This window comes from Microbulbifer variabilis (genome assembly GCF_023716485.1).
In the GTDB taxonomy this organism is placed as follows: Bacteria; Pseudomonadota; Gammaproteobacteria; order Pseudomonadales; family Cellvibrionaceae; genus Microbulbifer; species Microbulbifer variabilis_B.
Window position 1 is genome coordinate 1,123,474 of the sequence record NZ_CP092418.1, and the last position, 461,373, is coordinate 1,584,846.

Sequence of the window (461,373 nt, forward strand, 5' to 3'; positions counted from 1 at the left end):
TTCAATATGAATTTGATCTTATCTTATGTCCCCATCGGGGTTTGGTAGAGAATGGTAAGAAAAGGCTTCAAGAAAAGTATGATTACTTGCTTAACCTGTCGAGTTCTGCTCAGGAGCTGGGGCGCCAGGGAGTATCACTTAAAGAAATTACTCGTCGTCTTTTGGGGAGGGAGAATATGATGGCTCTTCTTTCAGGTTATAACTTCAGTAAAAGAAACTTGATTGCTTCTTGTATGTCCATGGATCCATCAAAGTACACCGAGTAGCTACTAGCTATATTTTACATTTCTATTTCTTTTATCTGATTGTTTTCCTATTGGTTGTTTTTACTGCTGGGTTACTTTAAATTTGTTACTTAATTTTATAAAAGTTAGGTGAGCAAGTAGTGAAGCGTGAAGTTAGAAAAGTTGGCCTAATTGGTGGTATGAGCTGGGAGAGTACACAGCTTTATTACAGGTTAATTAACCAAGGGGTCAATCGATGTCTTGGAGGATTACACTCAGCAGAAATTATTTTATACAGTGTCGACTTTTATAAAGTGGAGAAGCTACAGCGATCTGGTAACTGGGATGAGGCAGGCTACCTTTTAGCACAAGCCGCCAAAGCGTTGGAAGCTGCTGGGGCAGATTGCATTCTAATTTGTACCAACACCATGCATAAAGTAGCGGATCAGGTGACGGCTTCCGTAGATATTCCTCTCTTACATATTGCCGATGCTGTAGCTGAAGTTTTGCTTAGAGATAAAGTCAATAAGGTAGGGTTGCTGGGTACTGCTTTCACCATGGAGCAGGATTTTTATCGTAAATACATTCAGGAAAAGTACGGAATAAACCTGATAGTTCCCACAGCCCCAGATAGGGAAATTGTTCATCGGGTAATTTATGAGGAGCTTTGTAAGGGCAAAGTTGAAGTTGCATCAAAGCAGCAATATCTGCGTATTATCCACTCTTTGTCGGCTCAAGGGGCGGATGGTGTGATTCTTGGCTGTACCGAGATTGGTATGCTGGTTTCAAAAGAGGATGTGACTATCCCACTGCTGGATACTACTCAAATTCATGCGAATAAAGCTGTGGAATTTTCCTTGAACGCTTCCTAGTCAGTTTTTGGGGCCTATAGGAATATATTGGGGTCCAATACCTTTATGTGGATGTTGGTCCCTACTTATTTTACCTTTTTAGGATGAGCTATTTCACTCTGGGGTAAAAATCAGTTACCATTTCGCATATCCTTTGTTTGTATGACAGTTGCCTACCTAGTACTCTGAAAATTACTTTCTATTAATCTCCTTTAGTTCGTTTTGCTGTGAATTCTCACAGTGACATGAATGTCATTATCACCTCAATAGACATGATTTAAATTGTAAATACCTGTTATTTAGGTATTTTAATTTTCCATTTTTGCTGGCATTTTTTACCTGTGTCACGCTTCTTGCAGTGATGAAGAATGATGATGTCCATCATTGGAGGGGCGGGCTATATCAGTACGCTATTCGGCACGTACTGTTCCAATCAGGATAGATTGCTTCGTACCCGGTACCACACTGCCGAAAAATGATCGATTAGCATTGGAAGATAAAACCAATAATTGACAGGGTAATTACATGAAAGAAAATAAGAAGCGTTGGCTAGCGGCCTGTGGCGCGCCATCGCTATTGGCAATGGCGGTTGCCGCTGTGTCCAGCCCCGCAGTTGCCGAGGATGCACTTCTGGAGGAAGTCATCACTATCGGTACCCGTGTTGAGGGGCGTTCGGCTACGGATTCCTCCGCACCTATCGACATCGTTACTGGTGACGAATTTGTTAACCAAGGTGATGGTGACCTCAACAACCTACTGCGCAATGTTGTGCCTTCCTACAATGTCAATGCCAAGCCGATCTCCGATGCCGCATCAATTGTACGCCCGGCCAACCTGCGTGGACTGCCGCCCGATAGCACCCTGGTTCTAGTAAACGGTAAGCGCCGCCACCGTGCTTCTGTGATTGCTTTCCTTGGTAGTGGCGTATCGGATGGTGCCCAAGGACCTGATATCTCTGCTATTCCAGCGATTGCACTGAAGCAAGTAGAAGTACTCCGTGACGGTGCGGCCGCTCAGTACGGCTCTGATGCCATTGCCGGGGTGATTAACTTCCAGCTTAAAGATGCTGCTGAGGGTGGCACCGTTGAGGTGAAGCATGCTACCACTGCCGAGGGTGATGGCGACCAGAGTATGGTTGCTGCCAACTTTGGCCTGCCGTTGACCGATTCTGGTTTTGTAAACTTCAGTATGGAGTATCGCGAGCAGGACTCCACAAGCCGCAGTACCCAGCGGGACGATGCTGCGCAGCTGATCGCCGATGGCAATACTCATGTTGCTAATCCAGCGCAAATTTGGGGTCAGCCCGAAGTTGATGATGACACTAAGTTCTTTATTAACAGTGCCATTGAGCTGAACGATACTGTTGAGCTATATGCCTTTGGTAACTACGCCAGCCGTTCAACCGATGGGGGATTCTATTTCCGTAATCCAGAAAATCGAGATGGGGTTTTTACCTATAAGGATGAGGTTGACACAAATGGTGATGGGGTCCCTGACAAGGAGGTTGTTTTACCTCTGATAGGTGATTTAGATCCCAGCAATGGTATTGATAATTGTCAGAATGTCAGTGTCTCTGAAGCCCATGATCTCGATGAATGTTTCTCCTTTACCGAGATGTTCCCTGGCGGGTTTACTCCGCGCTTTGGTGGTGATCTAGAAGATTACTCCATGGTCTTCGGGTTGCGTGGTGAATTGGCCAATGGTATTGGTTACGATGTCAGTGCCAGTAGGGGCCAGAACAAAGTAGATTTCCATATCTACAATACCATTAATGCCACAATGGGCCCAAATACCCCAACCAGCTTTAGCCCTGGTGGTTATGCGCAAACTGAGACTAACTTTAATATTGACCTGACCAAGGCTACTGAAATTTCCGGTAAGGCATTGTATATGGCCGGGGGCTTTGAGTGGCGTGAGGAAGAGTTCGAAGTCAATATGGGGGATGAAGCCTCATGGACTCAAGGTCCATTGACAGAGCAAGAATTCCTTATTGGTTCTAATGGTTTTTCTGGGTTCGGACCTGAAGTTATTGGTACTTTCGACCGCGATAATATTGCGCTCTATACCGACTTTGAACTGGAAGCGACTGATAATCTTCGCTTGGGCACAGCCCTACGCTGGGAAGATTTCTCAGACTTCGGCAGTACTTTCAACTATAAGGTTTCCGGACATTGGGCAATTAATGATGTAATCGCCTTGCGCTCTACATACAGTACCGGCTTTCGTGCACCTACACCAGCTCAGTCAAATATAAGTAATGTGACTACGGCTTTTGCAGATAGTCAGCTAGAGAATAAAGGTACTATCCCACCGACAAACCCTGTTGCGGTATTAAAAGGTGGGAAACAACTACAACCTGAAGAGTCGAAAAACTTTACTATTGGCGCCATTATTGCTGCCGGTGACTGGGATATTACCCTCGATTATTTCCAAATTTCCGTAAGTGATCGTATCACCCAGTCTGCCGATCAGGAACTTAGTGAAGCGGAAAAAGCGCAACTGGTGGCCGATGGTATTAGCGGAGCTGATTCACTAACATCGATTCGCTTTTATACCAACGACTTCGACACCAAGACCCGTGGAATTGATGTGGTGGCAACCTATCCGCTCGGAGATGCCACTGACTTAAGTTTCGCAGCAAACTGGACTGATACAGAAGTCACCAAGTATCGGGAAGAAACCATCAGTGATATGCGTCTTGGGCAGTTGGAAGATGGTCTGCCCAACATTCGTGGTAATGCAACCATTTCTCATGCGGGTGAAGGATGGCGTGGTCTAGTTCGTTTGAATTACTATGGCAGCTACTGGGAAGCGCACCTGGATGATTACAGCCTACCCATTGATGCCGGTGATGAGTGGACTGTGGATATAGAGGGTGCCTATGACTTTAGCGATTCGCTGTCGCTGATCGCAGGGGCTGAAAATCTGTTTAATAACTACCCAGATAAGAACCCCTGGTCAGGTGTTGCAGGCGCTGAATACCCCGAGACAGCACCAATGGGCTTTAATGGTGCGCTCTACTATGTACGTGCACAGTATGAGTTTTAAGCCCTCAGTGAATAGCTTTACTTAAAAGCTATCGTTACTGTAAAAAAGCCCGCTTTATGCGGGCTTTTTTACATGTCCCAGAGAGAGTTAGTTGCCATAGATAAGGTGATACGTTCTTTGTCTTGTATCTGCTTCAAGTCCTCAAAGACTTCTTTTACTTCCATGGACTCAATAGCGCCGTACACCGCTTCATAAAGACTGGAAAAATATCGGTCTACTTCCCTTCCAATATTATTGACCTCTTTGATAGTGGGCGGGTCACTAAGTGGCAGTTGGCGAATAAAATCATGGGCGGATTCTTCATGGGTGTACTGTAACCAGGTCTGCATGACCTTTTGCTGGGCGATTTCTCCATAGTTTGAGAGGTTTCTCGCCATACGTTGTTCATGCTCTAACATATGCCTTAATAACAGTTGAGTTCGATAATCCTCAGATTTTTCAAGTAAATTCTCGTAAAGGTCTGCCATATCCAGGTGAAACTTTTCTGCATCCTGAATGATTTCAAATGCCTGCTTGAAAGTCTTCATAGGTCTGCCCTTTGATACCCAGGAAATTGTTATTGGGCGGAAAACAGGTCGTATCTTCTTGCGGCCATACCCTAATTAATCTTTATAGTGCATTTATCCAGTTGATCAAGATCTGAGGAAAAATACCGAATACTAACAGAGCCCCCGTCAGTGCCAGTAGTAACAACTGGCCAGATGCAGCAATTTGTACTGTGCCGTTAGAGGTTGTATCCAGGGAGCTATCACGTTGTACTAGGGTAAGAAGTAGTCTTAGATAATAGAAAAGTCCCAGAGCACTACCGATAACCACACCCGCTAGAAGCCCCCACATTTCACCCTCAACCCCTGCTGTAAACACGTAGAACTTGCCAATGAAGCCAATAGTTAGCGGTATGCCGGCAAGGGAGAGGAGCATGGCAGCGAAACAGCTGGCCAACCAGGGGGAGCGCCAGAGCAACCCCTGATAAAATGCACGCTGATAGGGATTCTGGCTATCTGAAGTGGGATTTTCAGGGTACTCTCCACTGAGCACTTTTTCTTCAACCGAATCGGCGACCAAGCCCACTATCGCAAAAGCACCTAGGGTAGTAATTATGTAAGCTATCAAGTAATAAATAACGGCCTCTGTGCCAAAGGTGCTTTTTCCTATGATAAAAGCCACAATCAAATAACCGATATGTGCAATTGAAGAGTAGGCTAAAAGGCGTTTGATATTCGACTGCATTAATGCGAGAAGATTTCCTACAATCATACTGGCTATGGCTGCAATAGAAAGCATATCGATTAAAGTTTTGCTGCTGTATAGGTCCAGAGTATTAAAGAAACGTAATAGGAAGCCAATAACCGCTCCTTTGGCTACGGTTGCAATCAAGGCTGTTGTTGGCGTGGGGGCCCCTTGGTAAACATCAGGTGTCCAAATATGAAAGGGCACAAGTGATAATTTAAAAGCCACAGAGATAAGAAATAAAGTAACTCCAGTCGCAAATAGTGTGGAGGTCTGGGATAACTCGGTAATTCGAGAAGCTATGCCGGTAAAGTCTAGCGCGCCAGAAGCGCTATAAATAAGCGCAATACCGAACAGGCCTAATGCAGTGGATAGTGCTGATAGAATTAAATATTTAATGGCTGATTCAAGGGACTGAAGCTGCTCTCTTTTTGGGGATAGATCGCCAGTTAAGGAAAAACCTAGCATGGGGTAAAGAGAGAGGCTAATTAACTCAAGTCCCAGGAAAAATGTTGCAAAATGGCTGGAGAAAATCAGAGTGCAGGCACCAAGCATTGCCAGAAGCAATAAAATATAATATTCCTCTGGATAACTACCAGCTACTCCTTTTGGGTCACAGCGTAGACGTAGGTAGTTGAACCCCATAATACTGACGGCAAAGGCGGTTACCAGTAATATAAGTGTGAAAAATAATGCAGTGTAGTCGATCAGGATAAGCTCAGTTACCTGAAGCGAGCTTGTCGCACCAGTCAGTTCATCGGCAACCCAAAAGCAAGAAGCCATGGCAAGTAGTAGAGTGATTAGGGTGGTTACCAATGCACCCAGGTGCCCACGCCAAAAAGATACCTGTAACAATAGAATAACTATGCCTGCACTAAGTATCAGTAGTGGCAGTATTCCAAAAAGTTCCTGTGCACTCATGGGGTGTTATCCTCAACTGAGGTCGGTTTAAGCTTGGGTGAGAGAGTCTGAGATGATAATTGTTCATTTGATATTTTTTGATCATTTAAAACAGCATCAATTCTTGTTGCGGACCGTTGAACAGTTGGATCGGCAATATCAAAAACTGGTTGTGGGCGTAAACCGATAAAGACTAATAGGACGGCGAGAGTGAGAAGGGCGCTAGATTCCCGTATACTCAGATCTGTAGCCTCGTGTTCCTGAATCGGCTTTTCCAGTCGCTTGTTCAGTTTTCCAAAGAATACCTTTTGCATCATAAGTAAGGCATAGAGCGCTGCACCAATAAGCCCAATTGCAGCCAGGGCTGTAAGCCAGTGATTACTTCGGAAACTACCTACAAGTACGGTGAACTCAGCAACAAAATTGCCTAAACCAGGTAGGCCCAGAGATGCTACTGCGAAGAAAAGTGCAACGGCAGATAACTTTGGCAATCTGGCCCAAAGACCGCCCAACTGGTGCATATCTCTAGTGTGAAAGCGATGCTGAATAGCACCCACCAGGGCAAATAAAGCTGCAGTGCTCAAGCCGTGAGCGATCATTTGCATAACAGCTCCTTGAATAGCAATAGTATCAAGGGCATACAAGCCAAGTAACACAAACCCCATATGGCTAACACTGGAATAGGCTACCAACCTCTTCATGTCTCTTTGAGCAAAGGCGAGCATTGCTCCGTAAATAATACTGAGTGCTCCAATAGTCATTGCTACCGGTGCAAATGCTACTGAGCTTTCAGGAAATAGCGGTAGGTTGAAGCGCAACAAGCCATAAGCACCCGTTTTAAGGAGAATGGCGGCCAGTAGGATACTCCCTGCTGTAGGTGCCTGAGTATGTGCGTCTGGTAACCAAGTATGGAAAGGTAAAGCTGGTAATTTGACAATGAAAGCAACAAAGAACCCTAGCATTATCCAGTAGGCAATTCCGGGTGATAGACGGGCATCTAGCAGGGCATTGTAATTAAAAGTGAGCTGTCCGGTGTTGGTGTAGTGGATATAAACAAGAGCAACTATCGCAATAAGCATTAGAAGACTGCTTGCTTGAGTAAAAATAAAGAACTTGATTGCGGCGTAAATACGTTGCTCATAACCCCATACTGCGATTAAGAACAGCATGGGTATCAGCATGACTTCCCAGAAAAAGAAGAAAAGGAAAAGATCAATAGCGGTAAAGACACCAACAACACCGGCTAAAGTCCATAGGTAATTGAAATAGAAAAAACCTCTGCGAAAATTAATATCATTCCAGGTCATTACTATCCCAAAAATTCCCATTGCCAGTGTCAGTACCAGCATGAGAAAACTTAAGCCATCAATGGCTAAATGGAAGTCAATTCCAAATCTGGGAATCCAGGGTATTTGTAAACTTTCCCACCAAGGCTCCGATGTGCCAACTTCTGTTGAATGAATAAATGTTGAGTAATTTGTGAGTAATAAGGCGGCAAGTAATAAGCTGATCATACTGATCCAGCGCCCACCAGTTTTAAAATAGCGCTCAGCTAGCCAGGCTAGCAAGCCGCCGGCGAACAATATAATAATGATCGTTAAAAGGGTCATAACGCCACCAGAAGTGCGAGGAATAAAATGGAACCAACGGCGAAGGTAGTTAGGTACCAGCGCACTTGTCCATTTTGCGAGGTACTTAGAAGAGCATGCATTTGTCGGCTAATTGTTGCGGTGCCTTTGTAAATGCTATCAATAATATCATTGTGGTTTATTTGAGTAAGAAACTTGAAAGGTCGCACCAGTAGATGATCGTATATCCAATCGAATCCCCAGCCGGAGAACCAGAACTGCAATAGACTTGAACGTTGTTCTCCTGTTCTTTGCTCATGACGGAATAACTTCCAGGCAATGGCAAGGCCTATTAATGGCATTGCAATAGCAGTGCCTTCGATCCAGGGGGAGTGGGCTTCGTCTGGGCGAACACCAAATACGGATTGCAGCGGCGGGGCCAATAAGCCACCAAATAATGCCAACACTGCGAGAATACAGAGAGGTATGCTCATTACAGGGATATTGGCATCTTTACAATGAGTGGAAGCCTGACCTTCTCTTCCCAAAAACACGAGAAATAATACACGGAAACTGTAAATTCCGGTTACGAGTGCTCCGAGTATGCCGGCGAGCCACAAGATGTTAATGCCATGGTGATATTCCCAGGCGCTCAATAATATATGGTCTTTACTATAGAATCCTGAGGTGAAGGGAAGTGCAGCAAGGCATGCACATCCAATGGTAAAACAAATAAAAGTAAGTGGTATTTTTCGATACAGTCCACCCATTGAAAAAACATTTTGTTCATGATGCAGGCTTAAAATTACTGATCCTGCAGATAGGAATAGCAGGGCCTTAAAAAATGCATGAGTCATTAAGTGAAAAATAGCGCCAGACCAAGCACCAACGCCTAAAGCAAGAAACATGTAACCGATCTGACTAATTGTGGAGTAGGCGAGTACTCTTTTTATGTCACTTTGAGCTATTGCACTGAAGCCAGCCAGAAGTAGTGTGAGAGCGCCAACGGCTGCCACAGCGGTCATTGCCACTTCCGATAACATATAAAGAGGATGCATACGGGCAATTAAATATACACCTGCGGTAACCATAGTGGCAGCATGTATCAGGGCACTCACTGGTGTTGGACCAGCCATGGCATCAGGTAGCCAGGTTTGCAGTGGTAATTGTGCCGACTTGCCCACGGCACCACCCAGTAAGAGAAGGCACGCTAAAGTGACTATGTCATTGTTTACATCTGGACCGTTTATGGTCGAGACAAGCTCAGGAATGTTTAGTGTTGAGAATTCATAGAAAAGCAGAAACAAGCCGATAGCCATTGCCGTATCACCAATACGGGTGACGATAAAAGCTTTTTGGGCAGCTGCTCCATTGGCTGGATCCTTATACCAAAAACCAATCAGAAGATAGCTGCAGAGTCCAACACCCTCCCAGCCAAGATAAAGTAAGACCAGATTATCAGCCAAAACCAGAATCAACATGGCACAGACAAACAGGTTTAGGTAAGCGAAGTAACGGCGGAAATCCAGGTCTTCCCGCATATAGCCCACTGAATAGAGGTGGATAAGAAACCCAACACCAGTGATAATCAGTAACATCACCATGGTTAGCCAGTCCACGTGGAAATTGAAACCTAGTTTCAGGTTGTCCACCAACATCCACGACCATAGAGAAATATTGATTGATTCAGAGGGATTCCCCCAAAATAAAACAATAGCCACAATTATTGTAAATAGAGCAGCCAAGCCAACACTGCCTACGCCGATATAGGCAATCACTTTTTGCGAAGGCTCATCCCGATGAAATAGTGGGATAGCTACCAATGTGAGGAAGCCAATCAGTGGTAAAAGTGGCACCCAAGCTAATAGGCCCTGCATGTTAGCCTCTCAGTTCATTTAATTGATCAATATCAACAGTATGCTTGCGATGATAAAATTGCAGAACTAAAGCAAGCGCAATTGCTACTTCAGCTGCCGCAAGAGTGACGACAAATAAGAACATTACCTGGCCATCAGCATTCCCCCAATGTGCACCAGCGACTACGAACATCAGTGCTGCAGCATTTGTGCAAATCTCCACACACATCAGCATGAAAATGACATTTCTTCGCATCATTAATCCTGCCAGTCCCAAGCAAAAGAGAATGGCTGCAAGTAGAACACCTGCCTCAAGACCTGGTGCGGTTTCAATTGGCATTATTAGATCCCTCTGAATCAATATTTCTACGACGAGCTAAGTGAAATGCACCAACTAATCCAGCCAGCAATAACATTGAAGCCAACTCTACAGCGAGAACATAGTGGCTAAATAGCGCGATACCTACTTGTTTGGGGCCTATGTAGTGATAGGTTTGACTTGAAGAGATTTGTCCATTACTCACCAATATAATAAGTTGGGCTAATAATAAGGCAGACAATAAAGCCGGGCCGATCCAGGTTCTGGGCTGAAGCCACGCTTGTTCCTGAGCTACAGTGGAATCTCCCTGGTTGAGCATCATAATGACAAAAATAATCAATACCATAATTGCCCCGGCATAAATAATCACTTCTAGAGCAGCAGCGAGAGGGGCTCCAAATTGATAAAAGATTACAGCCACTGCGAGTAGCGATGTCACTAGATAAAGAAGGGCATGTACAGCATTTTTATGAAAAATAACCATGGTTGTGGACGCTACGGCTATGGCAGCTGTCAAATAGAAGATAAGATTCATGCCTTTCGGCTCCCTGGTATTGTGTTAGTCGGTTGAGTGATTTTTTCTCAGCGACTTTTCTTGTTTAGTGAATTATTTTTGTTGTTTTTAATTATTGTTTTCTTTGCCGGCGACTGTTGGCTTGTTGATGATTGTTGGGGCCAATAATGATGTGTATTTTTAAAGCTATAGATTCAGGCCCTTAACATTAATTGGCTCTGCTTCATTATCTGCCTGGCCCTTATCTTTTCCTTTTATGGCTTTGCCTGCGACCTGATAAAAACTATAGTCGTGATATTTTCCTGGTCCATCGATCAATAGATCTTCCTTTTCATACACCATGTTTTGACGATCGTATTCACACATTTCAAAATCAGGTGTTAATTGGATCGCATAAGTTGGGCAGGCATCTTCACAGAGTCCACACATGATGCATCGGGAAAAATTAATACGGAAATATTCTGGACGCCAACGACCATCAGGATCTTCGGTTTTCTGTAAAGAAATACAATCTGGCGGGCAGGCAACTGCACAGAGATTACAGGCTACGCAGCGCTCCTCGCCATTGGGATCCCGGCTTAAAATAATTCTCCCACGGTAGCGTGGCGCTAGGTAAGGTTTCTCCTCTGGATACTGAACGGTGACATTACGCCGGAATAGATGTTTAAATATTAACCACATACTGCGAATTTGACTGGCGATCATTTCCGTCCTCCGGCAATACTGTGGGGATGTGATTGAAGGCCTAGGCGATCCATAACAGTACTCCAGCGGTTGCGAGCAGATTAAACAGAGACAAGGGCAACATGACCTTCCAGCCAAATTTCATCAACTGGTCGTATCGAGGACGGGGAAGGGCTGCACGCAATAGAATGAAAATGGCAACCAGAAAAGCAGTTTTTAGGCAGAACCAGATAATAGGAGGGAGTAGAGGGCCATGCCATCCTCCTAGAAATAAAGTGGTGATTAGTGCGGATATCAGAATTACAGCAAGGTATTCACCAACAAAAAACATTCCAAACTTCATACCTGAATACTCAGTATGAAACCCTGCTGTTAATTCATGTTCTGCCTCGGGGAGGTCAAAGGGTGTCCTGCGACTCTCGGCGATACCGGCAATAAAGAAAACAATAAAACCCAGAAACTGGGGCACAATAAACCAAGTGTCCGCCTGGGCATTGACAATATCCCTCAAATTGAAACTACCGGACATCATCACTACACCCATCAGGCTCAATCCCATAAAGACTTCATAGGAGACTGTCTGTGCGGCGGCTCGGAGACCACCTAGTAGCGCATACTTATTATTAGAGGCATAGCCACCAAGGATTATGCTGTAAACGGCAATGGAGCTCATTGCAAGCACAAACAGTAGACCAATATTAAGATCGGCAACCCCAATACTTGGTGACATGGGCACTACGGCAAAAGCAATCAGCATGGTTGCCATAACGACTGTAGGCGCTAGAACAAAGACAGGAATATCGGCAAACCGAGGAATGAAGTCTTCTTTAAAGAACAGCTTAATCATATCGGCAAGAACTTGTAATGTGCCGAAGGGACCCACCCGATTTGGACCTGGCCGATCCTGCCAAAATCCAAGAAGTCGTCTCTCTCCCCAAGTGAGGATAGCTGCGAGTAACACGGTAACGATAAGTACACCGAAAATATTGAGCAGAGTAATCCAGATTGGTGTACTCATGGCTTATTGATCCTCGCTAATCATAGGTGCCACTGCCGGACGTAGAGAGGCATAGCCAGGAATCTGAGGAGCCAGGGTCTCCATTCCCGGTAATCCAAAAGGCACACCAATACACCCATGGGGTATGGTGTTGCAGGGTCTTATTTCTGCTCTATGGGTGTCATTGCTAGTTTCTATATCTACCAGTTCTCCCATAGTCAGAGTGTAGTGAGCTAGGGTATCTGGATGTATTAATATAAATGGAGCGTCAATAATTTCAGAGAGAGACATTGATTGGTTACTGAGTTCCTCACTACCAAAGAGGCGATAAATGGGAAGCATCTGTACTTTATTGGAGGTTTCTGATGGATGCTCTAATTCACCACTAGAGGGGAGGTATTCAGAGATAGGTCGTGGAGCTCGTTCAATTCTTTTTCCTGACGGCCCCCCTTTACGCTCACCACCAACTTGTTGTTGAAACTTAAAGATAGATTGGTTGGAGTTCCATCCTGGTGACCAAATATTTGCCTGGAGTGGAGTTTTATTGGGATTGTGTATGCCTTCCATACTGAAGCTCATGGGAGCATCAGGATCTTTAATGGGGGGTGTTTCTGAAACATGTTGTTGGGCGTGGATAGCGGTACGCCCACTATAACGGGCACTTTGTCGAGCGATCTTAAGACCATCTATGCGATAGTCTTCATTGGGGCCGAGATCAGCGAGAACCCCCAGTGTCGTGAACTCCTTCGCTATGGCATTACTGAGATCTGTACTGTGCTTCCAGCTGTTGATCACTGAGAGGTTAGCGGACTTCTCAGTACAGAAATCTACAGCATCCACAAGCCAGCGCCAGCTCTCCTGAATGTATCCTTTGCCTTCATAGACTGCATAAAATCGCTGGGCTAAACCATTATTATTTATATAAGTACCCTGTGATTCGGCTGTTGTAGATGCTGGGAAGATCCAGTTGGCTCTCTTGGCGGTAGGCGTAAGTAGAGAATCCATCAGAATAACTTCATCCACTAGAGAAAAAATCTTCTCTGCAGATGGTGTATCCAGTCGCCGATATAGATCATTTTCCAGCACAACAAGACTGGTTGGAATAGTATTCTTTGTTGTTGTCAGTGACTCCAAGAGCTGATCCAGATTGTTATCACTTTCATTAACAAGCTGAATTAATCCCAAGCTGTTAACTTCGCCACAGTTTAAATACAGATTAGTGGGTGACTTTTTGCGATCGCTTATTACGCAAGCCAGATTGGCTACGGCGCTTAAAGTGTTGGGATGCCTGCTGGATACTCCGGATATAATCAGTGGATTATTTGCGTTTTCCAGTATTTGAGCCACGCGTCTAATCTGTTTCTGTAGTTCTGAGGTATTTTCAGTTCCCTGGTTGTTAGAATTTTTGATTTCCTCAGTGAGTGCATTAGTAAACTGTACAACTTTTTCTGGTGACTCAAACAGGGTAGTTTTGGCTATATCTGTGAGGTCGGTAAGCTCTGTTCCTATAAAAATAATCGGGCTGGGATCACCCTCTAGTTGTCTTACGGAAGCATCTTGCCACAAAGGAATTTTTAAATTTTGAGCCTGCTTTTTTTGACGATTACGTGCTGCTTGACGCACAGCCAAGGCAATACGGGGCGCCGTGTTATAGATATCTTCACCGATTATCAGAACCGCATCTGCGGATTCTATTTCTGGAGTATTGGGACTTTTTACTCGGTCGTCACTCTGTATAGCGTTGATCTGTTGCAATAACTGCTGATCGAGACGGTTTAGCCCAGAAAAGAAATTGTCGGCTCCAACTAGTTGCTGTAGAGCAAAATTATTTTCTATTGATGCTCGGGGAGAGCCAACGCCAATGATCCGGCGGAGTTGGCGTTGAGCTGCGGTGACTTGCACCGATAGGTGTAGAACACCATCGCGGGGGTTTACTTTACAGTGAAGTTTATCTTTTGAATCTGCGGTGGAGCTAATAAGCTCCTCATCATGTACACTCAATACCTGATCAATGCGTGTTGAGCCATTGACATATTCGTACCCGAAACGACCTCGATCGCAGAGAAAGTAACCGTTTATATCGTGGTGGAAGAGATTGGTAATACGCCTTAGTACAGGGTCGTTACCATTGCTGGATTCTCTTGCACCAGGTGCAGTGTTACACCCTACTGCACAGTGTTCACAAACCGAAGGCGCTGTTTGTAGATCCCATTTTCTAACAAAATGTGCACTGAATGTTTTATCAGTGAATACACCGGTAGGGCAGATTTCAACCAAGTTTCCGCTGAAGCCATTTTGTAGGCGACCTTCTTCTTGACGACCAAAATAAACCTGATGATTACGACCGAGTGCCTGTAAATCACTCCCTCCAGCATAATCGTTGTAAAACCGTACACAACGGTAGCACGTAATACACCGATTCATTTCATGATTGATAAATGGGCCAAGATATTGATTGCGATGTGTACGCTTGGTGCCCCTATAGCGGCGCATGGTGTGACCTGACATTTCAGTCATATCCTGCAAGTGACACTCACCACCTTCCTCACAAACTGGACAGTCGTGGGGATGATTGGTCATCAGGTCTTCAATGATACTGCCGCGAAATTCTTTTGCTGCCTCGGCATTGACACTGTAGATACCACCATCTCGAACTGGTGTCATACAGCTCATAATTAATCGACCCGATTGGTCTTCACTGTCTTTATATTCGATCATGGCACATTGCCGGCAGGCACCTACCGAGCCCATTTCAGGGTGCCAGCAAAAATAGGGGACATTTAGACCTACAGTCAGACAGCTGCTGAGAAGATTTTGATCGCCATCAACCTGATACTTCTCGCCATCGATCGTTATGGTTGGCATCGTTAATCCATTATTTATTTGATATTATTGGGAGTCCGGCCAATCTCTTTCGCTAGTTATTTATAGGGGCAACAGCCTTTCTTGATATGATCTATATAGTCCTGTTCAAATAGTTTGAGGGAACTCTGAATGGGTTCAGCTGCCCCAGGAGCCAATGCACAGAAAGTTTTACCTGGGGCAATACGCTTACATTGCTCATGTAGCAATTCAAGGTCTTCGGGCAGACCTTCCCCACTCTCGATTCTTTGTAGAACTTTCACAATCCAGGGCAAGCCATCTCGGCAAGGAGTACACCATCCACAGGATTCGCGCGCAAAAAACTGTGTAAGATTTAGTACCAGCCCAATAGGACAGGTTTTATCATCTAACACAATAATTGTACCGGTCCCCATACGGCTACCAGCCTTGCCGATCACGTCATAATCCATAGGGAGATCGAGGTGATCGGGCCCCAGGAAATCAGTAGATCCTCCGCCTGGTAGGAAGCCTTTTAGCCGAAGTCCATCTCTCATGCCACCGGCATACTGTTCAATAATTTCGCGAATAGGGGTACCCATTGGCAATTCCCAAGTGCCGGGATTTTTGACTTTGCCGCTGACGCCAAATATTTTACTGCCAGCATCCTGTCCGACGCCCAAGCCACGGTACCAGTCGACTCCATATGCTACCAAATGGGGTATATTGCAGAAGGTTTCTACATTATTTACAACCGTAGGTTTACCCCATAAGCCACTTACTTGAGGGAATGGTGGTTTAGCTCTGGGGATTGCACGTTGCCCCTCAAGAGCATTGAGAAGCGCTGTCTCTTCACCGCAGATATAATTACCTGCACTGCGATGCACAAAAATTTCCAATGAAAAATCACTATCAAAAATATTTTTTCCGATAAGACCTTGAGATTTTGCTTCCTCTATTGCTCGCTCCAGGCGTTCTGCTGCCAGGTGATATTCCCCGCGAATGAATATGTAACCAATGGATGCGCCTATGGCGTAGGCAGCAATTGCCATCCCTTCTAATAATAAATGTGGATCACGCTCCATAAGGAGGCGGTCTTTGAATGTGCCCGGCTCCATTTCATCTGCGTTGCAGACAACAAACTTTTGCTCAGGGGATCCTTCGCCTCGGGGAACAAAGCTCCACTTCAATCCAGTGTTAAATCCCGCCCCACCGCGTCCACGTAACCCGCCATCTTTGACAAGATTGATAATGTCATCCGGTACCATAGAGTGCGCTTTTCGCCATCCTTGGTAACCATCATTATCCAGGTACTGGGTGATATCTGCTGCGGTATTTTCTTTGGAGATATTTTTAGTGAGAGGATTTGTCAGCATGGATTTGTTTCTTTTTATCGATTAGTGCGTCGATAGCTGATTCATCGAGGTTTCTATACATTTCCTCTCCCAGCATGAGTACAGGCGCTTTATCACAGTCGCCTAAGCAGGGAGCCTCTAGTAGAGTAAATATTCCATCCTTAGTTGTCTGGCCTGGTTCAATTTGTAGACTCTGGCTTATGTGTTTTTGTAACTGATCACAGCCCATAACCCAGCAGCTGGCACTTTTACAAAGCAAGATCACTTCTTTCCCAACGGGCTGACGAAAAATCAGTTGAAAATAAGTGGCTACGCTCTCCAGTTGAGCTACAGGCATGTCCAAGTAGTTTGCAATGGCCTGTAGACTACCGTCTGAAATCCAGCCCCGATACTTTTGTACGATTCTAAGTGCTTCTAAACCCACAGAAGATTTTCCCTCATAGTGAGAGGCCTCTTCATCAATTTCTCGCTTTTCCTCATCGGTGAGGGTTTCGGAGAGTTCTTCTGGATCCTTGTTACTTTGCTCCATTACTTCGATCAGTTCCGGTTCTAGTACGCTGGACATTTTCGCCTCCTATGGTCGAATCACGGAGGCATCTAGAAGATGCTACTGCCGTCGGTGGTTACTGCGACATAAGAGCATCGAATCCTGTATTTCATAAATCTCCCCATAATCTCAGCTGAATTTATTGTTGTTATCGGTCAACATCTGCCATAACAAAGTCAATACTGGCAATGATTGCAATAAGATCCGCAATTAACAGCCCCCGTGACATAAGTGGAATCATTTGTAAATGTGGGAATGAGGGGGTGCGTATTCTGGTGCGGTATGATGTCGTCCCTCCATCGCTGACAATTTGATAACTGTTGAGGCCTTTAGTGGCTTCGATTGGGAAACACACCTCACCGGCGGGCATTACAGGTCCCCAACTGTTATTTACAAAGTGTTGGATGAGGGTTTCTATATCCTGCATAGTGCGCCCCTTTCGTGGAGGCGTCGTCAATGGGTGATCGGATTTATAGGGCCCAGCTGGCATATTTTCCAGGCACTGACGGATAATGCGCAGGCTCTGCCACATTTCATCCACTCGCACACGACACCGATCAAAACAATCACCACCATCATAGCTGGGAATATCGAATTCAAATTGGTCATAGCCACTGTAAGGGCGTTTTTTGCGTAAATCCCATTCAAGCCCGGTTGCGCGCAGACCGGGACCCGTCACTCCCCACTCCAGTGCTTCAGCGGTATTGTAGACGCCGATGCCCCGTGTACGTTTTTGTAGCAGTTTATTTTTGATTACCATCCCGTCGTAATCGCGCAAGCGTTGTGGCATATAGTCGAGAAATTCCCGGACCATCTTTTCCCAACCCTCTGGTAGATCCTGAGCTACACCGCCGATCCGAAACCAGGCCGGATGCATACGCCCACCAGTGATGGCCTCGACTATGCCAAAAAGTTTCTCTCGGTCGATAAACATGTAAAAGACAGGGGACATCTGTCCGACGTCCTGAGCAAAGGTGCCGAAAAAGACGAGATGGCTGGAAATGCGGAAAAACTCGCACATCATTACACGAATAACCTGGGCACGTTCGGGCACCTGAATTCCGGCGAGTTGCTCCAGAGCCAATACGTAGGGCAGGTTATTCATAACGCCACCCAGGTAATCAATGCGATCTGTATAGGGCACATAGGTGTGCCAGGCTTGGCGTTCTGCCATTTTTTCTGCGCCGCGATGGTGATAACCGATATCCGGTACCGCATCCACTATTTGTTCACCATCGAGTTGCAGGGCGATGCGAAAAACGCCATGCACACTGGGGTGGTTTGGCCCCAAATTTAGAAACATAAATTCTGAGTCTTCATTGGCACGAGCCATGCCCCAATCTTCAGGGCGAAATAATAGTGCCTCTTGCTCCTTACGCTCTTTTTCTTCAGAAAGACTGAAAGGGTCTACTTCTGTGGCGCGTGCATGATGATCCTTACGCAGGGGATGTCCTTTCCAGGTAGTGGGCATCATAATCCGGCGCAAATGTGGATGCCCTTCGAAATTAATCCCAAAGAGGTCCCAAACCTCCCGCTCATACCAGTTGGCGTTTTGCCAAATGTCATCAATTGATGGCACTGAAAGCTTGGATTCGGCCAGAGCGACCTTAATGCGGATAAATAAATTGCGAGTGAAAGATAGGAGTTGGTAGACCAGGGTAAAATCACTAGCTGGCTGCTTTTCTGGTCCTTCTCCGCGGTTTACTCGCAAGCGCTCATCTATTGCGCTGAGGTCGTAAAGCATGGCGAATGGACGAGAAATATCTACCTTGAGAAATTGCAATATGGGAATCAGGGACTGGGCATCTACCCATAGAGTGGGCATATCTCCACAATTTGGTTGTAACCAGTAATTGTGCAAATGATATTCCTGGTCGAGATCACGCAGGAATAGCTCAGCCTCCTTGCTATAGGCAGTCTCACTGTGAATACTTTTTGCTATAACGCCTGTCATGAGGGTCCCATTGTTATTGTTTTATTAGAGCGCTTTAAGCTTTAAACCGTATCTGGAGAGCGCAATAGTTCCGTACGCATCCGTTCTTCTCGATGCAAATCCCGCTGGCTTGGTTTGGCTACTTTTCTGGTTCCATGTTCGTCCACTACCCAACTGAAATTTCTGCGCTCGGCAGCAACGGATTTTTGTAGCAGAGTGAGACCCTGCAGTAATGCTTCTGGGCGTGGGGGGCACCCGGGGACATAGACATCAACAGGCAAAAATTTATCGACACCTTGCACCACGCTGTAAATGTCGTACATGCCGCCAGAGTTGGCACAAGAGCCCATGGATATCACCCAGCGAGGCTCGATCATTTGTTCGTAGAGCCGCTGTACCACAGGCGCCATTTTTAGGAATACGGTGCCAGAAATTACAATAAGATCAGCTTGCCGTGGCGTTGCACGAATGACTTCTGCGCCGAAACGGGAGATATCATGGCGGCTGGTAAATGCAGTGGCCATTTCCACATAGCAGCAGGAAAGCCCGAAGTTAAATGGCCAAAGTGAATTAGAGCGTCCCCAGGCGACTAACTCTTCCAACTTGGCGAGTAGAACATTTTTTTGCAGGTCTTCTTCGAATTCCTCGCCACTTGACTTACGGGAGTCAGAGGCGATGACATCATCTGCCTTACTCAGCTGCCAGCGCATGGTGTTTTCCTGGTTTCTTTATTGATTATTTTTGCGGCCAATCAAACTTTTTTGTTGTCCGCCCCACTCCAATGCACCCAGGCGCCATAGGTAGATCAGCCCTACCAGTAGGATGACAATAAAGATTGTGGCTTCGATAAAGCCGAGAAGTCCGGTCTCAAAGAAGGCAATTGACCAGCTAAACAGATAAACCGCTTCCAGGTCGAATACAATGAATAAAATGGCAACCAAATAGTAGGCAACTGAAATTCGCAGGCGAGCACTGCCCTGGGAGATAATCCCGGATTCAAAAGGTTCATCTGTTGCGGGATCTCTTCTCTTCTGCCCGAGAAAATAGGAAAGGCTCAGCATCAGGACAATTAGTGCGAGTACAGCGAGGCAATAAACGACAAGAGGCCACACTTCCGGGTTGAGCTGCTCTGGGTAGTTCAACTTCTTTCTCCCCGTTTTTCTTATGGGTCACGCCCGAATTGATTCTTAGTACCGCCGCGAAAATACTTGGTATTTTTTTGATAGGAACGATTTCTGGTACAGAAAACGAATGGAATACTTTTGAGTTGCCCTCTACTTCAACGAGGTGCCTGCTAGCTCCCAAAATCCTTGTTTGCTTGTTCACTGTTTATAAGGCTTAGTCCAAGATTACGCCAGTATCACTAAGGAACGTTTAATTCTTATACCTTTACTTTTTATTAGATGGAATTCTGTGATAATTAACGTCAGTGATCGGAAAACTTAATTTTGTGTCAATAAATGGAGATATTTAAGACATGTATGGCGCAATAAAATAGGTGAAAAGGCGATGCAAGATAGAGAGAGCTGGGATTGGGATTCATATGGGGAGTGGTGCGGAGGATAAATCAGGGGACTGTGCCCCCCGATTTAAGGCGTTAGCCAAAATTCGTGTCCATCATCTCTCTATCGTAGTCGAGAAGGTATGAGTCGAATTTCTTGTATAGCTGAAACAGTATGGCCTTGTTGCCAATAACGTCCATGCCTCGAACATCATAAGGCCAAGCTTCAACTCCTTTAGTTAGATCAAAGAGGTAGATGTTTACTAGCGGACATGGCTTGACGCCTAAGTCTTGTGCCATGCTGCACCAAAGTAGCTTCTTCAGACTTGATTTGGGTAGTTTTATCGCAATTGTATGCCAGTAATCTTCAGTTTCCCCCTCAATCCAGCCTTCATCTACCGCTACACGCTCAAGCCAGTGCTCTTTCTCTTTCACTTTCTTGGGAAATAATCCAATGTTTCTAAGCTCACGAAAAGTGGAGATAGAAGAAACTAGGGGTTCGTTACTAAAGATACGGTAACAGGCAACAATCTCCTTATCGAATATTTCTTCACATATTTCGTGAGATTTACGTAATGCTAAATCAAATTGATCGAGCCAATCTCCACCTAAGGAAAGCTCAAAACGAAGACCTCCTTTGTGGGCATAGAACAAAGGTCTTTCGAAAGCTTTTCCGGAAAATTGAGACTGGATAGATTCTCGAATATTCATTGTAGCCTTAACGCCGTCATAACCGGCTGGAGCACATAGTGCGGAGGTCCAGGCAGCTTTGCTGGCAATGGTTGATGGCTTTGGTACACCCAACATGGGCGTAGACTAATGGGGTGAAAGCCCACTGTAGGAAGATCACCGTTTAATGAATTCCATTAAATGCTAACTAATAGTGAATGGCAACTGTAATACCGCAAGGTCTTGTGGGGAAGAGGTCGATAGAAAAACTACGAGCTGGCCAAGGATACAGAAACCGGTAGATCTAACGGGTAGAGTAAGTGATGCACTTTAAAGCTGAATGCAGGCAATAATTACAATCACAAATACATGAATTTATACTTTCGGGTGGCCCAGCAAACTGAATCTCAACTTGCCAACGGTTACATTTATGCGATCCCTTATAGAATATAAAAGTTTGTACCAATTACAACTAATTACAGCGTTCGCATTTTCGACGAGGAAGGCTTCCCGGCTCTAACATTACGGAGTAGATGTGGTGAGTTTCATTGAGTCCGCTTTAAATATCGTTGTTATAGGGGTGTCCGTTTGTAGTTTACACCAAGAAAGAATAAGTATTTTATGTTTTGACTTACAGGTGCCTGTAAATATGAGATAATAATAGACTTACTTCCCAGCCAATTTGTAGTTTGGATTTATTTTAATGAAGAAATTATTGAGTGTATTGCTTCCAGCAGCAGTGCTTACTGGTGTTGTTGCACCGAAAATTGCCGGCATTCAACTTGAGTCATCCATTGATGAAATAGTCACTGCCGCAAATGAAAATTCGGCATATTCGGTTGAAATAAAAAGCATGGATTCATCCTGGTTTTCAACCCAGGCCACCTTTTTGGTCAGCATGGAACTCAATGCTTTCTCGGATGTGTCAGATCCTCCTGAACTTGAATCTTTTTCTGTAGAAGTAGATTTCAGTGCTTCCCACGGCCCCTTTCGCTTCGGTGAACATGCCGGTTTCGGATGGCTTGGCTGGACACTAGAAGCTGCCGGTGATCAATTACGTGAACATTTGGTGTGGGCTGAGCAAACTCCTTTTTACCAGCTTCATGGTAATATGAATGTTTTAGGTGGTTATTACTATAACGACAGCATTACACCATTTACTACTGATATTGAAGATCATAAAGCTCAGTTAACTTTCAGCGGTTTCCAGGGTAAAGGGCAATATCAGAATGGGCAACTAACTTACCAGGGGGGTGCCGATAGCCTTACTGTCACTTCTGAGTTAAGGGATGTCAAGGCTGAAAGGTTGACTATGGATATGACCATGCCTTCCTCCCTCAAGGCAATCTTTGAAAGTGCTTTTTATGATTCTGATATAACAATTAACCTTGGTGCCATCAGTTTAAATGATAGAGAACAAAACGAAAATATTGACATTGCTGACCTATATGTGAAGGGCAGTACTGAATTCAACCAAGAAAAACAACTGGGAAATATGCAGGTTGCCTACGGCTCTAAAAAGGTCGACATAGCTGAATTCCATGGTGAAGATCTGGCCCTTGAGATTGAGGTCGCCAATATCAGCCAAGAATTTTGGAAGTCTTATCAGGATTTTGCCTACTCACGCAATACGTTGCCTGCTGAAGACGCAGGATCTAAGGCTATGGAGTTTATGAACGCTAATCTGTTATCTTTAGTGGCTGGCGAACCTCAAGTGAATATTACCAGCTTACGGGGTACTTTCCCGCAAGGCAGCTTTAACAGTAACCTTCATACTAGCTTAGTTGGCATTAGCGTGTTACCGGAGCAACCACTAGATCCGGCTTTCTGGCTGTCACATGCCTTAGTTGACGGCAATCTAAGCGGCGATAAAGCCCTGTTTGAATTTATGGCCGTACAAGTGATGAAAGCTCAATTGAAAAATAACCCGCAAACCCAAGGCATGAGTGAAGAGCAGCTGGAGCAAGTAGCTGCTCAACAAGTGCCGACCATATTAGCGTCTCTTGAGCAACAAGGTTTGTTAGTATCAACCAATGACGGCTACAGCTCCAATATCAGTCTGAAAGACAGCGAGTTTAAGGTGAATGAAAAACCTATGCCGCTGCCCCTTTAGCGGATATTAGCTGTTTGTGACTGAAGTGGCTTATCTTAAGCCACTTCATACTCTTCTTCTAAGGCTGGCGATTTATCGGTTTTTTTGTGTTTACGGTGTTTACCTAAGCTATAAACAATGCCGGACATGGTTTAGTTTTTATTTGTGGTGAAAAGTAGGAATATCGGCGCTAATGGCTGCTAATCCATGACTATGACTTTTTAAGCCCTTTTAGTATGTCTACCAAATACTTCCTGGTCTTACGATAAAACTCCTCTCTTCACTGCTTTGAGGCCCATATTGCTAACCTATGCATGATAGCCTTCTGTGATATTTTGTCTTCTGGAAGGGGTTGAATTAATTTATCGTGAACTAAAAGACGGTAAATATATTCGAGTTTCTCGTGAGCTGAATCGGTAGCTTCGAATTCGACAACGCCTCGCTTGGTACCATATGCAGTACCGAGTGCTATAGCCTTTTTCACCATCTCTTTTTCGTTTTTGAGTTTCTTCATTATCATCTCTCAAAGAGGTCGTCGATATTACGCACCTAACGCCCGCCTCAACTGCCGGTGGCTACTGTCACCTTATTTATTAAGGTTTTGGCAAAAAAGATGACAATGGCCGGAGGTCAATTTACAGGCGCTTGGTGCACTCAGCATGGGCCTGGACTAATAGGGCGAAAGTCCCCTGTAGGAAGATCACCGCTAATGGATTCCATTAAATGCTAACTACTAGCGAATGGCAACTGCAATACCGCGAGGTCTTTTGGGGAGACATCCGCCAGCAAAACTTCGAGCTTAGGAACAGAAACATTCTATAAGGTTTAGCTGGGTGATCTAACAGGTAGAGTCAATGATGCAGCTGTGCAGTGAAAGTTCACGTTCTTATCTAGGGAGATCTGTTTAGCTGTCAGCGTGGGCGCTGACTCATAAGTAGGTCCACCACTATCGTGGAGTAGAAAAAATGGTGGAACATAGCCAGAGCCTCGGTCAGAAATGACCAGGGTGATTAAACAGAACTCAGCCGACGGCATAGTAGCTAAGTGCCAAGATTAATACCTTGAGCACGGTGAAGGCCTCAACCAAAATCCACGAGTTATAAGACAGGGCAGCCTATCGATCTGTTGTCAGCCGGCAATAAAGGTGCCACAGGCATTGATGGGATTACCATCAATGAGTTTGTTCGGCACTTCAAGGTAATTGGCGATGAGATTGTTGAAATTATTCGGCAAGGTCATTATCAACCGCTTCCCGTTAGGCGTGTCTACATCCGCTAGCCAGATGGTGGTCAGCGAGGTCTTGGGATACCTACGATCTTTGATCGTGTTATTCAGCAAGCTGTTGCCCAAGTTATCCACCCCATCTTCGATAAAATTTTTTCGGAGTTTAGCTATGGCTTCCGTCCAAAACGATCACAGTATCATGCAGTGAGCAAGCTTAGAAAATATATCGAGGAAGGGAAACGAATAGCGGAGGATGTCGATTTATCTAAATTTTTTGATCGAGTAAATCATGATTTCCTTATGAGTTTACTTGGCCAAAGAATCAGCGATAAGCGTTTACTCAAATTGATCGCAAGCTACTTGCGCGCAGGATGTGTAGAAGATGGATATTGGAAAGCCTGTCATGAGGGGGTGCCACAAGGTGGCCCTTTATCGCCGCTGCTTTCCAATATTGTACTCGACCTGCTAGACAAAGAACTGGAAAAACGTTGACACAATTTTATCTGCTATGCGGAGAATTTTGTGATCGTCGTTTCCTCTAAACGCGCGGGTGGACGGGTTATGGCGAGTATTAAACGCTTTGTTGAGCGCAAGCTTAAGCTCAAGGTTAACGATACTAAAAGCCAAGTAATCCCCGATTGTTTTGAAACCCGCAGGCAGTAAGTTGCGTCGATCAGTGCTCTCGAATTTGTGTCGAAACCTCTTCCCGATATCCCTACTATCCGGTAGTTTCTAATTCATCAGGCGTTGATAGGGATAAAGTCTAGAAGTCAGATTCAAGGTTGATTGACTCTCGTAACCAGTCCCTGATGTTGGATTCAAAGCTATCTGGGTATGGGAGGCATTTTTCATCGAGAAAGAGGTCGGTATGCTTAGTGGCACTAGCTACCATCCAGCTGAGCGAGATGTCCGAAAGTCTACTACCTGGATAGGATCCACCGTTATTTGAATGGACTGCAGGCATCCAAAGCTGCTCGACAATTTGATTATCGTCAACGGCGTAGCGGCGCCTGGCCTTCGGGGTGTTCGAGGTCCTTTTCGTCGAACGCGTCGTCGGTCAACGTCTTCAGGAACGCCACGACCGCAGCTTCCTCTTCGTCTGTCAGCCCGAGGTTGCCCAGCTCGGCCCGGTTGACGTTCTTAGGGACTTCGGGTTTGGGCCAGCCGGTGATTCCGAAGTTCGGGTCGGTTGCGTCGGGCACTTCACCGAGCGTATCACGGGTGTTGTAGAAATGGACGATTTGCTCGAGCGTGGCGAAGACGCCGTTGTGCCCGTAGGGTGGGGTGATCTCAATGTTGCGGAGAGTGGGCACCTTGAATTTACCATTCTGCGATCCGTCGGGATGCTTGGCGGCAATCTCCGGCCTACCGCCCAGGCCCAGGTCGAGTGGCAGGCTGACGACGCCGTGCAGGACGGCGATTCGTGGGTTCACAGGGAGCCCCAGGTTGTCGTAGGTGAAGTCGGTGAACAGGGCATGCGGGTAGTTCGCCGGCGGCTTGCTACTATGGCAGTTGCTGCATTTGGCTTTGCCATTAAACAGTTGGAGTCCCAACTGTTCCTGCGGGGTCAGGTCGATCTTGCTTGCAACGTAGTAGTCGTACTTGGAGTTGAACTCGGCGAACTCGTCAGTGGGCTCGAAGGACCCGATTGCGGCGCCGAACTTGGGGTAGACCATCTCGACCTGTGGCCACTTGAGGTCTACGCCGTAGAGCCGCCGGAAGGCCTCGAGATAGACCGGATTCTCCGCGAGGCGCGCGAGGACCGCCTCTTTGTTCGGCATGGCCATCTCCAGTGGGTTGAGTGGCGGTCCGATTGCTTGGTCTTTCAGCGAGTTGGCCCGGCCATCCCAGAACTGCCCGCCGACATAGGTCTGGTTCTGCTCATCCCAGTGGAATGGGGGGCTGAACGTCGCGTAAGCGGCGGTCTGGGCGTTACGCGTGCCAAATTTCCCTGGCTCGGACCCGGGGGAGACCGGCATGTTTACGGGATCGGCGGCACTGCGTGGATCGGCGAAACCGGCCGAGTGCGCGTGACAGGTGACGCAGCCGGTGTTACGCCTGGCCGAGATGTTCAGGTCGTTGTAAAGAAGGAATCCCAGCTTAACCCGATCGGGGAGTGGGGTGTTCTGCAGCGGCGGAAGCGTCGCAGGCATCGTGTCTGATGTGGTGGCCGTTTCCCCCGTCAAAGGGAGGACGAAGACCGAGAAGGCAATCATGGTTCTGGCCACGATCAACATACCCAGCCTCCGCGCCTATTAGCTTTAATTATCTTGCTGTAATCCTCGTACTCTGCATACTTCTTTACAGCAAATTCTTTCGCTGAAGCTACAATTTCGCCTCTTCCTTTTCTTTCAGAGACAGGGACCATTTTAATCTTATCCGCTGTATACATTTGCGTTACATTACATAGCGCCAGCTTCCACTGCTCCTTGGAAAGATCAGCGTATTTTGAAAAAACACTGTGAAAAAATCTTGTATCTTTACTCATGAGTTAAGAGACCTGATTTCATGTAATAGTTGACCAGGGAGCCAGTGGTTCACTATCTATCTTTTTATTAAAGACCCTTTAAGTCCCAAAGCGAATCTATTAGCTACTTTAGATTATAGATTTCCTATAAAGTGGAAATCAGATATATTTATTTGCAATTTAATAATCTACGGTAGCCTAGACTCTTTAAAAAAATAGCTCAGGGGTGTGGCGCACATAAGTCAGATTGCCTGACTCTAACCACCGTTAGTAAATTTAAACGCCTACTTCAGTTCTTTCACCCCATTCTGTTGTGCTCAACTCCAACCGAACACTCCTCTAAGCACATTTCTCAAATTCGATAGGGGCTAGGTCCACCAGTGTTGTATGTATTCTGCGTGAGTTTTAAAAAGCAATATAAGCTATTACATCTGCTATCGCATTCTTCCTTGTCGGATAGAGATTTCCCGTTAATCACTCTCGCTTCAAGCCGCTAAAAAAACGTTCAGTCGGTACCTTGTCCCAACAATTTCCCTCTTCCTGCTTCAGGTCCTTTATTCAGCGCCTCAGGTTATTGGCAGTTGTTCCTACAGTCTTTACTATCTTAGAAATCGAATATCCTTTCTTAGAGACAAGAGTTTCGGCGTCTTTCTTAAATGCCGGATTGAAATGCCGACGTGTCCCTTTTTTTTCATGCTTCACCTCGCTTGGTAGTTTTACCATCTTCGCGAAGTGTCTGGATGGATTAGATCAGTACACTGAACTTAAAATCCATAAGCTACAAGGCAGGGCTAGACCACCGCTATGTTTCCAGTTGGATAAGGTTGAGGTAGCGCACTGCCATGACATTCAACTCGATTGAAGAGCTGCTCGAAGAGATTTATTACGGATAGGGAACCGCCCATTGTGGACATGCATGATGGGTGGTGTGGGGACCGGTAGCAAGAAACTACCGGTTACCCAGTTTAGATTTTTTTCTTGCTACGATGGAGAATATATGCCAATGGTGCGGTGTACCATCTGTAGTTTCTCCTGAAAGGTCATGTTCAGTCCACTTTAATAGCTCAAAGTTACTGAGGTGTTTTTTAATCTTCGATTCATTCATAACTAGAGTATCATTCCAAAATGCTTCCTTATCATACTCAGGTCCAGCCATTGTGTCTTTCGGCCCCAGGAATGAACCGCAAAAGATTCCACCCTCCGTCAAAGAGTTAGTTATTTTCAACCAAACTGACTCAAAATATTTTTCAGGACAAAAGAAAAGACTGGCATCAGCAACTACCAGCGAGGACTCAGGATAATGGAAAGTATTAAAACTATCCCTTGATAGAATAACCTGCTCATCATCTTTGAATCGTTTACGACATCTAGATATAGATTCATTCTCGATATCAAAGGCATGAACCGTGAAATTATTACTGCGCAAATAAGCTATATCTGATCCTGCTCCACAGCCACAATCAACAGCAATATTTCTTCCTTTTACTTTACTAAGAGCAAAAATTAAATCTTCTCGAGTATCACTACGTTCTGTTGAGTCATAATAGTTGGAGATTTCTCTCGTTGACATTCCCTATCTCCGATGAGTAGAAAATCTAACTCCGCCAACAGTGGCCGAGCGTAGCGAGGTCCAGCCCCGAAGGGGCGATGCTGACTACTGGTACATCCAGCATGGGCATGAGCTAATGGGGTGAAAATCCCCTGTAGGAAGGTCACCATTTAATGGGTTCCATTAAATGCTAACTACTGGCGAATGACAACTGCAACAGCCAAGGACACCGAAGATGGGTGATCTAACGGGTAGAGTCAAAGATGCAGTTGTGTAGTGAAAGTTCATACTCTGAACTGGGAAGTTCTGTTTAATTTACTACAGTGAAGCTGTCAGGGCGGTAACAGACTCATATATGGGCTTAACCAGTTCGAGACTATCGTTAAGTACATGGATAGGCTGATTACGCACCCCCGCGATGACTGGTGTAGTAGCCGGTAACTAGAAACTGCCGGCTACTAGATTTTGAGCTACTCAACAACATTGCCAGAGGAACTTACCAATTAGAAAAACTAAAAACAACAGGGTGTCCACTTTAGTTTTTTAATAAACAAAATAGTTGCCCAAATAATTACTCCCTTAAATAAGAAGCTCTATCCACGATAAAATCGAGCTTGTCTTACAAGATGGATTGATTGCGGTGAAGCGTAGTTAATCCTTAATCGTTAGGACTCCGTTAAAGTTATGGTGGTGTGGCCCAGGCTATTATTCCCCGCGATCGAGGTGTTGTAGTTTCCCTTGCCCTGCGGCCAAGACACGCTCGTAGGTTGCCAGCCATCGTATCCACTATTGGATTCTGGTTGGATTGAGAAGGTGTGGTCTTCGTCGATACTGTACTGCAAATTAGCGTATGGGGACTCCCATTGGGTTCCAGAAAAGCCATCAAGTATCATCACTTTTTGCCCTGGTCCAATCGATGTAGTCCCATTCAAAAGCTCATATGGATGTGGATTAGCGTAGTCGCATAAATGAACCCACTTTTTGGTCTGATTGTCGAGATAATAGGTAGGACTTACCGGTTCAATTTCTTCCTTCATCTCGTACGGATCCCCTATCGGATATACGTGAAGGGTGGCCGTGTACTCGTCTTTACCGCCTTTTTTTTTCGAAATTAATATCGCGTCATCCATGACCCAGAAATAACCCGTCGTTTCAGCGCTATATCCAGGCTTATTAGGGGTCTGCGCGAATACGTAGACGCAAGCCGTATAAGCTTTTTCGCCATCGGTTTGCGAAGTTATCGCGGTTTCGCTTGCGTAGTTGATCTTCATCTTGCTGCCGCTTTGCCCCGGAAGATAATAAAGGACATATCCAGCGGCCATGTCACTTCCTTTAGCCCAGCCTGTGAAAGCTCTCGTGGTTGTTAACGCGGGAATAGTATCTACTGGGCCATGCTCAATATTACCCTCGGATTGATTCATGTTTTTGGTATATTTAATATCGGTCTTACAATGATTTGCGATATTAACGGTAATGTGATAACCCATTTTTTTCTCCTGTTTTTAAATATGCTCTTATTGCAGACATTAATGCCATAAACTATGCTCGATTAACAAAACGAAATAAAAGGATATAAAAAATATTTGGCATAGGACAACTGATTAAAGTTCGAGCTTTCCCTAAATACCAATTCAGTGGAAATAAATAGTTCATGAGAAAGCTCATAGTATTTCGCATATGAGAGCCCCGGCCACACCTTACTTGACATGCTTGGCAATAACTTCTCTGACCTTGTTCGGTCATTGATGGATAGGTAAAATTCTTCGCTCATCATGAAGATGGAAAGCTATAACTTAAACAACCTATGCTTATATTTTGGCGCGAGAATCTTTTAAAATCCTTCCGAAAAAACTAGCCTGCACACTAATGGCCACAACAATAATAAATGCTGGCAATATCTTCTTTATCGGTATCTCCAGTATCTATCCATGTTAAATAATATTATTTTCAAAACAAAGATTGCAAGCAATAATTTTATATGGGTAGGTCATTCACTAAAGACCTTTTACCCGCCAGCCCCCTCCAAAAAAGTTATTGATTTAACAATATTTCCTAAACAGAAATAGGCTCAAATTCCTTCGAGCAACCCAATTGTTTTGCCTGTCTATTCATGTTATAGATTTATATGCCCCCTCGATTTAAGTATTAACATAGATTTTCCTATCCGCTAGCAACCAAGAAATATAAAACAAATACACAAAGAAATTCAGAGCTTTGGTGATCAATCAAAGGTTGGAATGACCACGTTATGATACAAATAACTCGATCTGCTGACAGAGATTCTAGAAGAGAGTTGGAAAAAAGTGTATCTGTAAAAAATAAGGTGTTGCTTATCGATGCAAAGCTATCCATTAAATTAGAAGCCAGCTTTGATCGAGAACCCTACGCTGGAATATTTACAGTAGAAGGCGAATAGATCAGGCTCTTTAATTTTCAAGCTGCCCCAAAACAAAGAAGCCAGCTAATGAGAGGCTGTGCAAGAAGTTTATGCTCAACTCGATAAACACTGGGTACACGGAATAGGCGATTGTCGAAGCTTCCTCTCAGCCTCACCCTGCTAATCTAGTCCTAACCCAAATGCTCTATATCAAGATTACCGCTCTTTGATCTAAAAATAGCGTTTTCCAAGACCTGTATGCAAATTCCCAGAGCTTGAACTCCTTTACTTATAAATCAAAGAGAAAGAGTCGTCAGAAATAGAGCTTTCGCTACTGTTGACATAATCCCCAGTCTTTGACTGTCCTAGTGTGTGTTTCTACCCTTTCCCCCATGGATAATCTGGTGGCATGTAGCCCTCAACTCTTTTTATTTTCAATAAAGACTTTTTATCAAAAACCGTCGAATATATACCCGACGAAAGATTAGACCCGATTGGGTTTATAGTGATGCTCTCTACCTTGAACTCACCATCCAAAGATAATTTGAATAATGTTCCTTGCCGCGTGCCATGTCTCCAATAACCCCATAGACTATTACGGCCGGATTCATATTTTTCGAAAGCAATTGCCTTTGGGTGAAATGCCACAACTTTATTTATGTATGTTCCATCCGCCTTACTTAGATAGATTATAAAAGGGCCGCCACTATTGCCGAACATTGCTGATGGTCCAGACATGATTCTATCGGCTATACCATCACCATTTAAATCGCCACTATATGTATATCCGTAATCTGCTCTAACCTGACTTGCAAATAGAATCAGGATAAATACTATGCATCGATACACTGGGTAGCTCCTTTTTGGTTTAACGCCTCAATAGCGGACAAATAACTTGGCTCTTCAGCCGTAGGCAATCGTTGATTAATTTGGTACGCCAACTATGGGCGTGAACTAATGGGGTGAAAGTCCGCTGTAGGAAGATTACCATTTAATGGGTTCCATTAAATGGTAACTACTGGCGAATGACAATTGCAACAGTCAAGGACACCGAAGCCGGGTGATCTAACGGGTAGAGTCAAAGATGCAATTGTGTAGTGAAAGTTCATGCTCTTAACTGGGGAAGTCTGTTTAATTTACTACAGTGAAGTTGTCAGGGCGGTAACAGACTCATATATAAGCCTAACCGGTTCGAGACTATCGTTAAGTACATGGATAGGGAACGGCTGATTACGTACCCCGCGATGACTGGTGTAGTAGCCGGTAACTATAAATTGCCGGCTACACGATTTTGAGCTACTCAACAACATTGCCAGAGGAACTTACCAATCGTTCCCTCTTTATTTATGAATGCGTATGAAACACCGGAGTCTCCAAAATTGATACTAAATGGAACTTCACACGAATCTAGCTGCATAAGAAGTGACCAGTCGTCCGTATTTCCGGGAAATTCGTCACCTTGAAGAAAGCTGGGTGTCCCACCAATTTTATTTCCTCCCAGCTTATTACAGTATTTTTCATAGTCCTCGTCAGCTAGATCAAAGCGTTCTGCTTCTGGAATGAACTCTGGGTCTTTTGAGGCTGAAAGATCAACAGCTAATTCGATATCTATTGGGTAAAGACCAGTTTTCCCCTTTACTTCAACATAGTCCTGTAAAGTTGGTCCAGTGGTGATATTTCGTACCTTAATTTGAGGCTTACCACCCGGTTGAATAATTACTGCATTCTCGCCACCATCTGGCTCCCATGTTCCATCAACGTACTCATCATCATCTGTCATGAAGATATAGGCCACTTTTCCCTCACAGCCTGGAAATAGATCATTTGTAAGTTTGATCTGACAAATAAAGCGCATGGGAGAATCCATTTCAGAGCTTATTGGCCATTGAGCTTCCTCAAGCCAATTAGGCTGACCGCCAAATTTTGTAACAACATCAGAAATCGGTAATTCAGTTACTTTGAATTTTATTGTATTACGAGTAATCATACTTATCCTTGTGTACTCTAAACCCTTGCTAATAGGCAGCTGAAACTCAGTGTAGGCTGTCCCGTGGAAGCGGAACGGAGTGTACTTGAGTAACTTGGTACGCCTAGTATGGGCGTGAACTAATGGGGTGAAAGTCCCGTGTAGGAAAGTCACCATTTAATGGGCGCCATTAAATGCTAACTACTAAAGAATGGCAACTGCAACACTGAGAGATCTTGTGGGGAAGAAGCCGCTAGCAAGACTACGAGCTGGCGAATAGAAACATCCTATAAGGCTTAGCCTGGAGGGGCACCGAAACGGAGTGGTCAAAGGGTAGAGTCAATGATGCAGCTGAGTAGTGAAAGGTCACGTTCTTATCTGGGGAGATCAGTTTAACTGGCTGTTGTGAAGCTGCCAGCGTGGCGCTGACTCATAAGTAGCGTACTGCCATGATACTCTACTCAAATGAAGAGCTGCTGTTGGGTAGGGATTCAACGGATAGGGAGCCTGCCATTGCAGATTGGCACGATGGGTGGTGTGGGGGCCGGTAGCTAGAAACTACCTGCTACCCGATTTATGTGCCTGTTCCTGCCTAATCACAGCGACATCTATGTGGTTACCAAATAGTGCTTATTTACGATTAGCCCACGGAGATTTGTTTTCAAAAGTTGAGATATACAGATTCTCGACTTTATCTCGCGCCCACTGGGTTTTACGTAAAAACTTGAGCGAAGACTTAATTGATGGGTCGCTCTTAAAGCAATTGATATTAATCCTATCTGCCAAACCATCCCAGCCATAATGCTCCTGCAAACGTGTAACAACTTTCTCAAGAGTAATACCATGTAGCGGATTATTTGGTTGTTCTTTACTCATTCTTCAATCAATACCCTGTGTTTAATGACGCATAATGCCGCGAGCATGGGCGTGAACTAATGGGGTGAAAGTCCCCTACAGGGAAATCATCATTTAGTGGTCGCCATTAAATGTTAACTACTCGCGAATGGCAACTGCAACACCAGAAAGTCTTATGGGGGAGGGAGCTCCTGGCAAAACTACGAGCTGACGAACAGAAACATCCTATAAGGCTTAGTCTGGAGGTGAGGTGGTCAAGGACTCTGAAGCTAAGTGATCTAATAGGTAGAGTCAATGACGCGGTTGTATAGTGAAACTTCAGGTTCTTGTCTGGGAAGGCCTGTTTAGCTTACTGCTGTGAAGCTGTCTGCGTGGCCGCTGACTCGGAAGTAGCGCACTGCCATGATACTCTACTCAAGTGAAGAGCTACTCGACACTATTGTTGGGTAGAGATTCAGAACGGATAGGGAACCACCCATTGCGGACCCAAACGATGGATGGTGTGACGATCGGAAGCTAGAAACTACCGGCTACCCGGTTTATGCACTTTTACCCATTTACTTGAGCATTATATTTTTTAAGCGTTGACATTATATCCTTGTCGGGATTTTCCATCCCCTTGTATATCAGCAACGCCTTTTCACAATGCTTCCTTGCCTTAGCAAGGTTATAGGTTGATTGCTCTTTGTCAGCATAGGCATGACATAAATGATACTCAGATTCATAATGACCAAGAGACACAGCTTTTACCCAATACGAAACCGCTAGTTGTTGATTTTGCTTAATTCCGAAACCAAAGAACGTTAAGTACCCTAGATTATTTAGTACATCGACTTGTAAGCCCTGAAACTCTGGATCAACCTTTTTCAGATTAGATAGCTCTTCCCAAGACCTAGCTGATAGTTCATAATCTTCATTTCGATAATGGCATGTACCTGTGTAATACAGTTTCTCGGCAACATTTGAAGACTTCTCTAAGCCGATAGATTCTGGCCCGCAATCTTCCTTTGATAACACGGGTGCCGAGAATAGAGCCAAAATTAATAACATTGAATTTCGCATGATTTTTCCAAGAATTACACAAAGAAAACTATCTGGTGGAGGCCCGTAGGGTCGGAAAAAACTGCCTCGCCTTGCTGCGCTAGGCACGACTTTAATTTTTATTGAAATCAATGTTTACCCTTAATCTTGGTAACTATCTCATTAATTAATTCAGGAGGTAATAACGATTTAGACAAGTACTGCTGCCCCCCAGATTTAGCCACCAAAATAAGCCCTAAATCGGTTTCAATAATACGCTCGATATCTGCCCACAACAGAGCTGTTATCGTATAAGGATTCTGTGTCTGGATTCCATCCTTATCTATGGTTAATTTCACCTCACTACCGGCACTTTTCCCAAGCATCTGCCGTGCTAACCACCAAGCTCGTCGATATCGAATGTGAATCAGTTCCAGCACGCCTAATGCAATTAACGTGCAACTTGCGATCTTAGGTTGCTCAGTAAATAATAGTAATCCCGCACCAGAAGATAATAATAATGTAGGAAGAAGATAATTGGGCTTGACATTTCTCCCATGGGGTAGAGACTGATCATAGCATTCGGCTAGGTAATCTCTAGATAAGGTAAATTGAGTATTAAAAGGCTGCATAAAAACAACTTATTGTATCTGGTAAATTTGTCGTAGCACTACAGTGAGTGTCAGGATGATTCTTTAAGCTAATGTCAATTACGCCACATCTCTCAATGAGACCTCGGTTTAGCCCCACATAACGCCTTTAGCAACGGCAAATTACGAAATCGAAGGCGTAGTAATTTGTCCACTTGCCTAAATTTGGCACACCCAGCATGGACGTGAACTAATGGGGTGAAAGTCCCCTGTAGGAAGATCACCGTTTAATGGGCGCCATTAAATGCTAACTACCAGCGAATGGCAACTGCAATACCGTGGGGTCTTGTGGGGAGGAAGTCGCTAACAAAACTACGAGCTGGCGAACAGAAGCATCTTATATGGCTTGGCCTGGAGGCGAGGTGGCCAAGGACACCGAAGCGGGTAGAGTCAATAATACCGTTATGTAGTAAAAGTTCACGTTCTTATCTGGGGAAATCTGTTTAGCCTGCTGCTGTGGAGCTGTCAGAGTGATCGGTGACTCAGAAGTACCGCACTGCCATGACACTCAGCTCAAATGAAGCGCTGCTCGACACTATCGTTGGGTAGAGATTCATTACGGATAGGGAACCGCCCATTGCGAACCCGCACGATGGGTGGTGTGGGGGCCGATAGCTAGAAACTACCGGCTACCCGATTTATAGCTTTATCACAAATTTGTCAGACTCTAGCTTCTTCGAGACAAGGTCAAAAACTTTGTAGCGAAGTTCATCTGACACTTGAACAAGCAAGCCCAACGTCTGTTTATCTGAGAAATACTCGTACTGGATGATTTTGTTTAATCCAGTATCAAGGCACTCAAGGGTTGTTCCATCGGTGGCGCTGACACAAGCGCTTACCCCTTCAGATTTAGGGCTAATCTCCACATATATGTAGTCGGATGTCGATTCATTTGTTTGATCATCATATGTTCTAAGAATGCGATGATTAATAATTTGAGAGCTATTATCCGGAAGTAACCATGTAGGTTCCTCTCCGATTTGACTTAAGAAAAGCAGGTTTCGAAGGGTTCGGCTATATCCCCCAGACTTTAAAACACCGTCACGCTTTGAATAGACACGTATATACTGGATTCCTTTGTCTCGAATTGTTTCTACATCTGAAAGCTCGATTATTTCTTTAGTTTCTTTGTCAGGAGTTGCGATTTCTATCGCATTTCTCCTTGTGTTTTTCGTTATCTCTTGAAAGATAAAAAAAGCCCCAATTAATGAAGCAATCAATAAGAGTAGAAAGAGTATTGAGTTAACTCTGTTGATTGTTAGAAATATCTTATTATTTTCCATATCTATCCTTGGTTATAACGACCACAAAAGGGATGGCTGGAGCGTAGCGTAGGCCGTCTTGCGAAGGGCCAAAATCCCGCAGCAACCTGCTTGTACTTGGTACGCCCAGCATGGACGCGGACTAATGGGTGAAAGTCCCCTATAGGAAGATCACCATTTAATGAATTTCATTAAATGCTAACTACTGGCGAATGGCAACTGCAATACTGAGAGGTCTTGTGGGGGGAAGCGGCTAGCAAAACTACGCGCTGGAAAATAGAAACATCCTATAAGGCTTAGCCTGGAGGCGAGGTGGCCAGGGACAGCGAAGCCGGGTGGTCTAGCGGCTAGAGTCAATGATTCAGTTGTGTATTGAGAGTTCACGTTCTTATCTGGGGAGATCTGTTTAGCTTGCTGCTGTGAAGCTGTCAGCGTGGTCGCTGATTCAGAAGTAGCGCACTGCCATGACACTCAACTCAAGTGAAGCGCTGCTCGACACTATCGTTGGGTAGAGATTACGGATAGGAACCGCCCATTGCAGGTCCGCACAATGGCGGGTGTGGGGGCCGGTGGCTAGAAACCACCGGCTACCCGATTTATATGACTGTAAGCGTCATTTGGTAAAATTTATCATCTTCGTTTTCTATGACAAACCCTAGGCGACCATAAAGTCTATATGCTGGACTACGTTTAAATACTCGTAGATCAATGAACCCTAGATTTTTTTGCCTTGCAAGCTCGGTTACTTTAGAGATAACTAAAGCGCCTAACCCTTTGTTTTGTTGATTAGATACAACTTGAATATCTCGTAGTTGACAGCGATTGTTTTCAAATGAGAGTCTAACAATCCCAAAAACTCCATCATCATTCACTACATCATAATTCTCAAGATTTTCAATTGCACTGCGTACATCTGATAAAGTCCAGTCTACGCCATACATGTCATAGTACTCCTGCATGTTGGCAAGAGTAAGTTTTGCAGATTTATCCAAGTCTTTGGTTTTAATAAATTGTATCATTGGTCAAGTCATAACGTCTCAAACACCGGGCGTCGTGACAGTGGCGTCCGAATGATTTGACTTATTGGAAGTGAAGTGGTCAGCAATTTGAGCTTCCACTTCTTTTCTACAAATCTCAATTACTTTATCGCCCACCTCGTCATTGAATGAAGATTTAAATATGCATTGAATAAAAACGCCTTTTTCACCAGAACTAAAAGACACATTTTTGTAGCGAAGACCTAAAAGATTACTTAAATCTTGATCTTGGAGCTCTACAACTTCTTTTTGAATTTGATGATGTAAATTGCCATTCCAGACAAGGTTTGCTATGACAGGGGCGGCCTTGAGGTTCTCCTCATGATTCTGGCCTCCCTCAACTTGAATAGTATAATTCTTTGAAGTGGATACTTCGCAAGCACCAAGAAAAAGAACGGTTATTAATAAAATGGCCCTCATTTGAAACTCCTTACCTCTAACGCCTAAAGCACCCGATGTCAAAACCAGAGCGAAGCAGCGGTTTTGACATCGGGTGCCTTTACTTGATGAGCCCAACATGGGTGTGGACTAATTGGAGTGAAAGTCCCATGTAGGAGGATCATCATTTAACGGGTTCCATTAAATGCTAACTACTAGCGATTGGCAACTGCAATACTGTGAGGTCTTGTGGGGAGGAAGCCGCTGGTAAGACTACGAGCTGACGGACCGAAATATCCTAGAAGACTTAGCCTGGAGGCGAGGTGGCCAAGGACACCGAAGCCGGATGATCTAACGGGTAGAGTCAATGATGCAGTTGTGTAGTAAAAGGCCACGCTCTTATCTTGGGAGATCTGTTTAGCCTGCTGCTGTGAAGTTGTCGGCGTGGCCGCTGATTCAGAAGTGGCGCACAGCCATGACACTCAACTCAAGTGAAGCGCTGCTCGACACTATCGTTGGGCAGAGATTACGGATAGTAACCGCCCATTGCAGATCCGCACGATGGTGTGTGTGGGGGTCGGTGGCTAGAAACCACCGGCTACCCAATTTAGGCATTTTTCACGGCCTCTATATGTTTTTTTAGACGTATATCTTGACTGCGAGGACCATTGACATTATGCCATGGGCTAGGCTGAGCTGAGCAGTTGAACTCAATAAACCAATCGGGCATTCGCAACACAAGGTACTTATGGAGAAGTTCACGAAAGTACTCAAAACAGTCTTCACTATATTGGTTGTGCTGACTGATTTTCGCTGCCCACCCTTCTGTAGGAAATAACCCTTCATGCCGCAAGTATTCAATAAAATCTAGCCACTCATCTTCAGCTCTTTTCTCACCATAAGTATCTAGTAAGCATGACTCATAGCCTCTCACAAACATTTCTAGATCCAGAAGATTAGCTTTTTGACCGACTCGCCCCAAGGTCCCGTTAAATCCGGGCCCAGGATGTTCAAGTGACATTATATAAATTCTTTTTATGAGCATACCCATCAATACCTAACGTCAACAGCAAGCGGGCCGCTTTTTGGCGTCGCCTAGGCTGTTTTTGTTATGAATTTTAGTTTGCATCCCACACCCAGTATTTATTGCCTTCCAATGTAAATAGGTAAACCGAGACATCACCGGCATCTTTGTAACTGTTCAATTTCTTTTCTGGTAGTCTATCCCACAGCCATTCGATCTCTGACACTTCCTGACCTTCCCCTGAAAATGACTTCAAAAAATCGTCCTTACTTTCGAAATCTTGCTTAGATGCAATTCTCTCGAACACAGGAAACTCGCCGTTTACTAAAGGCCATGCAGTTTCCTGCCAAGTGGGTAACGCTGGAGTCTTATACATTAGAGTGACCGACTCTTCCGAATCATCGTCGTAGAATTGGTTTGCTTCTATTTCTAAGTCGATTAACTTTCCAGACTTGAGACAATCTTCGCAAATACAGTCAATTTCATTGATACCAGGGTAGCCGCCAGTATCAAACCAAACTCCTACTTTGCTACAGACAGAACAAGGTTGCGGGCTGTCTACTAGAAGTGCAAACCCTTCTGGATCTCTAAAGTATCTGAATTCCATGCTCTTACTCATAGCGACTACAACAGGGGTGGATGGGGCGCAGCGTAGGCCGTTCCGCGAAGGGCCAAAGGCCCGTAGCAACCTACTTGTACTTGGTACGCCCAGTATGGGCGAGGACTAATGGGGTGAAAGTCCCCTGTAGGAGGATCACCGTTTAATGGGTTTCATTAAATGCTAACTGCTAGCGAATGGCAACTTCAACACTGAGAGGTTTTGTGGGGAGGAAGTCGCTAGCAAAACTGCGATCTGACGAACAGAAACATCTCATAAGAGTTAGCCTGGAGGCGAGGTGGCCAAGGGCACCGAAGCCGGGTGATCTAGTGGGTAGAGTCAATGATGCAGCTGTGTAGTGAAAGTTCACGTTCTTATCTGGGGAGATCTGTTTAGCTTGCTGCTTTGAAGCTGTCAGCGTGACCGCTGACTTATTAGTAGGCTCAATCCGCTAGCCACCATTGCGGGGGTGAGAAACAGCGGTGAAACACAGCAGCGCTTCGTTCAGTAATGATCAAGGTGATTAAACAGAAGTCAGCTGACGGCATAGTAGCCTAATGCCAAGGTTAATACCTTGGATAGGGTGAAGGCCTGAACCCTAAATCCATGAGTTAAAAGACGGGGCTAGCCTACGGATATGATGCCAGTCGGATATAAAATTAATGTAGCGCACCGCCATGAACTCAACTCAAATGAAGAGCTGTTCGACACTATCGTTAGGTAGATATGTATAAAGGGTAGGGAGCCACCTATTGTGGACCTGCATGATGGGTGGTGTGGGGGCCGGTAGCTAGAAACTACCGGCTACCCGATTTATGGGGCATCTCCTACTCGATTTCATTTCCAGTTATATAAGTATCAACATCTAGCTCCAAGTTTAGCGAGCTGAGTCGATGTAATATTTCTAGATCCAGGTGAATACCCGCATTTGCGCTTATATATTGATGCCTACAGATAGAAATATAGGCTTTTGAATTTTCAACTAACTTGCGAATCGCCCCTGATGACCTTTCTAAATCTATAAGTAAATTAAGCAGCTTCTCCTCAAGACCATATGCTTCATTTACGACCGGCTCGTAAGAAACTCTCGAAAATTTGTATACTCTCTTTCCACTTTTATCAATATCACCTTTAGACCAGCCAGTTAGGGAATTATATGGAAGGTAGCTCGACAACTCATCGTATCCCAATGCTTCCGATGTAGCTGTTAAATATACCCGGTGACCAGACTCAATCCATACCCACTCCACTTGTGGAGTATCCCCTTTAGAAAGGTTTACTACGATAAAAAATTGCTCTTCCTTTATGAAAAAATAAACGGCAATAGAGTCATTGATATGGTCTAAATCAATCCTCGCTACACGAGGAACTTCGTTTTCAAGCTCAACCTCCATAACTTGAAGGTATTGCTTCGTAATCTCAAATGTAGGCTGCCTTAATTCCTGAATGGCTATAGATACATATTTTTTTGAATCTATCATTCTATAAATTTACTCTTGATAGTAAGGCCCCATAACGCCGGCAGCAGCCACCGGAGGTAAATGCCATTTTTTGTGTAGCTCCACCGCACAAAAGGTGGCAGTTGCCTGAGGTCGATTGCCTACGCTTGATACGCCCAGCATGAGCGTGAACTAATGGGGTGAAAGTCCCCTGTAGGAAGATCACCGTTTAATGGGCTCCATTAAATGCTAACTACTAGTGAATGATACCGTGGAGTCTTGTGGGGAGGAATTCGCTAGCAAAACTACGAGCTGGTGAACAGAAGTATCTTATATGGCTTGGTCTAGAGGCGAGGTGGCCAAGGGCACCGAAGCGGGTAGAGTCAATGATGCAGTTGTGTAGTGAAAGTTCACGTTCTTATCTGGGGAGATCTGTTTAGCTTGCTGCTGTGAAGTTGTTGGCGTGGTCGCTGACTCATAAGTAGGCCCAACCCGCTAACCATCATCGCGGGGATAGACAAAAGTGGTGGGACATAGCAGTGCCTCGGTCATTAATGACCGAGGTGATTAAACAAAAGTCAGCCGACGGCATAGTAGCCAAATGCCTAGATTAATACCTTGGATAGGGTGAAGGCCTGAACCCAAAATCGATGAGTTCAAAGACAGGACTAGCCTACCGATATGTTTCCCGTTAGATAAAGTTGAGGTAGCGCAATGCCATGACACTCAACTTAAGTGAAGAGCTGCTGGACACTATCACTGGGTAGAGACTCATTATGAACGCCCAAAGCAGCGGTTTATCCGCTGCCTTTGTTTGTTATAAGGCGTTTCTCTAATTTAGAAATGGCCTTTAAAACCATCTTCCTATTTTTCGAAGTCTTCAACCACTTTGGATGTCTCGTGAAATAAGACCATTTTGTACCATCCCCTTCTCTTAATTGAGCAGAGGTATATAGTTTGAGCTGTTCCAAATGAGTTGCCCCATAAGCCCAAACAGTGCCATGACGAGTATCTTCTTTTAAAGCTAGCTCTAAGCCAAAAAAAGGATCAATAGCATGATCAGTCGGTTCGGTACGAGTGAACTTTAAAGATACTTCATTTTCTGATTTGCATTGGGGGCATTTAGATTTCGTAGACTCGCCATTTATTTTGCTCGCATCATCAAATACTTTCTCTACTCGTACCCACTGATGACCGCATGTACTACAAGGACGACGCCCCATTCCTAGAACAGGTCCGTGCCAGCCATCACGATCTGTTTGTAATGAGTGAGAACAACCGTGACAAAAGAATGTAGCATGCCAATCTTTCCAGTATGGATTTCCGCTGAAAACTCCAACCTCATTACACTTAGGGCACACAGCTTCAACTTCTGTTGCCCAATGTAAAAGAGGAAACCCTTCATCTAAATATCTAGTGTTCATAATGTCTTAGGCTTATAACACCGGCCAAACAAGCGAGCAGAACGCAGTGTGCGAGTCCAGCCGAATGAGCTTTTCGCATCTGGCGATTGTGCTGGCCCTTGGTACGCCCAGCATGGGTGTGGACTAATGGGGTGAAAGTCCCTTGTAGGAGGATCACCATTTAATGGGCGCCATTAAATGGTAACTATCAGCGAATGGCAACTGCTACACAGTGAGGTTTTGTGGGGAGGAAGCTGCTAGCAAGACTATGAGCTGGCGAACAGTAATATCCTATAAGGCTTAGCCTGGTGGGACACCGAAACGAGGTGTTCTAAGGGTAGGGTCAATGATGCAGTTGTGTAGTGAAAGTTCACGTTCTTATCTGGGGAGATCTGTTCAGCTTGCTGCTGTGAAGCTGTCAGTGTGGCCGCTAACTCATAAGTAGACCCAACCGCTAGCGACCATCACGGGGGTAGATGAAAGTGATGGAGTACAGTAGCACCTCGGTCAGTAATGGCCAAGCTGATTAAACAGAAACCAGCCGACGGCATAGTAGCCAAATGCCAAGATTAATACCTTGGATAGGGTGAAGACCTGAACCCAAAATCCACGAGTTAAAAGACAGGGCTAGCCTGCCGATCTGTTTCCAGTCGGATAAAGTTGAGGTAGCTCACTGCCATGACATTCAACTCAAAAGAAGAGCTGCTCGATACTATCGTTAGGTAGAGGTCCATTACGGATAGGGAACCTCCCATTGCGGACACGTACGATGGGTGGTGTGGAGGCCGGTAGCTAGATGCTACCGGATACCCGATTTAACCCATTCCAACTATTTGCACGTTTATAATTTGATGGAATCTATTTTGGTACCTTCTGATACATCTTTTAAGTGATTGAAAACCTGGCCAGTAAAGGAAAGATGCACACTGAAATCGGTTTGTTCTAAATTATCTAAGCTGAATTACCCACCTAATATAGGAGGCGTCTTAAAGCTATAGACATTATTTGGCTCAAAAATATTCCCAGAAGCTCGAAGCTCTCCGATAACTTGAACCGAAATATTCTCAAGAATAAACTCTTTTTGAGCTAGCAATCTTTGGGATTCTTCTCCATTACTTACAATACTAGAGTGTATATCCTGCACGAATACATCTCCCATTGCAGTCGCAAGAACCGGAAGTTTAGTTTTTCCGATGAGCCATGACCAATCAGATAATAATGAATCGCGGTCGAAACTTTGAATACTAATGGTAATTTCGTTTAACGTTATATTCTCGAAATCTTTCCTTAGAGTTAACGTCTCAAGCACCGGCGTAGCAATGCTGCGCCAGCGTTCTTTGACTTGTTATAACCCGCTACACTAGTTTAGAAAACCAGCCATTGTAGCGAACCACTCTTTCACTTCTCCGTTAGGGTCTCTTTCATGAATCAGATTCGCAGTCATAAGTGGAAAAGCTTTTTCTGCAAGGCGTATTTTGGCATTACTGTCTTTCATAACACCATCATATTCTTGTGCAGCTGAATATGCTTCTGCGAAAACCTTAGGCGTTGCTTTTCCATCCTCATTAGGTTGATCTGTTACAACAACATCTACATCAAAAGCCTCTTTTATTACATCTGAGTGCAGGTAACTCTCGATTTCATGTTTTTGTGTAATGAAACCAATTGAACCGTCGCCACGCGCATTAACTTGCTCAATTACACCAACATAACTAGACACATCAGCATCGTAGATGTGTATTTCAGGTCGTCCGAAACCTTTTAGATAATTATCGTTCACCCAATGTTTTAAATTGCCACCGCCTAGAACAACGAAAGCGACTCTTTCATCAGTAGTTAAATCAGGAATCGAATTGTCTTCTAGATGTAATGCGCGGCTTAACGCTTTTAATGCTTTGACGTCTGTTGGGCCTTCAACACAGCAAATTAACTTAACTCGGCTATCTGGCGTCACTCCAAGAGTTTCTGCTACTTTTCCGAGTACATCTACTCCACTTTCTATGCAAGGTTTGGCATTTTCATCTCGTGTAACGAAACGAATACCTTCTATTGGAAGATCACTAGCAAATCCAGGGTTATGAGTCGTAAGTATTACCTGACAATTATGTTCACTCGCAAGATCTGAAAAAGCCTGTTGAAGTATCTTTTGATTGTTGGGATGTTGAGCGGTTTCAGGGTCCTCTACAGCGTAAATAATTCCTTTTTTGCTACCTTGAGTGAGGAGCCTTTCTGCTTCAGCCTTAAAGAAACTAACTAAGACCAATCGGCGCACACCGCTTCCACGTTTATTTAATGGTATACCATCCGTGCTAAGGCTTACGGAAAATAAGCCTGTCCATTTCGCTGGAGACGGAGGAGTAAAATCGGGAACTAGTTCTGATGCAAGAGTTTTATCTATGGTTTTAAGTGCTTCATGAGTATTGCTGGCAATCTCTTCCGTCCTTACTTTTACTCTTTTCTGAATTCGTTCAATATCATCCTTAACTTCGGCTATTGCAGTAGCAACAGCTGCCTTCATAGGGTCTTGAACTTCTCCATCTGAATCTTTACTACTCCTATCACTTTGAAACAGGGCAAACAAAGGCAAATACTTATCAAGTTGCTCCCAGATTCTTTTGCTGTCTTCTTTAGGTTTTGTTACCGGTATCTCTATCTCTTGAAGTTCCAAGTTTTCAGCATTTTCCCATATAGCTTTTCGCATTAGAGGGTTGCCTTTAAGAGCGCTATCAATGCCCTGATCTTTTATTATTTTCTGAAGATCTTTTTCTTTAAGTTCAAGTAAGCTGTTTATGCCAGCAGCTGTAGGGTGGTGAGCAATAATAAAAACATCACAGCTTGGCGTTTTCTTTCCACAATCAAAGACCTTTTTGATTTTTAAGGTTGACTCAGGTGTCAATAAATATTCGTTTCCTAGTGTAGTTTCATGCCCACTATTAAGGATTATTCTGTCTGGAAGCTTCGTGAATTCACAGGTGATACAAACCACTTTATCATCGTTAGAGATGTTTGCATCATCTTGGCTAATCTTTACTGTATCATTGTTGAAGAAGATCTCTAAAGCTTCTAATACCGTAGACTTTCCTATATCGTTTTTGCCAATAAAAGTAGTAAGGTCATCTATCTGAACCTTAACGCGGTCTTTGTAGCAGCGTATATTTTCGATTTCTACTGATATAAGCTTCATGAAAACTCCTTTTAAGGATTATAGCAGTGTATTCAAAAGCAGTCGCATTATATCACCAGTCAATATATTTCAAGAGGAGAAAAACCCTCTAGCCAGAAAAAACATACAATCAGTATGTTAGCCTGCACCGGTGGAAAAATACTCTAGTGAATATATTGCGTCTGTATTATATCCCGATATTTTGCTGCTTTTGATCTTCGAAATAGGGCGCACAGAAAAACAACAGGGTGTATATAAAAGCAGCAAGGTGAGGCTGTTATTGATGATCTATTGCTTCTGGGTTCCAAAGCGAAAGGCCGAGATGAGTACCAGTCTAAACGCAACCGAAATTTTCAAAGCGTAAGAAACCAAAAATATAGGCACAAAAACAATCTTATTGGATTTTATTCAGTTTGTTTTAGTGTCAAAGCTGCGTAAAATCGGTGGATATTTATCGGTATTTGGGGCGTCATTAAGCAGCCTTCTAAAGGCCGATGCCCAAAGAGCTTCAAGAAACCCAAGAATTTTCTAAAAGAACCATTCCCTCAAAGGAGAACGGTAGCGTGACGTAAGAGTAAGTAAAAGGCGCTGACCCAAGGTGCGCTAACACCTGGGGCCAGCTAACCAAATTGATAACTAGACTATCAAAATGGCTATATGGATCATACGCTAGAAACCCGCTCGTCTTCAATAAAGTGGAGTCCATTCAGTAGTTTGGGGCGTGTCCCTTGGCTCTGGAAGCGTTGCGTCTGCCTTTTCTACCTCTATGCCTACCGTTCTCGCGCCCCACCTGATACTTCCTTAAAAGTTACTTTCAAATCCTTCCATTAAGGGAGGTCTACGCATGGTTTGAGTACGAATAGGAAACAAATATGTTGATCTTAAAGCGCCGAACGGGTGAAAACTTGCGGATTGGAGCGTGCGTCTCAATTACGGTATTGGAAGTTAAGGGTAATCAGGTAAGGATAGGCATACGTGCCCCCAAATCTCTACCCGTTCACCGTGAGGAAATCTATAGACGTTTGCAAAAGGAGAGGGTGCTGGGGGATGGAGTTGGTTGAGATTACGGAGCGCCCTAAGCAAGGGCGCGCGTTGGCGTGTTCAGTCCGCCGGGCGATAGGGTTAACGCTTGCCGCACGGGCCGGAGGCGCGAGGGGCCGAAGATCCAGTAAATACATAGCATTTACGATCGTGCCGGCATTTGTTATGCATTTTTGCTCTTGATCGTTGGAATTGCATCGGAAAGTATAGAAATACAACCATTTGTAGTACCTACAAACCACTCTTTAATTTCTATAGCTTTACTTACATTTAGCATATCAGGCTCGCAAGCTTCTCCATTGCTCCAACCCCCAGTCAAAACTTGAAAGACGTGAACAGGTGGAGTAAAAGCGCCACTTTCCCAGTAGCACATTAGATCGCCCTCATCTAGATAGCGATAACCGCGAACGAATTCAAAATTTACAATAAGGTACATACGGCTTCCCTTTACATCAACCGTATCTACAGTAATTGTTAAACCATTTTCATCATCAATAACTTTGAAAATATCGCTTTCATATTTGTCTTTTGTGTGTTCTGGGCCAAATGCTACAACTTTCATGAAATTAATTTATCCGATGCATAACGCCTCAATAATCGGCAGCCAGTGGCGAAGCCACACTTTTGGCTGTCCGGCGCCGAAGGCGCGTAGTTAATTGACTTGTTAAGTGATTTACACTACTCAACCAATTAGATAGATAGCTAATGCGAGCACTAAAGAGCCTACAACAAACCCGGCAAGAAATGCAGCCCGAACAATGCTGGCTTGATTTTTTGCATTATTCCGGCCGAGCTCACTAAGTGAAGATGCCAACTTAGTTTCAGCTTGCCCTTGCATTTGAGAAAACTTTCCCCTTTCTAAATCGGAAAGCCCCTCATCATGAGTTTTTACTGCAAACTGAACCACGAAGGAATACATGCTCAAGATTGCAGAATACTTCCTCGCCTCATCAATATCCTCCATCCCTGATACAACGTTAGATTCGATATTTGAAGTATTTATGTGTTTAAAAGTATTTGTTACTTCCATGGCTTATATTAACTTAACATTTATATAGTAATTATTCTGACCACTATTATCATGATTGCGCTCCTGGAATCAATCTAATGAAGGAATGCAGAAATGTCACTTTGGCCACTACCCCCAATGAATAGACTTTCTCCAACTCACGGTTATGCCTATAGCTTTCAATCATTCATGATCTTTATAAAAAATAACAGCCAAACCAATCGGAAATCATGTTGATTCCTTATTAGTTACTTAGGAGGGTTGCAAAATTGAGCGGTACTTAAAGCGTTTTAACGTGCTTTAGGTCGTATATCACTTCGGTAAAGCTGATTTTGGAGCTGACAAACCCATGGACGATGCGGGTATATTACGTACATACTCAGGTTCTGAAGTTGATAGAAAATCGAAAGGCACTAGGGCAAGAGGGGGTTGCTTGATTTATATCACAAAAAGAAAAGGGGGCAGAGCCCCCTTTTTTAAATCAGATCCGCTCTTTAATGGAGCAGATTACCAGAACCATTAAAGGTTGCTGATTTCCTCAAGTTGCTGTTGCAAACGCTCGTGAGCACCTTTCATTTCTGCAAGCTTGTCCTTCTCCTTGGCAACAACGGCTTCGGGGGCTTTGTCTACAAACTTGGGATTGTTGAGTTTGCCTTCAACTCGTGCGAGTTCTTTGGAAAGTTTATCAATCTCTTTTTGTAGACGGGCGCTTTCGGCTTTAACGTCGATCAGGCCGGCCATGGGTACCAGCAATTCCATATCGCCTACCAGGGCAGTGGCGGAGGCGGGTGCAGCTTCTCCACTTTTCAGCCAGGTGATTTCTTCTAGGCTCGCCAGTTTGATCAGCAGGCTGCGGGCTTGTTCCAGCAGTTCTTGGTCACGGCTGGAACCGCCGCGCAGAATCAGTGGGATTTTCTTCGCCGGGGAAATATTCATTTCACCGCGAATATTACGCACGCCTTCAATAACCTGCTTCAACCAGGCAACAGCCGCTTCCGCTTCCTCGTCGATCTTGCTGCTATCGGCTTCCGGGTACTGCTGCAGCATAATGGTGTCACCGTTGGAGCCGGCGAGGGTTTTTACACGCTGCCAGATTTCTTCAGTGATAAACGGCATCAGCGGGTGGGCCAGACGCAAAATGGTTTCGAGTACGCGGATCAGGGTACGGCGGGTTCCTTTCTTCACCGCGTCGGAGGCGTTGTCGTCCCACAGTACCGGTTTGGACAGCTCCAGGTACCAGCTGCAGTACTCGCTCCAGATAAAGTCGTACAGGGCCTGTGAGGCGAGGTCGAAGCGGTAGGTGTCCATGGCTTCGCGTACGGTGATTTCGGTGCGCTGCAGCTGGGAAATAATCCAGCGGTCGGCGATGGTCAGTTCATAGTCGCTACTATTGTCCTGGCCACAGTCCTGTCCTTCACAGTTTTGCAGAACGTAGCGGGAGGCATTCCAGATCTTGTTACAGAAATTACGGAAGCCTTCGATACGGCCCACATCAAACTTGATGTCGCGGCCGGTGGATGCCAGGGAGTAGTAGGTGTAGCGCAGGGCATCGGTACCAAAAGCAGAGAAACCTTCGGGGAAGTCCTTGCGGGTTTGCTTTTCGATTTTCTCGCGCAGGTGCGGTTGCATCAGACCAGAGGTGCGCTTCTCTACCAGGGTCTCCAGGTCGATACCGTCGATCAGGTCGATGGGATCGATCACGTTGCCCTTGGATTTGGACATCTTCTGGCCGTGGTTGTCGCGCACCAGGCCGTGCACGTACACGGTGTTAAAAGGTACTTCCTTCTTGAAGTAGAGGGTCAGCATCATCATGCGGGCGACCCAGAAGAAAATAATATCGAAGCCGGTAACCAGTACGGAGCTGGGGTGGAAGGCTTTTAGCTCTTCGGTATCTTCTGGCCAGCCCAGGGTACCGAAGGTCCACAGGCCGGAGGAGAACCAGGTGTCGAGTACGTCGTCGTCCTGGCGCAGGCTGATATCGGTGCCCAGGTTGTGCTTCTCGCGCACTTCCTCTTCGCTGCGGCCAACATAGACATTGCCGTCGTTGTCGTACCAGGCGGGGATGCGGTGGCCCCACCACAGCTGGCGGGAAATACACCAGTCCTGGATGTCGCGCATCCAGGAGAAATACATGTTTTCGTAGTTTTTCGGTACGAACTCAACGCGGCCATCTTCAACGGCGGCGATGGCTTCATCGGCTAGGGGCTGGGTTTTTACGTACCATTGATCGGTGAGCCAGGGCTCGATCACGGCACCGGAGCGGTCTCCGTGAGGTACCTTGAGGGTGTGGGGCTCAACTTTTTCCAGCAGGCCGAGGGCGTCCAGGTCGTCGACAATCTGGGTGCGCGCGGCAAAGCGCTCCATGCCTCGGTATTTTTCCGGCACTGCGTCGTTCAGGTGGGCGTCGGCATCGAGGATGTTGATCATCTCGAGGTTGTGGCGCTGGCCCATCTCGTAGTCGTTGAAGTCGTGGGCCGGGGTGATTTTTACACAGCCGGTGCCGAATTCACGATCGACGTATTCGTCGGCAATAATCGGGATTTCGCGGTCGGTCAGTGGCAGCTTGATGGTTTTGCCAATCAGCTGCTGGTAGCGCTCGTCTTCCGGGTGTACGGCTACGGCGGTATCGCCGAGCATGGTTTCCGGGCGGGTAGTGGCAACTACCAAGTGGCCGGAGCCATCGGAGAGTGGGTAGCGGAAGTGCCACAGGTGGCCCTGCTTCTCTTCGTTTAATACTTCCAGGTCTGAGATTGCAGTGTGGAATTTCGGGTCCCAGTTCACCAGGCGCTTGCCGCGATAAATCAGGCCGTCTTCATAGAGTTTGATAAAGACTTCCTGCACCGCTTTGTAGAAGCCGTCGTCCATGGTGAAGCGTTCGCGGGACCAGTCGGGGCTGGCGCCCAGGCGGCGCAGCTGGCGGGTAATGGTGCCGCCGGACTCTTCCTTCCACTCCCAGACTTTCTCAATAAACTTGTCGCGGCCCAGGTCGTGGCGGGATACGCCTTCGGCGCCCAGCAGGCGCTCTACCACCATCTGGGTGGCGATACCGGCATGGTCGGTGCCCACTTGCCACAGGGTGTTGTCTCCCTGCATGCGGTGGTAGCGAATCAGGGCATCCATGATGGACTCCTGGAAACCGTGGCCCATATGCAGGCTGCCGGTGACGTTCGGCGGCGGGATCATAATGGAGTAGGGCTTGGCTTCTGTATCGCCGGAAGGCTTGAAGTAGCCGTTCTCCTCCCAGGTTTTGTACCACTGCTGTTCGATGGCGTTGGGCTGGTATGTTTTGTCCATGCGGGTGGGAAACCTTGTGTTAACTGACTGCGGGCGCAGCATTTTGGCTCAGGATAGTCTGGTGCTTGCTCGGGCTGCGCGGAAAAGGCGGCAATTATACCGCCGGGGGTAGGGTGGGCAAAAGGCAGCTTTGGGGCTAAATCGCACTCAGTCCCAGATCTCTAGTTCGTCGACCACTTTTTCTATCTGGGCACGCAGCTGTTTTTCCAGTTGAGGAAGCTGTTGGGCTACCAATTCTTCAATCAGGTCGCTGCGCTGGCGCTCTTTCTCTGAGGGCTCCAATTTTTCTGTGGGGCCCTCCCGCTCTGCGATCGCCTGGGCCATCACCAGTGCCTGGGTGCGGGTACCCGCACTGGCGGTTTCGATGGTCTCGGGTTTGGTTTGGGGCTGCCTTTCATGGGATGGAATACGCCCCCCGGTAAGCCGCGAGCGAATATGGGCTGGCAAGAAGGGGTTGTCGGGTGCTGGTACGGGAGCCTCCGCAGCTGTATCCGTTGCGGTTGTACGATCCGTGTCAGTCCCCTCACTATTCGATTGAGCGTTATTGCCAGGCTGGTCATCATGGTCATGGGCTGACGCTTCCTGGGAAGCCTGCACTTGGGGTTCTGCCGTTGTTTTGCCAGGCAGGTTTTGTAAGGGGCGCAATAGGGCTAGATCCGATTCGGCCAACTGCACTTTATGTTCTTCACCCAGTGTCTCCTCGATTGGGGAAAATAATATGGGCAGGTCCTCCTGCTGCAGCAGTTCCTCTTCTAAGGCGTCATCCATTGGGGAGGGGAGTGGAGCTTCTGGCTCGGTGGATAACAATGGAGGCTCTGTAGGAGGCGCAGCGGTTAGGGTTTTTGGCTCATCCTTCCCCGTTACTTGGCCTGCTACCTGGTTGAGCAGTGGGATTTCATCGAGATCGTCACTGTTGAGTAGGTCGTGCAGTGAGTTCAGCTCATCGAGCAGCTCGCTGGAAGGTTTGCGTGGTTGTCCGCGCTGCTTGTGCTTGTTCTTTCGACCGGACATGGCGGTAGTTAGTGATTACATGCTCTGGTTGATCTTATGGGATTGTAACGGATATCCGCGATCACGGAAGTGACCAAATCGCGATCGTGAGCGTTGCAGGGCATTGGCTTCTTGAACGACGATCTCGGCGAGACGTTCGAAGCGGCTGAACCAGTTGGGGACTTTGCTGCACAGGTTGATCAGTAGGCCGTGGTGTGCCTGCGGATCTTCACCGCAGTTGATTTCGATGGCTGCCTGCTCGCCATTCGCTTGGTTGGCATGGGGCAGGAAACTGTCTTCACGGAAGGTCCACAACAGCTGGTTGAGTTGCTCGGCACGTTCCTGATTATCCACGGCAAGCAGAACCCGAAGACCGTTGCGATAGGCCTTTTCCGCCAGGCGACAGGCGAAGATATCCGCTTGCTGGGGCTGATCGGAGGATAGGATGTAAAAGTCGATACGGGTCATGCTGGCTTTTATTTGTACAGAGACGACAACGGCCCGCGAGGGGCCGTTACGGCTGCCGCTCGGGGGCGGCTATTGTGCGCTTTTGCCAGTTATTTTCCCAGCAGGTATTCCACCAGTAGCGGTACCGGACGTCCGGTGGCCCCTTTGGCGGCACCGGATTTCCACGCGCTACCGGCGATATCCATATGTGCCCAAGTGTACTCTTCGGCAAAGCGGGACAAGAAACAGGCGGCGGTTACAGAGCCGGCATCGCGGCCGCCGATGTTTTGCATATCGGCAAAGTTGGAGTCCAGGGCGGGCTGGTACTCATCCCAAAGCGGCATTTGCCAGGCGCGGTCGCCACTGGTTTCGCCGGCCTTGAGCAAGTCTTGGGCGAGTTCTTCGTTATTGGCATAGAGGCCAGTGGCGTGGTGGCCGAGAGCGATTACACAGGCACCGGTGAGAGTGGCGATATCGATGACCGCGCGGGGCTTGTACTTGCTGGCATAGGTAAGTGCGTCGCAAAGTACCAGGCGGCCTTCGGCATCGGTGTTCAGAATCTCGATAGTCTTTCCGGACATGGAGGTGACGATATCACCGGGCTTGCTGGCGCGGCCGCTGGGCATATTTTCTGCGGCGGCGACCAGGCCCACCACATTGATAGATGGTTGCAGCTCCACCAGGGCGTTCATCACACCGAAAACACAGGCCGCACCGCCCATATCGTATTTCATTTCATCCATAGCCTGGCCGGGCTTGATACTGATACCACCGCTATCGAAGGTAATGCCTTTGCCCACCAACACAATGGGTTTTTCACTGGTTTTACCACCCTTGTAGTTCATGGCGATCAGGGCGGGGGGCTGGTCACTGCCTTTTGCTACGCTGAGAAGTGCGCCCATTCCAAGCGCTTTCATTTTTTTCTCGTCGAGCACAGTTGTGGAGAGCTTTGTGTGTTTTTTGGCCAGTGTACGGGCCTGAGCTGCCAGATAGTTGGGTGTACAGATATTGCCAGGCAGATCACCCAGTTCCCGTGCTACATTGCTTCCCAGTGCTTGGCCGGCACCAATCTCCATCCCTTTTTGGATGGTTTTTAGCTGCTTGCGATCAATGGCATGCAGGGTGAACTTGGTGAGAGGGTAGGGTTTGGCATCAGTGAGGCACTGGGTGAAGCGGTAGGTGGCCAGACCTGTGGCCAGCGCAATCTGCTGGGCCTGCCAGGTTTTATCAGCCCCTTTTACTTCGAGCTCGCACAGGTAGCTGGTAGCGTCTTTGAACTTTTTCACCACTGCGGCACTGGCGCTGGCCAGCTTGCGGAACTCTGCCTGGCTGATGTCTCCCTTGCCGGTGCGAACTACCAGCACACGCTCACTGGGTCCGTCCAGCAGGTCGATTAACTGGGTGCTGCCGGGTTTTACGCCCAGGTCGCCGCGCTTGAGAATTTTGCCAATGGTTCCTTTTGCGAGTTGATCGAGGTTTTTACCGCTGGGGCTTAAGCCATTTTTAGCATCAGCTGAAATAACGGAACAGGCTGCGCGCTGTTTGGAGATATCCGAGACCTTTGCGGAGAACTGCATTTTTCGCTTTCCTTAAAATCTGACAATAGATTGCATAGCTCTGAACCGAGACATAGCAAGAATTTTTAGTGATAATGCGTCGCACAAGTTTAACCTGCTCGTCTATGGATTGCTGTACCTAGTGGGCAACTTGTTCGACTGAAGTCCAATTCATCACACCGCTGTCACCAAGGAATTCGTTCGCCCTGTGATTATTTTCCGCTATCTCTGCCGCGAGCTGCTGTTTGCCACGCTGGCGGTCAGCGCAGTTTTGCTATTAATGGTGATGAGTGGCCGATTTGTGAAATACCTTGCGGAAGCCGCCGCAGGGGACCTTTCGGCTAATATCCTTTTCTCCTTAATGGCCTACCGCTTACCGGGATTCCTGGAATTGATATTGCCACTGGGATTATTCGTCGGGATTCTTTTGGCCTATGGGCGCCTCTATATAGAGAGCGAAATGACAGTGCTGCACGCCTGCGGTTTCAGCGAATGGCGTTTGCTGTTTTACACCCTGGCACCGGCTCTGGCAGTGGCTTTGTTTGTGGCATCAATGAGTTTGTACCTCACCCCCGCTGGTGCCGAGCGTTCCAATCTGATGCTCAACGCGGAAAAATCCCGCAATGAGTTTGATCACCTGATACCGAAGAAATTTATATCCACCAGTGGCGGCCAGGCAGTGTATTACGCAGAGGCCCTGAGTGAGGATAAGTCCACCATGCTGGGAGTGTTCCTTGCCGAGTTGAGGGCCACGGAAGCAGAAACAGAAGCGAACCATCAGGTGGTTATTCGTGCCAAAGAAGGGGTCCAGCAAATCGATCCCGAGACAGGGCTGCGCTACCTGGTACTGCGCGATGGCTATCGTTACGAGGGCGTGCCGGGACAGCGGGAATACAGGCAGATGTCGTTTTCCAGCTACGAGGTACTAATGGAACCACCACGGTTGCGCAGTCGTTGGCGCGACCAAATTGAGTCGGCCCCCACTACGCAGCTGATTGGCAGTGACAACCCCAGGGAGACGGCCTACCTCTACTGGAGGCTGAGTTTGCCGGTATTGGTGTTGGTGGTTGCGGTGCTGGCAGTACCACTATCGCGCACTAATCCGCGCCAGGGACGCTTTATCAAGATGTTCCCCGCGATACTTTTGTATCTTATTTATCTGCTAATCCTGCAGGGGGTTCGCGGGGCTGTAGAGGATGGCAAGTTTGCCAACCCCGCGGTGATCTGGTTGGTCCACCCCCCCTTCCTACTAATTGGGTTATTGCTTCTGGCGGCGAGGAATTGGCGTCCTAAACCCAGACTATTGCCGGAAGGTGTTAAGGAGTCGGCCGATGTATAAGCTGGATATGTATATTGGTCGTACCATTGCCCTAGCGGTTTTCGTGGTGCTGCTGATTATTCTCGGCCTGGATATTATCTCTGCAATTGTCGACCAGCTAGGGGACTTCAAGCGCGATTACGGCTTTAGCCAGGCATTACAATATGTCCTGTGGAGATTGCCAGGGCGTATCTACGAGCAGTTGGGCTTTTCCGCCCTCGTGGGATGTATGGTGGGGCTGGGAACACTGGCTGGCACCAGTGAACTGACCGTTATGCGTGCGGCTGGTGTCTCTATCGGCCGTATTGCCTGGGCGGTAATGAAACCAATCATTCTGTTGATTTTTATCGGTTTGGCCCTGGCGGAGTTTGTGATTCCCAAGACCAATGTAATCGCCGAGAACAACAAAGCACGCGCCCTGGGTGAGCTCGAAGCGAGTGGCCTCGAAAGTGGTATGTGGTTAAAAGACAGTGGCGAATTTGTGCACTTTAATGCTGCCCTGCCAGATGGTGAACTCTATGGCGTAACCCGTTACCACTTTGCGGATAACCGGGAGCTGCAATGGGTGGAGTTCTCTGAACGGGGGCAGTTTCAGAATGAGCAGTGGCTGCTTAAGAACAGCCGCAGCACCCAGTTCCTGCAGGAGGACACTCAGAGTAAAGACCTGCCAACCAGTGTATGGAAAGCGGAGGTCTCGCCGGAGTTGTTTGCCCTGATCGTGCCGCTGCCCTCAGACCTTTCTCCGCGCAACCTCTGGGATTACGGTACTTACCTGGATCGTAAGGGGGAAGATTCCGGGCGCTACTGGCTGGAGTTTTGGAAGAAAATACTGCAACCACTGACCATTGCCAGTTTGGTTATGGTGGCAATTTCTTTCATCTTTGGCCCACTGCGTGAAGTAACCACCGGGTTGAGAGTTTTTACCGGGATTATGGTGGGGATCATCTTCCAAACTGTGCAGGGGATACTCGGCCCCTCTTCACTGGTTTTTGGTTTTCCACCACTGCTGGCTGTACTGCTACCGGTTCTTCTTTGTTTTGGTGCGGGCTGGCTATTACTCAAGCGGGCCCGATAGGGCCCCTTGAGCTTAATTTGTTGGCAGTTACCCTTTTTTCTTCTTTTTGGGTAAAAGGCGCACTTGAGACTCTGAAATCAAGTCGTGCCAAGTAGCCTTGTCGGAGCGGGCCCAGGCGGAAAAGTAGCCGAGGCCCAGGCAGGCGATAGAGAGAGGGGCGACAATGGCTCGCAGGATACATTGGCGCCAAGTAAGCTGTACGCCATCTGAATTCGCCACGATCAAGCGCCACGCGCGCATTCCCACAGTTTGTCCGGCTACCCGCCAGGACCAGAAGAAGTAGCCGGCGATCACCGCTAGAGCGCCCAGTTGATAAATTGGTCCGCCGACACATGGGCTGTAATCCATAGCTTCTGGCTGGCAGCTTAACCCACCAAATACCGAGGCCACTGGCAGGGCTATAAAGCCGTATACCATCATCAGTCCCATCAGGATTAGCAGGTCGTACATCAGGGCCGCCAAGCGCCGGCCGACGCTGGCGATTGGAAGTTCGGTAAATGAAGAAGGGGTACTTGAGCTGCTCACGGCTATCTCCGCCAAAATCGATTGGCGGAGATTCTAACAAAACTAGGGGAGGGCAAGGGCAAGTCGTCTGCCAGGTCTAAAATTCGTACTCGAAAGAAATCTTGAATTTGTCGTCAGAAAGGTTGATGCCATAATCTACCGAGTTGCCTATCTTGCCCCGATTGGTGGTGTAACGCAGAAGACTTTTCTGCACCGTGCTCTTGTTGCGCTGCTTGTAGGTATCTAAACCAATCTTAACAATTTTGAATAGTGCCTTACCGCCAGTGGTTGGTCGAAACTCACTGGGGTAGGTATGCATTTGTAGCCACTGGTAGTTGAGGCGTCGTTGTGTACTATTCATGGAATTACTGCGAAGATAATCTGCGGCTTGGAATAGTGCAGCATTGTCCATGGCGAAGGCACTGTCGGAGAAAAACAGGTTCACGGATTGTATATTTAGGGCTTGTTGTGAATCGGGGATAAAAAGTTCGTCCGCAGAGCAGATACAACAGGTGGGAAAAAGCAGTAATCCAACTGTTTTGGGTAAGGATTTGCCCGGTCTGATTCTGAAACTGCAGAGTGCCATTCTATCTACCCCAGGTGTTGCATCTCATTTCGGAAGGCCGCAAGCGGTCGTTGAATTTATTATGGGATACCCACCTAGAAGCGTTTTCCCATAGAAAATAGGCGGCTTCTGCTACTTCACTTACTGGACAGTCGCAAATTGTCGGAAACATCCCTGAAAGCCGCATGGATTGGACCCTTTTCCATTTTTGTCCAAGCAGTCGTAGCTGTGATCAGGAGAGCGCCAATGTTTTTTTATTATTTTTTTGATATTGGTGCGCCATGGTTGATGAAAAAACGGTCTTGTTTTGAGCGCCGTATTTGAGGGGAGCTTGTGGGTTTTCAGTAGACTTGAGCGCGAAAGTGTCGCTGAAAGCGACTACGCTGATATCCGGGCATTCAAAAACTGGCGCCAGTAACTGCTTTAGGGGTTAAGGGCAAACTTGTCCTGCCAGGATTAATGAGGCAGGTTTTCCGGTGGTTGGGTTGAGGGGTTCTTGCAGGGTGGTGAGCATCAATCCATGTTCGATGAATAATTGGGTCCAGCTTGATAGTGTGCGGAAATACCAGGGCGCTGCCTCCTGAAAATCACCCTCTACACCTTGCCAGGAACCCGGTCGCCATCCATCCAGGTACTTTTCATCGCCACAGGAGAGTAGGGGATGTAAAGTTTGGAGGAGTAGATAACCTTGTGGGTTGAGCAGGGAGCAAGCCCTGTGAAAAATGGCATTGGTGGCTTCCTCCCCAATCAGAGAGAAGTTGCATACAATCAAATCAAATTTACGCTCAAATGCCTGCGGATCTAGCTCTTCATAACAAACGGTACGGAATTGTTGCCGTTCTTGCCCTCGGCGCTTGGCTTCATTAATTAACTCGTCCACGCCATCAATCCCCCAGACATCCATACCCTCTGCTGCCAGGCGGCGGGATAGCCATCCTTCACCACAGCCAATATCCAGCACGCTGGAGGGATTATGCGCAAGGACAGCCTCAAAAATTGCCTGGTCGGTGATCAGCCTGCGGCTGGGTATTGCCCCCCGATCCACCACCTTCACCCACTCGCCGGCATTATTGTGCCAGCTGTGTAGGACTTTATTGTCACTAAATTCGCAATCCCTCATCTTTGCGTTCCTTCATCTCTGTAATTTTGACGAGGTTGAGTGTACCGTCGAGGAAAATCCAGCTGCAAAGGTGCTGAGGTCCCATGTCCACTCAAATGGTGTTTGATTATGTGATCGTAGGTGCCGGCTCTGCCGGCTGTGTATTGGCCAACCGGCTGAGTGCTGATGAGCAGCATCGTGTTTGCCTGCTCGAGGCAGGACCCCCGGATCGCAGTCCATTGATATCCATGCCCCTGGGTATCGGGATGTTGATGTCAGGCACAGACTATAACCTCCACCATTACACGGAACCACAGCAAAGCCTGAACAAGCGTCGATTGTTCTGGCCGAGAGGCCGTACCCTCGGTGGCAGTAGCGCGATTAATGCGATGGTTTATATCCGTGGTCAAAGTGAAGACTATGATGCCTGGGAAGCCGCAGGTAATGCAGGCTGGGGATGGCGTAGTTTATTGCCTTACTTTCTTCTCTCGGAGGGCAATGAGCGTGGCAGTGATGCGCACCATAGTGGCTATGGACCGCTCACGGTAAGTGATCTGAAGTGGAAAACTGAGTCTGGGCAAGCTTTCCTGCGCGCAGCTCAGTCTGCTGGACACCGGGCAAACAGTGATTTTAATGGCAGCCAGCAGAATGGAGTGGGCTTTTACCAGGTAACACAGCGCAGAGGTCGGCGGTGCTCTGCTGCAGCAGCCTATTTACATCCGATAAAAAAGCGCCCCAATTTACGAGTGCTCACGCGTAGTCCAGTCGCTCGGCTGATATTGAGAGGTGATAGGGCTGTGGGGGTGGAATTGCTCAATGGTAAAAAAATATTGGCCAATAAGGAGGTATTACTCTGCGCAGGCGCAATACAGACCCCGCATTTGCTATTGCTCTCAGGCATTGGCCCACAAGAGGAACTACGTAAGTTTGATATTCTGCCGCAGAACCACCTGCCAGGGGTGGGTAAAAACCTCCAGGACCACCTCGATATCTCTCAGGTGGTGGAGACCTCAGACCCAATCACTTTTTCGAATGACTTGTGGGCGAGAGTGAAGCACGCGATGCGTGCGCCTGAATGGTTCTTCCTGAATCGGGGCCCATTGACCAGTAATGTTGCCGAAGCGGGGGGATTCGCGAGTTCAACCTTGGCCAACGGCCGCCCGGACATACAATTCCACTTCACGGCAGTGCCATCCTTTGAACACGGTTTCAATAAACAGTCGGGGTATGGTTACACCTTGCATGCATGTGCATTGCGTCCCAAAAGCCGTGGTGAAATAACTCTCAATACAGAGGACCCCAAGGCCCTGCCGAGTATCCAACCCAATTATCTTAGCGAGCCTGAAGATATGCAGGTGATGCTGGAGTCATTCGAAATGGCTCGGGACATCATCCACCAGGAAGATTTACAACGCTACCAGAAGCGCCTCTGGCTGCCGGAGCATAAGCTCAGCAGCAAGGCTTCCATCAAACACTATATTCGTCAGCATGCCGAGACAATTTATCACCCGGTGGGCACTTGTAAGATGGGCAATGATGATCTCGCAGTAGTCGACGCGGAGTTAAAAGTACATGGAGTAGATGGACTGAGGGTTGTGGACGCCTCCATAATGCCGGCCCTGATCAGCGGTAATACCAATGCACCGGTGATCGCAATTGCGGAGAAGGCAGCGGATCTTATTTTACAGCGCACCCCTCCCTCAATGATGAAGAATACACAAGTTCAGGAAGTTGAATGATTTGGCAATGTCCCCTCTGCGCAACGCCATTGACGCTGGGTAAAGATACCTGGCACTGCAGTAACCGGCACAGTTTTGATCGCGCGCGGGAGGGTTACGTTAATTTGTTACCCGTCTATCGCAAGCGGCGCAAGGACCCGGGAGATTCCACAGAAATGCTGCATGCCCGTCGCCGCTTTCTCAAGGCGGGCTATTATCTCCCACTAGTGGACACGATTACCGCGCTGCTGCCCTACCAGTCTGGGCGCCGGCTTTTGGATATCGGTTGTGGCGAAGGTTACTATTTACGCCAGTTGGAGTCTGCCGGATGGCACGGCCATGCGTTGGCCGGGGTAGATATTTCCAAGTCAGGCGTCCGTATGGCGGCTAAAGCCGACAGTGGTGCTCAGTTTGTTGTATCCAGCAATACCAACCTGCCAGTGGCTTCAAATAGCGTGGATCACCTCTTACGTATTTTTGCGCCTGCACCGGATACTGAGATGCTTAGGGTAATAAAGGAGGGGGGGCATTTGCTGGATGTTTCTCCCGGTCCGGATCACTTGTGGAGTTTGAAGGGACACCTCTACCGGGAACCTCGTAAACACCCAGCCCCAAAGTTGATTGAGGGGCTGTATCCCGAGGTCGATTTACGCTGCTGTTTTCCTTTTGAATTGCGCGGGCACGAAGCGATTGCGGATTTTCTCGCGATGACGCCTTTTGCCTGGAAGGGCAATCGAGAGGCTCGCGCGGAGCTGGAAGAGCAGGAAAGCCTGGTTCTCGAGGCGGATTTTATTGTTCGTCGTTTCATCAAGAGAAAATAATCTAGTAGAAATGACAGCGAAATACTTTGTGTATGCGTTGGTACTCCCTGTAGTAGAGGTCTAAGAAAGAGTTATGGCGACACCTAAAGACTATGCGTTTATGCGCAGAGCCCTGGAATTAGCCGAGCTTGCCGCAGAGCGGGGAGAAGTACCGGTTGGGGCCGTATTGGTGCGGGAAGGTAAAATCATTGGCGAGGGCAGTAATCGCCCTATTGGCAACTGTGACCCCAGTGCTCATGCGGAAATTGTCGCATTACGTCACGCGGCGGAGGCAGAGCAAAACTACCGCCTGCCAAATACCACGCTTTACGTCACTATCGAGCCCTGCACTATGTGTTTTGGAACCTTGATGCATGCGCGTGTTGGTCGTTTGGTTTTTGGTGCCAAAGAGCCACGTGCCGGCGTGGTGGAAAGCCAGCTGAAGCTTGGTGAAGCTGGTTTCTTCAATCATAAAATTTCTGTGGAGTCTGGTGTGATGGCTGAAGAGGCCGGGAGGCTGGTGCGCGAGTTTTTCCATGATCGACGCTGAATTGGCTTTTGCATTTGCGGTGAACAGCATCATTGTTGCTATTGTGGTGCTGATTCATCATGAAGTCCTCAATGCTTTGGTGCACCTGGGGCGCTGGCTACCGGTGCGGCACAACTTTGCCATAGTGCTGGGGGTGTTTGGTGCCCTTTTGGCTCACGTGGCGGAAATCTGGCTCTTTGCCTATGGCTATTACTTTATGGTGAATTCGCCTTACTTCGGCACACTAGAAGGTAATTTCAACGGCAGCCTGCTTGATTGTGCGTATTTCTCATTTACCACTTATACCTCCCTTGGCTTTGGCGATATTGAGCCTTTGGGGCATCTACGCTTCACTGCTGGCTTAGAGGCTTTAACGGGGTTGGTCATGATTACCTGGACGGCCTCTTTCATGTTTTTAAAAATGCAGCGCTATTGGGATATCTAGGGAGCCACTGAATAATTCCATAAGATCTATGCGGGCCTTGTGGAGTGTTCACACTATGCGATGTGCTCTCTTGAAAGGTCTTAGATATTTGTGCAAAGCCACTTTTTGATAGAGAACGGCTCTGAAACCCAGAGTCATCACAGAATTATTCAGAGGCGCCCTGGTTATCTCTTGAATTAGAGTTTCATTCGGGCAGTGCGCCCTGGGCGTTTCTTTGGTTTCTCTGCTGGGTAAAAATCGCCTTTAAAACGATATAGGTAGCTATGTCTTTCAATACTGCGCCACAGCTTGCCAAAAGGGTGTAGCCAATACAGCCAACGGGCCACCTTGGCCTTGTGGACGTTAGATTTTTCGATACTGGAAATGTGTTCGGCTTCCCATAGTAGATGGGGCTCGATACCATAAAGTTTCAGATCAAACTGCCAAAAGTGATCAAAGACCTTATCGATAGGCTCGAAAATCCGCCTGGCATACCTCAGAACCTTTTCCATTCCACAGCGATTGATCAAATAACCCTGGGCCCCGCACCAACCCCGCTCTGGGCGAACTAGCTTGTGCACACCATCATTGAGGGATCGGATGATCTTGCGTTTGCGTACTTTCAGCCCCATCAAACGGATCATTTCCACTTCTGGGGGCAATCGCTCCAGCTCCGCCAATACTCTGGCAAAGTCACCTTCCACCTGAACGTCATCCTCAAGGATACATACCCTGTGTAGACCGGCCTGGTAAGCCTGACGAATAGCGCGAAGGTGAGCCAGATAACAACCGATCTCAGAACTTTTCAGCTCACATAAGTGACGCCAACGTGTGATGGCGTTACAGAGAACCTCATCATCCTCAAGCTTGGGTATACCACTGCGCCCTTCAACGCCAGCGACTTGGCTGGCACGAAGGCGCTGAGATTTCAGGGTTCCCAGTAACCGATTTACAGTTTCGCCCTCTGGATACATTGTGATTACCCAGCAGGGCGTGTGGGCAATAAACAAAGGGGTTTTTTGCTGCCGCCGGTTGAGTGCCGGCCGAGTGCGCAAAGGAATTTTTGGGGCAAAGCGGTGGCGAGAGCGCAGGGGCAAACGTTCGGCTTTTGCAGCCGCTAATGACCAACTGGGTACAGAGTGATTCCTGCGGCGTTTTTCTAGTGCCACAATTTCTGATTTCTCTGTAAACGGATAAAACCACCGATAGGAAACTGCAGTCTGGCTAGTGAGATATAGGACTCAAACATATTTCTATCCCATCAGCAGGAGGGCTAAAAAGGCAGTTCAACAGGGTCAGTAGGGGAGTGAATGCATAATTTCATCTATTTTTACCTAACCCCCAGCGTCTTGAACGCTATCCTCCTACGTCATCGCCATCCAAAATTTTGCCTTGGCTAATCTTAATGTCCGACTATCCAGTCGGTATAAGCTTTTAGGAAATGGTCAGTACTTCTGGGCGATAGAGCTTTTAGTTGCCACTGAATAACTGTGGGAATTGGGGAGTAAAAAGATTGCGAGGTTGAGCCGACTTTTAGGCTGTATACGTTTGTGTTCGCATTTCTTATACCTAGGCAGGTATTCTGTACTGTAAGAGCGCTAGCTTGAATGAAATAAGAGAATTTACTCTGGAAGCATCAGGTTATTTCTTGATAGCGACATTTCGATTTTTTTGTATTTCCGAGCCTGATTTATTGGACATTCTATGAAGTTGAATTTTATTAAGATGGCACTCATTCTGGGCTTATTGAGCTGTGTTGGGCCTGTTGCTATCGATATGTATCTGCCGGCCCTACCGGATATCGCCCAGGATTTGGGAGCCCCTATAGAGGCTGCTCAGTACACCCTGATATCTTACTTTGTTGCTTTTGGGGTATGCCAACTATTTTATGGCCCCGCTTCGGACATGTTTGGTAGAAAGCCACCGTTGTATTTTGGATTGGTTCTTTTTACCTTGGCTTCTATCGGTTGTGCTCTGGCGCCCTCAATAGAGGCGCTGATCGCTCTAAGGTTTTTACAGGGCGTTGGTGCCGCTTCGGTGATGTCGATCCCCAGGGCTGTGATTCGAGATTATTACACTGGTACCCAGGCCACTCGCTTAATGACTACGGTGATGTTGGTGATTTCTATATCGCCGATGCTCGCCCCGCTGATAGGCAGTACCTTGATAGTCCCTTTTGGGTGGCGCAGTGTATTTTTACTGATTGCTTTGCTGACCCTGGCCAGCTTATTGCTGGCAGTAACCAGCTTGCCGGAGACCTTACATCATCATCACCGTGTACCATTTCGTTTAAATGCCATGCTTGGCGCTTTCTCGACATTGCTGCGCGACCCTGTATATGTGGGTCTGACTAGCATCGGTGGTTTGGGTATCGCCAGCTTTTTTTCTTTCCTTGCCACGGCCTCTTTCCTGTACACCGATTTTTATGGGCTGACACCAACGGAGTTCAGCCTTGCTTTTGCCTTAAATGCGCTGGGCTTCTTTATCTCTAGTCAGTTTGCTGCAAACCTGGGGGCCCGTTTTGGTTCAGTGGTGGTGGTGAAGTGGGCTACTGCTGGTTTTGCCATCAGCTCTCTGGTGATGTGTATGGTTGTGTTTTGGGGTAATGATCAATTTTTATTACTGGTGGCAATGTTGTTGACCTGTAATATATTCCTTGGGCTGGTTATTCCCACTTCCATGGTGTTATCTCTTGAAGAACATGGCCCCATTGCTGGTACTGCCGCAGCCCTGGGTGGCGCTTTACAAATGTTGCTCGGAGCATTGGCTATTGTTTTAACCAGTCTGGTTTTTGATGGCACGCCTTTGCCGTTAACGGCAGCTATTGCTGTTTGTGGTGTCAGTTCGTTGATTATTTCACGTCTAACTTTGCGGGGAATAGCGCATTTGGTGGTGCCATACTAGAGTTTAAATTTAGCTTGGGCTTACATTTCCTTAGGAGTTGGCCCCTTTGTCCATAAAGTTCGGGAATCTCTTTGTAAGTGAGTTCCCCAAATATAAGGAAGGAGGTCGGCAAGATGGATAATATTCTGGTTTATTCCGATAGTGTTTCCTGGGGCATCATTCCGGATACGCGACAGCGCATGACATTTGCCCAGCGTTGGCCTGGAGTTATGGAGTTCCACTTAAACGAAAATAAGCATAATGTACGAGTGATTGAAAATTGTCTGAATGGTCGCAAGACCGTTTGGGACGATCCATTTCGTGAGGGCCGGCGGGGTGTTGAGGGATTGGCACAGGTGATTGAAATGCACTCCCCATTGCATTGTGTAATCCTAATGTTGGGCACCAATGATTTCCAGGATACTCACGATAATAAAGCCAGTATGTCTGCCCAGGGGGTGGCTAAGCTAGTCTCCGTAATTCGCAGTGCACCTATCGAGCCGGGTATGCCAGTACCTAAGGTTCTAATTGTTGCTCCCTTAACGATCAACAATCCTTGCGGTATTATTGGCTATAAATTTGCTGGTGCGAAAAAACGCTGCGAAGGTTTCCCGCAGGAGCTGGAAAAAGTCTCTAACGATCTGGGTACCTTATTTCTGGATGCAAATAGGTGGGTCAAAGTCAGTGAACGGGATGGTATTCATTTAGACGAGGATCAACACTCGGTTCTAGGCAAGGTGATTGCCGATTTCCTCTCAGACAATAAAGTCTTGCACTAGCAATACAAACTGCTAGCGATCAACCAATTGTTGACTATGGCACCGGAAGTACCGGTGCCGGTTCACTGTAGAATCAGTTGTAGGCACCGCTACTATAAATCAGTTCGTAACTGTGGCTGTATATTTCCAGAATATTGCCAAACGGATCTTCCATATAAATCATGCGATATGGCTTTTCTCCTGGATAGTAATATCTGGGTTTTGGCATACGCTTTTTACCACCAGCTGCGACAATTTTCTCTGCCAGTTCTTCCAGGTTCGGGTCCTGAACACAGAAGTGGAATACGCCGGTTTTCCAGTATTCGAAATTATCCTTGGGGTTTTCCTGGTTGGGAAACTGGAATAGCTCCACACCGATACGATCGCCGGTGGAAAGGTGAGCGATGCGGAAACTACCCCACTTGGCTCCAAAGACATCGGTACACATCTCACCAATGGCGCTGTGATCTTCACTGATTTCCGTTGGTGGCATAATCAGGTACCAGCCCATGACCTCTGTGTAGAACTTAACGGCAGCTTCCAAATCTGGCACTGAAATACCGATATGAGAAAAGTTTCTCGGATAAACACTCTTCATTAGTCACTCTCCAACAATTACTTTCGCATAAGTTACTGTGCCCAGATCATTACGTATAATTATGATTTGTGATTTTTTTGAGTAACTTTTGTAATGATTAATCCTGTGTGGCTGCGTAGTTTCTGTACTTTGGTGGAGCAGGGTGGCTTTACCAAAACGGCGCAGCACCTGCATATGACCCAATCTGGCGTTAGTCAACACTTACGCCGCCTGGAAGACTTCCTTGGGTTGGCGCTGATCCATCGGCAGGGGAAACAATTCACCCTGACCGAGGCAGGCGAAAAGCTATACCTAGAGGCTCAAGATATCGTCGAATCCCTCTCTACACTGGGTCAACGACTTGGCGAAGATCCAGCTTATGAGGGACAAGTGAGTATTCAATCCCCAGGTAGTGTGGGTCTAAAGCTCTATCCAAAATTACTGGACCTGCAAAGAGAATACCCGAAACTGACCATAGACTATCGTTTTGCTCCAAATCAGGCTGTGGAAGAATCCATACTTGGTTATAAGGCAGACATTGGGTTTGTAACTAATCCGTCAACAATGGCGGAAGTAGCGAGTCAGCCTGTAGGCAGTGAAGAATTACTGCTTGTGACCCCTGCGTCAGTCAAGAAGTTGAGTTGGAGGGTGTTGCTAGAGTTGGGTTATATCGGTCACCCAGATGGTGCTCATCAAGCGGGCTTGTTACTGGGGGCAAATTTCTCAGAATTCCAGCATGTAGATATGTTTAAACTCAAGGGATTTTGTAACCAAATTGGCCTGATCTTGGAACCGGTCAGTATGGGCTTGGGTTTTACGGTATTACCCGCTCATGCAGTCAATGCCTTTCATAATTTTACGCAAATTAAGCCTCATCGCTTGGCGAACTCTATCACTGAGACTTTATTTCTAATTACACGTCGCCACAAGGCGTTACCGGCGCGGGTAAAAACTGTGGTTGCTTTAGCTAGGGAGTGGCTTTAAACCGTTAGAATACTTCGGACATTTTATGTTGCGTTTTATTTGCTGGTTATATTTTGGGATTATTGCCATGGGTGCTCAGGCTGAGTTGCCGCCCAGCTCAGCTGTTCAGCAGGAGAAAGACGAGATACTCATGCTACTTGCTTACTCGGTAGCTTACCTTGATTGGGTTGGGCCAAAAGAAAAACAGAAGCGCGGCTACAATATTGCAGCAGTCCTGTATGACAATGCGCAGGAAAAAATTATAGGAGTGCAGCGCAATGCAGTTGGTTTGTGTCGAGATAAAACCCAGCATGCTGAAGTGCGATTAATGCAACAATGTATCGGCAGTAAATGTAGGGGGAAAGAGACTAATTACCTGAATGATACTTCGATCTACAGCACTCTGGAGCCCTGTATGATGTGTGGAGGTATGATGATTTTTCTTGAGGTCTCTAGAGTTATTTATGGCCAATCAGATCCGGATTTTGGGAAGAATATAGAAAGGCTGAAGCAGAGTTTTAAGTCTGATTGTAGATATAAATTTGAGTCGAAACCGCATGTGGAAAATATTTGTAAAATAGATATTCCTGCAAATTATCGAGCTAGAAATATTTCTTCAGAGCCATCTAGTTTACTTCAGAGGGCTCAGCTTGAAGGGGCGTTTTACAATCATCGCTTGTTGTTTAGTAGCACGATTACAGATTTTCTGATGAGTGCTGAAGCGAAGAATATTTATCGTGCTGCTTACCAGCGGCTTATGGGTTTTAAGTCTAAATATCAGGCTAACAATAATCTTCTGCTGGAGAGCCAAAAGCAATTGAAGCAATTAGAAAGTGCTCCAGGAGATATAGATCGGTGTTTAGTGGGGGAGATACATCGCCACTAATTTTGTTAAATGTGAGCCTTTAGATTTTGGGGTGATTGATTTGCTTTATTGATGGCAATCATTAGTGGTTTAAAAATTCCTGATTTTCATTGCTTCTAGGTGGCTTAATTGTGTTTGATTCGACTTATGAAGATGCTGACGTTCTCCAGAGTTTTAAAAATAGAAGATTAGTCCCAGGCTCACTCTTAAAATTTCAGTTGAAAAAAACATGATCTGAAAAGTTCTATAGGAGTTGTCGGAGAGTAGATGATTGAATTTCTGGGGGCGAGCAATATAGATCGAATGACATCTATATGCTCGCTGGCAGTATTTTCGTGGGCTGTAGAATTAATAGTTAGAGTTTAAGTAAGATTATCTTGGTTGGTAGTGTGTTGATTTTCTCTTTTATTTATTTTTTATTTGATGGGATTAATCAAATATTTTTCCAGCGTTTGTAGGATTCTTCGTACGCTATAATTGTTGAGAACCCTAATTCTTTTGCGACTTGTAACTTGTCCATGGACTGGATGTCCAGTGAATTCAGTTTTTCTCTCCGGGCTAAATCCAATAAACGTCTAAAAGATGTATTTTGTGCATTTAGGCGAATCTGTAAGGAACGCTTATTAATTTGCAGTATGTCTGCCAAGAAATCCAGGTTGGCTGCACCCTCTGATAAATAATCTTTGATAATATCTTTACATCGATTGGGTAATGATTCATCTGACTTCATCTTCTGGAGCTGCTTCTTTGCAGTTAGCTTATTAAAGTCAAGGGAGGATTTTCCTGGGCTACATAGTTGTTTATCAAGAATGGAGTTATCAAAGCTAATGCAATTTTTTTGATGTCCAAACTCAATGGGAATATTAATTAAGGAGGATGCATTATTCATTAATTCGGAATTATGATGAGCAAAGTGAATAACCGGATGGCAGCTTTCATAATCGACAACAATATCTGAAATTAGCTTAAAGATGACTCCAATATTCAATTCAACTTGTTGTGTAGTGAGAGGCGAAAAGCTAGGAATTAAAATATCAAAGCTGGAGCGTTCATTCCCCTCACTGAATAACCCTTGATAGCCTTGCGTGCCCAGTTGTTGGAATTGCGTACCGAGGCTAATAAGATGTCTGACAGTAGGGCAAGCCATTAGGACATGAGCAAATGCTTGAATGCTGGAAATTGACACATCTAGACCAGTACGAAACGCTATGGTGTTATCACTGAAGTAGTCGGATACCTCTTGAAGTGCTTGTCCAGTCAGCCTTACTGGTACACGATGTTGTAGGTTTTGAAACTGAGAGTAATGATCACCATATATATTCTTTAACTTATCTTTTGGAAACCCCAGGTGTTGCCAGTATAGTACGTGACGATAAGTGGAAGTTGCCAAGCCTGTTGGCTCAGAAGCATAAAGTTCCTGGTTATTGGTAGTCATACTGATTTTTTTTTGTACTGCTAATAATCTATGAAATTGGTCGCCAAATGACAAATAAATTATTTTAGTGAATTTCTTAAGTTAATGTATAAAGCAACGCCATTATAGTATGAGTTTAACACTTAAAGTGTGATTTTGAACCAGTTTTTTTGACTGGCGATTTGGGTTTGGTGAGATTAAATTCCTCCAGTACTTACAAGGTATAATTTTTACTACGCTGGCGGTAACGCTTCCAGTTTTAGCTAATCCTTGCGGAGCAGTTGGTGTTCCAATTTGTCTAGTCCGCGGAGATATAAATTAAAAATGGTTTAATATATATCAGGATTTAAAATAAAAGCGCTATCGTAATATCGCACGAAAGCTTTTAATATGATCTGAAGCTATAAAATATCGGGTTAAGTAATCTCTTCTATCGTAACAGATAATTTTCTCGTAGGTGTATATTTTGAGTGAGGTATAGTATCGTCCAGGTTTCCCGCTCCGTCGAATAATTTCTTAGCATTGTTCATCTTTTTCTCACTATTTTATTTTGTTGGAGCCAATGGTTCTTTTGGTTCTATTCGGAATCTTTTTTGTCGGTTTGTTGGTTAGCTTAAGGATTTGATAAGGGTAATTCTAATGCTATTAAAGTGAAGGTGGATCAAAACCTTCTTGTTTGAGAAAAATGAAAAAAAATAGTTTTTTTCGCCAATCTATAAGCTGTGGAACTAGTCCTGATTGCATGTGACTGAATTCACGGTAGGTATGTATCTGAGCGATTTAGTATCTGGCCAGTGCTGCATGCTGTAGCCAATTTCTATATGCCCATTAAATCCTGTAATTAGTAAATAATTGTTTACTTCTAAAGTAGAGAAAACTGGAAATGAATAACAGTAGCTTGCCTTTGGCACTTCTGATTACCGCCACATTGGCTGGTTGTGGTGGCGACTCGTCATCTGGGGAATCTGATAATGAGAGCCCGCCTCCTTCGACAGGTTCTGATATAACGGACCCTGGGAATGGATTAGCAATATCGTCTTTCACTCTGGTCAATTCACAGGGCAACTCGGATATTTTTTCACTTACCGATGGTGCAGAGATATATCTAAGCCAGGTTGGAAGCCAGTTAAATATTAGGGCAAATAGTGATCAGGCAGAGAGTGTAATATTTGAGTTGGCAGGGGCTCAGACGCACAATATGACTGAAAATGTCTCGCCCTATGCTCTATTTGGTGATGATCAGGGTGATTTTAATCATTGGACCCCCGCAGTTGGAACTTACACCCTTACCGCAACACCTTATTCTCTGGATGATGGGGCAGGCACTGCCGGAACCAGTGCCTCAATTACATTTACTGTAAAGCAGAATGATGGAACCGATCCGACAGATCCAGACCCAGATCCAACAGATCCTCCGGGTCCAGTTGACCCGGATGATATCGGCCATAGTGAACATTGTACTGTTTCCGGTACGCTGGAAAAGTGGCACCGTATAACGATCACTTGTGATGATTTGTATGCATCAGAAAATGATGATGCTACGTTTACCGATTATCGATATAACGTGATATTTACACAAGGTGACTTGTCTTACACAGTGCCTGGACATTTCGCTGCTGATGGCAATTCAGCAAATACAGGTGCAACTGAAGGAACTAAGTGGCGTGCCTACTTTTCACCGCCAACTTCAGGTAAATGGTTCTTCGATATATCTATGAGACAAGGAAGCCAGGTTGCGGTTGATCTAGATACAAATGCAGGTAATGCTATTTCATTTGATGGTGAAAGTGGTTATTTCCCAGTATTACAATCCACAGCACCTGAGCTTGATATGAGGAGCAAGGGATTACTGGTACATAAAAAAGGAACCCGCTACTTGCAGCATCTGGGGGATAAGTCGGTATATATAGAAGGTGGAATGGATAGCCCTGAAAATATTTTTGGTTATTCAGGCTTTGATAATACAGAAAAACACTATAACGTAAATTCCTGCAAAGGCATATTACACAGTTTTGAGCCCCACCTTGGTGATTGGAATAATGGAGACCCTACCTGGAAAGATGGTAAAGGAAAAAGCCTTATTGGTTTAGTGAACTATATAGCTGAAAAAAATGTCAACGCAATTTATATCATGGCAAACACCGAGAGTGGTGATGGTTGCGATGCCCATCCTTGGACGGTATATGATGGTAACCATCGGGCTTTTGATGTCAGCAAATTAGACCAGTGGGAAGTCGCAATGGATCACATGACCAGTAAAGGCATGCTGATTCACTTTATGACCCAGGAAACAGAGAATAATAAAGTTCTGAATAACGGTAATTTAGGGCTTGAACGTAAACTATATTACCGGGAGATGATTTCCCGCTTTGGACATCACCCGGCGCTACAATGGAATATGGGTGAGGAGAGCACTCTTAGCCAAGAGCAACACAAGGCAATCGCTAAATATTTAAAGGATGTAGACCCCTACGATCATCCCACCCTGCTCCATACGTATGGTGGTCAATGGGATCAGCACTATCGGCCATTGTTGGGAAATAGTCATTTTGATGGACCGAGTATTCAAATTGATAATATTCCTAGCGATGCGAACCATCGCAATGCCCCTTATCAGATGAGTAGAAAGTGGCTGACTGAATCCCAGAATAATAACCATCTTTGGTATGTTACTTTCACTGAAGCTTCCGGCGGGCAAGCGCCTGTGCCCCATTCTGAGGTTACCCAAGTTCAGAGGGTCAACTGGATGTGGGGCAGTGTTATGGGAGGTGGTGCAGGATTTGAGTGGTATTTAAAAAATCCTAATTCCGGCCACGCGTATGACTTAGCGGTAGAGAACTTAAGGGAGTTTGACAACCATTGGGAGCAAACTGGTCACTTTGTTAAATTCTTTAACGATATTTTGCAAAATCAACTTGAAGTTAATCTACACAGTTTGAATGTGGATAATGAAGTAACTTCAACCAATAACGATTGGGTGCTTTCAGATAGCGGTAATGTTTATCTAGTTTACTTGCGTGAAGGTGGCACAACGAATATAGAGATTCCAAATGAGGATACCTATAAGGTTTACTGGTTCAATCCAAGAAGCGGCCAGTTGACAACGGGTAATCAACTTGACGGAATAGGTACTCATAGTATTGGCACTGCCCCAACAGAAGCTAATCAGGACTGGGCAGTAGTCATCAAAGCGGAAGGTATAAATAGCAATGTTCACCCAGATATTGTAAAAGTTCTACCAATTAACCCTAATGATGTTTTACTCGAACCTCAAACTAATTGGATGGATAGTTATTCTATTGGGGATCAATGTTTTTGTGAGTCAACTTTTGACCACAATATTGCCGATATTATGGTTTCGACCGACCATGGAACAATAACGGTTAAAGAAGCTTGTGACCTAATTGGCCCGGGCCCAGGATCGGCTGGCCGTCCCAAATACAATGATATTCAGTGCGGCAACGGCCCGGCAAATGATGCCGGTGATGAGGATTACTGTCCAGGTCGTGTGGATATAGGTAAAGAAGGGTGTGGCCATATTGGCCCGAGGTGGAATTTTGATAAGTTAAACCCAGATCAACCTGAAGGTGACTACACGGAACAAAACGGCCTGGTAATTATGGAGGCTGAAAATACCTACTCAAATCTAGGTGAATGGGTCAAGAAAAATGATATTGGCGGCCATACAGGGAGCAGTTATCTTGAGTTTAATGGTAATACGCCACTAAACGGCCCACCTAAATCTCCCTTGGAGTACACTTTCAATATAACAAGAAGTGGTTTGTACTATTTGCACCTGCACGCTGCGAAAGAAAACTTAGTGTATGAGGGTGAGTTTCGTACAGACCTAGCAAATGACGCTTACTTTCGACTTGAAGGAAATTATGAGGCGGGACCTAATGCTGGGAATAGTCATGGTAAAGATGCTCCTCTGGAACTATTAAAAAAAGATACAAAGTTCTTTGGTGGAGAACATAATAAATTCATCTGGGAATCTGGCAATAAATTTGATCCTGGTGGTCATAATAATAAACGTGTCGCCGTTTATAAGCTAAAAGCAGGAGAATCGTATAAACTGGTGATGTCAGGCCGTTCACAGAAATTTAAGGTAGATAGAATAGTTTTCCGGCATATTGATGTTTCTAAATCTGATGCCGAGAATATAAATAATCCAGAAACCGTTGAGTAGTAACTGCCTCAGTGAGAGCCATGGATGGCTCTTTCGCTTGGAGTAGAATGCGGTCTACTTCATTGCTAAAGGCAGTAATTAGGGCTATATGCGGTTTGGACACTCATGGTTCATTAGATCGTTAAAGTACACTATTGGTGAATAATGAAATTTCAAATAATAAAAAATTTATTTTGGCTGTCGATTGCTTTTAATTCTGCCCAGGCTCAAGCTTTCGAGCCAAAGTCAGATTTTTCGGTGAGTTTGGAGCGGGTTCGGTATTGCCAGGAGTTTTTGTGCCTTAAACAAGACACTCCATCTGAGTATCGAGCCTGGGCGATAGAGGGTGTTAGTAATAGCCGTCAACTTCATACTCAGATTGCTAGAGTGCAAAACCCAGCACGCGATAAAGTAAAAAACTTAGTATTTATTGCTGCAGGACAACAGCCACCAGGAAATGGTGCAGAAAGTTCTGTGACAGGCCAGAGGTCTGGCTATAAAAAAGACTGTGGAGTACTAAAGAGATCTTGCTCTCGCAGTATAGATGGACGTTCACTTGCTCGACAGTTGGTAGATTCAGAGCATTTTCCAACAGATGAGACCTTCTTGGCGATTGCTTTTGATACGCAATTTAACCAGATGATTAATGGTAATGAGAAGTCTCGTATAGAAAAGGCATACCTCAGTTGGCTTAAGTCAAAGGCTTATGCCTCCAATCTAGAGACTATTTACTTGGCGGGTTCTTCTCGTGGTGGTTGTCTCGTTATGAGATTGGCGAAAGCTATGCGAGCTGATCCCGATTTTCGTAATATACGAACTGTTGTACACAGTTTTGATGGTGTTTGTAAATGGACCCAAAATGAGTTGGGAGTAACTTCTTCATTCCATCGTAACCCCATGAATTCTAGTTACTTAAGCTATTACACTGATCTCAATACACAATTTCCTTACAAAGATAATTTATATCTTAGGCAGTTGACTGGTGGGGCTGAGGTCATTGAATTATCTGGGGTTCACTCTTTTGCTTATACCGCTCAAGATACTGACCTAGGGTGGTATTCACAGAGATGGGTAAATTTGGATCATACGAGTATCGGTCGAGATATGAGTCAGGATGTGAGGAATCAAACAATAGTACCCTTCTTACAGCACTTAGATGACGTGCTTTAGTTTATTTATCCTCTTATCTTAAAGTGTTAGTAGGCACTAAACCCCTGCCATGATAACTACATTGAGGTAGTTATCATGGAGGCTACCTACTTATCTAAGGGGCCTCAATAATTCGGATCAAATCTAATAGAATTCGGTTATCAGTCAAGGCTATGATAGATCATGCATCAAGTCACCTTTGCCGAAGCAGGATACCGTTTGAAGCGTCCTAAAACCCGCTGGGAAAATTCCTTTCTCAAATGGATGGCCTCCTCCCATGGCATAGGCTGGAAGCCCATATAGCTCCCTTTTACCCATCGGGTAAGGAAAATCTACCGTATTCTTCAGAGATCCTTTAGAGCCGCTATAAGGAGTTCTGACTATGGAAAAGCTAAAATTATGGTCCTCTATGACAGATAAAATAGTTATTAGCGGTTAGAGATCGGTGAGTTAATAAATCGGATCATCAAGGTACGCATTGAGCCAATTTATATTGGCTGCAATTTTTATTACGAAGAAAAACTCTTGAGACTCTTACTAGGGCCTGCCTACACTCATTATTCTATCTACGATAGTTGAAGTAGGTAGACCCTAATAACCTTCTTAGTCCCTTGAGGCATCAAATGCCATATTAGTAACTTGTAAACTTAATCAATAACTATATCCAGAAATGCTGGCTGACTTCTTTGATCAGCATGATCCACAGCAATTATTTTATATCTATAGTTTTTTTCCTGACCTAAATCAGAGTCACTGTAGGTCAAGTGACGGGTTTTACCTACAAACTCCTCATCGCGGAATATCTTATAGTGATGTGTGCCACCATTTTTAATGGCTTCATTCCATGTTAATATTACTTTTCCTTCAGAGTATTTATATTTGAACCCTGTTACCTGCGGTGGGACACCCTCATTATCGTAAAAGCTACAAGGTACTATATCTCTGCCCAAGCCATCGGTACACTGATCTACATTCTTGTTTCTTTTTTCTGAGGCATTCCAATCTTTGGCTATCCCTCCAGTACACATGTTATCAACACAGTAGGGAAGGTCGTAGTTTTGGCACGTTCTACAGGTTTCATATCCCCAGCCGTTGGTGAAAGGAATACGTCGGCTCTTATCTAATGAGGGGAAGTAATTACATACCACCACATGTGCGCCATCGTTATAGGCAGGGTTACTAGAACCAATAATGCTATCGCATTCCGCTACAGCACAGCCAACATAACGGGTTTCTCCATGGCATACCTGGGCCCAATGGCCACATGTTTCTGCATGGCAGAATTCATTATCCCAGTCATACCCATAGCTTTCATCATACCAAGATTTAACTGAGCCGGCCCAGGTCTCGGCAGCATACTGCGATGCCGGTGGATTAAAAATATTAATTGAAACATTTTCTCCGATTTCAATACTACCAGCGGGCAATACAAAAGATACTTCACCTTTAACTTTTTCAAATGCCTCTCTAATACCGGTTGCCTCATTTAAGTGACCAAAATAGCAGGCTGATGCTCTTTCTTTGGCCATTTTTGCCAAAGCATCGTCCCAAAAAAGGGTCTGCATATTACCGGCAGATTCTGGGCCGTTACCTTCTCCAGATTCACCCTTCGCGCATCTCTCCCGGTACTCATTGTGAGTGTCTAACATGATACGTTTTTGTTCCAAAGAGAGTTCAAAGGAACCATCTTCACCGGGATCGGGATCGGGATCGGGATCGGGATCGGGATCGGGATCGGGATCGGGATCGGGATCGGGGTCGGGATCGGGATCGGGGTCGGGATCGGGATCAGGGTTGGGATCAGGATTGGGATTTTGGTTCATCCCTCCATCATCACTAACCTCAGGAATGCCTTTATTGTCATTGTCGGAACCACCCCCGCCACCTGAACAGGCAGCCAGGAGGGCGGATAAACAGATAGCTGTTATTAGTTTGAAGGAATCATTCATATCAGACCCACTTTACACGTTGTACTTTTATAAAATCGAGCGAATTATAGAGAGGCATTTACGTTATTCTGTGAAGCGTGACATGTATTTTATTGCAATATGATTGATGCTTTATGGACTGTTGAGAAGGCAAATTAATTAGTGAAAAATTTATTTATTTTTCGTTTTTTAATCTTGATGCTTGATTTTTGTAATAGTGGAAAGTGAAACAGCATGATATTTATTGAATGGTGCCCTAGAGTAAACTTACTTTAAGTAGCCCGGATTTCTCTTGAGGCTATTGGTCCGGAATCTCAAGGTGAGTTGTAGCTGCGATTAAAACAAATATGGACTAATAGCGATCGCTCAGTAAAAGTTCCAGCAGGTTTTCAATGAAAGTTGCTCCAGATCTTCGGTAGGTTAATTTTAATCTTGCCATTTTTGGAGGTGCTAATTTATTGGTTAATATATTTTATTTGGTTGGTCGTTTATATGGGTGGCCTCTTTTTGTGTACATTAGATCAACAATTAAAGGTGTTCAGTAGTGGTAAGCGATTTGTATAGTGTTTATCTAAGTAGGGTGTGGGGGAATGTGTCATCCTATGGGTATGTTTAGGGTGTTTTATTAATCGCAATGCTATTAGGTGGCAATAAGTGAGAGTGCGATCTGAATACCTGTAGTAATCTCCAGGTAATGTTTATGTTGATTTAAATGACTTTTTCTAAAATCAAAATTACAAAGTGTTGTGTGTTGGGTCTGGTTCTGTAATATTACACAAAAGGTATCTCAAGACTAATGACGTAATATTCACTATGTATCAGTTTACCTATGAGCCTACCCCCAAAAATATTCTATTGGATTTGATGGGGGTTAATAAGCGACATGAACTGGCAACCAGCCAGCTGGGTTTCATATCTGATGCATTTGATGTTTCCACAAATAATTTACGGGTGACACTTAATAGATTGGTGGGCACCGGCCTGATTACTCAAAATCGGCGTGGTATCTACAGTTTGACAGAAAAAGCACTGTCCAAACGTGCTTTTATAAACCGTTGGAAAAACAATACCTTTCTATACGATAACTGGGATTTTAGGTGGATAGCCTGCCACCTACCTAAAAGAGCAGCACGTGCAGTTCGTAAGAAATCATTAATGGTACTTGAGTGGTATGGATTTGCCGAAGGTCTGGATCACCTGCTGGTGCGACCCAATAATCTCACACTGAGTCATGCAAAATTAACCGACATGCTGATTACACTAGGTCTCGAAACCAATGCGCACTGCTTTGTCTTGCAGGATGTATCGGACACACTGGTTAATCAATGGGGAGACGATTTGTGGGATATTGAACGTTTAGATCGAGAGTATGATGCCTTGATAGATGCTCTTGAGAGCAGTCTTACAAACCTGGCATCAAAGCCTGCCAAAGCTTCGTTATCTGAAACATGCCGCTTGGGTGGCGAGGCTATCCATCGTTTAGCGACTGACCCTTTACTACCAAAAGTAATCAGGCCACAAAATAAATACCAGGAACTTAAAAGTATTGTACGTAAGTATGACCGTACAGGTCGCAATATTTGGTTGGAACAATTGCAGAAGTTAGGCGTTGACACATAATCACAAAATGGTGACTTGCAATGAATATCCCCCTTAGTAAAGAAGAGGTTAAGCCGCTCCTACAGCGCAGTGATGCCAAGGCCTGGTGGATAGTGGTCAGTACTTGGCTCTGTATAGTGGGAATTTTTACCATAGCAGCGTTATTGCCACACTGGGCAACTTATATTGTTGCAGTATTTTTACTTGCTGGGCGGCAGCAGGCCCTGGCAGCCATTATGCACGAAACTGGTCATAAAACACTTTTCGCAACTCGAGCCTATAACAAGTTTGTTTGTAAGTGGTTGTCTTCACCGTTTTTGTTAATGGATGGAGAAACCTATATAAAAAGTCATATGATGCATCACCGTAAAGCCGGTACAGATCAAGATCCAGACCTGCAAAACTATAAGGATTATCCTGTCAGTAAAAAGAGTTTGGTTAGGAAGTTTTCCAGAGATTTTTTGGGGTTAACTGGTTTAAAAGCGAATTTATATTTATTTTTGAGTGGGCGAGACTTACTAAGCCGTAAAAAGCGAGTGAATTTTCAGTTAACCCGAGGTTTATTCGTTAATAGTGTAATGTTTGCCATACTGTGGGCTTTTGGTGTCCCGCAGTTATATCTATTGTGGATTGTGGCTTATCTTACCGTGTATATGGCTATTATTCGGATGCGTCAGATCGCCGAACACGCAGGGGTCAAAGATCTTTACCACTTGGAACCAAAATACAATACGCGTTCGGTGCCTAGGGGTATTTTAGGGCTTCTGTTTGTCAGTCCCACAGAAGGTTTGAGTTACCATTGTGAACATCATGCCTTCATGGCAGTGCCCACTTATAACCTCAGGGCGTTGCATAAGTTGCTAAAGGATCGTGGTTATTACGATGATGTTGAGCTGGCCAGTAACTACTTCGGTGTTTTGAAACAGGTAGTGAGATGAGGCCTAGCAAAGGACAAGTATTTATTTGCACCAGTGCTGCTTACTGGTGCAATACTTTATGGGCATACTCAGCCAAAGTATGCGTGATTTCTTTAATTAACTTGGATTTCAAATTCCAAACATGCCAGTACAAGGGGATTTTCAGATGCTGATCTGGAGTCAGCTTGATCAGTTTCTCTTGTCTTAACAAATCCTCCACTTGTATATCTGGTGCCATTCCCCAGCCCAAGCCCAATGTCAGAAAATTGAGGAATCCCTTAGAGGAGGGGATTTCGTGAGACGGGTATTGGCCGGCCTCTATTCCCCAAAACTGCTTTAAGTATCGGCTTTGCAGCTGGTCCTTATAGTTGAATTCAACTGCAGGGGCATAGCGAAATTCATCCACATCGACTGGGTCCGAGAAGTAGTGTTCCTTAAAAGCCGGAGTGCATACCGGGTAGTAAGCCATGTGTCCCAATAGAATGGACTGGCAGCCCTGCAGGTTACTGGTTACCGAACTAATACAGCCAATGACTTCTCCGTTCTTGAGCAGCTCCAAGGTGGCTTCCTGGTCATCGACTTTCAAGTCAACAAGTAGGTGGTGGGAACGAATGATGGGGGTCACGGCTTTAAGGAACCAAGTATCCAGACTGTCCGAGTTAAGGGCGATACGCACCTTATTTTGGTTGCTATAACGGGTTTTACTGCCTTCCGGGTCTATGTCTGCTAGCAGCTCGTGTTGCAAAAGGTGCATCTGTTGGAAATAACCCAGCACCTTAAGACCGGCTTCAGTAGGGCGTAGTGGTGTTGATCGGATGAGCAGGGCCTGCCCGACTTGTCCCTCAAGCGCTTTGATTCGCTGGGATACTGCAGATTGACTGACGTGAAGCAAAGCGGCGGCCTTATCAAAACTCTGCTCCTCTACCACGAAAGCAAAGGCCTGAAGCTGTTTGAGATCTAACATAAGATATTCTTATGAGGTATCAATATAATTAAATTTACTTATTCTAGCTCGCCTCTTAATCTCCCGCCACTTTCCGACCCGCACACCGCGGGCAGACCCCAATGACCACAGGAGGCAACGTGATTTCGGGTTTGCTGCTAGCCCCTCTGACAAAGGGCTTTATCACTACTATCAGCTTGATCATGGCAATTGGCGCGCAGAATGCTTATCTATTGACGCAGAGTATTCGCCGTCAGTACCACTACAGTATCGCTGCGCTGTGTGTTCTGATGGATATTGTCCTGATCACCAGTGGTGTCTACCTGGTGTCACACTTGGCCCAAGCAGAAGGAAACTGGATGGTCTGGTTGACCTGGTTGGGCGTGGCCTTCCTGATTGGCTATGGTGCTATGGCGTTTCGTTCAGCTTTTACCAATAAGGGGCTAGAGGATAAGAAAGAGTGGGTTAAATCCAGGCGCTCTGCCTTGATTACCGCTGTGGCGCTTACCCTGTTAAACCCCCATGCTTATGTGGATACGGTTGTCCTGATTGGCTCGGTCGGTGCCCAGTACGCAGGAGAAGGTACTTTATTCTTTGTGATTGGCGCTTGCAGTGCCTCGGTGCTTTGGTTTGCGCTGTTATCGGTTGGTGGCAGTATGATGCAGCCGCTGTTTAAGAACCCAAAAACCTGGCGAGTACTGGATGTATTGGTGGGTATTATGATGTGGTCGATTGCAGCAAGCTTGCTGTGGGCACAGTAACCAATCAGATTAACGGAGCGGTCATTGGAGATTTTTAAGCTATCCGCTCCGATTCATACATGCCTGGATAAATCAGGCATGTATGAATAATCATTAGCTTCCCATTGTAGATAAGTGGAAAACCCCTTTAGGCAATGGCCATTTCTTTATTTTCTGTGTTTCTGCTTAAGTGGCGACCCATATTGATAGCCGGCTTCTCAATCAGCTTGTACACCAAAGTTCCCAGGGCAATACTCACAAGAGTTGTGGCCAACATATAGACCTCTACAGAATAAGCAGAAAATGACTGTGCCCACGACTGCTGTATGGTCCAATTCAGCCCACGCATCACAATGGGGTGGAATAGATAAACGGAATAACTGATGGTTCCCAATGCTACCAGACTGCGCCATGGCCTAAAGGGGACTAGCAGAACTACAAAGAAAATAGCCAAAGCAATGAGATGCGGTAGGGCAAAGCGCAAAGGGTCTTCGGTGACCGGTTTACCTAGGAAATAAAGAAACAAAACCATCAGCGGAATAGAGAAGGTGCCTGCTACTGCGAGAATGGCATACCAGTAGTTTTTCTTACTCACATAACTATGTCGGATCAAGGTTCCGCAGAACATAACGGCGAGACAGAAAGGAATATAAGTAATGGTGGGAGCCATCTCTGGCAGCTTAATGGGTAATTGCTCTAATAATTGCCAACCTATAAATAGGGATAATCCCCCCAACAGAAGAGTAGTAGGACCAGGGGGTTAGCAAGTTGCCGTTTGGCAAAAATCAATGCACATAAGCAGTAAAAAATTAATTCAACTGTCAAGGTCCAGTAAAGCCCTTGCACATTATCAAACCCCATTAACCCCTGTAGCATGGTTGTGTTTGCGGCAATAGTAGCTGCAGGATACATCCAGTCGCTGATAAGCCAAGTTAGGCCAAGTGCCATAAATAGCGATGTCCAGTAGGCAGGATACAGACGGAAGAAACGGCGAATGGCAAAGTTCTTTAAAGAGCTTTGAGTACTAGAGAGGCTAAAAGGAATAACAAAGCCCGAAATTAAAAAGAAACAGATTACTCCTATTCGGCCAAAATCTAGTTGGTTCACAAACTCAGCCAGCTCGGTGCCATGTTGGGCGATACTGGAATTACGAATAAAAACTTCACTACTGTGTTGCCAAACAACAAGAATTGCTGCAAGCCCCCGCAGTGCATCAAGGTTAAGTAAACGGCTATTCATAGATTTGCTGTATTCCTTTAATCAGCAGAGGAAAACCCATAGGTTTTAGAATTTATTTCGCTGCTACGGGCAAGCTTGAAATGCTATAAATAGCATTTAAGGCGAGCCGTAATTAAGTACAATGATAAGCCTTTACAAGGCAATTTATACTTAAAATCAGGTCAAGGAAATGAGCCTTATTGCTTAAAGCGAACGGTTCTTAGCTTCCAGAGGACACTGATGAATGAACCGAATCCTACCATAAATCCTCGAATCAGAGGATAATTCAATCTTACTTGTTGATCTTTTCGAGACTGACTATTAAATAAACAGTCAAAACTTCAACGGCACAAACTGATTAGTCACTAGTATCGCAAATAAGAGAAACAGAAAAGTTCCCACTACCCAAAAACTGGATGCAGTAAAAGGCAATGTTTGCATTGTCATGGTATGCCCTTCATGTTCGGGTTGTGAATCATGGGTGGATGAGGGGATTGGCTGGCTATTCTTGATATCAGGATCAGTTTCCGGAGAACAAAACCCTAGACAGGGCGCAGGACCATCCAGTCCTGGTAGGGTCATGCATCCGTGTTTTAGGTGGTTTTTTACCAGCCAGTAGTTGATGGGATAAGCGATAAAGCCACCGACAATGCTTGCAAGGCTCATTCGAAACCAAAATGTGGCATTGGTGGGATCTTCCGATTCTGGCCACAGTGTAGCCAGTATCACCATGGTAGGAATCATTCCCCCCATTACCATATTCATAGATACCGTTTCAGCAAAAAATGTCTTGCGCACCGCTTTCAAATAGTTGCCCTGGTACATACCCAGCATCATCAACGCCTGAAAAATGAACAGCCCGCAAATGAAGCCTGCAATATACTCAATGGTGGCATCCCAGCCATTGGTGAGTCCAAAGAAGGGTACAATGGATGCGGCAATAACAATACCGGTGGCATCACCGGCCAGGCAGTGCATCTCACTATTAACACTCTGTTTCCAGGTGGCGCGCGTAAATGCATCGTGACCACCGGGAAAGGGGCGCCGGCAAGTCAGTAAATACAGAATCAGCCCAACAACACCTGTATATACAACAACCAGTATCCACGCCATGCGCTGTACCCAGCTGGTCGGCGCGTTGGTGATAGAATCCCAAACGACAAAGACCACACTTATAGCCGCGAAAATAAACCAGACAAGCATAGCGCCATTTAGCATGCCAGATTCTCTTTAAGGATTATGCCGGTATCTAGTAGTTTAATTGATAGGGGCTGGTTTTTGAGAATCCGGATGAGCCTTAGCTACTATCTACCCACAGCTACATAATTGTATCTGTACGTACTTTTGCTGCGCTATAGCGTATGCAGGAGTAATATCTTTAGTCTTTATTTTAATCGACATTTAAAACTTCCTGATGAACCCGCTAAACGTTATATATTGAAATTGCTTAGGGTAATCTATTTTGCACTCTAGGGCTGTCTATAAAAGTATTTGGTTGTTTTTGGTGTATTTAGATAAATTTAATGCTGAGCTTTATAAGCTAAGCAATAAAAGATAGTAAATTCTTTGTGGCGGCTAAACACTAAGGCAAAATCACCTCGAGAGGACTATTTTTAATCTCTGAATGAATGTCAATTTGTAAGTGTCATAAATAATATATTTTGGATTTTAATATACATTTTATGATGAATACTAAATGGAGATACAATGTCTAAAGATCCTCAACTAGTCGCCGAACAACTAAGGAAGCCATCTGGCGCCTTAGCTTCAGATACTGCACTGCAGATGAATAAGGCTAATAAAGCAACGAACCTGGCCGCACTAGAATTACTTCGTGTGGTGGATCATGACCATATTCTTGAGATTGGGCCTGGCAATGGTAAATTTGCAGTCGATGTACTTCGAAAGGGTTCCAGCATTCGCTATACCGGAATTGATTGGTCTAGTGAAATGGTTTCGAGCGCGAAAAATCTCAACTCTAAACACATTGAATCGGGACAGATGGACTTTAAAGTTGGAACCTCGGAGAGGTTACCGTTTGCTGACAGTCAATTCGAGAAGGCGATTACTGTCCACACTATCTACTTTTTGGAATCTATCAAAACGCATTTGTCTGAAATACGCAGAGTATTGGTGCCTGAAGGAAAGTTTTGCTTAGCTTTTGGTGATAAGTCCTTTATGCAGAATTTATCATTTACATCGTTTGGGTTTCAGCTTTTTGATGAAAGCGATATTCGGACTCAATTAATTGAAGCTGGCTTTAGGGTTCTATGCTGTGAAAGGCATATTGAGTATGGAGAGAGTAATACCGGAGATCGAGTAGAAAAGTTAATAAACATTGTTTTATGTGAGGCCTGAACAAAGGATCATATGAGCTTAACAAGCTCAGTGCTGCTACCGATTGTTTCTGGTATTATTTCAATTAAAAAATACCGTATGAAAGATCAAGAATAGATATGGTTTGATTTTTGGTAAACTCTATAGAAAGTGTTTAATGTGTGGTATCTGTTTGACGAGATGCTTGAATGATTAATTATTAATATAGCTAATTTGGTAATGATAGGTATCAGTATCTTTGCACATATTGATGGTTATCTTGTGTGTTTGTCAGTGTCCGAGCAATGTCATCTAATAACTTATCATAGTACTTTGCATTTCTTTCACCAGACTTCTTCAGTTTTTTCAAGTTTTTAGGAGATGCATCATCTAATGCAGAATTCGCATCATGGAGATCTGGCTGAATTCGGTAGTACTTTGTGTTTTCTACGGTTGATGAAATTTGTTTCAGGTAATAATGGGTCATTTGAGCTCCGCCACTTAATGCAATATCTATAGCTGGCCTTGCCCAGTTGAAAATACCCCAATTTTTCGTTTCTTTGTATTTGTAACTTGTTAGCTGCTTACCAGTACCAAGAGACACAATAATCATATCCTTGATCCCACTCACACCGCTAAACTTAATGGCTTCTGAGTAAGCACATAAAGCGGGGTCACTGGCAACCATACCACCGTCTACCAGTATATATTTTTTGTTAATTGGTGATAGTGAGTAAATACGTGCGGGTTCAAAGTAGGTTGGTGCGGCGGTGCTGCCTCGTAGTAAATCTCTAACTAGAAAGTCTTCATTTCTCACTAATGCGCAGTGTTGCCTAAAGATAACTTGCTCTCGCTTTTTAATATCATAGGAAATAAAACAGGTGGGTTTTAATAGTTCACTAAGCTTTGTTTTTCCAAAATATTTCTTCAAAATCTTTTCTAGTTCATGTGTAGAGTATTTTTCTTCCTTGAGTAGTCTCAGCTTATCCAGATAAGGCCAGATTCCACCATTAAATACCTTGTCTCCTTCTTTTAAATAAATATTAACGGTTTCCTGGGCTGAAAATTTTGGCCTTCCCTCTTCATTAGGGAAGATATAGGCCGCGCCTAATACGGCGCCAGTGCTTGTTCCTGCAATGAGGTCAAAAAAATCTCCTATTCTGGCGTCGGGGTTGCCTGATTGCACTTTTAGCTTATGTTCAAGAGAGACCAATATTTCACCGGGCAGTATGCCTCTTATCCCCCCTCCATCAATAGATAGGATTCGGATCGCCACTGTTAACTCTCCCTGGATTCATTCATTGAGTGCAATTGTAGAAAGATAGCACTAGGCTCAATGGTTAATGCCTTAAATGTGAGCGGTGATTAATGGATGTAAAAATAAGTTTCTGGTATTAAAAAATACATATTGAGCAGTACGGCCGTATTCATAAAATGAATAAGTTAATTTTAAAGAAAATTCGCATAAGCACTGGGCGTGAGTTTTTTTGGGTTTGATCACTGGTTTGTCAAAAGGAAAAAGAGAAGGCCATTTTTAATGGCATATTGAGGCTAGCGTGTTTTCGAATTGTCTAGGATCTTAGGTTGTCGGCCCGGCGCTTAATTAATCATGCCAATACAGAAGGGCACTTAGACACACATAGTAACTATCTTGACCCGGACTACAATGAATCAGGTTCAAGAGGCGCCGAAAGTGGAGCTTCTCAGATTAAGGAAATTTGCTCAAGGGTACCCACTATGGCTATGAACCTCGCACAGAAACTGATTAAGAGTCATCTCGTGAGTGGTTCATTGGAACCCGGTAGCCCAATAGAGATAAAGATTGACCAGACGCTGGCTCAGGATGGTACCGGCACTCTGGTGATGTTAGAGCTAGAGGCGCTTGGTTTATCACAAATCAAAACTGAGCTTTCCGCCCAGTATGTAGACCACAACCTTCTACAGACGGACTTCAAAAATGCGGATGATCACTTGTTCCTGCAAAGCGCCTGTCGCAAGTTTGGACTTTGGTTTTCACGTCCTGGAAACGGTGTAAGCCACCCGGTACATATGGCTTGCTTTGATGTTCCCGGAAAGACGTTACTTGGCGCCGATAGCCATACCTGTGCAGCCGGCTCTATGGGTATGCTGGCCATTGGTGCTGGTGGTCTTCAGGTGGCCATGGCTATAGCTGGCGTTCCCTTCGCGCTGAAAATGCCGAAGGTGCTCGGCGTAAGGCTTGAGGGTGAACTGCCTCCCTGGGTCAGTGCCAAGGACATCATCCTGGAAATGTTGCGTAGGCAAACGGTCAAGGGGTGTGTGAATAAGATTGTCGAGTACCACGGCCCAGGTCTCACCAATCTTACTGCTATGGACCGCCATGTAATCGCCAATATGGGGCAGGAGATGGGTACCACGGCCAGTGTCTTTCCTGCCGATCACGCTGTGAAGGCCTTCCTCAAACAACAGCATCGGGAAAGCGATTATGTAGAAATGAAAGCCGACGAGGGTGCGAGCTATGACGAAGAGGACACCATTAATTTATCTGATCTTGAGCCGCTGATCGCCTGCCCATCCAGTCCAGACAAAGTGGTAACCGTACGTGAAGTGGCTGGTCGCCCTATTTACCAGAGCTATATAGGCTCTTCTGCTAACCCTGGGCTGAGGGATTTCGCCATACCAGCGCGTATCGTCGCAGGTCGTCGATTAGCCGACGATGTCTCTTTTGATATCAACCCAACCTCGCGCCAATTGCTAGAGGAGCTTAGCCGGAGTGGCGATCTCACAAAGCTACTTGAAGTGGGCGCGCGCTTGCACCAAACAGGTTGTGGCGGTTGTATTGGTATGGGGCAGGCTCCGGCCACTGGCCGTATCAGCCTACGTACTGTGCCACGTAATTTCCCTGGTCGATCCGGCACAGCCGATGACCAAGTCTATTTATGCAGCCCTGAAACCGCCACTGCCAGTGCACTGAAGGGTGTGATCACCGATCCTCGTGATCTGGACATGGACTATCCCAGCTTTAGTGAGCCGGAATATCTGCCAGATATAAGACCTTTACTTCAGCCACCACAAGAAATCCCCGTAGCCGTTGAGCTGATTAAAGGTCCGAATATCAAACCGTTGCCAAACTTTGAAAAGCTTCCAAACACCTTAACGGGTCCGCTATTACTGAAAGCGGGTGACAACGTTTCGACAGATGAAATACTGCCTGCTGGAGCGGAGATTTTACCTTTACGCTCAAATATCCCCGCCATTAGTCGCTATACATTTTCCCGTATTGATGAAAACTTTTACCAGCGGGCGATAAAATTGAATGGTGACTGTTTTGTTGTTGGTGGTGAAAATTATGGGCAAGGCTCCAGCCGTGAACATGCAGCGGTATCATCACGATTTCTTGGGGTAAGGTGCATAATTGCAAAAAGCATGGCTCGTATCCACCGCCGTAATCTCATTAATTTTGGTGTTCTGCCACTACTTTTTGAGAACTTTGATGATTACGATCGAATTGAGCAGGATTCAATCCTTGAGATTGATAAGCCAATAGCACAACTGAAATCAAACAATTCTGTAAAGCTTTTGATTAAGCCATCCGGTGAGAGTATTAGTCTACGCAGTGACTTGTCAGTAGATGAAATCGAAGTGCTAGAGGCTGGTGGCATGATTAATCAAGTACGAGAAAAGTATCTGAGTAACGAGAAATAGTGGGTTTTAGTGCACCCGAAAATTACTCAAATGCTTTAATTAAATACTTTTTATATCGAATAGCCTTTTACGCTAAGTGGCATCCTGTTTTTCTAACCACTTTAGAATGATCTGATTTGTTTCTTCCGGTTTTTCCTGTTGAATCCAGTGGCCGCAGTTGAGACTGACTATATCAACATTGGGAACAAACTCTTTTAAGTTTGGAGCCTTAGGGATCAAGTCTCGATCGCCGTAAATCATAAGTGCTGGCTTTTGGATGGTTGGCTCTACATCTGCCAAGATCTGCCAATTTCGGTCAAGGTTTCTATACCAATTAATACTGCTCATGAACCCTGTTTTCTCAAATGCGGAAACAAAAACAGCCAGTTCGCTATCACTCATTAAGGGCTCGCCAAGTGGCGCTTCTGCTTTGGCGAGATCGATCATCATCATTCCAGGCTCTGGTGGTGCTGGAGGTACGTTCTTGCGGAATATATTGCGAAGGAATTGTGAAGTATTTGCATCTAACACAGTGTCCGCGATGCCTGGCTGTCGGTTAAAGTGAACAATGTAATAGTCGCTTCCTAGAAATTCTTCCATAAACTCGACCCACGGCTTTTCTGTTCGAGCCTGGTAGGGTAAAGCCATGTTTATAACTTTGTTGACCCGGTTTGGATGTAATAGCGCAAGCCCCCAAACCACCATTGCGCCCCAATCATGGCCGACAAACGTGGCATCTTTGTATCCGTAGTGATCAAGAAGCGCGACGAGGTCACCCGACAAGTTTTCAATGCCATAGTCAGTTATATCGGCAGGTCGGGATGAATTGCCATAACCACGCTGGTTTGGAACGATAACGTGGTAGCCGGCTGCGGCAAGTACAGGCAGCTGGTGGCGCCAAGAATAGGCATGTTCTGGCCAGCCGTGACAAAGCACAATTGGTTTTCCCATATTCTGTTGGCCTGCTTCAAAGACTTCTAACTCAACGCCGTTGACTGGAATAAGAGTGGGCTTGGGGAATTCGGTTTGATTAAACAATGTATTTCTCCTTTTTTGAGGCTCAACAATGCCTTATGTGCCGGACAGCCCCTTCTTCGACTTGGGGCTACGGATGTGCGTTGCAATTTCAGAACTCCTTTGCTGAAAAGAACAAACATAGGCTAAAATCAAATGGTGCCAAATAATGTCACCATTTAATAATATCCTTACAAAATGAGTGTTCGCCTTCGACAAGACGCCATCGTGCGCATCCTTCGCCGAAATGGTACTTCTACGATTGCTGACTTAGCAGAAGAGGTCGGTGTATCCAGGCGTACAGTGTTGCGTGATATTAGCGCACTGCGCGATGAGGGCTTTGTTATCCATTCTGCCCCTGGCCCCGGGGGCGGCCTACAATTAGACCCGCAATTGGTCCAAACCACAGCGCGCCTCTCGGTTGCCGAGGTCTTTGCACTCCTTATCAGCGTTGCATCAATGCGTGCGGCCGGGAATTTACCTTTTTCGGGGCTTGCAGATACTGGGCTTGCCAAAATAGAGAAGGCTTTGCCACCGGACAAAGTACGTGATTTACGCCGATTTTTAGACTGCTTATATATCGGTAAGCTTTCGCCAAAGGTAGACGTATCCAATATTCAGGAAATGGAGCCCGCGCTGCTCCCCACTTTCGAGACAGCTTTTCTCCAGCGGTTACAACTAAGCTTCCAATACCGTGATGCAAAGGGGTCTGTAACCAGCAGGGTTGTTGAGCCACAGGCGATGCTGATTTTACCACCTCTATGGTATTTGGTAGCTTGGGATCCCGCACGCAAAGACTTCCGTCATTTTCGAATGGACAGAATCAGTAACCCTGAATACCTTAAGGGAAAAACATTTCGACGGCGACATGTCTTGTTCGAAGATAGTGTTTCTCCAATTCGGGATTTATCTCGTTAATCTTCACTAGTTTATAAAGCTGATCTTTAGGTTTGCGTATATCTTCATTATAAGAGGAAAAAAGGTATCTTTCGTCAGAATATTCTCAATAGATCTGAAAGGGGTTTCAATATAAAGTATATTGGCTATTCATATTAAGGTTATATTTTACTCTTAATTGTATATTTTTTTAGTAGTTTTAAATGCTCTAGGTTGAAGTTTTGCTGATGAATCTTGTTCATACCTTATAATTATGATTACAACTTCAACGATAACTTTGACAGTGATTGTTTTCAAGCTCACGAAAGGTAAGGCTAATATTTAACGATCAAGGATTATTGGTTATCTTTGCTAGATAATTTTGTCAGTTTTATATTAAATAGGATGCCTTATTAATCTATGATTATCTGGCAAAAATCAAAAGATAAATATTCTGTATAAATATAACGTTCAAAGTAGCTTGTTTAGACCATCACTTGTGATATGGTATATATTCGTGAGGCTTATTAGGTGTAACTAGTATCTCAGCTATCTCTTCTAATACAGAGTCAAATTCATCAGCATTCTTTTTTCCAGCTTCTTTTAGGTTGTTTAAGTTTTCTGGGGTGGCACTGTCCATTTCTTTTTCTGCGTCGAACAGCAGAGGTTCAATTCTATAATATTGTCTACCTTTTACGGTAGAGGCGATTTTTTCCAGATGATAGTCAGTCATTTGTGAGTTACCATTAAGTGCAATGTCAACTACAGGTCTTGACCATCCATAAAGACCAAAATCTTTTACCTCTTGATAATAGTATTCTCTAAGTTTTTTACCTGTTCCGAGAGAAACAATTACCATATCTTCAATCCCTCCCACCCCACTAAACTTTATTGCTTCGGAGTAAGCACATAAGGCTGGATCGTTGGCGACCATACCGCCATCCACCAGGACATATTTTGTCTTAAATGGTAGTTGTGGGCGGATACGTGCTGCTTCAAAATATGTTGGTGCAGCGGAACTTCCACGCAGTAGATCTCTTACCAGGAAATCCTCACTCCCCGTTTTTGCGCAATGTTGCCTGAAAATTATTTGTTTGCGATTTTTAATGTCATAGGAAACAAAACAAGTTGGCTTTAATAGCTCGCTCAGTTTTATTTTTTTGAAGTAATATTTCAGAACTCTCTCTAGTTCATGTGCGGAGTATTTTTCATCTCGAATTCCTCCTACTGTTCTTAAAAATTGTAAGAATTGGACGTCAAATATATCATCTCCCTCTTCAAGATAGATATTGGCTACTTCTCGAGCTGAAAATTTAGGTTTTCCTTTCTTGTTAGGACAGATATATGCAGCACCGAGTATGGCACCTGTACTTGTGCCGGCAATGAGATCAAAATAGTCGCCGATCCTGGCATCTGGATTTTTTGATTCTTTTTTTAGTTTTTCCTCAAGAGATACCAGTATCTCGCCAGGCAGTATTCCCCTAATACCCCCTCCATCGATAGATAGGATTCTCATAGTCATTATCGACTCTCCTCTACCCTGACACTTGAGGTTATCTTTAAAAACATAGCACTTGATTGATCGGTTGTTGTTTTGAAGGGTCAAGCTTTATATGAGTTCTTATAATTAGTATAAATATCAATATGTTATGGATATTTGTGAGTTAAATAAGTAGTTGTCAAAATGGAAAAATATACAAGCACCCAGACCTTGGGTTGAGTATTGGATAGATAGAAAGGTTTAAGTAAGTATAAAATTGACTGATAGGTTCTTTTAAAACTCTTATTGTAAGTCAATTAGGTTTTATGGCTTACTAGCTCGAAAAGCCTGAGCTTTTTAAATTGGGGGAGAACATCTACATATCTGGTCGATTCCATCGATTTTATTCTATCAATGTCTCGGGTGTTGTCATGACGCTGGTAAATAGTAGTTATACTGACTTGTGCATTTGAGAAATCTTTAATAACCATAAATGCAGCGGTATATCCTGAGGTTAAACTGTAGAGAGGCTGCCACCCTAAGTCATTAAATAGGGTCTTATAGGTATTTGAATCACTACTGCTGGTAAAAGTGTATAGAGAAGTATCAGCGTCCGCATTAAATTTTCAAGTTAGTACTAAGCTCCTTGCTGATGTTTGGCTATGGAGCTTGTGCTGTCGTCCTATAGATGTATATTAGCCTATAAAAGAGCCGTATACTTAGATAGATAGTTGTTAAAGTAAAAGCTTGTTATCAATTGGAATAAATTTACTTGCCGCGTTGAATAATGTGGCAGCTGTCAACTCTGGTACGCCATATACTTCAACCTTTTTGTCTCTATCTAATCTGAGCTTATGCACAAGAATATCAAAGTCACCATCACCTGAAACTAAAACTATAGTGTCTACTAAGCTTGAATATTCCATTGCATCTATCGTTATCCCCACATCCCAATCACCTTTGGCGGAACCATCGGACCGTTGTGTGAAGGGTTTTAGTTTCACCTCAAAACCGATAGATCTTAAGATATTTTGAAATTGATACTGTTTTCTATCGCCGCGATCGATGGCGTAGGCCACGGCCTTTACGACCTTCCTTCCACTAGTTGCTTCAGACCAAAACTTATTGTAATCAAAGTTTTGTTTATGGATTTGCCTGCATGTGTAATAAACATTCTGCACGTCAACAAGAATGGCAACCTTTTCCATTTGATAGTCCAATAATGTTAAAAGCCTAATACTAAAAATAACGATATTGACTGTTATTACTTAAGTGGGTACTTTATGTTGCTAGCGTTTCAATTTCAAGTGACAATTGTTAGCCAATACTAAATTTTGAATGTTCTGGATTATAAAAACAGGCTATTAAAAATGACAGCATGTATTGGCAAAGCGATGGTATATAAAACCAATGCTGTGCAAACTGAACGCTTGGAATGCCTTCTACCATTAGTGAATAATGGTGCTGATCGACCAAGTTAGCGCTATCTACTCAACGATATAAACCAAGATAAGCTAGTGAGTGCTTAAATCGGTTATTCAGGCCGTATTTCAGAAAATTTGTTTTTCTTAATGAGTAGAGTGGCGTTGAATGGAGTTCAGTCTCCCTTGACTACTTGTAATTGGTGCAGGGCTACCATACTGAACGACCAATTTTTAGTGATGTTCTATAGCGGTTTTTCGTCGTTTAACAGTTCCCAGTTTATTCCGCGATTCATTCAGACCTCAAAAATCTTCAAGACACCACTTTGTGATAACAGGTTGATTTTTAGCCTATTCAGGGCTCATTAAGGGTGTTGAGTTCATTGTTGGTTGACAAAGCAGGATCACCATATCTTATACTGTATGCATGTACAGTGGTTTGGTAAGGGTAGTTATGGGAACCAGAAGCATCATTTTCGACGGAGAGCCTGTCCGGATTTGCCGGTATCGCTCGGATTATGACAACCGAGCAATGTATGCTATCTGTATGCTGAATTATACGAAGTACGTGCGCAGCTTTTCAGTTTCTGTTGGTGTAAATCTGCGCAAGGAGTTGGATCTGACATTGACGCAGATGCGGGAAGTCGAGCGCAGTATGGATTGGCTGGCAGCCCCTGCATAAGGATGTAAGGGCTTAAGCAGTTTTATCGAAAAGGAGATAGATCATGGGAAGAAAGATCAATCGATTCGCAATTTTTGCAGAACGAATTCATTTGATGAATGGCGGTGCAAAAAGTTTTAGGGATTCTGCACCCACAGAAGAAGCCGCCATGGATCTGGCAGAAGAAATTGCTAAGTCTGAAAAAGCGGTGTTTTATTCTTGGCTGCAAATTCTCGATGTTATGACTGGCAACTATACCGAGTATTCAATCAAGACCGGTGGGGTGTTGGAGGAAAGAGAGTGTCCGGATAGTAAAAACTGAATAGCTAATAAATGACACCCTCTGGTTTCAGTCAGGTTCCATGAAAGTGAAGAAGGCATCTTAGAAGGGGGCCTTAACCGTTGCGAGAGTTGCCAGGAAAACCCCTTTCCCGAGAGGTTGTTTTACTGCCAAAAGGCTATTAGTTATGTTGTTTTGTACTGTTCCAATTTTAATTTGAGCTGTCACTAAAGCCGATATTTTCACTTAAGTGTCAGCTCACTTGCTATTTAAATTGATTATTTTCAGTCAGATAGGGGTTGAGCCTATGACCGAAAGATTAATTTTATGTTTCTTTTCTTCGTTTAGGTCTGTGGTTTTCCCTCAGTCAAAAAAACAATGATTTATTTGTAGTCGTTGACAAGCTGTCCATTGGATGACTTTTTGAATTGAGGATGATCGTCATCAATTTCGTAAAAATCAGATTTTTCGCCAGTGAAAATATGCCCCATAGTTTTCAACCCGGTTGGGCCATCTAGTGAGCCCGCAATAATTCCAGTTGCATCGAGATTAAATGGTTCCCAGAATAGGCTTGAGCCACATTGCTGGCAGAAGCCTCTGCGGGCCACTTCTGATGTTTTATACCACGCCAGCCCGTCATCTTTTGTTATCTTGATATTTATTTTGCGAGCTTTTGTGTGAGGGCCGAAACTTCCATGCAACTTTTGACACATACTACAATGACAGTTAACTACGTTGCGTAGTGGCCCTTTAACCTCGTACCGCACAGCTCCACACAAGCAACCACCGGAAGTAATTGTATTCTCACTATTCATATATTGAGCCTGTAGATGTAAAAGTTGACTTAAAATAAGAATCTAAATTAAGCATGCTTTTTTATTATCGACAAGATGATTTGTTTGAATTGTAAATGCAGATCACACAACGTGATGTAAACATAAATGTTGGTAGCTTGGCTAGTTATTTATCCGTCCTATTTCGATATAAATTACGAGATGGTAGAGGTTTTTCATTTGATTGCTTGCCTGTTTTTTGTACCGCTATCGCTGCACTATGCAGGCAATGGCTGATGAGCCATTTGTTCGTACGGTGTCATCGCACGGGGTAGGGCACCTAGTACCCGACCGTGGAGTTTAATGTGGCAGCAATGCGACTCAGTGTGACTAAAAGTGGATGACAGCACAGACTGGAGCCGGGAAACCCACGGGGATATACGTGAGAAATCATTACGCAGGATTACAGAGGCCGCGGAAATAAAGACAAACTGTGACAGCGAACACCGCCAAGTCCATGAACATTCCGTGGAAGAGGTGGCCGGCGTAAAAATAATTGAAGCTCTTGGAGCTTTACGTTTCTTATCTGCTGGTGGCCTGAACTTGTCAGCCCTAGACAATCTAAATATTACAAGCGGCAGTGATATTAATATTTCAGCGGGGCGCGACTTAAAAGAACAGATCGGAAATATTCGCGAATCAGTGGCCAAGGTCCGCCAAACCATCAAAGTAAAAGACGGCGGAAAGCTTTGGTTAGGTAGTGAATCTTTAAATGTGCTGAAGGTATTAGAAGATTTAATCGGCTTAGTGTCGGCCCTGGCCGGGACACTCGCTACACATACGCACCCAAGTAATGGCAAAAAACCAGATCAGGATGCGGCAATTAATGGGCACAAGAGCAGTGCAGATAGTTTGAAATCTCAGCTTAGCGCGGTTCGGGCTTAAGCTGGTTATACACTTAAAAGGAGAGAAGTTATGAAAAATAAGGTAAACAGATTTGCCATATTCGCAGAACGAGTTCACTTGATGAATGGCGGAGCAAAGAGTTTCAGAGGTTCCGCACCTACTGAAGAGGCGGCAATGGAGCTAGCGGAAGAGATTGCGAAGTCTAAGAAAGCAGAGTTTTATTCTTGGTTGCAGATTTTGGATATTGTGAATGGGAGGTTCACTGAATACTCAATTATGAGAGGTGGTGTATTGGTGAAAAGACGCCTAGGTGCCCAACAAGAGGGATAATCCAAGAAAATCTTTTGTATTTTTTGATTGTATTTTTTGTTGGCCCCATATATTGGGGCTACTTCTTTTTATTTATTAAGTTCGGCTAGTAATGTTTACAAATATATCTGAGAGAGCATCACTGTGGTTGCGTATCAATTTGAGACCATCATTTAGCGCTTGAATAACGGACTGTTCTGTTTGATTCGGATAAAGCACTTCATTTTTTGATATTCTAGGTGGTATGAAGTAATTTGGAGTGGGAATCTCACGTCTTCTGATGGGATCTGCTGTGTGATCAATGGTTGCCCATTCGATATTGGAGGTCAATTGTTCACCTAGTAATATGGTATACCTAAAAGCACCAAATATTGCTACATAGCCTATTACAATTCCTTCAAGGCGGTTGTAGGTTATGCATATCTTATTTAAAGGTCTGTTATTGTCTGACATGAAACTTGTACTTTCATAATTTAGGCTTACAAACTTTGAATCTCTTTCTCCTTTTATATATTCCCTAATCCCATCAAAATGGCTTGATAGTATTCGTTCTTTGGGTATTTTGATGCAGGCAAATCCATATGCAATTTTGGCAATTGCACGGTACAGATCATTTCCTGTTAAAATCAAATCAACTTCGCCAATAGGTGGAGGTATCTCTGACTGTTCAAGTCTGAAGTTGCACTTGGGTATATTATATTTTTTGGAGAATCCCGTTTTGATTTTATTGAGCTCGGCAGTTGATCGCGCATATATTTGAGCGCTAATTAGAACTCCTTCTGAATTAGTTTCTTTTTCTACAATTGTAGTCTTTCTGTTAAATGAGTTATTGCGAAACTCTAGTTCAAGTCCGCTCTCTTTGTCATTTACTACGAAAGGTTGATTTTCGCCGCGCTCTCTCTTTACATTCATTAGACTTGCGTATCTCGCGAATGCAGAAGTTACAGTTGAGTCAATATCTTCTCCGGATTTATTGTTACACCCTGAGCAATAGATGGGTTCTTTGAGAAAGCCCCCAATTGCTTGTGGAATGATATGCTCTACAGTTAGCTCTTTATTTTCTTTACAGAGAAAACAAGTTCCTTCCATGCTTTCAATGTCCCCCATTTTTTGTGAACGTTGTGTGGCTTTGTTTTAGGTGAGAGTCGCTCGGGTAATGGTTGGGCTGTCGCCTAAAATTTTTTAAATGTGTCTGTATTTACTTGAAAAAATTGAAGGATTCATTGATCGCGTAGCCGTCATTTTTCCCCGATGGTCTGTAAGAAATTTTATGTAAAACCTTTTTTACTGGGAGATGGTTTCAAACCCTCGCGATCGGCTTGCGCTCCGTAGTGGGTTGCAGCTAGAGGCGTCGACCCAGAGGGTTAGTTTGGGTTCTTACTTGTTATTATTTAATCTGCGAGTTTTCCCGTCTTTTATAACTGGATTTTCGCTATCCATGGTTGCCTCTTGATCAACAGTGTCTTGGGGTTTCTGGTATACACGGCCCCAATCAGTTCTATCTTGGGGCAGTTTCGATGGATCTGTTGCTTTACTAATTTTTGTTATTCTTGGCATTTTCACCTCTCCTCCGTGCTGGCTTAAAGTTTTCTAGATCACTTTCTGATTGTAGCGGGGCATCTGGGTCAGATTCTGCGCTCTCTCTGATTTCTTCTTCGGTCATTTCCCTGACTCGCTCGTAATCTGTCAGATCTTCCATCTGCTCAATTTCTTTCTTAGTATATTTTTTAATAGTCATGGCTACACTCTTCTCATGGATCTATATTTGGCGATCTCACTTTTTCCCGCTCGCCGTGCTGAGATGATTCTAATCGTATTTCCTTCATCTCGCTCAGTAAAGGCTACAAATAATACGCCAGGTCTAGCCATTCCTATAATCTGGTATCGATTCTCTAAATCAGAATTGGCGCTGTCGTACTGCTCTATAGCATTGGGGTCATCAAAAACTGGAATTACTGAGACGAAGTCTATCCCGTGTTTTTGAATATTTAATTCCCTTTTGTTCTCGTCCCACTCAAAATCCATATTGCGTCCTTGGGCCTGGTTTTCTTTGTTTTAAGTTGTGGTTACCATGTGAAATGTATTTTGGTTGGTATGTTTGTTACATATATTCTTGCTGAGATACAAATTTATATGGATCCTTGCCGGAGCTGTTGCAGGCTTCTCTAAAATTCTTCAATAAGCTTTCGTAAGTTTCAGATAAAAATCTATAGTCGATTCTTGGAACGGTCGAGCCGTTGTGCAATATTTCCTCAATATTTATTATGTTTTCTTCACCGTGATGAACGGACCGAGATCGAACAAAATCATAAATAATATGAGCGAAGGTGCCCATGTATAAATATTTTTCTATCCATTTTTTTGCTTTATCGGTAGTTGGGCTTAAAATCGCACGCTTTACGTCCTCGATGTCTTGAGTTGCTCCAGCCAAACGCCTTAGTGCTTCTATTATATTTTTCTTGTCTTCACCTTTGATTCTTCCGTTATTTTCAATTTGTTTAATTAAATATCCTGGGTGAATCTTATTGAATATGTCGTTGTCACCATAATCTGCAAGTAATCTGCAGAAGGCTTTCGAGTAGCCTTTGCCTCTGGCTTGGTATACGAAGGTGGCAAGTGCTTCCATATGGCAGCATATGAGGGTTATGGCTTCAACTCTCAAATTATCTCCATGAAGCTGGTCACAGATCTTTTTTCTATGTTCGCAATTCGAAAAAAATAATTCAGTTAAATCAAACTGGTTGATTGTGGTATGAGTATCCATATTCTTGCTTGCCCCTTTTTTATAGATGCAATGTTTGAAATTGCTTAGGTGGATATAATTTACTTTTATATCTTTTGATGAGTGCATAATCAACTGTTTTATGCAGGGCTATTTTCAGCCCTAATGGTGTTGTCCCGTAAACCTTCTTTATTGATCTCTAATATTTTTCTCAACTCAATTGTCGGATCACCTTTGATCTCTTCCTCGGACACATGATGGATTTCTATATTTGGTTTATCAGGATCTATATTATACTGTTGGTCAGGTGTGATATTTCCGAATATACAAACAAGATTATCTTTGGGTTTGATCGTTCTAGCTGTTTCTGCATAAAAAAGCTTTTTGCCTGCTTTTGGATATATTTCAAGCATTATTGGTTGGGCTTTGGGAGTCTGTTCTTTGCTTGAGGTAATTGCGAAAACTGATTTTAAGATGGTGTATATGATTCTCACCGTGTTCTCGGTACTTTCGTTTACTCCTCCGGGGGTGTCAAAGATTCCGTTGCTGTTTTTAGCGATACCTATATCTTCTAAGGCGTTGTGAATCAATTTGTTTTGGGATTTTAAAGATTTAATAGTGAATATGCCGTTGGCGTAGTGGTGAAAAGTTGTTCTAGCTACAGATTCTAGTTTGTTGGCGGCAGCTAAGGGGCCTGCACCTCGTTCGTTTAGGCTTATATTAAAACTGTGAATTTTGCTTTCTGGGAACCATATTTCATATAGTTCTGATTTGTCTGAGAATTTAATTCCTAACCTTTTTTCAAGGTCATTTAAGACATTAATAAACATCTGGCGATGTTCAATATGTCGAGAAAAGGCTGATTGAGTCAACTCATGTCCCCACATTCTGTTTGCATGAGCTATCTGTTCCGCTGTTTGAGTGCTTCTGTAAACTAGGCCAATAAGGCCAGCTAAAGCTAATGTTCCAGTTGCGACTTTTATTGAAGGGCTGTAAATGTCAAAAAAGGTTTTCCAGCACAGTGATGATCCGCAACCTTCATACAAACCTAGATTAGACCACCAAATGAAGGCGGCAACTATAAGCGCAAAGCCAAAACCGACACATAGAGTCCACCTAAATAGGTAGTAGTCTTTTAGTGGTATTGGATGGTCGGCAATATTATCGGTAGTAGGGTTTTTGTCACCTTCTTTTTGTTCGTTGTTTTTTTTTAATATTGAGAGCATGGAGCGTACTCGGTTTTTCAAAATTTCACCAAATATTGTCTTAAGGTTTATTTGTGGTAACTGGTAGTTGCAAGTCTGTAGCGGTAATTGCGAGATACTGGTTGTATTTTGGGGAGTAAACTTGAATGTCTATTGTTGAGAATTCATTTATATTTGGTGTTATTGGAGTGAGATATTTTTTGGTTTGTATGTGTTCTTCCCCTTGCCATAAACACCTCGCCTTTATTTTGTCGCCTACTTCAATCGAGCTGATTGCGATTCCTTCTTTAAGAGTTGCATTAGCAATGTTAATTTCACACTGACGATTGGTATACCCTCCAATTATCAAAAATACACCACCCGCAATATCCTTGGCCTCAATAATTTTGATTCGGTCCGGCTCAATTTCTATAAGGTTATCTGTTGTCGGGTAGATTTCACTTCCCTTCATTGCATCTTGGCAGCCAGATAAAGCTACCAAGTAGGCACCAAGCCTTAAAAGCCCCTTAAAAATTCGCATAACCAGCTCCCTCTGATTTGATGTGATCAATAATTGTGCAGCAAAAATGGCCGCCGGTCACTCCTCCCCACGCCTGCCGATTTTGGGCACTCTTTTAGTTGATGAAATGAGACTAGCGGCCCTGGCCTGAGCTGGTGCGGGGTTTGGGGTCGGTGGGGATTTCACACTTTGAAGAGTTGTGAAGAGAAGTGAAAGGATGTTGCACAACTGAAAGGCTAGGTGGGAGCAAAGTGTCAACGTGATTTTGCGTTGACACTTTGGCGCTTTAACCAACAAAAGAGTCTTTTACAAAGTTGTCTGCGCAGAAATGAAAAACCCGCGAAAGCTAGGGCTGACGCGGGTTTGAGAGATGGTACAGAGGCCGGACTCGAAAAACGACTGGAAAGCTAGTGATTCCAAGCCCTCTGGGTGTTTTCCTGAAAAAAGTAGCACCAAATGTAGCACCACTTTGAATTCCTGCTCCTGAATCAAAGACACTCAACAATAGGGCATACCACTAAAAAGAGCCTCTCTACACATCCTGCCATATCAGCTTATCTGACCTTAGTTTTGGCCAGTTCCCATATACCTCAAACCGCGAATCTGGCGGTTTGGCCAGCAATCGACAGGGGATCGGCTTGAGCATGAAGGGCTGGTAGAGCATATGAGATGGAGTCGCGAAGCGTGACGTCACCTCAGCATTCAGGTCGCCTATGTTTCATCACCTCCAAAACCGCAGGACTGGTGGTTTTGAGAGTTAAACCAAAACCGGCAAATCACCGGTTTTCACTGCCAGACCAAAACCAACGCTTTGTCGGTTTGAAACGCCCAGAACAACTACCTAATTATCACTCCCCCCTACCTGAATTAAGCCATAGTGAAATCTAAGCTAGGACGGCAGTACCGGATACAAGGCTGCCAGATATCAACCTACCCCCCGTGGGTTCAGCTGGTCAGAACACCAAACCCCGAACTAGGGGTTTACCCCTGACTGACTCTAAGGAAGGTATAACCCCCCTAGGAAAAATCAGATATCTGTTAACAGAGCGGGGTCCGAATTACCCGTGTGTCAGCCTCCCAGGAGGACCCATTGAACCCTAAGCTTCGCTTAGAGTTCAGCCAGAGCTATCAAGCCTACTAGCGGGCAGTTAATCTATACGTTATTCCAGAAGTAGAAATATCGTACGCCGCGGCCCACCAAAGGCTCAGTTATAAATAGGAGCTACGCCGCTGTCAGGTAGATATTCACAATTTGATCCAGTACACATGGTAGTGAATTAAACTCACACACTTATCATTAAGGGTCGACACAATCTGCCGACCCTTAATAAGAAGCAACCACAGTCAGATAGATTCCCCAATCCATTACAAATGGAGCTCCTAAAGTAATTCAGTAATGCCCACTCAATATTCTGCTGAAGCATTCCCCCCTACATCTCACAAATTGATGATTACCCCTGCTCCGCAGTCTCAGCCCAACCAAAGGGGCGAGGGGAGGGTTAACTTCTACCCCTCTCAAATAAAGGTGTAACAGGTGTGCAGGTGTTACAGATTGGCTGCAGGCCGCATGGTTACTGACTTTACAGCGTTACACCATTCTGTAACACCGAAAGGGTTACAACTGGAAGGTGTAACAATCTCACCAGCCATACAGGCAGCTTCAATACTAGAAATACTCTACAGATCAAAAAGCAGACTAATAATTGGCCCTTTAACTTCAAGAGTAGGAATCATGACAAGTCTCAACCAATACCACCAAAGCAACATTAAGATTTGATACAAAGATTAGATAAGGAGATCCACTTAGAGGGGAAAGTCGGTACACAGAATAATTTATAGTGATATTGGCACTTTCTTTTGCCCCAGAAGCAGGTGGCTCTGGATCAATTGTAGCTATGGCGGAGTTCGGAAATAAGGTAGCTTTTGATACTGCTGTTTCTAAATGAAAGTAAGGCCTGACTATTAGTAAATATATTGGTTCTTAGAGGATTTTTTACGCCCCCCCCAGAATTTTCGCTTACTGACTACCCGTTAATTTTAACTGACGATCATTGGCTGTTATTAGAAAATCTTCTTTGCTCTCCTGATGAGTATATTTAGCGCCAGCTATACGATGGAAGCGTAACGACTCAGGAATACAAAAAAATGAATTTTTATTTTCTTGAAAAAAATCAAAGGATTGATCCGATAACATACATACAGCTTCTGTATTCACAGCACTGTAACCCGGGAATATTGCTATACATTTTCCATTAGAGCCTGTCTGGACTGAGTTATAAATTACTCCTCTGATAAGTTGACCCATACGTAAACTAAAGTACTCAAATATCACCTGAGTTGATAAGTATGGCATTTTTGCTCCATATCGAGCTGGTCGTGACATGTTAAATACTAATTGTTCGAAGAATGCTGCAGCATGCGCTCGGCACAAATATCCCTCACTAAAAATATCCAATTCACTGCTATATTGAGTCAGTTTATTTAAGTCCAGAAGCTTAAATTCACGAAGTGGTCGAAATTCACCAGTAATCACAGCATCACCTACTAGAGGCCTAATTTCGCTAATGCAAGTGTTTCGGTCTAATGCGCCATAGAAAGCTGATATGCCGATTGGAGTCATGCGCTGATCAGAAGTACAGTTATGTGGCGGGGGCCCCAATTGAGTATGCGGTTCTTTCTGGATTTCTTTGATTTCAGATTTGTTTACACAGCGGCGTGCACGAAAAATTGATGTTTCTATTGAAATGGAAGTAATAATGGCTTTTTGAGCATCATCACTTTCTAGAAAATCCTTAAAAAGGTCATCTAAAAAGGTCAAGGCTTCAGAGTTGAAAAAGCGTTCTTTGCGCTGTAGTTTTTCGACGAAACTATTCCAGCGAAACTCCATATCATTTAACTCATCAAGAGAGCCATCATCTACTGCATAAAGAATCGTGTTTCCATTCGAATCTGTTTCTTCAGGGAGCTTATTGGTAAAATCCTCTACAAATTCTTCTGTTGCAAAGTCATCATACGTTTGAAAAAAATCACAGAGATCAAAAACTCTTGGCTCCGCTGAACCGCACTCAAATATCATTGACTGCTCAAGGATAGATAAATCTGAAGTAGGTACAAGAATTTTCTTGATGAACTTAACTAGATAATCTGAAAATTCTTTGATTGAAACGCTTTTATTTTCTAATTTACAGTATCTGCACTGTTTTAAGCTGCCTTTTTTCTGTATGTAGGCTTTCAAAGAATCTTTATACACACAGTTAATACAAATCATATAGGCCAGCCTGTAGCTTTTGAGGAGTTTAGACGTCTGACTTTTTTCATGACTTTAACCCTTGATTTTTTAAGTTGGCCAACTCGCATAAAGCTGCAAGACAAAACCTAATCCTATCAAGAAAAAGCCAAGTTTTGTGTAGGACAGATGGATATCGTACTTTATCAGAGATTTCTGGATCCTGGAGGCACCAGGATTCACATTAAGTGTGGGCAAGCCATTTTTACTAGGAGTCTCTGGGTCTATTGGGAACTTTGCAAGTAGTGCTACCCCAATGATGTTCAGCGTAATGCCTGTGATATTGACCCAGGGCTCCATTATTTACTCCTCTCTGATAATTGACTTGTCTTCAAAGCCGCAGGATTGAGCGCAATGCAAAGCATCACGAAGAGAATTAAACTCCATCACTCTGCCCATATCATCGGTGACTGCGATTTTGGCACTACCCTGACCATCGTGAGCAAGGGGTTACAACAACCCAGCTTCCTCTCTCTTTTTGGATTTTGCAGTCAACTAAATGGCCTATACGACGTAAGTTATGGACCATTACCGCAGAATGAATTCCCTTATTCATATTTCCTCAAATTTTCGTGTTGCAGAAGGCTGTTGATCGGGCTCCTCAGCACATTCACCTCACTTCAATTTTGCTCCTTTGGCTTTCATTCGAGCCTTAATCTGAGCAGCATAGATAGTAGCCTTAGTACGGGCATCTTCCGGAGATACTTCTCCCTTTTGCGGAGCGAACTGCTTTTCCCTATCAGACAATGGCTTAGTCTTCTTTGTCGTCATCCTTGCATATCTCTTCGATAGATTTTTGGGTGCCAGAGGTGAGGTGATCAGGTTCCTCAATATCCTCGGAAATTTTCTTTAGTTCATGGCTGCGGCGCTTGGCAAATTCTTCAATTTCCTTTTGAGTCCAGCCTTTCTTTTGTCTGGCCTCAGCCAGGCGTTTCACTTTATCTTTATCAGTCATCACAATATATCTCTTGTCAGGTAGTTGCCCTTGGCGATGTACTGATATCCGTATCTCTCGTAGAAGGCTCTTACCGTTTCATTAACCGGATTCATGATCCTAATATGATTGGCATTGATCATCCGCGCATAGATTTCATACGCTAGGATAATTGTATCGAATACATTGGAGCGTTCGCCTAGGTCGCGCGGCATGGCTTCCACCACGTCTAGGCGCATCCCTGTGGCGTGGTAGGTGGGGCGGCCTATGGAGATAGCGATTAAGATGCTGTTTTCCCATAGTGCTATCTCGAAGCGCTTGGGATAGCTTTTCTTGTAGTAGCTGTAGTTTTGCGGCCAGTCCCAGTTGTACTGTCGAAGCCTTGAGGATTCCCAGTTTTGGGTGGCCTCTAGGGCCTGAGGGGTTATCTGAGTTAGTTTCAAATTACTCGTTAGTGAATTCTGTGTAACTTCCAAAGCGAGTGCGCGCAGCTTTTCGTAGCGCTGCTCTGCCTCGATCCTTGAGGGTAGTGACATTGTGTTACCTCACTCCTTGAAGCTGTTAATCCTTTTTTCCACCATATTACAAGATTGCCGTTCGACTCAGCGGACATTTACACGGGGTAGTGAATCATCCTGTGATTTCATGTATTCGGCAAGTCCGTGTTGGCAGGAAAAGTACAACTCCTCCCCATAGGCGTCAGCCTTCAAAAGGCTGAACAAACACACCAGTTTCCCCTTCAAAACGAACACGACTAGTAACTAGAAAAGCTTCTCTTAGTTTATCCACTGTCGTAGTGAGGGCAGCTCCCCCCTTCTCAAAAGCACTAATGGTTGCAGGGCGAACTCCTGCCCTTTCCGATAGCTCTTTACCCGACCAATCAAGCCCAGCTCGTGCCATGCGGCACTGCATTCCGTTCATACCTTAACCGTAATTTATTTACGCTTTAGCGTAATATTTAGTTGATTGAAGTGTTTCACCGTAATAATATTACGGCAGACAGTTACATAAATATATCTCAGGAAGCCATCTCGATGTACAAAGTGGCGTATAAATACTTGATGGACTGCAAGGAACTCGCACATGCATAACGGACCCCAGCTCACGACTCAGCTCCACACACATACCTACTTAAGCCAACTAAAGGAACTCGCCCATTTAAATCGGGCGCGAGAGCTGATCATGGAGTGGCCACATTCAAAGCCCCGAGAAGCAGCCCTTAAAGCTATCACCGAAGAGGAAAAGGCTATCCTCCCAGGGTTACTCTTTCCATTTAAACGCTCTCTTCAGGATCATGAAACTTGCTGACTCAACGTTAAGCAGAAGGCATGTACAGGAAGGCTAACGGGGGAAAGACAATGGGAAATAACCAACAAGAAAATAAGCCAATTATCAAAATTGAATCACCATCAGACACCGCCGAGCAGATCTTGCTCCAACTCTTGGATGCTATAGATGTAAAGGTTAGCAGCTCAGTTGTAAGTGCAATTAACAACAGCCTAAACATTGCAGGTGAATCCCTAAACAGCAGCAACCAATAAACTAGGAGGTCCCCCTAGTGAGCGCACTTGCACGGACCGCACACTATTGCACATGATCCGGTCCGCAAAGCTGCAAATAGAGTGCGCTAAGAAATTGGCCAACTTAAGCCACAAACAAACTTTGAATTCTCTCTCTACAAGCTAGCTGTTTAGCACACTGTCAGATGCTTACTTTGGGGCAAAATGTAAATTTACATCTTGGTCCTTTAACTCTGTGATTACAGCTTTAGCTTTACCTCACCTCAACCACTGAGCAGGACTCTTGTGTTTACTCTCTTCACTTGTCTTATACTAGGGCAGGCTAACCAGCACAGCGCCTTCTCCGCCATAGAAGGCATTGAGTGCTGTGTTTTTTACTGGGAAATTGGGCCAACTCAGAATCCGCTGGCCGGCCATATGGTGAGGTAAAGCTAAGCTAGAATTCTGGCTTGAGTCAAAGTAAACGGCTGCATATCGTTTACAGCACCTGTAAACGACAAGGATTTCGCAGCTTTTTTCTTGAGTAGGCCACTATCTCCATCTTCCCTAACAGGAATCAAGTGAGGTCGAATAATTAGCGCCTTCTCAAGATTACGCCCACTTTTCGGTAAACTCATCAGTATTGAGAATTTTCCGTTGTCATCAAGCTCCAAGGCACCACAATCATCAGGTAGTTACTTTGCTTTTTGCCCTTTTAATTCTTAAAGGACTTTTAAGCTTTCGTATCTGAATCACATCATTTCCATTGAAGCTTTAACGCCTCGTTAAGAGGATTTTACAAGCATAGTAATGAGTGAGGGAAGCAAATCACGCCTGAAAATGTTTGCTTCAAAGTTGATACTAAGAGGCCTCACTAACCAAACTTCCGTTTAAGAGACTCAATTATTGGAGGGTTACTTACTCCTTCTGGAATTAGAGGGTCATCATCTGAATGAATGGCCATAACCTCTATATCATTTGGCCCTATCTCCCATGCTTCTAAAACATTAATATTAAACTTCCGAATTGATTTTTTCTTAACTAGTGAGCTTTCTATAATCCTCTCATTCTTAGCTACGGCATAGCTCAGAATATAGCTTCCCCGCTCGCTAAATGCAGATAGAAACCTATCGAGGTTTTCGGATGTTGAAGGAGTCATTGTGTTTTTTCTGGCAATCATTTGTACAGTTTTGTTCGAGTCAAAAACGAAATTTTCACTAATACAAACTCTATAATGTGCAGGATTTTTTCGATCAATACTTCTAATAATTGAAATTCTTAATCTATCTTCACTGTCTTCATTTCCAATTTCATTTTCTAAGTCTGCGAAAATAACTGCTGCAGCTTGATCATCTTCAAAAAGTAAAGTTAATTCAACGTCTCCATTGGGATAAAGTGCAAATCCGGTTCCACACCATACAGTTCTATCCCACAACCTTATTTTGATAAGATCTTGTACCTTTATATCTTTATGAGTCAAATTTTCACTATCAGTCAGCCCTTCTGGTGGTGGTTCCTTACCAGGGGTTAAATCGGTCAATGACTTGGTCGTAGATTTAGACTTTGGAAAGCTAGAATCCCATGGCTGAGAGCGACGCATTTCGTATGTTTTATGCTCTACATCATGCAATAGAGACTTAATACGACTGACGGCATCATTACCCATTATATTTTTCAATCCAACAAAACATGCCCCAAATGACACAGAACGCTCCAGCGCTCTATCTTCGTTAAGCATAGAACCCAGAGTCCTCTCAGAGTTTTTGGGTTTAACCATGCGCGAGAATACGTCAATTACAAAATCATGAAGCCAGCGTTGAATAATTTCTTGCCCAGATATATTCAACATATCTAGGGTGAATGACGAGCATAGAACATTAATTTTCAGAGTTCTACTTGCATCATCTACTTCATGTGATATCTCAACTTCGTCATCGTCATCAGCTGTGATTTCAATTTCAAGCCGGGACTCATATACAAATACTTGATCAACCACGCCGGTTGAGAAAAAGCCCTCTATCACAGAAAGTAATGTTTCAGCAAGCTCAATCAACGGACTTCGAAATGGAAATGAAACAGTAATTGATGCTCCCATGACACTCGTTTGTATAGTGCCATATCGTACATCACAATTAATAAGTATAGGTACTGGTGCACCTAAATCGATGTCTCTAACAATTTTCAAATAATTGATATATTCTTGATCGATTTTTAACTCATACTCCCCTTTGACAATATTTTCATGACCTAATGCATACAGCAACATTGCTCTGCTTGAAAATAACTGATATTTATCTAGTAAATCAGGGAGTTTTGATAAATATTTAAGCGTTTCAATATCTGCATTGAGGATGCACTGTGATAGATATGCATCAATTCTTTGGTGTTCCTTTTCAGTAAGTATTGCAGCCTCAAGGTTAGCATCGACAATGCATGCAAGTTCCCACCATGATAAAGCATAGTTAATCCTGCCTAACTTAAGCTCAATTATTGAAAGGCGAATATATATGTAGACTTGAGCAGAAAGGAGATCTCCACTTTCCCAAAATTCATCTGTAATTGTAGACGCCGCTAGCAGTAGATTGGCTCGTGAAGCCCAAAGAAGATCAACCTTTTCGTAACATCCTGACAAAAGGTTAAGTGCAACATATAGATCTTTTTTAGTTTCCTTTTTGTAAAGCCCCATGAGTGATTTTCCTATGAGCTTTATTGCTTGATATGGCTCACAAGATTCTAAACGTCTTGCTCCTCGTTTTAATGAAAGTAATGCACCCTTAGTATCGCCTTCCCGTCGAGACGCCTGTTCAGTGAAGTAATCTAGAAGAAGCTCATAGCTGTCTAGATCGCCAAATATACTATCTAATTCTGTAATTAAATCGTATAGTTCATTGAAGGGGAATCCGACTAGCAATTCTCCAGCTTCTACTATTGATAGCAGTGAGGAAAATATATCTGTTGCTTGATCAGTGGATTCGATAGATTGCAAGTTTAGTAATTCTATATGTGCTTTAGACATTAAAGCATTGCTAGGCCTTTCATCTTTTTCTGCAAGGCAAATAAGTATATTTTTTACTTCAGATGAAAGTGATTCATAATTGGCAAGGCTTTCGCTTTTTGAATCTCGGCAATGACTGGAGTAAAGACCGAGTAACGATACTACATTGCCCCACTGCCCAGATTGCCCAATTTTTTTTGCCAATTCGACACAAAAGTGCAGTTGTTCCCGGAACAACTCAATCTCTTCAAACCACCAATAGGCCGCCCAAGCATATTGATAGTGAGCATTAAACTGCTGATATGAGCTTCCAAATTTTTCAGAAGCCACGATAGCTCTATCAAATAGGCCTTTGGTTTCAATAACCGGCTTTTCAAGCTCTTTCGAGAGAATTGCCACCTCTAGTAACCAGTTCAATTGATGTGGAAGTATCTCACTTGTATTGATCTCATTCTTGATATTGTTTTCGAGCTTTTGAAGCCTAAGTGTTTTAGTATAGTCATTCGCCCCGACCTCTATTTCTCTACGCCAATCAACATCAATAGATAGGGCATCAATTGCTAATTGTTCGTAGCTATTGCTGAAAATTTGATCCATGATCCAGGAAATGTCCAAGACTCTAACATCGATCCCTGTTTCTTTTTTTAAAGAGTCTTCCAAATCACTGCGCTGATTTGCTTTTGTGTACATATTCGTCACACAAAAAACCTTTTTATAGTCGCGATCTGTTGCACTAATTTTTCTTACATCTTTCCGACATTTTGCCTTCCAGTCTTCTTGGGTGCTTACCGCAAATGCCCATCTATCTTCGTGTGAATTTTCATTTACGCCGACAAACCAAAGAGCTTTTGTTTGCTCTGATACAGGGAAAGTTTGTGTATCTACTTTCCCATCTCCACCAGCAACCGGGCCTGTCTGTTCCAGCAGGTTAGGACATATTACTTTCTCACATAGTTTTTTAGCGAAATCTTCAAATGCAAGTTCCAAATTTCGCCTGTTCAATGTTGCCAGCTGGTATTCCAAGACAGATCGATCTAGCTTGCCTGTTTCTTTTCTAACCGAATCAGAAAAACGCTCTGGTCTTCTGGCTTTTAAAAAATCTCTTGGTGATAATTTCGGGCGGCTTTCTATATTGGCTGTCATCTAAGATCCATTTCTGATTGCTTCTTGAATTCGAGATTATCTAGTTTTGCTCGGCCTCGCTATGGCCCTATAAAACCCAGCTCAACTACGTAGCAGCCTGTCAGGCTTTTTGGAGTAGTTTTCGGGGTCAAATTGCAGCTGCTTGTTATGCATATGATACATCGATGATTCTGAAGAACTCTTCATCGACTTTTTCATCTGAAAGGCCTTTTACGCAATGATCTTTCAATCGCCTGCCATTTCTTTTGTAATCAATTTTCCAACCACTTCTTTTATGTGTCTTTTCAAGCTCAAACTTATCACCATTTAGCGCCGCTCCAAACCATGTAGTAGAGTTTAGTGGACTCCAGTCTATCGATAGTGCTGATTTTTCAAGGGCCTGTCGAAATTCGCTAGCACTTTGATAGCGCTTATCTGGACTGTTATTAATTGCCTTATTTATTATTGTCTTAATTTTTCTCGGGACGTGCGGGAGATATTTTCTGTCAGGATATTTATTTCCTTTAACCGCGGCTCTCCATTCGCCCATCGTCGAAAAGTTAAAAGCCATATCTGGGACGTTATTTATTAGACGGTAAAGGGTAACTCCCATTGCGTATATATCACTTAGTTTATCCATTGGATTTCCATCTATTACCTCTAAAGGTTGATGTGGCCTATAGCCCATTGTATCAGATGGATCTAGGTGATAATCCAATGCCAAGCCGAAGTCTGATAACTTTGCTTCACCATTATCCCCCAAAAGAATATTCCCAGGTTTTATATCCCTATGCAGGACATTACTATTGTGGGCATGCTCTAATCCCAAAAGAGCCTCAGATACAATTTTCAGTGACTCTTGGATAGATATGAATCGATTTTCGAGGTGTTTTTGAATAGAGCCTTTTGCTAAGTATTCCATTGCTATATAGACGCATGGAGTTCCTTCATATACAAAAACATCAACTTCCTTAACATCAACGATATGCTTGTGACGGCAAGACTCAAGTGTTTGAGCCTCTTTTACTGCCTCGATAAATTTATCTGGATTGGCGACTTTGATTAGTTTTATAGCCCTGTCTGCTTTTAGTAAAGGATCATAAGCCTGGAATACAAAGCCAAAATTTCCATTACCTAAAAAATCGATAACCTTAAATTTTCGGATTTTATCTGGATTTTTCATAGTAAGAACCATGCCACCAATGCAGCATCTTTTGTTGGTTTGTCCCAATAAGGAGGATGCATCCCAAGGTTGTCGTCTACATACTTGTAGACATTATCTTTTTTAGTTAGGCCAAACTTAGTTGCGTTAATTCCTTGGCTAGTAAAGTGACTTGCTGAGATATTTCTTTTATGGCAACAGAGATTCAAAACACCGAGAGAGAATAATGAATTTTGAATTGGCTTGGTTGATTTCAAAACAAGAGGTAATTTATAGCCCACCTGATTAGGATTGTGCTTATCAAGCAACAAGCATATTTGAGTTTCAAGCCAGCCAGACATACTTGTTACATCAAGGGCTTTCGGATAAACAATCTTGTTTTTATCTAAGAGAGTTACATCATCACCATCTTTTTCAATTACACAATATCTAAAGTCATTAGTATTAAAGTTAAAGCCTATATTTTTCACTATATATCCTTGTGCCAATACTGAGGTGCATAACAGTTTATTAATGAGCCAGTGGCTCACTATCCATTTGACCACTATTTCTGAAGAAGACCCTTCAAGCCATGAAAAAAAGCCTTTATTTACAGTAGGTCATAAGTTATTCGTTCAAATAAACACCAGAGATAGTGAGCCATCACCTAAAGTCCTCTGGTTTACCTTCCCGTTCTTGAGCACATTTTACCCAACTAAATAAATAAGTAGGGCAAATTTTTGCGGATATTAGCCATGGCTTTATAGTTCGTGGCATTGACAATGGTGTTTGTTGCGCTCATAAATGTATATAAATACAGCTAAGAAGTGCTATCTTGGAGTATACTCGCCTCAAGCCTCCCAAACATTCAACCAAGTTCATCCCCAACATTTGACGTTATGGTCTAGCCTATCGGACGGAACAGACATACGTTCACTGGATAAAGCGCGTTATCCACCATCATAAACTACGATACCGTCGAGAGGTCAGTATTGCCGAGGTCGAGACATTCCTAAGCCACCTGTCGGTCAATTGTCATTGTCCGGTTAACACCTAGCGGGTCATGCTGAATTTGCCGGTGTATCTTCATAAGCAGTTTTGGTGAGTCTATACGTCCAACATTGGCTTGACGCCGCCTACCAATTGTTTGCATCCAGGACGAAAGCTGAAAGGTGTCTTCAACTTGTACTGATGTACAGCACTGGGCTCAGGTGTGCCCAATGCTTGTCATTGAGGGTGAAGGTCATCGATTTTTGTAGTTACAAGGTATTCATTCGATGAGGTAACGGCAATAGAGACTGGACAACACGATTGCACATGTTCAGGTCCGCAGAGCTGCAATTAGAATACGCTAGGAGATTGGCCAACTTAAGCCACAAGCAAGCTTTGATTTCATCCACAGCAAACTAACTGTTTTTCACATGGCCAGCTACATATTTGGAGAATGCAAACGGCTGCACACCGCTTACAACAGTTGTAAACGGCATGGGCTACGCGGCCTTTTTCTTCAGTAGTTCCTTTTCTCCATCATCTTCAACAGGAATCAAGTGAGGTCGAATGATTAGCACCCGTTCAGGGTTACGCCCACTGTTTGGTAAACGCGTTGGTATTGAAAATTTTCCGTTTCCATCACGCTCCAAAGCACCACAGGCGGCCAGTAGTTGCTTTGCCTTTCGATCACTAAGCCCCTTGCAAACCTCTGCTTTAAACGTAGCTGGGTAAACGTAGTAAACAGTCTCAGAGCAAGCCTGTCCCTCAAGGGCATTACTGTCCTGTAGCGTTTTCCGGTAGCCGCAACGCTTCAAAGTACGAACAGTGTGATCATCAGCCGTGAAGTCTTCTCGATCCCAACGGGTAAAGTGGGACTCTCCGTAGAGGTCAAAGAATAACCTCAGCGCCGCCAAGGTCTGTCGGTCCTCCAGGTTTCCAACACCGCCACGGGCTGATACCCAAGCACTAAAACAGGATTTGGCCGCTTCCATCGCCATGCCTTTTGGCCAATCTGTAATTCCCGCAGTGGAAGCTAGCTCTCCGGCAAAACCAACGAGAGCAAACTTCTCTGCTGCCCTTCGTACCTGACCACTCACATCATCAGACAGCTCTGCGGCAAAGTTCACCAGCTCCCGGCGAATCTGGCTTGCCAGCTTTTCCAAGTTGCTAGCGCAAAGCTCTCTGATAAACGTATAAAGGGCCACGCCATGGAATAAGGCCCCTTTCTCAACCATAAAGTGGGATAACGCAGCACCCCCGGCAAACCCATGCAGTTCATCAAAGATACCGGCACCGCTCCCTGTATCTGCGGGAATAGCCAATAGCCGCACCTCTTGCCCGGCTTTTGCTTTCTTACCCACTTCAGCCATTTGTTGATCAAGAGTGCGCTCTCCTGTTGAAAGGAAAACAAGCCTCCATTCAAACGCATTTCCGCGTACGCCTCCGCGATCATTAGCCCTTGCTTTACCAGTGCCATTCCCCAGCATATAGGCAATATCCCCCACAATACGGGGATCGCATTGACTGATCTCATCAAGAATTAAAAGGCCGTCTGAGTGGGAGGCAGCAATACTTTCCAGAGCGTTATCAGTACTACGCCAAGTACGAACATAATCAGGCCCTCCATAAACAGACGCGGCCACTTTAAGTAACGTCGTTTTTCCTTGGGAGCTATCACCAAAGAAATGAAAGCCGGTCGTTTCCATACCAATGAGATTTAATAGAGGTCCTGCAAATGCCGCTGAAACCGCAAATAACAACCGGGTATTGTTCTTACAATAGCTCGCTACATGCTCACGCCATTGCTGAAGCTCTCCACTAAACTTTATCTTATTGAGATCTGGACTTGTGGAGTAAAAATAGAGTGGCTCTAAAGGAGTTCCCAGGGTTTCATTCGGAAGTAGGTAGGCATTGCCATGCCAACCGAGTTTATTCACCAAGACATAGCGATTGGTGCTTTTTGCCGTTTGTAAGTACTGAACGATTCTGCGTCTTGGTTGCTGCCCCGCCTCAGCGCGAAGGCCCATGCTGTACAGCTGCTTGAGTACTTCCGCACCGCCCTCAGTCGCTAGGTACTCACTAGGTATATTCCACTCTTTAACAATGCCATCAGGGTCAAGGAAGCGAACCAACGTACCCCAGTTTCTTCCTTGGGGGTCACGAGTTAAAGCAAGCACATCCAGGCGATCACAGATTCTCATTAGTGAAGGCTCATCATCTGCCCCCTGAAGCGGGAAGAAAACTCCACGATCATTTACTACAAATTGCCCAGACTCGGCCCCTTTATTACTTCCCCCCTTATTTTGGGCTGGATGTTCCGTTGCCACAGGCTGATAGGACGTTAAAAACTTTCCCTCTGTAATTAAGGCTTTAAGCTGCTCTCTTGTAATACCGGCAACTTCCACATCAGCCGCATCGCCTTTTGCTGGCCACTTAGGTCCCAAGGACTCTAAACACACCATAGAAACCTTACATTCCATAGCGTGTAGCATCGCAGCCAACTTAAGCATACAGTCTTTGCCTGCTGCATCATTATCGGGCCAGAGAAGTACTTCCCTTCCATGTAGGGGCTTAAAATCTGCTTTGCCCAGCGCTTTACTGCCACCGGGCCAGGTCATAGAAACATAACCCGGCAGTAGGCTAGCAGCTGCATCCGCAGCCTTTTCACCTTCGGTTAGCAATACCGGAGCTTTAGAGCGCTTTGCCAATAGATCCAGCTTATAGAGTGGCCGCTTATTTACCGGCTGCTTCCATCTCCAAGAATTGCGACCATTCGAATCCCGGCAATAGGTTAAGGGGCGATAGTCTTTTGATCTTGCATTGCCTTTCTGAATGTCAAAACGCATCACCTTCATTAACAGTGAGCCGCAATGCCCACGGTATTCCCAAACTTTAGAAGGCTTACCGTTATAGGGATGGGTTGTTGGGCAAGACTGCTCTGCTTCTAAAGGTACCGGCAATACGGCTTCCCAGGAGTTACCAGCTGGCTTTTTGGGTTTCGACTTATAGGTTGGGCTAGGCGGTATAGACTCCCCTTCAGAGAGCCCCAGAAATGCAGCAAGCCTTTGTGCTGCCTCTCCATTGTTTGCCCCCTCAAGATAGGCAACCAGCGATACAAGGTCCCCACCTTTTTCATCCGCTGCAAAATCTGCCCATGCACCGGTATTGCGATTAACTGAGAAGGACCCCTTGTTGCTATCAGATCGAGTTGGGTTAAGAGCAATATATTCAGCTCCCTGATATGAGCCATCTGGAGCCCAGTGCGCCAAGACTTCATCTGCCCGATCAAGGGCGAGGTCTGCCACTCGTTTAATATCAAAGCGTGCCATTAGCTTTCCTTATATTTTTAGCTTTAACCCCCGCCCCATAAGGCTTTCAACAGAACTGCGGGCCTCACTCCTGTTACACCTTTTTGCTGTAACACTCTTGGGGTAACAGAAAGGTGTGACAGCGGAAAGCCAATAAATACGGGGCTTTCAGCCATGCTGTAACACCTGCACACCTGTAACACCTTTTTTAAAGAGGGGGTAAGATCGCCCCGAATAGAGGCAATAGTCTTATTTACCGTGGTTATAAATTTGGCGGTAGGGAAACCGCTACGCCCTTAGGTTCCGTAAACCGTTTTGCATCGCGTAAGTTGGCCAGACGGATGCGTTTTGCTTTGTCCTGTTCGTGATATTCATCATCACTGTAATGATGTAGTCGTGCCAGGATCGCTAATTTAGCCTGATAAAAAAGCCAGGTTTCTGAGTTGTCGGTAGGAACACAACCATCGTTATAAAGAATAATTCGCCTCGGATCAGGATCTCCTTTCAAGGAGATTGCTGCCGCTCTTTTGGGTGTAATTCTGACATTGAAAAGTACAGGGTACTGTTCATAGTAGACAAATGATCTGCTGCTAAAACCAACTGGCTTATACTTGCGATTCAGTAATGCATAGCGACCACACGGTTGTAAATCTAGGCAATATGGCATGGCGAGGGCACGTATATTAGCTGACATTTTTAAGCCCTCCATTGCGAAGCTCTAGGGCATCAGCTTCCTCTGATGGGTGGTATTCGAGTTGGATACCATCCCAAACTAACCAACCTCCCAGAGAGAGACCTGCTCTAAGGCGGTAAAGGTTCACCACCTCAGTATCAGGAAGGCCGACTACTGTTGTATTAGGGGAGGAGAGATACCAATGGGCGCGGCCATGTTGCTGATCAACAATAGGGTTAAATGAGTCAGAACCTACCGCTAGAAACGCTGCTTCACCCGTTGGCCATAGAAACAAAAGCAACTCATAACCAGGGATAGGACAGCCCCTATCAAATGTCTCCATGATAGAGCTGAGGAAGAGTTTCCGATCTTCAGGGATCAGATTTGAATTTGAGAGAAGTATTTTCTGCTCAAACTCAGCGCTTTCTGTTTTCCGATAGCTCCGAGCAAATTCAGCTACTTGCTGGTGTGTGTAGGGAGAGTAGGCACGAAGAGTCATTACTTGGCTCCCTCACGAGAAATGGCAACTCGATCTTGCACCCACTGGCAGACCTCAGAAGAGAGCCAACCACTAGCGCGCTCACCAAGTTTGATAGGGGTGGGGAATTCGCCTTTTTTCACCAGGGCATAGATATAAGTCTTCTTGAGCCCAGTCTGACGCTCTACCTCTGGTAGGCGCAAAATAGGATCGTTCGGTGGGTTAGGTAAAACATCCGGCACTTGGGGATGGGTATTTGAGAGGGTCATATTCAGTCTCCTTTAATAAACCACAGTGAACGTCTGTGGCGGTGAGGAGATTGAATCAATTGCAAACGGGGCTTACCGGAAGTTTAAGCAACGCCACTTTTCAGAAGTTTAAGCAGCGCCACTTTTCGGAAGTTTAAGAAATGCTATTTTTCCAATTCTTTTTTTCTTCCCAGTCTAAGGATCTATGGAGAGTAGATAGCAGCTCAGTTTTCATACAGCGGAAAGTGTATGGCAAGCAAACCTTTTTAATCTTATCTTCGTTAACCAGCTCATCGGTTCTTGTGTCACCTGGAAATACTAGCCTCAAAAAATCTGCATTAGATAAGTGCTCCCCCTCAACAATAGACCAGATATACAGATCAATTAATGCAGGAACACGGTAGTCTCTTACCTTATCCATATCAATTCGGCGGGTATCGCGTTTCTGTAACGAAGGGCCTAAAAATAACTGTTCTTTACGATTAGCAGAGTAGGCACGGTCGGGCTCTAGCTGTATTAATTCCCTTAGTCTTGGTAGTAGCTCTTTAAGCTCTCCAATTATCTGATCATCTCTTGCTGCCAAATCAATAGTCAGAGCTGTAAGGCCATCATGGTAGCCAAAAGCTTCCCGGTAATATTGATCAATTGAAGTCTTTTCTAGCTCAGGATAGATTTCTTCATTCTGTCGATACCTGGCTCTCGATTCAGCTACATCCTCAGCAAACTCCTCTTCAGAGAAACCTTCTGGTGCTCCATCTTCAAGATCATCGAACATCCGAATTACGTCCCCAACCCCCATAGGTCTGACTGAAGAGCAAACATACTGCTGGGACCTTAACCAAGTGGGAGTCCATGTTGAAGAATCAATTGTCTCTTCAACACCTTGATCAGAAGAGAGATACTCACTTATATCAAAGGATTTAAGTTTCTTATACTCGGTATCATCCTCTCTAAAAGCAAGGAAAGGGGACTCCATCTCTTCTGGAATTTCTAAGTCACAAACGTTCAGCTTAAATAAGTTGCCTCTCGTCAAATGTGATAACCAAGAGCAAGTATTTGATCGAGATGCCAGAAACTCAAATAGGGCCCTGTCTGACTGCTTATTAAGCTCTTTATAGTCATCAATTCGAAACAGCTCCCTAGCTTTCAGGAAAGAAGATGTCATACCAATCTCACTGTTGTTAGCTCTGCTTTGCAAAGATTGGGACAACCTTCCCACTTCCCCGCATCTCATCAAGATAATTTGCCCACCATTGCATCATCTCTTTTCGCTCATCCATATAGCGAGCATGGTGGGTATATGCAGCCCGTACCCCATTCCTTTCCATATGTGAAAGCTGCCTTTCAATGGCATCAGGGTTAAAGCCGGTCTCATTCAGGATTGAGGAAGCTGTAGCTCGGAAACCATGGGGATTTGCTTTACTTTTTCCCTCTTGGGAGCCATCCCAGCCCATTTTAAAAATTGCCTTACGCATAGTGTTATCGGACATGGGCCGAGCCCTTTCGCGTTCAGAGGGGAAAAGCAGAGGATATTGGCCACTGATGGGCTTTAATTCCTCCAAAACAGCACAGGCTTGGGTAGATAGCGGTACTATATGATCCGTTCCCATCTTCATACGCTCGCCAGGGATACGCCATAGAGCAGACTCGAAGTCGAATTCTTCCCAGCGCGCACAACGCAATTCGCCAGGTCGAACAAAGGTAAGGATTAACAGTTGTATAGCTAGCTTGGTTAGTACTCGCCCGCGCCCCTGATAAAAGTCCAGTTCTTTTAAAAAACTGGGCAATTCTTCGCGGGGAAGGGAGGCCCTGTGATTACTTTTACGGCCACGTAGAATGCCAGTTAATTCGCTGGCGGGATTGTGAGTGAGTTTGCCAATTTGCACTGCATAACGACAAACCCGACGAATATCTTGCAAAACCCGCTGAGCAACATCCATTGCATCCCGCTCTTCAATATCGCGAACAATGGCAATTACATCTTGTGGATGAATGTCGGCAATAGGTCTTTGCCCAATTCGGGGGAAGGCGTTATCACGTAACCTAGACCATACGCGGTGGGCATGATTTTCAGTCCAGGTTCCTTTTTGATGTTTCCACCAGTCTTCAGCCACAGTAGCAAAGCTACGGTCTATGTTTTCTCGAACCTGATGTTTTTCAATTTTTCTTTGTATTGAAGGGTCTTGGCCGTTCTCTAGTAATTGCCTTGCCTCAATTACTTTATTTCGTGCCTGCTTGAGACTAACGGAAGGGTAAACTCCCAGGGCTAGCGTTTTCTGCCGTCCTTGGAACCTGTACTTAAGCCGCCAATACTTGGAACCGGTGGTTTTGATTAGCAGGCGTAATCCCTGCCCATCTGTAAGCCACTGATCCTTGTCGCTTGGTTTGGCCTGTTTGATTTGGGTATCTGTAAGGGCCATTGGTGCTACCAGTTTCTAAATTGAACCAGGTAGCACCAAATGTAGCACCAGATAGCACCGGATGACAATGAACTAGAGCGGAAGGCTGTGTACGTTCCAGATAGCAGAAAGCCCCGATTTACGGGGCTTTCTGAACGATTCCGAACTTTCTCGGATCTTGATTTGGTACCAGAGGCCGGACTCGAACCGGCACGCTTTTAAGGGCGGGGGATTTTGAATCCCCTGTGTCTACCAATTTCACCACTCTGGCACTTTCGCTGCTCGACCTTGGGGTCGGTGCGAAGAGGGCGTGATTATAGCAATGCTTTGGTCTGGGTCAACCAGTGATTTCAATAACTTAGCGCATTTTCTGTCGTCCCAGTTAACAGCTCCTAAAATTTCCTATAACCTTCGCGACCTCTCCATAGTTTCTAGATTTCCAGGATTCCATGCAGCGTCAGGACTTTGACTTTCATCTGCCCGATGAGCTGATCGCCCGCGCGCCTACTGAAGAGCGCCGTGGCAGCCGTCTTTTGTGTCTGGATGGGCCCAGCGGGGCCATTGCACATCGGCAGTTCCCAGATATTCTCGACCAGGCCCAAGCTGGTGACCTGATAGTCTTTAACGATACCCGGGTGATCCCGGCGCGTTTGTTCGCGCAAAAGGAGACCGGCGGTAAGTTGGAAATCTTGGTGGAGCGGGTGCTCAATGAGACGGATATCTGGGCCCATGTGCGCTCCAGTAAGTCGCCCAAGCCCGGTTCCACCATCGTCCTTGAAGACGGTACCCGTATAGAGGTGACCGGCCGCAAGGATGCGCTATTTGAATTGTCCTTCCCCAAAGAAGAGGGTGTGCTGGCGATTCTGGATCGCCTCGGCCATATGCCGCTGCCTCCTTATATTGATCGTGAAGACGATGCCAGCGATCGGGAGCGCTACCAAACCGTATACGGCCGCAATGCCGGTGCAGTGGCCGCGCCTACTGCGGGGCTGCACTTTGATGATGAAATGATCGGTGCGCTGCGGGATAAAGGTGTCGAGGTTGTCTTCGTTACCCTGCATGTGGGTGCGGGTACTTTCCAGCCGGTGCGCGTGGACAATATTTACGAGCACCAGATGCACAGCGAAGTGCTGGATGTCTCCCAGGAAGTGGTGGATGCGGTAACCGCTTGCCGCGCGCGCAATGGCAGCGTGATTGCGGTGGGTACCACCAGCGTGCGCGCGCTGGAAAGTGCGGCGCGCAGTGGCCAGTTACAGGCCACCGTGGGAGAGACAGATATCTTTATTTATCCCGGTTATGAATTCCAGGTTGTGGATAAGTTGGTCACCAACTTCCATTTGCCAGAATCCACCTTATTGATGCTGGTGAGCGCCTTCGCGGGGTACCAGCATACGATGGCCGCCTATAAGGCAGCAGTTGAGGAGCGCTACCGCTTCTTTAGTTACGGCGATGCCATGTTTATTACCCGCGACCCCAATGCCAAAAAAGAAGAAGTCGCACCAGCGAAAGGAGATACCCAGTGAGCCGCGAATGTTTTATGCAGTTTGAAGTGGATACCACTGATGGCAAGGCCCGTCGCGGTCGCTTGCGTTTCCCTCGCGGTGTGGTGGAAACCCCGGCGTTTATGCCGGTGGGCACTTATGGCACCGTGAAAGGCATGTTGCCGAGGGATATCGAAGGGATCGGTGCACAGATTATTCTGGGCAACACCTTCCACCTGATGCTGCGCCCGGGTACCGAAGTGGTTAAAGCCCACGGCGATCTGCACGATTTTACCCAGTGGTCCGGCCCGATCCTTACCGACTCCGGCGGTTTCCAGGTATTTAGCCTGGGCGAACTGCGCAAGATTACGGAGGAGGGGGTTTCCTTCCGTTCGCCGATCGATGGCAGCCCGGTATTCCTGGACCCGGAAGAATCCATGCGCGTTCAGCGGGACCTGGGTTCCGATATCGTTATGATCTTCGATGAGTGCACCCCTTATCCGGCCACTACCGATGAAGCGCGTAAATCTATGGAGTTGTCCCTGCGTTGGGCGGAGCGCTCCAAGAAGGCTCACGGCGATAGCCCGTCGGCGCTGTTCGGTATTGTGCAGGGCGGTATGTACCCGGAGTTGCGCGATGTGTCCCTGCGCGGCCTGACTGAGATTGGTTTCGATGGCTATGCCATTGGCGGCTTGTCTGTGGGTGAGCCGAAAGACGAGATGATCAAGGTATTGGATCACCTGGCGCACAAGATGCCGGAAGATAAGCCGCGCTACCTGATGGGCGTGGGCAAGCCGGAGGATATTGTCGAGGCGGTTCGCCGTGGTGTGGATATGTTCGACTGCGTCATGCCCACGCGCAATGCGCGCAACGGCCATCTGTTTACCTTTGAAGGTGTAGTGAAAATCCGCAATGCCAAGCACCGCCACGATACGGGCCCCTTGGAAGAAGAGTGCGATTGCTACACCTGTGAAAATTTCTCCCGCGCATACCTGCATCACCTGGATCGCTGCGGTGAGATTCTCGGTGCGCAGCTGAATACGATTCACAATTTGCGCCACTATCAGCGCCTGATGCAAAAGCTGCGCGATGCCATTGCCGCCAATGCGCTGGAGGCGTATGTCGCCGAGTTCTACCGCGGCCTGGGCCGCGAGGTGCCGCCGCTGCAGGCCTAACCCTGTCGCACTTTTATCCTATCTGGGGCACAGTCGATCGCACGATTGTGCCCCTGTCATTTGTCCGTTCATTCGATCCCCGTATAATCGCTCCCACTTTTGTCGGCGGCTGTGCACCTTGCAATTTGTGTACTGCGCCCACATATCCAGGCAGATTGCCAAGATTTACCGGCCCTCGGGGTCACACTAGAACAATGAGAACAGCATGAATCGCTACCCGATCTGGAAGTACTTTCTGATTCTCGCGGTTGTGGCCTTCGGCCTGATCTACGCCGCGCCCAACCTCTACAAGCCGGACCCTGCGGTGCAGATTTCCGGGCAGTCCAGTGCCATGGAGATGGACGAGAACGTCCTCACCAAGGCGCGCAAAGCCCTGGATGAGTCGGGTATTCCCCACTTCGGTGGTGAGGTGGGTGACAAGGCGATTTTGATTCGCCTCGAATCCATCGACCAGCAGCTACCTGCCAAGCGCGCGATTCAGGAGGCTCTGGGGCACAGCGATTACGTGGTTGCTCTAAACCTGGCATCGACTACCCCCCAGTGGCTCAGTGATATCGGCGCCAGCCCGATGAAGCTGGGTCTCGACCTGGCCGGTGGTGTGCACTTCCTGATGGAGGTGGATACCAACACCATCGTAAAAACCAATATGGAAGGCTATGTGCAGGATGTGAAAACCAAACTGCGCGCGGCCAAGGCCCGTTACCGTAGCGTAAACCTGATCGACGATCGCGAGATTGTGGCGCGTTTCCGCAACGAGGAGCTGCGCAGTCTGGCCCTTTCCACCATGCGTAAGGAATTCCCGCAGTTGCAACTGCGCGAGACCGGCAGTGGCGAGAACCTGGAAATCCGGGCCACCTTGTCTGAGCAAGAGATCAAGCAACTTGAGGATTATGCGGTTTCCCAGAACCTCACCACCCTGCGCAACCGGGTGAATGAGCTGGGTGTGGCCGAGCCGATCGTACAGCGCCAGGGGCGCAACCGTATTGTGGTGGAGCTGCCCGGTGTTCAAGACACCGCCGAAGCCAAGCGGATTATCGGTAAGACCGCCAACCTGGAATACCGTATGGAGGCCCGCCCCGATGAGCTGGTCACCAACAAGGAGTACTTCGAGTACCGCAGCGAGCGCCAACAGCAGATGTACGGCGGCGCCTGGCTGGAGCGCAAGATCATCATCAAGGGTGACAGCGTAACCAATGCGCGTGTCGGCTACGATGAGAGCGGTCTTCCCCAGGTGAATATCACCCTGGATTCCCGTGGTGGTGAGCTGATGCACCGTGCCACCTGGAAGAATGTCGGCCGCCGAATGGGCACCCTGTTTATCGAGACCCGTTTTACCCCGCAGACCAAAACGGATGCCGAGGGCAATGAGATTGTCGAGCAGGTTAGAACCGAAGATAAAAAGATTATTAGCCTGGCCACCGTGCAGAGCGCCCTGGGTAAACAGTTCCGTGTAACCGGACTGGACAGCCCGGCAGAAGCCCAGGAACTGGCCCTGCTGCTGCGCGCTGGTGCGCTGGCCGCTCCCATGTACTTTGTGGAAGAGCGTGTGATCGGCCCGTCCTTGGGTGCGGATAACATCAAGGTGGGTGTGCAATCGGTACAGATCGGTCTGCTCGCAGTCATTATTTGTATGCTGATCTCCTACCGGGTATTTGGCCTCGCCGCCAATATTGCCCTGGCGGTCAATATGATTCTGCTGGTGGCGGTGATGTCGATTCTCGGCGCCACCCTGACGCTACCCGGTATCGCCGGTATCGTATTGACCGTGGGTATGGCGGTGGATGCCAACGTGCTGATCTTCTCGCGAATACGGGAGGAGCTCAGGAATGGGATGCCTCCCCAAACGGCAATTAGTGCCGGTTTCGATAACGCCTACAGCACCATTGTGGATGCAAATATCACCACCCTGATTGTGGCGGTAATCCTCTACGCTATCGGCTCCGGCCCTGTACAGGGCTTCGCGGTGACCCTGTCTATCGGTATTCTCACCTCTATGTTTAGTGCCATCATGGGCACGCGCGCAATCATCAACTTGTTCTACGGCGGTCGCCGTGTACAGAAACTCTGGATTTAAGGAGGCTGGCCATGAGTGAGACCAAAGTGGAAAGCGGAAAGATTACCGAGTACATGGGCAAACGCGTGTATGACTTTATGCGCTGGCGCAAGTTTGCCACCGTACTATCCGTTGTACTGGTGCTGGCTTCGATCGGGATACTGGCGGCCAAGGGCCTGAAGTTCGGTCTGGATTTTACCGGCGGTACCCAGGTAGAAGTGGGCTACGAAGTTACTCCGTTTATTAACGACGTGCGCACTCAGTTGGAAGATGCTGGCTTCGAAGGCGCCACGGTTGTTAACTACGGCTCCGATAACGAGCTGATGATCAAGTTGCCCCCAGAGGTAGCCGAAGAAGAAACTCGTATTAGCGCCACCGATCAGGAGACCACCACGCCTATTGGTGACAAGGTGGTAGAAGTTCTTCGTGCCGGCAGTGAGGGCACCGTTACCCTGCGCCGAGTCGAACTGGTCGGCCCGCAAGTGGGTGCCGAGCTGCGCGACGACGGCGGCCTGGGTATGTTGGTGGCGCTGGCACTGGTGATGATGTACGTCGCTTTACGCTTCCAGTACAAGTTCTCGGTTGGCGCGGTAGCGGCACTGGGGCACGACGTCATTATTGTGCTGGGCTTCTTTGCTCTGATGGGGCTGGACTTCGATCTGACCGTGTTGGCGGCGGTGCTGGCGGTGATCGGTTACTCGTTGAACGATACTATCGTGGTATCCGACCGTATCCGCGAGAATTTCCGTAAAGTGCGCAAGGCAGAGTCGGAGGAGATTATTAACATCTCCATCAGTCAGACCCTGGGCCGTACCTTTATGACCTCTTTCACCACCTTGTTAGTTCTTTGGGCACTGCAGTTCTTTGGTGGTGAGCTGATTCACAACTTCTCCCTGGCGTTGATCGTCGGTGTGGTTGTGGGTACTTACTCGTCTGTTTACGTCGCTGCGAACGTGCTGATGGCATTGAAGATCAGCAAAGAGGATCTGATGCCGCCGGTGAAGGAAGGTGCAGAGCTGGAAGAAATGCCCTAATCGGGAAGAGCTTCCAAATAAAAAAGGCCGCTGTTTAGCGGCCTTTTTTTTGCCCCGATTGTTCAGTCACTGATAAGTAAGCACTGCAATCGGGGTTTTCACTGTGGGGTGATTTGCGTAGCGAGTGGTAAACAGTTAGCTGCGAGGTTTTTTGCCCAGAGTGATATGTTTGGGACCGGAAGTGTTGGTCTGGCCGCTGACACCCTTGGGGACCTGCTCGATCTCGCCACCCTTCTCCAAAAAGGCTTGCACTTGCGCCTCAATACTCTCGCTGGTCTCTAAGGGGGCGGTCTGCTTACGACTGGAAGAGGAGGATGCTTTTTTGGCCACGGTGACTGTCCGGTGTTTTGGGTTGGCCAGTCATCATACAGCAAATTGGATAAAAAAGCATCCAACTGCCTAAGTGGCACTCATAGTGCACAGTTTGCCGCCATATACGTAGGTTGCCTTGTCGCTAAAGGGCGGTTTGTGGGAGAGGGCCAGTTGCACTGGCCCGAACGAGGATTATTCGGTCTCCTGCTCCAGGAGTTCGGTATTGGCCACTGGCCAGCCACCCAGTTCCCGCCATTTATTGACGATACCGCAGAACAGGGTTGCGGTTTTTTCCGCGTCGTATTCGGCGGAGTGGGCGCAGCTATTGTCGAACTCAATACCGGCTACCTGGCAGGCTTTCGCCAACACGGTTTGGCCGTAGGCGAGCCCGGCGAGGGTGGCGGTATCAAAGCAGGAGAAGGGGTGGAAGGGATTGCGCTTGATCCCGGTCCGTTCAACCGCGGCATTCACAAAGCCCAGGTCGAAGTGGGCGTTGTGGGCAACCATAATGGCGCGGGTGCAGCTGTGTTTCTTCACGGCACTGCGGATCTTGCGGAACATTTCCGGCAGGGCGATTTCCTCGGGCCAGGCCTCGCGCTCGGGGGACTCCAGATCGATGCCGATAAAGTCGAGCGCCGATTGCTCTACATTGGCGCCATCGAATGGTTCCAGGTGAAAGCTGTGGGTTTCCAGTGGGAAAAGTTTCCCCTCTTCATCCATATCCAGGATTACCGCCGAAATTTCCAGCAGGGCATCGGTGCGCGCATTAAAGCCGCCGGTTTCCAGATCGATCACAACCGGCAGGAAGCCGCGAAATCGCTGGGCAAGGGAGCTCTTTGGTCCTGTGGGTTCTTCGGCCGGGGTCACTTTGGGTCCTTGTAAATCTCAGTTGTGCCGGGATAAATCCGGCGGGGTAGGGGATTCGCGGGCTTGGGCCCGCGAGGGTTTGAACTGGAATTATACGAGCTTCCAGTTCAGGGTTTCTCCGGCGGCCAGGGGGATCAGCTTTTCGCCGCCCATATCCAGCGCTTCGGGAAGTGCCCAGGGCTGCTTCACCAGAGTGATGGTGTCCTGATTGCGCGGCAGGCCGTAGAAATCCGGCCCGAAATTGCTGGCGAAGCCCTCGAGCTTATCCAGCTTGCCGGCACGTTCAAAGGCTTCGGCGTACAGCTCGATAGCGGAGTAAGCGGTGTAGCAACCGGCACAGCCGCACTCGTGCTCCTTCTTGTGGTGCGCGTGGGGGGCCGAGTCGGTGCCGAGGAAAAATTTCGGGCTGCCACTGGTGGCGGCTTCAATCAGTGCCGACTGATGATCGCCGCGTTTGAGAATTGGCAGGCAGTAGAAGTGCGGGCGAATACCGCCAACCAGCATATGGTTGCGGTTGTACAGCAGGTGGTGCGCGGTAATTGTCGCGGCGACGCCTTCGCGGGCATTTTGCACAAACTCAGCGGCATTGGCGGTAGTGATGTGCTCAAAAACCACTTTCAGAGTGGGGAAATCTTCTACCAGGCGCGCTAGGGTCTTCTCGATAAATACCTGCTCGCGGTCGAAAATATCGATATCGCTGGTGGTGACCTCACCGTGTACCAACAGCTTCATGCCGCAGGACTGCATTTCTTCCAAAGCCGGGTAAATATTGGCGATGTCAGTTACGCCGGAATCGGAGTTGGTGGTGGCACCAGCCGGGTAGAGTTTTGCTGCGATTACGCCGCTGGCGTGGGCCTGGCGAATCACTTCGGCATCGGTCTTGTCGGTGAGGTAAATCACCATCAGCGGTTCAAAAGTTCGGCCGGCTGGGATATGCGCGAGAATGCGCTCGCGATATGCGGCTGCGCCTTCACCGGTGGTGACGGGCGGTACCAGGTTTGGCATCACAATTGCGCGGTGAAATTGTCGGGCGGCATCGCCAACGGTGCGTTCCAGGGCAGTGCCGTCACGCAGGTGAATATGCCAGTCGTCGGGGGCGCGAAGAGTGATTTGCTCCGTCATGGTACTCCAGGATATCAATTGCTGTAGAAGTGTCTCTGTGCGGCGCGCATGCTACCCGATGCAGGGTCAAAATGCGATGCGCGAACCGGTTAAAAGTTAATCAATTGTATAGACTCTCACCTTGGCGCTAGTCGATTGCGAGCAGAGGCGCTACAATCGCGCCCCGATAAAGTGTGTGGGTATTAATTGTGCCCATAAATACCGAGCCTGGGCATACCTCCAAGAATAACCTCCCCCAGAACGAAACAAACTTCACAGATAGGTGATTCCAATCGCCGCACTTTGATCGTGGCGGCAAAAATCCAGCAGCAGAGGACAGCAATGAGCAAAATCGAGAAGGTAGTACTGGCATATTCCGGCGGACTGGATACTTCAGTGATTGTGCGATGGCTGCAGGATACTTACGGCTGTGAAGTAGTGACGTTCACGGCGGATATTGGCCAGGGTGAGGAAGTTGAACCGGCGCGGGCCAAGGCCGAGGCGCTCGGTGTGAAAGAGATTTATATCGACGATCTGCGCGAGGAATATGTGCGGGACTTTGTTTTCCCAATGTTCCGTGCCAATGCGATTTACGAGGGCGAGTACCTGCTGGGCACCTCTATCGCGCGCCCGCTGATCGCCAAGCGCTTGATTGAAATTGCCAACGAGACCGGTGCCGATGCTATTTCCCATGGTGCCACCGGCAAAGGCAACGACCAGGTGCGCTTTGAGTTGGGTGCCTACGCACTGAAGCCGGGTATTCAGGTAATCGCGCCCTGGCGCGAATGGGACTTAAATTCCCGCGAAAAGCTGATGCAATACTGCGAGCAGCACAAAATTCCAGTGGATTTCTCTTCTACGAAGAAAAAATCCCCTTACTCGATGGATGCCAACCTGCTGCATATTTCCTACGAGGGCGGCATCCTCGAAGATCCCTGGGCGGAAGCCGAGGAAGACATGTGGCGCTGGAGTGTGAGCCCGGAGGCCGCACCCGAAGAGCCGACGTACATCACCATCGGCTTTGAGAAAGGTGATCCAGTCTCAATCGATGGTGAGCGTTTGAGCCCGGCCACCCTGCTGGAAAAACTGAACAAGTTGGGTGGAGCTAACGGCATTGGCCGCCTGGATATTGTGGAAAACCGCTATGTGGGTATGAAATCCCGCGGTTGTTACGAAACTCCCGGTGGAACAATTTTGATGAAGGCGCACCGCGCTATCGAGTCCATTACGCTGGATCGCGAAGTGGCGCATATGAAAGATTCCTTGATGCCGCGCTACGCGGATCTTGTGTACAACGGTTACTGGTGGTCGCCTGAGCGCCGCATGTTGCAGGCCGCTATCGATGAATCCCAGGAAGTGGTGAATGGTGAAGTACGCCTGAAACTCTACAAGGGTAGTGTCAGTGCAGTAGGCCGCCGCTCAGTAGATAGCCTCTTCGATGAGCGTATCGCAACCTTCGAGGATGATGCCGGGGCCTACAACCAAAAAGATGCAGAGGGCTTTATCAAGCTCAATGCCCTGCGCCTGCGCATCGCCGCCGGTAAAGGAAGAAAATTGATTTAGTCGGCTTAGTTGATTTAGATCAGTCAAGGCTGGAAATGGATGCGCTTAAATCCTTTTCTGGCCAACAGTGACAGTTATGTGTATGCCTTCGACGTTATAAGCGGGTTCATACATGACTGCTGCAGACCCAGTGGTGGGCCAGGCCCGCTCAGTGGAACCGAATTTTAAAAGCAACGGAAGTAAAAACATGACGACAACGGTGGCAAAGACCGGCCCTGTGCCGGACTATGACTACAATATCGTGCGCCAGTTCACCATCATGTCCGTGGTCTGGGGCATCTTTGGTATGGGCATGGGCGTATTGATCGCGGCTCAGCTGGCCTGGCCCGAGCTGAACGATTTCTGGCAGCCCTTCTCGCACTTCGGGCGATTGAGGCCACTGCACACCAATGCGGTTATCTTCGCATTCGGTGGTAGTGTTCTGTTTGCCACCTCCTACTATGTGGTGCAGCGCACCTGTCAGGTTCGCCTTTGGGGCGGCTGGCTGATTCCCTTCACCTTCTGGGGATGGCAGGTCGTTATCGTGGCAGCGGCTATTACCTTGCCGATGGGCTTCACCTCCACCAAGGAATACGCTGAGCTGGAATGGCCGATCGATATCCTGATCGCCGTAGTTTGGGTGGCCTATGCGCTGGTGTTCTTCGGCACCATCATGAAGCGAAAGACTTCCCACATCTACGTTGCCAACTGGTTCTTCGGTGCTTATATCATCACCATTGCCGTACTCCATATTATTAATAATTTGGAAATTCCGGTTGCTCCGTTCAAGTCTTACTCCATCTACTCCGGTACCAAGGATGCGATGATCCAGTGGTGGTATGGCCACAACGCGGTAGGCTTCTTCCTGACTGCGGCCTTCCTCGGCATCATGTACTACTTCGTACCTAAGCAAGCTGGTCGTCCGGTTTACTCCTACCAGCTGTCTATCGTGCACTTCTGGGCACTGATCTCCCTGTATGTATGGGCTGGTGGCCACCACCTGCACTACTCAGCGCTGCCCGACTGGGCGCAGAGCCTGGCGATGGTAATGTCCCTGATCCTGTTGGCGCCTTCCTGGGGCGGTATGATCAACGGCATCATGACCCTGTCTGGCGCTTGGCATAAGCTGCGCACCGACCCTACCTTGCGCTTCCTGGTGGTATCCCTGTCCTTCTACGGTATGTCCACCTTCGAAGGCCCGATGATGTCTATCAAGACTGTGAACGCTCTGTCTCACAACACCGACTGGACTATCGGTCACGTACACTCCGGCGCATTGGGCTGGGTTGCGATGATCTCCATCGGTGCTCTGTACCACCTGGTTCCGGTTCTGTGGAAGCGTCGCGAAATGTACAGCACCAAGCTGATCAACGCGCACTTCTGGCTGGCCACTGTAGGTACGGTTCTGTACATCGCTGCGATGTGGGTAAACGGTATTACCCAAGGTCTGATGTGGCGCGCCTTCAACGCCGACGGCACCCTGACTTACAGCTTCGTGGAAAGTGTTGTTGCGAGCCACCCAGGCTATGTGGTGCGCTGGTTGGGCGGTGCCATGTTCCTGGTCGGTATGCTGCTGATGGCTTACAACGTCTACCGCACGATTACTGAGAAAGTAAACGATGCCGAAGCCGATAACACCGTTCGTGCAGTGCCTGCGGCATAGGAGTTTAGATCGTGAAGAATCATGACATCGTAGAAAAAAATATCGGCTGGATGATCTTTTTCACCATTATCGCCATCAGCTTTGGTGCTCTGGTAGAGATTGTCCCGCAGTTCTTTACCAAGGCGAACTACACTCCGCTGCCGGGTCAGAAGCCGCTGACCGCAATAGAGCTGGAAGGCCGCGATATCTATATTCGCGAAGGCTGTCACGTATGCCACACCCAGATGGTGCGCCCACTGCGCGCCGAGGTGGAGCGTTACGGCCACTATTCCATGGCTCAGGAATCCGTGTACGAGCATCCCTTCCTGTGGGGCTCCAAGCGTACTGGTCCTGACCTGGCCCGTGTGGGCGGCCGCTATTCCGATGAATGGCAGCGTGCTCACCTGTACAACCCGCGTAGTGTAGTGCCTGAATCCATCATGCCGGCCTACCCCTGGTTGTTCGACAATGTGGTTACTGGTAATTACACCGCGCGTAAGATGGAAGCGCTGCGCCTGGTCGGTGTGCCCTACACCGATGAGGATATCGCCAATGCCGCCGAGCCTTTCAAAGGTGGCAAGGTGAAAGAAATTGATGCGCTGGTCGCTTACTTGCAACAGCTGGGTACCCTGGTTACCCAAAAACGCTAATAGCGAGGAAGGAAACTCGTGACTATCGAAACTTTGCGGGAAATCGGACTGGTTCTGGGATCACTGGCCTTTCTGGCTATTTGCTGGTGGGCTTTCTCTCCGAAGCGCAAGAAGCGCTTCGAAGAAGATGCCAATTTGCCATTTGCCGATGATGAGCAGCAAGCCGATAAGGATGATTCGTCGGCTGCTCAGAAGGACGAATCCAAATCCGGGCAAAAGCCCGGGACTGAACGAAAACAGGGGCAGGATAAGTAATGAGTACATTCTGGAGTGTGTGGGTAATTGTACTCACCCTCGCCAATCTGGCGTTGATTACCTGGGTGTTGTTCGCCAACCGAAAAGTAGCGGTGGACGACCAGGCTGAACCGGAAAACAAAACAACCGGCCACGTCTACGACGGTATTGAGGAGTACGACAATCCTCTGCCCAAGTGGTGGTTTTTGCTGTTTATCGCCACACTGGTGTTCTCAGCAGTTTACCTGGTGATCTACCCAGGCCTGGGTAACTTCAAAGGTCTTGGTGGTTGGTCATCTGTCGGCGCGTTGGAAGCTTCCCAGGCTAAGGCCCAGGAAAAGTTCGACGAGCAGTTTGGCAAATACCTCGATATGCCTATTGAGCAGATTGCGCAGAGCCCGGAAGCCCTAAAAATGGGTTCTCGAATCTTCGCTAACAACTGTGCGGTGTGTCACGGTGCCGATGCCGGCGGTAACTTTGGCTTCCCCAACCTGACCGATAACGCCTGGCTGTATGGTGGTACCCCGGAGAAAATCCTTGAGACCCTATACAATGGGCGTCAGGGTATGATGCCTCCACAAGGTCCGATTATTGGTGAAGAGGGTGTGCGTAATGCCACCGAGTATGTGCTCTCCCTCAATGGCCTAAACCACGATAAGGCGATGGCTGCTGAAGGCCAGAAGGTGTTTAACACTGTATGTATGGCTTGTCACGGAATGGACGCCAAGGGTAATCAAGCCCTGGGCGCACCCAACCTGACCGACGATCTGTGGCTCTACGGCAGCAGCCGGGAGCAAATCCAGCACACCATTCGCAGTGGGCGCTCCAATATGATGCCCGCGCAGAGAGATAAACTGCGTGAAGACAAAATCCGCCTGGTAGCGGCTTATGTCTACAGCCTGTCCCAGCAGGACGAAGAACAGCAGTAATTTACTATTGAGGCCCGGCATTTGCTGGGCCTTGTTTTTTCAAGGGACTCCGGGCGCTGCAGGGACGGAGAAAAAAGCCTCAAAATAAGTGGCTACCTGGCCCGCGTACAAGATGTGTCCGTGCGAGAGTGAGGTTTGTGTGAGTGATTTAATTCCAACCCGTGAGGAACAGGAAGGTGATGGCGAGGTTCGCTATCGCATGCTGTATGAGTCGGACGATAAAATTTACATCCGACATATCAAGGGTGTTTTCACCCGTATCCGCAAATATACTGGCCTGCCGTTGTTGCTGGCTTTCTTCTTTCTTCCCTGGATCAATATCGACGGGCGCCAGTCAGCCTTTTTTGATCTTCCCACCCGACAATTTCATATTTTCTGGACAACCTTTGGCCCCCAGGACGGCTTCCTACTAGCTTGGCTGCTGATTATCGCCGCCTTCGCCCTGTTTGCTGTTACCACCTGGATGGGGCGGGTCTGGTGTGGCTTCACTTGCCCTCAGACTGTATGGACCATGATGTTTATGTGGGCAGAGCGTATCTGCGAGGGTGATCGCAACAAGCGCATGAAGTTGGATAAGGCCCCATGGAACGCGGAAAAGGTTCTGCGCAAGGGCGGCACGCACGCTTTATGGCTGTTGATTTCTCTGGCTACAGCCTTGGCTTTCGTTGGCTACTTCTATGGTATCCGTGAGTTGGTTGTAGACCTCGCTACCTTCCAAGCTCATCCGCAAGGTGTCTTCTGGGTGGCTTTCTTTACCTTTGCCACTTACATGAACGCGGGCTTCTTGCGGGAGCAGGTATGTAAATACATGTGCCCCTACGCCCGCTTCCAGTCGGTGATGTACGACGAGGATACCCTTGCGGTTTACTACGATGCCAAGCGTGGTGAGACTCGCGGGCCGCGCAAAAAGAACGTGGACTACAAAGCCGAAGGTATGGGTGACTGTATCGATTGCTATTGGTGTGTGCAGGTTTGCCCGGTGGATATCGACATTCGCGATGGCTTGCAGTTTGAGTGTATCAACTGCGGTCTCTGTGTCGATGCTTGTAACAGCGTCATGGATAAGATGGGCTATGAGCAGGGCTTAATTCGCTTCACCTCTGAAGACGAGCTACAGACTGGCAAGACGAACTTTTTACGTCCGCGACTGTTTGGCTACGCAGTCGTTTTGCTGGCCATGATAGGATTGTTTTCGCATCAGGTGGCAACTCGCAGTCCTATCGAGGCAGAAGTCACTCGTGACCGCGGTGCCCGTATGTATCGGGTTTCACAAGGGTTGGTGCAGAATGTGTATACCGTGAAGATCAGCAATATGGATCAGGCAGCTCATGAGTTCACGATCCGTGTTGAGGGCAATCCGAATTATGACTATTCGGTGCGCAAACCGCGCAATATTTACCTGAAGGCCGGGGAGATCTACCCGGTACCGATTCGGGTGAGTGTGCCCGAGACCCAGCTGAAGGACACCAAGCACGATATTGATATCGTGGTGCAGGCTGTCGATGACCCGGAGCTGGTCAATAAGCATCGAGCGGTATTTATTGGTCCCAAGCAGTAGACGGGAAGCCGTTCCCGTTGCAAAGTACGGGCCCGCTCAGGCGGGCTCTGCTTTTCTGCACAAAACGGTAATTTTGGTAACGCGATGAATGAACCAACGTCGAAACCCTGGTATCGGGAATTCTGGGCCTGGATGGTCTTGGCACCGTTGATTACGGTGGTTGTAGTCTCCTCTATTACGGTCTCCATTGCCGTGCGTTTTGCTGATGATCAGGTCAGCGATACCTACTACAAAGACAGCCGCATGTACCATTTTTCCGCGGAGCAAGACCAACGTGCCAAAGCTCTGGGGCTGGCGGCCTTGGTGCAGTTCCAGCGCACTGAAGGTGGCGTTACTGTCGAATTGAATGGCAATACCGACTACCCGGAAAAACTGCTGCTCACTCTGAGCCACCCGATGGAAGAGGATCTGGACCAGCATATTGAGTTGTCACAGCTCTCTGTGGGGCGCTATTCCGGTGAAGTACCGGGCGCCTTAAAAAGCCGCTGGTACCTGCGTCTGATGCCTGAACTTGACCCAAGTGCACACCAGCAAGCCGAGTGGCGCTTGAAAGGCGAGATCAACTTCGACCTGGGCAACGCGGCGCCCATGAATCCCGGCAGTCAATGAAGTCACCCTGTTATCACTGTGGGCTACCGGTTCCCGCTGGCAGTAATCACTCAGTTGTGATCGAAGGTGTCCCGCGCAGCATGTGCTGCCCGGGGTGTGAGGCTGTGGCGAGTGCAATTGTCTCCGGGGGATTGGACGGCTTTTACCGTTATCGGGAAAAACAAAGTGATCGCCCGGAGCAGAACCAGCCACAGGATCGCTGGAGTGCTTATGATCTTCCCGAAGTGCAGCAGCTGTTTGTGCACGACTGGGACGGTGGACGCCAAATGGCGGCGCTGCTGATCGGTGGTATTACTTGTGCCGCCTGTGTCTGGTTGATAGAAAAACATCTGGGGCAATTAGCCGGTATCGAGAAAGTCTCGGTCAACGCCAGTACCCAGCGTGCGCAAATTGTTTTCGATCCAGAGCAGATTCAACCCAGCGCCCTGTTTGAGGCCCTGGAGCAGATCGGCTATCGCCCTGCGCCGGCGACTGCCGCCAACCGCGAAAGTGTAATTCAGAGTGAGCATCGCGCTGCCCTGCGCCGCCTCGGGGTCGCTGGTCTCGGTACCATGCAGGTGATGATGTTCGCCATCGCCCTCTATTTTGGTGCCGGCAGCGGTGATGTGGGTGAGTTCGAACGCTACTTCCGCTGGGTCTCTCTGCTGGTAGCCACTCCTGTAGTGTTCTATGCCGCGCGGCCTTTCTTTAGCGCGGCCCTGCGCAGTCTGCGCACGCGCCATTTAAGTATGGATGTGCCGGTTTCCCTCGCTATTGGCCTGGCCTATGGGGCCAGTTTCTATGCCACCGTATTCGGTACCGGCGAGGTATATTTTGAATCCATCTCCATGTTTACCTTCTTTTTGCTGTTGGGGCGCACTGTTGAGATGCGCGCGCGCCACCGAGCGGGGCTAGCCAGCGGTGGGCTCGCGCAGCTGTTGCCCATGACCGCGGCAAGATATGACGGCACTGAGGTTGCCCACGTCCCCGTAGCAGCCCTGGCGGCTGGCGACCGGATTTTACTGCGCCCCGGCGATACGATTCCCGCTGATGGTGAGGTACTCGAAGGTGAGAGTGGCGTAGATGAATCGCTACTCAGTGGTGAATCCGCGCTACAGCAAAAGACCGTGGGCAGTCCTGTGTATGCAGGCAGCGTCAACGGCGATTCCAGTCTTACCGTGCGTGTCACTGCCGCCGGAAAATCCACGCGCTTGTCGGCAATTGAGCGTCTTGTGGAGCGCGCCCAGCTGGAGAAGCCAGCTCAGGTAGCCCTGGCGGATCGGGTTGCCGGCATTTTTGTCGGAGTCGTACTGGTTGCAGCCCTGAGTGCTTTCGCGGTTTGGTGGCAACTGGACCCGAGTAGGGCATTTTGGGTGGCCTTGTCCGTGTTGGTGGTGACCTGTCCCTGTGCTTTGTCTTTGGCGACTCCCGCGGCATTGGCCTCAGCAACTCTGCGTCTGCAGGAGCTGGGCTTGTTGGTTGCTGGCGGCAGTCTTTTAGAGACCTTGCCCCGCATCAGTCGTGTGGTGTTCGATAAAACCGGTACCTTGACCCGTGGCGAACCACGCATCCTGCATATTGATTTACTGCGTGATGGCTGGACCGAACAGAAAGTCAAAGATGTGGCTGCAGCACTCGAGTCCCAAACTCACCATCCACTGGCACGGGCATTTCGTGCCTGGCGTGGCAACCTGACTGCAAGCCAGCTCAAGGTACATACAGGCCGCGGCCTGGAGGGGCAGATAGAGGGCAACCGCTACCGCCTGGGCCGTGCCGATTTTGTCATCATGCAATCTATTACAGCTCCACAGGGAGAGGGGCAGTGGCTGTTGCTGGCCGATGAGGTTGGCGCCATCGCCTGGATCGCGCTTGGCGATAAATTGCGGGACTCCGCTGCACAGGCGGTTGAGCAGCTGGGCCAAATGGGCCTGTCAGTTGAATTGTTGAGCGGCGACCAATCCGCTGAAGTAAAACGGTTGGCTGCCCAGGCGGGCATTGAATGTTTCCGCGCTGGTGCATCGCCCGAAGACAAGCTCTCCCATATGAAGCAGCGGCAGGACGCGGGGGAGAAAGTCCTGATGGTGGGTGATGGCCTCAATGATGTGCCGGTATTGTCAGGTGCTGACGCGTCGGTGGCGATGATGTCTGCCGCTGACCTGGCCCAATCCCGCGCGGATGCAATTCTGCTCAACGGTGACCTGCGGGTGTTGGCGCAGTCTGTCGCTCTGGCGCGTAAGTGTCGCCGGGTGGTACGTCAAAATCTGGCCTGGGCCCTGGGGTATAACGTCATAGCACTACCCCTGGCGGTGTGCGGCCTGGTGCCTCCATGGGCCGCCGCTATTGGTATGTCTCTGAGCTCTCTGGTAGTGGTCATCAATGCACTGCGCTTGTCTCGAGCCGCACCTTCTACAGAGGACACCACCCGTGTAGAGCCCAATATTCGCCCCAGATTGGCGGATTAATACAGAGGAGTGAAGCGTGGACAGTCTCTATTTCCTGATTCCTATTGCGGTGGTATTTGTTGCTCTCGCCATAAAAGTCTTCTTCTGGGCCGTAAATAACGGCCAATATGACGATCTGGAGACGGAGGGACGACGAATCTTGTTTGAAGATGATCTGCAGGCATCATCCACAAAGACTGAGGAAAAGGAGTAGTAGTTCGTGGGGGATTGGGGTTTTTTGGCGGCTGCGCTCGCCATCGGTTTTCTCGGCAGTAGTCACTGTATTGGTATGTGTGGAGGGATTTCTGGCGCGCTGGGCATGGCGGTGCCAGGTAGGCAGACCGCCTGGGTGCAACTGGGTTCCTACCAGTTGGGGCGCGTTGCCAGTTACACATTGATGGGTGGCCTGGCCGGTGCCCTGGGGGCTGCCGTTATTCCGGCGCTGACACCGTTGCGGTTTGCTGCAGGAATAATGTTAATTGTGATGGCGCTCTATGTAGCGGGCATCTGGCGCGGCCTGGTGTGGCTTGAGAAGGGCGGTAGCTATCTCTGGCGCTATGTTCAGCCGCTTTCCGCTAAGTTGTTGCCGGTGCGTTCCGCGGGACAGGCTATTGCACTGGGTTCTCTGTGGGGTTGGTTGCCCTGCGGTTTAGTCTACAGCGCCCTGACTTTTGCTTTGGCCCAGGGCAGCGCGGAGCGCTCGGCGTTGGCAATGCTTGCTTTCGGCCTAGGCACCTTGCCAGCCATGTTGGCCACTGGCGCCGCCGCCGTACAGGTGCGTAATTTCGTGCAGAAGCCAGGGGTGCGTCTGGGGTTTGCCGCTGCGATTATGCTGTTTGGCTTTTGGACATTGTGGGGCGCTCTCGGCCATGGGGGGCACGGAGATCACAGCAATCACGGTGCTATGAATGCCGTAGAATCTGTTGAGGAGAAGCCACAGGAAGAAAGCCACCACCATCATCACTGATTGTTGTTGGCGGGCTTGTGGGGCACGGCAGTAGCAGCACTGTGCCCCTTCAAATCTAAAATTCGATACGCAGCGATAGGTCGACCGCACGCAGGTGCTTGGTCAAACTGCCAGAGGATATGTAGTCGACCTCCAGTTCCGCCAGCTGTGCGATTCGCTCCCGATCTACACTGCCAGAAATTTCAATTCTCGCGCGCCCCTTGGCCATATCCAGAGCACTGCGGGTGTCCGCATCGTTGAATTCATCGAGCATTATTACATCTGCACCGCTATCTAGCGCTTGCTGGAGTTCTTCGAGAGTTTCCACCTCAACCTCTACCAGTGCCTCCGGTTTGATCGTTCTCGCCTGGGCTACGGCCTTGTCGATACCACCGGCAGCGGCGATATGATTTTCCTTGATAAGAAAAGCGTCGTAGAGGCCGATGCGGTGATTGTGGCAGCCGCCGCACAGTACGGCATATTTTTGCGCGCTGCGCAGGCCGGGGATGGTTTTGCGGGTATCGAGGATTTTTACCTCGGTACCGGTGGCGCGTGCGGCGAACTCTGCGGCAGTGGTTGCTGTGCCGGACAGGGTCTGCAGAAAGTTAAGCGCGGTGCGCTCGCCGGTGAGGATTGTGCGGGCATTGCCCTCGAGTTCAAAAATCACGCTATTGGCGGAAACTCTATCGCCATCAGTAAAATGCCAGGTTAATTGCAGGTCGGGATCTAGTTGTCGAAAGATCTCCTCAACCCAGGCGCGCCCGCTCAGGGTGCAGTCCTCACGGGTGATCACGCGGGCACGGGCACTGCGATCAGCGGGGATCAGCTGGGCGGTGATATCGCCATCGCCAATATCCTCCTCCAGTGCCGTTCGCACAGCCCTTTGTAGGTCGGTCATGATGTTTGGGATGGTGGAGTCTTTAGGGTGCATTGGCAAACCTCGAAATAAACGCGCGGGCAGTTTACCAAAACCCATGGGATTTGGATTGCCTGGGGGTCCATGCCACTCCTTTGCATGTATTTTTCCCGATAGCAGCTGCCCCAACATTTCGCTGTGACAAGTGTCTCAAATGTGTCGCGAAACTGTGTCAATAGGGCAGTTATCATGGGTAAAATCCAAGGCGGATGGGTATCGGCGTAGGTGCACGTTATCCCTGTCTTCACTATTCAATTTACCTGCATTAAAAAGCTTGAAATCTGAGCAAAATCAAGAGGTTATTGGTTTTTCTCAAGCAAGATGTCGATTAATTTTAATTAGTGGTGGCGATGTGTATCCCAACCTATTGCCACTGATTGATAGAAGTGGTGTGGGTAAAAAGTAAGGCTTGGTTATTTACCGCGACTTGTGCGGCCAACAAGATTTAAGCCAGCAAATACGTAATAGCCGGATGGTATTTGAAGGACCTCTTGGAAATGAGTGAATCCAGCAAGGTAGTTTCCCTTTCAGAGAAAAGCGCAGAGCGATCTACGGCGCTTGCAGGTAAAGCCATGGTGCTTCCATCGGCCGTTGCAATGTTGAAGGAGAAGGCTTGCGCCGAGTTATTCGAGCGGGTCAAGTCACTGTTTGGCAAAGTGGATGACTCACTTTTTGCCATGGCCGAGCGTGCCCATGGTCAGGAAGAGCAAGATGGATTGTTCCAAGCCTTGCGCCTGTTGCGGGTTGAGCGCCGCAATATTGCAGAAAACTTCATCGGCAATGTCCAACAGGCTTTTCAGATTCGCCAGGAGGCTCAGGACACACCCAGCTTTGCTCCAGATAACCTGTCACTGGTCCACAACGATGATCTAGAGCAGTTGGTGGCTGCAGATACCATGGTGGCTTCTGCAAAACGCGATTTTGCAGAACCTTTAACGGAATTGTGTCTGCGCCTGGATACCCTTTATTCGGTTAAGATTTACGACAAGAACAACCCCTTGGGGCCCGATGTTATTTGCGACGCCTTTGTGGAGGCAATCCAACCCCTCGATCTACATATTCGCGCCCGCCTCACCCTGTTGAAAAAGTTTGAGCAGCTTGTTATGCAACAGCTGCGGGGGTTTTATGATTTTTGTAACCAGTTGTTGGTGGAGCAGGGAGTATTGCCCTCTCTGAGGGAGCAACAGCGTGCGGCGCGCCAACGGCCTGCTGCACATTCTACGCCGGTGTCAGGTGGTGCCCAGACTACAGTGGGTACCGGCCATGCTGCGGCTGAGGGGCAGGGGCCGGTTGCTTCAGGCGTTCCAGTTAGCGGCCACGTTGCTCCGGGCCTAGTACCTGCTACAGCTGGTATGACCCCCATGCCGGCGGGAGATCTGCTCAGCCACCTGGGCGCCTTACAGAGCGGAGCTCATTACCAGGGCGGTGGTACGGCCCAATTGCTCAATGTGGGTGAGCTATTACAGCAGCGTTTGGTAGAGGCAAACCAAGCGGCATCGCTGGCGAAAGTGGACAGTGATGTTATCAAGCTGGTGGAGATGCTGTTCTCCTTTATCCTGGAAGATCGCAGCCTGGCAACGCCCATTAAATCCTTGTTGGGTCGTTTACAGCTGCCCTTGCTAAAGGTGGCTATCGCCGATAAATCATTCTTTAGTAAAGGGGGGCACCCCGCACGTAAGCTGCTCAACGAACTCGCCGATGCAGCCACGGGTTGGCAGGCTCCGGAAAACTATGAGTCCGACCCTCTTTACCGGGAAATCTCCCAGATTGTTGAGCGTGCCCTGAATGAGTTTGATCAGGATATTCATATCTTTTCAGCCTTGTTGGAGTCCCTGCGTGAGTTTATAGCCCGCGAGCGCAAACGCGCCGAGATGCTAGAACGCCGGGTGGTGGATGAGGCCGATGGCCGTGCAAAAACCCAGGCCGCACGAGCGCGCGTTGCCGCTGTTATGGATGCGTTGGTGGCGGAGCGCGATCTGCCGCCGGTTGTGCAGGACTGGCTCAATAAGGTTTGGAATAACGTTTTATTCCTCACCTGCGTTAAAGAGGGTACTGACAGTGAGGCCTGGAGTCGCGATGTGCGCACCGCTCGAGACCTGGTCTGGAGTGTGCAGGCGCCGATGCCGGAAGCACGCAAGCAGCTTTTGAGCCTTCTGCCAACTTTGCAGGAGCGCCTGAGGGAAGGTATTGAGGCGCTTTCCTACAATGCCTTTGAGGCCCGTAGTCTGTTTGCCGGCCTTAAGGAAATTTATCGCGAGCGCTTCGCCTTGGCACAACGCTTAACAGAGGAGCGCGAGCGCTTAGTCAAAGAGCAGGTAGCCAGGGAAGTTCAAGCGGCTACTGCCGTAGAGGTGGTGGCGGAAACACCGGCTGAAACAGCCAAGATTGAAGCAGTTGCAGAATCGCCAGAAGCTGAAGTGGCCTTGGCTGAGGATCGGGTAGCGGTTGATAGTGCCGAAGCCAAGGAGGAAATTGCTCTGCCGCCTATGGAAGAGATAGAGCAGGCGGTGGCCCAAGCTGAAGTCGCCCCGGTTACTGAGGAGCAGCAGGGACTGGCACAACTCGATGAAGACGATCCCCACTGGCAGATGACCTTCCGCCTGGCTCAGGGAAGCTGGTTCGAGCTGAAGCGATCCGAAGAGGAACAGTTCCGCTGTCGTTTGGCGGCGGTGATCCGGGATATCGACCAGTTTATTTTTGTAAATCGCAATGGTGCCAAAGTAGCGGAATTTGCCCGCCTGGAACTGGCCCATGCCCTGCGCTCAGCACAGTTGTTACCCCTAGATGACGGCATGCTGTTCGAGCGCGCCTTGCAGTCAGTAATTGGTAATGTACGTAAAAAACGCAGTGAACAGCGTTAGGGAATAAAAAGGCAATTTCATATACCCGGCAGTCTAGACCGGGTTTCCACTTCTGTCGTCAGACAGTTCCAAACGGATTGGCATATCGATCAACGCTTCCATAAAATGGTTACTGCTGAAATCCCGGGCTACTCGGGTTGGTAGTTTTTTTGGAGCGGAGATCGCAGATTGAAATATCAAGTGGATTCCGGCTGGTTATCAGGGGTGCGTCGTGTTCCCAGCCCACACTGCAACAGCCGGCCGGATAACTGCCCTGTAGACCTACTGGTGATTCACAGCATAAGCCTGCCCCCTGGTCAGTACGGTGGCCCTTATATTGATACGTTTTTCCTTGGGCAGTTGGACATTGATGCCCACCCTTACTTCACGGAAATTGCCGCTTTACAGGTTTCTGCCCACTTGCTTATCGATCGCGACGGCATCGTCACTCAATATGTGCCTTTGGACCGGCGAGCCTGGCACGCGGGCAAGTCGGAGTTTAGGGGGCGCAGCAACTGCAATGATTTTTCCATTGGTATTGAGCTGGAGGGCCTGGATACGGATATTTATACCGATGCTCAGTATCTGGCGCTGGCAGAAGTTACCCGAGCGATTATGCAGGCTTATCCAGGGATAGGAGTCGATAAAATTACCGGGCATTCTGATATAGCTCCTGGGCGCAAATTAGACCCGGGCCCAGGCTTTGACTGGCAGCGCTATCTGGGGCACGTAAAAAAAGTCGCCGAGTAATTGTGAGCGGTATTATTGGCGCATATTTATCAATAGAGTCTTACAATCGAATCTCGGCACTTTTGTGCCGGTAACTGAATTTCTTTACGCACTATCACGGCAACGTTATGACCTTGCTGATTATTTTATTGACCTTAGGTTTGGTACAAATTTGGGGATCGGGCGCGCCTTTACATCGCGATCACTGGTTCGATCGCTGGAGTACCCACATCGAGGGGCTTTCCCCGCTACAGGGAAAAGAAGGCTTGCTAATCGGATTTAGCGTCCTGCCGCCGGTTCTGGTGGCGGCGCTGGCAATGGCTTTTGCCCAATCTTTCGCTGGGGCTTTGGGGGGGCTTTTGCTAGGGGTCCCTCTATTGCTCTATTGCCTGGGGCGTGGAAATTTTAATGAGACTTTGAGTGCTTATCTGCGCAACTGGTATCGGGGTGATTTTAACGGGGCCGCCGAAGCGGCACGCCCCCTGTTGCGGGAAATTCACGAGAGTGCCGCCGAGGGCGGACGTTTGCATGAGCAGGTATTTCGCGGAGCGGCCTATTCCGCTTTCGAGCGACTTTTTGCCGTTTTGTTTTGGTTTATCCTGCTGGGTATTCCGGGGGCGCTGCTGTTTCGCCTGAGCGCTCTTTACGCGGAGCGTGCTCGGGGAACCGAACGAGAGGCTGTGGCCGCGCGCTGGCTGTGGTTGCTGGAGTGGGTGCCAGTAAGGTTGATGGGGCTAAGTTTCGCCATTGTCGGTAACTTTGCCGGCTGTTACAGGGCCTGGAGGCAGTGCCTGATGTGCCGGGAACGGGATACTGATCAGGTTCTCGAATCCTATTTGGAGGGGGCCCTGGGAGGGATTGATGCCAGTGAGTGCAGTGCCTCTGCAGATCTCTCCCATATCCAGCGCCAGAGTGGTGCGGAGATCGAAGGTTTGCAGGCGTTACTATCCAGGTCCCTACTGCTGTGGATTACCGCACTGGCACTTACTGTCTTGTTTTTCTAAATGTGAACACTCGCACCCATTGGAATCAAAGTTCCACAAAAAATTATAAAATGGGATTAATTTGCTAACAGTTACTTGACTTAACACCAGTATCCAAGAAGATTGCGCCCGCTACAAAATCCAGGTTCTTTGCCTGGCTGCGGGCGACATATACTTAGTGGAGGATGTAGGGGTTGAAGGTTTCATTACTGGAAGCACAAATGCTGTCAGATCTCAGTGTGGCAAGTGGTGGCAATACCGCAGCTTTGGTTGCTGGCCTTAGGGCTTATTTCCGTAGTGGTGCCACTGTGGAACTGAGCTGGAGACGCCGGCAGTTGAATCAACTGCGCAAGATGCTCAGTGAAAATGAATCCCGCTTTATTCAGGCCTTGGGTGAAGATTTACATAAGGCGCCACAAGAAGCTTATCTGACCGAGATTGCTTTCCTCTACGCTGATATCGAACATACTCTGAAACACTTGAAGCGCTGGGTTCGCCCTCGCAAAGTATCCTCACCACTTTTGACCCAGCCCGCAAACAGTTACATCCAGCCGGAACCGCTTGGGGTGGTTCTGATTATTGGTGCCTGGAATTACCCTTTGCAGTTGTTGTTGTCGCCATTGGTTCCCGCGATTGCTGCGGGTAACTGCGCAGTTGTGAAACCCTCGGAGCTGGCTCCCAGTATCTCCCAATTGATTGCTGAACTGCTGCCACGTTACCTCGACCACGACGCTTTTGCCTGTGTTGAAGGCGCTGCGGCCGAGACCTCTAAGTTACTGGAGCAGCGCTGGGATCATATTATGTACACCGGTGGTGCTAGAGTCGGCAGGATTGTTATGGCGGCTGCAGTTGAGCACCTGACCCCGGTTACATTGGAGCTGGGGGGCAAGAGCCCCTGTATTGTGGCTGACGATGCCGATATTGAACTCGCCGCCCGCCGCATTGCTTGGGGAAAGTTTACCAATGCAGGGCAGACCTGTATCGCACCGGATTATGTGCTGTGCACCCGTCACACCGCCGATCTCCTGGTGCCTGCTATTCAGCAGGCGGTGACAAAAATGTTCGGAGAGGACCCGCAAAAGAGCTCGGACTATGGACGTATCGTCAATAGCCGGCATACCCTGCGCCTGGCGGATCTTCTCAGTGGTGGAGATGTTATTTATGGCGGTGAGGTAGATGCCGACAACCGCTATATAGCGCCGACACTGATGCGCTGCGTCGATCTCGAAGCTTCAGTGATGCAGGATGAGATCTTCGGGCCAATCCTGCCGGTAGTCGAACTGGATGACTTCGGAAAAGTGGAGGGATTTGTCAATCAGCGGGAAAAACCGCTGGCCCTGTATATTTTTACTAAAAGCGATAGCTTGGCCGAACGGATTCTTTCCAGCTGCAGCTCCGGTAACGCTTGTGTGAATGACTGCATGATGTTTATGCTGGCCCAAGATCTGCCATTTGGTGGGGTGGGAGCCAGCGGTATGGGTTGTTATCACGGTGAACATGGCTTTAAAACTTTTAGCCACTATAAAGCGGTAATGAAGCGCAAAAATATTTTGGATGTTAATTTACGTTACGCCCCTTACAGCAAACGCAAATTCAGTTTGTTGAGAATGCTGCAGAAGTAGAAATACTGAGAAGTGTGACCAGCAGCGGGGATTTTACTGGTTTTTTGGGGGGCTGAATTGGTACATTCAGCAAAAATTATTTAGATAAAAATGCTATGCCCTCGGATCGTAATGACCTACCCACCAGTGCGGATGTTTTTTGTGCCGCGCAAACCATTGCTGACTCTGTCCACCGAACACCGCTAATTCGCTCCCAATTACTCGACCAAGTGGGGGGCGCTAACCTCTGGTTCAAGTGTGAACACCTACAGAAAGTAGGTGCCTTCAAAGCCCGCGGTGCCACCAATGCCCTTGCCAATCTGCCCGCTGGAGCTGAAGTGGTAGCGACTCACTCCTCGGGAAATCATGGTGCTGCTTTGGCCTGGGCTGCTGCTGAGCTGGGCCTACCCTGCATTGTGGTGATGCCCGAGACGGCGCCCAGGGCTAAGCGTGAGGCTGTACAGAGTTATGGCGCACAAATAATTATTTGTGGTCCTACTCAATTGGAGCGCGAGACCGCACTGCAAGCCGTAGTAGAGGAGACGGGAGCCCATGTGGTTCCGCCTTTTGACGATAGTCGTATTATCGCCGGGCAGGGTACCGTTGCCCTGGAAGTGGTACAGCAATGCCGCGATCAGGGTTTTACTCCGGATGTGCTCCTGGCACCCGTGGGGGGCGGAGGGCTACTCGCCGGAATTGGTTTGGCCATGGCAGCCCTGGCACCAGATGTCTTGGTAATTGGTGCGGAACCCGCTGGCGCAGATGACGCTCAGAGATCACTACGTGGTGGTGTGCATGTCACCACCCAGCAGCCGCAAACTATCGCAGATGGCCTACGCACCACACTGGGGCGCAGAAATTACTCTGTAATTCGGCGCACGGTGCGAGATATTGTGACAGTTTCAGAAAATGGTATCGTGCGGGCAATGGAGCTGTTGTGGACGCGTACCAAGCAATTGGTTGAGCCCTCTGCGGCAGTTGGCCTGGCAGCTGTGCTAGAGCACAGCGCGCGCTTTCGCAATAAGAATGTTGCGATTGTCCTCACCGGCGGCAATATGGATTTGGACCGGGCTTCGAGCTTGTTGGCCGGAGCCGAAAAATAACTACAGGACGATTGAATATGAATTTAGGATTTGGCCGCTTTATTTACTGCAAACTCAGTTCGGGCCTGGTGGCATCGGCCCTTTTCCTGGCGGCAATGGCTGCACAAGCTGGGCAGCTGACGCTCACTTCCAGCTCATTAAAACCCGGTGGCAAAATGCCTCTGGCCCATGTGTACAGTGGATGTGGCGGAGAAAACCTCTCCCCCGAACTGAGCTGGAGCGGCGCCCCTGAAGGAACTAAAAGCTATGCGGTAATGGTTTACGACCCCGATGCGCCAACTGGCAGTGGCTGGTGGCACTGGGTGATGTTCAATATTCCCGCTGAGGTAACCAGTTTGCCAGAGGGCGCGGGCGATCTGAAAAATGGTTTGGTACCAGAGGCCGTTCAGGGGCGCAATGATTACGGCAACCCCGGTTATGGTGGCGCCTGTCCACCAAAGGGGCACGGCGATCATCGCTACCGTTTTCGAGTCTATGCCCTGAAAGTAGACTCGCTGCCATTGGATGAGAACTCCTCCCCCGCTAAAGTGGGTTTCAATGTAAATGCCAATAAATTGGCGGAGGCCGAGCTCGAGGTTCTGTGGGGTCACTGAGCGCATCAGTTCTAAATTGATGGCCAAGTGCGGGCTAGTTGCCCGCATTATTTTACCAAGGCCAATTATGGGGTTTAAGGGGAAAGGTTGAATATGTCGCAGCAGCAACTGACATGGGGGCAAGCCCTCGGTGCTTACCTTAAGCCTCGTGTACTCACCATGTTTTTTCTTGGCTTTTCTGCCGGCCTTCCGCTCTTATTGGTCTTCTCTACCCTGACCGCCTGGCTGAGAGATTTTGGTGTAAGCCGCACAGCTATTGGTTTCTTCGCTTGGGTGGGAATTACCTTTTCGATAAAAGTGCTTTGGGCCCCAATTATTGACCAACTACGATTGCCTTTTTTCACTGATAAGTTGGGTAAACGCCGCGGTTGGATGTTGGTATCTCAAGTGGGGATTGCTATCGGGCTAGTGGGTATGGCCAGCGTTAACCCGCAGCAATCACTGATGGAAGTAGCCCTGCTCGCTTTATGGGTTGCCTTCTGTTCGGCTTCGCAGGATGTGGCAATTGACGCATACCGAATAGAGGCCATGGATGAAGATTACCAGGGTGCTATGGCGGCTAACTACGTATTCGGTTACCGAGTAGCAATGCTGATTGCCGGAGCCGGGGCGTTATTTATTGCGGATGCTTTCAGCTGGTCAGGTGCTTATCTTATGATGGCAGCCCTCATGGGGGTGGGGGTGATTACATGCTTGGTTGTCTCCGAGCCTGATCACAGCAAGGTGAACAAAGAGGCAGATAAGCTGCAAAGTGAGTGGGAAGAACGCCTGTTGGGGAAGGGGGAGCACGGCCGCCTGAAACAGTGGTTTATTCGAGCTGTAGTGTGCCCTTTTGTTGAATTCTTTCAGCGCAATGGTCGCTTTGCCCTCGTTTTATTGGTTTTTATCGGCATTTTCCGTCTCAGCGATATTGCGATGGGGATAATGGCGAATCCGTTTTATCTGGATTTGGGTTTCACCAAGACTGAAATCGCGGAAATCAGTAAACTATTTGGGTTTTTCTGTACCATTATCGGTTCTTTTCTCGGCGGGGTTTTAGTTGTTCGCTATGGTGTGCTGCGCCCATTAATACTCGGTGCAGTGATGGTGGCGTGTACCAATCTCTTGTTTGCTCAGCTTGCACTGATAGGACCGGACAAGGCGTGGCTCGCGCTGGTGATTAGTGCCGACAATATCAGTGGTGGTATGGCTAATGCTGTGCTCGTTGCTTACCTTTCCAGCCTGGCCAATAAGGCCTATACAGCTACCCAATATGCACTGTTCAGTTCACTCATGACGCTGCCGGGTAAATTTATCAGTGGCTTCTCCGGTATCGTGGTGGATGCTCAGGGCTACGCCCAGTTCTTTATTTATGCGGCACTAATGGGGCTGCCGGCCATATTCCTTTCTATCTATTTTTGGCGGCGGGAGAGACGCGGCTGGAGTGAAGAACAGCCCCAGCCGGGTTAAGGGCTTATCGCGGCCATAGGGTACCCCCTCACTTTCCGTTTTTCCTATCGAAGGCTTATCGATTTTCTTTTTGGCCACTGAACGTGGCCTTTAGCGTTTTTGCTTACCAGCTATTTGTGCATTGGGTGACGGTAGTCACCGAGCATTTTTGTCAGCTTGTGTCTATGTTGGTGGAGGGGAAACCACTACCTCTCCTGTGCGCCGCTAATACTCCCCCCGCATTTGGGTTTATCGCTGTGTTAATTGGAGAGCGCACATTTTCAATTGCCGAGTTAACGAATAAACGCGACAAACTATGTCCCACGAAACAGTCAGGGAAGCGGTATTTAACCGGAGAATGCTGATCTGTATCGGCACCGGCTTTTCCTCGGGGATGCCGCTGTTTGTGCTGATTCAGCTGGTACCTGCCTGGCTGAGAACTGAAGGGGTGGACCTGGCGACGATAGGCATCTTCTCCCTGTTGGGATTGCCCTATACCTGGAAGTTTATCTGGGCGCCGCTTATGGAGCGCTACGCGTTTCCAATACTGGGGCGCCGCCGAGGGTGGATGTTGGTGATGCAGCTGCTGCTGATCCTTTTTATTGGCGCATTGGGTATGTTCAATCCTCAGTTTAATATTTGGACGATCGCGGCCCTGTGTTTTGGCGTAGCCTTCTTTAGTGCAAGCCAGGATATTGTCCTGGATGCTTTTCGCCGGGAAATTCTACCGGACTGGGAGTTGGGGCTCGGTAACTCTTTTCATGCTAACGCATACCGGATTTCCGGTTTGGTGCCGGGCTCTCTCAGCTTGATTCTCTCTGATCATCTGGCCTGGGGACAGGTCTTCTGGGTGACGGCAGCTTTTATGCTGATCGCAGTTTTTATGACCTTGATGGTTGCTGAGCCGCAACACCCGGCGGAGCGGCCTAGGTCCTTGCGCGAAGCAATTGTCCTGCCTTTTGTGGAATTCTTCGGTCGTAACGGTGTTAAGCATGCCATTTTAGTATTGGCATTTATGTTTCTTTACAAGCTGGGCGACAGTATGGCAACAGCCCTGGCGACACCCTATTACCTGGATATGGGCTATTCCAATACAGATATTGGTATTGTTGCTAAAAATGCTGGACTTTGGCCGGCGGTAATTGGCGGCTTTCTAGGCGGCCTGTTAATCGTACGTATCGGTATTAATAAGTGCCTGTGGATTTTTGGGGTTATTCAGCTTGTTTCGATCTTCGGCTTTATGATTCTGGCCCAAGCCAATGAGGGCTTGGTTGGCACCCCTGGCTTTAAGCCCAGCCTCTGGTTACTGGCAGTGGTGATTGCTTTTGAATACTTAGGGGTGGGGCTCGGGACAGCGGTGTTTATTGCCTTTATTGCTCGAACAACCAGTAAATTACACACTGCGACACAACTGGCACTTTTTACGGCATTGACCTCCCTGCCCAGAACTTTTGCCAATGCCTCCACGGGGTACTTGGTAGAGTCTATGGGATGGACCAACTTCTTCCTGTTGTGCGCAGCGCTTGCGGTGCCGGGGATGCTGTTACTCTTTGTCGTAGCCCCCTGGCGAGGCGAGGGCGAAGAGGCTTAATAGTGGCAAGATCATTCCATGACTGTGCAGAGGATGCCTGATTTAGGGCTTCCAGCGATATTTCGCCATATCTACCCGTCCCTTAAGAAAACTAACCCCTTCACTTTCCAGCCGTTCCCGCTGGCGAGAGGCTCCGGGCTCTGGCAGCGAGATACGGCCCTGGGCATTAATCACCCTGTGCCAAGGAAGAGCAGTGTCTTTGGGTAACTTCCTCAGTTGTTGGCCCGCGAGTCGTGCAGCTCTGGGGAAGCCGGCCATTTCCGCCAGATCCCCATAGGTGACTACATGGCCACATGGGATTGAGGCCAGAACGCGGCATATTCTGGCAAGTGTATCGCTGGCTTGTTCTTTGCTCACAAAATTTCTCTGCTAAACCATTTACCGGAAGTTAGCTTCAGTTTGCCGCAATTGATGCCGAATAGGCTATAAATGAGCATCTAAAGAAGTCTTGCCCATGTATTGCCATAAGTAGTTGGGTAGTAACGGCGTGCCAGATTAATGACAGTTATGGCATTATTGCAGCTTGTTTTGTTTTTTTAGAACGGTTTTCACTGTTGGTTCACCCAGAAACTTTAAGGTCCTCCTGTGGTTCTATCGACACGCTTGTCTAGGTTTTTCACGCAAACTCTTCTCTGTCTGGCGTCTTTGCCACTCCATGCTGGTGTGCTCACCCTTGAGAATGGTGACCGTATTCAGGGAGAGTTGGTGCTGGTTGATAGCGAACAGGTAATTTGGAAGTCAGAAACTTTTGGCCAGGTCAAAGTCGATAAGTCCAAAGTCGTCTCTATGGACGTTGATACCGACTTGAAGATTGCCGGGCGCGATGAGCCCTGTACCCTGGCGGGGCACCGGCAGGAGCAGTGGGAAGTCTATTGCGCAGAGGGAGATGGTTGGTTAATTGATTTCCCTGGAGTCGAGCGGGCAGAGCCGTATCCGCACTTTGTCAGTAACCCACTGACTTTCAAAGGCAACGTGAGTGCTGGGGGTGTCTTTGAATCTGGTAACCGTGAGCGAAAAGACCTGGATACCAAACTCAATTTGGATGTACGTCATGGGGATTTTCATCATCTGATAGGAGCTCTCTACCAGAACCAAGATAGTGAAGATGATGGTGCCCTGGAAAAATACCAGCTGACCTATGACTTGCGCTGGATCTTCGCAGAAAAGTGGTTTGCCGAGGCTAACACTGAGTGGGAGCATGAAGAGGCGCGCAACTTGGATTTGGGGACCACTATGGGTCTCGGTCTCGGTTACCTATTTTACAATACAGATAAAACAGCATTTTCACTGGCAGGTGGTGTCAGTAGTCTTCAGGAAGATTTTATCGATACCGAGTTGAGTGAAGACCAGGATGACCAATATGTGGCAGGCCGGCTTAAATTAGATTATGACTATAAATTTTCTTTTGGCCCGGAAATTTACTTCAAACAGGAAATCTTACAGTCTTTTGACCGCAGTGATGATTATCAGACAAATGCCGAATTGGGTGTACGCACACCATTGGTTGAAGGCATATTGATGGAAATCGGCTACCAGTGGCAGTACGACAACACACCATCACTCGAGAGTGAAAAAGAGGATACCAAGGTAACCGTGGGTGTCGGTTATGAATGGTAGTATCTTGCTGGCAACCTGCTTTTAAGAAGGTTGCCAAGGCACAGCAGCAATAAAATTTAAAAATAAGGAGTTCATCATGCAGATTGCCGGCAGCATAGTGGCGATTACTGGCGCAGGCCAGGGTTTGGGGCGAGCAATGGGGGAATACCTGGCTGCACGCGGAGCACGGCTGGCATTGATTGATGTCAATGAGGAAGGCCTCAAGCAGAGCGTTGCCGCTTGTGAAAAGCATGGCGCCGAGGTTCGTAGCTATATTATCAATGTAGCCAGTGAAGAAGAGGTAGATAAGGGCTTTCTGCAAATTGCCGAAGATTTTGGTGGCCTGCAGGTGCTGATCAATAATGCCGGAATTATGCGCGATGGCATGTTGTTGAAATGCAAAGAGGGCAAAGTTACCGATCGTATGTCTCTGGCCCAGTGGCAGTCTGTTATTGATGTGAATCTGACAGGTGTCTTTCTTTGTGGCCGAGCGGCAGCGGGCATTATGGCGGAGAGTGGCAAGGGCGGGGTGATGGTTAATATCTCCAGCCTTTCCCGAGCAGGTAATATGGGGCAGACCAACTACTCTGCCAGCAAGGCGGGCGTTGCCGCTATGACCGTAACCTGGGCCCGTGAACTGGCTCGCTACGGTGTGCGGGTAGCTGCAATTGCTCCAGGTTTTATTGGCACTGATATGGTTGCGCAGATGCGCCCGGAAATCCTGGAAAGTCTGGTTAAGCAAGTGCCATTGAGACGCCTGGGTGAGCAAGAGGAAATTGCCTCAACCGTGGCGTTTATTCTGGAGAATGATTATCTAACTGGTCGAGTTTTGGATATCGATGGTGGTGCACGTATTTAATAATTAAGCAGTGCGCGATCAGAAGAGGGTGAACTTTGTTCGCCCTTTTTTATTTGCCTTTCAGTAATGACTCTAAGGTTTATCTATCCCTTCCTTGCATATCGCGTGTTGAGAGTCTCTCGATAAAACAGGTATACAAATAAGGAAATAATGAGCCAGGCCAGGATGGATGCCACTTCGTGAAATACGGTTTGCTCTAAAGATAAGTGAAAATCCCGCATCACAAAACCTTTGATTAGTGCCGACCAGGCATACAGCATCTTGCACATATGCAGGGCCCACCATGGTCGGCCTGTTATTTGCGGTCGGAAAAAAAACGTATAGACATCGAGTCCAACAAAAAACAGCATTAACGCGGATGGAGCCAAGTAAATGTTGGCATAATTGGGGTGTTTACCAATATCGTAAAGAAAAACCTGGAAATAGAAGACTGCGACCCAGGCAGCTATAGCAGCCAATACCCAATCGATAATATTGGAAGTGATTCTGCCATCATTAGAGTGCTTGATTCTCGGCCATATTCGGTAAGCAGAAAATATGGAGTAGCTGAATATACTGATCAATCCCAGTAATAAAAGGTCTGGGTGGGTATTGTAGACATAGGCAATATCGATCTGGTACTTAGGAATATCTGCCTTGAGATGCGGGATGATGTAAGGGTTGAATAGCATCAGCAGGGCACTGATGGAAAAGATAATGGCAATCAACAATGAGCTGAGGCCACCGATCCGATGGTAACGGCTGCCCTTCTTCATCAGAAGAGTTAATGGGATAGTAATAAACGTTAAGATGATGGCTGCAACCGTATGAACCTCTATAAATAGATTTAGTCCTTCAGGGGTTGTGAATAGATAATGCATTTAGTAAAGACCTGGCGGCAGCAAGTATTAATAAGGCTTACAGGCAAATGGCGATAGTTAATGGATTTGATTATCAGGAGAATGGTCTGGGTGAAGCTTTGATAGAAGTAAAGCTAAATTGCTGCTACCAATTGCTCCCCCAGACTTTTGGAACTCTCAATGTTGGAAGAATTTGAAGTCTTTAATCAAAAGTTTCTTGATCTAGCAAATTCTCTCCACACCGCCAACCCTATTTTTTGAGAGCATCCATTGCCAGAGCTGTACTCTGCGAACTCTAAATGTAGCGGCGCAGAACAACAGGTAATAGCGCCACATACGATAAAAGCGTCTGCCGTAACGATCGGCAAAGCGCGGCCAATTTTCCTCGAAATTTTTATGCCATGCCATCAGGGTTTTATCGTAGTCAGGCCCAAAGTTATGCAGATCTTCAAGTGTGAGAAGGTCCTGGGCTGCCTTGGTTATCTGCGTTGCAGCCGGAATTTCTCCATTGGGGAAAATGTATTTTTCAATCCATGGATCGGTATTGGCCGGTCTTGCTTTACCGATAGTATGGAGCAGTAAAGTTCCATCTTTCTTTAGGCAGCGTTTAGCCACTTCCATAAAAGCTCGATGATTTTTACGCCCAACATGTTCAAACATTCCGACACTGGCAATACGGTCGAAAGGCTCATCAAGCATTCGGTAATCCTGTAGGGAGACGGTAATCGGTAGGTTGGCATAGCGTTCGGAAACATAGGCTCTTTGTTCGCGGGAGATCGTTACTCCGACACACTCTACCTGGTATTTCTGGGCGGCATAGCCGATCAGGCTCCCCCAGCCACAACCGATATCCAATAGACGCATCCCAGGTTCTAGTTGCAGCTTACGGCAGATAAGGTCGAGCTTGGCTTCTTGAGCTTCGTCCAGGGTTTGAGCATCCTTCCAATAACCGCAACTATAGGTAAGGCGGTTATCGAGCATACCTGTATAAAACTCGTTTCCGAGATCGTAATGGTGCTCACCAACCTCGAAGGCGCGACGACGGCTTTGCAGGTTGATTAAGAAACTGCGCAGGTAGCGCCAAGCATAGCGCCAGGTCTTGGCATGGCGGCCAAGGTCGGCTTCCAGAATTTTGTACACAAATTGGTCCAGCGCTTGGACATCCCAATCTCCGCGCATATAAGTCTCACCGAGCCCCATACTGTGACGAGCGACAATCTCGTCTAGGGCCTCCTCGCGGTGGACTTGTATATCCCAGGGCCTATCACCATTCACCTGGATGTCGGCCTCGGCTAATATTTCGTCTACCAAGTGGCGACTGCGGCCAATGGCCGGCACTTCTATGGTGTCCTGCTGCTCGCTTGCCATCAAAGCCTCCCTCTCTCCTAGTTGCTGTGGGTTGATTGAGGCGCCCTTGAATAATTTGCCTCCCCACTCCATTTACTTCAGCATATTGAAAAACCTTGATCGTCCCAGCTTCGTAGAGCTGGTTTATTAGGAATTCCCTCAATGCGCCCATTACTGCTTCTATTTATAGTCCTACCTGTACTTGAAATGTGGGTTTTAATCACTGTAGGGAGAGAAATCGGCGCCTTGCCCACGATTGGATTGGTATTTTTAACCGCTATTGTTGGCGTAACCCTGTTGCGGCGGCAGGGCATATCGACCCTAATGCGGGCTCAGGAGAAGATGCGAACAGGCGATATACCTGCCCAGGAGATGGTTGAAGGAATCTTTCTTGCCGTGGGCGGGGCATTGTTGCTCACTCCCGGATTTATCACCGATGCCCTCGGATTTGCTTGCCTGATACCGGGTTTACGCCAACTGATACTGGGGAGACTGGTGCGTCATATCACCATTGTGCGGCCTGGTGACCCCCGCAGCTCGGACCCCAACCAACGCGGTCCAGATATTATCGAGGGGGAATTTTCTCGAGATGAGCGAAAACCTATGGATCAGGTAGGTCATAAGCATCATAAAGATTGAGCTGGTTAAATAGTGCACTATTTTGTGCTTCAGCCGGCACTTTTGTAGTTTTTTTATTGAAGAGTGTTGAAATCCATTCTCGCGCCCATAGATAGGGTTCAACTGAGAATTAAGCCCCGCCTCTGGGAATCAGGGAGGGGTGAGGTTACCGGCCCATAAAGCCAGTACCGCCGATGTTGAAAACCTTAAAAAAACGACTCAATGGAGAACTTATCCATGAAAATTCGTCCTTTACACGACCGCGTCGTAGTACGCCGTAAGGAAGAAGAAGCGATGTCAGCTGGCGGTATCGTGCTGCCAGGTGCTGCCAAAGAAAAGCCGAACCAAGGTGAAGTGGTAGCCGTGGGTGAGGGCAAGCAGCTGGACAATGGCGATGTTCGCGCACTGTCTGTGAAGGTGGGTGACACTGTTGTTTTCGGTCGCTATGCCGACAGCAATACCCTCAAGGTGGACGGCGAAGAGCTGATCATCATGAGCGAAGGTGACATCTACGGCGTGTTGGAAGGCTAAGAAAAGCCTTTAACTTTACTCGCAAAAAGAATTTGAGGAATAAGAATCATGGCAGCTAAAGACGTAATTTTTGGTGACGACGCTCGTCAGAAAATGCTGAAAGGCGTAAACATCCTGGCAGACGCCGTTAAAACTACCCTGGGTCCTAAAGGCCGCAACGTAGTGCTGGACAAGTCCTTCGGCGCACCTACCGTAACCAAAGACGGTGTTTCCGTAGCAAAAGAAATCGAACTGAAAGACAAGTTCGAAAACATGGGCGCGCAGATGGTGAAGGAAGTTGCTTCCAAAGCTTCTGACACTGCAGGTGACGGCACCACCACCGCTACCGTTCTGGCCCAGGCTATCGTAACCGAAGGCCTGAAATCCGTAGCCGCTGGCTTTAACCCGATGGATCTGAAACGCGGTATCGACAAAGCGGTAACCGCAGCGGTCAACCACATCGCTGGTCTGTCCACTCCTTGTGCAGACACCAAGTCTATCGCTCAGGTAGGTACTATCTCCGCTAACAGCGACGAGAGCGTTGGTACCATCATCGCCGAAGCCATGGAAAAAGTGGGCAAAGAAGGCGTTATCACTGTTGAAGAAGGTTCTGGCCTGGAAAACGAGCTGGACGTAGTAGAAGGTATGCAGTTCGACCGCGGCTACCTGTCTCCTTACTTCATCACCAACCAAGAAAACATGACTGCTGAGCTGGATAGCCCTTTCATCCTGCTGGTAGACAAGAAAATCTCCAACATCCGCGACCTGCTGCCCCTGCTGGAGCAAGTAGCTAAGGCTTCCAAGCCGCTGCTGATCATCGCTGAAGACGTAGAAGGCGAAGCGCTGGCAACTCTGGTTGTAAACAGCATGCGCGGCATCGTTAAAGTTGCTGCTGTTAAAGCTCCTGGCTTCGGCGACCGTCGTAAAGCCATGCTGCAGGACATCGCTATCCTGACTGGCGGCACCGTAATTTCTGAAGAAGTTGGTCTGGAGCTGGAAGGTACTACTCTGGAGCACCTGGGTACTGCAAAGCGCGTAACCCTGTCCAAAGAAAACACTGTAATCGTTGATGGCGCTGGTGATGTTAAAGACATCGAAGCTCGCGTTGGCCAGATCCGTGCACAGATCGAAGAGTCCTCTTCCGACTATGACAAAGAGAAGCTGCAAGAGCGCGTAGCCAAACTGGCTGGCGGTGTTGCAGTAATCAAAGTAGGCGCCGCTACTGAAGTGGAAATGAAAGAGAAGAAAGCTCGCGTAGAAGACGCTCTGCACGCTACCCGCGCTGCAGTAGAGGAAGGTGTAGTACCTGGCGGTGGTACCGCTTTGGTTCGCGCTACTCAGGCTATCTCTGTAACTGGCGACAACGAAGACCAGAACCACGGTATCGCTGCAGCCCTGCGCGCTATGGAAATGCCTCTGCGTCAAATCGTTGCCAACGCTGGTGATGAAGCTTCTGTAGTTGTTGATAAGATCAAGCAAGGCGAAGGCAACTTCGGTTACAACGCTGCTACCGGCGAGTACGGTGACATGCTGGAAATGGGCATCCTGGACCCTGCTAAAGTAACCCGTTCTGCACTGCAAGCGGCAGCTTCTATTGCTGGTCTGATGATCACCACCGAAGCTATGGTTGCTGAGATCCCGGAAGACAAGCCGGCTGCTCCTGACATGAGCGGTATGGGTGGCATGGGCGGTATGGGCGGCATGATGTAAGCCGGCCTAACAGCCTATCTAAAAAGCCCCGCAATTGCGGGGTTTTTTTTTGTCCAGAACAAAATGCTAGATAGCTGCTGTGACGAGTCGAAGCATGCCTGGATATTCCCAATGATGGTTAGACTTGGGAAAAGTTTATGGACTCAATGTGAGTGCCTTAGCTTGTTGTGCAAGTAACTCTGCTGTTTCTTCGGGAATACCCGTGATGGGAGGAGTATTTAACTGCGATAAGCCTACTAGATGGAAAGCAAAGACTAGAGAAGATAGATAGACACCCTTACGGTTGGGATGGCTTCCATCATGAGTGTAAAGGTCGATGTTTTTATCTAAAGATTGAATTGCCTCCCACGCAAGGCCGACTGGAACGATTTCTGAGAATGTTGTTTTAGCCATATTTTGGTAGCCTTCTAGCAGACGAGTTTGCATTTTGCTGCGAGTATCGTCAGGAATATTTTGAATATCTCCATGTTTGCGTCCCCAGGTTAGAAAGAGCAGAGGGGTGGCTCCGGCTTTTCGAACCTCATCCGTCAGTTTTTTCGCGTAAGGGTAAATCTCTTTTCGTCTCTGTTCTTCAGGAAAAGATGGAAGCTGGCTCTGTTCCTGAAGTCCCATTTTCTCTCATGAATAGCTTCTAATGTCTCTTCAGACTCAGAATGTTTTCGCAAGGTCCATCCACCTGGGGTTAAGGATCTATAGGTGATTTGTGTCCCATTAATTTCAGCGATTGACTGGATCATTGTAGGAAGCGGGCGAGTGTAGCTATTGCCGATAAAAAGCACGGAGAGAATTTTCTGGTGTTCTTGATCAGTTTGCGTCTTTTGCGCTACTAATAAAAAAGTTCCTACTACTAATAGAGAGATAAGAAAAAGTATTTTTAGTTTTAAATAACTTTCGGGTTTATTCATTGTTTCAGACTTTCAAATGGGCCAATTGCCGCTTAGGTTAGGTTAACTCTCGGCTTATTTCTGTGCAGTGTGTTTAAGATCTATATCCTTATTTGGTGAAATAGGTAATTGAGGAGATAGCCCTTTCTTTTGAAAATAATTCTCTGATTGTTTTTGTTTATTACTTTCTGGATTGTAACAAGGATGATGATATAGGTCGGCAAGGACTCGATATATAAGTAATTGATACTAATTTGGAGGAGAAACATTACATATATTTAATGTTCAGTCCAGCAAAGGGTTAGCATGCCCTTTTAGACTTCCCTTTCAGTAAATGGGAGGAAAGAGCAGATATGTTGCTATCAAAAGGTAATCTTGTACTAGCTGCCTGTCTTGCAGTACTAGGCTGCAAGGATTCGGGGGGCTCTGGAGAGGGGCAGGCGTTAGAATCCAGGAGTTCGCAAGTAGACTTAAGCCAAGCGTCGGCTGGTTTTTTTGCGCACTATACCCGTGTCAACTCAGTAGATATTCCGGAAAAGATCACAGGGCCTTATGCTGACATCATTGTGAACCTTGAAGGGAAAGGTAAGCTTGTTTTTGCTCGTGATCATAGTTACCGGCCTGTCTGGCATTTTGGAAACAATTCTAATCCTGTAGCACATTTGGCTGATATTTCGAGTGATGCCAATACTCGCTTTGATAAATCAAATGACTTTTCTTATGTTCGTATCTTAGAGCAGTCAGATGAAAAGGTTGTTATTCATTGGCGTTACTTCCCGAAAGCTAATGCGACAATGGGGCGAGATCCCGAAGGGGTAGTCCATGAGATTTATACGATTACTCGAGATGGCAATGTAACCAGGTTATACCGGCCAGGCACTGATACCATCACAGACTGGGATGTGCGTAGAGGGGCCATTATTCAGACTATGCGTCTCACGGAAAATGGCATAGCTGATGTACAAAATAAGTCTGGAGAGCTACAGGCAGGTGTGTCTCAGAGTAATGGAAATGCGATAGTCAATTATACTCCCCCTGGCTTGCCAGTGGCTCATTGGAAGTTTGATGAGGGTAAGGGCACGAGTACTGTTGAGAGCTTGAAATCAGCGACTGGATATATTGACAGCCACGGAGGTGATTGGATCGCTGGTGTGTCTGGTTCGGCCCTTTTTTTTGACGGTTATAGATCAGCAGTGGTGGTCGCGCAGGATGAGGTACCCATATTTAAGGAGGCTCTTTCTATTGAAGCCTGGATTAATCTAGCCGCTTATCCATGGAATAATGCCCCTATCATTCACCAGTCAGATAATATGGGAAATGAGGGGTATTATTTTGGAGTAAGTTCTGACGGTAAACTCCTTTTTACGGTAAATGGAAAAACTTTAATCTCTGATAGCGTAATCCCAGTTAATCAGTGGGTTCATGTTGGTGTTTCTGCAGAAAAGAATTTATCACTCTATATCAATGGTGTTTTAGATAAAAGTCAATCTTATGATGTCAATCTTTCGACTCCAGATATGCCAATGATTGTGGGGATGAATAATTCACCTTTACCGGCAACCGATGGGGTTCGGGAGAGTGAATTAAATGAATTCAATCACTTCTCCAGTATATTCGGTATTGAGGGGGCAATAGACGAAGTTGCCATTTATAAGCACTCTCTGACATCTAAGGATTTTTATGATAGTTACAATGGTTTTTTATTAGCACAAAAGAAAGCCCCAGATCCTAGTTTTACAAAGCGGCAATTGCCAGACTTGGAAAAATACCCTCAGAAGTTTGGTGGGATTTATACAAAGTTAGACTTTCATGATGCTTGGGATAACCTATGGAGGGTTACGGACAACGAAGATATTGTAGTCCGGTTCGATAATAAGCCGATTAGCTATGTATATTGGCGAGGAACATCACACGGCATGAACTTGGTGACGGATAATCGGTGGATGTCTGATCAAAGTGTGGAGTTAGTGATTCCAGATCCAGATGATCCTGAAACTCCAGTTTCAGTCAATCCGATTGTTTCTTTGGCTGAACACATGTCTGATAAGGCGGCTCTACGAACCCATGTTCGCATGATTGAAAATACTCCTGCGCGGGTTAAGGTTCACTGGCGTTATGCTGCTGCAGATGTATTTGATTTACTCGTTATGGATACTGCTTATATTGATGAGGTGCACACAATTTATCCCGATGGGGTGGCAATCCGGGATGTTTTTTACCATCCTGCAGCTGATGAAGGTGGAGTAGAATTTTACCAGGACTTCCAATGGTTACTAGGACCTGGTCAAAAGGCTGAGGACTTCCTGAATTATAATGCAGTTTCGATTGCGGGGCTTAAGGGGGACTCCTCTGATATAATTTATCCTATATCCTTAGACAGACCTAGTGATGGAGCGGACCCCAGCCCTTTGCCCGGTAATATTGCGGTGCTCAATAGCCAAACAAACTGGAAGGTCTTTGGAGTAAGTCAGGCAGGTGGTTTTTTTCCCTCTGCTAATGAGGAGAGTTCAGAGCATATAGATTTCCTGGGAGGTATTTTTCCGTTTGCAGGCCCTTGGAATCATTGGCCAATAGCTCAAATTCCTTCCGATGGTCGATTCTCCGTTGCCAATGATAGAGTTTCTCACTTTGCGGTTGGTAATCTAGAGGCCTTTGAATATGGTTCTGGATCTATGATGTATGGATTTACTCAGGGAACACCGGTTGATTTACAAGACTTGGCAGGTTCATGGATTTCTCCACCTGTGATAGATGCGGTTCAAGGTGTTAAGGACAATGCAATTACTTTTATCACAGATGAAAGAGCCTATAGCCTGACATCAGATGGGGTATCAGGAGATATTTCTTTGCTAGTGAAAGCTAATGATAGTAGTCCTTTGGTAAACCCATCACTCATTATTCGCCAATGGGGAACAAGTAAAACTCCGAAAGTAAAATTCAATGGCAAAGCACTATCCGATGTAAAATTGGGTATTATCAGAGATACTGATGGATCTCAGACTTTGATTGTATGGTTGCCCGTAACGGCGACCATGGATTCATCCATTGAAATTATTCGTGATTCTGTTGGTGAGCGTTAACCTTATTGTTGGTTGTTATATTTTAAGAATAAGCAGAATTGCCATACCATAGTATGGCAATTCTATTTTGTAAGTGGAAATTAACTATAAATAATTTTTTTCCTCTTGCAGATAAACACTCAATATAATTCAGTGGGCTTGCTTTCTTGAGAATTTAAAGGATGGGCGGAATGTGGTTCTGTGATTGATGGGATATCTATCTGTATCTTTAATCCATTGCAGTTAGCTAAATGAATCTTGGCTTTGTGTAAATTACAAACAGCTAAAACAAGACTTAATCCAAGTCCGTTGCCTTTTGTATGCCTATGGGATTCCAACCGGTAGAATCGTTCAAAGACCTTTTTTTGATCATCTTCTGGAATTCCTGAACCGCTATCGTGTAGCTGCAGACGAAGATAATCTCTACCCTGCTGAGATTGGGCTGAAAGCCTAATATCCAGATTGCCACTTCCTGGTGCGTACTTAATTATATTATCAAATAGATTTGCAATAGACTGAGACCATTGGTTTTTATCCCCAAAAATCATATGATGCTCATCATCTAAAGTGATGGATGGAAATATTCCCTGATCATGAAAAGTCGGTTCATAGACTTCTATTAGGGTTTTAAGGAGTTTGTGTAGTGAAAAGTGTCGAAATTCTGACCTTTTCGTTCCTTGCTCAATTTGTGAGATCCTGAGTAATGCATTAAAGCACTCTATGATCTTGTCATTTTCATTAATAATGGCTTCGATGGTATCTTTATCTGGTTTTTCTATATGCAATAATAGTTCTAGCTGGCCTCGTAGCCGAGAAAGTGGGGACTTTAGGTCATGGGCAATGTTGTCGGAAACCTGCTTTATCCCCATCATCAACTGTTGAATTTTGTCCAGCATTGTATTGATATGTATAGATAATTGATCATAGTCTCCGCCATTACTATTATATGGGATCCGTCTGTCCAGATCGCCAGACATAATTTGGCGGCATACTTTGTTGATCTCACTTATTCTTCTGACTGATTGCCTAGATACAAGATATCCACAAATTAGACTAATAATTGTAGTGATCAAAAGCCCATAAAAAATAGCTGAGTTAAGGTTTTTCAATAAATGAAATTCTTGGGTGAAATCCCTTCCCAGTATGAGTTCTCCTCCATCACTAAGTTGAGAAGATTTTGCTAGGCATATGTGTTGTTCATGTTCTTGAGAAAATGTAGAGTCTGGATTGTAGGTTGCTGTGTATGTAGACTTATAATTAGTGCTTTGTGGGGAAGTTCCTTCGATATTGCTGAGTATAATATTTCCCTTTCTATCCTGAAGCTGTACACAGAGGTCCTCTGTATCTAAAAAATACTCAGTTTCAATATAATATTTTGTAAGTAGTGTTGTATCTATGTGACGTTTTTTATGGTATTGGGGCCAATGGCTAAATCGTTCATCAGTAATCTGGTCTACATAATCGTGAAAATCTTCGGGAAATTCGCTGTTAAGCAGATACCAGATTAAGTTGGCCGGAATCTTTTCTAGAGGTGGGGTTATGCCCTCTCCCAGTGCGAATAATCGCCCTTGAATAGCAAGTTTCTCTTGCTGACTTAAGCTGCTTTTACTTAAAAGGTTTTTGAAATGGTGTGTGTAATCGCTAGTAAATTTTGATGGTGAGGCGTGGTTGTTAATAAAATTTCTAGGTTTTACATTTTGGAAGTTTGGGAAAAGGTCGGGGTGAAAAAACTCTAGGTCATTGATTGCCGCAATAGATTCTTTTGTTATATTTTCAACTTTATGAAGTGTTGGATTTGTCAAGGATTGCTTTGTGAGTAAATAGATGCTTGCCAGTGAAATACTGGAGCTAAGGCAGACGCAGCTGAATGTAATAATTGCCAGTCTGAAACTAGAGCTTTTATGTAGCTTAATTTTTTTCATGAAGGACATAACCGGCCCCCCTTACTGTGTGAATAAGAGGCCTATCCTGGGATTGGTCAACTTTCTTCCTCAGTCTGCTTACGTGTACTTCAACTACATTGGTCTTGGGGTCAAAATGAAGGTCCCAGACTTGCTCCAAAAGCATTGTTTTTGTAATAATTTGACCTTCATGTCTCATAAGATATTCTAGGAGTTTGAATTCTTGGGTTAATAGCTCAATACTACGGCCTCTGCGTTGTGCCTTTCTTGTTAAGAGATTGAGCTCAAGGTCTGAAACAATAAGGGATTCATAGGTATTGGACTGAGGTTGGCGCCTACCAATGACTTCGACTCTGGCTAAAAGCTCCGCAAAAGAAAAAGGTTTGGAAAGGTAGTCATCACATCCACTACGTAAACCTTCAACGCGATGGTCAACGTCTCCGAGGTTACTTAGCATTAAAACCGGTGTACTGATTTCCATTCCCCTCAGGGACCTTAATAGCTTTAGCCCATCCATACCAGGAAGCATTCGGTCAAGGATGATTGCATCAAAATTTTCGGTGCTAGCTTGAATTAATCCTGTTTTTCCATCATGACATAGCTCTACACTATGCCCTTCCTGGTTAAGGCCCTTGTGAAGGTAATGGCTTAATTTGATGTCGTCTTCTATTAGAAAAATTCGCATATATCTTTAGCTGGTAAATAGTTTTGGTTGCCAGTTACTTGTTGATCGAGTTCTTTAAATTGATTTTTTAATTTTTTTATTTATCTCAGGCTAAGTCATGTGTGCATGGTGAATATTAAAGGGTAACTAAATGTTGCCAGGAACTTTCAGCCTTTTAGACATGAACACAATTAATTTAAAAGTGATAAATACTATTTTTACACCACGCTGAAGGGTTGGGAGTAGTGAAGCCTATCTAGATTCTTGCATGTGGAGAACACTAGCAAAAAAACAGTTGTTAGGCTAAAACTGCGTCTTAAATTGTGTGTTAAGTGTGCTTCATGCCCCTTGTAATAGCAATGCTATATAAATCAAGTACCAAGAGAATACCCTGTTGTTTAAGCCCAGGCTGGTATAATCAATGCATGAATGTTAAAACGTTGGGTTCAAGGAGTCACAGTATATGACTCAATTGAGGTAGAGGTTCTTACTCTCCAGAGTGAACAGTGACGCGACCATAAAGTCACAGCATCAAAAATAATAAGCAACGGTAGCCTGAATACACTGAATTTTAATAGGTATGGTATGTACGAGGGCAATGGTCACCGCTAGTGAAAGCTACCCTAGGAAATTATTCCGTCTTTACCCAAAAGTAGCGTCTCTCAAGTTCTGGGGTTGCGATTTCAATACCCTTAATACGAGAAACGAGATCTCGAGCTTATTTCATCGTTTCTGAAAAAAATCTTAGATAAGTTGAAATTATCCCTTTGAGTGATGGCATGTTTGGATAGCCAACCGGCACAATCGGATTCTTGGTTGGCGTCTTAAGTATATATACTGATTCTAAGATTAACACTTGGGAGACAATTTGATGGAAGCGGCACTTATCACAGGAGCCTCTGGTGGTATTGGTCTGGAGTTGGCCAAGATACATGCGGCTAAAGGTGGCAACCTGGTTCTGGTTGCTCGGTCTGAAGGGAAGCTTTTATCACTCAAGCAGCAGTTGGAGAAAGAGTTTGGTGTCCAAGCAATGGTAATTGCTGAAGATCTATCTGACCCGTTGTCCGCACAGAGAATTTTTGAGCGAACCCAAGGTGAAAATGTGAAGGTTGGTACCCTGATCAACAATGCGGGTTTTGGTGGTCATGGCCTTTTTTATCAGCGGGACTTGGAAGCTGAGCAGAGTATGATGCAGGTAAATATGATTTCCCTTACCAATCTCACCCATCTGTATTTAAAGGGTATGGTTGCCCGAAATAGCGGGCATATCCTTAATGTCTCATCTACAGCCTCTTTTATTCCCGGCCCTTTACAGGCGGTTTACTACGCAACTAAAGCCTATGTAACTTCATTCAGCCAGGCACTGGCTGAGGAGCTGAACGGCACAGGTGTGACAGTTACCGCTTTGTGCCCCGGCGCTGTTGCAACAGGATTCGTCGCGGCAGGTGATCTTCAGGGTGTCGATATTTGGAAGAATGCCCGCTCAGCTGAGTCTGTTGCCAGATGTGGTTATCAGGCCATGGAGCGTGGCGATCTAGTTGCTTTCAATGAGACGCGGCTAAAGTTGTTTCTGAATTGGATAATGCCTTTATTGCCTCGTAAAATGCTACTGAAGTTTTCCCGTCAGACGATGGAAAAGTCTTAATTGTAGGAAGGCCCGGTAATGATCAGGCGTGCAGCTAAATTTTTGGTACCTCCCAGCTGGAAGTTGATATTACACGATATGAATATCGATACAGCGCTGGCTCTGGCCTATGCCGGGTTACCTGCGGATTTATTACAGCGGGAGTCTGTGACACTGACTCCGGTGGAATATTTCCGCTTCTGGTGTGGTATTGACCAGGCTTCGAAGGATAAGCCACTGCCGCTCTTGTTGGCAGAGCATCTTACGGCTGAAACATTTGATCCCCCTGTGTTTGCGAGCCTTTGCAGTGAAAACCTGAATCAAGCTTTATTGCGGATACAGCAGTACAAACCATTGATTGGACCAATGGAATTGCACTTGGATATTACTGATAAGTACACAAGGCTTAATTTAGAGTGCTATGGCAGTGATGAAATTATCCCCACAGCTTTGGGATTGAGTGAATTAATTTTCTATATCCGCCTGGCTCGATTGGGAACCCGGGATAAAATTCAACCTTTGGAATTGGCTCTACCGCAGTTACCGGAAGATCAAACGCCTTATCAGATGTTCTTTGGTTGCTCAATTAAGAAATCAGACCGGGTGAGAATTTGCTTCTCAGCACAAGATGCACAAAAACCGTTTCTGACTGCTAATGCCCCTATGTGGGATTTCTTTGAAGGTAAATTGAGTCAACAGCTAAAGGATCTGGGCAGCGAAGCCACAATGGGAGAGCGGGTGGGGTCCGTGTTAATGGAGTTATTGCCGGCTGGTGAGAGCTCTATCGAGGCTGTATCTGAACGTTTAATGATCAGCAAAAGAACTTTACAGAGAAAACTTGGGGAGGAAAATCACACTTTTCAGTCTGTCTTACAGGAGATTAGGGTAAGCTTGGCTGATCACTATCTCTCTAAGTCTAATCTCCATCTGGGAGAAATTTCCTTTATGCTAGGGTTTAAGGAGCCTAATTCATTTATACGCGCTTACCGAGGGTGGAAAGGGGTGACACCTCTTCAATATCGGAATTCGATTTATTGATCAGATTTATCTTTGGTTTTAGTGCTGCTACTAGGTTGAAGGTAAATTAAACTGGGCCCTAGCGGTGTAGTTAAATATGCTTCTTCATGGTCAGTATAAAGTCGTAGGTCTATTTAAATACTCTACTATAAGGTCAGTTGGGAGTTTGGGGCGGACAGCTAGGTAATCTCAATATAAGTTAGGATACTTACTCTTAAAATTGTTCACGGCCTCAATGGTGTAAGGAGTGGCAACTCCTACTTTACGGCCTAATTTAATAATAAAACCATTCAAATAGGAAAGCTCAGTAACTTTATTTTCTCTAGCATCCTGGTAGGTTGAAGTATAATGATCCAGATTTTTGGCTTGTTGGGTGAGTTTTTTCCACATATCTTGTTTGTCTTGATTGATCTCAATCTCTTTTGAGAGAACTTCGTAGGATTCATAAAGTACATTTTTCATGTGCTTGGTTATTTTGTCGTCTGCAAAAAGCTCCCTGAGGGTTCTTGAATAGGTGGCTGAAAATATATTTGTTGTGCAATTGAAAATAGTCTTTTCAACACGATGCTGTACTATGTTGCTAGTTGTTTTGGTCTCGATAAGTGAGTCTTTGAACAGCTGCAGTAAGCTTTCTGAATATTTGTCATTTCCAACGAGGAATCCAGAGCCTTTAGTATGCTTCAGTTTGTTGTTGCTCAGATTGAAGCCGTCATATACCAAAACGCTCGTGAAGTTTTTCTGATAAGTGTGTTCAAACTCTGAGATATCAAAAAGGCAGTTTTGTAACAGAATAATAATTTTTGATTTTGGGCTTGTCTTGCTTAAATTGATGAGGTTTTTCTTTAGGTCATAGATTTTGCATGTTAAAAAAACAAAGTCATAGGTTGATTGAGTGCTGATCTCTTTTGAGGTGGGCGGGAAGTCATATCTCTTAGAGTTGATGAGGAGGTGTTCTCCAATTCTATCCGCTTTTCTACCTATGACATCTACATGATAGTTTGCCCGAAAAAATTTTGCCGCTAGGTATGATCCAATGGAGCCTGCTCCGAGTATTAATATTTTTCCTTTTTTCATAAAGTTCGTTCAGGATTTTCTTGTTACCTATTTGGCTGGTCGATCTGCAAAAATAATCCCATTATCTGGGTTTACTTCCAAGGCTCGGAGCTCGCCCTGGTAAACTGCTTGAATCTTCCAGCGCCCCCCCACGAAGCGCATACTGGTTATAGGCTTAAATCCAAGACTGTAGAGTTTTGCCCTAATAGTCGATGGATCTAGAGCAATAACCGAAGGCGTTGCTCCGTAAAGATCGGGGCTATCGTAGATTGGGGCGGGTTTGTTAGGGTCTATCCCTGGGGGAATGGGGTTTGTCAAATTACTAACGAGCATGACCGTTACAATAAAACTCACACGAGGCTCCACACTACAACCAAGCCATGTTTTTAGTGTGGACAGTGGATGATCATTACGCCAGTGATTTTAATTAAATGTTTGAATGAATCGAAAATAATAACCCGGCGTATGGGTTCGCCGGGTTATTATTTTTACATGCGGTTATGCTTTCCAGTACCCAATTTTATCGGGTCATCTTGAGCATAAGGTTCAATAGTTTATTGGAAAGTTTTCCATAGGGGGGGCGCATTAATTTCAATAGGTCGATTGGTCCCTGTTGGTAGATGGGGCGCAATTTGGAGAAGGTAAGGAAGCCTTCGTAACCGTGGTAATGACCCATGCCACTTTCCCCAACCCCTCCAAATGGAATATCGTGCTGTCCAACATGTAATACACAGTTATTTATCGACACACCACCAGACATAATTTGCTCAATATAGCGATTTTGCAGGTTCTTATCGTTCGTGTAGGGATAAATTGCCAGTGGTCGTGGCTGAGCATTGATATAGTCAATGACTTCTTCAGGCCTTGAGTAGGTCATAATTGGCAGAAGAGGGCCAAAAATTTCCCGCTGCATTGCCAGCATGTCCCGATTTACGTTGATTAATAGATGGGGAGGGAACTTTCGCAGGCTGTCATTTCGTTTGAGTTCTCCGGCACTCAGGTCGTAAACCTTAGCCCCCTTATCGACGGCATCATCCAGTGTTTTCCATAGTCGCTGGTAGGCTGCGTTGTCAATAATGGAGGTATAGTCAGGGCTCTGCCAATTGGGGAAGTGCTTTTTTATTACCCGCTTGGCATGCTCAATAAAGGTATCCAGTTGGTTCTCAGGGATGAAGAGATAATCTACATTGACACATATTTGCCCGGCATTGACCATTTTCCAGTGGATCAGACGCTCCGCAGCTTTTTCGATGGGAAAATCGGGGGCGATGATCGCGGGGGACTTCCCTCCAAGCTCTAGCGTAACTGGAGTCAGGTTTTCTGCAGCGGAGCGCATCACGGCCCGCCCGGTAGTGCTGGAGCCGGTGAAAATTAGGTGGTCAAATTTTAGGCTGGAAAATAGTGGACCTATTTCACCATAGTCAGCAATAAAAGAGAGTTTCTCCTCTGGAAAATACTTGGGGCTAACCTCTTTTAACAACTCAGCAAGCCGACAGGAGTTGGTAGACATCTTTACCATTGCGTGATTGCCTGCGGCAAAGATATTGGTTAGAGGTGAAAAGCTAAGGTTAATGGGGAAGTTCCACGGCACGATTACCCCAACTACTCCCAGGGGTTGAGGTACTACAGTATTTTTTGACAGGGGGTAGGCTTTGAAGTCGATATGGCGCCGCCTTGGCTTCATCCATTTCTTGATATTCTTTATGGCATCCTTGATGCCGGAAAGGGCAGGATATATCTCCAATAGCAGGGTTTCTTCCCGCGAGCGATTGCCGTAGTCACAGCATATGGCTTCAATGATGGCTTCCTGCTGTTCACGCAGCATTCGTGCCAGGGTTTTTAGATCTTGAACACGCTGCTGATAGCTGGGAACAGGGTTGGCGTGATGGGCTCGGCGCTGGTTGTCTAGTTGGTTCTGGAGTAGCGCCTTGTCTGCATCCTGCCGAGTAAGCGTCTGGATGGTCATTTTATTATCCTTTGGCGTTTGTCTTAGACCAGACTAACGCATTCATCCTCGCGGTGCTTGACCAATTACGTCAGTGAATAGACATAATCACTGTGGTTACGTGAGTTGCCACCACATTGGTAAAAACTGTGATGAATTCAGGCCCTCCCCGGAGTATCCCTAATCCGGGGAGGGCTGGTAGGAATGATCGCAGACTACATGAGTCAGCTGTTATCGGGTTTTTCGGATTGGACCTCTGCTGAATTAGGATCCACAATCAGGTCGTATTTCTGATCGCCCTTGTAGGCCTCCACTTTCCAGCGTCCTCTTTCCAGGTCTACCTCCACAATAGGGGTGTACCCCTGTTGCTCTAACTTTGTGAGCACCATAGAGAGTGCCATAGCCCCGGGAGGGGGTTTCTCGTCGGCGATGGCGACTTGTAGCGTGGTTGCGGCGATTAGTGCCAGCAACATTCTGCTGAAGAACTTCATTTTTCACTACCTCGCTTGCGGACCCGGTTGAAAAATTGACCGGGTAATAGAAGGTTTACATCTCGCTTTTACTCAGCAAGATACTTGGCCTTTTGATTGCCTTACAGGCCCTGGTCACCGGGGTGACTGAGACGTTTCTGAACTGCTAGACACCACTCCGGGCTGCCGGGCTTTACATCGGCCAGGTTGCCGCCCGTCAGCTTGGTGATTGCATCAAACCACTCTGCACTGCCAATGGGGGGTAGACCTGATGGGTACATTTTTTTCAGGTCGCCATCTTGTTGGGCCATCACTTGCCGCTGTACCCAGGTAAACCAGCCCGGTGTACAAATGGTTTCACTACCCGAAGCGGTAGCCTGTAGTTGATTGGTGGGGTCTTCCGCCGTGCTGCTCGCGTTTCGCTTAATCGGCTGTTTCATTGCCTCGCTGGCTGTTTGACCAGTGGTTACTTCACTACCCGATGATTGGGCCTTATGTGGCTCGCCCTTGCGGTCGCAGCCGGATAAGGCAAAAACCAGAGCGAGTGGCAGAATAAGGTAATGCATAGAGACTCTGCAGGTGACTAGCTTGAATCTAAGCATAGGAGGGATTTTGCGACTTTGCTGGGTATAGAAGTTCCAGGTTGACATTAATACCTTTCCAAATGAGAATGCTTCTCAAATTAACCCCAGGGTGATAGGACTCCCATGTTTACCAGATCTCTATTTCAAAAAGCGATTGCAACTGTTGGTTTGATTGGTGCCATTGGGGCCAATGCCGCTGAGCAAGTAAATATTTACTCCTACCGACAACCTTTCCTGATTGAGCCGATCTTGCAGGAGTTCACCGAGAAAACCGGTATTGAGACCAAAGTGGTCTACGCCAGCAAAGGCTTGAACGAGCGTTTGCAAAGGGAAGGGCGCAACAGCCCTGCCGACCTGGTTCTGACTTCCAATACCAGTAGTCTGATGGACCTGCTTAATAAGCAGCTGACCCAACCGGTTAGTAGTGAAATCCTGGAAGACAATATCCCGGCGCAATTCCGTGATAAGGCCGGCAACTGGTTCGGCCTGACAACCCGAGCGCGTTTAATCTACGCCTCCAAAGACCGCGTTAAACCCGGTGAAATCACTCGCTACGAAGAGCTGGTAGACCCCAAGTGGAAGGGCCGAATCTGTACCCGCAGCGGCAAGCACCCCTACACCCTGTCCTTGATCGCCTCCATGATCGCCCATCACGGTGAAGCAGAAACTAAAGAGTGGTTGCAAGGCGTGAAAGCGAATCTGGCGCGTAAGCCGCAGGGCAATGACCGTGCACAGGTGAAAGCCATTAGCGAAGGTGTCTGCGACCTCTCCCTGGGTAACAGCTACTACTTCGGTAAAATGATCACCAACAAGGAGCAGCCGGAGCAGGTGGATTGGGCCAAGTCAGTCAACCTGATCTTCCCTAACCAGAAGGATCGCGGTACCCATATGTTTATTTCCGGCGCGGCGCTGACCAAGCATGCCCCCAACCGTGAAAATGCCGTTAAGCTGCTGGAATTCCTCAGTGGTGCCGATGCTCAATACGCTTACGCTGAGAAAAATTTTGAGTTCCCTGTACGCCCCGGTACTGCTCGCTCTGAGTTGATCAAGGAATATATGGGTGAGTTTAAAGAAGACGATCTGAGCCTCACGGAAATCGGTTCCTACGTTCCGGCGGCTTCCCGTATGGTTGATGAAGTACGCTTTGACTTTTAGAATGATTAACTGAATGGGAGTTGCTGCCGAGTAAATTGACAGCACTATCTCAGCCTTATTCGAACGGCCCTGTCGAGAGACCAGGGCCGTTCTTTTATAATGAGCTTTTGATTTTTTAATTCATGCTAAACCGAGCGAATTTATCAGCGTCCCGCTGGCTGCTACTGGTAGCTACTATTTCCCTACTGGTAGCCCTGCCAGTGCTATCTATCTTTTGGTTGGCATTTTTCCCTGAAGAAAATATCTGGCCGCACCTGTTAGACACGGTGCTGTTTCACTATGTGTCCTCCACATTGATTCTGGCTGGTGGTGTCGGTTTAGTAACGTTGATAGCTGGCGTTGGCAGCGCTTGGCTGGTGAGTATGTGCCAGTTCCCCGGGCGCCGGTTGTTCGAGTGGGCGTTGCTACTGCCGTTTGCAGTTCCCGCCTATGTGATTGCCTACGTCTATACAGATTTGCTGGAGTACGCGGGCCCAGTGCAAAAGTCTTTGCGGGCTTGGTTTGGTTGGCAGACGGCCAGGGATTACTGGTTCCCTGAGATCCGCAGTATGGGTGGGGCGATTGCCATGCTGTCACTGGTGCTCTTCCCCTATGTGTATATGCTCTCGCGCGCGGCCTTTATCGAACAGTGCGGCAGTATACGTGCCGCGAGCCGGTCATTGGGCTGCACGCCCTGGCAGAGCTTCTTGCGCGTATCCCTGCCAATGGCACGCCCGGCAATTGCGGTGGGCTTGTCACTGGTGCTGATGGAGACCCTGAATGACTTCGGCACTGTCGACTTCTTTGCGGTGCGCACCTTGAGTGTTGGGATTTACGATACCTGGCTGAGCCGCGGTAATTTAGGGGGGGCGGCACAAATTGCCTGTAGCACCCTGATTTTTGTTGTTCTGTTAATTACGTTGGAGCGAATGGGGCGGGCGAGGCAGAAGCACTTTGTACAGTCGCCAAATTCCCAGCGTGAACGTTATGTATTGTGCGGTTGGCGGGCTGGTGTAGCCCTGTTGTTCTGTGGGTTACTGTTGGTGGCCGGTTTTATTATTCCCCTGCTGGTTCTGGGTGGATACGCACTTAGTAACTTTTCCAGCTATTGGAGCGAAGATTTTATACAGATCGCCAGCAATAGCTTGTTACTGTCTATTGCAGCAGCACTGGTCTCTGTACTGCTGGGCTTGCTGTTGGCTTACGGTAAGCGACTGCAACCCAAAAGGCCCGTACGGCTCTTGGTCGGCTTTTCCAAGCTGGGTTATGCAATGCCCGGGGCGGTATTGGCGATTGGAGTCCTGATTCCACTGGCCGCATTTGATAATGCCGTCGACGCTTTTTTACGTGAGCACTTCGATATCTCCATAGGGCTACTGTTAAGCGGCAGTATTTTTGCCATTATTTTTGCCTACACGGTGCGCTTCCTGGCGGTATCTACGGGGGCCATAGAATCCAGCCTGGAGAAGGTAACCCCATCAATGGATAGGGCTGCCCGCTCTCTGGGGCGCAATAGCTGGCAAACCCTGTGGGCCGTGCACCTCCCCTTGGTGCGTACAGGGCTGCTAACGGGTGGCTTGGTGGTCTTTGTGGATTGTATGAAAGAACTGCCGGCGACTTTGCTTCTGCGCCCCTTCGGCTTTGACACCCTGGCGACTTATGTTTACCAGTTTGCTTCTGATGAGATGCTGGAACGCTCGGCCCTGGGGGCTTTATTGATTGTCCTGGTAGGATTAATCCCGGTGATTTTGTTGAGCCGTTCCATTGGGTGGCGCAGAGGTGAGGAGCGCACAGCCCTGGCGAGCTCTGAAGCGCCCGCCCTGTCTTGATAGCTGCTATCGGGCCTGGTCAAACACCAGCGCAGAGGAGAGACGTAGGGGGAGTTTATCACCGGGAGCCGCTTGAACATTGGCATTCAAAGCGGCCTCGACAGTTTCCCCTGCGGCTAACTGAAAGCGATAGCTCACTTGATTGCCGAGAAAATTCTTTTCCACAACCTGAGCCATAACCGCACCGGGATGTTCGCCTGCGGCAATATCCTCACTGCGCACAAACAGTTCGAGCCTATCTCCACTTTCGTATGCAGCTGTTGGCATATTTACTTCCCCTAATGGGGTGCTGATAAGGTCTTTGCCCAGGACAGTGCCGGAGATAATGCTCCCTTCACTAACGATTCTCGCAACTGCCAAATTCTTTGGCTTCTGATAAGTATCCTGTGGGCTGTCCCACTGCTGTAATTGACCTTGGCTGAGTACTCCCAGCTTGTCTCCAGCAATAAAGGCCTCGTGGCGGTCGTGGGTAACAATAATCGCAGGGATCTTCTCTTCGCGCAGTATATGGCGGACTTCGGCGGCGAGACTGCGGCGCAGCTCGGTATCCAGGTTAGAGAAGGGTTCATCCAGCAGCAACAACTTGGGGTGCGGTGCCAGTGCCCGAGCCAGAGCGACACGCTGCTGCTGACCACCGGATAGTTGGTGCGGATACTGTTGCCCAAAACCTTTCAGGCGTACTAGCTGTAGCAACGACTGGGTACGAGATTGCCGTTGGCCTTTCGGCATTGACTGGATACCGAAGGCAATATTTTGCTCAACGGTGAGGTGTGGGAAGAGGGCATAGTCCTGAAATACCACCCCAATTTTCCGCTGCTCCGCTGGAACCTTTACTTTGGGAGAAGAGATTACTTCTCCAGACAGTTGAATATTCCCTGTAACGACTGGCTGAAATCCAGCGATAGCGTGCAGCAGGGTTGTTTTGCCGCAGCCGCTGGGGCCCAATAAGCAGGCAATCTCCCCGGCCTGTAAAGCCAAGGAAACTGATTCGATAACCACCTGCTCGCCGTAGCGGCACTGCAGGTTTTCTATGGAGAGTATGGGGTGCACAGGTTTTCCGGTAATTTGGCTTTTAAACACTTCGGGCAGCGTTCGGGTGTAGTTGCTGATCATAGTTATCACTAAGCTAACCGGCAACTAGTCCCGTGTGAAGCATACTATTAGCAGCCCTGCGAAGGCTTCTTTTAGTTGGAGCAAAGCTGGGTGTTTTTTAAGCAGTAAATACTCACTCTAAACCTCATAGGCTAATTTATTCTTTCTCATAGATAATAAGATCTCGTCTATCTCAGAATCACAGTGACCAGCTAAATAGAATCGATATCTAACTGTAAAATAAGCCGACCCAAATCAGATGATACCATCAGCCTCGGCATAGAGATCTTGAGCCGCGTAATGCTTGTTAGTAAAGGTTTACTTTAGTGCTTTACTTTACTGCCAACCATGTTGATCGTTTTTAGAGCTTCCTCCGAGCAATCGCTTAAAAAGCTCAGAAAAAATACCTGCAACGATATCCTCTTTGTTCATAGAGTCTTTTTCTCGTAGCTTCTCTGCCTTTCTGTCCAGCTGTTTGGCCATGGAATAATTATTGTTTACTCTGGCGTCTTCAGCCTGTGCTTCTAGTTCATTAGCTTTGGCATTTCTGTCATATATGTTAGCGGTAGAAACACATCCGGAAATAAATATAACTGACAGAGTGAAAAACAATCTTTTCATGCTGGGTGAAACAAATTCGAGATTCATAATATTTTAATGGCCGGTGTTGGCTTGTATAGTGTTGTCAGCACTATACCATAGTCTGATGCAGTAACGCGTTATGTGATGTTGAAAGCAAGAATCAGGTCAAAAGCATCGCGGTCTTAGCTCCTTAAAAAACTCCTTGGAGGTCTTTCCCTTTGCGCTGCAGCCAAGTTAGCTTTATCCCTAAAATCATAATGTTTGTTTTTTAATGTTTGTTTTATGGTTGTTTATTAATAGAAAATAAATCCATAAGGTCGATAGTGCAGCAAAGAAACACCAGGTTGATATCCATGTTTCACGTTGAGTAAAGAAAGTGATAGCACCAAATAGCATGACAAGTGCCCAAAACTTCCTAAATAGACGATTGCTCGATAATAAAAATAAAACACCAAGCGAGGCATAGATGATATCTCGTACTATAACGGATAACAGTCCGCCACCGGACACTTCATAGCATAGGCTATGTCCACATACACTTGTTTTTATTAAATGCCTTGGCCCTGTTTCTAATAGGACAGGTATCCATAGGTATAAACCAAAAACAAAACCTATTATGATAAATATAGTGAAAAAAATTCTTTTCCATTTTTTTGTTTCAAGGCTATAAGCTACAATAGGTATCCAAGTAAGCCAAAAGAAGAAGGCAAAAAATAAAAATAAAATAGAAGAAAGCGTCATCAGTGATATTATGTTCTCGTTGTACCCAATCCATACCGCTCCTTCAATTGCTTGTTGTAACGCAAAAAGGATAGGGGTAATCGCGAGTAATAAATAGGTTTTATCATTTTTCATAACGTGTCTTGTGCACAAAGCACCGCCAACAAGAAGGACAGTTGCTGATCCGAATGATGCTGTGGCTGAAAAACACATAGTGGTTTTCTCTGTATGTAAAATATTGTCATTTAAGCCAGAGGCTTAAAGCTTGATGAACTATATAACAATAGCCTTAACCTAAAAAATTGGTTGAAATTCGCTAATTTGTACTAAGCTTTTGAATTTTTCTGGAAGGCCTAAGTCAATTTCAACCCTTCGTTTTACCCTGTGGGTGAGATCGAAAACACCATCAAAGGGGCATCGAGTTTACCTATGAAATTTGATGCTTATGTAGATAAAGTCTATGTCGACTGTGGGCAACAAGCCAGTTTGACACCTCTAAGTCAGTTGCAGCGTTTTACTCAGTTATTAACGTTGGTCATCGTTTTGACCTTTGCGTCGGGGGTTTCCTATTGCACACTAAAGCAATAATGCTCCCACAAACACTAATTGTATTGGAGGTATTATTCTTATCGGTACTTTCTGGTCATTTACTTTACGCGCATAAAGAGGGGGTCACCAATCATCTTGTGACAGCGAAGTTATTGGGCAGGGTTAAGGTGGTTAGCGATGGCTCAGTCAACTGTACCTTGTCCAAGAAGACAGGAAAATCCGCTGAAATTTAGTTGCTGTGAGCTATTTTACCCTATTAACGGCACCTTGGGTTTAGGCGTGGATGTCACGGTTAAGCCTATCTGCGGTAAATAAGAACTGGCGGTCATATGTTATTACCCTCATAAATTTGGACGTCCCTATCACACTGATATAATCGTGAGTTTTAGACTCATTTCGGATGCTGAGATCACGGTGAACACTTACTACTATTTGAGTCACTGTTTGCCCGTATTATTGATCATACTAGAACGACCAGAGGGTAAAGAATGTCCTCATCTAGATAGCTAGACGGAGGCTCAAAGGGCAGATGCCTTATTACTTGTGATTATTAAGTTTTTGGAAATGGCCACAATCCCTGCACTTAATACCATGTTGGTAGAAAAATAGAGGCATACCCAAGAGTAGGAAGACCAAAAATGCGGGCTTTTTTCCCTTGGTAAATGGCTCAATATTTCGTGAAGAGCAGGACTCACATTTCCTTTCCCCATCACACCCTAATTCTTGGTCTACAAGATTGGAACGGTCTTGATTAAGGATTTCATGGGCTTTATCAAGGTCGCTTTCCGACACTTGAAGCCTTACTCCACCCATAGCATTAGAATATAGCCACTGCATATTGACTGTGTGCTCATCTGCAATGAAGGCGCTTATTCCTTCAGACTCAAGTCTTGCTTTTGCAATCTGGGCTTCATATGGAAATGAGAATCTAGCAACGGTTACTAGCAAGTGATCACCTTAGCGCTTAACGAGGGTATAGAAAAAAACACCTAAATTTTTGTATGGTTATTTTACGAAAAAATAGCCTACTTACCAGTGAAAACTAAATCAGACTACACAAAGAATCCTCATTTCAGGAAATTCATCATATTCCTCCCATTCAGCATTCATGCGATGTATGTGTAGAGAAGTGAGCGTAGATTCTTATTCATTGAAAACGATTCCAGCTTAAAGATCAAATAGGCTATTACTGCCAATGTTTCTTGGGCAAAGCGAACATATACGATAGCAGCCGATATTAAAGGTAAATCGGTAAGTCAAATTCTTCATGGAAGAGCTACGCAGCCCCTTTTTATAGCCTTAATCGTGTTGATAACTTCTTCAGATTTATCCATCATGAATTTTGTTCTTGGTAAGAAATAACATCGCAATCAGACGCGGCTTACTTTGTGTGCTTTTTGAGCGTAAATAGCAGTGCAGTTACTATACAAGAGATACACAAAGCAAGATGTCAGCTGAATTGCTCTGTCAAGTGCCGCGGTTGGCTCGCTTATACTTTTCCTGGTACTCGCGGCGCTGCTTGGTAACTTCATACAATACAATCCCAGAAGTTGTTCCAAGGTTTAAGCTTTCTATCATTCCAAACATTGGAATAGATACGCAGAAATCGCTACTTTTGACTGCAAGATCACTGATACCTCTAGATTCGTTACCAAACCATACTGCTAATCTTGGCTGAGTGTAATCGGCCTCATGCAATATAAAGTTGTCTTCTCCTTTTACATGAGGAGAGGTAACAATCGAGGTAAATCTGTTGTTCGCCAAATGATCCAGGCATTCTTCGGTACTATCAAATCGCTTTACAAAGCTCCATTTGATTGCTGAGACAGACGGTTTTGAGAGTGATTTCCTTTCTCTCATTTCCTGCCATTCATCAGGCAATGAGTTGCGTGGATCAATAATATAGGTTTTTTCGACGCCTAAAGCATTGACGTTTCGAATGACTGTTCCTATGTTCTTCATATCCATCGGGTATTCAAGAACACATATTAGATTTTTACAGCGATAAGGCTTAATTTGATTGGCTCTTTTTCGAGTGCCGCTTTTATCAACTTCCATCTTCTTGAAGATCTCAGATAATTTATTCAGACCTAACGTTGCCAGCATAGGTAGCCGAAGTGGGACGTTGTTTGTAGCATAATAGGGATGCAGGTCCTTGCACAAGAAGGTGTATAGCTTTGGGCGTTGATTGGACTCTTTTGTTAAGGTTATTCACAAATTACGGTCCCGGCATTATATGGAGTAAAACTGAAAGTACATTTATCTGATATGCATTGCTCAATGAGATATGAGTCCTGCCCACAACCATTTCCTATATAGCTCACATAATAATGGCACTCATTGGTCACTGTGCCGTCACATTTGCTAACTTCAATACTTTCACCATCATAGTTATACCGTGACACATAGGAGAGATATTGCAATGCAATGGTTCTTGTAACTGAATACTCCACTCCCGAAGATTCAATTTGAACCTGAAACTTTGGCTCCGGCTTTCTCTGCTCTTTGGTACTTGTACAGCCTGAAAGCAACAATACAATTGTTATCAATATCGTTATACATGGCCGTCTTATCGTCAGCAGAGGCCAGAAGGACTGGAACAAACTGCCTGTGTTTGTATAGTTGTTTTTGTCCGATTCTGATGTTGAAAATCCTTTTCGCTAACGGGTATATTGAGACCTACTTACGTCATCCACCGACAGCCCTTTGGACTCAAAATATTCGATGACGTTATTGGCCAAATCCTGCTGATCTTCCACCAACAAAATTGAACTTGTATTCAGCCTCCGTTCCTTAACAGGGCCCCAACGGAAAACTTTAAACTGCTACGATTGGTTATCATGCCAGCGCTGCACACTACCAATGCACTGACGAGTAAAGTAGTGATGATCCATAACCAATCTGGCTTGTAATTGATGCCAAATTGAGATTGATAGATCAATTGAGCCGTAAGGTTAGTACCTAAAATGGCCCCCACGCTAGCAATTAAAGAAGTCAGCAACCACTCAAACAGGCTTAGTTTACCGCAGGCAAGGCGTGACTGGCCAAAGCTGATCAGTAAAGCGTTCTTTTTACGCTCATCAGCTTCATAGCCTTTGACCGACGCACTGATCACCAGCAGTGCCAGTAAAATAATCATCAAACTAAATCCAGATACCAGCTTAATCACCATCGACAAAGTATCATCAAAGCGTTGCGTCAATTCGCGCACCGAGATTAACCGCAATGATGGGTGACGCTGCCAAAGCTCTGCCAGCTGACCCCAAGCAGTGTCCGCAAGCTCAAGGCTACCCATATAAAGTGGCGGTGTTTGAAGCTGGTTCATGGTGCTTTGTGGCACATTAAACCAAAAGGTGATGGAACCTTCGCCAGGCACGTATTTATGACTGGCTTTGATTTCAAAGTTCAAAGATTGCCCCGCAACTTCAAACTGTAATTGGTCGCCGAGTTTCAACCCCATATCAGTCATGACTTCTTGCTCTACCGACACTTGTTGCCAGTCGGCATCTCGATCTTGCCAGCGTTGGCCTGTCTCAGTTTGGTTGTTGTTTGCTTGCTGAATACTGAAATGCAAGCGGACAGGCTTTTGTAAACTAGCCAAACTTTCGCTGGGGCTGGTGGCAAATTCCGCCAACGTCTGGCCATTGATATGGCTTAACTGTCCGTACCAAAACGGCTTTAATTGGCGAATGTCACTGCCAGTTTGTGCACTCCACTGGCGAATGTCTTGCACCTGTTGTTCATTGGCCTGGGTGATGATCAGATTACCATCGTGCTCGCGGGTATAGCCTTCCATGGTTTGGCCAATGTCTTTCATCAAACTCAAGGTGAACAGCAACAAGGTGGCACACATTCCAACGCCCAAAATTTGAATGGATTTGCTGAGTAAGCGCTGCTTCATCATATAAAAACCAAAAGCCATCATACCCATTGCACGGCTCGTCACCGTATGGCCCAAACTCAGCACCAACCAAGTCAATACCATCATCAGTATCAATGTGGCTGCCATAGCGGATAGCGTCATGGCCGTGAGCAGACCGTTGTCGGAGTAAACAAAAGCCACCGCAGCCACACTGATTAATGCAAATCCATAGCGAGGTAATAAGTGATTCGGACTCGACATTTGGCGAATCAACTGTGCCGGGGTTACTTTGGCCATCACTAACCAATTGGGAATTTGGAAAATTGCCAATAGAGCTAACAATAGCGCGTAACTGCTGAGTAAATCTGTCCATACCCAGGTGGTGGTTAGGTCAGCAAACTGTGTCTGCATTTGTAGCAAAATTAGGTATTCGGCCCCCCATGCCAAGGCGGTTGCCGGAATTAGCCCTGCAATGACTGTTAATAGCCATTGACCAAATGATAAAGCAAACACTTGGGGTTTATTGCTGCCCATGGCCAAACACACCGCCGCAAAACGCTGCTGGGATAACAACTGACGTCGACCGGCTTGGTCGATGGCAATGGCTGCCATCAAAAACAACAGTACCGATGCTAAGCCCACAAAATTCTCAACCCGTTGCCAAAACATTGCCAACGGATGGCCGCTGTGTTTGTCATAAAGCTGTGCAGTTACTAGCTCAGTGGTGGCCCACTGTTTTAGGGTGTTCAATTCGCTTTTATCCCCCACAAGTAAATAGCGAAAGAGGGCATTGTCGGCTTGTATCAGTGGAAGGTCATCTAGATGCACCAATGCCCGCATCGCCACCGAATGGCCTTCGAGCAGGCGGTCGGGTTCATGTTGTACCAAACCTGTGAGCTTTAATTGTCCATGTCCCATATCTAAGGGTTGGCCAAGGGTAAGCTGCAGCGAAGCAAACAATCGGCTATCGACCCAGATTTCACCGGATTTAGGCCCATGGCTCAGGGATTGCTCTTGTCCATCCGTCTCAAACGCCACTTGCACGGTGCCTTGCACTGGATAATGATCATCCACTGCTTTTAACTGCACTGCTTGCCAATGGTGATCATGGGTCAAGGTTACGTTCACCAGCTGGCTCACGCTCAACTGCTGTGCATGCTGGTGCAACTTGTTTAGTTGCGCATCGGTTAGGGCTTGATGCTGAGAAATTACCAAATCGCTGCCAAGCATTTGTTGCAAATTATTGGCCAAATAAGCCTGAATGGAACTGCTGGTCAAACTGAGTGTTAAAATGAAAAACATCAAACTTGCTTGGGTCCAGCGAATTAAGCGCGCATCCCCTTGATGGTATTGCTGGCGGAATAATTGCCACACTAATAAAATCAGCATAATGCGCCCACCCTAGACGTAGCTTGGTTGCGCGCCTTGACCGTTAATTTGCCTTGCCCCAATTGCAGTAAAGTATCGGCCTGCTGCGCTAATTCCATCGAGTGAGTGACGAGTACCAGCCCCGCGCCGCTTTGCTGACAGCAATCAAACATCAATTGCGCGATATGTTGCGCAGTTTTTTCATCTAGGTTACCCGTGGGTTCATCGGCAAAAATAAATTGCGGCTGCATGACAAAAGCACGGGCAATGGCCACCCGTTGTTGCTCACCACCACTGAGCTGCTGTGGTTTATGGTACATTCGCTCAGCTAGCCCCACTTTGTCGAGCCATAATTCGGCTGTGGTTAATGCACGTTTATCGCCTTTTAGTTTTAAAGGCAGCGCGACGTTGTTTAAGGCGTCGAGTTCGGGTAACAAATGAAACTGCTGAAAAATAAAACCTGAGATTTGACGCAGGCTCTTTAATAGCTGCGGTTTACCGCTTTTTTGGAATTGCACTTCGCCAGAAACGGGAGGTTCAAGACCCGCCATTAACAGTAATAAGCTTGATTTGCCTACTCCAGAGGGCCCCACAATGGCGTAAGACTGACCACTGTGCAGCTCAATATTTAAATCCTCAAACAGGCTGACCTGTTGTTTGGCCAAGGTAAAGCGATGGTCAATTTGCTTTAAGTGAATACTGCTAGACATGGCTAGCTCCTTTAAAGAACTGGTTGAGCAGCACTTTAAAGAAGCAGAGGTGAAATGAAGGTGAAATCAGTAGAAACAAGTTGCTAAGTTGTCAGAATACAGGTAGTGAGACTTTATGTTGTTTGATAACGCCTAGCTTATCAATGAGGGTAACGAGTCCAATAGAGGCTGCTGATCGGAACGTAGTGCATCTGCTTGTAAAATTCATTGCTTGGAACTGCCTTTGACAGTGAATTTTTTTGTTAGCTTACGATCGGTGAGTAAATTTAGGTTTTCAGCGTAGTAATTTTGATCAATAGATAACACCCAGATGGTACCAGAAAGATTAACGGTAGCTTTAAGAGGAAATGTCACCGAGAACCTCGTTAAGATTGCTTTAGCTTCAACTCCATCTTGTGGTAACGCACCAGTCAGCAGTTCTGGTTCACCAGTGCATTCAAGCTTTAAAAGTTGAGAACCTGGTTGCTGATTATAAAGCTCTGTTTCTACATCCTTTACTACGAAGCTACGATAATCCGTTCCCAGTCCTAGCCACTCAATCATATGAGTGCTTTTATCTGCACAGTCAAAACCTGAGATTTCAATGTGCTTATCTTTGTTAATGGACTCAATAGACTCTGCCAGTACCGACATACTCAATAGTGTAAATGTTATAAGTTTCAGAATCTTTAGCACGATATCTCCGTGAATTTAATGCCCGCCGCAAAGGTGAGCAATTTGTTGTGAGTCCAGCGCAAGAAGTGCGTGCATGTGCCGGCTTTCGTTAGAGAGCAAGCGCACTACTAGCACTGACATGAAACGGTTCTCCAACAACCTCAACTATTTCTGGGATAGGAAAGTTGTTACCACTACAGTCAATTTCTATGTATTCAACCATTCCTGATTTTCCAGAGAAAATTAGGATCTCTAACGTTTTACCTGCTTCTGCAAGATTAAAGTTTGCTTCAAAAATTACACGATACTTACCTGGAACTGCAATGGCCTTGATGAAATCCGGGACCAGAACTTTGAAGCTATTACATCCGCACTGACAGAACTCAGAAAACACGGCTTTGTCGAGGTGATTCTTTAGCGCTTGTGTATCAGGGAACTGACATCTCTCTAAAATGAAGTTAATCCAATCCCTTGCTCTGTATTCGTTATTCATAGTTTCTCTAACATTGGCTGCATTGTGTATCGTTAGGGTTTGTAACCTGAAAACTCCACAATTTTTCTACACGAGCCCGCTCCACAGGAATATCAAAACGCTCTAGCCAGCTATACGAAAACGGCAAAATCAATTCACAAAAATCAACCGTACTATTTTTAATTGGAAAAATGTATTTCTCGCTAATTGAAAGTTGCAAAGAATCACGACTCTGTATATTTAAGTTTCTTCCCAAATTTCCTTTAAGCCAATGCTTGACCAAAAGTTGGTACTCATACTCATCTCTTGCTTTCAGATCGTACTTTCCTGAAACCACTTGGGCAACAATAACTCTGGGTCGCTGATTCCAGAACTCCTCAATGTAAACTGGCGGATCACGCTCGGCACATTCCCAGCTGTAGCAGGTGCTGGAACAAAGAAACAAAATTATTGGTAGTAGTTTCATAGTGCCTTAACGTCCGCGGAGGCCCGCTGGGCCTTAGCATCCTGCTTGCGTTTGTTAGATTTACTCGAAGCAAATAGCATGGTTTACCATACCTAGCTCGACATTTGCCCAGCAACCACAAGGATTATTGGAGGTAGAGCACTGGCCCACGGCAAAAACGTTGCCAGCCTTACTCTCCGAAACCCTACATTCACCCTGGCATTGTGAACTACTTAGACAGGATTTTCCGGCATCCGAATAGTTAACGATGCACATTTTAGTACCGGACATACACACAGGGCGAAGCTCCCCACCAACCGCGAGGCACTGTTCTGCTATTTCAATTGCATTGAGTCTCGCAAGTTTTTCTTGCTTATCTTTAGAAAGCATCCACTGCGTCATAGCAAACAACATCAAGATTACTAAAACAACGGTTGATATTGACTTGACCATGGCAATCTAACGTCTGCAACAAACGCGAGCGTTGTGAGTCGAGGCCGATAGGCCGGTTTGTTTGCGTTTGTTAGCCAATTCTATCCACTTTAGTTTGATCTTTGATATATCCCAATTGAAATAGCTCTAAGGCAATTCTTTTAAGCTCAGATATCTCTTTTGCATTACGATCTTTTTTCGCACTAAGGATCTGATATCTCTTTTGCATCAGCTTAATGTTCTGATCATTTTTTCTGCAGTCGACGCATTTGGTACAATCGCCATCAACATAAAACCCCAGCCCTTCAAACCAGTGCTTCTGCTCGTTAGCAAAAAAAATAAACCATCGCCTGCATTGAATACAACAGCGTTCTATATCTACGTAAAACTTACGCGGAAATATTGAATAGTTCTGCCTATCAATATTTGCAGGGATAGCCGTTTCGGGGAAAACACTATCTTTATCAAGGCTCCAATGAGCAGACGCAGCCATTTCAGCCGTCATCTTGCTTCCGGAGTATATTGGCTTGGAACCATATCGTGGATGATCTACGTACTCTCTGTATCTCATTTTACGCTTCTTTGACATTAGTTTATTTGGTAAGTCTTTCACTTAGCGCCATTACGAAAAGTGTAATTACAGCTTTAAGTTTTAACCTTGCCTTGCCATTCTAGGTCCTATAACTCCTTATACAGTGGCGCTGAGGCGTCGTTTTTTTGTTATACCCTTTAGATTATTGTTGTCGAAATACCTATAAGCATTTATTGCTAGTTTTGTTTGAATGTTAAGTATCAAGGCTTCATTATTTCAAGTAATTTTTTTCTATACTTGGGGCCATACATTACAATACCAATTGGAGTGTCGTCTTGTAATGCCTCTTCTAATTTAACAGCCCATTCTGGTCCAAAGCCACCACACAACTCAATAGACTGAACACCTTCATTAACAAGTTTTACCGCTGTTTCAATAATAGAATTGTCATTTTTAGCAGAAGGGTCAAAACCAACGGTTATGAATGTGCAATGTTGATTCTCATTTATCCTGGTGTTTTCTTCAGGTGAAAAGCCAGCTGAAAAATAGAAAAAAGCCCACTTTTTCAAATTCGGCAGTGTCATATATTTCTCCAAAATAACTTTCATTCAATTACGAATGAGAATCATAGACACTTAAGGCCGAATTTAAAAGTTTTTCACAAAAACAGGTTGTGTATGGATGAGGTGGCATAACGCCGCCAACAAATGCTGAATGGTAGCGAGATCCATTCGTGTTTTTGGCGGCGATTTTACTGGGCTTTGTATGGTTGTTCTTGCCCGATTCTGATGTTGAAAATCCTTTTCGCTAACGAGGAAATTGAGCCCCACCTTCGGCGGCCACCGAAGGCCTTGTTTATCACTGTTCCCTGCCTGGCCGGTTTGTAAAAGACCGATAACAAGTATGTACGTGATAAGCACTCACTAGGCATAACTCGAATAGTCATGTGGGCCTTGAGCCCGAATAGCAAGGCGGAGATAGCTTATCTTATGGAGCCTCAAGAGATCGGTGTCGGTATTTATTCAGTAGTAAACAACTCGATATTTATGTGAGATCTACTGGCCAATTCTTTAGTGTTAACATTGCCAAAAATGGCATTAAAGATGCCATTAAACAACTACAACCTCTTAAATCTCAGAGTGTATTAATAGAGTCAACTGGAAGGCTCGAATTAGTGTTTGTTTGCGCCGCAGATAAAGCAGGATTACCTATTGTCGTTTGCAATCCGTCTCAGATAAGAAGCTTCGCTAAATCCGAAGGACGCCTCGCTAAACCGACGGGCTAGATGCAATTGATATTGCACATTCTGGTGAGGCCATGAAGCCAAGACTATCGGCGCTAAAGCCAGAAAATCTTAGGGAGATCAGTGACTTGCTGGCGGTAAGAAGTCAGTGTTTAGATATGAGCACAATGCAAAAGAATCGGCTCCTGAGAATGTAGAAATCAGTACTCAAACCTATACAGACCATTCTAAACACCATAAAGAAAGAGCTACAAGGTATCGACAAGCAACTGGATAAACTGGTTAACAGTGTGTCTGAGTGGCGGCAAAGGCGCGACATACTGTTGAGTGCTAAAGGGGTCGGAAATGTATTGGTTTATACGTTGATGAGTGAGCTTCCCGAGGTAGGAAAATTGAACCGTAAAGAAATCGCTGCACTTGGCGGTATCACCCCGATGAACCGTGATAGTGGCAGCTTCCAGGGTTAGCCCTATATTCGAGGCGGACAACATCGTGTGCGTACAGTCTTATTTTTTTCTATGATGTCGGCAATACAATGCACCCTAAATTAAAACCAATGTATGAGCGCCTAGTCGCTGTTGGTAAACCAAAATAGATGGCTTAAATAATTGACTAAGGACCATAGTCACTTGTTATGCCACTTTAACCAAGGGAGCTACATGTGCCATATAGTTTACCTTTCCCAAAGGAACCCCTTTCATCCGCATGATGTTGTAAGCAGAAACCAAATGAAAATAAAAGTTGGGGATTAGAAATTCTTGAATGTAATCCTTCCCCTTTAGCTCAAGATATTGATTTCCATCAAGGTTTATTCGCTTTAGTTCTGACAATTTTGAATCTCTTAGCTCCGAATCTTTAAGTTGAGATTTAGTTCGCTCAATTAGGTTCTTAGCTACAGTTAAGGACTCAATTTTAGGGGATAGATTATCGGATTCCTGATTTTTGCACCAAAGCGAGAAATTGTAAGGCTGATTACATGTGTAGGCGATCTGTGTGCCAAAAGGAAGCATGTCTTCAATTAGTCGAAAATCCAATATAGATTCTGACTCCTCATGGAAGTGCTGTTCAGAAATTTCAAGAATATGACCAAGAGTCGTTAGCCTAGACGAAAATAAATCGACTAAATTCTTAGTTCTTTCCTTTGACATTGTATTACCTCCTTAACAGTGGAAAATATAACGCCCAAAGCACTGGCCGGAACGTAGTTGGTTTATTTTGTGCTATTAAAGCACAAAATAAAGCGGCGCAGTGGAGGTCAAGTACATTGCTTTGTCAGTTTTTTTAATCGCAAAATGATAGCTTATTGCGTAAAACCAAACCAATAATCCCATTAGGATCTGAAGAAAGCTCGACGATTGATTGTTTGTTATCGCCGATTGGTATTCGATGACACGGATTAGACTGGATTTGATCGTTTTTCTGATATAGAAAATACAGTTGAACTGAACCCAATTCAACAGGTATCCATGAGTTATTAAATGTAAATCGATCCCCTATTTCAAAAGTACTCTTGGTTGAATTCAATACCAAGAAAGTTGAGTCGATACCTCGATTCAGATCTTGCAATCTCTCCCACGCTGGAGAGTCACGCCACTCAATAGGCTTTGCGTTATATGAGCTAATTTCATGTGTCATATCTGCGTACGCGATGCGGCCTGAGATTTTCTTAGCAATAACAATGTCAGTGGCATTATTCAAATCAACGCTTAAATTCTTATGATCATATTCAAACGAAATGGCTCGCTGAGAATAAAGGATGATTAATAAGGTTAGATATATAACTTTCATTGATCGAAGCCCGATGAAAACTAACGCCTTGCAGCAGAGGTCGGCACGTAGCGACGGTCCTGCTGACTGCGACTGTTATATTTCGTTTTTCTTGAGCTGGTTTTCAAGGCTCTTTAAATCACCCAGTACCCATACATCAGAGATTCGATCACCTTCAAAGGTAAACAAAGCACACCCATTCCAAGTTACGCGTTTATGTGATGGTAAAAAGCCCATAAACTCATCTCTATGAAATCCCGTAAAGGACATCTTTGCAAAAACCTTGTCTCCCTCTTCTACGAGATCTTCAATAATGCATTTGTAATCACCCAGCGCTTTGTGAATCATATCGACATATTCAGCGAAACCTTTGTGACCTCGCTTTTCCTGCCCCAATGATCCTCTAAAGGAGAAACTCTCATGCAGGATCGATGGCATTGCTTTCTTATCGTGGGCATCCCAAAGAACCTCATAAAATCTTCGAACTTGATCTTTATGCACTTGTCATCCTCAGAAACATAACGAAGCGGCGTGTAAGCTGTCGGGCGCCAAAGGCGCGTAGTTAATTGACTTGGTACGTCCAACAAGAGCGTGGATTAATGGGGTGAAAGTCCGCTGTAGGAGGATCACCATTTAATGGATTCCATTAAATGCTAACTACTAGCGAATGGCAACTGCAATACCGTGAGGTCTTGTGGGGAGGAAGCCGCTAGCAAAACTATGAGCTGACGAACAGAAACATCCTATAAGGCTTAGTCTGGAGACGAGGTGACCAAGGACACCGAAGTCATGTGATCTAACGGGTAGAGTAAATGATACAGTTGTGTAGTGAAAGTTCACGCTCTTATCGGGAGAGATCTGTTTAGCTTGTTGCTGTGAAGCTGACAGGCGGCCGCTGACTCATAAGTAGGCCCAACCCGCTAGCTACCATCGTGAGGAGAAAAAAATGGTGGAACACAGCGGCGTCTCGGTCAGTAATGATCAAGGTGATTAAACAGAAGTCAGCCGACGGCATAGTAGCCTAATGCCAAGAGTAATACCTTGGATACGGTGAAGGCCTGAACCCAAAATCCACGAATTAAAAGACAGGGCTAGCCTACCGATATGTTGTCAGCCGGATATAAAATTGACGTAGCACACAGCAATGACACTCAACTCAAATGAAGAGCTGCTCGACGTAATCGCTGGGTAGAAGTTCATTACGGATAGGGAACCGCCCATTGCGGACTCGCACGATGGGTGGTGTGGGGGCCGGTAGCTAGAAACTACCGGCTACCCGATTTATGTGGCATTTGGGCAAAGAACGATATGGCGAGATTTTAGCCGAGGTAGATTCCCAATATTTCAGATAATCAATTGATGGGTAGCTCATCCGAGTCAACAATATCCGTGAATCAGCCTTAGATGTGGGAGCAGTCGCTATTGCCGAATTACCTGCCCCCTTCTTGTCCCAAAGTAACCACACTCCAAATATCATAGCCAGGAAACAGAATACCCAAAGTATTACTGGGCCAGAAGCCCCCTTAAATTTAAAACCCATGGCTTCGAATTCGATTGGACCTCGAGCGATCTCCAGCAATGCAACGAGACAAAACGCTGTTATCGCTGACATGGCTATTCCTATGGTCGCGGCCGGATGTTCTTGGACCATTTGGAGAAACCAGTTGTTGGAGGTGGCGCTCCCGACAATTGACTGATAAATGAGAAAAATAAAGAAGTAGCCAGCCCAAAGCGCCGTACCTATGACAGCTGCCCAAGTTATCCACCGGCGAAGGTTCTGAATACCGTTTGTATTGGGCTCAGGCTCTTGCATTATTCTTTCCTTTAATTTCCTTAGGCATCTCCAAGATGACGATGACTATGCAAGGGGAAAATATACGGTGTTACATCTCCATTTTACTAGTTATGTTCTCAGAGAAACTAAGTATATCAATGACCGAAATATGACGTACGTGCATGCTCATCACTTTGGCGACAACTTGAGTCTGCTGATAGATCTGCATGCCACATAACGCCTCAATCAGCCGACGCGTCAGCGGTCGACTGGATTGAATTGTTATGAGTTTCTGACTGCTCGGCAGGTTCAACTGGATGGTAAGGAGGTAAATAGGTCACAGCCATAGGGATAGATCGTTTACCTTCCAGTAGATCGACCAAACCTTCCCGTATCCGAGTTTGCTCTCGCTCTATTTGACCATGCCCAATTGGGCTGTAGCAGTCTCTTTTAAGCTGAACTTCATCGAAGTCATAACCCAGCGACTGTGACATTGCATAAAGTAAGCTTGTAAATAGCTCGTAGCCTTTCTCTGTCCACGCAGCAAGTCGTTCATCAGGAGCGTTGTTATTTAAGTGATCGTTATATACTTTCCAAGCGTTCGTAACTTTTTTATCAGCCTCGGATTGCCATCGCTTTCCAAATAGTGATCTGCCGTAAAATTCCAAATCAATCATATTCAGTGCTGAAACGTGAGCCCCAGAAAGCCTTGTAGCTCTTGTCTCCATGAGAGTATGGAACAATCTAAGTTTTCGTTCTTTTCTCTCTTTGATACTTTCAATGAGCTTTTGAGCTTGTACAGCTAAGATTGGACCAGCGATGACTGCACTGATAGTAATCCAATCTTTAATTTCCATATTTAATTCCATAAATTACCTCTCAGTGGAGACTGACACATAACGCCGCCAGCAGGGGCAGCTTACCTTGTGCGTATTTTGCGCGAAAATGGGAGCGCAGCGACCGCGCACAAAGTTAGCCGTCGGCCTGCAGCGCATTGTTAGTTGCCTTGGTCCACTACGATGCTTTCTTTAAATACATCTTCAGTAACAGAAAAGTAGTAGATGCTTGCCAGGTAAGCGGGCAATGAGACTAAGATTGCGCCGATATAACTAAGACTATATTCCATAGCTTCAATATATAAACCAACAATTGAAATGATAAATAGTAAAATTGCCAAACCGTACTTAGATCCTACCTTTCGCCATGTTTCAAAATCGACTGTTGGTGAATTTGCCATTTTTTTGGAAACGTCATATACCAGGTTGCAACCAAAAATCGTAGTTACAAAGGCAAAATATGAATCGTTTGCAACTTTATTAAGGATGTAAAACAGAACCATACTCGGAGCAATCCACAACAACAGCGCGATAATTTTTACCCGATTCAAACCATGCATAACCTATTCCTTGGTTGTTTTTCTTGCAACTAACGCCTCACTCAACGGACGCGCCAGCGTTCCGTGCAGTGACTTGTTAAATTTGTATTCTGCGTTAATCACAGGGGAATTTCCTTTGAAGTGCTCTTAGTAGAGCAAATCCTGGCGGCATTTCTACTCTACTACCATTCAATTTCTCTCGAAAAGCATACTCGTCGTCTATAAGATTTAAGTAGTTTTGAGTATTAAGCTTAATAGTTAGGCAGAATAGCTTTTTCTCGCCTCTGCTCTCTAGCGCTGCGTTGGACCAAAGTAAGCCCTCCATCACCGAATTGAGATATATATCAGTACTAGTACTATCTGATTTGATATGATTTTCAAAAGTGTTTCTGTCAATAAAGGAAGCTGAAGAGGTAGCTGGAACCAACAATAGCAAAGTCAGGTAAATGAATGTCGGTTTCAAAGGTATGCGTCTCATAAATTTCCCGCACTTAAATCTAACGCCGCCAACACGGGCCGCAGTGGAGGCGCGAAGCGCCGGAACGGAGGTCCGAGCCCTGCAAAGCAGGGCTGTAGTGCTTGGCCTTATTAAAGCTTGATGCACTCACCAATTCATACCCTTGGTGCGGCTGCAGTATTGCCTGCCAGAAATTGAACACCTAAATCGGCTGAGATAAATGTTCCTTTGTTTTTTGACTTCCTGGCAAACTTGAAATGGTAGTCATTTTTGTTTCCACAATGTGCCATGCCTATTTCAGGAAACCAATATTGACAGCGGAATATGAGTGTCCCCTCATTCGTTTCGTACACTCCATATTCTTCACCTCCTTTCTTATCTTCTTTTTATAATGGTTTTAAAAAAAATTGATTTCCTTTAAATATACCTTGCTCCCATTTTTCTGTCTTGCCGCTGTAAAAATATCCAGTTTCACTTTCAGAAGTACATAGATAAGTTTCTGCCATACACGGCAGGGACACAAGTAGCAATAACAATTTCAGAGTACGCATAGATTTTCTCTTTAACGCCTTGACCTGCGGCCGCAGCGAAATGGAGGTCCGGTGGAGGCAACGCAGTTGCCGGAACGAACAGCATCAATTTGTTATGTGTAACTATACTCTTCACTTAGGGTTGTTAATAGTATGGAATCTGGGCGCACCTTCACTAACATACGAAAATGTTAACCCGTAACTATCTCCGTATCTGCGTAGGATATGAACACACGTATCTATACACACCACATTCCCTTTAATCATGGGTTCTTCCAGCCCTTGATGACCTATGAATAACCATTTAACTCCTTCAACATTCCTTTCTTCGCCTGAAACGAACGCTCTACTCCAAGTTGCATGTTCAATCATTTCAGAATCGCTTGAACCAAGACCAGCTTTAAATTGATTCCAGTTTGCCCTTTCGGGCAAATACGCATGCGTTACACCAACAATTCCCGAGGTGTTTTTGATCTCTATAATCCAACTCAAAAGCCTCATCAACTCTAAGCATTCATGCTTTTCGTCAATCGAGAGTGAATATCTCCAGTTATTCTCAATCGAACGTTTTGACGGATTGCCTTTAAGATATTCATACAGCATTCGCTCATGATTACCAGCAACCGCGAAAAACCACGGATTATGGAGAAGTCTCAGCGACTCCATGCTGCTTTGTCCGCGATCAACGAGATCCCCGACACTGAATACTCGGTCTTTATCAGGATCAAAGTTGAGAGAATCTAGGCCCCTCCAAAATGATTCGATAGATCCATGAATATCGCCAACAAAGTAATCTACACCAAGCTCGTTCTCGGCTAACACTAATGTCGATTCGTTCAAATTCATCTGATAGTGGAACTCACTTCCTTACACATAACGCCGCCAGCAGGGGTAGACAAAGTGCGCAGCGGTTTGGCTGGTCTTGTTAGGGCTTTTGCTCTGCTGAGGCATTGAACTCAATTCTCATTGGTAGGTTGGTCATAGCATAGTGTATGAACTGTTGACCTAGTGCTGTAAGTTCATAGCCTTCATTTTCATCAAATGCAGAAACTGGTGGCTTAGGGCCACTACCTTTGGATCGTCTTTGTGGAGTTTTGGGTATTACATTACCCATGTAATCTCGTTCTTTGTGCTGGCGAATAATTCCCCCGGTACTAAGATCTCTGAACAGAAGTTTGTAAAGATCGGCATCTGCCGAGTCTTCACGAACCTGCCCCTTACCAATTTTTCTCCAGATTTGGCCCCTAGTGATTCCGTCACTGTTATAGATTGCACCAATAACTTGAAAATGCATCTCAGAATAGATGTTGATCCAGTCAATGAACATTCGGACCACGTCATCACTGGAAACTTGGCAACTAGCTGCATTTGCAAGAATGTTACGTATATATTCGCGCTTCTCTTCACTTTCAGCGCATGACCACTCCCTAAAAGTTTTCTTTACAAGTGACTGATAAGAGCGGCTTTCAACACGTTCAGAAATTGCTTGATCTTGGAGATCTAGCCTTCCCATTATTTCGATGATGGTTTCTTCTTTTTCCTTGAGCTCATCTTCAAGCATGCGAACCCAATGCTCGAAGAAGCGATTTACCTTATCTTGCTCATGCTCAGACCAAGCACCCGCGATTGCAGAAAAAATTCCTCCTGCAATAGGTACAGCACCACCTGCAGCTGACAATGCACCACGAGTGACTTTTGAGACTTTTCCACTTTCAGGGAGTTTGTTTTCTTCTACATCTTCAATTTCATCACTCATTGCTGATTCCTTGTGATCGCCCTAACGCCCGCAACAGGGGCAGACAATGCTATGCACATTTTGTGCAAAAATGGGAGCCGAGCGACCGCACAAAAAGTGCGTAGGGTTGGCTGTCGCTCTGCTTGCGTTGTATGGTTGTTCTTGTCCAATTCTGATGTTGAAAATCCTTTTCGCTAACGGGTAAATTGAGACCCACCTTCGGCGGCCACCGAAGGCCTTGTTTGTCACAGTTCGTTGCTGCGCCGGTTCATAAAGACCGTTAACAAGTATGAACGTGACAGACACTCACTAGGCATAACTCGAATAGTCATGTGGGCCTCGAGCCCGAATAGCAAGGCGGAGATAGCTTATCTTATGGAACCTCAAGAGATCAATGTCGGTATCGATACCAGCAGTAAACAACTCGATATATATGTGAGACCTAATGGCCAGTTCTTTAGTGTTACCAATAACAAAGAGGGTATTAAAGACGCCATTAAACAACTACAACCGCTTAAACCGCAAAGAGTATTAATCGAGTCCACAGGAAGACTAGAATTAGAATTCGTCTGTGCTGCTTATAAAGCGGGACTGCCGATAGTTGTTTGCAATCCTTTACAAGTAAGAAACTTTGCAAAGTCAGCGGGGCGACTCGCCAAAACAGATAAGCTAGATGCAATTGATATCGCACATTTTGGTGAAGCAATGAAGCCAAGATTGTCATCAATCAAACCAGAAAAACTTAGAAATATTAGTGATTTACTGACGGTCAGGAACCAGTGCTTAGAAATGAGCACAATGCAAAAGAATCGCCTCAAGAGAATGCCCAAATCTGTTCACAAGCCCATTCAGGCTATCTTAAAAGCCATCAAGAAAGAGCTTGAAGGGGTCGATAAGCAACTTGATAAACTTGTTAACAGTGTTGCCGAGTGGCGACAAAAACGCGATCTCTTATTAAGTGCTAAAGGAGTTGGCAATGTACTGGCTTACACGCTAATGAGCGAACTTCCTGAGCTGGGCAAGTTGAACCGCAAAGAGATTGCGGCACTTGTGGGTATCGCCCCGATGAATCGTGATAGCGGCAGCTTCCAGGGTAAGCGCTATATTCGAGGTGGGCGACATCGTGTACGCACGGTTTTGTTTGTTTCTATGATGTCGGCAATACAATGCCACCCTAAATTAAAGCCAATGTATGAGCGCCTGGTCGCTGCTGGTAAACCAAAGAAAGTAGCCCTTATCGCATGTATGAGGAAGCAACTTACCATTCTAAATACGATGGTAAAAAACAACACTTACTGGGATGAGAAAATGGCTTAAATACTTGACAAAGGACCATAGTCACTTGTTAGGCATAGATTGCGGAGCACCTCTTAAAACAACCTAAGAAAAAAATAATAAATGATAAAACTGTGGACAGAGGTAGAAGAAGGATAACCGGAACGCCACGTATCTGGCCGGTGAAGTATAAAGTTAACCCAATAGCCAGAACCGCAAGAATGAATAGAAGCTGCCCTAGAATTGCCTTCCCGCATATTTGAAAAATAATTTTGTAGTTTACCGACTTTCTATTTATTAAGCCAAGGAAATAGAAAATCGGGATACTCAAAATTGCCATTATAACCACCGGAGAAAAAACAAGAAATCCAAAAACTAAATTCTTAGTGGCTGCAAAATCCATATTGATGCCTAACGCCCGCAACAGGGGCGACCTATGCTATGCACATTTTGTGCGAAACTGGGAGTCACAGCGACTGCACAAAATGTGCATAGCTTTGGGCGTCCCGCGGAGGCCCGTAGCTTACTACTTGCGCTTGTTAGCCATTTGTTGGAGCTGCGCCAGCCCCTGTTTACCGATATCCCCGAGCGAGCGAGTGTTTGAACAAGAACTAATTTCTGGAATCGAACCAGTTTTCCCAAAAACTACATACTTGTATCCTACCACCATGTGAGACGCACATATATCTTCTGAAAACAATGTATTTTTGACTTTTTTTGTATCTGCTACGCCCTTCATTTTCTCTAATATAACTAATTCGTTTGTGACTACGCCATTGTCACCAAGCGTTGATGACTGAACCTGACCGAGATAAACATAGTCAGACTCCAAATATCTCTTCCCAAGAGGAGTATCTACGCAGTAGCAGCCGAACGCTAACTGAGATGTAAACAGCGTTAAAAGTAATATAAAGCTCTTCATTCTAAGACGACCTTATGGTTAACGCCGCAAGCAAAGGCGCGCGTTAGCGCGTCCAGCCCGCAGGGCGATTTTGCCTTGCCTTATTATAACTTTGGTTGCCCAACGAAAACACGATAGAACACCCCCGATGCAGCACCCCAAAGCGTGCCAGCTATTTGAAAAACGAATGGTAAGCCTGTTATTGCCAAGACAAATAATGCCAGCAAGCCACCAATGATACCCACAACTGGCACTGTGAAAATATTACGTTTAATGAGCTGCGGCTGAATGAATAGCCCAGACAACAGCGACAGCAATAGTGCTACTGGAAACCCTAGCGCAACTACAGCAAAAGAGATGTCGCTGGTATCTTTTGGATGAAGCCCATTAATTAAATACCCGGCTAAAACCGCAAGAATACCTCCCGCTAATGGCGCTAAGACTATTGCAATTTCTCGTTTCATATTGAGTTATAACGCCTGGCGCAACGGCGAAGCACATAGTGCTGAGTCCGGCAGCCGATGGTTGCGTATTGCCGCCGCTTGTTAGGCTGCTTAAAACATTTCACTGTAATTATATTTAGCAGCCTCTGAAACATAATTCACTGGGTCATCAAATAGCGTTATTAGCTCTCCTCTCAAACTTTCAATATGTTCGTCCCCAATTATATCGCAGACATGTTCTCTAATTCTTGGATTTTCATTGTTAATATTAGACTTGAGGAGGGTGTTCCTATCTTCTGAGTACTTGTAAACCCTATAAGCGAAAACCCACCCCGAAACCTTATCATCGTTGAACTTAAGTGCAAGCTTCTCTATTTCAGCATTGTCAAGAAAAAAATCACGCTGAGAAATAGCTGCGAATAGGGCTTCCGTCACCTCATCTTTATTATCGCTAAAAACCGCTCTGTGATAATCATCCATAATGAGCCCTAACGCCCGGCTTAGGGGCGGGTTTGTAGCTGCAAAGCAGCGGAAAAGCCGTCCCAGCCCCGAAGGGGCAACTACAGCCGCTTGTTATGTGCTTTGACTTAGCCATTACTATCAAAGAGCTTGCGCTGATTCTTTAACTCATTGAAAACACTTATATAGTCATACAACTGAGCTGGATCAGTGCTGGAGCCATCGCCGCAAACACCTAGAGAGCCAAGGAGCCATGAAGTATCCACCTCTCCACGCTTATGTATCTCTAGAACAAACTGATACATCAATTCGTATGAGTCTCTTAAAGATATTTTCTCAGAGAATTTATCGTCTTTTAACTCTAAGTAGCTCACATTCAGCTTCCTTTAAGGCACATAACAGCTATATAGTTATCATTCTGACCATTATTATCCTGATTGTTATCTCAGAATCAATTTTTACGCCAAAGCCTAAATTTTTATTTAAAACCATAGACTTAAAGCATCCTGATACGTCCGTGCAAACTGGAAAAAATGATCACTTTGACTACTATCCAAATTTTAACGCTAGTCCGTAACCCTTGATTTCAGTATTGTTTTTGGGTTTATCTTCTTGTTCTCTAATATCACGGTCAATATGATCGCAAATCCCTAAGCTGGCACTCGCCAATTTTTACAGGCCGGTATTAGTTGGGGAGTGGTTAAGGTATCCAGGGTGCCTCTGAATCACTCTGTAATATCTCTGCGGATCTTGAAGGCTAAAGATGTTAGGTGCAGTTCGCCGCGAATGGACATGGCCCTTTGCAAGCGTTGCAATGCAGCAGATGCGGTCTTCAAGGATCGACCTGAGGGGTTTCCATAACGATTCATTTCTTCTATGGTCTAGTCTTTCCTGTGAAGCTGCGCTCTTATTGAAACCACTCTGTAAGAAGAGGCATCACTGGGTTCTTCAGAGGCTCCTAAATCTCGCAGTAATATCTTAAAAGTCTGCAAGTTACTTTGGTCTATGGAGAGATCTTTTCTGTAGATATATGGAGTACGTATTAAGTCGAAGCATTAATGATCTATTGTTGTCTGAACTCCAGCGTAGGAGCGGTCGGTATATTAATCTAAACGGCCATTTTTATATGCAATCGAAATTTTTAATGCGTGAGCAACAAAAAAATATAGGCACAAAAATAATCTTATTAGATTTTATTAGGATTGTTTTAGTGTCAAAGCCACGTAATATCGATAGATATTTATTGGTATTTTGGCCGAGATTAAAAAGCCACCTGAAGGCAACAGTCAAAGCAGCTCGGTTCAAGAGTATCGAGAGAATCAAGAATTTTCTAAAGACCATCCCTTAAAAGGAGAACGGTAGCGTGAAGTAAGAATAAGTAAAAGGCGCTGACCCAAGGTGCTGGAACACCTGGGGCCAGCTAACCAAATTGATACACATACTATCAAGATGGCTATATGCATAGTACGCTAGAAACCCGCTCGTCTTCAATAAAGTGGAGCACAATCAGCGGCTTGGAGAGATTCCCCAGGCCCTGGGGGCGTTGCGTCTGCCTTTTTTTATTCTATGCCTACCGTTCTCGCGCACCACCTCGCAGTTACTCAAAACATTTCTATTCAAGCTTTTCCATTGTGGAAGGTCTATCCATGGTTTGAGTATCAGTAGGAAATAAATATGTTGATCTTAAAGCGCCGCACAGGCGAAAACTTACGGATTGGAGCGAATGTCTCAATCACAGTATTAGGCGTTAAGGGTAATCAGGTAAGGGTAGGCATACTTGCTCCAAAATCCTTACCCGTACACCGTGAGGAGATTTATAGGCGGATTAAAAGGGGAGGAAATATGAACAATGGGAATCGTTGAGAATTTGATCGAGATGGTGGCGCTTAGCCATGAATGGGTTGTGTTGCCATTGAAAGGCTAACTAATGATAGTTAGCCCTTCAATTTTCAATCGAACCAGACGAGCCTCTCGCTGCGACTAGAGCCGCTGTTTAAGCTCAGGATTAAGCTTTATTAGTGATGCTTAAATCCAGCGGCAAATTTGTCTGCTAATTTAAAGTATTCCTTAAGGTCCTTACGGGTCTTTTCTGTACGGTTGTTCTCGGAGTTAAGATGAATATTCTCCACAACAACGGCAATTTCTTTTGCCAGCTCTTGCTTGTCACCCTTTAGGTTCTCAGCGAAAAACTCAACACTTTTCTCAAGCGTGTAGGTGATGACATGTATCTGGTGAAGCTCAGCAGCATCAAGCTTTTGCTTGCTCTTAATTTCTGCGGTTTTCTCAACGAAAATCTTCTTGGCATCCTTCATCGAAGTAACATCCGCTACTTTAAGGTGCTGAATGGGCTTTTCTCCAGAAGCATCGCTAGCTTGCGCTGTGGTAGCAAAAGTAACCGCAAAAAGTAGTGCAATTAAAATTCTCATCTTTCCTCTCTGACGCCCAAACTTTAAGGGTTGGTAAGGCATTGATCGGGCGAGGTGAATGCCTAACATTTAACAGTGATCACTTTGATCGCTATCGTAAATGAGGATAACTATCATTAAGATTTATGATACAGGAATTTTTAGGGGCTCAAAACATTTCTGGCAGAAATTGCGTTCTGGCTGATCGAAGCTTGTACAGGTCAAGAAAATGGAATCTGAGAACGGCGAGTACGGGAGGGGTCAACGGAGGCCTTTAGCCAGGAAGAGGCGACCCCGTGTTATGGAATTTGATCTGTTAACCCTCGCTTCGCGATAGCAAAGAGAAGGTAATTTACAGGAAGAGCCGGTTAACCCGGTATTATTGAGACCGGCTTCACAAATTAATTGGTACGAAGGCTAGGAAACCTCACCCAATACATTAACCATTGCCGAAGTTAATTGGCTAAGGTCTTCTTTAGAAATTACATAGGGTGGCATGGCGTAGACCAGCTTGCCGAAGGGGCGCAGCCAAACGCCGCGTTCAATTAAAGCTTCCTGCACCTTGACTGTATTGATCGGCTCGCGCATTTCCACCACCCCAATAGCGCCAAGGGCGCGAACATCGGCCACACCCGGTGCGGTTTTTAATGGGGCCAGCTGCTCGGTCAGTTGCTGCTCGATCGCCGCTACTCGCTCCTGCCAGGGGCTGCTGAGTAGCAGTTGGATGCTGGCATTAGCAACGGAGCAAGCCAGTGGATTCCCCATAAAAGTGGGGCCGTGCATAAAGACTCCGGCCTCGCCATTGCAAATACCTTCGGCAATACGGTCGCTACACAGCGCGGCTGCTAATGTCATGGTGCCGCCGGTGAGGGCCTTGCCGAGGGTGAGAATATCCGGGCTGATCGCAGCGTGGTCGCAGGCGAACATCTTGCCACTGCGGCCAAAGCCGGTGGCGATTTCATCGGCAATCAGCAGCAGGTCGTATTCGTCACAGAGTGCTCGTACCCGGCGCAGGTAATCTGCGGAATAAAAGCGCATACCGCCGGCACCCTGCACTATGGGTTCGAGAATTACCGCAGCCAGTTGCTCGCTGTTTTGCGCAATCAGTTGTTCCAGTTCACGGATATCTTCATCCGGGCAGGTTTCGCCGAAAGGGGTTTGTGGGGCGGGGGCAAACAGGTGTTGGCTCAATTGCCCGGCAAACAGGTGGTGCATACCGGTAACGGGATCACAGGTGGCCATGGCCCCAAAGGTATCGCCATGGTAGCCATTGCGTAGGGCCAGCAATTTACTTTTACCCGGTTTGCCCTGGGAGTGCCAAAATTGCAGGGCCATCTTAATGGCGACCTCTACAGACACTGAACCGGAGTCAGCCAGAAATACCCGGTTGAGGCCGGGTGGAGTGATTTCCACCAATTTCTTGCACAGCTCGATTGCGGGCTCGTGAGTTAAACCCCCGAACATCACGTGGGACATCTTGTCCATCTGCTCGCGCATGGCCTGATTTAGCTCGGGCACATTGTATCCGTGCAGGGCGCTCCACCAGGAGGACATGCCGTCGATTAGGCCGGGGCCATCTTCCAGGAAAATTCGAACTCCCTCAGCCCTGGCCACCGGATAGACCGGCGGCGGGTTGATTAGCGAGGAGTAGGGGTGCCAGATATGTTTGCGGTCGAATTCCAGGTCCATAAAAACTACATCTTTATTCTCAAGAGCCGACAATCATCAGTTAGGCCAGTTCGCGCAATACTCTGAGCGGGGGCTGGCTGATCGAGCTGTAACAGGCCAGGGTACCGGCGGTGCCAACCAGTATTGCACCGGTGAGTGGTCCGGTTAGCCAAAGGACTGGGTGCAATATCACCGGCAGTTCAAAGACCCAATAAGACAGCACCGCCAAGGTGGCTTCAGCACCGATAGCCGCAAGCAAACCGGCGGCAAAACCCAGTAGGCCAAATTCCAGTATCAGGCTTCTCAGCAGCAAGCGCCTGCGGCCTCCCAGTGTGCGGATAATTGCCGCTTCCTGCAATCGCTCGGCGATACTGGCGCGGACCCCGGCAATTAATACCAGGACCCCGGCAACCAGCATCAGGGCCATGACTGATTCGATAGCAAAGGACACCTGGTTAATGGTGTCGCGGATACGCTGGATGATCTTATCCAGCTCTATCACGCTGACGCTGGGGAAGGCGCGAACCAGATCGTTGACCAGTAGCTTGTCCTCCGGAGGGAGGTAAAAGCTGGTGATATAAGTAGCCGGGAAATCATCGATAGTGCCCGGTGCAAATATCATATAGAAGTTGGGGCGCATGCTGTTCCAGTCCAGCGAGCGGAAGCTGGCTACCGGGGCTTCTACTTCGAGGCCACCGATGGAAAAGCGCAACTGATCTCCCAGTGACAGCTCCAGCTGGGCTGCCAGCTCCACTTCTACGGAAACACCTTCGCTGGCCTTGTCCCACCACTCGCCTTCCAAGATGCGGTTGTCCGGCGCCAGGGTATCGGTGTAGCTCAGGTTTAATTCCCGGCGAACGCCACCGGGACGATCTTTTTTCTCTTTAATCGAGACGCCGTTAATCGCCACCAAGCGGCCGCGCACCATGGGATAAAACTCGGTGCTGCTTACCTCACCCTCTGCCAGCATATTTTCCATGGTTGGAACATCGTGAGGGGCGATATTCAGGAGGAAGTGATTGGGGGCTTTTTCCGGCAATTGCATCCGCCATTCGTCCACCAGGGCGGTACGGGCAAAGACCATGGCCAGCATGGCCAATAATCCGGTGCCAAAAGCGGCAATCAATAAAGTGTTGAACGCGGCTCGGCGTTGCAGGCTGCCCAGGGCAATGCGCCAGGCGCCCCCCAGGGAAGCCAATTTGCCGCGCACCAGGAGTCGGTTAACCAGGGCGCTGCCCGCTACCAACAGGAGCATGCCGACAAACAGGGCGAGCGTCATAAGCAGGCTGCCGGAAAGCCACCAGATCAGGAGCAGCATGGCGCTGGGGCCGAGAATCAGCCCGAGCCATTCGCGTCTGTCAGGATTGCTCCAGTCGTGCCGCAGGGTTTGCATCGGGTCTGTACGCGCCAGACGGAACAGCGGCGGCAGGGCGAAGCCCAGGGCGCAGGCGAGGCCGGTGGCGAGCCCGATCAGCAGTGGGCTCCAGCTGGTAGCCGGGGGTTGTACCGGGAAGAACCCTTCCATCAGGTTGACCGCCTGGCTCTGGATAAAGGTGCCCAGTGCCAGCCCGATAGCAGTGGCAATCAGGGTGAGGGCGGCCAGCTGTCCCAGGTAGATACCGAGGATTTTATTGCGCCCAGCGCCGAGGCTTTTCATTACGGCTACGTAGGCGCCGTGGCGCAGTCCGTAGCGTCTGGCTGCCAGGCCAACGGCGACGCTGGCAAGAAGTACGGCCAGGCTGGCGGCGAGAAACAGGAAGGACTCGGCTCTATCCAGAGCAGAGGCAACCCGGGGCTGGCCTTCGCGCAGGTCCAAGATCCGCTGGTGTTCAGTCAGTTGCGGTTTGAGCCAGTCAAAGTAATCCTTCAGGGCTTGGTCATCACCGGCAAACAGGTAGCGGTAGCGCACTCGGCTGCCGGGCTGGATTACACCAGAGGCGGGCAGGTCGGCGGTATTGGCTAGCAGTCGCGCACCCATATCAAACAGGCTGGTGCCCCGGTCGGGTTCCCGCTCCAGTATGGCTGTCACTTTCAGTTGGGTGTCGCCGAGGGCGATAGGATCGCCGAGCTGGATTCCCATCAAGGGTAGAAGGCGGGACTCCACCCAGGCTTCTCCCGGGGGAGGTCCTTGCGGTGCAATTTCTCCAGGGCCTTCTGGGGACTTGCTGATTTCCAGTTGCCCCACCAGCGGATAGCCTTTGTCGACGGCCTTGACCGAGACAAACTGGAACTGGTCGTTGGCGGAGATCATGGATGAAAACTGGACTATCTGGCCCTGTTCCAACCCTTTTTTATTGGCCTCTTCCAGCCATGCGCTATCCACAGGTTTACTGCTGCGCAGCACCCGCTCTGCAGCCAGGAAGGTGAGGGATTGCTGCTCCATGGCTCGGGTAAGGCGGTCGGTGAAATGGGCGATCGCAGTGACACTGGTAACCGCCAAAATCAGGGCAGAGGCAATTAGCGCCAACTCGCCACCGCGCCAGTCCCTGAACAGCAGTCTGAGTGGCAGCATCAGGCGGATACCTCCGAGAAGTTGTCGTCACCGGCGAGGGGCTCGTAAGACTCCACGGCACCTGCAGACATACGCAAGTGAGTGGCGCAGCGTTCAGCCAGGCGCTGCTCGTGGGTTACCAACACCAGAGTGGTGCTGGATTCGGCATTGAGCTTAAAGAGTAAATCGATGATCTTGGCGCCGTTGCCGGCATCCAGGCTGCCGGTGGGTTCGTCGGCAAAAAGGATAGCGTCCTCGCCGCTGAAGCTGGCGAATGCCCGGGCAATGGCGACCCTTTGCTGCTCCCCGCCGGAGAGTTGGCGCGGGTAATGGCCCAGGCGATGTTCGAGTCCGACCTTGGCCAGGAACTCCTCAGCGCGTTTGGCGGCGCCGCGTTCACCGCGTAGCTCACTGGGCAGCATGACATTCTCGCGAGCGGTGAGACCGGGTAGTAGCTGGAAGGTTTGAAAGACAAACCCCACACAGCGGGCGCGTACCGCCGCACGTTGCTCTTCATCCATGGCGGTAATTTCTTCTCCGGCCAGCCAGATTTTTCCCTCACTGGGCTTGTCCAATCCAGCTAATAGACCGAGCAAGGTGGACTTGCCGGAACCTGAGGCACCGGTCACAGCCAGACTCTCTCCGCGCGCCAGCTGCAGGGAGATATTGTTTAATAGGGTCAATGGCCCTTCGCTGGTGGAGACTCTGTGATACAGGTTTTCTGCCGTAAGAATGGCGGACATACTGTGTTCCCTATACGGATGCGCGAATTTTTGGAGAGTATGACATGACGACAGCCATTTTTCGGCAGATGGCGGCTCAATTCAGCTTGGTACTGTTGCTGTTTATCCCCATTGGAGCTGCCCAGGCAAGTAAGGCAGATACCTTGTTGGTCTTGGGTGACAGTATCAGCGCGGCCTACGGTATCAATGAAGAGCAGGGGTGGGTGCAATTACTGCAGGAGCGTTTGCAGGAAAAGGGCAAAAAAGTTCGGGTGATCAATGCCAGTATCAGCGGAGAGACGACGTCTGGTGGGTTGACGCGTCTGCCGCGCCTGATGCAGGAGCACAATCCGCGTTGGCTGATTGTAGAGCTGGGCGGCAATGATGGTCTGCGGGGATACCCTCCTCAGTCTTTACAGCGCAACCTGATGGAGATGGTGAAACTGGCGAAGAACTCTGGTGTAGAGGTTTTGCTGCTGGGCATGCGTATCCCGCCCAACTACGGCCGCGCCTATACCAATGCTTTTGCCGCCGTTTACCCCAAGGTGGCCAAGTCCGAACAGGTCGGGTTGGTGCCCTTCTTTCTGGAAACCGTCGCTCTTGAAGACGGCGCCATGCAATCCGATGGTATCCACCCAACCGCCAAGGCACAGCCTGCCTTACTGGAGCATGTTTGGCCCTGTGTAGAGTTCTTGTTAGCGGATAAGTCGGATGGGGAGTCGTGTACTCCGTGATCGAAATGCGTACAATCGCGCCCCCTAGCAATATGAAAGCCTCGCTCCACACTGATAGGCGATGGCTGTGACCCCCAGCCCCGGTCACCGGTACCGAAATAGTTAGAGAGACACCATGTCCGAAGTGGAAAATCGCCGCGAGCGACTCGAATTCAACAAACTGCAGAAACGCCTACGCCGCCATGTGGGTCGCGCTATTGCCGACTTCAACATGATTGAAGAGGGCGACAAAATCATGGTTTGCTTATCCGGCGGTAAGGATTCTTACGCCATGCTGGATATTCTGCTGAACCTGCAAAAAACCGCCCCGGTGAACTTTGAGTTGGTGGCGGTGAATATGGACCAGAAGCAGCCTGGTTTCCCTGAGCATATCCTGCCGGAGTATCTGCGCTCCCTTGGCGTGCCACACCATATCGTAGAGAAAGATACCTATTCGGTGGTGCAGGAAGTGGTGCCAGAGGGCAAGACTACCTGTAGCCTTTGTTCGCGACTGCGTCGCGGTACCCTTTACGGCTTTGCCGAGGAAATTGGTGCTACCAAGGTAGCTCTTGGGCATCATAAGGACGATATCGTCGAGACATTGTTCCTGAATATGTTTTACGGCGGTCGCCTGAAGGCGATGCCGCCCAAGCTGCGTGCCGATGATGGGCGCAATATTGTGATTCGCCCGCTGGCTTATTGCCGAGAAGAGGATATTGCCCGTTACGCGGAGTTCAAGGAATTCCCCATTATTCCCTGTAATTTGTGTGGTAGTCAGGAAAACTTGCAGCGCCAGGCGATCAAGCAGATGTTGCGGGAGTGGGACAATAAATTCCCAGGGCGCAGTGAAAATATCTTTGCCGCATTAACACGTATATCCCCGTCGCAATTGGCGGACAGGGATCTCTACGATTTTGAAAGTCTGGAATTGGACCGCTCTAAGCCGTCGGCTGCCGAGCGCCCTGACCATTTAATTCAGCGCCAGGTGAATTCGTGGGAGCCGGACGATGCCCAGGAGGTTGAGCCCCAGTATATCTCGGCGCTGAATTTGTAGGATCGGCACCACTCACCAGCTGGGCATAGCTGCATTCAAAATCCCGCGTAGTGGCACTGGGTCCGTGATGGAAGTGCTGGTGCCACAATCGCGCCATTTTGGCCACATCGTGGGTGTCTGATTCGGGTATTTTGTGCACTTCTGCCGAGCGGTAAACCAGCCAGGCGATAGCGGTGGCATAGCGCAGGTTGGTGGTCAGTTCGCTGTGGGGGTGGTCGAGAAAGTCCCGTTGGCTGGCGAGCCCTCGAATTTTTGAGGCCAGTGCGGGGTGATCAATCAGGTAGTTATCCCAGATTTCCCGGTGTGTATGTGGCTGGATTTGATAGATCCCCAACCCGTGGCGCCGTCCCTGCTTGAGATGAAAGCCCAGCTGTGACTCCTGTGCAGCGGTGCCCAGCAAAAGGTTTTCCATGCCCTGGCTCCAGGCTCTCAAGTGCTTGAGGGTTGGACGGATAACCTGGAGGCGCAGTTCGTCCAGACAGATGCCCATAGTATTGTCTTTTTTCTGTGGTTGTTCTGAATATTTAGTTTGTGGATTGAGTTGGCGCCAGCCGTTAAGTAGATTTACGCGCAATAAACATAATTATTTTTGAAGTGGCTCCGGTTCTGTAGTGCATTTTGCTCAAAAAGCGAGCAAGTGTCGCAGCCATTGCCTTCTTTCGGTGCCATTCCGTTTTTGAGCAGAAGGAATTCCCATGTCCGCACAGTGGCTCGTCGCCCTAACTTTTATCGCCTACCTGGCTCTGATTCTGGTGATCGGTATTTACGCCTATTTACGCACCAAAAATGCCAGTGACTATTTCCTCGGTGGCCGTTCGCTGCCCCCAGCTGTAGCAGCCTTGTCGGCTGGCGCTTCGGATATGAGCGGTTGGTTACTGCTGGGTTTGCCGGGAGCTGCCTATGCTGCCGGTCTCTCCGCAGGCTGGATCGCTATAGGCCTGTTCTCGGGAATTGTGTTGAGTTGGGTTAGCATGGGGCGTCGCCTGCGTATTTATACCTATGAGTTGGATGACTCCCTCACAGTTCCTGCTTACCTGGATCGTCGCTTCAAAATGGGGCACCCCTACCTGCGCACGGTATGCGCGGTCTTTATCCTGCTGTTTTTCCTCTTCTATGTGGCTTCTGGTCTGATTGCCGGCGGTAAGCTATTTGAAACGGTATTCGGTTGGGATTACCACTGGGCGGTAATTGTTGGTGCTATAGCTGTCATTTCCTACACGCTGTTTGGTGGGTTCCTGGCGGTATCCTGGACTGATGTGTTTCAGGGCTTATTAATGAGCGCTGCTCTGATTGCCGTACCACTGGTTGTGATTTCTGACCAGGGTGGTTTCTCCGCCAGTTGGGCTCAGTTGCAAGCGCAGCAACCGCAATTAACACACTGGCTCACAGATGGCAGCGGCCAGACATTGGGCTTAGTAGCGATTCTCAGCTCTTTGGCCTGGGGGCTGGGTTACTTTGGTCAGCCCCATATCCTGGCGCGCTTTATGGCAGTGCGCAGCCCTGATGATGTGCCGGCAGCAGCAACCGTTGCCGCGGTGTGGTCCCTGATCGGTTTTCTCGGCGCTATGGCGGTGGGCCTCTTTGCCCATCTGCAAATGCAGCAAGGGCTGCCCGATGGCGAGACTGTCTTTATGGAGCTGGTTCAGGTGTTGTTCCACCCGATTGTTGCCGGTGTGCTGTTGGCAGCAATCCTCTCAGCCATCATGAGTACGGCAGATTCCCAGCTGTTAGTGTCATCTGCGGCATTGGCGGAAGATATCTATCATGTTTGGTTTGGTCGCAAGACCAGTCCGGAGGCCATGGTTAAAGTGGGGCGCTGGGCTGTTGTTGGGCTCTCCCTGATCGCCGTGTGGATCGCGATGGATCCGGATTCCAAGGTTTTGGATGTGGTGAGCTATGCCTGGGCAGGACTCGGTGCCGCGTTCGGCCCGGCACTGTTGATCAGCCTTTACTGGTCCCGTATGACGGGCAGTGGAGCCATTGCCGGGGTTGTTGTCGGTGGGCTTACCGTAGTGATTTGGGAGCAGCTGTCTGGGGGAATCTTCGATATCTATGAGTTGCTGCCAGGTTTCATTTTCTCAGCAGCTGCTATCGTCATAGTTAGCGCGCTGACGAAATGCCCGGAAACTGTGGCCTCCCAACACAAGAAATTGCTGGGATAAGCCCGGGGGCTGCGGGGCCCTGTTGCATTGGCCCGGCCACTTGTCTGCAGTGCAGAGGACGCGTCCTACTCATGGGCGCGACTGTTGTGAAGCGAAAAGGATTTCCATCCGCAGCGATTATTCAAATAGCGGTTGGAGATACTGAGTGATCAAAGTTCATCTCGGTGATATCACACGATTGAACGTCGATGTCATCGTCAACGCCGCCAATACACGCCTGCTCGGCGGTGGTGGTGTGGACGGGGCCATTCACCGTGCCGCAGGTCCTAAGCTACTGGAAGCTTGTCGAAGTATCGGCGGCTGTCCAGTTGGCGAGGTCCGTGCTACCAGCGCTTTCTCAATCCCTGTTAAACGTATTTATCACACGGTCGGACCCGTTTGGCGCGGGGGCCGCCTGGGTGAGCCAGAGCTGCTATCGAGCTGCTATCGCCAGTGTCTGGCCTTAGCGCGGCGAGAGAGCATGTACTCTATAGCCTTCCCTGCGATTAGCTGCGGTGTTTACGATTACCCTCCCAGACAGGCTGTGGAAATTGCTGTAGAGCAGGTACAGCAACACCAGGAGAGGGAAGGGGCGCCAGTGAGTATTGTTTTTTGTTGTTTCGACGAGGAAATGGCAGAGCTCTATCACACCCAACTGGATGCCTATGTACGGCGTTAGCCGATTACTTTGCGCTTTTGCCTGATACATTCGGCCATTGATTGCGTTGCAGCTGTTTAGCAAGATGAGCGTCTGACAATAAAAAATAAGAAAAGGAGATTGTCATGCGCAGTGCCCAACAGTGGTTTGCCGAATATGGTGAAAGCCATCAGAACCCCGTCAATAAATCGATTCACTGGATTGCGGTACCAGTGATTTACGCTACCGTCGCTGGCCTCTTATGGGCCATACCCCAGCCGCAGTTTATGGCATCAATACCCTGGTTAAATTGGGCCGTAGTGATCACAGTTCCGGTGATGTTGTTCTATTTTGCGCTGTCATTCTCTATCGGCCTGGGGATGACTGCACTAACGCTAGTGTGCCTGTGGGCTTGGTCTGTGGTAGAGCGGCTGGGAATACCCGTCTGGCAAACCGCGCTGGGACTGTTTGTTCTGATGTGGATTTTTCAGTTTATCGGTCACCATATCGAAGGGAAAAAACCTTCCTTCTTCAAGGATATTCAATTCCTGCTTATCGGCCCCGCCTGGGTGATAGGCTTCATCTATCGAAAACTGGGAATTCAGTACTGATTTCATGTGCTGTTAGCAAGCAAGAGAGGCGATGGGTCAGTCGTCTCTCTTGTGATCTAACTCCGCAAATTGGGGCTAGCGGTTGTAATGGACCGGCACCTCTAAAGTCTCTTTCACTTCCTCCATTACCACATAGCTGGTGCACTCCTGTACCTCCGGTAGGGTCAAAAGTGTCTCGCCATAAAACTTACGGTAGGCGCTCATATCGGCAACTCGTGCCTTGATCAGGTAATCGAAGTTGCCTGATACCAGGTAACACTCCTGTACTTCCGGCAGGGCTGCTACAGCATTGCGGAACTCTTCGAAGGCGTCCTGGGCGGAACGGTTTAGGCGAATCTGCACAAAAACCACCAGGGCTGCATCGAGGAACTCTGGATTGATCAGCGCGGTATAGCCCTGAATAACCCCATCGTTTTCCAGCCGTTTCACCCGCTCGACACATGGCGTAGCAGTCAATCCCACTTGACGAGCTAGCTCTGCATAGCTTGTACGGCCATTTTTTTGCAGAACCCGCAAGATATTGCGGTCTACGGTGTTCAGCTCTCCCGCGCGCTTGCGCATATCTTGTTTCCTTTGTGGGCGATCAGATCAAAAAACAGTCTTATTACTATTGTAAGCAGTTGATTCCACTAGTTTGTTAGAAATTCTTGTAGAAATCCACTTTTAGAGTGGCCCTATACTGGGTAAAACACAGAAAGTAAGTGTAGCTCCAAGCTTTTTGCGGAGACTACGCCAAACGCAGAGATTAAGGAGCAGAAAATGTTGATTGGCGTCCCGAAAGAGATCAAAAACCACGAGTACCGTATTGGCCTGACGCCGTCTAGTGTTCGCGAACTGATCGGCCATGGTCACCAAGTAATCGTACAGAAAGATGGCGGTGCCGCTATCGGTTTTACTGATGAAATGTACGAGCAGGCCGGAGCCAAAATCATCGAGACTCCGGAAGAGATCTTTGCTACTGCCGATATGATCGTCAAGGTGAAAGAACCGCAGCCCAATGAGTGCGAAATGCTGCGCCCAGGGCAGGTTCTCTACACTTACCTCCACCTTGCTCCAGACCCCAAGCAAACCGAGCTGCTGGTAAAATCTGGTGCAACCTGCATCGCTTATGAAACTGTGACCGACCGCTTTGGCGGCCTGCCTCTGCTGGCCCCCATGTCCGAAGTTGCCGGCCGTATGTCTGTACAGTGTGGTGCGCATCACCTGGAAAAAGCCCAGGGCGGTCTCGGTGTGCTGCTGGGTGGTGTTCCCGGTGTTGCACCTGCCAAAGTGCTCATCATCGGTGGTGGTGTTGTTGGTACCAATGCCGCCAAGATGGCGCTGGGTATGGGTGCCGACGTCACCATCTTGGATCGTTCATTGCCACGTCTGCGTCAGCTGGATGACATTTTTGGTGGTGCTGTGCGCACCGAGTACTCCACGAATGATGCGATTGAAAAGCATGCCCTGGAAGCAGACCTGGTCGTAGGTGCGGTGCTGATTCCTGGCGCCGCAGCTCCCAAGCTGCTGACCCGCGATATCATCAGCCGTATGAAGAAGGGTGCAGTGGTAGTGGATGTAGCTATCGACCAAGGTGGCTGTTTCGAAACCTCCAAAGCGACCACTCACCAAGAGCCCACTTACGTTGTCGATGGTGTAGTGCACTACTGTGTGGCCAACATGCCCGGTGGTGTAGCGCGTACCTCCACCATGGCTCTGAACAACGCTACACTGCCTTACGCTGTAGCCTTGGCAAACAAAGGCGCTAAGCAGGCGTTGCTGGATGATGCCAACCTGCTGGAAGGTCTGAATGTTCACGCCGGTATGGTGACTTACAAGGCAGTTGCCGATGTACTGGGATATGAGTTTGTAGATCCGAAGCTGGCTTTGCAAAAAGTAGCTGAGGCGGAAGGCGCCGTAGCTTAATGGGGTGCAGCTGCGTCAGCCGCACCTTGAACAAGAAAGCGGTAACGCGCTTGTTTTGAAGGGAAATTTTCCCCGGAGCGCTCTTTGGCGTTCCTCTCTGTGAGACCTGGTGGCTTATGCCACCATTGTAGCCGCGTTTATACGCGGCTTTTTTATTGCTAATTTATCGTTACCCTTGAACGATAGCTCCGCTCCCTCTAAAAAAATAATTTTACTCCTTAACTATTTTTCATTTTTCAATAAATACAATGATTTGTGTCGTAAAAAAAGGAGACCGCGGTGGCCTCCCTTTAGATGTCTATTTATCCAGCCTTATTCGTTTCTTCTTCCCTGACTCTGGCCGGACTTTAATGGCTAGAGTAGCCAAACTTCAACTCGACGATTTTTAATTTTTGCGCTGGAGTTATTCGAGGCGATTGGGAGGTAAGCACCAAAACCCTGCACTGGCGCGGTACTAATTTTATAATCGCGCAGAGCTGAACGTACGGTAACTGCGCGAAGTTTGGATAGGATAACCGAACGTTCAGGGCTGACTTTCTCATCGCCAAACCCGACAAGTAATAGTTTTCGTCCTTGGTTCTGTGGTTTTTCCATGTACTTTGCCAGTCTTTCAATATCCTGTTGAGCCTTGTTATCCAGGGAAGCATTGCCCTCGGAGAAACGAAAATTGATACTGAGTCGCTCAGCATTTCGGGTAAGCTTCAAATATTCACTTGGTCCTTCCCGGGAATCCTCTGGTTTAAAGCCGATGGGAGTTTGCGCGACGAATCCAGAGGATTTCACCTGTTCCTGTCCCAGCTCACTCTGTACAAAACGCAGAAATTCTTTCGCTGTAGAGTTGGAGGAATAAATCGGAGTGTATAGGAAAAGGCGGCGTGACAGTGGGTAGTCTTCCGTAGCAATGGTTAGGTGCTCTGGAGCCTGCGGCAGTGTATTTTGGTCAGAAACGGCAACAGCCTTTGCCTGACGAATGGATGCTAGCCCAACAAAACCGATTCCGCGCGGGTCAGAGGTAACACGGTCGGAAAGTTGATCGTTGGACTCGAAGCGCTTGGCCCTGCTGGTGAGAGCGTAACGCTTGCCAAGCACCAGGCTGTTAAAGGTATCCCAGGTGCCTGATTGGTCGTCTCGGGCATAAACGTTAATTCGCCCTTTGCCTTTACCGAGTTCCGACCAGTCTTTAATTTGACCAGAAAAAATAGCACTTATTTGCTGTAAGGTCAGTTGGTGAAGTGGGTTGCGTGGATGCACTATTATGGCCAGTCCATCTATGGCAATGACATGCTCCGCATTGCGGCTGCGCATATCGCCCAGCATGCTCAGCTCTGTGAACTCGCCGTCTTTGATCGGGCGCGAAGCCATGGCGATATCGGCCTTTGCCAGTTTTAACCCAGTAAAACCCGTACTGGAACCATGTGCAGCAATATCGACAAATACAGAATTGTTGCCAACTTTTGCCTGAATACGGATTTCGTTGGGAGCGTCTAGTGGCTGGACACTAATGTCACTCGCCCCTTTCGCAGTGAAATAGTCTTGAACCAAGTTGGGTGCCAGTTGTGCGCCAATAGTATTGGAGCCATGTAGGCTAAATAGCTTTCCATTGCTGTCTGGAGGAAAAGGAGGAAGTTCAGCGGTGGCGAAAGGGCTTAGAAGGTTAGTAGCAAGCAGTATTAATAGTATTAATGAGCGGCACAGTCGTTGAAGAAAAAGGTACATGTGATCTCGGAGCCTAGGGAAGTAAAACGAGGCCGCAAAATATGTCTTAATTGTGACAAAATGATGAAATATTCATGAAGGAAGCGTGCAAAAGTCTCAAATTTGAGTCCAGGACAATTTGCGGTAAACAAGACCATATTGCCGTAGCTTTTTGAAAGCTTGGGGAGAGCGATATTAATGGCTTGTGAAATAAATATGAGAAGTATGGGTCACATGCACTGTGAAATTGGCATGTGACCACGACTCGAGACTTACACTTAATAGGAGGGGAAAAGTCGGCTTACCAGAACTGGTAGGGCTGTTTCCACTCGGAGAATTCGTGGGCCCAGGTGTACAGAGTGAAACCCAGCTTCTTTTAACTTCTCAACTTCGTAGGCAATAAACCCCCCTTCAGGGCCAATTGCCAGGGTGCAGGCCTCTCCGATATCTACTGGGCAAGCTGTGCCACCGACCGGGTGAGCAACCAGTTTTTGAGAGCCCTGACACAGCTCAGGTAGCTCATCTTCCACAAAAGGTTTAAAGCGTTTGCGCAATAGAATTTCTGGCATTTGTGTGTCGACGGCTTGCTCGAGCCCAAGCAGGCATTGTTCAAAAAGCTTTTCCTCTTCTAGCCATGGGGTTTGCCAATAAGACTTTTCCACCCGGTAGCTATTGATCAAGACCAGCTTTTTAACTCCCAGTGCGGTGACATGCTGGATAATGCGCTTCAGCATTTTGGGACGTGGCAGCGCCAGGATCAGGGTGATGGGAGGAGGTGGTGGAGCGTTTTTACTTAGCTCCACCCGGAGCTCTACTTGCTGATCGGCGAGAGTAGTGATTTGCCCATAGCCGATATTTCCGTCCAGCAGACCCACACGCAGTTGCCGACCGGGCTTGGCCCGGTGAACATTGACAATATGTTCTAGCCTACGGCCAGAGAGACGGACGATATCAGGGCTGATAAAGTCCGCTTCTTGCAAAAGAATCAGATTCAAAATCAAGTCTCTTGAGACTATGGAGAATTGTTGGTTTTAGTGGCTTTTACAGGGGCTAGAGCTTAGCACTGGCAATGGCTCCTTTGCCGAGCCCCTCATAGGCTCGCACTTTGACTTCACTGCCGGGGTACTGTTCGGCAAGAGTCGTGGCGATATATTGAGCCAGCTGCTCAACAGTGGTATCGCAATCCAAAATTTCACAGGCGCTTGCGGGCAATTGCAAAGTGAAATCTCCCTGTTGGGCTCTGTAGGCGAAGACCAGGCTATGTCCATTCTCTTTATTTTCTTCGCGCAGGTCTTCACGGGTACCCAGGTAAATATCTTTCCAACGTTGAGACCACTTTTGCTCTAGCGATTTGTCTCTCTTTTCATTAACAAAAATTTGGATGCGAGAGCGGTGGCCGTGGGCAATACGCTGGCAATTGCCCTGATGTTTTTTCAGTCCGTGGCTGTAGTGGTAAAAGGCATCCTGAATTTGCTCGTCTTCAAAAGATAGCTTGAGCTGCTCAACACTGGCAGGGAAGGAGTTAGCCAGTTGCTGAACACTCCAGCGGGCAACACTTTCAGCATTGATGCTATCGCTCTCTACTAGGGCGAATGCCTGTTCTGGTCCAGATACTGAAATCTGCTCGCCGCTTGCGAGTTGCCACTTGAGAGAGATATTGCCGTCTTGATGGGCTAGCGCCAGGCCAGGGGCGAGGATCGGAACCAGGAGGCGGTGATCCAGCTGATCATCTAGCCAGTGGCGCAATGTCTTTTTAACGATACCAAAATCGCAAACCATGCCCTGGTGATCGAGAGCCCCATCCAGGGCGGCATTCGCTAGCCAGGTTTCGCCCACTAAACCACGCTGGTGGTCCAGGTAGCTGAAATCAACATTGGTCAAATTATCGACAAACAGATGCATGGTTAACTCTTCAGAAGGGGATAAAGTAGTAGTCGCCTATTATAACCTGTTAATAGGGCTGGAACTTGCGCCTTTAACCCTCTATAATCGCGCCCTCTTCGGATGCACCGAAGATCGTTGTGGTGGCCCTTCCGGTCCCCTCGCAATGAGCAGCTGCGAACCCCGCCAGGCCCGGAAGGGAGCAACGGTAGCAGTGGTATCATGTGCCGAGGGTGTTGCTGGTTGGGCTGCCTCCTTAAACGCCTTCCTTTTTAAAGCTTTCCCTGATTCTTCGCCAGATGGTCTCTGAGGCTAATCGTCCCGCTGTCTGTTGGCAGCCGTACCCGATCACGCCGTATTTTTCCCCAGAAACCGCCGAATACGTGAGATTTTGTGTCGATCTGTAGCTAACTCATAAGCTTACCGTCGCTGCTAGCAGCTTGCTTATGCTATAAACGGCGACAGTTATAGCTAGACCCAATAACGATTATTTGAGGGGAAGATGAAGAAAGTTGCCATTGCCATTGCCGCTGCAGTAGCGCTGTCTGCCTGTGACAGCAATCAGCAGTCACCAAAATCCATGGGGGTGGCTCAGGCCACCGCAGAAAGCCCAGCGGCCAAAAATGGCCCGCTGACTGCTGAGGATGCCAAGGCATTCCTCAATGATGCCCAGGCCCGCCTGGAGAAAATGGCTCAGGAAATGAGCCACGCCGCTTGGTTGGCATCCACTTATATCAATCTTGATTCGCAGTATGTAGAAGCCCTCGCTTCCGAGCGCTATACAACGATGGCTGTGGAGCTCGCTTCGGAAGCGGCAAAGTTTAATGACTTGGAGCTCGATCCAGATACCCGTCGCCAGTTGACCATGCTGAAGCAGGGTTTGGTGTTCCCGGCGCCGAAAGATCCCGCTTTGACCGCTGAGCTGGCCCAGATCGGCTCGAAAATGCAGGGTATGTATGGTGCCGGTAAGTACTGTCGGGAAGAGGAAGGGGCTGAAAAGTGTTACACCCTGACCGAGATGGGTCAGGTTATGGCTAGCAACCGCGACCCAGAGCTGCTTAAGGATTTGTGGGTGGGCTGGCGTAAAGTTTCCCCTCCTATGAAGCCTCTGTATGAGCGTCAAGTGGAGATCGGCAATGCCGGAACTGAGGAGCTGGGTTATGACAACTTGAGTGTTTTCTGGCGCTCCAAATACGATATGGAGCCAGATGCCTTCGCTGCCGATATGGATACTCAGTGGGGCAAAGTGAAGCCTTTGTATGAGGCATTGCATTGCCATGTACGCGCCAAGCTAAATGATCACTACGGTGATGAGGTAGTACCTGCTCAGGGTAAAATCCCCGCACATCTGCTTGGTAATATGTGGGCTCAGGAGTGGGGCAATGTCTATGACCTGGTCAAAGACGATGACATGCAGGCACCCTATGACCTGACCCAGCTCGTTGTTGACTCGGGTATGAGCGAGCAGGATATGGTCAAGGCGGGTGAGAAGTTCTTTACTTCTCTCGGCTTCAAACCATTGCCCAAAACTTTCTGGGAGCGTTCTCAGTTCACGCAGCCCCGTGATCGCGATGTTGTCTGTCACGCCAGCGCCTGGAATATGGACGGCCAGGATGATATCCGCATCAAGATGTGTATTAACAAGACCGGAGAAGATCTGGTTACTATTCATCATGAACTGGGACACAACTTCTATCAGCGCATTTATAAGGAACAGCCCTTCCTCTATAAAGAGGGGGCCAACGATGGTTTCCACGAAGCTGTCGGTGATACCATTGCCCTGTCTATCACCCCTAAGTACCTGAAGGAAATTGGCCTGATGGATGAGGTGCCGGATGAGAGTAAAGATATCGGTTATCTGATGCAGCAGGCACTGGATAAAATTGCCTTCCTGCCTTTTGGTTTGCTGGTAGATAAGTGGCGCTGGCAGGTTTTCAATGGTGAGGTTCAGCCGGCTGATTACAATAAGGCTTGGTGGAAGCTGCGGGAGGAATATCAGGGCATCCAGGCCCCGGTAGAGCGCACAGAAGCGGACTTCGATCCGGGTGCCAAGTACCATATTCCCGGCAACACTCCTTATGCCCGCTATTTCCTTGCTCGCATTCAGCAGTTCCAGTTCCACCGTGCATTGTGTGAGGCTGCTGGTGAGACCGGGCCACTGCATCGCTGCTCTATTTATCAAAATGATGAAGCGGGCAAGAAATTGCGTACCATGTTGGCTATGGGTGCCAGTAAGCCTTGGCCGGATGCGATGGAAGCTTTGACAGGCCAGCGCGATCTGGATGCATCTGCAATTATCGATTACTTCCAGCCTTTGATGGCATACTTGGAAGAGCAGAACAAGGGGCGTCAGTGCGGCTGGTAATCCGCTAGCTTTGCGAGAAGTGGCCAAAAAAGGGGAGTGTTACTCCCCTTTTTTTGTTTAAAAAATGTCAGGACTGCATTTGAGTTAAGGGGACTTCAACTTCAGAAAACTCTACAGCGGCTTTAATAAAAGCCTCCATTGGAGGGTGAAGTGATCCAGTACCGGCCATATAGCGATTCATATTTTTGTGTGCCAGGCCGGAGTTGATTGTTGGTGTTGTATTAGTCTTGACGATCTTTAATAGGTCGAATCCAAGCGGTGGCCCCCGATCATCAATACCTGGAGTTAAGAATGAATCACTCTCTGAGTGTGCAATGCTATACATCTTGAGAGTGTTGTCGATCGTATCCAGGTTTGAACCGGATAGTGATTTCACAGTACCACCAAGCCCTACGGTTTCGGTTATTGCGCTGTCACCCATATCGCGGTTGACATCCGCAGGCGTAATTCCGGGCATCAAAAAACCGCGTCCAACACCGGCTAAGCCGGTAAACCATTTTTCACCGAGTCCTGATATCTTGATGCCGAACTCGGTACCATTACGCGCCATGGTTGTGATAATACTGCTGTGTGGTATGCCATTACCCGCATCTGCAATTGCTTTACAGGTGGCCATGATGGCATTCAGGGAAAATGATTCATCTTGGTAAATCTGTGAGGCAATTTTCTCTATCCACTCTTTTTTAGGGCTGGCCTTGATAACACCAGGGAGGAGAATTCTGGAAAATATTAAAGTGGCAGCATTGGTCATTACATGGCAGTCATCGCCCATAAGTAGGCTTCTGCCGATGATTGGCAGGAAGTCAATCCCATCGACATCGGCAATGGCTTGATTGAGAACTGGGGCCACATTGGTCTCAACCCAGTGGAGGTAATCGATAGCGCTTTTTTCGTAAACGCCAAAGCGAATGGAGCTTCCACGAAAATCACCTCTGTCATCACTGAGGTTGGAGTAAGTTCTATAGCCAGAGAGTTGGTCCTCAACAATATACACTGACATTGAAGAGGTAATAATGCCGGCCATTGGTCCTACGGCATTGTGATCATGGCAGGGCTCTAAATCCACCTCCCCTTTTTTCATCATCTCTATGGCGGCTTCTTTGTTTTTTGCGAGCCCTTCAAATAGGAGGCCGGCAATAATTGCCCCCTTTAAAGGGCCAGAGGCCTGGTTCCATGTGATTGGTGGGCCGGCGTGTAAAATCAGATTTTTGCGCATGCCGGGTATATGATCCCCAGCTTTGCCAATCCCGATTAATATCGGCACGGACTGCTTCATACGTTTTATAGTTTCGTCATTAGCTTGTTGATTTAGGCCTCGGAATTTTGGCGTTGCCAGCTTTTCCAGAAGCTCCTCCATACTGGGCCTAAATTCAACATCTGTTTTCATGGCTATTCTCTTGAGTCCAGCAAGCTGGCATATTGCTTGGTAACGACATCCATATCGCGCAGCATCAAGTCTGTAGTACCGGTAATTACTTGAATCTGACGCTGTTCAGATAGTTTCATTTCCCCTTCAAAGCCTCGGCTGGCATAGTTGAGATGATCTTTGGCTTTGAGAAGGTTACTGCTGATTTCAGGGGTGTTGAGTGTGCTCTCCAAAAGGCGGGTTAGGCGACTGGAGTACTCTGTAAGGTCTTGTTGTAGCCCTTGATCCGCTTCAGCTGGTGAGATTTTCCAAAGTTTAGCAGCATAATTCTTGCAAATTCTTTGAGAAAGCATTCGCTGCCGACCGGCAATATTGATTAGTTCGGCAGAGTTGTGATCGGCGAGCTGCTGTAATTTAACCACGTAGCTGTGTGTTTCTGTTAATAGTTTATTGCTGCGCAGGAATAAGTCGGTTGCTCCTTCCCTGGTTGCCGGTTGCAGACTGAGTTGCTTAAAGGGTTGCCATTCGCTCTGTACTTTTTTTAGCTGATCTTTGATTTTTTCTGCGGCCGGGAACGTATTGAGTTTCTGATTGTTACGCTCGAATTCCTGCACTGACCGTTTCAATACTTTCTGGTGGCGTTGTGCTTCGGGTTGTATGCCGCTTAGGATAAATGCTTGCGTGATTCTCTGAGATAGCATTCGTTGACGCCCTGCTATATTTATCGCCTCTCCTATGGTTAATGCTGCAACATCAAGGCTTGCTATAAGTAGGAGAAATACTGCGGTTAACTTCATGTTTTGCTCTTTTGGTTTGATTTTTTAAGTTTGAGGTTTTGGGCCTGCCTGCTAGTTTTTCAGCTGCCCCATTTCAGACTTATTAGTGAGAGGGTTACCTTTCTGTTTTAGGGGCACTGTTGTCGCTCACTGTGGCATGTAACAAAAATTATTTAGAAAACTAGTGTTCGCGATAAGGTCACTTTGTTTTCTTTTAAGTGAGCGTTATTAATTTGTATATTTTCAATAATGAGTCGATTTTCGATGTTGTGTTGCTTTTCTTAATAGTTGAGGTGGCTATATAACAAATTACTTTCGATAGATATCTAACCACTAATTCTTAATATTGCTATTAAGTGGTATTGATGCTGATGGGGAGAGGTGTTGATGGGTTTGGAGGCGCTAGGATGAGAGGTCGATAGGAGAATTAAAAAAGGCCCTACCGGGGTAGAGCCTTTTATTTGCCGAGAGGGCGAAATTACTTAGAAGCTGTAGTTTATACCTGCACTGAATAGCCAGGCCTCGGTCTTGGTGGTGCCACCATCGTAGTAGGTTACAAATCCATCCAAGTTACTGACTTCCTGAATAAGCTCATCATCACCCCAAAGGTAGGCGAGGCCGGCATCAATACTCAGGCGGTCATTGTGCTTATAGGTGCCGCCTATAGTTAGCCATTGGCGGTCGGTATCGGGAATGGACAGGGTGCGCCATGTGACCGGTAGGTCCAGGCCAGTTTCTTCTTTGATTACTTCTTCTTCGTGGCGGTTGAAGCCGTCACGGGCTGCGCCCTCGTCATGGGCGTAGCCAAAGCGTACAGTCACTCTGTCATTGAAGTAGTACTCCGCGGCAAGGCTGTAGCGGGAGCCGCTTACAAAGTTCTCTTCTTTAATCAGGAGAGGATTGAACTCTTCACCACCTGAAGGGATAAAGGCTTCTAGGCGCTCGAAACGGCTCCAGTTGGTGTACATATACCCAACAGCAATTGCCCAGTTGTTCTCGAAGCGGTGGTAAAGGCCCAGCTCCAGGGTGTCGGGCAGGTTCAGGGTCAGGTTGCCACTGGCATCATCAAATGGAGCTTCTGCAGGTACGACATCAGAATTAACGTCACCCTTTAGCTTGGGGTCGTACTTTGCGTGGTAGGAAATACCTGCGCGAGTATTGTCATCAATGTTCCATAAGGCACCAACGGTCCAGCTTACATCCCAGCCATCACCTTTAACATCTAGAATGGTGGCCCCTTCAGGGTTAACGCCTGTTCTTTGCTCAATAATGGCGCCGATAGGGAAGTCTGTAGGGAAAGTTGTTTTTAGCTCGGCTTCAGCGTAAAGGAAGTTGATAGCTGCACCGATACTGAAGGTATCGTTGATATCGTAGGCAATGGACGGCTGAATATTTAAAGTCAGCAGATTCGTTTTGTTGGAGATTGTGGTGCCGGGAAAGCTGTCGGGAAAATCAGTTTCCAGGCCGAAGTCAGTGTACATGGCCAGGCCCCAGGACCAGTCGTCATTGATCGGGGCTGCTAGGTACCCGTTAGGGATAAAGGCACTGGTCGCGTAGTCGCTGGCATCGGCTACAGTACTGGATTCAGCATAAATGATGCCGTCGGGGCCAACATCGACAGGAAGGTAATAAGTAACATCACCGGTTACATCGATGCCTGGATCAACGTAGGTGAGGCCGCCAGTCAAAGTATAAGTATCAAATAGTGCAGAACCAGCCGGGTTGCGGGCTAGGATGGAGGCATTATCACCGATAGTGTTTTCGGCAGCGAAGGCACGGCCAAGGCCGGATGCGCTGGTTTCCTGAAGGTAGAAGCCCGCGGCCATAGCGCCTTGGGAAACGGAGCCGATTGCTGCGGCTAAAACTGCATGTCGCAGGTATTTCTTATTCATGAGAGCCCATCTCTAAGTCTGCTGATTACTGAAAACCATAAGTAGCATTGGAAATGCTGAGATATGGAGGGAAGGCAATTAGATTTATATAGATACCTTCCATTTTCGTAGCAAATCCCTCGCTTTTAAACAGGTAAGGCAACAAGGAATTGCCTGTGCAAGGGAAAGGAGTCACTTTATAAAGAGAAAGGAGGCAAAAATCCATCGAATGTGAATTTTTTTTTTGCCTCTGTAAGAAAATGGTAATTTATTGGCCTGCACCGACACTTTTGCCATTGATAGATAGCTTTTTCAAGGTTATTTGGTACTTTTTGCCATTCTCTTCGCGCTGCACCAGCTTCACCAAGGCGTAGTTCCATTGAGGCGCAATCCAGACGGTCGTCTCTCTTTCTGAGTCCGCATCTCTAACTCGGCGTACCTTTATTGCTTCTACTTTCCCCATTGGTGTTTTTATTACTTCGGAGCCCTCTTTGGCGAAAGTGTACTTGCGAATCTTCTTACCGTCGGCGACCTCATACTGGAGATTTTCTTTGCCTGCGGCGACATCCAGTGTTAGCTGCATTTGATAGCTCAACTTATCCAGGATGTTTGGCGATACGTTTTCCATATCCCGTTCTGGGTTGGAGACGTTGAACACCATGCCTTTGTCGGGTTCGAAGCTGAGAATTGTACCGCGATCGCGGCCGAGTCCTTTGCGGCGATACTCATAGTGGTAGGGGGTAATATTGCCGTCCTGGCTGATAAAGCGGGAATATTCTTTAATACTGGCAAAAAGCGCAAAGGTATTAAAGTCCAGCCGCCAACTCCCTTCTTGCCCAGTAAGCTCACGAGTGGCTGTAACACTAATGCCGTTGTACCTTGCGGTATAAGTCGCCTTAAAGGGTTCCAATTGGCTGGCGAGAGATTGAGTGGAGAGAAAGAGAAAAAACAGAGAGGAGATAAAAATGCGCACGACAGAGCCTCGCAAAATCTGAACCTCTTTGAATACTAGCTGGCGCGACCCGCAAAGTACATTGCAATGCTGATCCCGCCAGCTTGGCTTTGGTTAACTATCGATTCTGGCGCCACTAAGAGGTAGAAGCTCTCCGTCCAGTTGCGAGCGGTCTGTAAGCATTTTTAGGCGCCCCTGGGCAAACCAGGTAACAGCCATGGGGTAAATGACGTGTTCCTGTACCTGAACCCGCTTTGCCAAAGATTCGGGAGTGTCTCCTTCCTTTATAGGTACGGCGGCTTGAACGATGGGTGGTCCGCCATCAAGCTCTTCGGTGACAAAATGAACGGTAACACCGTGCTCACTATCACCGGCTTCCAGGGCTCGCTGATGGGTATGCAGCCCTTGATATTTTGGCAGTAGAGAGGGGTGAATATTGAGGAGGCGACCGCTGTAGTGACGAACAAACTCGGGAGTGAGGATACGCATAAACCCGGCCAGGACAACCAAATCCGGCTGATGGCTGTCGATTTCTGCGATTAGCGCCTGGTCGAAGTTTTCTCTGCCGGAGAAGTTGCGATGGTCGACCACTGATGTGGGGACTCCGGCCTCGGTGGCGCGCTTGAGGCCGAAGGCCTCGGGCTTATTGCTGATTACTGCGCAGACGGAAAAGTCTGCCCCGGCATTTGCCGAGGCATCCAGGAGCGCCTGCAAGTTGCTGCCGCTACCGGAAATCAGCACGGCAACTTTGCATACTCCCTGTGACATTACAGGCCCGCCAGCTCTACGGTATCTGCGCCTGCCACAGCATCTTCGATTTTGCCCACGACGAAGGCGTCTTCACCTGCTTGCTTCAGGGTTTGCAGTGCTTGGTCGGCTTGTTCCGCAGGTACGCAAATTACCATACCGACACCACAGTTGAAGGTGCGGTACATTTCGCGGGCGTCGATGTTGCCTGCCTGTTGGAGCCAGCGGAACACTTCGGGCATCTCCCAGCTAGTGACGTCTACACGAGCAAGACAGCCTTCCGGGAGTACGCGGGGCAGGTTTTCCAGCAGGCCGCCGCCGGTGATATGGCTGAGGGCATTTATCTGGACGCTCTTCATCAATTGCAGCAGATTCTTAACATAGATGCGGGTGGGGGCCATCAATGCCTTGGCTAGCGTTTCGCTACCGCATTCCTGTTGTAAATCGGCGCCACTGACTTCGAGCACCTTTCGGATTAAAGAGTAGCCATTGGAGTGGGGGCCGCTGGAAGCGAGTCCAATGAGCACATCACCACTCTTTACTTTTTTGCCATCAATAATCTCGGATTTCTCCACGACCCCGGTGCAGAAACCGGCCAGATCGTAGTCGTCGCCTTCATACATGCCGGGCATTTCGGCGGTTTCGCCACCGACCAGGGCACAGCCTGCCAACTCACAGCCTTTACCAATACCGGAGACAACCTCAGCGGCGATATCCACATTCAGCTTGCCAGTGGCATAGTAGTCGAGGAAGAAAAGTGGTTCGGCACCTGCTACTACCAAGTCATTGACACACATAGCAACCAAGTCGATACCAATGGTGTCGTGGATGCCCAGGTCCATAGCCAGGCGCAATTTGGTACCCACGCCATCGGTGCCGGAAACCAAGACTGGCTCTTTATAGCCGCTGGGGAGTTGGCAGAGAGCGCCAAAACCGCCCAGGCCTCCCATGACTTCCGGGCGGGAAGTGCGCTTGGCGACATGCTTGATACGCTCTACCAGGGCGTTACCTGCGTCGATATCGACACCGGCGTCTTTATAAGAGAGGGATGTTTCAGCGGATTGCGGCTTGGAATCGCTCATGATTCTTCCTGCAGTGGGTCTTCGAAGGGCGCGTATTCTAGCCGGGTCTTGGTCCGGTAGCCACGCCCAGTGGGCATCTCAATGAAGGAATCTGGTATTTATCTTCAGTTAAACGGCTAGAAACCCTCTAATAGTGAGAACTCGGGGCTGAGAGAAGTCGCCGACGCTGATACAATAGCCCCAATTTTTATCCCAGCCGTGGATTTTGGCGTCTTGCGCAATAACAACGATTTCGTGCAAGCTCACGGGTTGGAATGAGGTTTGGAGAAGAATCCTATGCACAAGCTGCTCCGGCAGGGATTGGTGTTGCAGTTTTTGGTCCTGTTGTTCGGTGCCCTAATTCTGCCAGTCCAGGCTCGAGTTATCTCGGACCTGTATGAAGTGGTCGAGGCTGTACCGAGCCGTGGGGCTACTGACCGCGCGAGTGCTGGCAGCCGGGGGCTGGAGCGGATATTTATGCGTGTCACCGGAGACGCAGCAATTGGCAGTAATCCAAATTTGCAGCCTATCCTGCAGAAAGCCCAGCATTTCCTAGAAGGTTACCGCTACACCAGCGAAGATAACCAGCTCTACCTTCATCTCTCTTTTGATCCCCAAGCTATTTCCAGGCAAGTCCATCAGTTGGGTTTGCCGATGTGGCCCAATAATCGCCCCGGCACTCTGGTGTGGCTGGCTGTGGATACCCTAAAGGAAGGGCGCAGTATCCTCAGGGAAGAAGATGCCCCGGAGCTCTTTTCGGTATTGGACGCTATGGCTGTGGAGCGCGGTGTGCCATTGGATTTCCCGGTGATGGACCTCAATGATCAGCACAATATGCCTCTTGGTGACCTTTGGGCTCAGAGTGAACAGGCCGCAGAGCGCGCTGGTTTACGCTACAGGCCGGATGCCACTTTGATGGGGCGCTTGCTTCAGGCGTCGGGACGCCGCTGGCAGGCTGATTGGTTATTACTGCACGGTGGTCGCAGTTATGCCTTTGATAGCAATGGTGGCTCTTTGGAAGAGGTTGCACTGCGCGGTGTTAATCAGATGGCTAACTTGCTTGCCCAACGCTATGCCGTGCGCCCCGGTATTGAGGATGCCCAACAGGGCTCAATTTTTGTGGAGTTATCTGGCGTGGATAGCTTTGCCGATTACGCAGAGGCCTCGGCCTATTTACAGGGACTGGCGCAGGTGAGCAGTGCAAATCTCCTTTCTGTGGAGGGAGATCGGATGCGCTTGGCATTGAGTGCCACCGTAGGCCTACGCAATTTGCGCGATACCCTGGCGTTAAATCATAAGTTGCGAGCACATGGGGACGAGGATGCCATTGAGTTGAATGGGCACCGTGCACCTTTGGGCAGCGCTGATAATCCGTTGCGCTATCGTTGGGATTGAGATGAGTATTCCGCAACAGTTGCCGCTGGGAGTATCCCTGCGAGACGATGCTACCTTCGATAACTTTTATCTGTCGGAGTCGGACCCCAACCGCCAAGTTGTAGCTCTGCTGCAGTCATTTGCCAGTGGGCAAAATCCCGAAGCGGTGATTTACATCTGGGGGGATGCAGGAAGTGGTGTTAGCCACTTGCTGCAATCTGCTTGTCAGAGTGCCGAGGCCAATGGTCGTAGTTTCCAATATATTCCTATGGCTGAATTGATGGCCATGGACCCGGTTGTACTGCTCGACGGCCTCGAGCAGTTGGATCTGGTGTGTATTGATGACCTGCACTTGTTAGAGGGGCAGCCCGAGTGGCAGACGGCGATGTTCCATTTATACAACCGGGTCAGAGACAGCGGTAGGCAGTTATTATTAGGGGCGCGAAAATCTCCGCGGGGGATGGATATCTCCTTGGCTGATTTGTTGTCGCGCCTGCAGTGGTCGCTGGTATTCCAGTTACAGCCAATGAATGATCGCGACAAAGTGGCTGCCTTGCGCAGGCGTAGCCGCCTGCGCGGCTTCGATCTGCCTGAAGATGTGGCGCAATACATTTTGCACCGAGCGCCTAGGGATACTCGCGCACTGTTCCTGCTGTTAGAGCAGTTAGATAGGGCCTCCCTGATGGCACAGCGTAAAATTACCATCCCCTTTGTAAAGCAGGTGCTGGATATCTAGGGTATCCAATTTGCCCCTAAGCCTAACTCAGTAGTTGACCTAGGAGACTGTCAAAGAGTTCTGGGTCATCTGCCGCCGCCCCTTCTATAGTCCCCCCCTTTTTGCTTCCTCTTTTGTTCCCAGGTTTGTATTCAATCTGGTGGTGACTAGAGCTGCACTTCTATTCTTCTTCTGTGAATTGGCTTTCATCGACCATATTAAATGGTGGTGGCCGCAGGGGCTGCATGGTGGTCTCCATCTGCTTTTACCTCCAATGCCCACAGTTTGAGGAAATTGTTATGCCGAATATTCATAAAGTCCTCTATGTGAGCCATGCTGCTGAAGATGAGTCCAGTGGGTTGTTACAGGCTTTTGCCATAGCCCGCAATAATCATGCGGAAATTAAGGTGCTGCTGGTTTGCCCAGCAGTACCGGCGGGGTTTGAGGACTTTAGTAGCTTCTGTGTTAAGGCAATGCTGGAACGTGTAAATGAAGGAATTGCCGCAGCTCGAGAGCGTATGAAGCTGTCGAAAGAGCAGGTGAATATAGAGATCGAATCTGACTGCGGTCCACGCCCTGCAGAGAGAGTTATTCGCCGCGTACTTAGCGAAGGTTACGATCTGGTAATTAAAAATGTGGAGGGGCTGAGCCAGCTCAAGGGCTTCAAAGCCATTGATATGGAGTTATTACGCAAGTGCCCCTGCCCAGTGTGGCTGTGTCGTCCCATAGAGCGTGCGCACACTGAGATAAGGGTGGCCGTGGCGATTGATCCCGAGTGTGATGAGGGGAGTACTTACGATCTGGCGATCCGCTTACTACGTTGGGCGCGGGTGTTGGCGGATAGTTGTAACGGTATTTTACACGTTGTTTCCTGCTGGGATTATGACGTTGATGAGTTCTTGCGTCGTCACTTCCCTATCAGCGCCTCTGAAGAGGAGCTGGACCAGGCTACAGAAGCGGCTCGAGCTCAACACCGCTCAAAATTGGATGTACTTATTCGGGCTGCGGGTATCGGCGGGGATATTCAAGTTCACCATGTCATTGCTCACCCAGATAGCTATATTCCCCTGCTGATCGATGAGGAGGGGCTGGATCTCCTCATCATGGGTACTGTGGGTCGTGCGGGTATACCCGGTTTTATTATGGGAAACACTGCCGAGAATATTCTGCAAAAGGTGAGTTGCTCTCTTCTTGCGTTAAAGCCCAGTGATTTTGTTTCTCCCATCAAGATATAGCACTTAATATGGGCATGCGGTGTGTCGGCAGTATAGTTTTTTCTATGACCTAGCTGGCCATGGCTCACTCAGGGTAGGGCCGTCATGGGGCGGAGAGGAGTTAGAACCGCAATATCTATATTAGGAGAATAAAAAATGATTAAAACGTTGGCCAAATGGCTTGGCGGTATTTTGTTATTGGGGGTTGCGGCGGTTTCTGTTGTTGCGGTCAACGCGATCTATTTTAAACCCTGGTCAATAGATGTGTACTTTGAGCGGGCCTTTTTCAAGCTCGGCAGTACCAGTCCAGAAATTCTCTCCCAGTTGCGATTGCTCGAGCAGTTTGGAATCGATGGACACAATGCCCATCTTGATGACGCTTCTGAGGCTGAACAGCAGCGCCAGATGCAGATGATTAAGGATGAGCTTGCCGTTCTGCAGGAGTACGATCGTGCAGGTATGGATGGTCAGCAAGCGATTTCTTACGATGTATTTGCCTACTTTCTTGGCAATATGGTGGAGGGGGAGCGCTGGAAACACCACAATTATCCGCTTAACCAAATGTTTGGAGTGCAAAACAGCCTGCCGGAGTTTCTTGCGGAAGTGCACCAGATTCATAATGTCAAAGAAGCGGATTATTACCTTTCCCGCCTGAGTGAGGTTGACCGCAAATTTTCACAGGTGCTTGATGGCCTAAAAATCCGTGAGCAAAAAAACATCCTGCCTCCCCGCTTTGTTATCGACAGCGTGCTGGAAGAGATGCAAGAGTTTATAGCGGTACCGGCCCATGAGAATATTCTTTATACCTCCCTTGAAGAACGCCTAAATAAAGTTGAAGGTCTGGCAGATGGGGAGCGGGTGCGTATCCTCGCTCAGGGAGAGGCCTTGATTGATGCAGAAGTATATCCTGCATATAAGAATCTGATTGCTTACTATCGTGAGTTACAGCCCAAGGTTTTCGAAAATAATGGTGTTTGGGCGCTTCCTGATGGGGAGGCGTTTTACGCGTACCAGGTTCGTAGCCACACCACAACGAATTTGTCCCCTGAGGAGTTGCACCAAGTTGGTATTGAAGAGGTGGCAAGAATAGAGGGGGAGATGAATCGTATTTTCTCTTCAGTTGGGCAAGATAGCGGCAGTATCAGCGCCCGCTTTTCTGTGATTAACAACGATCCCCAGTTTTTATACGAAGATTCGGATGAAGGGCGCGAGCGCATAGTTGCCGACTACCAAGCGATGATCGATGAGATTAATGCTGGGCTAGGAGATTATTTCGATGTGAAGCCGGCGATGGGGGTTGAAGTACGACGGGTACCAGAATTTAAAGAGCAGGGCGCACCGGGGGCTTACTACAACCCTCCGGCTATGGATGGCTCCCGTCCGGGGGTTTTCTATGCAAACCTGCGTGATGTTCATGAAACCAAGAAATTTGGTATGCGCACGCTGGCCTATCACGAAGCGGTTCCCGGCCACCACTTCCAGTTGGCGATTGCTCAGGAGCTAGAAGGTGTGCCCACTTTCCGCAAATTGGGTTTGTTTACGGCTTACGCTGAGGGGTGGGCACTTTATTCTGAGCAGGTTGCCAAGGAAGCGGGCTTTCAGGAAAACCCCTACGATGATCTTGGCCGTTTGCAGGCCGAGATGTTCCGTGCGGTGCGTTTGGTGGTGGATACTGGTATGCACTACAAGCGCTGGAGTCGCGAAGAAGCCATCGAATATATGGTGGAAAAAACTGGCATGACCGAAACCGAAGTGACCACAGAAATCGAGCGTTACCTGGTAATGCCTGGGCAGGCACTGGCCTACAAGGCTGGAATGTTAAAAATTCTGCAGTTGCGTGATCGGGCCCAGGCGGAGCTGGGCGAGGCGTTTGATATTCGCCAGTTCCACAATGTGGTGCTGACCAATGGGGCCTTGCCATTGGCAATCTTGGAGCGCCAAGTGGATGACTGGATTGCAATTAAAAAAGGATAAAGTATTTTTTAATTCCTTTAGATAGTTGCAAAAAAGGCCACTCTGAGAGTGGCCTTTTTTATTGTGTGCTATTTACCCGGTGAAGTTAGCTCTTAGCTTTAACGCTTGCAACCCAACCGTCTACCAGTTCTTCGAGAACATTTAGTGGTACCGCACCGTTAGCCAAAATGGTGTCGTGGAAGCCGCGCACATCAAACTTATCACCCAGCTCGGCTTTGGCTTTCTCTCGCAGCTCAATAATTTTCAGCATACCGATTTTGTAAGCTGTCGCCTGACCGGGCATTACAATGTAACGCTCGATGGCTTTAACCACATCGCCTTTCGGGTTTGGTGTATTTTCAACCAGATAATCGATAGCCTGTTCGCGAGTCCACTTTTTGGCATGAAGTCCGGTGTCTACTACCAGGCGACCTGCACGCCACAGCTCCATTGCCAGGCGGCCAAAGTCTGAGTAGGGGTCTTCATAGAAGCCCAGCTCTTTCGGTACTAACTCTGAATAGAGGCCCCAGCCTTCGGTGTAGGCGGTGTAACCGCCGTACTTACGGAATTTGGGGATATCCTGAAGCTCTTGTGCGATAGAGAGCTGCATATGGTGACCGGGGATGCCCTCGTGGTAAGCCAGTGCTTCCATTTGGTAAGTGGGCATATCTTCCATGTTATACAGATTGGCGTAGTAAATACCTGGGCGTGAGCCATCGGGCGCCGGGCGCTGATAGAAAGCTTTACCTGCGGATTTTTCGCGGAAAGGTTCCACAGCTCGTACATCCAGGTCGGCTTTGGGCTTAGTGATAAACAGCTCGTCCAGGCGGCCCTTCATAGTGTCGATAATGGCGGTAGCCTTCTCCAGGTATTCCGCTTTACCTTCCTCAGAAGTGGGGTAGTAGAACTGCTTGTCGGTACGCATGAACTCGAAGAATTCTTGCAGGTTACCCTCAAACTTCACTTTGCGCATAATCTCGCGCATTTCATCGTGAATCCGCGCAACTTCCTTGAGGCCAGTCTGGTGGATCTCATCGGCTGTCATATCGGTGGTGGTGTATACACCCAGGCGGAACTTGTAGAAGTCATCACCGTTGGCCAGCTTCCAGGCGCCGTCATCGGTAGTGGCTTTCTTTTCCAGTTCCTGTAAGTAGCTGATCAGTTTTTTGTACGCTGGGCCAGCGCTCTCTTGCAGGGCGGTGCTGGCTTTATCGATCAGCGCCTTTTTCTGTTCGGCGCTGATTTCCAGCTTTTCGACTTTACCTTTGAAGTCAGCAAAAAGCGGACTGTCTTTCTCACCTTCAAAAGGTGCGCCGCTGATCAGGTTTTGTGAGTCGCTAATCACATAGGGGAAGACAAACTTCGGCACAATAGTACCGGCCTTGGCGTTGGCTTTCAGGTTCTCTTCCAGTTGGGCAAAGTATTGGGGCATGCCGTTCAGTCGGGCGATGTAAGCCTCGGCATCACTCACCTTATCGATACGGTGCTGGCTGATCAGCAGGGATGCCGCACTGGTATGGGTGGCATACATTTGGTTGACCGGATAATGGTGGTTACGCCATTTGTAGCCTTCAATGTCTTGCTCAAGATTGCGCTTGGCAAGACGCAGGCTCAGGCGTGTGGCTTCATCCAGAGTATTGGGGTCAACCTTATTCAGCTCGTCGAGCTGGCGCTTGTTGATTTCCAGAGTTTCTTTGGCGAATTCTGGGGAGAGATTATCCCACTTATCGTAATCTTCTTTTTTGCCCAGGAAGGTTTTGAACTCAGGACTGCGAGACAGATGCTCCTGGAAGAAGTCCTCGAACATCTGGTTTACCTGCTTGATGGCCTCTTGGCTCACCTTGGCAGTGCTGTCTTGAATGGACTTGCTTTCCGCGGTGACGGAGGCAGCATTCTGCTGTGCAGCTTCGGGGGCGCCGCGGTCACAGCCACTGATAACCAGCGCGCTAATGGCAGCTGCGATCAGGGTTGGTTTCAACTTCATAAGCATATTCCCAGTGTTCGGATAATCATTGCTATATTGTGCCACTTGGGTGGCATTCTTTAGGTTTTTGGGCCAATTCTGGCCGCGCTTAACGTGGCGAGAACAGCGCACTCCAGAGGGTATTGTGCGCACTAGATGGATCTTTGACTAGGGGCAGTATTCTGGAGCCATGTCGGGAGTGATTTCCTCCCATAAAAAAAGCGGGCACTGCCCGCTTTTTAGGTGACTCCGCGATTAGGCGAAATTCTGGTTTACAAATTCCCAGTTCACCAGCGCCCAGAAAGCTTCCATGTACTTAGGACGCAGGTTGCGGTAATCGATGTAGTAAGCGTGTTCCCATACGTCACAGGTCAGCAGTGGGGTAACGCCTTCATCAGTCAGCGGAGTAGCTGCGTTGGAAGTGTTGACGATAGCTACTGAACCATCGGCTTTTTTCACCAGCCAGGTCCAGCCAGAGCCAAAATTGTTTACCGCGCTGGTGGTGAACTCTTCCTTGAACTTGTCAAAGCTGCCGAATGCTGCGGTGATAGCTTCTGCAACAGCGCCAGTGGCTTCGCCGCCGCCGTTGGGGCTCAGGCAGTTCCAGTAGAAAGTGTGGTTCCATACTTGTGCGGCATTGTTAAATACACCACCGGAAGAGGATTTGATCACTTCTTCCAGGGATTTATCGGCGTCAGCAGTGCCTTCCAGCAGACCGTTCAGCTTGTCAACGTAAGTCTTGTGGTGTTTACCGTAGTGGTACTCCAGAGTCTCTTCAGAGATATGGGGGGCCAGGGCATTCATCGCGTAGGGGAGTTCGGGCAATTCGAAAGCCATGGTGTCTTCCTTCCTTTGTTTAGGGTTATTGGTGAGAGCATTCTACACGCGCCGTATGCCAGAATTAAGCCGGCGCAGTGGAATAGGGGATTTTGGGACGTTTTCCTCGAACTCAAGGGGTGGTGTTTGATGACACCAATGTTTTGCTGTCGTCTATTCTTACTTGTGGCCGATTACTTTTTCGTCAATTTTTGGTATAACTGCCGCATAATTCGACGAATCTGTCCCGGCTTGATTGTCTCTAAGTAATGAATTTAGCGGTGCCGGGCGGGACAATCCCGAACTGACCAGTACCGAACCCACCAGATTAGTTACCGGGTGTATTGATACATGCAACGTAGAGAGCCCACACTGGACGGCAGCGCCGCCATCGAACCCGCACTGGAGCCCTGCTCTCCTGAGCGCAGCGAACAGGCCCAGGAACCACAAGTGATCGTTGAGGAGCGCCGCGGTGGCTTCTCCTTCCTAGGCCTCTGTGCCTTGGTCTTAGCCATGGGGGGACTTGCTGCTTCTGGTTTCCTCTATCAACAGTGGCAGGAAAGCCGTACCCAGTTGGTCGATGCGGAGAACCGTATCGCCGATGCCGAGAACCGCATTTCTGAACTGGAGAAGCGCTTTAGTCTCTCCGATGAGGAATCTACGGCTTCGGTCGAGGTACTGAGCGCCAAGGCCAAGGAGAACTCCGCTGAGATTCGCAAGCTTTGGGGGGTGGCTTACGATACCAACCGTAAGAGTATTGCTGCCAATAAAGCGGCCAGCGCAGCGAATAAGAAGCAAGTGGCTTCTCTTAACAGTAAGCTCGGCAGCCTCGATGCCAGTGTAAAAAAGATCGCTGCGGTGGAGTCCTCCCTAGCGGAGCTGCGTAAAGGCAGCATTGAGAGCAAGCGTGAGATGAGCGACAAAATTTCACGCCTGGAGCGTCAGCTGGCCTCTGTGCGCAGTGATCTGACTATGCGTGTCGGAGCCAATGAAGAGGCAGTGGAGTCTATTGATGCCTACCGTCGCTCGGTGAACAAAGATCTGGTACAACTGCGCGATGCGATTCGCTCTCTGCAGTCCAGTGAGCCTACAGCCTCCTCAATGTAGTTTTTCAGGGGCTAGAAAAGGCGAACCTTGGGTTCGCCTTTTTTATTGCCTGTGGAAAATTTATCGCCATTTTAATAACAGGCCAATAACCCTACATTTCGTGTAGAATCGCCGGCCTTGAGACGTTAATCGGAGTTCGGCATGACCACTATCCGCCAGGATGATCTGATCGACAGCGTTGCTGATGCGCTGCAATTTATCTCTTACTACCACCCACAGGACTTCATTCAGGCCCTGAACAAGGCTTATGAGAAAGAGGTCAACCCGGCGGCCAAAGACGCCATGGCCCAGATCCTGATCAATTCACGGATGTGTGCCGAGGGCCACCGCCCTATCTGCCAGGATACCGGCATTGTCACCGTGAAGTTGAAAGTGGGTATGAATGTGCGTTGGGAAGCGGACATGAGCGTTACCGACATGGTCAACGAAGGTGTGCGCCGCGCTTATCAGAATGCCAGCAACGTGTTGCGCGCCTCTATTCTTGCCGACCCAGATGGCGCCCGTAAGAATACCGGCGATAACACTCCGGCAGTGATTCACTATGAAATCGTTCCTGGTGAAACTGTGGAAGTGTATGTGGCAGCTAAAGGTGGTGGCAGTGAAGCCAAGACCAAATTTGCCATGCTCAACCCCTCTGATTCTGTAGTGGATTGGGTTCTGAAGATGGTGCCTCAGATGGGTGCTGGCTGGTGTCCGCCGGGCATGCTGGGTATTGGCATTGGCGGTACAGCTGAGAAAGCTATGTTGCTGGCCAAAGAATCCCTGCTCGATCCTATCGATATCCAGGAGTTGCAGGAGCGCGGTGCCTCCAACCGTGCCGAAGAGTTGCGCCTGGAACTATACGATTCCGTCAACAAGCTGGGTATTGGTGCCCAGGGCCTGGGTGGCTTGACCACTGTCTTGGACGTGAAAGTGAAGGATTATCCCACTCACGCAGCAAATAAGGCCGTAGCAATTATTCCCAACTGCGCCGCTACTCGTCATACTCACTTCACTCTTGATGGCTCTGGCCCCGCGCGCCAGACTCCGCCGAAGCTGGAAGACTGGCCGGAAATTACTCGAGAAGCTGGCAGCAATACTCGCCGTGTCAACCTGGATACCGTTACTGCAGAGGATGTACAGAGCTGGCAGCCCGGTGAAACCTTGCTGCTGAATGGCAAGATGCTTACTGGTCGCGACGCCGCTCACAAGAAAATGGTGGATATCCTAGCGAAAGGGGAGAAGCTGCCAGTGGACCTGACTGGCCGCTTTATCTATTACGTAGGGCCGGTAGATCCTGTGCGCGATGAAGTAGTTGGCCCCGCAGGCCCAACTACCGCCACCCGTATGGATAAATTTACGCGCACCATGCTCGAAGAGACCGGCCTGCAAGGGATGATCGGTAAGGCAGAGCGTGGCCCAATGGCAATTGAAGCGATTCGTGACAATAAAGCGGTGTACCTAATGGCTGTGGGTGGCGCTGCGTACTTGGTGGCTCAGGCGATTAAAGCCTCCAAGGTAATTGCCTTTCCGGAGCTGGGTATGGAAGCCATCTACGAGTTTGAGGTGGAGGAGATGCCAGTAACCGTAGCAGTCGATAGCCAAGGTGAGTCTGTGCATACCACGGGACCATTGATCTGGAAGGCGAAAATTGAGGAGGGTATCGCCTAAGGGCTGCCCCAATTTAAACAAGCCGGGTCCGCGAGGTTCCCGGCTTTTTTGTCTTCAAGCTTTTCGGGGTGAAGTTTGGCGGGACTAGGTTGTCTTCTCAGCTAGTCACGGTAAAACAGGCATAGTAAAAGCCTAACCTGATGCCTCAATTAGATTCATTCTGGTACAGCCCACTCCAAAAGCCTCTACATCCCCAGCTCTGGGTAAAGCTGCAAAATGGTTTCTCTTAACCAGCGATGGGCGGGGTTGTTGGTTTGTGACTTATGCCAAATCAGCTGCAGGCTGACCTTGGGGAAATCCATAGGCAGCTCAATTGTACGAACAGGTAGTGCTCGGTAATGAGAGGACTTCATCATCCTTGCGGGTACAACGGCAATTAAATCGGTGGTGGCGACTATATGAGGAAAGGAGGAAAGGTGAGGGACACGCAGGCAAATATTGCGCTGCAATTTATTCGGTCTGGCCAGCCTCTCCATCGGTGAGCCTACGGGGTTTCCTCTCAGCAATGATATTTGTGGTATTGATTGAAAATCCGCCTCAGAGATGGATTTTCCTACCTTCTCATTATGCTCCCCTGCGATCACCACCAATTCTTCTTCGGCAATAATCAGGCTGCTGTAATTGGGAGATTCTAATGGTAAATAATCGATAATTAAGTCGACTTCACCATTGCTTACCATTCTGGAAGTCATCTCTGATTCGTCAGGTAATATTGTGAGCTTTATCCCTGGTGCATACTCTCGTAGCCAGGCGCTGAGTCCTGGAATCATAAGGGTTTCCACCACATCTGGTAGAACAATCGAAAAATCCCGTTCTGCCTCGCGATGTTCAAAGTCGAGCTGCCGGAAGCTTGATCTCACTGCCCCAAGAGCCGTGTGAATGGAAGGGTGTAGTGCCAGCGCACGCTCGGTAGGGCGTAGGCCTTTTGCGGTGCGGATAAAAAGTGCATCGTTATAGGTGGATCTCAAACGCTTTAAGGCAGCACTTACTGCAGGTTGGCTCATGTGTAGCTTTACTGCAGCCCTAGTCAGGTTGCGTTCGACCATCAGGGCATCAAATACAGGCAGTAAATTCAAGTCCATTGATCTGAGATGATTCGACATTATCAATCTCACAAATAATGCTGTTAATTATTATTTATTAGAATTCCATCATCCGCCTGATTATATTTCTGGTCAATCAAATTCTTAAATTTTCTAGTGCAAATGATGAGGGGCACTCTGTACATCGCTATTAGATGGAAGTAATCAAACTGCCGGGTTTTGATTGTTTATATAGTTTTACGGAATTCCAACGCTAATAAAAAGGAGCAAATATGTCGATCAATCACGATGCGGCCCCTTTCAGGGCTGGATACAGGGCGCGAGTGAAAGGCCGTTACCATGGATGGCTTCATCTGATGGGTATTCTAGCTATTGGTGCCGGGGTTTGCATCTTCTGCATGTTTCAATTGGATTTGTTAAAAACTTGGGAGCTGTTAGTGATCCCCGCAGGGACTGTTATATATAATTTTTCGGAATACGCTAGTCACCGTTGGGCTGGACATAAAAAGATTCGGATTGCAGGGCTGTTTTATCGCAGACATACTGGGGATCATCACAGTTTTTTCTCTCCACCCCTATTTTCTATTGACTCTACCAGAGACTGGAGAATAGTACTTTTCCCCACTTATTTAACTGCGACTCTTGCTTTAGTGATTGCACCAATTTTAGGATACTTTTTCTCCATACTTTTTTCGATGAATGCTGGTTACCTCTTGATTGTGACTATGGTGGGAAATCATTTGGGTTATGAATTGTTGCACTTGGGATACCACCAGCCTCTAAATCATTGGTTCCATCGAGTTCCCGTTTTGCGTGAGTTGGCTCAATTGCATCGCATACATCATCAACGTAAGTGGATGAATAAATGTAATTTTAATTTGACTATCCCTCTGTTTGATCTTTTGCTGGGCACTTTTCACTGGAAATCTAATGGATCTTGTCAGAAGAGTGAGAGTTAGAGCTCTACAGAGTGCTTGGTTCAAATAGAACCCGTCTTCTCCAGTTGGGTCAACATTAGTTCTCGAATAATCGGCACTGGCGCACTGCCAAAACTTAGAAAGCTTTCATGGAATTCCTTTAAGTTGAATTTATCTCCGAGCTTATTCTTTACTTCTTCGCGCAAGGCAAGGATATCTGTAAATCCGGCAAAATAGCTGGTGAGTTGAACCTGGCTGAGAGTTGCTCTACGCCACTTCCCCTCCGCCTCAGCCCGTTGTTGAAAAGCCCCATCAACCATTAAATTCATTGCTTCGGCTTCTGTCATGCCCTTGACTTGTACACCGTAATCCAAAATGGTGTTGGTAATCACGCGTAAATTCCACTTGTAGTACATCAGCCAGAGTTCCGGCGAAAAATCACCGTATCCAGCCTCCAGCATCATACGTTCGGCATAGACCGCCCAGCCTTCAATCATGGCGCTGTTACCGAAGATGGTTTTAATAATACTCGGAGACTGGTTGGCATAAACCAACTGGGTATAGTGACCGGGGATGGCTTCGTGAATGTTCAGTATTTGCAAAGTGTAATGGTTATATTCCCGCAGCAGGCTATTCGCTTGCTCATCACTGTAATTCTCTATGGGCAACACATTGTAATAGGTATTGGCATTCTTATCGTAGGGACCAGGTGCATTGATAGAGGCAACAGCAAAGCCACGAAGATAGGGGGGGGTAGTGCGTACTATTAGTGGCTTTTCTTTGTGCAGGTCGAGTAGATTGTGCTGTGTGACAAAGTTTGCCAGCTGTGGTATTTGCTTTTCTATAACCTCTTTGAATGTATCTTTACTGGCATGATTAAGGGATAGTTTTTCGAGTAGGCGCCGGACCTTTTCCATTTGATTTGATGGTGACTGGGTATCGGGAAAATGTTTCGGCCAAAGTTGCTCGGTGAGCGCCGCCATTTTACTGTGGACCTGTTGTTTTTCTTCCAAAGCACGCAGGTAGAGGGCGCTGGCACTGGTATCAATCTGAATATCAAAGCGGAATTTTTCTTCATATAGCTTTTCTCCAATACGGAAATCACGAAACCTTGCAGATTTTTCCAGGCTGGTTTTTAAATTTTTTAAAAAGTTTACATAGTCTTTTATCGCTTCACGGGAGGCGTGCAGACGTTGCCTGAATACTTCTTTTTCATCATCAAACATCTGGCTGCTTTCTACCAGGTTTTCTACCCTAGTCCCAAAAACTTCCAGGGCACCTTCGTTCTGTTGAATAGCCAACATTAATTGTGGCGCGGCGGGCCTACGGATAGCCTGCTTTGCGGCTTGGTAGTAATCGGGAACCAAGCGCATACGCGTATTGAAGGTGCGCAGTCGGTTTTTGAGGGGGGCGTACTCGGTATTTAAAATCAGGGCAAAAGGATGGGATACGTTATATATGGAGGGGTCCCACTGGTAGGATTTGAAGGTGGTATATTCCCACTGCAGGCGCTGTAGGAAATTCATAATAAGCGCCATATCGGTGAGGGAAGAAATACTGAGTAATTCACTATCCAGAGCGGCGAACTTGCGTTCATAAGTTTGAGCGAAGTCCAGTAGATAGGCGCGGAAGGCCTTGTCAGGCACTTGTAAATGTATGGCAGCCTCATAATAGCCTTCGCGGACTGCCCAGGAAGGAAACAGTTTCCACAGACCGTTAACGAACTGTTGGCTCAGCTGCTGAAAGGCCAGTTCCATCTCGGCACGCATTTCAATCATCGTTTCAACTTGAGGGGGCACTATGCGCTTCCTATCGGTACCTTGGGGGCCACAGGCACAAACAAGAGTGAGCGACGTCAAAATCAACAGTTTAAGAGGGGCTTTCATGGCGATCCTTGCCAAAAGGGGTTTATAAACGCTTGTGTATCTGCTTAAAAATTATCATATCGGCCGGAGACCCTTGATCAGCCTGACAATGGTTGTTTACACCGTGAATTGATATCCAAGCATTTAGCACACTGTCCCATATTGGCGAGTGAAAACCGTAGATAATGCGTTTTTAACGTCCGCGCTTGTGTCGTGGAAGAGCCCCGGTTAGAGTGAGCCCCACGTGAAATAACCGATAATAAACAAGGTTTTGAGGATTTATTCATGACTGAGCTAGCCCAACAACAGTGTGAAGCCTGCCGCGCCGATGCCCCTCTCGTCAGCGATGACGAGCTGCCAGGATTGCTGCGCCAAATTCCCGATTGGACGCCAATGACCCGCGACGGCATTATGCAGCTGGAGCGCGTGTTCAAGTTCCGGAATTTCAAGCAGGCCTTGGCGTTTACTAACCGTGTAGGTGCCATCGCCGAAGAAGTGGGCCACCACCCGGCACTGCTTACGGAGTGGGGTAAGGTAACCGTGACCTGGTGGAGCCATGAGGCCAAGGGGTTGCACAAGAATGATTTTATTATGGCTGCGCGCACCGACCAGCAAGTAGATGCAGACTAAGCATCTCCCAAGGGCGCATCTAGCGCCCCAATTTTCTGTCATCCCGCGTCATTTCTAAACTGAGGTTGCCCTAGAGGGAACCCTTCGGCTCTATTCACTCCGCTAAATACCTCCTGGTTCCGGAGTCGTTCGGTAGCCCCTGTATATCAATAGTTGAAAGTGTGTGCCCTGGATAAAGGAGAGAGATTTTGTCTGAGTATACTTCTACAGTGGTCTGGCAACGTGACGGCCAGATTTTTACTGACAATCAATACAGCCGCGCTCATACTTGGCAGTTTGATGGCGGTTTGTCAGTTCCTGCCTCTTCATCTCCCCATATTGTCCCAATCCCCTACTCACACCCGGAAAATGTCGACCCAGAAGAAGCTTTCGTGGCGTCGCTATCCAGTTGTCATATGTTGTTTTTCCTTGCAATTGCCGCAAAAAGGGGTTTCGTCATTGATGAGTATCGCGATGAAGCGATAGGTGTGATGGGCACAATAGAGGGAGGTAAGTTGGCCATGACTAAGGTCACCCTGAGACCTTTGATCCGCTTTTCTGGCGAAAAGAAACCTAGTCGCGAGCAATTGGAAAAAATCCACCATCTTTCCCACAAGCAGTGCTTTATTGCTAACTCCGTAAAAACAGAAGTGGTTACTGAGATTCGGGAGGTATAACTACTCATTGAAGTGAGTAGGTTTCATAAATACTCATGTAGACGGCAGTATGTTTAAAGTTATTGAAACTGTAGCTTCAGTTGAGGATTTTCTTCGCCTCAGGCAGATTAGTGGGCTATCCCCAAGAAGTCGGGAGGCCGCAGAGAAGGGGTTGCCAAATAGCCTCTATGGCATTCACATTCAAACTCATTCAACCACCATTGCCATGGGGCGGGTGGTTGGTGATGGAGACTTAAATTTTGAGATTGTGGATGTCGCTGTCGCCCCAACTTATCAAGGTCAAGGGTGGGGAAGGGTTGTGATGGAACACATTATGTCTTATTTGGATCGTGAAGCGCTTCCTTCTACTTATATTACCCTTATGGCGGATGTACCGGAGCTGTACGAGAAGTTTGGCTTTAAGTTAAGCAGCCCTGAAAGTGAAGGGATGTACATGTTGAAGTAGATTTATTTCAAAGTATGTAAATTCTTGGCTGTAATTAAGGCCATATTGGGTATCGGGTAGAGTGTTTTATATTCAGCGATGTTTTTAGAGTAATTTGTACACCTTGTGTTTCTTTCTGTTCATTTTTTTAGTGGCTTAAATACATCCGTGATATCTCCAACCAATTTGGGGTTCTTTGGGTCGGCAACCCGCTTTCCTGTGCCCTTTGAAAAATCGATTCCATGTAAATCTATCCAAACAATATTTGGATTTTTAACCCAGTTGAAATAGTAAATTCGGCGGTTTAAATCAATCACCGAAAGCCACCAAGTGGGATAAGTAGCTGGTTCTTTAGTTCCTTCTTCCTGGCTGGGACGGCTATAAGGTGCGCCAAAAGGAACGGCCACAGTGCGGATTGCACTTAGAAGGTAAGAGACTGCCTGAATAGCATTGGCAGGTTTTGGTAGATTGTGTTGATAGTAAGATAATCTAACAAAACGGTCAGCGCCATCAATCCCTCCAGGAACAGATTTAAGCCCTCCAAAGCCTTGGTAAAAAGGCAGGTTTTGAAGCTGCCATCCATATGGTGGGTCATTTGTCATGACCGAAAATTTCTTACCGTGATGTACAACTAATTTACCATCGATTATTTCGAAGATAGCTGAATCACCACTTGGGTCCTCTATTGTCATATGTGCACCAAGTACTTCGCCACCAACTTTCACTGGCGATATGCGTATATTTTTCATCCCAATGACGGCATCTGCGACTGTAGCATGGTTATCGAGAATAAAACGCAGCCAGCGCATATAGGATACTCCTGGCGTATTATTTGGTTTGGCGTAGCGGGTTGCTCCAAGATATAAAATATGTGCTGTTAGACCTTTCTCGTTAATTCCGTCGGTAGCACCGTCATTATTTGAGAAGCCATATTGGCGGGCATAAGGAATAATGCTTTGTACAACACTTCCATATTTTGAAGTCCATTTGGCGGGGTTATGGCCATCCTCACCAACCATCTTCATACCTCGAGGATTTATAAAAAGAATATCCTCAAAAGAATGTCCCCAATCCATTGATCTGGCGGCAAAAACACCTTGCTCAGTATTCCAGGTAACCCGGGAGCATGCATAGAGTATCGATGGCCAGGAAAATAGGAGCAACGTTATAATCAACGGCACTTTATTTGTAGCTGTTTTGATCACTTCTTGACCTGTATATTTAGGGTGATTAAAAGCATGCAGTTTAGTTGTCTTTTCTAAGAATATCTGTCTGTCTTGGCTTCAAGAGAGCCAATATTTAATACATGATAAGCTTGTAGATTCCAAATTTTTAAGGGGTTCTCTTGGGTTTCGTGAGGTCGGTCTTATCTGTCTCTGCCGAAAGATAAAAGTTTCTGAGCAATGTGCTAGGAATTTATGTAGGTACGTGAGAGCTTATGGTTTTGAGCAATTTGTTGTAGGGTTGGCAAGTTGATATTACGTCGTCTTTAGGTGTAGTCATCATTTCCTTCTTAGGGGTTTTATTCTAAGTTGTTTATTTGTTTATTTGTTTATTTGTTTATTTGTTTATTTGTTTGTTTGTTTGTTTGTTTATTTGTTAATTGTGTTAAGTGGATTGCAAGAATTTCAATAGATGCTGCGGTAAGTTCTCTAGATGCTTATTTTTTTGATTTGTGTAATTTTTATTCTTTCTAATGCTTTATTAATGGAGGTGAACGACTGCGTGTGGGTAGGATAGCCACTGAGTTATAAATCGATAAAAAATTAATGTTACAGCCCCAGTTCTTTGACCGGAATATTTTTATCTTCTCATTATGTATTCTTGATTGTATTTTGGTCTGTATATTTTGTTGTTCAGTGCGATATATAATGATAGCTTATCGTGAAAAATTAATGTTTTCTCTATTATGTCGGGATTTGATCATGCGTTATGAAATATGGGCTTGATGGTGAGCGATGCTGCAATATGTTTACACTCAGAGATAAGATAACTGTTTAGACTATGTGAGAGATGAATGTATTGTCTGATTTATGGTCTTTGCAGTGTTGCTCGTTAAGTTAGTAGGGTGTATATAGGTCAAAACTAGCTATGCGATTCGATGTTGGTTGAAAAACTATGAAGCGCTATTGGGTATGTCTATTTAGATAATGCATGTTCAGCGCTTTTAGTTGAGTGGGGGGCTTTTTATCCTGTTTTGTCGATTTGAATTTATCACCAGCTAATAGAAGGAAATTTTAATGATAAAAAAAATAATTAAGGCATTATCTTTTGGTATTATGTTGCTGTACAGCTTGTCAATTCAGGCGGAGACGAGAAGTGCGCTTGTGGGGGGCGGCTGATCGATGGTTTTGGTAATCGGCCAATCGCAAATAGTGTGATTTTAATTCGAGGCGACAAAATTGAGGAAGTTGGCACGGTTGAAACGCTTCCCGTTCCCGACGGGTATCAAATTATTTCTACTGAGGGGATGGATGTCTTACCTGGACTTTGGGAAAATCATGCTCACCTAATGCTCAGTGGACACTCGGACTATGTGCATTGGGATAAACACTACCTACATCGCTTGACCAATGAAATAATGCCTGCTAGTGCAATACAATTATTGCTAGCCGGGGTTACTAGTGTTCGTGATTTGGGTGCTCCGCTAGAAGCATCTTTAGAGATAAAGCGCAAAATCATTTCTGGTGAAATTGCCGGGCCAAGGCTATTTGTTTCCGGACCATTTATCCAACATGAAGTTTATCCTGGCACTGAAGCTTTTCGTTGGTCAGTCTCTAGTGCCCCTGAAGCAAAAAAGAAAGTAAACTTACTGGCAACAGCTGGTGTCGATATAATTAAGCTGATTGACCATGACAAGATGACTATAGAAGTTGCTCAAACGGTCGTGGATGAGGCCCATAAGCATGGTTTAAAAGTTGTAGCTCATTCGCACCGCCCAGATGAGATCCGCAGAGGGCTGGCCATAGGTGTCGATAACTTTGAACATACAGGGCTGACAACAGCACCTGAGTACCCTGAAGATATCATCCAGTTATTAAAAGAGCGCACTGCTAAGGGCCGCGTTGCTGGAGGCCCGCTTTTCTGGACTCCAACCGTAGAAGGTCTCTGGAACTATAGTAACACTGTGGATAACCCGGAAAGGCTGGATGATACATGCTGGCACAAAGGACTAAAACCAGACACTATTGACGATATTAAACAGTCATTGAGAAACCCTGGGCAATTGCAGTACATGCAGTTAACTCCCTTACGTAAACCAACTTTGAAAAAGAAAATCTCCCAGCTTAAAGATGCTGGTGTGGTGTTTCTTGTGGGGACAGATAGTGGTATCCCAACTAAATTTCATTGCCAAAGCACTTGGAACGAATTGGCCGTTTTGGTTGAAGAGATGAATTTTTCCGCTATGGATGCAATTCGAGCAGCTACCTACTGGCCCGCAGTAATGATGGGGGTTTCGGACCAATCAGGGACTGTATCTAAAGGAAAATTTGCCGATATCATCGCAGTAAGAGGGGATGTGCTGAGGCATATTAACCTTCTATCTAATATCTCATTGGTTATGAAAGGAGGAGTGCTCTATAAAAAGGGTGGACAGGCAATAGAATCTTACCCAACCTCCCAAAGGTAAAACCGAAGGAATCTCCTCTTAAAATATCAGAAAACAGTCCCATATACTCCCGTATAGTGTAAGTTATAGGCCAGTTTGGTAGCTCTAATGATATTTTTATTTTGAGCTTTATGGGAACTGTTTGCTTAGTGGGTAAAATTCATGTTCAGAAAATTTAGTTTTTAATCATCTAAAAAGAAGTTGTTTTCCGGATTGTAATAGCAAAAATCGTGATCTAGGTTCTTGCGAAAGCAGTAGGGGTCTTTTGCTTCCATTTCGCCCCATAATCCTAGATTGGAGTAGTATGCAAAGTCTTGCTCAATCTTGAATTTATCTCTGCAATAGTAGGCGTAATTCCAAGCGGCTCCTCTTGCAACCATTTCTTGATTGATGTTGTATCCATTTACAAATAGATAACCAGTTTCTCTGCCGTATTGATCCCTTCCTGTCGATTGGAAATCCACAGTGCCAAATGACAATAAATGATTCAGGGTTTGAGTAGCCTCTGGGCCATATATTTGCGTGCTGGGATAGGTTTCTGGTGCATCAATGCACTGAAGGCGTATTTCAACATATTCACCAGAAACATATCCGTGAACTGTGTCACCGTCTATTATCCTATAGTTAGTCAGTGGAGCCGCTTGTAATGAAGTGGAGAGCGTACACAGCAAAATTAATCTTTTCATTGGGATTATCTGCGTCGTTGTTTTATGTGCGCAGGATAGGGGGTATTTATTACGTGTTTATTTATAGATTGTGATAGTAATAAATAGTTTTTGTTAAGGGGTGAGAGTGTTTTGATAGGCGAAAATGAGGATGTTTCTTAATTCTAAGCGGTAGGTATCTAAGATCTGTCTGGAAATTTTTATTTTGAAACGTAATCGATAGGGCCCTCGAAATATGATGACCCTAGCGTAAATTAAAATTATGTCAGGATAGAGCGTTCAAGTGGATTCAGTAGTGTAATATTAAACTTTTTTTGTTCTCTTAGCTCATGCTTCTTTATGTGCAGCCCAGAGTAAGAATTCCCGGTTGCCATCGCCACCTTTAATTGGGCTGTTAATATATTCTTTAATCTCAAGTCCTAGTTCATCACATAAATATGCAATTTTCTGGCGTACTTGTGGATAGAGGTTTGCATCACGCACCACCCCCCCTTTACCAATGCCCTCAGGTCCCACCTCGAATTGTGGCTTTACCAGAGTCAACAGCTGGCCTTCGGGTTTTAGTAAAGAAGGCAGCTGCGGCAGTATCAACGTTTGGGAAATAAAGGATACATCCATCACGATGGCATCAAAGCCAGTATCTGCGTAAGGAGAAAGTTGTGATGCCTCTAAATAACGGGCATTAATTCCTTCGAAGAGGTGCATACGTGGATCATCTATTAATTTTTGTGCTAGCTGATCTCGTCCTACATCTACCCCTACTACGGAAGTGGCGCCTCTCTGTAACAGGCAGTCACTAAAGCCTCCAGTAGAGCAGCCTACATCCAGGGCGTGCCAGCCCATAGGGTTTAATCCTGTGTGATCGAGTATCGCGGCAAGTTTTAGGCCGGCGCGGGAAACATATTGATCTTCGGGTAGTGCAGTGACTTCTAAGGCGCAGTTCTCACTGACGGATTGCCCAGCTTTGCGCGCCAGCTCCATGGGGCCGCCCTCGGATAGCGTGACCCTGCCGGCTTCAACCAGTTTTTTGGCGTGGGTGCGGGAATTGGCGAGTTTTCTCTGTACTAGCAGTTGGTCCAAGCGGGTCATGTTTTGCTACTGGGTCCTGTCAAATGGTTAAGAATAGTGTGGCCATGCTAACCTCTGGCTCCCATAGGTAGAAGTGTGGCTCCGTTTCTAGTCGGGCTACTCTTTACTAAAGAGGGGGTTGTCGATGGCAAAAAGCGTTCTGAATAAGTTCAAGATCCGCAAAGGAAAGGTTTTTGAGGCGCCTTTAGAACAGGCTTTTGGGCGGCTGGTGACACCTTTTGAAGAGTTTATCCACCGGCAGAGCAGCAGTGGTATTTTACTGATGCTTTCTGCGCTGGCGGCGCTCATTATCGCAAACTCCCCTCTGGAAGATGTCTACATAACCCTTTTGCATATGCCCATCAGTTTCACTGTGGGAAATTGGGAGTTTTCTTTATCGCTACACCACTGGATTAATGAAGGTCTTATGACGATCTTCTTTTTTTTAGTGGGCTTGGAGCTCAAGCGGGAATTTATGGTAGGGGAGCTGTCCGATTTACGCCATGCGGTACTACCTGTAATGGCGGCAATCGGTGGCATGGTGGTGCCAGCATTGATTTATGCGGCGTTCAATGCTGGCGGTGAGGCGGAGCGCGGTTGGGGAATCCCCATGGCCACGGACATCGCTTTTGCCGTGGGCTGTATTGCCTTATTGGGTAATCGCGTGCCTCGCGCGGTTGTGACTTTCTTAGTGGCCCTGGCTATTGTTGATGACTTGGGCGCCATTCTGGTGATCGCTATCTGGTATACAGAGCAGGTAAATATGACCGCGCTGATCGCTGCGGGTTGCCTGGTTGTGATTATGTGGTTGCTGAAGGCGGCTGGCGTGCGTAACTCCCCCCCCTATGTATTTGTGGGCATTCTGCTGTGGTATGAATTTTATCTGGCCGGAGTTCACGCCACCATTGCGGGGGTCATAACTGCAATGGCGCTGCCGGCGAAGCCCAAGTACGATCCAGTGGCGTTTAGTTCCTTTGTTAAAGATATTATCCGCAGCTTCGATCGCTGTTTCCGTCCCGGTGATAAAATCATTGCCAATGATGCCTTACGCGCACGGGTTATGGCCCTAGGCAGTGGCGTTAACCTGGCGCAGTCTCCTCTGCAGCGTATGGAAACCCGCCTGCACACTCCGGTTGGCTTTCTGGTGATTCCCATCTTTGCGCTTGCTAATGCAGGTATTCCCTTCGATAGCTTTACTAGCTCAAGTGCAGTTTTCAATCCGGTAACCCTGGGGGTAATCGCTGGGCTGGTATTCGGAAAGCTGATTGGGATTGTGGGGGCTACTTGGATCGGTTGGAAATTAGGCTTGGGCAGCTTACCTAAGTTGGCTAATTTTCAGCATATCATTGGCGTGGCATTACTCGGCGGTATCGGCTTTACTATGTCGATCTTTATTGCCGAATTGGCGTTCAGTTACCAGAACAACCTGTTGAATCAGGCCAAGGCAGGTATCTTGCTGGCTTCTGTAATTGCCGGTATCGCCGGTTTCCTGGTACTGCGCACTGCGCCGGTTACCGAAGAGTTTGATGTACAGGCCGATGGTCGGGAACCTGAGCCTGCGGGGGGCAGTGAAGCTCAGCAAGAAGGCTTAGAGAAGCAAGATAGCTCCCCTCAGGAAAATCCCGGTCGTCAACGTTGAGGGGCATCCCGGCCTGGTCCCGTCATAGCAGGCCGTTTTGGGGTTTTCCCGGCTGAGTAAACTTCCAGATGTGAAATAAATTTCAAGAGAAATAATAATGAAACAAGTAGTAAAGGCGGTGTGTCTGTTGCCAATTCTGGCTGCACCTCTATTTCTTGTCGCCTGCGAGGGTAAAGCGCGATCAGAGGATAAGTTACGAGAAGCAGTAGAGGTTAAAGGGCAAAAAACTGCAATAGCAGGGAAAGGGGATATGTCCATGGATACAGTGGCCAGGGACTATGTTGCCCTGGTGTTGGAATTGGGTAATCACGACAAGAGTTATGTCGATGCCTATTATGGCCCGGCGCAGTGGCGAGAGCAGGCGGAGCAGAGCCCGGCCAGCCCGGCGGATATTGCCAAACGCGGTAATGCCCTCATCGCTCTGCTACCCGAAGAGGGCGTGGCGGATGGTTCTCTTGACGGCCTGCGTCTACACTACCTGCGAACTCAACTGGCTGCGCTGGTGGCTCACGCCCGCAGCCTTGCTGGCGAAAGCGAGCGCAACTTTGCCAAAGAAGCGCGCGAGCTTTATGACACCGAGCCCCCCAGGCAAAATTTCACTAGTTTCGATCCATTCTTGCAGGAGTTGGATGAGCTGTTGCCCGGTAATGAGCCCCTAAGTGCGCGAGTGCAGGCGTTTCGGCAGCAGTATGAAATCCCAGTGGACAAGCTCCAAGAGGTTTTTGATGCAGCCATTGCGGAGTGTCGCAAGCGCACCAAGCAGTATATTCCGCTGCCACAGGATGAAAATTTTGCCCTTGAATATGTCAGTGACAAACCCTGGAGTGGTTACAACTGGTATCAGGGAGGAGCGCATAGCCTGATACAGGTGAACAGTGGCTTGCCGATTACTATTGATCGCGCGATCGACCTTGGCTGCCATGAAGGCTACCCGGGCCATCACACCTATAACGCGCTGTTGGAACAGACGTTGGTGGAAGACCGTGGCTGGGTGGAATACAGTGTGTATCCGCTGTTCAGCCCCCAATCTCTGATTGCCGAGGGCAGTGCCAATTACGGTATCGATCTGGCCTTTCCTGGGGAGGAAAAAAACCGCTTCGAGATGGAGGTGCTTTATCCCCTCGCCGGGTTGGACCCACAAAGTGCGCAAAATTATGAGCGGGTGATGGGACTGGTGGATAAGCTCAGTTTTGCCGGCAATGAAATTGCTCGGCAGTATATCGATGGTGAAATTGCCCCAGAGCAAGTTGCGGTACTGTTTGAGAAATACACTCTGATGAGCCCGGCCAAGGCAAAGCAGCGCAAGGATTTTGTCGATGCCTACGGTGCCTATGTAATTAATTACAACTGGGGCAAAAAACTGGTAGCTGATTATGTGGAGCGAGATACAAACAGTGCACAAGAGCGCTGGCAGCGTTTCGCCAAGCTGTTGTCGTCGCCACGCTTACCCTCTTCGCTAGACTGGTAGGCGCTAACAATGCACAAGGCGGAACTGCGGAGTTATTTACTTGCGCGACCAGAGGCGATTGAGGACTTCCCCTTTGGTCCCGATGTTGCGGTGTACAAGATTAAGGGGCGTATGTTCGCGACTCTCAGCCGTTATCGCGAGGTAGATGCGACTAATTTAAAGTGTGATCCCGACGAGGCTCAAGCCCTGCGGGATATCTTCCCTGGCGTGCTGCCGGGTTACCATATGAACAAGAAGCACTGGAATACTGTATTGCTCGATGGCACAGTGCCGGATTATGAAATTGAGCGGATGGCGGATCGCTCCTATGGCCTGGTGGTTAAGGGGCTGCGTAAAATTGAGCGGCAACCCCTTGAGCTGGCTTATGGCACGGATACCCTCTACCGCTAGAACCTCAGCAGATTAGCAAGACATTACTCAGGAGAGTTTGTGAACGATTTTATTGTCGATGTAACGGCAGAAAACGCCCAGCAGGTACTCATTGAAGAATCCATGAATCGCCCGGTTCTGGTGGATTTCTGGGCCGATTGGTGCGAGCCGTGCAAACAGCTGATGCCAGTTTTGGAAAAGCTCGCGAATGAATATGCAGGCCAGTTCCTCCTGGCAAAAGTGAATGCCGACACCGAGCAGATGATCGCCGGCCAGCTGGGGGTACGCAGCTTACCTACAGTTATGCTGCTCAAAGAGGGGCAGCCGGTAGATGGCTTTGCCGGGGTGCAGCCGGAAAGCCAGATTCGTGAAATGCTCGATAAATATCTGCCCAAACCCTGGGACATCAAATTGCAGCAGGCCCAGGCGCTGATTGGTGAGGGCAAGGTGGATGAAGCCCTGCCGTTGCTGCGCCAGGCTTACGCTGAATCCTCCGAGCGGGTGGATATCGCCAAACACTTGGCGGCGTTGCTGCTCGATCAAAACCGCGCTGCGGAAGCAGAAACCGTGCTCAGCAAAATTCTGCTGGCGGATCAGGATGCAGAATACCAGCGCCTGATGGCCCAGCTGGAGCTAAAACAACAGGCGGCGGATACCCCCGAGATTCAGGCGCTGCAGAAGGCCCTGGAGCAGAACCCACAGGATTATGATTCTGCCTATAAGCTGGCGGTACAGTACAGTCAGGCCAATCGTCACGAGGAAGCCCTGGAGCTGTTGTTGGATATCCTGCGCAAGGATATGAATTTTGCCGATGGCGCGGCCAAGCAGGCATTTCTCGATATGGTGAAAAGCTTGGGTGCCGGCGACCCCATCGCCACCCAATATCAGCGCAAGCTGATGACGTTGATGTTCTAGACGTTTCAATCGTATTGCACTGTAAAGGGGCCTTGAAGGCCCCTTTACTTTATACACCGTTGAATAGTGAATCAGCAGAATGCATAAGCTCTGTATCTATATACCCTCAAGTCATCTGGAAGTTGTCAAAAAAGCTCTGTTTAACGCCGGAGCTGGCAGAATCGGCGACTACGACAGTTGTTGCTGGCAGGTATTGGGTGTCGGTCAGTTCCGGCCACTAGCGGGCAGTCAGCCGTTTATTGGTGAGTCCGGGCAGATAGAGCAGGTAGAGGAATATCGGGTTGAGATGGCGTGTGCCGATGAGTCTGTGGATGCAGCACTTGAAGCCCTCTACCAGGCACATCCTTACGAGGAGCCGGCCTTTGACCTTTGGCGCCTGGATGAGCGTTGTGGCGGCAAAATTCGCTAGTGACAGGATATAAACAGTATCCTGCCATTCGCGAGAGAGGACTTTAAAGGTTATCCAGTGCCTGCTGGCGCTGCTGACTGTTTTCTTTTAGCGCTTGAACCTCTTTCAAAATCTGTGAAATCCGGCTATCGCCCTCACGGTTCTCCTGCAATAGCTGTGCCTGGGGGCCTTGTGGCTGAGCATCGTTGCTGGGTGTGGCGGGTAGGGTATTGATGGGTTTTATCCGATGTATACGTACATGAGTATCCAGGCCCTCGGGTATCGAATCAGAGAAGTGCCAATTGCCCTCACTGTCCCGCCAGCTAAATACCTCCCTGGTCTGTTTATGTTGCTCTTCTGGCAAAAGGCCACTGGATTCCACCAGGGTTTCCAGTTGCTCGGCAGATTTCTGAGTACTGTCGCTTACCGCTTGAATGGCGCGTTGGCCTTGCTGGCGAACTGTGTCCAGAGTCTTCTGATCGGGAAGCCAGTCTTGGGGAGACATAATCGGTTTGCCATCGGGGCCGGGAATCAACATGGGTAAGCCCACGCCTACTAATAACAGTACCGCAAGCATATAGGCGTATTTCATTGGAACATCCTTTTTAAGTGTACTCAGGTGGGTGAGTGCTTCTCCCACCCAGAGTCCTCTTCCAGTGCACTATCTTCAGCTTGGCTCGCGCTGCAGCTACCACTATAGCTTCCGCGAAATAACGCCCCGGTGCAGCTGGTATTGCCCCTGTTCCGTGTCGGTGAAATAGTGCTTAAGAGTTTTATGCATGATCGGGAAGGCAATTTCAGCCCAGGGGATTTCTTCCTGGCGAAATAGTGACACTTCTAGTGATTCCGGCCCGGGGCCAAAATTCGTATCGGTAAGCTCTCCGCGATACATCAGGTAAACCTGATTGATATGCGGAATGTCATAAATTGAATAAAGCTCGTCCACACGAATGCTGGCACGTGCTTCTTCCCAGGATTCGCGCAAAGCACCTTCTTCACTGGTTTCACCGTTTTCCATAAAACCGGCGGGCAGGGTCCAGAGTCCCAGGCGCGGCTCAATGGCGCGTTTACACAGTAAGACCCGGTCTTCCAGGTAGGGTAAAACACCGACAATCACACGCGGGTTGATATAGTGGATGGTGCCGCAATTGCCACAGAGGTGGCGAGGGCGGTCATCGCCTTGGGGGATGGAAAATGTGACGGCATTACTGCCGCATTGGCTACAAAATTTCATGGCGTCAGTATACCCATGCAAGATTCCAGCGCCAGCTTCCAGCTTTTTGACGCCTATAGTTGTTAAAGGTGTTGAAGTTCATAGGGCGGTGCCAGCTTTACTATGGCGCGTATTTTATTTTTTTGGCTTGTGCTGATCGCCTTGATGGCCTGTGGCGGCAAAGATGATAAGCAAAAGGCACCGCCACCGCCTCCTGTAGAGGTGCTGGTGGTGCGAGAACAGCCGGTGATTCCGCGCTTTGAATTTGTCGGCCGGGTGGAGGCCACCGATGAGTATAAGGTGCGCCCCCGCGTGCAAGGTTATATCCAGAGTCGCGATTTTAGAGAGGGGGAAACGGTTAAGAAAGGGCGCCTGCTATTTGAAATAGATCCGCGCCCATTTATCGCTGAATTGGATAACCAAAGCGCCAATTTGGAGCGCGCCGAGGCGACTTTGCGGATCGCTGAGCGCAATTATCGACGTGGTCGCAAGTTGGTCGCTACAGGTGCTATCAGCCAGGTGCAGATGGATGAATTACTGGGCACTTTTGAGGAAGCTAAGTCACAGGTCGATGCAGATCGTGCCAAAGTGGAAAGTGCCCGCCTAGACCTCTCCTATACAAAGATTTACGCGCCACTTACCGGTCGCATTGGTCGTACTCAGTTTACTGAGGGTTCCCTGGTGGGACCTGATTCGGACCCGCTCACTACCATCGTCAAGATGGACCCAATTTATGTGTTGTTTGAGGTTCCTGAAAACCAACTCTATGCCGTACAGGTGGATGCCGAGCGCCGCCGCCGGGAGGGGTTGCCGCCAACGAGGCTGGATGTGCGTATAGAGCTGCCGGATGGTAATTTTTACCCCTATCAGGGCCGGATTGTATTTATCGATAACCAGATAGACCCCAACACCGGCTCCGTAGCGGTACGCGCACTCTTTCCGAATCCGGGCAGCCTACTGGTGCAAGGACAATTTGCTCGGGTCTCAATCCGTTTGTATACCGGCAGTGAGGCACTTAAACCGCTGGTGCCGCAATCTGCAGTGCTGGAGGACATGCAGGGGCGTTACCTCTTTGTGCTGGGTAAGAAAAATATTGCTGAAAAACGCTATGTCACTTTGGGGCAGCGGGAGGGGGAGCTCTGGGCGGTTAATCATGGTTTAGTTGCTGGGGAGTCGGTCATCGTTAACGGTTTGCAGCGGGTTGTTGCGGGCAAGCCAGTGACCCCTCAAAACACGCCGCGGAACCCCTACGACGCATCAGAAAAGCCGGCAGAGCCCGCAAGCGGTGGCGCTTCTCCCGTAGGTAAGCAAAGTACCAAACAGCCTATAGGCTTCGGGCAGGGGACACTGCTTCCCGATGACATGGAACTTCCTGAAGGTGTGGAGGAGGGCGAACGCCACCGATACGAGGGACAAGAGCATGATTATAAATAGCCCGCCTGAAATGGGGGGGGCTTAGTGAATTTATGATCAGTGCCTTTTGCATACGGCGGCCCCGTTTCGCCTTTGTCATCTCCATACTGATCTCTCTTGCGGGTATTCTCTCGTTGCCATTATTGCCGGTGGCGCAATTTCCAGAAATTACTCCAGCCACAATAAACGTCGCAGCCAATTACGCCGGGGCCAGTGCTGAAGTTGTGCGCGATAGTGTTGCCGTGCCCATCGAATCCCAAGTGAATGGCGTGGAAGGCATGGATTATATGTCCTCCACCAGTGGCAACGATGGCTCTTATAGTCTCACGGTAACGTTTAAATCTGGTTATGACGATGATATCGCTCAGGTCAATGTACAGAACCGTGTGGAGCAGGCCACGCCGCAATTGCCAGAGGATGTAAAGCGCGATGGAGTGGTGGTTTCCAAGCAAAGCACCACTTTGCTATTGGTCGTGAACTTATTTTCTCCTGAGCAGAAATTCGATGAACTTTTCCTAGCCAATTACGCAGAAATTTATTTGAAGGATGAGCTGGCGCGCGTATTGGGTGTGAGCAGCGTAGTTATTTTTGGCTCGCGCAATTACGCCATGCGCCTGTGGCTGGACCCGAATAGGATGGCGTCCCTGGACGTTACCACCGAGGATGTTATCAGCGCGGTACGGGCACAAAATGTGCAGGTAGCGGCTGGGCAGATTGGCTCGCCGCCCATTCGCAAGGACCAGCAATTTCAATACAACATCCTGGTGCAGGGGCGCCTGGTGAATCCCAAGGAATTTGAGGAAATTACTATTCGCGCCAAACCCGATGGCGCCATGGTAAAAGTGAAAGATGTGGCGCGGGTGGAATTGGGCAGTGAGTCCTATTCCTCCTATGGGCAATTGGATAACCAGGCTTCGGCAGTGATCGGTGTTTATCAGTTGCCGGAAGCCAATGCCATTGAAGTGGCTGACGGCATCAAGGCCAAGGTCAAAGAGCTTTCCCAGCGTTTTCCAGATGGCCTAAAGGCAGAGATCCTCTACGACACCACTCTGTTTGTGCAGGCCTCTATCAAAGAGGTGGTGCAGACACTATTTATTGCCCTGATTTTGGTGATCGCGGTGGTCTTCCTGTTTTTACAGGATTGGCGCTCCACCCTGATCCCCGCTATTGCCATCCCTGTTTCACTGGTGGGCACTTTTGCATTGATGCTGGCGTTTGGTATGACTATTAATACCATCACCTTGTTTGCGCTGATTCTAGCGATTGGCATAGTGGTTGATGATGCGATTATTGTGGTGGAAAACACCCAGCGACTGATGAGTGACGGCCTAACGCCAAAGGAGGCTGCGTTGCAGTCTATGCGTGAGGTTACTGGGCCGGTCATTGCCACTACGCTGGTGTTGTTTGCGGTGTTTGTACCGGTCATGTTGATGCCGGGTATCACCGGAAAAATGTATCAGCAATTTGCGGTTACTATTTCTATGTCGGTCGCGATTTCCTCCCTTAATGCGCTTACCCTGAGCCCGGCACTTTGCGCCAGTATTTTAAAAGTGGGTAAGGAGGGCGAAGTTGCCGGAGTGAAAGAGACCGGGGTATTTGGTTTTTTCAACCGAGGGCTGCATCGCTCCACCAATTTTTATGTGGGCATGGTAAAAGCCTGCGTAAAGATTCCGCTAATCGGAATTATCTCCGTTATCGGTATTTTCCTGCTGGCTTTTTGGTTATTTAGTAGTATCCCCACTGGCTTTATCCCGGACGAGGACCAGGGCACGTTTATGCTACACGTGCAATTGCCGGATGGTTCCTCCCTGGAGCGCACGGGCCCGGTGGTGAATCAGGTTACAGACATATTATTGGAAGAACCCGGTATGGCCCATGTGGTGGGTGTGCCCGGCTATAACCTGCTTACCAACAGTGTCTCATCTAATACCGCAATGATGTTTGCGGTGTTAAAACCCTGGGATGACCGCACCAGTGAAGAGGATCACCAGTTCGCCATTATGCAGCGGGCACAGAAAAAACTGGCGCAGATACCCAACGCACAGATTATGCCTTTTGTCATACCACCCCTGCCGGGTATCGGTACCGTGGGAGGGTTTGAATTTGTGCTGGAGGATTTGCAGGGGCGCAGTATTACAGAATTATCACAAGTAATGATTGATCTGTTGGGCGCGGCCAATCAGCGATCGGAAATTTCCCAGGCCTTCACCAGTTTCCAGGCGGCTACCCCACAGTTGGAATTAAAGATCGATAAAGAAAAAGCGCACGTACTCGGTGTTCCATTGCCAGAGGTTTATTCCACCCTGCAGACTTTTCTGGGCGGATATTACATAAACGACTTTAATTTATATGGCAAAGTATTCCGAGTGATCGCCCAGGCAGATGCGCAGTTTCGCGATGACGAACAAAATCTGGCGGGCTTCTATGTGCGCGCTAACAGTGGTGGTCTGGTGCCGATTACCTCGGTCTCCACTATTGAGCCGGTTGTGGCACCACAAACCATCACCCGCTACAACCTCTATAACAGCGTGACGATTAATGGCGCTCCAGCGTCGGGTTACTCCAGTGGTCAGGCCATGGATGCCATGGAGGAGCTGGCCTCCAGGCTGCCGGAAGGCTACGGCTATGAATGGACCGGGATCAGTTTACAGGAGGTTACCTCAGGCAATCTGGCTCCCATCCTGTTCAGTTTGGCCATAATATTTGTGTACCTGTTTTTGGTGGCCCAGTATGAGAGCTGGAGTATTCCTATTGCGGTGCTCTTGTGCGTGCCTATTGCGATTTGCGGTGCCATGTTGGTGGTGTGGCTTGCCGGATCTATCAATAATCTCTATACCCAGATCGGTTTGGTATTGTTAATTGGTATGGCGGCAAAGAGCGCAATTTTGATTGTTGAGTTCGCCTGTGTGGAACGGGATAAAGGCAAGTCTATTGCCGAGTCTGCGATTTCAGCCACCCGCTTGCGTTTCCGGGCAGTATTGATGACGGCTATGTCGTTTATTCTCGGAGTGATACCGTTGTTGGTAGCCACAGGCGCGGGTGCCGTAAGCCGTATTTCCCTGGGGTTGGTCGTGTTTGGCGGTATGCTCGCAGCCAGCCTGTTTGCCACTTTACTGGTGCCTGTGTACTACGCGTTGGTGCAGGCGCTTCGTGAGAAGCTCAAAGGGGGCTATACGCCTCAACCCCAGCTGGATGCAGCTTCGGCTGAGCGGCAGTAACTGGCTGGGAGCCGCAAATGGAGATTGCGGTATACAGCTCGGTGTTATCACCGGGAATCGGTATGATGAACGTTAGGGAGCCTTTGTTGTATGAGGCGGGATAAGTGGATATGTTATCGATTATCGAAAAGAAAATTTCCCAGCAAATAGAAGAGCTGGAGGCTGGCGTACCAACAGGGCCAGAATTGTATGGCCATGCCGCTGTGTTGATTGCTCTTACCGAAGAGCCAGACCCCCATGTAGTGCTGACTAAGCGCGCCGATACACTATCTACCCATTCCGGAGAAGTTTCCCTACCGGGCGGGCGTTGGGATGCCACTGACCCCTCCCTGCAATATACCGCCCTGCGCGAAGCTCAAGAGGAAGTGGACCTGCCTATGAATCAGGTGCGGATGCTCGGCCCTCTGTGGCCACGCACTACTCGCTGGCAGGTACATGTCACTCCCTGGGTGGGGGTGATCTCACCAGATACCCATCTCAGGCCCAACCCTGGTGAGCTGGATGCGATTTTTCGTGTGCCTTTGTCGTTTTTTCTTGACGATCCCCGTATCCGCACTGACCGAATCACTATCGATAATCAAGCTATTTATCTACCCGCCTACCAGTTTGGCGACTATGAAATCTGGGGCTTTACTGCCGGAGTATTAACCGAGTTCCTCGTTAGAATACTGGGCGCTTCTATTGGGCGCAGGGATGATGTGCCATTACGTACATTGAATTAGCCCTGCTCTAGAGGAATACTTCACGGATTCGGATTTTTTGATACTCGTTATATTGGTAGCTTTAATCTGATATCAGTTCACCCAAGTCTTTCCAGGCATCCTCTAAAAGACTTAACTGGTCACGAGTATTGGGATCCGCTGTGAGTATGGGAAAATTAGGATCATTCGGTAGCTTAGCAATAACGCCACGGCGGCATTGAAATAGCCAGCTGCCGTCCACCTTGACTAATTCATCATGGTATTCTGCTGCTACGGCAACGCGATAACCAGAGCGAGTCACTAAAATAAATACTGTAGTTGCTTTGCCTGAGGCAGATTGCCCATCTTCTGAAATATGATGTAATGGCGAACAGGTAATATGCCGGCTACCCAGGTTGCTGTGGATGACTGCATAGCGCTCTAGTTTTTCCCTTCCTCGGATTACTCGATTGCCATGCTAGAAGCGACCGCCAAGTGTAAAAAGTGACGCCCAACCTCGGGCATCACGGTTATCGATAGTTAAAGTGTAGCGAGCAAGTAGGTCGCTAATTGCGAATCGGTCTCTGAATAGCTGTAGTTCATTCATCATTTTACCCACTGATTATTTCGCTTCACTATTTATGAAAGTAGCTTCTAAGGCGTGTTTCTGGAGATTATTTACAGGTGCCGCTTCTCCAGCCTGTACCCTGGTGTAGAAAAAATTAGGATGCCGCCGAAATAACTTTTGGGTACAAAGAGGCTTTCAAAAATCTATTATTCTTGCTTAATACCATAAATGGACAGCTTAAGGATAAGCATGTCATGCAGACTGATGTTTCGATAGATCGCGATAAGACTCCGTTTTTTGACTGGGTGGCCAGGACAGATGATTTTGTAGTTAATGAACGCTGGCGCCGCTGGAAGGAGCTGATGGAGGCTGGTCTACCCTACCGCTGTGAATTGTTGCTCAAGTCTCATCATAACAGCACGTATTATGGGGAGTTTGCAGTATCTTCCAATCCTGAAACGGGAGATTCATTTGCTCGAGCCTGCTTCTCTGGGAATTCTTTCCATCGAGCAAGCAATCACTTGAGTGATGGCTATGCCAATTATACATTGATATATCTTTTATCTGGCCGTGGTGCTATACAGCGTGGGAGTTATTTTACCCCGATGAATCCCGGTGGACTCTACTTGGTTGATCTGGCGCAGACAATTACTCATGATTTGGTTCATGAAAGTCGCTCGCTATTGTGTCGCATTCCCCGTGAGAAGCTCGAGGGGTTTCGTTCAGGTCCCAAGGATAACTGTCCTCTGACCATAGATGGTAGCAGTGGTCCCGGCCTCTTATTACGTAATTATCTTTTGCTGTTTCCCCAGGCCAAACAAAGGTGCACCTTTGCTTCTTCCCGCTTTCTCTTTAATCCGATAGCCGAATTAATTATTGCCTGTATCCAGGAGAGTCGTGGCAATTTGCAGGCGGAGTCGGAAACTCCGAGTCGCTTAAAGTCTATTTTTCAACAGGCTTGCAGGCTGATTCAAAAACACTGTTGTGACTCGGATTTGTCCGCGCCACAGCTGGCGGCGTCATTGGATATCTCAACCTCCTATTTACATAGAGCGCTGCGTTTTCATAATACCTCTTATATTAACTTGGTGAGACGTGCCAGGGTGGAGGCCGCATCCGCACAGTTATTGGCAGCCGGGAAAAATGCAAGTATTTTACAGGTGGCGTTCAATTGTGGATTTAACGGCACCAGCCAGTTTTCCCGGGCATTCAAAGAGGAGCTGGGCCTTAGCGCTTCTGAGTTTGTAAAGCGCTCTTTTGTGAAGCGGGAAAGAACTCTGGCACTTGAAAATTGACCCTATCTTTAGGGGTTTTTCTTTTCATTTATAATGAATTTTATCGGATACTAAGGCTAAGGTCCTACCTGTGCTCAATAGCCCCTCAGTCGAAGATAACTCGGAGGCTAGTGATAAGATGACATTAATCTTCTCAGAATCTTGACGAAGTGTTGAACCTTTGGCGGAGGCCTTTTAGAAAAAAGGTGCATATAGTGAACGGGAGTTGAAGCTATTGTGACTAGATGCCTTAAGGAGTCTTCTCTAACCAATTTTTCTGCAACAATGTCTGGTAGTCTTGCAACCCCTAAACTCATTGTTGTCATTTGTAAAATGTTATGTAGTGAATTGCAGCGTATCTTGGGAATAACTCGAATCTCTTTTTTACTACCCAGCTGATATTTCACCGGGGTGCCTTGCCAATCATTGATGATATGTTGCCAGTTGCGTAATTCGGTAAGATCGTCAGGTATTCCTCCCTGTTGCTCTATATATCCTCTACTCGCATAGAGGCTTTCCCGGAGTATTCCCAGCTTTGATACTTTGGCGGATTGCATATCCAGGTTGCCTACACGAATTGCCAAGTCTACTTGGGAATCAATCAAATTCATTGGGGCATCATCCGCCAGTAAACGAACCCCCAGCTGTGGATGCTGCTCGTTAAGCTGTCTAATTGCAGGGACTATAACCGGCTCGCAGAGCGCGTGGGGAGCTGTGATTATCAGTGTGCCCGAGAGTTCCTTGTTATTACTTTTTAAATCGGCCAGGGCGTTGTTGTAGATATCCCGGATCTCGCGACAGTGAGCGTAGAATTGGGTTCCTGTCTCCGTCAGTGAAAGCGAGCGGGTGCTCCGGTAAAGCAACCTTGTACCGAGATCTTCTTCCAATCTAGTCACTGCCTGGCTAATTGCCGACTTGGTACGTACCAGCTTGTCTGCTGCGGCAGTAAAGCTGCGGGCCTCAACTACGGCTAAAAATATCTGCATGTCCTCTAGACTGGGTTTCATAGTTTAATTTCACTAAACACTAATTTGGTTGAATGTGTATTTATCACAGGCGGTGCGTTAGGGCAATATGCTTATGAAAGTTAAAGATCAAGCCTTTATCAAGAGGAGTCGGATATGAACAAGCTACTTATTGAGAAAACTATTGTGGCCAGCGAACAGTGGAAGTCGTTTTTTAATCAAGGGAATGCTGAAGGCTGCGCTTCCATGTATGAACAGAATGCTCAAATGAATGCCAGGCCGTTTGGTGTATTTCTAGGTCGGGAGCAGATAAAAGCTTTCTGGCAAAACCTAGTGGCTCAGGGATTCTCTGATGTGGCTTATCAGGATACCGAGATTGAGGTAGTTGATGGTTCCTCAACAGTTCTTACCAGTAAGTGGAAGATGAACAATGCGCAAGGAGTTATCACTCGGGAACTATGGGTCCTGCAAGAGGATGGAACCATGCGCCTGCGCGAGGATGACTTTGAAGCTATAGAACCAAGCTGAAGGTAACAGTATAAATACTTCTGATTTTCGCTGCTAACTAGCAGTATCGCCAACGCTCGCTGGCCAAGAATTTTTGGCCAGTTTTAATGATAGTTATTTTATAGATATTTAATGTAACAAAAACAGATCCACCCTCGACTAAGAGGTGCCTTTTCAATTAAAGGGTGTGTAGATTTCTTTGAGAAATAAAAAGAGCAGTTTTTAATTTTTTAATTAAATTTGGTTAATGTAAAGGATATACAAGATGCCAGAATATCATCATAAGTTCCAGTGTAATAAGTGTGGTATTTTTGTGGTTGAAAACGGTTCTCCGTTGCCTCCTCCGGTGATGGAACATGCCTATTACCATGCCCATAATGTTATCAGTCAGTTTGGTCCTATCTATAAGGGGATAGCCCCTAAGCGCCGGCCAATGTTGCATTGCCAAAAATATGTCAAATATATTCAGACAGTACCGAAGGCTGGCTCTGCCCAAAATTTAGGGAATCAGGCCGTCAATAAAGTTAGAACACTAGCCAGGGACCGTGGCGGAAATGGTTCGAACACACCGAGTATGGTAGCAGTTATGTACGACAGTGTATTAGAACAGTGGTTTGAAGGATCAACAGGGAATGGAACCAGTCGAGGATATATCCCGAATACGATTTGGAACACTATTCCGGCAGAACTGGATGTAGACCGATATATCTTTGGTCGAACCTGTGCTGAGGTAGACTGCTTGAGAAGGGCATTCAGTCAGCGGCGTAAATCAGGAGAAAACAGTCAATCTATCAAAAATAGTATTTTTGCGGCTCGTCAGCCCAATAAGCACAAAGGGAAATCGGATAGAAGGCCTCCTTGTGGTGCATGTAAGGCATGGATAGCCAGAGCTGGGGCTAAAGCATATTAATTCTTTTATTTTATTATCGAGACATTGCGGCTTAGCATAGTGAGTGGGGGCAGATCATCAATGTGTTTCTACTCGCTGCACTAAGTGTACTGACGGATGCGCAAGTGAAGCCCTATTTCTAGTCAATGATTAGCCCTCTAAGGCTGGAGTGGGAGGCTTTATTTATTACATTCCCTGAATTTAGGCAGATTGCAATATCAGAGCCAATTGCGTTAAGCCTGGATAGATACTGATTAAAGTGATTATCTCTCCACAGGGCAAACATAGAATACAGCAAATCTTATTTATGTTTTGGTCAGGTGCTGAATCATTGTTTTCTTGTTGATTTTCCATATTCTTGCAGTATGGCTAGTGCTCGTGTAACTGTCATAGGGGCTTCGACAATTGGTGCCATCAATGCCTGATGGGTTCGCCCAGTTGCTGCCATGCATCTAATAAGGGTTTTATTACATGTGCAGTTTGCTGATCTGCATTGAGTAATGAAAATTCTGGATCTTCAGGTAAGCCAGAAGCGATGGCACTTCGGCGCAGGAATAGCCGCTCACCATTAACCTTCACAAGTTCATCGTCATACTGGCCCGCCATTACCACGCGATAACCCGCGCGAGTTGCTGCAAAAAACTACTATGGTTGATTTTCCCTTATCGGTCGCCCTATCGAGAGAAACAACATAAAGATATGAAGACGTGATATGTCGAGTACCCAAACGGTTGTGGACAAGCAGGTATTCATAAAGTTTTTGCCGCCCTTTAATCATCAAACTACCGTTTTCAAAGCGACCATTTTCGGTAAATAGCGAGGCACAGACCTTGGCGTCTTGATTATCTATAGTGAGAATAAACTTTGACAGCAAATCGAAAATTGCCAGCTGTTCAAAAATAATATTCTCATCCTCCATAATAATTCATTTGTTCTTCCACTATAGCTATGGTATTTAGGGTCAGAACTGACTTTCAGGAATTGAAAGAGGGGTGTTGACAGAAAGTATCAGTACCTTTGTCGATTCTTTGGAGGATGGGTTAAGCGCTTTGTGACCCTGTTGATTTAACGGCACTCCCTCCAGCGGTAAATCTCCACCAAAGTGCACATCACCTGGTTGGTAGGTTACACAAATCCCATCTTTTGTTGTTGTTCTCCATCGGCCGGATAAGGTAATGACCCATTGTGGACTGGGGGTTGGGTGGAAATCACTTTCCCAGCTGGGAGGTAAGATGGCAAACTCACTGTTTATTACCTCTGGCAAATCTTTGTAGTGATATTCTGGATTGGGGTTGGAATATTGGATTAATGTAAAGCCAGTTAAATAGTGCTCTGTTGTCCTGGAAATATGACTTTTGTCTGTCCAAAGGTGGTAGTACTTTTGCTGGGTTTCATGGTTAGTTTTCATGTTATTCATTAAGTTTCAAGATAGTAAATGGCATTATCTGAAGTGGCGTATAGCCTTCCTTCTGCCATTGCTATGTTTACAAAGTTAATATCCTCAGAGTTTTCGTAGAGACACTGCAAGTTTTCTCCTTGTACTGAACAGGTCATCAACTTATTTAAGCTGGTAAATATTAGCTGTTTGTTCTCTCCAATAATTATTCCATCGATAAAACCCTGTGGGGGTATTTTGATGATTGTTTCTGTTTTAGCATTGCTTGACCCACAGCTGAGCTGGAGGGTGAATATAATTTGTTCATGGTTGAGGTCGTAAAAAGGCTTTTCTTCTGTGATGCTGCAGTTATCAACTAGAAACAAAGTTTCTTGATTGCGGGAGAGTGCAAGCCCGTGAGGAACAATAAATTCGTCGCCCAGGCAAAATAATTGCGATGCCTGTACATCATAGGAGTATAATCCGGTGGGCAATTCGCTTTGTGGTTTAAACCCCTGGTAGTAACCATAATCGGGGTCGGTAAAGAAAAAGTGGGAGTCTGCTTGAACTATCTTGTTAGGTGAGTTAAAGGGTAGTCCTTTGAAGTTGTCAACAATAATCTCTCGGCAAAAGCTATTTAAATTTATGCGGCTAATACATCCAGGACTATCATGGAATCCCTGTTCAGCCACTAGCAGGTGATTTTTATCAGCTGTCAGGCACATACCATTAGCCATATTGCTTCGCTCAATTACCGTATGTATAGACCTGTCTTTAAAATCAAAATAACGAATGGCCGATGGAGTTCGATAATCACTTGAAGGTTTGGAGGTGAAATATAATCTCTTTTGCCAATCGACCCATACGAGGCCTTCATGTGCATCGGTTTCAACTAGCGGGTGAAGGCTATATTGCATAGATTTACCCTTTGATTTTGTTGTTCAGTGCTAAAGATACCTATCGCCTAGACACTTGTGATTTTTAAAGCCGATAATTTTTTTCGCAGTAACTCACTGGCTTAAAAATCTAATAATAGCAGAGCTGCATTTTCTTAAATGTGCATCTAAGGACCACTTTCTACCACCGGTTAACACGAACGATAGGCAGATAAATGACCAAAATAAGGGGTATTCCCATCCACCATAAACAGTTTGCTCTACACCATTAATAATAATGCCGCTAGTATGGTCAGCCCAGGAGAAGCCGGCGAGATAGTGATGCCCTGAAAACAAGGCGATGAGCAAGTAAAGTGACGTTCCAATTGCTGCGAAACGAGTGAATAGGCCAAAAGTGAAACCAATAAATGCGGCAAATGCGCAAAGCCCAGATATAACTACCATGATGCTGGAAAAACCTATAGCTGTGAAATATTGAACGACTTCTTCGTAAGTCTTGGCGCCTAGAAGTCCGAATTTTTCAGCAAAATGGTGAGTAAAGTTAAGCCCAATATAAATACGTATCAGCGCTAGTTGTAAATCGGCGGGGTTGCGATAAGGCTTTTCCATTAATTTTTGCATTGAGCTTTCTCTTTTGATTTCTGTCCATGGCATCTAATCTATTTTACTGAAATCACACTTTTAACGAGGCTTAGTTTTCTTGCGGTCGTATATTTACATGTCTTTCATATGTTCTTTATGGAGGCATGAAAATATTCTTTGGTCGATTTGTTGGTTGGCATATCGCACGGTGATACTAGGCTTTTATATAGCTAACCTAAAATTAAGGAATTCCTTCATAATTCTTTAGGCTGCTTTGAAAGCTAGAAGGCTGATGTTGAAGGTTGCAACTGCTGGGTTTCAGCTCTTGCAAAGGCTATTGGTCAGGAGTTTTGTCTAACCTCTACAGCCTTAGGGGTCCACAAATGTATTACGGAATTTTTCAGGGACTCCTTAACTATAAGTACTCTCTTCATCAATACAGTAATTATCGACTTTGGCAGTGCCGACTATGGGAAAACTAAGCAACAAAGTCGCCATTGTTGTTGGCGGTAATGAAGGTATCGGTGATGGGACTACTCATCGCTTTGCGGAGGAGGGCGCCAAGGTGGCTATTTTGGCGCGCCGCGCTTTGGAGGGGCGAAAGGTCGAGCAGTCCATTCGTTCTTCCGGTGGAGAAGCTACTTATATCCCCTGCGATGTCACCGATAACAAGTTAGTCAGTCAAGCAGTGATGGAGACAATCAGTTGCTATGGGGCAATCAATATCCTGTTTTACGGTGCAGGGACGGGTGCGCCGAATATGTTTCCCTACGAGGGCTTACAGGAGTGGGAGGAGGTTTTTAAAGTCAACCTGACTGGCTGTTTTCTGATGTGTAAAGCGGTCTGGCCCTACCTGATTGGCGCAGGGGGTGGTGCCATTATTAATGTGTCTTCGCTTGCTGCGCAGAGTGCGCCAACCGATACGCAATTGGAGCAGGTTAGTTTCCTACCATCAGCTTCTTACTATGCCTCGAAAGCAGGGGTGGAAGCCTTTACTCGTTATATTGCCGGAATTGGGGCACGTCACAATATCAGAGCCAATTGCTTGCGGCCTGGGCAGATACTGACCGAGGCGGTTACCTCTCCAGAGGGCAAGCATGTCTTTACTAACTTCTTAGAGCCCGCGCAGATGCTGAAGGGGCCAGGATACCCGCTCGATGTTGCTAATGCTGCTGTGTTTTTGGCGTCAGACGACTCTCGCTTTATCACGGCAGAAACGATTAATGTGGATGGAGGCTTGGTAGCCAAGGTTTGAGATTTGCTGCTCAACTTTTGGTTTAGGGGTGCTGCATCCAATCGGTTTCTGCGATTGAGCGTCTATATAACCCTTTAAGTCTATTTATAATAGGCGGCTATTTTTCCTTCCGGAACTGATTATGCCGAGACCCAAGTCCACTGTTTCTCTGGATGAGGTGCACTGGGGTGCGCTGAAAACCCTGTTCCCTTACTTATTGGAGTTTCGCCGGGCTGTCGCCCTGGCAATTTTGTGCCTGATTGGGGCAAAAATTGCGGGGGTCACTTTACCCTTTATCCTCAAGCATATCGTCGACAATCTGGATAAAACCGGTGGTGTTGCCCAAGCCATAGCTCTGCCACTGGGGCTGTTATTGGCTTATGGTGCGGTGCGATTCTCCAGTACTCTGTTTGGTGAGTTGCGGGATACCATCTTTGGCCGGGTGACGGAACGGGCTCAGCGTCGAGTTGGCCTGGAGGTATTTCGGCACCTACACAAGTTGGATATGGACTTTCACTTGGATCGGCGTACCGGGGGGCTCTCTCGGGATATTGAAAGGGGTAATAGTGGCATCGGCTTTTTGATGCGCTTTATGGTGTTCAATATCGTACCCACTCTGCTTGAGATTGCCATGGTGGCAGGTTTGCTTTGGTGGAATTACAGCGGCGTGTTTGCTCTGGTAGTGCTGGTTGCCGTTATTGTTTATATCGGTTTCTCTGTCGTGGCCACCGAGTGGCGCACCCGTTTTGTACGCGCCCTGAATGAAGCCGAATCCCAGGCCAGCAGTCGTGCGGTAGACAGCTTGCTCAACTATGAGACGGTGAAATATTTTGCCAATGAGCGGCACGAATCGAATCATTACGATCGTGAGCTGGCGGTATGGGAGCGGGCCCGGCGTAAAAACCGCCTATCGCTGTTTAGCCTAAACACTGGTCAGGCACTGATTATTGCCTCTGCCATGTGCGCAGCGATGATTTTGGCGGCAGTAGGTGTGACCAAGGGGCAGATGACCATCGGAGATTTTGTCCTGGTTAACGCCTTTATGATGCAAATTTTTATCCCGTTGAATTTTCTCGGTTTTGTCTATCGGGAAATGAAAGGTGCCCTGGCCAATATTGAAAAGATGTTCTCTTTGCTCAGGGTTAAGCCAGCGGTGGCCGATCAGTCCGAGGCCTCAGATTTGCAAGTGCAGGAAGGGCGAATTGAATTTGATGCCGTGCGCTTTGGCTACAAAGACAATCGTGAAATTTTGCGCCAGGTTAGTTTCTCCGTGCTGCCATGCCAGAAAGTGGCGATTGTGGGAGCCAGCGGGGCCGGTAAGTCGACCCTGTTTAAGTTGTTGTTCCGCTTTTATGATGTAAGTGATGGGTCGATTCGCATTGATGGCCAGGATATTCGTACGGTAAGTCAGGAATCCTTGCGTCGCGCTATTGGTGTGGTGCCCCAGGATGCGGTGTTATTCAACCAATCAATCAAAGAAAATGTGCGTTATGGGCGGGTGGATGCCACTGATGAGGAAGTGATGGCTGCAATTCATCATGCTCACCTGTCGGATTTTGTCCGCCAGCTGCCCCAGGGAGTGGATACTCTGGTTGGTGAGCGCGGCCTTAAGCTATCCGGTGGTGAAAAACAGCGGGTTGCCATAGCGCGGGCGCTGCTCAAAAAACCACCGATTATGATTTTTGATGAAGCCACCTCCTCTCTGGACAGCCGTTCGGAACGCAGTATTGTCGCCTCTCTGAAAGAAATTGCCCGCGAACAGACCACACTGGTGATCGCCCACCGTCTTTCGACAATTGTAGATGCCGATAAGATTTTAGTCATGGATCAAGGCCAGATCGTTGAGCAGGGTTCCCACAGCCAGCTTCTGGAGGAAGGCGGGCACTATGCGACTCTGTGGCGCATGCAACAGCAGGAGCGTACGGCTGGGATGGGGGAGGAAACTCCTGTGGCTTCTCAGGTGGAGGAGCCATAAAAGCCTGTCTTGATAATTGTGTGTAGCCAGACTAATGTGGCGCCGAAACAAAAAAATGATAGGCAGAGCGATATGACCATTCCCTTTCACACTACCAAGATCGCTGCCGCACTGCTGGCCATGGCGCTGGTGGGCAGCTGTAGCAAAGACAAACAGGCCGAGGAAATCCGTAAAGATGAAGCGGAGGCACAGATTGTAGAATCCGAGACGGTCACACCGCCCGCAGGCCAAGCCATAGAAAACGCTGATAAGCGTTTTAATATTTATGTACCGGTAGAACTTACCGCTGATATGAGTAATCTTAGCGAGAATCAGCGTAAGATGATCGGCCTGTTGATTGATGCCAGCCGGATCATGGATCGACTGTTCTGGTTGCAGTCCTACGGCCCAGCAGAAGTGCTGCTGCCCGATATCGAAGACAACCGCGCGCGCAAGTTTGCCGAGATTAATTACGGTCCTTGGGATCGCCTCAATGACAATAAGCCGTTTATCACTGGCTACGGTCTCAAACCTCTGGGTGCCAACTTCTATCCGGCAGATATGACTCGCGAAGAGTTTGAGAACTGGGACCAACCTGGAAAAGATGGCCTCTACTCTCTGGTGCGCCGCAACGATGCCGGTAAGCTGGAATTGATCCCCTACAGCAAAGCCTACAATGCTGACCTGAAGAAGGCAGCAGATATCCTGCGCCAGGCAGCCGCGCTGGCGGAAAGTAAAGAATTCGCCAACTATCTGGACATGCGTGCCGACGCGCTGCTCAATGATAATTTCCGTCCCAGCGATATGGCTTGGATGGACATGAAGGAAAATGATATTGACGTAGTAATCGGCCCCATTGAAAACTACGAAGATCAAATGTTCGCCTATCGCACGGCTTACGAGTCTTACGTACTCCTCAAAGATAAAGAGTGGAGTAAGAAGCTGGCCAAGTTTGCTGCGCTGTTGCCTGAATTACAGGAAGGCTTGCCGGTAGAAGAAAAGTACAAGGCCGAAGAGCCGGGTACTGATTCTGATCTGAATGCGTACGATGTACTTTTCTACGCAGGTCACAGCAATGCGGGTTCCAAGACGATTGCCATTAACCTGCCTAACGATGAAGAAGTTCAGCTGGCGAAAGGCACTCGTCGCCTGCAGTTGAAAAATGCTATGCGTGCCAAGTTTGACAAGATCCTGGTGCCCATCAGCGATGTATTGATTGCTCCAGATCAGCGCAAGCACATCACATTCCCCGCTTTCTTTGCCAATACCATGTTCCACGAAGTGGCGCACGGCCTGGGTATTAAGAAGACTGTGACCGGCGGAGCAAATGTACGCCAGGTGTTGAAGGAGACTTCTTCCTCTCTGGAAGAAGGCAAAGCCGATATTCTCGGCCTTTATATGGTGACCCGCTTGCATGAGAAAGGCGAGATCCAAGAGGGCGAGCTGATGGATAACTACGTTACCTTCCTCGCTGGTATTTTCCGCAGCGTGCGCTTCGGTGCAGCCAGTGCCCACGGTAAGGCCAATATGATGCGCTTTAACTTCTTCAAAGAGCAGGGCGCCTTTACCCGCGATCCGAAAACCGGTCAATACAGTGTGGATTTCGAAAAAATGCAGCAGGCCATGACCAACCTGTCGCGCCTGATCCTGACTATTCAGGGTGATGGTAACTACGAGCAGGCCAAAACTCTGCTCGCTGAAAAAGGGGTTATCGGTCCTGAGTTGCAGGCTGACCTGGATCGATTGGCAGAGGCGGATATACCCGTGGATGTTACTTTCATCCAGGGTAAAGAAGTTCTTGGCTTGAAGTAAAACTAAGCAAATTTTCACCTTGAAAACCCGGCATTTGCCGGGTTTTTTATTTTCACCTGGAATAAACTCTTAGGGAAAAAGTAGGGGAAAGTTTAGATGCAACATATATTGAGTATCAGATGTTGCTTTTACGGAGACTCTTTTATCGGTTGATAGAAAAAGCTGAGTGATTAATCACAAAAAATGAGGATGTTTACATTGAAGAAACACTACAGTAGGTTGATCATCATTTTGGATTTATAGTTGAGTCTATTTAATTACCCTGTTATCTGTTTTAAAGACCGTATCTAAAAATTTTAAGGGAAAAACATGGAACGTATTTTATACACTGGTACTAAAAATGCCTCCAGCTGGGCTTTTCGGGCATGGCTTCCTTTTAGGGAGCTGGGTATTGAATTTGAAGAGCGAGTTGTTGATATTCGCAAGCCGCAGCGCTTTGAAAATCTTCGCCGGATTGGTGAGATATCCCCCGCTGTTTCAGTACCCGTATTGGTTGAAAACCAGAGTGTTATTTTTGATTCCCTAGCCATTATGGAATATGCCAACGATATTGGCGGCGGAAGTTTACTTCCCTCAGATCCTTTGGCCAAGGCTAGAGCACGTTCTTTCTTAAGTTGGCAACATGCGGGTCTCTCAGGGTTGTGTCCACGACTTTCTTTTGAAAGCGCTTTTTATCAGGATAAGCGTCAGATGACCCAGTCTGAGCAGGCAGATGCGGAGCGACTGTTTCACTGCTGGGAGCAAGAATTAGCCCATAGTGGTGGCCCTTACCTTTGTGGTGATCTCTCCCTCGCAGATCTGGTACTGGTGCCCACAGTTATCAGGTTGTATGCCCATAGCCCGGAAATGTGTGATTGGCCCCGGGCTCATCAATGGGTAATGAGGCTTCTGGCAAGAGAGAGTGTGGAAGAGTGGATGTCGGAAGCCAAAAGCTTGCCGCCGGTAATTCTGGATGACTACCGAAAGTAAAGAGGAGAGAGGCTTCCATTACTGGTTTCCACACTCAATGGGTACTTTAGGAACTAGTTTATGTGCTTCTTTGTGTCGTCCTCAAATGGCGTATATAACCTGAAAAATGAAGGAAGCTGCGTATTTTCTGTGGGAAGATCCGCAAATGTGAACCTATAGATTATCCAAGAAAAAAAGACGACTAGAATAGGGTGTGATATACGTCAGATTTGCCCAGTGGAATTGGGCGGTCCATATCTAAAAATTAAGGATAATCATTAGAACTATGAAAATACCAGCCCTGGTTCTTGCCTTCTTCTTTAGTCAGTATGTACAGGCGTCTTGTCAATTAGAGGAATATGAACGTTTTCTAAACACCCAGAGTTTGGTGATGTTGGAGGCGTCTGTGCAGTTGTTTGAAGAAGATAAAGATAAATTCAAAATAATAAAGCCGTTTGTGAAGTTGGAAGTTAGAAATAACAAGCTGAAAGTCTATATCGCCAAGAAACTTAGTGAGTTGAATCCCGAGGTGTTAAATCTAAAGGGGCCAATTGCAAACTATGTGCCCAGTGTGTCTGTTCAGATAATGCCGGATGGGTCAATACGGGATAAGGTTGACCTTGCTATGTCCAAGGATAAATTTTATAGAAGTGAAAAGTCGGCCATGAAGCCGATTGAAAAATTATACCTCTATCATGACGGCATGACGGAGCTTGAGAAAAAGCGCTTTCTCTCGGCCAGAAATTCCTTGAGTGCACACATGGAAACCAATGAGCAGTTTGAGTTTATGAAGCGAGCTTTCACTACCTCCCTGGCAAGTGTTTGCCCTTTGGATTGATAGAGTTCTGGAGTATGCGGTATGGATAAGATGAAAATGTAACTTAATATTTAAAGCCAGGTTTCTACTTAAAGGGGCACTAAGTTGTCCCTTTTTTATATTTGTTTATTTTGTGCTGCGTTGTATATGTTGCCTGTAATAGAGGTGCTACTAGTAATAATCTAGTTGTTATTTTATAAGTGGGAAGTTTAGAAGAACATGGAAATTAATATTTATCAGGTAGATGCCTTTGCATCCAGAATGTTTTCTGGCAATCCGGCCGCGGTTTGTCCACTTGATGAGTGGCTCGCAGATATACAGATGCAGAATATTGCTGAAGAAAATAACTTATCTGAAACGGCTTTTTTTGTTCCAGAGGGAGAGGGTTATAGGCTGCGATGGTTTACACCTGAAGCTGAGGTGGATCTCTGTGGTCATGCTACCCTGGCAGCAGCCCATGTTTTGTTTAAGCATTTATCGTACGCAAAGCCTGTTATCAACTTCGAAACGCGCAGTGGCTTGTTAAAAGTGGGGCTCTGCGAAGGCGGCTATAAAATGCGATTTCCTATCAGTATCCCTGCCCCAACGGAATGTCCATTAGGTTTGGCTGAGGCTTTAAGTGTGGTTCCTGTGAAAACTTTGGCTGCCTTTGACTATATCGTTGTACTGGATAGCGAGACTCAACTAAAGAGCGTTAAGCCTAATTTCATGTTGATGGCTGAGCTCGATTTAAGGGGTGTGGTGATTACCGCTCCGGGGGATCACTGTGATTTTGTCAGTCGCTGTTTTTTTCCCAAGCTGCGAGTCAATGAAGACCCAGTAACAGGATCTGCACATTGCGAGTTGGCACCCTATTGGAGTCAGGTTTTGGGTAAGTCACATCTCAATGCAATGCAGCTATCAAAGAGGCGCGGAGTGCTCACCTGTGAGGTTGTAGGTGATGAGGTTATTCTTATCGGCCAAGCCGTTGACTATATGCGCGGTCAAATATCGTTTCAATAAACCTTTGTAAACATAAAGCCCCGGAACTCGGGGCTTTATTGCTTTTATAAGGGCTTTACTACGGCAGGCTTATGGGAACCGCACAGGCGAGATAGATATCCAGCTTGTTATTGGTGAGCTCCAATCCGCCAAGAGTAAGGCGTACCTGGTTAAAGTCTGCCTGAGTATTTGCCAGTAACAGGCGGTGATTCTGGGCACCATTGACCTTAAATGGAGCCAGCATATAACCGCTGATGCTTTCACCTGTGGCAGTTCCGTCCAGATAGGTACTGATGGTAATGCTGTTGAGGTAGATAAGATCCAGCACTGAGCTCGTATTTTCCACTAGGAAGCTAAGCAGGTAGCGACCACTTTTCACGTTACTGTGGTTGACCTGGATATAAGTGCTGCCTCCAGCGCCACTCGCAACTTCCATTCTGGCGGCATCGGAGGGTATTCCATTGCCTACTTTGGCTAATGAAACTACTGAGCAGCCATCGCAGGGAGCATTGATACCATGTTCCAGCTCTGTGCTAGCGCCATCCATTATTTCAAGCCCCTCGAAGGAAGTGCAGGAAAGGACAGTATCGTAGTCACAGGCGTCACCAATGCCGTCCTGATCAGAGTCTTCTCCATTCGGATTCCAGGCTTGAGGGCAGTTATCTGAGGTGTTTTCCACACCATCGTTATCTACGTCGGGGTCGCAGGCGTCGCCCTGTCCGTCTCCATCACTATCTGTTTGCGTTGGATTGGAAATATCTGGGCAGTTATCTGCGCTGTCATCCAAGGTGTCATTATCGATATCACTATCGCAGGCGTCGCCGTTGCCATCTTTATCCCCGTCTTCCTGCTCCGGGTTTGGTACATGTGGGCAGTTGTCTAGGGTGTCCTCGATGCTATCTCCATCGACATCGTTGTCACAATGATCACCGCTTCCGTCGCCGTCACTATCGCTTTGATCATTGGGAGCGAAGGGACAGTTATCTTGTTCATTCGTCGTACCATCGCCATCCCGGTCATTGTCACAAATGTCTCCCAGGCCATCGTTGTCCTGGTCTGATTGATTTGGGTTCGCTACTGCGGGGCAATTGTCCACACCATCGTCGAAGCTATCGTTATCTGCATCGGTATTGGTATCGCAGGCATCCCCGACGCCGTCCCCATCATGATCCTCCTGGAGTGTGTTGGGGTTATGGGGACAATTGTCACTGCTATTTACGATGCCATCGTTATCCAGATCGGGGTCGCAGGCGTCACCGAGGTAGTCGGCATCGCTATCCTTTTGATGGGCATTGGGGTCGAAGCGACAGTTATCGATCAGGTCGATGATACCGTCGTTATCATCGTCGCTGTCACAGATATCGCCGATCTGGTCACTATCGTTATTGGCTTGGTCTCGATTGGGAATGGCAGGGCAGTTATCTTCTGTGTTGGCACTGCCGTCACCATCCTTATCGCTGTCACAGGCGTCACCAATACCGTCTCCGTCTCGGTCGAATTGGCTGGTATTGGCAATGTTTACACAGTTGTCGACATAGTCAGTAATTAAATCCCCGTCGATATCAGAGTTGTTATCACAGGCATCGCCGAAGCTGTCACCGTCGGTATCTACCTGGTCCTCATTGGCCACGAGGGGGCAATTGTCTGCATCGTTGTCTACCCCATCGTCATCCCTGTCGGAGTCACATAGATCGCCTCTGCCATCTCTATCAGTGTCGGTTTGATCTGCATTGGCATCGACGGGACAATTATCGGCATGGTCTTCAATGCCATCCGCATCATCATCGCTATCGCATAGATCGCCCTTTCCATCGGAGTCGATATCACTTTGGTCGCTATTGGCGATAGCAGGACAATTATCAGCTTCATTATCAATGCCGTCGTTATCGAGGTCCGGATCGCAGACATTGCCTAATCCATCGTTGTCCTGATCCTCTTGTGCTGGGTTTGGTTTGCCAGGGCAGTTGTCACTGATATCTTCGATGCTATCACCGTCATCGTCGTTATCGCAGGCGTTGCCCGTGCCGTCGTTGTCGGTATCCACTTGATCTTCGTTGGGCACTTGCGGGCAGTTGTCTACACCATCGTCCAGGCCATCATTGTCGGTATCGCTGTCGCTATCACATAGATCGCCAATGCCGTCATTGTCTTGATCGGTTTGGTCTGGGTTGGAGACGGTGGGGCAGTTATCGAGGCTATTGGTGAAGTCATCGCCATCGAGGTCGTTATCGCAGCTGTCACCGACACCATCGCCATCCATGTCACTCTGTTCATGGTTGGCGTTTGCAGGACAGTTATCCGCATCGTTGACTACTTCATCACCATCGAGATCTTCATCGCAGGCATTGCCAACTTTATCGCCGTCACTATCTGCCTGATCGATGTTGGCGATTTGTGGACAGTTATCTTCTAAGTCCAGATGATTATCATTGTCATCATCGTTGTCACAGGCATCACCGCTACCGTCGCTGTCGAGGTCATCTTGGGAGGGATTACTGATGCTGGGGCAGTTATCGTCGGAATTGCGAACGCCATCTTCATCACTGTCTGTCACGTTGGAGCCCGGGGGAAAGTTATCGGCGGCTCGGGCTTTTCCTTTGTCCGATCCGCAGGCACTCAATAGCAGTAGCGAAAGAAAAAATACAATTAACGAAATTTTTGACATGCTTTGAAATCTCTGGAAACAAATACTTTTTTGTTATCTGCTGGGGAAGAACTGTCATTTGCTACGAGAAAATAGAAGTGAAAATAAGTGCCCACTTCTTGAAGGTTGCTTCCCTATAGATGTAATTGGTGGAGTAAATACCTGATTTTTATTTCTTATCAGAATAGATGAGCCACCGAATTTCGATGTGGGTAAATATGTGTGATTTCTATGAATAAAGGTAATGATTGAAAAAATAATGGCAGTTTATTTTTTTAGTTTTTCTTGTTGGCAGTGAGGGGAGTGAAAATGCCCGCACATTTGTGCTGAGAAATTTTCAGCTTGTTGCCGGTGTGTATTTTTGATGAGGAATAAGCGGAAAGACGTTGATGGTTTTGAAAATTTCTTGTGAGCTGTAAAGAGTAATCAGGTGCGTAAATTAATCGGGCAACCGGATATAGTCATTGCCGCAGCAAACGTTGGTTATGTGAATTTATTTCTCATGATAACGAAGGCTTGAGTCTTGTTATGACTATCGGGTCTAATGGTTTTTGGGTCAGTTCCGTTTTTGACTAGTTTCCAAGGCAGCGTGGAAATACACTGGAGGTCAGATTCGGGAGGGCAAATGAAAATTGATGCGGCAATTTGTTCCAGCGCGCGGCTTGCGCGTGATCGGCGTTTTGATGGGCGTTTTTTTACGGCGGTGAAGACGACAGGTATCTTCTGTCGACCCATCTGCCCCGCGCGGCCACCGCTGGAGCGCAATGTCACTTATTTTGAGACTGCGGCGGAGGCGGCCAATGCGGGCTTTAGGCCTTGTCTGCGCTGTCGCCCCGATTCTGCGCCGGGCAGTCCAGCTTGGGGATTGGTATCAACCACCGTGCAGCGCGCTTTGAAACTGATGCGCAGTGAGCGTGAGCCTCAATCTGTGGAGCGACTGGCAGAGCGTCTTGGAGTCAGTAGCCGTTATCTGCGCCGCCTGTTCTCTGAGCATCTGGGGGTAAGCCCCTTAGCGGTTTGGCAAACTGAGCGGGCACTGTTTGCTTTTCGTTTACTGCGAGATACGGACTTGCCTATTGCTGAAATCGCCTACGAGTCTGGTTTTAACAGTTTGAGACGCTTTAACGGTGTATTCAAACAGATCTATCAGCGCACCCCATCCGAAGTGCGCAGGGAGGGGCACGTAGTGCGTGCCGAGAAGGTGAGTGCCACACGCGTACGGCTGTACCTGGATTACCGCCCGCCATTAGATTGGCAACAACTCCTGGCTTTTTTGGGGACCCGCGCTTTGGCCGGGGTAGAGCAGGTGGAGGGGGAGGTCTATTCACGCAGTTTCGAATTGGATGCCTGTCGCGGCGTGATGGAGGTTTCCCACGATCCGAAACGAAATCGCTTGGTAGTGGAGGTTTTTGGTCAGGAAGGTGGGGCAGGGTTATATCTGCTGAACCAGCGCCTGCGCCGGCTATTTGATCTGGATGCGGATATTGAGGAGATTCAGACGGTATTAAATGAAGATCCACTGCTGGCGGATCAGTTGGCGAAGAATCCGGGCCTGCGCTTGCCCGGTGCTTGGGATCCATTTGAATATGCACTGCGGGCGATTCTCGGTCAGCAGATCAGTGTCGCGGCGGCGACCACTATTGCCGGACGTATAGTGGCCCGCTACGGGGAGTCTTTTGTGGATGATGCTGGCAGAGAGCGGTTTTTATTCCCAACGGCGGAGCGTCTCGCCGAGGCGGACTTTGCCGATCTGGGCTTGACCCGGGCTCGAATGAAAACCCTACAGGAGTTTGTTGTCGCAACTTTGGATGGCCGTGTGAGTTTTGCCGATCAGTCCCTGGAGGATTGGTGCAGCCAAGCCACAGCACTGCCGGGTATTGGCGATTGGACGGCGCATTATATCGCTATGCGCGGCCTGTCGATGCCGGATGCTTTCCCCGCGTCGGATTTGGGTATTCTACAAGCCTTGGGCAGTGATGGTGAAAAGGCAAAACCCAAGCAGGCCCAGGAGCGGGCAGAGCAGTGGCGGCCCTGGCGGGCATATGGAGCCATTTTGTTGTGGCAGTCCCTGAAATCTGGAGAGAAAAAATGATTGTCTATGAGAGTTACACCACGGAATTGGGGGATGTTGCCATCGCGGCCTGCGAGCAAGAGGGGCTCTCCCGAGGCGCCAGAGGTATAGTTGCACTCCAGTTTTATGATGATGAACGACCATTGCGTTTGGGGGGCGGTTGGCAGCGGGGCGCCTCGGAGCTGACGGATTTGGCTGCCCAGCAGTTGCGGGAATATATCGCCGGCCAGCGCAAAAGCTTCGATCTGCCTCTGGCGCCAAAGGGTACTGAATTCCAGTGCCGGGTTTGGGATGCGCTGTTGCAAATTCCCTTTGGCGAAACTCGCAGTTACAGCCAGCAAGCCCAGTGGTTGGGCCAGCCACGGGCTATTCGCGCGGTGGCGCGGGCCAATGGTGCAAATCCGATTGCCATCGTTATTCCCTGCCACCGCGTAATCGGAGCTAATGGCAGCCTTACCGGCTACGCCGGCGGCCTGTCATTGAAAGCGCGCTTGCTCACCCTTGAGGGTGCCAACTTTGTCCAGCAGGGCGAGCTGCTCTAGCGGGTAATATTGGGAAAAGCGCAATCATCTCTCCCTAGCCACGGCCTCTTTGGCGCGAGATAATAAGCGGTTCATAATCATATCGAGCCGGAGGCCAAATGCTGTACAGATTGGGGGATAAACAGCCACAACTGGAAGGTGAGGGCCACTATATTGCGCCCGGTGCCCATGTGATTGGAGATGTGCGTATGCTTGCGCACAGCTCCGTATGGTTTAACGCGGTGGTGCGCGGTGACTGTGCGCCTATTACTATCGGTGAATACAGCAACGTACAGGATGGCTCGGTTCTGCATGCCGATGTCGGTGTGCCATTAACCATCGGTACCGGTGTCACCGTAGGCCATAAAGTGATGCTGCACGGCTGTGACATTGGAGATTACAGCCTGATTGGTATCAATGCCGTGATCTTAAACCGGGCCAAAATCGGCAAGTGCTGTATCATTGGCGCCAATGCGCTGGTGACCGAGGGCACAGAAATTCCCGATTACTCTATGGTGCTGGGCTCTCCCGGCAAGGTAGTAAAATCTCTCGATCCCGCCACCTACGAGCTGCTCAAAGCCAGCAGCGATCACTATGCGGCCAACGGCAAACATTTCGCCAGTGAACTGGTCCCGCTTGAGGCTAAAGATGTCTGAACAAACGGTAAAAACCGTGGAGCCGAAAGAGCGCCCGGTGAAATCCCCCTGTATCTCCGTATGTGCCCTGAATGAGCAGGACCTGTGCGAGGGCTGTTTTCGCAGTGGTAATGAAATCAGCCGCTGGGGCTCCATGGATAACGATGAGCGCCGTGCAGTGTTAAAGCTCTGCACCGAGCGCGCGCGGCAAATGGGCCGAATCTGGTAAACAATCGATAGCGCTTTGTCGGGGCCGGGCCTCGCAGGGCCCGGAACTAAATGCGACTATGACCCAACCCTTTGTCCACCTAAGAATTCACTCAGAATTTTCCCTGATTGATGGCCTGGTAAGAATCAAGCCGGCCATCGCCCGCGCACAGGAGCTGGAAATGCCAGCCCTGGCGATTACCGACCAGTGCAACCTCTACGGGCAGATTAAATTCTACCGGGCCTGTTTGGGCTCCGGTATCAAGCCGATTACTGCAGCGGATTTTTGGCTCAGCGAAGGCGGTGAGGGTAAGCCGACGCTGATCACGCTCTATGCGATGAACACTGATGGCTACCGCAATATTACCGAGCTGATTTCCCGCGCCTGGATGGAAGGCCAGTACCACGGTAACGCCTATATCAAGCGCGAATGGGTTAAGGAGTACAGCGAAGGGGTGCTGATGCTGTCCGGTGCCAAGTACGGCGATGTGGGCCGTGCCCTGGTAGCGGGGCGCCGCGCCCAGGCAGAGGAGCTGGCACGGGAGTGGGCGGAGTTATTTCCCGGCCGCTACTACCTGGAGTTACAGCGCACCGGTCGCGCCGGCGATGAAGACTACCTGCACTCGGCAGTGGATTTGGCGCAGGCATTAAATTTGCCAGTGGTGGCCACCAACGATGTGCGCTTTATGGAAGAGAGCGAGTTTGAGGCCCACGAGGTGCGCGTGTGTATTCACGAAGGTCGCGCTCTCGATGATCCCCGCCGCGAACGCCGCTATTCCGCGCAGCAGTATTTCCGCACGCCGGAAGAGATGTGGGAACTGTTTGGCGATATCCCCGAAGCCCTGCAAAACACCGTGGAGATTGCCAAGCGTTGTTCGGCGCCAATCCAGCTGGGTAAATACTTCCTGCCGGAATACCCGATTCCCGAGGGTATGACCGAAGACCAGTTCTTCGAAAAGGTCTCTTACGAGGGTATGGAGCGGCGCCTGGAAACTATCCTGGACAAGTCCGCCGCTGACTATGCCGAGCGCCGCAAGGTCTATGAAGACCGCCTGCGTTTTGAGCTGGATATCATTATCCAGATGGGATTTCCGGGTTACTTCCTGATCGTAATGGACTTTATCCAGTGGGCCAAAGACCACGATATCCCGGTGGGCCCGGGGCGGGGTTCCGGTGCCGGCTCTCTGGTGGCTTACTCGCTGGACATTACCGATCTGGACCCGCTGCAATACGATCTGCTGTTCGAACGATTCCTGAACCCGGAGCGGGTGTCGATGCCCGACTTCGATATCGACTTCTGTATGGAGAAGCGCGACCGGGTAATTGGCTACGTTGCGGATAACTATGGCCGCCAGGCGGTGAGCCAGATCATTACTTTCGGAACCATGGCCGCGAAGGCGGTGGTGCGAGATGTGGCGCGGGTGCAGGGCAAGTCCTACGGCCTCGCAGACAAGCTGTCGAAGATGATTCCCCCTGATGTAGGTATGACCCTGCAGAAGGCCTTCGACCAGGAAGAGATATTGCGCGAGTTCCTCGAAAGCGATGACGAGGGCCAGGAAATCTGGGAGATGGCCCTGCAGCTCGAAGGGGTGTCTCGTAATGTGGGCAAGCACGCGGGTGGTGTGGTTATCGCCCCCACCAAGCTCACCGACTTTGCGCCACTCTATTGTGATGAGACCGGTGCAGGCCTGGTGACCCAGTTTGATAAAAACGATGTGGAAGATGCGGGCTTGGTGAAGTTCGACTTTCTCGGCCTGCGGACACTGACCATCATCGACTGGGCCAAGCGCATGGTGGATGAGACCCGTGCGCGCGAGGGGCTGGAACCTCTGGATATCGCCGCGCTGCCACTGGACGATGATGAAACCTTCAAGATGCTCAAGCGGGCAGAGACCACGGCGGTATTCCAGCTGGAATCCCGGGGGATGAAGGACCTGATCAAGCGCCTACAGCCGGACAACCTGGAAGATATGATCGCCCTGGTGGCTCTGTTCCGTCCGGGTCCGCTGCAATCGGGCATGGTTGATGACTTTATTAACCGTAAGCACGGTCGCGCTCAGGTGGCCTACCCGGATGCCAAATACCAGCACGAGAAACTGCAACCGATCCTGGAGCCCACATACGGCGTGATCGTCTACCAGGAACAGGTTATGCAGATCGCCCAGGAGTTGGCGGGCTATACCCTCGGTGGCGCTGACCTGTTGCGCCGGGCGATGGGTAAAAAGAAACCGGAGGAAATGGCCAAACAGAGGGCCACTTTTGAAAATGGGGCAAAAGAGCAAGGAATTGACCCCGAACTTGCGATTAAGATCTTCGACCTGGTAGAGAAGTTCGCAGGCTATGGTTTTAACAAGTCGCACTCTGCGGCTTACGCACTGGTGTCATATCAGACCGCTTGGCTGAAAGCGCACTATCCCGCCCAGTTTATGGCGGCGACCATGTCTTCGGATATGGATAAGACCGATAAGGTGGTGACCTTTATCGAAGAGTGTCGCGCCATGGAGCTGGTGCTGGTGCCGCCGGATGTGAATCTGGGTAGCTTCCAGTTCTCGGTGGATATCGATAACCGCATTATTTACGGTCTCGGTGCCATCAAGGGCCTGGGTGAGGGGCCGATTGAAAATATTATTGCGGCGCGGGAAGAGGGCGGTCCCTTTACCGATCTGTTCGATTTCTGCTCGCGTGTCGATCCGCGCAAGGTGAATAAGCGCGCACTAGAGGCGCTAGTGCGCTCTGGTGCCTTCGACAGCATTGGGCCGGATACTGGCGGCAGTGATGGCTTGGATTATTCCCGCGCGGTGCTGTTTAACGCGCTGGATGAAGCGGTGAAGGCGGCGGAACAGCAAAAGGCTAATGCCAATGCAGGCATGATGGATTTGTTCGGTGAGGTGGTGCCGCAATCTTCCGATGGTGATGTGTACGAGGACTTCCGTCGCACACGCTGCTGGAGTATTCGCGAGCGCTTGGAGGGTGAGAAAAACACCCTGGGTCTGTATCTCACCGGCCACCCCATTGACGAATATGCCGGTGAGTTACAGCACCTGGTGAAGGCGCGAATCGCCGACTTAAAACCTGGCCGCGAAGCGCAAAAAGTGGCGGGCCTGGTGGTTGCCATGCGGGTGATGAAGACCAAGCGTGGCGATTCCATGGCTATTGTTACCCTGGATGATCGCAGCGGCCGTATTGAGGCGGCCATGTTCAGCGAGGCATTTGGCGAACACCGCGACAAGCTGGCTAAGGATGCGCTGCTGGTACTCGAAGGCCCCGTGGCCAATGACGATTACAGCGGCGGTCTGAAAATGACCGTGAATGGGGTTTCCACCCTGGATGAGCTGCGTCAGAGCCGGGTGACCGGTGTGCGTCTACAAGTCGATAGCGGTGTTGTGGCCCCTGGGTTAGCCAAGCGTCTGGCTTCGTGTTTGCAGCCCTATACCGGTGGCCAGTGCGGTGTCAGCCTGGAAGTGTTGCGCCACGATGCGCGAGGTCTCTACCGCCTGCCTCCACAATGGAATGTGGAGCCGAATGATCAGATGGTTCAGTCCCTGCGGGAGTTGCTGGGGCGTGAGCGGGTGGCACTTCAATACGCTGAGCGGCGTTAAAGTCCACTGGGCTCGACTGGTCGGTTCTGTACAGTTAAGCTATGTCGCTGTGATTGCCCAGAGGCATGGAAAAGAGTTAAGGCGCAGATTTCATGAATTTCAACTTTCTCGAGTTTGAGCAGCCGATTGCAGAGCTGGAAAGCAAAATTAAAGAGTTGCAGCTGGTCGGGGACGACAATGAGCTGAATATCGCCGATGAAGTGACCCGGCTGCGGGATAAGAGCAGAACTCTGACCGAGTCCATCTACGCAGACCTGAGTCCCTGGCAAGTGGTCCAGGTGGCCAGGCACCCGCAGCGTCCATACTCCAAGGATTATATTGAGCGGCTATTCACCGATTGGGACGAGCTACATGGCGATCGTCATTTTGGTGATGACAAGGCGATTATTACTGGTATCGCACGCTTGAATGGCAAGCCAGTAGCCGTGATCGGTGAAGAGAAAGGCCGCTCTGTGAACGAGAAGGTTGCGCGTAACTTCGGTATGCCTAAGCCGGAGGGCTACCGCAAAGCTTTGCGCATTATGGAAATGGCCGAGCGCTTTAAAATGCCGGTGCTGACTTTGATCGATACTCCAGGGGCTTACCCTGGAATCGACAGTGAAGAGCGCGGCATCAGTGAGGCCATTGCCCAGAACCTAGCGGTGATGTCCCGTTTGCGCACGCCGATTATTTGTACCGTGATTGGTGAGGGTTCTTCCGGTGGTGCTCTGGCAATAGGTGTTGGTGATCAGCTCAATATGCTGCAGTACTCCACCTACTTTGTGATTTCTCCGGAGGGCTGCGCCAATATTATTTGGAAAACCGTAGAGAAGGCTCCACTGGCTGCCGAGGCTATGGGGGTGACTTCCAGTGTGTTGGAGGAGTTAGGTATTGTGGATGAAACCATCCCCGAGCCCCTCGGCGGTGCGCACCGCGATCCGGATGCCATGGCCGAGAGCCTGAAGGAGCGCCTCGGTGAACAACTGGAGCAGTTGAGTGCTATTCCTATTGATGAGTTGCTGGAAAAGCGCTACCAGCGCCTGATGAGCTACGGCAATATCGTTTCTTAATATCCTTAAAAGGGCAGTCCCGATCATGGCGCTGCCCTTTTTTCTTGTTTTTTTGAGTCCAGTTTCCTTTTACGAGATCTGCTCTATATTTGGCGATTCCCCGTTTATTGGGTGGGTTATTCGTCTTCTGTTATTTGTTTGCCTCGCTAGTTGAGCGTGTCCAGGGCACTTTACACTGTCCCTACTGCCCCCATTTTTAGCCCCCCTTATCGAAAACCGCTGCGTCGTATCTGTGCCTCCATGGTAGAAAGCAAAAAGAATAACAAGTGTTTAAGTGCTGGCTTGCCATTTACGGTTTAGTTGCGGCAGAAGTTTCTGGAAATCAAATATGGCAATTTTGCAGAGGAATACGGCAACGGATGCTGTGCAGTTACAAGCTGGTGATCAAGCGGGACAAAAATTTGCGCTGGTAGCTTTGACCTCACTGTTTTTTATGTGGGGATTTATTACCTGTTTGAACGATATCCTGATTCCCTATCTCAAGGGGATTTTTGAGCTGAATTATGCCCAGGCGATGTTGGTGCAATTCTGTTTTTTTGGGGCTTATTTTTTGGTTTCCCTGCCGGCGGGTAGTCTGGTGAGTAAGATTGGTTACCAAAAAGGTATCGTCACCGGCCTCACTATCGCGGTATTGGGTTGCTTACTATTTATTCCTGCGGAGCGCATGGAGGTCTATGGGCTTTTCCTAGGGGCCCTGTTTATTCTCGCTTCCGGTATCACTATCTTACAGGTATCGGCAAACCCCTATGTTGCTGCCTTGGGAAATGAGCGCACGGCACCCAGCCGACTAACCTTGACCCAGGGCTTTAATGCACTAGGTACCACCGTAGCCCCACAATTCGGTGCATTATTAATTCTCCCAGCTGCGGGAGTTGCCGTCGGCGCAGTCAGTGCCTCAGTGATCGAAGTGCCCTACCTGATTCTGGCGGCTACCCTAGCCGTGTTGGCTCTGGTTTTTGCGTTTTTGAATCTGCCGTCTATTGTCAGCAATACTTCACAGACCCCATCGGAGATAGGTGAAGCTTCGGCCTGGAATTATCGCCATCTCGTATTAGGGGCGGTAGCGATTTTCGTTTATGTCGGTGCGGAAGTTTCTATCGGCAGCTTCCTGGTGAACTTTATTGCCGAAGACTCTATTGCTGGTCTCGAGGAATCCGAGGCAGCGTTCTATATCTCCCTCTACTGGGGTGGGGCCATGGTTGGGCGTTTTGCCGGTGCCTTGATTATGCGCTTTATTTCCGCGGGAAAAGTGCTGGCAATTTGTTCCCTGGGTTCCTGCCTACTTCTGCTTATCACTGTAGCTGGTAGCGGCTACCTGGCAATGTATGCTGTTTTGGCGGTGGGGCTGTGTAACTCCATTATGTTCCCAACAATTTTCAGTTTGGCTCTTGCGAGACTTGGCAAGGCGGCTAGTCAGGGTTCTGGTATCTTGTGCCTGGCTATAGTCGGTGGCGCTATAGTGCCGTTAATGCAGGGATTATTGGCGGACAAGGTGGGTATCCAGTTGGCATTTGTCCTGCCTATTTTCTGCTACCTCTATATTCTTTACTACGGTGCCATTGGTCACCGCCCAGACAAACGCGCTTAATTTTTTTTCTCTTCTGAGCTCGTTTAGCTGGCATTTCCATGCCGGCTTTTTTTATTGTAAAGAAAGGGGCTCTCTTTATTAACTGGATGGCGTGGATCAGATATTGCTTAGGTTGGTTATTTCACTGGTATACCGGCGAGTCCCTGCCGGTATTGAGTGGCGATGATGTGCAAACTGTTTAGGAGGCTTCTGAAGCTACACGTCGATTGGCTTCGAGAAATTCCTTAATCGGTAGGCGATAGTTACGGCTGACTTTGACTTTAGCGCCGCTCGTTAAGGTGAGAAAGTACTCCCCTTTGGTTAGTACTTTGATGTGTTCGATATAGTTGAGATTCACCAGGGTGGAGCGGTGAATACGCTTAAAATTATCTGGGCACAGCTGTTTTTGCAGGTCTTTGATGGTGCTGCGCATAACATGGGTTTCCCCTTTTACATGCACACACATGTAGTCACCGGCGGCATCTATCCACTCGATATCCTGCTGATTGACCATAGTAATACTGCCGCGATCCTTAATCGCCAGGCGATTGTTGATCACTGGGGTGCGAGTCTCAGAGGCTTGTCCCTTGGTTGAACTCATTTCCTCAATAGAGCGCAGCAGCCGGTTTTTTTCTTCCTGGTGGATGTCTTTTTTGCCGGCATGTGCCAATTGCAAGCGCTGGAGCGCGCGATCAAGGGCGGTTTCTAGGCGGGCGCTATCTAAGGGTTTTAAAACATAATCGACAGCGTGAACCTCAAAAGCTTTGAGGGCATATTCGTCGAAAGCGGTGGCGAATATTACCAATGGTATGGTGTCGGCCTGTAGACGACTGACCACATCAAAGCCGTTCATGCCTGGCATTTGTACATCCAGAACCAGTAGGTCTGGGCTGTATTCAGATACGGCTTGCAACGCCTCGCGCCCATTGCGGCAGCAGGCGGCAATTTCTATATCCGGGAATTCCTCAAACATGCTTTGCAGCAGGCGCAGGGCTAGGGGTTCGTCGTCCACCAGCACGACAGTGAGTTTGTTCATTGGACTTCTCCCCGTGTTTTATAGGTGGGATAAGTGGCTATTTCTAGTGGAATATTGATTCGTATCGACATCCCGCAATCAGGTTTTTCCTGTTGCTCCATACGGTAATTTTGTGGATAGAGGTTGGAAAGTCGCTCCCGTACATTCTTCAGTCCAACACCGGTGGAACTTGCTTGGAAATTTCTCTCGCCGGCGCAGTCTTCCGAACAGCCTGAATCCTGTACTTCCAGCAGTAGGCGCTCACCGGTACTTTTCGCATGAATTCCGATGGTGCCTCCCATTTCATTGGGGGCGATGGCATATTTTACTGAATTCTCTACCAGTGGTTGTAGCAACATACTGGGCACCAATGCTTGTCGGGCTGTTTCATCGACATTGAGATCTACAGCCAAACGGTCAGCAAAGCGGGTTTTTTCAATCTCCAGATAGAGGAGTGCTGCTTTGACTTCCTGTTCAAGTTCTACTTTTTGCATAGGGCTCTCTTTTAGGGAGAGGCGCAGGAAATCACTGAGTCGTACAACCATTTCGCGGGCCTCATCGGCCTGTTGAAAGCGAATTAGAGCATTAATGGAATTTAGTGTATTGAACAAAAAGTGGGGATTGAGCTGATAGCGCAACATTTTAAGCTGGGCCTCATTGGCGATAGCCTCTGCCTGGAGTCTACGAAGTTGCTCGCGCTCGTTGTCCGCGGCCACTTCAAGCATTTTTTTGTGTTCCCCTTGCAGCAGTATGTGGTATTTAACCCCACAGTAAAGTGCACTCCAAAAAAGAAAGACAAAGAGGGAGGCATAATACCAGCCGCCGAATTCAGACCAGATGGAGTGCTCCCCGCTCAAGCGGATATAGGCCTCCATGCGCACCAGGGTCCAGATGCCGGAAATCACCGCAACGGCGAGTAGATAGATAACTGTGCGAACGGCCAGTTCAGAGTCCCAGGCGATATCAAAAATGGGTCTTAGGAATACCGAGAGAACAAAAGCCACAGCACACTGGAAAATAGTATTTGCTGGCTCGAAGCTTGGCCACTCAGTGGGTGAATGCCAGAGAGTTAGGGAGAGGAATGTCACCAACAAAATGCCAATCCAGCTGACCAGCTGTAATTTCCAAAACCAGCGGGTCGAAGGAATTTCCGCAGTTGCATTCCAGTATTGACGGGTAGAGTACTGCATGATGTCCCGTATATTTAATTTTGTGGAAATGACGGGATAGACGCTCATCATCGCGTTCATTATTATCCGGAAGATATTACCTTGGCTTACCGGTGCCCGCCAGTGGGCCTGTGCGCCGGGATTCCAGCTTAGCTCTTATTTGGTCCTTTTTGTCGTTTTTCGGGGTGATTAGTCAAGTTACTTTCGGCAATCTGGACCCATATGACAACTTTCATTGAGTGAAAGTGTTTTTTATTAAGGACTTTAAAAATTTGCACATTTTGTCCTTAATTTTCCACTGGTGACTCAAAAGCGTTTAGGAAGAACAGTATAATCGCCGAGAAACGAGTTTGAAATTTGGGGATCGGTTTCCAATGCGCCAGATGTTGCCCGAGTCGAGTCTTCACTCGAACGAAATGGCTGTTTGTGATTCAGATGCCCAGGCTCAAGAGGGGCGCTCTCCAGGGTATTTAAATCTTGCAGCGTTGACTTCGCTTTTCCTTCTGTGGGGTTTTATCACCGGGCTGAATGATGTTCTGGTGCCACATCTTAAAAATGTTTTTGAGCTGAGTTATACCCGCGCTGTCCTGGTACAGTTTTACTTTTTTACAGCCTATTTTCTGGTTTCCGTTCCTGCTGGGTTGCTTTTGCGTAGAGTTGGCTACCAGTTGGGGTTGGTCTTTGGTTTATTAGTGGCTTGTGCTGGTTGCCTGGTTTTTATTCCTGCTGCGCGCCTGCAAATCTATGAAGTGTTTTTATTGGGGCTTTTTGTACTGGCTTCTGGTATTACGGTATTGCAGGTATCGGCAAATCCCTACGTTATTGCTTTGGGTAGTGCCAAAACGGCTCCAAGCCGTTTAAACCTAACCCAAGCATTTAACTCTCTGGGAACTACCTTGGCGCCGGTTGCCGGTGGTGCCGTTTTTTTTGCCGCGATTTCAATGGGCGCCGATCCCGATACGGCAACTAGTGTCGATGAATTCCGTGCTAGGGAGGCGGCCCTGGTGGAAAAACCCTATTTCTGGTTGGCAGTAGTGCTGTTGATGATGGTGGCTTTTTTCTCCTGGATTCGCTTGCCGGCGATTCCCGAACACCGCCTTTCTCACCGTACAAGCCCGTCTCATAGTACAAGCCCATCCCGTAGTGAGACTTTTTCCATCTGGCGCTTTCCCAGATTGACACTGGGGGCAATTGGTATTTTTGCCTATGTAGGCGCCGAGGTAGCTATAGGAAGTTTCCTGGTTAGCTTTTTTAGTGAATCCTCTGTTGCTGAAATGCAGTTATTTGAAGCGGCAAAGTATGTTTCCTACTACTGGGGTGGCGCTATGGTAGGCCGCTTTGCCGGGGCTCTGCTGCTGCGCTATGTCTCTGCGGGAAAAACACTGGCAGTGTGTTCACTGGGTTCTGTAGTACTTATCGGGGTGGCGATGCTCTCCTCTGGTTATCTGGCTGTATGGTCGATTGTCGCTGTGGGGATTTGCAATTCCATTATGTTTCCAACCATATTCAGCCTTGCGCTGCGGGGTTTGGGTCAGTACACCAGTCAGGGCAGCGGTATCCTGTGCATGGCCATTGTTGGCGGTGCGGTTATTCCATTGCTTCAGGGAGTGCTCGCGGATGAAGCGGGTATCCAGATTTCTTTTTTAGTACCGCTGCTGTGCTACTGCTATATCGCTTATTACGGTGCTTTTTCTCCAACCCTGCGTGGTGCTGCGATGGAGTAGTGGGCAAAAGCAGTTGAAACTTTGCACCAGGCTATTTTTTAAGTAGTCCGCCTAGAAAATGTTTTCCGCCTTGTCTGTGATTTGGCCCAATCCATCGGATTTCTATTGGCGCTCCTCGGCAAGTATTGCACTTTGCTCCGTTGATACCGTTGCGTGGAATACCTGAAATCCAATCGAGGCCTTATTGGCTGTGACAGGAATTTGGGGTTTACACTGAAATAATAATATCTGTGTTACTCATTCTGGTAGCGATGGAATTGGTAGGGCAGAAGGACAAGCGTGGGAAAACTTTGGGAGTTATCCGTGAAATTTAAAAAACGATTTTCACTGAGCTTAATGCTCTGTGTCTCGGTACTTGTTGGCTGTCAGCCACAGGGGGAAGAAGTTCCGGCAAAAGAGGATAACTCCCAGATAAGCGGTGGCGGTAGCCTGGAAAACTGGCCGCTACTCGAACCCGCGTTTCCACGCAGCGAAAAGCTGGAAGCGCGTATTTCCGAAATTATGTCGCGCATGTCTTTGGAAGAGAAGGTGGGGCAAATAATTCAGGCGGAGATCCGCCACGTCACTCCTGAAGATGTTAAAAAATACCATCTGGGCTCTGTGCTAAACGGTGGTGGTGCCTTTCCAAACAACGATAAGTTTGCCACGCCTAAAGATTGGCTCGCGCTTTCCGATGCCTTTTTCAAGGCTTCCATGGACACTTCAGATGGCGGTGTTGCTATTCCCCTGATTTGGGGCTCCGATGCGGTGCACGGTCACAATAATGTTATTGGGGCAACTCTTTTTCCCCACAATATTGGCCTCGGGGCGGCGAAGGATGCTGAGCTGATCGAGCGTATTGGTCGCGCGACCGCCCGCGAGGTCGCTGTTACCGGTATCGACTGGACCTTTGCCCCCACTGTGGCGGTAGTGCGGGATGACCGCTGGGGACGCACTTATGAAAGTTATTCTGAAGATCCGGCTGTAGTGGCTGACTATGCAGAAGCCATGGTGAAAGGGTTGCAGGGTGGCAAGAACGAAGCCGATTTTCTGCGCGGGGAAAACCTGGTCGCCACGGCTAAGCATTTTGTCGGTGACGGTGGAACTACACGTGGAATCGACCGCGGGGATAACGCTGTGCCTGAAAAGGAGCTGGCAGAAGTACATGCGGCAGGTTACCTGACCGCTTTGCCCGCTGGTGTGCAAACGGTAATGGCTTCTTTTAATAGTTGGAATGGTGAGAAGCTGCATGGCCATCAATACTTGCTGACAGATGTTTTGAAGGAGCGTTTGGGTTTCGATGGATTTGTAGTCGGGGACTGGAATGGTCACAGTTTCGTACCGGGTTGCACTCTGGAAAGTTGTGCCGCGGCAATTAACGCTGGTCTGGACATGTTTATGGTGCCTGCGGATTGGAAGGCCCTCTACAACAATACCTTGGCTCAGGCGAAGAGCGGTGAAATCCCCACTGAGCGTTTGAATGATGCGGTGCGCCGCATACTGCGAGTGAAACTTCGCGCCGGCTTATTCGAGCGTAGTATGCCCCTAGCGGGCAAGGCTGGTATTCTCGGTAATGCCGAGCACCGCGCTATCGCCAGAGAGGCAGTGCGGAAGTCTTTGGTGTTAATGAAAAACAATGATCAATTGTTGCCGCTAGCCGCGAAGCAGAATGTTCTAGTCGTCGGCGATGGGGCCGACAACCTCTCCAAACAAAGTGGTGGTTGGACAATATCCTGGCAGGGCACTGGTAATACCCGTGAAGATTTTCCCGGTGCTACTTCCATCTTTGAGGGCATCGCCGCAGCCGTAAAGAGCGCGGGTGGTGAAGCCATACTGAGTGAGGATGGAAGCTTTACCGATGCCAGCTTTGCCAATGGCAAGGCACCCCAGGTGGCTATTGCCATTTATGGTGAAGAACCCTACGCGGAATGGCATGGGGACAGCACAAATCTGGAATACCAGCGCGGTAACAAGGAAGATCTGGCGCTGTTGAAGAAATTGCGTGAACAGGAAATTCCAGTTGTCAGTGTTTTCCTGTCCGGTCGCCCGCTTTGGGTGAACAGTGAATTAAATACATCGGATGCTTTTGTGGCCGCTTGGCTGCCGGGATCTGAGGGTGCCGGTGTGGCCGATGTGTTATTCCGAGGTGCCAAAGGTGAGATTCGCTACGATTTCACTGGTAAGTTGCCCTTTAGCTGGCCGATGTACACCAATCAAACGGTTTTGAATCCATACCACGAGCACTACGATCCCCTGTTTGCTTTGGGTTATGGCTTGAGTGTGAATGAGGAATCCCTGGTCAGCAACGACTTGCCTGAGACCAGCGAAAATATGGCTGCGGGTGGACTGGAGGATGCCTGGTTATTGGTTTCCCGTCCGCGCGCTCCCTGGGTATTGAATATTGCCGAGGACGGAGCCAAGGCAGTTCCAGTGAATGGCAACCGAGCGGCCAGTGGTGAGGATAACAATATCGTTGTGACCTCGATTGATATGTCCTCTCAAGAAGATGCGCGTTTGATCGAGTGGAAGGGCCTGCGCCCCGGTGCCGTGCAGTTGTCTGCGGAGTATATGCAAAACTTGGACATTTATTTGGAGGAGGGCTCAGCCCTGAGTCTGAATATTCGCGTTGATCAGAAGCTGCGTGAGCCGCTACAAGCGGCGGTGACCTGTGGAGAGGGCTGTATTGCCAGAGTGCCGCTGCAATCCACTCTGAAAACCATGCCGCTGAATGACTGGACCCGTCTCTCGGTGGACCTGCAATGCTTCGCCAAAGCTGGCGCTGACTTTAGCAAGGTGTTCAGTGCCTTCCGCTTGGAGAGTGAGGGGGCCGCAGCGATAGCCGTAGCCAATGTTCGATTGGTACCCGATGCGGCAGCTTCTGCTGATATTCGCTGTGCGGGTTAGTGGCTTTTATCTCTAGCCGTTTTCGGTAATTAAATGCCCGGGTCTGTAAAAATTGAGGTCTGGGCTACACCTCTCTTTTAAGTGGTTGAGTTGCTGAAGAGCTGTAGCTCTGCAATATCCCGCTTTCCGCTCAGAAGTCCATCAACTCAAGTTGCCAGCACCGGTATACTGTGTCGATCTCAGTTCCAGGGTATAGGCAGTGACCTCCAAATCCGCAGCAAATTCTCTACCGCAACTTATAAAGTCTGCGATGCAGCGCCACCCGGCTCTGGGACAGCTATGGGTTGGATTTTCTGGTGGCTTGGATTCCACTGTCTTGCTGCATCTTCTCAACCAGAATGGTATCCCCGTTAAGGCAGTGCATGTGCACCACGGCCTAAGTAGTAATGCAGAGCGCTGGCTTGACCACTGCGAAGCTGTTGCCCGTGAGCTGCAAGTGCCTTTTGTTGCGGTGCGTGTGCAAGTCGATAGAAGCGGTGGTGGGATAGAGCAGGGGGCGCGTAAGGCTCGCTACAAGGCTTTTGATTCGGTGATGTCCTCCGGTGATCAAATTTTGCTCGGTCACCATGGGGATGATCAGGCAGAAACCTTTCTATATAGACTAATGCGGGGAGCGGGCGTCCTTGGGCTTTCGGGTATGGCGGAGAGTCGGCCGTTGGGTGAGGGTAAATCTTTACTTCGTCCTTTGTTGTCAGTGGGGCGCCGTGAGCTGGAAGCCTGGGCCCTTGAACAGGGGCTCAGCTGGATTGAGGATGAGAGTAATGCTGATGAGGCCTTTGAGCGCAACTATTTACGCCGACAGGTCATGCCTGTTTTATCCACCCGTTGGTCGGCACGGCAGAGTATTCAGCGGGCTGCAGATAATCTTAGGGAATCTGCGTTACTGCTAGAGGAGTTGGCGCTTGCTGACTTGCAGATCTGTGATATCAGGCGAGAGAGGTTAGGGGAGAGCCTCTTTTTAGCGACGTTCACGAATTTAAGTATTGCGCGGCGCAAAAATCTACTGCGCGGTTGGGTGTTGCTGCAGGGTGGTATGGCACCGGAATCCGTGGTTCTGCAAGAAGCTTTGGCGCAAATTGAGAAAGCGAGTGCGGATGCCCAAGTGGAAGTACGACTGGGTGGGTGTGTAGTGCGACGCTTTCAGCGGCGCCTCTATCTGACCCCTGTCATGGAGCCCTTTTCTACCACCGAAGAAAGCCTTCAATGGGATGGCGTGTCAGCACTACTGTTGCCCAGAGGTGGTGTACTGGAATCGGTGCAGGGTTGGCCCCAGGGGGTATATGAAGTGAAATACCGCCGGGGCGGTGAGCGCGTCCAGCCTCTCGACCGACTTCGCTCCCAGACTCTCAAGAAGGTGTTGCAGGAGAGGGCGTTGGAACCCTGGCTGCGAGACCGGATACCGCTCGTGTATCTGGATGGAGAGCTGGTGGCAGTTGCCGATTTATTCTGCTGTAAGGCGGGCTGCTCCACTTTGTCAGTAACACCTTCGGTGAAACCGCCCAGCTGGCGGTTTTTCGATTGAGCGGAGAGGGGTTTTCTGCTACCCTGGCGCCCCGTCTCAAAGGCACCGGGAGAAGCTGGATTATCCGCCCGGGCCAGCCCTGTAAGCTCGACATTCATCGAGCGCTCAACTGACCAAGGTTTTGCATGACGCGCTATATTTTTGTAACTGGTGGCGTGGTTTCCTCGTTGGGGAAAGGTATCGCCTCCGCCTCTTTGGCCGCCATTCTCGAGGCCCGTGGCCTCAAGGTTACCATCCTCAAACTGGACCCCTACATCAACGTAGACCCGGGTACCATGAGCCCCTTCCAGCACGGTGAGGTGTATGTCACCGAGGATGGTGCCGAGACTGACCTGGACCTGGGTCACTACGAACGCTTTATCCGTACCCGGATGTCCAAGCGTAACAACTTCACCACCGGCCGTGTGTACGAGACTGTACTGCGCAAAGAGCGCCGTGGTGACTACCTGGGTGGCACCGTACAGGTGATCCCACATATTACCGACGAGATCAAACGCCGCGTTGTAGAAGGTGGCCGCGATGTCGACGTCGCTATTGTTGAAATCGGTGGCACCGTAGGTGATATCGAATCCCAACCGTTCCTGGAATCTGTGCGTCAGCTGCGTGTGGAAATGGGCACCAACCGCGCCCTGTTGATCCACCTGAGCTATGTGCCCTTTCTTGCCACTGCTGGTGAAACCAAGACCAAGCCGACCCAGCACTCTGTTAAAGAGTTGCGTTCTATCGGCTTGCAGCCGGATATTCTGCTGTGCCGTTCCGAGCGTGAGATCGATGAGGACTCCCGCCGCAAGATTGCACTGTTCACCAATGTGGAAGAGCGCGCTGTTGTACCCCTGCCCGATGCCAAGACCATCTATGGCGTACCGCGTCTTCTGCACAGTTACGGCCTCGACGATATCGTTGTGGAAAAACTGCAGCTGGAATGCCAGGCACCAGACCTTTCCGAGTGGGATGAAGTGGTCGATGGCAAGCTGAACCCCCAGCACGAAGTGAAAATTGCCATGGTTGGCAAATACATGGAGTTGCTGGATGCCTATAAGTCCCTGATCGAGTCCCTGACCCACGCGGGTATCAAGCATCGTTGCAAAGTGGATATCGACTTTATCAACGCTGAAGACGTTGAGGGTGAGAACGGCATTGACCTGATCAAGGATGCCGATGCAATCCTGGTTCCCGGTGGATTTGGTGAGCGCGGTTTAGAGGGCAAGCTTGAATCTGTTCGCTACGCTCGTGAAAACAATATTCCTTACCTGGGCATCTGCCTCGGTTTACAGTCTGTGGTTATCGAGTTCGCGCGCAATGTGCTCGGCCTCGAAGGTGCCAACAGTACTGAATTCAATACTAAAACCCCGCACCCGGTTATCGGCCTGATCACAGAGTGGATCGATAGTGAAGGCAATATCGAGAAGCGCGACGAGCAGTCTGACCTGGGGGGCACCATGCGCTTGGGTGGCCAGGAGTGTCGCTTGGCTAAAGATACCAAGGCTCGCGATATCTACGGCGCAGACGTCATTGTAGAGCGTCACCGCCACCGCTACGAAGTGAACAACAACTACGTTGATCGCCTGCAGCAAGCCGGTTTGAAAATTGGCGGCTGGTCTGCAGACGATACCCTGGTAGAAATGGTTGAATTGCCGAACCACCCCTGGTTCGTTGCTTGCCAGTTCCACCCGGAATTTACTTCAACCCCGCGCGACGGCCATCCGCTGTTCGAAAGCTTTGTTGCCGCAGCAATGAAGCAGCGTGAAAACCAGGGTTAATCAGTAATCCGCCCCCAGTCACAGAGACCGGGGGTGAGATGACAGGGAGCTGACAGTGAAAACAATTGAAGTCGGAAATATTCAGGTCGCCAACGATAAGCCCTTTGTGCTTTTTGGCGGTATGAATGTACTGGAATCCCGCGACCTGGCGATGCAGGTGGCTGAGCACTATGTAAAAGTCACTGAAAAACTGGGTATTCCATATGTTTTTAAAGCGTCTTTTGACAAGGCCAATCGCTCTTCCATCAACTCCTATCGCGGACCGGGAATGGAGGAAGGCCTGAAGATTTTTCAGGAAATCAAAGACACCTTTAGGGTCCCCCTGATTACCGATGTCCACGAAGTACACCAGGCTGCTCCGGTTGCCGAAGTCGTGGATATTATCCAGCTGCCGGCCTTCCTGGCCCGCCAGACTGATCTGGTCGCCGCTATGGCAGCGACTGGTGCAGTGATCAACGTCAAAAAGCCCCAGTTTATGAGCCCTCCGCAAGTTAAAAATGTGGTGGAGAAATTTGCTGAGTGCGGCAATGAAAATATTCTTTTGTGTGAGCGCGGTGCCTGCTTTGGCTACGACAATCTGGTTGTCGATATGCTGGGCTTCAGCACCATGATCAATGCCTCTGGTGGTGCACCGCTGATTTTTGATGTCACCCACTCACTGCAAATGCGCGATCCTTCCGGTGCTGCCTCTGGTGGTCGCCGTGCACAGGTCACTGAGCTGGGCCGAGCAGGTTTGGCTATTGGTATTGCCGGCCTGTTCCTGGAAGCACACCCGAATCCAGATAAGGCATTGTGTGATGGCCCCAGTGCATTGCCACTGGAGAAGCTGGAACCATTCCTCGCACAGATGAAAGCTGTGGATGATTTAATCAAAGGCTTTACGCCTCTGGATACTGAATAAAAGTAAGAAATACATAGCGCGCGCCCTTTTTGGGCGCTTGGTACTTATTCTGTAGCTATTATTCATGGAAGCTACGATTAGAGATACTCACAAAAAACTGTGAGAAAAAGTTTCACAAGAGTAAGAACCCTTAATTGTTGCGTGCAGCTATTGGAAAATTTCTTTCAGTAATTACCTTTTTAATAAGTAACAAGTTTAGTTAGTACTAATACGGAGCCCATTGTTAATGAGCAATATTGTCGCTGTTAAAGCCTACGAAGTGCTGGATTCCCGCGGTAACCCTACCGTCGAAGCCGATGTAATCCTGGAAGACGGTTCCATTGGTTCCGCTTGCGCTCCTTCTGGTGCCTCCACTGGTTCTCGTGAAGCTCTGGAATTGCGCGATGGCGATAAGAGTCGTTACCTGGGCAAAGGTGTATTAAAGGCTGTTGAGAATATCAACACGACTATCGCCGATCTGTTGAAAGGTATGGATGCTATCGATCAGCGCACCCTGGATAAGGCAATGATCGATGCCGACGGTACTGAAAACAAAGCTAATCTGGGCGCTAATGCTATTTTGGCGGTTTCACTAGCGGCCGCTAAAGCCGCTGCAGCTTCCAAAAAAATCCCCCTGTATCAGCACATTGCTGAAGTAAACGGCACTCCGGGTGAATACTCTATGCCGGTTCCGATGATGAATATCCTAAACGGTGGCGAGCACGCCGATAACAATGTGGATATCCAGGAGTTTATGGTTCAGCCCGTTAAAGCTGAATCTTTTGCCGAAGCCCTGCGTCAAGGTGCTGAGATCTTCCATTCACTGAAAAAAGTACTGTCCAGCAACAGCCTGAACACTGCGGTTGGCGATGAAGGCGGCTTTGCTCCGAACTTGCCATCCAACGAAGCCGCTCTGAAAGTGATTGCTGAAGCGGTAGAAAAGGCCGGTTACACCTTGGGTGATGACATTACCCTGGCTCTGGATTGTGCTTCTTCCGAGTTCTACAAAGATGGCAAGTACGACTTGGCTGGCGAAGGCAAGCAGTTCGACAGCGAAGGTTTCGCCAGCTATTTGGCTGAGTTGTCCGCCAACTATCCGATCCTGTCTATCGAAGACGGTATGGACGAGAGCGATTGGGACGGCTGGAAAATTCTCACCGACAAGATAGGTGAAAAAGTACAGCTGGTAGGCGATGACTTGTTCGTAACCAACACCAAGATACTAAAAGAAGGTATCGAGAAAGGCGTGGGTAACTCTATCCTGATCAAGTTCAACCAGATCGGCTCCCTGTCCGAAACTCTGGACGCGATTAAGATGGCAAAAGATGCAGGCTACACCGCTGTAATCTCTCACCGCTCTGGTGAAACTGAAGACACCACCATTGCTGACCTGGCTGTAGCTACCGCTGCTGGCCAAATCAAAACCGGCTCCCTGTGTCGCTCCGACCGCGTAGCTAAGTACAATCGTCTGCTGCGTATTGAAGCTGAACTGAATGGTTCCGCTCCTTACCGTGGCCGTGCTGAATTCAAATAATCAATATTTGAATCGCACATTGGTATTGCAGAGGGATTCCTCTGCAATACCTATAATACGAACAAGCGAAATATCGTAATCTCGTATGAAATGGCTGCTGGGAATTCTTACCTTTATTCTGCTTGCCACTCAGTATCGTCTCTGGGTTGGTGATGGCAGTCTTGCCGAAGTTACCCGTCTCAAACGACAGCTTGCTCAGCAACAGGAAAAAAATGCAGCTTTAGCGCGGGAAAATCGCCAGTTGTTGAGAGAAGTACGAAGCCTGAAAGTGGGCACTGATGGTGTCGAAGCCAAGGCACGCTATGATTTGGGATTGATTAAGGAAGGGGAAACCCTGTTTATCTTCCTGGACTCGGAAGAGGCTAAAAAGTGATTACAGATTATTGGGTGGTTGTGCCCGCTGCGGGTGTTGGTAAACGCATGGGAGCCGATCGCCCCAAGCAGTATTTACCATTACTGGGGCGCCCTTTATTGTCCCTAACCCTGCGGAATATTTTAAGTTGGCCGGGACTTGCTGGCGTTGTTGTGGCCCTATCAAAGGATGATGAATTTTTCCCGCACTTGAAAGAAGCCTCTCACCCATTAATGCACACTGTAATTGGTGGCGCTGAGCGAGCGGATTCTGTCCTCTCAGCCCTGGAATTTCTCGCTCAACGGGAACATGGCGACACCCCAGTGCTTGTACATGATGCCGCTCGGCCATGTGTTGCAATGGAAGACATTAGTGCATTGTTGCACAGCCAGGTTGCACAGACCGCGCTGCTGGCGCGTCAGGCCAGCGATACTGTAAAGAGAGGGTCTGAGATAAGCGGTGTTCAATGTGTTGAACAAACCCTGGATCGCAAACAGATATGGCTTGCGCAGACCCCTCAGCGAGCGCCTCTTGCACTACTTCGCTCCTGCCTCAGTCAAGCATTGCAGCAAGGTGAAGCTGTTACAGATGAGGCAAGTGCGTTGGAAATTTTTGGTCACTCTCCGCAACTTGTTGAAGGTCGGAGTGACAATATCAAAGTGACCCACCCCACCGATATCGTAATGGCAGAGACCATTTTACGTCTGCGCTACGCTCCCACCGAGGATTATCGATAGTGAGTTTTAGAATTGGCCAGGGCTTTGACGTGCATGCGTTTGGCCCTGGCGATCATGTTGTGCTTGGTGGAGCAAAAATTCCCCATAGCTTTGGTTTAAAAGCCCATTCCGATGGGGACGTGTTGCTGCATGCTCTTTGCGATGCGCTTCTTGGTGCTTTGGCTCTCGGTGATATCGGTCATCATTTTCCCGATACGGATGAGCGTTTTAGTGGCGCGGATAGTCGCGCCCTTTTGCAGCATGTTATGACCCTAATTAAGGAAAGGGGATATCGCCTGGTGAATGCTGATACCACTCTCATTGCGCAGGCTCCCAAGATGGCTCCTCATATAGAAACCATGCGCGGCTATATTGCTGCGGATTGCGGTGTGGATATCGCCGATATTAGTGTGAAAGCAACGACTACGGAGAAGCTTGGCTTTACCGGACGGAGTGAAGGAATTGCGGCCCAGGCCACTGTTTTACTTGAGCGATATGATGTCTGAAGTCTGGAATCTAAATTGGCCCCGTGCTTTGGGTGGGGCGGCAATCTCTGCTGATTTTCGTACTGTTGCGGAAGATTTTGTTGTCGATGAGATGGCCTTTCCCGAACCTACAGAGGGCGGGGAGCATGTGTACCTGCATATTAAGAAGCGGGGGGCCAATACTGTCTGGGTGGCAAAACAGCTAGCCAAACTCGCCGGAGTGCGCCCTCTGGATATCAGCTACTTTGGGTTGAAGGATCGACATGCCGTAACCACGCAGTGGTTTAGTGTTTGGCTCGGGCAGAAGCCAGAGGCAGATTGGTCGCAGATCAATAGTGAAGAAGTTTCACTTCTGAGGTTTTTTCGAGGCGGCCGTAAACTACGTCGCGGGGAGCATGTAGGCAATCGATTTAAAATTCGCCTGCGCAATGTAAATGGTGATCGGGCGGCTGCGGAAGAGGTACTTAAACAGGTAGGCGGCGGAGTGCCAAATTACTTCGGTGAGCAGCGCTTTGGTATCGATGGCGGCAACCTGAACCTGGCGCGTCACCTGGCGGAAGAAGAGGGACGCTGTCGTAAGAATGAAAAGGCCTTTGCCATGTCGGCTGCGCGCAGTTGGCTATTTAATCAGGTATTGGCAGAAAGAATCACTCAAGACTGCTGGCAGCAAAGTATTGAGGGTGAGCCACAAAGTGAGCCCAGTGGCCCTTTGTGGGGGCGCGGTAGAAACCTCGCCACAGGTCCTCAAGGCGAATTGGAGCAGCAAGTACTAGAGAAGTGGCTGAGCTGGTGTAACTGGCTGGAACATTGCGGGCTCAAGCAAGAGCGAAGACCACTGGCCCTACGTCCAGAGGCCTTTCGTTTTGAGTGGCAGTCTGATGACCTCCTCTTGGAATTTGCGTTGCCGCCTGGGGCATTCGCAACAGCCTTGCTAAGGGAGGTGGCACAGCTGGTCAATGTGAACTCGGACACATAAAATTTGTGGCTGAAAGCGAGAGTTATACAGGGGATGGAATAAAAGCTTATGGACCGCTTGAGACACGAAGGCTTGGGAATGACCTCCCAGCGAACTCGCAATCGCCTGATCCAACGCTTGAGGGATGAGGGCATTATCAATGAAGAAGTCCTCGATGTGATGGCTTCGACCCCCAGGCACCTTTTTCTGGATGAAGCCCTGGCGATCCGCGCCTATGAGGATACAGCTCTGCCAATTGGCTATGGCCAGACAATATCCCAACCTTACATTGTTGCCCGCATGACAGAGTTGCTGCTGAGCAGGGCCAAATCCCTGCATAGGGTTTTAGAAGTTGGTACGGGTTCCGGCTACCAAACCGCAATTCTTTCTAGGCTGGTTGAACAACTTTTTTCTGTTGAGCGTGTCGAACCCTTGCTCGATAAGGCCCGCCAGCGTCTTACCGAGTTGGGATATCAGAATATTGAATACAATCTCAGTAGTGGTGGTTTTGGCTGGCCGGAAAAAGGGCCTTATGATGCAATCCTGGCAGCAGCGGCTCCCTCAACGGTTCCCGATGAACTCAAGCAACAGTTGGGACCAAATGGTGTGCTGGTTATTCCTGTGGGTTCGGAGCAACAGCACCTGATGATGATCTCTCGTCGCCAGGATACCGATCAGTTCGATGTGGAAAAGCTAGAAGCAGTGCGGTTTGTGCCGCTGCTTAGTGGTGTGGTTCGATGAAATTTAAAGAGCTCTTTAAGAGCCGGTACCCGGGTGTAGTGCTGCGTGGTATGGGAATGGGTGCTGCAGATGTTGTTCCGGGGGTTTCCGGGGGGACCATTGCTTTTATCACAGGGATCTACCAGGAGTTACTCGACTCTTTGAGCCGGATAGGGCCTCACTGTATTACGATAATGCGGGAGGAAGGGCTATCAGCGACGTGGAAGCACATCAATGGCAGCTTCCTGTTATCCCTGTTTTTAGGGGTGTTGATCAGTATCTTCAGCCTGGCGAGGATTATTAGCGGCCTTTTGGAGCAATATCCTATTCTCGTCTGGTCTTTCTTTTTCGGCCTAGTGCTGGCTTCTACCTTCCCTATTCTTCGCAATATCCCCAGGTGGTCTCTTTCGACAGCGGTCTTTCTCTTTCTAGGCATCGCGCTGGCAGTTGTTGTCAGTGAGCTTCGCCCTGGGGACATCCCAGCTACGCCACTTACTTTATTTTTATCTGGAGCATTGGCAATTTGTGCCATGGCTTTGCCCGGAATTTCAGGTGCCTTTATCCTGCTTATGATTGGGATTTATCCCAAGGTGCTCACTGCAGTACATGAGCTGCAATTGTCGAATTTATTGTACTTTGCGGTTGGGGCCGCTCTGGGGTTAATGCTTTTTAGCCGATTGCTTTCCTGGTTGATGCACAAATATGTCGCTCGCACATTGGCTTTTCTTGCAGGGATCTTATTAGGTAGCCTGAAAATAATTTGGCCCTGGAAGCTACCAATCAATGGTGCCGAAACTGTTTCCAGTAAGCTTGCGCCATTACTCGCCAATACATCCCCGTCGAACTTTATGGCCCAGACAGGTGAGAATGCGAATCTGGGGCCTGCGATTATTGCCGCTTTGGTTGCTGCGGTACTGGTTCTCGCGGTGGACTATTTCGGAGGGGGGCATCGAGGTAAATCCTACGCCACACCGCAATAAGATCTGGAATATCTCGGTATGGCAGCTTTTTATGAAGCTTTTCCAATGATTTTTAGAGCTTTTCTTTAGACACTTTTTCCATAAATGCCGTGGTCTGATGTAAAAAGAGAATAATGGAATGTCATCTTTTACGACAAGTTGAGGCCCATTTTTGGCGGAACAATAAGCCTAATATTGGTCATTTTTTGACTTTGATGTTAAAAATATTAGGCGTCTGTGTCGTGGCTATAGCCCTGGTTTCCTGTGCTGGCCACAGAGCACCGAGTAGTTCCCTAAATCAGCCTCCAAGTATCCGTCTCAACCATCATACTGTGAGCCGCGGGGATACCCTGTATTCGATTGCCTGGCGTTACGGCCAGGATTTCCGCAAGCTGGCGGCTATCAATGGCATTAAGCCTCCCTATAATATTTATCCCGGCCAACGCTTACACTTGAATGGTAAAGTGCCGCGTCAAGTCGCCTCAAGCTCCCCTGTAGCAAGAAAAAAAACTGTGGCTAAGCCCGCGCCCACACAAAAAGCTATTCCCGCCAAGAATACAAAATCTTTAACGAAAAGCTCTACGCGCCAGAAGCCTCAAAGTAAGCGAACAGGGACGATTCACTGGCGTTGGCCTGTCCGTGGACAAGTCATCAGCAAGTTCCGCTCTGGAGACCCCTTGCGGAAGGGTGTTGATATCGCCGGTGAAAAGGGAGAATCTGTATCGGCAGCAGCTGATGGCACTGTTATCTACGCTGGCAGTGCATTAAGAGGGTATGGAAAACTGCTGATCGTTAAGCACAGCGATGTTTACTTGAGTGCTTATGCCCACAATCACCGACTGTTGGTGAAAGAGGGTAGTAAGGTCAAAGCTGGACAACGGATAGCGGAACTGGGTTCGAGTGGTACCAACCGCGACAAGCTCCACTTTGAAATACGAAAAAACGGTCAGCCAGTGGACCCTCTCGCGTATCTGCCTTAAGCCGGGAGAGTGCTCTAAAGCTCTGCAAATAAAAATGGACTTTTAACTAATACCACTTGGGGTGGTCACAGCAATCGTGGCGACCAAATGGTCAAGCCGATTCTGTGGCTGTCGCACATGTGTACCTGATTGGTCGTTTTTTAGACCGATTCTGGTCTCATGCTATGCGGTTGATATTGGCAAAGTACAAGGAGCAGGGGAAATGGAAGCACAACGGCAAGACCAGTCCATGACTGGCCAGGCAGAAGACTTTCCTCCTGAGTTGGCGGTAGAGAATGATGAGCAGAAACTAAATTCCGAAAAAGGTAAAAGTAGTGGCCGTACGCGGAGAAATGCGGCAAAAAATAACTCCGTTTCCTCCCCCACAGAGAAGAGTCGGGTTAGCAGGTTGGATGGCGATGGCCATTTACAGAAAAACCTGGATGCCACCCAGCTCTATCTCAATGAAATAGGCTTTTCCCCCCTACTGACCGCTGAAGAAGAGGTTTATTACGCACGCAAGGCCTTGCGTGGTGATGCTGCATCAAGAAAGCGTATGATCGAGAGTAACCTACGCCTTGTTGTAAAAATCGCCCGTCGCTACGTTAGTCGTGGCCTCGCATTGTTAGACCTAATCGAAGAGGGCAACTTGGGGTTAATTCGCGCTGTTGAGAAGTTTGATCCGGAGCGAGGTTTCCGCTTTTCTACTTATGCTACTTGGTGGATACGTCAGACAATAGAACGAGCCATTATGAATCAGACTCGTACTATTCGCCTGCCAATCCATGTAGTAAAAGAGTTAAATGTGTATCTTCGAGCATCTCGTGAGCTTGCACAGAAGCTGGATCACGAGCCATCTGCAGAAGAGATTGCTAACTTGTTGGAGAAACCAGTAGAGGACGTCGAACGGATGCTGGGGCTCAATGAGAGAGTCACCTCCGTAGATACTCCTATAGGCCCTTCTTCCGAGAAGACGTTGGTTGATACTATACCCGACCAGCAGGAGTCTGATCCGGCAGAACTCCTTCAGGATAGCGACCTTTTCGATAGCATTAATCGCTGGCTTGGTGAGCTTCCCGATAAGCAGTGTGAAGTTGTATCCAGGCGCTTCGGATTACGTGGCTTTGAGGCGAGCACTCTAGAAGAAGTTGGGCGTGAAATTGGTCTCACTCGTGAACGGGTTCGCCAAATCCAAGTTGATGCACTGAAACGTTTAAGGGAAGTTATGGAAAAGCAGGGACTTGACGGGCAATCCCTGTTTGGAAATCTCTAATTTTGGCCCCTAAATAGGGAGGCCCCATGAAAGGTGTGTTTCGTGGGGCTTCCTCAAACTAACTGTGATAGCGATGTAATACGTCACAGTTTCCGTTTTTCTACTTCAAGAGCGCTTATTTTCTCACCCAGCGACCAAGGTTGTCCTGGTAGTACTCCCCACGGGATAGGCGGGCCTCTAGTTTCTCGGCAGCACGTGCTGCAACTTGGGCAATATCGACATTGTGGCTTTTGGCAATCTCGGTATAGGCCTGCTTACGTTCCGCATTTATTTTTTTTACAAGCTTCTCCAGTTCAGGCGAACTGGCGTCCACAATAGCGATATAGCCACTGTTTGCTTCTCCCACTAACCCTTGCTTTTTGGCCTCTTCTAAGGAAATCGCCATTGCGGGTAACGCCAATATCAAGCCCAGAACTAATAGAGCTTTCTTTACCATACTCATATTCTATCTCCTCAGAAAATGCCTTCCTTGTCGTCAAACAGGTTTTCAAGATCCTTGTCCACTTTGACCCGGATTTCATGTTCAATCTTAACATTCAGGTTTACAGTAATTGGCTCGCTGGGGGCCTTCACTGCTACAGTAGGTGTGCAACCTATAGCAATCAAAGTGTACAGTACTCCTAAAAGAATCAGCCGGCTGGCCCTCATCTGATACTCCTTATGGTGCCACTTAGGCGCCTTTTATTTGTTGCATCTTCAGCAGTTACGTCAAAAATCAGGCCAGGTTCGCCAACTGCGTCGGGAGTGACCACATTTGGCAATTGTAATGGCTCTACCTTAACCCGCTCTGAATTAGTCGACCTTATGCACTAGTGGGGAGAGCCTACTGTACTAGCAACCTATTGGTCCAGTTGCTTTTCTAACGCTGTTGTCAGGTCACGGCTGGCCTGTAACGAGCGCAACATTGCAGGAATATTATTCTCAAGGTTGAGGTTAATAATCAGGTCTCTTTCTGAATCCATTGATTCACTACGCCCGACAAGTTTTAAGTTGAGTAATAGGTCTCCACTGGGGGGATATTGCAAATTGCCTTCCAGGGTGCGGAAATCATAGTCTTCAAGGGCATTTGAGATCAGTTTCAGCTGGGGGTTGCCCTTAAGCATCTGCTGAGAAAAGGCACCATAATATCTTAGCTCTCCGCCAGGCTCGACTGCTTCCAAATGACCATTTTTAACGGTAATCCCTTGGGGGCCTGTGGTAATAGGTATGGTTAAGTTTAGACGCCCTTTGGCTTTGAAACTTTCCGATTCGGTTTCTTGAGCTAGCTTTTCAAGAGATACATGCTCTGCGTACAAGGTACTGTTGCGTTCTATATTATCCAGATTCCAATACAAAGCTTCGGAAGACAGTTTGCCATCAAGAAACTCTGCAGAAAAATCGTTTAGGATAAGATCTTGTGTTTTATTTACAGACAGAGAAAAGGACAAATTATTTAGAGGTAATCCTGCATTGATGGATTCTATAGTCAGAGGCTGTGGTTTAGATGTAAACCATTTTCCTCTATGAGTTTCCACCAGAACATTCCCATTAACTCCTGCAGCAAAGCTACTATCGTAGATCGCAGCGATATTAGTTAAACTTATGTCGATAGTATCAGTTGATTGACGAGGCCATGATATAGCGCCATTGGCAGAAAGAGCCCCAGAAACGATATCTAAAGGTAAGCCTTGGAAAACCTTACTGAGAGGTGCTGCGGAATTGAACTCAACATATGGAAGTGAAAATTGAAGAGCGCCAACTCCTAACTCGATATCATGATGCAAACTTGAGGTGAGTTGTAAATTACCAGCCTTAACTTGGCTTTGTCCCTCAAGCTTATTCCCGTCCAGGGAGAGAGAGCCAGTAAGAGAAGTCTCAAGGGTATAATTTTCAGGGGTAACGACCTTAAGTCTGTTACTACTAAAGTCACTGCTGAACTGTGTGCTATCTCTTAAAGATATTACTTTTATATTATTCAGATCTAGTGTTCCAGATAAGGTCGCATGCTCACTGGAGAGATTGCTAAAATGGTTGCTTGATTTTTCAATAATGCAACTTTTTATACCTGATAAAATTTCACAGTTGACTTTAGGTGCTATAAGTTCCGCTTCCCTAATCTTGAATTCCTTAGCTTTCAGCTCTCCAAGTGAGGCTTTAACTTGCTCCATTTTTAAATTCTGAATGTCGCCATCTTCCTGGAAGTGAATGGTAGATGAAATATCCATTTTTCTGAGAACAACACCCGCGGGCATATCAATTATTACAGGAGATTTTGCCTCGAACTTAAACTTGCACTCGGTAAAATTTTTGATGTTGCACTGAATGTGTTCAATTTTTGAAGAGGCTGAATTAGGGGTGTTTTTAGCTTTTAGCTGAGTGACGATTAATCCATCGTGAATTTGTATATTGAAGAAGTTGGATTCCGAGGGGCTCCCAGTAATATGAATGTTCTTCTTAACTTCAGCTTGAATATGATTATGATTTAACCCACTGGTGAGTAAGGGAGACACTTCTTTCAGACCGGTTACTTCTGCATCAAACAGTAAATTGCTTTTTGGTAAGATAGTTAGACGAATTTGCTCAAACCAGTTTTTATTTATAGACGATGTTTCGGTAAAATTTAAGTGAGTCTCACTTTGAAATCTGAGATATCCTTTGGGATTGGTAATTTTGAGTGAAGGAAAGTAATTCTTAGTCAAAAGGGGCTTGATTAGTGGTTCTGCGCCAGCCAGATCGACAGAGCCCTTCAATTGGAACTTAGGGTTGGGTGTTAGATCGCTATATTCGAACCTAAGATTTGCCAAAAGATTTTTGCTGCCTGAATCTTTTAGTGTTGAAACCTCAATTGAGCCAGAACCAGTGACGGACTCTAACTGAATAGGATTTAGAGTCTTTAGTTTGAGTTCTATGGGTGACTGAGTTGACAAGTGAGCCTGTATCTTTTTATTGGAAGATTCAATGGGTAAGATCAATCCCAGGTTATCACTCTCAACTTTAAATAGAATATCCTGATAGTTTGCCTTGGATAAGATTTCGTCTGGAATGAAGGCGCGAGCATTAATCCGTATACTCCCACTGGCTCTCATTCCATCTGCAGGGGTTTCGGCCAATACTTCAGAGATGTTTAGAATCGACACAATGGAATTTAGGTTTGATGATGCACTCGCATCTAGTTTCCATTGATTTTTATGGGTTTTGGATATGTCTATTTCCAGTCGAGAAGGTTCTTTAATTAAGTCAGAGCTTATTTCTGTAACTGTAGTAATGTCGCTTGAAGTCAAATTAGCTTTTAGTGAAAGTTCGTGATTTCCGGTTTTGATTGAGCTGAAAGGTGTTTGTATATGGATCTCTGTATTATGCCGGTTTATTTTCAGCGGGCCAGCCTTCAAATCATCACCAAATTCAATTTCTCTTACGAATACTGATCCAGGTATAAAGCTTACTATATTCTGAGTTAAATTACTTAAGGTGAGAGCGTTTTCTTTAGAGGGTATCTTTTCAGTTTTGTTAGGTTTGCTTGATGTAGAGTTTTTTATTTCAGAGTATGTGAGTTTGCCAATTGATAGCTCAATCTTTTGGGTATTATCCCGATCAAAAATAATATGAAAAGGATAGAGTATTTTAACCTTGTTCAGGATAAGGTTATTTTTTCGGTTGGACTGAAGGCGGACTTGTTCGATAGAAGCTTCCTTGATGCCTAATTTCAATCCGGATAATTGCTGAATAACAACTTCGCCTGCAAATAGGTTGATCAACTGAGAGACAACAATATCTTTTTTCCACCAACTACCAACTAGAAAGGTAGCTAAGAGTACTGTAGTCACAATGATAAGAATACGGGGTTTTCGCACTTTAAAACTCTTAACTTATAGAGTGGAGGTGATTTCGTATAATCGCTAGAAAACTGCAGCAGTCATGTAACGGGTTAATAGCGTCTTTTGCAGATCTGTAACAAGATATCTTATCAGACTGTCAGGATAATACTTTGTGAGAATTAGATTATTGACTACAAAGATGGTTCACCTGCCCACCAAAATGAGAAATGAATGTTGGGTCATAAGGTGTAAGCCACTCTGTCCTGCAGCAGTTTTAGGTGTCATTGCATCTGTTATTATTCTCCGGCTTTGGGTGTAAAAGCCAGAAAGCAACAGGCTTAGCCATGCAGTCCCATTCGAATGAAGTATTAAGGCTGTATTGGGCTTTGATAGCAATGCAGATACATCATGAGGGAAGGGTATCTTGACCTGCAACACCTGGAATCTTTTGTAGGCTCACTCAGTGATTAAGGTGAATATTAAATAGCTTGAAGCTATAAGCAAAAGACTTATAATTGCTTTTGTTGTGAAGGTTCTCACGTACGATAGGGGGCAGTCCGCACGTGGTTAGAGTTGCTGTCCAGGCAGAAATCTGCCACAGGAGTGGCGGGCGGGTAACTAGAAGTTTTCATTGATTAGAAGATAGCCGATCAGTTTACCCCTACTAAACCACTGCCTCTGTCAATGGACCAACAAACAGTCCAAGAACCCCATTCTTATCAAACTAAAAATATAAGATTTTTAGTCGGTGATTGGTGGAGAGAGGCTTAAATAGCTAAAAAATTGACCATCCGCTAGAGGGATAAACACGGCGATGATTCTGGGTGGGTATTGAATCTGTTTAGGAACCGTTGCTTGAGCTGTGCAAATTGATCCTAATTTGTGATTGGTAAACGGGCGATGGGTCTTAGAGATATTCAAGATTAGAAGAGGTATTATCTATTTATGTTTTCTTTAGCCTGTGTTGGCATATACGAGCCCAATTTACACGGAATTAATCTTCCATGGGGGCGAATTGAATGAGGATATTTAAAAAATGCAAGATGCTCAGCCAAAGACTATTTACCTCAAAGATTATCAAGTACCAGATTATCTGGTAGATAGCACAGATCTTCATTTTGAATTGGAGCCCAAGGCGACTCTGGTAAAGTCACAGCTAAAAATCCGTAGGAACCCCAAGGCGGGTCAAGGTTTGCCGCCTTTGCTTCTGGATGGCATCGATTTAGAGCTGTTATCTATTGCAATTGATGGTTCAATTCTTCCCGAGGTCTCATATCAAGAAACCCTTCAGGGATTGTCTATATTGGTGGATAAACCGGAATTCATATTGGAAATCCATAATAGAATTAATCCTGAAGATAATACTTCTTTAGAAGGTTTGTATCTTTCAAATGGTATGTATTGCACACAATGTGAGGCAGAAGGGTTTAGAAAGATAACTTTTTACCCCGATCGTCCGGATGTGATGTCGAAATTCACCACTACTATCGTTGCGCCAAAAGATCATCCTGTATTGCTATCCAATGGTAATCAGATTGATTTTGGCGATTGTGAGGATGGTCGTCATTTTGCGACCTGGGAGGATCCTTTTGCGAAACCATCTTATCTATTTGCTTTGGTGGCAGGGGATTTGGAAAATGTAGAGGATACTTTTACTACTAGTAGCGGGCGTGAAGTAAAACTGCAAATTTTTACTGAAGCAAAAAACATCGGTAAATGCGAGCATGCCATGCGCTCCCTGAAAAAGGCTATGAGTTGGGATGAGGAAGTATATGGCAGAGAATATGATCTAGATATTTTTATGATCGTGGCGGTAGATCATTTCAATATGGGGGCCATGGAAAATAAAGGGCTAAATATCTTCAATTCAGCTTGTGTGCTGGCGAGTCCTGAGACAGCAACCGATTCTGCCTTCCAGAGAATAGAATCTATCGTTGGGCATGAGTACTTTCATAACTGGTCGGGAAATAGAGTTACATGCCGGGATTGGTTTCAGCTCAGTTTAAAAGAAGGTTTTACGGTGTTTCGTGATGCCGAATTTTCTGCTGATATGAATTCTCGGGCTGTTAAGCGTATCGAAGATGTTTCACTATTACGAACCAACCAGTTTGCTGAAGACGCGGGCCCCATGTCTCACCCAATAAGACCAGATTCTTACATAGAGATTTCCAATTTCTATACATTAACAGTATATGAAAAAGGTGCGGAAGTAGTCCGGATGTTGCACACCCTATTGGGGAAGGAGAAGTTTCGCAAAGGTAGCGATCTCTATTTTGAACGACATGATGGAAGTGCAGCAACCTGTGAAGATTTTATCCTGTCGATGGAAGATGCTAATCAGGTAAACCTCACCCAGTTTCGACATTGGTATAGCCAAGCTGGAACTCCAATCTTAGAGGTTACAGACAGCTTTGATCAAGCAACGGGCAGATATAGCCTTAAAGTTTCTCAGTCTTGCCCAACTAGGGCGAACCAGGATAAAAGTCTACCACTTCATATCCCGATTAAAATTGGTTTGCTGGATGTGGATGGAAATAACTCTATTCTCAACAATGAAGGGGATATTGAGGAAGTTCTAGAGGTTACTCAGCCTGAGCAACTCTTTGAGTTTAGTGGATTTCGGGAAAAACCCCTGCCATCACTTCTGCGTGATTTTTCTGCGCCTGTCAAGGTTCGTTACCCCTATACCGGGAAACAGTTGATTTTCCTGATGCGTAATGATTCAGATACGTTTAACCGTTGGGATGCATCGCAGCGTCTTGCATTTATGGCCCTTACACAACTACAGCAAGACTATCGTAGTGGAGAGGCACTTCAGTTACAGCCTGAACTGATAGAGGCATACCGGGATGTGCTAAAAGATAGCACACTAGATCCCGCCTTAGTGGCAGAAATACTACGATTGCCAAGTGAGCAATCCGTTGCAGAGATGAATGATCTTATTGATGCTGAAGCGATAGTTGTAGCGCGAGACTTCGCATTAAAAACTTTGGCAACGGCATTGGCTCCTGAGCTGTTACAAAGATATACAGCGTTGGATCACCAGAAACCCTATAGTCCCAATGCAAAAGATATTGCTGAGCGAAGCTTGAAAAATACTTGCTTATCTTATCTTGCAGCTACAGAAAAAGATGATGCGTTAAATATTGTACAAAAGCAGTTTGAGACAGCTGGGAATATGACTGATAGCGCCGCAGCACTTAGTGCATTGATTAACTACGGAAGTGCTCCGAAGGTTGATTCGGCAATACAAGAATTCTATCAGCGCTGGAAAGATGATACTCAAGTTGTGGAGCTTTGGTTAGGGCTGCAAAGTAGCAGTGCCCGAAACGGGACTCTTGCTAATATCAAAAATTTAATAAAGCATCCCTCCTTTGAGATTAAAAATCCAAATAAAGTTCGAGCGGTACTCGGTGGCTTTGCTAATCGAAACTTTAAGCAGTTTCATAAGGAAGATGGTAGCGGCTTCTTCTTTATTGCTGAGCAGGTCGTTATGCTAGATAAAATTAATCCACAGATAGCAGCACGGCTTGTTGTGCCGATTACACGCTGGCAAAAATACAGTGATGATCTTTCGGGTAAAATGAGAGAGGCTCTTCAGGGTATTCTTGATTCTGGTGGGTTATCTAAGGATGTTTTTGAGGTGGTGAGTAAAAGTATAAACTAAAGCTCAGTTGTCAAGTTCGTTAAATGGGGCGATAAATTGCCCCATTTTTGACTTGAGCGTGAAGCACTCTAAATTTCTTTATAATATTGGTTTTATCCGATCGCTGCCAAGTCTAACTAAGTTAAGTTTTTCGTTGAGTAGTTTTAGTTCGGTGATGGATGTATAGTCAGGACGGAACTGCTGAATTTTGGAGTTATCCAGAACATGTGCTACTACAGAATTGATTACCATAAAGTGGCAAAATACTATAGTGTCTTCTTGAACACTTAAAAGATAGTGAATGATTCCGTCACGCCACTTCTTTTGTTGTGTATTGTTGGGGTCCCAATTCTGATCTAATAAAGAACGTAGCCAAGGTAAGCGTTGCTGTAGTGTGACCCCTTTGGGTGTAGGGATTTCGCTGACTCTGTTTTCTAAAGTAACGATTTTCCTCCACTTCTCTGCTAAAGGTTGTGCAGTTTGCTGTGTGCGAAGTTTGGGACTACTAACTATATTAAGATCCGTATTTTCAGTGAAACTTTGAGCTAAAGTTGAGGCTTGTTTATGTCCCAAGGTGGTGAGAGTTGGGTCAGGTATTAGAGGACCTTTTTCGGCCTCACCATGACGGGCAAGTAGAATTTTTATCATGCTTTTGATTTTATAGGTATTTATTTAAGGCTTCATTGGGAATATCTTGCCATAAGTTGAGTAAATCCGTGGCATTAAATTCTCTAGAGGTTGAATTTTGGCCTAATCGCTTACTGTTGGTGCCTGAATAGACAGCCCAATCCCCTCCAGGAGTACCTATTTCAGCAAAGCTAAGCCAGGATCCCTGAATAGAGGCGCTGAGCAGATGGGCCTCGGTTTCTCCACCGTACAGCATCTTAAGAGAATCTTCGCCATGGGTTCCAAATACATAGCCGAGCTCTACTGCATGACAAGCCCCTAACAGAGGTTGAGAGGCAAGGGGTTGTGTGAAATGGTAGTGAAAACAATTACCGGGATATCCATTGAGATGCCTGAGGCCTGGGAGGGTAAATACCATATCTGTAAGCATTAGATTCCAGGTTTTACTCCATATTGGCCAATGATTATCTTTAGTTATAGAGGCTTGTTGATAATAATAATTGATAATGGGTTTTAGCTTATCTTCAGGAATTAACCACTCTAGGTGTTTACAAATCTTTTGATAAGTAAGTGTATATATTTCCGGATTGGATGCACTAAACAAATTCCATTCTTCTAGATTGCTTCCTAAAAGGAGTGGGAGGCCTTTTTCAGTCGGTTTTCTACTAAGTTTTGTATCTTCTATAAGTTTATTATCAATAACGGGTTTAAACGGAAGTTTTCCCCATTTTTGATGTAGCTGTGTAGCTTCTAGAATTTTTTTCTGTGCTTGTAAAAGTTCTTTTGCTGTATAGTGATAAAGTGATTTTCCTTTACTTATTTTCCTGAGATGAAAAGTAAAGGCTTCTGCCATCTGGTTTGCCTGCTCGATAGAGTGAAGGGCTCTGGGGTGGCCGCTTTGCACAATGGCACGGGCATATAATCCTTGACATTCAGAAATATTCAAAATAGAGGCGATACTCATAGCGCCTGCAGACTCGCCAAAAAGTGTAATATTGTCTGGGTCTCCACCAAATACGGAGATGTTATTCTTTACCCACTTAAGTGCGGCAATTTGATCCAGAATGCCCTCATTACCGGTAGAGGGAATCTCGCTGATGTCCTTGAGGCGTAAAAACCCAAAAGAGCCTAGTCGATAGTTGAATGTAATGATGATGGCCCTGCCACTGGCAGCTAAGTAACTACCATTGTAAATAGGTTGACAGCCAGAGCCCATATAGAAAGATCCCCCATGAATCCAGAACATAACTGGAAGCTTCTGTGAGGGATTGACTGGGGGAGAAAAAATGTTGAGATGTAAACATTCCTCCCGCTCAGGAATTTCGCCATCTCGTCCTCGGACTTCCATTAATGTGGATGGGTTTTGCGCAGCCGGCATGCCGAATTCTTCTGCATGATATGGAGTTGTCCAGGGGGGTAGCTCTTCAGGAGGACTCCAGCGTAGTTCTCCTACGGGGGGGCGGGCATAAGGTATCCCAAGAAACTTATGGATCCCCAATTTCAAATCACTTTTACCGATGATGGGGCCAGAGCTAGTTTCAATTATTGGCGTCATATTTTTATTTAAGTGTTTGCCAATATCTGGATCCTTAGTCATTTCTGGCGCCCCTATCTCTAAAGCGAAATCTCAGATTTGTTTTTTCAGTGTGAATGGTTGCATGACTGTTACAGGCTCAACTGAAATCATATTTACAAAAAGGCGCTGTTGGGGAGTGCATACTTCTACCCTGAGTGTAATTTTAATGAGGTGAATTATAATTTAGTCAGCGGATTGCTGGCGGTGGGGTATTAGCTGTCTATTAGTCTGAGGTTTGTTTAGATTAGGGTTTTGAAGGATGATTAGTCATGGGGGAGTACACTGCTGGTCGGGTATTAAGCGATGGCCTTAAGTAGTGGTTGGGGATTTCATGAATTTTATGTTGCAAGCTGATTGGTCATGTTACATTCATAAAAAATTCATATTTTCAAATTTCTTGTCTTTGAAAACGCTGACTTCACTATTTATAACGTTTATGAGAAACAAACCTCGTTTGAGATAATTTGTCCCACTTTTTAGTCGCTTGTTATTCTTATAAGATTGAAGATCTTCATGCGTTCCCTTAATGATGACCACTGTAACTTAGTTTGTGTGTTTAGTGATCATATCCAGTAGATATATTGTGGTGGAGAGATGGTTGCTTGTTGCTTGGGCTTCGCATTCAAATTGATTTTTTGAAGTTTAGAAACTGCCTCTTCAATATTGCCATTCATTGCATAGATGATACTAATTACTGCTGCTATGCGATATAAAACTTCGTTACTTGAGTTTGGTAAACTTATCTCTAATTCTCGATTTGGTAACTGTAGGGAAACCGAGTCATCATTGTCGTTTGCGCATGTTTTATTGATACGGACTTCGGCATTAGTGCTTTCCCCAAATAGAATAACTCTTCGAGCGTGTTTCTTAGCCTTTTTGAATATATAGTCAAAGCATTGAAGGTGTTCTCCAACTATTGCAATAGCAGGACCGGTTAAACCTTCAAAGATCCGGGAACACAATTTGGCCATGTCGGCTACTGAAGTTGCCGTTTGGTTAGTCGACGGTAAATCAATTTCAGTAATTAAAGATATTGTCGGTTTAATACGATGTGTAATTGGCCCAGGCTTCATACTGAGGGCACTTTGCGTAACTTCAATAATCGCAGCTTCATGATCCTTATTTAGACTGGCTAACACACATGGGGCTGCTATGCATGAGTTGTCTGCACCAGAATTGGTTAGGACTTTATCCTTTGGACCAAGTGTATGTGTGATCATGTTTCGTATAGGAAGCCTCTCTGATGTTCCAGTAATAGCAATGACTTCACCATCGAAACGCTCGCGGGCTGCAAAACCTAGCTCTATGATCGTCTTAAGAGGGTCATCCACCTTTAACACTGGCAGTCCTTTAGGCAGTCCGGGGATAGGGCGTGAGACTATAGCTCCGGCAATTCGGTCAGCAAACGATGGTAGTTTTTTGTGAGAATCCCAGAATTTTGCTGAGACCTTCGGAATCGGCGCATGGTAGGAGCGATCCAAGTTTGTATGTGCAACGAAGAGAACTGGCTTTGATGATGCTTCAATAAGTCCACTATCTGAAACTACACTGCTTACGAACCACTCTTTATCTTTAGGGGGAGGTTCCAGCCAGGTGCCTCCAGAGATAGCGGACAGCTGTTCTGCATTCCAAGTTTGCCCAGGTAGATGATCATAAATAATGTCTGGAAACTTGGTTCTATAAACTGGAATTTTGCTCTTTTGGTATTCACGTTGCGGAGTGAGGCTTAGTTTACTCATTACTCCTGGAATAGGTATTGGCTTGATTTTAGTTTTATTGGAAATCAAACCGACATATAGATGTAGCTCCGCATCACTAAGATCTCTGCTTGCAGGGGCTCTAAGCCCAAAAAAATCACGGTAAATCGTGTTGGGCTCCCAGTGGCTAGTGGGGAGCTGCCAGTCACAGGGGTCGTGGTCCATAGAGGTTCCCCAGCAGGGCATGGAACTCTGCAAAGTTGGTATAGCGCGGAAGTCCAGTCTGAAATTCTCAGAGAGTTTACTTTCGATTTTCCAAAAGGACTCCACCCATAGCATCTGCCGGGATATTAGCTCTCTAGGAGTTAATTTAATCCCCAGTAGCACTAGAGGGCCAATTTTTTTGGGGGGGATTTGGGCATCAACAGGTATCGAAGGAACCTGCCATTGGGGGTTTATTGGGCGTTTTGCCAATATCTTTTCTTGCCGATAAGTGGTTTTCCTACTAATAGAGAGTTTTCTTGCCAGGCGTGAGGGTGGAGTAAGCTTTAGATTGGCTGTGCCGTCTTCACATAAATGGAGTTGGGTTCCCAGTGACAAACAAATTTGGGAAAACCTTTTACAGTGTGCTTTAGCAGCTTCACCATATAATTGCTTTGAGTAGCCAAAACCAGCTTCAACAGGAGCAAATGTGATTTGCTCAATGCCACTGGTACTTAGGTGCAGGCGAAAAACGCCACTATCGGACACGCTTTCACGGATACAATCAAAGAGTAAGTCCCCGGCACCGTGGATAATAGGGCGCTGTTGATATAGTTCTATACCTTGTAGATTGTGACTGCCAGAGCCCAGAATACCATCTGCGCCAGCCTCTATAATTTTGTGGGCTGCGATGACTTGCTGCGGACAGGGGTGAGCCTTAGGGTTTGCTTCCCAGTGCACGGCTACCAGAACCACCTGGGCTTTCTTGCGAGCTGCAGTAATAAGGGGCCGCAGAGTGTCGTACCATAGCTCTGGTACTGATAAGGGGAGGTGAGCACAACCAGGATGCGTGGGGCCGGCAGCATAACGAGGCTGGCTGGCATCAAGAGAGAATATCGCTACATTGATATTTCCAGCAGGTCTGATTACAGGGCTGAGTGCCTCCTCTAGATTCCTGCCGGAACCTGAATGTCCAATCCCTGTGCAATCAAGCCACTGCCCCTGTTCCATTAATGCGGCAGGCCCATAATCGCCACTGTGATTGTTAGCAGTACAGGCTATATCTATTCCTGCATTAATGAGTATGGACAGCATCTCTGGTCTAGCGCGGTAATAACATGGGGAGGCCTCTCCCTTTGGAATACCCTGCTTACCGCTAGTGGCGATCACGCACTCCAGATTGATAACGCTGAGATCGGCATTATTCATTGCTGGGACATGCCCCAGAACCTGTTCAATGCCCAGCTGGGCTGTACGGTAGTGTTGTCTGCGCCCCAGATTTACATCACCGCCCCAGGCAATCACTGGCCGATCTTGAGCGACAGAGGGCGCGGTGGCTTGCCCATCAGTAATGATTTTGGAATGGTATAGATTGGCGGTAGCCCCTGTTTTTTTAGGTGCTTGGGATAAAAGATATTTCCTATAGGCGATCAAGCTAGAAAGACAATGACTCACTTCGTCTAATCTGACCCTGAAGTTTTCATGGCGAGTAAAAAAACTGCCAGTAACTCTCGCCGGATTCTTAAAGAACATGGCAAGCTCAGGCCAAAAATAGCCGTTTAATAGGTGATTGGCCCTTCCATGTAATGCACGATAAAAGTGTTCAAGATCAATTTGGTCCAGTAGATATTGATATGCCTCTTGGGTGCTTAGATCTGAGATCATCTTTGCCGCAGCCACCATTAACTCGAGTAACCTTGGGGATGCAGTTATATGCTTCTCGACAAAGTCCAGAATACTGACAAAGTTACGGATACCGAACTGATAGTATTTCTCCTTCGGCCTATAAATCGTGAGCAGGTTTACACAGTGGCTCACCCAGTGATCGTGAGCGCGCCAGTGCTCAGTCGCTATAAAATGATCCAAGCTTTTCTCTACCAGTGTTAACCAGCGCGGATTCTTATCCCAGCTATAAAGGCATATTAATGCGAAAGCTGCTTTACCCAGAGGGTTATTCGAGGCCGGCTGTTGTTTAATGGTGAAAGAAGAAAACTCCAGAACAAGGGGAAGCTGCCCAGTGTCCAGGTTTTGTAAAAATTCTATGCCCCTGGCTAATTGCTCCATCAGGTCTGCATAAGTCCTGCACTGCAAAGCCTCAGAATATTTAACCAGGGCTAATAGGCTTGCCGCGTTACTAGCTAGGTCGATTTCACTATGCTGTTCTACCCAAAAGGCAGCGACTTCACTTGTGTTTGGGAAAGTTATTTGGATTAATTTAGAGGTAAGATATTTCAATGCCTCCTCTATGGCTTCCAATAGAGAATACTCTTTGGTGACTTCCCAGGCCTCAACCATCGCGCAGATGCTACTTGCGTGGCATAAGTTTTTGTCATTGATGATCTCTTGATCGAAACAGGCATGCCATCCATAGTGAAAATGCCCACTGGGCTTTACCTGACCAGCTAGATAATGGCTGCTACTTTCAATAATCTTTGTAACATTCTGGCTATCCAGCTCTTCAATAACCCGGCGTCCAGTATTCAATCCCGATTCATATAGGCACAAAGGCTCCAGTTCTTTTTCACAAAAAAGCCCTGCAGTGGTCAGAAGTACAATGCTTCGTTCATCGGAGAAATCCAGATCTTCTTGCTGGTTAAAACGTTTCTTGAAGTATGAAGTAAAATTCTTTTCATTGAGGAATCCATGCTCGATTTTATCGCCGCCATGTAGCATGGCATTCCCGTTAAGTTCTTGTTCGAGAAAAGCAAATTTGCAATCGACATCCAATGCAAGGCCGTAGCGGAAGTAGGAGCGCTTGGTGTCCTGGAGAAGTTCATGTAAACCGGCAAGAGTCATTGTGCTCCTGCGGGTAACCCAATCTACCCGTAGCCAGCAGGGTTCTATTTTGGAGCTTTTAGCTGCCCTATGGGTAATTTCAGTGAGAGTCTGCCAAGCGCTTGGGAAGTCCTTAGCATGGGTGTGCCGTACTTGAGCTCGTTGCTTGGCGTCACTGATAGAAAAAAAAAGCGTATAGGGTGGGCTGAGATCACGCAGTGCCCGTTCTACCATGGGGCGTGCTCGTCTAAGCATGCTGGATAGGGACATGTCGCTATTATTCTCTGTGGATCGGGGTGACGGCTACATTATTCGTATAGCTTTGCTGGGTAACTAAAAGAGGACTTTCCTGCTGGAGTATAGACATGCGAACAGATTCTGCTGGTAATGAGAGAAATCTTGCAGGAAAAATCTGATCAGATAAATTTTTTATGAATATAGAAAATTAGGTTTTCAAAACTAATCCACTTGGATAGTATTAGGGATGCCGCGCTTAAGAATGGAAGGCACGCAAAGTGCCGAAGGTTCTCACAATTAACCCTTAAGCAACTTAAAAGGGTTAACTCCAGGTTGAATGAGTTTGCAGGTTATACGCTTGCCAATCCCTAAAACCCGAAAGGCGACCCTTTCGGATTTTTTGTCAGAAAACTATTAACCGACCAATTAAAAATTGGTTCTCGCGGTTGATTACCCTGTCGACTTTTAAGGCGGCACATGGGCGTTAAGTCTGTGCGAAGGGTTGTCCTCCCTGGTTTTGTTTGAATCTTACTACCAGGTGCGGAGCTCAAAGAGTCTTAGAGGACCTTTAGAGATCAAGGAAGAAATAGAAGTGGAGTATTAGGCAATGCGTTGGAATTGGTGGCAGAACCTCAGGGGATTTCCTCCTCTGGTCTGGATAATATTAGTAGGCAGTTTTTTTAGTCGTGGCACTTATTTTATGGTTTGGCCTTTTCTGGCCATTCTTCTTTTCAATAAATTTGAGTTGGGTGCAGCGGAAATTGGCTTGATTCTCAGTGCCTCAGCAATTGGTGCGGCGCTATTAGGCTTTTTTGTGGGGGCTTTGTCTGATCGTTATGGACGTCGGAATATCCTGCTATTAGGTTCGCTAATAAACTTATGTTCTTTTGCCCTACTGGCAGTGACCCAGACATTAGCGGGATTTATTCTGGCGATGACTCTTTGCTCAATTGGTCGCGCCGTTTGGGAACCGCCAGCTAGCGCATTGATTGGCGACTTAATTGATAACCAGGCGAGTCGTGAGTTAGCTCTGCAGCTGCGTTACTTTCTTATTAATGCGGGAGCGGCATTAGGGCCCATTGTTGGTGTCTGGGCGGGGCTTAGTGCGCAGCAGTCCACCTTTGGCTTAACTTCTCTCAGTTATCTGCTTTTGGCGCTGGCGTTTATTTGGGGATTTGCAAAAACAGAGAAGGGACAGCTCGCAAAGAGCAATGGTGATGGTTCTGTCGATTTAGGCAGTACCCTGGCGATATTGCGCAGGGACCATGTGTTTATGGTGGTGATTGTTGCCAATATTCTCACGATGTTTATCTATGCCCATATGGATTCCAGTCTGGTGCAATATCTGACACGGGCGGAGGCTCCGCGATTGGTTGAGCTGATATCCAGTATGATCTTTGTGAACGCAATGACCATCGTGTTATTGCAGTTTCCACTCATGCAGTTGATGCGCAAGCTGGATATTAATGGGCGAATTATGATCGGGCTGGTGATATTGGCCGCGGCACAAATGTGGTTTGCCCTCAATCCGGTGCACTGGTTTTGGGGCTGGATGGGGGCGACCTTTGTCCTCAGTTTGGCTGAAGCGATTCTCTTTCCAACCATGAGTGTACAGATAGATCGGTTGGCGCCTGAGCATTTACGCGGTACCTATTTTGGGGCCTCTTCCTTTTACGCTCTTGGTTGGGCCCTGGCTCCTTTGGCTGGAGGGGTGGTTTTAGAGTGGTGGGGTGGACCGACGCTTTATTGGATGTTGCTGGCGCTTTGCGGTGTAGTATTCGCGCTTTATCGCACAACAGCTTACCTCTCCCGCCCACAGTGGCCGGAGCAGAAAGAGCAGACAATCTCTTCAGGTGAAAGTGCCAAAATCACTGGATAGTTAAAAAGAGGTTTTTCAGATATAGAAATAGATGGTGTCTGTGAGGCATAAAAAACGGGAAATCCAGTAGTAAGCATGGAGTTTCCCGTTCTGATTTGCCTGAGAAAATCCCCGACAAGAATATTGCCGGGGAATTTTTTTAGATCTCTGCGGCGAGGCGTGAGCCTTGGTCAATGGCGCGCTTGGCGTCGAGTTCTGCGGCTTCGTCGGCACCACCGATTAGGTGGGTCTTTACTCCGCGCTCCTGCAGCGCTTCATACAGTTTGCGAGCAGGTTCTTGGCCGGCGCAGACAATAATGTTATCCACTTCCAACAGCCGCTCTTCATCGCCTACACGAACATGCAATCCCTGCTCGTCAATTTTGTCGTAAAGAGCACCGGCAATCATCTCAACCTTACGGTGTTGCAAGCTGCCACGGTGAATCCAGCCAGTAGTTTTACCCAGGCCCGCACCCACTTTGGTGGTTTTGCGCTGTAGCAGATAAACCTGGCGAGGGGTGCTTACCGCTTCGCGGGGTTTCAGGCCAGAGCGCTGTTCCAGCTCAATATCCACACCCCATTCACTAAAGAACTCTTCTTTATCGCTGGCAACCACTTCCTCTTCGGTAGAGTGGGGGCCGTCGTGAGTCAGGTATTCCGCTACGTCGAAACCGATACCGCCCGCGCCGATAATGGCCACTTTTTCGCCGACTGGTTTCTTGTGCTTCAGTACGTCCAGATAACCCAACACCTTGTCGCTCTCAATACCGGGGATCGGTGGAGTGCGCGGCTCGATCCCGGTGGCGATTATCACTTCGTCAAAAGACTGCAGGTCTTCTGCGGTAGCGATAGTGTTGAGTTTGACCTCAACGCCAGTCACTTCCAGGCGACGCTTGAAGTAGCGCAGGGTTTCCTGGAATTCTGCCTTGCCGGGAATCTGCTTGGCGATATTAAACTGGCCACCGACTTTGTCGCTGCCTTCAAACAGGGTTACCTGGTGTCCGCGCTCGGCGGTAACGGTGGAGGCAGCCAAACCAGCGGGGCCGGCACCGATAACAGCAACTTTTTTCACGTTTTCGGTAGGCAGGTAATTCAGCTCAGTCTCATGGCAAGCGCGTGGGTTGACCAGGCAGGAGGTGAGTTTCAGCTGGAAGGTGTGGTCCAGGCAGGCCTGGTTACAGCCAATACAGGTATTGATTTCATCGGCGCGGCCCTCTGCGGCCTTGTTGACGAAATCGGAATCTGCCAGGAATGGACGCGCCATGGAGATCATATCGGCCTGCCCGGAAGCCAGCACTTCTTCGGCCACTTCCGGCACATTGATACGGTTACTGGCAACTACCGGGATAGACAGGTGCTGTTTCACCTTGGCGGTAATATCGGTAAATGCGGCGCGGGGTACATTGGTGGCGATAGTGGGAACGCGCGCTTCGTGCCAGCCAATACCGGTATTGATAATCGTGGCGCCGGCTTTTTCGATAGCCTGGCCCAGGGCCACTACTTCGTCGAAGTCACTGCCGTCTTCCACCAAGTCCAGCATGGACAGGCGGTAGATAATAATAAAGTCTTCTCCAACAGCCTCGCGCACACGGCGAACGACTTCGATCGGCAGGCGGATACGATTCTCGAAGCTGCCGCCCCACTCATCGGTACGCTTGTTGGTGCGCTTTACGATGAACTGGTTAATAAAGTAACCCTCGGAGCCCATGATCTCTACGCCGTCGTAGCCGGCTTCGCGGGCCAGGGTGGCGCAGCGTACGTAATCATCGATCTGGCCTTCGATTTCCTCACTGGTCAGCTCGCGCGGAGTGAAAGGGTTGATCGGAGCCTGGATGGGGGAGGGAGCAATCAGGTTTTCGTTGTAAGCGTAGCGGCCGGTGTGCAGGATCTGCATGCAGATTTTGCCGCCTTCGGCATGAACGGCCTCGGTCACTTCCCGATGCTGTTGAGCCTCTTCTGGGGTGTTCATTTTAGAGGCACCCTTAAATACGCCACTCTCTTCGTTGGGCGCGATACCCCCCGTTACAATCAGGCCAACGCCACCGCGGGCGCGCTCAGCGTAGAATGCCGCCAAACGGGTAAAGCCACCGGGGTGTTCTTCCAGGTTGGTGTGCATGGAGCCCATCAGCACCCGGTTTTTCAGGGTGGTGAAGCCCAGGTCCAGGGGGGCAAGCATATTAGGGTAGGCTTGGGACATGGCAAAATTCTCTTCTTGTAACCTTTGGGGTTCATTTATATATGCAAAAAAGTGCATATCGTTGCCCAGCAGGATAACAAGAGCCTTTGACGCGAAACAGTGACCTTTCCGGTCGAATTCAGTGATCAATTCCTGACGTTTTATTAAGCTATTTGCGTCCCATTCTCATTTGGATGAAATGCTTGTTTTTAAAGGGATTTTCCTCTGTTCACTTACACAGCCAAAACCGCCAGAAGTTGCTCTCGCAGCCAGCGATTGGCGGGATCTTCTTGTAGATTTTTGTGCCACAACAGGTGCCAGTCCATCAGGGGTATCTGGAACGGCAGTTCAAATAGGCGTGCCGAATACTGACTGGCCAGACTCGCCGGTACAGTCAGAGCCAAATCGGTGCGTAATACGATTAAAGGTGCCACTCGGTAGTGTTGTACACGCAGTTTGATGGTGCGTCGACGCCCCAGTTTATTCAGTGCTATATCCGCCAACCCAGGACCCGTGCGCCTACTGGAAACATGGATATGTTCCAGTTGTAAATACTGTTCCAGTGTCAGGCTCGACTCCCCAGCCAAGGGATGCTCATTGCGCAACATACAGAGATAACGGTCCTGGTGCAGGCGCTGTTGTTGCAGTTGGGGCGCTGTTGCCAGAGGGACATCCAGGGCGAAATCCAAGGTATTGGCGGCCAGTTCCTTGGCAAGCTGATCCCTGGGCACGTGAAATGACTCTACTGTTACACCCGGCGCTTCTTTTTCCAGGCGCTCTAAGAGAGGCGGCAGCAGTAGGGTTTCTGCCATGTCGTTCATAGATAGTCGCAATGTTTTGCGTGCCAGGGCGGGGTTGAATTGGCGGTGTTCATTCAGGCTGGTACCCAGTAGGGAAAGGGCCTGCTGCACCCTGGGCATGATGGACTCCGTAAGAGGGGTGGGAGTCATGCCGGAGGGGCCGCGAATAAATAATGGGTCGTCCAGGGTACGGCGCAGACGTGCCAGGGCATTACTCACCGCAGGCTGAGTGATATGCAACTGCTCAGCCGCACGGGTGAGGTTACCCGAGTTATAAATGGCCTCCAGAACCAAGAACAGATTCATATCCATTTTTTGCAGCTGCATCTGTGCCTCAATCATAATCAGTGTGAATGATCATATATTCGCATAATAAACTTTGATGATTCAAACGAGAGGACTAGGGTTGGAGTTCCATAAAAAGAGGAACTCGCTGTGGCCGAATCAATCGTGGTGCGCCATGGACAGGCGTCCTTCGGCGCCGATGATTACGACAATCTCTCCGATATCGGCTGGCAGCAATCCCGCTGGCTAGGGGAATACTGGCGGGGCACTGGCCAGAAGTTTGACCGGATTTTCTGCGGCAGCCTGCGCCGTCATCGGCAAACTACCCAGGGTATCTGTGCAGGCCTTGGCATCGACTTAGAGGGCCACTTGACGGTGGTTCCCCAATTGAATGAGTTCGACTTCCTTGAAGTAGCTCGCCTCTACAGTGAGAAAAAATCCACAGCTACCCCGGGCCCCAATGCACCCCGTGCCGACTTTTACCGCTTTCTAATGCAGGGCATGCTCGCCTGGTCTGCAGGGGAAATTGCACCGGCAGAGAGTTGGCAGGCATTCGAAAATCGCATTCGTGAAGTTTTGGATTTAATCAGCGATAGCCCCAAAGGCAGTAAAACTCTGGTGGTCAGTTCCGGTGGGGCTATTGCCATGATGGTGCGGCAGGTATTGGGCGGTCCCCCCGAATCGGTGATCAAACTCAATATGCAGATACAGAATACCGGCACTACCCGTTTTTTCTCTAGCGCAGGGCAGGGGCTCAGCTTGAACAGTTTTAATCACGTGCCTCATTTGGAGAGAGATGAGCGCCACGCTTCCGTGACTTACAGCTGAATTAAAACCTACAACACAATTAAAGGTGAAAAGACATGGAGTTTGAATATTCAGAAAAGGTACAGGGCCTGTTGGAGCGGCTCAAAAGCTTTATGCAGGAATATGTATATCCTGCTGAGAGTACTTATATACAGCAGTTACAGGATGATCCCTGGGGCGAGCCCCCTATTATGGAGGCTCTAAAAGAAAAAGCCCGTGAGGCTGAGCTGTGGAATTTATTCTTACCCGATTCCCGCTTTGGTGCCGGCCTTACCAACTTGGAATATGCGCCTTTGGCGGAGGAGATGGGCAAGGTCTTATTTGCCTCAGAAATTTTTAATTGCAGCGCTCCGGATACCGGTAATATGGAAGTGTTGGCCCAGTACGGATCGGAAGCGCAGCGGGAAACCTGGCTGAGGCCATTGCTGGAGGGCAATATTCGCTCGGCGTTCGCCATGACCGAACCCAAGGTGGCCTCCTCCGATGCTACGAATATTGAAACTTCTATCGTGCGCGATGGCGATGAATATGTGATTAATGGTCATAAATTTTATATTAGTGGCCTGATGAATAAGCGCTGTAAGGTCATGATTGTGATGGGCAAGACCGATCCCACTAATCCGGATCGGCATCGCCAGCAATCGCAAATCCTGGTTCCCACAGATACCCCTGGGGTAAAAATAATTCGGCCCATGCAGGTATTTGGCTACGACGATGCTCCGGAAGGTCATGCGGAAGTGATTTTTGAGAATGTTCGGGTGCCTGCGTCTAATCTGATTTTCGGAGAAGGGCGTGGTTTTGAAATTGCCCAGGGGCGTTTGGGACCGGGCAGAATTCACCATTGTATGCGTCTGATTGGCCAGGCCCAGCGCGCCCTGGAAATGATGGCAGGCCGCGCGGAAAATCGTATTGTGTTTGGTCGCCCGATGAGCAAGCAGGGCTCAGTGCGGGAGGATATTGCCAGATCTGCCTGTGAAATTGAGCAGGCACGTTTGCTAACTTTAAAAGCTGCGGCGCAAATGGATCGACTTGGCAATAAAGCGGCCAAAGACCTGATTGCCATGATTAAAGTTGTTGCACCGCAAATGGCCTGTAAGGTGATTGACCGCGCTATCCAGATTCACGGTGCGGCAGGGTTGAGCCAGGACTATAGCTTGGCCCACCACTATGCTTACGCGCGGACTATCCGTTTAGCCGATGGACCAGATCAAGTACATATGATGCAGCTGGGGCGCAACTTGGCTGCCCGTTATGCCGCAGAGACTGCACAGGGAGAGGAGCATGTCTGAAACCGTAAAGGAGTCACGTAACTCAGTGGAAGCTTTGCCGCTGGAAAAGTTGCAGGAATACCTCAGCGCAAATGTTGAAGGTTTTTCCGGGCCACTGAAAGTCAGTAAATTTTCCGGCGGTCAATCCAATCCCACCTTTAAGCTGGAAACGCCTTCAAATACCTATGTATTGCGTCGGCAACCCCCGGGAAAACTGTTGAAATCTGCTCACGCAGTGGATCGTGAGTTCCGTGTTATGTCTGCACTGGCAGATACCGATGTACCGGTGCCCAAAGTTTTTCATTTATGTGAAGACCGGGATTTGATCGGTTCCATGTTTTACCTGATGGAATACTGTGAGGGGCGGATCTTCTGGAATGCTTCAATTCCCGAAGTGGACGCCCCTGCGCGCAGTGCTATGTACGATGAAATGAATCGAGTACTCGCCGCTTTACATAGTCTCGACATCGACTCTTTGGGCTTATCTGATTACGGCCGCCCAGGAAATTATTTTCAGCGGCAGCTGGAGCGTTGGACGGGGCAATATCGGGCTTCCGAGACACAGCCTATTGCGGCGATGGAAGAGTTGATTGAATGGCTTGGCAGTGCGCTTCCGGAAGACGATGGTCGGATAGCTCTGGTACACGGTGATTACCGCCTCGACAATATGATTTTCCACCCTAAAGAAGCCAAAGTGATCGCCCTGCTGGATTGGGAACTTTCTACGTTGGGCCACCCATTTGCCGATCTTGCCTATCAGTGCATGCAAATGCGTATGCCTGCTGGGGGTGACAAGATGTCCGGCCTGTTGGGGCTGGATATTGCCTCGCTGGGTATCCCCTCTGAACAGGCCTATGTGGCCAAGTATTGTGAGCGTATGGGGATTGAGGGCATTGATCACTGGCCTTTTTATTTAGCGTTTAGTTTTTTCCGTTTAGCGGCGATAGTCCAGGGCGTGGCCAAACGCGCACAGGATGGCAACGCCTCTAATCGCAATGCGGCCAGCCTCGGCGCCCTGGTAGCGCCACTGGCACAAACGGCAATGAGCATTGCCAGTGAGGCGAGTTAGTTAGAAGGTCATCTCGATACAATTTATTTCGCTTTTTATTGTGCTTTGGAAAAATGATAAGGATAAAAAAATGGCAAAGAATCTTTTTGATCTCACCGGAAAAATTGCTCTGGTAACCGGTGCGAGCCGAGGTATTGGTGAGGCAATTGCAAAACTTTTGGCAGAGCAGGGCGCCCATGTGCTGGTATCCAGCCGAAAAATTGAAGGCTGTCAGGCTGTTGCCGATGCGATTGTCGATGCCGGCGGTAAAGCGGAAGCGGTGCCTTGCCATATCGGCAATATGGAAGATATCCAGAAAATGTTTTCCGATGTCCGCGAACGCTTTGGGCGGCTGGATATCCTAATTAACAATGCGGCTACCAACCCCTATTTTGGTCATATTCTTGATACCGACCTCGCGGCTTTTGAAAAAACGGTTGAAGTGAATATTCGTGGCTATTTCTTTATGTCTGTGGAAGCGGGCAAGTTGATGCGTGAGCAGGGTGGTGGTGTGATTGTGAATACTGCCTCGGTCAATGCCCTGCAGCCTGGTGTGGGGCAGGGAATCTATTCCATCACCAAGGCGGCAGTAGTCAATATGACCAAAGCCTTTGCCAAGGAGTGTGCCCAGTTTAATATCCGTGTTAATGCCCTATTGCCTGGGCTGACCAAAACCAAGTTTGCCGGGGCACTCTTCACCCACGAGGATATTTATAAAACCGCAATCGGCCATATCCCTATGCACCGTCACGCCGAGCCTGAGGAGATGGCGGGTACAGTACTCTACTTAGTTTCCAACGCCTCCAGTTACACCACGGGCGAATGCGTAGTGGTGGATGGCGGAATGACTTCCTGTGGGGGAATTTAATATGCAAGATCCAATATTGGATTTCGACAACCAGGTTGCCCTAATTACCGGCGCCGCCAGTGGTTTTGGCAAACTGCTGGCTAAAGAGTTGGGATCTCGCGGAGCGCGCTTGGTACTTGGAGATATTAATGAAGAGGGCCTGATGCAACTCGCTGATGACCTGGGTAGTGATGGTATCCAGGTGCGCGCTCAACGTTGCGATGTTTCCTCTGAAGCGGATTGCGTTGCTCTGGTGCGACTGGCCGAGTCTGAGTTCGGTGGCCTGAATATGGCGGTTAATAATGCCGGTATCGCTCCGCCGATGATGTCCCTGAAGCAGACTGACGAAGCGATGATGGACCATCAATACAATGTAAACCTGAAGGGCGTATTTTTCGGTCTCAAACACCAGCTGCCATTAATGAAAGATCGTGGCGGTGTGGTTCTCAATGTTTCCTCTATGGCAGGGCTGGGGGGTGCACCCAAAATTGCCTCCTATGCGGCCGCCAAGCATGGGGTTATTGGACTGACCAAAACTGCAGCAATGGAAAATGCCAAGTACGGTATTCGAGTGAATGCCATTTGCCCATTCTATTGCCTGACGCCAATGGTGACTTCTGTGGAGGCCCCAGGGGCCAGCCCGGAAGAGGTTCAGGCTTTTCTCGCCGAAGGTTGTCCGATGAAGCGTCTTGGTGAGCCGGAAGAAGTAGTAGCGGCTATGTTAATGCTACTCTCTCCGAAGATGACTTATGTTACCGGCCAGGCACTGGCTGTGGATGGCGGTTTATCGGCTTATTGATAGCTGAGGTGGATCAAAATAGGTGCTGTTAATACCTGCACTGCCACCCCTGAAGATTTATTGCCGAGCAAGGGAGAAGGCAGATAGGTGTTAACAGCCCACAACCTGATATTTTTTTGGTTGATGAAAACCAGTCCGCGATGGAGAATCCTAAAAGCAAGTTTATTGCGAAAGGTTTTTGCAGATATTGGCTTCTGGTGCAACGCTATATCGCTTTAGGAGAGCTTCGTATATTCCTTTATTGCATAGCTGTCTGAGACCGTGATTGAAGGCATCTCTGTCTGCTTTATTTTTAAATGCCATTTTAAATGTCAGAACAGGTACAACGATTGTATGGATATCGACCTCATTCATAGAGTGGCCATCTTTAGAGGAGAAATAAGAAAAAATACTTTTATCAATGATTATAATTGAGTTGTCTTCCCTCCAGAATTCCTTTACCTGATCTTGAGAGCTTTCTAATTCTACATAATTCTTTGCACCTATCTTTCCGGGAGAGAAGAGCTGGCTAAATTCTGGCCCAAGATCCTTGTGTGCTCCTGTCCAGGTTATTACGTGGTGTCCTACTAGATCCTTTAGTTGATTGATTTTAATTTGATCTTTTTTACGGCTGATTGCGTAGTTGATAAAAGCTATATAGTCATTTGAATAATAGAGGTCTCCATTATTTCCGTGTACGTTCGCTTCGGCCTCTGCCATACCTCGCTCTATTGCTCCAAGAATCTCCCCCCAGCCCATTTGGATAAAAGAGATGGTGTAATCTGGAAGAGACTGGGTGATGACATCAACTTCTAACCCACTCTTCGCTTGATTGATGACATAGGGGGGGGCATCCTGAGATATGGCAATTTTCAATTCTTTGGCGTGGCTTGAGAAGGCGAAGCAGATCAGGAGTAGGCTAAGATGCGATAATATTTTTGCTGGCATATTGATTTCACTTGCTTAGCGGATATCTGAGGTTAATAGGGTAATGTAGATATATTAGGCTAAAGACAATATTTTTTTTGATATGGAGTTTTTGTCTTTTTTTCAAAGGGGGCAAAGGAATATGAGTCTTCGATGTAATAAGTTATTAATGAAGATAGTGTTCTAAAGGGAATATTCAAAGTAAAAATTGATTTCTAAAAAGAATATGGGAAGTCTTAAAGGCGCTGGGAGAGACTCTATAAGAAGATTAGAGATTACTCAGCGATGAATTAACTGTTTCCCGAAGTGAATCATGGGTAAACCATCTATTGATACGAACCCAGAAGCAGCCAAGAAACCAGTTTGGGAGTAGATGGTTGAAATTAAGTGATCACTTATGCTGAGGAAAACTGCTGGGGTTTATGAGTAGGTTATCTTTCTGCTCTCTCTCTAGAGTTTTAAGGGTAAAGAATTTTTGTTGCTACTTTTTATCGCTGTCTTTGAGTTTAAGAAGTCAGAGCGAAGCAAGAGATTGACGGACGATGTTTAAATGGGAAACCGGCATCCCTCTTCTAAAGAATGCACCGGTAAAGTCAATTTCTTGAACTTTTATAAAGTTAGAGACTAGTGGGCTTCCCCAGTAAGGATTTGTTCCCCACCAGCCATATCGACCAGCGCTTCTGGGGTTTCTCTGCAGAAAATTGATCGCTTGCTGAACATTGTCATATCTGAGATAAAAAATTCTATTATCGAAGACACTATGTGCATCGAAGATTATCAGGTGGTTTAGGGATATGCCTTTGCGACCGAGTAAATTGGCCAGGTTGATGGCCGTGGTTCCCCCACGGCTGTAGCCAAGCAGTAATAAGTGCTTCTGCTGTAGAGATGCCCCCACTAGAAAATCCCGGGCTTTACTTTTTTCAGTTGGACCGAACATGGCCCCACCCATTTCGGTTACCCAAGCCCTCAAAGCTTGGTTATCACCGGCATTGGAGCCACCCGCGCCATAGATGCCCACCACGGCCAGCTCACTCTTTGTAACTTTATTGTTTATAAGTGTCATTTTGCACTGCAACGACACTGATGCTTAAGTGTAGAAATAGACGTAGCACACTGGTAAGAGAGCTACTGTTTCTATGGCAGAATCCGACAGCGTTTCTGCGCTGCCTTACGCAGTTCTCGGGGTAAGACCGGTTCCGCAATATTATTTTGTTGTTGGCGCCATTCTTGGCAAAGAGCAACATAGTTTTCGGCACTAACCTGGCTGCGTAATGTCTGCCATGGGTCTTCCTTTACTTCAGGTTCTGGCCGAGGAGGTTGCCACTGGGCAATTTCTTGAGTGGTTAGTTGAATCTCATGATTCTGAGTCATAGCGGGGGTTCGGGCACCAAGGTGCTGTGCCGGATGTACCAACATTAAAAAAGCGGTCACCAAAGCGCAACTCAGGGAGGCTCCGGATAAGATTCGGCCTATATCCTTTTTCGGTTGATAGCCTTTTGCCTGTAATAAGATTCCACTGTCTAACTGTTGCGGTGAGGTAAAAGCTGACGCCTCTTCGCGGTATTGGTGCTCCCAGTTACTCATGCTTCTACCTCAATCACTCTTTTATGGCCTCCACTTGCCAGGGTTTTGCTTGAGATCCGTAGATCAGGGTTTCAATTTGTTGTCGAGCCAACTGGTAATACTCTCGACATTTTTTCAGTGAAATACGCTCTATATCCGCTACTGAGGCCAGGGAGAGTTTGCACTCCATATGCAGTAATAATACGTTGCGCTGAAGCTTGGGGAGTTTTTGAATAGCTGCGACAACCTTACTCTCACTGGTTAATGCCTCAGATTGTGTAGTGCTGTCTACATGTTCCCGTAGAGCTTTGTTGACTTGAATAAACAGCCAGTTTCTAAATAGCCGGCCATGAAGTTGCGGAGGGTTCTGTAAGATATTTTCCCACAGGGCCTGTAGCAACTGTGTGGTTGAAGAGGGTGCCATTTGTACGCAGTAGCGATAGAGAGCGTCTTTGTGGCGGTTATACAGTGGCTCAAATACAGCAAGACTGCGTTTCTCCCGGTAATGCTCGAGCAGTTTTTCATCAGAAAATTGTTGGAACGCTTTGCGAGACAAAGTGTTGTGCCTCCGTACGCAGTGAACCCGAAAGCCAGAGGTGGCTTAGGTCTGGATTTATGCGTCGTTGATCATAAAAATTGTAGTCGGTTTAGACATTAAATTTTTTATCCAAGTGAACAACTTTGGGTGCCTATTGCTTTTAGATCCGCCCAAGTTCTCTTGGCCTGCGAAGTATAGATGCCCCTGCTTAGCCAGGGCTTACAGAGGGTAACGGGTAACGCCATAACTTGATGAACGGTCGTTTGGCGCTTTAAACCTTTTTCTGAAGGGTAATTGGCGCGCAATGAATTTTTTTGACTCAAAAATTCTCTTAATAAAGAGTGTTTTCTTTAAAATTGTCGATGTTCGCTTTGTTTGAAAATATGACAGAAAAAATGCGACCGGTTCTGCGGGGGCAGGGCAAACTATTTATAAAAAATAATTTGCTTGAGAAGTCTCCCGGTTAGTGATGTGTCGGCAAATCCGGCAGTGGTAGAGGCAGTTGTAAGGGACCGTGTTCGGCGCGCAGATCTGTTAGCCTCAGACCTACGCCAAGCAGGCGAATGGGAGTCGATCGTTTATCCCAGCATTCCTGCAGTAACTGGCGAAATTCAGAAATTCGACCTGCGCGACTATTGCGTTCATGAGTACTCTGGGAAAAGTCAGCATATTTTACCTTTACGGTGGCACCATTTACCTCATAACGATCACCGAGTTTTTCCAGGCGTTCCAGCAGTCGCGTATACAGGTGAGTCATTTCCTCCAACCATTCGTTAAACTCACAGAGATCCTTGTTAAAGGTGCGCTCCACACTGACACTCTTGCGAGAGCCATCTCCACTCACTGGGCGATCGTCGATGCCGCGGCTCAGTTCATAGAGACGGCGCCCAAACTTCCCAAAGGTTTTACTCAACTCCACCTGGGAATAGCGCCTGAGGTCGGCACAGGTGTGAATTCCTTGGCGGTGCATTTTCTCTGCTGTTACTCGGCCCACACCATGGATTTTGTTCACCGGTAAACGCAATACGAATTGATCTACTTCCTCTGGCGTGATTACCGTGAGTCCATCGGGTTTACGCCAGTCACTGGCGATCTTGGCCAGGAACTTGTTTGGGGCAACGCCGGCTGAGATCGTAATGCCAAGGGTCTCTCTCACTCTTTGGCGGATCTCCTCCGCCATTAATGTAGCGCTACCGTGGCAGCGCCCACTATTACTGACATCTAGAAAAGCCTCATCCAGCGAAAGGGGCTCAATATCGTCACAGTAATCGAGGAAAATTTCGCGGATCTGCTGACTGACTTCACGGTATTTGGCCATGTTGCCGGGTACTACAATCAAGTCAGGGCAGAGTTTTTTGGCCTGGGCGGTTGGCATGGCGGAGCGCACGCCGTAACTGCGAGCTTCATAATTGCATGTGGAGATTACCCCGCGGCGGTCACTGCTACCACCTACGGCGAGTGGGCGCCCGCGAAGATTGGGATCGTCTCGCATTTCGACCGAAGCGTAAAAACAATCACAGTCGCAGTGGATAATCTTTCTCATGCTGTGATTATATACAGTGTTTTATGGCGCCAGGAAGTTATTTCTGCCTTTAGACAGAGCCGGTTTGACAACGGATAGGTGAACGATGAGTAGCATTCCTTTAGTGGAGACCCCTGATTCAGATGAAGCCATCAGGGTATTTGCAGAAATTCAGGATGAGCTGGGTGGGATTCCCAGCCTGTTTAGGATTTATGCCCACCACCAAGGACTGCTGCTAGCTAATTGGCAGAAGTTCAAGGCAGTGATGTTACACGGCTGTCTTTCCGCCCAGCTGAAGGAGGCTATTGGCTTGGCGGTCTCTGCGGATAATCACTGTGATTATGGCATTTACCACCACAGTACCTCCCTGCAAATGCTCGGGGTAACCCCCGATGAAGTCATGCGTATTCGCACAGATCCAAAGAATGTGCACTTTTCCGAGAAGGAGCATGCGCTGTTTGACCTAGCTCGCAACGCCAATACATCCCCAGACGATCACCGGCAGCACCTGATCGCTGAGGCACGCAAGCTGGGAGCGGGGGATGATGAGTTATTGGAAGCCTTGGGGGTTATGGAGCTGGTGCTGGGCTTCAACCACCTGGCAGAAGTGCTGGATCTGGTGCCAACCAGAACGCCCCACCAAAAATAACCCCGGTGAATTGCCGGGGTTAAATCTTGTATAGCGCAAGGGTATTACTTGGGTGGCCGGCCCCTGCCAAAAATCAATGTCAGGACAAAAAGCACAATAAAGATGAAGAAGAGGATTTTAGCGATTTCTGTCGCTGTTGTGGCGATACCACTGAAACCGAAAAATGCGGCTATCAGTGCAATAACCAGGAAAATAATGGCCCAACGTAGCATAGTGGTCTCCAGTTAAGATAGAGGGAACCGGTTGCAAAACTTTGGGGGCAGACTCCCAATCCCTTAATTGGTAGTGAATGGAGTCGGTAATTACAAATTTCTATCACCGCCAGTATCTGTGACCTTATCCAGGCTAACAAAGTAAAACCCTTGTTTCGTGGTCTGTGCATGGATGAGAGGTAGTGCTGCTGCCACCTCCTTACCATGCGCATACATTGGGTGCAGCATTACCACGCTGCCGTCTTTGGCATTCTGAACTATGTAGTCGGCGATGAGCTCGGGCCTGCTCATATCCACATGCAGGTGAGGCTCCAGGTCCCATTGAGCCAACTCGAAATTTTGTGCAGCCAGAAGGCTGCCAAGCTCTTCAGAGATACGTCCAAAAGGGGGCAGGATCGCCGGTTTTTCTCGATAGCCATGATGCTGTAAAAGCAGACAGGTCTTTTTAATCTCTGCTTTGGCACTACTCAAAGGTAGATTTGCCAAGTCGACATAGGAGTAACCGTGACTTCCCACCTGGTGGCCTGCACTCACTATGGCGTGTGTTTGATTGGGATAACGCTCCATATCCTTGCCAACCAGAAAGAAAGTTGTGGGTATTTGCAGGGCTTCAAGCTGGTGTAACAGGGATTCGGTTATGCCCGGCACAGGCCCGCCACTAAAAGCCAGGGCAATACGTTTTTTCTCTTCGGGTTCTGCCAGTACTGCCAGAGACAGGCAAAGGAAAATGCTCGATACCGTAAATATTATTATTCTCATTTAATGCGGCAATTTTATCTGGACCAGAAAAGAAAAAAGCCGTCAGAGACGGCTTTTTGTGCTTTGCTATCGCTCGAGAAGGTCGAGCTTGCCTTTCTTGCCATCCCACTCTTCGGCATCGGGTAGCGGGTCTTTTTTCTCGGTGATATTTGGCCAAACCTCGGCGAGTTCGGCATTCAACTCGATGTATTCCTGTTGATCATCGGGTACTTCGTCCTCAGAGAAAATCGCATTGGCGGGGCACTCCGGCTCGCACAGGGCGCAGTCGATACACTCGTCGGGATGGATCACTAGAAAGTTAGGGCCTTCGTAAAAACAGTCTACCGGGCAAACCTCTACACAGTCGGTGTATTTGCACTTAATGCAGTTTTCCCCAATTACGAATGTCATGATTGTCCCTCAATAGTGCACTGATTCTTTCGAGCACGGATTCTATCAATTACTGGCGCGAATTGTAGTGGCTTTTCAGTCGATTTAGTTCACTGTTTATAACAAGTTGCACTGGGCGACAATTGCCGCCCGGCCTTTTACTTCAATAACTTGCGTAAAGCATAGAGCGCTTCCAGGGCCTGGCGCGGGGTCAGATCGTCTGGGTCCAGCTCCTCCAGCGCATCCACTGCAGGGTGGCTGGGACTGCCGAACAGATCGACCTGTTGGGGAGAATCAGCTTGAGTTGGTGCTGAGAGCACTGGCGCTATAGTCGTTTCCGTTGCCTGCTCAGGTGCTTGAGTGGACTCGGGAGTCACTACGGGTACATCTACTGACTGGGCGCCGGCCTCCAAGGCCGCCAAGCGAGTACGGGCCTCTGTGAGTACATCGGCGGGAATCCCCGCCAACTTGGCCACTTGTAAACCGTAACTTTTGGAGGCGGGGCCCTCCTGAATGCGATGCAGGAAGACGATGCCCTCACCGTGCTCTGTGGCGTCCAAGTGGATGTTGGCTGCTTCGGCACATTGATTGGGTAGATCGGTCAGCTCGAAGTAATGGGTGGCGAACAAGGTGAAGGCGCGCACTTCTCCGGCCAGGTAATGAGCGCAGGCCCAGGCCAGGGAAAGACCATCATAGGTACTGGTGCCGCGGCCGATTTCATCCATCAGTACCAGGCTGTGTTCACTGGCATTGCGCAGGATATTAGCGGTCTCGGTCATTTCCACCATAAATGTGGAGCGGCCACCGGCCAGGTCATCGGCACTGCCGATACGGGTAAAGATGCGATCCAGCAGACCGATCTGGGCGCTGTCTGCTGGGACATAGCTGCCGCAGTGCGCCAGCAGGGCAATCAGCGCAGTCTGGCGCATATAGGTAGATTTACCACCCATATTCGGGCCGGTAATGACCAGCATACGGCGATCGTCGCGCAGCTCGATATCGTTGGCGACAAAGGGTTCGTCCAATACCTGTTCCACCACAGGGTGACGTCCACCGGTGATATGCAGGCCAGGATCGGTGCCCAGCTCAGGGCGGCACAGGCGCAGGTTGTCGGCACGTTCGGCCAAGCAGGCCAGAACATCCAACTCAGAAATACCAGCCGCAGCGGCTTGAAGTTCAGCCAGAGACTCATTTAGTTGATTAATCAGCGCCTCATAGAGGGCCTTCTCTCGCGCCAGGGCGCGGCTTTTGGCTGAAAGCGCCTTGTCTTCGAACTCTTTTAATTCGGGAGTAATAAAGCGTTCGGCATTCTTCAGGGTTTGGCGGCGGATATATTCCGCCGGTGCTTTGTCACTCTGTCCACGGCTGATTTCAATAAAGTAGCCGTGGACCCGGTTGTAACCCACCTTCAATGTGGGGATACCAGTGCGCTCTTTTTCACGCAGTTCCAGCTGTACCAGGTAATCCCCTGCGTTCTCACTGATAGCGCGCAGCTCATCCAGCTCTTCATCGTAACCGGTGGCGATTACGCCGCCATCGCGTATCACGACAGGCGGGTTTTCAATAATCGCTTTTTGCAGCAACGCAACGGTTTCAGGCCATTCACCGATCTGACCGCATAACTCTTTTATTAGAGTGGCATTTGATTCATTTAGCTGCTGTTGGATTTCGGGGAACTGTGCCAGAGACTGACCCAGCCTTGCCAGGTCGCGGGGGCGTGCGGAACGCAGTGCCAGGCGGCCCAGAATGCGCTCCATATCACCCACGGGTTTGAGGGCATCGCGCAGGGGCTCGAAACCATACTCTTCAATCAATGCAGCAATGGCATCCTGGCGATTGCGCAGGGTAGTGAGCTGGCGCAGCGGGTTGTTCAGCCAGCGGCGCAGCAGGCGACTACCCATGGCGGTTTTACAGCTGTCGAGAACCGACAGCAAGGTATTGTCATCGCCGCCATTCAGGTTCAGATCGATTTCCAGATTGCGGCGGCTGGCGCCATCCAGGGCCACGGTTTCGTCGCCGCTTTCGGTGTGCAGACCGCGAATGTGTGGCAGCTCGGTGCGCTGGGTATCCCGTGCATATTGCAGCAGGCAGCCGGCGGCCACTATGGCGCCGTGCATATGACTGCAACCAAAGGCTTCCAGGTTCATGGTGCCAAATTGTTGATTGAGCAGGCGCAGGGCGGTTTCCAGCTCGAACTCCCAAGGCGCACGGCGGCGTACACCGGCACGGCGTTCAATTTCCACTGGCAAAGAGAGGTCTTCTGGCGCGAGTAATTCAGCCGGGTTATGGCGCTGAACCTGCTCGGCCAGGGCTTCCAGAGAATCTGTTTCCTGAACCACAAAACGGCCAGTTGCCAGGTCCAGCAGTGCCAGGCCAAATACATCGCCCAAGTGCGAAATAGCAGCCAGGAGGTTATCGCGGCGATCGTTGAGAAGTGCCTCGTCCGTGACCGTGCCCGGAGTAACAATACGTACTACCTGGCGCTCAACCGGCCCTTTGCTGGTGGCGGGATCACCGATTTGTTCGCAGATGGCAACGGAAACACCAGCTTTAATCAGCCGCGCCAAGTAGCCCTCAGCTGCATGGTAGGGAATACCGGCCATGGGTATAGGCTCACCCCCGGACTTGCCACGCGCAGTAAGAGTGACATCCAACAGCTCAGCCGCCTTCTTGGCATCATCAAAGAACAGCTCGTAAAAGTCCCCCATACGATAGAACACCAGCTCTTGGGGATGCTGGGCCTTGATGCGCATGTATTGCTGCATCATGGGGGTGTGTTCGGGTTTCGCGGCCTTAGTCTTGTTTGCGGTTTTTGGCATTTTTCTCTAAGAAAATCAGTAAGTTACAAAAGTGTTCGCAAACCCCAAGAGCTCCGCAGGAGTGGCGGTCGGCTCAGATTGGGGTAGGGGGCAGGTTTCCTGGGGGCTTAATGAGCAGAAGCGTTCGATCAAATAATGAACGGCAAGCCCAAACCTGATGTTCTTGAAGCATGCAATCGGGATAGATCTGAACAGAAAGGTCCAGGCCAAAGTTCGAAGAGCTTCCTTATAGGGGGCGCAGAATAGCAGAGTGGAAGACAAACCACTATGGATGGCTTATCAACCGCTGGAGAGATGGCTATCAGCGACCCTGTGATTTTATGAGAACTTTAATAAAGAAGTGGGATGTTTTGCTTTTGAGGTGAGGGCTTTCACTTTTCTTTGCTCTAAAGAGTCTGCTGCTGATCTCAACAAAAAAGATTCCTGACTCAGTAAGGTCGAGTACTAAGCAAGCCAATTCTTTACGCGGTAGCGCATCCCTCCAGCTGGGACATATGTGCATAGTAGGCTGATGAAATACAGTACTGATAACTAAGTCCTGCTTTACATATCAGAATTCAAAAGACGCTGCTCCTATTTCTGGGAAAAATTCTATATCTTGTTGATTTTTAACGGATGTGAAAAGTGATATAAAGCAGGGATAACGTGGAATTATAAAGACGCTGCTATATATCTACCTATTTTATTTTGTGACACTCAATGTAGTTCTTTGACTTTACTAGGTTTTTAAGTTGGCTTTGATTGAGGACAGCAGAATTATATAGAAGGGTGATATGTAGACGCTGCTTTTGAATTAACTGTTATTGTGGCGGTCAATTTTTAGATAGTTTGTAGTTGCTGTAAGTAACAATCTCTACCTGAACAAACTTCACCAAAGAGTTCTCCTGCAAACTGGTACCTCAGTTTCGTTCAAGTGCCTTCGTTTTAAGCCAACAAATTCTGCAAGTTAGCTGCCGCATTGTAGAGTGCCAGTCAGATAGTTAATTGGTGGGGAAAGTATGGTACTTTTCCCAGTAAATTTATCGGGCAGTGGCCAGCCACAGGTGGCTGGCAAAGAGCAAGTAGGTCGTTAAGTACGCGCCAGCTATAACCAGGCCAGGCAAGATCGCCCAGCCGGAGGCTGGGCTGGACAGCCTACGCTCCGCTTCGGCTGCCCTTGCTGGCAACGTTATAACTCAAGAGTAAATATCAGGCTCGTATGAGAAGAACATATATTTTCTCTATCGTTTTTCTACTTGTAATGTTCGGTGGGTATTTTTTGGCCAAAGTTGTCGATCAGCATATTGACCAAAAATCTGGTGTAATCGTCGAGGAAGTATTATCAGATAATGCGATTTATCAGCTTAAGCTAATTGCGGAGATTCAATCGCTGCTGGATGCAGGTAAACTTGAGGAGGCCAAATCAAAACTAGCAGAAGCCTCTGATACTTTGCTGTATATATTGGAAGAAAACTGTAATTTGGCCAAATGTGAAGATGCGCTCCGTAACTATGAGCACCGGTAGAGTTATAACAAGGCCGGGCAATTTGCTCCGGGCCTTCAGCCCTCCGCGGGACAGCTTACCTTATGCACTTTTTGCGCAGGTCGCTACGCTCCCATTTTCGCGCAAAAAGCGCACAAGGTAAGCTGCCCCTGCCGGCGGCGTTATGCGCCTCGGAGAGTTGCGTGATTGAAATTGGAAAGCTAGGAATCATAGAATCAGGAGATGAAGAGGGCTTTCAAATAAAGGTCTTAAATGATTCTGAAAATACTGGTGGTTTTCTGATTCTTACCGGGAAAGACTTGAATGATGAAGAATCAGAAGGTTTTGACTCTTGGGTCAGCTCATATTCAGAGCTAGAAAGCTATTTCAAAGAGTCTAACTGGAAAATAAAGTGGCTTAAAACTGGCAGCACATAACAAGTGACTATGGTCCTTTGTCAAGTATTTAAGCCATTTTCTCATCCCAGTAAGTGTTGTTTTTTACCATCGTATTTAGAATGGTAAGTTGCTTCCTCATACATGCGATAAGGGCTACTTTCTTTGGTTTACCAGCAGCGACCAGGCGCTCATACATTGGCTTTAATTTAGGGTGGCATTGTATTGCCGACATCATAGAAACAAACAAAACCGTGCGTACACGATGTCGCCCACCTCGAATATAGCGCTTACCCTGGAAGCTGCCGCTATCACGATTCATCGGGGCGATACCCACAAGTGCCGCAATCTCTTTGCGGTTCAACTTGCCCAGCTCAGGAAGTTCGCTCATTAGCGTGTAAGCCAGTACATTGCCAACTCCTTTAGCACTTAATAAGAGATCGCGTTTTTGTCGCCACTCGGCAACACTGTTAACAAGTTTATCAAGTTGCTTATCGACCCCTTCAAGCTCTTTCTTGATGGCTTTTAAGATAGCCTGAATGGGCTTGTGAACAGATTTGGGCATTCTCTTGAGGCGATTCTTTTGCATTGTGCTCATTTCTAAGCACTGGTTCCTGACCGTCAGTAAATCACTAATATTTCTAAGTTTTTCTGGTTTGATTGATGACAATCTTGGCTTCATTGCTTCACCAAAATGTGCGATATCAATTGCATCTAGCTTATCTGTTTTGGCGAGTCGCCCCGCTGACTTTGCAAAGTTTCTTACTTGTAAAGGATTGCAAACAACTATCGGCAGTCCCGCTTTATAAGCAGCACAGACGAATTCTAATTCTAGTCTTCCTGTGGACTCGATTAATACTCTTTGCGGTTTAAGCGGTTGTAGTTGTTTAATGGCGTCTTTAATACCCTCTTTGTTATTGGTAACACTAAAGAACTGGCCATTAGGTCTCACATATATATCGAGTTGTTTACTGCTGGTATCGATACCGACATTGATCTCTTGAGGTTCCATAAGATAAGCTATCTCCGCCTTGCTATTCGGGCTCGAGGCCCACATGACTATTCGAGTTATGCCTAGTGAGTGTCTGTCACGTTCATACTTGTTAACGGTCTTTATGAACCGGCGCAGCAACGAACTGTGACAAACAAGGCCTTCGGTGGCCGCCGAAGGTGGGTCTCAATTTACCCGTTAGCGAAAAGGATTTTCAACATCAGAATTGGACAAGAACAACCATACAAGACGCTGCACACCGACTCCGGCGCTATCGCGCCTCCGCGGGTGAGCTTGGCGTTATATGCAGGGCAGAGATTTGAGAGATGATATTTAACGAGAAAGAGAATAAGTGGCTTACCTCTATTTCAGAAGTTGAAGAAGTAAACCTATCTGGAACAAAAGACTCTGCAGATGCTAAAAGTGTCTCAATGCTCAATTATGTCGAAGCTAATTATCATCAACTACTTGATGATTGTGTTAGCTATATTAATGAAATCGTCGCAAACCCGATTAAATGCAAGCTAGACGTCCAGTTTATAGATATAGGTCTTAATGAGTGGGGTGAGCACTCAGAGTTTGAGATCTTCTTCACTGCTGAATCTGACTATCTATTATGGAGTGTCAGGTTTAGTTGTAGTGAGGCTGAATTCAGAAAAGATAAACCAGCCGCGCCCTTCGCTTTATCCAGAAGAAATTGGTGAGCACATAACAAGCAGCGGCAGAGCGACAGCCAACGCTACGCACTTTTTGTGTTACTCGCTGGCGCTCAAACATTAACACAAAAAGCGCTCCGCGCTGGCTGCGCCTGCGCTGGGCGTTATGAGTCAAAGGAACACTAGACCATGGAGCTAGGAAAAATATATAAGGGCGTCTCCGTTGATGAGCTCCACGTCGTACGTGACGGTGATTCTTTTCTAGTTTCATTCGATTTTGTTGCTTCTGGAGAAGCCATCGGTACCAAACTATCGGGCGTTCGCGATTCAGAGGATCTGTGTGAGATATTGAGAGCTGATAGATTGTGGGTGGAAAAAATGGAAGAAACCCAAGTTGAGTTTGGAGTATATAAACTGGGTGTATCTCATGAATATTACACAGAAATTTTCTTCGATACTCTATCATGGCCAAGCTCATAACAAACAGCAGCACGATCGCCCGGCAAAAAGCACCGGGCTGGACGGCCTACACGCCGCTTCGCTCTGTTTCGGCCGCCCGTGTGCTGGGCGTTACGTGCTAAGGGAATATCGTGTCATTTGACGATTGGTATAGAAATAAAGATTGGAACGAATCTATCGAAGAGCACTTCTACTCGAAGTTGAAACGAGCAAGAACGCAACGAGATCAGTACTTGGTAATCCAAGCTCTTGCTTTGGCTGACAAGCATCCAGAGATATCTATTCGTTTGGTTGATGAATACTTCGAATCCAGAAAAGACAAATTTGAAGATGTTCGAGCACTATTAGCAAAAGCCAATGCATTTATAGAGCTAAATGATCTCGAAGGATGTATAGCCACCTTTAAAGAGATACTTGAAAGAGAAAGGGAGCTTCCAAACCATCAAACAGGGGTGTACCTTGATTATCCATATTTGGTGGCAACTCAAAAAATAAAAAATGAGTACGCTTACGCACTAAGTGTATTACATGAGCATGTTGATAGGCTTACGTTTCCACTTGATCATTATAAGTGGCATGCCTCTAAAGCTCTAATCAATAACGATGGTTCAGAAGCACAAAAGGCACTTGAAGCGGCCAAAGTTAAGAGGTCTGGATTTCGTTTTCATCAAGATGTCGGTTTGGTGGGTAAAGAACATGAAAAAACAATCAAACATCTGTGCAAATTCAGCACGTAACAAGTGGCTGCTAGGGACTGCATTACGCTGCGCTCCATGCAGCCCCAGAGCCAGACGTTACATTTCCGCAAATATCGAGAATTAAATGAGCTTAGAACTAGATCCAAGTATTCATGACAAGATTGTTGTTCTTAGCAAGGAAGGTGATGACCTATCAAATGGCGCTCACTATTCAGAAGCGAGAGCAAAGTACATTGAAGCTCTTAAGCTATTGCCTGATCATCCATCTAACTGGGAGGCTGCTACTTGGTTATTCGTTGCCATCGGAGATACTCATTTCCTTTCAGAAAATTTTGAGAAGATGATGAAAGCATTTTCTAATGCGGTGCAATGCCCAGGAGGATTGGGAAATCCATTTATCCATTTAAGACTTGGTCAAGCTTACTGGGAATTAAATGAGTTAGATAAATCTGCCGATGAATTAACTAGAGCGTACATGGGGGGAGGAATGGATATTTTTATGGAAGATGATCCTAAATATCTGGAATTCCTCGAAACTAGAATTGAAATGTAACAAGTTGCTGCAACGGACTCGTCAAACTGTCACTTTTTTTGCCATAAACCCGGCAAAAACAGCGCCAGTTTAACTCACCGCTGAGCAAGGCGTTAGGCTCTTATGGATACAGATGAATATATAAATAAATTGCTCGTCAAAGCAGGTTGGTTTGAAGGGCGTAGCTTCAAGGTTAAGAAACAAATCTTAAACTCATTTAATTCTGCGTATAAAAATGCAGTTTCTGTACTCGCCGAATTTGGCGGTCTCCAAGTTGGTGAGGTTGGTGCTGGAAGAGAGCTTTCAGCAAGTGACATATCGTTCAGAAATGAGGCATTAGATTTTGGTGCTGAGTTTCACAATTATTGGGTAAACCTAAACGTATCTTTATTTGCTTTTGCATCAGCTCACCACGATCATATGTTATTGCTAGTTGATGATAACAAGGATTTCTACATATTCACCGACCCTGATGAGCAGCTTTATAAGGTAGGCACTTTCAAGGAAACTATTATGCGGGTATTGTTGGGTATCAATTATGGGGTTCCTCTTGAAAAAGCCTAACAGAACAATTAATTTCGGCCACAAAAAGCGTGGCCAGGACCTCGGCACAAAGCGCCTCGGCCTATTATTTCAGCGTTAGTTTTTTGTTCAAGGAATGAGCCATGAAGAGAGTATTTCTATTTTTGTTTGCGAGTCTTTCCGGAGCCAATTCTTGGTCTGGAAGCCCATTGATGGATGCAAATTTTGTTAACGCGAAAGATGTCTACCAAATGTGCTCATCTTCATATGAAAGGGATGCTTTTCGATGCAAGTACTACTTACTAGGTGTATATGATTCAATCAAGTATCAGAGAAAATCAGGAGAAATTCTTTGTATGAAGGGTGTGGTTAATTTTGAGCAGCTCAAGAGCTCTTACCTGAATTATTCAAATAAATTTAAATACGGTGTAGACGCACTGGAAAAGTATAATGGAGCCTATTGGCTTGATGCGGCCTTAATTAGCGACTACCCATGCCCCAAAACTAACAAGGCGCTGCAAAGGGACGGCTAACCTTGTGCACCTTTTTGCGCAGTCGCTTCGCTCCTATTTTCGCGCAAAAACGCACCCAAAATTAGCCGCCCCTGAGCGCGGCGTTATTGGTCGCTCGCTCCAGTTTTGTGAGGGTTCCGTTAAGAATAGCAGATGATTATTGAGGTGCTGTATAAAAAAACAGTATTGGCGGGGGAGCCCATAGTCAACGGTTCGACCTTCGTGTAAGCTTCGAAGCTTCAGCGACGCTCGCATAACGAAGTTGATGCGGACGGCGCAGCCGCTTCGAAGCAAGGCCGCGAACCTAGAGCTGCTAATTTCTCTCTCCGAATCTTGGTAGACAGTAGCAAGAAAGATATTTGTAGTGGATTTGTACACAATGCCACGAGCAACAAATAACAACCCGATGATGCGGAAACCTAAAAGTTGTCATTCCCTTTGCTTACGCAAAGGTACCGCCAACTTCCTTAACGGTTCCGCATATCTATTTTCGTTATGAGTATCAGGGATATGAAAAGAGTAACGTGGATTGATCCTAGGGATAAACCGGGCCTGCTCCATGCAGTTATGGAGCAATGCACAGGAGCCTCCCTTATTTCATTTGAGGGCTCATTGGAGCATTTGTCATTTTATAAATGGCCGAATGCTTCCTATGAAGAAACGCCAGTGCTTAAACGACAAACTATATCCCCAAAACTAGATTTCGTGATTCTCCCCTTAGATGAAGAAAGTTCCAAAGGCATGTGGAAAGAACTAGCAGAAAAGGATCATCTGGTTAGAGAAGGCATCATTCATGTGCAGATAGCTATAGAGGGAGAACTAGTATTTGGTGGTTATGATAATTTCGATAAAGAGTGCACTGTTGCATATAAAGGCTTGAGCGAAGGTTTTCTCCAAGACCTTAAAGAGCGAGGCACAATTCGTGGCTATGAACACAAATACTCATAACAAGCAAAAGCACCTGGACACAGCTACGCTGCGCCAGTGTTTCGGGCGTTAGGCACACCAAGGAATTTGAACATTGAAGTTATTTTATACATTGCTACTAGCTTTAATAGTAAGTGGATGCTCAACTTTGAGTAAAACGACAAACTATGAAGTCGTGCCTTCTCCACTTTTGAAAAGAACATATGTTTTTGATTGGTGTGAAGAAAGTCAGGCAACCCTAGGTGTTTTTGGAGAGCAATGCTTTGGTATTTATAGACCTCCACTTTATTCATATCCAACGGGAACTGGATTTCTTGTTATATACCCGCTTCTTCTTAGCCATAACGAGATTGCAGCTGGGCCTCTAGGATTACCCGTTATACCACTTGGAGCCAATGATGATTTGGATAGTTTAAAACAGAAACTTTACTTTAGATTTAGAACATATTCAGAATCTGAAAAGTTTAAAATTGAGCCTAGAAGACTCATCGTATTGAATCAAGCTGAAAAAATCTGCGCCATTTCTAAAGAGTCCGAGGACAAAATTGGATTTGTCTATACTTGCACACTAGATTTTCACTCCGCCAATCTTGAAGAGCTTAGAGTCAGCTTGGAATTAAATGATAATTCGAAGATTGAAATATCGTACAAATTGTCAGAGTTTACTAGCTATAGACCAGTGGTGGCGCCAAATGGGCCAGCTAGAGATGTTGAGCCATTTATATTAATCGAAGGAAAAGATGCCTAACAAGGCGGTGTTGTCGCCTTCGGCTGGGACGGCTTCACTAACGTTTCGCCGCCCCAAACCTTGGCGTTATAACACAAAACATAATCTGGAGTTTTGAAGAGAAGATGGAAGAGCAACTAACCGTTGGAGAATTATTAGAAGCTACTGAAGGCTTATCGAATGATGCCGAGGTGACATTCGGCTCGTCTCGTTACAGTAAAAGGCCGCTGAGGTTTTATAGGTTCAAGCGTAGAGGTGAGGATTTGCTACAAATTGAGCTCAACGAAATGGACGGTGACGATTGGGAAGACGAGTCAGAGCTAGATTCTAGAATTACGGTTGGGGAATTACGAGAACACCTTCAAGCATGGAAGCCTAGCGATCGAATCACCTTTGGCTCTACTGCGTCTGACGCAATTCCTCTATATTCAACAAATCCGGCAGCTGTATTCTCTCTTAATTTGGATCAATCAGCTTAATGTTATAACAAGCGGCTGTTGTTTGCCGCTGAAAGGCGCGGCGGGACGGCTACGCTCGCGCTTCGCCGCCCCAAAGCCGGGTGTTATATTTTCCGCGAAGTGCGGATCACAGAAAATGAATGATGAAATTCAACACAACTATGAATTTGATCGGCTTCTAGAGGCTGTTCTCTATGAACCAGAGAAAGTGCCGGCAATAGTTTCCGAAGATAGAAGTATTCTCGAAGTAGAAAATTGTTGTAATGAAACAGTATTGCATTGGTTAGCGATTGAGAACCAAGTTGCAGGCATAGTACTGCTACGAGGATTGGGTGCAAGAATCTCACCTTGGGCAATTGCACACGCAATAGAAGTTGGTAGCTTAGATGCTGTAATTCTTATGCTTGAGCTAGGTGGTGAGCCAGAGCTAGAGGTTTATAAGAACTATCTAGATAATCCATTCTGGGAGCTAACCCAGCAACAAAAAAGATTGTTTCGTAGCTACTTTAAACAGTATGGCTATGAAATATAACAAGGCGGTGTTGTCGCCTTCGGCTGGGACTGCCACTCCGCTGGAAACCTTCCCCCATTGAGTAGACGCCTACCTTTTGAATAGGGTAGGAAAAAATGCCGAAAATACTGAGTGAAGAGCGGGTTGTTGAATATTCAACAGAGTTTAAAGTTAGAGTGGTAGCTCTCACTAATCAACTGAAAGTAGATACGACCACTATCGCCAACATTATTGGTTTGCATCCAGTAATGGTGTATAGATGGCGACAGGAAAGTAGAGAAGGCAAGTTGGTCGAGAAGCCCAGTCGTAGAATAAGTATGGCAAAGACAACGAAAACTCAGTCTCAAACTGATGATAAAGAGATAAGACGTCTAAAAAAGCAGGTTGAGAAATTGCAAAAGGAGAATGATTTCCTAAAAAAGTGGGAAATGTACCTGAAAGATCCAAAGCTGAAAGATTCTCGTTCATAGCTCTTAATCGATCAGACTTTGGTGTCAGGTACTTATGTAGATACTTGAATGTTTCACCCCAAGGGTTTTATAAGTGGCTCAACCGTGATGAGAGCACTCGAGACATAGAAAATAGGCGAATTCTTGGGTGTATCGAAGCTATCTATGCGCAGTATGATGGTAATTATGGAAGCCCAAGAATTAGCGCAGAGCTGAAAGCTAATGGTGAACGAATAAATCACAAGCGCGTTGAACGCCTTATGAGAGAGGCTGGAATCGTGGGGAAAGCTGGAAGGATCTATCGTCGACGCCCTTTGCCTGGGAATCCTTGCATTAAGGTTGAAAATTTACAAAGAGAGCATGGTATGCCGATTAAACCAGACTCTCAATGGGCTGGTGATGTAACCTATCTGAAGATCAATGGGCAATGGCAATATTTAGCTGTGATTATTGATCTTTACTCCCGGAAAGTGTTGGGTTGGGAGCTGTCGGACACTCGAACTGTTGAGCTAACACTGTCAGCGCTAAATAAAGCTGTCCGTTGCAGAAATATAGAATCAGATCTAATATTTCACAGCGACAGAGGTTCTGAGTACGGTGCTTATGCATACCAAAACCGACTCAAGGAACTGGGTATTGAGCCGAGCATGAATCGTCCAGGATTTATGAATGATAATGTGTATGTAGAATCATTTTTTCAAACACTGAAAACTGAGAGTTTCAAAGGATTTAATTTTGAATCCGTTGAGGAGCTAAGAACCAACTTATCTTGGTATCTTGATAGGTACTATAACTTTAAAAGAAGACATGGTTCACTTGGGTTCAAAAGCCCAGATGAATATGAAAGAATGGCCGCATAAGATGAATATAAGGTGGCGTCTACTTTAAGGGGGGAGGTTTCCCGCTTCGCAGCAATGCTGCCCATTACCTCAACGTTATGTGTTACGGATGCACCGATGAAGAACTATAAATTTGAAATTTTCGCCGACTACTTTCAGATATATCTGATGGATGTTGAGGCCGACGAAGACACTTCAGATATCTGGACAGAGCAAGCATTAAATATAAAGCTTGGCATCCTGGCAAACACTCTCGCTATCAGCACGTTCAGAAACGTTGATGTTCCTCTAGAGGTTGAGATTCACGATAGCCAGCCTGAAATTAGCCTCGAAGAATGGGATCATGCTTCTATAGATTATTTCACAGTAACATCGGGGCAGTGCGCTGTTTTTGGCTGCAGCGATTATCTACCTGATGCAGCAAGAATCGAAGTGGCGCCCGGTAAATATTCGGCTATTTCACTCGCGAAGGGCCTCGATTCAATAACCGAAGAGTGGGAAGATGCAGATGATTTATATAAAATCATTCTGTGGCCCTCAGCCGCCAGTGAATGTAAGGCACTAAAGCACTATGAACACACATAACAAAACGCTCAACTACAATCCGGCCGCAAGCGGCCTCCGTCGGACAGCCAAGAGCGTGCTTCGCACTGGCTGCCGGTTAGCTCAGCGTTAAGTGAAAAATGAATATCTGGGAACTATACAACGAAAACGAAAAGCTAGCAGATCTAAGGCAGACAGACCTTGATCAGCCTTGGTTCATTGGTGAGTTGATTCCCACCCCTGCGTTTGATAGATATCGTAATCTCTTCGAGCGGGCTCAAAGATTTATTGAAACAGAAGAATTTGACTCTGAAGAATCAGAAGATACATTTATCGAAGTTGATAACTTAAAATTGTTACTGGTACGTTTGTCGGATAAGCGTGAATTCACTGGCATAATGTTAAGCGTAACTGGTAATGAGGCATGGTGGCGTATTTAGCACCAGCAGGTGAGTCACTTAACAAGACGCTGCTACGCAAAATTTGCTTGCTGGCGCTTCCAAATTTCCGCAGAGCGCGGCGTTACAAGCCCTAGCAAGGAATATACAATTGATTTGGGTGGCTCTATTTGCAGGAACCATTATGTGGCTAATTCAGAACTACAAAGATAGTAGTGAGCCGGTAATGGCTTTTTGGATTTACCTTGTTAGCACATTGGTTTTTGGATTAATCATGCTCTTCATCGCTGTAAAAACTAATCATTCCCCGTGCGTGGTATTCTCAACTTATTTAGACGGAGGGAGCGGCAAGCTATTCTTATGCTTCTGGGCATTTCTAGCTGCAGCCATATCTCAATTTATTTCAAACTTGCGTAGATCACCGTAGTGCCTTGTAACAAAGCTATCATACACACCCAACGTTGTTGGGCTGGACAAATTTTCCTGCGATCGAATTTGTGCTGGACGCTTACTCTAACACAAATCAATCACCAAAAAATTTGCCGTATATAGCGACGTTAGCAATCAATAGTTGATACTGGGTTAATGGAGAGAGATTTAAATGTTGTTAGAAATCGGAATAGGCGATGCTTATGGAGCAGGGTTTGAATTTTCCCCTAGAGAAAAAGTTGAAACATACAATAACTTATCTCAGTACTGTGAGCATGAACTAGGGATTGCTCCTGGTTGCTATACAGATGATACTCAAATGTCGCTTGCGATAGCAGAATTGATTATTAGCGACGAAGCTTGGACAAAAGAGAATTTGGCTAATAAGTTCGTTGAATGCTTCAAGCGTGATGAGCGCTTAGGATATTCAAAAGGTTTTTACTCATTTTTGCACTCAATTAGTAGTGGTGAAGAATTTCTTAGAAAAATGAAACCACAAAGCACTAGAAATGGTGCGGCTATGAGATCAGCACCGTTGGGGTATGTCGACAATATTACTAAACTGTTAGAAATGGCTGAGCTGCAAGCGTCACTCACTCACGATACAGAAATTGGCCGTAAATCTTCTCAGGCGGTCGCTTTGGCATCCCACTACGCCATTTATAACTTGGGAGCAAAGGAAAATTTGACGGAGTTTGTGTCACAATATACCAAATATAATTGGCGAGAAAATTGGTCTGCTCCAGTGGCGTGCTGTGCTGAGGAAACGGTCCATGCGCTACTAACGGTTTTGAGAACCTCCGAATCTCTTAAAGACGTTCTTGTAAATAGCGTTGCTTTCAGCGGGGATGTTGATACGGTTGCTGCCGTTGGCTTGGGTATTGCGAGCCGTAGTAAAGAGTATTGTACTGGATTGCCGAGTTTCTTGATCGAGGAGCTGGAAAGTGGGAAGTATGGGAAAGTGTACCTCGAGGAAATAGGTCGCCAGCTAAGTGAATTCGGGGATGCTAACAAAGCTATGAACGAAGACGCCAAAAAGAGGCGCTTGTTATAGCGACGTTATTGTGGCGGTCATTTTTTAGGTAGTTTGAAGTGGCTGCAAGCACCAATCTCTTCCTGAGCACATTTCTCCAGAGGGTTTTCCTGCAAACTGGCACCGCAGTTTCGTTCAAGTGTCTTCGTTTAAAGCCAACAAGTTCTGCAAGCCAGCTGCCTCATTGTGGAGTGCCAGTCAGGTAGTTAATTGGCGAGGAAAGTATGGTATTTTCTCTTGCAAATTTATCGGGCAGTGGCCAGCCAAAGGTGGCTGGCAAAGAGCAAGTAGGTTGTTCAGTGCGCGCCAGCTATAACCAGGCCAGGCAATATCGCCCAGCCGGAGGCTGGGCTGGACAGCCTACGCCTTGCTTCGGCTGCCCTTGCTGGCAACGTTATGCATCAAAACTATGTCTAATCTCAAAGACCGCCGATGGCGTCGAAAAGGCCTCGATAGAAAAATCGAGACTCTTTCATGGGGGGAGCTTGCTTTTGGGAAAAAGCTTTTCAATTTTCGGCATATGTTACTAGCTATATTTACTAGTGGCTTCATATCTTTTGCAATGCTATACCAGCTTATAACCTATGGGCATTGGGAGGCCAAAGGAGCAAAAGTAGATGGTGCCGTGGGCTATGGCATTGCCTTTTTCCTTCTAGTAATTTTCATAGCCCTACTTATTGCAACTATTAAAGACTGGCGGAGAGGCTAATGCATAACAAAAAGCAGCACGATTGCCCACAAAATATGTGGGCTGGACGGCCTACGCTTTGCTTCGGCCGCCCGTGTGCTAGGCGTTATTGTGGCGGTCAATTTTTAGATAGTTTGTAGTTGCTGCAAGTAACAATCTCTACCTGAACACGCTTCGCCAGAGAGTTCTCCTGCAAACTGGTACCGCAGTTTCTTTCAAGTGCCTTCGTTTCAAGTCAGCAAGCCCTGCAAGTCAGTTGCACCGTTGTGGAGTGCCAATCAGCTAGTTAATTGGTGGGGAAAAAATGGTATTTTTCCCTGTAAATTTATCGGGCAGTGGCCAGCCAAAGTTGGCTGGCAGAGAGCAGTAGGTCGTTCAGTACGCGCCAGCTATAACCAGGCCAGATCGCCAAGCTGGAGGCTGGGCTGGACAGCCTACGCTCCGCTTCGGCTGCCCTTGCTGGCAACGTTAAGCATCAAAAACATGGAAGCTCTCAAAGAACTTGAAGAATGGTATTTTTCTCAGTGCAATGAGGACTGGGAACATACCTATGGCATTGAAATCGGTACTCTTGATAATCCAGGCTGGTTTCTAAAGGTAGACATCACCGATACAGATATAGAAGAAAAGGAATATGAAGGTTTTTCCTACGGTGTAGGTGATGACGCCGAAGCGAGTGGGAACGACTGGATTATTACAAAACTAGAAAGCGGTAAGTTTGTTGGCTATGGTGGCCCTCACAAACTAAACGAGCTGATAAAGCTCTTTCTAAAGTGGGTAAAAAATGCTTAACAAGCCGCAGCAATCGCTCCCGTTGGTCGCTGGGACAGCCAAAACGCTACACTTTTTTGTCTGCCCCTGTGCGGAGCGTTATGTGTCAGAGATAAAATGAGCGATTCTAAACTAACAAAAGAACAGGCTTTCTTGGCGATGTACGCATTTCTAGATGAGTACTACCAAGCAACAAAGTCTGACGATGTTGGCGGCTTACTCGGTAGCATGTCACTACTTAGCGATGGTGGATCAGCTGACCCAGCAGTTCAGAACGAGTGGGAAGAGGCTATTCAAAAAGTTATGGATGGTAGTGTTAATGCGCAGCTTAGTATCAAAAACACATAACAAGTTTGTCAACGATCGCCCTTCGGGCTGGACCGCTAAAAGCGTGGCTTCGCCACAACGCGGCCCGTTACAAAGGCGTTAGAACTCCAGACCGAGAAGCGAGATGGATTTAGATACCTTTTGTAGGCAAATTAAGGAAACCTATCCTGAAATATCAGCACATGCTGACAAGTTATATGATGACTATTGGAACAGGTTGGTCCAAACGGAATTCTCTTCATATTCTTGGTTTGAATCACTAGCGAATGCCCTGAATAGCGAAATGAAAAAGAAAGTGGCAGCTGATAATTATCAGGCACTCCTTGAAACCATTAGTTCAGAGTACGAGCACGGTGAAAGTGGAATAATGAAAGCAATTGACGTCGCGTTCGTAGAGAATCTGTTTTGGCAAGTAAATAGCGATAATGCTCGGCCGTACTGGGAAGTAATTCCTAAGAATCTAAAGGGGCTCTATGTCGGGTTTCACGGGCAAGCACCGCTCTAACAATCACAGACGGCCCTCCGGGCCTCCGCAGGACGGCCCTCCGGGCCTCCGCAGGACGGCCTACGCTGCGCTCCGGCTGCCCGTGCTGTGGGCGTTATAAGTCATGATGAGAAAATGCCCAAAATGTAAAGAGAAAACTGTAAAGGTAAAGATGTTATCTTCCTCAAGTGGAATGCATTGTGAGAAATGCTTTTTCCAGTATGAATATGCAGCCTTATCTAAGAGGGTAATAGCATTCGGATGGGCGTTTATACCTATCCTTGCTATTTACTTGGGATTGAGACTTCAAAGTTTACTGGTTTTTGGCTCCTTACTACTTGCGGGTCCATTTTTAGCTGAGTTTGTTTTTGCAAAATACTGCCCACTAAAGCCAGTTAGTGCTAGGGCGTTAAGGAAGAAACATCGTGGCAATAACTTATAACAAACTGCGGCACAATCGCCGCAAAAAGCGCGAGCTGGACTCGCTACACTACGTTTCGTTCGCCTGTGCGCAGAGCGTTATATGTCATGGGAAGGGTATGAAACCTAAAGGTTCGAGTATTACAGATAGTTTGTTGTGGTTTTTAATAGCCATATTCCTAGCTATATGGCTTGGAAGCCAATTGTATTGGGCAGCAGTAAATTTAGAGATTCAAGACCTACGGGTTGCAGGTGTGGTTTCGTTCAGCACACGCCCGGCTTGGTTCTCTTTTGTTGTCAGTATTAAAGCAGTCGCATGGTGTTTTTCCATTTTTGTGGTTTACAAATATGCAAAATCAAAACTCGTCAAATCAACCACATAACCAGGTGCAGCACAACGCGGCTTCGCCGCTCGGACGCCGCAAGCGGCGCCCGTGTGCACGGCATTATTGTGGCGGTCAATTTTTATATAGTTTATAGTTGCTGCAAGTAACAATCTCTACCTGAACACGCTTCGCCAGAGAGTTCTACTTCAAACTGGTACCGCAGTTTAGTTCAAGAGCCTTCGTTTTAAGTCAACAAGCCCTGCAAGTCAGTTGCACTATTGTGGAGTGCCAATCTGCTAGTTAATCGGTGGGGAAAGTATGGTATTTTCCCTCGTAAATTTATCGGGCAGTGGCCAGCCAAAGTTGGCTGGCAGAGAGCAAGTAGGTCGTTCAGAGCGCGCCAGCTATAACCAGGCCAGGCAAGATCGCCCAGCCGGAGGCTGGGCTGGACAGCCTACGCTTTGCTTCGGCTGCCCTTGCTGGCAACGTTATGCTCTTTGGAGGAGAAATTAGTTGAGTTGGTATGGTGCTAGAAGCGTTTACCACTTCGGAGTCAATTCTGAGGGCTTGAATATCTTTGAAGAAAGAGTAGTTTGCATTAAAGCTGATTCTTTCAAGAAGGCGCATAGTAGAGCGAGAAAAGAAGCTTAGGAATATGCTGAAAGCAACGGCTTTGATATGCATCCAGAGCAAGTTTGTTATAAACAGGATGGCGATAAGCTTATTAAAAATTACGAAGTTTGGTCCGAGTTGTTTCAGTCAAATATGAGTCTTGAATCTTTTTATCAAGAGCGTTATTTAAAGTATTTATATGTCCCAGAACAAGCATAACCAGGCCAGGAAAGATCGCCCAGCTAGAGGCTGGGCTGGACAGCCTACACTGCGTTTCGGCTGCCCCTTAGCAAGGCGTTATGTGTAATCCGAGAATAATTCATAAGAGAAAAAATGAACGATTTCAAGCTTACGAAAGAACAAGCATTTTTAGCAATGTTCTCATTCCTGGACGGGTACTTCCAGCTAACGAAATCGGACGACGTCGGAGGTTTGCTCGGTAGCATGTCATTGCTTTCTGGTGGCGGCTCCGCGGATACTGGGGTACAAGAAGAGTGGAACGAAGCAGTTGAAAAGGCAATAAATGGTAAAGTTAATGCTGAGCTGCAATTCAAAAACACATAACAAACGCATGTTGTCGCCCTACGGTCTGGGACGGCTTGTGCTGCGCTTTAGCCGCCCCAAATGCGGGCGTTAAGCGTACAAAGGAGATTACGTGCCACCGAGCCACCATAGAGAATTGGCAAACTTTCTGAAGGAAAATTCCGATGGTAATCCTTCAGTGACGGCCTATCGAGATAAAAATGGAAATAGGCCTATTCCTATTGGTCAATTTGGTAGGAATTTTTTCTCTACCATCGGGGCTTGTGATATAGGGCTGCCCTTACCAGCAGGGAGTTTCGAGTTTTCAGCCTCGGGCTCCAATGAATGGCTGCCTAACTCGCTAGCAAGCTCTCTTTATTGGTTAGCTGAGCGTGCTTGTGATGAGTGGCCTTTGGTCTGCGAAGATGTGGTAAAAGAGAATGTCAAAAGCATTTATAGGCACATGGCTTATGTTCCATCGCCATTTGCTCTTAAACTTTCCACTGGTCAAATGGTGAAATGGCTCTTGGGCGTGCCTATTACTGATAACGAAATTAGTATTTCCGAGCGGGCGGTTTTAGAAAAGGCGCAAAAAACATATCCAGAGTGGTTATTCCGTGCAAGAGCTTAACAAGGCGTTCAACTATACTCCGGCCGCAAGCGGCCTACGACGGACACACAAAAGCGTGCTTCGCACTGTGCGCCGGTTAACTTAGCGTTATGTGTAAATAGATATGGAAGATCATGTATATAGCCCGACAACATTTTGGCAGCTATTTGGTGGCATTAACGACTTTACAACTTGGTTTATGCCCTTCTTTCTATTTGCTGCATCATTAGTGTGGTTCTATAGAGAGCGCTCCATTTTATCTGGGCTTTCACTTTTCGCAGGAATATTAGTTACCGCCTCAAGGGTTGCGCACATATTAATACCTAGCGTACATTCAATCGCCCTTGGGCACTCCGAACCAACTATTGAGCAAAACCCAATCATCTGGTTTTTATACGTACAAGCCTTAAATATTGGCAGTTTTATTTTCGTTGTATGCGTTGGTTATCACTTCGCATTCATCCAAACACATAACAAGTGACTATGGTCCTTTGTCAAGTATTTAAGCCACTTTCTCATCCCAGTAAGTGTTGTTTTTTACCATCGTATTTAGAATGGTAAGTTGCTTCCTCATACATGCGATAAGGGCTACTTTCTTTGGTTTACCAGCAGCGACCAGGCGCTCATACATTGGCTTTAATTTAGGGTGGCATTGTATTGCCGACATCATAGAAACAAACAAAACCGTGCGTATACGATGTCGCCCACCTCGAATATAGCGTTTACCCTGGAAGCTGCCGCTATCACGATTCATCGGGGCGATACCCACAAGTGCCGCAATCTCTTTGCGGTTCAGCTTGCCCAGCTCAGGAAGTTCGCTCATTAGCGTGTAAGCCAGTACATTGCCGACTCCTCTAGCGCTTAATAAGAGATCGCGTTTTTGTCGCCACTCGGCAACGCTGTTAACAAGTTTATCAAGTTGCTTATCGACTCCTTCTAGCTCTTTTTTGATGGCCTTTAAGATAGCCTGAATGGGCTTGTGAACAGGCTTAGGCATTCTCTTGAGGCGATTCTTTTGCATTGTGCTCATTTCTAAGCACTGGTTCCTGACCGTCAGCAAATCACTGATATTTCTTAGTTTTTCTGGTTTGATCGATGACAATCTTGGCTTCATTGCTTCACCAAAATGTGCGATATCAATTGCATCTAGCTTATCTGTTTTTGCGAGCCGCCCCGCTGACTTTGCAAAGTTTCTTACTTGTGAAGGATTGCAAACAACTATCGGCAGTCCCGCTTTATGAGCAGCACAGACAGATTCTAATTCTAGCCTTCCTGTGGACTCGATCAATACTCTTTGAGGTTTAAGCGGTTGTAGTTGTTTAATAGCGTCTTTAATGCCTTCTTTGTTATTGGTAACACTGAAGAACTGGCCAGTAGGTCTCACATAAATATCGAGTTGTATACTACTGGTATCGATACCGACATTGATCTCTTGAGGTTCCATAAGATAAGCTATCTCCGCCTTGCTATTCGGGCTCGAGGCCCATATGACTATTCGAGTTATGCCTAGTGAGTGCTTATCACGTTCATACTTGTTATCGGTCTTTTACGAACCGGCCAGGCAACGAACTGTGATAAACAAGACCTTCGGTGGCCGCCGAAGGTGGGTCTCAATTTACCCGTTAGCGAAAAGGATTTTCAACATCAGAATCGGGCAAGAACAACCATACAAGGGCCGGCAACGGACTTGCAAAACGGTCACTTGTTTTGCCAAAAACCGCAAAACAACCGCCCATTTTGCAAGCCGCTGCGGTCGGCGTTATGTGTAAATCAATATGAGCATTTTATATTGGCTGGGCTTAGGTGGCTTGGCCGTTATTGCCTTCTACTTATTTAAGAAGTGGAAGGTGCGTTCGGTTGAGTGGAAGCCTGAGGAGGTTGCAAATCTCCTTGAGTCATGGATCAAGGATGATGTTGACTACAAACGCTGGGATTACTTTGAGGCCTGTGAGATTGCTAACCCAAAATTAGAAGTAATTCGGCAGCGAGCTATTAAAGCAATACACATAAATTCACCTTATATCGAAGTTTGTGGCCGGGATGAAGGTAAACTAAATGAAAAAGGCAAAGAACTATTTAAGGAGCTAAGAAAGCAATGCTTTTGATTTATTATTGGCTATCCACAGTACATAACAAGTTACCGTATCCGATCACCTACACCCTGGGCGTTTTGTGCTGTACGCTACGGTAGCACTTTCCGGTACCTGCTGAGCAAAACGTTATGCGATCACGTTTTTTGAACCCTGAATTTTTCTAGATATTTGAGAAAGAAAATATGGCAGACTACCCAGAAGCGCTCGACTATATGCTGGCGGCATGGAACGAGCCTGACTCTACCAAAGTGCGCGATCACCTTGAAAATGCCCTAAGTAACAATGTCCGGTTTGTTGATCCGTCCATTGATGTCTCTGGTATTGATGGATTTGAAAAAAATGTCCATGAAGTGAAATCAAAGCTTCCAGGTGCGGTTTACTCTCGAACTAGCGGAGTAGATTCTCAGCATGGGTTTCATCGCTACCATTGGGCTATACATCAGGAAGGCAAGTTACTTATGGCTGGGTTTGATGTAACAGAAATAGATGGGCAAGGAAAAGTATCTTGTGTAATAGGTTTTTTTGGTGATATCCCTGATCGCTAGTGGCAATGGTATTGTGTGCGGTAGTGGAAAGGCGCATAACGAGGCGTTGAACCAGGCGTAAGGGGTTTGAGGGGTTTTTTGATTTAAGTGCTAAAGTAATAACTTTATTGTGCTAACCGGCTTCGTACCAAAACACCCGCGCAAGTTGGCTTTACGTTAAGTGAATAGCTATGAATCGATTTCTAATCACTCTTGTATGTCTGGTTGCTTCTAGTTTGGCGTTTGCTTGTACCGCTCCTAAAATGGGGTCTGAGTTTGATAAGCTCATTAAAGTAGAAAAGATTGCATCGAATACATTCCAGGCGACTATTTCTATGAATGCTGAGGGCTTAAATTACGGAGCTGAAGCAACTATAGAATACTATCCGGAAAATTCTGAGCATAGGTTCGGTGAATATTCAAAAAGAGTTCATTTAAAAGAAAGAGGCACTGAGTATGTTTCTACTTTCGATCTTAAAAAGATTGAAGGGCATATTCCATTCTTACAAGTGTTTTGGTATCCAGAAATGTGTTGCCTGTGTGGTGCTTACGGTAAATCAAATGACCTTGCACTTGAGTGAACCACTTAACAATGCATGTTGTCGGACTGGTTTTCTGTTCCACTCTAAACTAGCCATAAAGCGTGGTGTTAGTTTTTTGCCGTCGTTTGGTATCACATTAAAATTAAGGGAAATTAAGAGTGTTACATTGGATTAAAATTGAACATTCGGGTGTGGATTCGTTCTTAGAGATGCCTCGCAGGCTTTATTATGAGCTTTATGTGAGATCTTTTAATTCGGCTCAAGGATTAAGACTCACTATTAATGGCAAATAAGGAAAGCCAGTTCTTTAGCTTTTGTCGAAGAGGCCATTCGTCATGGGTTGTGTTTGCGACTGTAATTTTGGAATATATTGTGGGGAGTGTTATTGCCTAAGTCTTCCATATTTATTAACTACTTGTGCTTCTCGCATTCATATTATGGAGTGCAGTTAATTTTTCAAGGTTTATGGCTCGGCAAATGGAAATTCTCAGAAGGTATCTTCCGTGGGTAAAATATAACACATAGCAATCCGCAGCAATCGCTCCCTTTGGTTGCTGGGACAGCCAAAACACTGCGTTTATTTGTTCGTCCCTTTGCGGGGCGTTAAGTGATACAAGGAGAGTAAATGAAATCATTCACAATAAATTTTTTTGGTCTAGTTGGAGCTTGGTACATGATAGATCTAACTTCCGAAACTTTGCTTAATTCAGTCTTCGCTCCGTTAGTATTTACGGGCTTCCTAATTTCTAGTGTACTGTGGTTTATAGTGAAGTTTGGAGTAACTCAGGGCTCTAGCTCGGACGGTCACTTTAGCAGTGGTGATTCTGGAGGTTTTGGAGATGGAGGGGGTGGTGATGGTGGGTGTTAAATCAGTTAACGAGGGCATGTTGTTCGCCGCTATCGCAGGCGAACGGCTTATGCTTCGCTTCACCCACCGCATGTGAATGTTATGTGGCAAGCTGCAAACGAAAGGTTGAGAGATGGAATTACAACTGCTAGCCGAGAATAAACAAGCGCTACCAATTGTTGCGGAGTGGTATTTTACGGAATGGGGTTACCTAAGGGAAAGCAATAGCCTGGCTAAAACTCGAGAATCGCTTTCTGACTACCTAAACACCGATAAAATACCACTTCTCGTTATAGCAGTTGATTCAGGAGAAATCTTGGGTGCGGCACAGTTGAAATATTGTGAAATGACTATTTACCCAGAAAAGGAACATTGGCTCGGTGGTGTGTATGTTTCCAAGTCCCATCGCGGAAAGAAAATCGCAGAAGCAATCATTGACAGAATCATCTCACTAGCAGAACAGCTTGGTGTGTCGAAGCTCTATCTCCAAACGGAGCATCTAGACGGCGGTCTTTATAGTTGTTTGGGTTGGAATCCAATAGAAAAAGTTACTTATTGCGGCTTAGAAGTCCTTGTAATGGAGAGAGAGCTCACCGTATAACAAGGCAATGAATCAGATATTTTGAAGTATGCTTCCGCTGCGCTATAGCGCGTATTTAGAATGCCGGTTATAGTGGCGGTCAATTTTTGGAAGGATTGTAGTTGCTGCAAGCTTCAATCTCTACCTGAGTACATTTTCCCAGAGAGTTTTCCTTCAAACTGCTAGTGCAGTTTCATTCAAGTGCCTTTCTTTTAAATCAATAAGTCCTACAAGCCTGATGCTCCATTGTGGAGTGCTAATCAGATAGTTAACTGGTAAGGAAAATATGCTATTTTAACCTCCAAATTTACCAGGCTGTAGTCAGTCAAAAATGGTTGGCAGGGAGCCAGTTGGTTGATCAGCCCGCTTTGACCGTAAATGGTCTGGCTGCTCCTGTTGGCAATGTTAATTGGCTATGTGGCTGATAGAGCCAAAGAAAGTTTAGGAATGTGAATGCATGGATAATGTGAAGTGGTACAAAAAACCTGAGATGGTTGTTGCTTTCTCAGCTCTATTAATTAGTTTCGTTACGGCTATAGTTAGCATGTATTCTGCTTATGTAGATCGTGCTTATGCTCGAGCTTCTGTTTGGCCAAGGTTGGAAATACATCGTAATTTAAACACCACACATTTTGAATATAGTGTAACGAATAGTGGGAATGGTCCTGCTGTAATTAAGTATGGGATAGTTCAATACAAATCTGAGCCTATCAAACTTTGGAATGACATTCCAAATTTACCTAGTATTACTCAATCCCACATTAGTAATAGAATACTGTCGCCACAAAATACGGTTAAGCCATTATCCTATACAGGGAAAGAATCAGATAAACTTGGCGAAACCGATAAATTTATAGGTATAGAGCTCTGTTATTGTTCAATCTATGAAGAGTGTTGGCTTATTGACAAACTTAATGAGCCCAAATCTGTTAATGGTTGCTTGGTTGACAAAACAATAGCTTTCTCGGAATAAGAAAATTCTTAACAGCATCAATCGTGATTCCAATCTCGGCGACTTTATTGTAAAGGGTACAATAAAGTCGCCAAAATTATGCCACAAACTATATTGACGCTATAAGCTAAGAAATTACTGACACCGTTTTTAGTGGTTGTTTATTTCTTAGTTTTTAGGCTGGTATTTCCAATGTCTAGAGGGAAGGTGACCAAAGAGCAGTCCGGTGAGGTATTTTTATCAGGCAAGCGGTTGACATTGAGTGATGCTTAAATCAAGATGATTAAATGAATACAATTTCAACGCAACCAACTACTCGAATTATTCTTATCATTCCATAAGAATGGTGGGATTGTTGATGTGTTGCTAATTTATCAAACCCGCCAAGAGGCGGGTTTTTTGTTTCTGCCTTTGGGGGTTGCACTAGATGAAGGAGCTGGAATGAAAAAAATAGCAATCTTTGGCAAGCCAGCTAATGGGAAATCTACTTTAGGTAAAAAGCTAGCGTCAGTAACGGGTATAAAATTGTATGCTTTAGATTCCATTTTATATCAGCAGAGTGGTCAAGAGGTAGATCTTCATAGCTATGAAGAGACTCACTGGAGCATTCTCGCTTCCGAAGAGTGGATTATTGAAGGCTTTGGGCCAATAAGCTCATTGGATTCTTTTAATATGCGTTTAGACGAAGCCGATACGCTTATTTATATAGATTTACCTTACTTTGTTACCTATTGGTTGGTGACGAAGCGGCTCTTTACAGGAATGTTTAAGAAACCAGAAGGCTGGCCTAAAGGGAGTTCCATTTTAAAGGGAACGCTTGAGAGCTATAAAATATTAAAGTTCTGCCCAAAATTTTGGAATGATAGATTTTTACAAAGGTTGAAAAAGCTATCGGCAAATAAAAAGTTGTATGTTATTCGATCGATTTCTGAGTTAAATAGCTTCGTTGAGAAAAATGTGTAATAAATCACATTTAGTAATGTGGTACAAAAAATTCTATATCCGGATTTTCTGAAAGTGTCGATTTTTTTTCCTTCAGTAAGCTTCTGGTTGAGTTTGAAGCGACATCTGTGGGTAAGTCTGAGGTGGTCAGTAGGAATATTCATTTATCAGTTTTCAAATTTTAAAGTGATGAAACTTATAAAATTAATGAAAACGATTGCTTGGATTTTCTGAGTCTTAACTTATGTTTTATAAATGTTGATTTAACTAGCCCTTTTTTCATGTGATTTCTATATAATTCCAGATAGAGTATACATTGTATTTATAGTACGCTTAATGCAGAATTGTCTGTTACATGTTTATTTCGGATGTTTTGGAATCACAACTAAAGGTATGTATTCATGATAAAGATCAGGAAGCCAAATTTACAGTTAATTTATGTTTCGGATATACAGCACTCTGCTGAATACTATCAGAATTTATTTAATTTTGAACCCTACTTTGTAAGCCCTAGATATGTAGTTTTTAAGGTTGATGGGGTTGCGGATTTTGCTATTTGGTCAGGTGGCGAGTCTCCAGAGCATGAGTCACCAAGATTTGCAGAGATTGGTATTAATCTTGAGACTGATACCGAAGTGAAAGAGCTTTATAAAGAGTGGAAGGCTGATGCTGGGATAAATATATATAAAGACTTATATACAGATGTCTTTGGCGAGACCTTCTTGGTTAAGGATCCTGATGGTCATGTTATCCGTGTATCTTCTGCGGACTAAATGCTACTTTTTGTGGGGTTAATGTGAACTCAATACACTGTCCATATATGTGAAAGATTTACCTGCGCTTTTATTGTCCGTGTGATTTTTTCGAATGTATATTGGGGTTTATTGTGGTGCGCTAAGGGCCAGTCAATATGCTGCTTTTGAATACATAGGTGGAGAAATTTATGCTTCAAGTATTGATATCGGCAGGTGTGGTTTTTATCTTGTTAAAGTTCCTTGAGCGGGGTAAAAATCGAGGGTTGGATGGGTTTGCATCTATAGCTTTTGTTCTTGTGCCAGCACTGCTGATCTTATTGGCCAATATTGGAGCTGGAATAATTGGAGTTGACAAGCGTTTTTTGGTTCCGCTAGCGCTTTTGTATTTTATCGTGCCCTTGTTTATGTTGCGTCTGCAGTTTGATTTATCTTGGGGGCGGTCATTTTTATATGGCCTTTTCGTTTTCTTGGTTGTGCTAGTTGTTGATAGTTTATTTTATCTGATGATCGGTTTTATTCGTAGATGATAGTTTTTCATTGGTTTCTATTCTTATTTGAGGTGTTATTTATTTAAGTGAATATGCAGAGTAATCATTATTAGGCTAAGGAAGACTTTTTCTGCCGCTATGCTCCACCTGTGTGATCCTACTTGTTTTATCGTAGGTACTGTGTTTAGTATTGGTCGATGAGTTTTAATTGTTGGTAGAAATTATGTTGCAGAAGTTAAAGGCCTCTCTGGGAATTGGTGCGGCTAAGGTTGATACGGTACTGGAAAGCGCGAGTGTATTTCAGGGAGGGCTAATCACGGGGAATGTCCATGTTCAGGGGGGTGATATTGAACAGGCGATTGAAGCTATTAACTTAAAGCTTTGTACCGAAGTGAAAGTTGAAAATGACAATGGTACTAGCCATGTCAACATGATTTTGAGCGCTGTAAGAATTATGGAGCCATTTACCATTGGTGCTGGTGAGGGTAGAGAGATTCCCTTTGAATTCAAACTAAACGATGAGACACCCATCACTGCATTGGTGGCTCGAAAGAATCAATGCCGGGTTTGGTTAGAAACGGCACTGGATATTGATTTTGCCATTGACCCTAAGGATCGAGATTACCTGGAAATAAAGCCCTTGCCGGTGGTGCAGTCTATTATTGCAATGATTGAGAGCGAAGGCTTTGATTTGGTGAAGACAGATGTTGAAAAGGGCTATTTGAATGGGGGCGCTTTCTCTTCTAAATCTGGGTGCTACCAAGAAATTGAATTTAAGGGTGGTGGCTTCTTCGGGGCGAAGGAAATAGAGCTTTCATTTATTTTGGATGGTGAAATGGTGCATTGCCTGGCTGAGATTGACCGTAGGTTTGGCGGGAGCGGTGATGAATATCGGTCTTTCTGCCTCGGTATCAATGCTGGTGATAATGAGGTTCAAACTGCGGTTGAAGCAATTCTCTCCCGCTGACCTCGATTGTTATGTAACTTTCGGGCGATAGCCTCAGATGATCAACAATAAACAAAATGTTGCCGGGTAATAGCCCGGCTATATTTTGATTCGCTGCTCCTAAAAACAATATCTTACGTCAATTACCCTAAACAGGAGTGATTGTAGTGATTTCACATATTTCACTTGGTACCAATAATCTGGAGCAGACTCGCAGTTTTTATGGCCGGTTAATTAGCTTACTTAGGGGTAAGGAGATTTATGCGTCTCGTACAGTGGTCTTTTGGGAATTTCTCAACTCCTCTACGAAACTCGCGCTCACTGTGCCGTTCAATAATGAATCTGCCAACTTTGGTAATGGCACTATGGTTGCTCTTAAAGCCGAAAATAAAAAGGAGGTTGATCGGATTTATTTTATGGCTCTTAGCTTGGGTGCTGTTAGCGAAGGTGAACCTGGCCATAGAGACCCTGGAGCCTTCTATGGGGCTTATTTCCGCGATCTGGATGGAAATAAGATAGCGATCTTTTCCCGCTGATGCCCTTCAGCTTATTTTGTGGCTTCCAGTTCGGCCACCAGGGTAGTAATCAGCTCCGCTGCGGGTAGTGCCCGGCATAGAGGGGCTCCCTGGCCGGCCCATTGCACGGCAAAGCTATCATTGCCTGCTGCACTTGAAGCGTTGGCGAGCGCTTTGCCAGCACTGTAGCAGATTGGGTAATCAGGTCTTGTCGGGGCGTTGTGGTTTAGATCAGTGTAAAAGCGGTTGGAGATACCGCGAGCAGGGCGCCCAGAGATATTCGCAGTAACAGCAGTGTTATGGGCGTGCTCACTTTTAAGTGCTTTTCGGTAGTTTTCGTCAGCGGCGGACTCTGGGCAAAGTATAAATGCGGTTCCCATTTGCACAGCACTGGCGCCGAGGGAAAGAGCCGCATGTATTCCGGCTCCATCCATAATGCCTCCTGCAGCAATAATAGGCAGGTTGCTTTGGCAGCAAAGCAGGCGAACCAAAGCGAGTGTACCTATTTCCCGGTCTTCCTCAGGTACAAACACCCCTCTATGGCCACCGGCTTCTATACCTTGAGCAATTAAGGCATCCATTCCCGCTTCTTCTGCGGATTTTGCTTCCTCTGGGGTTGTAGCGGTGGCAATCAGGATGATACCAGCATTTTTTAAAGCATTGATTGTGGCTTGATCGGGCAATCCGAAATGAAAGCTTACCACGGCGGGCTTTTCCTGCAGGAGCATCTCAAGCATCTCGCGGTTGCCAAGAAAGCTTGGGTAGGGTTCGTGTAATGTTTGTGGAGGTGTTGCCCCTAATTCTGAGAGATACGGAGCCAGGAAATTGAGCCAGGTGTCCTCACGTTGGGCATCTGCAACTGCAGGTTGATGACAAAAGACATTGACGTTGAAAGGGTGCTGAGTAAGTGCACGGGTTTGTTGGATTTTTTCGGCGGCTTTTTGCGGGGAGTAGGGGCCGAGCCCGATGGCGCCGAGTCCGCCCGCATTGGAGACGGCCGCAGCCAATTCAGGGGTAGATACACCGGCCATTGGTGCTTGAAGAATGGGGTGGGAAATTCCTAGTGTTTGCAGAAAAGGTTGCACTGCCCGCTCGCCTCGCTGTTCATGCTCAAAGGAAACTCTGGAGAGTTTACTGTGTTTCTGCGGCCCTCAGGAATACCTAGCGGGATATTAAGCGGTGATGTTGAGAGAGGCTCGTGCTTCGCATTGCGGTATCTCAAGGAGCGAAATGATGAACCCACCTTAGGGGAATTCCGGCGCGCTAGCTATAGCGTGCCGGAAGTAATTTGCGAATCGATGTGAATGATTCAGGGCTTGGGCTTACAGGTGCAGGTTGAGACCAATATAGGCCCCTTTGATTTCAATATCGCTTTGCAGGTCATCCAGCTCATCGAGGTTTAAGGTCATTACGCGGTAGCCGGCCTCAATCGCCAGGTCCACAGCAGGTACGAAATCCCAGCGAACTTTTGCAGTGAAATCTGTGAGGGTATCGCCGCGATAAGCTGTGCCATTGCCCTGAGCAATAATGGACCAGCCGCTAAATGGCAAGTCAAACCGGGCCATTCCGTAAGCCATTGGCAGGTAGCCAGTTAGCTGGATATTTTCGGCGCGGTCTTCACTAATGGCGATAAACTCACCGTCATACTTACGCGCGGTAATTCCCAAGTCCAGATTTACCCAGTTATCCAGAATTTCATAGTAGAAGGTGGCGTCGGTATGGGTGAGGTCGAGATCGGTGTTGATGGTTGCGCCGATCTGGAAGGTTTCATCGTCGAAAGTCACAGTGCTTTGCAGTTCAGCGCTGCCATCGGTATCAATGTTGCTGTGTGCAAGCATGATATTGGGTACTAAGGGGATCGGGTGCTCCAGTGCGGCCTGGATAAAGGTGATGTGGTCCTCGCTGAGGGAAAGCTCATCTACATTGAAATCATCTTTACCAATATCCCCGTTGTAATTTGGCAGCCAGGCACCGATGCTGGCATCAAAACCGAGAACTGTATCCGCGTTGGCGGTAGCGCTGCCGAGAAGGGCGCAGAGTGCAATAGCAGATTTCTTCATGAGCTTCTCTCCGTGATAAATTTGTCGCGGAGTGTACAGGGTTATTTTTTTTCTGTTGCTGTAAGTTGCACATTTTTACAAATTTGTCGGCCAATAGAGCGAACTGACGTTTATAAGATGTTTCTGTTTCCTTGAAAAAGTGTGAAGTCATGTCAGAAAAGTGGCATGAATTTAGAAGGAATCTCGATCAACCAATTGCCAAATAGAAATTCACGGGTTTGCTTCAAAAAGCATCTGCTGCAGTGCGCTGGCAGCATTGCTGAGCGTGCGGCCACGATGGCTGATTACGCCGAGGTTACGCAGGACCTGCAATTTTTTTACCGGTAATACCGCCAAACTCTCATCCACCAAGGTTTGGGGTAAAACGCTCCAGCCCAGTCCGACACAGGCCATCATTTTGATCGTCTCCAAAAAATTGGTGGCGAGCTTGGCGGTGAGCTTTAAGCCCAAGGCGTCGAACTCCCGCTTGATCAGCCGCCCGGTATAGGTGTTGAGATCCGGCAAGATCGCGGGGTAGTTGGCTAGGTCAGCCAGTTCCAGCTCAGGGATTCTGGTGAGTGGGTGGCCGGGTGCAGCCACTACCACACAAGGGTCTGGCCAGATGACTTGTGCGTTTAGGTGGGGGTAATCCTTGAGGGCCAGGGTAACTACGGCCAGTTCGTACTTGGCGGCCATTAGGGCTTCGTAGGCCTGCTCAGAATCTACAAAGTCGATATCCAGGGCAACCTGTGGGTAGCGATTGCTGAATTCCTTCAGCACTGGCGGCAGATGGTGCAGGCCCACATGGTGGCTGGTGGCGATACGCAGGCTGCCGCTGACATTATTGCCCAGGGCGCGCAACTCTTGCTCGGTATCGCTGATTTCGTTGAGGATATGGCGAGCACGGGGCAGTAGGGCGCGCCCGGCATCGGTTAGTTGCAGGCGCCGGCCGATGCGGTCAAATAGCGGGGCCTGCAACTGCTGCTCCAGGGCTGCGAGGCGCTTACTAGCCGCGGGCTGGGTCAGGTGCAGCTGTTCAGCAGCCCCGGATACCGAGCCCTGCTCGGCAATTGCCAGAAATGCCCTCAACCACTGAATTTCCAATCGGTATACCTCCTAATAAGGGAACTCTGGCCACAGTAGCGCCTCAGAGTAAAGTTCAAATTCCATAAAGGAATAGATTGAATAATAAATATAAATTGGTGTTATTTTCCAGGCCTAGTTAGACTCGGGGTCACAATTATTGAGAGGAACGGCTGTGGCAGGGCAAACACTCTACGACAAACTCTGGCAGGACCACCTGATCAAGACCCGTGACGATGGCTCCGCACTGATATATATCGATCGTCATCTGATTCATGAGGTGACTTCCCCCCAGGCCTTTGAAGGGCTGCGCCTGGCTGGCCGCAAACCCTGGCGCAGGGACTCCCTGGTCGCTACTCCCGATCACAATGTGCCATCCGAAAGCGCTGAACGCGCCGCCGGTGTCAGTGGTATCCGCGATGATATCTCCCGTATTCAGGTGCAGACCCTGGATGAGAACTGCCGGGATTTCGACGTGGTGCAGTTCGGTATCAACGAGCCGGGGCAGGGTATTGTGCATGTGATTGGCCCGGAAACCGGCGCCACTCTACCGGGGATGACCGTAGTATGCGGTGATTCCCACACCTCTACCCATGGTGCTCTGGGGGCTTTGGCCCACGGTATTGGCACCTCAGAGGTGGAGCATGTAATGGCCACCCAGTGCCTGATCCAGCGCAAGATGAAGAATATGCTGGTGCGTGTGGATGGGACTCTGTTTCCCGGTGTTACTGCCAAAGATGTGGTACTGGCAATTATCGGCAAGATCGGTACTGCCGGTGGTACCGGCTATGCCATTGAGTTCGGTGGCGAAGTCATCCGCAAGATGTCCATGGAAGGTCGCATGACCGTGTGCAATATGGCTATCGAAGCCGGTGCCCGCGCGGGCATGGTGGCGGTAGACCAGATCACCCTCGATTACGTGAAAGGCAAGCCCTACGCGCCAAAAGGCGAACAGTGGAATCGGGCAGTTGAGGCCTGGCGTCATCTGCACTCCGATGACGATGCGGATTTTGATCAGGTTGTAGTACTACAAGGTGAGGAAATTGAGCCCCAGGTGAGCTGGGGGACTTCGCCGGAAATGGTTGTGCCCATCAGCGCCAGTGTGCCGGACCCCGCCGCTGAAACCGATGCCACCAAGAGTACCGGCATGCTGAGAGCTTTAGAGTATATGGGTCTGAGTGCCGGGCAGAAGATCAGTGATATTCGCCTTGACCGTGTCTTTATCGGCTCCTGTACCAATTCCCGTATTGAAGACCTGCGCGCAGCAGCCGCTGTAGCCAAGGGCCGCAGCAAGGCCGACAGTGTTAAGCAGGTATTGATTGTACCGGGCTCCCAGGCGGTCAAGGCCCAGGCGGAGCGCGAGGGGCTGCACGAAATTTTTGTCGAAGCCGGTTTCGAGTGGCGCGAGCCCTCCTGTTCTATGTGTCTGGCAATGAATGCGGACAAATTAGGAGCTGGAGAGCACTGCGCCTCCACTTCTAACCGCAACTTTGAAGGGCGCCAGGGTTACGGCGGTCGCACGCATCTGGTTAGCCCAGCGATGGCAGCTGCGGCGGCGATTGCCGGACACTTTGTTGATGTGCGCGAGATGGCACCAGTGCAAGCGCAAGAGGAGATGGCCTGATGAGAGCATTTACCCAGCACCAGGGCCTCGTAGTGCCTATGGATCGCGCCAATGTCGATACAGATCTGATTATTCCCAAGCAGTTTCTGAAGTCTATCAAGCGCACTGGCTTCGGCCCCAATTTGTTTGATGAATTGCGCTATCTGGATGAGGGTTTTCCTGGCCAGGACTGCTCGAACCGCCCGATCAACCCGGATTTTCCTCTGAACTTCCCCCGTTATGAGGGGGGCTCGGTGTTGCTGGCGCGGGAAAATTTTGGCTGCGGCTCCAGCCGTGAGCACGCCCCCTGGGCGCTGGAAGACCATGGTTTTCGTGCAATCATTGCACCCAGTTTTGCCGATATTTTCTTTAACAACTGCTTTAAAAATGGGTTGCTGCCAATCGTTTTGCCAGAAGAGGTCGTGCACCGCCTGTTCGAGGAAACTCACGCGCAGGAAGGTTACACGCTCACGGTCGACCTTGAGCAGCAGCATATACATAAGCCCTGTGGTGAGGCGATTGCCTTCGAGGTAGATGCCTTCCACAAGCACTGTCTGATCAATGGCCTCGATCATATAGGCCTGACCCTGGAGCACGCTGATGATATCCGCTCCTATGAGGCGGCTCGACGAGAAAAAGCCCCGTGGCTTTTCGATGCGGTTCAATAATTAAAGGAAATTCCTGTGACAAAGAAAGTGATGATCTTGCCGGGTGACGGCATTGGCCCGGAAATTGTTGAACAGGCCATGGCAGTGCTGGAGGTCGTATCCGGTAAATACCATTTGGGCCTTAGCTTTGAGCAGGGTCTGATTGGTGGTGCCTCCATCGATGCGCACGGCGAGCCCCTCACCGACGAAACGCTCAAGGCCGCAGGCGAATGTGATGCGGTATTACTCGGCGCTGTCGGTGGGCCCCAGTGGGATACCCTGGCGCGTGAAATTCGTCCGGAAAAGGGGTTGCTGAAAATTCGCAGCGGGCTTGGCCTCTATGCCAATCTGCGCCCGGCCATTCTCTATCCGCAACTGGCCGACGCCTCTTCGCTCAAGCCGGAGGTGGTGGCTGGGCTGGATATTCTGATTGTGCGCGAACTCACCGGTGGAATTTATTTTGGTGAGCCCCGCGGAATTCGCACCCTGGAAAATGGTGAGCGCCAGGGTTACAACACCTACGTGTACAGCGAATCGGAAATCGAGCGTATCGCGCGCTCCGCATTTGAAGCGGCGCAAAAGCGCAATGGCAAGCTCTGCTCCGTCGATAAAGCGAATGTATTGGAAGTCACCGTGCTCTGGCGCGAAGTGCTGGACCGCCTGGCGCCGGAGTATCCGGATGTGGAGCTGTCGCATATGTACGTTGACAATGCCGCGATGCAGTTGGTGCGTGCTCCCAAGCAGTTCGATGTCATGGTAACCGGCAATATGTTCGGTGATATCCTCTCCGATGCCGCTGCCATGCTCACCGGTTCTATCGGAATGCTGCCTTCTGCCTCCCTGAACGAAAATGGTTTTGGTCTGTATGAACCCTGTCATGGCTCCGCCCCGGATATTGCCGGGCAGGGCATTGCCAACCCCCTGGCCACTATCCTGTCTGCGGCGATGATGTTGCGTTACTCCCTGAATATGGGTGAGGCGGCGGATGCCATTGAGGCTGCGGTAAGTGAGGTACTGGAACAGGGGCTGCGTACCGCTGATATTTACACAGAAGGTTGCCGTAAAGTTTCCACAGCGGAGATGGGTGCCGCTGTTGTCGCCGCGCTGTAAGCACGCGGCGTCACACATTTACCTTTTTTACTATCGCGCCGCTTTCTCGGTGGCGCACGCTGATCACATCACTAACAGGACAAAGCAATGCAGAAAATAGGTTTTATCGGCTGGCGTGGAATGGTCGGCTCGGTATTACTGGAACGCATGAGCGCCGAGGATGACTTTGCGCATATCGCTGAACCGATCTTCTTCTCCACCTCTAATGCTGGCGGCAAGGCGCCGGATATTGGCCCCGATCTGCCGCCACTTGCAGATGCCTACGATATTGATGCGCTGGCAGGGCTGGATGCCATTGTCAGTTGCCAGGGCGGTGATTACACCAAAGAGGTTTTCCCTCGCCTGCGCGAGGCCGGCTGGCAGGGCTATTGGATCGATGCGGCATCCAGCTTGCGTATGCAGGAAGACGCGGTAATCGTACTGGACCCGGTCAACCGCGATGTGATCGACCGCGCAATTGCTGTCGGGCAGAAGAATTTTATCGGCGGCAACTGCACTGTCAGTCTGATGCTGATGGCTCTGGGCGGACTGTTCAAGGCCGGTCTGGTGGAGTGGGTGAGTGCCATGACCTACCAGGCCGCCAGCGGTGCCGGCGCCAAGAATATGCGTGAGCTGATTACACAGATGGGTGCGATCCGCGACGGCGTGGCAGCAGAGCTGGAAAACCCTGCCAGCGCCATTTTGGATATCGATCGCAAGGTGGTTGCGGACATGCGTTCGGCAGATTTCCCCACTGCGCAATTTGGCGCGCCTCTGGCGGGCAGCCTGTTGCCCTGGATTGATACTCAGTTGGAGAATGGCCAGAGCCGTGAGGAGTGGAAAGCCCAGGTGGAAGCCAACAAGATTCTGCAAACCCAGAGCCCAATTCCAGTAGATGGCACCTGTGTGCGTATCGGCGCGATGCGCTGCCATAGCCAGGCCTTTACCGTGAAGCTGCAAAAGGATTTGCCGCTGGTAGAAATCGAGCAGTTGCTGGACAGTGCTAACGATTGGGTCAATGTAGTACCCAATGAGCGTGAAGCCACTTTGCAACAGCTGACGCCTACGGCGGTTACCGGCAAGCTGGATATTCCGGTGGGGCGCCTGCGCAAGTTAAGCATGGGCCCAGAGTACCTGAATGCCTTTACTGTGGGCGATCAATTACTCTGGGGGGCGGCAGAACCGCTGCGCCGTATATTGCTGATTTTGCTGGGTAAGCTGTAACTGGTACAGTTTGGTATAAGTTATCTGGAGGCGCTTATTGCAGCACTTGTTAATAGAGGACATTTTGCCAAGCTGTGAACCCCATCAAGTAAAAAGCCGCTACTGGTTGTCATAGCGGCTTTTTCGATTTTTCCCCACGGGTATAATCGCCCCCTCATTTTTCCTTTCCAACTCAACGAAGTGAATAGCCATGTCCGAAGCCGCCCGCGAATTGGTCATCGTCGGTGTTGATAACGCCGCCTTTGCCCCTCTGCTTGAAATCTTGGAGGAGCGGGAAATTATTACCGCCGAGCAGCTGTGTTTGCTGGAGAGCGAGGAGCGCGAAGTGGACCCCCAGGTGTTTGCCAATCGCAGTATCTCTGTACAAGCCCTGGAAAAATTCGCTTTTGCTGAGGGGCAGGTGGTGATTTTGCTGGACTCCAGCGATGCCATTAACGCGGCGATGACCAGCGCTGAAAACAGTGGTGCCTGGGTGGTGGATGCGGCCAACAATACCCGCGGCGATGAGAGCGTTGCCCTGATCCATCCGGCATTTAATGCGGCGGAACTGGCTAACGCAGAGCGTCGTCTGGTGGCATTGCCCAGCGCCGGTGCGGCCATGGTAGCCGAAGCGCTATTTCCACTGGCAGAACAACTGCAGGGTGTACAGGTGCAACTCAATCAGCCTGTATCCGCACTGGGTAAAGCCGCCATCGATGCTACAGCGGCGCAGACAGCGCGTATGTTCAGTGGTCAGGAAGCGGAAGTCGACCCCGCCATTGGGCACCGCCTCGCGTTTAATCAGCTCAGTGCCAGTGAAGCCCTGCTCGCCAGTGGCCACACGCTCGGCGAACTGACGCTGATACACGATTTGCGCCGTTTGCTCGGCGATAACGTCGCGGTGGATGCCAGCATTAACACCGTTTCTGTGTTTCACGGACAGCTGGCCAATTTGGGTATCGTTTTACGCGAAGACGTGGACCTGGAAAAAATACGCGCATTGTTAGCCAATGGTGTGCGCCTTCAGTTGGCAGAGCAACCCTCGGCGGAAAACGCTGTGGGCAGTGACGTGACAATCATCGGTCGCCTGCGCCAAAGCCTTTTGGGCAAGCGTCAGATAAATCTTTGTGCGGTGTCGGATAATCTGCGCAAAGACGTTGCAATGAACTGTGCACAAATTGCTCACTTGTTGCTAAAAAACTACTGATACTTAATACTTAGCCGCCATAGTGAAGGTGTTATCTTAACTTTGGTCCGGCTGTAAATGGCGAAATAATCGCCAAGGTTGGTGGCCGCCTGCACGGCGGTCAAATAGTCGAACGATTACTGTTCAGTAATGGGGATTTTCTGAAGGCGCGCTTTTCAGATGCCCTGGGAAGATTCTAACAATAAAGGGAATCGGATATGCGTGTGCGTAAGTTGGCACTTGCAGTTGGTCTAGTCGGTGCACTGGGAAGCAATGCGGCTCTGGCGCTCGGACTGGGGGAGATCAAACTCAACTCCACCCTTAATCAGCCACTCGATGCGGAAATTGGCCTGCTGCAAACCCGCGGCCTGGACGATGCTGAGATCAAAGTGCGCCTCGCGGGGCCGGATGAATTTGACCGCGCAGGTGTGGAACGCTCTTACCTACTCACTTCACTGCGTTTTGATGTGGATTACTCTGGTGGCAAGCCGGTGGTCCGTATTACCAGCCGCGAACCAATCCGCGAGCCTTTCCTGAATTTCCTGGTGGAAACCCGCTGGCCCAGTGGCCGCTTATTGCGTGAATACACCCTTTTAATGGACCTGCCGGCGTTTTCACCAAACAGTGCCCAACAGCCGGTGCGCGCCGCCGAGCGCGAGCGCCAGCAGGTACGCCGCGACACCCAGGTGCAGAGGCCCGCGCCGCGCTCGGTACAGCCTGCCCAGCAACCGGTTGCCCAGCCTGAAGTGGAGCAGCCCGCAGAAACGCCGGCGGCGCAACAGCCCGAGCCTGTGCGCCGTCAGCCGCAGCGCGCTGCCACAGATAGCGGCGACAGCAGCCAAGTTTACGGTCCGGTTTCCTCTGCCGATACCCTGTGGGAGATCGCCCTGGAAAATCGAGTGAGTCGTGATTTTTCCGTTCAGCAAACTATGTTGGCGATTCAGCGCCTGAACCCGGACGCTTTTATCAACGGCAATATTAACCTGTTGAAAAAAGGTGCTGTGCTGCGTCTGCCAAACAGTGAGGATCTGCGCAGCCTGAGCCTCACCGAGGCAATCTCCGAGGTCGCCCAACAGAATGATTCCTGGCGCCAACGCAGCGGTGTTGAGGAAGTCGCCACGGGTGCGCCGCTGGATGCGCGCCCGGTGGAGGAAGAACGCATTGTCAGCAATGAGGTTGAGGGGCGTGTCAGCCTGACTGCGCCCGGCGACAATGAGTCTGTAATTTCGGGTTCCGGAAGCGGTGCAGAAGACAGTGAGGCGCTGGAAGGCGACCTGACGGTGGCCGAGGAAGAGCTGGATAAATCGCAGCTGGAAAATACCGAGCTGCGCGAGCGTATCGCCGAACTCGATGAGCAGATCGATACCATGGAGGCCTTGGTAGAGGTTTCCAATGAGGAGATGCTTGCGGTGCAAGCCGCAGCCGAATTGTCTGATCCGCTTCTTGATACCAGTGATATTGACAGTACTGAGCTGGCAGATAATACGCTGGGGAGTGATGAGACGCAGCTGGACGAGTCCCTCGCCGCTGAGTCTCTGGATGACGCAACAGAACAGAATGATACGCAGGTCGCTGAAACTGAACCGCAGTCGCGCAATCGCGTAATGTCTGTTCAGACCCAGCCCGAGCCCAGCCTGATGGAGAAGCTTGGCGACAATATGCAACTGGTCGGCATCGGTGCCGCTGGTTTGCTAGTGGGCCTGTTTGGCTTCTTTACTTGGCGTCGTCGCCAGGCTGAGCAGGAAGCAGAGCAGCAACTGGAGCAACAGTTGGCCGCAGAGGAATCTCTGCAGGTGATGCCGGAAGAGACCGCTGAAGCTGATGAGACATTGGCTGCGGTAGAGAGTATGGAAGCCGATAACGCTTTCGACCTCGGTGATCTGGGTGATGTGGGCACCGATGACCCCATCTCCGAGGCCGAGATTCACCTGTCCCTTGGGCAGTACGAAGAGGCAGAAAGTAAATTGCTGCTGGGCCTGGAAAAAGATCCCCAGGTGGTAGATGCACGCCTGATGCTGATGGAAGTTTACGCCCACAATCAGGACGTTGAGAAGTTCGACGATCACTACATCCAATTGCTGGCTATCAGCGATGGCCCTGCGGCCGACCGCGCCGCGCGCCTGCGTGAAACTATTGCCGATGCTCCAGACTTTGAAGCCCCGGCGATGGATTTTTCCAGCGAGTCACTGGAAGCGGCGCAACTGGATGATATCGGCGCTGCACTGGATCAGGATTTCTCCGCAGCAGAACCGGCCCAGTCCTCTATAGACGATTTTAATGGCGACAATTCACTGCTTGACGACCTCACCATGGATCTCTCCTTGGACGGTGAGAAGCTGGATAGTGAGAAAGCAGATGGCGAATTAGCCTCTGAAGAACTGTCTCTCGATTTGGTGGATAGTTTTACAGAACCTGCGCTGGAGGCGGGTGAATCCCTCGATCTGGACAATGAGTTCAACCTTGATGACTTGGATCTCGATGGTGCTTTGGACAGCGAGCAGGATGGTTCCCAGCTGGCGTCCAACAATAATGAAGAGCTAAACCTCGACGACCTCGATCTTGGTGAGTTGGATCTCGGTGATCTGAATACAGGTGAAACTTCGGAATTGGCATTGCAAGACTCGCCAGTAGAGGAAGTTGCCGCCGAGAATGCGTCAGGCTTGGCGCCAATTGATTTCGATACCTCAGAATTGGATCTTGATTCCCTGGCGCTGGATAGCGCTGAGAGCCATGAGGTGGGTGCCGACGAGTTGGTGGCGGAGCTCGAAGAGTCTGCAGTGGCGGCTGACAAGGCGAAGTCCGGTGGTTCCATTGGTGGTCTGGACTTCGAGTTGGATCTCTCCATGATGGAAGAGACCGCGCAAGAGCCGCAAGCCGATGAGGCCCTGGCAATTGAGGAGAGCCTTGAGGCCCAGGAACTGGACTCTCTGGAGGCTGATCTCGATATTACGTCCAGCGCGGGTAGCGAGGATGAGCTCTCACTGGAGACTTTCTCCGAGAGTGACCTGGATATGATTGGTTCAGAGTTCGATGGGGAACTGGACCTCGACAGTATTAATCTCGATGATATTGCCGGGGACCTTGCCTCTACTGAATCTCTGCAGAGTGAAGATGGCGCCGCTGTAGCGGATACGACTGTGCCCAATAGCCTGCCCCAGGAAGAGGATCTCGATTTTGATATGGCCTCTCTGGAAGCGACTGGAGAGGAGCTGTCCCTCGATGAGGCTTCAGTAGAAGAAGAGTTTTCTCTCGAGGAGGAGCTGGCCCTGATTGATGAGTCCACCGATGGGGATCTGTCTACCGGTCTGGACCTCGAAAGTGACTTGGGGTTGGAGGCTGCGGCAGACCAAGCGCAGGGACTCCCTGAGCAAGAGTCCCAGCAGCAAGCGGGTGAGGCTGTTGTCACTCAGCAGCAGGAGACCGAGTCTGAATTTGCCGGCTTGGATTTCAACTTGGAAAATGATCTCAACTCCGAACTGAGCCTACTCGAAGGCGGCGATGAGATGGGCACCAAGCTGGAATTGGCCCAGGCCTATATGGATATGGGTGACAAAGAGGGCGCCAAGGATATTCTCAAAGAAGTGGCCCAAGATGGCGGCGGCGAGCATAAGAGTCGCGCTGAGGAGTTGTTGGAGCGCATGGTTTAAGCGCTTCTCAACTCCGCGTGAAAAAACCTCGCACTGGTTGCGAGGTTTTTTTATTTTGTCGGAGAATTCCCGGTTTCCCCCAGTTTGTATCCAGATTGTTGGATTTTGCTTTTTTACGCTCTCCTCGACTTTGAGGTGGCATCAATAGAGTAATTTTGCCGTTATGACGCAGGCAATTGAACGCGAATATATTTACAAGGCCAATGGCGAAGTTCCCCCTGGCGAGCAACTGCCCGAGGGGTTGCGTCGTATTGCGCTGGGAGTTGAGTACTGCGGTGCGCGGTTACACGGTTTTCAAAAGCAGAAGTCAGCGGCGGAAACTGTGCAGGCCCACCTGGAGCGTGCCCTGTCAAATATTGCGGCAGAGCCGGTCACCCTGATCTGTGCTGGGCGCACTGATGCCGGCGTGCATGCCACCAATCAGGTGATTCATTTCGATACCCGTGCCCAGCGCCCGGAGCGCGCCTGGGTTCAAGGGGTGAATACCAAGTTACCGGATTCTGTGCGTGTACGCTGGGTTCGTGAGATGCCGGCGCAATTTCATGCGCGTTTTTCCGCCCATGTGCGGACTTATCGCTATCTGATTCACTGTGCCCCGACCCGCTCAGCGCACAGTTCGTCAGAGGTGACTTGGACCCAGCACCCGCTGGATCTGAATGCCATGAGCGAGGGGGCGAAGCACTTGATTGGCCGCCAGGATTTCACCAGTTTCCGCGCTTCCCAGTGTCAGGCCAAAAGCCCTGTGCGGGAAATTACCCGCTTGGATATTGCCCGTGTTGGCCAGCTGATCGTGCTGGAAGTGAGCGCCAATGCGTTCTTGCATCATATGGTGCGCAATATTACCGGTGTGCTGATGGCGGTGGGCCGGGGGGAGCGCAGCTCGAGTTGGGTGGAAGAAGTGCTGGAGAGGCGCGATCGCTCCGCGGGTGGAGTTACCGCGCCACCATTTGGTTTGTATCTGGTGGATGTGCAATACCCGAAGGAGTTTCAGTTGCCTAGCTGTGATCCGGGTCCTCTGCTGGTGCCTCTGCCGCTCGGCTCGCTTGCACAGCCTTAAAAGCTAGCTTTTGCTTCCGATGCAGCCGTGAGGCTGCTACGCCACTTGAATAGCACGCGTTTCGCCCCCGGTGTCAATCTGCTAGTATCCAGCGTTCCCTCATTTTTGTTGGCCGCTCGGCTGGCTCCAGGTTAAGCGATGCAAGTGAAAATTTGCGGCATCACCCGTGTAGAAGATGCCCTGATGGCGATTGATGCCGGTGCGGATGCACTGGGATTGGTTTTCTACAAGGCGAGTCCCCGCTATATCGATCCGCAGGTTGCGGCAGTGATTGCCGAGGCGGTTCCTCCCTTTGTTACCCTGACCGGCCTGTTTGTGGATGCTGCCCAGAGTGAAGTGGACCAGACTTTGGGGTTGGTTCCTCTTAATTTATTGCAATTTCACGGTGAGGAAGCTGCCCGTTACTGCGAACAGTTTCGTCGGCCCTATATCAAGGCCCTGCGTATGAAGGAGGGCTTGGATGTTGTCGCAGCAATGCAGGAGCACCCCAAAGCACGCGGGTTTTTACTGGATGCCTATCGCCCTGGTGTTCCCGGTGGTACGGGTGAGACTTTTGACTGGGATAGGGTTCCTCAGGAAAGCGGCCGGTCCATAGTACTTGCCGGTGGACTGACAGGGGATAATGTTGCTGCAGCAATATCGGCAGCGCGGCCTCTGGGCGTGGATGTCAGCGGCGGCGTAGAGCAGGCGCCGGGTATCAAGGATCGACAAAAAGTGAGTGCTTTTATTCGTGCAGCTAAGAACAACTAGCTGGCGAGACAGAATATTTTAGCGCCACAAGAATGTGTCGCTGCCGGCAATGTCGGCGCGAGCCAGTAAATCCACGCATCTGCGACAGTATTTTCTGGCGATGCTTGAATAGTTCAGGAGGAACTATCGCTACATAGGATGAAAGCGGCACAGGGAAGTGCCGCCGCCGGCATTGCCGGCGCGAGCCAGTAAATACCAGCAGATCCACGCATCTGCGGCAGTATTTTCTGGCGATGCTTGAATAGTTCAGGAGGAACTATTCAAGCATTAATAAATAGGCAAATAGTTTAAAAACCACGTGACCCACGGAGTATGAGTGTGAGTAAGCCAGGTGCTATCGATTTTTCCACCTTCCCGGATGCGAGCGGACATTTTGGTCCCTACGGCGGTCGCTTTGTATCGGAGACGCTGATCAGCGCACTGGATGAGCTTCAGGCAATGTATAGTCGCCTGAAAGATGATCCGGATTTCGTCGCTGCCTTTGATCACGATCTGGCGCACTACGTAGGCAGGCCATCGCCGCTGTATCTTGCTGAGCGACTGACTGAGCAGGCGGGCGGTGCGCGAATCTGGCTTAAGCGCGAAGATCTCAATCACACCGGTGCACATAAAGTAAATAACACCGTGGGCCAGGCGTTGTTGGCCAAGCACAGCGGTAAGAGTCGTGTTATTGCCGAAACCGGCGCAGGCCAGCACGGTGTGGCCACCGCTACCGTGGCCGCGCGTTTGGGGTTGCAGTGCACCGTTTATATGGGCGCTGAAGACGTCAAACGCCAGTCCCCCAATGTCTACCGTATGAAATTGTTGGGTGCCGAAGTCGTACCGGTGGAGTCCGGCTCCAAGACCCTCAAAGACGCCATGAATGAGGCCATGCGTGACTGGGTAACGAATGTCGATAATACTTTTTACATTATTGGTACAGTGGCTGGTCCTCACCCCTATCCGCAATTGGTGCGGGATTTCAATTCTATTATCGGTCGCGAAGCGCGCCGTCAGAGTCTGGAGCGCTTTGGTCAGTTGCCCGACGCCCTGGTGGCCTGTGTCGGCGGTGGTTCCAATGCGATTGGTCTGTTCCACCCCTTCCTCAATGATTCAGAGGTGAAGATGTTTGGCGTTGAAGCTGGCGGTGAAGGCCTGGCCTCCGGTAAGCACGCGGCGCCACTCAACGATGGTATTCCCGGTGTTCTGCATGGCAACCGTACTTACCTAATGGAAGATGAGGACGGCCAGATTATCGAAACCCACTCCGTTTCTGCGGGCCTCGATTACCCCGGTGTTGGCCCCGAGCACGCCTGGCTCAAAGATATCGGCCGTGTAGAGTATGTTACCGCCGATGATAAAGAGGCGCTCGATGCCTTCCGACGCCTAACCCGCACTGAGGGTATTCTGCCGGCTTTGGAGTCCAGCCATGCGGTCGCCTATGCGATGAAGCTCGCGGCTGAAATGGCGCCTGAGCAAAATATCGTGGTGAACCTCTCCGGCCGGGGGGACAAAGATATTTTCACCGTTGCCGCTATCGATGGCATTGAGGTTTAGCGGCGTTCTGCCCACCTGCCCGGGTGGGCGTATCGAAATAATCGTGACCAAGTGAGCTGGCACTAGGCCAGAAGTAGCTCAGGGAATACACAGTGACAGAACAAAATAGAATTGATCGCCGCTTTGCGAGACTGCGCGGTGAGGGCCGCAAGGCCTTGGTAACTTATATCGTCGCCGGTGATGGCGGCCTGGATAATACCGTGCCGTTGATGCACCAGCTGGTGGCCAATGGGGCGGATATTATTGAGTTGGGTGTGCCTTTCTCCGATCCCATGGCTGAGGGGCCGGTAATCCAAAAGGGGCATGAGCGCGCCCTGGCCAATGGCGCCTCGCTGCGCAAGTGCCTGGCGTTGGTGAAAGAGTTCCGCCAGGTGGATGCGGAAACCCCGGTTATCCTGATGGGATATGCCAATCCGATCCAGCGTATGGGCGAGCGCGAGTTTGCCGATGCGGCGCTAGAGGCCGGTGTTGATGGTGCCCTTACGGTGGATTTACCTGCGGAAGAGTCGGGTCCGCTCAACAAGCTATTGGCCGATCGCAATTTGCGCAATATCTTTTTGCTGACGCCGACCACCACTGAGGAGCGTATTCGCGAGATTACCGGCCTGGCCAGCGGTTTTGTGTATTACGTCTCACTGAAAGGGGTCACCGGTGCTGGTCATTTGGACCTGGATTCAGTGCGCGATAACCTCGAACATATTCGCCGTTTCACCGATCTGCCCTTGTGTGTGGGTTTCGGTATCAAAGATGGCAGCTCGGCGCGCTCAGTCAGTGCCCATGGCGACGGGGCGGTAGTGGGCAGTGTACTGGTGTCCGCGGTGGATGAAGCTGCGGACTTAGTCGCAGCCAAGGCGAGGCTGGGGGAAATCGTCAGCGAGATGCGCCAGGCACTGGACCGTTAGGCTTTCACCCAAGTTTAAGCGATAAACTGGCCAGATCACCAAAAATAGCGGCTGATCTGGCTCAGTTTGATGTTCAGCTTAGTGTTTTAATTCGTAGCCTGAAACTCACCGGTCGGTAAAATGCACCGGCCTACAGAAAGCATCCGGATTTGGAAACGAGATGAGCTGGTTAGAAAAAATTGTTCCCGCGGTAATTCGCACCGAGCGACGTGCCGGCAGCAGCAAGGTCCCAGAGGGGGTATGGAAGAAGTGTGTCAAATGTGACGCCATGCTTTACCGCCCGGAGCTGGAGCGCAACCTGGATGTGTGCCCCAAGTGCGACCACCATTTGCGCATCGGCGCCCGCCGTCGCCTGGATATATTCCTCGATGAAGATGGACGCGAAGAGCTGGCTACCGATGTGTTGCCAGTGGATCGCCTGAAGTTTAAAGACGTCAAAAAGTACAAAGACCGTCTTTTGCAAGCACAAAAATCCACTGGTGAAAAAGATGCACTGATCGCCATGCAAGGCACCCTGAATGGAGAGCCCCTGGTAGCGGTGGCCTTCGAATTTGCCTTCCACGGCGGTTCCATGGGCTATGTGGTGGGTGAACGCTTTACCCGCGCGGCCCAACGCGCTTTGGAACAGCGTATTCCGCTGGTGTGCTTTTCTGCCACCGGTGGGGCGCGTATGCAGGAGGCCCTGATCTCTTTGATGCAGATGGCCAAGACCTCGGCAGTGTTGGAAAAAATGAAGATGGCGGGAGTACCCTATATCTCCATTATGACCGACCCCGTGTACGGCGGCGTTTCAGCCTCTTTGGCCCTGCTGGGTGATATTAATGCGGCCGAGCCAGGTGCGCGAGCCGGATTTGCCGGCCCCAATATTATCGAGCAGACTATCCGCCAGAAGTTGCCCAAGGGCTTCCAGCGCAGTGAATTTCTACTGGAACATGGCGCCATCGATATGATTATTCCACGCAAGGATATGCGTACCACCGTCTCGCGCTTATTGGGTAAACTGAGCGGTAATTAATTATTTCCCAATTCCCCGGAGGTCCTTAAGAGCAGTCAGTAAGAACGCCTGGCTGCTGCCTCCCACCAGCGATCTATCCAATTATGTCCTCACTACAAGATTGGCTCACCCGCCTGGAGCGGTTGCACCCCTCTGAAATCGAACTCGGTCTTGAGCGTGTCTCTTCGGTTGCAGCTGCCCTGGGGGTACAAAAACCCGCCCCTACGGTGATTACCGTGGCTGGAACCAATGGCAAGGGCTCCTGCGTAGCGACTATGGAGGCACTCTTGTGCCGCGCCGGCTACTCCGTCGGCGCTTATAGTTCTCCACACCTATTGCGTTTTAATGAGCGGATACGCATCAATGGCGAGGAGGTATCCGATCAGCAGTTGGTGGAGTCCTTTGTCGCGGTGGAGGCTGCTCGCGGGGCGACCAGCCTTACCTATTTTGAGTTCACTACCCTGGCTGCACTGTGGTTATACCAGGGCGCGGGGGTGCAATATGCTTTGCTGGAAGTCGGTCTCGGTGGTCGGTTGGATGCAGTCAACTTGGTGGATGCCGACTTGGCGGTTATTACCAGCGTGGCAGTAGATCACGAGGATTGGCTTGGTAGCGATCGGGAAGTCATCGGCCGCGAGAAAGCGGGCATCCTGCGTCCCGGGGCTCCTTTTGTCTGTGCAGATAGCTCTCCACCCCAATCTGTGCTGTCTGCGTCAGAAAAGCAGGCCAGTTCCAGTTATTTTATCGGCCAGGATTTCAGTATCACTTCGAGTGGTGAGAGTGAGATTTATCACTTTGGCGATTTGGTTCTGTCAATACCGGATATCACTTTGCCGCGCCCCAGTATTGCTGCTGCGCTTACCGCGCTGACGCTTCTGGATGCGCTACCCCGGGAGGGAGTAGAGGCTGCCTTGGCCCAAATAGCCCTGCCAGGGCGCTGTCAGCAAGTCTACTGGCGTGAGCGAAATTTGCTGTTGGATGTGGGGCATAATCCGGCGGCGGCTGAACACTTGGCTACTTGGTTGAAGGACAATCCGGTGGAGGGGAAGACCCACGCCTTGATTGCGGCGATGGAAGATAAAGATCTCGTCGGTCTATTCGCTCCTCTGCGTAAGTTGGTAGATCGTTGGCACCCGGCCTTGCTGCCGGAAAATGGTCGTGCCGCAGAGGGTGAGGCACTGTGCACCGGTCTGCTAGAAGCTGGGGTAGATGAGACGAATGTGGATCGTCGCTGTCCAACAGTGGCTGAAGGGTTGCGGCAACTGCTGCCAACCCTCAATCCACAGGATAGGTTGCTTGTATATGGATCCTTCTTTACTGTGGCGGAAGTTCTGCAGCAGATGCGAGACGAGGGTAATGGAGAATTGCGAGGATAAGGCCTCCCGCAGAGGGCGGCTGAACGACGGCTTTAAACAGCGTATTGTCGGTGCGCTGGTGCTGATTGCGCTCGCCGTGATTTTCCTGCCAAGTCTGCTGGACCGGGAGTCAAAGGGGCATATCAGCGAGGTAAGCCAGATCCCGGCTGAGCCGGATATCAGCCCTATTGAGATTGCTCAGCCGGAGCCTGTTGCCGGTGTGGCGCCAGCACCGAAGGCTGGGGAAATTTTTCAGCCGGAAGTACCCGAGAAGTTCTCTAACCCCGCAGAGGGTGCGGCAAAATTTGCTGTCTCCGATACACAGCCGGAGAAGGGAAAAGATACAAATGATTCCACTTCATCAGTGGAAGTTGATACTGCCAAGCAGGCGGCATCGCCATTGGTTGATGATCAGGGGCAGCCGATGGCCTGGGTGGTTCAGGTGGCTTCCTACAAAGATGATTCCCGTGCACAGCAGCTGCGCATGCGTTTGATGGATGAGGGGTATCGCGCGTACACCCGCGCTGTGGAAACGGATAAGGGGCGCTTTGTGCGGGTCTTTGTAGGGCCGAAAGTGAATAAAGCCGACGCACAGACTATTAAGCGGGAGCTGGACGCACTACTGCAGGCGCAAACCCTGGTGCTTCGCTTCAAAGCTTGAGGTTTCTGTGGCTTGCGGCGGGCTGGCACTTTGGTAAAGAGGGTGTGCCGGTCTGGTCACCAAAGTAGCGGCAACCTATCCAGCTTGTGCCAGTATTTCGCGGATGGCTGGGATATTGGCCGGGCTTCTTTCACTTCTTGCTCTGGTTGTTTGCCCTGTGGCTGTCCTCACGCAGAGGCACGTCTAAAGGGCAATTCATCTGCGCTTTTTTTGGCATAAATCCACTGCCGTAAGGTGATTAATCTACGGAGTTTTGCAGTTTGGAAAGGAAATTCCAATCGATTCGTCTACGGCTTCACGCGCTTAGTCCCTTAAGTTAGAATGCGCGCTCTTCGCGGCAGCAGCCGCCACGCAGGTAGGGTTGAATGAATTGGGCTGACTGGACCATTCTGGCTATTGTGGGTATCTCCACACTTATCGGCCTTAGTCGAGGTTTCGTGCGCGAAACCCTGTCACTGCTCACCTGGATTGCCGCTTTTGTGGTCGCGATGATGTTTCGCGAACAGCTGGCGCCACTGCTTTCAAACCTTGTCGACACCCCATCCCTCCAGGCGATTGCCGCCTTCGCCATTCTGTTCTTCGGAACGCTCCTGGCTGGGGCGCTTTTGAATATGATGCTCTCCGCTTTTGTTGAGGCCACTGGCTTATCGGGTACCGACAGGGTACTGGGCATGGTGTTTGGTCTGGCGCGTGGGGCCATTGTGGTGATGGCACTGCTGATTCTGGCTCCGGCACTGGTGCCGGTGGAGCAGGATAGTTGGTGGAGTGAGTCGGTGTTAATTCCCCATTTCCTCGAATTTGAGGGCAGTGCGCGGGAGCTGGCCAAGTCTGTGAAGGACTATTTCGTAGAGTTATTTTAATCGGGCGCTAGCGCCGCTTTTTCGATCAATAGGGTCAAATATATGTGTGGTATCGTCGGTATCGTCGGTAAGAGTGATGTCAATCTGCAGCTCTATGATGGGCTCACTCTGTTGCAGCACAGGGGGCAGGATGCTGCGGGCATCGTGACCTGTGACGATGATCGCCTGAACCAGCAAAAAGCCAACGGTCTGGTGCGCGATGTGTTCCGCGCGCGGCATATGGAGCGCCTGAAAGGTAACTTTGGTATCGGCCATGTGCGCTACCCCACTGCGGGCAGTTCCGGTCCCGCCCTGGCGCAGCCTTTCTATGTGAACTCTCCCTATGGCATTGCCATGGCACACAATGGCAATCTCACCAATGTGCGGGATGTGGTTGAAGAGATCTTCCAGCAGGATCTGCGCCACATTAATACGGATTCCGACTCCGAAGTACTGCTCAATGTATTCGCCCATGAGCTGCATAAGTTACATAAGCTGCAGCCTAAGGCTGAAGATATTTTTACCGCCATGTGCGGTGTGCACAAACGTGTGCGCGGCGCCTATGCCTGTGTGGCCCTGATTGTGGGTTACGGTATCGTCGCTTTTCGCGATCCCAACGGTATTCGCCCGCTGGTTTACGGTAAGCGTGAGACCGAGAAAGGCACCGAGTATATGGTGGCCTCTGAGTCTGTCGCCCTGGATGTACTGGGTTACACTCTGGTGCGCGATGTGGCCCCCGGTGAAGCGCTGTATATCGAGCTGGACGGTACTGTGCACTCTGAGCAGTGCGCGGAAAACCCGACCCTGACCCCCTGTATTTTTGAGCATGTGTACTTCGCCCGCCCGGATTCCATTATGGATGGCGTTTCCGTACACAAGGCGCGTTTGCGTCAGGGTGAGCACCTGGCAGATAAGATTCTGCGCCTGCGCCCCGACCACGATATCGACGTAGTGATCCCCATTCCCGATTCCGCCCGCACCGCCGGCCAGACTGTGGCACACCGGCTGGGGGTGAAATTCCGTGAGGGGATGGTGAAGAACCGCTATATCGGCCGTACCTTTATCATGCCTGGGCAGAAACAGCGTAAGAAATCAGTGCGCCAAAAGCTGAATGCCATCGAGCTGGAATTCCGCGGTAAGAATGTGCTGTTAGTGGATGACTCCATTGTGCGCGGTACCACTTGTAAGCAGATCATTCAGATGGCTCGCGATGCGGGTGCTGCGAAAGTCTATTTCGCCAGCGCGGCACCAGCGGTGAAGTACCCTAACGTGTACGGTATTGATATGCCGTCTGCCAGTGAGCTGGTTGCGCACGACCGCACGACTGAAGAGATCTGTGAAGAAATCGGTGCAGACTGGTTGATTTACCAAGACTTGGAAGACTTGGTCGTAAGTTCCAGCGGAGGTAAGCAGAAAATCGATCAGTTCGACTGCTCCGTTTTCGACGGTAACTATATTACCGGCGATGTTGACGAAGATTATCTCGATAGCCTTCACGCGGCGCGCAACGACGAGGCCAAGCACAAGAAGGCCGACACCAGCACTCTGTAAGTTATCTCCGGCGGCGCTCTGTTCACGGCAGAAGAGGGCGCCATGCACGACTGTTTCGGTTAATATGACCGCTTCCAAAAATACTGACTAGGAAGCGGTATATGTTTGAAGACGACGGTTACGCTCTGGAAACTCTGGCCGTTCGCGCCGGGCAGGTCCGCTCGGAAGAGGGCGAGCACTCCGAAGCCCTCTATCTCACCTCCAGTTACGTATTCCCCTCTGCTGCAGAAGCCGCTGCGCGCTTTACCGGCGAGAGTGTCGGCAACGTTTACTCTCGCTACACCAACCCCACTGTTCGTATGTTCGAGCAGCGCATCGCCGCGCTCGAAGGTGGCGAGGCTGCGGTAGCCACGGCTAGTGGTATGGCCGCGATCCTCAGTATTTGTATGGCGCTGCTGAAAAGTGGCGACCGGGTGATTTGCTCCCGCAGTGTGTTTGGTACCACCACCGCGCTGTTTGGCCGCTATATGGAAAAATTCGGCGTGCGTGTGAGCTATGTGGATCTCACCGATATGGATGCCTGGAAGCAGGCGGTGGATGGCTCCACCAAGCTGCTGTTTATGGAAACCCCGTCCAACCCCCTGTGTGAAGTGGCGGATATCCGCGCGCTGGCGGAGGTGGCCCACAGCGCCGGCGCTCTATTGGTGGTGGATAACTGTTTCTGTACTCCGGCCCTGCAGCGCCCACTGGCGCTTGGCGCCGATATCGTGGTGCACTCCGCAACCAAATTCCTCGATGGCCAGGGGCGCACCCTGGGCGGTGTCGCCGTGGGGCGCAAAGAGGTTATGGATGAGCTGGTGGTATTCCTGCGCACTGCCGGCCCCAGTATGAGCCCGTTTAACGCCTGGGTTTTCCTCAAGGGCTTGGAAACGCTCAAGCTGCGTATGCAGGCCCACTGCACCAACGCCCTGGATCTGGCCTGGTGGCTTGATGAACAGGAGATGGTGGAAAAGGTCAACTACACCGGCCTGCCCAAACACCCCCAGCACCGCTTGGCCCGCGAACAACAGGATGCCTTTGGTGCGGTGTTGAGCTTTTCCGTGCGCGGTGGTCGCGAGGAAGCCTGGAAGGTGATCGACAACTGTAAAATCCTATCTTGCACCGCTAACCTCGGCGATGCCAAGAGCACTATCGTACACCCGGCCACTACCACCCACGGGCGTCTCAGTGATGAGGACAAGGCCCGCGCGGGCATCACCGAAAACCTGATTCGTATTTCCGTCGGATTGGAGAATGCAGAAGACCTGAAGCGCGATCTGATGCGGGGGCTGTCTTTGTTGTAGGCGCTTTGCAGGGCCTTTGCTTAAACCAGGGCACTCCCTGTCTTCCTATGATTAATAGCGGGTGCCAAATTCGCTTTTTTGCGAGTTTGGCACCATAGCACCCGCCCCACAGCGTTGGCGGGTGCTTACACTGGGCCGCTCCTTGGCCTGAGAAAAAAATGAGCAGTAATGGATTTGCCGTGCAAAAAATAGTTTCCGCCATCGTTTCCGATATTGGCAGTGTTTTGCTGGGAAAAGAGCGTCAGGTGAAGTTGGCCTTGGCCTGCCTTTTGTCAAAAGGTCACCTGTTGATTGAAGACCTGCCAGGTATGGGCAAGACCACCCTGGCCCATGCTCTGGCGCAGGTGTTCGGTCTCTCCTATAAACGCGTGCAATTTACCAGCGATATGCTGCCGGCGGATATTCTCGGTGTATCAATTTTTGAGCGGGAATCCGGGCAGTTTCATTTTCATGAGGGGCCGGTTTTCAGCCAGCTACTGCTGGCCGATGAGATCAATCGTTCCTCTCCCAAAACTCAGAGTGCTTTGCTTGAGGCAATGGAGGAGCGCCAGGTCAGTGTCGACGGCGAAACCCGCGCGTTGCCACAGCCTTTCTTTGTGATTGCCACCCAGAACCCACTGCAGCAGTCCGGTACTTTTGCCCTGCCGGAGTCACAACTGGACCGATTCCTGATGCGCATCAGCCTCGGTTACCCCAACCGCGAAGCTGAGCGGGCCCTGTATTTAGGCGCTGATCCCCGCCAACAGCTGGCCAAGCTAAAGCCGCGTATCGACCTCGCTACTCTGAAAAAAATGCAAAGTCTGGTGGGTCAGGTGAAGGCCTCTGACAGTCTGCTCGATTATTTAGAGCGTTTGGTGCTGCATACCCGCCAGAGCTCAGATTGTGCGGTGGGTTTATCGCCCCGAGGGGCACTGGCGCTGCTGCGTGCTGCCAAGGCCTGGGCGCTGATTCATAATCGCGGCCATGTCCTGCCGGAAGATATCCAGGCGGTGCTGCCCTCGGTGGCTGGGCACCGCTTGCAGAGTGATGGCGGCAATGGCGATCAGCTGGTAGAGCGCCTTATGCGCCAGGTGGATATTATCGCGGCCTAAACAGATGAGTGTGATCCGCGACCTTCCCCGACAGTCTTCCAGTACAAGCTCGCGCAATTTTTTTCGCAGGCTGGGTGAGCGCTGGCTCAGCCGACGAGCGCCTCGCTCACGGGACATCACCCTAAATCACAGCCGCCTATTTATCCTGCCCACCCGCGCGGGGCTTGGTTATTTATTAGTAACCGCTTTGCTTTGGCTGCTGGCCACCAATTACGAGAACAATCTGGTTTTTGCCCTGACCTTTTTGCTGATCAGTGTCTTCGTTATCTTGCCTGTGCATACCTTCGCCAATTTGAGTGGACTGCGCCTGCAATTGCTGGGCACTGGAGCGGCCTTTGCCGGCGATTTCGCCGAGGCACATATTAATCTGAGCCGAGCGGACAAACGCCAACGGGAGTGGATACAAATTTGTTGGCCACCGGAAGAGGGCGCATATGTGGATCTCTGTGAGGAGCCCTCGGCGGACTTCCGTATTGCGCTGCCAGCCCTGCAGCGGGGGCGAATTCAGGCGCCGCGCTTAAGAGTCGAGAGCCGCTTTCCACTGGGGCTGTTTCGCTGCTGGAGCCGCATCGACCTGGATGTTGAATTCCTGGTGTATCCGCGACCGCTCGCCGCCGGGCCCCTGCCGTTGGGAGAGGCCCAGGCAGAGGGTACATCCGGCCAAGTACGTCGCGGCGGGGATGATTATGCCTCTCTCAAACCCTACCAGCCCGGTGATTCCTTGCGCCATTTGGCCTGGAAGCAATATGCCGCCGGTCGCGATCTCTATAGCAAGGAGTATGAGAGCCGCACCGATACCCGTCTCTGGCTCGACTGGGAGTTGTTGGATGGGCGCGATGTAGAGACCCGCCTGAGCAACCTGTGTGATTGGGTCTCGCAGGCGGAGAAGCAGGGAATTGCCTATGGCCTGCGCATCCCCGGCACTACTTTGCCGCCCTCTCTCGGCACCGAGCACCAGCAGCGAGTGTTGTCAGCGCTGGCCCTGTTTCCCAAGTGGGGTGGCTGATGGCGAGCAACCGGGATCTATTGCCGCGCGAAAGCCTACTGTGGATTTTCGCTGCGCAGTTTGTCGCCCTGCTACCACAGCTGAGCCAGTTGCCACTGTGGATTGGTTTTGCCTGGGCGTTTGCGGTCTATTGGCGCTTGGAGGTCTTTCGCGGGCGCCGTGATCTGCCGGGGCGCGCCCTCAAACTATTGGTGATTGCGCTTACAGTGGCGGGTTTGGCGCAAACCTACCAGCGTTGGTTTGCACTGGAGCCGATGGTGGCGCTGCTGGCTCTGTCCTTTACCCTGAAAAACCTGGAATTAGTCAGCCGCCGCGATGCCTTTGTCAGTTTGTTGCTGGCCTATTTTGTTGCCGCGACCCTGTTTGTGCGTGAGCAATCGATTCCCTATGCCCTCTACGGATTGATCGCGACCCTGGTGATTACCGCTGCACTGGCAGCACAGCTGGGAAGCTTCAGTGCGCGGCCGCGTCGGGCCTTGGGGCTCTCCTTGAGATTGTTGGCGCAGGCTACACCCTTGATGCTGCTGCTGTTTGTGGTTATGCCGCGCCTGGGCCCTCTGTGGAATGTGCCCCAGGATACTTCTGCCGGCCGCACTGGTGTGAGTGACTCTATGGCACCGGGTGATTTCACTCGCTTATCCAAATCCGCCAAGCCGGCACTGCGTATCTCTTTCGATGGACCCATACCGCCGCCGGAGCAACGTTATTGGCGAGGGCTGGTGTACTCCGAATTCGATGGGCGTACCTGGCGGCAGGGTTTTGGTGTGGACCCGCGCAATGGTGGCCGGGTGTACTGGAATAGTGGCGAGCGTCCACTGCCACAAGTCGGCCCGCGCTACCGCTACCAGGTGATCCAGGAGGCGAGCCGCAGCCCTTGGTTGTTCGCCCTGGCAAGACCCGCCTCGGACAGCGCGGGAGTAGGAGAAACTGCGGATGACCGGTTGGTAAAACGTTCCCCGGTATATAGTCGCTTTGCCTATGAGGTACGTTCCTGGCCCCGGGATTCCCAGGTTATTCAGTCCACACTCAGCGGTGCCGAGCGCCGTCGCAATCTGCAGCTACCGGCAGATGGAAACTTGCGCATCCGAGACTGGGTGGAGCGCCTGCGCCGCCGGGGGTTGAGCGGTGAGGAGATCTCGTCACAGTTACTGGCCCTCTACAATCGCGAATTCACTTATACCTTGAGCCCACCGGCACTCGGCAGAGACAGTGTGGATGAATTCCTGTTTGACAGCCAAAAGGGATTCTGTGAGCACTTTGCCGGCAGCTATGTTTTTGCCATGCGCGCCGCCGGAGTGCCGGCACGGGTGGTGGCGGGTTACCAGGGTGGCGAGTGGGTGAGTGGTGAGGAGTACCTGCTGGTGCGCGAGTACGACGCCCATGCGTGGGCCGAGATCTGGCTCGATGGACGCGGCTGGCAGAGGGTGGACCCCACTGCTGCGGTTGCCCCGGAGCGGGTCCGGGATGGTCTGGAGAGCGCTGCCGGGGAGGAGTTTATGCGGGATTCGCTACTGCCGGTGCACCGCTTCGATATTCTGGTGAAGCTGCGCCTGCAGTGGGACATGATCAATTACCGCTGGTATCAGACCGTGATTAGTTTTGATAGTGAGAAGCAGCGGGACACCTTGCAGCGCCTGGTGGGAGAGCTCTCCCCCCTGCGGATGGCCCTTTTTTTTGCCACACCGGTGGCGGTTGTACTATTTGGCATTCTTCTGTGGACCCGTTTTACTGGGCGTGGACGAAAACAGCCTGTGGTAGAGCGCCTCTATGCGGTTTTCTGTAAGCGCATGGCTCGGGCAGGTATCACACGGCGACCCGGTGAGGCGCCGCGGGACTTCGCCGAACGTATCGCACTGGAGAGCCCCCCATTGGCAGAGTTTTCCGGGCGTGCGACAGACGCCTTTGAGCGCGCCGGTTATGGCGGGGATAAAGAAGCATTGAATGAGCTGCGCCGACTACTGCGCTGGCGCTTGGGGCTCTCTTTTAGGGTGTCGGCACGTAAAAACCGGCTGATGGGTCATTAACTCTTGGAAAGTCGATCGCGTAAGATGCCTCATAGGCTGCAAAAATTTCTGCTGGGCTACAGCGGCACTTCCCTGGCTACCGGGCTGCAGGTGATTCTCCTGCCCTGGATTGCGCTCACCGTGGTGGATTTGCCGGCTCTGCAACTGGGCTGGGTGCAGGCTTCGGTGCTTTTGCCCAATCTGGTGTTCCTGCTGTTCGGCGGTGCCCTGGCCGACCGCCGTGATCCGGCCACTGTCTCCGCACTGGCTTGCATTGGTCTGGTCCTCTGCCACACAACTCTGCTGCTGGTTTACCTCCTGTCCATGATCTCCCTGCCGATATTGATGCTCTACGGTATTTGCCTTGGGATTTGTAGCGCTTTCCTGCAACCGGCGCGGGACAATCTGGTACAGCGCAGTGCACGCCAAGGTGGTGGGCAAACCTCCGAGCGACGGGTGCAGAAAACTGTGACCTGGATGATGTTGGCCCAATACGGTGGTCAGGCTGTGGGGATGTTGCTGGCGAGCCGCTTCGAACACTGGGGGCTGCAAGCCCTGCTGTTAGTACAGATAGGAGTATTGCTGTTGGCGGCCACAGCCTTGATTAGTCTGCGCGCGAATGGGGCCAGCCGTATGACTAAGGAAAAAATCACCCACAGCCTGATTCTCGATGGCTTATCCCAGGCCTGGCGGCACCCAGTACTGCGTGAGTTGACCGCGTTGATGGCCTTTAATGGGTTTGTGCATATCGGTGTTTTTCTGGTGGTACTGCCGCTGTTGGCGGAGGATTACGGTCGCGGCGCCGGTTATTACGCCACGCTGCAACTGGCCTTCGTAGCTGGTACCGTAATTGCTACGGTGACTATGTTGCGCCGTGGCCAGGGGGCTGAACCTGGGCGCGGTATTCTTATGTGCCTGCTCTATAGTGCAGCGCTGTTGATTGCCATCAGCCTCGGTCCTACGAAGTTTGGCCTAATCCTGCTGTGTCTGTGTTGGGGAGCGGTGGCGGCGGCTTCCGCTGGCCTCGGTCGCGGCATAGTACAGTTGCTCGCCCCAGCGGAATACCGCAGCCGCATCATCTCCATTTATCAGTTTGCACTGTTTGGCTCCGCCGCTCTTGGGGCACTGGCCGCTGGAGTCTTGAGTGAATACGCTGCCCCCCTGACCACCTTGCTGTGGGCGGGGATTTTAAGTCTGCTCGCCTTTGCCCTGGTGGCTTTAAGTGGTGCCCTGCGCCGGGTCAAAATCACTGACAGCGAGGTCTGAGTTGCTTCGTGCGACCAACATAGACGCCGCCACCATATAGTTAGGTGGGTCAGCCAATGAGTGGAGGTGTTGGTGAGTCCCGCCAAAAAGGCCAATTGGTCGAAAGAGGTCACGCGTCACAGCCATGCCCTGGATTTGAGTGAGGGCCTCTTTAGCCTGGAGGACCCGAAAGCGATTGCACAGGGATTGAAAGCGGCTGCGGAATCCAGCCAGCGGCGCAAGTCTGACCCCTATCGCTCCGCTATGTCTATGCTGACGTTCTATATCAACCGGGCGGGACAGAGGCTGCCGGCGAAAAGGCGGCGACTACTGGAACAGGCCAAGGAAGAATTGCGCGGGCTTTACGGGCGTCCGCGCCGGCATTGAGCCGGCGGCGGAATGTGGTGTTGAGATGAAAAACTTTAGGGCGCTTGGCAGGGCAGGCAGCGCACATAGAGGGCGCGCGGGTCGCGATAACTCTGCAGCTCGGCGATTGGCGCCAATACCGGCTGCACGCTGTTTAGCCAGGCGCCGAGTGGCAGATTGGCTTCAAGGCTCGCGGCAATTTTCGCGTCTACATTGTCGCTCAAAGCGCGCAGGAATTTTTCGCCGGGGCTCAGTTCACGCTGGATCTCTACTACGTCGTATTCTTCGATTTCAGCAAGCTGCGCGGCGTCGGCGATGGCGTCGCTGAGATTGCCGAGATCGTCTACCAATCCTAATTTCTTGGCGGCGCGGCCGGTCCATACCTGCCCCTGGGCAATTTTGTGCACCTCTTTGGGAGTGCTGCCGCGGGCTTCTGCGACAATACGTAGGAAGCGTGCATAGGTGTTATCCACCCCTTGCTGCAGAATGCTGGCTGCTGCTGGCGACAGGGCGCGATCCAGGCGCATACTGCCGGCCAGGTCCGAGGTACCTACGCCATCGGTGTAAACACCGATATGCTCGAGGGAGTTCTCAAACGTCGGGAAGGCGCCAAATACACCGATAGAGCCGGTGAGCGTGGCCGGGGAGGCCCAGATGCGATCGCCGCCAGTAGCGATCCAGTAGCCACCGGAAGCGGCGAGACTGCCCATGGAAATCACCACTGGAATTTTTGCTTCACGGGTAGCCAGCAACTCCTGGCGAATGGCCTCGGAAGCAAAGGCGGAGCCGCCGCCGCTGTCGATACGCAGTACCAGGGCATCCACTTCTTTTTCTCGGGCGCGTTGGATTAATTTGCCGAGACTTTCACTGCCGATGCGACCGGTAGGTGCCTGGCCGTCGACAATAGAACCACTGGCGGTAATCAGACCAATTTTCTTGGACTCCCGGATAGGCTTGGCTGCCTCGGCAAGTTTATGGCTGCGCAAGTAGGCGAGGGCGTCAATAAACTTGTACTCGCGCTTTTTACTATCATCTTCGCCGATGGTCTTTTTCAGCTCCTCCATTGCCTCAATGCGGCTGGCGAGCTGGTCCACGAGTTTATTGGCCAGTGCGGCTTCGGCCCAACTGCCCTGATGCTGTTGCAGTTTTTGCGGCAATTCATTGATAAACAGGTCGATGCTCTCGGCGGGCAGGTTGCGCAGGCCGGTTACCTGCTCGCTGTATTCTCCCCAGAGTTCATTCAGCCAGCGCTGGTTGTTTTCACGCGAGGCGGGGGACATATCGTCACGGGTGTAGGGCTCGATAAAGTCTTTGTAATCGCCCACGCGGAACACATGGAAGTTGACTTTGAGTTTCTCCAGGGCGCTCTTGTAATAGTTGCGATAAACACCGAAGCCGGTGAGCATCACTGAGCCCATAGGATTGAGGTAGACCTTATCTGCGTGGCTGGCGAGGAAGTACTGGGGTTGGGTGAAGTTGTCACCCACAGCGTAAATAGGTTTGTCCGCAGCTTTAAAGCGTTGTAGAGCAGCGCCTATTTCATCGAGCTTGCTGAGACTGCCACCCACCATGTGGTCCAGCTCTAGCACCAGTGAGGAGATACGTTTATCCGTGGCGGCATTGTCGATAGCGTCTACCAGATCTTTGACGCGCACCTCTGCGGGGCCGCGGTTGCCGCCCAGGAAAATCGGTAAAGTGGCGGGCTGGGCCAGTTCATCCACAAGAAAGCCATGGGGCGCTACGCGCAGGGCCGCGCCCTGTGGAACCACTAAACGCTCGTCCTTGCTGAAAATGGCGATACCTAGAAACAGCAAAATCAGCAGGAAGACGATATTGGTGAATACTCGTCGTAACCAAGTGATGGAGCCGCCAATCGCAGCTAAAAAGCCTCGGGCAAACCCTTTTTTCTGGGGTGAATCAGTCAAACCTCAAAACTCCTCAGTGCGTGGAAAGCGCATGTTTCCACGCCTTTGTGTCTGGAACCATTGGCGGAAATTCCGTCATGGGGTTACTGCATGCGATGCCAGCGACTGCTCATCATTGCAGAAAAGAATAGGATAAGGCTCAAAACCATCATTAGGCCATCCTCCCAGCCTCGTGTAGGCATCATTACGTCGACAATGCTGGTGGTAATGTACAAAAGCAGAATAAAACAGAGCCAGAGATAACTGCGATAACGTTGCTTGATCAGGCCCGGCAGCACCAGCAGTAACGGTACCGTCTGAATCAGCCAAAGGGAGAGAGAGCCCCCCTCGACAAACAGGTTACGCACCACAAACAGCACCAGCAGACCGATATAGCAAAACCAATTGATACGGAGCGCAATGTGTAGTTTGCGCTGAATAGTGTCGTTCACGTTGAATCCTTTATTTGGCAGCTGGAACCGCTAGGGTCTGGGCCAGTTGGCCGACACGTGTACCGAGCGCCCTGCACAGGGTGATTTCATCTTCGCTCAGGTCGCTGGTATGCCCTTTATTCCAGTGAGAAGCGCCGTAGGGTGTACCGCCGGTACTGGTCCGCATGAGGGCCGCTTCGGAGTAGGGGATGCCAGCAATCAACATGCCGTGATGCAGAAGTGGCAGCATCATTGAGGTAAGTGTGGTCTCTTGCCCACCGTGTAGGCTGCCGGTGGCGGTAAAGACCGCAGCCGGTTTGCCAGTGAGGCTGCCATCCAGCCAAATGTCGCTGGTCTGGTCGAGAAAATAGCGCAGCGGTGATGCCATATTGCCAAAGCGGGTGGGGCTGCCCATCAACAGGCCTGCACACTGACGCAGGTCGTCGAGGGTGCAGTAGGGCGCGCCCTCACTTGGCACAGGGGCCAGACTGGCCTCGGTGTCGGGAGACACTGCGGGTACGGTGCGCAGTCGCGCGGCGATACCGCTGGCTTCCACCCCCCGCGCTAGCTCAGCAGCCATGCGCGCAGTGGCGCCGCTGCGGCTGTAATAGAGAATCAGCACATAGGCTTCGCTTTCGGGCGACATTTAGAGTAGCTCCAGGGCATTTTCTGGTGGGCGGCCGATCGTGGCTTTGTCGTCTCTTACTACGATCGGGCGCTGGATCAGGATGGGATTTTCTACCATGGCCTTGATTAGCTGAGCTTCGTCAAGGTCCCCGTCTTTCAGGTTGAGTTGCTTATAGGGTTCCTCTCCGGTGCGCAACAGGTCGCGTGCAGGGATGCCGAGTTTTTGCAGTACCTGGTTTAGCTCTTCAGCAGAAGGAGGGTTTTGCAGGTAGAGAATCACTTCCGGTTCCACACCGTTGTCCTGCAGCAATTGCAGGGTTTGACGGGATTTTGAGCAGCGCGGGTTGTGGTAGATCGTCCACATTATGTCGGTATCCTGTTACTGTTTGGCGTATTCTAACCGAATACCGTAGCGGAATTCTAAGGCGCAAGTCGAGTACTCGCAGCATTTGGCGGAGGTCGCACACAGGGAATGAAATTGAAATCAAGCGTGAAAGACTGGCTCGTTCAATGGCGGCGCTTTGCGACCTCTTTATGGTCTTTATTTGTGGAGAAAAACTGCCAAAAAAGTGCGGCGGCTCTCACTTATATGACTCTGTTCGCCATAGTGCCGCTGGTGACAGTGAGTTTTGCGATGCTGTCGCTGTTCCCGGACTTTGCCGGCCTGCAGACTCGCTTGCAGGAACAGCTTTTTTCCCACTTTGTGCCGCAAAGTGGGCGTGAGGTTCAGGAATATATCAGCAGTTTTTCCGCCCAGGCGCAGCGGCTGACCGGGTTGGGTATTGCCATGCTGGTGGTAACTTCGGGACTTACACTGCGCAGCATTGAGGGCACCTTTAATTCTATCTGGGATGTATCCCGTGGGCGCAGTGGGGTTTCGAGCTTTCTATTGTACTGGGCCATTCTCAGTCTTGGGCCCATCTTATTAGGGGCAGGGCTTGCTGCCAGTACTTTCTTGCTCTCACAGAAGCTGTTTTTAGGTGGGGAAGAGGGTATCGGCATGATGGCTGTGGTGCTGCGAGTGCTGCCTTTTATTTTCACCACGATTGTTTTCACCCTGCTTTTTGTCGCTGTGCCTAACTGCTATGTGTCCCTGCGCCATGGTATTGAGGGAGGGGTGGTCACTTCAATTGCCTTTGAAATCATGAAATACCTGTTTGGTGCCATCGTTGCGCGCAGTTCTGTACAGGCTATTTATGGGGCCTTTGCCTTTGTGCCTTTGTTCCTGTTGTGGATTTATATGATGTGGATGTTGGTACTGGCAGGCTGTGTACTGGTGCGAACCCTTTCTGTGTATCGCGCTGCAACCCAAGGCCGTCAGCATTCAGACCTGGTCGCCACTTTGATTGTCCTCTGGCAAATGTTTAAAGGTGGATGGCATGGCAAACCGTTGCGCGAGCGTGATATTTCATTGCTGGGAATTAAATTTGGCCAGTGGCGCCGCTTGCGGGACGTTTTACAAGCACATCGGGTGATTGCCCAGACCGACGGGAGTGATTATGTCCTACTGCGCGATCTTAATGCCGTATCGCTTATGGAGCTTTCCAGTTGGTTGAATCCTCAGTGGATTCCCAGTGGTAACACAAGCGATTTACAAGGGTTCGAGTGGTACAGCGAAGTGGAGAGTCGTTTTGCCAAGGCGCGCGGGGCTGCCGGGGAACAGCTGGGAATCACAATTGGATCTCTTTTTACCGCAGCCTTAGAAAAGGAGCAGGCCGAAGCCAGTGAAACGGAAATACCAAAATACTTAGAAAATGAAATTATGGAAGCGGAGGGTCAGGATGATGTTGCTGATAATAAAAAAAATGAAGAAAACTCTGGTAGTAACCTCTCTATTCTTGGTAAGCGTAATCAGCGCTTGTGAGAGTGACAGCCGTTTGCACTCAGTGAGTGGTGCGCCGGTTGTTACCGAGGGGAAAATAGTCCTGGTCAACTATTGGGCGGAGTGGTGCAAACCCTGTCGGGAAGAAGTGCCGGTACTTAATGAGTTGGCGCAAACCAATAGTGATGTGGTAGTGGTGGGGGTTAATTTTGATGGTTTGCCCATACCTGCAGCAATAGAGCAGGCACAGAAACTGGGCATAGAATTTCCGCTGTTGGCCCAAGAGCCAGATGGCCGCTGGGGGCAACCCTGGCCTGAAGTACTGCCTACAACTTTAGTGATTGGTGAAGATGGTCGCTGGATAAAAACACTGGTTGGCCCTCAGACTGCTGAGGACTTAAAGGTGGCTATCCAGTAAAGTTGTCTCTCTAAGATAATTAAAAAAAATTAATCAATATAACTATAACCAAAGTATCTATAACCAAGGTAACTATAGGGCATTGGCATATCGCTGATAGCATGCCGCCACTTTTTTAGTTTGCCCAGGGTGGGATTCTCATACCATGCACATCGGCGCTTTTGTTCTGCTTCTCGGTTTTGTGGTTTTAATGTTTGGCTTGTACCGCTGGCAGCGTGGCAGGGACACCCTTGCCCCTGGTGTGTTTGCTGGGCTGTTACTGGGTGTGGCTTTTGGGGCGCTTCTACAGCTATCGCGTAACTGGGCTGTTGCTCCGGGTGAGGTTCTGCCCTGGATTGAGATGTTGGGCGATAGCTATGTAAACCTATTGTATATGTTGGTTATGCCACTCGTACTCACTTCTATTCTGGTGGCAGTGGTAAAAGTGAGTCACACTCAGGCGCTGGGTAAAATTAGTGTGTCGGTGCTGGGGGTTTTACTCGGCACTACTGCAATTGCGGCCCTGATAGGTGTGGCCATGGCCGATTTGTTTGGGCTCTCTGCTGCGGGTCTTGTCGAAGGAACCCGTGAGGCGGCAAGGGTAGAAGTGCTCAATGAGCGAATTGGGCGGGTCAGCGATCTCTCGATTCCCGAAATTATCACCTCTTTTATTCCGCGCAATATTTTCCTGGATTTGACCGGAGCCCGCTCCACCTCTGTAATTTCAGTGGTTATTTTTGCTGTGCTATTGGGGCTTGCGGCCCTGGCTGTACGCCGTGAGTTTCCGCAGGAAGGTGCCGCTATCGAGCGCTTTGTGCATGTCGCACAAGTCTGGATTATGAAGTTGGTGCGTTTGGTTATGGCATTCACGCCCTACGGAGTTATGGCGCTGGTCGCTGGACTGATTGCCAAATCCAGCTGGGCGGATATTGCCAATCTGTTTGGTTTTGTCGTGGCTTCTTTCTGTGCGATAGGCCTAATGTTTTTGGTGCATGGTCTATTGCTGTTGGTAAATGGAGTGAATCCACTGCACTACTTCACCAAGGTCTGGCCGGTGCTGGTGTTTGCCTTTAGCTCCCGTTCCAGTGCCGCCACCATTCCTCTGAATGTGGAAACCCAGGTAGATGAACTGCGCAATTCACCGGCTATTGCCAACTTCTCTGCATCCTTCGGTGCCACTATTGGTCAAAATGGTTGCGCGGGAATTTATCCTGCGATGCTTGCCACCATGGTGGCGGTGCCGATGGGTATTAACGTGTGGGACCCAATGTGGTTGGGCACCCTGTTGGCAGTGGTGGTAATCAGCTCCTTCGGTATTGCTGGAGTGGGTGGTGGGGCAACTTTTGCCGCACTGGTGGTGCTGCCGGCAATGGGTTTGCCAGTTACCATCGCGGCGCTATTGATTTCTGTGGAGCCGCTGATTGATATGGCGCGCACTGCTCTCAATGTGAATGGCGCTATGACGGCGGGTACCTTGACCCAGCGCTGGCTTGGGGATGAGGTGCCCGGTCCAGAGGTCGTAGAAGGATAAGTAAGAGTCGCAGGCCTATGGAATAAGCACCTGAAAAAATAAAATCTCTTGTCAACCTCTGATCCAGTAGAGCGTTCTAATCAGTGCAGTTTAAACCTTATTGGTTTTCCTCAAATGGATCTGGAGTGATTTATGAAAAAACTGATTGGACTCTCGCTGTTGACTATTGGCCTGGCTTTTCCTTACTCCCTTTATGCGCAGAGCGATGAGAGCGAACCGCATGACCACGGTGACCATGTTGAAGATCGTCTCGATCAAAAAGGCGATCGCATAGAGGCGAGATTGGATCAAAAGGGAGATCATGTTGAAGAGCGCCTCGATAACAAGGGTGATCGCATCAATGAACGCTTGGATCAAAGAGCTGAGCAGGCTGCTGCTAATGGCAATGATAAATTGGCTGAGCGACTAGACCGCAAAGGGGACCGTATCGACAACCGGCTTGACCAGAAAGGCGAGCAAATTAACGAACGCTTGGATAACAAGGGTGCAAAAATTAATAACCGGCTAGATAAAAAAGGAGAGCGCACAGATCGCCGTATGGATCGACGTGCCAAGGCCCGCAAGCGTGAAGAGGGATGATCCCGAGAACTGGGGTGGCTTAAATAAAAAAGTGCGGGCGAAGTCTTTGTATGACGACTTCAAAATCAATAAAAAGAATCTGGAAGAGTATTCTGTGCGCAAGGACTTCAGCCGGTTTCTATGAATCAGTTCCTCGCCCAGGTGGAGAAACGGGCATTCACCATGGCGAATTACGCTGTTGGCAATCGGGATGATGCACTGGATATCGTGCAGGATTCCATGTTGGCGTTGGTGAGGAAATATAGTGGCCGCGATCGGGCCGAGTGGCGGCCGCTGTTTTTCACTATTCTCAATAACCGGATTACCGATTGGCACCGGCGTAACAATAAGCTATCCCGCTGGCAACTATTTCGGGAAAAGCTACCGGCAAACAGCGATGAGCTAGATCCAGCGCCGCTGGAATGGGTCGATAGCCATAATCCCACCCCGGATAAGGTCCTTGCTGGCGAACGCCTATTGGAAGCCATCGATAGTGCTGTGGCCAAGTTGCCCCTGCGCCAACAGCAGGCCTTCCTGCTGCGCTGTGTCGAGGAATTCGATGTTGCCGAGACTGCGCGGGCAATGTCCTGCAGTCAGGGGAGTGTTAAGACCCATTTATCAAGAGCTATGCGCAGTTTGCGCAACCATCTAGAGGCATTCCAACTAGAGGCAACGCAATGAATAGTCGGCAAGAAAATCCAGCCGTGCAGAGTGATTCATTAAAGAAAGCTGCGCAGCATGCAGTTGCCCGGCGGGAGCGTGATATTGATACAAAGACTCTGTCGCGGCTTGCTGCAGCCAGACAACGCGCAGTGGCGGCAAAGAAATCGTATTATCGCGACTCTCCCGGCTGGCTAGTTTTCACTGGCGCTTGTGCATCATTGTTGTTATTGCTGTTTTGGCCTGTATCCAGCGAGCAGGCCGCTACCGAATTGCTGAGTGCCACTGACTGGTATTTATATGAGGAAATGGATGTCGAAATGGTTGAGGATATGGAGTTCTACCAGTGGTTGGCGGAAGAGTTGAATGGGCAATCCTCCTAGTGATGAAAAAGTGCTTTTTACTAAGAAAAGTATCGCTAAAGGCCTTTTCTATACGGTGCTCTTTTTTACAGCCCCGCTACTGGCGCAGGATCTGCAGCCACTGGATGAGGACTTCCTGATGTTTGTCGGGGAGTGGGCCGATGAGCAGGGAGATATACAAGCGCCGGAAGCGCTGGAGATGTTGTTGCCCAAGCCGGAAAAACCAGCCATAACAGGCAGACCAAATACCGGGGGAGGGGAGACCCACGAGGAGCTGAGCGATGAGTGAGCGAAGAACCATATTGTGTGGTTGGCTGGCCGCCGTGTATTTATCGCTCTTTGTGAATATTTCCCAGGCACAGGATTGGCAGAGTCTCAGTGACAGTGAGCGCCGACTTTTACAGAATTTTGAGACGCGCTGGTCACAACTGAGTGAAGATCGACGGGAACAATTGTTACGCGGGGCCAGGCGCTGGAGTGAAATGAACCCCGAGCAGCGCCAAGAAGCGCGTCAACAGTATAAGCGCTGGCAGGGTATACCCAGGGAGCGGCGCGCCCAGTTGCGGGACTCTTATCGCCGCTTTATGGACCTACCCGAGGAGGAGCGTCAGCGTATTCGCGAGGCGCGCAAGCGCTTCCGTCAGATGCCTCCCCAGCAGCGCAAACAGTTGCGGGAACAATGGGAGAAGGATAAGCGCGGCCGTACGGAGAATCGGGAAAGGCGGAACCAGCGGGAACGGCGCCGCAGGGAGAGACAGGAGCGGCGGCGGCAGAGGCGAGAGGAAACGGAGAGAACCTGATATTTCTTACCACCTCAGGTGTAATTCAGCGTCTATTCAGATGAATTTGACTACTCTGGCTCCCGTTGATGAATAACGGGAGATCGATTGTGCAACTCTTCAAGCAGTTTATCGCTGGCGCGGCAGTCGCCGCGCTGGTGGCCTTGAGTGCTACCGCCAAAGCGGGCCCCAATGGCTACACAGACCCCTACGGTGCGGATAGCTACGACTTTGCCCGCGTCACCGAGGTTACTCCCGTTTACACCGATATTCAGGTCCGTAACCCGCGCACTTACTGCCGGGATGAGCCGGTGGCCTACCGGGAGCCCGCTTCTCCGGCGGGTACTGTGGTTGGCGGGCTGATCGGTGCCGCTGTTGGCAACAGCTTGGGACGTGGCGGTCATCATGGTCGCTATCACCACCATCACGGCCAACGGGCTGGAGCCACTGTTGCGGGCGCACTGGTGGGAGCGCTGGTGGGTAACCAGATCAGTCGGGCCAACGCCCCAACTTATTACGCCACTGAATCTCGTTGCCAGGTTGTCGACGAGTTCAGTACACAGCGGGAATTAGTCGGATACGATGTGCGCTATCGGTATAATGGTCAGGTTTATCTGACTCGTACAGATTACCACCCGGGCGAGAGAATCCGGGTTCGTGTCGCAGTCTCGCCGGCGCCTTGAGCCGGCGGAAGGCGGTCGAAATAGTAAAAGGTGGAAAACCAGGACATCCACAGGAGCCGCACAGTGAAATCGAGCCGCACTTTTATTCGGCATTTTCTTTTCCTTATCGTTTTGTTTCCCGGTCTATGTGCTGCCTCCTGGCAGGGTGGGCCGGCTCCGCAGAGGGAAAACTTCCGGCATGAGTTCCGCTGGGTACAGGATGGGGGTGTTTCCCGGGAAAAGGCCGCTTCGATTGTGAAACGGCGTTTTGGCGGCAAAATATTATCGGTCTCTGAAACCCGCAAACAAGGCCAGGTGGTCTACCGGGTAAAGGGGCTGTCCGATAAGAGTCAGGTCTATGTAGTTTTTGTGGACAAGAAGAGCGGTAGGATCTCCCGTTAATCAACCGCTACCACAGACTCGCAGTACAAGGGAAAGAATATGCGCGCACTATTAGTCGAAGATGAAGTTTTACTGCGCCAGCAGCTGGCAGAATCACTGCGCGGCGCTGGCTATACCGTAGATGAGGCGCCGGATGGAGAAGAAGCGCTCTACCTGGGGCGTGAATATCCTTACGATGTTGCGGTTATGGATCTGGGGCTGCCAAAAATGGATGGCATTCAGGTGATTCAGACACTGCGTGGCGAAGACAAGCATTTCCCTATCCTGATTCTCACCGCTCGCGGCCACTGGCAGGAGCGTGTGGCCGGCTTGGAAGCTGGTGGTGACGACTATCTGGTAAAGCCCTTCCACACCGAGGAGTTACTGGCGAGATTGAATGCGCTGGTGCGGCGCTCCGCCGGGTTTTCTTCACCCACGATCAAAGCGGGCCCGATACTGCTGGATACCAGCTCTCAGCGGGTCACAGTCAACGATACCGAACTGGAGTTGACCTCTTTTGAATACAAGGTGCTCGAATACCTGATGCTGCACCCGGATGAAGTAGTCTCCAAGACCACCCTCACCGAACATATCTATGAACAGGACTGCGACCGGGATAGCAATGTGATCGAAGTGTTTATCGGGCGCCTGCGCAAGAAATTTGATGCGGCGGCACAGCTTAAGCCCATCGAAACCCTGCGTGGCCGCGGATACCGCTTTATGGCTCCCAGTTGACCCTGATTTGTAATGCAACTGTTTTCCTTTTGGCTGAATTCTCTAAAAGGCCGCCTGGCACTAGTTACCAGCCTGGTGCTGGTGGCATTTGTGCTGTTGATTTCCGGGGTGCTGGAGCACGCTTATCGCACCTCTTTGAATGAGGCTAAACAGCGCGAGCTGCAGCTTTATATCTACACCCTGTTGGCACTGGCGGAACCTGAGGGCGAGAGTCTGGTGCTGCCGCCCGAACTGCCCGAACAGCGCTTCAACCAGCCAGATTCCGGCCTGATTGGCGCAGTTTTGGATGGGCAAGGGCGGGTAATTTGGCGTTCTGAATCGGCCCTGGCAATGCCAGAGGTGGAATTTTCCCCGCTGCCGCAAGGGCAGCAGTCTTTTATGCGTATTTCCCTGCCAGGTGGCGATGCCAATTACAGCAGCTTCCGCCAGGGAGTGGCTTGGGGTCTGGAAAATGAGCACCCTTTCACCTTTGTAGTGCTGGAGGATGCGGCGCCGCTACAGGCACAGGTCGGGCAGTTCCGTTCGACCATCTGGCAGTGGCTGGGGGTGGCGGCGCTGTTGCTGGTCTTGGCTCAATGGCTGGTATTGCGCTGGGGATTTGCGCCGTTAAGCGCACTGGCGCAGGCCCTGCGCGATATGCAGCAGGGTGGCAGCGATCGCCTGGAGGGAAACTTCCCGCTGGAGTTGCGCCCGCTTACCGACAACCTGAACCTGTTGATTGAAAATGAGCGGCGTCAGCGTGAGAAGACCCGCCATACCTTGGCGGACCTGGCCCACAGTCTGAAAACGCCACTGGCGGTACTCAAAGGGTTGAGCCTGGAAAAGGACCCCGATGCCGCCGGAAAAACCCTTGCGGATCAAGTACAGCGTATGGACAGTATTATTAGCTACCAACTTCAGCGCGCGGTAGCCAGCTCCCCTAAGTCTATCCTGCGCGGTATTGCCGTGGCGCCACTTCTGGAAAAAATCCTGGATGCCCTGGAAAAAGTCTATCGCAGCAGGCCCTGTGAAGTGCGAAGGGAGTGTACTGAGAACGCCCTGTTCTATGGGGATGAGGGCGATTTGATGGAGCTGCTTGGCAACCTGCTCGATAATGCTTACAAGTACGGTGCCGGCCAGGTTCGAGTTGTTATTGAGAACCCCGAGGAGGGGCGCAAGCTCTCTATCCGGGTCGCTGATAATGGGCCCGGCCTAGATAGCGACAAATGGCGCGAAGTAACCCAGCGCGGAGTACGTGCCGACCAGCAGCAGCCTGGCCAGGGTATTGGCCTGGCTGTTGTGGTGGACATTGTTGAGAGTTACCAGGGGCAAATCAGCGCTGAATCTCTTCCCAAAGGGGGCACGGAAATTACTGTACTGCTGTAGTTACTACGTGGCCCCTCCGGATCGTCACTCGCTAAAACCAATCGACTCGCATATCGAACGGCAGGTTATTGCCACTTTGCAGCAGGCTTATTTGCGGCTGGATATTGGGTAGTTCCCATTCAAAATAAAAGAGGGCGGTGTGCAACTTGCCACGGTAAAAATTGCCATCTTCCTCGCTGGTAGTTCCTTCCAGGGCATTCGCGGCGATAACCGCCTGTCGCAGCCAGATCCAGGCCACCATAATGCAGCCGAAAACATCCAGGTAGAGAGTGGCATTACTGAGCCCGCGATCCACATCCTCCTGTAATTGCGTAAACAGGGCCATGCCCGTTTCGTCGAGCTTTTGCAAGGATTCCTCCAGGGTATCGGCCATGCTAACCAAGCTCTCTTTCTGCCGTGCTTCCAATACCGTTTTGCGGATTTCCGTTTGCAGCAGCTGGTAGGCCTGGAAATTTTTGCTGGGCACTTTGCGCGCGAGTAGATCGAGGGCGTGGATACCTTCAGTGCCCTCGTGGATGGCGTTCAGGCGATTATCCCGATAAAGCTGTTCCAGGGGGAATTCCCGAATATAACCGGCGCCGCCGAGTACCTGGATGGCCAGTTCATTGGCTTTTAGGCAGTATTTGGAGGGCCAGGATTTCACTACCGGAGTAATCAGGTCTAACAGAGTGGCTGCCAGCTGGCTCTCTTCTTCCGTGGGTGCGCTGTGCTGGTCTTCATAAAGAGAAGTGGCGTACATACTTAAGCCCAGGCCACCCTCGGCATAGGCCTTTTGCATCAGCAGCATACGGCGAATGTCTGCATGTTGAATAATGGGTACTTGCTTGGCGCTGGGGTCCTGGTTGGAAGGCAGGCGTCCCTGGGGGCGGTCCTTGGCATACTGCAGGGAGTAGGCATAGCCCTGATAGCCCAGAATAGAGGCCCCTGCGCCGACACTGATCCGAGCTTCATTCATCATCTGGAACATATATTTGAGCCCCTGGTGAGGCTCACCGATCAGGTAGCCCACTGCGCCCTGATCCTCACCAAAGCTCAATACTGTAGAGGTCGTGTTGCGAAAGCCCATTTTATGCAGCAATCCCGCCAGTTTTACATCGTTGGGCTGGGCTACCTGGCCGTTTTCATCAAGGAGCATTTTAGGCACTAAAAATAGGGATATTCCCTTAACGCCGGCGGGGGCACCCTTGATTTTTGCCAATACCAGATGAACGATATTTTCTGTCAGAGACTGGTCGCCACCGGAGATATACATCTTTTGTCCGCGAATACGGTAGCTGCCATCTTCAGCCTGTTCGGCACTGGTGCGGATATCGGCCAGAGCTGAGCCCTGATCGGGCTCTGTGAGGGCCATAGTGCCGGCGAAGCGGCCATCGAGCATCTGCGGCAAAAACTGTGCCTTTAGGCTGTCGCTGGCAAATGAGCGCAGTAGGTTGGCGGCGGCAATAGTCAGGAAGGGGTAGCAAGCGCTGGCAATATTTGCGGCACTAACATAGCCAAGGGCCGTGCTGATTATCGCTTTGGGCAGCTGCATGCCGCCTTCATCAAAATTGCAATGCCCCGCGAGAAAACCGGCCTCCGAGAGGGCATCCCAAGATTGTTTGGTCTCTGCGATCATCTGTATTTTTTCGCCATCAAAGTTGGGCTCATTGGCATCGCCCTTGGCATTGTGGTTGGCGAAAAATTTTTCGGCAATAGTGCGTGCGGTTTTCAGTGTTGCATCGAAAACTTCCCTGGAATGCTCCTTGTAACGTGGTCGCTGTAGCAGCGCTTCGGTATCGAGAAATTCATAGAGTAGAAATTCGGTATCACGGTCGTTGAGCAATGAATTAGTCATGCTTACCTCATTATTTTTTTTATGGAGCAAATGTACATATTAGTCCGACTACAAAAATTTCAAATCCACTGCACTATTGCTGGAGATAGACACTCGTGCCGTGCTGATCAAATATTTTTTAAGTGCTGGATAAATAAATGTCTAGTTGGTGATTGAATGGCAGATAAGTAAACGCTGAGGCTCAAAATTGGGCAATGACTTTTTGTGTGAATGCGCTTGGCGATATGGTGGTAGAAGGCCGTGGGCCATAGACTGGCAATGGTCTTTACAACTGCGGATAGCGCAAAAAAAGAAGGGTTAGTCGGTAGCGTTCTGGTAGGTGGGTACAGTCCCTTCGGTGGGGCGGGGGGTCACTTGTCGCCATAAACTGCGGGCGAGATCTGCGGGGTCTTGCTTACAGCCCTGTGCTATCCAGGCAGCAATAGCTTGTGCGACATCTGGCCATTGGATACGTACAGATTTTGGCCCCTCCTGCAACCAGGTGTGAATACTATTGGCATCTATGGAGCGTACGATCTTCGCCAGCTTTAGTTGTTCCAGTGCTTGGGCATTGGCTTCCTGTTCAAATTGATAGGCCAGTGGTCGGCTTAGGATGGGTTTGCCTTGAGCCAGGGTCTCTGCCAGTAATTCAAAACCACTGTTACAGATTACTGCACGGGCATTGACCAAGTCCTGTTGGAATCCTAGTGTGGAAGGCGACTTTATCTGGATATTGTTTGCCGTGGGCAGATTTTCTGGCACACCGTAAACAATAAATTGCCGTTCTACTTTGGCCAGTTCCTCCAGCATGGGTATTGGGTGTTCAAAGGGCAAGTAGACCAGAATGTAATCTTCTGTGTCACTCACGGGTTTGGGTTGAGGGGGGACTATGGGCGGTAATATGGGGTTGCCAAAGTGATGCCAGTGCAAACCCAGGCTTTTTTTTGTGGGAGCAAAGATACGTAAAACGGTATGAAAAGGCCAGTTATACCTGGGCATGGGAATCGAGTGTAAAAAAGCGTATTGGTGACCGATACCCACACTGGGCTTTTTGCGCATTTTCGCCGCCCAGGCGGTGACAGGTTCATAGTCACTGATGATTAGGTCGTATTCGCTAACTGGCAGTTTGCGGACATCCTGGATTAATTGGCGCAATTTAGCCTGGGCAACCGTGGCCAAGCTTCTAAGGCGCCCCTCACTGTGGACAATGGTCATTCCCTCCCGCCACCAATAGTCGCCAAACAATTCCATGCCAAACAGGTTTTCCTTTGGTCGACCTGAAAACAGCCATTGGATTTCAAGTTCTGGGTATTGTTGCAATGCCTTTGCCAATGTGCGTGAACGGGCAATATGTCCATTGCCGGTGGCCTGAACGCCATAGAGTATTTTCATAAAAGGACGGCACCAGAGGCTAATGCGACACATGAACCGAGAAGGGCACCGGCGAAAATATCAGAAGGGAAATGTACCCCCAGGCCTACACGGGCGGCGCCCACCCCGGTCGCCCAGATATAGCCTAACCCCCACATTGGGCTGACTTGCTGAGTCATAAATGTAATAAAAAGAAAGGCTGCAGAGGTATGCCCCGAGGGCAGGCTGAAACGGTCATGGGCGATAATAATCGGGCGTATACCGGGGATAGCCTGAGGTGGACGCCTGCGGCGGGTCGTGTTTTTGATTGTCCAATAGAGAGAACGCTCTACCGCCAAGCCAGAGAATGCGGCAATAAAAAGCTGAGTGGCGGCGTTGGAAATAATATAACTGAGGAGTACGGCGACGGTGAGCCAGCCATCTCCAGATTTGGATAGCCAAAGGTACCGTCTGCGTGAAGTGGGACGTGACGCCCGTTCCGTAAGATACAGAACCAGGGACACATCAATACTCTTCAAATTCATGGATAAGTCTCGCATGCCGCAAACTTAAAAATTGATTATTGCACGGAGTTGACCAAATGATGTCGTAATAGTGAAATCTCAAAATAGATGTTATTTACGCCTATATACCGCTTTTAAAAGCTTGGCAGAAAATTGATCCAGGATAGGTGAATAAGGCGCTAAGAAAGGAATGACTGGAAAGAGAGTCGGAGCAGCTGTCCGCGGCTCCATGATTTGCCCGTTAGAAAAAAGCAGAAAGGTTTTGAGAATAGTGGCTAGGCCGGCTTGATTTCGATCGTTCCAGAGCCGTGTAGATCCTCCACCAGCTTATAGCCGCAGAGTTTTGATGGCGTGAAATAGCCCCCCTCGCCCTGATAGTCGAGGAGATATTGCATGATTGCCAGGGAACCAGAGACGGTGACATCGTAGCCGTTGGCGGTGGTGAGTCGGCCAACTTTACGCTCACCGCGACGGTCATTGCGCACTTCTCCCCAAACCCAGGTTTTCTGGCCGGCACGACGCTCTTCACTGGGGCCTCGAACAGACTTGCTCACTTTTGCTTTCAGCCAGTTTTGTAGCCACTGGGTACGAAGCAGCCAACGAAATCCATTCAGGCGCTTTAGCTTCTTTGCCCTTGCCGGGCTCATGGGGATGTAGGCCTCAATATTTTGGATACCGGTTGAGTGGAAGGCAGTAGAGATATCACCCCAGGGAATTGCGACAGCAAACTTTTCACCTCGGCCAAAATCGATGGTGCGAGTAAGCTGCCCATGGCCAATGGTTTCGATTTTGCCATTGCGCCGAATGGCGCCTCCCATACCGAGGCTTTCGATAGAGGTCTTGGCTGTACCGGGGCTTAAACTCGACTCCGAGTCGAAGCCAAGCGCCAGGTGCGTGGCTGACGGCAGAGCTTGGTGTAATGCGGCAGCGAGGCAATCAGTAGGAATGACATCGAATCCCGCACCAGGGCAAAGTACGACGCCCTTGGCTTTGGCTTCATCATCAAGACGATGTGCGGTCTCATAAACGGAAATTTCACCAGTGATATCCTGGTAGTGGGTACGGGTGTTGAGGCAGGCCCTCATCATGGATTCAGCGGTAGCAGAAAATGGACCGGCGCAGTGGATAACCAGATAAACGTCTCGCAAGCTGCGTTCCAAGACTTCCGTATTACCCAAGTCGATGGCCATGGCCGGGAGATTAAGGGCTTCTGCCAGAGGCTGTAATTTTTGAGCATTGCGACCAGCTAGAATGGGGCGATAACCCAGCGCTACAGCTTGGCGGGCAATCAGCTCACCAGTGTAACCATAGGCGCCATAGATCATAATATTCTTGTTGTTCACCGGTTTTCCTTGTGGGTTCGAGAGCGGGTTGTCCGAGAGGATCAAGCTTGTTTGTCAGGCGCCAAATTTTATCGATTAATATCGGCTTCTGTCTGACACGAGAGGTTATCCCTCTGGCATTAAATGGCGCAAGACAGGGATTGGAGACTGATTGGATTTATTTATTCTGGCGCTTTTTTTACGTGGGTGTTATCCATCATTTCGAAGGCTTTTTCGAGTTTAAAGCGGGGGAATGTTTTTCCATCCTCTGAGACTGTGTCGCTAAACATAGCGTAAGGCCTAGCCGAAACAATATAGTTTCCGTAGAGCGCGCGATAGATCACCAGGAGCTCTTCTGTTTCGCTATGGATGGCCGTGTGCAGGACTTCGTAAAGATTTCCTTTGTAGTGGCGATAAAGGCCGGGTTTCATCAACAAATACCAAGTTAACTCAAATGGTGTGGAGACAGCTGTAGCTGCTCAATACGGCGGCCGTGGAGAATTGCTACACCGGAATAGCGATGTTCTCCAGTGGAAGTAAATTCAAACTCATAACTGCGTTGCAGGCTGATCTGGCCACGACGGTTACGCTTTAAGCGGGTGCGTACCAGCACAACCGTATCGTCGAGAAGTTGCACTCCCAGTTGTTTGCAGTGATTGGTCGCAGCGCGTCTGACATGTTCTTTTGCTGCCATATTGGCCCAGATATACCAAGCCACGGTAGCTAATAGTAATAACCAAAGTAGATTGTCGGGTGAGTAGTACATTGTTCTACAGTTGCTATGATCGCGATCCGCAAGAATAACACTGAAGGAGAGGCGATGTCTGGCACCATAATGATCACCGGTTGTAATAGAGGCATAGGTCTGGAGTTGACTGCCCAGTTTGCCAAGGATGGATGGCGTGTATTTGCCTGTTGTAGAGATCTGAAAAAGGCCGATGAACTCAACGCCTTACAGGCTAAATACCCACTGATAGAGCCCATCCAGTTGGATGTAACCGACTATGAGCAAATGATTGCTCTCGGTAAGGCCTTGAAAGGGGAGCCTATCGATATCTTGCTCAATAATGCGGGATATTACGGCCCAAAAGGCACTGGTTTTGGCAAAGTGGACCGGGAAGAATGGCGCCGCGTATTGGAGTCCAACACCATTGCACCATACATGATGGCGGAAACTTTTTGCGATAACGTGGCGGCCAGCGACTACAAGCTGATAGCCATGATGAGTAGCAAGGTGGGCAGTATCGCCGATAACCGCTCTGGGGGTGGTTATATTTATCGAAGCTCCAAAACAGCACTCAACCAGATCGTTAAAAGCTTGTCGATTGATCTCCATGATCGCGGAATCACAGTTATGGCATTGCACCCGGGCTGGGTAAAAACTGCGATGGGGGGCCCCGGTGCCCTGATTTCAACGGCACAAAGTGTGGCGGCCCTGAAGAAGCTGCTTACGCAAGCGGGTCAGGGTAAGAGTGGACGATTTTATAATTATGATGGCAGTGAAATCCCCTGGTAATCCCCATATCTCCCCAATTGGCCTCTATTGATCACCTACTAAGAAAACGCCCTTTGGGTAGGTAGAACCACTCCCTGAATTTGCCGCATGTTTGTACCGATTGCAAGATTGGGCAAGGATGCGGAAGAAGTCTGCTACCCGCAAATTCAAAAGACGCGAGAAAATACACTTAATGGAGGGATGACTATAGCTCCTCCACTTATTGTTATCAGTAGTCAGCGTGGCGTAGAAAGCATTTAGGCAAGGAATTGCCAGTCATTAATGCGTGCAGTGGAGATTGAGAGAAAGTAATGAATAGCGTAACTGAAAGTCTCGAACATAGTAACGGGCAATCTCAGGAACGTCTTTTTACTGGGTTGCGGATTTTTCTGAGTGCCTCTTTGGCGATTGTGGCAGCCCAGCTTGTTGGTGTGCCCAGCTGGGTGGCGGCCCTGGGTGCTGTTACCTATTTTGCCAGAGGCGGCAGCTTGCGTTCCGGTGGCTATAACCTGGCCTGTGCAGTTACAGGGCTTGGGCTAGGATTGGTCGCAATTGTGGGAACTGCAGGGTGGCAACTGGAACAACCATGGTTAGCTTTACCCACGGCCTTATTATTATCGGCCATTGGGGCCTGGGCAATGGGTTTGGTTACTGGGGTTGGCAATATTATTAGTTATGGGATTGGTATCTTGATCGCTTTCACAGCTCAGCAACCGATCTCTTTAGATGGTTATTTCCTGCTTATTACTGCTGCTGTACTTGGCGCGATAGTCGCGGGGTTGGTTGATTTTATCTGGCCGGGAAAACTCTTTATCTCTGGATCGGCGAAAAGCAAATAACTTGTGGCTGTTGAAGAAAGAGAGAGTACTCCGGACTCCCATTACATCTGTGAAAGAATTGTTCTGAGGTATCGATAATGTTGAAGAGCATCGTATTTGCAGGAGCCTTTGTTTTTTTAACTGCACTGGCTTTCACTGATCCCGAGGCTTCAGGCCCTGAAGCAGAGTCTGAACTGGAATACCTTTTATATTAGGTTTAGTGAGTGTGAAGGATCTCTGAATTATCCGTCAGAGTTATCAGAAATAACCGTTAAAATGCACATGGGGGTGCAACATGGAAGCGACATATTGGCATGAGAAGTGGAAGAAAAATAATATAGCCTTCCACGAAGCCTCTGGTAATTCCTTACTGTCGGAGTTCTTTTCACAGCTTTCTCTCTCCAAAGGCGATAGAGTATTTGTTCCACTATGTGGCAAAACCCGTGATATCGCCTGGTTGCTTTCTGGAGGTTATCGAGTCGTTGGTGCCGAGCTGAGTGAAATGGCGGTAGAGCAACTTTTTCAAGAGATGGATAAAACCCCAGAAGTCGAGCAAATTGCCAACCTTAAGCGCTATAAGGCTAGTAATATTGATATTTATGTAGGGGATATTTTCGACCTGGATATGGAAATACTACAGGAAGTTGATGGTATCTATGATCGTGCCGCCTTGGTGGCGTTGCCACAAGACATTCGCCCAGTGTATGCCCAGCACTTGATGGCGATGACAAAAGTGGCCCCTCAATTACTGATATCTTTTGAGTATGAGCAGTCTGAGTTAGCGGGCCCCCCCTTCTCCATCAGCTCTCAGGAGATTTTTGAGCGTTACAATGCGGATTACCACCTGAAGATGCTGGCCTCAAGGGATGTGCCAGGTGGCTTAAAAGGGCTGGTACCAGCGAGGGAAGTGGCTTGGCTGCTTACCAGGCGCTAGTCGCTTAGGGCTCACGAGGGCACAATGATGGTTAGCTGGGTAAATCAGGCAATGCCATTGTGCCGGCAATAAGCGCTTCTTTTTTATGCTTGGGCCACCTCTTGATGGCGATTTCCAATTTCAGTGCAGAAGATTTATCCTGAGTTTTTACCTGATATTCAAGTGTGAGAGGTCCTTTACCGCGAAGGGCCTTGGCCCCTTTGGCCCCGCCACCACAGTGCTCGGCAAAGCGTCGTTGAATATCTTTAGTTATCCCCGTATAGAGGGTACCGCTGGAAGTGCGGATTAAATACAAAAACCAAGAATCCATTTAAAATTGTCCGCGTAGGGCTCTTTCGTCTTCTCTCTAATTGAAAACGAAGCTTAGTTAAAAAAGGCTCTGCTGCTCGCCAGCTAAAGGTGGTGGTTTAAATTGGCTGCAATCCAGCGATAGGCGCCGGTGATTTAACCCTAATTTTCTGATGGCGACAATAAACCGCTGCCGTAATAACTGAGCGAAAACTCCAGTACCGGTCCTACGTTGAGAAAAGTCACTTTGATAATCCCGCCCACTGCGGCTCTGTTGTATCAGACTCATTACATGGTCGGCCCTTTGTGGGTAATGTAGTGATAGCCACTCACGGAAAAGTGGCGCCACCTCATGGGGTAGTCGCAAGAGGATATAGGCCGCCCTCTCGGCACCTGAATCCCGCCCGGCCTTCAAAATAGCTTCCAGCTCACAGTCATTAAGTGCCGGGATCATTGGAGCTGCAAGTACGGCCGTGGGTATCCCAGCCTTGCTCAATTGTTCGATAGTGCGCAGGCGGGCAGAAGGCCCCGCTGTGCGGGGTTCCAATTTCCTTTTTAAATCCCTCTCCAGAGTAGTCACACTAATTGCCACCTGAGCAAGGTTGTCCTGTGCCATCTCAGCCAAGATGGGAAGATCCCGTAAAATCAGCTGGCTCTTGGTGACAATGGTGACCGGTTGTCGAAACTGTTGCATTACTGTAAGCAATGCCTGGGTTATGCCTTTCTCTTTCTCTAGAGGCTGATATGGGTCTGTATTCGCGCCTAGTGCTATGGGACTACAGGTGTAGCTTGGTTTGCGCAGCGTCTGCTCCAACAATACGGGCGCGTTAGCCTTAAAAAAGATCTTGCTTTCGAAGTCAAGGCCAGGGGAAAGGTCCATGTAGGCGTGAGATGGTCTAGCGTAGCAATAGACACAACCATGCTCACAGCCACGGTAAGGATTGATAGACTGAGTAAAGGGGATGTCGGGCGATTGATTGGTGGCGATAATCGACTTGGCCTTCTCTTCAATGGCGGTAGTCAGTAGTCGCTCCAGGGGTTCTGCCTCAGTTTGCCAGCCATCGCTTTCCCGTGTACTGATGTGCTCGGCAAAACGACCAGTGATATTACTGGCTGCGCCGCGCCCTTTATGGAAGGACTGAGGATTATCTGGTTCTATTTTTTTCATTGGAACTAGGGTGCTGTATGTTTGTACAGTTTACGGTTTTGGTTCAGTACAAAGCAATGGCCAATCAATCTTTGTAATTGTCTATCCGCGGCTACTTAGTCAGCTCACTCAGGAGATGGAATCTACGAATGGCTCAGGTCCAACCTTTCAGGATTGATATACAAGAATCTCAGCTGGCTGATATGCACCGAAGGATACGGGAGGCACGTTGGCCTGAGGCAGAAACCGTAGATGGATGGGCGCAGGGAATCCCTTTGAATTATCTTAAGGATTTCTGTGATTATTGGCTAAATGACTATGACTGGTATGCCACTCAGCAGAGGCTGAATCAATATGACCAGTTCATAACAACCATTCACGACCTGGAAATTCATCTAATTCATGTCAAAAGCAGTCATAGAAGCGCCACGCCAATCGTAATAACCCATGGTTGGCCCAGTTCTTTTGTGGAATTTCTTAAAGTGATAGGGCCCCTGACTGAGCCGACTCAATATGGGGGGAGTGCTGAGGAGGCTTTCCATGTGGTATGCCCATCGCTCCCTGGTTTCGCTTTTTCGGGTAAGCCTGCAACGACGGGGTGGGGTATCCCAAGAATTGCCGCTGCCTGGGATACCCTAATGCATCGCCTGGGGTATCAATCGTACTTGGCTCAAGGGGGAGATTGGGGCCGGTCGGTGACCACTGAAATTGGCATACAGAATCTGGGCGCGTGCAGGGCTATTCATATCAATAATCCCAAGGAAGAGCCAACCGCTGAAGCCTTGCATTGGCCCAGCGAGGAAGAGAAAGAGGCTCTGGCCGGAATACGATTCTTCAATTGTTGGGATTCCGGTTTTGCCAAGGAACAGAGCACCCGCCCTCAAACACTGGGGTATAGTCTTGCGGATTCTCCCATAGGACAGGCTGCCTGGATATTAGAGAAGTTTCATTTATGGAGCAATTGCCAGGGAACTTTGGAGAGTATTTTTACCAGGAATGAATTACTAGACAATATCATGCTTTATTGGCTGACAAATACAGCGGCCTCTTCTGCGCGACTATTTTGGGAAAGCTTCGATGCCCCCTATGGCCCCGATCAGGAAAAGGTAGTGCAATTGCCTACTGGAGTCAGTATTTATCCTGGGGAGATGGTAAGAATACCCCGTTCTTGGGCTGAGGGGCGTTATAAGAACATTTGTTATTGGAATCATTTGAAACGAGGAGGGCACTTTTCGGCTTTTGAACAGCCCGAATTATATGTCGAGGAAATAAGGGCCTGGAAGAGAAGCTTGCAGTAGAAGCTGGTAACTTCTCCCCATTAAGATAGCCCTCACCCTTCAAGGCGAGAGCCGTCCCCCCATAAAGTTCTCATCCATTGATAAGAGCCTCAGTGTTACGCAGACAGAAACTGGCATCACTTGGTCATATCAAAAATTGGTAGAGTTTCTCTACTAACTGGCTACAGATTATTTGCTCAGTTTCCAATACGAAAGGGTTTTATTGAGCTTAAAGAATCTAATTGCCGAGATATCAATTATTCTGGGGCCAATTTGGGATTACGAGACACTTTCGGTCTCGGGGTTATATTTAGGTGGCATGGTTAGTCCGGGCCGCTCATCATCCCAAATCATATTGACTATTTTCCATGAATGCCCATCGTGATAAAGTTGAATGCTGTTTATCCCCCGCTTGATAAACTGGGTTTTATCACTATCTCTCCAGGCTTCGTAACTACTGAATGCGTGAGCGATATTGCCGAAAGACTCAATAATATTGTGAATTTCTACCTCATAAAAAGCGGCATCTCCAACCACCCTCTGAAAATTTTCAGGGTAATCCTGGATATCCATGACCAGCGCCTGGGGATTACCTTCACCATCTAAAGAGGTTCGAATGACTTTAGCGTAAGGTGTGAATAGCGATAATTGTTTTTTCCAGTCGCGCTTGAATCCTTCTGGGCCAGAAATTACTTGATACAATTCTGTAAGAAGCACTCTGATTTCACTATGAGATCTCATTTCTAACTCCCTCTAGGTTTTTTAGGGGCTACTACTGTTTTATTGTTTAACTTTTATCGGTAAAACATTTTGCATTACTTTCTAGCTCGGAAGGGAGCCAAGATAAGATTTTCCACCCTTCTTCAGTATTGGCCAGTGTATAAGTACTGCATTGATAATCCAGAACCTGTTTTTCTGAGGTGTATCGTTTAAGCAGTATTGTTGTAACTGACATATTCTCATTCTGAAAGAAAGACTTAAACTCAAGGATCTCAGAATTTTTATAACCTCGCTTGGCTAGACCATCACGTATCTTAGATAGTACTTCTTCTACTTGTGCTGAATCTTGTGGGGTTAAAATGTGTGGGCCAAAGATAAAGTGAGGTGATTCTGTGAAGAAGTGAGATGCGGAGCCTTTTATGTTGTTCGAAGAAAATTCATTAATGAAGTCTGTGATATGTTCTTCGACTGTGGGCTCTGCGAGTGATTGAAAGCTGGTACACATGAGCAAGGTTGCTAGGAGAATAATTCTTTTCAACTTGATTTCCTTTAGTTAAATTGGGGTAACTCTCTTAGGGTTCGCCATTCTCAGTAGCGCTTATTTATCTTGATTGCGTCCCAATAATAATCATTCTTTTAAGATGATAAATTAAATAATATTCGAGTGTAAATATGTCCTTGTTCTTAGCGATGTTTGGGTTTTCTCTCACTATGTCGATTACGCCCGGGCCTGTAAACATGGTAATCGTCTCATCTGGAGTGCAGTATGGTTTTGTTCGTACCATTCCATTTGTATCTGGGGCGACAATAGGATTTACCTTACTGCTTGCCATGATCGGCTTTGGACTTTACCAGGTACTGGAGCGTTATCCGCAGGTGTTGCAGTATCTTGCTATCGCTGGATCACTCTATGTCATCTATCTGGGGTACAAGATTGCCAGCGGGCCCACGGAAGAGATAGCTGTTGCTGAACGTACCCTGCCGCGCTTCCATGAGGGGTTTCTTCTGCAATGGTTAAATCCAAAGGCATGGATTGCCTGTGTATCTGGTGTTGCCTTGTTTTCAAGCCCTCAGAGTAACAGTTTATTTTATTTTGTGGGGATTTATTTTTTTGTCTGTTATTTGTCATTAACCGCCTGGGCTCTTATGGGGGATAGAATCAGGCTGGTGTTAGGGACTGAAGTGAGAATTAAAATATTTAATAGAGTAATGGGGGCATTGTTAGCAACTTCCGCAATCTATCTGCTATACAGTCAATTTCTTGAAAAATAGCGCCTTACAGCTAAGGTGCTTGGCTCGACTGGTGAGCCGGATCTCTTGCGACCATATCGTTACATATATTCATTGATTGTAGTTTCTAACCCTGTGAGATTGATGTTCGCAATGACATAGGGAAGCCGGGAGGGAATATTGATTTATGATTAAGCCTTATATTATTTCTTTTCTATACTAATTGGCAGTAACCTCCCTTTAGGGGCGAGTCTGCTATGGAAAAAACAAAACCTTTTCGTAAGCTTGGGGCTCAGGAGGCTCTCTTTGTAGAATTGACCGAGAGGTCTAAGGGTGCAGTACAACTGGTTGTCTTCTTCAGAGCATGCAAGTCTATAGGTGTTGAAGAGTTAATGGAGGGGATGGAATACCTACATAATCGTCATCTAATGCTCCGTTCTCGTGTGGAAAAAAAATCTTATGCTCAATGGTTCTGTGATGTAGGATTCCGAGATATTCCTACTGAGATTAAGAGCGATACATCTTCTTTTGATTATCAAGCAGAGTTTAACCGCTTGGGAAATGAAATTCTTGAGTTAGATAAATATAGTTATCGCTTGACGATTTACACCGATAAGCATGGATGTGTAATGTGGGTTGCTCTTGTTGTAAGTCATGCTGCCATTGATGGACGTTCAGCATTAATTTTGATTCGTGATTTGGATAGGTTCTTGAGGGGGCAGCAAAAAAACCAGTTTTCCGCCTCCATAATGGATAAATCTATGGTGGAATATATTAGCTCAAGGCAGGGGCTTAAAAAGCCACAATTATCCGTTTACAATAATAATTGTAAAATCGTAAAATGGCCGGTTGAAAAGGCTGAACATGCTTCCTCTCGGAGTGGGTGCTCTATTTATCGGCTTCTCCCTAAAAAGCTGCACGATCATTTTTGTTTGCTTGCAAAACAGGAGAATGTTCAAACCACTTCAATCTATAGTGCTATTGCTGTCCTCGCTGCAAGATCGTTACCAAGCTTCCATCCCATGACAGAATTAATGTTACCTATTAATGCCCAATACTTGTGTAAATCTCAAATAGACCAAGATGTTGTAGGAGAGTGTACGGCTACAATAACTTTATCCTTATCGGCAGAAGATACCAGTCTCGATTTGTTGAGTCTTGCACGGCTAATACAAAAAAAAGTTCGTTTATGTTTAAGGCGTAAAAGTTTTTTTGAGCCTCCTGTGAAGCTCGATTATAGGCTCGTAGAGATAGAAGATCTGGCTGAGTATTATGCTTCTGAAAAAAACTATTTCCCGTCAGGTCTTTGTGTTTCTAATGTGGGGGATGTGTTTGGGTATACGGGTTTATTGGAATTCTTTGATTTTGGTTTGGTTATGACTGTTCAAACTCATGGGGCGCATCCCATAATGCTGGTGACTTACGCTCTAGGTGGGGAAGGTGTTTTTGTTTTTGGTTATTGTGAGCCGCTTATCAGTAAAGAGAGTGCGCTTAAATATGTGAAAACTTACATGGAGTTAATTACCGATATTTCCAATGGTTATGCTGTTGAATAAAGCTGCTTTAAAAGTATAGCAGTTCTTCCTAAGTTTATAGTTAATAGATGCACTCCTGAGTTACCCAGTTTTTTACTCTCATTTGAGTTGTTTCCAGAGTATAAGGTTTCTCAAGTTTGCGGTGATTGCCGACAGTAGAGGTTAGATAGGCTATTGATTGTAGATGAATAGATTTAAGGGTTTACAGGTATATTGACTACACCTTGGATATCGGTCTCTTTTTGTTTAAAGAATTTTAAATAAAAATCCGTTTGGATGTGTCGACATTAAGTAATCTATTTACTTTTCCTATACTAATTGAATAGTCATCTTAACTTGTGATTTACATCTGTGCAGGATTGAAGCTATGCAATCAGAGCCATATTCACGAGAGTTAGGTGCGGTCGAGGCCTTGATGGTCGAGTTTGCCAGGGAGTGTCATGGGGGGACTCAAATTGTCTCCTTTATTAAGGTACTTCAACCATTAAATGTGAAGACTCTGCAAGACGGGCTGGCCTGGGTACACCAATTGCATCCTATGTTGAGAGCAAGGGTTAAATTGGGGACGAATTTCAAATGGCAATGTAATGTGGATTTTAGCTCAATACCTTTAGAAATTTATGTGCTTGATCATGGTTTCAATTTTGAGTTGGAGTATATGAGGCAGTCTAAAAAAATTATAGATATAGAAAAGTATACTTATATGATTACTCTTTACATTGGTAATAACCAGTGTGTGGAATGGATTTCCATAGTTGCAAATCATGCGGCTATTGACGGTAGATCAATAATGGTCTTGTTCTTTTATCTAGATTTATATTTGAATAAAGGTGGAAATCTAGAGCTAAAGTCGTTGCCATTGTATAAGCCTATAGAGAAATATCTTAAGGAAGCGGGGTACAGTGGTGGTGATCATCTGCTTCTACCAGGTAAGGACTATCTTTCATGGCCGGTTGAACAAACCGCAGACCTAGCGGGACGTCAAAGTAGAGCAATCCTGCGTACTCTATGTTTCGATGATGTAGAAAAGTTAGCCTTATTAATCAAAGAGAAAAAAGTAGGTTTTACTGCGCTGTACAGTGCTTTGGCAGTTATTTCATCTCAACAGTTGGCCAATCATCGACCCTGGACAGAGATCGTATTGCCAATGGATGTACGTGGTTTGTGTAAACCAAAGATAGGTTTAAATGTTATCGGGGCCTTTACCGCGATAACAACTTTGGAAGTTTCGCCGCACAACTCTGGTGTGGGAGTTTTGGACTTGGCCATAGAAATACAAAATAATTTGAATGATAGATTTAACCCCAGAGAGTTGAAAGGTTTAATTTTTGAGTCTAGTTGCAGGCTAAAAGATATCATACAAGCTGCACATGAATACTCCCATAAAATAGAGTCATTTCCATCGGGTATTTGCGTTTCGAATTTAGGTAGTATGAGAGGGTTGTGTGGTGAACTAAAACATTTTGATATAGCTGCTGGTATGCTTGTTCAAAATCATGGTCACCACCCTATGATGGTGATTGCCTATACTACCAATCAAAATGGGGTGTTTGTTTTTGGATACTGTGATCCACTTATTAGTAGAAATAGTGCGAAAGCTATGGCTGATCAGTATATGGAGTTATTGCAAGAGCTTGTTTGTTCCTCATGAGGTTTGAACTGATGAACCCTTGTTTGTTCTATTTTTAAATCAGTATATTGCCGTTCATTCCCCCCCCGTTCTCCTATACTGAATACTGATTGTGTAGTCTTCTATACGACAACTTCCACCAATGTAGGGCTCAAATATGTACTTAGAGCCATTCTTTCTCGAGCGGCATTCCCAAGATACTAACTCTAAGAGGATGACTGCCAGGTCGGATTTTGGGGGCCAAATTTTACTTTCTAAGCGGGGGAGCATCAAACCTCTGAGCAGCACTAGTGCTGACTTTCTATTGAGTGATGTTGTCCGGCAGGGTGAGAGATTCTTGTGATGTAGTTCGGTTGCATGAATATTAGTTATGAACTACATCGGCATTTTTGATGAGTTATTAATCCTAATAGATTGTGATTGCTAGGAATTTTTACAGGTTGATCAAAATCATCAAATCATATGTAGCCAAGGCTTTGTGGTCATTTAGGGATTTATTAATTAGTTGGCGGGAAAGAGTTAATTTCATAGAGTTTTATACAGATGACGGCACAAGGTTGTATCCTTCTGAGGAGATGGGTGATAGTACATTCCACTGGAGAGTAAACTTGTGAATGATGTGGTTGTCATTGTAGGGCAAGGGCTCTATTTGGCTGTGGCAGCAATTATTGGTTTGGGTATTTCCCGGATATTAAGAATTGATAATACACTAGGCTGCTTATTGGCTGGTGTTCTAGCTGCTTTTTTGTTACCGGTAATCGATTATGATACAGGGTTGAGGGCAACCAGCTTAAGGGAATTGGTTTTTTTTGTCATTTTGCCCGTTCTAATTTTTGAGTCTGCCTGGCAGCTTGAGCCAAGGATTTTAAAGCGCTGGATTGGTCCGATTCTATTATTTTCGACTTTAGGGTTAGTCATTTGTGCCTTCCTGATTGCAGCAATTACCTATTATGGAATTGGCCATCCTGCGGGATTTCCCTGGATAGCGGCATTGTTGACTGGAGCTATTCTGGCGGCTACCGATCCCGTAGCGGTAGTGAATAAGTTGCGACAAGAAAAAACTGGGGAAGATTTACTTTCTCTTGTTGAAGGGGAAAGCTTATTTAATGATGCCGCAGCGGTAGTCCTTTATTCTCTGGTCCTAGGGCTGGCCACTTACTCAATTGTACAGGGGGCAGGTGTAAGCGCTGAGGCTCCATCGCTGAGTGTTAGTTCAGTAACGCTGTATTTCTGCATGATATTCTTTGGTGGCGTTGCCGTAGGTTTGATCTTGGGGTTGCTGACAACACTGGTTATTTTGTTTTTACGAACACCAAGTGCAGCATTAATGACTCTAGTGATCGTGGCTTTTGGTAGCTTTTACCTTGCAGAAAGCATTTTGCATGTATCTGGCATTATTTCTGTTATGACCTGTGCCATAGTGGCTAGAGCCTGCTTGCGAAAACAAAGGAAAACCTATCTGGTAGATGCAGAAACCACTTGGGAGTGGTTGGGGCTTCTCTTTACTTCAATTATTTTTGTGATCATGGGGTTGGTCATTACTTTCGAAATGTTTACCCATCAATGGTTGGCGATGTTAATTGCCACGGCCGCAGCACTGGGCGCTCGGGCCCTGTCGGTGGTGCTGGTAGCACCATTAACGCGCTTCGTAGGTCCGCCAATTCCAAAGTCTTGGCGACTACTGATGAGTTGGGGGGGATTGCGTGGAGTGATTGCTGTAGCCCTGGTACTTTCTCTTCCCGTTGAATTGCCCTACTGGTGGACTATCCAATCTATGGTTTTTGGTGTAGTACTTTTTTCCTTGCTAGTACAAGGCACTACCAGCGGGCGTTTAATAAGAAAGCTGGATATCTAGAGCTTAACTACTGGATGTTTTCTGTTTGATTATCGGACAGGAGTAATCTGGGAAAAAAGTTTGAGAGATATTGATGATATTTCTGCTTAATTGTGTCGTGATTTGAGGTTTATTATTTGCTGTTGTGCTTTTCTATTTATGTTATGGCGGCTTTTAGTAAGAGTCTGCTTCAGGCAGGGATGATTTGAATGAGATAAACTGGTCGGCTGTAGTTTTCGGAGATTCAAGCATTGGTAAATGCCCAATGTCTTTGATCAGCTGTAGTTGGGAGTTAATAATTTCTCTTGATAGGATTGTGCCTGCGCTAGGATGAAGTATCCTATCCTTATCGCCCCAGGTAATTAAAGTAGGCTTGGAAAAGCCCTTTAATCTTCCCTCTAGTGGAGATGAAAATTTGATACTTCCATCTTTTATCTGATGAATGTCTTTAAATATCTTTTGGTACAGTGAAAAGTTATTTTCAGCTATTTTTGATAGCTCTGATATTGCAAAGCCTGGTATAAAAGGTCTTTTGTGGAAAACATTATCTAATAGCGATTCATACTCCTCTCTGTTCTTGGACAGAATAACAGGTAATTCATCGCGTAAAATTTGCTCAAACATTGGACTGCTGGGTGAACTTTCCACTCCAAGAGGGTTTAAAAGCCATAAGCTATTTATCTTTTCTGGAAACTCTACAGCATAGTTTCCAGCTATGTATCCACCCATTGAATTGCCCGCAAGGTGAAAGTGCTCTAAACCCATTGCATTCACAAAGCTGTTCAGGCGTTGAGTTTGGGGTAGGACATCATAGTTTAAATCTGGATCTTTAAAGCTCTCTCCAAATCCAGGTAAATCGGGAGCAATGATCTGAAAGTGTGGGGTTAAATATCTGGCTAAGCGAACCCAGTTATCTTTGTCAGCCCCGAAACCATGTAAGAGAACGAGCGGTGTACCTGACCCACCCTGCAAGTAACTAATTTCCCCCTCTTCAATTTCAATTTTTTTGAGCTTTAGGCCCGATATTTTTCTTTCAGCAAAAGTTCCAAGCGTGAAAAGTGTATGGGTAATGGAAGTTAAATTCATTGTATTGGTTGTAGTGGTTATAATTGCTTAACTGAAAAATCGATGTTGCTCAGTAGGATATTGATCATTCATTGACCAGCCCATTTGATTGATATCCACATTGGTTAGAAATTTTGAGTCAACGATTTAGTTGTTTGAAGTTTGTATAATCCTTCAATACTAACAGGGCTGTAAAGGCTATCAAATTGGAATGTATGATATGGACCTATTTTGGCACATAATACTTCCTCAAGAGAAGATGTTGAATTTCTGCTAACTTGCAGAGAAAGGATGCCGGGTTCACTAGATATGTTATGAGCATATTGCTAGGTTGCCAATGCCAGCCAGTGTTGTTTTTCGTGTCTAAAGCATTTAATTGCCAATCACTATTTTTTAGATCAACATAATTGGATTGTCTAATGCTATCCATAACGCCACTAAGAGCAAGCTCAAAGAAAATAGCATTCCCTGTACTCTTTGGCTTCTATCATTAGTAGCGAATTTTGCGAGTGCACTTCCGAATACAATCCAGCAGAGGTGTGTTGATAGATTAAGGATAGTCATTAGTGCGATTAGTAATAGGATGGTTGTGGTGGGTTCGTGCTGAAGGTTGGGCGCAAAGATAGAAAACATGGTAAATGTTATAATCCAGCCTTTAACGTTTAGAATTTGAATCAACATTCCATTCCATATTGAAATCTTCGGCGCTTCACCCTGGCTCAGTGGTGACTTAGGTTTGGCGAAATGATAAGCGAGATAGATTAAATAGATAACACCGCCAGCCTGAAGTACTCTTAAGGCAACAGGGTAGTTGGTTAACCAAGTCATTAAGCCAAAGCCAACTAAGAACCCTTTCACAATAAAAATAAAATCTATTCCGGCCATTAGTGGCAATGACCTGCGGATACCCAAGCTTGCACCGGCTGCAGCGAAGGTGATATTGGCAGGACCAGGGCTAAAGATGAGCGGAAACATAGCAGCCATCCACGCGAGAACAAATTTCATACTCATAAGACGTACCTATGCCAAACATTCAGAAGTTACCAGTTGAGGGTTGTGGAAACAGCTTTACTGGCGGTGAGGGATGAGTCTATAGAGAGAAGCTATTACTATCTTGTATAAAATTGCGCTACATCGATTTTAGATAACGCCCAGGAGTAATACCAAAAGTCTTTTTGAAGTTTCTACTCATATGGCTTTGATCAAAGAAACCACACTCGGATGCTACTGTGGCAGCATTTAGTCCTTGTTGTAGCAAAAGGCGGGCCTGATGAATTTTGTAAAGGACCAAAAATTGATGGGGAGCTATACCATAGTGCTTGCTAAAGCAGCGGATTAATTGGTATTGGCTCATTTCCGTGAGCTGACATAGTTGCTCAAGCGTTACGTTGTATTGCCAGTGATCACACAAATAGTTGCGGATTTTTATTGCGGCTGAGATATCTTTTGTATTTCGAGGGCTGAGGTTCTGGTCGCCATGATTGGCGAATAGCTTGGTAAGCGCCAACGTTAAAAGGCTATCTACGGCAAGCGGTAAGTGAGTACCATTCAGGCTACAGTGAAGTTGAAAGAGTAGCTTGAAAAGCTCAGGATCATGAATAATAGGGCCCTTAAGGAAAGGCATCGGGGTTTTACCAGGGCTACTATGTTGCCGCAATATTTGTGTAACCAGCTTTGTATCAAAATAAAACATCCGGTAATGCCAGCCTTGCTCGCTACCGCTGTAACCTGTATGTATTTCACCGGGGTTAATGGCGACAATGTTCCCCTGGGGGATGATATTACTTTGCCCGCGATAATCTAATTTCTCCGCGCCTGCCTGGATAATGCCAATGGCTAATTCATCGTGCCAATGTTTATTAAAGGCAAAACTGCGAAAGTGTGCATGAAATAGTTCTATGCCACTGTGTTTTGGGCTACGCCAAATCGCCGAAAATTCCTTTTGCATCTATAGGTCTAATTCATCAGATCTTATTTATCAATACAGCTGTTTCAGCTGCGAGCATTACAAGATACAAAAAGAGGAAGAGCTGGGCAAAAAATCTATTAGTAGAGGGGAAAGCGGGAGGTAAGGCCGTGGAGTTATCCACGGCCAAGAGCAATAGTTATTGCCAGTTGAGGATCACTTTGCCGGACTCACCAGAGCCCATGGTGTCGAAGCCTTTCTGGAAATCGTCGATTGGGAACTGGTGGGTAATAATCGGGGTCAGGTCCAGACCGGATTGAATCAGGCTGGCCATCTTGTACCAGGTTTCGAACATTTCGCGGCCGTAGATCCCTTTTATGATCAAACCTTTGAAGATGACCTGGCTCCAGTCAATAGCCATTTCGCCGGCGGGAATACCGAGCATGGCGATCTTGCCACCGTGGTTCATTGCCTCGAGCATATCGCGGAAGGCAACGGGAACCCCGGACATTTCCAAGCCCACATCGAAGCCTTCGCTCATGCCCAATTCTGTCATCACATCTTTAAGGTTTTCCTTGGAGACATTCACGGCACGGGTGGCCCCCATCTTACGGGCCAGATCCAGGCGATATTCGTTGATATCAGTGATGACCACATGGCGTGCGCCAACATGTTTTGCGACTGCTGCGGCCATAATGCCGATAGGACCGGCGCCGGTGATCAATACATCTTCGCCCACCAGATCGAAAGAGAGGGCGGTGTGTACGGCGTTACCGAGGGGGTCAAAAATGGAGGCCAGCTCATCGGAGATGTTGTCTGGAATTTTAAAAGCGTTTAATGCCGGAATAACCAGGTATTCGGCAAAAGCGCCCTGGCGGTCTACACCAACACCGTAAGTGTTGCGGCAAAGGTGGCGGCGGCCTGCGCGGCAGTTGCGACAGTGGCCACAAGTGATATGCCCTTCGCCGGAAACGCGGTCGCCCACTTCAAAACCGGCGACTTCCTCGCCTATACCGACTACTTCACCCACATATTCGTGTCCCACTACCATGGGTACCGGGATGGTTTTTTGCGACCACTCATCCCAGTTATAAATATGCATGTCGGTGCCGCAGATAGCGGTTTTGTGGATTTTGATCAGTAGATCGTTGTGGCCTGGCTCTGGGATTTCCACATCGGTAAGCCAAATACCCACTTCGGACTTCAGTTTAGAAAGTGCTTTCATTGTCATTAAAACTACAAAAAAAAGGCGCGGCACCATCTGGCAACGGGATTGATCCGTTGTTAGACGGCGTCGCGATTATTTGGGAATTAAATAATTTTCAGCTCGCGGCCCACTTCAATGAAGGCATCAATGCACTGGTCTAACTGCTCGCGGGTGTGTGCCGCAGACATCTGGGTGCGAATACGGGCTTGGCCTTTAGGAACTACCGGATAGAAGAAGCCCACTACATAGATACCGTGCTCCAGCATCTTGTCTGCCATTTTCTGAGCCAGGGCGGCATCGCCGATCATGACCGGAATAATTGGATGGTCGGCACCTGCCAGGGTGAAGCCGGCTTCGGACATACGCTTGCGGAAATACGCAGAGTTTTCGCGTAACTGCTCCCGCAGTTCGCCACCTTCCATTAGCATATCGAGCACTTTCAGGGAGGCAGTGACAATAGCCGGGGCTACTGAGTTGGAGAACAGGTAGGGGCGAGAGCGCTGGCGCAGCAGATCGATAATTTCCTTGCGGCCAGAGGTGAAACCGCCGGAAGCACCGCCCAGGGCCTTGCCCAGAGTGCCAGTAATAATATCAATACGATTGATGACATCACAGTATTCGTGGGTGCCGCGGCCGTGTTCACCGAGGAAGCCTACCGCGTGGGAGTCGTCGACCATCACCAGGGCATTGTAGCGGTCAGCCAGATCGCAAATCGCTTTTAGGTCGGCGATCACACCATCCATGGAGAAGACACCATCGGTGGCGATCAGCTTGGTTTTGGCGCCTTCGGCGTCAGCTGCCTGTAGTTGTTTCTCTAACTCCGCCATATTGTTGTTGGCGTAGCGGTAGCGCTTGGCCTTACACAGGCGCACGCCGTCAATAATTGAAGCGTGGTTCAGGGCATCGGAGATTATTGCATCCTCTGGACCCAGCAGGGTTTCGAACAGGCCACCATTGGCATCAAAACAGGAGGTGTAGAGGATGGTGTCTTCGGTGTGTAGGAATTCCGACAGGCGCGATTCCAGTGCCTTGTGGATGTCCTGGGTACCACAGATAAAGCGCACTGAGGCCATACCGAAACCGTATTGGTCCAGGCCTTCTTTGGCGGCTTTGATCAGGTCCGGGTGATCGGCCAGGCCCAGGTAGTTATTGGCACAGAAGTTCAGTACCTGGGTGTCGTTGTTCACCTGTATCTCGGCGGCCTGCTGGGAGGTAATGATCCGCTCCCGCTTATAGAGGCCGTCGGCTTCGATTTGTTTTAGCTCGTTGCGCAGGTGCTCAAAGAATTGTTCTGGCTTGGACATGATATTGTTTTTAGCTCCTGTCGGGTGCTCGTGGCACTAGGTATCTGGCGCGAATCAAAATGGCGCCACTGGATTCTCGTTTATCCCGCCAGCTCGCAGGCCTTGTGGGCAGTGATTGGCTGCTCACTGGCACGGCAGCTGGTGGCGAATTTTAAAGCTTCTTCCGCGGTGTCGAACAGTAGTTGCCACAACAATTGCCGATCGGCCCGTCTCACGGCTCTCACCGCGGTGCGGCTGCGTTGGTTGGCAATTTGAATTTCTATAATGTCTTTACTGGATAACGGTGATTCGGACATGGTCCCTCCAAGGGTAAAACTTTGGAGGGCTGACGTGGAAGCGGCGAAAGGGTATTCGCTAATCCGGTTGGATTGCTCTTGTAGAGCCCCATCCTCCCCGCAGGCTTTGGTGTGCCAGCAGAGAGAGAACCACCTTGCCCCGGTCGGCAGGTTGGCGTTGGCGTCAGCCACTCTCGTGATGTGCGAGCAAAGATAGCGGGGAGGGGATTGGCAGTCAACTGCACCGCCCACGATTGCAGGCGGTGCAGAAGTTTATGCCGGCAGTTGCACAGATTTCAGTTCGATAAACTCGCCGAGGCCGGCCTCGCCAAATTCGCGCCCATTGCCAGAGCGCTTGTAGCCGCCAAAGGGTGCGTCGTAATTAAACTCGCCGCCATTGACGAAACACAGGCCTGCCTCGATGCGGCGCACCAGAGGCATGGCACTCTCTGCATCTTTTGCCCAAACACCGCTGGACAGGCCGTATTCGGTGTCATTGGCGATGGCAATTGCCTCATCCATATCCTTGTAAGGGATCAGGCAGGTCACAGGGCCAAAGATCTCTTCGCGGGCGATGCTCATATCGTTGTGAACATCGGCAAATACCGTGGGCTTCACATAAAAGCCCTTCTCCAGCCCAGAGGGCACCTCGGCGCCGCCAGTGACCAGGCGTGCACCCTCGTCGATACCCTTCTGGATATAGCCGCGCACTATCTCGCGCTGGCGCGCGGAAGAGAGTGGGCCCATAAAGGCATTTTCATTGGTGCCCATGGCGATGTCTTCGGCCACCTGGCGGGCGATTTCTACCGCTTCGTCATAGCGCTCGGCAGGTACCAGCATACGGGTGAGGGCGGTACAGGTCTGGCCACTGTTGATAAACACATCTTCGCAGCCCCAACGCACGGCGGCTTCCAGATCTGCATCGGGGGTGATAATCAGAGGGGACTTACCACCTAATTCCTGGGTTACGCGCTTCACCGTGGGCGCAGCGGCCTTGGCCACTTCCACACCGGCGCGAGTGGAACCGGTGAAGGAGACCATATCGATACCGGGATGGGCTGAGAGCGCCGCACCCACTTCGGAGCCGGCACCGGGTACCAAGTTGAAGACGCCGGCGGGGACACCGGCCTCTTCAATAATTTCCGCCATCACAAAATCCTGCAGCGGCGTGATCTCGGCGGGTTTGGTGATCATGGTGCAGCCGGCGGCCAGGGCCGGAGCCACTTTGCCCACAAACTGGTGCAGTGGGTAGTTCCATGGAGTGATAAAACCGCACACGCCCACGGGCTCGCGGAACAGAACGGAATGGCCGGCCTTCTCTGTTTTTTCCATTTCCGCGGTGCGCTCGGCGTAATAGCGCATGGCATAGATAGGGCCATCCACATGCAACCAGCGGGTGATATGTTCGGGGCAGCCGAGTGTCTGGGACACGGCCTGTACCAGATCTTCCTTGCGCTTTTCCATACCGTCGGCAATGGCGTTGAGCAGTTCGCGGCGCATCTGTGCGGTGCTGTTGCGCCAGCTGTGGAAGGCTTGGCGCGCGGCTTCCACGGCGAGATCCACATCTTCGGCCGAGCCTTCGGCCACTTGGCAGATGAATTCTTCGGTGGCCGGGTTGATCACCGGGTGAGTCCCGGTACCCAGAGGCCCGCGCCATTCGCCGTTAATAAACAGCTTGCCCGTGGGCAGTTTGCTGAGATCTGTCATGTCACGCTTCCATTTGTTCTGCGCCTGAAGGCGCGCTGATTTCGATCAGGGTTGGGGTCTGGCGGCCCAGGGCATCGGCTACTGCTTGCGCCAATTGGCCGGGCTGGTCGATACGACAGCCCTCGGCGCCAAAGGCCTTGGCCAGGGCAACAAAATCCGGGGTGCTCAGGTTTACACCTTCCTGCGGCACTTCCGCCGCATCCATAAAGTCGCGGATTTCGCCGTAGCCGGCGTTATTCCATACCAGGATGGGCAGAGGTAAACGTTGCTCAACAGCCACCGCCAATTCGCCCAGGGTAAACATCAAGCCGCCATCGCCGATCAGGGCGATCACATCCCGCTCGCTAGAGAGCTTGGCGCCAACTGCCGCAGGCAGGGCGAAGCCCAGGGTGCCATAACCGGTAGTGCAGGTCACATGGCTACGCGGATGATATAGGGGCAGGGCGTGGTTAGTGTTATAGGCCAGCTGGGTGGAGTCTGTCACCAGGATACCGTTTTCCGGCAGGGCTTCGCGCAGGGCCTCAACCCAGAGGAAGCGTTGTTCGGAGCCATCCCACCATTCTTTACGACAGTCTTTTAGTAACTGGGCTACCTCTTTTTCAGAATGTTCGCCTGCTGTTGCATCGCGTTGGATCAGGGCGGCTTCCAATTGCTGCAGGCTCTCTTTGGCGTCAGCACAGATCGCCAGATCCGGTTGGGCGTTGCATACCAGCTGTGCAGCATCTATATCGATACGAATCAGTTTGCCGGAGAAGGCGTAATCGTCCCGCACCAGGTTGCGATCGGTTTCAGAGAGTTCGGTGCCCACGGCCAGAACCACATCCGCATTCTGCACGCGGTTGCGTGCACAATCGAAACTCAGATTGGCACCGCCACACAGTGGATGGCGTTCATCCACAACGCCCTTGGCGGCCAGAGACAGAAATACCGGGGCAGCAATTTTTTCAGCAATTTGGGTAGCCGCTTTGCCGGCGCTCTGGGCACCGCCGCCGAGGAGGATGACCGGGCGCTGGGCGGATTGCAGCCATTCGGCGGCCGTGGATATAGCAGCGCTATTTGCCGCCGGGGCCATAGCGGCTGGTGCAGCTTTGTAGTCTTCCAGTTGGCCGGGCATGGGAGCCGGGAACAGGTCGATGGGGATTTCGATATGCACAGGCCCCGGGCGGCTGGACTGCAGCAGCTGGAATGCCCGTGCCATCACCTCTGGTAATTGCTCAGCCTGGCTGAGCGTGTGCTGCCAGATACAGAAGCCGCGGCTGGCATCACTCTGTTGTGGCAGTTCATGCAGGCGACCGCGGCCCATGCCCAGGTCTTCGCGGCGATTGATTGCGGAGATCACCAGCATGGGAATCGAATCGGAATAGGCTTGCGCCATGGCGGTGGCTGCGTTGGTGAGACCGGGGCCGGTGATCAGGAAGCAGACACCAATCTTGCCACTGGCACGGGCATAGCCATCCGCCATAAAGGCGGCACCCTGTTCGTGGCGCGGAGTGATATGCATCAGGTCACTGCCGGGCAGACCTCGGTACAGTTCGATGGTGTGGACACCGGGGATGCCGAAGACTTTTTCCACCTGGTAGTCGCGTAGCAGGCGCATGAGCACCTGGGCGCATGTGGGCGCAGAGGACATAGCCACCATTTTCCTTATTTGTGTAAAAATGCCGTGAGCCTAGCGGCCCACTAAAAAGCACGCAAGCGCCCGCAGAGTCTGCACCTGCGAGGGGAAATACGCAGGAAAATTGAGATTCGTCCCCTATCGCGACAGGAAACTTGGCGCCCGAGCCGCAAGATTCCTTGTGTAAAGGGAGTTGCGATACAAGAAGATTTGTCGCGTAGCTGGAATAAAAATCGCTTTGCTTCAGCTGGCTGGATATATTTTGAGCTTGAATAACTTAGGAAGTAGCACCATGGAAATCGATCAATGGCGTCGTGAATATCTGCTTGGCGGTTTGCGCCGTTCGGAGTTAAAAGCCACCCCGGTGGAGCAGTTTCGCGAATGGCTTGAGGAGGCACTGGCGGCCAAACTTTCTGACCCTAGTGCCATGTGTCTGGCCACGGCCGATAGCAGCGGCCAGCCCTCCCAGCGCATTGTATTGCTAAAAGGTTTTGACGAGCGCGGCTTTGTTTTTTACACAAACCTGCAGAGTAAAAAAGCGCATGATATGGAGAAGAACCCGCAGGTATCCCTGCTGTTCCCCTGGCACAGCCTGGAGCGCCAGGTCATTGTTAGCGGCAATGTGGAGTCGGTGACGCGTGAGGATGCCGAGCAGTATTTCCAGTCCCGGCCACTGGAAAGCCAGCTGGCCTCCTGGGCCTCGCGCCAGAGCCAGCCACTGTCATCCCGTGAGGAACTGCAAAAACAGTTTGACCAAGAAAAGGCGCGCTTTGCAGATGGACAAGTGCCGCTGCCAGATTTTTGGGGCGGTTATCGGGTAGTGCCACATGCGGTGGAGTTTTGGCAGGGTGGTGCCAATCGCCTGCACGACCGCTTTATTTACCGCGCCGATGATAGCGGTTTGTGGACGCTGGATCGTCTGTCTCCCTAGTGGCCGCAGAATTTTAGCTAAAGTGTGGCGTGGAAAATTTGAGCGGGGTGTTTGACTCCGCTTTTTGCTTTGATTTTTATCATTTTACTTTCAGGCAAAATAGAAAAGGGTATGAATGTTTGTCAAATTAAAAAGCTTACCCATTAAAATGTTATTTTAAGGCTGCAGGTTAAATAGATGTTTTATTTTAGAAACACTGCATTTATTAGTGAAGCGGGTCAGGCCTTTTTTTCGCCTTCGCGATTGAGAAAGTCCAAGCCTTTGATGAGAGCCTCAACCCGGCTTTCTACAAAACAATCCTCGTCCATCCAATCCCGGATATGTAATTTCTCCAGTCTATCCAGTGTTGGCTCATTGGGGCAGTACAGATAGACTTTGCAACCCAAACTAATGGCATCACGCATGGTGTTTTCCAGTGCCAATGCAGCGGTGGTATCAATCATGGGTACTGTACTTAAATCCATAATGATGACTTTAAATTTACCCACTGCGGCTTGCTGGCGAGTAATGGCCTTGGATACCCCAAACAACATTGGGCCCGATAAAAAGAAAAACAGGATCTGTCCTTTTGACTGCCGCAGCATCTCCCGTTCCTGCCGGTTGAGGGGGTCGCCTTCCTCGACATCAGAAATCGCTTTAACACTTTTTTCCTGAATACGGCTGAGCCGCTCAATGGTGATGATATTAACAAGGAATACACCAATGGCCACGGCATAAATCAAGCCCACAAACACGGTCATCAGCAGAACGCTGTACATAATAAAGGTTGGGAATATTGCTACCTGGTGATGGTGAACGCGTCGGATATAACTCCAGTCGAGAATATTAATGCCGACGAACACCGCGATACCGGCTAATACCGCCATAGGAATCGGTTGCGTCAGGGGGGCAAACCAGAGCACCACCAGCAGTAGGATCAGCGCACGCACTATACCGGCCAGAGGAGAACGCGCCCCTACCTGAATATTCACCACGGTCCCCATAGTGGAACCCGCGCCGGGCAGCCCGCCAAACAAACCGGATACGGTGTTAGCGATGCCCTGGCCGATCAATTCCCGGCTGGGGTTGTGCTCCCTGCGCGTCAGGCTGTCCGCTATCACCGCAGTTAACAGGGTATCGAGACAGCCCAGAGTGCCGAGCACCAACGCTTCAATCAGCATGGTGGACAACATATCAAAAGTGATGTCGGGTAAAACCAGGGAGGGCAAGCCACTGGGAATTTCGCCGATACGCCGGATCTCTTCGTTGTCGAACAACATCATGGAAAGCAAGGTAATGACGACTAGTGCCACCAGTTGGGGGGGAACCAGCTGTTTGAGTTTCTTTGGTAAAAAAAACAGCATCCCGAGGGTGAGCAAACCGAGGAAGAGTTCCCCATAGTGGGTATTTCTGACTAGCTCCGGCAATTCCTGCACGGTTTCCATCGGTCCGCCAGCGGGCGTTGGTTGGCCGAGTAACGGACCAATCTGCAAAATTACCAGAATAATACCCACCCCGGACATAAATCCTGAGACCACGCTGTAGGGCATCAAGACAATATATTTGCCGAGCTTTAACGCCCCCAAAGCAATTTGAAAAATGCCCGCCATGATGACCACGGTAAAGGCCATTGCCAGTCCCTGGTCGGGGTGCTCTGCCATCATGGTGGTGATCACCGCAGCCATTACTACTGTCATGGCACCGGTAGGCTCAGAGATTAAGGTTCGGGTACCCCCAAACAAGGAGGCAAATAGCCCGATCAGAATGGCCCCCCACAGCCCTGCAGTGGCTCCTGCCCCAGAAGCAACCCCAAACGCCAGTGCCATGGGTAGCGAAACCACGGCTGTGGTGACTCCACCAAAGAGATCCCCTTTGAGGTTCACTCCCTCAAATCTACCCGTCAACAAGGCCGCGCCTCTTCGTGGATTTCGAATGACTCTAAGGATATGGCAGTTATGTGGAACTGCCAGAAGGAGTGTTGTTCTACGGCCAGTCTATTTGTGTGGTTTTCAGCACTTGCCTTTCGTGTGCTTGCACTCTCTGGCTATTTTTGTGCAGAGACGCTTAGAATATCGCGCCAACCAGATTGCGGGAAATACCGTATAAAAACCCGTTGGTACGACTGTGCTTGATCAAGTTTTGAGAAAAATAGGTAGGGGGATTTATGGCCATTATTGGTATTGACCTGGGTACCACCAATAGCGCCTGTGGGGTTTTAACGGAAGATGGCGTGAAGCTGATTCCCAATCGCCTGGGAGAGGCCTTGACCCCATCGGTGGTTGGTTTGGATGACACTGGCAAGCTAGTGGTGGGGAAAACCGCAAAAGAGCGCCTGATCAATCACAGTGATACCACCGTTGCCGCCTTTAAGCGTCTGATGGGCACCGATCATCAAGTCAAACTGGGTCGCCAGCAATTTACCGCAACCGAACTTTCCGCCTTGGTACTGCGCTCTCTCAAAGAGGATGCCGAGGCTTTCCTGGGGGAAGAGGTCAGCGAAGCGGTGATCAGTGTGCCCGCCTACTTTAACGATAACCAGCGCCAGGCGACAAAATTGGCTGGAGAGCTGGCAGGCCTCAAGGTAGAGCGCCTGATCAACGAGCCTACCGCTGCGGCAATTGCCTACGGTCTACACGATAAGCGGGAAGGGAATTTCCTGGTGCTAGACCTGGGCGGTGGTACCTTCGATGTCTCCATCCTGGAATTCTTCGATGGCATTATGGAAGTACATGCCAGTGCCGGGGATAACTACCTGGGCGGTGAGGATTTTGTCGAGGCAATGATCGACAGCGTTTTGGAAGAATTGCAGCTGAAAAAATCTTCCCTGAAACCGCGCGAACTGCAGAATCTGTATATGCAGCTGGAAACGACTAAGCGCCGTATCAGCCAGCAGGCAGAGCAGTTACTTAAATTAAACCTCGGTGGGCGTGCACTCGAATGGAAAGCGACTCCCGAATGGTTTGAGAAACTCAGCACTCCGTTGCTGCTGCGAGCCAAGCGCCCGATTGAGCGCACCATGCGCGATGCCGATTTGCCACCCGCTAAAATTGACGAAGTGGTATTGGTGGGTGGCTCCACCCGCCTGGCCCTGTTCCGCTCTATGGTGGGACGTATGTTTGGCCGCTTACCCTCCTGCCACCTGGACCCAGATACTGTTGTCGCCATGGGAGCGGCTATTCAAGCCGGTCTCAAGGAAAAAAACTCCGCGCTGGATGATATCGTCCTCACCGATGTATGCCCCTACACCCTGGGTACTGGCATAGTGAACGAAGACAGCCCGCAGCTGGGCAATTACTTCCTGCCGATTATTGAGCGCAACACCGTGGTGCCGGTGAGTATCGTGCGCAGCGTCTGCACTGCCCGCGATGATCAGGAGGAGGTCTGTATCGATGTTTACCAAGGGGAAAATCGCCTGGTAAAGAAAAATGTTTATCTGGGCGAACTCACGGTGCCGGTACCCAAGAAACCCCGGGGCGAGGAAGTGGTGGAAGTGCGCTACAGCTATGATATGAACGGTTTGCTGGAAGTGGATGTCACCGTCGTTTCCACCGGTAAAACATTTAATAAGTTAGTGGAATTTACGCCGGGCGCCCTGAATGAACAGGATAAAGCCCAAGCGTTGGAAAAACTGGCCAAGCTCAAATTTCATCCCCGTGAAGATGAGGAAAACCGGGCGCTGCTCGCCCGTGGTGAACGCTTGTATGAAGCGAGCCTCGGCGAGCAGCGCGATTATATAGCTAAATTGCTCGCCAGCTTCGATCGGGTTTTGGATAAACAAAACCTGGTGGAGATTGGCAAGGCGCGTGCCGAACTCACTGAAATCTTCGATAAGCTCGACGGTGAGGACTGGATTTAATGAGTCCTTGGGAGATACTCGAGCTAGCGCCTTGCGATGATGCGCGGGCGATCAAGCGCGCCTACGCAAAAAAACTGAAGCAAACCCGCCCGGATGAAAAGCCTGAAGAGTTTCAGCAGTTACACAGCGCCTATAAATGGGCCCTGAAAGCCGCTGAGGAGCTTAAAGAAGAGAAAAAGGAAAGTGAGGAACCGCAAAATAACGAGGTGCTTGCGGAAGTTGCTAGTGCTGAGGGGGCTGCACTTTCCCCTGAGGCCGTGCAATTACAGGGACAGGCAGAGCCCCAGGTGCAACAAAATAGTGAGCCGAATCATCAAGACCACTCCCCAGCCTCATCAGAAGCTATTGAGCAAGCTCAATCAAAAGTCTCTCTTGACCTGAATCAAGCCCAGGATCAGGAAACTGGGAGTGAGAGACAACAGGAGACCTCTACAGAGAAACATGCGGAAGAGCAGCATTCTGAAGGTAAGAATGCACAAGAAGATAATGTGCAAGAAAATCCTATTGAAGAGGATGACGCTGAACAAGACCCACAGCGAACATTGAGAATTGGCGAGTACCATCGGGTGTTGGAGCAAGTGGATAGGCTGCTGCAAGAACCCAGTAACTTCAATGTAAAAGAAAATTGGCATTTTCTCACCGATACACCTTATATGCTCGATGAGGAATATAATTGGAATCTGGGCCTCTCAATCTTCGAACGTTTTGCCAGAATAAATTTGCAGGCCAGTGAAGCTACCTCTAAAGGTAAAAAACAAGCTCAGATTTCTAACAATATTCTTCAGTACTGCAATAGTTTGTTCGACTGGGATGGTAATGCCTCCTATTTATACGGCGCCTTGGACGAGTCCCTTTGTGATTGCATTTTTAATTCGCTGCACAGCGAAGAAGTAACTGTAGACCCCGCCCAAGGGCTTAGAGGTGGGCGCAAGCTGATCCGGCAGAAAATCACCCAGCCGGAAGAAACCTATGATCAATACTACTTTGGCCACTTGCTGGCCCGAGGCGTTGCTGTCTTACTGGATTTATTGTTGTTGTACGTCGTGGTTGGCTTTATCGCCTCCATTGTGATGATGAAGGTATACGATATGCCAGAAGGCGCCGCCACAACCATGGCGCTGGGGATCTGTTGCCTGGCCTATCTACTGATGGCCTGGATTACAGAGAGCTCCCGCTTTCAGGCGACGCCGGGTAAATATCTGATGGGTTATAAGGTCACCAACAAAAAATTTGAGCGAATAGGCTATGGCCACGGCCTTTGGCGCCTACTGAGCTTCACTCTCACCCTACCACTGGGAAAGATCGGTTGGTTGATTAACTGCTTCTTAGGCGGAAACCTGATGCACGACCGCCTCAGCGCAAGCCATGTCATCAATATGCGTAAATCCCGCGAGGAGTATTTGCGTAGATTGCGGGGGGAGGGGTGATGCCAGTAGTCTCAAAAGAGAATGTCGAGCACTACTCCTGGGGAGAGGGCTGCGATGGCTGGCACTTGGTACGAACCGATTCTCTCGGTGTGATTCAGGAGAGAGTGCCTCCTGGCTGCTCAGAAGTTCGACACCTGCACCGGCAATCTGAACAGTTTTTCTTTGTACTACAGGGCACGGCCACTATTGAACGTGGTGGTGAAGAGTATTTACTCTCTCCCGGCCAGGGTTTGCATATAGCCGCTGGGATTCCTCATCAGCTGTTCAATATGGCTTCTATAGATTTGGTTTTTATCGTTACTTCAACGCCGCCTAGCCATGTGGATCGGGTGGAGCTGTAGAGCCAATACACTAGTGCAATAAAAATTGGATTTGCTGCCTGTTTATTTTCAGATGGTTTTGTTTTTTTTAGAGGTGATATGACATTTAAAGCAGATGTTCTTGCGGCAGCCAAACTGAAGGCGGAAGAACTTGAAGATTGGAAGTTTGTAACGAAAAGGTATCGGTCTCGCCCGGCAGAATTTTGTGATCTATTAATAGATCCTTCCTGGAATTTTTGTGGTTCTCCTGCTTGGGTAACAACCCAGCCGGATGCAGGTGTATACATCAAAGAGGTGGAAGATATTTTATCTCATCTATCAGGTTTTTCGCTGAGTCGAACTCCTACTTTTTCAAGAAGAATTAGAATAGCTGATCTTAAGTACCCTTTTGATCAAACAGTATATGCAGAAGATTTCGAAAGCCGGGAGAAAGCTATAGCGAAAGTTATGCGTGATCTGGATAATATAATCGAGTTTGGGGAGGCGTACTTAAGAAAGCAATATTGTCTAGACAGCAAAGAGTCCTTTTACCTAAGTGTCCCTGAAGAAACCCGTGGTATCTGGGCTACATACTATTGTATTGTGCGTGGATTGCTTGGAGATACGGATTATATAAAACGCGTGCTTCGCAAAGAAATTGATCCTGAGGGCCATCAAGAGCTAGAGCTTATTGGTAAGGTTTTGGATTATTTTTCCTGAAATTTAGTTGTAAGGCTGGGGGAGTTCACTTTTTGTGGTGGGTTGTAATTTTTTTGATATCTAATTTTTGATGAATTTTCTTTTCTAGGCTTTTGCTGTGCGGCTGTAGATAACAGAATTGAGGTTTAATATGAATATTTTGTTAATAATTGGGACTGTTGCTATATTGGTTGCACTTTACCGTGCAGCAACCAGTAAGAATATACCGCAAAGCCCGGCGGCATGTGGTATAGCATTTTTTACCGTTACTGCCGGTTTGGCCTCTTGGTTGTATCTATTATCTGCTATTCCTTTCCATTCCCTGTACTTGCTGGTGAGTGTTATCTCATTACCCCTAATATTGTTATTGGGCGGCGTTATGGCTGCGCGTACAAGTGAGGATACTGCCTCAATGAATGCCAAAATTGTATTGGCTGTTGCGGCGGTCCCCTATTTGCTGGTTACCTTTATTGCTTTTATGAATTCTTCTGAGTGGGCCATTATTTATGCATTAGTAATATATATTCCCTGTATTATTGGTGGGCGATATATTGGCAGTAAATATTTGCAAGTAAAATGATGTAGAGATGGGTGGCTTTGTCGCTTCTATTGTGATAACAGGCTGGTAAGCGTGGACACCAACGGCACTGGTAATTCGTTACCTGGTTTATCTATTGATGGCCAATTAGGTCACTAGAAAAAACTGAGTAAAAAGGCAATGGTTGCAGTCTTTGGTGCCTACTGAACTTCACTCTCACCTTACCGCTGGGTAAAACGGCTGGTTGTTTAACTGTTTTTTAGGTGGGGTTCGTGATGTACGGCCGCCTCAGCTCAAACCGTACCATCAATCAGCGTAATTAGATTGCGGGGTGGGCTGCGATTGCTTGTACTTGTTAAAAGCTGTTACTTCAACACAGCTTAGCGCTTGAGCTTAAGTGAGTTTTTTTGGGAATATGGTCGTTGAAAATTTATCCTCCTTTCTTTGTGGTGGGCGAGCTAAAGGTCGCAGATAGAAGAATAGATATAATCAAAAAGAGTGGCGCCTATTTTCTGTGTTCAGACCTAGATGAAGACGTGATTTTGTATGATTTTTTTCGAGCTTGGAACACCTCTCAAGATATTAAGGAATGTTTGTTACCGGAAGTAGGTTCAGTTATATCTGGCAAGGTAGCTTATACGGATGTCGATGCAGATATTTTTGGCTTGGCTTATATCGAACCTCAGACTACAAAGCTTATAGGGGGGATGGCTCCTGACCTGGAATTGCCGACAATGGAGTTTAGAGAGCTAATCAAACAGTGGGTTGACTTTCTAGAGACACATGGCCAATAAGTTTAATGAGGGAGTATCGTTGCTTCGGTACGGCTTGTCTTTGATGTCAAGTGGAATTTTTTTGTGGGGATACAATCGATGAAAATCTACGCTCTTTATTCTGTGGTGGGCGAGCTAAGGACTGCAGACAGAAGAATAGACATAGTCAAAATATATGATAGCTATAGCTTGTATCCTAAGCTGGATGAAGAGGAGGTCTTGGAGGGTTTTTTTCAGATGTGGGCAGTCTCTCAAGAAATTAAAAAGGATGTGTTGCCGGAAATAGATTCAGTTTTGTCTGGAGAAAAAAATATACTGAACTCGGTGCTGAGATTTTTGGGTTGGCTTATATCGAGCACCAGAACACGAAGTTTATAAGCGATATGGGTTCTCCTGACCTAGAGCTGTCAACAGTGGAGTTTAAAGAGCTGGTTGAGCAGTGGGTTGATTTTCTAGAGGCGCATGGACGATAAGTTTATTAGTGAAGGTGGTTATCGTTGATTCAATGTCGCCTAGTCATAGGGGTCGGGTGGACTTGTGGGTTTGTATATATCTATTCAGTCTAAAGGCTTATAGAGATTATCTCGTTGACCTTGGTCCAAAAGATCGTCTGAGGAGTTTGAATTTCTATGTTGTATGCCCGGTGGCTATGAAAATATTTTGTAATTATTAGCCTTAAGGGCTTTAGTGTTAATTTTTAATAAGTTGTTTATAGATGAGTGATCAAGTTTTCTTGGGTGGGTTAAAGCGGCTGGAAATTTCTGATAAGCCCGGAAGAATAGAGCGCTGTGAAAGTAACTTTAAGCGTTTCCTGAGTGAAGGAGGTAAAGTAAGTGGGCCTTTGCTCATGTTAATGGATGCTCTTGTAGCGCAGACTTTACAAGCTTTATTTAAACAGGGTGATATTGAACAGGCGAAAGAATCTGCATTTGATGTTGGTAGGGTACTAGCTTTATATTCACACTTTTATCCTGCTGATATGGGCAAGAGTCCAGATAGTCAGCTCCTGTATCCATTGATATCAGATAGTCCGGAGTTAATCCATTGGGGCAAGCAATATTTCATTCCTTTACTAAGGAAAAGTCAGGGTAAATATGTTTGCGATAATATAAACAACCCTGAATTCCATGCTCTGCAACTCAGGCTAGCGCTTGCCGGTGATTGGGGCTTGTTGAAAAGTAGAGCTGAGGCCTTTTTGTCAGGATCTCCTAAAAAATACAAGCTTTACGCTATTGATAGCCGATTTTATATTGCTATGTGCGAGGGGAATATTCATGAGATGGAGGCGGCTATAAGTGAGCTTTTGTCTCCAAAGGTATTAAGACATCGAGATGCTGAGCCTTGTTGGGGGTTGGAGCATCGGTTGTTTTCGCCATGGCCATTTATTCTTTCTAAAATTGCTTTTATTAACGGTTTTTGCCTTGATGTACACATCCCAAATATACCTGGCGATATTTTGAGAGTATCTCCGCTAAAATCTTATAGTAGTGATTTAGATATATTAGAAGAGGTTTCACTTTTTGCACCTTTCTCCGACTTTGAGGAGATTTCAGTGAAAAACTTGAAGGCGCTATCACCGAGATCAATGAGTTCTTCTATTTTGAGTTTTGGGGAGGCTCTAAAGGTAGCTAACAAGGAGCACAATGTCGGCCAACTTTTGGAGCGGGATTAAAATTTATCATCTTTGTGAATTGTTGCTTGGGTAGTTCGTAGTATACCCATGAAATTCTTGAATTTCTCTTGGTGCTTAAATGCTTGGGACGATGAAGGTCGGCTATTTGTGATCTGTGAAGCAATAAACTTTGATTCAGCTGGTGGTCGCACTGATTTTAAAAAAATATGCCACTTAAACCCTGGTGGCACGAGCTGCACATTCCTATTAATAGATCTTGGATTTGGTGTATCTCTTAACCATTAAGAATGTGGGCTTTTAGATTTTTCAGCGGGCTCCTACTTTACCTGATTTTATTCTCGTCTCACCTCAAAGTTGATGTTTTGTATGGTTTTTTATAATAAAAATTCTTTGAAGTCAGAGCATCGTATTGTTGTCTTATATCTTGTTAGTTGGGCACTGAAAATCCTAAGCTCTTTTATAACTTTATTTTGGTGAAGATATGTTAAATTTGAAGTGGTTGAATGTTTTCCTTGTAAGGACTTCTCTTGCTTTATTTGCCGGGCACACCTTTGCGGGAGAGGTCGTTTATAAAGGAGTAGTGGATAGTGATGGTGCAAAGCTGCATCTAGAGGTGTCAGGTCGTGACCTATCTAAACCATTAATCCTATTTCTACATGGCGGCCCGGGAGATGTGGAGTTGGGGTTGGTTCCATTTCAGGTAACTGTTGGGCGGGCGCTCGAAGAAAGGTATTTAGTGGCTTATCTTCATCAAAGAGGGGCCGGCAAGTCTCTTGAGGTGAGCGAAGACACATTAACGATAAAGAACAATATTCAAGATGTGCACAATGTGATTTCTTTTTTAAAAGCGCACTATAAGAAAGATAAGGTTACCTTAGTTGGTCACTCTTGGGGTGGGGGGCTTGCAGCTCTCTATGCGAGTGAGTATCCTGAGACATTAGAGAGGTTGGTGTTTATCTCTTCCTTCCAGGATGCGCAGAAGCAGGCAGAAACCAGCTTAGAAGTAACTCTGAAATGGGCGGAAAGGGAAGGCAACCAATTAGCCATACAGGAGTTACAAAAATATCAAGACTCTCCCTCTGAGCATTATTTGCTGCTATCCAAGTGGGCGAGTCGAGCGAATGGTGGTATCGCGAACGGAGTTGATATTCGAGGTTTTTTAGCCGCTGAAAAAATTGATGAAGAGTTCCCTGGGTGGCAGGAGCGGCGTGGAAGCCTGGCTGACAAGATGAACGATGAGCTTCAGGCGATGAGCGTTAATGGAGGTATCGATCATTTACAGATACCAGCGCTATTCGTTGTCGGTGAGAATGATTCCATTACCACGCCTTTACAGGTAAAGGCAGATTATAAAAGGTATAAAGGGAGTAAATGTTTCTCAGTACTAAAAGATAGCCATCACTTGCCTTTTATGGACGCAGCAGAAAGTCTGGAGAAGACTATGTTAGTCTTTTTAGAGGCCGAGGAGTGTATTAGTGGCGCGTATGAGTAATGGATAGCAAGCCAGGCGAGTAGTTAGGGCCCTATAGCGTTTCTCTGCTCTAGGGCCGGCAGGTTCGATTAAAACGAATACTTTCGTGGTAGCACTTTGCTTTTAAAAACCTGTTCTATCCCTTTATCGTAACCAGGATTAACTACGGTATCGTGGTTTTCACCCTTAATGACCCGTTTGCGTAGAGTCAAATTTTCATAATCTCGGGACTTGAGTCGCTGGGCTAGGTCCCTAAAATCTTGAACGCCGCAAACCTCTCCTTCTTCTAAGCAGATTTCCTCCCCACCAATAAACATATACACGCTTTTCGGTAAGTCAGTCTGGCGTTCGGCATAAGCGAGTTCACTTTCTAGAATTTGCTTATCCGCCCACCAGATGCTGGGGCTGCCGATCACATAGCGGTCGAAGTTATCGGTGTGATTGAAGAGGGCGTGCAGGGCTAAGAGCCCGCCGAGGGAGTGGCCAGCCAGTGTTTCGTCACTTTCATCTCCCTTGAAAGAATTATTGATAAAAGGCTTGAGCTCGTTCTCCAAAAACGCCAGAAATTGGTTGGCGCCACCACCCAGAGTATTCCCCCTAATCTCTCCAGGTACTGGAGTAAAATCCGTTAAACGTAAGGTGAAGTTGGAACTGTCCAGTGGGTGTGAGATACCCACCAAAATTACTGGCGGTAGCTTGGTATTGCCTTGCTCATCGGGTACCTGTTCGTGGATCAGGTTCGGTGCCACCATGGGGAAATTCATATACCCGTCGGTCATATAAATGACCGGATACCGGGTATTGTCTTCGGGGTTAAAGGAGAGCGGCAGTAGCACATCAATTACAAATCCACGCCCCAGTAAGTCGGAATGAAAGTTGTAAGAGAGAATGCCCTGGCGGGTAAATGTTGTGGGTTCAGCGGTGCCGGCTTGCACAAACTGAGTGGCCAAAACCATTAAGCCTATAAGCAATATTTTAATTATTTTCATCTTTGTCCCTTAATGAGCCACGCTTAAGTGTGCTCAGCCGCGTCAGTGGGCGGTCAAGACTGACAAGCCTATCAGATCGGATACGAGACTAGCTACCTTGCGCTGTGCCAACAGTCGCAAAGATGAGTATATAAGTTGGAAAGGGAGTTGTGGGGCGCAGTTTGGCGGGTGGAGTGGCGCCAGGAATATTCCCCTGGCGCTTCCACATCCTGTGAGGGAGGATTTGGTTATCTAAAAGCTGGAGCAAAGTGCCTGGGCCATACGCAGAGAACCCACCTCTCCGGAGCGGCCGGCGAGTTTTGGTGGGACTATAAAAGAGCGGATGTTGCCTTGGGATACCTGGGGGAAATAACCACCTGCCAGGTCGAGAAACTTGTGGCGAATGCGTGGGAACAGGTGTGTTTGTTCCATAACGCCGCCACCGAGAATAATTCGTTCCGGTGAGTAGCAGCTGGTCAGGTTTATACACATGGTGGCTAGGTATTCCGCCTGTAGATCCCAGGCTGGGTGGTCACTGTCCATACTCTGGCCGTGCAGGCCCCAGCGGTCTTCAATAGCGGGGCCGCAGGCAAGGCCTTCCAGACAATTGCCATGGAATGGGCAGTGGCCTGGGTAGGGGTCTCTTCGTCGATCCTGCGGCATCAACATATGGCCGATTTCCGGGTGCATGGCGCCGTTTACTAGTTTGCTATCTACCATTACCCCGGCGCCGATACCGGTGCCGATGGTGACGTAGACAAAATTCTTTACACCTACAGCGGCGCCGCACAGGTGTTCTCCCAGCGCTGCGCCATTGACATCAGTGTCGAAAGCTAAAGGAATAGAGAGTGCCCCCTGTAACTGACCGGCCAGGTTGGTATTGGACCATCCATTTTTAGGGGTGTTAGTGATAAACCCGTACTGGCTCGATTGCGGGTTCAAATCTACCGGACCGAAACTTGCGACACCCAGTGTGGCAATAGGGCCATGGCGTTGGGCACCGGCCTGGAAAAATTCAATGACCTGACCGAGGGTTTCTTCCGGTGTGGTGGTTGGGAAGCTAGCCCTCTCCCAGACATCATTGGGATTTGCGGCAATTGCACAATTAAATTTTGTGCCGCCGGCTTCTATGCCTCCAAGCAAGGTATTTACTGCGTTGCCTTGCACTTCCATCCTAATTTGCTCCACTGGCTGGGTATTCTATTTAAAGAAATATTTGGTCGGTTAATTTTAACAGGCTACTCCACTGGAGGAGTGACTGCAGTAAGTTTTTCGTTGAAGAAAAAGACCGGGTGCCAACGGGGAGGCTGGACACCCGGTGTTTGCAAGAGGCCCTAAACGGGCTGCAAACGACTTACTGGAGTAGGGAGGACAACGATCAAAAAGCGTAATTGAAGCTGACACTGGTGGAGCGGCCGCTGATGGCCCTGCCGCGAACAACATCTCCAGCCTCTGCGTAAGACTCTTCAACCTCAGTTACAACAAATTCATCAGTAAGGTTGTTTACGTTAAAGGAAACGGTGAGATCCTCAGTAACATAATAAGAGCCGAACAGATTTACCAACACATAACCATCTTGTTTCAGCTGGTTGGAATCTGAAACGTAGTACTCAGTGGAGCCCTGCAGGCTGGCGCCGAAGGTTAGGCTGTTACCAAAATTATACTGCGGGGTAATGGTGTAAATAATATCTGCCTGACGGCGGGGGGTATTGCCGACTACCGATGGGTTATTCGCATCTTTGCTGATTTCGGCATCCGTCCAGGTCAGGTTGCCGTTAACCGAGAAATCGCCATAAATATAGGAGCCTTCCAGCTCTATACCTTGTGCTTCATACTCGCGTACGAAAGTTAGGCCGCTGGTGATTTCCGCATTGGTCTCTTCGGTGATGGTATTGAAATAGGTGGCAAAAATATCAAAGTCACCAGCGGTAAACTTATAACCGATCTCCAGCTGGTCAACAGAATCAAAGCCATCGGTGGTGTCGCTGAGGCTGCCATCACTATTTAAAGCGCCGCTAATTTGCAGCAGGCGATCGGCAATTGCGCGGCCACCTTCACTGTAACGAGCAAAAACCGCCATGCTGTCATTGATTGCATAGTTGCCGCCAAGGGAGAAGGAGGTGTTATCTGCATCATAGTCGACTAGTTGGGTATTGCCGTTAGCCATAGTGATAATGCCACCGGTAAAACCAAAGGCATCTGATGCGCTCGCATCTTCCACATCGCTGATAATGCCATCTCCGTTGATATCGTAATCGGTATCGCCACCACAGCAACTGGAAACCAGAGAGCCCTTTGCATTGACCATATCGTGGCGTGCACTGACGTCGAAGGTGAAGTCCCCAACATCGAAAGACACGTTCATATAAGGAGCGTAGGTTTCATATTCCAGATCCCAGGCATAGGACAGGAAGCTTGCCGACCAGAGGCCATCATCGACTAACAAATCCCCGTTGGCATTCGCTGTGATGCTTAGGTTCTGGGAGTCACTGCCATCCACGCTTTGGATTAGGGCATTCCAACTATTCCAGCTGGTCTTGATATTTTGCTTGGAGTAGTAAAAGCCTGCGGAAACAACAATGTTGTCATTAATGAGCTTATCGACTTTGAAATCGTTGACGATCAACCCCAGGTCATGGATTTCTGTATCGAACAACAAGTTCAGATAGGCTAATTCATCGACCTCTCCGCCATTGGCGTAGGTCACAGTGGTTCCTGTACTACAGTCCACTGCAGAACCCTCTCCGCTAACGGCATTGGCACAGATCAGGTCTGCCATACTTTGTGCGGATTGTGGGCCGTAATTGCCAAAGGTGTCAGTAAATGGAGAGATAAAGCTACCGCTTATATCGGAAATTCTGAACTTGTCAGTAATGGTCCAGCCATTCTCAAATTCAAATTGACTCTCAAATCCATAGGCTTCTACCAGGGATTCAATACCGTCGCTGAGATCCCGATTTACCGGGTTGCCATAGGCATCGAAAGTGGAGATATTGCGGTAATTGTCTGAGTGCAGGGTCTGGCTGCTGGCATCGAAGTTGGCTACAGTACCGAACTCTCCATTGCCTTTATAAGTTACCGGGCCGGGTAGGTAAGTGGTCACCCGATCGTCCAGGTGTTTGTAGTAAAGGCGCACATAACCGTTGTCAAAATCTTTGGTGAGATTGGCCTTCAATTGGCCACCGGAATCGCCATCAAAGCCGGTTTCACGAACACCTTCCCCCTCGCGCAGGAAACCGCCTACATAAAAACGCAGGGTATCGCTGAGGTGGTGCCCGTAGCCGAAGTTCAGGCGGGTTTCATCGTAATCTGCACCAAAGGACAGGCCTATATTTCCGCCTTCCTCTTCTCCGGTCTTGCTGATCATATTGATCACACCGCCGGGGGAGTTGCTGGCAAAGGTGGAAGCGGAACCGCCGCGTACACTTTCAATGCGGGATAGGGAAGAATCTGCTCGAATAAAGTTGTCGGTATTGCCGAAATTGACATCGCCGTATTCGAGTACTGGCAGCCCATCCTCGTGGATCTGCATGTACTTGGAGCCACCAGTGGCAAGCGGAATTCCCCTTACCGTGATATTGGCATTGCCACCACCACCAGAAGATTCAGCGCGTATACCTGGCAGGCTGCGGAAAACTTCTGCGGTTGAGCGGGGGGCGTAGTTAGACAGTTCTTCGGTATCTAGGGCGCTAACGGAGATGCTGGATTCCATTTTCGTTACGGGGCGTGCCGTAGCGGTAATGATGACTTCTTCGATCTCCAACTGCTCTTGGGCGGTTACCGCAGCGCTAACACTGGATGCCACCGCTATCGCCAGGGCGATTGAACTTGGTTTAAAGCCTCCGACCCGTTTGCAATCGGCTTGAAAGTCTTCTGCCTTCACGACGCTCTCCTCAATCATCATTTATGGTTATTAGTTTTCACTGCTGGCCCATTTAGGTTGGGCTCTTCTGCTTTCATGATCCGCATGGCTGGACGGCCATTTTGTATTTATTAAACCACTGTGATTTAATCTGGGCAATAGAATTTTTCGGGAAATTTGCCATTGATTTTAAAGGTTCAACTAAATCAATCAGTGAGATTTACTCTTCAATGGAAGGAGCCCGGGTACTGCTTGGGTGCTGAAGAAAATTTGCTTGGTTTGTGGGGAGTGGGGCAAAGGGAAGGGTTTTTACTGAGATCTTGGGGATAAATATCTAAAGAAACTGCAATCAGTGGGAAGTTTTCAGCTATTGATTGCTTACAGGTTAGGTGAAGTCTTCGGCCCTGGTGGGTATTTGGCTGGCGGCACGGCACCGGTACTTTCGCAAGATGCCGAAGACCATCTATCGTTACTCTGCCAATTTTAGTTGTCCATTCGCAAGAAATTCGATCTTCTTGGGATCACAAATCCCGCCGATAAAATTGCCTTGTGCATCGTCGCGGTTAAAGGCGAGCAGATACCAGTGTTGGTCTGGCCCCTGTATCACCCGACCGGAATATAGGCTGCCCTGCTCGTCAGCACCGAGGAATCCATCACCAATAACGGTGTATGGCCCATTTAGGGCATCGGAGACAAAATACTTGGTGCCGGTAAGTGGTTTTCCGCTCATAGACTGGCGGTGGGCTTGGCTGTGAAACTGAGTGGAGACAGAGCAGAAGAGATAGTAGCGGCCCTGGATTTTTTCAATCTGCGGGACTTCCATTTCTCCATACCAGCCCGGTGCCAGTATGGGCTCTCCAACTTTCCAGTGCAGGAGGTCGGTGGAGCTGGCATAACCCACTGCGCCGCGCCCGTCGGGACTGCCTTGATTACAACGGGCAGTGACATACATATGATAAAGGGCTTGATCGGGATCTTTGACAATCCAGGGGTCACGCCAGGAGGCATCATGCCAGTATTCCAGGTTTAGACCGTCATAAAACTTGGGGTCTAACTCCACCAGAGGGTTTTCCGGACATTTTTGCCAGTTTAAAAGATCTTTGGAGGTAGCCAGGCAGACCCGCTGAATAAGCCCTTTTTCTGTGTGTTTGGTACCCGTGTAAAACATATACCAGGTGTCGCCCTCTTTATGTACGCAGCCGGTCCAGGTTGTGTAGGAGTCCGCAGCCTCATCAATGTCACCCTCTTGATATTGGGAGGGTTTTATCGCGTCTTGCGTTGGGGCCCAATGAATCAGGTCGGTGGAAATGGCGTGACCGATCGAGACATGCCAATGGCGTAGCTCTGGATCGCCGAGGGATTTATCCGCTTGTAGATAAAACATATGGTATTGATCGCCATCAACGGCGAACCAAAAATCCCAAACCCATTTGTCTTTTAGGTTAAATGCCATCTCGCTGGTTACCTCACTGTTATGATTATGTAAAACGAACCAATACGGTTTTAATGCCTAATTAGTTGAGCCTTGATTTTCCGCTATATTTCAGGTTAAACCGGAACCCGCTCAGGAACTCCACCCTTCAACAGCACGGTCTTATCTGGTGCAAAATTGGAGTAAAAGGGCAGGATGGCACCGCCAATCGCGATGGCATTAATACCGATCTTACCGCTCATTATTTGGGGCTTGAAAACTCCGGACGGGGCGGCTTGCTGCATTCGCCTGGAGATGATTTCCACCAGCTCCTCCAGCAGGAATCGTGGAAGGTGCGCATCGATAATAACGGCCTCAAGATCCAGTACGCTGACTGCCGAGAGAATGGCGTAAAGCAGGGCATCAGCGCAGTCGTCCAGCCATTCCTGTATGAGTGGGCGGGCCTGATCCATCACCGACAATAAATCAGCAGAGTCATTGATATTAATTTGGTTGGCGCGCAGGTGTCGGCGCAAGCCAAAAAGTGAGGCTCGATTAAGTAATGTCTCGAAGGCCCCTTCGGGTTCTGGGGTACTACTGAGCTTGGAGGCAGGGACTGGCATGGTGGCCAGGTTGCCTGAGTTGCCATGTACACCAGTCTCCAGGCTGCTATTAAGCACCAGACCGCCGCCGATAAAAGTGCCAACGAAGATATAAAGAAAGTCGGAAACTTCAGTGCCTTTGCCGAATTGCAGTTCGGCGACTGCTGCAGCAGAGCAGTCATTTTCAAAAAAGACGGGTAGGTGGGTGCCTTTGGAAACCTCTTCTGCGAAGTTAATTTCTCGCCATTCGTTCGCCAGGGTATCGCTCATTTCCAATTCTTTTGTCCAGGCACCGATAAACCAGGGCATGGCGATACCAACGCCGACGAGCTTGGATTGGTCTTTTTTGACTAATTCTGCACTTAAATTTTCGATACCTGATTCTATATTTCTGAGTAGAAAGTCGGGCTCAGGGCATTCAAATTCCTGGCATATTTTCTTCAAAATATTGCCGCCAAAATCCATTAACAATAATTCAACATTACGCCGCCCAACTTTAATGCCTATGGAGTAAGCACCGGTGGGGTTGATGGTGTACATGATGGAGGGCTGGCCTTTGCCGCCAAGCCTGCGCCCCTCACGCATAACCATGCCAGTGCTCTCCAATTCATCCACGATGCGTGTAACGGCCTGGGGGGTGAGGTTGGTGAGGCGCGCCAGGTCAGACTTGGACGCAGTACCTGCTTTCCGCAGCGCGGTTAGCAAAACCCGTTCGTTATAGCGACGCAGGCCGCTGGAATTACTTCCCTTACCCATTTCTGTGCCCCTTTTGTAGAAAACGCGTATCCGAGAGTTTGATCTGAGACTATTGGTGACAAATAGGTCCATATAGGATTTTATTGCGTTTACCTAGCGTGAGCAATGAAAGTGAGATGAACGGTTTTTCCATAACTTATTGATTTCAAAGTATTTTTTATATTTTGATGGTTTGCTTTACTTAATTAAACCACTGTGATTTAATTTTTTGCAAGTTCCGCAAACCATAAAAAATACGCAGCTAGCGGTGAACGAGGAAGTTATGTCGGTCGATTTTGGTCTCCACCCCATCGATGCGATCATTTTGGTCGTCTATTTCGTTTTCACAATTGGCCTGGGGCTCTATCTCAGTCGTCGCCACGACACCGCTGAAGACTACTTCCTTGCTGGGCGAAAGATGGTTTGGCCGCTGATAGGGCTTTCCCTGTTCGCTTCGAATATCTCCAGCACGACCCTGATTGGTTTGGCAGGCGATGCCTATAGCACCGGCATTGCGGTCTTCAACTATGAGTGGATGGCTGCTGTCATCCTGGTGTTTTTCGCGATTTTTTATCTGCCGACAATACTTCGCTCCCGTATCTACACCATGCCCGAGATGCTGGAGCGGCGCTTTAATCGCACCGCCAGGACTTACTTTTCCGGTCTGACAATTTTCCTGAATATCGTGGTAGATACCGCCGGCAGCCTCTATGCCGGAGGCTTAGTGATGAAGCTGATTTTTCCTGAAATGCCGATGTCAGTGACCATTTCGATTTTGGCGGTGATCGCAGGTATTTACACGATTGCCGGCGGTTTGGCCGCGGTAATTTACACCGATACTATCCAGGCTCTATTGCTAATTTTTGGTTCAATTCTGATCAGTATTTTCGCTCTGGATCGCGCTGGTGGCTGGGAGAATGTGGTTTCCCAGGTATCCGCCCATCAATTGAGTTTGATCCGTCCAATCGGAGATTCCAGTGTGCCTTGGCTGGGGCTGGTCACTGGAGTGGCCCTACTGGGTTTCTATTTCTGGTGTACCAACCAATTCATGGTACAGCGGGTGCTGAGCGCCAAAGATATTAACCATGGGCGCTGGGGAGCGTTGTTTGCCGGTCTTCTGAAATTGCCGGTGCTGTTTATTATGGTCCTGCCCGGCACTATGGCGATTGTCCTATTCCCCGAGCTGGAACGGGCAGACATGGTTTATCCAACCTTGCTGTTTGAATTGTTACCTGTGGGCATTTTGGGATTGGTCTTGGCTGGTTTTGTTGCAGCCCTTATGTCTCAGATTGACTCCACGCTGAACTCTGCATCTACATTGGTGACGATGGATTTCGTGCGACAGCGTTTTCCCTCTTTGAACCAGCATCAGCTGATGCGCGTGGGGCAACTGGTCACCTTCATCTTTATGGTTCTGGCTGTGCTGTGGGCGCCGCAGATAGAGAATTTTGGTTCTCTGTTCCAATATCTGCAAAAAGTACTTTCCTATGCCGTACCCCCTGTTTTGGCTCTATTCCTAATTGGCTTTTTTTGGCGGGGAGCGACCTCCAAGGGCGCAATGACCACTTTGGTTTTGGGCACTGCCGGAGGAGTAACTCTATTCCTCGCTAATGAGGTGCTGGGTTGGACTAATTTACATTTCCTTTATATAGCGCCAATCCTCTTTGTTTTCTGCTCCATGGTGTTGGTGGCTTCCAGCTTGATAAGCCCGGCAAAGATTAGTGAGGAAGCTAGGCAGTTTGTTTGGTCTCGCAAAGACTTTGATGCGGAAACCGAGGCGCTGCGCAGTGAGCCCCTATGGCGCAATTATCGTGTACTTTCAGTATTACTGCTGATTACTACTGCCCTGGTGGTGGGCAGTTTCTGGTGATTGTTGAGTTTGTGTTCCAATGAATATAACCGATAAAAGCTATTCACTGATTTAAAAGACTCTCACACAGGATGGAGCCCCTTAATAAGCAATTAAAGGAGGTGCGAAAAGAGAAAATACTTAGGTGGTAGAGGTAATGAGGTAACTAACAATGACGGACTGATAGCACAATTAATAAAAGGGTAATGCCATGAGGTATATCTTTACAGTGGTGATCGGGTTTTTTCTTTCTGCCCCAGTTTTAGCAGCTACCAATATATTGGATCTCTATTTTAATACCGCAGATAAAGGCGGAACCTTACGATATGATGAAATATTCTCCTATGGTAAGAGTGGTAATGGCAGTGACTTTGACATGTGTGATAGCTATTCCACCAAGCGTGTGCCGGGAGATAAAATAGCTGCTATTACCAGTTATAGCGGGGATGAACGCATCAAAGGCTTGAAGCTTGAATATCTATACGCTGATGATGACGAGGTGGGTAAAACGACTGGTTCAGGATTCCGCAAACTCCTTGGAGATATGGAATATATCCAGGGTTGGCGTTTTTATAAGAAACGCGATGGCAATATTTCTCGTATCCGTGTTTACTTAAAAGATATGTCAAATAACTCTACTAGAGAGATAACTTTTGGCAGTAATAATGGTTGGCATAAGTGGCAAGAGTATCAGCTAAGTATTGGTACCCGTTCAGTTGTGGGTTTTGCTGGTACCGCAGGAGATAGCAAGATTTGGAGTATTTACCCTTGTGTGGCTGACCGTTTTGATCTGGTTGAGAGTGGGGTTGAAATACACTGGGATCAAATTGTGGAAACCCCTGAGAATACAAAAACCTTCTTTGGTGAGAGATTGTTAGAGAATTTTTCTAGCGTAACTCAGAGTGATAGTACCGAAGTTTGGTATACGGATGGCAAGAGCGAAACTGATACTTGGACCAATACACTCGGCATCTCGGTGACTGCCGGCGTGAGCTTGACTGAGGGTTACAAGGTTGGAGTTCCGGGTACCATTGAAAATAGTGGCTCGATCACGTTCAATTTTTCTGAAACTTTTTCAGCCTCAACTACGGTTGGAGAAACTTCGACGGTTAGTAATCAGAGAACCGTTAAGGAAGCGATGCCCGCGAGTGTACCCGCTTATAGCCTACTGGTGGCACGTATGATGGTAGAAAATAGCGAGGTTGAAATCCCTTATACCACTACTGTGACTAATCCCCATAACGGTGACGAATTCAATTTCACTGGTGTGATTAAAGGATCAAGTTATTCTAAATCGCGTAAACGCTGGGATGTGGTGGGTAAAGCTTTCCCAGACCGCTATGAAGTGTATGAAAGTTATTCTTGGGTTGTAGAGTATTATGGCCTGGAAAATGTCACGATAATCTCTGATCCCGTGATTTAAGTGCCGTAGGTTTATAATGAAGGTCAGAGTGGCCTGTATAAGATCCGCTTAAATATTATGCGGGTCTTATACATTGAATTTGGTGAAATACTTCTTTAAGAGTTGAGTGGATACATCCATGTATCCTTCCAGATAAAATATTGTTATTCCAAACATCGCTTGATGGCGTTTCAGTCCCTGATTATGACGGAATACAAGCGGATTCTATCTTCATAGCATCCATAGTAACTCAGATTTACTGGGGTCTTTGACATAAAAGCAGACAATAAAAAAGAGACTTTGGTGTCATAGATTTGAGATTCATCATTCACTAGTACAAATGTCTTAGTGTCAGAGCATGCCACTTCAGCACTGGTATTTTCAAATCCTTTTAATCGAACGTCTACTCCTTGGCTGTGAACTTTGAGATAGTCAATGCGCGCCTGTTCAGTCCAGGCGGCACTTGCTGAAAGTGATTGAGATAGAGCGATACCCAGAACGATTGATACAACTGTTTTCATCCGTTACTCCCTGGCATGTGTATCGCCAACAAAAGGGGTTGGCAAATTCCTAGACATAACCAGTGAAATAATAGCAAAAACAGGGCGGCTTATTGCGTTGTGCTATCCGGTAGGTTTTTACGTCGCCAGGGCTATTTTGATGAAGTATATGCCCTGGCGTAGATTTATGAGCGGCTGGATATTACGTGCTTATTCTTCGTAAATGATTCTCTCTGTTTCCTTGATATGAAGCCGACGACGCTCTTGTTTTTCTCCTCGTATTCTGACTCGCTCACCAGATCTCATGCCCTTTTTTTTGATCTCCTTGGCATCTATAAAATAATACTGCCCTGTGTTTTCATCTTTGATGGAAAAGCGATGATCAATTTTTCCTGTTTTAAAATTTTCTGAAACCTCTTCTTCCAGTACTCCCGTTATAGCCTCCTGACCAGAGGCGGTGGGAATTAACAGTAAGGTCGAAATTATTGTGAGTAAGTATCTCATTGCTATTTCTCTCTTTAATTTGTATAGCTTACTGAAATGGTGGCAGTATTCATTTCATCACTTCTGGATTTAAACTCTATGGTGACTCCAGCAGCCGAATCTGTGAAGCTGCTGCCGGGCTCTTCAAGAGTGGCCACTTGGTTGGCGGTGTCATCTTTCAGATAATGCACAGTTACGGCCTTATCTTGCTGTGAACGAGGGTTTAGGATGGGGTGGGAAATATGATATTCCACGAAATAGTGATTTTCTCGATTGCTGCTACCGTTACTCTCCACCTTTATAATCTGTGGTATTGTTTTATTTAATTCGCCGGCGGTAAGTTCGATAGCCTGAATTTGAACCTCTGAAGCATTCCCCATACTTTTAGAAACAGATTTGGAATAGCCAGGGAAGCTGTTGTACCAACCCATAAAGTCCCTATGAGCGCTGCCAAATAAGCGTGACTGCCAGCTATTGCCCATGAAGGCTGCGGCAGCGCCATATTCACTTTCCCCTCTGTCGCTAGTATCCCCATCGTTGTTGTTATCATTGCCTGCATGGCCTAAACCAATGTTATGACCCAGTTCATGCCCCATAATTAGTTGATCGCTATCCGCAGTAACGATACTCCAGCGGCCATTGACCGCCGCGACCCCTGTACCAACTAACCCGGCATTGTAAGCGGCGGTTGGGAATATAAATACTCGATGGCGCCATGCGTTGAGGTCTACTGGGCGATTATTGGCATCGACAAAATTGGTTTCTACCCAGCGGCTTGCGTTATCTCTCCAAGTATAACCTCCATCGGAATATTGCCCATCCTGAGAGCTTGTGGCACGGCTCTGAGCATTTTGAACACTTAAAATTCCTCCGTTTTGATTGTCGGGGATGCTGTATATAAAGCAGTCAATAGAGCTTTCTTCTTTATTGTCCTCACCATAGCAATACTGTGCCAGAGAATTATTACTGCTGAGATGGCGCTGGAACTTTAGCTGACCCAGTGAGTTTTCTTTGTAAGTGTTATCGAGGGAGTCGGTAGCGTTGAATGTCATATCCGCAAGTTGGGAGATGCTGACATCATCCGTTACGGCGGCATCGGAAAAATTAACCAATATAAAAACGATACTATTTTGAGTGGCTTCAATCGTTTGGATTGCAAAAGTTACGTTTAGCTGATCTCCGTTACTGAGAGAAAAAACGATAGTATCTTCTACCGAAGCGCCACTGTTTAAATCACTGGCATTGTTATTCAGTTGGTATTCCCAATTGCCGCTGTCATATAGTTTGAAGTCACCATACATTCCGGCATAAGTCCCAGACTGAAAGGTGGGGCTGGTACTATCGGTATCCTCTAATCGCAGTGTACCCTGGGCATATTCACTAGTTCCCACCACTAATGTACTGAGCGGAGTGCTAGGATTGAATCTGTAGTCGCCAGTATCGGTGTTGCCCCCATCATTATCATTGTTGTTATCGGCATCTGTGCCGGTGTTAGATCCGCCATTTGTTTCATTATTAGGCTGATTATTATCAGAATTATTACTGCCTCCAGAGCCTCCACTACAAGCGGCCAGAATTACGGTTAATGTGAGAGCGCTAAACGTTTTAAGTGGACCAGGCATTGTTCCCCCAATTTATCTCTATAAGGTCATAGCCGGTGTTTAATGAGTTAAAAGATGGACTCCTATCAACTGGTACGGTTCCACCAACTGTGATTTAAAGAGTATTTTTTATTGATTTCGTCGCGGGAAGCTAAAAATTTTCACTTCTTATGTGCCTGTTTTGTGGTTTGGTGAGCACAGGAGGGTTCCAAGAGGAACACTTCTGATGGCCTGAAGTGAGAGACCTTTTGCACTGGGTGACAGAGCGTTTAGATATAGAGCGTTATGGCCCACCGATCACTTTGGTTGCTGTTCAGAATTGATGATGGTGGCCTCACTACTGATCTGTGAATTGGCCAGTTTTATTCGTCACTCGCTGGCCTGCACTAGCCGCTATCCACCATTTATCCCAACCATCTACGGCCTGTCCATCATGGAGACCACTCATCACTTGGACTGGAGACAACTACTCGTGTTGCTAAATTGCTTCTAACAAGTTGGAGGTGATGATGAAAAGGAATACTTTTTGGCTGCTGTTGATGTTGTCTTTGGTGGGTGAGCTCAATGCTCAGTCACTTACTCAGCAGTGGGAGTTGGCAATGGCTGTTAGCGCTAAGAATCAATCGAAAAGTGCCATCTTCGATTCTGGGTCAGGTTATGAGCGCCAAGCTAAATTACAAGGTGCGCTGCAGGTATCGGACTGGGAAGGACAGGTTTCCATGCTGCATGAAGCAGGTAGTGGCGCTGGTGAGGAATCAGAACTTGTTGTGGAAGAGTTATTTTGGCAGGGGGATAGATTCGGGTGGGACCTGCTTGCAGGTAAGCGTCGCCTGGATTTTGGTGTTAGCTACGCTCACAGACCTTTGGATCTATTCCTGCCTATGGAGCGCAACCCGGTATCTCTGCGGGCTGATGAGGGCGTTGCCGTCGTATCAGCCAGCCGCTTCACAGAAAGTGGAGAGCTGAGCCTGATGTTGGTAGATGCTAATGCTAGTCAACTTATTAATGAAGAGCTTCCGAGAGGTTTGGCTGCACGTTGGTACCAGCTGAAAGGTGTGAGTGAATGGCAACTACTCGGTTATCTGGATGATCAGCGTGGCTTGAATATCGGCGCCAGCTGGGTTACGACCTATGGGGAGTCATGGGAATTACATAGCGAAGGCCGTTACCAACAGCGTTATCGTCAATGGCTAAAGCCCGGTTCTCCAGGAGCTGGCACTTTACCCCGAGAGGGAGAACAGAGCGATGGCTGGCAGGCTCTGTTGGGCATGACCTGGACCCATAACGCAGGGCATACAATCATCGCTGAATACTGGTTTGATAGCAGGGCGTGGCATACTCGCGATTGGCAAAGGCTTGCAGACAATGCCAACTGGTATCGTGAACAGGGGGAAGGGTGGGATGCTACCAGATATGCTTCTGCGGCAGCTTTTTTAAGTGAAGCACGCAATCGACATAACCTGATGATGCACTGGAGCTTATCTAATCACAATTACAACCCTAAATTGGATATTTTATACTCCCCTGGCGATAGAGGCATGGTTTTGACTGCTGGTATTAACCATGAAATGAAGGGCGATTGGACTCTGGGTGCATCAGTAAGGTATTTTGGCGGCGCTAAAAAATCGTATTTTACACAATTGCCTAATGAAACCCTTGTTACTTTGACTGCGAACATGAAGATATAAAAGGAATCATGGTGAAGTTGCTCAGTGAATATTTACGTATATTGATTCTTTGTATTGTTGTGGCCCTAATCACTAAACAAGTGTGGGGAGGGAGTTACTCTCTCAACTTTGGTATATCCCTAACCTATGGCTTTGTTGCTTTTTCTACGCGCAAGCTTATGCTCCACCTAAAACCGAACTGGCCACATGTACTCAAGTATGCAGTAACCATTTCGGCAACGACGGTGCTGGGTTCTATTAATGTTTGGTGGTGGGTCTCTGGCTTTGGAGTTTTTCCTGCGGTTAATGCCCTGATTTACTCACTAATTCTGGCTATCTTTTTGACGACTTTACTCTACCAGTTTTATCTTAATCGTGAACAGTCCCACAAGCTGGAGACTGAGCGCAAGGAAGCAGAGTTACTACAGGCCCAGCAACAAAAAACTCTGGTGCAAAGCCAGCTGAAAGTATTACAAAGTCAAATAGAACCTCACTTTCTGTTTAATACACTGGCCAATCTTAAGATGCTGATTAGGCACGATCCACAGAAGGCAGAGCTACTACTGGATAATTTTAGCGATCTCTTGCGCTTTAGTTTGAATAAATCGCGTTCTGACTATGTGTCCCTGAAAGATGAACTTCGCAGTCTTGAAAGCTATTTGGCTATTCAGCAAATCCGACTGGGTGAGCGCTTGCAGTATAGGGTCGAACTGGCAGAAACCGTTAACCCTTCAACGGAAGTTCCGCCCCTATTAATACAGCCATTGGTGGAAAATGCCATTTTCCATGGTATTGAACCTTCACAGAAAGGAGGGCTGGTCTGTCTCAGGGTGGCTACGAAAGCTAGTCAGTGGATCATAGAAGTGGAGGACAGTGGAATTGGGTTGCAGGCTGCAACCAATAAGTCAACGTCAAACAAGCACAATGGTTTGGCTTTAAATAATATCAAAGAGCGTCTTGCCACTCTATACCAGGAAAAAGGCAAGCTGCAGATAAGTAGTAATCAACTGGGCGGGGTTACCGCTAGATTGGAGTTTCCATGCGCGCAATAATTGCCGATGATGAACCCTTGTTGCGTCATCATCTGGATAAAATGTTGGCTGATGTTTTTCCGGAACTTGTGGTAGTTGGTAAAGCAGCTGATGGTCAGGAGGCATTAACTCTTTGCCAGAAAGAACAGCCTGATGTCATTTTTCTCGATATCCGTATGCCGGGTTTGGACGGTATTGCGGTTGCTTCCGCGCTTAACAAGCTGGAAATCAAACCCGTGGTAGTCTTTATTACTGCCTATGATGAATATGCAGTAAATGCTTTTGAGCAGGAAGCCGTAGATTATTTGTTGAAGCCCATTGATGATGAGCGACTTCAGCTAGCTTGTGAACGTATCAAGAAGCGTCTGGAAAGTAGAGCGGAAGAGCAGGCGCAAGTGAGTCCGAATATTGCGGCTTTATTGCAGCAACTCAATGTCGGTAAGCCGGAATATCTACGCTGGGTCAGGGCTAGTAAGGGAGAGGATGTACACCTAATCTCCTGTGATGAAATTTCGGCTTTTGTCGCTGAGGACAAGTACACCACTGTTTACTCAGACCAGGGCCAGCATATTATACGCACACCGCTTAAGGAATTGATGACGCAGTTGGAGCCTGATCTTTTTTGGCAGATACACCGATCAACGATTGTCTGTATTAAGCGAATCGATAAGATTAGCCGAGGGCTAACGGGCTCAGCTACGGTAATTATGGATGATGGGCAAAAGTTTTCTGTGAGCCGTAGGGCCGCAGCAATGTTTAAATCTATGTGAATGTATTTTTTGTTTGTTACATAGAGAGAATAAATTTAAGGTGGTAAGGCGGATTAATTATAACCGGTTCACAGTAAGCGCCGGTTCTTAATTGTCCTAACTAAGAATGACACGGAGTCACGATGCAAGATTATTACTCTTCCACAGAATTAAGAGATTTTGCCAGTGCTTTATTCCAGCGTGTGGGGCTCGCTAAGGACAGGGCCGACATAATCGCTAATGTATTCTTGCAGGCAGACCTGCTCGGTTTTACCACCCATGGCTTGCACCGGGTTGTGAGCAATTTAGAGTGGTTACAGAGTGGTGAGTCCAAGCTTAGTGGTGAACCCAAAGTGTTGTCCGATAGGGGTAACTGCTTTAACTGGGATGCACAATTTTTACCTGGTCCCTGGGTGCTTAGCAAAGCCATTGAACAGGCATTATCACGAGTATCTGAACAGGGTGTTGTTACCGCTACTATTCGCCGCAGCCAGCATATTGCCTGCCTAGCTGCCTATTTACCTCAGGTAATCGAAGCGGGTTATGTGGCGATCCTAACCTGTTCAACTCCGGGAGAAAATACTGTATCGCCTCAAGGGGGAATTGATCCATTGTTCTCTGCGAATCCCCTGGCATTTGCGGCTCCGGCCGGAGGTTACCCTCTGTTGTTTGATGTGAGTATGTCTATCACAGCTGGCGCCTATGTGTCACGTGCAAAGCGAGAGGGTAGGAAAATGCCTTCCGCTTGCCTTAAAGACCATAATGGCAAGATTTCCGATGATCCCTCGGCGTTCAAAAATGGTGGCAGTATTTTACCGATTGGTGGTGCTGATCACGGTTACAAGGGGGCGGCACTAAGTGCAATGTTGGAGGTGTTGTCGATGGCACTTGGAGGCTATGGCCGTGGCGATGATTCAGCCAAGCGCGATAAAGAGGCCAACTCGGTTTTCTTACAGATAATTGATCCCCAGGCTTTTGGGGCAAAAGCAGACTTTCTTCGTCAAACCATTGCTTTAAGTAACCTCTGGGAGCAAAACCGCAGTGATAGTGATGAGCCAGTAAGAGTGCCCGGCCAGCGTGCTTGGGCGAATCGAACACGGCAATTGCGTGATGGGGTAGAGTTATATCCCTCTATTATCAAGGATCTTCAGCCCTGGGCTGAAAAATTACAGGTTCCCCTTCCCTCTGTATTAACTAAGAGCTAATTTTTACAGACAAATTCATTCTCTTAGAGTGATCACTTTAGTTACAGCAAAAGCATCAGCTCAACACTACATTAAAGACGAAACCCTTGGTGCGCCTGATAGTGTGTCGGTGGGGACGTTAAGAGGATGTAATAAAAAAGAGTGGCTCAAGGGCTGATATTTGTAAGGATGTTATGAGTGAGCATGGAAAGTTGACGGTGCACATCTTGCATAATCACCCTAGTGGGTCTTATACATAAAATGCTGAACCACCTAAGTTGGTACATATTGCGGGCTTATCTTCTACTTTCTAAAATTGTTGTTGAGCTGCTAAGAGGTTATTTTCCTGACTCTTTGATTTATAGGGGCTTTGCATGAGGAATGTGTTGATTTTGGCTGTAGTTCTGTTGATTTTTCAAAAGTGGGATAAGATAGAGCTGTATTTCAATCCGCTTCCGGATTACGTCTCTCTGCGGCCGGGTAAGGTTATTCTCTACGCTACCGAATGGTGCG

428 protein-coding genes, 1 tRNA gene, 1 other RNA gene, 1 pseudogene and 1 riboswitch (2 of these 432 cut by a window edge) are annotated in these 461,373 nt (G+C 48.1%); of the genes and pseudogenes, 225 read left to right on the top strand and 206 right to left on the bottom strand.

Annotated features, from left to right (window positions below):
- The 3 genes from MJO52_RS04915 to MJO52_RS04925 all read left to right on the top strand — a co-directional run.
- A protein-coding gene (locus tag MJO52_RS04915) for an MBL fold metallo-hydrolase (protein WP_252084832.1) crosses the window boundary here: on the top strand, positions 1 to 266 show its 3' end. It extends 553 nt beyond the left edge of the window; only the last 266 of its 819 coding nucleotides appear in the window; its start codon lies beyond the left edge, outside the window; its stop codon occupies positions 264 to 266.
- 119 nt (positions 267 to 385) lie between these two features.
- A complete protein-coding gene (locus MJO52_RS04920; protein WP_252084833.1) occupies positions 386 to 1,096 on the top strand; it encodes an aspartate/glutamate racemase family protein in 711 nt (236 codons plus the stop codon).
- 504 nt (positions 1,097 to 1,600) lie between these two features.
- Positions 1,601 to 4,123 (top strand): TonB-dependent receptor plug domain-containing protein, encoded by a 2,523-nt coding sequence (locus MJO52_RS04925; protein ID WP_252084834.1) that lies wholly within the window; start codon positions 1,601 to 1,603, stop codon positions 4,121 to 4,123.
- Between the two features lie 68 nt (positions 4,124 to 4,191).
- Here MJO52_RS04925 and MJO52_RS04930 read toward each other — a convergent pair whose 3' ends face one another.
- The 15 genes from MJO52_RS04930 to MJO52_RS05000 form a co-directional block, all read right to left on the bottom strand.
- On the bottom strand, positions 4,192 to 4,650 hold the full coding sequence (locus MJO52_RS04930) for a hypothetical protein (RefSeq protein WP_252084835.1): 459 nt from the start codon (positions 4,648 to 4,650) through the stop codon (positions 4,192 to 4,194).
- 82 nt (positions 4,651 to 4,732) lie between these two features.
- The gene (locus MJO52_RS04935) at positions 4,733 to 6,274 is read right to left on the bottom strand and encodes an NADH-quinone oxidoreductase subunit N (protein ID WP_252084836.1); all 1,542 of its coding nucleotides are present in this window, start codon (positions 6,272 to 6,274) and stop codon (positions 4,733 to 4,735) included.
- Positions 6,271 to 7,863 carry an NADH-quinone oxidoreductase subunit M gene (gene nuoM, locus MJO52_RS04940; protein WP_252084837.1) on the bottom strand — a complete coding sequence of 531 codons (1,593 nt, stop codon included), beginning with the start codon at positions 7,861 to 7,863 and terminating at the stop codon, positions 6,271 to 6,273. Before nuoM ends, MJO52_RS04935 begins: the two co-directional genes overlap by 4 nt.
- A complete protein-coding gene (gene nuoL / locus MJO52_RS04945) occupies positions 7,860 to 9,698 on the bottom strand; it encodes an NADH-quinone oxidoreductase subunit L (protein ID WP_252084838.1) in 1,839 nt (612 codons plus the stop codon). Before nuoL ends, nuoM begins: the two co-directional genes overlap by 4 nt.
- A gap of 1 nt (position 9,699) precedes the next feature.
- Positions 9,700 to 10,017 (bottom strand): NADH-quinone oxidoreductase subunit NuoK, encoded by a 318-nt coding sequence (gene nuoK / locus MJO52_RS04950; RefSeq protein WP_435583630.1) that lies wholly within the window; start codon positions 10,015 to 10,017, stop codon positions 9,700 to 9,702.
- A complete protein-coding gene (gene nuoJ / locus MJO52_RS04955; RefSeq protein ID WP_252084839.1) occupies positions 10,007 to 10,531 on the bottom strand; it encodes an NADH-quinone oxidoreductase subunit J in 525 nt (174 codons plus the stop codon). The genes nuoK and nuoJ overlap by 11 nt, the downstream gene beginning before the upstream one ends.
- 165 nt (positions 10,532 to 10,696) lie before the next feature.
- The gene (gene nuoI / locus MJO52_RS04960) at positions 10,697 to 11,215 is read right to left on the bottom strand and encodes an NADH-quinone oxidoreductase subunit NuoI (RefSeq protein ID WP_252084840.1); all 519 of its coding nucleotides are present in this window, start codon (positions 11,213 to 11,215) and stop codon (positions 10,697 to 10,699) included.
- 40 nt (positions 11,216 to 11,255) lie between these two features.
- The gene (nuoH, locus tag MJO52_RS04965; protein WP_252084841.1) at positions 11,256 to 12,212 is read right to left on the bottom strand and encodes an NADH-quinone oxidoreductase subunit NuoH; all 957 of its coding nucleotides are present in this window, start codon (positions 12,210 to 12,212) and stop codon (positions 11,256 to 11,258) included.
- Between the two features lie 3 nt (positions 12,213 to 12,215).
- Positions 12,216 to 15,056 (bottom strand): NADH-quinone oxidoreductase subunit NuoG, encoded by a 2,841-nt coding sequence (nuoG, locus tag MJO52_RS04970; protein WP_252084842.1) that lies wholly within the window; start codon positions 15,054 to 15,056, stop codon positions 12,216 to 12,218.
- A gap of 56 nt (positions 15,057 to 15,112) precedes the next feature.
- Positions 15,113 to 16,387, bottom strand: coding sequence for an NADH-quinone oxidoreductase subunit NuoF (gene nuoF / locus MJO52_RS04975; RefSeq protein WP_252084843.1), 1,275 nt, complete (start codon positions 16,385 to 16,387; stop codon positions 15,113 to 15,115).
- On the bottom strand, positions 16,365 to 16,931 hold the full coding sequence (nuoE, locus tag MJO52_RS04980; protein WP_252084844.1) for an NADH-quinone oxidoreductase subunit NuoE: 567 nt from the start codon (positions 16,929 to 16,931) through the stop codon (positions 16,365 to 16,367). Before nuoE ends, nuoF begins: the two co-directional genes overlap by 23 nt.
- Positions 16,932 to 17,061: 130 nt before the next feature.
- Positions 17,062 to 18,867 (bottom strand): NADH-quinone oxidoreductase subunit C/D, encoded by a 1,806-nt coding sequence (gene nuoC / locus MJO52_RS04985; RefSeq protein ID WP_252084845.1) that lies wholly within the window; start codon positions 18,865 to 18,867, stop codon positions 17,062 to 17,064.
- Between the two features lie 41 nt (positions 18,868 to 18,908).
- The gene (locus MJO52_RS04990; protein WP_252084846.1) at positions 18,909 to 19,556 is read right to left on the bottom strand and encodes a NuoB/complex I 20 kDa subunit family protein; all 648 of its coding nucleotides are present in this window, start codon (positions 19,554 to 19,556) and stop codon (positions 18,909 to 18,911) included.
- A gap of 18 nt (positions 19,557 to 19,574) precedes the next feature.
- On the bottom strand, positions 19,575 to 19,988 hold the full coding sequence (gene ndhC, locus MJO52_RS04995) for an NADH-quinone oxidoreductase subunit A (protein ID WP_252084847.1): 414 nt from the start codon (positions 19,986 to 19,988) through the stop codon (positions 19,575 to 19,577).
- A gap of 455 nt (positions 19,989 to 20,443) precedes the next feature.
- The gene (locus MJO52_RS05000) at positions 20,444 to 21,154 is read right to left on the bottom strand and encodes a DUF3885 domain-containing protein (protein WP_252084848.1); all 711 of its coding nucleotides are present in this window, start codon (positions 21,152 to 21,154) and stop codon (positions 20,444 to 20,446) included.
- A gap of 565 nt (positions 21,155 to 21,719) precedes the next feature.
- Between MJO52_RS05000 and MJO52_RS05005 the strand changes: the two genes are divergently transcribed.
- On the top strand, positions 21,720 to 23,129 hold the full coding sequence (locus MJO52_RS05005) for a YdgA family protein (RefSeq protein WP_252084849.1): 1,410 nt from the start codon (positions 21,720 to 21,722) through the stop codon (positions 23,127 to 23,129).
- Positions 23,130 to 23,388: 259 nt separating this feature from the next.
- Here the strand turns inward: MJO52_RS05005 and MJO52_RS05010 are convergent, their stop codons facing one another.
- Together MJO52_RS05010 and MJO52_RS05015 are read right to left on the bottom strand one after the other, a co-directional pair.
- A complete protein-coding gene (locus MJO52_RS05010; protein WP_252084850.1) occupies positions 23,389 to 23,622 on the bottom strand; it encodes a DUF5062 family protein in 234 nt (77 codons plus the stop codon).
- Between the two features lie 614 nt (positions 23,623 to 24,236).
- A complete protein-coding gene (locus MJO52_RS05015; protein WP_252084851.1) occupies positions 24,237 to 24,458 on the bottom strand; it encodes a hypothetical protein in 222 nt (73 codons plus the stop codon).
- Here MJO52_RS05015 and MJO52_RS05020 point away from each other — a divergent pair.
- Together MJO52_RS05020 and MJO52_RS05025 are read left to right on the top strand one after the other, a co-directional pair.
- Positions 24,438 to 24,824 (top strand): reverse transcriptase domain-containing protein, encoded by a 387-nt coding sequence (locus MJO52_RS05020; protein ID WP_252085973.1) that lies wholly within the window; start codon positions 24,438 to 24,440, stop codon positions 24,822 to 24,824. The genes MJO52_RS05015 and MJO52_RS05020 overlap by 21 nt on opposite strands.
- A 30-nt stretch (positions 24,825 to 24,854) precedes the next feature.
- Positions 24,855 to 24,995 carry a hypothetical protein gene (locus MJO52_RS05025; protein WP_252084852.1) on the top strand — a complete coding sequence of 47 codons (141 nt, stop codon included), beginning with the start codon at positions 24,855 to 24,857 and terminating at the stop codon, positions 24,993 to 24,995.
- Between the two features lie 100 nt (positions 24,996 to 25,095).
- On the opposite strand, the gene MJO52_RS21375 is transcribed toward MJO52_RS05025, so the two are convergent.
- The 19 genes from MJO52_RS21375 to MJO52_RS05115 form a co-directional block, all read right to left on the bottom strand.
- Positions 25,096 to 25,296 (bottom strand): hypothetical protein, encoded by a 201-nt coding sequence (locus tag MJO52_RS21375; RefSeq protein ID WP_353505467.1) that lies wholly within the window; start codon positions 25,294 to 25,296, stop codon positions 25,096 to 25,098.
- Between the two features lie 28 nt (positions 25,297 to 25,324).
- Complete coding sequence (locus MJO52_RS05030) at positions 25,325 to 26,569, bottom strand: cytochrome-c peroxidase (protein ID WP_252084853.1); 1,245 nt, start codon at positions 26,567 to 26,569, stop codon at positions 25,325 to 25,327.
- A complete protein-coding gene (locus MJO52_RS05035) occupies positions 26,563 to 26,820 on the bottom strand; it encodes a hypothetical protein (RefSeq protein ID WP_252084854.1) in 258 nt (85 codons plus the stop codon). The genes MJO52_RS05030 and MJO52_RS05035 overlap by 7 nt, the downstream gene beginning before the upstream one ends.
- 928 nt (positions 26,821 to 27,748) lie before the next feature.
- A complete protein-coding gene (locus MJO52_RS05040) occupies positions 27,749 to 28,369 on the bottom strand; it encodes a class I SAM-dependent methyltransferase (protein WP_252084855.1) in 621 nt (206 codons plus the stop codon).
- Between the two features lie 644 nt (positions 28,370 to 29,013).
- The gene (locus tag MJO52_RS05045) at positions 29,014 to 29,835 is read right to left on the bottom strand and encodes a hypothetical protein (RefSeq protein WP_252084856.1); all 822 of its coding nucleotides are present in this window, start codon (positions 29,833 to 29,835) and stop codon (positions 29,014 to 29,016) included.
- A 1,268-nt stretch (positions 29,836 to 31,103) separates the two neighbouring features.
- A complete protein-coding gene (locus tag MJO52_RS05050; protein WP_252084857.1) occupies positions 31,104 to 31,574 on the bottom strand; it encodes a hypothetical protein in 471 nt (156 codons plus the stop codon).
- A 451-nt stretch (positions 31,575 to 32,025) separates the two neighbouring features.
- Entirely contained in the window at positions 32,026 to 32,712 is a 687-nt protein-coding gene (locus MJO52_RS05055; RefSeq protein WP_252084858.1) for a DUF1963 domain-containing protein, read from the bottom strand.
- A 609-nt stretch (positions 32,713 to 33,321) separates the two neighbouring features.
- A complete protein-coding gene (locus tag MJO52_RS05060; RefSeq protein ID WP_252084859.1) occupies positions 33,322 to 33,567 on the bottom strand; it encodes a VF530 family DNA-binding protein in 246 nt (81 codons plus the stop codon).
- Positions 33,568 to 34,095: 528 nt separating this feature from the next.
- The gene (locus MJO52_RS05065; protein WP_252084860.1) at positions 34,096 to 34,608 is read right to left on the bottom strand and encodes a sel1 repeat family protein; all 513 of its coding nucleotides are present in this window, start codon (positions 34,606 to 34,608) and stop codon (positions 34,096 to 34,098) included.
- Positions 34,609 to 34,715: 107 nt separating this feature from the next.
- Positions 34,716 to 35,198 carry a YcxB family protein gene (locus MJO52_RS05070; protein WP_252084861.1) on the bottom strand — a complete coding sequence of 161 codons (483 nt, stop codon included), beginning with the start codon at positions 35,196 to 35,198 and terminating at the stop codon, positions 34,716 to 34,718.
- Positions 35,199 to 35,854: 656 nt separating this feature from the next.
- Positions 35,855 to 36,499: a hypothetical protein gene (locus tag MJO52_RS05075; protein ID WP_252084862.1), complete on the bottom strand. Its 645-nt coding sequence runs from the start codon at positions 36,497 to 36,499 to the stop codon at positions 35,855 to 35,857.
- Between the two features lie 575 nt (positions 36,500 to 37,074).
- A complete protein-coding gene (locus MJO52_RS05080; protein WP_252084863.1) occupies positions 37,075 to 37,497 on the bottom strand; it encodes a GNAT family N-acetyltransferase in 423 nt (140 codons plus the stop codon).
- A gap of 18 nt (positions 37,498 to 37,515) precedes the next feature.
- The gene (locus MJO52_RS05085) at positions 37,516 to 37,935 is read right to left on the bottom strand and encodes a hypothetical protein (RefSeq protein ID WP_252084864.1); all 420 of its coding nucleotides are present in this window, start codon (positions 37,933 to 37,935) and stop codon (positions 37,516 to 37,518) included.
- Positions 37,936 to 38,500: 565 nt separating this feature from the next.
- Complete coding sequence (locus tag MJO52_RS05090; protein WP_252084865.1) at positions 38,501 to 38,914, bottom strand: hypothetical protein; 414 nt, start codon at positions 38,912 to 38,914, stop codon at positions 38,501 to 38,503.
- 97 nt (positions 38,915 to 39,011) lie between these two features.
- Positions 39,012 to 39,524, bottom strand: a complete 513-nt coding sequence (locus MJO52_RS05095; RefSeq protein WP_252084866.1) for a CbrC family protein — start codon at positions 39,522 to 39,524, stop codon at positions 39,012 to 39,014.
- Between the two features lie 818 nt (positions 39,525 to 40,342).
- Positions 40,343 to 40,996 carry a DUF4279 domain-containing protein gene (locus MJO52_RS05100; RefSeq protein WP_252084867.1) on the bottom strand — a complete coding sequence of 218 codons (654 nt, stop codon included), beginning with the start codon at positions 40,994 to 40,996 and terminating at the stop codon, positions 40,343 to 40,345.
- A gap of 755 nt (positions 40,997 to 41,751) precedes the next feature.
- Positions 41,752 to 42,378, bottom strand: coding sequence for a hypothetical protein (locus tag MJO52_RS05105; RefSeq protein ID WP_252084868.1), 627 nt, complete (start codon positions 42,376 to 42,378; stop codon positions 41,752 to 41,754).
- Positions 42,379 to 43,318: 940 nt separating this feature from the next.
- The gene (locus MJO52_RS05110) at positions 43,319 to 43,666 is read right to left on the bottom strand and encodes a hypothetical protein (RefSeq protein WP_252084869.1); all 348 of its coding nucleotides are present in this window, start codon (positions 43,664 to 43,666) and stop codon (positions 43,319 to 43,321) included.
- Between the two features lie 51 nt (positions 43,667 to 43,717).
- Complete coding sequence (locus tag MJO52_RS05115; RefSeq protein ID WP_252084870.1) at positions 43,718 to 45,541, bottom strand: ATP-binding protein; 1,824 nt, start codon at positions 45,539 to 45,541, stop codon at positions 43,718 to 43,720.
- Between the two features lie 851 nt (positions 45,542 to 46,392).
- Between MJO52_RS05115 and csrA (MJO52_RS05120) the strand changes: the two genes are divergently transcribed.
- Complete coding sequence (gene csrA, locus MJO52_RS05120) at positions 46,393 to 46,581, top strand: carbon storage regulator CsrA (RefSeq protein WP_252084871.1); 189 nt, start codon at positions 46,393 to 46,395, stop codon at positions 46,579 to 46,581.
- Positions 46,582 to 46,724: 143 nt separating this feature from the next.
- Here csrA (MJO52_RS05120) and MJO52_RS05125 read toward each other — a convergent pair whose 3' ends face one another.
- From MJO52_RS05125 to MJO52_RS05150, 6 genes are all read right to left on the bottom strand, one after another.
- Complete coding sequence (locus tag MJO52_RS05125) at positions 46,725 to 47,123, bottom strand: hypothetical protein (RefSeq protein WP_252084872.1); 399 nt, start codon at positions 47,121 to 47,123, stop codon at positions 46,725 to 46,727.
- A gap of 120 nt (positions 47,124 to 47,243) precedes the next feature.
- The gene (locus MJO52_RS05130; RefSeq protein ID WP_252084873.1) at positions 47,244 to 47,591 is read right to left on the bottom strand and encodes a hypothetical protein; all 348 of its coding nucleotides are present in this window, start codon (positions 47,589 to 47,591) and stop codon (positions 47,244 to 47,246) included.
- A gap of 498 nt (positions 47,592 to 48,089) precedes the next feature.
- The gene (locus tag MJO52_RS05135) at positions 48,090 to 50,864 is read right to left on the bottom strand and encodes a valine--tRNA ligase (protein WP_252084874.1); all 2,775 of its coding nucleotides are present in this window, start codon (positions 50,862 to 50,864) and stop codon (positions 48,090 to 48,092) included.
- Between the two features lie 147 nt (positions 50,865 to 51,011).
- On the bottom strand, positions 51,012 to 51,875 hold the full coding sequence (locus MJO52_RS05140; RefSeq protein WP_252084875.1) for a hypothetical protein: 864 nt from the start codon (positions 51,873 to 51,875) through the stop codon (positions 51,012 to 51,014).
- 15 nt (positions 51,876 to 51,890) lie between these two features.
- The gene (locus MJO52_RS05145; protein ID WP_252084876.1) at positions 51,891 to 52,322 is read right to left on the bottom strand and encodes a DNA polymerase III subunit chi; all 432 of its coding nucleotides are present in this window, start codon (positions 52,320 to 52,322) and stop codon (positions 51,891 to 51,893) included.
- A gap of 89 nt (positions 52,323 to 52,411) precedes the next feature.
- Positions 52,412 to 53,878, bottom strand: coding sequence for a leucyl aminopeptidase (locus tag MJO52_RS05150; RefSeq protein ID WP_252084877.1), 1,467 nt, complete (start codon positions 53,876 to 53,878; stop codon positions 52,412 to 52,414).
- 187 nt (positions 53,879 to 54,065) lie between these two features.
- Between MJO52_RS05150 and lptF the strand changes: the two genes are divergently transcribed.
- Both lptF and lptG read left to right on the top strand, forming a co-directional pair.
- Positions 54,066 to 55,196 carry an LPS export ABC transporter permease LptF gene (gene lptF, locus MJO52_RS05155; protein WP_252084878.1) on the top strand — a complete coding sequence of 377 codons (1,131 nt, stop codon included), beginning with the start codon at positions 54,066 to 54,068 and terminating at the stop codon, positions 55,194 to 55,196.
- A complete protein-coding gene (gene lptG / locus MJO52_RS05160) occupies positions 55,189 to 56,250 on the top strand; it encodes an LPS export ABC transporter permease LptG (RefSeq protein ID WP_252084879.1) in 1,062 nt (353 codons plus the stop codon). Before lptF ends, lptG begins: the two co-directional genes overlap by 8 nt.
- A gap of 27 nt (positions 56,251 to 56,277) precedes the next feature.
- Here the strand turns inward: lptG and MJO52_RS05165 are convergent, their stop codons facing one another.
- The 3 genes from MJO52_RS05165 to MJO52_RS05175 all read right to left on the bottom strand — a co-directional run bounded on the left by MJO52_RS05165 (position 56,278) and on the right by MJO52_RS05175 (position 58,439).
- Positions 56,278 to 56,775 carry an RDD family protein gene (locus MJO52_RS05165; RefSeq protein WP_252084880.1) on the bottom strand — a complete coding sequence of 166 codons (498 nt, stop codon included), beginning with the start codon at positions 56,773 to 56,775 and terminating at the stop codon, positions 56,278 to 56,280.
- Positions 56,776 to 56,851: 76 nt separating this feature from the next.
- The gene (locus tag MJO52_RS05170) at positions 56,852 to 57,199 is read right to left on the bottom strand and encodes a hypothetical protein (protein WP_252084881.1); all 348 of its coding nucleotides are present in this window, start codon (positions 57,197 to 57,199) and stop codon (positions 56,852 to 56,854) included.
- 550 nt (positions 57,200 to 57,749) lie between these two features.
- Positions 57,750 to 58,439, bottom strand: a complete 690-nt coding sequence (locus tag MJO52_RS05175; protein ID WP_252084882.1) for a class I SAM-dependent methyltransferase — start codon at positions 58,437 to 58,439, stop codon at positions 57,750 to 57,752.
- Between the two features lie 83 nt (positions 58,440 to 58,522).
- Here MJO52_RS05175 and MJO52_RS05180 point away from each other — a divergent pair, with 83 nt between their 5' ends.
- From MJO52_RS05180 to MJO52_RS05195, 4 genes are all read left to right on the top strand, one after another.
- Positions 58,523 to 60,157: a GMC family oxidoreductase gene (locus MJO52_RS05180; protein WP_252084883.1), complete on the top strand. Its 1,635-nt coding sequence runs from the start codon at positions 58,523 to 58,525 to the stop codon at positions 60,155 to 60,157.
- Entirely contained in the window at positions 60,154 to 60,957 is an 804-nt protein-coding gene (locus tag MJO52_RS05185; RefSeq protein WP_252084884.1) for a putative RNA methyltransferase, read from the top strand. The genes MJO52_RS05180 and MJO52_RS05185 overlap by 4 nt, the downstream gene beginning before the upstream one ends.
- A gap of 73 nt (positions 60,958 to 61,030) precedes the next feature.
- Positions 61,031 to 61,486: a tRNA adenosine(34) deaminase TadA gene (tadA, locus tag MJO52_RS05190; protein ID WP_252084885.1), complete on the top strand. Its 456-nt coding sequence runs from the start codon at positions 61,031 to 61,033 to the stop codon at positions 61,484 to 61,486.
- Positions 61,473 to 61,910: a potassium channel family protein gene (locus MJO52_RS05195; protein WP_252084886.1), complete on the top strand. Its 438-nt coding sequence runs from the start codon at positions 61,473 to 61,475 to the stop codon at positions 61,908 to 61,910. The genes tadA and MJO52_RS05195 overlap by 14 nt, the downstream gene beginning before the upstream one ends.
- A gap of 176 nt (positions 61,911 to 62,086) precedes the next feature.
- Here MJO52_RS05195 and MJO52_RS05200 read toward each other — a convergent pair whose 3' ends face one another.
- Positions 62,087 to 63,058 carry a glycosyltransferase family 25 protein gene (locus MJO52_RS05200; RefSeq protein WP_252084887.1) on the bottom strand — a complete coding sequence of 324 codons (972 nt, stop codon included), beginning with the start codon at positions 63,056 to 63,058 and terminating at the stop codon, positions 62,087 to 62,089.
- Between the two features lie 535 nt (positions 63,059 to 63,593).
- On the opposite strand from MJO52_RS05200, the gene MJO52_RS05205 reads away from it, so the two are divergent.
- Together MJO52_RS05205 and MJO52_RS05210 are read left to right on the top strand one after the other, a co-directional pair.
- Positions 63,594 to 64,793, top strand: a complete 1,200-nt coding sequence (locus MJO52_RS05205; RefSeq protein WP_252084888.1) for a multidrug effflux MFS transporter — start codon at positions 63,594 to 63,596, stop codon at positions 64,791 to 64,793.
- Between the two features lie 113 nt (positions 64,794 to 64,906).
- The gene (locus MJO52_RS05210; RefSeq protein WP_252084889.1) at positions 64,907 to 65,551 is read left to right on the top strand and encodes an SGNH/GDSL hydrolase family protein; all 645 of its coding nucleotides are present in this window, start codon (positions 64,907 to 64,909) and stop codon (positions 65,549 to 65,551) included.
- Positions 65,552 to 65,624: 73 nt separating this feature from the next.
- Here the strand turns inward: MJO52_RS05210 and MJO52_RS05215 are convergent, their stop codons facing one another.
- Positions 65,625 to 66,128, bottom strand: a complete 504-nt coding sequence (locus MJO52_RS05215) for a lactoylglutathione lyase family protein (protein ID WP_252084890.1) — start codon at positions 66,126 to 66,128, stop codon at positions 65,625 to 65,627.
- A gap of 93 nt (positions 66,129 to 66,221) precedes the next feature.
- Between MJO52_RS05215 and MJO52_RS05220 the strand changes: the two genes are divergently transcribed.
- Positions 66,222 to 67,091 (top strand): LysR family transcriptional regulator, encoded by an 870-nt coding sequence (locus MJO52_RS05220; RefSeq protein ID WP_252084891.1) that lies wholly within the window; start codon positions 66,222 to 66,224, stop codon positions 67,089 to 67,091.
- 25 nt (positions 67,092 to 67,116) lie between these two features.
- Entirely contained in the window at positions 67,117 to 67,956 is an 840-nt protein-coding gene (locus MJO52_RS05225) for a nucleoside deaminase (protein WP_252084892.1), read from the top strand.
- Positions 67,957 to 68,368: 412 nt separating this feature from the next.
- Here the strand turns inward: MJO52_RS05225 and MJO52_RS05230 are convergent, their stop codons facing one another.
- On the bottom strand, positions 68,369 to 69,370 hold the full coding sequence (locus MJO52_RS05230) for an AraC family transcriptional regulator ligand-binding domain-containing protein (protein ID WP_252084893.1): 1,002 nt from the start codon (positions 69,368 to 69,370) through the stop codon (positions 68,369 to 68,371).
- An 862-nt stretch (positions 69,371 to 70,232) separates the two neighbouring features.
- Between MJO52_RS05230 and MJO52_RS05235 the strand changes: the two genes are divergently transcribed.
- Together MJO52_RS05235 and MJO52_RS05240 are read left to right on the top strand one after the other, a co-directional pair.
- Positions 70,233 to 73,538, top strand: a complete 3,306-nt coding sequence (locus tag MJO52_RS05235) for a DUF5060 domain-containing protein (protein ID WP_252084894.1) — start codon at positions 70,233 to 70,235, stop codon at positions 73,536 to 73,538.
- A 144-nt stretch (positions 73,539 to 73,682) separates the two neighbouring features.
- Positions 73,683 to 74,687, top strand: coding sequence for a DUF2974 domain-containing protein (locus MJO52_RS05240; RefSeq protein WP_252084895.1), 1,005 nt, complete (start codon positions 73,683 to 73,685; stop codon positions 74,685 to 74,687).
- Positions 74,688 to 75,313: 626 nt separating this feature from the next.
- On the opposite strand, the gene MJO52_RS05245 is transcribed toward MJO52_RS05240, so the two are convergent.
- Complete coding sequence (locus MJO52_RS05245; RefSeq protein ID WP_252084896.1) at positions 75,314 to 76,615, bottom strand: CAP domain-containing protein; 1,302 nt, start codon at positions 76,613 to 76,615, stop codon at positions 75,314 to 75,316.
- Between the two features lie 792 nt (positions 76,616 to 77,407).
- On the opposite strand from MJO52_RS05245, the gene MJO52_RS05250 reads away from it, so the two are divergent.
- On the top strand, positions 77,408 to 78,214 hold the full coding sequence (locus tag MJO52_RS05250) for a hypothetical protein (protein WP_252084897.1): 807 nt from the start codon (positions 77,408 to 77,410) through the stop codon (positions 78,212 to 78,214).
- Positions 78,215 to 78,330: 116 nt separating this feature from the next.
- A complete protein-coding gene (locus MJO52_RS05255) occupies positions 78,331 to 79,131 on the top strand; it encodes a fatty acid desaturase family protein (protein WP_252084898.1) in 801 nt (266 codons plus the stop codon).
- Between the two features lie 40 nt (positions 79,132 to 79,171).
- Here the strand turns inward: MJO52_RS05255 and MJO52_RS05260 are convergent, their stop codons facing one another.
- Positions 79,172 to 80,074, bottom strand: coding sequence for a LysR family transcriptional regulator ArgP (locus tag MJO52_RS05260; RefSeq protein ID WP_252084899.1), 903 nt, complete (start codon positions 80,072 to 80,074; stop codon positions 79,172 to 79,174).
- Positions 80,075 to 80,175: 101 nt separating this feature from the next.
- Between MJO52_RS05260 and MJO52_RS05265 the strand changes: the two genes are divergently transcribed.
- Entirely contained in the window at positions 80,176 to 80,814 is a 639-nt protein-coding gene (locus MJO52_RS05265; RefSeq protein WP_252084900.1) for a LysE/ArgO family amino acid transporter, read from the top strand.
- 127 nt (positions 80,815 to 80,941) lie between these two features.
- Here MJO52_RS05265 and MJO52_RS05270 read toward each other — a convergent pair whose 3' ends face one another.
- From MJO52_RS05270 to MJO52_RS05280, 3 genes are all read right to left on the bottom strand, one after another.
- Positions 80,942 to 81,463, bottom strand: a complete 522-nt coding sequence (locus MJO52_RS05270; protein WP_252084901.1) for an acyltransferase family protein — start codon at positions 81,461 to 81,463, stop codon at positions 80,942 to 80,944.
- A gap of 41 nt (positions 81,464 to 81,504) precedes the next feature.
- Positions 81,505 to 82,032, bottom strand: a complete 528-nt coding sequence (locus MJO52_RS05275; protein WP_252084902.1) for an acyltransferase family protein — start codon at positions 82,030 to 82,032, stop codon at positions 81,505 to 81,507.
- A 312-nt stretch (positions 82,033 to 82,344) separates the two neighbouring features.
- Entirely contained in the window at positions 82,345 to 83,229 is an 885-nt protein-coding gene (locus MJO52_RS05280; protein ID WP_252084903.1) for a DUF4396 domain-containing protein, read from the bottom strand.
- 489 nt (positions 83,230 to 83,718) lie between these two features.
- On the opposite strand from MJO52_RS05280, the gene MJO52_RS05285 reads away from it, so the two are divergent.
- On the top strand, positions 83,719 to 84,369 hold the full coding sequence (locus tag MJO52_RS05285; RefSeq protein ID WP_252084904.1) for a class I SAM-dependent methyltransferase: 651 nt from the start codon (positions 83,719 to 83,721) through the stop codon (positions 84,367 to 84,369).
- Between the two features lie 208 nt (positions 84,370 to 84,577).
- On the opposite strand, the gene MJO52_RS05290 is transcribed toward MJO52_RS05285, so the two are convergent.
- Positions 84,578 to 85,603 carry a patatin-like phospholipase family protein gene (locus tag MJO52_RS05290; protein WP_252084905.1) on the bottom strand — a complete coding sequence of 342 codons (1,026 nt, stop codon included), beginning with the start codon at positions 85,601 to 85,603 and terminating at the stop codon, positions 84,578 to 84,580.
- Positions 85,604 to 86,064: 461 nt separating this feature from the next.
- Here MJO52_RS05290 and MJO52_RS05295 point away from each other — a divergent pair, with 461 nt between their 5' ends.
- A complete protein-coding gene (locus MJO52_RS05295; RefSeq protein ID WP_252084906.1) occupies positions 86,065 to 88,011 on the top strand; it encodes an aconitate hydratase in 1,947 nt (648 codons plus the stop codon).
- A gap of 72 nt (positions 88,012 to 88,083) precedes the next feature.
- Here the strand turns inward: MJO52_RS05295 and MJO52_RS05300 are convergent, their stop codons facing one another.
- Entirely contained in the window at positions 88,084 to 89,028 is a 945-nt protein-coding gene (locus tag MJO52_RS05300; RefSeq protein WP_252084907.1) for an alpha/beta fold hydrolase, read from the bottom strand.
- A gap of 174 nt (positions 89,029 to 89,202) precedes the next feature.
- On the opposite strand from MJO52_RS05300, the gene MJO52_RS05305 reads away from it, so the two are divergent.
- A complete protein-coding gene (locus MJO52_RS05305) occupies positions 89,203 to 89,922 on the top strand; it encodes a helix-turn-helix transcriptional regulator (protein WP_252084908.1) in 720 nt (239 codons plus the stop codon).
- Positions 89,923 to 90,373: 451 nt separating this feature from the next.
- On the opposite strand, the gene MJO52_RS05310 is transcribed toward MJO52_RS05305, so the two are convergent.
- Both MJO52_RS05310 and MJO52_RS05315 read right to left on the bottom strand, forming a co-directional pair.
- Positions 90,374 to 91,402 (bottom strand): patatin-like phospholipase family protein, encoded by a 1,029-nt coding sequence (locus MJO52_RS05310; RefSeq protein WP_252084909.1) that lies wholly within the window; start codon positions 91,400 to 91,402, stop codon positions 90,374 to 90,376.
- A 692-nt stretch (positions 91,403 to 92,094) separates the two neighbouring features.
- Positions 92,095 to 92,568 (bottom strand): NYN domain-containing protein, encoded by a 474-nt coding sequence (locus tag MJO52_RS05315; RefSeq protein ID WP_252084910.1) that lies wholly within the window; start codon positions 92,566 to 92,568, stop codon positions 92,095 to 92,097.
- 667 nt (positions 92,569 to 93,235) lie between these two features.
- Here MJO52_RS05315 and MJO52_RS05320 point away from each other — a divergent pair.
- Together MJO52_RS05320 and MJO52_RS05325 are read left to right on the top strand one after the other, a co-directional pair.
- Positions 93,236 to 93,463 (top strand): hypothetical protein, encoded by a 228-nt coding sequence (locus tag MJO52_RS05320; protein WP_152452121.1) that lies wholly within the window; start codon positions 93,236 to 93,238, stop codon positions 93,461 to 93,463.
- Between the two features lie 43 nt (positions 93,464 to 93,506).
- Complete coding sequence (locus MJO52_RS05325; protein WP_252084911.1) at positions 93,507 to 93,764, top strand: hypothetical protein; 258 nt, start codon at positions 93,507 to 93,509, stop codon at positions 93,762 to 93,764.
- A gap of 341 nt (positions 93,765 to 94,105) precedes the next feature.
- Here MJO52_RS05325 and MJO52_RS05330 read toward each other — a convergent pair whose 3' ends face one another.
- Positions 94,106 to 94,537: a GFA family protein gene (locus MJO52_RS05330; protein WP_252084912.1), complete on the bottom strand. Its 432-nt coding sequence runs from the start codon at positions 94,535 to 94,537 to the stop codon at positions 94,106 to 94,108.
- 354 nt (positions 94,538 to 94,891) lie between these two features.
- Between MJO52_RS05330 and MJO52_RS05335 the strand changes: the two genes are divergently transcribed.
- Positions 94,892 to 95,440 (top strand): hypothetical protein, encoded by a 549-nt coding sequence (locus MJO52_RS05335; RefSeq protein WP_252084913.1) that lies wholly within the window; start codon positions 94,892 to 94,894, stop codon positions 95,438 to 95,440.
- A 30-nt stretch (positions 95,441 to 95,470) separates the two neighbouring features.
- A complete protein-coding gene (locus MJO52_RS05340) occupies positions 95,471 to 95,731 on the top strand; it encodes a hypothetical protein (protein ID WP_252084914.1) in 261 nt (86 codons plus the stop codon).
- Between the two features lie 75 nt (positions 95,732 to 95,806).
- Here MJO52_RS05340 and MJO52_RS05345 read toward each other — a convergent pair whose 3' ends face one another.
- From MJO52_RS05345 to MJO52_RS05400, 12 genes are all read right to left on the bottom strand, one after another.
- Positions 95,807 to 96,799, bottom strand: coding sequence for an HNH endonuclease (locus tag MJO52_RS05345; protein WP_252084915.1), 993 nt, complete (start codon positions 96,797 to 96,799; stop codon positions 95,807 to 95,809).
- Positions 96,800 to 97,087: 288 nt separating this feature from the next.
- Complete coding sequence (locus MJO52_RS05350) at positions 97,088 to 97,267, bottom strand: hypothetical protein (RefSeq protein ID WP_252084916.1); 180 nt, start codon at positions 97,265 to 97,267, stop codon at positions 97,088 to 97,090.
- A complete protein-coding gene (locus MJO52_RS05355; RefSeq protein WP_252084917.1) occupies positions 97,245 to 97,448 on the bottom strand; it encodes a hypothetical protein in 204 nt (67 codons plus the stop codon). Before MJO52_RS05355 ends, MJO52_RS05350 begins: the two co-directional genes overlap by 23 nt.
- A gap of 2 nt (positions 97,449 to 97,450) precedes the next feature.
- Positions 97,451 to 97,735 carry a BrnT family toxin gene (locus tag MJO52_RS05360; protein WP_252084918.1) on the bottom strand — a complete coding sequence of 95 codons (285 nt, stop codon included), beginning with the start codon at positions 97,733 to 97,735 and terminating at the stop codon, positions 97,451 to 97,453.
- A 76-nt stretch (positions 97,736 to 97,811) separates the two neighbouring features.
- On the bottom strand, positions 97,812 to 98,474 hold the full coding sequence (locus MJO52_RS05365) for a hypothetical protein (protein WP_252084919.1): 663 nt from the start codon (positions 98,472 to 98,474) through the stop codon (positions 97,812 to 97,814).
- A 98-nt stretch (positions 98,475 to 98,572) separates the two neighbouring features.
- A complete protein-coding gene (locus MJO52_RS05370; RefSeq protein WP_252084920.1) occupies positions 98,573 to 99,679 on the bottom strand; it encodes a hypothetical protein in 1,107 nt (368 codons plus the stop codon).
- A 19-nt stretch (positions 99,680 to 99,698) separates the two neighbouring features.
- Positions 99,699 to 100,157, bottom strand: a complete 459-nt coding sequence (locus MJO52_RS05375) for a hypothetical protein (RefSeq protein ID WP_252084921.1) — start codon at positions 100,155 to 100,157, stop codon at positions 99,699 to 99,701.
- A gap of 1,996 nt (positions 100,158 to 102,153) precedes the next feature.
- Positions 102,154 to 103,386, bottom strand: a complete 1,233-nt coding sequence (locus MJO52_RS05380) for an RES family NAD+ phosphorylase (RefSeq protein WP_252084922.1) — start codon at positions 103,384 to 103,386, stop codon at positions 102,154 to 102,156.
- Between the two features lie 87 nt (positions 103,387 to 103,473).
- The gene (locus MJO52_RS05385; RefSeq protein ID WP_252084923.1) at positions 103,474 to 103,722 is read right to left on the bottom strand and encodes a hypothetical protein; all 249 of its coding nucleotides are present in this window, start codon (positions 103,720 to 103,722) and stop codon (positions 103,474 to 103,476) included.
- Positions 103,723 to 104,173: 451 nt separating this feature from the next.
- Entirely contained in the window at positions 104,174 to 104,377 is a 204-nt protein-coding gene (locus MJO52_RS05390; protein WP_252084924.1) for a hypothetical protein, read from the bottom strand.
- Positions 104,377 to 104,892, bottom strand: coding sequence for a hypothetical protein (locus MJO52_RS05395; RefSeq protein WP_252084925.1), 516 nt, complete (start codon positions 104,890 to 104,892; stop codon positions 104,377 to 104,379). Before MJO52_RS05395 ends, MJO52_RS05390 begins: the two co-directional genes overlap by 1 nt.
- A gap of 163 nt (positions 104,893 to 105,055) precedes the next feature.
- Positions 105,056 to 105,277, bottom strand: coding sequence for a helix-turn-helix domain-containing protein (locus MJO52_RS05400; RefSeq protein WP_252084926.1), 222 nt, complete (start codon positions 105,275 to 105,277; stop codon positions 105,056 to 105,058).
- Positions 105,278 to 105,714: 437 nt separating this feature from the next.
- On the opposite strand from MJO52_RS05400, the gene MJO52_RS05405 reads away from it, so the two are divergent.
- Positions 105,715 to 105,897 (top strand): hypothetical protein, encoded by a 183-nt coding sequence (locus MJO52_RS05405; protein ID WP_252084927.1) that lies wholly within the window; start codon positions 105,715 to 105,717, stop codon positions 105,895 to 105,897.
- A gap of 832 nt (positions 105,898 to 106,729) precedes the next feature.
- On the opposite strand, the gene MJO52_RS05410 is transcribed toward MJO52_RS05405, so the two are convergent.
- The 3 genes from MJO52_RS05410 to MJO52_RS05420 all read right to left on the bottom strand — a co-directional run bounded on the left by MJO52_RS05410 (position 106,730) and on the right by MJO52_RS05420 (position 111,604).
- Complete coding sequence (locus MJO52_RS05410) at positions 106,730 to 109,993, bottom strand: hypothetical protein (protein ID WP_252084928.1); 3,264 nt, start codon at positions 109,991 to 109,993, stop codon at positions 106,730 to 106,732.
- A gap of 145 nt (positions 109,994 to 110,138) precedes the next feature.
- The gene (locus tag MJO52_RS05415; RefSeq protein WP_252084929.1) at positions 110,139 to 111,155 is read right to left on the bottom strand and encodes a serine/threonine-protein kinase; all 1,017 of its coding nucleotides are present in this window, start codon (positions 111,153 to 111,155) and stop codon (positions 110,139 to 110,141) included.
- Positions 111,152 to 111,604 carry a hypothetical protein gene (locus MJO52_RS05420; protein WP_252084930.1) on the bottom strand — a complete coding sequence of 151 codons (453 nt, stop codon included), beginning with the start codon at positions 111,602 to 111,604 and terminating at the stop codon, positions 111,152 to 111,154. Before MJO52_RS05420 ends, MJO52_RS05415 begins: the two co-directional genes overlap by 4 nt.
- 422 nt (positions 111,605 to 112,026) lie before the next feature.
- Between MJO52_RS05420 and MJO52_RS21380 the strand changes: the two are divergent.
- Positions 112,027 to 112,170: pseudogene (locus MJO52_RS21380) on the top strand (phage integrase N-terminal SAM-like domain-containing protein); the annotation flags it as partial.
- A gap of 433 nt (positions 112,171 to 112,603) precedes the next feature.
- Here the strand turns inward: MJO52_RS21380 and MJO52_RS05425 are convergent.
- The 7 genes from MJO52_RS05425 to MJO52_RS05455 all read right to left on the bottom strand — a co-directional run bounded on the left by MJO52_RS05425 (position 112,604) and on the right by MJO52_RS05455 (position 119,480).
- Positions 112,604 to 115,432, bottom strand: coding sequence for a DUF927 domain-containing protein (locus tag MJO52_RS05425; RefSeq protein ID WP_252084931.1), 2,829 nt, complete (start codon positions 115,430 to 115,432; stop codon positions 112,604 to 112,606).
- Between the two features lie 241 nt (positions 115,433 to 115,673).
- On the bottom strand, positions 115,674 to 116,105 hold the full coding sequence (locus tag MJO52_RS05430; RefSeq protein WP_252084932.1) for a hypothetical protein: 432 nt from the start codon (positions 116,103 to 116,105) through the stop codon (positions 115,674 to 115,676).
- Positions 116,095 to 116,583 carry a hypothetical protein gene (locus MJO52_RS05435; protein ID WP_252084933.1) on the bottom strand — a complete coding sequence of 163 codons (489 nt, stop codon included), beginning with the start codon at positions 116,581 to 116,583 and terminating at the stop codon, positions 116,095 to 116,097. The genes MJO52_RS05430 and MJO52_RS05435 overlap by 11 nt, the downstream gene beginning before the upstream one ends.
- Positions 116,583 to 116,831, bottom strand: a complete 249-nt coding sequence (locus MJO52_RS05440; protein ID WP_252084934.1) for a helix-turn-helix transcriptional regulator — start codon at positions 116,829 to 116,831, stop codon at positions 116,583 to 116,585. The genes MJO52_RS05435 and MJO52_RS05440 overlap by 1 nt, the downstream gene beginning before the upstream one ends.
- A 133-nt stretch (positions 116,832 to 116,964) precedes the next feature.
- Complete coding sequence (locus tag MJO52_RS05445; RefSeq protein ID WP_252084935.1) at positions 116,965 to 117,975, bottom strand: DUF6387 family protein; 1,011 nt, start codon at positions 117,973 to 117,975, stop codon at positions 116,965 to 116,967.
- 16 nt (positions 117,976 to 117,991) lie between these two features.
- Positions 117,992 to 119,230 (bottom strand): tyrosine-type recombinase/integrase, encoded by a 1,239-nt coding sequence (locus MJO52_RS05450; protein WP_252084936.1) that lies wholly within the window; start codon positions 119,228 to 119,230, stop codon positions 117,992 to 117,994.
- A gap of 163 nt (positions 119,231 to 119,393) precedes the next feature.
- Positions 119,394 to 119,480, bottom strand: a tRNA-Leu gene (locus tag MJO52_RS05455).
- A 178-nt stretch (positions 119,481 to 119,658) separates the two neighbouring features.
- Here MJO52_RS05455 and queA point away from each other — a divergent pair.
- The 4 genes from queA (at position 119,659) to secF (ending at position 124,952) form a co-directional block, all read left to right on the top strand.
- On the top strand, positions 119,659 to 120,732 hold the full coding sequence (queA, locus tag MJO52_RS05460; RefSeq protein ID WP_252084937.1) for a tRNA preQ1(34) S-adenosylmethionine ribosyltransferase-isomerase QueA: 1,074 nt from the start codon (positions 119,659 to 119,661) through the stop codon (positions 120,730 to 120,732).
- Between the two features lie 14 nt (positions 120,733 to 120,746).
- Positions 120,747 to 121,865 carry a tRNA guanosine(34) transglycosylase Tgt gene (gene tgt / locus MJO52_RS05465; protein ID WP_435583640.1) on the top strand — a complete coding sequence of 373 codons (1,119 nt, stop codon included), beginning with the start codon at positions 120,747 to 120,749 and terminating at the stop codon, positions 121,863 to 121,865.
- A 205-nt stretch (positions 121,866 to 122,070) separates the two neighbouring features.
- Positions 122,071 to 123,939 carry a protein translocase subunit SecD gene (gene secD, locus MJO52_RS05470; RefSeq protein WP_252084939.1) on the top strand — a complete coding sequence of 623 codons (1,869 nt, stop codon included), beginning with the start codon at positions 122,071 to 122,073 and terminating at the stop codon, positions 123,937 to 123,939.
- 11 nt (positions 123,940 to 123,950) lie between these two features.
- Complete coding sequence (secF, locus tag MJO52_RS05475; RefSeq protein WP_252084940.1) at positions 123,951 to 124,952, top strand: protein translocase subunit SecF; 1,002 nt, start codon at positions 123,951 to 123,953, stop codon at positions 124,950 to 124,952.
- A 135-nt stretch (positions 124,953 to 125,087) separates the two neighbouring features.
- Here the strand turns inward: secF and MJO52_RS05480 are convergent, their stop codons facing one another.
- The 3 genes from MJO52_RS05480 to pyrC form a co-directional block, all read right to left on the bottom strand.
- The gene (locus MJO52_RS05480; RefSeq protein WP_252084941.1) at positions 125,088 to 125,282 is read right to left on the bottom strand and encodes a hypothetical protein; all 195 of its coding nucleotides are present in this window, start codon (positions 125,280 to 125,282) and stop codon (positions 125,088 to 125,090) included.
- 174 nt (positions 125,283 to 125,456) lie between these two features.
- Complete coding sequence (gene rnt, locus MJO52_RS05485) at positions 125,457 to 126,131, bottom strand: ribonuclease T (RefSeq protein ID WP_252084942.1); 675 nt, start codon at positions 126,129 to 126,131, stop codon at positions 125,457 to 125,459.
- 90 nt (positions 126,132 to 126,221) lie between these two features.
- Entirely contained in the window at positions 126,222 to 127,253 is a 1,032-nt protein-coding gene (gene pyrC, locus MJO52_RS05490; RefSeq protein ID WP_252084943.1) for a dihydroorotase, read from the bottom strand.
- 321 nt (positions 127,254 to 127,574) lie between these two features.
- Here pyrC and MJO52_RS05495 point away from each other — a divergent pair, with 321 nt between their 5' ends.
- The 10 genes from MJO52_RS05495 (at position 127,575) to MJO52_RS05540 (ending at position 137,783) form a co-directional block, all read left to right on the top strand.
- Positions 127,575 to 128,795 carry an argininosuccinate synthase gene (locus MJO52_RS05495; RefSeq protein ID WP_252084944.1) on the top strand — a complete coding sequence of 407 codons (1,221 nt, stop codon included), beginning with the start codon at positions 127,575 to 127,577 and terminating at the stop codon, positions 128,793 to 128,795.
- Positions 128,796 to 128,982: 187 nt separating this feature from the next.
- A complete protein-coding gene (gene ccoN / locus MJO52_RS05500; RefSeq protein WP_252085974.1) occupies positions 128,983 to 130,437 on the top strand; it encodes a cytochrome-c oxidase, cbb3-type subunit I in 1,455 nt (484 codons plus the stop codon).
- A gap of 11 nt (positions 130,438 to 130,448) precedes the next feature.
- A complete protein-coding gene (ccoO, locus tag MJO52_RS05505; RefSeq protein ID WP_252084945.1) occupies positions 130,449 to 131,066 on the top strand; it encodes a cytochrome-c oxidase, cbb3-type subunit II in 618 nt (205 codons plus the stop codon).
- 18 nt (positions 131,067 to 131,084) lie between these two features.
- The gene (locus MJO52_RS05510; protein ID WP_252084946.1) at positions 131,085 to 131,321 is read left to right on the top strand and encodes a cbb3-type cytochrome oxidase subunit 3; all 237 of its coding nucleotides are present in this window, start codon (positions 131,085 to 131,087) and stop codon (positions 131,319 to 131,321) included.
- The gene (ccoP, locus tag MJO52_RS05515) at positions 131,321 to 132,229 is read left to right on the top strand and encodes a cytochrome-c oxidase, cbb3-type subunit III (RefSeq protein WP_252084947.1); all 909 of its coding nucleotides are present in this window, start codon (positions 131,321 to 131,323) and stop codon (positions 132,227 to 132,229) included. The genes MJO52_RS05510 and ccoP overlap by 1 nt, the downstream gene beginning before the upstream one ends.
- Before the next feature lie 139 nt (positions 132,230 to 132,368).
- Positions 132,369 to 133,787 carry a cytochrome c oxidase accessory protein CcoG gene (gene ccoG, locus MJO52_RS05520; protein ID WP_252084948.1) on the top strand — a complete coding sequence of 473 codons (1,419 nt, stop codon included), beginning with the start codon at positions 132,369 to 132,371 and terminating at the stop codon, positions 133,785 to 133,787.
- 84 nt (positions 133,788 to 133,871) lie between these two features.
- A complete protein-coding gene (locus MJO52_RS05525) occupies positions 133,872 to 134,396 on the top strand; it encodes a FixH family protein (RefSeq protein WP_252084949.1) in 525 nt (174 codons plus the stop codon).
- Positions 134,393 to 136,837 carry a heavy metal translocating P-type ATPase gene (locus MJO52_RS05530; RefSeq protein ID WP_252084950.1) on the top strand — a complete coding sequence of 815 codons (2,445 nt, stop codon included), beginning with the start codon at positions 134,393 to 134,395 and terminating at the stop codon, positions 136,835 to 136,837. The genes MJO52_RS05525 and MJO52_RS05530 overlap by 4 nt, the downstream gene beginning before the upstream one ends.
- Before the next feature lie 16 nt (positions 136,838 to 136,853).
- Positions 136,854 to 137,030: a cbb3-type cytochrome oxidase assembly protein CcoS gene (gene ccoS / locus MJO52_RS05535; protein ID WP_252084951.1), complete on the top strand. Its 177-nt coding sequence runs from the start codon at positions 136,854 to 136,856 to the stop codon at positions 137,028 to 137,030.
- 6 nt (positions 137,031 to 137,036) lie between these two features.
- Entirely contained in the window at positions 137,037 to 137,783 is a 747-nt protein-coding gene (locus MJO52_RS05540; RefSeq protein WP_252084952.1) for a sulfite exporter TauE/SafE family protein, read from the top strand.
- A 55-nt stretch (positions 137,784 to 137,838) separates the two neighbouring features.
- Here the strand turns inward: MJO52_RS05540 and nadC are convergent, their stop codons facing one another.
- The gene (gene nadC, locus MJO52_RS05545) at positions 137,839 to 138,693 is read right to left on the bottom strand and encodes a carboxylating nicotinate-nucleotide diphosphorylase (protein WP_252084953.1); all 855 of its coding nucleotides are present in this window, start codon (positions 138,691 to 138,693) and stop codon (positions 137,839 to 137,841) included.
- A 482-nt stretch (positions 138,694 to 139,175) separates the two neighbouring features.
- Between nadC and MJO52_RS05550 the strand changes: the two genes are divergently transcribed.
- From MJO52_RS05550 to MJO52_RS05585, 8 genes are all read left to right on the top strand, one after another.
- Positions 139,176 to 141,539 carry a DUF1631 domain-containing protein gene (locus MJO52_RS05550; protein WP_252084954.1) on the top strand — a complete coding sequence of 788 codons (2,364 nt, stop codon included), beginning with the start codon at positions 139,176 to 139,178 and terminating at the stop codon, positions 141,537 to 141,539.
- Positions 141,540 to 141,707: 168 nt separating this feature from the next.
- A complete protein-coding gene (ampD, locus tag MJO52_RS05555; RefSeq protein ID WP_252084955.1) occupies positions 141,708 to 142,268 on the top strand; it encodes a 1,6-anhydro-N-acetylmuramyl-L-alanine amidase AmpD in 561 nt (186 codons plus the stop codon).
- A 107-nt stretch (positions 142,269 to 142,375) separates the two neighbouring features.
- Positions 142,376 to 143,251 (top strand): regulatory signaling modulator protein AmpE, encoded by an 876-nt coding sequence (ampE, locus tag MJO52_RS05560; RefSeq protein ID WP_252084956.1) that lies wholly within the window; start codon positions 142,376 to 142,378, stop codon positions 143,249 to 143,251.
- Between the two features lie 173 nt (positions 143,252 to 143,424).
- Positions 143,425 to 144,852, top strand: a complete 1,428-nt coding sequence (locus MJO52_RS05565; RefSeq protein WP_252084957.1) for an aldehyde dehydrogenase family protein — start codon at positions 143,425 to 143,427, stop codon at positions 144,850 to 144,852.
- A gap of 95 nt (positions 144,853 to 144,947) precedes the next feature.
- Positions 144,948 to 145,934, top strand: coding sequence for a threonine ammonia-lyase (locus tag MJO52_RS05570; protein ID WP_252084958.1), 987 nt, complete (start codon positions 144,948 to 144,950; stop codon positions 145,932 to 145,934).
- Between the two features lie 17 nt (positions 145,935 to 145,951).
- Positions 145,952 to 146,527, top strand: a complete 576-nt coding sequence (locus MJO52_RS05575) for a YbhB/YbcL family Raf kinase inhibitor-like protein (protein WP_286037008.1) — start codon at positions 145,952 to 145,954, stop codon at positions 146,525 to 146,527.
- Positions 146,528 to 146,620: 93 nt separating this feature from the next.
- Positions 146,621 to 147,976: an AmpG family muropeptide MFS transporter gene (locus MJO52_RS05580; RefSeq protein ID WP_252084959.1), complete on the top strand. Its 1,356-nt coding sequence runs from the start codon at positions 146,621 to 146,623 to the stop codon at positions 147,974 to 147,976.
- A 295-nt stretch (positions 147,977 to 148,271) separates the two neighbouring features.
- On the top strand, positions 148,272 to 149,546 hold the full coding sequence (locus tag MJO52_RS05585; RefSeq protein ID WP_252084960.1) for an AmpG family muropeptide MFS transporter: 1,275 nt from the start codon (positions 148,272 to 148,274) through the stop codon (positions 149,544 to 149,546).
- A gap of 42 nt (positions 149,547 to 149,588) precedes the next feature.
- On the opposite strand, the gene MJO52_RS05590 is transcribed toward MJO52_RS05585, so the two are convergent.
- Positions 149,589 to 149,903 carry an MGMT family protein gene (locus MJO52_RS05590; protein WP_252084961.1) on the bottom strand — a complete coding sequence of 105 codons (315 nt, stop codon included), beginning with the start codon at positions 149,901 to 149,903 and terminating at the stop codon, positions 149,589 to 149,591.
- Between the two features lie 288 nt (positions 149,904 to 150,191).
- Between MJO52_RS05590 and MJO52_RS05595 the strand changes: the two genes are divergently transcribed.
- Both MJO52_RS05595 and MJO52_RS05600 read left to right on the top strand, forming a co-directional pair.
- On the top strand, positions 150,192 to 151,163 hold the full coding sequence (locus MJO52_RS05595) for a DUF481 domain-containing protein (protein WP_252084962.1): 972 nt from the start codon (positions 150,192 to 150,194) through the stop codon (positions 151,161 to 151,163).
- Positions 151,164 to 151,239: 76 nt separating this feature from the next.
- Positions 151,240 to 152,001, top strand: a complete 762-nt coding sequence (locus MJO52_RS05600; protein WP_252084963.1) for an SDR family oxidoreductase — start codon at positions 151,240 to 151,242, stop codon at positions 151,999 to 152,001.
- A gap of 83 nt (positions 152,002 to 152,084) precedes the next feature.
- Here MJO52_RS05600 and MJO52_RS05605 read toward each other — a convergent pair whose 3' ends face one another.
- Positions 152,085 to 152,861 carry a hypothetical protein gene (locus tag MJO52_RS05605; protein WP_252084964.1) on the bottom strand — a complete coding sequence of 259 codons (777 nt, stop codon included), beginning with the start codon at positions 152,859 to 152,861 and terminating at the stop codon, positions 152,085 to 152,087.
- A gap of 201 nt (positions 152,862 to 153,062) precedes the next feature.
- Positions 153,063 to 154,208 (bottom strand): cyclopropane fatty acyl phospholipid synthase, encoded by a 1,146-nt coding sequence (gene cfa, locus MJO52_RS05610; RefSeq protein WP_252084965.1) that lies wholly within the window; start codon positions 154,206 to 154,208, stop codon positions 153,063 to 153,065.
- 141 nt (positions 154,209 to 154,349) lie between these two features.
- Here cfa and MJO52_RS05615 point away from each other — a divergent pair, with 141 nt between their 5' ends.
- The 3 genes from MJO52_RS05615 (at position 154,350) to groL (ending at position 157,025) form a co-directional block, all read left to right on the top strand.
- Positions 154,350 to 154,826, top strand: a complete 477-nt coding sequence (locus MJO52_RS05615) for an FxsA family protein (protein ID WP_252084966.1) — start codon at positions 154,350 to 154,352, stop codon at positions 154,824 to 154,826.
- Positions 154,827 to 155,042: 216 nt separating this feature from the next.
- Entirely contained in the window at positions 155,043 to 155,336 is a 294-nt protein-coding gene (locus MJO52_RS05620; protein WP_152452204.1) for a co-chaperone GroES, read from the top strand.
- A gap of 48 nt (positions 155,337 to 155,384) precedes the next feature.
- Positions 155,385 to 157,025 carry a chaperonin GroEL gene (groL, locus tag MJO52_RS05625; RefSeq protein ID WP_252084967.1) on the top strand — a complete coding sequence of 547 codons (1,641 nt, stop codon included), beginning with the start codon at positions 155,385 to 155,387 and terminating at the stop codon, positions 157,023 to 157,025.
- A 135-nt stretch (positions 157,026 to 157,160) separates the two neighbouring features.
- On the opposite strand, the gene MJO52_RS05630 is transcribed toward groL, so the two are convergent.
- A complete protein-coding gene (locus MJO52_RS05630; protein WP_252084968.1) occupies positions 157,161 to 157,637 on the bottom strand; it encodes a hypothetical protein in 477 nt (158 codons plus the stop codon).
- A 625-nt stretch (positions 157,638 to 158,262) separates the two neighbouring features.
- Between MJO52_RS05630 and MJO52_RS05635 the strand changes: the two genes are divergently transcribed.
- Positions 158,263 to 160,989, top strand: coding sequence for a LamG domain-containing protein (locus tag MJO52_RS05635; protein ID WP_252084969.1), 2,727 nt, complete (start codon positions 158,263 to 158,265; stop codon positions 160,987 to 160,989).
- Positions 160,990 to 161,108: 119 nt separating this feature from the next.
- On the opposite strand, the gene MJO52_RS05640 is transcribed toward MJO52_RS05635, so the two are convergent.
- Together MJO52_RS05640 and MJO52_RS05645 are read right to left on the bottom strand one after the other, a co-directional pair.
- The gene (locus tag MJO52_RS05640) at positions 161,109 to 162,899 is read right to left on the bottom strand and encodes a sensor histidine kinase (protein ID WP_252084970.1); all 1,791 of its coding nucleotides are present in this window, start codon (positions 162,897 to 162,899) and stop codon (positions 161,109 to 161,111) included.
- A complete protein-coding gene (locus tag MJO52_RS05645; protein WP_252084971.1) occupies positions 162,877 to 163,554 on the bottom strand; it encodes a winged helix-turn-helix domain-containing protein in 678 nt (225 codons plus the stop codon). Before MJO52_RS05645 ends, MJO52_RS05640 begins: the two co-directional genes overlap by 23 nt.
- An 850-nt stretch (positions 163,555 to 164,404) precedes the next feature.
- Here MJO52_RS05645 and MJO52_RS05650 point away from each other — a divergent pair.
- Positions 164,405 to 165,178, top strand: a complete 774-nt coding sequence (locus tag MJO52_RS05650) for an SDR family NAD(P)-dependent oxidoreductase (RefSeq protein WP_252084972.1) — start codon at positions 164,405 to 164,407, stop codon at positions 165,176 to 165,178.
- An 18-nt stretch (positions 165,179 to 165,196) separates the two neighbouring features.
- A complete protein-coding gene (locus tag MJO52_RS05655; RefSeq protein ID WP_252084973.1) occupies positions 165,197 to 166,195 on the top strand; it encodes a helix-turn-helix transcriptional regulator in 999 nt (332 codons plus the stop codon).
- A gap of 168 nt (positions 166,196 to 166,363) precedes the next feature.
- Here the strand turns inward: MJO52_RS05655 and MJO52_RS05660 are convergent, their stop codons facing one another.
- From MJO52_RS05660 to MJO52_RS05680, 5 genes are all read right to left on the bottom strand, one after another.
- Complete coding sequence (locus MJO52_RS05660) at positions 166,364 to 167,248, bottom strand: ketopantoate reductase family protein (protein ID WP_252084974.1); 885 nt, start codon at positions 167,246 to 167,248, stop codon at positions 166,364 to 166,366.
- Positions 167,249 to 167,275: 27 nt separating this feature from the next.
- On the bottom strand, positions 167,276 to 167,581 hold the full coding sequence (locus MJO52_RS05665; RefSeq protein WP_252084975.1) for a hypothetical protein: 306 nt from the start codon (positions 167,579 to 167,581) through the stop codon (positions 167,276 to 167,278).
- Positions 167,582 to 167,747: 166 nt separating this feature from the next.
- Positions 167,748 to 169,193 (bottom strand): coniferyl aldehyde dehydrogenase, encoded by a 1,446-nt coding sequence (locus tag MJO52_RS05670; RefSeq protein WP_252084976.1) that lies wholly within the window; start codon positions 169,191 to 169,193, stop codon positions 167,748 to 167,750.
- A 203-nt stretch (positions 169,194 to 169,396) separates the two neighbouring features.
- Positions 169,397 to 169,663: a PepSY domain-containing protein gene (locus tag MJO52_RS05675; protein WP_252084977.1), complete on the bottom strand. Its 267-nt coding sequence runs from the start codon at positions 169,661 to 169,663 to the stop codon at positions 169,397 to 169,399.
- A 101-nt stretch (positions 169,664 to 169,764) separates the two neighbouring features.
- On the bottom strand, positions 169,765 to 170,208 hold the full coding sequence (locus MJO52_RS05680; protein WP_252084978.1) for a hypothetical protein: 444 nt from the start codon (positions 170,206 to 170,208) through the stop codon (positions 169,765 to 169,767).
- A gap of 141 nt (positions 170,209 to 170,349) precedes the next feature.
- On the opposite strand from MJO52_RS05680, the gene MJO52_RS05685 reads away from it, so the two are divergent.
- Both MJO52_RS05685 and MJO52_RS05690 read left to right on the top strand, forming a co-directional pair.
- On the top strand, positions 170,350 to 171,381 hold the full coding sequence (locus MJO52_RS05685) for a Fe(3+) ABC transporter substrate-binding protein (RefSeq protein ID WP_252084979.1): 1,032 nt from the start codon (positions 170,350 to 170,352) through the stop codon (positions 171,379 to 171,381).
- A 122-nt stretch (positions 171,382 to 171,503) separates the two neighbouring features.
- A complete protein-coding gene (locus MJO52_RS05690; RefSeq protein WP_252084980.1) occupies positions 171,504 to 173,189 on the top strand; it encodes an ABC transporter permease in 1,686 nt (561 codons plus the stop codon).
- 6 nt (positions 173,190 to 173,195) lie between these two features.
- Here MJO52_RS05690 and MJO52_RS05695 read toward each other — a convergent pair whose 3' ends face one another.
- The 12 genes from MJO52_RS05695 to MJO52_RS05750 all read right to left on the bottom strand — a co-directional run bounded on the left by MJO52_RS05695 (position 173,196) and on the right by MJO52_RS05750 (position 185,191).
- Entirely contained in the window at positions 173,196 to 174,302 is a 1,107-nt protein-coding gene (locus MJO52_RS05695) for an ABC transporter ATP-binding protein (RefSeq protein WP_252084981.1), read from the bottom strand.
- A 315-nt stretch (positions 174,303 to 174,617) separates the two neighbouring features.
- Positions 174,618 to 174,929, bottom strand: coding sequence for a hypothetical protein (locus MJO52_RS05700; RefSeq protein ID WP_252084982.1), 312 nt, complete (start codon positions 174,927 to 174,929; stop codon positions 174,618 to 174,620).
- A 186-nt stretch (positions 174,930 to 175,115) separates the two neighbouring features.
- On the bottom strand, positions 175,116 to 175,796 hold the full coding sequence (locus tag MJO52_RS05705; protein WP_353505469.1) for a DUF6629 family protein: 681 nt from the start codon (positions 175,794 to 175,796) through the stop codon (positions 175,116 to 175,118).
- A gap of 873 nt (positions 175,797 to 176,669) precedes the next feature.
- Positions 176,670 to 177,080 (bottom strand): DUF2007 domain-containing protein, encoded by a 411-nt coding sequence (locus MJO52_RS05710; RefSeq protein WP_252084984.1) that lies wholly within the window; start codon positions 177,078 to 177,080, stop codon positions 176,670 to 176,672.
- Between the two features lie 519 nt (positions 177,081 to 177,599).
- Positions 177,600 to 178,190 (bottom strand): TrmH family RNA methyltransferase, encoded by a 591-nt coding sequence (locus tag MJO52_RS05715; RefSeq protein WP_252084985.1) that lies wholly within the window; start codon positions 178,188 to 178,190, stop codon positions 177,600 to 177,602.
- A gap of 721 nt (positions 178,191 to 178,911) precedes the next feature.
- Entirely contained in the window at positions 178,912 to 181,383 is a 2,472-nt protein-coding gene (locus tag MJO52_RS05720; RefSeq protein WP_252084986.1) for an ABC transporter permease, read from the bottom strand.
- Positions 181,377 to 182,072, bottom strand: a complete 696-nt coding sequence (locus tag MJO52_RS05725) for an ABC transporter ATP-binding protein (protein ID WP_252084987.1) — start codon at positions 182,070 to 182,072, stop codon at positions 181,377 to 181,379. Before MJO52_RS05725 ends, MJO52_RS05720 begins: the two co-directional genes overlap by 7 nt.
- Before the next feature lie 204 nt (positions 182,073 to 182,276).
- Positions 182,277 to 182,747, bottom strand: coding sequence for a hypothetical protein (locus tag MJO52_RS05730; RefSeq protein WP_252084988.1), 471 nt, complete (start codon positions 182,745 to 182,747; stop codon positions 182,277 to 182,279).
- Between the two features lie 88 nt (positions 182,748 to 182,835).
- Positions 182,836 to 183,219 carry a hypothetical protein gene (locus MJO52_RS05735; protein WP_252084989.1) on the bottom strand — a complete coding sequence of 128 codons (384 nt, stop codon included), beginning with the start codon at positions 183,217 to 183,219 and terminating at the stop codon, positions 182,836 to 182,838.
- 7 nt (positions 183,220 to 183,226) lie between these two features.
- On the bottom strand, positions 183,227 to 183,664 hold the full coding sequence (locus MJO52_RS05740) for a hypothetical protein (protein WP_252084990.1): 438 nt from the start codon (positions 183,662 to 183,664) through the stop codon (positions 183,227 to 183,229).
- Between the two features lie 502 nt (positions 183,665 to 184,166).
- Positions 184,167 to 184,580 carry a zinc-ribbon domain containing protein gene (locus MJO52_RS05745; RefSeq protein ID WP_252084991.1) on the bottom strand — a complete coding sequence of 138 codons (414 nt, stop codon included), beginning with the start codon at positions 184,578 to 184,580 and terminating at the stop codon, positions 184,167 to 184,169.
- Positions 184,581 to 184,867: 287 nt separating this feature from the next.
- Positions 184,868 to 185,191, bottom strand: coding sequence for a DUF6506 family protein (locus MJO52_RS05750; protein ID WP_252084992.1), 324 nt, complete (start codon positions 185,189 to 185,191; stop codon positions 184,868 to 184,870).
- 949 nt (positions 185,192 to 186,140) lie between these two features.
- On the opposite strand from MJO52_RS05750, the gene MJO52_RS05755 reads away from it, so the two are divergent.
- On the top strand, positions 186,141 to 186,317 hold the full coding sequence (locus tag MJO52_RS05755) for a transposase (protein ID WP_252084993.1): 177 nt from the start codon (positions 186,141 to 186,143) through the stop codon (positions 186,315 to 186,317).
- A 165-nt stretch (positions 186,318 to 186,482) separates the two neighbouring features.
- Here the strand turns inward: MJO52_RS05755 and MJO52_RS05760 are convergent, their stop codons facing one another.
- The 8 genes from MJO52_RS05760 to MJO52_RS05795 form a co-directional block, all read right to left on the bottom strand.
- On the bottom strand, positions 186,483 to 186,998 hold the full coding sequence (locus MJO52_RS05760; RefSeq protein WP_252084994.1) for a DUF1993 domain-containing protein: 516 nt from the start codon (positions 186,996 to 186,998) through the stop codon (positions 186,483 to 186,485).
- A gap of 133 nt (positions 186,999 to 187,131) precedes the next feature.
- A complete protein-coding gene (locus MJO52_RS05765) occupies positions 187,132 to 187,638 on the bottom strand; it encodes a hypothetical protein (protein ID WP_252084995.1) in 507 nt (168 codons plus the stop codon).
- A gap of 75 nt (positions 187,639 to 187,713) precedes the next feature.
- On the bottom strand, positions 187,714 to 188,118 hold the full coding sequence (locus tag MJO52_RS05770; protein ID WP_252084996.1) for an ester cyclase: 405 nt from the start codon (positions 188,116 to 188,118) through the stop codon (positions 187,714 to 187,716).
- Positions 188,119 to 188,875: 757 nt separating this feature from the next.
- The gene (locus tag MJO52_RS05775; protein WP_252084997.1) at positions 188,876 to 189,430 is read right to left on the bottom strand and encodes a hypothetical protein; all 555 of its coding nucleotides are present in this window, start codon (positions 189,428 to 189,430) and stop codon (positions 188,876 to 188,878) included.
- Positions 189,431 to 189,633: 203 nt separating this feature from the next.
- Positions 189,634 to 190,260 (bottom strand): DUF6680 family protein, encoded by a 627-nt coding sequence (locus tag MJO52_RS05780; protein ID WP_252084998.1) that lies wholly within the window; start codon positions 190,258 to 190,260, stop codon positions 189,634 to 189,636.
- Positions 190,261 to 190,388: 128 nt separating this feature from the next.
- Complete coding sequence (locus MJO52_RS05785; protein ID WP_252084999.1) at positions 190,389 to 190,787, bottom strand: hypothetical protein; 399 nt, start codon at positions 190,785 to 190,787, stop codon at positions 190,389 to 190,391.
- Positions 190,788 to 191,885: 1,098 nt separating this feature from the next.
- A complete protein-coding gene (locus MJO52_RS05790; RefSeq protein ID WP_252085000.1) occupies positions 191,886 to 192,599 on the bottom strand; it encodes a metallophosphoesterase in 714 nt (237 codons plus the stop codon).
- A 79-nt stretch (positions 192,600 to 192,678) separates the two neighbouring features.
- Positions 192,679 to 193,509 carry a hypothetical protein gene (locus tag MJO52_RS05795; RefSeq protein WP_252085001.1) on the bottom strand — a complete coding sequence of 277 codons (831 nt, stop codon included), beginning with the start codon at positions 193,507 to 193,509 and terminating at the stop codon, positions 192,679 to 192,681.
- 354 nt (positions 193,510 to 193,863) lie between these two features.
- Here MJO52_RS05795 and MJO52_RS05800 point away from each other — a divergent pair, with 354 nt between their 5' ends.
- Positions 193,864 to 194,805: an IS110 family transposase gene (locus MJO52_RS05800; protein ID WP_252082793.1), complete on the top strand. Its 942-nt coding sequence runs from the start codon at positions 193,864 to 193,866 to the stop codon at positions 194,803 to 194,805.
- A 484-nt stretch (positions 194,806 to 195,289) separates the two neighbouring features.
- Here the strand turns inward: MJO52_RS05800 and MJO52_RS05805 are convergent, their stop codons facing one another.
- The 4 genes from MJO52_RS05805 to MJO52_RS05820 form a co-directional block, all read right to left on the bottom strand.
- Positions 195,290 to 195,595 carry a hypothetical protein gene (locus tag MJO52_RS05805; RefSeq protein WP_252085002.1) on the bottom strand — a complete coding sequence of 102 codons (306 nt, stop codon included), beginning with the start codon at positions 195,593 to 195,595 and terminating at the stop codon, positions 195,290 to 195,292.
- A 173-nt stretch (positions 195,596 to 195,768) separates the two neighbouring features.
- Positions 195,769 to 196,128, bottom strand: coding sequence for a hypothetical protein (locus tag MJO52_RS05810; protein WP_252085003.1), 360 nt, complete (start codon positions 196,126 to 196,128; stop codon positions 195,769 to 195,771).
- A gap of 90 nt (positions 196,129 to 196,218) precedes the next feature.
- Positions 196,219 to 196,587 carry a hypothetical protein gene (locus tag MJO52_RS05815; RefSeq protein ID WP_252085004.1) on the bottom strand — a complete coding sequence of 123 codons (369 nt, stop codon included), beginning with the start codon at positions 196,585 to 196,587 and terminating at the stop codon, positions 196,219 to 196,221.
- Between the two features lie 107 nt (positions 196,588 to 196,694).
- Positions 196,695 to 196,940, bottom strand: coding sequence for a hypothetical protein (locus tag MJO52_RS05820; protein WP_252085005.1), 246 nt, complete (start codon positions 196,938 to 196,940; stop codon positions 196,695 to 196,697).
- A gap of 1,300 nt (positions 196,941 to 198,240) precedes the next feature.
- On the opposite strand from MJO52_RS05820, the gene csrA (MJO52_RS05825) reads away from it, so the two are divergent.
- Complete coding sequence (csrA, locus tag MJO52_RS05825; RefSeq protein WP_252085006.1) at positions 198,241 to 198,429, top strand: carbon storage regulator CsrA; 189 nt, start codon at positions 198,241 to 198,243, stop codon at positions 198,427 to 198,429.
- Positions 198,430 to 198,581: 152 nt separating this feature from the next.
- Here csrA (MJO52_RS05825) and MJO52_RS05830 read toward each other — a convergent pair whose 3' ends face one another.
- The 4 genes from MJO52_RS05830 to MJO52_RS05845 form a co-directional block, all read right to left on the bottom strand.
- On the bottom strand, positions 198,582 to 198,992 hold the full coding sequence (locus tag MJO52_RS05830) for a DUF6746 family protein (protein WP_252085007.1): 411 nt from the start codon (positions 198,990 to 198,992) through the stop codon (positions 198,582 to 198,584).
- A 396-nt stretch (positions 198,993 to 199,388) separates the two neighbouring features.
- Positions 199,389 to 200,660 carry an adenosylmethionine--8-amino-7-oxononanoate transaminase gene (gene bioA / locus MJO52_RS05835; protein WP_252085008.1) on the bottom strand — a complete coding sequence of 424 codons (1,272 nt, stop codon included), beginning with the start codon at positions 200,658 to 200,660 and terminating at the stop codon, positions 199,389 to 199,391.
- A 40-nt stretch (positions 200,661 to 200,700) separates the two neighbouring features.
- Positions 200,701 to 203,151 carry an ABC transporter permease gene (locus MJO52_RS05840; RefSeq protein ID WP_252085009.1) on the bottom strand — a complete coding sequence of 817 codons (2,451 nt, stop codon included), beginning with the start codon at positions 203,149 to 203,151 and terminating at the stop codon, positions 200,701 to 200,703.
- On the bottom strand, positions 203,151 to 203,873 hold the full coding sequence (locus tag MJO52_RS05845) for an ABC transporter ATP-binding protein (RefSeq protein ID WP_252085010.1): 723 nt from the start codon (positions 203,871 to 203,873) through the stop codon (positions 203,151 to 203,153). Before MJO52_RS05845 ends, MJO52_RS05840 begins: the two co-directional genes overlap by 1 nt.
- A 44-nt stretch (positions 203,874 to 203,917) precedes the next feature.
- Between MJO52_RS05845 and MJO52_RS05850 the strand changes: the two genes are divergently transcribed.
- Positions 203,918 to 204,586: an arylesterase gene (locus MJO52_RS05850; RefSeq protein WP_252085011.1), complete on the top strand. Its 669-nt coding sequence runs from the start codon at positions 203,918 to 203,920 to the stop codon at positions 204,584 to 204,586.
- Between the two features lie 115 nt (positions 204,587 to 204,701).
- Positions 204,702 to 205,619 carry a tRNA 2-thiocytidine(32) synthetase TtcA gene (gene ttcA / locus MJO52_RS05855; protein WP_252085012.1) on the top strand — a complete coding sequence of 306 codons (918 nt, stop codon included), beginning with the start codon at positions 204,702 to 204,704 and terminating at the stop codon, positions 205,617 to 205,619.
- Here the strand turns inward: ttcA and MJO52_RS05860 are convergent.
- A complete protein-coding gene (locus MJO52_RS05860) occupies positions 205,504 to 206,109 on the bottom strand; it encodes a hypothetical protein (RefSeq protein WP_252085013.1) in 606 nt (201 codons plus the stop codon). The genes ttcA and MJO52_RS05860 overlap by 116 nt on opposite strands.
- A 205-nt stretch (positions 206,110 to 206,314) precedes the next feature.
- Here MJO52_RS05860 and putP point away from each other — a divergent pair, with 205 nt between their 5' ends.
- The 3 genes from putP to MJO52_RS05875 all read left to right on the top strand — a co-directional run bounded on the left by putP (position 206,315) and on the right by MJO52_RS05875 (position 209,008).
- A complete protein-coding gene (gene putP, locus MJO52_RS05865; protein ID WP_252085014.1) occupies positions 206,315 to 207,781 on the top strand; it encodes a sodium/proline symporter PutP in 1,467 nt (488 codons plus the stop codon).
- A gap of 145 nt (positions 207,782 to 207,926) precedes the next feature.
- Positions 207,927 to 208,439: an O-acetyl-ADP-ribose deacetylase gene (locus MJO52_RS05870; RefSeq protein ID WP_252085015.1), complete on the top strand. Its 513-nt coding sequence runs from the start codon at positions 207,927 to 207,929 to the stop codon at positions 208,437 to 208,439.
- A gap of 104 nt (positions 208,440 to 208,543) precedes the next feature.
- Positions 208,544 to 209,008 carry a DUF962 domain-containing protein gene (locus tag MJO52_RS05875; RefSeq protein WP_252085016.1) on the top strand — a complete coding sequence of 155 codons (465 nt, stop codon included), beginning with the start codon at positions 208,544 to 208,546 and terminating at the stop codon, positions 209,006 to 209,008.
- Positions 209,009 to 209,083: 75 nt separating this feature from the next.
- Here the strand turns inward: MJO52_RS05875 and MJO52_RS05880 are convergent, their stop codons facing one another.
- Entirely contained in the window at positions 209,084 to 209,569 is a 486-nt protein-coding gene (locus MJO52_RS05880) for an Lrp/AsnC ligand binding domain-containing protein (RefSeq protein WP_152452263.1), read from the bottom strand.
- 198 nt (positions 209,570 to 209,767) lie between these two features.
- On the opposite strand from MJO52_RS05880, the gene ald reads away from it, so the two are divergent.
- The gene (gene ald, locus MJO52_RS05885) at positions 209,768 to 210,913 is read left to right on the top strand and encodes an alanine dehydrogenase (protein WP_252085017.1); all 1,146 of its coding nucleotides are present in this window, start codon (positions 209,768 to 209,770) and stop codon (positions 210,911 to 210,913) included.
- Positions 210,914 to 211,267: 354 nt separating this feature from the next.
- Here ald and MJO52_RS05890 read toward each other — a convergent pair whose 3' ends face one another.
- The 3 genes from MJO52_RS05890 to MJO52_RS05900 all read right to left on the bottom strand — a co-directional run bounded on the left by MJO52_RS05890 (position 211,268) and on the right by MJO52_RS05900 (position 214,510).
- Complete coding sequence (locus MJO52_RS05890) at positions 211,268 to 212,629, bottom strand: substrate-binding domain-containing protein (RefSeq protein ID WP_252085018.1); 1,362 nt, start codon at positions 212,627 to 212,629, stop codon at positions 211,268 to 211,270.
- Between the two features lie 257 nt (positions 212,630 to 212,886).
- Positions 212,887 to 213,603 carry a 16S rRNA (uracil(1498)-N(3))-methyltransferase gene (locus MJO52_RS05895; protein WP_252085019.1) on the bottom strand — a complete coding sequence of 239 codons (717 nt, stop codon included), beginning with the start codon at positions 213,601 to 213,603 and terminating at the stop codon, positions 212,887 to 212,889.
- A gap of 55 nt (positions 213,604 to 213,658) precedes the next feature.
- On the bottom strand, positions 213,659 to 214,510 hold the full coding sequence (locus tag MJO52_RS05900) for a 6-carboxytetrahydropterin synthase (protein WP_252085020.1): 852 nt from the start codon (positions 214,508 to 214,510) through the stop codon (positions 213,659 to 213,661).
- Between the two features lie 129 nt (positions 214,511 to 214,639).
- Here MJO52_RS05900 and ffs point away from each other — a divergent pair.
- Positions 214,640 to 214,737: signal recognition particle sRNA small type (gene ffs, locus MJO52_RS05905), an RNA gene on the top strand.
- Positions 214,738 to 214,991: 254 nt separating this feature from the next.
- The gene (locus tag MJO52_RS05910) at positions 214,992 to 216,854 is read left to right on the top strand and encodes a M2 family metallopeptidase (protein WP_252085021.1); all 1,863 of its coding nucleotides are present in this window, start codon (positions 214,992 to 214,994) and stop codon (positions 216,852 to 216,854) included.
- A gap of 67 nt (positions 216,855 to 216,921) precedes the next feature.
- On the opposite strand, the gene MJO52_RS05915 is transcribed toward MJO52_RS05910, so the two are convergent.
- From MJO52_RS05915 to purM, 6 genes are all read right to left on the bottom strand, one after another.
- Positions 216,922 to 218,241, bottom strand: coding sequence for a DUF1116 domain-containing protein (locus tag MJO52_RS05915; protein ID WP_252085022.1), 1,320 nt, complete (start codon positions 218,239 to 218,241; stop codon positions 216,922 to 216,924).
- A gap of 2 nt (positions 218,242 to 218,243) precedes the next feature.
- Positions 218,244 to 219,017, bottom strand: a complete 774-nt coding sequence (locus tag MJO52_RS05920; RefSeq protein ID WP_252085023.1) for a type IV pili methyl-accepting chemotaxis transducer N-terminal domain-containing protein — start codon at positions 219,015 to 219,017, stop codon at positions 218,244 to 218,246.
- A 461-nt stretch (positions 219,018 to 219,478) separates the two neighbouring features.
- Positions 219,479 to 220,888 (bottom strand): OmpP1/FadL family transporter, encoded by a 1,410-nt coding sequence (locus tag MJO52_RS05925; protein ID WP_252085024.1) that lies wholly within the window; start codon positions 220,886 to 220,888, stop codon positions 219,479 to 219,481.
- Positions 220,889 to 221,135: 247 nt separating this feature from the next.
- The gene (locus MJO52_RS05930) at positions 221,136 to 221,855 is read right to left on the bottom strand and encodes a DUF3108 domain-containing protein (protein WP_252085025.1); all 720 of its coding nucleotides are present in this window, start codon (positions 221,853 to 221,855) and stop codon (positions 221,136 to 221,138) included.
- A 78-nt stretch (positions 221,856 to 221,933) separates the two neighbouring features.
- Positions 221,934 to 222,587 carry a phosphoribosylglycinamide formyltransferase gene (gene purN, locus MJO52_RS05935; RefSeq protein WP_252085026.1) on the bottom strand — a complete coding sequence of 218 codons (654 nt, stop codon included), beginning with the start codon at positions 222,585 to 222,587 and terminating at the stop codon, positions 221,934 to 221,936.
- Entirely contained in the window at positions 222,587 to 223,648 is a 1,062-nt protein-coding gene (purM, locus tag MJO52_RS05940; RefSeq protein WP_252085027.1) for a phosphoribosylformylglycinamidine cyclo-ligase, read from the bottom strand. The genes purN and purM overlap by 1 nt, the downstream gene beginning before the upstream one ends.
- Before the next feature lie 276 nt (positions 223,649 to 223,924).
- On the opposite strand from purM, the gene MJO52_RS05945 reads away from it, so the two are divergent.
- The 4 genes from MJO52_RS05945 to MJO52_RS05960 all read left to right on the top strand — a co-directional run bounded on the left by MJO52_RS05945 (position 223,925) and on the right by MJO52_RS05960 (position 228,904).
- Positions 223,925 to 225,022: a DUF2066 domain-containing protein gene (locus tag MJO52_RS05945; RefSeq protein ID WP_252085028.1), complete on the top strand. Its 1,098-nt coding sequence runs from the start codon at positions 223,925 to 223,927 to the stop codon at positions 225,020 to 225,022.
- Between the two features lies 1 nt (position 225,023).
- Positions 225,024 to 225,737, top strand: coding sequence for a DnaA regulatory inactivator Hda (gene hda, locus MJO52_RS05950; protein WP_252085029.1), 714 nt, complete (start codon positions 225,024 to 225,026; stop codon positions 225,735 to 225,737).
- Between the two features lie 278 nt (positions 225,738 to 226,015).
- Positions 226,016 to 226,951, top strand: a complete 936-nt coding sequence (locus tag MJO52_RS05955; protein WP_252085030.1) for a universal stress protein — start codon at positions 226,016 to 226,018, stop codon at positions 226,949 to 226,951.
- 135 nt (positions 226,952 to 227,086) lie between these two features.
- A complete protein-coding gene (locus tag MJO52_RS05960; protein ID WP_252085031.1) occupies positions 227,087 to 228,904 on the top strand; it encodes a DUF885 domain-containing protein in 1,818 nt (605 codons plus the stop codon).
- An 85-nt stretch (positions 228,905 to 228,989) separates the two neighbouring features.
- On the opposite strand, the gene MJO52_RS05965 is transcribed toward MJO52_RS05960, so the two are convergent.
- Together MJO52_RS05965 and sodB are read right to left on the bottom strand one after the other, a co-directional pair.
- Positions 228,990 to 230,867: a DUF885 domain-containing protein gene (locus tag MJO52_RS05965; RefSeq protein WP_252085032.1), complete on the bottom strand. Its 1,878-nt coding sequence runs from the start codon at positions 230,865 to 230,867 to the stop codon at positions 228,990 to 228,992.
- 234 nt (positions 230,868 to 231,101) lie between these two features.
- Positions 231,102 to 231,683: a superoxide dismutase [Fe] gene (gene sodB / locus MJO52_RS05970; RefSeq protein ID WP_252085033.1), complete on the bottom strand. Its 582-nt coding sequence runs from the start codon at positions 231,681 to 231,683 to the stop codon at positions 231,102 to 231,104.
- A 330-nt stretch (positions 231,684 to 232,013) separates the two neighbouring features.
- Here sodB and MJO52_RS05975 point away from each other — a divergent pair, with 330 nt between their 5' ends.
- Together MJO52_RS05975 and MJO52_RS05980 are read left to right on the top strand one after the other, a co-directional pair.
- Entirely contained in the window at positions 232,014 to 232,769 is a 756-nt protein-coding gene (locus tag MJO52_RS05975) for a hypothetical protein (RefSeq protein WP_252085034.1), read from the top strand.
- 141 nt (positions 232,770 to 232,910) lie between these two features.
- Positions 232,911 to 234,419 (top strand): fumarate hydratase, encoded by a 1,509-nt coding sequence (locus MJO52_RS05980; RefSeq protein WP_252085035.1) that lies wholly within the window; start codon positions 232,911 to 232,913, stop codon positions 234,417 to 234,419.
- Between the two features lie 185 nt (positions 234,420 to 234,604).
- On the opposite strand, the gene MJO52_RS05985 is transcribed toward MJO52_RS05980, so the two are convergent.
- The gene (locus tag MJO52_RS05985) at positions 234,605 to 235,522 is read right to left on the bottom strand and encodes a LysR substrate-binding domain-containing protein (RefSeq protein WP_252085036.1); all 918 of its coding nucleotides are present in this window, start codon (positions 235,520 to 235,522) and stop codon (positions 234,605 to 234,607) included.
- A gap of 212 nt (positions 235,523 to 235,734) precedes the next feature.
- Between MJO52_RS05985 and MJO52_RS05990 the strand changes: the two genes are divergently transcribed.
- On the top strand, positions 235,735 to 236,421 hold the full coding sequence (locus tag MJO52_RS05990) for a sterol desaturase family protein (protein WP_252085037.1): 687 nt from the start codon (positions 235,735 to 235,737) through the stop codon (positions 236,419 to 236,421).
- Positions 236,422 to 236,441: 20 nt separating this feature from the next.
- On the opposite strand, the gene MJO52_RS05995 is transcribed toward MJO52_RS05990, so the two are convergent.
- Positions 236,442 to 238,265, bottom strand: a complete 1,824-nt coding sequence (locus MJO52_RS05995) for a DUF885 domain-containing protein (protein ID WP_252085038.1) — start codon at positions 238,263 to 238,265, stop codon at positions 236,442 to 236,444.
- A gap of 264 nt (positions 238,266 to 238,529) precedes the next feature.
- On the opposite strand from MJO52_RS05995, the gene MJO52_RS06000 reads away from it, so the two are divergent.
- The 3 genes from MJO52_RS06000 to MJO52_RS06010 all read left to right on the top strand — a co-directional run bounded on the left by MJO52_RS06000 (position 238,530) and on the right by MJO52_RS06010 (position 239,975).
- Positions 238,530 to 238,874 carry a 4a-hydroxytetrahydrobiopterin dehydratase gene (locus MJO52_RS06000; protein WP_252085039.1) on the top strand — a complete coding sequence of 115 codons (345 nt, stop codon included), beginning with the start codon at positions 238,530 to 238,532 and terminating at the stop codon, positions 238,872 to 238,874.
- 188 nt (positions 238,875 to 239,062) lie between these two features.
- Positions 239,063 to 239,530 (top strand): OsmC family protein, encoded by a 468-nt coding sequence (locus tag MJO52_RS06005; protein WP_252085040.1) that lies wholly within the window; start codon positions 239,063 to 239,065, stop codon positions 239,528 to 239,530.
- 49 nt (positions 239,531 to 239,579) lie between these two features.
- Positions 239,580 to 239,975, top strand: a complete 396-nt coding sequence (locus MJO52_RS06010) for a GNAT family N-acetyltransferase (RefSeq protein WP_252085041.1) — start codon at positions 239,580 to 239,582, stop codon at positions 239,973 to 239,975.
- A gap of 119 nt (positions 239,976 to 240,094) precedes the next feature.
- Here the strand turns inward: MJO52_RS06010 and MJO52_RS06015 are convergent, their stop codons facing one another.
- Positions 240,095 to 241,159 carry a linear amide C-N hydrolase gene (locus MJO52_RS06015; protein ID WP_252085042.1) on the bottom strand — a complete coding sequence of 355 codons (1,065 nt, stop codon included), beginning with the start codon at positions 241,157 to 241,159 and terminating at the stop codon, positions 240,095 to 240,097.
- Positions 241,160 to 242,331: 1,172 nt separating this feature from the next.
- On the opposite strand from MJO52_RS06015, the gene MJO52_RS06020 reads away from it, so the two are divergent.
- The gene (locus tag MJO52_RS06020) at positions 242,332 to 243,585 is read left to right on the top strand and encodes an amidohydrolase family protein (RefSeq protein ID WP_252085043.1); all 1,254 of its coding nucleotides are present in this window, start codon (positions 242,332 to 242,334) and stop codon (positions 243,583 to 243,585) included.
- Positions 243,586 to 243,746: 161 nt separating this feature from the next.
- Here the strand turns inward: MJO52_RS06020 and MJO52_RS06025 are convergent, their stop codons facing one another.
- Both MJO52_RS06025 and MJO52_RS06030 read right to left on the bottom strand, forming a co-directional pair.
- Positions 243,747 to 244,250: a thermonuclease family protein gene (locus MJO52_RS06025; RefSeq protein ID WP_252085044.1), complete on the bottom strand. Its 504-nt coding sequence runs from the start codon at positions 244,248 to 244,250 to the stop codon at positions 243,747 to 243,749.
- A 306-nt stretch (positions 244,251 to 244,556) separates the two neighbouring features.
- Complete coding sequence (locus MJO52_RS06030) at positions 244,557 to 245,318, bottom strand: TlyA family RNA methyltransferase (protein WP_252085045.1); 762 nt, start codon at positions 245,316 to 245,318, stop codon at positions 244,557 to 244,559.
- A 124-nt stretch (positions 245,319 to 245,442) separates the two neighbouring features.
- On the opposite strand from MJO52_RS06030, the gene nhaA reads away from it, so the two are divergent.
- From nhaA to MJO52_RS06055, 5 genes are all read left to right on the top strand, one after another.
- Positions 245,443 to 246,936: a Na+/H+ antiporter NhaA gene (nhaA, locus tag MJO52_RS06035; protein ID WP_252085046.1), complete on the top strand. Its 1,494-nt coding sequence runs from the start codon at positions 245,443 to 245,445 to the stop codon at positions 246,934 to 246,936.
- A gap of 97 nt (positions 246,937 to 247,033) precedes the next feature.
- Complete coding sequence (locus MJO52_RS06040) at positions 247,034 to 248,404, top strand: hypothetical protein (protein WP_252085047.1); 1,371 nt, start codon at positions 247,034 to 247,036, stop codon at positions 248,402 to 248,404.
- A gap of 9 nt (positions 248,405 to 248,413) precedes the next feature.
- Entirely contained in the window at positions 248,414 to 248,794 is a 381-nt protein-coding gene (locus tag MJO52_RS06045) for an MmcQ/YjbR family DNA-binding protein (RefSeq protein ID WP_252085048.1), read from the top strand.
- A 39-nt stretch (positions 248,795 to 248,833) separates the two neighbouring features.
- The gene (gene trxA / locus MJO52_RS06050; RefSeq protein ID WP_252085049.1) at positions 248,834 to 249,688 is read left to right on the top strand and encodes a thioredoxin; all 855 of its coding nucleotides are present in this window, start codon (positions 248,834 to 248,836) and stop codon (positions 249,686 to 249,688) included.
- A 79-nt stretch (positions 249,689 to 249,767) separates the two neighbouring features.
- Positions 249,768 to 250,097: a Nif3-like dinuclear metal center hexameric protein gene (locus MJO52_RS06055; protein ID WP_252085050.1), complete on the top strand. Its 330-nt coding sequence runs from the start codon at positions 249,768 to 249,770 to the stop codon at positions 250,095 to 250,097.
- A 43-nt stretch (positions 250,098 to 250,140) separates the two neighbouring features.
- Here the strand turns inward: MJO52_RS06055 and MJO52_RS06060 are convergent, their stop codons facing one another.
- Entirely contained in the window at positions 250,141 to 250,668 is a 528-nt protein-coding gene (locus tag MJO52_RS06060; protein WP_252085051.1) for a hypothetical protein, read from the bottom strand.
- Between the two features lie 102 nt (positions 250,669 to 250,770).
- Positions 250,771 to 251,310, bottom strand: a complete 540-nt coding sequence (locus MJO52_RS06065; RefSeq protein ID WP_252085052.1) for an NUDIX hydrolase — start codon at positions 251,308 to 251,310, stop codon at positions 250,771 to 250,773.
- A 102-nt stretch (positions 251,311 to 251,412) separates the two neighbouring features.
- Between MJO52_RS06065 and MJO52_RS06070 the strand changes: the two genes are divergently transcribed.
- From MJO52_RS06070 to MJO52_RS06080, 3 genes are all read left to right on the top strand, one after another.
- On the top strand, positions 251,413 to 252,723 hold the full coding sequence (locus MJO52_RS06070) for an efflux RND transporter periplasmic adaptor subunit (RefSeq protein WP_252085053.1): 1,311 nt from the start codon (positions 251,413 to 251,415) through the stop codon (positions 252,721 to 252,723).
- Positions 252,724 to 252,755: 32 nt separating this feature from the next.
- Complete coding sequence (locus MJO52_RS06075) at positions 252,756 to 255,920, top strand: efflux RND transporter permease subunit (protein ID WP_252085054.1); 3,165 nt, start codon at positions 252,756 to 252,758, stop codon at positions 255,918 to 255,920.
- A 110-nt stretch (positions 255,921 to 256,030) separates the two neighbouring features.
- Positions 256,031 to 256,642: an NUDIX hydrolase gene (locus tag MJO52_RS06080; RefSeq protein ID WP_252085055.1), complete on the top strand. Its 612-nt coding sequence runs from the start codon at positions 256,031 to 256,033 to the stop codon at positions 256,640 to 256,642.
- A gap of 61 nt (positions 256,643 to 256,703) precedes the next feature.
- On the opposite strand, the gene MJO52_RS06085 is transcribed toward MJO52_RS06080, so the two are convergent.
- Positions 256,704 to 257,063 (bottom strand): nuclear transport factor 2 family protein, encoded by a 360-nt coding sequence (locus MJO52_RS06085; protein ID WP_286037017.1) that lies wholly within the window; start codon positions 257,061 to 257,063, stop codon positions 256,704 to 256,706.
- 359 nt (positions 257,064 to 257,422) lie between these two features.
- Here MJO52_RS06085 and MJO52_RS06090 point away from each other — a divergent pair, with 359 nt between their 5' ends.
- Positions 257,423 to 258,463 (top strand): helix-turn-helix transcriptional regulator, encoded by a 1,041-nt coding sequence (locus MJO52_RS06090; protein WP_252085056.1) that lies wholly within the window; start codon positions 257,423 to 257,425, stop codon positions 258,461 to 258,463.
- 107 nt (positions 258,464 to 258,570) lie between these two features.
- Here the strand turns inward: MJO52_RS06090 and MJO52_RS06095 are convergent, their stop codons facing one another.
- A complete protein-coding gene (locus tag MJO52_RS06095; RefSeq protein WP_252085057.1) occupies positions 258,571 to 259,449 on the bottom strand; it encodes a LysR family transcriptional regulator in 879 nt (292 codons plus the stop codon).
- A 114-nt stretch (positions 259,450 to 259,563) separates the two neighbouring features.
- Here MJO52_RS06095 and MJO52_RS06100 point away from each other — a divergent pair, with 114 nt between their 5' ends.
- The gene (locus MJO52_RS06100; protein ID WP_252085058.1) at positions 259,564 to 259,935 is read left to right on the top strand and encodes a nuclear transport factor 2 family protein; all 372 of its coding nucleotides are present in this window, start codon (positions 259,564 to 259,566) and stop codon (positions 259,933 to 259,935) included.
- 244 nt (positions 259,936 to 260,179) lie between these two features.
- Positions 260,180 to 260,824: a hypothetical protein gene (locus MJO52_RS06105; RefSeq protein WP_252085059.1), complete on the top strand. Its 645-nt coding sequence runs from the start codon at positions 260,180 to 260,182 to the stop codon at positions 260,822 to 260,824.
- 393 nt (positions 260,825 to 261,217) lie between these two features.
- Here MJO52_RS06105 and MJO52_RS06110 read toward each other — a convergent pair whose 3' ends face one another.
- From MJO52_RS06110 to MJO52_RS06130, 5 genes are all read right to left on the bottom strand, one after another.
- Positions 261,218 to 261,409, bottom strand: coding sequence for a hypothetical protein (locus MJO52_RS06110; RefSeq protein WP_252085060.1), 192 nt, complete (start codon positions 261,407 to 261,409; stop codon positions 261,218 to 261,220).
- Positions 261,393 to 261,722: a nuclear transport factor 2 family protein gene (locus MJO52_RS06115; RefSeq protein ID WP_252085061.1), complete on the bottom strand. Its 330-nt coding sequence runs from the start codon at positions 261,720 to 261,722 to the stop codon at positions 261,393 to 261,395. The genes MJO52_RS06110 and MJO52_RS06115 overlap by 17 nt, the downstream gene beginning before the upstream one ends.
- A 42-nt stretch (positions 261,723 to 261,764) precedes the next feature.
- Entirely contained in the window at positions 261,765 to 262,220 is a 456-nt protein-coding gene (locus MJO52_RS06120) for a hypothetical protein (protein WP_252085062.1), read from the bottom strand.
- Positions 262,220 to 263,095, bottom strand: coding sequence for an SMP-30/gluconolactonase/LRE family protein (locus MJO52_RS06125; RefSeq protein ID WP_252085063.1), 876 nt, complete (start codon positions 263,093 to 263,095; stop codon positions 262,220 to 262,222). Before MJO52_RS06125 ends, MJO52_RS06120 begins: the two co-directional genes overlap by 1 nt.
- Positions 263,096 to 263,188: 93 nt before the next feature.
- Positions 263,189 to 263,695: a DoxX family protein gene (locus MJO52_RS06130; protein WP_252085064.1), complete on the bottom strand. Its 507-nt coding sequence runs from the start codon at positions 263,693 to 263,695 to the stop codon at positions 263,189 to 263,191.
- A 430-nt stretch (positions 263,696 to 264,125) separates the two neighbouring features.
- Between MJO52_RS06130 and MJO52_RS06135 the strand changes: the two genes are divergently transcribed.
- The 6 genes from MJO52_RS06135 to MJO52_RS06160 all read left to right on the top strand — a co-directional run bounded on the left by MJO52_RS06135 (position 264,126) and on the right by MJO52_RS06160 (position 271,423).
- Entirely contained in the window at positions 264,126 to 264,911 is a 786-nt protein-coding gene (locus tag MJO52_RS06135) for an SDR family NAD(P)-dependent oxidoreductase (protein WP_252085065.1), read from the top strand.
- Positions 264,912 to 265,032: 121 nt separating this feature from the next.
- Positions 265,033 to 266,865, top strand: coding sequence for an ABCB family ABC transporter ATP-binding protein/permease (locus MJO52_RS06140; RefSeq protein WP_252085066.1), 1,833 nt, complete (start codon positions 265,033 to 265,035; stop codon positions 266,863 to 266,865).
- A gap of 72 nt (positions 266,866 to 266,937) precedes the next feature.
- Complete coding sequence (locus tag MJO52_RS06145) at positions 266,938 to 268,656, top strand: dipeptidyl-peptidase 3 family protein (protein ID WP_252085067.1); 1,719 nt, start codon at positions 266,938 to 266,940, stop codon at positions 268,654 to 268,656.
- A gap of 309 nt (positions 268,657 to 268,965) precedes the next feature.
- Complete coding sequence (locus MJO52_RS06150; protein ID WP_252085068.1) at positions 268,966 to 269,625, top strand: glutathione S-transferase family protein; 660 nt, start codon at positions 268,966 to 268,968, stop codon at positions 269,623 to 269,625.
- 385 nt (positions 269,626 to 270,010) lie between these two features.
- On the top strand, positions 270,011 to 270,442 hold the full coding sequence (locus MJO52_RS06155; RefSeq protein ID WP_252085069.1) for a hypothetical protein: 432 nt from the start codon (positions 270,011 to 270,013) through the stop codon (positions 270,440 to 270,442).
- Between the two features lie 198 nt (positions 270,443 to 270,640).
- Entirely contained in the window at positions 270,641 to 271,423 is a 783-nt protein-coding gene (locus MJO52_RS06160) for a PhzF family phenazine biosynthesis protein (RefSeq protein WP_252085070.1), read from the top strand.
- Between the two features lie 58 nt (positions 271,424 to 271,481).
- Here the strand turns inward: MJO52_RS06160 and MJO52_RS06165 are convergent, their stop codons facing one another.
- Positions 271,482 to 274,067, bottom strand: coding sequence for a thrombospondin type 3 repeat-containing protein (locus MJO52_RS06165; protein WP_252085071.1), 2,586 nt, complete (start codon positions 274,065 to 274,067; stop codon positions 271,482 to 271,484).
- Between the two features lie 604 nt (positions 274,068 to 274,671).
- Between MJO52_RS06165 and MJO52_RS06170 the strand changes: the two genes are divergently transcribed.
- From MJO52_RS06170 to MJO52_RS06200, 7 genes are all read left to right on the top strand, one after another.
- Positions 274,672 to 276,138 (top strand): DNA-3-methyladenine glycosylase 2, encoded by a 1,467-nt coding sequence (locus MJO52_RS06170; protein WP_252085072.1) that lies wholly within the window; start codon positions 274,672 to 274,674, stop codon positions 276,136 to 276,138.
- Positions 276,135 to 276,659: a methylated-DNA--[protein]-cysteine S-methyltransferase gene (locus MJO52_RS06175; protein WP_252085073.1), complete on the top strand. Its 525-nt coding sequence runs from the start codon at positions 276,135 to 276,137 to the stop codon at positions 276,657 to 276,659. Before MJO52_RS06170 ends, MJO52_RS06175 begins: the two co-directional genes overlap by 4 nt.
- Before the next feature lie 98 nt (positions 276,660 to 276,757).
- Positions 276,758 to 277,294, top strand: a complete 537-nt coding sequence (locus tag MJO52_RS06180; RefSeq protein WP_252085074.1) for a gamma carbonic anhydrase family protein — start codon at positions 276,758 to 276,760, stop codon at positions 277,292 to 277,294.
- Positions 277,287 to 277,502 carry a DUF1289 domain-containing protein gene (locus MJO52_RS06185; RefSeq protein WP_252085075.1) on the top strand — a complete coding sequence of 72 codons (216 nt, stop codon included), beginning with the start codon at positions 277,287 to 277,289 and terminating at the stop codon, positions 277,500 to 277,502. Before MJO52_RS06180 ends, MJO52_RS06185 begins: the two co-directional genes overlap by 8 nt.
- 58 nt (positions 277,503 to 277,560) lie before the next feature.
- The gene (dnaE, locus tag MJO52_RS06190; RefSeq protein WP_252085076.1) at positions 277,561 to 281,079 is read left to right on the top strand and encodes a DNA polymerase III subunit alpha; all 3,519 of its coding nucleotides are present in this window, start codon (positions 277,561 to 277,563) and stop codon (positions 281,077 to 281,079) included.
- A 92-nt stretch (positions 281,080 to 281,171) separates the two neighbouring features.
- Positions 281,172 to 282,128, top strand: a complete 957-nt coding sequence (locus MJO52_RS06195) for an acetyl-CoA carboxylase carboxyltransferase subunit alpha (RefSeq protein ID WP_252085077.1) — start codon at positions 281,172 to 281,174, stop codon at positions 282,126 to 282,128.
- A 328-nt stretch (positions 282,129 to 282,456) separates the two neighbouring features.
- A complete protein-coding gene (locus MJO52_RS06200; RefSeq protein ID WP_252085078.1) occupies positions 282,457 to 283,716 on the top strand; it encodes a sugar MFS transporter in 1,260 nt (419 codons plus the stop codon).
- Between the two features lie 178 nt (positions 283,717 to 283,894).
- Here the strand turns inward: MJO52_RS06200 and MJO52_RS06205 are convergent, their stop codons facing one another.
- On the bottom strand, positions 283,895 to 284,731 hold the full coding sequence (locus MJO52_RS06205) for a LytR/AlgR family response regulator transcription factor (RefSeq protein ID WP_252085079.1): 837 nt from the start codon (positions 284,729 to 284,731) through the stop codon (positions 283,895 to 283,897).
- Positions 284,728 to 285,900 (bottom strand): sensor histidine kinase, encoded by a 1,173-nt coding sequence (locus tag MJO52_RS06210; protein WP_252085080.1) that lies wholly within the window; start codon positions 285,898 to 285,900, stop codon positions 284,728 to 284,730. Before MJO52_RS06210 ends, MJO52_RS06205 begins: the two co-directional genes overlap by 4 nt.
- Positions 285,901 to 286,253: 353 nt before the next feature.
- Here MJO52_RS06210 and MJO52_RS06215 point away from each other — a divergent pair, with 353 nt between their 5' ends.
- From MJO52_RS06215 to rpoS, 14 genes are all read left to right on the top strand, one after another.
- Positions 286,254 to 287,603 (top strand): sugar MFS transporter, encoded by a 1,350-nt coding sequence (locus MJO52_RS06215; protein WP_252085081.1) that lies wholly within the window; start codon positions 286,254 to 286,256, stop codon positions 287,601 to 287,603.
- Positions 287,604 to 287,939: 336 nt separating this feature from the next.
- On the top strand, positions 287,940 to 290,486 hold the full coding sequence (locus MJO52_RS06220; protein WP_435583641.1) for a glycoside hydrolase family 3 protein: 2,547 nt from the start codon (positions 287,940 to 287,942) through the stop codon (positions 290,484 to 290,486).
- A gap of 199 nt (positions 290,487 to 290,685) precedes the next feature.
- Positions 290,686 to 292,008, top strand: coding sequence for a tRNA lysidine(34) synthetase TilS (gene tilS, locus MJO52_RS06225; RefSeq protein ID WP_252085083.1), 1,323 nt, complete (start codon positions 290,686 to 290,688; stop codon positions 292,006 to 292,008).
- A 125-nt stretch (positions 292,009 to 292,133) separates the two neighbouring features.
- Positions 292,134 to 293,768: a CTP synthase gene (locus MJO52_RS06230; protein WP_252085084.1), complete on the top strand. Its 1,635-nt coding sequence runs from the start codon at positions 292,134 to 292,136 to the stop codon at positions 293,766 to 293,768.
- Between the two features lie 55 nt (positions 293,769 to 293,823).
- Entirely contained in the window at positions 293,824 to 294,669 is an 846-nt protein-coding gene (kdsA, locus tag MJO52_RS06235) for a 3-deoxy-8-phosphooctulonate synthase (protein WP_435583631.1), read from the top strand.
- 226 nt (positions 294,670 to 294,895) lie between these two features.
- A complete protein-coding gene (eno, locus tag MJO52_RS06240) occupies positions 294,896 to 296,182 on the top strand; it encodes a phosphopyruvate hydratase (RefSeq protein ID WP_252085085.1) in 1,287 nt (428 codons plus the stop codon).
- An 85-nt stretch (positions 296,183 to 296,267) separates the two neighbouring features.
- Positions 296,268 to 296,555: a septum formation initiator family protein gene (locus tag MJO52_RS06245; RefSeq protein ID WP_252085086.1), complete on the top strand. Its 288-nt coding sequence runs from the start codon at positions 296,268 to 296,270 to the stop codon at positions 296,553 to 296,555.
- Entirely contained in the window at positions 296,552 to 297,271 is a 720-nt protein-coding gene (gene ispD / locus MJO52_RS06250; RefSeq protein ID WP_252085087.1) for a 2-C-methyl-D-erythritol 4-phosphate cytidylyltransferase, read from the top strand. The genes MJO52_RS06245 and ispD overlap by 4 nt, the downstream gene beginning before the upstream one ends.
- Positions 297,271 to 297,756, top strand: a complete 486-nt coding sequence (gene ispF, locus MJO52_RS06255; protein ID WP_252085088.1) for a 2-C-methyl-D-erythritol 2,4-cyclodiphosphate synthase — start codon at positions 297,271 to 297,273, stop codon at positions 297,754 to 297,756. The genes ispD and ispF overlap by 1 nt, the downstream gene beginning before the upstream one ends.
- Entirely contained in the window at positions 297,749 to 298,711 is a 963-nt protein-coding gene (gene truD / locus MJO52_RS06260) for a tRNA pseudouridine(13) synthase TruD (RefSeq protein ID WP_252085089.1), read from the top strand. Before ispF ends, truD begins: the two co-directional genes overlap by 8 nt.
- Before the next feature lie 48 nt (positions 298,712 to 298,759).
- The gene (locus MJO52_RS06265; protein ID WP_252085090.1) at positions 298,760 to 299,431 is read left to right on the top strand and encodes a protein-L-isoaspartate(D-aspartate) O-methyltransferase; all 672 of its coding nucleotides are present in this window, start codon (positions 298,760 to 298,762) and stop codon (positions 299,429 to 299,431) included.
- Positions 299,428 to 300,390: a DUF368 domain-containing protein gene (locus tag MJO52_RS06270; RefSeq protein WP_252085091.1), complete on the top strand. Its 963-nt coding sequence runs from the start codon at positions 299,428 to 299,430 to the stop codon at positions 300,388 to 300,390. The genes MJO52_RS06265 and MJO52_RS06270 overlap by 4 nt, the downstream gene beginning before the upstream one ends.
- 194 nt (positions 300,391 to 300,584) lie before the next feature.
- Complete coding sequence (locus MJO52_RS06275; protein ID WP_435583632.1) at positions 300,585 to 301,349, top strand: peptidoglycan DD-metalloendopeptidase family protein; 765 nt, start codon at positions 300,585 to 300,587, stop codon at positions 301,347 to 301,349.
- A 202-nt stretch (positions 301,350 to 301,551) separates the two neighbouring features.
- Complete coding sequence (gene rpoS, locus MJO52_RS06280; RefSeq protein ID WP_252085093.1) at positions 301,552 to 302,601, top strand: RNA polymerase sigma factor RpoS; 1,050 nt, start codon at positions 301,552 to 301,554, stop codon at positions 302,599 to 302,601.
- A gap of 115 nt (positions 302,602 to 302,716) precedes the next feature.
- Here the strand turns inward: rpoS and MJO52_RS06285 are convergent, their stop codons facing one another.
- The 3 genes from MJO52_RS06285 to MJO52_RS06295 all read right to left on the bottom strand — a co-directional run bounded on the left by MJO52_RS06285 (position 302,717) and on the right by MJO52_RS06295 (position 306,431).
- Positions 302,717 to 303,043 (bottom strand): YdbL family protein, encoded by a 327-nt coding sequence (locus MJO52_RS06285; protein ID WP_252085094.1) that lies wholly within the window; start codon positions 303,041 to 303,043, stop codon positions 302,717 to 302,719.
- A gap of 11 nt (positions 303,044 to 303,054) precedes the next feature.
- On the bottom strand, positions 303,055 to 303,249 hold the full coding sequence (locus MJO52_RS06290) for a YnbE family lipoprotein (RefSeq protein ID WP_252085095.1): 195 nt from the start codon (positions 303,247 to 303,249) through the stop codon (positions 303,055 to 303,057).
- A gap of 191 nt (positions 303,250 to 303,440) precedes the next feature.
- The gene (locus MJO52_RS06295) at positions 303,441 to 306,431 is read right to left on the bottom strand and encodes an intermembrane phospholipid transport protein YdbH family protein (protein ID WP_252085096.1); all 2,991 of its coding nucleotides are present in this window, start codon (positions 306,429 to 306,431) and stop codon (positions 303,441 to 303,443) included.
- A 1,000-nt stretch (positions 306,432 to 307,431) separates the two neighbouring features.
- Between MJO52_RS06295 and pepN the strand changes: the two genes are divergently transcribed.
- Positions 307,432 to 310,062 (top strand): aminopeptidase N, encoded by a 2,631-nt coding sequence (gene pepN / locus MJO52_RS06300; RefSeq protein ID WP_252085097.1) that lies wholly within the window; start codon positions 307,432 to 307,434, stop codon positions 310,060 to 310,062.
- Positions 310,063 to 310,140: 78 nt separating this feature from the next.
- On the opposite strand, the gene MJO52_RS06305 is transcribed toward pepN, so the two are convergent.
- The 3 genes from MJO52_RS06305 to MJO52_RS06315 form a co-directional block, all read right to left on the bottom strand.
- Complete coding sequence (locus MJO52_RS06305) at positions 310,141 to 310,689, bottom strand: histidine phosphatase family protein (protein WP_252085098.1); 549 nt, start codon at positions 310,687 to 310,689, stop codon at positions 310,141 to 310,143.
- A 10-nt stretch (positions 310,690 to 310,699) separates the two neighbouring features.
- Positions 310,700 to 312,265 carry a carboxylesterase/lipase family protein gene (locus MJO52_RS06310; protein WP_252085099.1) on the bottom strand — a complete coding sequence of 522 codons (1,566 nt, stop codon included), beginning with the start codon at positions 312,263 to 312,265 and terminating at the stop codon, positions 310,700 to 310,702.
- 542 nt (positions 312,266 to 312,807) lie between these two features.
- Positions 312,808 to 317,187 (bottom strand): CapA family protein, encoded by a 4,380-nt coding sequence (locus tag MJO52_RS06315; protein ID WP_252085100.1) that lies wholly within the window; start codon positions 317,185 to 317,187, stop codon positions 312,808 to 312,810.
- A 574-nt stretch (positions 317,188 to 317,761) separates the two neighbouring features.
- Between MJO52_RS06315 and MJO52_RS06320 the strand changes: the two genes are divergently transcribed.
- A complete protein-coding gene (locus tag MJO52_RS06320) occupies positions 317,762 to 319,033 on the top strand; it encodes an MDR family MFS transporter (RefSeq protein ID WP_286037009.1) in 1,272 nt (423 codons plus the stop codon).
- A gap of 139 nt (positions 319,034 to 319,172) precedes the next feature.
- Here the strand turns inward: MJO52_RS06320 and MJO52_RS06325 are convergent, their stop codons facing one another.
- Together MJO52_RS06325 and MJO52_RS06330 are read right to left on the bottom strand one after the other, a co-directional pair.
- Positions 319,173 to 321,209, bottom strand: coding sequence for an NADPH-dependent 2,4-dienoyl-CoA reductase (locus MJO52_RS06325; protein ID WP_252085102.1), 2,037 nt, complete (start codon positions 321,207 to 321,209; stop codon positions 319,173 to 319,175).
- 212 nt (positions 321,210 to 321,421) lie between these two features.
- Positions 321,422 to 322,315 (bottom strand): LysR family transcriptional regulator, encoded by an 894-nt coding sequence (locus tag MJO52_RS06330; protein ID WP_252085103.1) that lies wholly within the window; start codon positions 322,313 to 322,315, stop codon positions 321,422 to 321,424.
- A 108-nt stretch (positions 322,316 to 322,423) separates the two neighbouring features.
- Between MJO52_RS06330 and MJO52_RS06335 the strand changes: the two genes are divergently transcribed.
- The 5 genes from MJO52_RS06335 (at position 322,424) to MJO52_RS06355 (ending at position 327,042) form a co-directional block, all read left to right on the top strand.
- The gene (locus tag MJO52_RS06335) at positions 322,424 to 323,101 is read left to right on the top strand and encodes a histidine phosphatase family protein (protein WP_252085104.1); all 678 of its coding nucleotides are present in this window, start codon (positions 322,424 to 322,426) and stop codon (positions 323,099 to 323,101) included.
- 35 nt (positions 323,102 to 323,136) lie between these two features.
- Positions 323,137 to 324,369 (top strand): acyl-CoA dehydrogenase family protein, encoded by a 1,233-nt coding sequence (locus MJO52_RS06340; protein WP_252085105.1) that lies wholly within the window; start codon positions 323,137 to 323,139, stop codon positions 324,367 to 324,369.
- Complete coding sequence (locus MJO52_RS06345) at positions 324,362 to 325,417, top strand: phosphotransferase (protein ID WP_252085106.1); 1,056 nt, start codon at positions 324,362 to 324,364, stop codon at positions 325,415 to 325,417. The genes MJO52_RS06340 and MJO52_RS06345 overlap by 8 nt, the downstream gene beginning before the upstream one ends.
- Before the next feature lie 70 nt (positions 325,418 to 325,487).
- The gene (locus MJO52_RS06350; protein WP_252085107.1) at positions 325,488 to 326,264 is read left to right on the top strand and encodes an SDR family oxidoreductase; all 777 of its coding nucleotides are present in this window, start codon (positions 325,488 to 325,490) and stop codon (positions 326,262 to 326,264) included.
- Between the two features lies 1 nt (position 326,265).
- A complete protein-coding gene (locus tag MJO52_RS06355; RefSeq protein ID WP_252085108.1) occupies positions 326,266 to 327,042 on the top strand; it encodes an SDR family NAD(P)-dependent oxidoreductase in 777 nt (258 codons plus the stop codon).
- A gap of 162 nt (positions 327,043 to 327,204) precedes the next feature.
- Here MJO52_RS06355 and MJO52_RS06360 read toward each other — a convergent pair whose 3' ends face one another.
- From MJO52_RS06360 to dinB, 5 genes are all read right to left on the bottom strand, one after another.
- Complete coding sequence (locus MJO52_RS06360) at positions 327,205 to 327,969, bottom strand: substrate-binding periplasmic protein (protein WP_252085109.1); 765 nt, start codon at positions 327,967 to 327,969, stop codon at positions 327,205 to 327,207.
- 493 nt (positions 327,970 to 328,462) lie between these two features.
- Positions 328,463 to 329,011, bottom strand: a complete 549-nt coding sequence (locus tag MJO52_RS06365) for a hypothetical protein (protein ID WP_252085110.1) — start codon at positions 329,009 to 329,011, stop codon at positions 328,463 to 328,465.
- 71 nt (positions 329,012 to 329,082) lie between these two features.
- Positions 329,083 to 329,532, bottom strand: coding sequence for a hypothetical protein (locus tag MJO52_RS06370; RefSeq protein ID WP_252085111.1), 450 nt, complete (start codon positions 329,530 to 329,532; stop codon positions 329,083 to 329,085).
- A gap of 13 nt (positions 329,533 to 329,545) precedes the next feature.
- A complete protein-coding gene (locus MJO52_RS06375) occupies positions 329,546 to 330,067 on the bottom strand; it encodes an RNA polymerase sigma factor (RefSeq protein ID WP_252085112.1) in 522 nt (173 codons plus the stop codon).
- Positions 330,068 to 330,512: 445 nt separating this feature from the next.
- On the bottom strand, positions 330,513 to 331,592 hold the full coding sequence (gene dinB, locus MJO52_RS06380; protein ID WP_252085113.1) for a DNA polymerase IV: 1,080 nt from the start codon (positions 331,590 to 331,592) through the stop codon (positions 330,513 to 330,515).
- Between the two features lie 85 nt (positions 331,593 to 331,677).
- On the opposite strand from dinB, the gene MJO52_RS06385 reads away from it, so the two are divergent.
- Positions 331,678 to 332,220, top strand: a complete 543-nt coding sequence (locus MJO52_RS06385) for a carboxymuconolactone decarboxylase family protein (protein ID WP_252085114.1) — start codon at positions 331,678 to 331,680, stop codon at positions 332,218 to 332,220.
- Positions 332,221 to 332,264: 44 nt separating this feature from the next.
- Here the strand turns inward: MJO52_RS06385 and MJO52_RS06390 are convergent, their stop codons facing one another.
- The 4 genes from MJO52_RS06390 to mutS form a co-directional block, all read right to left on the bottom strand.
- Entirely contained in the window at positions 332,265 to 332,432 is a 168-nt protein-coding gene (locus tag MJO52_RS06390; protein WP_252085115.1) for a DUF1328 domain-containing protein, read from the bottom strand.
- 90 nt (positions 332,433 to 332,522) lie between these two features.
- Entirely contained in the window at positions 332,523 to 333,191 is a 669-nt protein-coding gene (locus MJO52_RS06395; protein ID WP_252085116.1) for a polysaccharide deacetylase family protein, read from the bottom strand.
- 66 nt (positions 333,192 to 333,257) lie between these two features.
- On the bottom strand, positions 333,258 to 333,581 hold the full coding sequence (gene fdxA, locus MJO52_RS06400; protein ID WP_252085117.1) for a ferredoxin FdxA: 324 nt from the start codon (positions 333,579 to 333,581) through the stop codon (positions 333,258 to 333,260).
- 137 nt (positions 333,582 to 333,718) lie between these two features.
- On the bottom strand, positions 333,719 to 336,379 hold the full coding sequence (mutS, locus tag MJO52_RS06405; protein WP_252085118.1) for a DNA mismatch repair protein MutS: 2,661 nt from the start codon (positions 336,377 to 336,379) through the stop codon (positions 333,719 to 333,721).
- A gap of 1,258 nt (positions 336,380 to 337,637) precedes the next feature.
- Between mutS and MJO52_RS06410 the strand changes: the two genes are divergently transcribed.
- Positions 337,638 to 337,883: a hypothetical protein gene (locus MJO52_RS06410; RefSeq protein WP_252085119.1), complete on the top strand. Its 246-nt coding sequence runs from the start codon at positions 337,638 to 337,640 to the stop codon at positions 337,881 to 337,883.
- 161 nt (positions 337,884 to 338,044) lie between these two features.
- A complete protein-coding gene (locus MJO52_RS06415) occupies positions 338,045 to 338,278 on the top strand; it encodes a hypothetical protein (RefSeq protein WP_252085120.1) in 234 nt (77 codons plus the stop codon).
- Positions 338,279 to 338,306: 28 nt separating this feature from the next.
- On the opposite strand, the gene MJO52_RS06420 is transcribed toward MJO52_RS06415, so the two are convergent.
- Entirely contained in the window at positions 338,307 to 339,248 is a 942-nt protein-coding gene (locus MJO52_RS06420; RefSeq protein WP_252082793.1) for an IS110 family transposase, read from the bottom strand.
- Between the two features lie 305 nt (positions 339,249 to 339,553).
- Between MJO52_RS06420 and MJO52_RS06425 the strand changes: the two genes are divergently transcribed.
- The 24 genes from MJO52_RS06425 (at position 339,554) to MJO52_RS06535 (ending at position 354,161) form a co-directional block, all read left to right on the top strand.
- Entirely contained in the window at positions 339,554 to 339,931 is a 378-nt protein-coding gene (locus tag MJO52_RS06425) for a hypothetical protein (protein WP_252085121.1), read from the top strand.
- Between the two features lie 141 nt (positions 339,932 to 340,072).
- Positions 340,073 to 340,363, top strand: coding sequence for a hypothetical protein (locus MJO52_RS06430; protein WP_252085122.1), 291 nt, complete (start codon positions 340,073 to 340,075; stop codon positions 340,361 to 340,363).
- A 110-nt stretch (positions 340,364 to 340,473) separates the two neighbouring features.
- Entirely contained in the window at positions 340,474 to 341,079 is a 606-nt protein-coding gene (locus MJO52_RS06435; protein WP_252085123.1) for a hypothetical protein, read from the top strand.
- 85 nt (positions 341,080 to 341,164) lie between these two features.
- Positions 341,165 to 341,593 (top strand): tetratricopeptide repeat protein, encoded by a 429-nt coding sequence (locus MJO52_RS06440; protein WP_252085124.1) that lies wholly within the window; start codon positions 341,165 to 341,167, stop codon positions 341,591 to 341,593.
- A gap of 102 nt (positions 341,594 to 341,695) precedes the next feature.
- Positions 341,696 to 342,136, top strand: coding sequence for an SUKH-3 domain-containing protein (locus tag MJO52_RS06445; RefSeq protein ID WP_252085125.1), 441 nt, complete (start codon positions 341,696 to 341,698; stop codon positions 342,134 to 342,136).
- Between the two features lie 101 nt (positions 342,137 to 342,237).
- Complete coding sequence (locus tag MJO52_RS06450; protein WP_252085126.1) at positions 342,238 to 342,627, top strand: Rap1a/Tai family immunity protein; 390 nt, start codon at positions 342,238 to 342,240, stop codon at positions 342,625 to 342,627.
- Between the two features lie 489 nt (positions 342,628 to 343,116).
- The gene (locus MJO52_RS06455; RefSeq protein WP_252085127.1) at positions 343,117 to 343,554 is read left to right on the top strand and encodes a hypothetical protein; all 438 of its coding nucleotides are present in this window, start codon (positions 343,117 to 343,119) and stop codon (positions 343,552 to 343,554) included.
- 127 nt (positions 343,555 to 343,681) lie between these two features.
- Positions 343,682 to 344,281, top strand: a complete 600-nt coding sequence (locus MJO52_RS06460; protein ID WP_252085128.1) for a hypothetical protein — start codon at positions 343,682 to 343,684, stop codon at positions 344,279 to 344,281.
- A 104-nt stretch (positions 344,282 to 344,385) separates the two neighbouring features.
- Positions 344,386 to 344,739 carry a hypothetical protein gene (locus MJO52_RS06465; protein ID WP_252085129.1) on the top strand — a complete coding sequence of 118 codons (354 nt, stop codon included), beginning with the start codon at positions 344,386 to 344,388 and terminating at the stop codon, positions 344,737 to 344,739.
- Positions 344,740 to 344,854: 115 nt separating this feature from the next.
- Entirely contained in the window at positions 344,855 to 345,250 is a 396-nt protein-coding gene (locus tag MJO52_RS06470; RefSeq protein WP_252085130.1) for a hypothetical protein, read from the top strand.
- Positions 345,251 to 345,345: 95 nt separating this feature from the next.
- Positions 345,346 to 345,699, top strand: a complete 354-nt coding sequence (locus MJO52_RS06475) for a transposase (RefSeq protein ID WP_252085131.1) — start codon at positions 345,346 to 345,348, stop codon at positions 345,697 to 345,699.
- Positions 345,651 to 346,538 (top strand): IS3 family transposase, encoded by an 888-nt coding sequence (locus MJO52_RS06480; protein ID WP_252085132.1) that lies wholly within the window; start codon positions 345,651 to 345,653, stop codon positions 346,536 to 346,538. Before MJO52_RS06475 ends, MJO52_RS06480 begins: the two co-directional genes overlap by 49 nt.
- Positions 346,539 to 346,634: 96 nt before the next feature.
- Complete coding sequence (locus tag MJO52_RS06485) at positions 346,635 to 347,102, top strand: hypothetical protein (protein ID WP_252085133.1); 468 nt, start codon at positions 346,635 to 346,637, stop codon at positions 347,100 to 347,102.
- Between the two features lie 98 nt (positions 347,103 to 347,200).
- Entirely contained in the window at positions 347,201 to 347,500 is a 300-nt protein-coding gene (locus MJO52_RS06490) for a hypothetical protein (RefSeq protein WP_252085134.1), read from the top strand.
- A 559-nt stretch (positions 347,501 to 348,059) separates the two neighbouring features.
- Positions 348,060 to 348,941 (top strand): ADP-ribosylglycohydrolase family protein, encoded by an 882-nt coding sequence (locus MJO52_RS06495; protein WP_252085135.1) that lies wholly within the window; start codon positions 348,060 to 348,062, stop codon positions 348,939 to 348,941.
- A 388-nt stretch (positions 348,942 to 349,329) separates the two neighbouring features.
- Positions 349,330 to 349,629: a hypothetical protein gene (locus MJO52_RS06500; RefSeq protein ID WP_252085136.1), complete on the top strand. Its 300-nt coding sequence runs from the start codon at positions 349,330 to 349,332 to the stop codon at positions 349,627 to 349,629.
- 198 nt (positions 349,630 to 349,827) lie between these two features.
- A complete protein-coding gene (locus MJO52_RS06505; RefSeq protein WP_252085137.1) occupies positions 349,828 to 350,400 on the top strand; it encodes an immunity 53 family protein in 573 nt (190 codons plus the stop codon).
- 96 nt (positions 350,401 to 350,496) lie between these two features.
- The gene (locus tag MJO52_RS06510; protein WP_252085138.1) at positions 350,497 to 350,727 is read left to right on the top strand and encodes a hypothetical protein; all 231 of its coding nucleotides are present in this window, start codon (positions 350,497 to 350,499) and stop codon (positions 350,725 to 350,727) included.
- A gap of 103 nt (positions 350,728 to 350,830) precedes the next feature.
- Entirely contained in the window at positions 350,831 to 351,211 is a 381-nt protein-coding gene (locus tag MJO52_RS06515) for a DUF7674 family protein (RefSeq protein WP_252085139.1), read from the top strand.
- Between the two features lie 518 nt (positions 351,212 to 351,729).
- The gene (locus MJO52_RS06520; protein ID WP_252085140.1) at positions 351,730 to 351,993 is read left to right on the top strand and encodes a hypothetical protein; all 264 of its coding nucleotides are present in this window, start codon (positions 351,730 to 351,732) and stop codon (positions 351,991 to 351,993) included.
- Positions 351,994 to 352,449: 456 nt separating this feature from the next.
- A complete protein-coding gene (locus tag MJO52_RS21385) occupies positions 352,450 to 352,587 on the top strand; it encodes a DUF4288 domain-containing protein (RefSeq protein WP_353505470.1) in 138 nt (45 codons plus the stop codon).
- A gap of 294 nt (positions 352,588 to 352,881) precedes the next feature.
- The gene (locus MJO52_RS06525) at positions 352,882 to 353,112 is read left to right on the top strand and encodes a hypothetical protein (protein ID WP_252085141.1); all 231 of its coding nucleotides are present in this window, start codon (positions 352,882 to 352,884) and stop codon (positions 353,110 to 353,112) included.
- Positions 353,113 to 353,203: 91 nt separating this feature from the next.
- On the top strand, positions 353,204 to 353,701 hold the full coding sequence (locus MJO52_RS06530) for a hypothetical protein (RefSeq protein WP_252085142.1): 498 nt from the start codon (positions 353,204 to 353,206) through the stop codon (positions 353,699 to 353,701).
- Positions 353,702 to 353,804: 103 nt separating this feature from the next.
- Positions 353,805 to 354,161 carry a hypothetical protein gene (locus tag MJO52_RS06535; protein ID WP_252085143.1) on the top strand — a complete coding sequence of 119 codons (357 nt, stop codon included), beginning with the start codon at positions 353,805 to 353,807 and terminating at the stop codon, positions 354,159 to 354,161.
- 21 nt (positions 354,162 to 354,182) lie between these two features.
- Here the strand turns inward: MJO52_RS06535 and MJO52_RS06540 are convergent, their stop codons facing one another.
- Positions 354,183 to 355,124, bottom strand: coding sequence for an IS110 family transposase (locus MJO52_RS06540; RefSeq protein WP_252085144.1), 942 nt, complete (start codon positions 355,122 to 355,124; stop codon positions 354,183 to 354,185).
- Positions 355,125 to 355,455: 331 nt separating this feature from the next.
- On the opposite strand from MJO52_RS06540, the gene MJO52_RS06545 reads away from it, so the two are divergent.
- The 10 genes from MJO52_RS06545 to MJO52_RS06590 all read left to right on the top strand — a co-directional run bounded on the left by MJO52_RS06545 (position 355,456) and on the right by MJO52_RS06590 (position 362,885).
- Positions 355,456 to 355,785 (top strand): hypothetical protein, encoded by a 330-nt coding sequence (locus MJO52_RS06545; RefSeq protein ID WP_252085145.1) that lies wholly within the window; start codon positions 355,456 to 355,458, stop codon positions 355,783 to 355,785.
- A 170-nt stretch (positions 355,786 to 355,955) separates the two neighbouring features.
- On the top strand, positions 355,956 to 356,318 hold the full coding sequence (locus MJO52_RS06550) for a hypothetical protein (RefSeq protein WP_252085146.1): 363 nt from the start codon (positions 355,956 to 355,958) through the stop codon (positions 356,316 to 356,318).
- A gap of 170 nt (positions 356,319 to 356,488) precedes the next feature.
- A complete protein-coding gene (locus MJO52_RS06555) occupies positions 356,489 to 356,878 on the top strand; it encodes a hypothetical protein (RefSeq protein WP_252085147.1) in 390 nt (129 codons plus the stop codon).
- 941 nt (positions 356,879 to 357,819) lie between these two features.
- Complete coding sequence (locus tag MJO52_RS06560; protein WP_252085148.1) at positions 357,820 to 358,287, top strand: GNAT family N-acetyltransferase; 468 nt, start codon at positions 357,820 to 357,822, stop codon at positions 358,285 to 358,287.
- Between the two features lie 436 nt (positions 358,288 to 358,723).
- Positions 358,724 to 359,239 (top strand): hypothetical protein, encoded by a 516-nt coding sequence (locus tag MJO52_RS06565; protein WP_252085149.1) that lies wholly within the window; start codon positions 358,724 to 358,726, stop codon positions 359,237 to 359,239.
- Between the two features lie 339 nt (positions 359,240 to 359,578).
- Positions 359,579 to 360,181 carry an adenylate kinase gene (locus MJO52_RS06570; protein WP_252085150.1) on the top strand — a complete coding sequence of 201 codons (603 nt, stop codon included), beginning with the start codon at positions 359,579 to 359,581 and terminating at the stop codon, positions 360,179 to 360,181.
- Positions 360,182 to 360,561: 380 nt separating this feature from the next.
- Positions 360,562 to 360,933, top strand: a complete 372-nt coding sequence (locus MJO52_RS06575) for a VOC family protein (protein ID WP_252085151.1) — start codon at positions 360,562 to 360,564, stop codon at positions 360,931 to 360,933.
- Positions 360,934 to 361,103: 170 nt separating this feature from the next.
- Positions 361,104 to 361,442 (top strand): hypothetical protein, encoded by a 339-nt coding sequence (locus tag MJO52_RS06580; RefSeq protein ID WP_252085152.1) that lies wholly within the window; start codon positions 361,104 to 361,106, stop codon positions 361,440 to 361,442.
- Positions 361,443 to 361,626: 184 nt separating this feature from the next.
- Positions 361,627 to 362,370, top strand: coding sequence for a sporulation protein (locus MJO52_RS06585; protein WP_252085153.1), 744 nt, complete (start codon positions 361,627 to 361,629; stop codon positions 362,368 to 362,370).
- 146 nt (positions 362,371 to 362,516) lie between these two features.
- The gene (locus tag MJO52_RS06590) at positions 362,517 to 362,885 is read left to right on the top strand and encodes a VOC family protein (RefSeq protein ID WP_252085154.1); all 369 of its coding nucleotides are present in this window, start codon (positions 362,517 to 362,519) and stop codon (positions 362,883 to 362,885) included.
- An 11-nt stretch (positions 362,886 to 362,896) separates the two neighbouring features.
- Here MJO52_RS06590 and MJO52_RS06595 read toward each other — a convergent pair whose 3' ends face one another.
- The 3 genes from MJO52_RS06595 to MJO52_RS06605 form a co-directional block, all read right to left on the bottom strand.
- The gene (locus MJO52_RS06595) at positions 362,897 to 363,949 is read right to left on the bottom strand and encodes an NAD(P)H-dependent flavin oxidoreductase (protein WP_286037010.1); all 1,053 of its coding nucleotides are present in this window, start codon (positions 363,947 to 363,949) and stop codon (positions 362,897 to 362,899) included.
- A gap of 237 nt (positions 363,950 to 364,186) precedes the next feature.
- Positions 364,187 to 364,924, bottom strand: a complete 738-nt coding sequence (locus MJO52_RS06600; protein ID WP_252085155.1) for a TIGR04219 family outer membrane beta-barrel protein — start codon at positions 364,922 to 364,924, stop codon at positions 364,187 to 364,189.
- 210 nt (positions 364,925 to 365,134) lie between these two features.
- Positions 365,135 to 366,007 carry a LysR family transcriptional regulator gene (locus MJO52_RS06605; protein ID WP_252085156.1) on the bottom strand — a complete coding sequence of 291 codons (873 nt, stop codon included), beginning with the start codon at positions 366,005 to 366,007 and terminating at the stop codon, positions 365,135 to 365,137.
- A 154-nt stretch (positions 366,008 to 366,161) separates the two neighbouring features.
- Between MJO52_RS06605 and leuC the strand changes: the two genes are divergently transcribed.
- The 21 genes from leuC (at position 366,162) to MJO52_RS06710 (ending at position 392,021) form a co-directional block, all read left to right on the top strand.
- Positions 366,162 to 367,610 (top strand): 3-isopropylmalate dehydratase large subunit, encoded by a 1,449-nt coding sequence (gene leuC, locus MJO52_RS06610; protein ID WP_252085157.1) that lies wholly within the window; start codon positions 366,162 to 366,164, stop codon positions 367,608 to 367,610.
- Complete coding sequence (gene leuD, locus MJO52_RS06615) at positions 367,610 to 368,257, top strand: 3-isopropylmalate dehydratase small subunit (protein ID WP_252085158.1); 648 nt, start codon at positions 367,610 to 367,612, stop codon at positions 368,255 to 368,257. Before leuC ends, leuD begins: the two co-directional genes overlap by 1 nt.
- Positions 368,258 to 368,287: 30 nt before the next feature.
- Positions 368,288 to 369,346 (top strand): 3-isopropylmalate dehydrogenase, encoded by a 1,059-nt coding sequence (gene leuB, locus MJO52_RS06620; protein ID WP_435583642.1) that lies wholly within the window; start codon positions 368,288 to 368,290, stop codon positions 369,344 to 369,346.
- A gap of 87 nt (positions 369,347 to 369,433) precedes the next feature.
- A complete protein-coding gene (asd, locus tag MJO52_RS06625) occupies positions 369,434 to 370,549 on the top strand; it encodes an aspartate-semialdehyde dehydrogenase (RefSeq protein WP_252085160.1) in 1,116 nt (371 codons plus the stop codon).
- Positions 370,550 to 370,739: 190 nt separating this feature from the next.
- Positions 370,740 to 371,735: an Asd/ArgC dimerization domain-containing protein gene (locus MJO52_RS06630; RefSeq protein WP_252085161.1), complete on the top strand. Its 996-nt coding sequence runs from the start codon at positions 370,740 to 370,742 to the stop codon at positions 371,733 to 371,735.
- 197 nt (positions 371,736 to 371,932) lie between these two features.
- A complete protein-coding gene (locus MJO52_RS06635; protein WP_252085162.1) occupies positions 371,933 to 375,361 on the top strand; it encodes a FimV/HubP family polar landmark protein in 3,429 nt (1,142 codons plus the stop codon).
- Positions 375,362 to 375,524: 163 nt separating this feature from the next.
- Positions 375,525 to 376,418, top strand: coding sequence for a tRNA pseudouridine(38-40) synthase TruA (gene truA, locus MJO52_RS06640; protein WP_252085163.1), 894 nt, complete (start codon positions 375,525 to 375,527; stop codon positions 376,416 to 376,418).
- A gap of 138 nt (positions 376,419 to 376,556) precedes the next feature.
- Positions 376,557 to 377,168 (top strand): phosphoribosylanthranilate isomerase, encoded by a 612-nt coding sequence (locus MJO52_RS06645; RefSeq protein ID WP_252085164.1) that lies wholly within the window; start codon positions 376,557 to 376,559, stop codon positions 377,166 to 377,168.
- A 312-nt stretch (positions 377,169 to 377,480) separates the two neighbouring features.
- Positions 377,481 to 378,704, top strand: coding sequence for a tryptophan synthase subunit beta (gene trpB / locus MJO52_RS06650; RefSeq protein WP_252085165.1), 1,224 nt, complete (start codon positions 377,481 to 377,483; stop codon positions 378,702 to 378,704).
- A 92-nt stretch (positions 378,705 to 378,796) separates the two neighbouring features.
- The gene (trpA, locus tag MJO52_RS06655; RefSeq protein ID WP_252085166.1) at positions 378,797 to 379,606 is read left to right on the top strand and encodes a tryptophan synthase subunit alpha; all 810 of its coding nucleotides are present in this window, start codon (positions 378,797 to 378,799) and stop codon (positions 379,604 to 379,606) included.
- 160 nt (positions 379,607 to 379,766) lie between these two features.
- On the top strand, positions 379,767 to 380,621 hold the full coding sequence (gene accD / locus MJO52_RS06660; RefSeq protein ID WP_252085167.1) for an acetyl-CoA carboxylase, carboxyltransferase subunit beta: 855 nt from the start codon (positions 379,767 to 379,769) through the stop codon (positions 380,619 to 380,621).
- Between the two features lie 83 nt (positions 380,622 to 380,704).
- A complete protein-coding gene (gene folC, locus MJO52_RS06665) occupies positions 380,705 to 381,976 on the top strand; it encodes a bifunctional tetrahydrofolate synthase/dihydrofolate synthase (protein ID WP_252085168.1) in 1,272 nt (423 codons plus the stop codon).
- The gene (locus MJO52_RS06670; RefSeq protein WP_252085169.1) at positions 381,957 to 382,616 is read left to right on the top strand and encodes an SPOR domain-containing protein; all 660 of its coding nucleotides are present in this window, start codon (positions 381,957 to 381,959) and stop codon (positions 382,614 to 382,616) included. The genes folC and MJO52_RS06670 overlap by 20 nt, the downstream gene beginning before the upstream one ends.
- Positions 382,617 to 382,981: 365 nt before the next feature.
- Positions 382,982 to 383,476 (top strand): CvpA family protein, encoded by a 495-nt coding sequence (locus MJO52_RS06675; RefSeq protein ID WP_252085170.1) that lies wholly within the window; start codon positions 382,982 to 382,984, stop codon positions 383,474 to 383,476.
- A gap of 42 nt (positions 383,477 to 383,518) precedes the next feature.
- A complete protein-coding gene (gene purF / locus MJO52_RS06680) occupies positions 383,519 to 385,006 on the top strand; it encodes an amidophosphoribosyltransferase (RefSeq protein WP_252085171.1) in 1,488 nt (495 codons plus the stop codon).
- A 101-nt stretch (positions 385,007 to 385,107) separates the two neighbouring features.
- A complete protein-coding gene (locus MJO52_RS06685; RefSeq protein ID WP_252085172.1) occupies positions 385,108 to 386,289 on the top strand; it encodes an O-succinylhomoserine sulfhydrylase in 1,182 nt (393 codons plus the stop codon).
- 179 nt (positions 386,290 to 386,468) lie between these two features.
- Positions 386,469 to 387,380, top strand: a complete 912-nt coding sequence (locus MJO52_RS06690; RefSeq protein WP_252085979.1) for an AAA family ATPase — start codon at positions 386,469 to 386,471, stop codon at positions 387,378 to 387,380.
- 4 nt (positions 387,381 to 387,384) lie between these two features.
- Positions 387,385 to 388,386, top strand: a complete 1,002-nt coding sequence (locus MJO52_RS06695) for a DUF58 domain-containing protein (RefSeq protein WP_252085173.1) — start codon at positions 387,385 to 387,387, stop codon at positions 388,384 to 388,386.
- Entirely contained in the window at positions 388,386 to 390,410 is a 2,025-nt protein-coding gene (locus MJO52_RS06700) for a transglutaminase TgpA family protein (RefSeq protein WP_252085174.1), read from the top strand. The genes MJO52_RS06695 and MJO52_RS06700 overlap by 1 nt, the downstream gene beginning before the upstream one ends.
- Positions 390,411 to 390,434: 24 nt before the next feature.
- Positions 390,435 to 391,655: an MFS transporter gene (locus MJO52_RS06705; RefSeq protein ID WP_252085175.1), complete on the top strand. Its 1,221-nt coding sequence runs from the start codon at positions 390,435 to 390,437 to the stop codon at positions 391,653 to 391,655.
- Between the two features lie 72 nt (positions 391,656 to 391,727).
- Entirely contained in the window at positions 391,728 to 392,021 is a 294-nt protein-coding gene (locus MJO52_RS06710) for a DUF3175 domain-containing protein (RefSeq protein WP_252085176.1), read from the top strand.
- A 35-nt stretch (positions 392,022 to 392,056) separates the two neighbouring features.
- Here MJO52_RS06710 and sppA read toward each other — a convergent pair whose 3' ends face one another.
- From sppA to arsC, 4 genes are all read right to left on the bottom strand, one after another.
- Positions 392,057 to 393,925: a signal peptide peptidase SppA gene (sppA, locus tag MJO52_RS06715; protein ID WP_252085177.1), complete on the bottom strand. Its 1,869-nt coding sequence runs from the start codon at positions 393,923 to 393,925 to the stop codon at positions 392,057 to 392,059.
- 83 nt (positions 393,926 to 394,008) lie between these two features.
- Entirely contained in the window at positions 394,009 to 394,356 is a 348-nt protein-coding gene (locus MJO52_RS06720; RefSeq protein WP_252085178.1) for a DUF2069 domain-containing protein, read from the bottom strand.
- Between the two features lie 10 nt (positions 394,357 to 394,366).
- Entirely contained in the window at positions 394,367 to 394,981 is a 615-nt protein-coding gene (wrbA, locus tag MJO52_RS06725; protein ID WP_252085179.1) for an NAD(P)H:quinone oxidoreductase, read from the bottom strand.
- Positions 394,982 to 395,326: an arsenate reductase (glutaredoxin) gene (arsC, locus tag MJO52_RS06730; protein WP_252085180.1), complete on the bottom strand. Its 345-nt coding sequence runs from the start codon at positions 395,324 to 395,326 to the stop codon at positions 394,982 to 394,984.
- Positions 395,327 to 395,434: 108 nt separating this feature from the next.
- Between arsC and MJO52_RS06735 the strand changes: the two genes are divergently transcribed.
- From MJO52_RS06735 to MJO52_RS06790, 12 genes are all read left to right on the top strand, one after another.
- A complete protein-coding gene (locus tag MJO52_RS06735) occupies positions 395,435 to 396,826 on the top strand; it encodes a YihY family inner membrane protein (RefSeq protein ID WP_252085181.1) in 1,392 nt (463 codons plus the stop codon).
- Complete coding sequence (locus MJO52_RS06740) at positions 396,768 to 397,202, top strand: TlpA family protein disulfide reductase (RefSeq protein ID WP_252085182.1); 435 nt, start codon at positions 396,768 to 396,770, stop codon at positions 397,200 to 397,202. The genes MJO52_RS06735 and MJO52_RS06740 overlap by 59 nt, the downstream gene beginning before the upstream one ends.
- A gap of 145 nt (positions 397,203 to 397,347) precedes the next feature.
- Positions 397,348 to 398,712 carry an L-cystine transporter gene (locus MJO52_RS06745; protein ID WP_252085183.1) on the top strand — a complete coding sequence of 455 codons (1,365 nt, stop codon included), beginning with the start codon at positions 397,348 to 397,350 and terminating at the stop codon, positions 398,710 to 398,712.
- Positions 398,713 to 398,844: 132 nt separating this feature from the next.
- Positions 398,845 to 399,291, top strand: a complete 447-nt coding sequence (locus tag MJO52_RS06750) for an apolipoprotein A1/A4/E family protein (RefSeq protein ID WP_252085184.1) — start codon at positions 398,845 to 398,847, stop codon at positions 399,289 to 399,291.
- Between the two features lie 120 nt (positions 399,292 to 399,411).
- Complete coding sequence (locus tag MJO52_RS06755; RefSeq protein ID WP_252085185.1) at positions 399,412 to 399,951, top strand: RNA polymerase sigma factor; 540 nt, start codon at positions 399,412 to 399,414, stop codon at positions 399,949 to 399,951.
- Positions 399,948 to 400,313, top strand: a complete 366-nt coding sequence (locus MJO52_RS06760; protein ID WP_252085186.1) for a hypothetical protein — start codon at positions 399,948 to 399,950, stop codon at positions 400,311 to 400,313. Before MJO52_RS06755 ends, MJO52_RS06760 begins: the two co-directional genes overlap by 4 nt.
- Positions 400,297 to 400,581, top strand: a complete 285-nt coding sequence (locus tag MJO52_RS06765) for a hypothetical protein (protein WP_252085187.1) — start codon at positions 400,297 to 400,299, stop codon at positions 400,579 to 400,581. The genes MJO52_RS06760 and MJO52_RS06765 overlap by 17 nt, the downstream gene beginning before the upstream one ends.
- Positions 400,574 to 401,092, top strand: a complete 519-nt coding sequence (locus MJO52_RS06770; protein ID WP_252085188.1) for a DUF3106 domain-containing protein — start codon at positions 400,574 to 400,576, stop codon at positions 401,090 to 401,092. The genes MJO52_RS06765 and MJO52_RS06770 overlap by 8 nt, the downstream gene beginning before the upstream one ends.
- An 89-nt stretch (positions 401,093 to 401,181) precedes the next feature.
- Complete coding sequence (locus MJO52_RS21555) at positions 401,182 to 401,754, top strand: glycine zipper 2TM domain-containing protein (RefSeq protein WP_252085189.1); 573 nt, start codon at positions 401,182 to 401,184, stop codon at positions 401,752 to 401,754.
- A 63-nt stretch (positions 401,755 to 401,817) separates the two neighbouring features.
- Positions 401,818 to 402,135, top strand: a complete 318-nt coding sequence (locus tag MJO52_RS06780) for a PepSY domain-containing protein (RefSeq protein ID WP_252085190.1) — start codon at positions 401,818 to 401,820, stop codon at positions 402,133 to 402,135.
- Between the two features lie 39 nt (positions 402,136 to 402,174).
- A complete protein-coding gene (locus tag MJO52_RS06785; protein ID WP_252085191.1) occupies positions 402,175 to 402,849 on the top strand; it encodes a response regulator transcription factor in 675 nt (224 codons plus the stop codon).
- 12 nt (positions 402,850 to 402,861) lie between these two features.
- Positions 402,862 to 404,214 carry an ATP-binding protein gene (locus MJO52_RS06790; RefSeq protein ID WP_252085192.1) on the top strand — a complete coding sequence of 451 codons (1,353 nt, stop codon included), beginning with the start codon at positions 402,862 to 402,864 and terminating at the stop codon, positions 404,212 to 404,214.
- Positions 404,215 to 404,245: 31 nt separating this feature from the next.
- Here the strand turns inward: MJO52_RS06790 and MJO52_RS06795 are convergent, their stop codons facing one another.
- From MJO52_RS06795 to MJO52_RS06820, 6 genes are all read right to left on the bottom strand, one after another.
- Positions 404,246 to 406,048: an acyl-CoA dehydrogenase gene (locus tag MJO52_RS06795; protein WP_252085193.1), complete on the bottom strand. Its 1,803-nt coding sequence runs from the start codon at positions 406,046 to 406,048 to the stop codon at positions 404,246 to 404,248.
- Positions 406,049 to 406,345: 297 nt separating this feature from the next.
- Positions 406,346 to 407,419, bottom strand: a complete 1,074-nt coding sequence (locus MJO52_RS06800) for an MJ1255/VC2487 family glycosyltransferase (protein WP_252085194.1) — start codon at positions 407,417 to 407,419, stop codon at positions 406,346 to 406,348.
- Positions 407,416 to 407,922, bottom strand: a complete 507-nt coding sequence (locus MJO52_RS06805; RefSeq protein ID WP_252085195.1) for a phosphatase PAP2 family protein — start codon at positions 407,920 to 407,922, stop codon at positions 407,416 to 407,418. Before MJO52_RS06805 ends, MJO52_RS06800 begins: the two co-directional genes overlap by 4 nt.
- Positions 407,923 to 408,176: 254 nt before the next feature.
- On the bottom strand, positions 408,177 to 409,244 hold the full coding sequence (locus MJO52_RS06810; RefSeq protein ID WP_252085196.1) for a saccharopine dehydrogenase family protein: 1,068 nt from the start codon (positions 409,242 to 409,244) through the stop codon (positions 408,177 to 408,179).
- Between the two features lie 161 nt (positions 409,245 to 409,405).
- Positions 409,406 to 409,654, bottom strand: a complete 249-nt coding sequence (locus tag MJO52_RS06815) for a DUF1653 domain-containing protein (protein ID WP_252085197.1) — start codon at positions 409,652 to 409,654, stop codon at positions 409,406 to 409,408.
- Positions 409,655 to 409,668: 14 nt separating this feature from the next.
- Complete coding sequence (locus MJO52_RS06820; RefSeq protein WP_252085198.1) at positions 409,669 to 409,989, bottom strand: DUF3301 domain-containing protein; 321 nt, start codon at positions 409,987 to 409,989, stop codon at positions 409,669 to 409,671.
- 54 nt (positions 409,990 to 410,043) lie between these two features.
- Here MJO52_RS06820 and MJO52_RS06825 point away from each other — a divergent pair, with 54 nt between their 5' ends.
- The 3 genes from MJO52_RS06825 to tmpT all read left to right on the top strand — a co-directional run bounded on the left by MJO52_RS06825 (position 410,044) and on the right by tmpT (position 412,470).
- Positions 410,044 to 410,739 carry an SDR family oxidoreductase gene (locus tag MJO52_RS06825; RefSeq protein ID WP_252085199.1) on the top strand — a complete coding sequence of 232 codons (696 nt, stop codon included), beginning with the start codon at positions 410,044 to 410,046 and terminating at the stop codon, positions 410,737 to 410,739.
- Positions 410,740 to 411,029: 290 nt separating this feature from the next.
- On the top strand, positions 411,030 to 411,557 hold the full coding sequence (locus tag MJO52_RS06830; protein WP_252085200.1) for a DUF1097 domain-containing protein: 528 nt from the start codon (positions 411,030 to 411,032) through the stop codon (positions 411,555 to 411,557).
- A 274-nt stretch (positions 411,558 to 411,831) separates the two neighbouring features.
- Positions 411,832 to 412,470, top strand: a complete 639-nt coding sequence (gene tmpT / locus MJO52_RS06835; protein WP_252085201.1) for a thiopurine S-methyltransferase — start codon at positions 411,832 to 411,834, stop codon at positions 412,468 to 412,470.
- Positions 412,471 to 412,501: 31 nt separating this feature from the next.
- Here the strand turns inward: tmpT and MJO52_RS06840 are convergent, their stop codons facing one another.
- Complete coding sequence (locus MJO52_RS06840; protein WP_252085202.1) at positions 412,502 to 412,780, bottom strand: GIY-YIG nuclease family protein; 279 nt, start codon at positions 412,778 to 412,780, stop codon at positions 412,502 to 412,504.
- Positions 412,781 to 412,837: 57 nt separating this feature from the next.
- Positions 412,838 to 413,926, bottom strand: coding sequence for a PA0069 family radical SAM protein (locus MJO52_RS06845; RefSeq protein WP_252085203.1), 1,089 nt, complete (start codon positions 413,924 to 413,926; stop codon positions 412,838 to 412,840).
- A 128-nt stretch (positions 413,927 to 414,054) separates the two neighbouring features.
- Here MJO52_RS06845 and MJO52_RS06850 point away from each other — a divergent pair, with 128 nt between their 5' ends.
- Entirely contained in the window at positions 414,055 to 415,203 is a 1,149-nt protein-coding gene (locus MJO52_RS06850) for an epoxide hydrolase family protein (protein ID WP_252085204.1), read from the top strand.
- A 258-nt stretch (positions 415,204 to 415,461) separates the two neighbouring features.
- Here MJO52_RS06850 and MJO52_RS06855 read toward each other — a convergent pair whose 3' ends face one another.
- Positions 415,462 to 415,923: a hypothetical protein gene (locus MJO52_RS06855; protein ID WP_252085205.1), complete on the bottom strand. Its 462-nt coding sequence runs from the start codon at positions 415,921 to 415,923 to the stop codon at positions 415,462 to 415,464.
- A gap of 46 nt (positions 415,924 to 415,969) precedes the next feature.
- Positions 415,970 to 416,440 (bottom strand): DUF6841 family protein, encoded by a 471-nt coding sequence (locus MJO52_RS06860; RefSeq protein ID WP_252085206.1) that lies wholly within the window; start codon positions 416,438 to 416,440, stop codon positions 415,970 to 415,972.
- Positions 416,441 to 416,574: 134 nt separating this feature from the next.
- Between MJO52_RS06860 and MJO52_RS06865 the strand changes: the two genes are divergently transcribed.
- The 4 genes from MJO52_RS06865 (at position 416,575) to MJO52_RS06880 (ending at position 422,152) form a co-directional block, all read left to right on the top strand.
- Positions 416,575 to 417,174, top strand: coding sequence for a LysE family translocator (locus tag MJO52_RS06865; protein ID WP_252085207.1), 600 nt, complete (start codon positions 416,575 to 416,577; stop codon positions 417,172 to 417,174).
- Positions 417,175 to 417,389: 215 nt separating this feature from the next.
- Entirely contained in the window at positions 417,390 to 418,688 is a 1,299-nt protein-coding gene (locus MJO52_RS06870; RefSeq protein ID WP_252085208.1) for a hypothetical protein, read from the top strand.
- 346 nt (positions 418,689 to 419,034) lie between these two features.
- Entirely contained in the window at positions 419,035 to 420,318 is a 1,284-nt protein-coding gene (locus MJO52_RS06875; RefSeq protein ID WP_252085209.1) for a hypothetical protein, read from the top strand.
- A 589-nt stretch (positions 420,319 to 420,907) separates the two neighbouring features.
- The gene (locus tag MJO52_RS06880; RefSeq protein ID WP_252085210.1) at positions 420,908 to 422,152 is read left to right on the top strand and encodes a cation:proton antiporter; all 1,245 of its coding nucleotides are present in this window, start codon (positions 420,908 to 420,910) and stop codon (positions 422,150 to 422,152) included.
- 153 nt (positions 422,153 to 422,305) lie between these two features.
- Here MJO52_RS06880 and MJO52_RS06885 read toward each other — a convergent pair whose 3' ends face one another.
- The 8 genes from MJO52_RS06885 to MJO52_RS06920 all read right to left on the bottom strand — a co-directional run bounded on the left by MJO52_RS06885 (position 422,306) and on the right by MJO52_RS06920 (position 431,225).
- Positions 422,306 to 423,217 (bottom strand): alpha/beta fold hydrolase, encoded by a 912-nt coding sequence (locus MJO52_RS06885; RefSeq protein ID WP_252085211.1) that lies wholly within the window; start codon positions 423,215 to 423,217, stop codon positions 422,306 to 422,308.
- A gap of 372 nt (positions 423,218 to 423,589) precedes the next feature.
- Positions 423,590 to 424,207, bottom strand: coding sequence for a LysE family translocator (locus MJO52_RS06890; protein WP_252085212.1), 618 nt, complete (start codon positions 424,205 to 424,207; stop codon positions 423,590 to 423,592).
- A gap of 118 nt (positions 424,208 to 424,325) precedes the next feature.
- Positions 424,326 to 425,144 carry an AraC family transcriptional regulator gene (locus MJO52_RS06895; protein WP_252085213.1) on the bottom strand — a complete coding sequence of 273 codons (819 nt, stop codon included), beginning with the start codon at positions 425,142 to 425,144 and terminating at the stop codon, positions 424,326 to 424,328.
- Between the two features lie 157 nt (positions 425,145 to 425,301).
- The gene (gene tdh, locus MJO52_RS06900; RefSeq protein WP_252085214.1) at positions 425,302 to 426,327 is read right to left on the bottom strand and encodes an L-threonine 3-dehydrogenase; all 1,026 of its coding nucleotides are present in this window, start codon (positions 426,325 to 426,327) and stop codon (positions 425,302 to 425,304) included.
- A gap of 86 nt (positions 426,328 to 426,413) precedes the next feature.
- The gene (locus MJO52_RS06905; RefSeq protein ID WP_252085215.1) at positions 426,414 to 427,613 is read right to left on the bottom strand and encodes a glycine C-acetyltransferase; all 1,200 of its coding nucleotides are present in this window, start codon (positions 427,611 to 427,613) and stop codon (positions 426,414 to 426,416) included.
- Between the two features lie 80 nt (positions 427,614 to 427,693).
- The gene (locus MJO52_RS06910; protein WP_252085216.1) at positions 427,694 to 427,909 is read right to left on the bottom strand and encodes a hypothetical protein; all 216 of its coding nucleotides are present in this window, start codon (positions 427,907 to 427,909) and stop codon (positions 427,694 to 427,696) included.
- A gap of 58 nt (positions 427,910 to 427,967) precedes the next feature.
- Positions 427,968 to 428,096: riboswitch (SAM-I-IV-variant riboswitch) on the bottom strand.
- Between the two features lie 65 nt (positions 428,097 to 428,161).
- Entirely contained in the window at positions 428,162 to 429,595 is a 1,434-nt protein-coding gene (locus tag MJO52_RS06915; RefSeq protein WP_252085217.1) for an aldehyde dehydrogenase family protein, read from the bottom strand.
- 1 nt (position 429,596) lies between these two features.
- A complete protein-coding gene (locus MJO52_RS06920) occupies positions 429,597 to 431,225 on the bottom strand; it encodes a 5-guanidino-2-oxopentanoate decarboxylase (protein ID WP_252085218.1) in 1,629 nt (542 codons plus the stop codon).
- 277 nt (positions 431,226 to 431,502) lie between these two features.
- Between MJO52_RS06920 and pdxH the strand changes: the two genes are divergently transcribed.
- Positions 431,503 to 432,141, top strand: a complete 639-nt coding sequence (pdxH, locus tag MJO52_RS06925) for a pyridoxamine 5'-phosphate oxidase (protein WP_252085219.1) — start codon at positions 431,503 to 431,505, stop codon at positions 432,139 to 432,141.
- 218 nt (positions 432,142 to 432,359) lie between these two features.
- Here the strand turns inward: pdxH and MJO52_RS06930 are convergent, their stop codons facing one another.
- Entirely contained in the window at positions 432,360 to 434,024 is a 1,665-nt protein-coding gene (locus MJO52_RS06930) for a SulP family inorganic anion transporter (RefSeq protein ID WP_252085220.1), read from the bottom strand.
- Positions 434,025 to 434,284: 260 nt separating this feature from the next.
- Between MJO52_RS06930 and MJO52_RS06935 the strand changes: the two genes are divergently transcribed.
- The 9 genes from MJO52_RS06935 (at position 434,285) to MJO52_RS06975 (ending at position 442,837) form a co-directional block, all read left to right on the top strand.
- Positions 434,285 to 435,976 (top strand): molecular chaperone HscC, encoded by a 1,692-nt coding sequence (locus MJO52_RS06935; protein ID WP_252085221.1) that lies wholly within the window; start codon positions 434,285 to 434,287, stop codon positions 435,974 to 435,976.
- The gene (locus MJO52_RS06940) at positions 435,976 to 437,403 is read left to right on the top strand and encodes an RDD family protein (RefSeq protein WP_252085222.1); all 1,428 of its coding nucleotides are present in this window, start codon (positions 435,976 to 435,978) and stop codon (positions 437,401 to 437,403) included. The genes MJO52_RS06935 and MJO52_RS06940 overlap by 1 nt, the downstream gene beginning before the upstream one ends.
- The gene (locus MJO52_RS06945; RefSeq protein ID WP_252085223.1) at positions 437,403 to 437,744 is read left to right on the top strand and encodes a cupin domain-containing protein; all 342 of its coding nucleotides are present in this window, start codon (positions 437,403 to 437,405) and stop codon (positions 437,742 to 437,744) included. The genes MJO52_RS06940 and MJO52_RS06945 overlap by 1 nt, the downstream gene beginning before the upstream one ends.
- A 78-nt stretch (positions 437,745 to 437,822) precedes the next feature.
- Positions 437,823 to 438,422: a hypothetical protein gene (locus MJO52_RS06950; protein ID WP_252085224.1), complete on the top strand. Its 600-nt coding sequence runs from the start codon at positions 437,823 to 437,825 to the stop codon at positions 438,420 to 438,422.
- Between the two features lie 130 nt (positions 438,423 to 438,552).
- Positions 438,553 to 438,981, top strand: a complete 429-nt coding sequence (locus MJO52_RS06955; protein ID WP_252085225.1) for a hypothetical protein — start codon at positions 438,553 to 438,555, stop codon at positions 438,979 to 438,981.
- A 380-nt stretch (positions 438,982 to 439,361) separates the two neighbouring features.
- Positions 439,362 to 439,733: a hypothetical protein gene (locus MJO52_RS06960; RefSeq protein ID WP_252085226.1), complete on the top strand. Its 372-nt coding sequence runs from the start codon at positions 439,362 to 439,364 to the stop codon at positions 439,731 to 439,733.
- Positions 439,734 to 439,811: 78 nt separating this feature from the next.
- Positions 439,812 to 440,090, top strand: a complete 279-nt coding sequence (locus MJO52_RS06965; RefSeq protein WP_252085227.1) for a hypothetical protein — start codon at positions 439,812 to 439,814, stop codon at positions 440,088 to 440,090.
- A gap of 337 nt (positions 440,091 to 440,427) precedes the next feature.
- A complete protein-coding gene (locus MJO52_RS06970) occupies positions 440,428 to 441,384 on the top strand; it encodes a hypothetical protein (RefSeq protein WP_252085228.1) in 957 nt (318 codons plus the stop codon).
- 442 nt (positions 441,385 to 441,826) lie between these two features.
- Positions 441,827 to 442,837, top strand: coding sequence for an alpha/beta fold hydrolase (locus MJO52_RS06975; protein ID WP_252085229.1), 1,011 nt, complete (start codon positions 441,827 to 441,829; stop codon positions 442,835 to 442,837).
- A gap of 68 nt (positions 442,838 to 442,905) precedes the next feature.
- Here the strand turns inward: MJO52_RS06975 and MJO52_RS06980 are convergent, their stop codons facing one another.
- The 5 genes from MJO52_RS06980 to MJO52_RS07000 all read right to left on the bottom strand — a co-directional run bounded on the left by MJO52_RS06980 (position 442,906) and on the right by MJO52_RS07000 (position 450,415).
- A complete protein-coding gene (locus MJO52_RS06980; protein ID WP_252085230.1) occupies positions 442,906 to 443,805 on the bottom strand; it encodes an alpha/beta hydrolase in 900 nt (299 codons plus the stop codon).
- A 231-nt stretch (positions 443,806 to 444,036) separates the two neighbouring features.
- Complete coding sequence (locus MJO52_RS06985; protein ID WP_252085231.1) at positions 444,037 to 444,957, bottom strand: ROK family protein; 921 nt, start codon at positions 444,955 to 444,957, stop codon at positions 444,037 to 444,039.
- 205 nt (positions 444,958 to 445,162) lie between these two features.
- The gene (locus MJO52_RS06990; RefSeq protein ID WP_252085232.1) at positions 445,163 to 447,667 is read right to left on the bottom strand and encodes a TonB-dependent siderophore receptor; all 2,505 of its coding nucleotides are present in this window, start codon (positions 447,665 to 447,667) and stop codon (positions 445,163 to 445,165) included.
- A gap of 448 nt (positions 447,668 to 448,115) precedes the next feature.
- The gene (locus tag MJO52_RS06995; protein ID WP_252085233.1) at positions 448,116 to 449,099 is read right to left on the bottom strand and encodes a hypothetical protein; all 984 of its coding nucleotides are present in this window, start codon (positions 449,097 to 449,099) and stop codon (positions 448,116 to 448,118) included.
- A gap of 95 nt (positions 449,100 to 449,194) precedes the next feature.
- The gene (locus tag MJO52_RS07000; RefSeq protein WP_252085234.1) at positions 449,195 to 450,415 is read right to left on the bottom strand and encodes an ROK family transcriptional regulator; all 1,221 of its coding nucleotides are present in this window, start codon (positions 450,413 to 450,415) and stop codon (positions 449,195 to 449,197) included.
- Between the two features lie 247 nt (positions 450,416 to 450,662).
- Here MJO52_RS07000 and MJO52_RS07005 point away from each other — a divergent pair, with 247 nt between their 5' ends.
- Together MJO52_RS07005 and MJO52_RS07010 are read left to right on the top strand one after the other, a co-directional pair.
- Positions 450,663 to 452,264 (top strand): sodium:solute symporter, encoded by a 1,602-nt coding sequence (locus MJO52_RS07005; RefSeq protein ID WP_252085235.1) that lies wholly within the window; start codon positions 450,663 to 450,665, stop codon positions 452,262 to 452,264.
- A 208-nt stretch (positions 452,265 to 452,472) separates the two neighbouring features.
- Positions 452,473 to 453,666, top strand: coding sequence for a hypothetical protein (locus tag MJO52_RS07010; protein ID WP_252085236.1), 1,194 nt, complete (start codon positions 452,473 to 452,475; stop codon positions 453,664 to 453,666).
- 170 nt (positions 453,667 to 453,836) lie between these two features.
- On the opposite strand, the gene MJO52_RS07015 is transcribed toward MJO52_RS07010, so the two are convergent.
- The 3 genes from MJO52_RS07015 to MJO52_RS07025 all read right to left on the bottom strand — a co-directional run bounded on the left by MJO52_RS07015 (position 453,837) and on the right by MJO52_RS07025 (position 456,250).
- Positions 453,837 to 454,166, bottom strand: a complete 330-nt coding sequence (locus MJO52_RS07015) for a hypothetical protein (protein WP_252085237.1) — start codon at positions 454,164 to 454,166, stop codon at positions 453,837 to 453,839.
- Between the two features lie 189 nt (positions 454,167 to 454,355).
- Positions 454,356 to 454,649, bottom strand: coding sequence for a hypothetical protein (locus tag MJO52_RS07020; RefSeq protein WP_252085238.1), 294 nt, complete (start codon positions 454,647 to 454,649; stop codon positions 454,356 to 454,358).
- Between the two features lie 14 nt (positions 454,650 to 454,663).
- Positions 454,664 to 456,250, bottom strand: coding sequence for a VCBS domain-containing protein (locus tag MJO52_RS07025; protein ID WP_252085239.1), 1,587 nt, complete (start codon positions 456,248 to 456,250; stop codon positions 454,664 to 454,666).
- Between the two features lie 488 nt (positions 456,251 to 456,738).
- Here MJO52_RS07025 and MJO52_RS07030 point away from each other — a divergent pair, with 488 nt between their 5' ends.
- From MJO52_RS07030 to MJO52_RS07050, 5 genes are all read left to right on the top strand, one after another.
- Complete coding sequence (locus tag MJO52_RS07030) at positions 456,739 to 457,917, top strand: hypothetical protein (RefSeq protein ID WP_252085240.1); 1,179 nt, start codon at positions 456,739 to 456,741, stop codon at positions 457,915 to 457,917.
- Positions 457,918 to 457,925: 8 nt separating this feature from the next.
- Positions 457,926 to 458,948: a sensor histidine kinase gene (locus MJO52_RS07035; RefSeq protein ID WP_252085241.1), complete on the top strand. Its 1,023-nt coding sequence runs from the start codon at positions 457,926 to 457,928 to the stop codon at positions 458,946 to 458,948.
- Complete coding sequence (locus MJO52_RS07040; protein ID WP_252085242.1) at positions 458,936 to 459,697, top strand: LytR/AlgR family response regulator transcription factor; 762 nt, start codon at positions 458,936 to 458,938, stop codon at positions 459,695 to 459,697. The genes MJO52_RS07035 and MJO52_RS07040 overlap by 13 nt, the downstream gene beginning before the upstream one ends.
- 122 nt (positions 459,698 to 459,819) lie before the next feature.
- Positions 459,820 to 460,881 (top strand): Ldh family oxidoreductase, encoded by a 1,062-nt coding sequence (locus tag MJO52_RS07045; RefSeq protein ID WP_252085243.1) that lies wholly within the window; start codon positions 459,820 to 459,822, stop codon positions 460,879 to 460,881.
- A 353-nt stretch (positions 460,882 to 461,234) separates the two neighbouring features.
- A protein-coding gene (locus tag MJO52_RS07050) for a glutaredoxin family protein (protein WP_252085244.1) crosses the window boundary here: on the top strand, positions 461,235 to 461,373 show its beginning. 215 nt of this gene lie beyond the right edge of the window; the window shows 139 of its 354 coding nt (coding positions 1-139); it begins with the start codon at positions 461,235 to 461,237; its stop codon lies off the right edge, out of view.

Bases quoted from the DNA above. Each gene is read 5' to 3' on its own strand.
- MJO52_RS05985 (WP_252085036.1), bottom strand. From the start codon at position 235,522: ATGTCGAATCATCTCAGATCAATGGACTTGAATTTACTGCCTGTATTT.
- MJO52_RS07045 (WP_252085243.1), top strand. From the start codon at position 459,820: ATGCAAGATTATTACTCTTCCACAGAATTAAGAGATTTTGCCAGTGCT.
- MJO52_RS06245 (WP_252085086.1), top strand. From the start codon at position 296,268: ATGAAATGGCTGCTGGGAATTCTTACCTTTATTCTGCTTGCCACTCAG.
- MJO52_RS06470 (WP_252085130.1), top strand. From the start codon at position 344,855: ATGAATGATGAAATTCAACACAACTATGAATTTGATCGGCTTCTAGAG.
- MJO52_RS05495 (WP_252084944.1), top strand. From the start codon at position 127,575: ATGAGCAAAATCGAGAAGGTAGTACTGGCATATTCCGGCGGACTGGAT.
- MJO52_RS06220 (WP_435583641.1), top strand. From the start codon at position 287,940: ATGCTCTGTGTCTCGGTACTTGTTGGCTGTCAGCCACAGGGGGAAGAA.
- MJO52_RS05945 (WP_252085028.1), top strand. From the start codon at position 223,925: ATGCACAAGCTGCTCCGGCAGGGATTGGTGTTGCAGTTTTTGGTCCTG.
- MJO52_RS05635 (WP_252084969.1), top strand. From the start codon at position 158,263: ATGTTGCTATCAAAAGGTAATCTTGTACTAGCTGCCTGTCTTGCAGTA.
- MJO52_RS06745 (WP_252085183.1), top strand. From the start codon at position 397,348: ATGCACATCGGCGCTTTTGTTCTGCTTCTCGGTTTTGTGGTTTTAATG.
- MJO52_RS05350 (WP_252084916.1), bottom strand. From the start codon at position 97,267: ATGCCAAGAATAACAAAAATTAGTAAAGCAACAGATCCATCGAAACTG.
- MJO52_RS06700 (WP_252085174.1), top strand. From the start codon at position 388,386: ATGGCGAGCAACCGGGATCTATTGCCGCGCGAAAGCCTACTGTGGATT.
- MJO52_RS05435 (WP_252084933.1), bottom strand. From the start codon at position 116,583: ATGACTCTTCGTGCCTACTCTCCCTACACACACCAGCAAGTAGCTGAA.
- MJO52_RS05415 (WP_252084929.1), bottom strand. From the start codon at position 111,155: ATGAAAAATCCAGATAAAATCCGAAAATTTAAGGTTATCGATTTTTTA.
- MJO52_RS06815 (WP_252085197.1), bottom strand. From the start codon at position 409,654: ATGAAACCCGGCCTTTATCGCCACTACAAAGGAAATCTTTACGAAGTC.
- MJO52_RS06735 (WP_252085181.1), top strand. From the start codon at position 395,435: ATGAAATTGAAATCAAGCGTGAAAGACTGGCTCGTTCAATGGCGGCGC.
- MJO52_RS05035 (WP_252084854.1), bottom strand. From the start codon at position 26,820: ATGAGTAAAGATACAAGATTTTTTCACAGTGTTTTTTCAAAATACGCT.
- nuoH (WP_252084841.1), bottom strand. From the start codon at position 12,212: ATGAGTACACCAATCTGGATTACTCTGCTCAATATTTTCGGTGTACTT.
- MJO52_RS05275 (WP_252084902.1), bottom strand. From the start codon at position 82,032: ATGAATAGCCGTTTACTTAACCTTGATGCACTGCGGGGGCTTGCAGCA.
- MJO52_RS06110 (WP_252085060.1), bottom strand. From the start codon at position 261,409: ATGGCGGGCCAGTATGACGATGAACTTGTGAAGGTTAATGGTGAGCGG.
- MJO52_RS06070 (WP_252085053.1), top strand. From the start codon at position 251,413: ATGGCGCGTATTTTATTTTTTTGGCTTGTGCTGATCGCCTTGATGGCC.
- MJO52_RS06145 (WP_252085067.1), top strand. From the start codon at position 266,938: ATGACCATTCCCTTTCACACTACCAAGATCGCTGCCGCACTGCTGGCC.
- pdxH (WP_252085219.1), top strand. From the start codon at position 431,503: ATGGAAATCGATCAATGGCGTCGTGAATATCTGCTTGGCGGTTTGCGC.
- MJO52_RS06285 (WP_252085094.1), bottom strand. From the start codon at position 303,043: ATGAGTATGGTAAAGAAAGCTCTATTAGTTCTGGGCTTGATATTGGCG.
- MJO52_RS06030 (WP_252085045.1), bottom strand. From the start codon at position 245,318: ATGACCCGCTTGGACCAACTGCTAGTACAGAGAAAACTCGCCAATTCC.
- ald (WP_252085017.1), top strand. From the start codon at position 209,768: ATGTTGATTGGCGTCCCGAAAGAGATCAAAAACCACGAGTACCGTATT.
- secD (WP_252084939.1), top strand. From the start codon at position 122,071: ATGAATCGCTACCCGATCTGGAAGTACTTTCTGATTCTCGCGGTTGTG.
- MJO52_RS06490 (WP_252085134.1), top strand. From the start codon at position 347,201: ATGAATATCTGGGAACTATACAACGAAAACGAAAAGCTAGCAGATCTA.
- MJO52_RS05395 (WP_252084925.1), bottom strand. From the start codon at position 104,892: ATGTCACTACCCTCAAGGATCGAGGCAGAGCAGCGCTACGAAAAGCTG.
- MJO52_RS05705 (WP_353505469.1), bottom strand. From the start codon at position 175,796: ATGTGTTTTTCAGCCACAGCATCATTCGGATCAGCAACTGTCCTTCTT.
- MJO52_RS06805 (WP_252085195.1), bottom strand. From the start codon at position 407,922: ATGAATTTGAAGAGTATTGATGTGTCCCTGGTTCTGTATCTTACGGAA.
- MJO52_RS06420 (WP_252082793.1), bottom strand. From the start codon at position 339,248: ATGGAACCTCAAGAGATCAATGTCGGTATCGATACCAGCAGTAAACAA.
- MJO52_RS05375 (WP_252084921.1), bottom strand. From the start codon at position 100,157: ATGCGAATTTTTAAGGGGCTTTTAAGGCTTGGTGCCTACTTGGTAGCT.
- MJO52_RS05685 (WP_252084979.1), top strand. From the start codon at position 170,350: ATGTTTACCAGATCTCTATTTCAAAAAGCGATTGCAACTGTTGGTTTG.
- MJO52_RS05265 (WP_252084900.1), top strand. From the start codon at position 80,176: ATGACCACAGGAGGCAACGTGATTTCGGGTTTGCTGCTAGCCCCTCTG.
- dinB (WP_252085113.1), bottom strand. From the start codon at position 331,592: ATGAGAAAGATTATCCACTGCGACTGTGATTGTTTTTACGCTTCGGTC.
- MJO52_RS05830 (WP_252085007.1), bottom strand. From the start codon at position 198,992: ATGAGAATTTTAATTGCACTACTTTTTGCGGTTACTTTTGCTACCACA.
- MJO52_RS05385 (WP_252084923.1), bottom strand. From the start codon at position 103,722: ATGGAGCCCTGGGTCAATATCACAGGCATTACGCTGAACATCATTGGG.
- MJO52_RS06825 (WP_252085199.1), top strand. From the start codon at position 410,044: ATGTCTGGCACCATAATGATCACCGGTTGTAATAGAGGCATAGGTCTG.
- nuoJ (WP_252084839.1), bottom strand. From the start codon at position 10,531: ATGAATCTTATCTTCTATTTGACAGCTGCCATAGCCGTAGCGTCCACA.
- MJO52_RS06175 (WP_252085073.1), top strand. From the start codon at position 276,135: ATGATTGTCTATGAGAGTTACACCACGGAATTGGGGGATGTTGCCATC.
- MJO52_RS05925 (WP_252085024.1), bottom strand. From the start codon at position 220,888: ATGAATAAGAAATACCTGCGACATGCAGTTTTAGCCGCAGCAATCGGC.
- MJO52_RS05675 (WP_252084977.1), bottom strand. From the start codon at position 169,663: ATGAAGTTCTTCAGCAGAATGTTGCTGGCACTAATCGCCGCAACCACG.
- MJO52_RS04930 (WP_252084835.1), bottom strand. From the start codon at position 4,650: ATGAAGACTTTCAAGCAGGCATTTGAAATCATTCAGGATGCAGAAAAG.
- MJO52_RS05725 (WP_252084987.1), bottom strand. From the start codon at position 182,072: ATGTCTAGCAGTATTCACTTAAAGCAAATTGACCATCGCTTTACCTTG.
- MJO52_RS05140 (WP_252084875.1), bottom strand. From the start codon at position 51,875: ATGTCCGGTCGAAAGAACAAGCACAAGCAGCGCGGACAACCACGCAAA.
- MJO52_RS06315 (WP_252085100.1), bottom strand. From the start codon at position 317,187: ATGTCCCTATCCAGCATGCTTAGACGAGCACGCCCCATGGTAGAACGG.
- MJO52_RS05630 (WP_252084968.1), bottom strand. From the start codon at position 157,637: ATGGGACTTCAGGAACAGAGCCAGCTTCCATCTTTTCCTGAAGAACAG.
- MJO52_RS06140 (WP_252085066.1), top strand. From the start codon at position 265,033: ATGCCGAGACCCAAGTCCACTGTTTCTCTGGATGAGGTGCACTGGGGT.
- MJO52_RS05645 (WP_252084971.1), bottom strand. From the start codon at position 163,554: ATGCGAATTTTTCTAATAGAAGACGACATCAAATTAAGCCATTACCTT.
- MJO52_RS06785 (WP_252085191.1), top strand. From the start codon at position 402,175: ATGCGCGCACTATTAGTCGAAGATGAAGTTTTACTGCGCCAGCAGCTG.
- nhaA (WP_252085046.1), top strand. From the start codon at position 245,443: ATGGCAAAAAGCGTTCTGAATAAGTTCAAGATCCGCAAAGGAAAGGTT.
- MJO52_RS06180 (WP_252085074.1), top strand. From the start codon at position 276,758: ATGCTGTACAGATTGGGGGATAAACAGCCACAACTGGAAGGTGAGGGC.
- MJO52_RS06585 (WP_252085153.1), top strand. From the start codon at position 361,627: ATGTTGCAGAAGTTAAAGGCCTCTCTGGGAATTGGTGCGGCTAAGGTT.
- ampE (WP_252084956.1), top strand. From the start codon at position 142,376: ATGACCTTGCTGATTATTTTATTGACCTTAGGTTTGGTACAAATTTGG.
- MJO52_RS05410 (WP_252084928.1), bottom strand. From the start codon at position 109,993: ATGACAGCCAATATAGAAAGCCGCCCGAAATTATCACCAAGAGATTTT.
- MJO52_RS05655 (WP_252084973.1), top strand. From the start codon at position 165,197: ATGATCAGGCGTGCAGCTAAATTTTTGGTACCTCCCAGCTGGAAGTTG.
- MJO52_RS06540 (WP_252085144.1), bottom strand. From the start codon at position 355,124: ATGGAACCTCAAGAGATCAATGTCGGTATCGATACCAGTAGTATACAA.
- MJO52_RS06365 (WP_252085110.1), bottom strand. From the start codon at position 329,011: ATGACACTTATAAACAATAAAGTTACAAAGAGTGAGCTGGCCGTGGTG.
- MJO52_RS05095 (WP_252084866.1), bottom strand. From the start codon at position 39,524: ATGGAATTCAGATACTTTAGAGATCCAGAAGGGTTTGCACTTCTAGTA.
- MJO52_RS06320 (WP_286037009.1), top strand. From the start codon at position 317,762: ATGCGTTGGAATTGGTGGCAGAACCTCAGGGGATTTCCTCCTCTGGTC.
- MJO52_RS05090 (WP_252084865.1), bottom strand. From the start codon at position 38,914: ATGTCACTTGAACATCCTGGGCCCGGATTTAACGGGACCTTGGGGCGA.
- MJO52_RS06830 (WP_252085200.1), top strand. From the start codon at position 411,030: ATGAATAGCGTAACTGAAAGTCTCGAACATAGTAACGGGCAATCTCAG.
- MJO52_RS05900 (WP_252085020.1), bottom strand. From the start codon at position 214,510: ATGCATCTGTTTGTCGATAATTTGACCAATGTTGATTTCAGCTACCTG.
- MJO52_RS07030 (WP_252085240.1), top strand. From the start codon at position 456,739: ATGAAAAGGAATACTTTTTGGCTGCTGTTGATGTTGTCTTTGGTGGGT.
- nuoL (WP_252084838.1), bottom strand. From the start codon at position 9,698: ATGCAGGGCCTATTAGCTTGGGTGCCACTTTTACCACTGATTGGCTTC.
- MJO52_RS05585 (WP_252084960.1), top strand. From the start codon at position 148,272: ATGTCCCACGAAACAGTCAGGGAAGCGGTATTTAACCGGAGAATGCTG.
- tdh (WP_252085214.1), bottom strand. From the start codon at position 426,327: ATGAAAGCACTTTCTAAACTGAAGTCCGAAGTGGGTATTTGGCTTACC.
- MJO52_RS05860 (WP_252085013.1), bottom strand. From the start codon at position 206,109: ATGGGCATCTGTCTGGACGAACTGCGCCTCCAGGTTATCCGTCCAACC.
- arsC (WP_252085180.1), bottom strand. From the start codon at position 395,326: ATGTGGACGATCTACCACAACCCGCGCTGCTCAAAATCCCGTCAAACC.
- MJO52_RS06395 (WP_252085116.1), bottom strand. From the start codon at position 333,191: ATGAGAATAATAATATTTACGGTATCGAGCATTTTCCTTTGCCTGTCT.
- queA (WP_252084937.1), top strand. From the start codon at position 119,659: ATGCAGCGTCAGGACTTTGACTTTCATCTGCCCGATGAGCTGATCGCC.
- MJO52_RS05840 (WP_252085009.1), bottom strand. From the start codon at position 203,151: ATGCTGCCACTCAGACTGCTGTTCAGGGACTGGCGCGGTGGCGAGTTG.
- MJO52_RS06440 (WP_252085124.1), top strand. From the start codon at position 341,165: ATGAGCTTAGAACTAGATCCAAGTATTCATGACAAGATTGTTGTTCTT.
- MJO52_RS06430 (WP_252085122.1), top strand. From the start codon at position 340,073: ATGGAGCTAGGAAAAATATATAAGGGCGTCTCCGTTGATGAGCTCCAC.
- csrA (WP_252084871.1), top strand. From the start codon at position 46,393: ATGTTGATCTTAAAGCGCCGAACGGGTGAAAACTTGCGGATTGGAGCG.
- nuoI (WP_252084840.1), bottom strand. From the start codon at position 11,215: ATGATCGCCAGTCAAATTCGCAGTATGTGGTTAATATTTAAACATCTA.
- MJO52_RS06910 (WP_252085216.1), bottom strand. From the start codon at position 427,909: ATGTCCGAATCACCGTTATCCAGTAAAGACATTATAGAAATTCAAATT.
- MJO52_RS06935 (WP_252085221.1), top strand. From the start codon at position 434,285: ATGGCCATTATTGGTATTGACCTGGGTACCACCAATAGCGCCTGTGGG.
- MJO52_RS05960 (WP_252085031.1), top strand. From the start codon at position 227,087: ATGATTAAAACGTTGGCCAAATGGCTTGGCGGTATTTTGTTATTGGGG.
- MJO52_RS06525 (WP_252085141.1), top strand. From the start codon at position 352,882: ATGAACGATTTCAAGCTTACGAAAGAACAAGCATTTTTAGCAATGTTC.
- MJO52_RS06915 (WP_252085217.1), bottom strand. From the start codon at position 429,595: ATGACAGATCTCAGCAAACTGCCCACGGGCAAGCTGTTTATTAACGGC.
- MJO52_RS06920 (WP_252085218.1), bottom strand. From the start codon at position 431,225: ATGTCCTCTGCGCCCACATGCGCCCAGGTGCTCATGCGCCTGCTACGC.
- MJO52_RS06750 (WP_252085184.1), top strand. From the start codon at position 398,845: ATGAAAAAACTGATTGGACTCTCGCTGTTGACTATTGGCCTGGCTTTT.
- MJO52_RS05220 (WP_252084891.1), top strand. From the start codon at position 66,222: ATGATTAATCCTGTGTGGCTGCGTAGTTTCTGTACTTTGGTGGAGCAG.
- MJO52_RS06025 (WP_252085044.1), bottom strand. From the start codon at position 244,250: ATGAAAAGATTAATTTTGCTGTGTACGCTCTCCACTTCATTACAAGCG.
- MJO52_RS06205 (WP_252085079.1), bottom strand. From the start codon at position 284,731: ATGAACAAACTCACTGTCGTGCTGGTGGACGACGAACCCCTAGCCCTG.
- MJO52_RS07020 (WP_252085238.1), bottom strand. From the start codon at position 454,649: ATGAGATACTTACTCACAATAATTTCGACCTTACTGTTAATTCCCACC.
- lptG (WP_252084879.1), top strand. From the start codon at position 55,189: ATGTATAAGCTGGATATGTATATTGGTCGTACCATTGCCCTAGCGGTT.
- MJO52_RS05640 (WP_252084970.1), bottom strand. From the start codon at position 162,899: ATGTCCTTCATGAAAAAAATTAAGCTACATAAAAGCTCTAGTTTCAGA.
- MJO52_RS06855 (WP_252085205.1), bottom strand. From the start codon at position 415,923: ATGAGATCTCATAGTGAAATCAGAGTGCTTCTTACAGAATTGTATCAA.
- MJO52_RS06465 (WP_252085129.1), top strand. From the start codon at position 344,386: ATGGAAGAGCAACTAACCGTTGGAGAATTATTAGAAGCTACTGAAGGC.
- MJO52_RS05365 (WP_252084919.1), bottom strand. From the start codon at position 98,474: ATGGATACTCATACCACAATCAACCAGTTTGATTTAACTGAATTATTT.
- ccoP (WP_252084947.1), top strand. From the start codon at position 131,321: ATGAGTACATTCTGGAGTGTGTGGGTAATTGTACTCACCCTCGCCAAT.
- MJO52_RS06600 (WP_252085155.1), bottom strand. From the start codon at position 364,924: ATGAAGAAATCTGCTATTGCACTCTGCGCCCTTCTCGGCAGCGCTACC.
- wrbA (WP_252085179.1), bottom strand. From the start codon at position 394,981: ATGTCGCCCGAAAGCGAAGCCTATGTGCTGATTCTCTATTACAGCCGC.
- MJO52_RS06165 (WP_252085071.1), bottom strand. From the start codon at position 274,067: ATGTCAAAAATTTCGTTAATTGTATTTTTTCTTTCGCTACTGCTATTG.
- MJO52_RS05175 (WP_252084882.1), bottom strand. From the start codon at position 58,439: ATGAGGGATTGCGAATTTAGTGACAATAAAGTCCTACACAGCTGGCAC.
- MJO52_RS06160 (WP_252085070.1), top strand. From the start codon at position 270,641: ATGGAAATTAATATTTATCAGGTAGATGCCTTTGCATCCAGAATGTTT.
- fdxA (WP_252085117.1), bottom strand. From the start codon at position 333,581: ATGACATTCGTAATTGGGGAAAACTGCATTAAGTGCAAATACACCGAC.
- MJO52_RS06575 (WP_252085151.1), top strand. From the start codon at position 360,562: ATGATAAAGATCAGGAAGCCAAATTTACAGTTAATTTATGTTTCGGAT.
- MJO52_RS05570 (WP_252084958.1), top strand. From the start codon at position 144,948: ATGCCCTCGGATCGTAATGACCTACCCACCAGTGCGGATGTTTTTTGT.
- ccoN (WP_252085974.1), top strand. From the start codon at position 128,983: ATGACGACAACGGTGGCAAAGACCGGCCCTGTGCCGGACTATGACTAC.
- MJO52_RS05315 (WP_252084910.1), bottom strand. From the start codon at position 92,568: ATGGAAAAGGTTGCCATTCTTGTTGACGTGCAGAATGTTTATTACACA.
- MJO52_RS06000 (WP_252085039.1), top strand. From the start codon at position 238,530: ATGACTGAGCTAGCCCAACAACAGTGTGAAGCCTGCCGCGCCGATGCC.
- leuB (WP_435583642.1), top strand. From the start codon at position 368,288: ATGATCTTGCCGGGTGACGGCATTGGCCCGGAAATTGTTGAACAGGCC.
- MJO52_RS06355 (WP_252085108.1), top strand. From the start codon at position 326,266: ATGCAAGATCCAATATTGGATTTCGACAACCAGGTTGCCCTAATTACC.
- MJO52_RS05450 (WP_252084936.1), bottom strand. From the start codon at position 119,230: ATGGCCCTTACAGATACCCAAATCAAACAGGCCAAACCAAGCGACAAG.
- MJO52_RS06150 (WP_252085068.1), top strand. From the start codon at position 268,966: ATGGAACGTATTTTATACACTGGTACTAAAAATGCCTCCAGCTGGGCT.
- MJO52_RS06290 (WP_252085095.1), bottom strand. From the start codon at position 303,249: ATGAGGGCCAGCCGGCTGATTCTTTTAGGAGTACTGTACACTTTGATT.
- MJO52_RS06310 (WP_252085099.1), bottom strand. From the start codon at position 312,265: ATGACTAAGGATCCAGATATTGGCAAACACTTAAATAAAAATATGACG.
- MJO52_RS05285 (WP_252084904.1), top strand. From the start codon at position 83,719: ATGTCTAAAGATCCTCAACTAGTCGCCGAACAACTAAGGAAGCCATCT.
- MJO52_RS05325 (WP_252084911.1), top strand. From the start codon at position 93,507: ATGGGAAGAAAGATCAATCGATTCGCAATTTTTGCAGAACGAATTCAT.
- MJO52_RS05075 (WP_252084862.1), bottom strand. From the start codon at position 36,499: ATGGAAAATAATAAGATATTTCTAACAATCAACAGAGTTAACTCAATA.
- MJO52_RS05185 (WP_252084884.1), top strand. From the start codon at position 60,154: ATGATTTGGCAATGTCCCCTCTGCGCAACGCCATTGACGCTGGGTAAA.
- MJO52_RS05910 (WP_252085021.1), top strand. From the start codon at position 214,992: ATGAAGAAAGTTGCCATTGCCATTGCCGCTGCAGTAGCGCTGTCTGCC.
- csrA (WP_252085006.1), top strand. From the start codon at position 198,241: ATGTTGATCTTAAAGCGCCGCACAGGCGAAAACTTACGGATTGGAGCG.
- pepN (WP_252085097.1), top strand. From the start codon at position 307,432: ATGCAAGATGCTCAGCCAAAGACTATTTACCTCAAAGATTATCAAGTA.
- MJO52_RS06965 (WP_252085227.1), top strand. From the start codon at position 439,812: ATGAAAATCTACGCTCTTTATTCTGTGGTGGGCGAGCTAAGGACTGCA.
- MJO52_RS05330 (WP_252084912.1), bottom strand. From the start codon at position 94,537: ATGAATAGTGAGAATACAATTACTTCCGGTGGTTGCTTGTGTGGAGCT.
- MJO52_RS05890 (WP_252085018.1), bottom strand. From the start codon at position 212,629: ATGTACCTTTTTCTTCAACGACTGTGCCGCTCATTAATACTATTAATA.
- MJO52_RS06370 (WP_252085111.1), bottom strand. From the start codon at position 329,532: ATGAGTAACTGGGAGCACCAATACCGCGAAGAGGCGTCAGCTTTTACC.
- accD (WP_252085167.1), top strand. From the start codon at position 379,767: ATGAGCTGGTTAGAAAAAATTGTTCCCGCGGTAATTCGCACCGAGCGA.
- MJO52_RS06065 (WP_252085052.1), bottom strand. From the start codon at position 251,310: ATGAAATTTTGTAGCCAATGCGGCAGTAATGCCGTCACATTTTCCATC.
- MJO52_RS06520 (WP_252085140.1), top strand. From the start codon at position 351,730: ATGAAACCTAAAGGTTCGAGTATTACAGATAGTTTGTTGTGGTTTTTA.
- MJO52_RS06135 (WP_252085065.1), top strand. From the start codon at position 264,126: ATGGGAAAACTAAGCAACAAAGTCGCCATTGTTGTTGGCGGTAATGAA.
- MJO52_RS06565 (WP_252085149.1), top strand. From the start codon at position 358,724: ATGGATAATGTGAAGTGGTACAAAAAACCTGAGATGGTTGTTGCTTTC.
- rpoS (WP_252085093.1), top strand. From the start codon at position 301,552: ATGGAAGCACAACGGCAAGACCAGTCCATGACTGGCCAGGCAGAAGAC.
- MJO52_RS05720 (WP_252084986.1), bottom strand. From the start codon at position 181,383: ATGCTGATTTTATTAGTGTGGCAATTATTCCGCCAGCAATACCATCAA.
- MJO52_RS06120 (WP_252085062.1), bottom strand. From the start codon at position 262,220: ATGAATAACATGAAAACTAACCATGAAACCCAGCAAAAGTACTACCAC.
- MJO52_RS06970 (WP_252085228.1), top strand. From the start codon at position 440,428: ATGAGTGATCAAGTTTTCTTGGGTGGGTTAAAGCGGCTGGAAATTTCT.
- MJO52_RS05525 (WP_252084949.1), top strand. From the start codon at position 133,872: ATGAATGAACCAACGTCGAAACCCTGGTATCGGGAATTCTGGGCCTGG.
- MJO52_RS06360 (WP_252085109.1), bottom strand. From the start codon at position 327,969: ATGCCAGCAAAAATATTATCGCATCTTAGCCTACTCCTGATCTGCTTC.
- MJO52_RS06090 (WP_252085056.1), top strand. From the start codon at position 257,423: ATGCAGACTGATGTTTCGATAGATCGCGATAAGACTCCGTTTTTTGAC.
- nuoM (WP_252084837.1), bottom strand. From the start codon at position 7,863: ATGACCCTTTTAACGATCATTATTATATTGTTCGCCGGCGGCTTGCTA.
- MJO52_RS06670 (WP_252085169.1), top strand. From the start codon at position 381,957: ATGGAGAATTGCGAGGATAAGGCCTCCCGCAGAGGGCGGCTGAACGAC.
- MJO52_RS06230 (WP_252085084.1), top strand. From the start codon at position 292,134: ATGACGCGCTATATTTTTGTAACTGGTGGCGTGGTTTCCTCGTTGGGG.
- MJO52_RS06045 (WP_252085048.1), top strand. From the start codon at position 248,414: ATGCACAAGGCGGAACTGCGGAGTTATTTACTTGCGCGACCAGAGGCG.
- MJO52_RS06755 (WP_252085185.1), top strand. From the start codon at position 399,412: ATGAATCAGTTCCTCGCCCAGGTGGAGAAACGGGCATTCACCATGGCG.
- MJO52_RS05605 (WP_252084964.1), bottom strand. From the start codon at position 152,861: ATGCATTATCTATTCACAACCCCTGAAGGACTAAATCTATTTATAGAG.
- MJO52_RS06555 (WP_252085147.1), top strand. From the start codon at position 356,489: ATGAATCGATTTCTAATCACTCTTGTATGTCTGGTTGCTTCTAGTTTG.
- MJO52_RS07000 (WP_252085234.1), bottom strand. From the start codon at position 450,415: ATGGGTAAGGGAAGTAATTCCAGCGGCCTGCGTCGCTATAACGAACGG.
- MJO52_RS06955 (WP_252085225.1), top strand. From the start codon at position 438,553: ATGAATATTTTGTTAATAATTGGGACTGTTGCTATATTGGTTGCACTT.
- MJO52_RS06550 (WP_252085146.1), top strand. From the start codon at position 355,956: ATGGCAGACTACCCAGAAGCGCTCGACTATATGCTGGCGGCATGGAAC.
- MJO52_RS05070 (WP_252084861.1), bottom strand. From the start codon at position 35,198: ATGCAGCCTTTTAATACTCAATTTACCTTATCTAGAGATTACCTAGCC.
- MJO52_RS05880 (WP_152452263.1), bottom strand. From the start codon at position 209,569: ATGCGCAAGCGCGCGGGAGAGCTGAACACCGTAGACCGCAATATCTTG.
- MJO52_RS05030 (WP_252084853.1), bottom strand. From the start codon at position 26,569: ATGTTGATCGTGGCCAGAACCATGATTGCCTTCTCGGTCTTCGTCCTC.
- MJO52_RS06485 (WP_252085133.1), top strand. From the start codon at position 346,635: ATGAAGAACTATAAATTTGAAATTTTCGCCGACTACTTTCAGATATAT.
- MJO52_RS05620 (WP_152452204.1), top strand. From the start codon at position 155,043: ATGAAAATTCGTCCTTTACACGACCGCGTCGTAGTACGCCGTAAGGAA.
- MJO52_RS05615 (WP_252084966.1), top strand. From the start codon at position 154,350: ATGCGCCCATTACTGCTTCTATTTATAGTCCTACCTGTACTTGAAATG.
- MJO52_RS06895 (WP_252085213.1), bottom strand. From the start codon at position 425,144: ATGCAAAAGGAATTTTCGGCGATTTGGCGTAGCCCAAAACACAGTGGC.
- MJO52_RS06095 (WP_252085057.1), bottom strand. From the start codon at position 259,449: ATGAAACCCAGTCTAGAGGACATGCAGATATTTTTAGCCGTAGTTGAG.
- MJO52_RS05040 (WP_252084855.1), bottom strand. From the start codon at position 28,369: ATGTCAACGAGAGAAATCTCCAACTATTATGACTCAACAGAACGTAGT.
- MJO52_RS05145 (WP_252084876.1), bottom strand. From the start codon at position 52,322: ATGACCCGTATCGACTTTTACATCCTATCCTCCGATCAGCCCCAGCAA.
- MJO52_RS05650 (WP_252084972.1), top strand. From the start codon at position 164,405: ATGGAAGCGGCACTTATCACAGGAGCCTCTGGTGGTATTGGTCTGGAG.
- sodB (WP_252085033.1), bottom strand. From the start codon at position 231,683: ATGGCTTTCGAATTGCCCGAACTCCCCTACGCGATGAATGCCCTGGCC.
- MJO52_RS05245 (WP_252084896.1), bottom strand. From the start codon at position 76,615: ATGAATGATTCCTTCAAACTAATAACAGCTATCTGTTTATCCGCCCTC.
- groL (WP_252084967.1), top strand. From the start codon at position 155,385: ATGGCAGCTAAAGACGTAATTTTTGGTGACGACGCTCGTCAGAAAATG.
- MJO52_RS05965 (WP_252085032.1), bottom strand. From the start codon at position 230,867: ATGAAGTTGAAACCAACCCTGATCGCAGCTGCCATTAGCGCGCTGGTT.
- MJO52_RS06340 (WP_252085105.1), top strand. From the start codon at position 323,137: ATGGAGTTTGAATATTCAGAAAAGGTACAGGGCCTGTTGGAGCGGCTC.
- MJO52_RS05105 (WP_252084868.1), bottom strand. From the start codon at position 42,378: ATGAACACTAGATATTTAGATGAAGGGTTTCCTCTTTTACATTGGGCA.
- MJO52_RS06890 (WP_252085212.1), bottom strand. From the start codon at position 424,207: ATGAGTATGAAATTTGTTCTCGCGTGGATGGCTGCTATGTTTCCGCTC.
- MJO52_RS05530 (WP_252084950.1), top strand. From the start codon at position 134,393: ATGAAGTCACCCTGTTATCACTGTGGGCTACCGGTTCCCGCTGGCAGT.
- MJO52_RS05785 (WP_252084999.1), bottom strand. From the start codon at position 190,787: ATGCATGGTTTGAATCGGGTAAAAATTATCGCGCTGTTGTTGTGGATT.
- MJO52_RS05740 (WP_252084990.1), bottom strand. From the start codon at position 183,664: ATGAAACTACTACCAATAATTTTGTTTCTTTGTTCCAGCACCTGCTAC.
- MJO52_RS05205 (WP_252084888.1), top strand. From the start codon at position 63,594: ATGAAGTTGAATTTTATTAAGATGGCACTCATTCTGGGCTTATTGAGC.
- MJO52_RS05810 (WP_252085003.1), bottom strand. From the start codon at position 196,128: ATGAAACGAGAAATTGCAATAGTCTTAGCGCCATTAGCGGGAGGTATT.
- MJO52_RS05180 (WP_252084883.1), top strand. From the start codon at position 58,523: ATGTCCACTCAAATGGTGTTTGATTATGTGATCGTAGGTGCCGGCTCT.
- nuoC (WP_252084845.1), bottom strand. From the start codon at position 18,867: ATGACAGGCGTTATAGCAAAAAGTATTCACAGTGAGACTGCCTATAGC.
- MJO52_RS06455 (WP_252085127.1), top strand. From the start codon at position 343,117: ATGAAAAGAGTAACGTGGATTGATCCTAGGGATAAACCGGGCCTGCTC.
- MJO52_RS06875 (WP_252085209.1), top strand. From the start codon at position 419,035: ATGCAATCAGAGCCATATTCACGAGAGTTAGGTGCGGTCGAGGCCTTG.
- MJO52_RS05260 (WP_252084899.1), bottom strand. From the start codon at position 80,074: ATGTTAGATCTCAAACAGCTTCAGGCCTTTGCTTTCGTGGTAGAGGAG.
- MJO52_RS05235 (WP_252084894.1), top strand. From the start codon at position 70,233: ATGAATAACAGTAGCTTGCCTTTGGCACTTCTGATTACCGCCACATTG.
- MJO52_RS06195 (WP_252085077.1), top strand. From the start codon at position 281,172: ATGAATTTCAACTTTCTCGAGTTTGAGCAGCCGATTGCAGAGCTGGAA.
- MJO52_RS05280 (WP_252084903.1), bottom strand. From the start codon at position 83,229: ATGCTAAATGGCGCTATGCTTGTCTGGTTTATTTTCGCGGCTATAAGT.
- MJO52_RS06060 (WP_252085051.1), bottom strand. From the start codon at position 250,668: ATGAAATACGCCTATATGCTTGCGGTACTGTTATTAGTAGGCGTGGGC.
- MJO52_RS06210 (WP_252085080.1), bottom strand. From the start codon at position 285,900: ATGCAGTACTCTACCCGTCAATACTGGAATGCAACTGCGGAAATTCCT.
- cfa (WP_252084965.1), bottom strand. From the start codon at position 154,208: ATGGCAAGCGAGCAGCAGGACACCATAGAAGTGCCGGCCATTGGCCGC.
- mutS (WP_252085118.1), bottom strand. From the start codon at position 336,379: ATGCCAAAAACCGCAAACAAGACTAAGGCCGCGAAACCCGAACACACC.
- MJO52_RS05955 (WP_252085030.1), top strand. From the start codon at position 226,016: ATGCCGAATATTCATAAAGTCCTCTATGTGAGCCATGCTGCTGAAGAT.
- MJO52_RS06705 (WP_252085175.1), top strand. From the start codon at position 390,435: ATGCCTCATAGGCTGCAAAAATTTCTGCTGGGCTACAGCGGCACTTCC.
- MJO52_RS05100 (WP_252084867.1), bottom strand. From the start codon at position 40,996: ATGATAGATTCAAAAAAATATGTATCTATAGCCATTCAGGAATTAAGG.
- MJO52_RS05780 (WP_252084998.1), bottom strand. From the start codon at position 190,260: ATGGAATTAAATATGGAAATTAAAGATTGGATTACTATCAGTGCAGTC.
- purM (WP_252085027.1), bottom strand. From the start codon at position 223,648: ATGAGCGATTCCAAGCCGCAATCCGCTGAAACATCCCTCTCTTATAAA.
- MJO52_RS06265 (WP_252085090.1), top strand. From the start codon at position 298,760: ATGGACCGCTTGAGACACGAAGGCTTGGGAATGACCTCCCAGCGAACT.
- MJO52_RS06945 (WP_252085223.1), top strand. From the start codon at position 437,403: ATGCCAGTAGTCTCAAAAGAGAATGTCGAGCACTACTCCTGGGGAGAG.
- MJO52_RS05045 (WP_252084856.1), bottom strand. From the start codon at position 29,835: ATGGGTTATCACATTACCGTTAATATCGCAAATCATTGTAAGACCGAT.
- MJO52_RS05815 (WP_252085004.1), bottom strand. From the start codon at position 196,587: ATGGATGATTATCACAGAGCGGTTTTTAGCGATAATAAAGATGAGGTG.
- MJO52_RS05230 (WP_252084893.1), bottom strand. From the start codon at position 69,370: ATGACTACCAATAACCAGGAACTTTATGCTTCTGAGCCAACAGGCTTG.
- MJO52_RS05430 (WP_252084932.1), bottom strand. From the start codon at position 116,105: ATGTCAGCTAATATACGTGCCCTCGCCATGCCATATTGCCTAGATTTA.
- MJO52_RS05440 (WP_252084934.1), bottom strand. From the start codon at position 116,831: ATGACCCTCTCAAATACCCATCCCCAAGTGCCGGATGTTTTACCTAAC.
- MJO52_RS06495 (WP_252085135.1), top strand. From the start codon at position 348,060: ATGTTGTTAGAAATCGGAATAGGCGATGCTTATGGAGCAGGGTTTGAA.
- MJO52_RS05425 (WP_252084931.1), bottom strand. From the start codon at position 115,432: ATGGCACGCTTTGATATTAAACGAGTGGCAGACCTCGCCCTTGATCGG.
- MJO52_RS05735 (WP_252084989.1), bottom strand. From the start codon at position 183,219: ATGAATAACGAATACAGAGCAAGGGATTGGATTAACTTCATTTTAGAG.
- MJO52_RS05975 (WP_252085034.1), top strand. From the start codon at position 232,014: ATGCAACGTAGAGAGCCCACACTGGACGGCAGCGCCGCCATCGAACCC.
- MJO52_RS05115 (WP_252084870.1), bottom strand. From the start codon at position 45,541: ATGAAGCTTATATCAGTAGAAATCGAAAATATACGCTGCTACAAAGAC.
- MJO52_RS05690 (WP_252084980.1), top strand. From the start codon at position 171,504: ATGCTAAACCGAGCGAATTTATCAGCGTCCCGCTGGCTGCTACTGGTA.
- MJO52_RS06630 (WP_252085161.1), top strand. From the start codon at position 370,740: ATGTCCGAAGCCGCCCGCGAATTGGTCATCGTCGGTGTTGATAACGCC.
- MJO52_RS06820 (WP_252085198.1), bottom strand. From the start codon at position 409,989: ATGTACTACTCACCCGACAATCTACTTTGGTTATTACTATTAGCTACC.
- MJO52_RS06975 (WP_252085229.1), top strand. From the start codon at position 441,827: ATGTTAAATTTGAAGTGGTTGAATGTTTTCCTTGTAAGGACTTCTCTT.
- leuD (WP_252085158.1), top strand. From the start codon at position 367,610: ATGAGAGCATTTACCCAGCACCAGGGCCTCGTAGTGCCTATGGATCGC.
- MJO52_RS06385 (WP_252085114.1), top strand. From the start codon at position 331,678: ATGAGTAGCATTCCTTTAGTGGAGACCCCTGATTCAGATGAAGCCATC.
- nuoG (WP_252084842.1), bottom strand. From the start codon at position 15,056: ATGCCAACCATAACGATCGATGGCGAGAAGTATCAGGTTGATGGCGAT.
- dnaE (WP_252085076.1), top strand. From the start codon at position 277,561: ATGACCCAACCCTTTGTCCACCTAAGAATTCACTCAGAATTTTCCCTG.
- MJO52_RS07040 (WP_252085242.1), top strand. From the start codon at position 458,936: ATGCGCGCAATAATTGCCGATGATGAACCCTTGTTGCGTCATCATCTG.
- MJO52_RS05915 (WP_252085022.1), bottom strand. From the start codon at position 218,241: ATGAAAACAGATGTTGAATTTAGGCCCAGTATGGAGGAGCTTCTGGAA.
- MJO52_RS05065 (WP_252084860.1), bottom strand. From the start codon at position 34,608: ATGCGAAATTCAATGTTATTAATTTTGGCTCTATTCTCGGCACCCGTG.
- MJO52_RS05340 (WP_252084914.1), top strand. From the start codon at position 95,471: ATGAAAAATAAGGTAAACAGATTTGCCATATTCGCAGAACGAGTTCAC.
- MJO52_RS06695 (WP_252085173.1), top strand. From the start codon at position 387,385: ATGAGTGTGATCCGCGACCTTCCCCGACAGTCTTCCAGTACAAGCTCG.
- secF (WP_252084940.1), top strand. From the start codon at position 123,951: ATGAGTGAGACCAAAGTGGAAAGCGGAAAGATTACCGAGTACATGGGC.
- MJO52_RS06560 (WP_252085148.1), top strand. From the start codon at position 357,820: ATGGAATTACAACTGCTAGCCGAGAATAAACAAGCGCTACCAATTGTT.
- purN (WP_252085026.1), bottom strand. From the start codon at position 222,587: ATGTCACAGGGAGTATGCAAAGTTGCCGTGCTGATTTCCGGTAGCGGC.
- MJO52_RS05320 (WP_152452121.1), top strand. From the start codon at position 93,236: ATGGGAACCAGAAGCATCATTTTCGACGGAGAGCCTGTCCGGATTTGC.
- MJO52_RS06350 (WP_252085107.1), top strand. From the start codon at position 325,488: ATGGCAAAGAATCTTTTTGATCTCACCGGAAAAATTGCTCTGGTAACC.
- MJO52_RS06635 (WP_252085162.1), top strand. From the start codon at position 371,933: ATGCGTGTGCGTAAGTTGGCACTTGCAGTTGGTCTAGTCGGTGCACTG.
- MJO52_RS06740 (WP_252085182.1), top strand. From the start codon at position 396,768: ATGAAGAAAACTCTGGTAGTAACCTCTCTATTCTTGGTAAGCGTAATC.
- MJO52_RS06760 (WP_252085186.1), top strand. From the start codon at position 399,948: ATGAATAGTCGGCAAGAAAATCCAGCCGTGCAGAGTGATTCATTAAAG.
- MJO52_RS05680 (WP_252084978.1), bottom strand. From the start codon at position 170,208: ATGCATTACCTTATTCTGCCACTCGCTCTGGTTTTTGCCTTATCCGGC.
- MJO52_RS06185 (WP_252085075.1), top strand. From the start codon at position 277,287: ATGTCTGAACAAACGGTAAAAACCGTGGAGCCGAAAGAGCGCCCGGTG.
- MJO52_RS05670 (WP_252084976.1), bottom strand. From the start codon at position 169,193: ATGACCATCCAGACGCTTACTCGGCAGGATGCAGACAAGGCGCTACTC.
- MJO52_RS05215 (WP_252084890.1), bottom strand. From the start codon at position 66,128: ATGAAGAGTGTTTATCCGAGAAACTTTTCTCATATCGGTATTTCAGTG.
- MJO52_RS06845 (WP_252085203.1), bottom strand. From the start codon at position 413,926: ATGAAAAAAATAGAACCAGATAATCCTCAGTCCTTCCATAAAGGGCGC.
- MJO52_RS05750 (WP_252084992.1), bottom strand. From the start codon at position 185,191: ATGACACTGCCGAATTTGAAAAAGTGGGCTTTTTTCTATTTTTCAGCT.
- tgt (WP_435583640.1), top strand. From the start codon at position 120,747: ATGCAGTTTGAAGTGGATACCACTGATGGCAAGGCCCGTCGCGGTCGC.
- MJO52_RS06345 (WP_252085106.1), top strand. From the start codon at position 324,362: ATGTCTGAAACCGTAAAGGAGTCACGTAACTCAGTGGAAGCTTTGCCG.
- MJO52_RS05995 (WP_252085038.1), bottom strand. From the start codon at position 238,265: ATGAAAGCCCCTCTTAAACTGTTGATTTTGACGTCGCTCACTCTTGTT.
- MJO52_RS06765 (WP_252085187.1), top strand. From the start codon at position 400,297: ATGGGCAATCCTCCTAGTGATGAAAAAGTGCTTTTTACTAAGAAAAGT.
- MJO52_RS06905 (WP_252085215.1), bottom strand. From the start codon at position 427,613: ATGTCCAAGCCAGAACAATTCTTTGAGCACCTGCGCAACGAGCTAAAA.
- MJO52_RS06545 (WP_252085145.1), top strand. From the start codon at position 355,456: ATGAGCATTTTATATTGGCTGGGCTTAGGTGGCTTGGCCGTTATTGCC.
- MJO52_RS05150 (WP_252084877.1), bottom strand. From the start codon at position 53,878: ATGCAGTTCTCCGCAAAGGTCTCGGATATCTCCAAACAGCGCGCAGCC.
- MJO52_RS05000 (WP_252084848.1), bottom strand. From the start codon at position 21,154: ATGTTGGGTGTACCAAAGCCATCAACCATTGCCAGCAAAGCTGCCTGG.
- MJO52_RS05760 (WP_252084994.1), bottom strand. From the start codon at position 186,998: ATGTCAAAGGAAAGAACTAAGAATTTAGTCGATTTATTTTCGTCTAGG.
- MJO52_RS06980 (WP_252085230.1), bottom strand. From the start codon at position 443,805: ATGAAAATAATTAAAATATTGCTTATAGGCTTAATGGTTTTGGCCACT.
- MJO52_RS06865 (WP_252085207.1), top strand. From the start codon at position 416,575: ATGTCCTTGTTCTTAGCGATGTTTGGGTTTTCTCTCACTATGTCGATT.
- MJO52_RS06795 (WP_252085193.1), bottom strand. From the start codon at position 406,048: ATGACTAATTCATTGCTCAACGACCGTGATACCGAATTTCTACTCTAT.
- MJO52_RS05195 (WP_252084886.1), top strand. From the start codon at position 61,473: ATGATCGACGCTGAATTGGCTTTTGCATTTGCGGTGAACAGCATCATT.
- MJO52_RS06055 (WP_252085050.1), top strand. From the start codon at position 249,768: ATGCATAAGCTCTGTATCTATATACCCTCAAGTCATCTGGAAGTTGTC.
- MJO52_RS05790 (WP_252085000.1), bottom strand. From the start codon at position 192,599: ATGAATTTGAACGAATCGACATTAGTGTTAGCCGAGAACGAGCTTGGT.
- MJO52_RS05135 (WP_252084874.1), bottom strand. From the start codon at position 50,864: ATGGACAAAACATACCAGCCCAACGCCATCGAACAGCAGTGGTACAAA.
- MJO52_RS05240 (WP_252084895.1), top strand. From the start codon at position 73,683: ATGAAATTTCAAATAATAAAAAATTTATTTTGGCTGTCGATTGCTTTT.
- MJO52_RS06115 (WP_252085061.1), bottom strand. From the start codon at position 261,722: ATGGAGGATGAGAATATTATTTTTGAACAGCTGGCAATTTTCGATTTG.
- nuoF (WP_252084843.1), bottom strand. From the start codon at position 16,387: ATGCTGACAAATCCTCTCACTAAAAATATCTCCAAAGAAAATACCGCA.
- MJO52_RS06770 (WP_252085188.1), top strand. From the start codon at position 400,574: ATGAGTGAGCGAAGAACCATATTGTGTGGTTGGCTGGCCGCCGTGTAT.
- MJO52_RS06800 (WP_252085194.1), bottom strand. From the start codon at position 407,419: ATGAAAATACTCTATGGCGTTCAGGCCACCGGCAATGGACATATTGCC.
- MJO52_RS06870 (WP_252085208.1), top strand. From the start codon at position 417,390: ATGGAAAAAACAAAACCTTTTCGTAAGCTTGGGGCTCAGGAGGCTCTC.
- MJO52_RS05715 (WP_252084985.1), bottom strand. From the start codon at position 178,190: ATGGAAGTTGATAAAAGCGGCACTCGAAAAAGAGCCAATCAAATTAAG.
- tmpT (WP_252085201.1), top strand. From the start codon at position 411,832: ATGGAAGCGACATATTGGCATGAGAAGTGGAAGAAAAATAATATAGCC.
- MJO52_RS05575 (WP_286037008.1), top strand. From the start codon at position 145,952: ATGAATTTAGGATTTGGCCGCTTTATTTACTGCAAACTCAGTTCGGGC.
- MJO52_RS05990 (WP_252085037.1), top strand. From the start codon at position 235,735: ATGTCGATCAATCACGATGCGGCCCCTTTCAGGGCTGGATACAGGGCG.
- MJO52_RS06950 (WP_252085224.1), top strand. From the start codon at position 437,823: ATGACATTTAAAGCAGATGTTCTTGCGGCAGCCAAACTGAAGGCGGAA.
- MJO52_RS05745 (WP_252084991.1), bottom strand. From the start codon at position 184,580: ATGACGGCTGAAATGGCTGCGTCTGCTCATTGGAGCCTTGATAAAGAT.
- purF (WP_252085171.1), top strand. From the start codon at position 383,519: ATGTGTGGTATCGTCGGTATCGTCGGTAAGAGTGATGTCAATCTGCAG.
- MJO52_RS05080 (WP_252084863.1), bottom strand. From the start codon at position 37,497: ATGATACAATTTATTAAAACCAAAGACTTGGATAAATCTGCAAAACTT.
- MJO52_RS21375 (WP_353505467.1), bottom strand. From the start codon at position 25,296: ATGCCTGCAGTCCATTCAAATAACGGTGGATCCTATCCAGGTAGTAGA.
- MJO52_RS05980 (WP_252085035.1), top strand. From the start codon at position 232,911: ATGACCACTATCCGCCAGGATGATCTGATCGACAGCGTTGCTGATGCG.
- MJO52_RS04935 (WP_252084836.1), bottom strand. From the start codon at position 6,274: ATGAGTGCACAGGAACTTTTTGGAATACTGCCACTACTGATACTTAGT.
- MJO52_RS06885 (WP_252085211.1), bottom strand. From the start codon at position 423,217: ATGAATTTAACTTCCATTACCCATACACTTTTCACGCTTGGAACTTTT.
- MJO52_RS06105 (WP_252085059.1), top strand. From the start codon at position 260,180: ATGCCAGAATATCATCATAAGTTCCAGTGTAATAAGTGTGGTATTTTT.
- MJO52_RS05390 (WP_252084924.1), bottom strand. From the start codon at position 104,377: ATGACTGATAAAGATAAAGTGAAACGCCTGGCTGAGGCCAGACAAAAG.
- MJO52_RS05550 (WP_252084954.1), top strand. From the start codon at position 139,176: ATGAGTGAATCCAGCAAGGTAGTTTCCCTTTCAGAGAAAAGCGCAGAG.
- MJO52_RS05210 (WP_252084889.1), top strand. From the start codon at position 64,907: ATGGATAATATTCTGGTTTATTCCGATAGTGTTTCCTGGGGCATCATT.
- MJO52_RS06580 (WP_252085152.1), top strand. From the start codon at position 361,104: ATGCTTCAAGTATTGATATCGGCAGGTGTGGTTTTTATCTTGTTAAAG.
- pyrC (WP_252084943.1), bottom strand. From the start codon at position 127,253: ATGACGGAGCAAATCACTCTTCGCGCCCCCGACGACTGGCATATTCAC.
- MJO52_RS06130 (WP_252085064.1), bottom strand. From the start codon at position 263,695: ATGCAAAAATTAATGGAAAAGCCTTATCGCAACCCCGCCGATTTACAA.
- MJO52_RS06270 (WP_252085091.1), top strand. From the start codon at position 299,428: ATGAAATTTAAAGAGCTCTTTAAGAGCCGGTACCCGGGTGTAGTGCTG.
- MJO52_RS05405 (WP_252084927.1), top strand. From the start codon at position 105,715: ATGGGAAATAACCAACAAGAAAATAAGCCAATTATCAAAATTGAATCA.
- MJO52_RS07035 (WP_252085241.1), top strand. From the start codon at position 457,926: ATGGTGAAGTTGCTCAGTGAATATTTACGTATATTGATTCTTTGTATT.
- ttcA (WP_252085012.1), top strand. From the start codon at position 204,702: ATGTCCGAAGTGGAAAATCGCCGCGAGCGACTCGAATTCAACAAACTG.
- MJO52_RS06390 (WP_252085115.1), bottom strand. From the start codon at position 332,432: ATGCTACGTTGGGCCATTATTTTCCTGGTTATTGCACTGATAGCCGCA.
- MJO52_RS06010 (WP_252085041.1), top strand. From the start codon at position 239,580: ATGTTTAAAGTTATTGAAACTGTAGCTTCAGTTGAGGATTTTCTTCGC.
- MJO52_RS07015 (WP_252085237.1), bottom strand. From the start codon at position 454,166: ATGAAAACAGTTGTATCAATCGTTCTGGGTATCGCTCTATCTCAATCA.
- MJO52_RS05295 (WP_252084906.1), top strand. From the start codon at position 86,065: ATGGCTATGAACCTCGCACAGAAACTGATTAAGAGTCATCTCGTGAGT.
- asd (WP_252085160.1), top strand. From the start codon at position 369,434: ATGCAGAAAATAGGTTTTATCGGCTGGCGTGGAATGGTCGGCTCGGTA.
- MJO52_RS05005 (WP_252084849.1), top strand. From the start codon at position 21,720: ATGAAGAAATTATTGAGTGTATTGCTTCCAGCAGCAGTGCTTACTGGT.
- MJO52_RS06330 (WP_252085103.1), bottom strand. From the start codon at position 322,315: ATGCAGCTGCAAAAAATGGATATGAATCTGTTCTTGGTTCTGGAGGCC.
- MJO52_RS06850 (WP_252085204.1), top strand. From the start codon at position 414,055: ATGGCTCAGGTCCAACCTTTCAGGATTGATATACAAGAATCTCAGCTG.
- MJO52_RS05695 (WP_252084981.1), bottom strand. From the start codon at position 174,302: ATGATCAGCAACTACACCCGAACGCTGCCCGAAGTGTTTAAAAGCCAA.
- MJO52_RS05875 (WP_252085016.1), top strand. From the start codon at position 208,544: ATGCGCAGTGCCCAACAGTGGTTTGCCGAATATGGTGAAAGCCATCAG.
- MJO52_RS06125 (WP_252085063.1), bottom strand. From the start codon at position 263,095: ATGCAATATAGCCTTCACCCGCTAGTTGAAACCGATGCACATGAAGGC.
- MJO52_RS05445 (WP_252084935.1), bottom strand. From the start codon at position 117,975: ATGACATCTTCTTTCCTGAAAGCTAGGGAGCTGTTTCGAATTGATGAC.
- MJO52_RS06170 (WP_252085072.1), top strand. From the start codon at position 274,672: ATGAAAATTGATGCGGCAATTTGTTCCAGCGCGCGGCTTGCGCGTGAT.
- MJO52_RS06685 (WP_252085172.1), top strand. From the start codon at position 385,108: ATGTTTGAAGACGACGGTTACGCTCTGGAAACTCTGGCCGTTCGCGCC.
- tadA (WP_252084885.1), top strand. From the start codon at position 61,031: ATGGCGACACCTAAAGACTATGCGTTTATGCGCAGAGCCCTGGAATTA.
- MJO52_RS05270 (WP_252084901.1), bottom strand. From the start codon at position 81,463: ATGGCTCCCACCATTACTTATATTCCTTTCTGTCTCGCCGTTATGTTC.
- folC (WP_252085168.1), top strand. From the start codon at position 380,705: ATGTCCTCACTACAAGATTGGCTCACCCGCCTGGAGCGGTTGCACCCC.
- MJO52_RS05920 (WP_252085023.1), bottom strand. From the start codon at position 219,017: ATGAAGTTAACCGCAGTATTTCTCCTACTTATAGCAAGCCTTGATGTT.
- nadC (WP_252084953.1), bottom strand. From the start codon at position 138,693: ATGCACCCTAAAGACTCCACCATCCCAAACATCATGACCGACCTACAA.
- MJO52_RS05310 (WP_252084909.1), bottom strand. From the start codon at position 91,402: ATGACTATGAGAATCCTATCTATCGATGGAGGGGGTATTAGGGGAATA.
- MJO52_RS04925 (WP_252084834.1), top strand. From the start codon at position 1,601: ATGAAAGAAAATAAGAAGCGTTGGCTAGCGGCCTGTGGCGCGCCATCG.
- MJO52_RS06645 (WP_252085164.1), top strand. From the start codon at position 376,557: ATGCAAGTGAAAATTTGCGGCATCACCCGTGTAGAAGATGCCCTGATG.
- MJO52_RS05085 (WP_252084864.1), bottom strand. From the start codon at position 37,935: ATGAGGGCCATTTTATTAATAACCGTTCTTTTTCTTGGTGCTTGCGAA.
- MJO52_RS06515 (WP_252085139.1), top strand. From the start codon at position 350,831: ATGGATTTAGATACCTTTTGTAGGCAAATTAAGGAAACCTATCCTGAA.
- MJO52_RS05400 (WP_252084926.1), bottom strand. From the start codon at position 105,277: ATGAACGGAATGCAGTGCCGCATGGCACGAGCTGGGCTTGATTGGTCG.
- MJO52_RS06840 (WP_252085202.1), bottom strand. From the start codon at position 412,780: ATGGATTCTTGGTTTTTGTATTTAATCCGCACTTCCAGCGGTACCCTC.
- MJO52_RS05600 (WP_252084963.1), top strand. From the start codon at position 151,240: ATGCAGATTGCCGGCAGCATAGTGGCGATTACTGGCGCAGGCCAGGGT.
- MJO52_RS06510 (WP_252085138.1), top strand. From the start codon at position 350,497: ATGAGCGATTCTAAACTAACAAAAGAACAGGCTTTCTTGGCGATGTAC.
- MJO52_RS06305 (WP_252085098.1), bottom strand. From the start codon at position 310,689: ATGATAAAAATTCTACTTGCCCGTCATGGTGAGGCCGAAAAAGGTCCT.
- bioA (WP_252085008.1), bottom strand. From the start codon at position 200,660: ATGGACCTGGAATTCGACCGCAAACATATCTGGCACCCCTACTCCTCG.
- MJO52_RS06425 (WP_252085121.1), top strand. From the start codon at position 339,554: ATGATATTTAACGAGAAAGAGAATAAGTGGCTTACCTCTATTTCAGAA.
- MJO52_RS06790 (WP_252085192.1), top strand. From the start codon at position 402,862: ATGCAACTGTTTTCCTTTTGGCTGAATTCTCTAAAAGGCCGCCTGGCA.
- MJO52_RS06075 (WP_252085054.1), top strand. From the start codon at position 252,756: ATGATCAGTGCCTTTTGCATACGGCGGCCCCGTTTCGCCTTTGTCATC.
- MJO52_RS05775 (WP_252084997.1), bottom strand. From the start codon at position 189,430: ATGCAAGAGCCTGAGCCCAATACAAACGGTATTCAGAACCTTCGCCGG.
- MJO52_RS06450 (WP_252085126.1), top strand. From the start codon at position 342,238: ATGAAGAGAGTATTTCTATTTTTGTTTGCGAGTCTTTCCGGAGCCAAT.
- MJO52_RS06215 (WP_252085081.1), top strand. From the start codon at position 286,254: ATGCGCCAGATGTTGCCCGAGTCGAGTCTTCACTCGAACGAAATGGCT.
- MJO52_RS06535 (WP_252085143.1), top strand. From the start codon at position 353,805: ATGGAAGATCATGTATATAGCCCGACAACATTTTGGCAGCTATTTGGT.
- MJO52_RS05305 (WP_252084908.1), top strand. From the start codon at position 89,203: ATGAGTGTTCGCCTTCGACAAGACGCCATCGTGCGCATCCTTCGCCGA.
- MJO52_RS05795 (WP_252085001.1), bottom strand. From the start codon at position 193,509: ATGAGTGATGAAATTGAAGATGTAGAAGAAAACAAACTCCCTGAAAGT.
- MJO52_RS05225 (WP_252084892.1), top strand. From the start codon at position 67,117: ATGTTGCGTTTTATTTGCTGGTTATATTTTGGGATTATTGCCATGGGT.
- MJO52_RS06200 (WP_252085078.1), top strand. From the start codon at position 282,457: ATGGCAATTTTGCAGAGGAATACGGCAACGGATGCTGTGCAGTTACAA.
- truD (WP_252085089.1), top strand. From the start codon at position 297,749: ATGTCTGAAGTCTGGAATCTAAATTGGCCCCGTGCTTTGGGTGGGGCG.
- putP (WP_252085014.1), top strand. From the start codon at position 206,315: ATGTCCGCACAGTGGCTCGTCGCCCTAACTTTTATCGCCTACCTGGCT.
- truA (WP_252085163.1), top strand. From the start codon at position 375,525: ATGACGCAGGCAATTGAACGCGAATATATTTACAAGGCCAATGGCGAA.
- MJO52_RS05850 (WP_252085011.1), top strand. From the start codon at position 203,918: ATGACGACAGCCATTTTTCGGCAGATGGCGGCTCAATTCAGCTTGGTA.
- MJO52_RS05660 (WP_252084974.1), bottom strand. From the start codon at position 167,248: ATGAAAAAAGGAAAAATATTAATACTCGGAGCAGGCTCCATTGGATCA.
- MJO52_RS07025 (WP_252085239.1), bottom strand. From the start codon at position 456,250: ATGCCTGGTCCACTTAAAACGTTTAGCGCTCTCACATTAACCGTAATT.
- MJO52_RS06985 (WP_252085231.1), bottom strand. From the start codon at position 444,957: ATGGAAGTGCAAGGCAACGCAGTAAATACCTTGCTTGGAGGCATAGAA.
- MJO52_RS06475 (WP_252085131.1), top strand. From the start codon at position 345,346: ATGCCGAAAATACTGAGTGAAGAGCGGGTTGTTGAATATTCAACAGAG.
- MJO52_RS05360 (WP_252084918.1), bottom strand. From the start codon at position 97,735: ATGGATTTTGAGTGGGACGAGAACAAAAGGGAATTAAATATTCAAAAA.
- MJO52_RS06995 (WP_252085233.1), bottom strand. From the start codon at position 449,099: ATGGCATTTAACCTAAAAGACAAATGGGTTTGGGATTTTTGGTTCGCC.
- MJO52_RS05700 (WP_252084982.1), bottom strand. From the start codon at position 174,929: ATGAATCTCGAATTTGTTTCACCCAGCATGAAAAGATTGTTTTTCACT.
- MJO52_RS05355 (WP_252084917.1), bottom strand. From the start codon at position 97,448: ATGACTATTAAAAAATATACTAAGAAAGAAATTGAGCAGATGGAAGAT.
- MJO52_RS05010 (WP_252084850.1), bottom strand. From the start codon at position 23,622: ATGAAGAAACTCAAAAACGAAAAAGAGATGGTGAAAAAGGCTATAGCA.
- MJO52_RS06940 (WP_252085222.1), top strand. From the start codon at position 435,976: ATGAGTCCTTGGGAGATACTCGAGCTAGCGCCTTGCGATGATGCGCGG.
- MJO52_RS06445 (WP_252085125.1), top strand. From the start codon at position 341,696: ATGGATACAGATGAATATATAAATAAATTGCTCGTCAAAGCAGGTTGG.
- hda (WP_252085029.1), top strand. From the start codon at position 225,024: ATGAGTATTCCGCAACAGTTGCCGCTGGGAGTATCCCTGCGAGACGAT.
- nuoK (WP_435583630.1), bottom strand. From the start codon at position 10,017: ATGCCAATTGAAACCGCACCAGGTCTTGAGGCAGGTGTTCTACTTGCA.
- MJO52_RS06500 (WP_252085136.1), top strand. From the start codon at position 349,330: ATGTCTAATCTCAAAGACCGCCGATGGCGTCGAAAAGGCCTCGATAGA.
- MJO52_RS05345 (WP_252084915.1), bottom strand. From the start codon at position 96,799: ATGGAAGGAACTTGTTTTCTCTGTAAAGAAAATAAAGAGCTAACTGTA.
- MJO52_RS05800 (WP_252082793.1), top strand. From the start codon at position 193,864: ATGGAACCTCAAGAGATCAATGTCGGTATCGATACCAGCAGTAAACAA.
- MJO52_RS05765 (WP_252084995.1), bottom strand. From the start codon at position 187,638: ATGAAAGTTATATATCTAACCTTATTAATCATCCTTTATTCTCAGCGA.
- MJO52_RS05125 (WP_252084872.1), bottom strand. From the start codon at position 47,123: ATGAAAGTTGTAGCATTTGGCCCAGAACACACAAAAGACAAATATGAA.
- MJO52_RS06040 (WP_252085047.1), top strand. From the start codon at position 247,034: ATGAAACAAGTAGTAAAGGCGGTGTGTCTGTTGCCAATTCTGGCTGCA.
- MJO52_RS06325 (WP_252085102.1), bottom strand. From the start codon at position 321,209: ATGTCCCAAGCCTACCCTAATATGCTTGCCCCCCTGGACCTGGGCTTC.
- MJO52_RS06080 (WP_252085055.1), top strand. From the start codon at position 256,031: ATGTTATCGATTATCGAAAAGAAAATTTCCCAGCAAATAGAAGAGCTG.
- nuoE (WP_252084844.1), bottom strand. From the start codon at position 16,931: ATGTCCAGCGTACTAGAACCGGAACTGATCGAAGTAATGGAGCAAAGT.
- MJO52_RS05845 (WP_252085010.1), bottom strand. From the start codon at position 203,873: ATGTCCGCCATTCTTACGGCAGAAAACCTGTATCACAGAGTCTCCACC.
- MJO52_RS05250 (WP_252084897.1), top strand. From the start codon at position 77,408: ATGTATCAGTTTACCTATGAGCCTACCCCCAAAAATATTCTATTGGAT.
- MJO52_RS05130 (WP_252084873.1), bottom strand. From the start codon at position 47,591: ATGGAAGTAACAAATACTTTTAAACACATAAATACTTCAAATATCGAA.
- MJO52_RS06100 (WP_252085058.1), top strand. From the start codon at position 259,564: ATGAACAAGCTACTTATTGAGAAAACTATTGTGGCCAGCGAACAGTGG.
- MJO52_RS05060 (WP_252084859.1), bottom strand. From the start codon at position 33,567: ATGAGTAAAGAACAACCAAATAATCCGCTACATGGTATTACTCTTGAG.
- MJO52_RS05580 (WP_252084959.1), top strand. From the start codon at position 146,621: ATGTCGCAGCAGCAACTGACATGGGGGCAAGCCCTCGGTGCTTACCTT.
- MJO52_RS06675 (WP_252085170.1), top strand. From the start codon at position 382,982: ATGAATTGGGCTGACTGGACCATTCTGGCTATTGTGGGTATCTCCACA.
- trpB (WP_252085165.1), top strand. From the start codon at position 377,481: ATGAGTGTGAGTAAGCCAGGTGCTATCGATTTTTCCACCTTCCCGGAT.
- MJO52_RS04990 (WP_252084846.1), bottom strand. From the start codon at position 19,556: ATGCGCTGGCAGCTGAGTAAGGCAGATGATGTCATCGCCTCTGACTCC.
- eno (WP_252085085.1), top strand. From the start codon at position 294,896: ATGAGCAATATTGTCGCTGTTAAAGCCTACGAAGTGCTGGATTCCCGC.
- MJO52_RS06275 (WP_435583632.1), top strand. From the start codon at position 300,585: ATGTTAAAAATATTAGGCGTCTGTGTCGTGGCTATAGCCCTGGTTTCC.
- MJO52_RS05055 (WP_252084858.1), bottom strand. From the start codon at position 32,712: ATGATTACTCGTAATACAATAAAATTCAAAGTAACTGAATTACCGATT.